The following is a 352937-nucleotide window of genomic DNA, read 5'->3' on the forward strand; positions in this document are numbered from 1 at the left end:
AATACACTTCGATCTGGCGGTCGTCATATACCAGCCGGTACATCGGCGACAGCGGCAGAAACTCCAGGTAATCCTCACTCCGCCGTCCGCACAATTCGAACATTTCATCCAACACGCCTTTCATCAACAAAAAGGTAGGGCCGGTATCGAAGGTAAAACCATCCAGCCGAATCGGCCGATTGCGGCCGCCCACTTCCGGATGCTTGTCGTAAATCGAGACTTTGAAACCGCGCTGGCTCAGGATCATGCCTGCGCACAAGCCTCCCGGACCGGCGCCGACGATGATGATGTGTTTGGATTGGCTCATGTTCAGACTGGGGATTGCTATCGATTTCCTTGAAATATGCCGGTAATGTATCAGCAAAAATCGAAAAAGCGATTTTTGATCGGCCTGGCGCAATCAAAACAAGCTTGCGGTTCGCTCCGGGAACACGGGAATAGCGGGGATTTTCCGGGGGCGGCGGACACGAATCAACCTGTCGCGCCTGGCAGATCCGTTGCCGATGTTACGGGCATAAAAAAGCCCACCTAAGTGGGCTTCGTCCGGTTCTATTTTTTATGTGTTGGACGCCTGCCGGGTAATCCGACAGTTTAATGGCTCGCGCTTGTTATTGTTTTTCTACCAGCAAGCTGGTCGCTTTCCTCCCTCCCCCATATGGCAGGCTCCGGCTCTTGCGAAGCGGGTGACCTACTCAAGGTGGGCGCATTGTAGGGGATAAAAAAACCGTTGTCCAGAAAAACTGCGACGTTTTGTCGCACGCGGCGCCAGCCCTTGTCTGGCGTGGCCTCCCGCCGCTCGGAACCGACGAATTTACCGACGCCAACGCAAAAAAAAGCCCCGAAACAACGGGGCCGAAGTTAAAGAGGGGGAACTGTGCTTCCAACTGGGCCAGGTATTCGCTCCGGAACCCTATCGCCCAGCCAATGCTCATAGTTCGGGGTTAGTTATAGAAGCAGCCGGGACCAAAAACCTTGACCGCAATCACAGATGCCATAATGTTTGGCCGCACAAACCGAAAAATTAACGACAGAAAGCGGTAAGCGTCACAAAAACAGCCAAGCTTTCCGTGCATGGCCGGCATTTAGCGGACAAACCTCGACCAAACCGCCATGGGCCGGCTTTCGACTAAGCACCCGATTTCCATGATCTCAGAGTTCATTCACTATTTGGGCACCCGCGCGGCCAGCCCAGGCGCCCGCCGACTAGGTTATGCCGGCGAGACCGCGGCGCTGGAAACCCGCCACCGCCGCTGCCGCAAAGCTTGGCAAGCGCATTTGGCCGCCACCCGTGCCGCCTTGCTGAGCGCCGCCGAACGCGCCGGGCCGAATCGTGCCTGCGCACTGATCGTCGGCGGCGGTAGCGTCCACGACCTGCCCGTGGCCGAGTTGCTCGACCAATTCGATCGCCTCGTGTTATTGGACATTTGCTTCGGCCCCGGCGCTCGGCGACTCAGCAGACGCTGGCCGCAACGCGTGCATTGCTGTCCTCACGACGTTACCGGTATCGTCGACTGGTTGGCCAAACACCGCCGCTTGCCACCCGCCGAATTGTTATCGCACCCGGCGTTACCACAACTCGACACACCGCCGGATTGGGTGGCGTCGGTGAATTGCCTGACGCAATTGCCGGTATTACCGATCGCTTACTTGGCCTCGCGAGTAACCGACGAAAATCTGCTCGAGGCCTTCGGCCGCGAACTGGTGCAAACCCATCTACGCTGGTTGCAGGCATGGCAAGTGCCGATCTGCCTGATCACCGAAGTCGAAGACCGCCACTTCGACCGCCATGACACCCTGACCGGCCGGATGGACTACCGTAGCCTGCTGCACGGGTTTCAAACCGACGCCGCATGTATCGGCCAATGGCCCTGGCAGATTCATCCGCCGGGAGAGCTGGCCGGCGGCCGGCACGAGATCCGAATCGTCGAGGCCTGGTGTACTTGACCCGTAATCCGCCAGACCTGCATACCGCCCTGCAACGCCCGCAAGCAAAACGGACAGAGACAATCGCTATAAAGCTGCCGAATCTTGTTGCGCGCGTCGGACGACAATTCGACACTGACGCACTCGCAACGACGAATGTTGTTGGCGTTACAGCCGAAATGGCGCCGGCAGCGCGGGCACTGTTTGGGTTTGCCCTCGCTATCGGTAGTTATGCTGCTCGCCATAAGCCCTCTTTGCATGTCCGCCGGGCGCAAGCGGATTTGCCCGTCGCGGAAGCGCCCCAGTCGCTCACTCCCACGCCAACGCCCCGCCGCTCTGGTATTCGGTGACCCGGGTTTCGAAGAAGTTTTTTTCCTTGCGCAGGTTGGCCTGCTCGTCCAGCCACGGTAGCACATTAGCGGCACCGGGAAACGGCTCCTCCAAGCCGACTTGCCGGGCGCGGCGGTTGGCGACGTAGCGGAATTGCTCGACGTGCAAGCCGGCGTTGTAGCCCAGAATCGGCTGGCGCAGGATGTAACCGGCATAGGCCGCTTCGGCGGCTTCGGCTTCGTCCCACATTTGCCGCAGCGCTTGCGGGTCCAATGCCAGGTTTTCTTCCTCCAGCAACTGCCGTACTACGCGGATGCCGAAGGCGCAATGCAGCACTTCGTCGCGCATGATGAACTGGAGCTGCTCGGCGGCGCCCTTCATCAAACCGCGCCGCTGCAAGGCAAACACCGGGCTGAAGCCATTGTAAAACCAGCAACCCTCGAACACGGCGGCGAAAAACAGATAGGCCATGGCAAACTCGTGCAGCGCCTCACGGTCGGTCAACGGCCGCCCGGATTGCAGCACGCCGTGCAGGCGGCGGTTGGCCAGCGCGATTTTGGCGTGGATTTCCGGTACCACCCGGTAGCGGTTGTAGATTTCGCGCTGGTCCAGCCCCAGGGTTTCGATGCAGTGCTGGTAGGTCCAGGTGTGCAGCGCTTCCTCGTAGACTTGCCGGGCCTGGTAGATTTGCAGTTCCGGCGCGCTCATCTTTTCCATCACCGCCAGGCCGATGTTGCGCATCGCCAGAATGTCGGAGGTGGTCAGATAGGCCAGCACGTTCTCGAACACGTGGCGCTCGGCCGGCGTCAGCGCGTGCTGGTAATCGTGCAGGTCTTGCGCCATCGAGATTTCCAGCGGCGTCCAGTGGTTGCGGTTGGCGTTCAGGAAAAACGACCAAGCCCACGGGTATTTGAACGGCGCCAACTGGTTGACGTCGGCCTGGCCGTTGACCACCCGCTTCTGCCCGGCCTCGATCGGCGGCAAGGCCGAATCGGTCCGCTGCACGGCGCTGGCGACGCCTGCGTCGGCAGCCGGCGCGACCGGCAAATCCCAATCGTCGAATGCTAACCCGGCCTTCATTGGCAGGCCTCGCAATCCGGATCGGCAATCGAACAGACTTTCATATCGTTCCCACGCTCGGCGTGGGAATGCAGCTCGAACCGCTCCGCGGTTCCGGACGCCGGAGCGTCCTCCATCGGGTTCCCGCGCGAAGCCTGGGAACCATAATCGCTGGCACCGCCGGTTTTCTCCATCGCCGTCGCCCCCAAGCTGCGCAGATAATACGTGGTCTTCAAGCCGCGTTGCCAAGCCAGCCGATACAGGCGGTCCAGCTTGCTGCCGGTGGGCGCGGCGACGTACAGGTTCAGCGACTGCGACTGGTCTATCCACTTCTGGCGGCGGGCGGCGGCCTCGACCAGCCATTCCGGGTCGATTTCGAACGCCGTGGCGTAACGCGCCTTGACCTCCGCCGGCACCCGCTCGATCGCGGCCAGCGAGCCGTCGAAATATTTCAAATCGGCCACCATCACTTCGTCCCACAAGCCCAACGCCTTCAACTCGCGCACCAGCGCGGCATTGACCACGGTAAATTCGCCGGACAGATTGGATTTGACGTACAGGTTTTGATACACCGGTTCGATGGACGCCGACACGCCGACGATGTTGGCGATGGTCGCGGTCGGCGCAATCGCCACGCAATTGGAATTGCGCATGCCGACCTGGCCGATGCGCTGGCGCAGCGCTTGCCAATCCAGCTGCCCGCCGGCGGGCACACCCAAATCGCCGCGGGTTTCGCTCAAGCGTTCCAGCGTATCCGGCGGCAGTAAACCTTGCTGCCACAAGCTACCGGCAAAGCTGCTGTAGCGGCCGCGCTGCTCGGCCAAATCCGCCGAAGCCCGGTAGGCGTGGTAGCACAACATTTCTGCGGAACGGTCGGCGAATTCCAGCGCTTCCGCGCTGGCGTAGCCGACGCCCAAGCGCTGCAGGCAGTCGGCAAAACCCATCATCCCCAGGCCGACCGGGCGGTGGCGCAGGTTGGCGTTGCGGGCCTTGGGCGTGGCGTAGTAGTTGATGTCGATGACGTTGTCCAGCATGCGCATCGCGCTGGCTACGGTGCGTTGCAGCTTGTCGGCGTCCAGTTGCCAGACGCCGCCGCGCTCGACCAAATGCGCCGGCAGATTCACCGAACCCAGGTTGCAGACGGCGGTTTCGTCGGCGGACGTATTCAGCGTGATTTCGGTGCACAGGTTGGAACTGTGTATCACGCCGGCGTGTTGCTGCGGCGAACGCAGGTTGCAGGCATCCTTAAAGGTAAGCCACGGGTGGCCGGTCTCGAACAGCATGGTCAGCATCTTGCGCCACAACTGCACCGCGCCAGTGCGTTTGTACAATCGGATTTCGCCGCGCTCGGCCTTGGCTTCGTAGGCTTGATAGGCCTCGGCGAAGGCGGCGCCGTACAAATCGTGCAAGTCCGGAGCGTCCACCGGCGAAAACAAGGTCCAGTCGCCGTTGTCCCGCACCCGCTGCATGAACAAATCCGACACCCAGGCGGCGGTGTTCATGTCGTGGCAGCGGCGGCGCTCGTCGCCGGTGTTTTTGCGCAATTCCAGAAATTCCTCGAAATCCAGATGCCAGTTTTCCAGATAGGCGCAGACCGCGCCCTTGCGCTTGCCGCCCTGGTTGACCGCCACCGCCGTGTCGTTGACCACCTTTAAAAACGGAATCACGCCTTGGCTGTGGCCGTTGGTGCCCTTGATGCGGCTGCCCAGCGCCCGCACCGGCGTCCAGTCGTTGCCCAGGCCGCCGGCGTATTTTTGCAGCAGCGCGTTTTCCTTGATGCCTTGGTAAATGCCGTCCAAGTCGTCGGAGACCGTAGTCAGGTAGCACGACGACAATTGCGGATGACGGGTGCCGCTGTTGAACAAGGTCGGCGTCGAGCACATGAAATCGAAGCTGGACAGCAAGCGGTAAAACTCGATGGCGCGGGCCTCGCGGTCGATCTCGTTCAAGGCCAGCCCCATCGCCACCCGCATGAAAAAGCATTGCGGCAGCTCGATGCGGCGACCGTCGATGTGCAGGAAATAGCGGTCGTACAGGGTTTGCAGACCCAGGTAATCGAATTGCAGATCGCGCTCGGCCAGCAAGGCCGCGCCCAATACCGCCAAATCGAATTCGGCCAGACGCGGGTCCAGCAACTCGGCGGCCACGCCGGCGGCGACGAATTCGGCAAAGCAGCCGGCGTAATGTTCGTGCATGTCCGCTTGGGTCCAGGCCGTACCGGTCGCTTCCAGGCGCAGATTGCTGAGCAGCAAGCGCGCGGCGACTTTGGCGTAGTCCGGGTCGGTTTCGATCAAAGTGCGCGCCGCCAGCACCAGCGCCTGGCGCACCGCCGGCAGCGGCATGCCGTCGTATAAATTGGGCAGGGTTTGTGCCCACACCCGTTCGGCATCGGCGCCGGCCAAACCGGCACACGCCTCGCGGCATAAGGCGGTGAACTCGGCGTGATCCAATGGCCGGCGTTGGCCGGCGTCGTCCACCTGCAGGGCTGGCGTGTCATCTGCTTGGAGTTGTTGCGCGGCACGTTGCTCGGCGTGCTTTTCCCGGTACAGCACGTAGGCGCGGGCCACGTCGTGGGCGCCGGAGCGCATCAAGGCCAGTTCCACCTGATCCTGAATGTCCTCGATATGCACACTGCCGCCACCAGGCAAACGCCGGGTCAACGTTTCGACCACGCTGGCGGTAAGTTGCGCCACCTGCTCGCGGATGCGCGCCGAGTTGACGCCATGCTGGCCCTCCACCGCCAGAAAGGCCTTGGTAATGGCAATGGCGATTTTTTCCGGCTGAAACGCCACCACCGCGCGGTTGCGGCGGATTACTTCCAGGCCGGCGTGCGGCGGTAACGGCGGGGGTAACGAGGCGGCTTCGCCGGCATGGGCATAATGGGCGGACGCGCGGACGGCGGCGGTTTGCATGCGATTCTCCTTGCTCTTGGGCGGGAAGCGCGAAGCCGCAACGGAAAGGCGCGCGGCGCGAACCCGAAATCGCCCGACCCGCAACGCTTGCCATCGTCCTCGGAGACACCCCGCTCCCGGTTGATTGAAGTTTCGAGGGCAGGTCTCCTGGCTCTCGGGTCGCCGCCTCGGTTCAGCCTTCCCGGACTCGCGTCCAGTGGCATCGTTGAACAAAGACTCGCCGATTACAGTTGCGGGGGCAGCTCCGGCTTTCCGGCGATTATGCAAAAAACGCAAAAGCGCCGACCGGATTCCCTTTTAATCCCCTTCGGGGGGAACCGTCTCGGGGCGGGAGTTTAGGTAGGGCAAAGTGATCTGTCAAGCCAATAAATACTATATCTTGCGTAAATTTTTTTAATTTAACCCCGTATATAGTGAATAACAATCGACGCGGGCAAGTCTATCGCCAGGAATTCGTCGATTCGGGCGGGCATGGCTTGTGTCGTTACAGCAATCGCATAATAATACACACACATCGTACACACAGGAGGCAGCGGCATGACCACCTTGACCACCCGCATCTTCAAAAACGGCAATAGCCAAGCGGTGAGGATTCCGCAGGAATTTCGTCTGGACGTTAGTCAAGTGGAAATCAGCCGCTGCCCTAACGGCGATTTGCTGATTCACCCGGTGCCGGCCGACCGCGGCGGCGCCTTGTTGGCGGTTCTGCAAGATTTCGATGACGACTTTGCCGAACGTTTGCTCGAACACGCCCGCGAACAAGCGCCGATGCAGGAGCGCGAGTCTTTATGATCTACATGCTGGATACCAACATGCTGATCTATCTGATCAAAAATAAACCGCCGACGGTGGCCGAACGCATCAATACCCTGCCCGCCGGCAGTACGCTGTGCATGTCGTTCGTCACTTATGCCGAGTTGTTGAAAGGCGCCGAGCGCAGCCAGCGCAAGGAAAAGGTGCTGACGCAGTTGGGCCAATTGCTGCGGATCGTCCCGGTCGAATACGCCGTTGACGGTGCGTTATGCCGGCACTACGCAAGCCAATTTACTCGGCTGAAATCGGCCGGAACGTCGATAGGCGCCAACAATTTGTGGATTGCCTGCCATGCGCTGGCGATTGGCGCTCGCTTGGTCACGCATAACGTGCGGGAATTCGAGCGGTTTGAGGGTTTGGCGGTCGAGGATTGGGCAAGTGAGCGGTAACTTTTCGGCGCAATTGTTCTGTAAATGCCGCTTCGCACTAAACGCAGGATGCGCTGAGCGCTAGCGAAGCGCATCCTGCGCGAACGATGCGGCACGCATCGCTTACTGCATGCCGCGGGACTTGATTGACGTCATGCGGGCGCAGGGATATATTCCTTGTATATAGCATTTCGGAGTCACCGATGGCGACCAGTACCGTATTTACCAACAACCGCAGTCAGGCCGTGCGCCTACCCGCCGACATGCGCTTTCCCGACAGCGTCAAAAAAGTTGAGGTTCGTGCCGTCGGGCAAGAGCGGATCATTGCCCCGGCGGACGCAGCTTGGGACAGTTTTTTTCTCGACGGTCCGAGCGTCAGCGACGACTTTCTAGACGAACGGCCTAGCCAGCAGCAAGACGAGCGCGAGAGCTTTTAAGCGGATGCTGAAATATCTGCTCGACACCAACATCGTCATCTATGTGATTAAGCGGCGACCGATCGAGGTATTGGCGACTTTCAACCGTCATAACGGCCGCATGGCGATTTCCGCCGTGACCTTGGCCGAATTGATCCACGGCGCCGAAAAAAGCCAATTCCCCGCCCGAAATCTCGCCGCGGTAGAAGATTTTTGCAGCCGTTTACAGGTATTGCCTTACAACTACAGGGCCGCGCTGCATTACGGCGGCATACTCGCCGCGTTGGAGAAAATCGACCAGCCGATTGGCGTCAACGACCTACACATCGCTGCCCACGCCCGCAGCCACGGTTTGATACTGGTCAGCAACAACTTGCGGGAGTTCGAACGCGTGCCGGGGTTGTTGATGGAGAACTGGTTGGGGTGAGAGGGGAAGATGTCGCTGGCGCGACGGCTTGATTTTAATGTCGGTTCGCGGACCGGCGGGCGGGTTATTTTTGTTACGAAAACCATCCCTGGTTTTCGCCCTGTGGGCCAGTCTATCCGCTGTTCAAATTCGCTCCCGGTGAATTTATGTTTGCCCGATGAAAAAATCAAAAACGCCATAAAGCTCGCATCTTGAATAGCTTGCGCCGAGCTAGCGGCGAGGCACAACGGTCGCGACAGATGCGCATCCTTACGTCGGCAGCATCCTATAAGTTGCCGAATTTAGCGCACGTTATCGCGTTAAGGATTGCGCCTTACGGTCTTACACCGAATTGCGTTACGTAACTTCGCGGAAAATTTAATGTGTAACTATAAAAAACAACCCCACAAAAAGGAGTTCTCGATGGCAAATGAAGAGTTATCTTCAGTTAAGGTTCACTGTGATAAGCGCCTAGCAAAAAGTTAACGTGTATTGCGAGCCAAACCCGTGACCAATTTCGTCAATGGCTTGCTCAAGTTCATCCGGCGTAAATGTCTTGAATGGCAGCCATTCATATTTCATTTTATGCCACAGCAATTCAATCCGGTTCAGCTCGGGACTGTAGGGTGGCAGGAAATAAAATCGCATCCCTTTTTCTTCCAACAAATCCCAATAAGGTTTCAGTTTCTTGGCAGTATGAATGGATGCATTATCCAAAATCACTACCAAGGGTTTGCTGACGCGGTCGATCAACGCCATCAGAAAGCCAAAGAACCATAGACCATTTACGCTTTGCCACAGTTTAGCCAGTATTAATCGGCCGGATGACAGCATGGCACCGATCACATTCAAGCGTAGTGCACGCTTAGCAGTAATGGCATGGACTTCTCCGCTTTTTGTCCAAGCTGAACGATTCGGTGGTTGTGGCGCAAACCCCGCTTCGTCCACATAGGCCAATTCAATTTCACCAGCTTGAGCTTGCTTAATCAGTTCAGCGATGTCTTGTCGGGCCTGCTCGAAGCGCTCGGGATCGCGCTTTTTTTTAAACTGTAACGAGTGCGTTTCCACACATAGCCCATGCGTTTTAACTCGTTCCGCAAGGTGCCAGCACTAATCGTTACTCCGCACTCCGTCGTTAGACGACTAACCAATACCCGGCAGTTCAAAGGTTCCGCATCGATCCATTCCTTGAGTTGGCTTCGATGCGCGTCAGTCAACTTGCTCGGCGCACCACTACGCGGTTGATCCGGTAAGCTGTTTAGTCCGTTTCTCCACCACTTTCGTCGCCGCTCGCGGACTGCTTCCGGCTTCACCCCCTGATGCTCTGCAATAGCAACGACTGTTTGACCCTCGGATAACATCAAAATGGTTTCCGCACGCTCCCGTTCTCGCCAATCACTCCCTTTCTTGATGATTAGCTGTAGTTGCTCTCGTTCGCTTTCTCTCAATTCTATGGGCCTTACCCGCATTCCGTCGCCACCACCGTATCTAAAACCCTGCTATTTTACTGCATGCCTATTTGTTGTTAAGCGCTTATTGCAACAAAACTAAATTTCGCCTGTCACCAAAATGCATTTGCCTTACTTCGGGATTTAAGGATTGAAAATGGCGATGCGCAAATTAAATACGAAAACCTAGTCGTAACCTTAACTGCGAACCCCTCATTTCTTAAATCAAAATCCTGGCGATTGGATCGTCTTTCGGCCGGCGCAATTTTGCCAATTAAAGATCGAGACATTCAATTAGATGGTGGTTTTTTACTGAATTTGTCGGACTCGATGAAGGGAACCGTGACGGTCACTGTCGAACAAGGCGACCGCATTTTGGCACAGGAAAGCAAAACGATTGAGCTGCTTGCCTACAACGAATGGGGTGGTTCTGACTATATGCCCGAACTCTTGGCAGCTTTCGTCATGCCAAATGAGTCGGCAATTGACCGTGTATTGCGCGATGCGAGCTTAATATTACGCACTTCTGACAAGGCGGACGGCATTGACGGCTACCAGTCCGGCAGCCGTGAGCGGGTATGGGAAATCACCTCGGCCATCTATTCAGCTATATGTAATTTAGGTATCACCTATGCGGTACCACCCGCCAGTTTTGAGCGGAACGGTCAAAAGATCCGGCTACCCAGCCAAATTCTGGAAAACAAAATTGCAACTTGTTTAGACTCAACTCTTTTATTCGCAGCCTCACTGGAACAGGCCGGTTTAAACCCGATTTTGGCTTTACCCCAAGGCCATGCCCTAGTGGGAGTTTGGCTACAACCGGAAGAATTAACGACCATTGTCATTGATGATGCCGAAACCTTACGTAAACGAATTCAGCTTAAAGAATTAATTCTCATCGAAACCACCTGTGTCACCCAACACCCAGCCGTTGCTTTTTCAAAAGCAATAAGCAATGGTGAACAATCCATTGTTGTGGATAAAGACCACTCCTTTAATGCAGCCATTGATATTCGTCGCGCTCGAGCCCATCGCATTACGCCACTGGGACTTAAATTAGGTCAGGCGCAGCCTGAGGCGGAAAACCATTACAGTCGAATCACGCTATCACTGGAAGAAGCACCGGCACTACCGGGGTTTGATCAAAACGCTTCCAATGAATCATTGCCCGAAACACCTGCCAGCCGTTTAGAGCGTTGGCAACGCAAGTTACTCGACTTGTCGGCTCGTAATCCACTGCTAAACCACAAATCTACTAAATCCAGTTTACGTATCCTTTGCCCTGATCCCGGCTTGCTTGAAGACAAACTGGCCGAGGGCTCCAGGATTTCCATTCAATCGGTTCCACAACCCACTTCGCAAGCGCAGGACCAAACGCTGCACCAACAGCGTACCGGTGAACTGATTACCAACGAGTATAGCCGCGAGGCCCTGTCACGAAATCAGGTACTCGTGGATCTGCCAGAGCAAGAACTTGGCTTGCGTGTGGTCGATATCTACCGTAAAGCACAAGTTGCCCTTCAAGAAGGGGGCGCCAATACGCTTTATCTCGCGCTCGGATTTTTATTGTGGAAGCAAAATGACAAGGATCAGCGTCGTTTCCGCGCCCCACTAGTTTTATTGCCGGTCTCTATTGAACGCAAATCGGTGCGCAGTGGCGTCAAACTCTTTGCGCATGACGATGAGCCGCGCTTCAACACGACATTATTGGAAATGTTGCGTAAAGATTTCGAGATTGATATTCGTGGTCTGGATGGCACATTGCCCAGTGATCATAGTGGTATCGATCTGAACGGTATTTGGAATCATGTACGCCAAGCGGTTAAGGAAGCGCCGGGCTTCGAGGTGATTGAAGACGTGGTGCTTGGGCATTTTTCATTTGCCAAGTATCTGATGTGGAAAGACTTGGTCGATCGTACTGATGCACTGCGCAGCAATCCAGTGGTTAAACATCTGATCGACACGCCCCGCGAGCCGTATCCAAGTGAGATTGCATTTGTCGATCGATCGATGGTGGATCGCGAATACAAACCCTCTGATTTACTAACACCACTACCAGCGGATGCGTCACAAATGGCTGCCGTTGCCACTGCGGATCGGGGTAAAGATTTTGTAATCATTGGTCCTCCAGGAACCGGGAAGAGCCAAACCATTAGCAACTTGATTGCTCATCTACTCGGCAAAGGCAAAACTGTATTGTTTGTTTCCGAAAAAACCGCTGCATTGGAAGTGGTCTATCGCCGCCTTAAAGACGTTGATCTTGCACGGTTTTGCTTGCAATTACATTCTAATAAAGCCAGCAAATCCGATGTTCTGGATCAATTGCGTCGGTCTTGGCAGGCGCAGCATCACTCAATTGCCGAGAATTGGGAAAAAGAAGCTGAAGCGCTTCGCGAGCTTCGTGATCGCCTCAATGTAGTTGTCAATCGTTTACACACGCCCTGGCCAAATGGATTGACCGCACATTACGCCATGGGCATCAAAGTTCGAGATCATGAGCTTGCCTCAAATATCTCCTTTAACTGGCCTTCTGCCAATCAGCACGATTCTGAACGATTGGCGCAAATGCGCGAAGCCGTTGACCGCCTGCAAACGCAAGCCCGCTCCATCGGCAATCTGTTATCCGAGGAATTACAGCTTATTGCTCATGGCGATTGGTCACCACAATGGGAAGGAAACATTGTTGAACGGGCGGGACGTTTGTCCAGTGCCGTTCATGGCGTAGAACAGGCGATGGCCCAACTCTTGGAAGCAATCAATATTGCGGTTCCTGATTATTCTGTATCGCGATTAGATGCTCTGGCTGAGCTCGCTGATGTGCTCGTAAGCTCATGGCGTAAACCGGTTGCTTATGCTTTAGAACCGGATGGACTGGATTATATCGATGCACTGCATGAAGCAATCAGTCGGCTAACGGATTATTCAACGGCATTTGGGCAACTGAGTTGTCAATACGATGCCTTTACCTGGCGCAATATCGATGGTGATGAAATCGCACAGGAGTGGCAACACGCTCAATCAGTATGGTGGCCTAAGCGCTTTTGGTTGCGTAAGAGGATCATCAAACGTCTAAAACGTGCGGGCGCCAAAGGTAAACCCAATCCCGAAAAGGATGCGTTGCTACTGAAACAATTGCGGGTACATGGCGAAGCCATCGATCGACTGGATAAACTGCTGTCCCGATTCAAGGATTGGCAAGGACATTCAACGGAAGCCGACAGCCTCAAAGTTCTGTGCGAATTGGGTGAAAAAGTGCGCGTCACCACTGGCAAGCTTGCCGAAGACACCTCGACGCTCATCGAAATTCGAAGCAAAATCAGAACGCTGTTGTCTGATGGCAACGATCTCTTGATGCTGGAAGCACCTGTGGGGCGAATGGCCGATCGTTTTTCCCTGGCTCATCGCCAGTTACATGAAACGTGTCTTGAGTTCGAAGCATTGGCCGGTCAATCGATTCGCGAACATTTTGCCCAACGTCAGAAAGCGCTTGACGCCATCAAACACACGGTTGAACACATTGCTGCAAATCATGCTGAATTGCGCTCTTGGTGTGATTGGCGTAGGCGTCGCGACCAAGCAATTGCGCTGGAACTCGGCTCATTAGTAAGTTCAGTTGAGTCGGGACATGTCCTACCCAGCCAAATCAATGAGGCATTTGAAGCCGCCTATTGCAGTTGGTGGTCGAGTTGCGTCATCGGCGAAGATGAGGTTTTACGCACTTTTTCAACACCGGAACATACTGCTACGATTGAAAAATTCCGTGCAATTGACAGTACCTTTCAAAAACTGACCGCCGCTTACATTGCTGCCAAACTCTCAGGCCAATTACCTGATGCGGCCACCATACAGCGCAGCTCGTCCTGGGGTGTGTTGCAACATGAACTGCAAAAGAAAGCCCGACATAAACCCGTACGACAATTGATTCAGGAAATTCCTGAAGTATTAACGGCATTGACACCTTGCTTGATGATGTCACCGTTATCGGTTGCGCAGTACTTACCCTCAGATCAGGCTTTATTTGACGTCATTATTTTCGACGAAGCTTCGCAAATCACTGTTTGGGACGCCGTAGGCGCTTTAGCGCGCGGTCGTCAGGCGATCGTCGCTGGCGACCCAAAACAAATGCCACCAACAAACTTTTTCGCTCGAGCCGACGACGATCCCGATGGTGAAGTAGAGGTGGAAAGCGATCTGGAAAGTATTCTGGACGAACTACTGGGTGCCAGTATTCCAAAGCAAACACTCAATCTGCACTATCGATCAAAACGAGAAAGCCTGATTGCCTTTTCAAACAATCGCTATTACGGCAATGAATTAATCACATTCCCAGCGCCCGTCAATCCTGATCGTGGCGTTCGTTTAATTCGTCCCGACGGATTTTATGCCCGCGGTAAGGCGAGGCATAACGAAGGCGAAGCAAAAGCCATTGTTGCGGAAATTGTGTCCCGTTTAACGCACAACGATTTGAATGTACGCCAACAAAGCTTGGGTGTCGTCACATTTAATACCGAGCAACAGTCGCTGATTGAAGATTTACTGGACGATGCTCGCTCGAAAAACCCAGAAATCGAATGGGCGTTCTCCGCAGAGCATACGCTGGAACCGGTATTCGTCAAAAACCTTGAAACCGTGCAAGGTGATGAACGGGATGTCATTCTGTTCAGCATTACTTACGGTCCAGACCAAAGTGGACACGTCACCATGAACTTCGGTCCGCTCAATCGTACTGGAGGTGAACGACGCCTGAATGTCGCCATGACCCGAGCACGGATGGAAATGTTGGTGTTTTCTACGCTGAGCCCAGATCGCATTGATTTATCACGCACCTCGGCTCTGGCGGTTAGAGACTTGAAGCATTTTCTGGAATATGCCGATCGGGGGGCGGTTGTCCTTGGGGCTGCTGTTCATGGATCACTAGGGGATTTTGAATCGCCGTTTGAATCTGCTGTCGCTAAAGCACTACGTGAAAAAGGCTGGGAAGTTCATGCGCAAATCGGCGTCTCAGCATATCGGATTGATTTAGGCATCGTCCATCCTGAACGCCCCGGCATTTACCTTGCAGGTATCGAGTGCGATGGAGCCATGTATCACAGCTCTGCCTACGCGCGTGAACGAGATAAAATCCGCCAGTCTGTTCTAGAGAGTCTTGGTTGGACGTTAATTCGAGTATGGTCTACAGATTGGTGGACTAATCGAGAAAAATCTATAGCGATACTAAATGAAACCCTGCAAAAGCTTTTTGAACCAAATCAAGAGGGTCCAGAAAACTTAAAGCCCGCATAGTTCGGATGGATTGGTGTCTAACGATGTGCTTCGACTTACACCACCACCTTAGTTGCATGCGCCACGAACCACCTTAAATACTCCAATTCCGCATCCTCGTGCCGGCAGGCCAGGTACATGGTTTTGCTTAACGGCAGGCCGGCGAAGCGCAGGTCTGTCAGGTCCAGCTTGGCGGATTTGTCTGCCAGCAGCCATTCCGGCAGCAGGCAGACGCCGCGGCCGGCGGCGGCAAGTTGCAGCATGATGTCGGTCTCCTCGACCTGAATGTGAGCGGCGGGTTCGATGCCGGCTGGCTGCAACACCTTGCAGAACATTTCCAGCCGCTCGCGCGCCACCGGATAGGTCAGCACGGTTCAGCCGCGCAGATCGGCCGGCATGATTTCCGTGCGGCCGGCCAGGGGATGGCTGTCGGCGACGATCAACACCAGTTCGAAATCGAACAGCGTCTGGTAGCTGAGCAGGCCGTTGTTCACCGGCTCCAAGGTCAGCACCGCGTCCAGCTTGTACTGGCGGATGGCCTCGAACGACTCCGACAACCATGCGTCCGATTACTCTTCGCTAATCGGACCTACCGATCCTGAGTTTATAAACTTCAATTTTGGGATGGTTTTCTCCCCTGATGCCGCGCCGAGCACCGGAGGGTTTGGGCGTATTGGCCCGACAGGGGCGATGCAAGGATGCATCGCGTTTTCGGAGGGGCTATGGATAGCCCTTCCGAAAACCCCGTCCAAACCCTTCGGATCGCGGGACAAATCGGCAGGATAGCCGATTTGCATACATCGCACCCGAAGGGCGAGGCACATGGATGTGCCGAGTGAGCTAAGCGGCATGGGGTGTCGTTTCTTTTGGATACTTTTCTTTGGACAAGCAAAGAAAAGTATCGCGGTCGCCGGTCCGCGAACCGGCAATAAAAATCACCGTCGCGATAGCGACACATTATTCATAACGACTCCACAACCGCAAAACCTTAACTTGTTCCTCGCCGCTTAATACTTGGTAAATCAAACGATGCTGAATATTGATGCGCCGGCAATAAGCCCCAGCTAAATCGCCGACCAGTTTTTCGTAAGGCGGTGGGTTTTGAAACGGATCATTTTTTAGAACGGCTAAGAGTGGTAAGGCCTTGTCCTTCAATCCCGTCACCGCGAGTTTATGGGCGTCTTTCAGATCCCCGAAATCAACAAATCTACGGCCGCCAATATCTCGCTCCGTAATGCCGCCAACTCCGTCACCTTGGCGCCCAGATTAGTCGCGGGAATGGCCGCCATTTCCTGCACCACTAGCAGGTATTGCTGTTGTTCGTATTCAAACACCGGATTCAAATGGGTGATGGGCTTCTGCCCGGATAGGTTGATGGCAGGAACCACCAACCGGGTTTTCAACGCATCGAGAAAATCGTTCTGTACGTCGAGTAAAAAAGGATAGCGGCCCTGGGTTTGCTGATTGGTATTGCGATACAGGGTGAACTGCGCCATCAAAAACTCCGCAAGCTATCGCTGAAACAGCCCTCGGTTTCGATACGTTGGTTATAGTCTTCGATAGCTTGGCGGTTTTCCTGCAGCCATTGCTGCCGTTGCTTGTCGCGTATGGCTTCGGTCAGCGCACGCTCCAGCGTGGCGGATAAATTGATCTGCAATGCCTTGGCCTGATTTAATAACTCGCTGTTGATACTGAGATTGGCGGCTTTTTTGGGGGCAGTCGGGTTAACGGCGGGTTGCATGGCTATTCCTCGCGTATTTTTAATGCGCACAGTGTATGCGCAATCTAATGGCTTTGGCTATTCAATTTCCGAGACAAGGCCATAAGGTGCGCGCAATATAGGGTGCTGCCTTCAGGCGCACCGTTCGCGACAGAAGCGCCTCCTTGCGTCGGCACATGCTACATTATTTAGAACCGTGCCGTTGATATTGGATATTCGCAATAGTTCGGGATGTTCAATCTATTTCAGATGACATCCCAGGACTCCGCGAGCCTTCACTCCACTTACATCCGCTGGAAACTCCCATCTAACATCTAAAACTCCTCACCCTACCACCGCACCCGCATGCGCCACCAACCAACTTAAATATTCCAACTCGGCATCCTCGTGCCGGCAGGCCAGGTACATGGTTTTGCTTAACGGCAGGCCGGCGAAGCGCAGGCCGGTCAGGTTTAGCTTGGCGGATTTGTCGGCCAGCAGCCATTCCGGCAGCAGGCAGACGCCGCGGCCGGCGGCGGCCAGTTGCAGCATGATGTCGGTTTCCTCGACCTGGATGTGGGCGGCGGGTTCGATGCCGGCCGGCTGCAACACTTTGCGGAACATGTCCAGCCGCTCGCGCGCCACCGGGTAGGTCAGCACGGTTTCGCCGCGCAGATCGCCGGGCTGGATTTGCCCGCGGCCGGCCAGCGGATGGCTGTCGGCGACGATCAACACCAGCTCGAAATCGAACAGCGGCTGGTAGCTGAGCAGGCCGTTATCCACCGGGTCGGAGGTCAGCACCGCGTCCAGCTTGTACTGGCGGATGGCCTCGAACGACTCGAAGCGATAGCGCGAGGTGACTTCCACGGTCAAATCCGGCCAGGCGCGCAGATAGGGTTGCAGGATATTGCGGAACCATTCGTAGCAGGCGTGGCATTCGATGCCGATGGTGAGTTTGCCGGTTTTGCCGGCGGCCAGTTGGCTCAGGTGGTTCTCGGCGGACTCGACGGTGGCGATCACCGACTCGGCCACTTCCGACAAGTAGCGGCCGGCCTGGCTCAGCACCAGCGAGCGGCCTTGCTTGTACCACAGCGTCACGCCCAGGCGCTGTTCCAGGTTTTTGATCTGGTGCGACAGCGCCGATTGGGTCAGATGCAGGGTTTCGGCGGCGGCGCTGAGGGTGCCTTGGCGCTTCAACGCCAGCAGGATGCGCAGATGTATCAATTCCATATTGATGAGCCAGCCTCATAAATTGATGAATAATCATCGATTATCTTCATTAGAAAGCCTCTTTACAATGCCACGCCTGTTAAAACTTCAACAATAGGCGTTTATTCATGACAAAAATTCACAACTTGGGATTTCCGCGCATCGGCAAAAGCCGCGAACTGAAATTTGCGCTGGAGCGCTATTGGCGCGGCGAAATCAACGGCGGCGAACTGCTGGCGCTGAGCGCGGAACTGCGCGCGCGGCATTGGCATTTGCAGGCCGGTTGCGGCCTGGATTACTTGCCGGTCGGCGATTTTTCGTTGTACGACCACGTGCTGGACACCAGCGCCATGCTCGGCGCGGTGCCGGAACGCTTTAACTGGGCCGGCGGCGAAGTCGATCTGGAGACGTATTTCCGCATGGCGCGCGGCCGCGGCGCGGACGGGGAGGCCTGCCGCGCCCTGGAAATGACAAAGTGGTTCGACACCAATTACCACTATCTGGTGCCGGAGCTGGCCCCGGACCAAGCCTTCACGCTGTCCAGCAGCCGGCTGTTCGACGAAACCCGCGAGTTGCTGGCCCTGGGCTACCGGCCCAAGCCGGTATTGCTGGGACCGTTGAGCTGGTTGTGGCTGGCGAAAACCGCCGCGCCGTTCGAGAAACTTGAACTGCTGCCGCGCCTGTTGCCGGTGTATGCGCAAATCCTGCAACGCTTGGCGGAGCTGGGCGCGGAATGGGTGCAGATCGACGAACCGATCCTGGTTTTGGACCTGCCGGAAGACTGGCGCCAAGCCTTTGCCGCGGCTTACGCCACCTTGCAACGGCCGGCGCCGTATATCCTGCTGACAACCTACTTCGGCGGCCTGGGAGACAATGCGGCGTTGGCTTGCAGTTTGCCGGTGGCCGGCTTGCACGTCGATCTGACGCGTGGCGCCGAGCAACTGCCCGAGGTGCTGGCGAACATCGGCGACGCCAAGCTGCTGTCGCTGGGCCTGATCGACGGCCGCAACGTCTGGCGCGCCGATCTGGCGGCGGCGTTGGCGACGGTACAGCGCGCTCGGCAAGCGTTTCGCGGCCGGCTGTGGCTGGCGCCGTCCTGCTCGCTGCTGCACGTGCCCATCGATCTGGAACGGGAAACCGCGCTGGACCCGTCGGTAAAACTGTGGCTGGCGTTTGCCAAGCAAAAACTGACCGAGCTGGAACTGTTGCGGCTGGCGCTTGAAGAAGGCGTGGACGCCGCCCAACCGGAATGGGGTACGGCGCAAGCGGCGCTGGCCGACCGCCGCGCCGCCAGCCAAACGGGCAATGCCGAAGTGCGCGGCCGGCTGGCGAATACCGCGCCGAATCTGGACCGGCGCGCCAGCCCGTTTCCGGTGCGCAAAGCCTTGCAGCAACACCGGCTTAACCTGCCGGCGTTTCCGACCACCAGCATCGGCTCGTTTCCGCAAACCCCGGAAATCCGCAAGGCCCGGCAGGAATACAAACGCGGCGACCTGAGCGAAGCGGACTACCGCGCCTTCATCGAACGCCAGATCAAGCAATGCATCCGCGAACAGGAAACCTTGGGCCTGGACATGCTGGTACACGGCGAGCCGGAGCGCAACGACATGGTCGAATACTTCGGCGAACAACTGGACGGCTTTTTGTTTACCGGCCACGGCTGGGTGCAATCCTACGGCTCGCGCTGCGTCAAACCGCCGATCATCCACGCCGACGTGGCCCGGCCCCGACCGATGACGGTGGCCTGGAGCCGCTACGCCCAATACCTGACCGACCGGCCGGTGAAGGGTATGCTGACCGGACCGGTGACGCTGCTGAACTGGTCGTTCGTGCGCGACGACCAGCCCAGGGAACACACTGCCTACCAACTGGCGCTGGCGGTGCGCGACGAGGCTGCCGACCTGGACAAGGCCGGCATCCGCGCCATCCAGATCGACGAACCGGCCTTCCGCGAAGGCTTGCCGCTACGCCGCGCCGACTGGCCGGCCTATCTGGCGTGGGCAGCGCGGGCGTTTCGCATAGCCGCCTCCGGCGTGGACGACGCCACCCAGATTCACACCCACATGTGCTATTCGGAGTTTAACGACATCATCGCCGCCATCGCCGATCTGGACGCCGACGTGATTACCATCGAAACCTCGCGCTCCAACATGGAACTGCTGGAAGCCTTCGCCGATTTCCGCTACCCGAACGACATCGGCCCCGGCGTGTACGACATCCACAGCCCCAACATCCCGGCCGCCGAGGAAATGGAACAACGCCTGCGCACCGCCGCCGAACGTGTCCCGGCCGCGCAACTATGGGTCAACCCGGATTGCGGCCTGAAAACCCGGCAATGGCACGAAGTAAGGCCGGCGCTGGCCGCCATGGTCGCGGCCGCCAAGACTTTACGCGCTAGGGTGGGCTGAGTGGTCAATCGCTAAGTTTGAAATCGCCTCCCAGAAGCTTAAACGCCTTTGAAAAACAGTAATGGGTTTTTGTAGCGCTGGGGGAGGAATCAATATCGCCAGCGTACCGGATGTCCGAGGTCCGATATTCGCCGCTGGAAACTGGCTCCGCGGGTTACCCGGCTAAAGTGCGGTTTCACGCCGGGTTTTCGCGTTATCAGGCGAGATGAGGCGGAGCTGATTAACGGCGATCCGCCCCAGGGTTTGAAACGCCGCTATAGCAATACCGATATGGCGGCTTGATATAAGCGTGACGCCGAATTAGTCTCGGCCAGGACTTGTATTAGAAATTCTGCGTTGCGGCGGCGGCATAAAGTCATTTGCCGGTGCCGGACATAGGTTTGCCCCAAAACTATCGGAGGTCTCTAGCGCATTCATCCGCTTACTGTCCGGCACAAAATGGCGGCAAATCCCAATATCGCCCCGGCAAATGCGGAGTTGAAAAAACCATGGGGTTTTAGCTATCAACGATAACGGAAATTTGTAAACAATTGCCTTACCGGGCCCCAAACAAAAAAAGGGCTTGCATCGCTGCAAGCCCTTTATGTATTTGGCTCCCCCGGACGGGCTCGAACCGCCGACCTAGTGATTAACAGTCACCCGCTCTACCGACTGAGCTACAGGGGATTAATATCTTTCAACTTCTCAATAATGGCGCGCCCGGAGAGATTCGAACTCCCGACCGCTCGGTTCGTAGCCGAGTACTCTATCCAGCTGAGCTACGGGCGCTTAATTGAGCCGCCTATTATTATTTTTTTTAAACTCCGTGTCAAACTTTATTTTCTTGTTACTACTTAATAATGGCGGAGAGAGAGGGATTCGAACCCTCGATGCGCTTTTGGCACATACTCCCTTAGCAGGGGAGCGCCTTCGGCCTCTCGGCCATCTCTCCTAAAACTGCATCAACCCTCAACGCTTCCCGCTTCGGATTGTTCTTTTTTAATTCTTTCGTAAATTTCTTCTCTGTGAACCGAGATGTCTTTGGGCGCATTAACCCCAATTCTTACTTGGTTACCTTTTACCCCGAGAACCGTAACAGTCACATCGTCACCAATCATCAAGGTCTCTCCCACTCTACGAGTCAAGATAAGCATACTATCTCCCTACATTGTTAATGCGCTTGTTACTGCCACATACTCGAATCGACAATTATATTCTTTTTCCCAGAAAAGGGAAGAAAAAATACATTAGCGCTTTTATATTATCCTCGCGTTCAAACCGGAAAATTACCGCTAGTTAACCAAAGCTATCATTGCCCGGACTGACCGACACGGCACACACTCAGACTACTGGACTATCTTAATCCAAACCGAACACTTTGTCCGATACCTTTGCAACACGGAGCGAACACATGCACGCACCCCGAAACACGATAAAGCGATTACCGCACTTGTTAGCCGCGGCCCTCTTGCTAACCACACCCTGCGTGATTGCAAAAAACGCAAAGCACGATCGCGAGCACGCCCCCAAAACCATACAACACCAACCCGACGAGGGCCTGTTGAACGATAGCGAACGCGAAGCCAAACCATATCAACACTACCGATTTAGCGATGCCGATCGCCAAAGCATCCGAGAATACTACGAACAACAATACCGTAGCGCCGATTGCCCTCCTGGGCTAAAGAAAAAGCGCAATGGCTGCCTGCCTCCAGGACAGGCGAAAAAGTGGGCAATCGGCCGCCCTTTACCTAGAGACGTAGTCTATTACGAAGTACCGCCAAACCTGACCGGCCCTTCGCCGGCGGGTTACAGATTGGTTCGCGTGGCGTCCGATATTCTGATGATTGCAATCGGCAGCGGCATCGTGGTGGATGCCATCACCGATTTAAACCGAATGCGTTAAGACGCGCTTACCGGCCAGTTCGATCAGCTAATAACCGTATCCCAAATCGCGAATCTTCTTTAACTCGCCGTCTTCGAACTCCAACAGCTTTTGGAATTTTCGCCGGCCAAAGTTATAAGTCCATTCTTCGATCAACACTTCTTCGAACTGGTCGATCTCGAGCGCACCGTAGGGATGACGCAAGCGGCTACCGCGTATCGCCCGACGCTGCTCCACCGCATCGGGCTCGCCACACTTGTCCAATACTTCCGACTTGTAATCGCCGACTTGAACCAAGCGGTGTCCGCAGCGCATCGCCCAGACATCGCTTGCAGCCAGCAGGGCCAGCACGGCGAACAAAATCAGCTTGATATGCACGCGACGCCCTGTTGTTAAGGATTCACGGCGTAACTTTGCGAATAACCGCTACCTTTGCTGCAGACATTGCGGCTGGTCGGGGATTCGCAGGAAACATCGGTAAATTCGGCTTTCAATTCTCCCGCCTTGTCCGGGACGAAATAAAACCGGAAATTGGGGTCCGCGCTGATGGCGATGTCTATCTTGGCGTTTAGTACCGGTTTATTGTTGAACGTGACTTTCAATTGGTCGATGAAATGCGACTTCCGGATAAAACGCGTCATCTGGTCCATCTGCATCCCGGTCAAATTGGGATGGCTGATCATCAACTGGGTCTGCGCCGGCTGGCCGGCTTGGAAGCCGTCGTCGATTCTGAACTTGACCTTACCTAAGCGCTTCATCGCCTCGTCGAGGTCGGCGCCTATCGGCGCGGAGCAACCGCCGCTGGCTTTGACGAATTTTTTGGTCATGGTCAATTTGCCGTCGTTGGTTTCGGCGATGGCCCGGATATTACTGTAAGTGTTCACCCGTATCCGCATCGCCAAGTCGGCCTTGCCGCTTTCCGGAAAAAACTCGAATTCGCCGACGAACGGAAACGGGTTCTTATCGACAAACAACCAGACTTTGCGGATATATTTGTCTTTGCTCTGCGGGAACTTGCTGACCACCTTGACCGGCACGATCGCCGGATCCTCCGCCCGGTAAGGCGCATCCAATTCGATCACGGCGCTGTTCTCCTCGATCGCTTTGCCGGAGAAAAACTGGCTTTTCAAAACCGTACTCCAGGTTTCATCGTCGCCTTCGGCACGAGCGCCGGGCGCGGCCAGCACCATCGCCACGCTCAAACACACTATCTGTACAAACTTATGCATGCCTCAATCTCCCGATAGATTTAATCTTCCCATTCCAGCTCGGCGAACGCCGTCGTCACGTTCTTGCGATGGAATTGCTCGAATAACTGCCAGCGGTTTTTAGCGGTTAGGCCGACCTGCTCCACCGCCTGCTCCAAGGTCTTACCCTGCTTGACCATGGCGCGGATCTCGGTAGCCAGCTCCGACAAATAGGCTTTCTCCGGCAACATTGCCGCCGGCCAGTCTTTAACCAGACGCCCATGCCCCGGAATCACCAGCTTATAGCTATTTTTCTGCAGTTTCTCCAATTCGGCGAGCCAACCCTTGATGCTACCGTCGATGACCGGGATGTGTTCCAGAAACAATAAATCCGCCAACCAAAGCGTATCGGTCGTTTTATCGTAAACGCTCAAATCGTTATCGGTGTGGGCACTGGGATGAGCCGTCAACAGCAATTCTCGATTCCCCAAATTCAACGTCATGGTCTGCTTGACTTGCAAATCCGGCGGCACGATATTGTCCTGGTTGACGTGAATGTCCAACAATTCGGCGGCCCGGCTCAAGTAATGGTCGCCGCGGGCGGCCATGGCCCGAGCCAGTTTATGGTGGCCGACGAATTGCACCCCCGCCTCTTTAAAAGCCCGATTACCGTAAATATGATCGGGATGCACGTGGGTATTGATGACATAACACACCGGCTTTGCCGTGGCTTGCTTGATCGCATTGCGCAAGGCGATGCCCTGCTGCGGGCTACCGCCGCTGTCGATCACCGCGACGCAACGGTCGCCGACAATGAACCCGATGTTGGCGATTTCGCCATGGTTTTCGCGGTCCGGCCAGTGATGTTCCGATAGATGCAGATAAATGCCGGGAGCTACTTGCTCCACTTTCAACAAAGGCGCAGCGTGAGTCGCAAAACTCAAGGCCATCCCGCAAATGAGCTCAAACCACCTCATACCGCGAGCTCCTGACCGGCCAGCCGCTTAAAAAACTCGGTTTCGGAAATAATATCGCGGTTGGTTTCCACTCGATCCAAGTAAACCAAGCCTTGCAAATGGTCGAACTCGTGTTGGAACACCCTTGCCGGGAAATCGGCCAACGTCAAACGGCGAGGCAATCCTGATTCGTCGCAGAACTCCACGGCAACCGCGCGGTAACGCGGCACCAAGGCCCTGACGCCGGGCACACTCAAACAGCCCTCCCAATCTTTGACCATCATGGTGTCCACCACGTCGAAACTCGGATTAATCATTATCACCGGCGCCATTTCCGGCGCCAGCGGATAGCGGGCAGTCGGTCGCGAGGCCACGATGACAACTCGCTTGGACTCGCCCAATTGCGGCGCGGCAATGCCGACACCGTTGGCGGCCAGCATGGCACTTCGCATATTTTCGATAAGTTCGTGGAACTCGCGGGTGTTAAAGTCGTCAACTGGCGCGGCCTGTTGACGCAACACTTCGGCCCCCAACTGTTGTATTGGTCTGTTTTCAGTCATAACTGCGACGAATATGGTCTCGGCATCCGATGGATCAGCAATTTTACCGGCCCAAGTATACTGCTGTTAACGGCAATCCACTCGTCTTTACTTTGCAGGGCTTTTTTGTGATATTACCGAAGAGCCCGAGCCGTAAGGTCGAGTTTCCGGCTAACAGCCATCCAATAAAGACAAGCTTTACCACTGGAGATACTATGAAAAAATTAAGCAAAACCCCGTTAGCCGTAGCGATGGGCGCCAGTTTACTGCCCACTCTGGCCGGCGGCATTGCGCAAGCCGACAGCAACCCGTTTGCGTTGTCAGAATTGAGTTCGGGTTATATGGTGACTGCCGAAGCCAAACCTGAAGCCGGCGCCGACAAGATGAAAGACGGCGCCTGCGGCGAAGGCAAATGCGGCGCGGCAATGATGAAAAAAAGCACTGACACTAAAGCCGCTACCGAAGGCAAATGCGCCGGCAACAAACCCGCACCGGCCGCCGACAAAGCTGCGGAAGGCAAAAAAATGGAAGGAAACTGCGGCGCCAACATGAAATAAGCGCCGGCGGCGCCGGTCTGTTCTCGCCGGCGCCTTAATCGTTCAAACCGAAAAACTTTCCCCGCAGCCGCAGGTCGCTTTGACGTTGGGATTGCTGAATTTGAAGGCTTCATTGAAACCTTCCTTAGCATAATCCAACTGAATACCGGCCAATTTATCCAAATCCGCCTGCTTCACCAGCACCTTTACCTCGTGTTGGTCGAACACCACGTCATCGTCCTCGGCCTGGTCGGCGTAATCCAGTACATAAGCGTAACCGGAACAACCCGACGCTTTGACTCCCAAGCGTAAGCCCACACCCGAACCGCGCTTTTGCAATTGTTTTTGAATCTGCCTTGCGGCGCTCTCTGTCACGATAATGCTCATTGAATTAAATCTCCTGATGTCTTTCCAGCGAGGCGTTCAACACCTCGACAAAGCGATCGATCTCGGTTTCGGTATTATCCTTGCCCAAACTGACCCGTATCGCCGATTTGGCCAAATCGGGTGCTATGCCCATGGCCGCCAAAACCGGGCTGATTTCGCCGGACGCCGCAGAACAGGCCGAGCCACTGGATACGGCAATATTGTGCTGATCCAATTGCATCAACAGCATTTCGCCATTTAGTCCGGCCACCCCGAATTGCACGGTGTTCGGCAATCGCTCCGCCGTTTCGGCGAAAATCACCAAACCCCGTATCGTCTTTAAACGCTGTTCCAGCCGCTGCCGCAACTTCGCGAGTTTGGCCGAACGTGCATCCATCTCCGCTTTCGCCAATTCAGCCGCCTTGCCAAAACCGACGATGGCCGCGACATTTTCGGTACCAGCCCGCCAACCGTATTCCTGGTCGCCGCCGCGCTGCAACGGACTGAGATTGAAATCTTCGGCGACGACCAAAGCCCCGCAACCTTTAGGCCCATAGATTTTGTGGCTGGACACCGATAACAGGGCGACGCCAAGCTGCCTGAACGATAACGGCACTTTACCCAACACCTGCACTGCATCGGTATGGACGTTGACGCCGAAACCGCTCAGCCGCTGCACCGCCTCGGCCACCGGCTGCACAGCTCCGGTTTCGTTATTGGCCAGCATCAATGACAGAAAATCACCCAGCTGCCAATCCAAACCCAACAAACTCTCGACTGAGACCTGACCATTGCTAGCGACAGCCACGCGGCGTAAGTCGCAATACGCCGACCTGTTGGCCGCGGCATTCTCGAATACCGACGGATGCTCTATCGCCGAAATCGTCAAGCGCCTGCCGCGGGCACTGGTCAAAGCCAGGGCATTGGCTTCGGTACCGCCGCTGGTAAATACGATGCGCTCTGCGGGTGCATCGAGCAGTGCAGCCAATTGCTCTCTGGCGGTATCGACCGCAGTGCGGGCGAAACGCCCGAGCTTATAAAGACTGGAAGGATTGCCGTACATGGCACCCAAATAAGGCACCATGGCCTCCACCACGCGCTCGTCACACCGCGTAGTGGCGTTGTGATCGAAATAGATCATTAAGCGCTACGTTTTTCCTGGCGTGTCTGCAATTCGATGACGTGTTCGATTTGCCGGCCCTGGCGTTTGGCGACGTCGCTGACGAATTCACGTTCCAACAACTGCCCCAGACTGATTTCTTTCAAATAGGCCCGAATCTGTTCGCTCAGCCCCATCCACAAGTCGTGAGTCAGACACGGCTGGTCGTTGTGGCAATTGGCTTTGCCGCCGCACTTGGTCGAATCGACCGGCTCGTCGACGGCTTCGATGATATCGGCAATATTGATGTCGCGGGCGCCGCGGCTCAGTGTGTAGCCGCCGCCCGGGCCTCTAACCCCTTTGACCATACCGGCTTTACGCAAGCGGGCGAACAATTGTTCCAGGTAGGACAGCGAAATGGTTTGCCGAGTCGCAATGTCGGTCAACGTGACTGGATTGGACTGGCTGTGGTAAGCCAAATCCAACATCGCAGTAACCGCGTAACGCCCTTTTGTCGTGAGCCGCATGCCAAACCCCTTAATAAACTAATGAAAATGAAGCCGACTATAAATAAACCCACTAAATTGGTCAAGTATTTGTCTGCAAGACGGTTTGTAGCTTTGCTTAAGCCCCGACTGCACTGTCGGGCAAGGTGGTTGGGACTAGGGTTGATCCTTGATTTCGCAATCGTCCAGCTTCGGCACTTGATGGCGGCGGCAATCGATACCGGCGTCGCTCAAGACTTTCTGCATTTCATCCAACTGCTGATCCAGATGGTGGATATGATCCAACATCAAATTGATGGCATTGGCAATCGGGTCCGGCATGTCGGCGGTCGCGCCGTAAGCATCGAAACCGATTTTTTGCGCCATCGCATCGCGCCGCGCCTTATCCTGCCTGGTCTTGGCATCGACGATATGCGCCGGAATACCGACCACCGTGACGCCGGGCGGCACCGGTTTCACCACCACCGAGTTAGATCCGACCCTGGCGCCGTCGCCGATTTCGATCGGCCCCAACACCTTGGCGCCAGCCCCGATCACAACGCCGTTGCCCAAGGTCGGGTGGCGCTTGCCTTTGTCCCAACTGGTGCCGCCCAGCGTGACGCTGTGGTACAACGTGCAATCGTCGCCGATGACCGCGGTTTCGCCGATGACGACGCCCATGCCGTGGTCGATGAAAAAGCGGCGGCCGATCTCCGCACCGGGGTGAATTTCGATTCCGGTCAACCAGCGGCCAAGGAAGGAAACGTAGCGCGCCGCCCAGCGAAAACCGCGCAACCACAAAGCATGACTGAGACGGTGAATCAATACCGCATGGAAACCGGGATAGGTAGTGACGACTTCGAACACCGATTGAGCGGCGGGATCGCGCGCGAACACGCACTGGATATCTTCTTTTAGTCGAGAGAACATATGCCTACTTGGTATTATGGTTTTGCGAGAACCGCAGAATACCCCGCAGAATATCCAGCTCCTTGGTATCCAGCTGAGTCCGGTTGAAAATCCGACGCAGTCGCCGCATGATCGACCGAGAACGCTCGGGATGCAAGAAACCAATATCGGCCATGGTCTGCTCCAGATGTTCGTAGAACGCTTCCATTTGCGCCACCGTTGCCAGAGGCACTTCGCCGCGGTCGCCGATCGTACTGGCGGATGACTGCCCCGAGGCCAAAAACAGCTCGTAACATACTACTTGCACCGCCGCCGCCAGATTCAACGAACTGTATTCCGGATTGCATGGAATTCGCAAAAGGTAATGGCATAAATCCAGTTCGTGGTTTTTCAAGCCGGAATTTTCCCGGCCGAATACCAAAGCGATATTCGGCCGCGCAACGTCGCCGGCTACCGCCCAGGTTTCGGCGGCCTCGCGCGCGCTCACGCTAGGCCAACTGATGGTTCTGTCCCTGGCACTGGCACCCAGGACAATCTGGCAATCGGCCAAAGCATCCGCCAGCGAGCTGAAACAACCGGCATGGCGCAACACATCGTCGGCTCCGGAAGCCCTGGCGGTGGCGTCGGCATGGGGAAAGTATTTGGGCGAGACCAATCGCAACTGGTCCATACCCATATTTTTCATGGCGCGCGCTACGGCGCCGATGTTGCCGGGGTGGGAAGTCTCCACCAAAACCACTTTGAAATTAGACAGCAATGCCCACCTGCCGCGGTTAAAAAGCCGCGATTCTAACAAAATTTGCTATTCTATCGAGGTTTTCCAACTGCTCATTTTCAATTCGACTATGCATCCAATGCTCAACATAGCCGTCCGCGCAGCGCGGAACGCCGGCGATCTGATCCAACGCTCCTCACTCAATATCGAAAAGCTCACCGTAGACCAAAAAAGCCGCAACGACTACGCCTCCGAAGTCGACCGGGCAGCCGAGCAGGAAATCATCAAAGTCATTCGCACCGCATTCCCCGACCACGGCATCCTGGCGGAAGAAAGCGGCGAGGCCAAAGGCAACGATTACACTTGGATTATCGACCCGTTAGACGGCACCACCAATTTCCTACACGGTTTCCCTCACTATGCCGTTTCGATCGCCTTGAAAAACAAGAATAAATTGGAGATCGGCGTTATTTACGACCCGACCCGCGACGAACTGTTCACGGCCGAACGCGGCGGCGGCGCAATGCTGAACAATCGGCGCATTCGGGTTACCAAACAGAACACGATGCGCGGCGCGTTGATCGGTACCGGCTTCCCGTTCAAGACCATGGAGAACATCGAACCTTACCTCGGCATGTTCAAGGCAGTATGCGCCGACGCCGCCGGCATTCGCCGCGCCGGAGCCGCCGCGCTGGACATGGCTTATGTGGCCTGCGGCCGACTGGACGCTTACTGGGAGATCGGCGTCAAAGAATGGGACATTGCCGCCGGCGTGTTGCTGGTGCAGGAAGCCGGCGGAGTCGCAACCGACTTTTCTTTTAACGACAAATATTTACAGTCCGGCAACATCATCACCGGCAACCCGAAGATGCACCAATTAATGTATCAAATCATCGAGCCGCATGTCCCAGCCCGCTTGAAATAAGGCGCAATTCTGCAATTAGCCTAAAATTGTTATCGTTTCGCCTTTTCTTTTATACTTACCGGCTAATCAAAAATTAAGAGGCCACCATGGAAAAACCCTTTATCCTACACATGCTGACTACAGCCAAAAACCTGAGCCCGTTCGACGTCAATATGGCGATGGATGCTGGCTGGATTTCAGCGGTGCCGTATATCAACGTCGAACCGAGCGAAGTCCGGGGTTTGGTTCAAGACGCTATTTTCTCGCGTAGCCCGAAAGGCTTGTTACGCACCGCCATTTTCATCGGGGGCCGCGAAACCAAACAAGCCATGGACATGCTGAAAATGGCGAAAAATTCCATGGTTCCGCCATTTGAAGTTTCGGTTTTCGCTGACCCCAGCGGGGCATTCACCACTGCTGCCGGCATGGTAGCAGCGGTCGAAAAAGAATTGGCCGAAAAATTCGGCACAACGTTGGAAGGCAAGAATGTTCTGGCATTGGGCGGCACCGGCCCGGTCGGCCAAGCTGCAGCGGTGATCGCCGCCCAGGCCGGCGCCAACGTTCGCATTATCGGCCGCCAACTGGATAGAGCCGAGCGCACCGCGGAGTTGTGCAGCGAAGAATTCGGTGACGGCAAAATCTCGATTGCCGCCGGTGCAGATTCCGACAAAGCCGAGTACATCAAAACCGCCGACGTCGTCTTTGCTACCGGTGCCGCCGGTATCGAACTGCTCAGTGCCGAAATGATCGCGAGCGCTCCGCAACTGAAAGTCGCGGCCGACGTCAACGCGGTCCCACCGTCCGGTATTGCCGGCGTCGACGCCTTCGACAACGGCAAACCGATTGCCGGTTCGGTCAGCGGCGCAGTCGGCATTGGCGCATTGGCGATCGGCAACATCAAGTACCAGGCGCAAAGCCGCTTGCTGAAACGTATGCTGGAAAGCGATCAAGCGCTGTTTTTGCACTTCGAGCATGCTTTCGAAGTCGCGCGCGAGTTTATCAAATCCAGCAAGTAACCGACTCCAATCCAGTCCGCCACTATTACAGGGTAAGGTACCAATGCCAAAACGTAGCATACTCCACATGTTCGACCCGATGCCAAACAATAGTCCGTTTGACATCAACATGGCGTTAGACGCCGGTTTCGATGTGCTCATTCCTTACGCCAACGTCAAACTGGAGAACATACCCAACCTGACCCAGGATGCGGTGTTCTCACGGAGTCCGGCCGGCAACAAAAGTACCGCCCTGTTCATCGGCGGCCGCGATATGGGATTGGCTATCGATATGCTGCAAGCCACCAAACCTGCCATGGTCCCGCCGTTTCAAGTATCGGTATTTGCCGATCCCAGCGGCGCTTGCACCACCGCCGCCGCACTAGTGGCGTGCGTGGAAAAGGCGTTGAGAGATCACCACGGACTGGAGTTGAAAGGTTTGAAAACACTGGTGTTCGGCGGGACCGGTCCGGTAGGGATCGCAACCGGAGTGATCGCGTCGTTGCAAGGCGCGGAAACCTTGCTGGTAGACCATTTGTCAGTCGAGACCGCCAAGGATGCCGCCAAACAATACAACCGGCGTTTTGGCTCCAGCATGGGAGCAGCTGTGGCACGCAACGACGAAGAGAAATCCGAATTGATCGCCGACGCAGACATCGTGTTCTGCACTGCAAAAGCCGGGATTCGGGTTATCAGCTCGGCCGTACTGGCGCACGCCAAACAACTCAAAGTTGCCGGCGACGTCAATGCGGTACCGCCGCTGGGCATCGAAGGGATCGAACTGAACGATTTTGCCGCCCCGCTTACGCTAGCGACCTTGTCGCCGAAAGCGGTAGGTGTTGGCGCTCTGGCCGTAGGCAATATCAAGTATCAATTGCAACACGAGCTGTTGAAACTGATGCTGGAGACCGAAAAACCGGTCTTTCTGGACTTCCGCGAAGCTTTCGTCAAAGCGCGCACGCTGGTTTAGCACCGGACCTGACAAGGGCTGGACTGATAGTTCGGCCCTCGCGCGCCATCACACCGCATCCAAATAATTGAATTTCACCGCCAATCTGGTCAACTCCACGTCATTTTTAATCTGGAGCTTGCGGTAAACCCGGTAACGGTAGGTGTTGATCGTCTTGTCGCTCAAAGCCAGTGCTTCCGACATTTCCTGAATGCTTTTCCCGTTCAGAATCATCCGTACCACTTCGGCCTCGCGCTGGGACAGCTGTAAAAACGGTGAAACGTCGGCGCCCGGCAAAAATTGAAACGCCAAATTGCTGGCCACGTCCTGGCACAAATAACGTTTTCCGGACATCACGGTTTTAATTGCTGCGACCATTTCGTTAACCGGCGAAGCTTTCGAAACGAAACCGACCACCCCCAATTTCAATAACTGTTGCGGAATCGGCCCGTCGTTATGGACCGATAACGCAATAATCTTGGCATTGGGCTGAGTTTGCAAAATCCGCCGGCACGCCTCGAACCCGCCCATCCCCGGCATATTGATATCCATCAAAACCACGTCCGGCGGATTCTGAGCGACGATTGGCAACGCCTGTTCACCGCTATTGCATACGCCAACCACGGAGATATCCTTCTCCGCCGCCAGCAGCGCCTCGATACCGCTCCTGACCAATTCATGGTCGTCCACGAGTAATACTTTAATCATAACTTCCTTTGCAACGATCTTTATCCGCTCAAGTTTCCCAAATTTCCTGTCCAACGGCAACGTCAAGCGGCACCTTTGTGGCGTTAAACGCTCCCTGCGTCGTCGTTTGCGCGATTTATCGGTAAAATACCGCTCTTTTGATAAACCAACCCAAAGGTCGCCATGCGCACTTCCCAATTTCCTCTAAGCACCGTCAAAGAAACGCCCGCCGACGCCGAAATCGCCAGCCACAAACTGATGATTCGCGCCGGCCTGATCCGCAAACTCGCCGCCGGCATTTACACTTGGCTGCCGCTGGGTTTGCGGGTGTTGCGCAAGGTCGAGCAAATCACCCGCGAGGAAATGAACAAGGCCGGCTCCCTGGAAGTGTTGATGCCGGCGCTGCAACCGGCCGAACTGTGGCAGGAAACCGGACGCTGGGAAAAATACGGCCCCGAGCTGGCGCGCATGAAAGACCGCCACGACCGCGATTTCTGCCTGGGCCCGACCCACGAGGAAATCATCACCGACCTGGCCCGCCACGAACTGAGAAGCTACAAACAGTTGCCGGTCACCTACTACCAAATTCAGACCAAATTCCGCGACGAAATTCGCCCTCGCTTCGGCGTGATGCGCTCGCGCGAATTCATCATGAAGGACGCTTACTCCTTCCATCTGGACCAGGAATCGCTGCAGCAAACCTATGACGTGATGTATCAAACCTATACCAACATCTTCAACCGCTTCGGCTTGAAGTTCCGCGCGGTGATGGCCGATTCCGGCGCGATCGGCGGCGCGGTGTCGCACGAGTTTCACGTACTGGCCGACTCCGGCGAAGACGCCATCGCGTTTTCCGACGCCAGCGATTACGCGGCCAACGTCGAAAAAGCCGAAGTCCGCCGCCCGCCGTTAAATCGGCCCGAGCCCAGCCGAAATCTGGAAAAGACCAAAACTCCGGGTAAAAAAACCATCGCCGAAGTCTGCGAATTTTTAGGCACCACCGCCGACAAAGTGCTGAAAACCCTGATTCTGGTACAGCGCCCGGCCGATCCGCAAGACCGCAACGTTTATTACATGATTCTACTGCGCGGCGACCATGAACTGAACGAAATCAAATTGAGTAAAATTATTGGTAACTTCGACTTTGCCAAAGACGAAGAGATTGAAAGCCTCATGCATTGTCGCCCTGGCTACATAGGCCCAATTACCAACGAGACAACTCCCTGCCATATCATTGCCGATTACGCCGTCGAAAATATGAGCGACTTCGTCTGCGGCGCCAACGAAGAAGGCATCCACTACACCGGCGTCAACTGGAGTAGGGATCGGAAATTGATGAACGAGTGGCTGCACGACATCCGCCAAGTCGTGGACGGCGACCCCAGCCCGGACGGCCACGGCAGCTTGACTATCGCCCGCGGCATCGAAGTCGGCCACATTTTCCAACTGGGCACCAAGTACAGCGAATCCATGAGCGCCGCCATCGTCAACGAAGCCGGCAAAAACCAAACCATGATCATGGGCTGCTACGGCATCGGCATTTCCCGCGTGGTCGCGGCCGCCATCGAGCAAGGCCACGACGAGCGCGGCATCATCTGGCCCAACGAACTGGCGCCATTCCAGGTCGCCATCTGCCCGATGAACATGTACAAATCCGACCGCCTGGTCGATACCGTGGAAAAGATCTACCAGGAACTGCAGGACGCCGGCATCGAAGTCTTGCTCGACGACCGCAAGGTCCGCGCCGGCTTCATGTTCTCCGACATGGAACTGATCGGCATCCCGCACCGCATCGTCATCGGCGACCGGGGCCTGGACAGCGGCACCGTCGAATACCAGGGCCGTACCGACCCGGAAAGTCAGGAAGTTCCTTTCTCCGAGCTGGTCGGGTTTATCAAAGCCAAACTGGCATAAAACCGACCCTATCGCACAAAAAAAGGGCGCCAAATGGCGCCCTTTTTCTTACCCGACCGAACCGCTTCAGCGCATCAAAGTAAACATCGCCTTGACCGCACCGCACTTCGGGCAACCCCAGTCTTCCGGCACATCTTCCCAACGCGTGCCCGGCGCTACGCCGTTACGCGGATCGCCCAACTCCTCGTCGTAAATGTGGCCACAGGTTTTGCATTTGTACTTTCTGAACTCTGCCATTGCTTAATCCTCGGTTGTAACAACGTTTAATAAACGGGCGAAATTGTAGCTTATGCTCGCCCGCCAAAAAACCACGAATATTGGAAGGAATCGACCACCTGGCTTTCCGTTCGAGCCCCTAACAAATCGGCTCTGACGCGCCATTTTCGCGGGAGCCCTGACCTGAGTGCTAGGTAATTGAATTGTAATTTGAATTCTTGACCGGAAACGGGTATAAACGCCCACCGAGGGGGATCGATATTTTTCACTTTTTTGAGGGATTAACATGAAACACTACGCTTTCTCGCATCATCTTAAGCAGAGCCTGCTACTGCTGGGCTTGGCAATCGCTACGCCTATCGCTTCGGCAGCGGCATGGAGCGGCACAGCCAACTACACCGCAGCTCCCGGAGCCACCGGCGACGAAGCCGTCGTCGGCCCGTTCGACACCTACGACTTCGGTTTGGGCGTTGGCTTGGTTAAAGTCAATAACGACGGCACGCTGAGCGGCTATTTCCAGACCTATGTCAACGACCACATTCTGACCAATGCCGGCGGCATCAACGTGCCGCAACTTAACGTCAGCGGTGCGTCTGGTAGCGGCAACGGCTTCGAATTAACCGTAGTCGCCAATTTTACCGGCACCTATTCCGTATTGCCGGGCGGAGTGCAAAGCTTCTCGCTGACCGGCGGTAATGTAGGCTTGTATTTCGACACCACGCCTGACTTCAGCTTCGGCGCCGATAGCGGCTTTAACGATGGAACTGCGATTTTATCCGGCACGCTGACCGGCGGTAGCGGATTTATCTCACTATCTTCCGGCAAAGGCATCGAACAGCTGGATCTGAGTTTTTCCGGGATTTTCGGCAGTTCCAATTCCAGCGTTTATAGCGCGCCGATCGGCGGCGGCAGTGCTTTGTTTTCAATCGATTTGAAAAACTCGACCTTGCTTCCCGGCATCACCAGCGTGCAAGGCCACAACAAAAGCGAAGGCTCGTTGGCTGCCGTCGACGGCTCCATCAACCTGACTGCAGTGCCGCTGCCGGCGGCGGCGTGGATGTTCGGCGCAGGCTTGGTCGGCCTGTTGGGCGCGGGACAACGAAAAAAAACCGTCGCCTAAACCACTCCGGTTAGGACTTCGCTGCTTTGCTGCCCCGGCGCTTCAATCGGGGCAGCAGATTCCGGCCGACTCGCAACATCAAAAATCAGGCATTCCCGCGAATCGCAAACACAAACCGAACAACCCTTCCCATTCGTTGCCAACGGCCTGCCCCTTGATGCAACGGTCCACCTCTGCACCGGCCCGTAAAATCCCCTGTAACTGTTCGGCCCGCAAGCGCCGAGACGCCTCTTGCACCAAAGATTTGCGTTTATCCCAAATCTGAAACTTCTTAAACACCACTTCCGAATTAACACCACGCCGCAACTCGGCTTTGACCAGCAACAACATCCGGGTTTCCCGGCAAATCGCCCATAACACGATAGAAGCGGCTGTGCCTTCAGTCCTCAAGCCATTCAGGATTTTCAAAGACCGGTTCAATTTTCCCTCCAGCAAGGCATCGGTCAATTTGAACACGTCGAAACGGGCGCTGTCGGCAACGTCGTCCTCAATCATGGCTTTGCTGACCAAAGCCGCACCATGCAAGATGTAAAGCTTTTCGATCTCCTGCGCGGCCGCCAATAGATTGCCCTCGACACGAGCGGCCAGGCTTTTCAACGCCTCGTTGTCCAACCGCATGCCCCTGCGTTCGGCGCGGCGCTGCAACCAGTGTAACAACTCCTGCCCCTGCAGCGGCCAAACCTGGACGATGACGCCAACGACATCCAACGCTTGAAACCATTGCGACTTTTGCGCCGCCGACTCCAGTTTGCCGGCCGTCACCAGCAGCACGGTATCGTCCGGCAGGTGTTGGCAATAGGCGATCAAAGCCTTGCTGCCTTCCGTTCCAGGCTTCGCCGAAGGCAGGCGCAGATCAATTAATTTTTTGTCGGAAAATATGGATAGCGAATCGGCTTCCAGGCTCAGTTGCGGCCACTCGTGGCCGGACTCAACCGAAATCACTTCGCGGGTGGTGTAACCGGCCGCGCGGGCGGCCTGGCGAATGTCGTCGGCGGCTTCGCCCAGTTGCAAAGGTTCGTCGCCGCTGACCAGATAGACCGGCGCCACGGATTTTTGCAACGCCGCAGCCAACTGCTCGACTTTCAAGCGCACGTTTTTTACTTCTGGTTGTCGATCGCCACCCGGGCGCGGGCCAGGATCATCCGGGCCGCCTGCTTGTAAATCTCGCCGCGGATCAACTGTTCCTCGTTGGTTTTCGCCAACACCGCGGTCTGGTCGTTGAAAAATTCGCGGGATAATTCGATGACTTGTTCGTCCATCATCGCAGTCTCCTTATCGTCGAAGAACTGGAAGCGCAGATAATATTCCAGCTCGGATTCGCTGGATTTACCGGTGGAGCCGATAGACAGCACCCGGCTGCGCATGTCTTCTCTCAACACTTTGATGACGACACCGGCCTCGTTCGGCGTCGGCGCCAACTTGCCTTTCGAAGCCCGCATGATTTGCTGCATTTCGTTTTGCAACGGTCCGGAAGCGCCGAAAATGTAAAGACTCTTCAGCGCGGCCGGCATCTCGATCGAGCCGCGCAAATGGTAGCCGCAACCGGCTTGCGCCAACAATGCCGCCAGGAACAGATATCGAAACAAGCGCTTCATCGGCTTTTTACCAACGCAATTAAACAACGATATTCACCAGTTTTTGCGGCACGACGATCAGCTTTTTGACCGGCTTACCCTCGAGGAAGCGCTGCACATTGGCGTCGGCCAAGGCCAAGGTTTCGATCTGTTCCTTGGAGGCGCTGACCGCAACCGCCAATTTGCCACGCAATTTGCCGTTGACCTGCACCACCATCTCAATGCTGTCCTGCACCAACGCCGACTCGTCCAGTTCCGGCCAAGCCGCGGCGACGATGTCGCTGTCGCGACCCAGATCGTTCCACAGTTGCTGCGCCGCGTGCGGAATGATCGGCGCCAACATCAACACGATGGCTTCCAGCACTTCCTGGCGTACCGCCCGGCCGTTGGCGCTGTCGTCCTCGAATTTGTTCAAGGCATTGACCAGTTCCATGTTGGCGGCAATCGCGGTGTTGAAAGTGTGGCGGCGGGCCATATCGTCGGTCACCTTTTGCAAGGCTTGGTGCAACTGGCGGCGCAGGGCTTTTTGATCGTCGGTCAAGGCCGCTTTATCCAGCGCCGCTTGCGGCAAACCGGCTTCAACGTGCAGATACACTTGCCGCCACAACCGCTTCAGGAAGCGAAACGCACCTTCGACGCCGGCGTCGTTCCATTCCAGCGATTGGTCCGGCGGCGAGGTGAACATCGTATACAAACGCACGGTATCGGCGCCGTATTTGTCGATCAGCACCTGCGGATCGACGCCGTTGTTTTTTGACTTCGACATTTTTTCGATCGCGCCGACCGTGACCGGCGAACCGTCTTCCAATAACTTGGCGCCGACGATCTTGCCCTTGGCGTCGCGCTCGACTTCGATCTGGGTCAGGTTGAAATACTTTTTATGGCCGTGTTCGTCGAATTGGTAAAAAGTCTCGGCGACCACCATGCCCTGGGTCAGCAGATTTTTGAACGGCTCATCGCAAACCAGCAAGCCTTCGTCGCGCAGCAATTTGTTGTAAAAGCGCGAGTAGAGCAAATGCAGAATCGCGTGCTCGATACCGCCGATGTAATGGTCGACCGGCAGCCAGTAGTTGGCGCGCTGGTCCAGCATCGCCGTGTGGCAGTCGCTGCTGGCGTAGCGGGCAAAGTACCAGGACGATTCCATGAAGGTATCGAAGGTATCGGTTTCGCGCCGGGCCGGCTTGCCGCATTTCGGGCAGGTGGTGTGCGGGAAGGTCGGATGCGCGGCCAATGGCGACTGCGAACCGTCCAGCACCACGTCGCGCGGCAGGGTCACCGGCAATTGCTCGTCGGGGACCGGGACGGTACCGCAGTCGTCGCAATACACCACCGGAATCGGCGCGCCCCAGTAACGTTGGCGGGATACGCCCCAGTCGCGCAATCTAAAGTTGGTTTTGCGCTCGCCCTTGCCGAGACCGGCCAATTTGGCGGCGATGGCGTCGAAGGCTTGTTTGAAATCCAGACCGTCGAATTCGCCGGAGTTAAGCAACACACCTTTGTCGGTGAAGGCTTTTTCCGCGACGCTATCATCGCTGCCGTCAACAGACGCAATCACTTCTTTAATCGCGATGCCGTAGCGTTTGGCAAATTCGTAATCGCGCTGATCGTGAGCCGGGACCGACATCACCGCACCGGTGCCGTAACTCATCAACACGAAGTTGGCGATCCAGACCGGCACCGACTCGCCGGTCAAAGGATGAATCGCGTTGTAACCGGAGGCGATACCGCGTTTTTCCATGGTTTCCATCGCCGCTTCCGAGGTTTCCATCTGCTTGCAGGATTCGATAAATTCGGCAATCTCGGCATTGGTTTCGGCGGCTTTTTTAGCGACCGGGTGTTCGGCGGCTACCGCAACATAAGTCACGCCCATTACGGTGTCGGGACGGGTGGTGTAGATGCGGATCGGCGACTCGAAACCGTCGACGGCAAAATCCATTTCCACACCTTCGGAACGACCGATCCAGTTGGCCTGCATGGTTCTGACCTGTTCCGGCCAACCCGGCAGTTTTTGCAGATCGTCGAGCAACTCCTGGGCATAAGCAGTAATTTTCAAAAACCACTGCGAGATTTCTTTTTTCTCGACCTGGGTATCGCAACGCCAGCAGCAGCCATCGATAACCTGCTCGTTGGCCAACACAGTCTGGTCGTGCGGGCACCAGTTGACCGGCGCCGTTTTTTTATAGACCAAGCCTTTTTCCAGCAGGCGGATGAAGAACCATTGTTCCCAGCGGTAGTATTCCGGATCACAGGTGGCCAGCTCGCGACTCCAGTCGTAGCCGAAACCCAGACGTTTGAGCTGGTCGCGCATGTAATCGATATTGGAATAGGTCCAATCAGCCGGATGCACCTTGTTTTGCATTGCAGCGTTTTCCGCCGGCAGGCCGAAAGCGTCCCAGCCCATCGGTTGCAACACGTGTTTGCCTTGCATGCGTTGGAAGCGGCTGATCACGTCACCGATCGTATAGTTGCGGACGTGGCCCATATGCAGCTTGCCGCTCGGATAGGGGAACATCGACAAGCAGTAGTATTTTTCCTTGCCGGTATCCTCGGTTGCGGTAAACACGCCTGATTTTTCCCAATCGGCTTGGACTTTTTCTTCGATCGCCGCGGGGTTGTAATGCTCTTCCATCCTGTTCGTCTTTTGCTGTAAAAAGGCGCTAGAATACCTTACAGGCGCTTAAATCTAAAGCGCGAATACTATAATAAAAGCGGGAGTAAGCATGGGCGAAAACAAACTGATCGACGCATACGACGACTTGATGGGCCATCTGTACGAAGCGATGGACGACACGCTGCATTCGGTAGCCGACGCGCTGGAAATCGCCAAGAAAAAAACCGCCGCGCTGGGCGGCCATACCCAGGAAGAAATCAACAAAATCGCCGACTATGTGATGCGCGACGTCGAACACGTCGCCACGTCGCCAAGCCTTAAAGAAGAAAACGACTCGCTGTCCGAGTGGCTAAAATTCGACATCGAACTGATCGAGAACTTCGCGCTGGAAGCCTTTCTCGACATTGCCGACAAGACCCGAGTCAAGCTGGCGTCACTGGAAATGGAAGCCAAACTGTACCACCCCTACCAAAGCGGCGAAGTGGCCGGCCCCGGCACCTTCACCTGCGACGCTTGCGGCAAGCAAATCGCCTTCAAATCCACCAGCATCATCCCGGCCTGCCCCGAATGCAAAGGCAACAGTTTCAGCCGTTGTTGATATTGCGGGCTCAAACCTTATAATGCGGGCTTTATTTTTTCCTTGATCGAGGGCGATTATGCGCAGGGTGATTTTCAATCAGAAAGGCGGCGTCGGTAAATCCACCATTACCTGCAATTTGGCGGCGATCAGTGCTGTCGAAGGCAAAAAAACCCTGGTAATCGACCTCGACGTCCAAGGCAACTCGACGCAATACCTGCTGGGCAGCAAGGTCGCGGATTCCGATAAAACCATTGCCCACTTTTTCAAGGACAGCCTCGGTTTGGGCCTGTTCGGCGGCGGCAAGGAAGGCCTGGACGGCCTGATCCACGAAACGCCCTTCCCCAACCTGTACGTGTTGCCGTCGCATTCCGACCTGGAAGGCCTGCAAAGCCGGCTGGAGTCGCGGCATAAAATCTACAAACTGCGCGAAGCGTTGGAACGACTGGAAGGCTTCGAGCACATCTATATCGACACGCCGCCGATTCTGAACTTCTACAGCCTGTCTGCGCTGATCGCCGCCGAAAGATGTCTGATCCCGTTCGACTGCGACACCTTCGCCCGCGAAGCACTTTACACGCTGATGCGCGCGATCACCGAAGTCAAAGCCGACCACAACCCGCATCTGGAGGTGGAGGGCGTCGTCGTCAACCAATACCAAAAACAAGCCAACCTGCCGCGGCAACTGGTCGAAGACCTGATCGCGGAAGGCCTGCCGGTACTGGAAACCAAAATCTCCACCTCGGTTAAAGTCCGCGAATCGCACAGCGATGCCCAACCGCTGGTCCACTACGCCCCGTCACACAAACTGACAGAAGAATACCGCGCCTTGCATTTGGAAATTCACCAATAGCCCATCCCGCGCGCTATAAAACCTACAAGGCCAGGCCCAGCCTGGCTTTTTTTGGCGCCGTTGTCCGTTACGCCCAAAGCAATTGAGCCATCCCTCCGATCCGTTTCGATACGGCCAGCGCCCGTCGACCAAACAAGCTTCACGATTCTGATAAACTGAATATCACCTGATCGACGCACCGATTTGGCGCCGATCGATTAATCGTCAAATCGGACTTGGCTTACACTCACATCGGTCATCCCGTCCTATGAGGCAACGCACCGCAGATAAGCGTAATGTGTTAACTATCGAGTCCCACAGAGTGTTATACGCTGTGGCATTCGGTATTGTGATTATTTTTCTGGCCTCTATCGGTTTCAATCTCCACCTCCGCCAACAGCAAAGCCTGGATAAGGCTCTGCGCGAGGATTCCCAGCGCATTTCCACAAAAATCAACGAGCGTTTGAACGCCTATGCCCAGCTATTGAAAGCCGGCGCCGGCCTGTTTGCGGCGTCCAACACCGTCGAAAGAGCCGAATGGAAAAATTTCGTCGAAAAGCTCGACCTCGATCAAACTTACCGGGGCATTCAAGGGGTCGGATTTTCCGAATTGATTTCCCGAGCAGACTTGCCAGCCCATATCGCCCAAATCCGCAACCAGGGCTTTCCCGAATATGTGGTCAATCCGCCCGGCGATAGAGAGCAGTATTCCAGCATTATTTTTCTGGAACCTTTTTCCGGCAGAAATCTAAGGGCGTTCGGCTACGACATGCTATCCGAGCCCACCAGAAACGAGGCGATGCTGCGGGCGCGAGATATTGGGGACATTGCATTCTCCGGCAAGGTAAAACTGGTGCAGGAAACCAAAACCGACGTCCAAGCGGGAGTATTGGCTTATTTGCCGGTTTTCAAGAATGGTGCTATCACCCAAACTTTAGACCAGAGACGCGCGTCGCTGATCGGCTGGGTGTATAGCCCTTACCGCATGAACGATCTCATCAAACCCATCGTCGAGGGCGAATTGTCCGCGTTGGATTTACAAATTTTCGATGGCGAAAAAACCACTGAAAATTCCTTGTTCAATAGTGCGCCCGACATGACAGCGGACGGGTATACCGCAGCCAATCCGCTATTGACGCATGACGTCAATCTCGAAGTCGGCGGACACACTTGGATCTTACATTTTACGGCCCTGCCCGGTTACGCAACCATCAACCACGTCGCTAAGCCGTGGCCCGAGTATTTCGGCCTGGTGTCCATCGCTTTTTTGACATTGGGACTGTTTTGGCTGTCTGCAAATACCCGGATTCGCGCCCACAAGATCGCTCGCAACCTCACCGACGATTTACGGGAGCAAACCGAACGCTTGAAAGCCAACCAGCTGTTACTCAAAGAATCCGAAAGCCGCTTTCAGTCGGTTTCCAATGCCGCACCGGTACTCATTTGGGTTGCCGGTGCCGACGGGCGCTGCAATTGGTTCAACAAGGTATGGCTGGATTTTACCGGGCGGACCATGGAACAGGAATTGGGCCAGGGTTGGACGGCCGGGGTGCATCCGGACGACATCGATCGCTGTCTCGAAATTTATACCGGCCACTTCGACCGGAGAACCTCCTTCCACATGGAATACCGCTTGCGGCGTCATGACGGCGAGTACCGCTGGCTCCAGGATAACGGCGTTCCCCGTTTCGACGCCCTAGGAAATTTTCTGGGCTATATCGGCAGTTGCTTCGATATGACCGAAAACATCCTAGCCTTGGACAAAGCCAGAGAAAGCGAGGAACGCTGGCAGTTTGCGCTCGAGGGCGCCGGCGACGGCGTCTGGGACTGGAATATCGGCGCCGGCCTGATCGTCTATTCAAAACGCTGGTACGAAATTCAGGGTTTCGAAGAAGGGTCGATGAAGGCCGATATCGACACCTGGCGGCAACTTGTCCACCCAAACGACCTGGCGATAGCCGAGGCGGCGTTGCAAACCCACTTTAGAGGCGAGTCGCCCAATTTCAGCTGCGAGCACCGGGTTATCTGCGGCGACGGCCATTACAAATGGATTCTGGGACGCGGCATGGTAGTCAGCCGAGATGCCCAAGGCAACCCGTTGCGGGTGATCGGCACCCATACCGACATCACCGAAAGAAAGCAGCAGGAACAGGAGCTAAAGCAGCTGCTCCGCATCATCAACGAAAGCCCTGACTATATCGGTACCGCGGACATGTCGGGCAATTTGCTGTTCCATAACCTCATGGCGCGGCGAATGGTGGGGCTGGACGACAACGCCGACCTTTCCAACCGCAAGATCCAGGACATGCACCCGGAATGGGCTGCGCAGAAAATTCTGGAAGAAGGCGTTCCGGCCGTTCTGAAACACGGTTACTGGAAAAATGAAACCGCTATTCTGAACCAGGACGGCCGAGAAATTCCGGTCTCGCAAATCCTGCTTCTGCACCGCGACGAAGCCGGCAATCCGCAAATGCTGTCCACCATCATGCGCGACATTACCGAACAGAAGCAATATCTGGTGTCGCTCGAAGACGCCAAACAAGTTGCCGAAGGCCTGGCCAAAACCAAATCCGAATTCCTCGCCAACATGTCGCACGAGATCCGCACGCCGATGAACGGCATCATCGGCTTATCCAAACTGGCGCTGGATAAAGAGTTGCCTGTCGAAGTCAGAGACTACCTGGAAAAGATCAACGCGTCGTCAGAGAGCCTGCTGGGCATCCTGAACGACATTCTCGATTTCTCCAAACTCGAGGCCGGAAAGCTCACAATCGACCAACAACACTTTAACCTTAAAACCTTGCTCGATAACCTGTACAGCCTGTTCTCGCACCGTGCCGCCGAAAAGGCGCTGGCCTTGACCATCGATATCGCTGAAGACACACCCGCCGACCTGATCGGCGATGCGTTGCGCCTGCAGCAAATCCTCGCCAACCTGATCGGCAACGCTATCAAGTTCACCGAGCGCGGACGGATCGGCATCCACATCAAACCTTTAGCGCAAGAAGGCTCGTCGGCCCGGCTAAGTTTCGCAGTAGCCGACAGCGGCATCGGCATCACCGAGGAAGACCAAAGCCGGCTGTTTCAGCCCTTCAGTCAAGTGGACGGTTCCGCCACTCGCCGCTTCGGCGGTACCGGCCTCGGTCTGGCCATCACCAAACAACTGCTGGAACTGATGGGCAGCCAGCTGAAAATCGACAGTACGCCGGGACAAGGCTCCACCTTCCACTTCGTGCTGCCCACCGTTTTGGCTTCAGCGCCCTCGCCTCACGTCATCGACCGCCGTTCCGAACGGCGCAGTGCCGGCGCATTGAGTCAAGATCTGCGGCAAAAAGGTCTGGCACTGGCCGGTACCCGGGTTTTGGTCGCTGAGGACAACAAGATCAATCAGAAAGTGGTGACAGAATTCCTCAAACTCGCAAACGTTGAGGTCGTCATTGCCAACAACGGCGCCGAAGCGCTGGAATGGCTGGAGCGCCAAGAGTTCGACGCCATCCTGATGGACGTCCACATGCCCGGCATGGGCGGTGCCGAGGCTACCGGCAGGATCAGGGCAAATCCCAAGCATGTCGAACTGCCGATCATCGCGCTGACGGCCGGCGTTACCGAAACCGAACGCGAAAACTGTCTGCAGATCGGCATGACCGACTTCCTGCCCAAACCGCTGGATCCCGAGCAGATGATCGCCGTACTCAGCCGTTGGATTCGGCGGCCGAATCAGCCGCAGCGCTCATCGGCTGTCGGCCAAATTCCGGAAAATGCGGGTACCGACGCGGCGAAACCGTTGTCGCCGGATACCACAACCGCGTTCTCCATCCCGACGCCAGAGGCCGAATGGCCGAGCATTCCCGGCATAGACTCCGCTCGATCTCAACTTAATTTATTCGGCGACCGGGAGCTTTTTATCGAGTTACTGGCGCTCTACGCCGGCGAAAATAACGAAGTGATCGCCGGTTTGAAAAGACATTTCGCCAACCGGGATTGGACTGAGGCCAGACAGGTTGCGCACCGACTCAAAGGCCAAATAGCCAACCTCGGCGCCAGCGATGCCGTCGCCAAGGCCGCGGCACTGGAAGCGGCTTTAAAAGCAAACTCGCCCGGCACCGAGGAAGCCTATGCGCAATTGATAGCGGAAAACGACCGTCTATTGGCCGCCATCACCGGCTGGCTAAAAACCAACGCCCGGATTCAAGCAGGCAACCATGCGAACTAAGCCGATAGTCCTGGTCATCGACGACGATCCCCTGACCCACAGGATCATGGAGCGGATACTCGCTTCGATTTGCACCGTGCGCGGCACCAAAAGCGGGAAAGACGGCGTCGCCATGGCCATTGCCCAACAACCGGATTTGATTTTGCTGGACATGGTCATGCCCGATTTCTCCGGCCAAGAGGTGATCAAGGCCCTGAAATCGCACAAGGACACGCAAGACATCCCGACCATTTTCGTGACGGCGGAAACCAATTTTCAAGTGGAAGCCAATGCGCTGGAAATGGGCGCGGTGGATTTCATTACCAAACCGGTGAATCCCTTGGTGCTGATTGCCCGGGTCAAGACACACTTGCGCTTACGTCGCCGGGAATTGGAGCTGACAGCGCTTTACGCCGAACTCGATCGGAAGAATCAGCAACTCAAAGAACTGTCGACGCACGACCCACTGACGGGGCTCTACAATCGGGTGATGCTGTTCGATTTCATCGAGAAACAGTTCGCCTACCTCATCCGCTACCAGTCGCCCTGTAGCTTGGTCATGCTCGATCTCGACCATTTCAAAGCGATTAACGACGAGTACGGGCATTCGATGGGCGACACCGTGTTGACCGCAATCGCCCGGCGATTGTGCAACCGCCTTAGAAACTCGGACTTGGCCTTTCGCTACGGCGGCGAAGAATTCCTGGTGATCCTGCCGCAGGCCGGAATCTCGCAGGCCAAAGAACTGTTCGAACAAATCCGCCAAGACATCCATGACGATGCGATGGGCGGTTTACCCCAAGGCAAGGTCACTGTAAGCGTAGGCATTACCGAATTGAGCTCCGACGGCGATAGCGTCGAAGATGCGACTAACCGCGCCGATCATGCCCTTTACGAATCCAAACACCGGGGCAGAAACCGCGTCACCGTGTTTTGATTCGCGGCGACCGTCGCCGACTTTGCCGCAGATGCGGCAAAGCCCCTCAACCCGCCATATCCAACACCGAATTGTCCAGCTTCGCATTTAAGCGGCTGAACGCTTTATGCAGAACTTCCCAGCCGGTAAACGACACCACCAGCCAGCCGCCGGTACGCCGCTCCCATTCGGTATCCAAGAGCACCCCGGCCTGGACCAGGCTGACGAACGCCGCATCGCTGGGCGCTTCGATATAGGCCAGCGCCGCCGGCAAATGCGCGGCGGGCACCAGTCTGGCGCACGGCTGGTCGTTGTTGGCATGACGGTCCGTGTACATCACATAGCCGGGATCGATACCCAAGGCTCTGAGCTCGTTGCAATAATCGGCAAACCCGTAAAACGGAAACGGCAATGTCAGACTCATGGTTAAACTCCGGATAGTACTGATCCAACCGCCGGTCAAGCGTCGCCTTGACTAGGCGCTTGCTGGCGCAGCAGGCCGCCATGGCGGATATCGACGCCGTCCAGCATAAACACGGCATGTTCGGCAATGACGCGGCAATGCTCGGCGCACCGCTCCAAAATTTTCATCATTTGCATGATGTCCAGCGCCCGACGGATCATGCGGGCGTCGTGCAGCACATAGGCCAATTGGTGTTTGATCCCTTCCTGCAACTCGTTTTCGCAGAGCTGGTCGCATTGCAACAGCGCATAGGCTTGCTTGGAGTCGCGGTTTTCGAACACCACCATCAACTTGTCCAGAATCAACTTGACCAAGCCGCCCATCTTGACGATGTCGGCCAGCAATTTTTCGTTCGGATCGCTGGTATTCGGATCGAACAACACCGTAATCAGTCTGGCAAATTCGCCGATTTCGTCGCCGATTTTGGAAAACTCCGCCGAGATCTTCGATACCGACAACACCAGACGCAAATCGTTGGCCACCGGGCAATGCCGGGCAATAACGCTCAATACGCCATCGTCGATCTTGCTTTCGAAATGTTTCAGCTTTTTTTGGCGGGAAATGACTTTTTGCGCCAGTTCGGCATCGCCGTAATCCATGGCCTGCATCGCTTGCTCCAACTGGTAAATCAGCAAGTCGGTCACTTCTAGCAACAGACCGTACAAATGATTCAGGTCGTTGTCGTATTCGTGCAAGGTATGCGGATTGCCGCTGGTGTCGGTCGGAGTCGTCATGGCCAAGCCTCTATCGGGTTAACGCGATTTTTTACACCCCGAAGTTTAACCGGCCAAAATGACAAGAATGTGACACCAACGCCCGACTGGCGTGGCTTAGCCAGGTACAGGCCTGGCACGGATGACGGAATTGTGACAAGCGGACAATACCGGCAAAATCAACCACCGGCAACCCTAGCTCGGCAAGTCGTCATACTGCTGTCATAAACAGCCAGAAAAATACGCCCATCCGCTATCCATACCCGGCGTATTTATGACTGCCTCTACATACCGAACCATCTGGATTTCCGATTTGCACATCGGCTCCACCCAATGCCACGCCGAAGCGCTGCTGGATTTTCTGAAACACAACGACAGCGAAAAACTGTATCTGGTCGGCGACATCATCGACTTTTGGGCCTTGTCGAAAAAGATGTACTGGCCGCGCGAGCACAACACCATCATCCAGAAAATTCTGCGCAAAGCCCGCCACGGCACCCAGATTATCTACGTCCCGGGCAACCACGACGAAAACGTGCGCGAATACGACGATTACGTATTCGGCGACATCGTGGTCAAGCGCTCCGACATCCACACTACCGCCGCCGGCAAACGCTTCCTGATCGTGCACGGCGACGAATACGACACCATCGCCAGACACCACCGCTGGCTGGCCAAGATCGGCAGCGTCGGTTACGACTGGCTGATCGAAATCAACCGCTTCCTGCGCATCTGCCAAAAACTGATCGGCTACCGATCGCATTTTTCGTTGGCCGCCTTCGTCAAATTCAAGGTCAAAAACGCGGTGCAATTCATCTCCGATTATGAGGAAAGCATCGTCCGCACCCTTAAAAACCAGGGCTTGGACGGCGTGATCTGCGGCCACATCCACCACGCCGAAATCAAGGAAATCGAAGGTTTCACCTACGTCAACACCGGCGACTTCGTCGAAAGCTGCACCGCCATCGTCGAACACGCCGACGGCCACCTGGAGCTGGTGAACTGGTTGAAACAGGAAAAACCGAACCCGGAAGCGCACGCGGAACCTGGCCTGCCCCACGCCGGCTAGGCATCGCCCCACCCGCCCCGGTGTAATACGTTTCACCAAAACTTCCGCAAACCGTCACCGTATCTTAACCTGCGGCTCCGGCTTATCCCGCAAAATGCGACCGGGCTTGCAGAATCGGTTGTTACAACCGGTCCCGCCTCGGCGCTACCCCCTTGAACCAGCGGCGGGATTTTCTGCGAGTCGGCCAGGCGCCAAGCCTGTTCGCTGTTATTGCCATACAGAGACTATCCGACCATGATCGCAACTCCACTTAGCCGCTTGCCGCTGCTGGCGGCGCTAGGCGCACTCGCCACTTCGGTTACTGCCGAAGCCGCCACCCCGGTATTTATCAACGAAATCCATTACGACAACACCGGAACCGACACCGGCGAGGCCATCGAAATCGCCGGCCCGGCCGGCACCAACCTCAGCGGCTGGTCGCTGGTACTGTACAACGGCAACGGCGGCGCCAGTTACAACACCAAAGCGCTGAGCGGCGTCATTGCCGATCAGACCGGCACCGGCTTCGGCACGCTGAGCTTCAGTTACCCGACCGACGGTATCCAGAACGGGTCGCCGGACGGCATTGCGCTGGTCAACGGCAGCACGGTCGTACAATTTTTAACTTATGAAGGCAGCTTTACCGCAGTCGGCGGCCCAGCCGCCGGCAAAGTCGGCGTGGATATCGGCGTCAGCGAGTCGAGCGTCGCCGTAGGCCAGTCCCTGCAATTAAAGGGCGCCGGCAGCAGCTATGAAGATTTTGCCTGGACGACGGCAGCGGCCAATAGCTTTGGCAACCCCAACGCCGGCCAAACCTTCGGCGGCATTACGCCGCCACCGCCCACGTCACAGTGCGGCCAGCCGGCAACCTTGATCAGCGCGATTCAGGGCAGCGGCGGCGTCAGCCCGCTGAACGGCACGGTGCAACACGTCGAAGCCGTGGTCAGCGCCGACTTTCAAGGCAGCGGCAATTTGAATGGTTTCTTCGTCCAACAAGGCAGCGATGCCGACGCCAATCCTGCCACTTCCGAAGGCCTGTTCGTGCTGGCCAATACGCCGGTCAACGCCGGCGACCGGGTCCACATCGTCGGCAGCGTCGCCGAAAGCTTCGGCATGACCCGGCTGGAAAACGTCAATTCTGTTGAAGTGTGTTCCAGCGGCAACGCCCTGCCCGAGCCGGTGACCATCAACCTGCCGTTCGACAACGCCAATAACGACCCGGAACGTTGGGAAGGCATGCTGGTACAACTACCGCAAACCCTGACGGTGACCGAGAATTACAATCTGGCCCGTTACGGCGAATTGCTGTTGTCGTCCGGCGGCCGTTTGTGGACGCCGACCCAAGTCGCTGCGCCCGGCCAAGCCGCCAACGATGTTGCTGCACAAAACGAATTGAACCAATTGTTGGTCGACGACGGCAGCAACCAGCAAAATCCCGATCCGGTGATCTATCCGCAACCGGCCGGCTTGAGCGCGGCCAACAGCCTGCGCTCCGGCGATACGGTGACCGGCGCCACCGGCGTGTTGGCTTACGATTTCGGCGTCTACCGTTTGCAGCCGACCCAACCGTTGGCGTTTACCGCCAGCAACGCGCGTCCGGCCAACCCGGCACCAACCGGTTTGGGTTCGTTGAAAGTCGCCAGCTTCAACGTGTTGAATTACTTCAACGGCAACGGTGTCGGCGGCGGCTTCCCGACCGCGCGCGGCGCCAATACCTTGGCCGAATTCAACCGCCAGCGCGCCAAAATCATTCCCGCCATCCATGCCTTGAATGCCGATGTGGTGGGCTTGATGGAAATCGAAAACGACGGCTACGGCAGCACCAGCACCATCGCCGATCTGGTCAACGGCTTGAATCAACTGGCCGGCGCCGGCACCTACGCCTTCGTCAATCCGGGCCTGAGCAAAGTCGGCACGGACGAAATCGCGGTCGGCATCATTTATAAGCCGGCGAAAGTCACAGCGGCCGGTAAGGTGGCGATTCTGGATTCGTCTGTTAACCCGCAATTCATCGACAGCAAAAACCGCCCCACCTTGGCGCAAACCTTTCTGGACAAGGCCTCCAACAAGCTGCTGACGGTCGCGGTCAACCATTTGAAATCCAAAGGTTCAGCCTGCGACGACGTCAACGACCCGGATACCGGCGACGGCCAGGGCAACTGCAATCAAACCCGCACCGATGCCGCGCAAGCCCTGGCTAACTGGCTGGCCGGCAACCCGACCCAGCAAGGCGCGGCCAACAACTTGATCGTCGGCGACCTGAACAGCTATGCCCAGGAAGACCCGATTACCGCACTGAAGAACGCCGGCTACCGCAACCTGCTGGAAACGATGATCGGCAATCGGGCAGCCTACAGCTACGTGTTCGACGGCGCGGCCGGTTATCTGGACCATGCGCTGGCCAATAGCGCGCTAGCGCCGCAAGTCAAAAGTGCTAGCGAATGGCACATCAACGCCGACGAACCGCGCGCGCTGGATTACAACACCGAGTTCAAATCGGCCAATCAAGTCACCAGATTTTACGCGGCGGATGCTTATCGTTCATCCGACCACGATCCGTTGCTGGTCAAACTGTTCGTCCCCGGCGATCTGGATAACGACGGCGATGTCGACAACAGCGACGCCGGTCTGGTTAAAGCTCAAATCGGGAAATGCGTGGGTAAGACAGGGTTTAACGCCGAAGCGGATTACGACATGAGCGGTTGCGTGACGTACGCCGATTATCGAATCTGGTACGGCCATTTCAACAGCTATACCGCCTCCATTCGCGCTCAATAACTCCGGCTGGCCGCCGGCAAACCGTTTGCCGGCGGCCTTGATTAATTTTTAGGATCACAATATGCAAAACTTGCTTCGTATTCTGGCGCTATGCGGCGCCAGCCTGTTGCTGACCACGGCCCATTGCCAGGCAGCCACCCTCTCCTTCAGCCTGGAAACCGCTGCCGATTCAATCCGGGTCGGCGATGTATTCGCTATCGATGTGGTCGTGCACGATCTGTTCGCGGCCGATAGCAGCGACGAGCTGTTGGCTTTCGGCTTGAACACCGCCAGCTCGATCTCGGGCCTGGTGGAATTTCAAGGCAGCACGATCAATCCGCTGTTCTCCGACGACAGCTTGCTGGTCAATCTGCACGCCGCCGGCTCGGCGTTTCCCGGCATCGGCAGTAACCCCTCGACCGCATCGACGTTCAATCTGGCGACTTTGCATTTCAAAGCGCTGGCGGCCGGCCAAGTGACGTTGGCGATCGCATCCGATTTATCCGACTTCAATCAAGGTCTGATCTTTTTGAACCAAGGTCCGGTAGCGATCAATGCCAGCCGTGGTTTTGAGATTACGGCCGTGCCGTTGCCGGGGGCTTTGGTTATGTTTGTTGGTGGGTTGGTTGTGAGTTTTGGTGGGATTCGGCGGAGACTTGGTTAGAATTGGGTTCCAGCTGCCTAGATGCACTTAGAAGAATTTGGTGTCGCTGACGCGACGGCTTTTTCTAACGTCGGTTCGCGGACCGACAACCGCGATACTTTCTTTTGCGTCGCCAAAAGAAAGTATCCAAAGAAAAGGCGCCCCGACATTCCGCCTTAATCCTGCGCTTCTCGCTTTTGCCGAGGGTTTTCGGAAGGGCCATCCCTGGCCCTCCGAAAACGCGCGGCATCCCTGCCGCGCCCCTGCGGGCTATTCTCGCCAAAAGCTCCGATGCTCGGGGCGGAATAACGGGAGAAAACCACTCCCGAAATTTAGTAAAGAATTAAAAATACTTGGGGTGGGCGGCGCTTTTCTGCCCACCGTCAACGGTATATATTCTATTCCGCGTGGGCACAAAAACCGTGCCCACCCTTACAACGTTAGGCGCATATCATGATGAATTGGCTACGAAGTGCATGGCAAGGCCAAGCAAAAGCTCTACCTACATTCCTACTGCTTGCAGCATTACCATGGATATTAGCAATGGTAATTGGCAGCAAATTGGAGTTTGCGAATCTGTTTGCATTTGGATACAAGCTGCACCCCGCTGTTTCAATTCCCTTGGGCGTCCTTGAATTTGCTTTTATGTTTTTCGGACTGATTTGTTATTGGCGATCTGCATTTAATTGTTCGCGGCGCTGGTATGGTTATGTGGGGCGTACTATCGTGGGAATTCGCATATTTGATCTACTAAGCCGACTGTTATTCCTCGTTGTTCTTCTATGGGCTCTTTTCCCGATAAAATGATCTCAACTTCATTACTTTCTATTTTGCCGAAGCCACAACTTGAAGGCCGTAAGGCGCAATTCGTAGGGCGTCAATAGGCGTAGCCGTATTGCGCCGCAAGTTGGCTTTTAATCATGCGGCGTATTACGCTATCGCTAATACGTATATGGACTCCTCCCGTTTTGCAAGCATTTCCCCTGTTGGTTGATGGTACGACTGCACACGTATATCCGGCCTGTAAATGAGCGCAATTGGCTCGGGCCGTAATGGGCTGTTCGCGCGTTTGCTCCTTATCGCCCTATCGTGCTCTTGGGCACAGCGCAATAATCAGGTTTTGCAAACGCCGGTTCGACCGGCTGCCATCAGGGTCTAGCTCTGCAATCGGTTGGATTGCTCTTTTATCTCAATCGGTTTGGGCGTGACAGCTTGCTGTCATGCACAAGCCGATTCAGATGCCAGCCCGTTTTCAGTGGGCTGGTAATCCAGGCTCTTGGTTAATAACGCCCAGGCAATTCGGGCATTTTTATTCGCCAAGGCCACGGTGGCGATGTTTTTGTTACGCCGCTCGCTGAGACTTTGCAGCCAGCGGCTGCGTGGGTCGTCTTTTTGACTGGCGACTTTCAGGACGGCTCGCGCACCATGAATTAATAAGGTTCTCAAATAAGCATCACCACGCTTGCTAATCCCCAAGAGCCGTTCTTTGCCGCCACTGCTGTGCTGTCCGGGCGTCAAACCTAGCCAGGCCGCCATGTCACGACCTCGCTTGAATTGCTTGGCGTCGCCCACGCCACTGACCAAGGCGGTGGCGGTAATCGGGCCAATGCCGGGGATTTGTAGCAAACGCTTGGCGCCAGGATCGGTGTCGGCTTGTTGTTGAATCCGTTTGTCCAATGCCCTGACACGTTCATCAAGCGTCTGCAAGTCTTGACGAAGACCTGCTAGCAAGACTCTAAAGTCACTACTCAAGTGATTTTCGGCATCTTCCAATAAGTCTGGCAGCGCTTTTCGCAAGCATTCGATGCGTTGACCGACGACCATTCCGTATTCAGCCAGTAGACCGCGAATCTGATTGACCTTTTCGGTACGCTGACTCACCAGTTGGCTGCGTACCCGATGGGTGGCCTGTAAGTCTTGCTGCGCCAAACTCTTGATGGGAACGAAGCGCATACTCGGCCTCGATACCGCTTCCGCATCATTGGCGTCGTTTTTGTTGGCTTTGACATAGGGTTTAACAAATTGCGACGCAATCAATTTGACGGTGTGACCCAACTTTTGCAGTTCGCGAGCCCAATAGTGGGCGCTGCTACAGGCTTCCATACCGATTAGACAGGGCGGAATATCGCGAAAATAGCTCAGCATTTGCTCGCGCTTAAGCTTTTTCTTCAGCGCGGGTTGTTCGTGACTATCGACGCCATGTAATTGAAACACCTGTTTTGCTAAATCAAGGCCTATGCGTTTAATATTCATCTCGGACTCCTCCTCCGTTTGTTGGGTAACTCAATTTTACCCCTCTGGTACATCGATGCCGCTAGGTGGGAGGAGTCCATACCATTGCCCTACAAAATTGCGCCGGTGTTCGCGCGGCATTGCCCTACCGCTCGAATCGCAACCCAAATTGCCATAAACCAACATTGCAAATACGCAACCGCCGTCCTCACCCCCCAACCCACCGCCATTCCGTTTGACCTGAATCCGCTTATCCTGCAACATGCTCCGGCCCGGATCGCTGCCGTATTCGACCGGGCCAGATCGAATGCATAGACCGCCACCAACGCCGCGCCAAGACCGGATGGGGAACACAGGCCATGACCATCAAACCGCTAGAGCCGTCGCAACTCTATAAACCGTGCCAGCTGGAGCAGTTCAGCTTTACCACCACCGACGAACTGGACGACGTCGACACGCTGCTGGGGCAGGACCGGGCCGTGGCCGCGATCAAGTTCGGCCTGCGCATCGACAAGAGCGGTTACAACATCTTCGCGCTGGCGCCGGACGGCACCGGCAAAATGACCACGATCAAACAACTGGCCGAGCACGAAGCCTGCCGGCAACCTCCGCCGGCGGATTGGTGCTACGTGCACAACTTCAGCCAACCGGCCAAGCCTAAGGCGATTCAGCTGGAGCCCGGCGAGGGCAAGGGCTTTCAGGACGATATGGCCGAGTTGATCGACGAACTCAGCGTCGGCATCCCGGCCGCCTTCGACGGCGACGAGTACCGCTCGCGCGCCGGCGAGCTGGAAAACGAATCGCGCCAACGCGAGCAGGAAGCCATCAACCAGTTGCGCGAGGAAGCGGAACAGGCCCACATCATTTTCACCGAGGCCCCGAACGGCTACGCCTTCCTGCCGGCCGACGACAACAACGAACCCTACACCCCTGACCAATTCAACAAGCTGGACAAGGAGCGCCAGCACCAATTTCACGACACAGTCTTGGATTTGCAGGAAAAGGTGCAGGATGCGCTGAAGAAATTTCCGCAATGGCGTAAGCAAACCAAGCGCAAGATCCAGGCCTTGAACCGGGAAGTCGCCGAATTGGCCGTGCACCATTCCATCGACGAATTGAAGCAAAAATACGCCAAAAACCAGGCGGTGCAGGACTATCTGAGCGCGGTGCAACAGGACATCATCGACCATGTCCGCGACTTCATGCCACACAGCGAGAAGGTTTTGTCCTTCATGGAATTGCCGCAGGAACCGGCGCCGTTCAAGCGCTACCGGGTCAACCTGATGGTCAGCCTGAACCACAAACGCTGCGCGCCGGTGGTGTGCGAGGATTTGCCCAATTACGCCAACCTGCTCGGCCGCATCGACCATCAGGCGCAAATGGGCTCGCTGGTCACCGACTTCACGATGATCAAGCCGGGCGCGTTTCACAAGGCCAACGGCGGCTATCTGATCCTGGACGCCCGCAAGTTGCTGTTGCAGCCCTACGCCTGGGAAACCCTGAAACGCACGCTGCAAGCCGGCGAGATCCGCATCGAATCGCTGGAACGGGCGCTGAGCCTGATCAGCACCACCTCGTTGGAACCGGAACCGATTCCTTTGGACGTCAAGGTTTTGCTGTTAGGCGAGCCGATGCTGTATTACCTGCTGAATTTCTACGATCCGGAATTCGCCGATTATTTCAAGGTTGCCGCCGACTTTGCCAGCCATATCGACCGCGAACACAACACGTTGGAATACGCCCGCTTGCTGGCCACCATCGCCCGCCGCGAACAGCTGCGGCCGTTGAGCCGGCCGGCCGTGGCGCGCATCATCGAACACAGCGCCCGGCTGGCCGACGACTCGGAGAAGCTGCTGACCCATCTGCGCAGCATCCGCGACCTGCTGGCCGAGGCCGACTATTGGGCCGCCGAAAACGGCCATACCGCGATCGCCAACAGCGACGTGCAGCAAGCCATCGACCAGAAAAACCACCGGCTGGATCAACTGCGCGAGCGGCTGTACGAAACCATCCGCCGCGGCACGATCATGATCGCCACCGAGGGCCGCGTCGCCGGCCAGATCAATGGCCTGTCGGTGTTGCAACTGGGCGAGTTCAGCTTCGGCCAGCCGTCGCGGATCACGGCGACGACGCGGATGGGCAGCGGCAAGGTGGTCGACATCGAACGCGAAACCGAACTGGGCGGCGCGATCCATTCCAAGGGCGTGCTGATCTTGTCCAGCTTCATCGCCGCCCGTTACGCCCGCAACAGCCCGTTCTCGCTGTCCGCCAGCCTGGTGTTCGAGCAATCCTACGGCCACGTCGAAGGCGACAGCGCGTCGCTGGCGGAGTTGTGCGCGATCCTGTCGTCTTTGGCGCAAGTGCCGTTACGTCAGGATCTGGCGATGACCGGTTCCGTCAACCAACTCGGCCAGGTGCAACCGATCGGCGGCGTCAACGAAAAAATCGAAGGCTTTTTCGACATCTGCGCCGCTCGCGGCCTGAGCGGCAGCCAGGGCGTGATCATTCCAACCAGCAACGTGCCGCATCTGATGCTGCGCTGGGACGTGGTCCACGCCGCCCAGGCCGGGCAATTCCATATCTATCCGGTCACGACGGTCGACGAAGCGATGGAATTGTTGAGCGGCATCGAAGTCGGCACCGCCGACGCCACCGGCGCCTATCCGCCCGACTCGTTCAACGGCCGCATCGACGCCCAATTAAAGCAATTCACCAATACGATCAAAGAGTTCGGCAGCAAAGGCGACGGCAAATAGTTTACCGGCCGCACCGACCCGGTCAGAGCGAAGGGGTATCGCCTTCGATCGTTTCCGGCGGCAACTCGGCAACCACCTCCGGCAACCGACGAGACAGGCCGGCCAATAGCAAATCAATCGATCCGGTAGGATTCCACGCCCCCCCTTCGTGAAAATCAAGCTACCAACGCCGGCCGCCGGCGCTCTTCATCAGCGCATCGTATATCGGCGAGGTTTTCAACCAGCCGGCAATCAGCAGCGCCATGAAACAAGCGACGAACAAAGGCAGGATCAGCGCATAATTGCCGGTCAATTCGATAATCAGCACGATCGCCGTCAGCGGCGCCTGCACCACGCCGGTAAAAAACGCGGCCATACCGACCGTTGCAAACAGGCGCGGATCGACCGGGTTGTCCAACAATGGACCGATAAGCAAACTGCAAGTCCAGCCCAGCAAGGCCCCCAGCGCCAATACCGGCATGAAGATGCCGCCGGCGGCGCCGGAGTTTGCGCTGGCAACGGTCAAACCGAAGCGAATCGACCAATAGGCCAGGACGATCTGCAACGCAAACCCGTCCCGGTTCAGCAGTTGGTCGATCAAGGCCTGGCCGCCGCCCAGCAGCAAAGGACTACGGAAGGCCGTGAAGGTCACCAGCCCGGCCAGCAGCGCCCACCACAGCCAACGCCGCCAACCGCGCAGATCGGCCAGCGAGCGGCCGCGCAGCATCAGGTAATTGAATAATGCGCCGAACAGCCCGGCGCAAACGCCCAGCGGCAAAAATGCACTGAGTTGGGTTAAGGCCGGTGCGGGGGTGAACGGAATCTGGAACGTCGCGTCCTGGCCCAACAACGCTCGGCAAACCATATCGGCGGACAAACAAGCCACGGCCGCCACGAAAAATTCCAACGTAGAGCAACGCCTGTCCAATTCTTCCAAAACGAAGGTCAGACCGGATAACGGCGCATTGAAAGCGGCCGCCAAACCGGCGCCGCCGCCGGCCGCCAACAAAATGGCGGAATCCCGCGGGCTTCTCCCCGACCCAAGTTGGGACAAGCCCTGCCCTATCGCCGCCCCCATCTGCACACTGGGGCCGCCCCTCCCCAAAATCAGGCCGGCGCTGTTGCCCAGCCAAGTACTGAAGAATTTGACAAATAGAATACGAACCCAACGCAGCCGCCGGTTAGCTGCCAAATCCGCTTTCAATTGGGGGACGCCGCTGCCGGCCGTTTCCGGCGCCAGCAAACTTACCGTGCCGGCGGCAACGGCGATTGCGGCCAAAGCGATACCGAACAGAACGACGACACCCAACTCGTGCCGGCCTGCAACGTGGTCCAGGAATTGCTGACGGTAGGCTTCACCGCCATCCAGAGACAAGCGAAAACAGACCGCAATGAAACCGGCTCCTACCCCCACCGCCAGGGCCTGCGGCAGCATGCGGTGTCGATGCGCATCGGCCACACCAATCGTTTGTCGGTTTGAATGTTCGATACGCCCTCCCAATTTAAGTCGATTGACATGCCGGCCGATTCTAACGAACCCGCTAATTTTGAGGCAAACAATGTTTGCCTCAAAATATCAACCGGACACACGCCAAGAACTATCCAATTGATTTTTATAAACTAATCCGGAAGCACTGGGTTACCATAACGATATTGGTTGGCTATGAACCGGCTGACGGGGACTACCGACTCAAGCCGAATGTTTAACGAAAACAGCCAGCTCGTGCAGAGAGTTCCCGGAGGCGTCGGCGGCCGCGCCCAGATTTTCCAGCGGCGCCTGTACCCGATTCACCCAGAAAGTCGGATAACCGAAGGCTTTGGCCCCGGCCGCATCCCAGCCGCCGAACGCGGCGAAGGCGATTTGTGCGCGCGGCAGTTCGAAGACGTCCACCCCCATTTGATAGGCGCGCGGGTCCGGTTTGAAGGCGCGGACCCGGTCGGTGCTCAGGTGCGCTTCGAAAACCCCCTCCAGGCCGGCATGCTTGACGCAGGCGTCCAGCATCGCTGCCGTGAAATTGGATAAAAACGCCAGCCGCAGGCCGGCGGCCTTCATTTGCAGCAAGGCGTGTTTCGCATCCGGCCAAGGTTCCAACGTCAGAAAGCTTTGCAACAAGCGGTCGCGTTTTTCGCCACTTGGCTCCAGATGATGTTGGCGGACCGCAAAGTCCAAGGCTTCCGCGGTGACTTGCCAAAAATCGACGTAATTTCCCATCAAGGTACGCAGCCACGTGTATTCGAACTGGCGGGTGCGCCAGGTTTGCGCCAGGGCCTGACCTTGGCCGGGAAACAGGCTTTCGGCCAAGGCCGCGATCGGCCGCGGATCGAACACGGTAAAGCCGTCGAAGGCGACGGCTTTAATACCGGTCGCCGCTTCGGCCCGGACCGGGTTCGGCAACATCAGGCCGGCGGCAACGCTACCGGAAACGGTCAGAAATTCGCGGCGGTTCATCGGCATTGCAGTTCTCCAAAATCACAATTTAAAAGGCCCGTATATACCGGTTCGCCTTTATGCCATTGGTTAGGGCGACCGAAAAGCAACATCGCATAAGGCTGCGGCAGGCTCAGGCTTTATGCCGCAGAAGGTACCAACGGAATACCAGCGATAACCGGAGCCTTTTAAAAAAACGATTTCAGATATGTCCGTCAAGCAGCAAGCACCCGTCTAACCTAACACCGGTTCGGCACACAGTCATTGTCCCGAATGAATTTGACGTTTTTGTGATCAGCCGACCGCCGCCAAGCGGCCGATTGTCTGCAGAGCCCGCCCGCCCAAATTGCGGTATTTACCGCTGGCGGACGCGATCGGCGATAACGACCGGGCAACGGCCAAGCCCAGCCTGGGCCTAATCGGCCAAATCTCACGGAGTTATCACGCCGCCGCGAAACTTTCGTGAATGGCGCTAACACGGCGCTTGGCCGATAATCGGCGTTATTTTGAACCCAGCCACCGCCGATGCCGCCCACCAAACACCTGTTACTGGTTGAAGACGATCCCGACATCGCCGGGCTGCTGGCCGCCAATCTGCGCGAAGAAGGCTACGATGTGGACTTGGCGGCCGACGGCGACGCGGCGCTGACGGCAATCGCCGGCAAGCCTTACGACTTGTTGTTATTGGACGTGATGCTGCCCGGCGTCGACGGCCTGGAAATTTGCCGGCGGGTGCGGGCCGGGCCGGTGTATACCCCAATCATCATCGTCAGTTCCAAATCCAGCGACGTGCAGCGCGTGGTTGGCCTGGAAATGGGCGCCGACGACTACATCGTCAAGCCGTTCGCCTTGGCCGAGGTGGTCGCCCGAGTTCGCGCGCTGTTGCGCCGAGTCGAAGCCTTGAGCCGGCCGGCCACCGAGCAAACCGACACCGTCATTTTCGCTCATGGCTTGCGGATCGATGCGCAAAGCCGCACGGTGGTATTGGACGGCCAACCGCTGGCGCTGACCGCCCGCGAATTCGACTTGCTGCATTTTTTCGCTCGCCATCCCGGCCGGATGTTCACCCGGCTGGAACTGCTGAATCAGGTCTGGGGCTACAGCCACGACGGCTACGAACATACCGTCAATTCCCACATCAACCGGCTGCGCGCCAAAATCGAGACCGATCCGGCCAAACCGGCGCGAATCCTGACGGTATGGGGCGTCGGCTACAAATTCGCCGGTCCTGACGACGTCGGCGCATGACGCTCAGCTTCCAAAGCCGCATCGCTTTGCTGTTTGCCGCTCTGTTCGTCGCGGTGCAAGCCTTGACGGTGGCCTGCATTTACGTCGCGGTGCGGGACAATCTGCTACGCCAGCTTGATCAGGATTTGCGCTACGCCGAACAAGCTTTCCGCCAGTTGCTGGTCGAGCGCGCCGAACGGGTGGCCGGCGAGACCGGCTTGCTGGTCGCCGATTTCGGCTTTCGCAGTACCGTGACCGGCGGCGATCCGGCCACGATCGCCTCGGCACTGGAAAACCTGCTGCTGCGCGTCCGTGCCCGGCGCGGATTTTTCATCGATCCGCAATTCAACGTCGTCGCCGACAGCGCCGGCCAATGGCAGGGCCGGCCGTTTCCCTATCCGCAAGCCTTGGCGCGTGCCGACGGCAACAACCCGGCGGTGTGGTTCGGCGTCACGGACGGCCGCTTACAAGAATGGGCATTGGTGCCGGTGCTGGCGCCGCTGCCGGTAGGTTGGGTCGCGGTGGCGCAGGCGGTCGACGAGCCGCGCATCGCCCAGTTTCGGCAGAATTCGCTATTGCCGCTGCAAATCGGCTTGGCCGAACTGAATACCGACGGCGGCCGCTTGTTGGCCGGCTCCGCGCCGGACGCGGCCCTGGCTTTACTGAACAGCGGCGCCGACCGGACGCTGGCGGCCACGGTCGATACCGCTCAGGGCCGTTATCTCGGCCGCATCCTGCCCTTGCCGGCCGCCGATCCGGCGCAAGGCATCGTTGCCTTACTGCAAATCAAGTTCACCGACGCATTCGCCGGTTATCGCCGAATGCTGTTGCTGGCGGCCGGCGTGTTATTGCTCGGCCTGTTGGCGACGCTGGCCGGCAGCGTCGTGATCGCCCGCAATCTGTCGCGGCCGCTGCGGGCCTTGGCCGGGGCCGGCGACCGGGTAGTCAACGGCGATTTCGCCGCTTCCGCACTCACCGGCCGGAGCGACGAACTGGGCCGGCTGGCCGACACCTTCGTGCGCGCCGCGCAACTGGCCGGCCAATTGGGCGAATTGCGCCAGAAAGACCAGGAACGGCGCGAGCTGGTGGCGACCATGTCGCATGATTTGCGCACACCGCTGGCCGCGTTGCGCGGCTTTCTGGAAACGATGCAGCGCAAGGCCGATACCTTGCCGGCCAACGAGCAGCAGCATTTTCTGGACACTGCGTTGCGCCAGACCGAAAAAGTCAGCCGGCTGGCGCAGGAATTGTTCGAACTGGCCAAGCTGGAATGCGACGACGCCAGCCTGAATCCGGAGCCGTTCAATCTGGCCGAATTGCTGCAAGACGTCGCCCAAAAATACCGCTTGCAGGCCGAGCAGCGCGGCCTGACCTTACGGGCCGAATTGCGCCCGGCGCTACCGGTGGTGGTCGCCGACATCGGCCTGATTGAACGCCTGCTGACCAATCTGATCGACAACGCGCTGCGCCATACGCCAACCGGCGGTACGGTAAGGCTGGACGCCTGGCCGGCGGACGGCCGCGTCGCTGTCTCGGTTGCCGATACCGGTATCGGTATTTCCCCGGAATATTTGCCGACCTTGTGCGACTGGGACTCGCCGCTGGCCCGGCGCGCCCGCGCCGACGGCGGCGGCTTCGGTTTGATCGTGGTCGGCAAGATCGCCCAATTGCACGGCAGCCGCTTGGACGTGGACAGTACGCTCGGCGTCGGCAGCGAATTTCGCTTCGATTTGCCGCTGGCGGATATGGCACGTGACGTCAGCAGTAACCCATAAATCGGCAAAGCTTTACGTGATCTTGCTTTCCAAGGTTTTGTCACTCCGTCCCAAATGGGAAGCCGGTGTTTCATCGCGGCTGAAGCTGTCTTTGACCTTACTCGCTGTTGCCGGCTTGCCAATCTGCCAAGCCGACGACGGCCAATTTCCGGAATTGACCTGGCACGGCCTGCTGGACCTGCGCTACCAGCACAGCGACGCCGCGCCCGGCGAGCTGGAACACGGCCTGGGCAAGTTGCGGGCCGGCGGCGAGCGCGACCGCTGGCGGGTTAACGAAGCCGCCGCCACCTTGCAGGTGCGATTGGATTGGGACTGGATGGTCAACGCCACCGTCAAATACGCCGATCGCCAATCGGCGCCGCTGGATTTGACCGAAGCCTATCTGGCCTACCGGCCGGTCGGTGCCGCCGGCTGGCGTTTGGCCGGTCGGCTGGGCATGTTTTTTCCGCCGATTTCGCTGGAGAACACCGGCACTGCCTGGAGCAGCCCTTACACCTTGAGTTCTTCGACCATCAACGCCTGGGTCGGCCAGGAATTACGCGCCTTCGGCGGCGAACTGCGCCTGGATTACCAAACCGAGGCTGGCGACAGACTGGGCGTGTTCGGCGCCGGTCTGGCCAACAACGACACCGCCGGCCTGATGCTGGCCTGGCGCGGCTGGAGCCTGCACGACTTCGAATCGACCCTGACCGGCCGCCTGCGCCTGCCGGACGGCATCGGCATTCCGGCTTTGTTCCCGAAGCAGGCGAACGCCAGCCAAATCTTCGTCGAAGTGGACGGCCGGCCCGGCTTTTACGCCGGCATCGCCGCCGAACGGCCGCAGCGCTACACCTTGCGCGCACTGTATTACGACAACAAGGCCGACCCGGCCGCGCTGTCGGCCGGCCAATACGGCTGGCACACCCGTTTCTGGAGCCTGGGCGCCAAGGCCGAATTGCCATGGGAAATCACGCTGATCAGTCAAGGGATGCGCGGACGCACCAGCATGGGCGACTTGATCGACGACTTGCGCGCGGTCGATGTCGGCTTTTGGTCGGCAAGCTGGCTGCTGAGCCGGCCATTGGGCGACGGCCGCTTCAGCGTGCGCTACGAGCGCTTCGGCAGCGACGAACGCGACTACCTGCCGCAAGACCGCAACGGCGAACGCGGCCAGGCCTGGACCGTCAATTACAACCTGACCTTCGCTCAGCGCCATCAATTCAACCTCGAATTCAGCCGTATTTTCAGCGCGCGGCCGGCCCGGTTGGAACGCGGCGAAGCGGCATATCAGGAGGAGACGCTGTGGCAAGTCGGCTACCGGCTGTTTTTTTAACGGCGTGGGCCACGGTCGCGCCGGCCGCGGAATTGACGGGCGCAGCCGAAGCCGGCGGCCTGCCGCTAGCCAATCTGGTGGTGGCGGCGCAAGCGCTGGACGAAGCCGGCCGGGTCAAGGCCGCGCCGCCGCCGGCAGCAATGGCACTGGACCAGAAAAGCCGCGAATTCATCCCCCACGTGTTGGCGGTGCGTAGCGGCACGCCGGTGTATTTTCCGAACAGCGATGCCATCAAGCACCACGTCTATTCGTTTTCGCCAGCCAAGCGCTTCGAGATCAAACTCTATAGCGGTGTGCCGCGCGAGCCGGTGATATTCGGTCAACCCGGCATCGTCGCGCTGGGCTGCAACATCCACGATTGGATGCTGGGTTACGTTTACGTCAGCGACGCCGATTATCTGGCGGTTGCCGATGCCGACGGCCACTGGCGTTTAGACCTGCCGAACGGTCGTTACCGATTGACTTTCTGGCACCCGGACGCCGCCGAGCAGCCGGCCAATCAGGTCGTGACCGTCCCGGCCGGAGAATTGTCTGTCAGCTTGGAACTGAAAGCCCGCTTCCAGACCGGCAAGCCGCCGGCCAGTTTGCAAGATCAAGGTTATGGCGATGGGTTTTGAAGCGGCGCGCAAATGCCGATTTGCACGCCAAATCCAGCCCGCATGGCTGACGACGGAAAACGAGGGGAATTGAATTTTCCGACCGCCAACGCCACTGCAGGCCTAGCTTGTTGTAGTGCGATCCGCTAGCCTCAAGCCGGCAAAGCCGAAACCGGCGAACGGCGGCGTAGCCAACCCAGCAACGGTAAGGCGCTGCCGAACAACCAGGCCGCTGCCGGTACCGGCACTTGCGACACCGCGCTGATTTGCAGCAGCGGCGTGTTGGCGCCGGGCAGGTCGGTAAAGTTGTAACCGGCCGGTGTTCCTAAGCCGGCGTAAACCGCGAAGTCGTGGTTGGCTTGAATCGTGCCGTTTTGCGCCGGGCTGTCCAAGGCATTGGAACCGACCAGGAAGGCCGCGCCGTTGGTGCCGTCAAGTTCGGTGCCGGCATCCCAAATGCTGCTGCCGTTCTCGACGAAAGTGCCGCCGGTGAAATGGCCTTGGGCGTCGAACAATTCGATTTCGGTCGGCGAGTCGTTGCCGACGAAACGGTCGTTGGACGGCACTACCATCGAAAAATAGCTCAGGTAGCGGTTCTTTACCGGGTCCAGATTCAAGGTAACGCTGCCGCTGGCGCCGGGCAAGAAAATGCCGGGGCCGAAGGCGTTGACCGACGCGGTCAGCGTAGCGCTGGTGCCGCCGGCCGCTGCCGCGCCGCTGGCCGCGAACGCCGACGACAAGCCGCCGCCGTTGCCCAATTCGGCGATCGCTTCGATGGCCGAAGAAGCGCTGGTGCCGACATCGAAGGCGTCGAACGAGCCGTCGTGCAAGGCAATGAAGAACGGACTCAAGGCCGGTCCGTTGGCGCCCGACAAATTGCTGAAACTCAAGGTGACTTGCGCCGCCTGGGCCGAACTCAACGGCGCCGCGCCGGCCGCCAACAACAGCGCCGACAGCGCGAAAGCATGGTTTTTTTGCATCGTGATTCTCCTTAATGTGAATGCCAAATGGCGCGGCCATTGTGCAAACGGAAACATCACGAAATCCTCACCGGGCGGTCATATCGGCGTGAGATGTAGAACTGGTAATCGGGTCCGACTCAGAATGTAACCCTGGATCATGTCGGTTCGACCGACAGTAGACTGATCCGCCTTCGGACTGAAGGCCCGGTAGATACCAGGTACAAACCATTCTCTGGCGAGCTAGGCTAGACCGAGATGTCGGTGAGGGATAACGTCGTTTTGTCCCTGAAAAGTACGATCGCTGGTATTGATCTAAAATTACAAAATCCAAATTATCCAAAGCATTAACCAAATCGCGAAAGTGTGAGCGCTTGCGAATCTCAATCTTCCCCTCGTTAATCTGGACGTGTTCAAATGCCGCAAAACGACTTTGGAATAAGGTTAAACAACAACAATTGAGAAAAATTATCTATATATCAACTATTTAAATAGACACCTTTGTTCCGACTGCCCTACAGGACTATGAAGTTTGCCGAGCGATAACTTCAATCCGATTAACCATCAGCTAGTGAAATTATGGCATCCCGAAAATTTAGCTTGCGCGCCTTACTTTGGTATTTTCTATCCTCGGTCGTCTTACTTACCTGCATTTCAGCGGGGGAAGTGCTGTTTTTAATCTCCAAAGTCAAGCAGCACAGCGATTATGAGCATAACGTAACCGACGTTCTCGTGGACGACTTGGCGGCGACAAAACATCAGGTGGTTCAGATTCAACAATATCTGACCGATTCATCGGCGACGGCACTCGATGATGGCGTCCAAGACGGCACCGAAAGTTACCATAACGCGCTTGCATTCCTGGAGCAAATGGACCACCTCGATGCCAGCCTTCACACTGAAATATCTAACTTAGTCGACGAAGTCAAAAGCTTGTATGACACCGGTATAAGAATGGTCGCGGCTTACAAAATCAGCCGTGACGAGGGCAATATACTGATGAAAGCAACGGATGGATTCGATGCGAAAGCTGATACAACCCAGGTGCAAATCAATAATTTGGTGAAAGCCGTCAACGCTCGGCAAAAAAAAGCGCTTAACGAACTGGACCAAAGCATCAACGGGGTGATTTTTTTTACATTGGTGTTGACGGCTATCGTTATCCTGCTGATCGTGGGAATTGGATCTTTTGTTTATCGGCGCATACTGAGCGACATTGGCGCAGAACCGGCCGTAGGAGCCGGATTGGCGATGCAGATGCAACAGGGCGATCTGTCGATAAGCTTACCGGTTAAATCCAACGACAAATCCAGCATTCTGGCGTGCATGGAGTCCATGCGTAAGCGCTGGATCGATGTCGTTAGTGTGCTTAAAGGGCAATCTGTGATCATGGCCAAGGCGGCAAACAACCTCAACCTTAACGCACATTCCTTGGCCAGTAATAGTCAGGAACAATCCAACTTAGCGAGCGATATCGCGGACAATGTGCGCCAACTTTCGCTAAATATTAGCTCTCTTGCGGACGAGGCCACTCGGGCCACAGAAATCGTTGCTAGCTCGGGCCGAGTTGCGGATGACAGTAGTATCGTCATAAAGGAAATGGTGAATGGAGTCGTGCAAGGCGCACAGTCGGCAAGCTTGGCAGCCGAAAAGGCGCGAGAGTTAAATAGCAGGATCAAGGAAATTACCGGGATTGCCACCTTAATTAGCGACGTCGCCGGCCAAACGAATCTTTTAGCCTTGAATGCTGCTATCGAAGCCGCCAGAGCAGGACAAGCGGGGCGAGGTTTTGCGGTTGTCGCGGACGAAGTTCGGAAACTCGCTGAGCGTACGACGCAGGCCACAACCCTGATAGGCACGCATGTCGATGAAGTTCTGAGGGCATCCCATGCCATTGCCGAAGCCATCACCGACAATCAAAATCAAGTGGAAAACTCCAGGTCTTTGGCGGTAGAAACCCTGAGTTCTATAGATCGGATTCGCCTGGCCGCGGCTGATGCTATCGACAGAGTCACCAAAATGACACATTCGCTGGGTGAGCAGCGCACCAATGCTCACGATATTTCGAGCCGGACCAACAAAATAACGTCGATGGCCGAAGCGAACGCCCAGGCCGCAGATGTGTTGGCCCAGGCCAGCGACGATTTGAGCGTTGTATCCTCAGCCTTTCAACACGACGTCAGTTATTTCAAGTTGTCCGGAAGCGGAAAAAATGCGGAAGATGAAACCGATATAGTGATGTTTTGACTACAGAAATATGATTGCAAGAGCTGCCCCCGCTGTCCGCGCACCAAGTTGCGACATATCGTAGATCTACGATATGCCGTCTCAATTTGATATTGGTATAAGTCCCTTCCCCTTCAAAGATAAATTTAACTGTTTTAATTCATAGAGTTACCACCCCCAATAAGTTGGCATCGCAATTGCCGGGAATGTTCGCGAGCTCAGCGAAAACGGCTCAACCAATAACTGCAACGGCGGCCGGCGGTGAATAAAACATTCCATCGGATTGACCTCCATCACGGGCCGCAGTTAAGCGATCAATTAACCAAGTTATGGAGCGTTGCAAATGCCAATCACCTTATTGAAAGAACTCAACCAAGCTAAATTTCTCGGCGAATTCGGCTATTCGGCGCCAGGGATTTGCTATTACATCTGCGAATATGTCGAAGAGAAAATCTGGGCCAAACCGGGTGTAAGTTCTCTTAAAGATGCGGTCGAAGCCGCAGAAAATGTCACGCCCGCCACAATTATTAAGGCGAGTAAAGCTAAAAGTCTTGCTCAAAAGCGAGGCAAGCAGCACGGCACTCCGCAGTCATTTTACCCGTCGCTGAACACACCATTGAAGACCAATTCGCTTTACCGGATCGGCCTATGGTTCGACAAAGCGACTAACGCTGCTCCACCCGACGCGACCAAGAACAATCACGAAGCGATTGTTATTACCGGCACCGGCTCTGATATTGTGTTTCTGGAACCAAACTTTGGCTTCTACCAGGGACAAGGAAACGTGACGTTTCCAACCAACAAAGACGTGTTGGAAGGCGAGATCAAAAACCTTTATACAGCGGATAATTACTTCGCCACAAATTTCACTTATTCTCTCGTCAGGAGCCTGTAACAGCTCAAACCGAGAACATGGACAGGGAAAGACCGGGGTCAGGTGTAGCATTCGAGCAACTTCTGCAGCAGCCGTAGGGTGGGCACAAAACCGTGCCCACCGAGCTTACGCGCTCCGAAGCACAAGTTTTTCAAGCGTCCGCAGTAAATAGTCCGGTATCAACTATATTAAAACCACCTTTAAAATTAACCCGGACCAATCGACCATGACCAAAAGAATTCTGTATTTTTTAACGCCTAGCGAAAACATCAGCCCATTCGATGTCACCATTGCTGCTGATGCCGGCTTCGATATGGTGGTGCCGTTTACCAAAGTCGAACCTAAGCAAGTATCGGCAATGGTTCAAGACGCAATTTTTTGTCGCCCACCCAACCGCTTTAACGACACCGGCATATTCATCGGCGGACGCGATGTGCATATGGCGACCGACATGTTTCAGAATGCCAAAAATGCCATGGTCGGACCTTTCAAGGTTGGCGTATTCGCCGATCCGAATGGCGCGTATACCACGTCCGCAAGTATTGTCGCTTTGATCGAACAGGTTCTGAACGACAAAACCGGCCAAGGCTTGTCGGGAAAGAAAGTGGCCGTATTCGGTACGGGGCCGGTTGGTCTTTGCACAGCTATTTTGGCTACGCAACAGGGCGCAAAGGTAAAACTGTGCCAACTGGTTGCCGACGACGACGAAAGATCGGCGCAACGCTTTTGCGAACGCTACAACGCTGAAGTCGAGTGGGTATCCGCACAGACTAACGACGAAAAAGACATCGTGGTCCGGGAAGCCGAAATCATTGTTAGTGCAGTAAGAGCCGGGGTGCGCATTTTGGAGAACTCCTTGGCGCATGCCAAGAACCTGATCCTGGCAGCGGATACCAATGCGGTGCCACCTAGCGGAGTGGCCGGCATAGGGCTTAACGACCTTGGTGTCGTTGCGGAGGTATCCGGCACCCGTTTTTTGAGCATAGGCCCGATGGCTATCGGTAATTTGAAATATAAAACCCAGTTTGGCTTGTATGAGCAAATCCAGAAAAACAGTACCGCGGCCTTAATCGATTTCCCAGAAGCGTATGAATTTGCGTTATCGGTATTAAAACAGCAAGCGGCCAAGCCGGAAAAATCGATTTAAATCGTCAGTTAAATTATTTGGCGGCTTACCCTGACCGGCAGAGGTTCGCCGTTCGCGAAAGACCGGGGTCAGCTCTAGCATTAGCAACTTATGCAACGCAATAAAGCCCGCACCCCACATAGGTTGCGCCGAGCCAGCGGCGAGGCGCAACGGTCGCGAACGATGTGCCTGACGGAGTCATCCTATCGCACAGGAAAATAACCCGAGAACGCAGATCGTCCATCACTGCGACCAAAACACCTGAACCCACTGTTCGTAAAGGGCGAAATGATTGTCCGCGGACAACAAAATCAAATTTTCCTGGCAAGCACTTGCCAACAGCAACCGATCAAACGGATCGCGATGCTGCTTGCATAGCGGAATTTTGTGATCGCCAAAAAATGAGCGTTTTGGATGGACAAGAACCGAAAACCGGCGCATAACGATTGCAGATAAATCGCGTCTAACTCGGTGGTAAAGTCGGCAATTTGCCGATTTTTTGTTTAATCGCAATCTCGAACAAACTGATTTGACTGAAACCAATAAGCGCCTAGCAAAAAGTTAGCGTGTATTTTGAGCCAAATCCACGGCCAATTTCATCAATGGCCAGCGCAGTTGTTACAGACGGTGGCGCCTCCAAAGCCGCACTTAACCGCCTCACAACCACCTCGCCTCCCGTTTCAAACGCTCGGCAATCAAATCGACGAAACTTCTAACCTTGGCCGAGGCGTAGCGGCCTTCGCGGTGCAGGACGTGGATCGGGATCGGCGGCGGTTCGTGGCGGTTTAACACGGTTTGCAACTGGCCGCTGGCCAGGTAGGGGGCGATTTGGTAGGACAGGAGGCGGGTCAGGCCCAGGCCTTGCACGGCGGCTTCGATCGCGGCGTCTATCGTGGATGTGACTAATCGGGGTTGGATGCGTACGCTGTGCGCGTCGGCGCCGCTGCCGAAGCGCCAGTCCGGGCCGGCGCCGAGGCCGCCGGCGGCGATCAGGGTGTGTTTGGCCAGTTCGCTGGGGTCGTTCGGCGCGCCGTGGCGTTGCAGATAATCCGGTGCCGCGCATACCACCGGCCGCACTTGGCCGACACGCACCGCCCGCAAGCTGGAGTCCGGCAATTCGCCGATGCGGATGCCTACGTCCATGCCTTCTTCCAATAGATTTACCACCCGGTCGACGAATAAGGCCGTGACCTGCATGGCCGGATAGCGTTGCAGGTAGTCAACGATGCCGGGCATCACGTACAGCTTGCCGAACTGCGCCGGCGCGGTGACGGCCAACTGGCCGGCCGGCTCGGCGTTGATGCCGGCGGCGGCTTCGTCGGCTGCGTCCACGTCGGCCAGTATCCGCTTGGCATCTTCCAGATAGCGCTGGCCGGCGTCGGTAACCCGCACCAGCCGGGTGGTGCGTTGCAACAGTTTGACCTTCAAGCGTTCTTCCAATGCGGTAATTGCCCGCGTCACCGCCGGCGGCGACATCGCCAGCCGCCGCGCGGCGCCGGCGAAGCTTTGCGCTTCGGCGACCGTGACGAACACCGTCATTGCTTGCAGTTTGTCCATATTTTGCCTCCTGGAGTGCGTTGAGCTATCGCCGCTTTAACGGTCGCCACGCGCCAGTTTTATTCCGAACCTCGGAATAGTCAATTGTAATTTATCCATATTCTGTTTATCAGGAGCAATCAATACACTGTTCTCACGGTTGGCAAAAGCCGGCCGCAATACCGATCCATCAATCCGAACATTACCGAGGTTTTTATGAAAATTTACGAATTCCGCGCTTTCCCGAATCCGCTGCGCGCTCGGATGGCCGCCGCCGAAAAAGGTTTGACTGACCGCATCGAGTTTGTGCAGGTGAATGAGCCGAACGGCGAACACAAGCTACCGGAGTTTTTACAACTCAATCCGGTCGGCAAAGTACCGGTGCTGGTGCTGGACGACGACACCGCGATTGCCGAGTGTACCGCGATTACCGAGTATCTGGACCATAGCGCCGGCACGCCGGTTTTGACCGGCGAAACCCCCAAACAGCGTGCACAAATCCACATGTTGCAACGCCGCGCCGAGGCCTTGGTGCTGGATGCGATCAGCGATTACTTTCACCACGCCACCGCCGGTCTGGGCAAATTGGAGCCGATTCAGATCAAGGAATGGGGCGAGTACCAACGCCAGGTGGCGATCAAGGGCATGCATTATTTCGACGGCTTACTGCGCGGCCAACACTACCTGTTGGGCGAGCATTTGACGATGCCGGACATCACGCTGTTTGCCGGGCTGAAGTTGATCGACTTTATGCAAATTGGCGTTCCGGATACCTGCAAACATCTGCTCGGTTGGCGGGAGCGGGTCGGGCAACGGCCGAGCGCGGCGGCTTGATGGGGTTTAGTCATGCCAACTGAGTAGGCCGAAAACCAGCGCCGCGGACGGCTCGAGACCTGCCGTCCGTGACCTTGGATTCCCGCTTTCGCGGGAATGACGGGTACAGAACAATTTTCACCATTCCGTAATCGAGGTAAACCGCCATGTCCAGAGCCTTTGCCGACCTTTGTTTTACCGATTCGGTGCGCGCCGCACAGCGCCGCTACGGCAGCCGGGAGGGCAATCTCGGTTTCGAAACCGCCGCCGATCCCCGCGCCGAGCTGGGCGAGACCGAGCAAGCCTTCGTCGCCGAGCGCGACGGCTTTTACCAAGCCAGCGTAGGCGAAACCGGCTGGCCCTACGTGCAGTTTCGCGGGGGCAGCGCCGGCTTCTTGAAAGTGTTGGACTCGCGCACGCTGGCTTACGCCGACCAGCGCGGCAACCGCCAATACATCAGCGTCGGCAATCTGGACGCAGACGGCCGGGTAGCTTTGATCCTGATGGACTACGCCGCGCGGCGCCGGCTGAAAATTTGGGGCGTGGCCCGCATCGTCGAACTCGACGCGACGGACTGGCCGGCGGCGCTGCCCGCCGAAGCTGGCGTCGAGCGGGCTATCGTGATCGACGTAAAGGCTTACGACTGGAATTGTCCGAAACACATCACGTCGCGCTTTACCGAAGCGCAGATTCAACCGCGCCTGGCCAGCCTACAAGCGGAAATCGAACGCTTGCAAGCGGAAAACCGTCGGCTGCGCGACGCTCTGCAAGCGGTCGAACGCCGCTACCTGCCGTAATCGGCGGCGCAGGCATTGAGCCGTGCCACGCCGCCCCAATCTTCGAACAGTTTTTGCGCCGCCGCGTCAATGCGTTCCGGCGTCAGGTAGGGCTCGGCGCTGTCGCCGCTGGCCGGGAAGATCAGCACCATCGCTTGCGGTACTATCCAGGCCTTGCCTTTGAATGCGCCCTTGCCGCGCACCTCTTGGTAGTTGGCCGGCGCCGCGCTTTTGCCGAGCAATTTGCCGTTCAAGGCAACCGAGCCTTCGCCCAATTCCTTCGCCGGCCCGGTATCGCCGACCACGGCAAATACCGGTGCGGAACTGCCCGGCACCAGCGCCACGGCCAAATCGCCGACCTTGGCATGGCGTTTGGCAAATTCCGATAAGGTGTTCTTAGCGGGATTTTTCGGCAGCACCAGCGCTGGCGTGACCAAGGCATCGGCATAGTTGCCGATGTCGCAGACGTCGGCCACATTGGGTTTGTGCAAGGCGGTGGCGGACACCAAAAACCCGTCCACCGGCGGACAGGGTTTCCCGCCCTTGAACGGAATGATCGCCGGCGCGATTTTGGTTTGAGCCAATAGCTCGGCCGGCCATCCGTTTGCAAAGGCTTTTTGGGTGAGCAACCGCCGGCTGCGCAGCCCGTCCTTACTCAGTCCGGCGCAGGCGTCGCTCATGGCGTTGCACAGGTTGTTCAAGGCTGTTTCCTCACCCCAAAAATCGTCGACGCTGTACGAGCGACGAGTGCCGTCGGTATTGACGTTCAAGGCTTCGAAGAAAAACAGCGCCTTGGCCTCGCGATCCGACCAGACCCGGGTGAAACCGGTTTTGGCATTGCCGTCCGGCTGTTTGAAGGCTTGCGCCATGCCGCAGTCGGCGGCATGGCCGGCCGCAACGGATACCAGTAACCACCCGCAAGCGATCACGGTACGGCGGGCAGATTTGGCTAAGCGGCAATCGGACATGGCGGCCTCCGGCAATAGGATCAATGTTGTTCAGTATCTAATATGGTTGCGGAGCGCGCTCGAATTATTTGCAAGCCAACAGTGTTGTCGCATCGAATCGGCTAACGCGGCAATTTGGCGTCGGCGGAATGGCTTGCCGCGGCGTTACCCAAGTAGGGATGAAAAGCCAATTGCCGGCAAAATTCGGCGAATTGGTCGGCCGGCATCGGCTTGGCCAGCAGGTAACCTTGCAGCAATTCGCAGCCCTCGCTTTTCAGAAACTCGGCATGCTCGGCGGTCTCGACACCTTCGGCAATGACGGCCAGCCCCAAACCGCGGGCCATGGCGATGATGGCGCGGATAATGGTGGCATCGCTGATATCTTCGATACAGTCGCGGACGAAGGATTGGTCGATCTTCAACACGTCGAGCGGGAACTGTTTCAAATAGCCGAGATTGGAATAGCCGGTGCCGAAGTCGTCGACGGCAAACCGCACCCCGGCCTGACGCAGAGCATTAAAGGTCCGCTGGCTTTCCTCGGAAGGCCTGAGCAGGCAGCTTTCGGTCAATTCCAATTCCAACACGCCCTGGCCTTCGGGCAGGCAGCGCTGCAAGATTGCCAAGGTGCGTGGGGCAAACTGCGAATGCCAGAATTGGGCGGGAGACACGTTGACGCCGATATGGAATTCGGCGTCGACCAAGTTCAGCCGCCGCCACTCCGCCAGCGTATTCAAAGCGGTCTCGAGTACCCATTCGCCGATAGGCAGAATCAGACCGGTTTCTTCCGCCAGCGGAATAAACTCGGTCGGCGAGATCAACTCGTGTTTGTACTGCCAACGCAGCAAGGCTTCGGCGCCGATCAGGCGGCCGCGGGCACTATCGTATTTGGGTTGAAAATACAGCATCAGTTCGCCCAGCTCGCGAGCGCGTTTTAGGCCGCTTTCCAGATTCAAGCGCCGCGCGCCGCGTTGTTGCAAGGCCGGCTCGTAAAAGCGGTAGGTATTGCGGCCCTGGGTTTTGGCGTCGTACATGGCGCAGTCGGCATAGCGAATCAAGGCTTCGCTGTCGTCGCCGTCGTGCGGGCATAAGGCGATGCCGATACTGAAGCTGGTACTGATGTCGTGGCCGCGAATCGTAAACGGCTTGTGCAAGGTGTGGCCGATCTGCTCGGCCAGGCGCGCGGCATCGCGGCGGGCATCGGCCAATTCGCGGCTCAAACCGTCGAGAATGACCACAAATTCGTCGCCGCCCATGCGCCCGACCGTATCGCCGGCTCTGACCGCATGCCGCAGCCTATCCGACACTTCCTGCAACAATTGGTCGCCGAAGGAGTGGCCCAGTGTATCGTTGACGTATTTGAAGCGATCCAGATCCAGGAACAGTAGGGCCATGGAGCTGCGCCGACGATGGCTCTGGCTTAACGCCAGTTGCAAGTGGTCCTTCAACAAATTCCGGTTGGCCAGCCCGGTCAGCTCGTCGTAAAAAGCCTGGCGTTCCAGCATGCTCTGATAACTTTGCACTTCGGTGCGGTAATCGGCCAACCACGACACCATTAGATTGAAGGCCCGCCCCAACTCGCGCACTTCCGGGCCGCCGCTGTCCAGTTCCACCGGCTGCATGCGGCCGTCTGTCAATTGATGGGCGGCATCGGCCAACCGCTTCAACGGCGACGCAATCCGGGCGGTCATGGTCAACGACACCGCCAAGCCGATCAGTAAAATCACCGCGACCACCAGCAAGCCCCAACGCACGGCATGGCGCACCACCGCGACGAAATCGTCCAGATTCATTACCAGCCGCACTTCGCCGATCACCGTGCTGCTGGGCGTTTGCAGAAACAGCGCGTCTTCGTTCTGAAAGCCGCCGCTGGTGATCGGCCGCACAATCTCCAGCAAACCGTGGCGGTGCGAAGCCTGCCACCAATCCCAGAAACTCTCCGGACCTTTACCCGACTGCGGCAGCGGCCGGGAATCGTATTGGGCGTCGACCGACATCCGCGCCAATTCGCGGCCCTGGGCATCGACAATCACCGCATAGGCCAAGCCAGGCACCTTGCGCAGCCGCTCGAGTTGATGTTCCAGCAATTTGCCCTGACCGGTGAACACCGCGTATTCGCTGGTCTCGGCCAGCATCATCGCCAAAGCCAGACTATGCTGCTGGCGGGCTTCGAACTGGCGGGTCAATTGAGTGTAGGTGGCAATAAAGCCGACGCTGAGCGCAGTCACCAACACCAACGCAACGTTCAGCAGATTGAAGCGGGTCGCCATCTTGATCGAGCTCCGGCTCATGGCGACACCTCGCTGATTTCTCCCAGCCACCGCTCCGGAAAGCTCAATTTCATGTGCTCCAGGGTACGACCGTTGTATATGACCCTGACTTTGCGCGGCGACTGCGGCGGCAGACTGGACGGCGCGGCGCCATTGGCGAGGATGCGCCAGGCCAGATCGGCCGCCTGAGCGCCGAGATCGGCGTAATCCCAATCCAAGGCGTATATCGCCCCGGCCCTGACCCATTGTTCCGACAAACCTATCAACGGCGTGCGGTTGCGGAACGAGTACAACAGCAATTCGCGCACCGCCACCGCGTTGAAAGCCGCCACACCGTCAACCGCCCACAACGCGTCGAGCTGGGCCGGCAATTGTTTCAGTAACTGGGGCAGTTCTTCCGGCGCTGCCGCCGGGGCCGGCACCAACTCCACGCCGTCGGCCTTGGCCAATTGCTGCAGATCATGAAATGTCGACTCCCCCCGCCGCGGATCGAAAATCACCGCGATGTGGCGAACGTCGGGCAACAGCCGGCGCAACCATCGCCAGTGCAACGCCGGTGAAAACTCCAGGCCGACGCCGGTCAAACGCGGTTGGCCGAGAAGTTCTTCGCTATCCAGTAACAAGCCGGCCACAATCGGCACCGATTGGCCGGAGGCCAAGGTAGCGCGCGTGGCCGGGGTACCCAGAGCCAACAGCAAGTGCGGCGTCTCCGCGCGCAGACGTTCGGCTACCACCGGAGCCGGTTCGTCGCCGACGGTTCGGGTTTCGATGTGGGCGTGCACCCCGTGTTGCGCCAACGCATCGCTGAAACCCTGCACAGTCTGTCGATACGGTGCGGAATCGTGGCTTTGCAATATCAGGATGTCGGTCGCGAGCGTTTTACCGAAGGGACATAAGGCAGCGACGCCCAAACAGATCCGGGCGCAACTGCGGCTCAATTGTGGCTTGGCCCGCAACCACAGCAACAGCAGCCACTGCCATCCGCCGATAGCGAGCCGGGGCCGTAACGCTACGGCGGATTTAAAATTCAAGGGCCAACCTCAGACGCAGATTGCGTCCATCCTGAGGAATCTGATCGGGTAGATTGGCATTGGGCGGAATCCGCGGATCGGTGTAATTTTCGTCGAACAGGTTGTAAACGCCGCCGGTCAATTCAACCCCCGGCAGCCACTTGCGCGAAAACAGCACCAAGTTGCTAACGGTGTAATCGCCGGTCTGGACATAGCCCGGATTGGCCCGCTGGCTGACGTATTGCAACTCCCAGCTGGCAAACAATTTATCCTGCCACAACGGCGCGCTGACATTGAGCTTGACCATGTGCGTCGGCGAATTGGGCGCCTGTTCCAGCCCGGCAATCCGGGTCTGTTGGTAGGTATAACTCAGGCGGCCTTCGAAGCTGCGGTAACGACCCTGCAACTGGGTTTCCAGGCCGTGCGCCTCGGCATTGCCCTGGTTACGGAATTGCCTGACGCCGCCGGCATCGACCTGATTGATCAGATTGCTCAGCTTGTTGTAGTAAGGACTGAAGCGAAGGTTGAAATACTCGTTGATGCGTTGTTCCAGGACAATTTCGTAGGATTCTATTCGCTCCGGCTTCAAATCCGGATTGCCGATCCAACTGCCGGAACAACAGGTGTAGTAGGTTTCGAAGGCGTTCGGCGCACGGAATGCAGTGCCGTAAAGCAGCTTGAGCGTGGTATCAGAGAAAGGCTGGTAAATCAGGCCCAAACGCGGGTTGGCGGTACCGCCGAAGTTGTCGTAATGGTCGTAACGGGCACCGGCGTGCAAACTCAAATTGTCTAGGATCTCCCACTCGTCTTGCAGGTAGACGCCGGCAATGCTGCTGTTCAAACGATTGTCCGCCCATTGAAAACCGCTCTGCACGTCGTAATTGGCCATGTGCTGGACGTAATTGCGGCGGTATTCGCTCCCCAAGGTCACGCGGTGTTTGTCGAAAAAGGTGTGACTCAACAACGCTTCGCCACCCAACCAATTACCCTGCCAGGAATCCTGGTTGGTGAGCAGTGGTTGCGGGGCCGGGCGACTGTTCAAGTCGTCCTCGAATTCGTAGCCGTCCCAAAACAAGCGGCCGGTAACCTCCCAATCGCCGCTGAAGGTATGCCGGTAATTCAAATCGGCATAGGCCCGGCGGTCGTCGTAGTGGCTATCCGGCACGCCGAAATCGGCGCCGGCGCTGCCGGCCGGCAGGTATTTTTTACGCTGCATGTAACCGCCGCTCAACGTAAAGTCGCCCCAAGCCAACTTGCCGAACAAGCGTTCGACTTGCTCTTGGTCCAACCCATTGGCAGAACCCAAATTACCGTAGTCCAAAGAATGGTGACCGTCGCTATGGTAATAACTGGCCGACAGCAGGCCTTCCATACCGTTGGCGAACTTCTGCCCATAGCTGACCTGGCCTTGTTCGCTGTCGTAGCTGGCGACTTCGCCGCCCAGCCGCACGCCTTGCAGATCGCGGCCGCGCTGGGTGATGACGTTGACCACCGCAAATACCGCGCTGCTGCCGTACAGAGACGACGCCGGTCCGCGCACCACTTCAACCCGCTCGATGTTTTCGACGTCTACCAAAAAATCCCGGCCCAAGCCGGCATAGTCCTGCAAGCTCTCGTTGACCCGATGGCCGTCGATCAACACCAGGATGCGGGTGTTGTAATCGCCCGGCGGTGCAAAGCCGCGCACGCCGACGCGTTGGTAAGCGCGATCGTAGGTGCTTAAAAAGCCGGGCAGACTGCCCAACATGGCGGCAACGGTACGCCAGCCATAATGTTTGATCTGTTCGGAAGTGATGACATCGACTGCGGCGGGAGCTTTGGTGATCGGCTGCTCGTGGCGCGAAGCACTGAATACCGAGGGTAACTCGCCGAACAATACCGCCTGTTCATCTTCGGTTTCCGCTGCGGCGGCGTCCTCGGCACTGAGCGCGGGGGCGCTCAGCGACAGGCAAACGAGTAACGCAACACGGCAATTTCCGGTCAAACAAGGCATGGCGATTCGGATTCGATTTAAGTTAAGCGCAAAGCATTAGAGCTGCATAAGCTTAGCCAATCGAACACGAATGCCAAATGGATAAATCGTTTCTGCGTTTTGCCATAGTTCCCCCCTCCCGGCATCGTTCCTCGATGCCGCACGACGATTAAGTCAAAAGGCCAGTCATGGCGGGTACTGTACACCGATTGATGCGGTACCACGAAGTATTAATAACCTCCTTCTGGCGAAAAGCAGGGGAAGCCGAAACCCGGAACGGTTTCCGGCCACCGGCGTTGGACCGATTCCGCTCAACCGGCACGACCGGAAATGCGTGGCGCCGCCCGTTTCTCGGTTCTCACCCCGGACGGGCGTTGACCAACCGCCTGCCCACGGAAATGCAGGCAGACTCGATTCCATCCCCCGATCGGTATCGCGCTAGGCAAACCGGCCGTTTTGATAGTCGGATACCGCTTGTTCGATCTGCTCCCGGCTGTTCATCACAAACGGCCCGTGCTGAACGATGGGCTCGCCCAGCGGCGCACCGGCGACCAGCAACACTCGGCTGTCCTGCCGCGCGCGAAGCACCACGCCGTCGGCCTTATCGGAATTGCTTAACACCGCCATCCGCCGCATACCGGCATTTCGTCCGGCCACCTCGATTTCGCCGGCATAAACGTAGAAAAACGCGTTATGTCCGGCCGGCAACGGCTGCTCGAATCGGGTTCCGGCCGACAGGGCCAGATCCAGCACCAAAGGTTCGGTGGTCGGCCGTTGAATTGCGCCGATGACGCCGTGGCTGCCGCCGGCCAGCACCCGCACCTGCACGCCAGCCACGGCGAATTGCGGAATCTCCGGGCTCTGCACGTCCCGGTAGCCGGCCGGAATCATCTTGGCGGCGGCCGGCAGATTGATCCACAATTGAAACCCGGCCAACAATCCATCTTTCTGTTCCGGCATTTCCGAGTGGACGATGCCGCGGCCGGCCGTCATCCATTGCATGCCGCCGGTTTCCAGCAAGCCTTCGTGGCCGGCGTTATCTCTATGGCGCATCCGCCCGGCCACCAAGTAGGTCAAGGTCTCGAAGCCGCGGTGCGGATGGTCCGGGAAACCGGCAATGTAATCGTCGGCCGACTCGCTGGCAAACGCGTCCAGCATCAAAAACGGGTCCAAGCGTCGCTGCAGATCCTGACCCAACAGCCGGGTCAATCTGACGCCGGCGCCGTCGGAGGTCGCCCTGCCCTCCACCAGCCGTTCGATATGCCGCGACTGCAACACGGTCTGGCTTTGTTCGATTTGTGTAGTCATGACTAATCCCCTCTCGCTGGAAATTTAAGCGGCCAAAGCCACGATTCGATCTTCAGCCGACTTGAGCGCACTTTGTTCCGCATCCTCGCCCAGCGCCAAGCCTTCGGCGTAAACGAACTCGATGTCGGTCATGCCCAAAAATCCCAATACCGTACGCAAGTATGCGCTTTGGCTGTCGGCTGCAGTACCGCGATGGATACCGCCGGCGGTTTGGATCACGTACACCTTTTTACCCTTTAACAAACCCTCCACGCCTTGTTCGGTGTAGCGAAACGTGACTCTGGCCTTGGCTATCGCATCGATCCAGGCTTTCAATTGCACCGGTATGCCGAAGTTGTACATCGGTGCGGCAATCACGATCCGATCGGCTCTTTGAATCTCTTCGATCAAGGTATCGTCCAAGGCCACCCGCTGCGCCTGCTGGAAGGTACGCTGCTCGGCCGGGGTGTTGAAAGCAATCAACGCGGCCTTGTCCAGCCAGGGATGCGGCGTTTTTGCCAAATCGCGTACCACCAATTGCGCCTGCGGAAATTGCCGGCGCAATTTGGCGGACAAACTGTCGGCCAACCGGCTGGAATAGGCATTTTCGGCTTGAATGCTGGAATTGATTTGCAGGATGTTCATGTCGGTCTCCCAAAATGTTGAAGTCGGGATGACTATACGCTGCGGCGATAATGGGCAGAAGACCGAAAAATGGATAACATTGTTCCACAGGAGGAACAATTAATGAACATCGAAGCCAACGATCTGTGGCTGTTCGCCAAAATTGCCGATGCCGGCAGTTTTTCCAAGGCCGGCGAATTGCTGGGCTTGCCGAAATCGACCCTGTCGCGGCGTATCAGCCATCTGGAAAAACAACTGGGTGAGCGGCTGTTGCAGCGTACCACCCGCCAGTTACATCTGACCGAGTTCGGTTTGCGCCTGCTGCAGCACGGCCGCCAGATCGGCGAGGAAATCGACGCCGCGCTGGCCTGGGCGGAACACCGGCAAACCGAACCGAGCGGCCGCTTACGCATTTCGCTGCCGAACGACTTTGCCACTTTATTCCTGGTGCCGGTGTTGGCCGACTTTAACGAGCGCTACCCGGCAATTGCCTTGGAAATCGATTTATCCGCCCGCCGTGTCGATCTGGTCGGCGAAAATTTCGATCTGGCGATTCGGATGGGTGAACTGCCGGACGACGCCAGCTTGACTGCCAAACGTTTGAGCCAACAAGATTGGGGCTTGTATGCGTCGCCGGAGTATTTGGAACGGCACGGGCAACCGCAACAGCCGGAAGACTTGAACCGCTACCATGCCTTGACCTTACCCGGCCGCTACCGCGAGCAACCGCTGTGGCAGCTCGACTGCGGCAATCTAAGCTGGCAGGGCTTGCCGCCGGCCCGGATTTTGGCGAATTCGCCGGAATTGCTGGTCAAGCTGGCCTGCCGCGGCCGCGGTATCGTTGCCGCTCCGGTTTCCTACGCGGCAGCCTATTTAAAAAGTGGGGAATTACAGCGGGTGCTACCGGGGTGGTGCTTGCCGCAAACCACGGCCTGGCTGGTGTTTCCCGGCCGAAAGCTGATGCCCGGCAAAACCCGTGCGTTTATCGATTTTTTGATCGCAAGCCAGCAACAGCCGGCATAGAACCGCACCGACGGCGCCTCCTGCCTTGAGTGCGACGCAACCGGCTAAAATTCGAGCGCCAGCTTACCGTAGACACCGCGGGAAACCCCGCCCGGTTGGATGATGCCGGACTCGTCGATGTATTCCAGCCGCCCGTCATCCAGCAAGTTTTGGCCGACCACGGACAGCTCCAGACTGGGCAGGACTTTCCAGGCCAGGCGGGTATCGAAGCTGGCGCGGCCATTGAGTTGCCGCAACTGATTGCCGGCTCCGTTGCCGACCACGCTACGCGGCCCGGTGTAACGCAACCAGAAATCCAGCGAAATCCGATCGGTCGGGTTGATGGCGGCGCGCAGCGACAGGTTATGCTGCGGGCTGGTCTGTTGCGCCAAGCCGACGAAAGTGCCGAACTCGGTTTTCAGCAGGCTGTAATTGGCATCCCAGCGCCACCAGTCCGCCATTTGCCAGACGGCTGCCGCTTCGAAACCGTAGGTATCGGCCTGGCCCAGATTGCTGACGCTAACCGGTTGCACGAGGTGCAATACCGGCGTAGCCAACAATGACGGCGTTCCCGCCTGGTAAGCGGTCAGGTTATCGTAGTCGTTGTAAAACGCGGTCAGGTCCAGCGAAGCCTGGCTGGCCCAGGCGAAGCGGTAGCCCAATTCGTAGGACAGCACGTCTTCGGCCCGAAAACTCCGGTTGCCGTTCAGCACCACTTCTGTCGGCAACGTACCCAATCCCGGAACCTCCGTGGGAAGCACGCCGTTGAGAAAACGAATATCATGATCGGCGCGGGACGGCGTCCGCACCGCGCGGGAAAATGCCGCCCAGACCCGTTGTTCCAAAGTCGGCGCCCACATCAACCGCGCCGTCGGCTGGCCTTCGAACCCGGAATAAGGATTGTGTTCGAACTTGGAACCGAGCGTAAGCCACAGTTTGTCGTCCACCAGCATGATCTCGTCCTGCACGAATGCGGTGAACAAATGGGTGTCGCGTTTCAAACGCGTAGGCTGAATCAGCAGGCTATCCGAAAATTCATCCAAATTTGCCCGGTAACCGACACCCCAGATCGCGCGCTGCCGTTCGCCTATCGCGAAACTGTTTTGAAAATCCAGATCCAGTGTATCCAGCGACTGTTTGGCAAACGTGTGGTTGCCACGTTCGGAATGGTCGTAATAGAACTGCAGGCTGTATTCGGCGGTAGTGGAAAAGGTATGCCGCAAACGCGACAGAATATTCGCACCCGAGGTCGAAAAATTCTCGATCAGTCCCTGCTGAAACGGCGAACTCAGCACCGGCAATAGCGCGTTTTGGCTCAAGCCGCTGCGGTAAAGGTCGCCTTGCAAGGTCCATTCGTCGCGGTCGGACAGGTGAGAATCGATTCTAAATCCGCCCTGCTGCTTATCCCAGCGGTCGGCACTGGGCGCAAAGCCCTCAACCTGCTCCAGGCCGTCGCGCTGGAAGCCTTTGACGTAAACCCGGCCGAAGCTGTCGTCGCCCAATTGCTTGCCGTAACGCAAGGCGCCGAAACCGGTCTCCAGCGTACCGCCGCCGCCGGTAACTAAACCGCCGCCGGTATCCTCGGCCCGCTTGGAAATGATATTGATCACGCCGTTGACCGCATTCGCGCCCCACAACGTCGCCGCCGGCCCGCGGATCACTTCGATGCGTTCGACATCTTCCAGCATCACGTCCTGAGCGTCCCAATATACGCCGGAAAAGCCGGGGTTGTAGACGCTACGGCCGTCGATCATGACCAGCAGCTTATTGGCAAAGATGCCGTTAAAGCCGCGGATGCTGACGGCCCACTTACTGGAATTGACCCGCGCCACGTCGACGCCGGGCGCCAGGCGCAGAGCTTCCGGCACACTGGTAACGCCGGCGCGTTTGATGTCCTCGTTACTGATCACATACACCGCCGACGGTGCGTTCGAGACATAACCGGCCTTTTTCGAAACCGAGGTCACCTGCGATTTCTTGCGGGTGGAAATGACCTGCATGTTCAACAGATCGGCCGTATCCATCTCGGTCACGGGCTGCCGTTCGGCATCCGTTGCGTCGGCGCAGACTGGGACCAACACGCTGAAACCGGCAAAAACAACGGCCAAATAGGCTTTGTGAATCATCTGAGATTAATGCAGTCGCTATGTCAACAAACCAATTCCGGCTATTCCAAATTCGGCCGCCGCTGGTCGACACAACCTCAGTTTCGGCCGTAAAAATGGGAAGCCCTTCAAACTTGAAGCATAGCCGTTTTTGCAACATCCGATGCGTCGGTAGCGAATTTTCCGGTGGCCGTGCCGGCAATCAACCCCGACCTCGAATATCGTTTGCAGTTATTGCTTGAGCCAGAGACACGCGCGACCCAAACCTAACACCAGCGACCAATTTAATGCGGGGATCGGATAACCAGCGAGCCTACCAAGGCAGCGCAGAACCGTCGTATTTGACGAAGCGACCGCTATCGGCCAATTCGAATCCGGCAATCAGCCGGCGCATGCCGCTGACGCTTTCCTCGACATCGATCAAGCCGTTCGGCCCGCCCATATCGGTCCTGACCCAGCCCGGATGCAAAATCAACACGCCGACACCGCTGGAACGCAAATCGATCGCCAGGCTTTTCATCGCCGCATTCAAACCGGCCTTGCTGGAACGGTACAAAATGCTGCCACCGCTGGTGTTATCGGCCATGCTGCCCATCAGACTGCTCAACGAGGCGATCAACGGTTTTTCGCTACGCTGCAAATGCTGCAGAAAACACTCGGCCAGCTTCACCGGCGCCATCACGTTGATCGCCAAGGTCGACGCCCAGGTTTGGTAATCCAGCTTGCCGAAACCGCGTCCGGATTGGTCGCCGTAGACCCCCGCGTTATTGATCAACACGTCGATTTTGCGCCCGGCCAGACTGGCTGCCAAGGCTTCGATTTGAACCAGGTCGGCAACGTCGAGCGCTGATATTTCGATATTCGAATATTGGCCGGCCAAGGCCCGCAGTTGCGCCGCCTGTTCCGGCCGGCGGCAAGCCGCAATCACCTCGCAGCCGGCTGCCGCATATTGCCGGCAAAATTCCAGACCCAAGCCGCGGTTGGCGCCGGTGATCAGTACAGTTTGCATCGTGTAAGCTCCAAAAAGTCGATTGAAACAAAGGGCGCCAGCGGCCGGATCGTCGCTGGCGCAAATAATTGAAATACCTGGCGGCAAAATCGGAATATGCCCGGAACTATTCGCTTTTCCGCATGCCTGACCGCCACATCGAAACCCTGAATCCAGCGGAGGCCATTATGCAAATGCAAGCCGTCAAATCCAGCACGATAGAGGTGGTCGGTTACGACAAAGATACCCACAAAATGCGGGTTGCCTTCAAAGACCGTCCAGCCCAGGAATTCTGCCACGTTCCGGAACAACTGTTCAGCGACTTTCTGAAAGCGCGTTCGAAAAACCGGTTTTACAAACGCCACCTGCAAAACCTGTTTCCCTGCTGAATCCAAGGTAAAACGCGGCGTCGACAGCTCTGCAACCTTTGGGGGCTTCCTCCAGAACTCGGCGCCGCTATGCCGGTTCGCGGCCCCGGCCAATTTTTCGATGCAGCGGATTGAGATTCCAGCCAAACACGCTCGGCCGACGCCGTGCCGCCGATCTGGCAACGCTCAGTGCTTCAGCCGCGTATTACATGTCACCAAACCTTAACAGAACTGAAACTTGGTTTTCTTTTGGACTGGTTAACATTTGTGTTGCTAGTTCTGCGACGTAGTTCTTAGCCAAACACAACATAATTCAGTAACCCCAAGGATATACCAATCATGAACGCTTTTAGACTGACTCTGATCTCGGCCGCTGTAGCGACCCTGATCGCACCTACCGCTCACGCGGCTGCCACCGAGTTTGACAATTTCACGCCGATGACCGGCAACACCACGCCGCTGAATCCTGGCTCCGCCACCCCGTACAAATTGTCTTCGCCTAACTTTAGCCAACAAACCATCGCTGACCGTAAAACCCAAAATACCTTGGTTCCAGGTTCCAACTCAGGCAGTTGGGACATGATCGCCGCCAACGAAACCGGCCCTAACGCCGGCCGCTATTTGTTCATGCCATTCGAAACCGGCACCGGCGGTGTGCAACGTATCGATTTGAGGGACAACAACTACAACACCCGGACCACTACCATCGTCGCTCCGGGCACCCAAGGTTTCGTATCCGGCGATGCATCGTTGTGGACACCATGGGGCGGTTATCTGACTGCGGAAGAATCCTGGGGCGCTGGCAGCTCTAAAGGCCGTTTGTTCGAGGTAACCAATCCCACCACCGCTGCCGCGAACGGCGGTACCTTCATCCAACGTTCGATTCTGCCCCGCGTTTCTCACGAGGGATTGGCGTTCGACAAGAGCAACAACCTGTATTTCGTTGATGAGTTGAACGGTGGTTCCGTCTACAAATATGTTTCGGCCAATCCGTTGGCCACCAATGGCAACGACTTTTTTGCCGCTGGTCAAACCTTCGCTTTGAAAGTTGGCGCCGGCGGCCAATTCGAAGGCAACAACGCGCCGGCGATCACCGGCGCCTCGACTTGGGAAGCGATCACCGATGTTAACGGCGGCGTATTGGCCGGGATTTCTAGCCAGTTGGCCGATGGCACAATCGATGGCCGAGTCAGCGCAGATAACGCCGCCGTGAAAGGCACCGGCTTCAACCGTCCGGAAGACATGGAAATCCAGAATCTGGACAACGGTAACCAATTCTTGTATTTCACTACCACCGACTCCGATAACGACGGTAACACCGCTAATGGCCGTAGCCGTGTCTATTCGATCGATTTGGGTACCAGTGAAGTCAAACTGTTTGCCGACAGCAACACGATCGATATGGCGACAGGCTTGGCGGCTGGCGGCGAATTTAAAAATGCCGACAACTTGGCGATCGACGCCGAAGGCAACATCTACATCATCGAAGATCAAGACGGCGGTGTCGAAGACGTTTGGTTCGCTAAAGACGAAAACCGCGACGGTGTCGCCGAGTCGATCGGTAAATGGATCAGCTTGACTACGGCCGGCGCCGAAAGCACCGGTTTGTATTTCGATAAATTCAACCCGAACAAAGCCTACATCAACGTGCAACATCCGGCCGACGGTATCGACCGGACCATCATGCTAACTGCGGCACCGGCTGCGGTGCCGGTTCCGGGCGCGGTATGGTTGTTCGGTTCGGCAATCGCCGGCATGATCGGCTTGCGCCGCCGTAAAGCTTAATTCGCGGCAGGAGGCATACCCCGCCCGGCGGTTTCCCACTCCCGCAGGCGAATCCCGAGTGCCTGCCGCGATTAATATCCGGCAGGCATTTCTTCCGGTTCCCACGGCTCTCCGCTCATCGCTATACAGCAAGTGCCGTCATGCCCGCAGGACGCGGGCATCCAGTGCCATGGACGGCAACTTCAAGCGATCCTTGCAGCCTGGATTCCGGCAATCCCTGCCGGAATGACGGTTATCAAACAAAGATGTGTATAACGGCGAGCGGTCCTCCGCGGGAACCCACCCCGTAATGAAAACGGCTACGACTTGTTACGCCAAAACATGGGAACCCGCAAAACGGAACCGTTGCCAAAATGGCCGATTGCAATTACGCGAACCCTATCGTTTCCGACTACTTGATTTTTCAAGGAGAACACGGGCTACTGCTGATGCCGGGCTCGTTTACACGACTAATTCGGTCCTGGCTTTCGCACACTACGTCATGATCGATTTTGCCATCCTGATGTTGCAACTTTAGCCGTCCGTTCCGGTTGAAAGCCTGATAAGTCTGTCCGGCGACAGCATGGAATACCAAAGTGCAGGTTGTGTCTCGCGCGGTAATGACATAAGGCGTGGAACTGGTTGTCTTTTTTTCGCAGACCTTTTGCTTTTGGTTATTGAATTCCTGTTCCTTACATTCGCAGGAACCGGTTTGGGAAGTGGTATCGCCGGCTACTTTTTTTTCAACGATGGCGCTCTCCATCGTTCTTACGCTACGAAGGCCGGGTAATACATAGACTTTACTGAATCGGTCCAGCTTGACTTTATTCGATGCATTTACATCCCAAGTTCCTGTGTCGGGATCATCCAATTCAATACGGCCAACAAAAATATTGGGCCCCCAAGAGGTTTCGTTCCAGTGTTCGGAAAACCAGAGCAGCATGTTCAACGGAAACACCCAGAATAGAGGTACCTTGGACAGCGCAGGCGCTTTGAGCTCGATCGTGGCGACTTGATTGTCGGGTAACTCGGGGCCTCGATAGCCTTTAGCGCTGCAAGCCGTCAAGCAGATACTGCATACCAGAGCGGCATAGTGAAGGATTCTAGGCTGCATGATCAAATCTCCGTTTCGCGGTTTAGTTAAAGGTCAGGTTGTTCTCGCCATTGGCTCGGTACACCAAGCCAATGCGGCAAGCACTGGGATTGCGGAATCGTTGCTGCTGCCGTCAGCAGGCTCACTGCGTAACGGCCACAATCCTTCGCTACCGGACTGCCAACTTGCCGAAAACCGGCGTTTCGCGAGGCATGAGGGCGGTCTGAAGCAGGCGTGTAGTCGTTCGCGTAGCCAATGTCGATGAACGCGCTTAACCCGGACTTAACGAACCAGCCCAGTCGCCCGGCGGTTTAGTCGCATAGAAAGGTGGAGGGGATTTTGGCAAATGCGCCTTTGCGATTCCCACGGTCCGCTGTGGAAACCCAGGCTACAAGAACAGCTTGGGGCTACCGTCCATGGCGCTGGATGCCCGCGTCCTGCGGGCGTGACGGCACTGGTGTAGACGATGCGGGCCGGAGCGTAACCGCAGGGCATGACCGTCTGGTTCCCACGCGCCGCGTGGGAATCCAAAGGTTCCGCGCTGCGGTCACGCACGCCGCAACGCGGCCAGTCCCACATTCCCACGCAGCGATTGGGAACGAGAGAACACCCACCACGGATTTCGGCTGATCCAGAAAAATAGGGCCGGATTTTGATGGTTGGAACGAAAAAACCGGGGTTTTACAGTTCGTAGGGCAATGGGATGGAACGAGAGAACAATATTATTGGGACCACTGGTGCGTTCCGCCTTACGAGTTACGGCGTCCAGAGAGGAGCCAACAAAACTACAGAATTCGTATTCTCGATCTTAGAATCCCATTCCAATTTGCCACTTGCCCATATACCGGTCACATGACAGATATTCGATAATTCGTAATATCCAAGTGTTAAATGTTTTGCCTGCATACGCCTAGCAGAGCTTATTCCCCAAGCATCCCAAAAGTTTTCGGTTCTGACTGCAAAATTTAGGGCGCCACGTAGGCGCACACTCGAATAAGCAATTGCTGAACAATCCAAGTTCTTTTCAAAAATAGATTTTGCAACCCATGATGACTTTTTATATTCCTCGTCATCGCTAACCAGACATTCATACAAAAATGCGTCTGTGATTAAAAGAGACTTAGCTTCTTCATGAGAACACGCGTTTATCATGGATGATATTGATTTAGAAGCCTCACCACAAAGAAACCCCCGCCCTGTCCGCTGAATCTGCATAAACTCCCCGATTGGGCATACAGTTATTTGTTTCTCAGGACGAATCTCCAACTCTGACATCAGTACTGTCGAATGCTCGACGCGAATTTCATTCAGTGCTGTTTCTGGTCTGTCTCCTAAATACAAAACAGAAAATCCTTCTGGATTTGCTCTTCCTGCCAACGGCAGAAGGTTTGGTCTCCATAGCAGGTCTTGAACATTTTTCGGATATTCATTTTCTCCAATTTTTCTCGCTCGCCTATATCGCCAACCCGGTCCCCACTGAACTGTAAGAATTGGATGTTTGCTGACTAGTAGAGAAATGAATTCACGCTGCTGAGATAATTCCAAACAGTCGAAGCTATTAATACCCTCTAAAAGTTCAGCGATTGGAATGGGAGGAAATTTTCGCGTAATTGTTTGAAGCATAGATTCCATAATATATTTTGGTTCTCTATTTGCTGAAGTGAAAAGTCACCAAGGTCCGATCGGTTCTGGCTCCCAAATTCCGGATTGGGAATTTAACCGCAGAAACTCTAATTCTGCACGTAGATTGGAATCCTGAGCTTCCAAGACTTAGGTTTCCAACCTGGATATTGGTAACCAGGGCCGTATAAACCAGAAGGTCTGACTATGAAGCGTAACCGGACGAGTGTGTATCAACTAGCCAAAATGCAAGCGTGGGGCAACACCACAACCTCAGCCTTTTTCAACGACTTGCTCAGCAGCATATAAGTATCCCGATCAAACGCCGGAACGCCGGCCTGCAGCAACTCCGCGATTTCCGCGTCATTTTTGGCGGTGCCCAAGTAACACCAGCGGTCGATCACGTGCAGTTCCTCGCCTTCGCGCACGCCAATCGCGCCCGGATACGGCCAGACCGCAAGTTTGAGTTTTTGCATGGCGATCAGCACCCGCGCCGCGTGGGCCAGCGGCGCTTCGCTGCCGACGCAGGCGCCGCGGCATTTTTTGATCTGGTAACCGAAGCACGGCCGGCCGGCGGCGGTTTTCTCCAGGCCCAATACGCTCAGACACAGGCCGTGCTGTTCGGCGACGCCGCGCAAGGCTTTTTGGGCGTCGCGTTGGCTGTGGTACAGGCCGTAGAGATTGTCCTGGGCGCCGAAATCCAGCTCGCCGGCCCAGCTCAACACCGGCTTGAGTTGATCGCCCTGTTGTTGTAACTGCCAGGCGCACAAGGCGTTTTTGCGACGCAGGCGCTGGTTGTGCACCGGGGTTTTTTCCTTTATCAAGCGGGCTTCCAGCAACAGCGCGCCCAACTCGCCGGCGGTTTCGATCCAGTCGATGCGGCGTAATTGCTGGGCCAGGCTCATCTCCTTGCTGTTCTTGTGGTCGGCGCCGAAATGCGCCAGCACCCGATTGCGGATGTTGACGCTTTTGCCAATGTAAAGCGGCAGGTCGTTCTCGCCGTAAAACAGGTAGACACCGGGGGCTTCCGGCAAATCGTGGATCAATAACGGGTCGATATTGGATGGCAGGCTGGAGCGGCCGACCAGACGCTGCACAGCCGCATCGACGGTCTCTGCAGAAAATTGCTCGCAAGTTTGAGTCCAGAATTGATGAATCAATTGCGCATCGGCCAACGCCCGGTGCCGGTCTTTGGCCTGCAAGCCGTGGCGTTCGATCAGGCTGTCCAGATTATGGCGGTGGAAGTGCGGATACAAAGCCCGCGACAATTTGACGGTGCACAGGACTTGCGGACGGAAGGTCATACCCACCCGGCTGAATTCGTTCTTCAAAAAACCGTAATCGAAACGGGCGTTGTGGGCAATGAACAGCCGGCCTTCCAGCAATTCGGCCACTTCGCCGGCTACTTGCGCAAAGCTGGGCATCTCGGCGACCATCTCATTGCTGATGCCGGTCATTTGTTCGATGAACAACGGAATCCGGGTTTGCGGATTGACCAATTGATTCCATTCCCGCACCCCATCGGCATCGACCAGGACAATACCGATTTCGGTGATGCGGTCCTTGGTGGCGGTGGCGCCGGTGGTTTCCAGGTCGACGAAGGCCAGCGGCTGGTTAACGAGTTTCGGCATCGCACTCCGTCGCGGCTTGCGCCCAATCCAGCGGGCAACTGCAAAATACGTGGCGGTCGCCGTAGACGCTGTCGATGCGCCCGACCGGCGGCCAATATTTGTCGTCATGCTGGTGGCTGTCCGGGAAGAAGGCTTTTTGCCGGGAATACGGCAGCTTCCAGTCCTCCAGCAACAAGCGATGGGTATGCGGCGCGTTGTGCAACACGTTATTTTCCGGGTCGGCGCTACCGGTTTCGATCTCGCGGATTTCTTCGCGGATGGCGATCATCGCCGCGCAGAAACGGTCGATCTCGGTTTTGTTCTCGCTCTCGGTCGGTTCGATCATCAAGGTATCCGGCACCGGAAACGACACGGTCGGGGCATGAAAACCGTAATCGATCAGCCGTTTGGCGATGTCCTCGACGGTGACGTTGGCGGTTTTTTTAAAGGCGTGGCAGTCGATGATACATTCGTGTGCGACCCAGCCGTTGGCGTCGGTGTACAGAATCGGATAATGCGGCGCCAGGCGGCGGGCGATGTAATTGGCGTTCATGATCGCGGTCAAGGTCGCGCGGCGCAGGCCGGTGGCGCCCATCATCGCGATATAGGCCCAGGAAATGGTCAAAATGCTGGCCGAACCCCACGGCGCCGCCGACACCGTGCCGACCGTACCGTGCTCGCCCTTGGCCGGATTGACGCCCTCCACCACCGGATGATCGGGCAGATACGGCGCCAGATGCGCGCCGACGCCGATCGGCCCTACCCCCGGCCCGCCGCCGCCGTGCGGAATCGCAAAGGTTTTATGCAGATTCAAATGCGCCACGTCGGCGCCGATCTTGCCCGGCCGGCACAAACCGACCAGCGCATTGAAGTTGGCGCCATCCATATACACCTGACCGCCGTGTTGATGGACGATGTCGCAAATCTCCCGAAACGCTTGTTCGTACACACCGTGGGTGGACGGATAGGTAATCATCAACGCCGCCAGCGTGTCCTGGTATTGCGCGGCCTTGGCGCGCAGATCGGCGACATCGACGTTGCCGCGGTCATCGCAGGCCACGACCACGACCTGCAGCCCGGCCAGGGTGGCGCTGGCCGGATTGGTGCCGTGCGCCGAAGCCGGAATCAGGCAGATATTGCGCTGGCCTTGACCGTTGACCTGGTGGTATTTGCGGATTACCAGCAAGCCGGTGTATTCGCCTTGCGAGCCGGCATTGGGTTGCAACGAGAAGGCATCGAAGCCGGTCAGGTCGCAGAGCATGTCTTCCAGTTCCGCGAACAATTGCTGATAGCCCTGGGTTTGGTGCAGCGGCGCGAACGGATGCATCGCCGCGAATTCGTAAAACGAGATGGCCTGCATTTCGGTGGCAGCGTTCAGTTTCATCGTGCAGGAACCGAGCGGAATCATCGCCCGATCCAGGGCAATGTCGCGCCGTGCCAGCCGGCGCATGTAGCGCATCATCTCGGTTTCCGAGTGGTACTGACTGAACACCGGATGGCTGAGGATGGCATCGTCGCGCAGCAACGGGGCGGGAATGCATTCTGCCAGGCCGGCATCCAGCGCGGCGATGTCGGGCAATTCGCTGATCGGCGAGGCGAAGATCTGCCAGAGGGCGCGGATATGGTCGCGGGTGGTGGCTTCGTCCAAGGCAATGCCCAAGGTATCCGGATCGATCACGCGCAGATTGATGCCCGCCGCTTCAGCCTGAGCGGCAAAGCGCCGCGCCCGGTTGGGCACACGAATTCCGATCGTGTCGAAATAACACTGGCTCAACACCTGGTAACCGCTACCGGCCAGGCCGGCCGCCAGAATCTGGGCGTAACGATGCACCCGGCCGGCGATCAGGCGCAAGCCGTCGGCGCCGTGGTAGACCGCGTAAAAACTGGCGATTACCGCCAGCAACACTTGCGAGGTGCAGATATTGCTGGTGGCCTTGTCGCGGCGGATGTGCTGCTCGCGGGTCTGCAAAGCCATCCGCAATGCGACCTGACCGTGGCTGTCCTTGGAGACGCCGATCAAGCGGCCCGGCATCGAGCGTTTGAAATCGTCGCGGGTGGCAAAGAACGCCGCGTGCGGGCCGCCGTAACCCATCGGCACACCGAAGCGCTGAGCACTGCCGACCACGATGTCGGCGCCGAACCGGGCCGGCGGCGTCAACAGCACCAAAGCCAGCAAGTCGGCGGCGACAGTGACCAGCGCCGCTTTGGCGTGGGCCAACGCGGTAATTTCGGTCAAATCGTGGATTTCGCCGCCGCTGTTGGGGTATTGCAGGATCAACGCGAAAAACTCGTGCTGCTCCAGCCCATTAAGTGGGTCGGTGACCACCACCTCGTAACCGAGCGAGCCGGCCCGGGTTTTGACCACGGCGATGGTTTGCGGATGACAGTTTTGGTCGATCACTACGGTGTTGGCTTGGCTTTTCGCGAGACGGCGCGCCATCGTCATCGCCTCGGCGGCGGCCGTAGCTTCGTCGAGCAACGAGGCGTTGGCGATTTCCATGCCGGTCAAATCGATAATCATCTGCTGGAAGTTCAACAGCGCTTCCAGTCGGCCCTGCCCGACTTCGGCCTGATACGGCGTGTAAGCGGTATACCAACCGGGATTTTCCAGCACGTTGCGCTTGATCACCGCCGGCATGATCGTGTCCGAATAACCCATGCCGATCATCGAAACCATGACTTTGTTGCGTTCGCGCATGGCGCGCAGGTACTTGATCACCGCCCGCTCGCTGATCGAACCGGTCAGTTTCAACGGCTCGTGGTTCAGAATGTCGGGCGGCAGCACCCGATCGACGATCTGCTCCAGATCGTCCAGGCCCAATTCGGCCAGCATGGCCCGAGTTTGCTCGGCAGTAGGGCCGATATGACGTTGAATGAAGTTACCGCGCATTTCCAGTTGATCGAGGCGGAGACGATGGCTCATGGGTTTATCTCCCAGGTTTGTGGTACCGATGCGGCACGAAAGGTAGCCGGCAGACTGTCAATTCCACGGCCGAGTTCCGCACCAAGGCTTTGAGGCGGATGCCGGTTGTGGCGACGCGTTGATCGACCAAGGCCATCGCAATCGGCCGGTTCAAACTCGGCGAAAAACTGCCGCTGGTAACGATGCCTACTTCTCGACTTTCGCTATCCAGCAAGACAGCGCCTTCCCGAACCGGGATCTTCCCGTCAATCAACACACCGACTCGGCGCCGGCCGACCGTGTTTTGCCGCTGCGCCAGAATGGTTTCGGCACCGGGAAAGTCGGTGTGGCCTTTCTTGAAAATCCAGCTCAGGCCAGCTTCTATGGGCGTGATGGTTTCGTTCAATTCGTGGCCGTACAGGCAAAGCCCGGCTTCAAGGCGCAAGGTATCGCGCGCGCCCAAACCAATCGGCTCGACGCCGTCCTCGGCCAGCAACACTTCGGCGACTCGTTCGGCCTCCGCAGCCGGCAACGAGATTTCAAAGCCGTCCTCGCCGGTGTAGCCGCTGCGGCTGACGCTGCAAGCTACACCGGCGATGCGGGTGTCGCAGACTTGCATGAACTGCAGCGCCGCGGCATCAGGCGAAAATTTTGCGATTACCGCAGCCGCTTCCGGGCCTTGCAATGCCAGCAAGGCCTGGTCGGCCAATTCCCGAAATGTAGCTGTGCCGGCTAATTTTTCCCGCAGATAGGCAAAATCCTTGTCCTTGCAACCGGCATTGACGATCAGGCCGACGCCGTCCGCCAGCCGGGTAACGATAATGTCGTCGATCACGCCGCCGTGGTCGTTGGTCAGTACCGTATATTTTTGGCTGTTAACCGGCAAATCGACGATGCCGCCCGGCGTCAGCTTTTCGATGGCCTCAGCCGCCCCATCGCCAAGCGCCAGGCATTGGCCCATGTGCGAAATATCGAAAAAGCCGACGCGGCTACGGCAATGCAGGTGTTCGTGGATGATGCCGCGCGGGTATTGCACCGGCATTTGGTAGCCGGCAAAGGCGGTCATTTTGGCGCCCAGTTGCTGATGGAGGGCGGCAAGCGGGGTTGGTTTCAAGTCTGACATGGCGGGCCGGCTGTTGCGGGTTGCGAGAGCGTCAGTCTACCAGCGTATCGGGAAACACCGCGGTCCGCCGGTCTAGCTGGCCTACGGTGCGGATTCGCCGTTTGCCGCTGCGGGCGGCTGTGCCGGGGCGGCGCTGTGCTGTAAATCGGCACCGCAATCGGGACAATAGCGCTGCTCCTCACCAACCAAGGCACCGCAAGCATAGCAGTGGACGCTTGGCTGCAATGAGCTGCCGCACTCCCCGCAATACTTGGCCGTAGACGACACCGCCGCGCGGCATTGCCGGCAACGGCGCTTGTCGGCGGCGGCCAGCCACGGCCTAACCCTGGCCCAATCGCTCAGTGCCAGAACCAGTCGGTCGGCTTGGCGGTAGGCGCGCAATACCAGCCAGACGCTGACGCCGACGATTAACGTCAATACGCTACCGTAATAAATCGTTTTGCCGGTGGCATTGACGAAGGGCGCCAGCACCTCCCAAAACAGGCTTTGCGCGGCAACCAGTATCGCCAACGCGCATAGCGGTTCGGCAATGTCCTTGGCAAACACCAGCACGCCGCCGCGGTCCGGCACCGTTTGCAGCGCCAGACTGGCGCAAAAGTAAAACAGCACCAAAGCCGCCAGTTTCGCTGCGAACCAGACAATCTGCCCGGCCTTGAAATGCCAGAACAATTCCAGCTGGTCCATCATCGGTACCAGCGATACTGCCTTGCCGATGGCCAGTATCGTCAACAGCGTTACCAGCAGTTGGGCGGCGCGCAGAGCGGCACTGTTTGCGGACATGTTGCCTCCTTCGACGGGATATTCAATCTGATGCACGAAATCTTCGATCGGCTGGGCGGAGCGCCGTATCCGGCAACCGGATAACGTCCGAACTCAAGCTCTTGGCTAGCGTAGCATAGAACAGGCGCCGGCGGGATTGGCGGCAGCGCCTGACTTTCGAAACTGAAAATCAAGGCTTGGCGAGATACTCGAAAAACTCCTGCATCCACTCCGCTCCGCGTTTTTTCGGAAACTGGTTGGGGTGAGTCTTGACCCATTGCAGGGCGTAGATCATCGGCACCGAATCCGGCTGAGTGATGTGCTTGGTTTTCCAGAGCTTGCGCACCAGCCGCGAGACCTGAAACTTCAATTCGATGTGTTTGACCGTGTCCGGAGACGGCTCCCGGCAATGCTCGGCCGGCGACGTAACCAGGTATTCGCGGCAGGCCAGCGGCCGGTCCGGGTGAATCGAGCAACTCTCGGCCTCCAGAAACGGGCAGGCGATGTTCTGGCGGAAATACTCCAGCGCATGGCTCTGCACCGCGTCGTGAGTCGTGCCCTGCTCCAATTGCTGCTGCAAGCGCTCCAGCCAGCCGATCTGGTCCAACTGCGCACAACCGTCCGCAAAACGTTGTTTGACCTCGCTGCGCCTGGGCTCCGGCAAGCGTTCGACCAAGGCGGCGATGTGGTAAGCCTCGAATTCGGCCAGCGGCACCACCTGCCGGCAACAGGCGCCGCAACCGGCCTGGCAGGAAATGGCCTGGTCGGTGCCGACGAAGGCCGCGACCGCCGTATCGACGAATTGGTTATCGATCTGCTGCAATGCCGGCAGCACGCCGAGCGGCGTCACCTTTTCCGCGGGGACCGCGAATTGCAACGCCACCGGCTGGCCGTAGAGCGTCAAATTGACTTGGGCGGATACATTCTTGGCCATGTTTTCAAACTCGTTTGCTGAATTAAGCGGCCGGGCAGCCGCCGGCCAATTTTAGCGCCTTCGGCCGGCCGGAGTGGTTTTGTTTCAATGCGAAAAGCAAGCCCGCCGGGCGCTCGCGGCCTTGCAAACCAACGGCAGCCACCACTGCCAGAAAAATCCCTTTCCCATTGCGGGAAATTAATGTTAAAAGTTTGCACTCAACCATCCACGAGGAAATGCCTGTGATCTCAGCCGTAATTTACATTCTGACCGTCAGTTTCGCCGCCTACGCCATTTACAGAGTTCAGGCCAAATAGGCCTTAGCCCGGCAGATGTCCAGCGCCAACCTCATTCCACCTCCGGCGGGGACGCCGGGCACGTATTGGGTCAAGGAAAGCGCTTTCGGCATCTGGTTTCTGAATACCTACACCTGGCGGCAGCGGGTACTACGCATCGCACTGAACGATCTGACCAGGTTGTTGCCGTCTCCCCCGCTCCGGCCGGCGATTCTGGATATCGGCTGCGGCCGCGGCAATTCGTTTGCGCTATTGGAGCAGCAGTTCCAACCCAAACATATCGCCGGCATCGAAATCGACCCGGCATTGCTGGCGGACGCGGCTCGCGCCGGACGCAAATGTGTCTGCCCGGTCGACGTCGCGTTGGGCAATGCCGAACAGTTGCCGTATCCGGACGCCAGTTTCGACCTGCTGTTCTGCCACCAAAGCTTTCACCACATCGTGCATCACCGGCGCGCGATGCAGGAATTCCACCGGGTCTTGAAACCGGGCGGCCTGCTGCTGTTCGCCGAATCCTGCAAGCGCTTCATCCATTCCCTGCCGATCCGGTTGCTGTTCCGGCATCCGATGCAGGTGCAAAAAACCGCCGACGAATACATCGCCTTGATCCGCGACAGCGGCTTCAAACTGGACGATAGCGCCATCTCCAAACCCTATTTGTGGTGGAGCCGGCCGGATATCGGCGCGCTGGAATGGTTCGGCTTTTCCCTGCCGCAGCAGCCGGAACCGACCTTGGTCAATTTAGTCGCCGTCAAATAAGGTGGCGGTATTGCAAGCTCTCCGCCGCGGCCTGCCGGCCGTTTTTACCCTGATATTGGCCGCAGCATGCGCACCGGTGCCGCCGACAGCGGATACCGCCGCGCCAACCCTGGCGCCGCCGTTGGGCCCGGCCCGACACATCCTGCAACTGGTGACGGCGACCTGGCCGGGCGGCGGCGACAGTCTGCTCTGCGCGCTGGAATTGACGGCCGAACGCATCGCGATGGCCGGCACTAGCAAAGACGGTTTGAGTTTGTTCAATTTGAGCTACGACGGCGAAAACTTGGCATTGGATAAAAATCCGTTGCTGCCGGATGCGGTCGACCCGCGCGCCATCGTCGCCGATATGCAATTGATCTATTGGCCGGCCTCGCAGTTGCAAGACCGGCTACCGCCCGGCTGGCATCTGCAAAGCGGGGCCAACCGCCGCGAACTGTTCCAAGGCACGGAAAAAATCGCCGAAATCGTTTATCTGTCCAATGAAGCCGATTGGCCGCGGCACGCGGAATTGTCGAACCTGCGCTACCGCTATCGCTTGACCATCGATACCCTGAGCTATGAACTGCTACCTGAATGACTTAGGCATCCTCTGCGCATTGGGCAGCGGCCAACAGGAGGTTCTTGACGGCTTGTGGCGCGGCGACCGCAGCGGGCTGCAACCGAGCGACACATTCAGTCCGGGCCGCAGCCAGTACCTGGGCGCAGTCACAACACCGCTACCCGAAATACCGGACACACTGGCCGTGTACGCCTGCCGCAACAACCAACTGCTGTTGGCCGCCGCCGATCAAATCCGCCCCGGCATCGAAGCAATGCGCGAACGCTTCGGCCCGGAGCGGATCGGCATCGCCCTCGGCACCAGCACCTCCGGGGTCCGCAATACCGAACTGGCTCTGGCTTACCAAGCCGAACACGGCCGGCTGCCGCCCGCTTACCACTACAAGCAACAGCAGATGGGCGCCGGCGCCGATTTTCTGGCCGAGTATCTGCAAATCCGCGGACCGGCCTACACCGTGTCCAGCGCCTGCGCCTCCAGCGGCAAGGCCTTTGCCTCGGCGCAACGGCTGCTGGCGATGGACCTGTGCGACGCGGTCATAGTCGGCGGCGCCGACAGCCTGTGCGGCTTGACCGTCAACGGCTTCGCCGCGCTGGAATCGGTCGGCGCCGGCTTGTGCAAACCCTTCGGCCGCCGCCGCGACGGCATCAATATCGGCGAAGCCGCCGCGCTGTTCATCCTGAGCAAACAGCCGGGGCCGGTCTGTTTGCGCGGCGTGGCCGCAACCAGCGATGCCTACCACTTCTCGGCCCCCGATCCGGACGGCACCGCCGTGCAAACCGCAATGCGAGCCGCGCTGGATCAGGCCGGCCTGACACCGGCGCAAGTCGACTATCTGAATATGCACGGCACCGCGACGCTGTTGAACGACGCCATGGAAAGCAAGGCCGTGCATGCCGTGTTCGGCGCCGACACGCCGGTCAGTTCCAGCAAAGGCATGAGCGGCCACACCCTGGGCGCGGCGGCGGCGTTGGAACTGGGCTTTTGCTGGTTGTTACTGCAAAGCAACGATCCCCAAGGCCGCCTGATCGCCAACATCAACGGCGACGACATCGACCCCGAACTGCCGCCGTTGAATTGGGTGGCGCCGGGCCAGAGCCTGGGCCGGCCGTTAACAGTCTGCCAAAGCAACTCCTTCGCCTTCGGCGGCAGCAACGTTTCGATCGTGATAGCGCAGGCATGACAGCCGTGACCGATTGGGACATCGCCGAGTTATTGCCGCATACCGGCGACATGGTATTGCTGGACCGGGTAGTCAGCTTTGAAGAGGACCGGCTCAGCGCGGTGCTGACCGTGCGCGGCGACGGCCTGCTGTTCGGCGACGAACGCGCGGTACCGGCCTGGGCGGCACTGGAATACATGGCGCAAGCCATCGGCGCCTATGTCGGCCTGCAAGCCAAACAGGCCGGCCAGCCGATCCGTCTCGGTTTCCTGCTCGGCAGCCGTCTGCTGCAAAGCAATGTCGGCAGCTTGCCGGTCGGCTGCGAACTGGTCGTGACGATCGAAAAAATCGTGCAGGACGAGCAATTAGGCGTTTTCGATTGCCGGGTTAGCGGCGACAATATCGAAATCAGCGCCAAGCTGAATGTCTACCAACCTCGATCCGACCAATCCTTACCCGATGAATAACACTGTTCTCGTCACCGGCTCCAGCCGCGGTATCGGCAAAGCCATCGCACTTTACCTGGCCGAACGCGGCTACGACCTGGTGTTGCATTGCCGCAGCCGGCGGGCCGACGCTGAAGCCGCCGCCGCCGAAATTTCGCAGATGGGCCGCCAAGCGCGCATCCTGCAATTCGATATCGGCAACCGCAGCGAATGCGCCGACATTTTGAACGCCGACGTCGAAGCCCACGGCGCCTACTACGGCGTGGTCTGCAACGCCGGCATTAGTGCCGACAATGCCTTTCCAGCCTTGACCGGCGAAGATTGGGACAGCGTGATCCGCACCAATCTGGACGGTTTTTACAATGTGTTGCAGCCGCTAGTGATGCCGATGGTCAGGCGGCGGAAACCGGGGCGGATCGTGACCCTGTCGTCGGTTTCCGGTTTGATCGGCAACCGCGGCCAGGTCAATTACAGCGCGGCCAAAGCCGGCATCATCGGCGCGACCAAAGCCCTGGCGCTGGAACTGGCCAAGCGCGAAATCACGGTCAATTGCGTGGCGCCGGGCTTGATCGACACCGACATGACCGAAGCCTTGCCGCTGGACGAAATCAAACAAATGATCCCGGCGCGCCGGGTCGGCCGCCCGGAAGAAGTGGCCGCGGCGGTGGCATTTCTGCTGTCGGCAGACGCCGGCTACATCACCCGCCAGGTGATTGCGGTGAACGGAGGCCTGTGTTGAAGCGGGTGGTGGTTACCGGCATGGCCGGCTTGTCGCCGATCGGCAACGACTGGCCGACGATTGCCCAACATTTGCAAAGCGGCCGTACCGGCATTCGCGCCCTCGCCGAATGGGACCAATACCGGGGCCTGAATACCCGGCTGGCGGCGCCGGTGGAATTCGAACGGCCGGCCCACTACAGCCGCAAACAAACCCGCAGCATGGGCCGGGTGGCACTGCTCGCCACTTACGCCACCGAACTGGCTTTGGTCGACGCCGGCTTGCTAGATCACCCCTGTCTGGGCAGCGGCCTTACCGGCATCGCTTACGGCAGTTGCGCCGGCAGTTTCGAGGCGATCGCCGATTTCGGCAATATGCTGTTGAACCATGCCACCGACGGCCTCAACGCCACGTCGTACATCCGGATGATGGCGCATACCGCGCCGGTCAATATCGGCCTGTTTTTCGGCATCAACGGCCGGGTGTATACCACCTCCAGCGCCTGTACCTCGGGCAGCCAGGGCATCGGTTACGCCTACGAAGCGATCAAATACGGCAAGCAGCAGGTCATGGTGGCCGGCGGCGCCGACGAATTGTCGGCCTCGGAAGCGGCGGTGTTCGACACCCTGTTCGCCACCAGTCTGCGCAATGCCGAACCGGACCAATCGCCGCGGCCGTTCGACCGCGACCGCGACGGTCTGGTGATCGGCGAAGGCGCCGGCACGCTGGTACTGGAGGAACTGGAGCATGCCCAGGCCCGCGGCGCGCATATTTACGCCGAAGTCGCAGGTTTCGGCACCAACTCCGACGGCCTGCACGTGACCCAGCCGGACGCGACCAGCATGCAAACCACGATGCGGCTTGCGCTGCAGGATGCCGGCCTGCCGGCATCGGCCATCGGCTATATCAGCGCCCACGGCACCGCCACCGAACACGGCGATATCGCCGAAAGCCGCGCCACCTTCGCAGTATTCGGCGGCAATACCCCGATCAGCGCATTGAAAAGCTACACCGGCCACACCCTGGGCGCTTGCGGTGCGCTGGAAGCCTGGGCCGCGATCATGATGATGAACGCCGGTTGGTTTCACCCGACCGCGAATCTGGAGCAGGTCGACCCGGCCTGCGCCGATCTGGACTATATTCGTGACCAAAGCCGGCTGGTGGACACCGAATACGTGATCAGCAATAACTTTGCCTTCGGCGGCATCAATACTTCGCTGATTTTCAAACGTTTTTAAATCGACGCGGAGACACACATGAAAAAGTTGATCGCCCTGTTATCGGTTCTGCTCGTGCAAGGCTGCGCCTCGCCGGTGATCCGGATCGAACCGGTACCGGCCACCGAAACCATCAGCCGCCTGTGCATCAAGGAAAATCCGAAAACCTATATGGAGGACTTCCTGCCCGAAGTCCGCGCCCAGTTGGCGGAACACGCCATCGAAACCGAACTGCTGGGCCAAGGCGGCGATTGTCCGTATACGATGAGCTACGAGGCGCAATGGTCCTGGGATTGGTTTTGGACTTTTAGCGTATATTTGTCGCTGGCGGAATTCTCGGTCAACAAGGACGGCCGCCAGATCGGCATGGCCTCCTATAACGCCGGCTTGGGGCCGTCCGCCGTTGGCCGCACCAAAAACAAAATCCGCCCGTTACTGATAGAACCATTCCGAAAATAAACCATAACGCTTTATTCAACCCAGGAGACAACCATGCTGAACAAGATCGTACTCGCGCTGTTTTTGAGCCTGTTGGTGGGCTGCACCACGACCGGCCATTTCAAGGTGCCGGAAGGCTCGCAATTGTATCTGTACAAGCGGCCGCAACCGGTGGACATTAAAGCCAACGGCGAAGTCACCACCCGGCCGTTCTTCTGGACTGCAGCCGGCATGCCGCCGGGCGGCGGTATTCCTTACCGGCTGGAGAAAGACGGCAAGGTGGTGAAAGAAGGCAAGCTCCGCGCCAAATTCCGGGTGGTTTCCATTTTCTGGCCGCCGTTCTCGTTGATTTACTGGCCGATGGGTCTGAATCCGAACATCACCTACGACTTGATCAACGACAAACAGGAATAATCCGCACCGCTTCGGTTCCGGCCCGGCCGCCGGCCGCGAACCGAAGCCCGCCGGCCGGTTGCGCCGGCATTGCCTGTAGCGCCTGACCATGGCGGCAGCGGCGAATAGGCATAATGGCTTTTCCCGTTAGCCGGAATGCTGTTAAATTAAACGGCATACGATGGCGCCGAACCCGCCCGGCCGTCAAACCACCACTCCGGCAACTTACGATTTAACACATGCTTACCCAACCACAAGCCGACAAACTGGCCGACGCCTGGCTCCAGGCCTGGAATAGCCGCGACCTGGCGCAGATCATGGAGCACTACGCCGACGCGATCGAGTTTCGCAGCCCGTTCATCGTCAAACTCATGGATATCGCGGACGGCAGCCTGCGCGGCAAACCGACTTTGGCAGCCTATTTTGCCCAGGGACTGGCCAAATTCCCCGAATTGCATTTCACGCTATTGCAGGTCCTGCCGGGCGTCGATAGCGTCACCTTGTTGTACCGCAGCGTGAACGACCTGCTGGCGGCGGAAACGATGGAAATCGACGCTGCCGGTAAAATTTGCCGGGTCATGGCGCATTATTGCGACCCGGCGGCCGCGGCCCGCGGCGCACTATTGGAATCTTGATACACGGGAGCTTATCGATATGAGTTTGAGTCTGGTCATCGGCAATAAAAATTACTCGTCCTGGTCGTTCCGGCCCTGGTTTTATTTGAAACACCACGATATCGAGTTCGAAGAGATCCGGATTCCGCTGTACCAGGAAGAATCCAAAGCCAAAATCCTGCAATACTCGCCGTCCGGCAAAGTCCCGGTCTTGCTGGACGGCGAACTGCGGGTTTGGGATTCGTTGGCGATTCTGGAGTATCTGGCCGAACGCTTCCCGCAAACCCAGGGCTGGCCGGACGATTTTGCCGAACGGGCGTTGGCGCGCTCGCTGGCGGCGGAAATGCATTCCGGTTTCACCGCATTGCGCACCTATTGCGGCATGAATTGTCGGCGCACGCCGGCCGCGAAGCACTTGCCGGAAGGGGTGCAGCCGGATATCGACCGCATCGGCGAAATCTGGCAACAATGCCGACGCCGGCACGGCAAAGACGGCGCCTGGCTGTTCGGCCGTTTCGGCATTGTCGACGCGATGTACGCACCGGTGGCGTTCCGCTTCCACACCTACCAGTTAGTCACCAACCCGGACGCCGAAGCCTACGTGCAAACCGTGTTGCACAGCCCGGAAGCGCAAGCCTGGATCGAAGCCGGCAAACAGGAAAGCGAAGTCATCAGCGCGTTCGAATAGAGCAGCATTGGCAACCGTGCCGTTTTATCGGTGACCGGATACCGAATTTCGGTGGTTTATTCTGCCGAAACAAATTCGGCGGTTGGGGTGAGATGGTGAGTGGTCGGTAGCGGCCATAGGAGACAACCGACAGGGGTGAACCAATTGCCGACAGTAGGATGGGTAGAGCGAAGCGAAACCCATCAAACGAAACGCCGATAATGAGATATGACAGTCCACGTAGCTCCGATTAGCGTAGCGTAATCGGAGGACCGAAGATCATCAACATGCGTCCGATTACGCTATCGCTAATCAGACCTACAGCTCTGAAGCGGTCACTAATTTTTTTGCATGTTTTTCTAAAAGACCTAAGATCGTTATATCAATTTTGATGTACAGTTAACGCCATAAATCATTTGATCAGCCTCCATAGATGTATCTATGGATATTTCTTTCAAAAAAAGTCTTTCAACTAGAATAAAACATAAATGTAACACCGGAAAAAATATGCAGAATCAACCCACTCCTGAACAAATACAATTTTCTGAAGAATTAGGGAAATTTATAAATTTAGCATTTGATGACCTTGTCGACATAGCGAACAACAAAAACACCAAATTATTTGAAGAGCTCTACTATAACAGAAAGAATCAATGTGATGAGTTCTACGCCTTAATGTCCGATCAGCATAGCACGGCGCAAAACGTTCTGATAGTTGGTGGCGCTGGTGTTGGAAAAACAAGCTTTATGCATAAGTTACTAAATAACTGCAATCCTAAGAAAATATTTCCAATATTTCTCGATTATAGAAGAATTGTCCCTAGAACAAAGGAAGGACTGTTATTATTTTTCATAGGAGAGATTGAAAAATATTTCGATGCCATTTCCTATCCAATTCACACATTAAAGCCAACCAACACAATCGATCAAAATTTCCAACACGCATACGATCATCTTGAATTACTTACAAGAGAAAAAAACAATAAATTACTTGCAGTTTTTCTAGATGATTTTGACTACGCCGAGGAAGAGTGGGGGGAGTTATTGAAGTATTTCCTTCCTTTTTCTAATAGCAGGAATGTCAGCTTAGTTCTGTCAGTTAGACCGCCTTTACTAAATGCTATTGACAACTATGATGATCGATTTCGGTATAGTTATATTAGAAAAGCCAGACAAATTGAGCTTGCCCCAATATCAGTCGAAAACGTTATATCCCTTAGATTGGCGCCAGTATTGTCTGAAAGTAACAAGACAAACAAGCTATATGGCATCTTGAAAGACCTTTTTAGCCGAGAAAATGAACTATGTAAAATTGCCCGAGAATACGGCGCTATCGTCGACGATCTTCCAAGATTTGAATATCCCTTAACTATCAAACATAACACATTTATGCAGAGAATCACAAGCGGAGACTTGCGTGAAACATTTGCTATAGCGTATGAGAGCCTGAAATATATTCTAGAAAATCACTCAGCTCTGGAATCGCGAACAGAGGAAGGAACTGAAAGAAAAATTATAGGCCGCGAAGGAGTTCTAAAAATATTGTTCGACTCCAAAGATTCTGGATATAAGATCATTAACTTACACAAAGAGAGGTCACGTAAGTCTAACAACTCCCTCTACTTTAATATTCTCGAAGGGGTTAAATTATTTCGCGCCAACAACATTAATTTTTACAAAGCCTTGACGGCACTTGGCCATTCGGAAAATGATATTGACGAAGGAATTCGATTCCTTTCATCAAAGCAAAACAAGTTTTTTTATGAATTTGGGGAACCAAAAGAAATTCGACTTACTTCTAGTGGTTCAAAAAAGCAACCAAAGACTAGAATTGTTCGAGAGTACGAACCGCTTCCAAAGCTAGATATTTATCTAGAAATCTGTAATGATTGGGCGGAGTATATTGACCGATGTGGCCAGCCTGGCAAATCAGTGGATCAATATCTATGAGTACCAATCTGATGCTTGATGTTGCCGAAGTGGCATTAACTAGGCTACCAATCAATTCGTCCGTGTGTTTTGTTAATATTGATGATATACATAAAGATATATTAGCAGGCAAAGGGATGTGCAAAATAAAAGCAACGGAAAGCGATATCAGAAATGCACTTAAGACAATTTTCCCAATTTATAAAAACAAGAGAAAGAATATAAAATTATTCAAAATTTCCAGCAATGTGGCATATAAATCACTCCGAAAATTGGATATAAAACTTAGGCCGCTTTTGCATATTATTAAAAAGTAGGACGCTTGAAAATGTTAAATAATTTTTTTTCAAAAAGATGCCAAAAGTGTTTTTTCTATCAAGACAGCAGTTGCGTGCTAAGCAAGAGTTTGTACCTGCCTTGTGATATGAAGGTGCAGAAAATTCGCGGTATAACAAATATCGAATTTTACGTTAATTATGTTACGGCGAAGCATTTGAGCAGACGAGCTTTGTATTTCTCCCTTTTGGCTCTAGTTGTTTCTTTCCTTACATTGATTGTCAATGCGGTGAAGAAATTTCCTGATTTTTGGGATGCATTAGCAGGTTGGTGAAAAACTCTTTTTTGCCTTTGACTGACTCTATATTTAGCCCGCGTAGGGCGTATTAGCGATAGCGTAATACGCCGCATGATTAAAAGCCAACTTGCGGCGCAATACGGCTTAGCCTATTGACGCCCTACCCAATTACACCTTACGGCCTTGGCTTCGGTTCGTATTGCATCACCCGTCCAAATTCCCTCGTTCCGAATCCTCTGAACGGCGACCCGCGCGCGGTAGTTCAGTTCCCGATTATAATTTGCTCCCCGCCGCTTCGGCGCCAGCGTCAACCGACTTCCGCAACATGGCCTACCCGTTCATCATCCGCCGCTGGAGCGCCTGGGCTCCGGGCTTGCAAACCCAGGATGACTGGCAACAATTTGCGGCCGGCCGGAAACCGCCGGATCATCAACCCCCGCCGCCGCTGCAATACACGCCCAAACCCTTGCAACGCCGGCTCAGCCCACTGGCGAAGGCGGCGATCTTCGCCGTCGAGCAATGCCTGGCGCCCGGCGAGCAAATGCCGGCCGTGTTCAGCTCGTCGCACGGCGAAATCGGCAAATGCCTGGACATGCTGAACGATCTACAGCGCGGCGAGGAATTATCGCCGACCGCGTTCAGCCTGTCGGTACACAATGCGATTGCCGGCCTGTTTTCGATCACCTACGCCAACCGCTGCGAAATCAATTGCGTCGCCCCCGGCGCCGGCGGGCTCGGACCGGGACTGATCGAAGCGCTGGGCTTATTACACGCCGGACACGGCGAAGTCCTGCTGGTGTATTACGACGAAATATTGCCGGATTTCTTTCCTTCGGCCGATTTTGCGGTCTCGTTACCCTTTCCCTGCGCAGCCGCATTGCGGCTGGCGCTTGACGGCCCCGGCCTGGCGCTGGAATTTTCGCCGACAAGCTCGACTCGTCAGGATGGCGAGCAACCGCTACAATTGCCGGCCTTTATCGAATTCCTGGCCGCCGACCAATCGGAATTGCATTTGGGAAACGGCGACCGCGGTTGGCAATGGCAAAAACTCTGAGTCACAACATCAACTATCTTTGGCGACTGGCGGCAACCGCAATCAGCTTCGCCTGTTTCGGCCTCGGCGGTGTGCTGTTGTGGTTGGTGGTGTTTCCGTTGCTGGCGCTGCTACCCGGCGACCGCCGCCGCAAAGCCTGTCGCGCCCAAACCATGGTTCATCTGAGCTTTTATGCCTTTATCGGCTTGATGCACCGGCTGGGCGTGATGAGCTATCAAATCTGCGGCGGCGAGAAACTGAACCGCCCCGGCCAACTGGTGGTCGCCAACCACCCGACCTTGGTGGATGTGGTATTTCTGCTCAGCCGCATCAAGCAAGCCAGTTGCATCGTCAAAGCCAGCTTGTGGCGCAATCCGGCCATGCGCGGCTCGATCCTGCATGCCGGCTACATCAGCAATGCCGATTCGCAGACCATGATCGCCGATTGTGCGGCATGGCTGAACGGCGGCGGCGGTCTGATCGTGTTCCCGGAAGGCACCCGTTCGGTACCGGGCCAGGTCTACCGCTTCCAGCGCGGCGCCGCCGCGATTGCCCTGGCCGCCGACTGCGTGTTAACCCCGGTGACCTTGACTTGCACCCCCAGCACCTTGACCAAGAACCTGGCCTGGTACCGGATTCCGCCGCGGCGGTTTCATTTACGGATGGACGTCGGCGACGACATCGACCTGAGTGATTACCGCCGACTGCAGCCGCACTCGATCGCGGTGCGCCGGCTGACCCAAACTTTATTGGATTACTTCACCGAACAACGCCAAGCTTATGAGCAACACCGAAACTGAATTGAAACGCCTGATCGTCGATACGCTGGCTTTGGAAGACATCGACGCCGCCGACATCGACAGCTCGGCGCCGCTGTTTAACGGCGGGCTGGGGCTGGATTCGATCGACGCCCTGGAATTGGGCGTGGCGATCCGCAAGCAATACCAGGTTAAAATCGACGCCGAACAGGACGACGTGGCGCAGATTTTTTCGTCGGTTGCGGCTCTGGCTCAATTTATCGATTCCGCGCGCAGTTAACAGCTTATGAAAAATCGTGAACAAATTTTGGCCGCCATCCAGGACATCATGGTGGAAATGTTCGAAATGGACCCAGACCGCATCGAACCGGAAGCCCGCCTCTACGAAGACCTGGATTTCGACAGTATCGACGCGGTCGACATGATTGTGCGTCTGAAAGAACTCACCGGCAAAATGGTGAAACCCGAGGATTTCAAAACCGCACGCACCATAGGCGACGTGGTCGAGGCCGTCCACCGCCTGATGCAGGATTGAGATGGCGCCGGGCTTGAATGCGCTGATCGGCCTGTTAACCGCGCTGTATCCGGCGGCGGTGTATTTCGGCCTGCAATACCTGCAACCCCGGCTCATCGCGCTGGCACTCGGCGCGATGTTGCTATTGCGCTTGGCTCTGGTCCGCGCCGACTGGAGCAAACCATTGTTGCTGGCCGGCTTGGCCTACGCCGGCTTTACGTTCTGGAGCAATCAGGCCGTGGCTTTACGCTTTTATCCGGCGCTGGTGAATGCGGTGATGCTGGCGATATTTGCGGCCAGCCTGCTCCATCCACCTTCGATCGTCGAACGTCTGGCCCGGTTGAAGCAACCCGATCTGCCGGCGCAAGGCGTGTTGTATACCCGGCGCGTGACCCAGGTCTGGTGCGGCTTTTTTATCGTCAACGGCGGCATCGCCGCGGCGACCGCGCTGTGGAGCAGTTTCCAGGTTTGGAGCCTGTACAACGGCCTGATCGCGTACCTGCTGATGGGATTGCTGTTTGCCGGCGAATATTGGGTCAGGCTGCGCACGCTGAAACCGGAATAAGCTCTTGATTGCGCTGGCCGATTTACTCAGTGCCGAGCGGACCGGAACCGTTGCCAGACACGGCGGCCGCGATTACAGCTTCGCCGAATTTCGCGCGGCGGTCGATGACTGGCGGGAATCGTTGTCCGCTGAAAACGGGCAAAAATATGCCTTGTTCTGCCACGACGCCTACCCGTTTGCGGTGTTGTTGTGCGCGCTGTGGCACGTCGGCAAGCAGGTCTGGCTCGCCGCCAACAACCGGCCCGGCACGGCGCAGCAACTGCAACAGGCCGGCTGCCGGCTGATCGGCGACTGGCAAGCCGGCTTCGATTACCGGCTGGACCAGGAACCAACCACAACGCCGGTTTTCGGCCGTCTGCAGCCGGACGCGAACAATCTGGCGATTTTCACCTCCGGCTCGACCGGCGCGGCCAAATCGATAACCAAATCCCTCCGACAGTTGCAAGCCGAAGTCGACACGCTGGAAAGGCTTTGGGGCCGGGATTTGGCCGGCAGCCGGATTCTGGCAACGGTCAGCCAGCAACATATCTACGGCCTGCTGTTCCGGGTGTTGTGGCCGCTGGCGGCCGGCCGCACTTTCCACAGCGAAACGGCGTTGGATGCCGAACATCTGGCTCGACAAGCCGCAGCCGGTCCGGCTTGCTGGGTCGCCAGCCCGGCCCATTTGAAGCGGCTGGCGGCCGATGCGCCGTGGCCCAGTCTGGCCGGGCTTTCCGCCATTTTCAGTTCCGGCGGCCCGCTTCCGGCCGAGTCCGCCGCGCAGATTGAGCGCCATTGCGGCCGGGCGGCGCTGGAAATCTACGGTAGCAGCGAAACCGGCGGCATCGCCTGGCGCCGCTATCCCGATCCGGTCTGGCAATTGTTCGACGGCCTGAGTCTCGAACTAATCGACGGCAAGGCCTACCTGAGTTCACCCTATTTGCCGGACGATAACACGCTGGAACTGGACGACAGGCTGGATTTGCAAAGCAAGGACCGTTTCCTATTGCACGGCCGCCGCGACCGTATCGTCAAAATCGAAGAAAAACGCTTATCTCTAACCGAATTGGAACGGCATTTGGCGGATAACCCCTGGCTGAGCGAAGTCCATGCCCTGGCCTTGGCCGGCAGCCGCGACCAGTTGGCGGTCTGTGCGGTACTGTCAGCAGCCGGTAACGCGGCGATGGCCGCCCACGGCCGTAAAGCCTTGATCGGCAAGCTGAAGGAAGCTTTGCAGCCGTGGTTCGAAGCGGTGTTGATTCCGCGCAAGTGGCTATTTCTGTCCGCCATGCCGACCACCGTGCAAGCCAAACTGGACAGCCAATTGCTGCAAACCTTGTTACAGAGCAACGACCGCATGCCGCTGTTGCAAACCGCCGACTTGCAGCCGGACACCGTGGTGCTGGGTTTGAAAGTGCCGCGCCAGCTGCGCTATTTTGCCGACCACTTCCCGGGTTATCCGATTCTGCCCGGTGTGGTGCAGATCGGCTGGGCCGAGCATTTCGGCAAACAACTTTTTAACATCAACGCGCCGTTTAGCCGTTTGGAAGCCGTCAAGTTCGCTAAACCGGTCCGTCCCGATTATGAATTGCAATTAACGCTGGACTGGCGCCGCGACAGCAACAAATTGAATTTCCGATTCAGCCAAGCCGAACAAGTCTATAGTTCCGGCCGTTTGGCATACGCAGCGGACCCATCATGAAAACCTGTTTGGTCATCCCGGTTTACAACCACGAACGCGCGATCGTGCCATTGCTGGCGCGATTGGAACGCTTCGGTTTGCCTTGCATTCTGGTCGACGACGGCAGTAGTCCGACATGCCGGCAAGTACTGATCGAGTGTGCCGCCCGACACCGCAGTTGGATCACTCTGCTACAACGGCCGAGTAACGGCGGCAAGGGCGCGGCGGTAGTCGACGGTTTTCAAAGGGCCATCGCCCAGGGCTTCAGTCATGCGCTGCAAATCGACGCCGACGGCCAGCATGACGTGGACGATATTCCCAAATTTCTCGAGCTGGGCTGCCAACATCCGGAAAAAATGATCTTGGGAACCCCGCAATACCAGAGCGACGCGCCGAAAAGTCGGGTTCATGGCCGAAAAATCACCAATTTCTGGATCGCAGTCAATACCTTGTCGACTGCTATCGGCGACGGCATGTGCGGCTTTCGCCTGTATCCGTTGACGGCAGTCGAGCAATTGCTGGCCGGCAGCCGGCTGGCGCCCGGTATGGCGTTCGATATCGATATCGTAGTGCGTCTGTACTGGCACGGACAGGAGGCGGTCAACCTGGCGACCGCCATCCGCTACCCGCTGGACGGCGTTTCCCATTTCGATTTATGGCGGGACAACTTGAAGATTTCGGCGGCCCACGCCTGCCTGTTTTGCGGCATGCTGCCTCGTATCCCCCGCCTGCTGGCGCGGCATTGGCGATGAAAACCAAGCGGCATTGGTCGCAAATGCAGGACTGGAGCCTGGCCTGGGGTATGCGCCTGTTGTTTGCGGTCTACCGACTGTGCGGACGGCAGATGCTGCAAGTCTTTCTCTACCCGGTCGTGACTTATTACTGGCTGGCAAATTCCGCGGCCAGACGCGCCAGCCGCGATTACCTGGCCAGATTGGCGGCTTTCCAGTCCGAGGTGAAGCTATCGGGTAGCCTGTTCGATAGCTACCGCCACTTCCTCGGCTTCGCCAACGCCATTATCGACAAACTGGCCGCCTGGTCGGGTCTGATCGCGGTAAACGATGTCGAATTCTCGGGCCGCGAACAACTATTGGCGGACCTTGCCGGCGGCCGTGGCGCCTTGTTGCTGGCTAACCACCTGGGCAATCCGGAAGTATGCCGGGTCATGGCCGACCGCGACGCTGCCGTCAAGATCACGGTATTGGTGCATACCAAGCACGCCGAGAAATTCAATCGCCTGCTTCGCCGTTACAACCCGGACAGTGCGATGAATTTATTGCAAGTCACCGAAATCAATGCCGCCACGGCCATGCTGCTGGCGGAAAAAATCGAACAGGGCGAACTGGTGGTGATTGCGGCCGACCGCACGCCGGTCAACGGCGGCCGTACCCTGACCGTCGATTTCCTGGGGGCGCCGGCCCGATTGCCGCTCGGGCCCTTCGTATTGGCCGGCCTGTTGAAATGCCCGGTGTATTACCTGTTTTGCGTCAACCGCAAGGGCAGACACCAAATCGTGTTCGAACGAATCGGCGAAGCGTTGAGTTGGCGGCGCGAACAGCGGGAGGCCGTTATCCAACAAGCGGCCGCGCTTTATGCCCAGCGGCTGCAACAGCATACATTGCAAGCGCCGTTGCAATGGTTCAATTTCTACGATTTCTGGCAGACATAAAAAAGCCGCCGTTCAAAAGAACGGCGGCCTAAGCGGTATTGCCCAGCGGGGCGGCGGACACCGGACCCGGTGTCGTTACCAGGTCAGAGTAAATACCGATCTAACGTTTTTCGCCGGGGCGTAGGTATAACCGGGAGCGGAAATACTGTTGATGGTATACACGCCGGATGCCGCCCTGACTTGTTTCGACGGTTTGGAGGTGTGAAACACGATACCGTCGGTTCCGGTTTTAGCAACCGAAGAACCGGACAGCGCACCCGACCAGATGCCGGTTACCACCGCATTCGGCACCGGGCGGCCTTGGGCGTCAACCACTCTGAGCAAAATCATCCCGGTAGCAGTGGAGCCTCTGGCAACCATCAAGCTGGCGGAGCCCACGGATACCGATTTCACTGCCGGCGCGGTGACAACCACTTGCACCGATTGGGTATCGGTCAAATTGTACTCGTTGGTTACGGTCAGTTTTGCGGTAAAGGTACCGGCGGTTTTGTAGATATAGACCGGGTTGGCACTGGTGGAGCTGCCGCCGTCGCCAAAGCTCCATTGGTATTTGACGATATTGCCGTTGCCGATGGATTTGTTGGCCGAGAAATTGACGGTCAATGCGCTAGGCCCACTCAAGGTAGAAGCATCGATCACCGCAGCCGGTGCGGCGGCGCCGGCATTGGCAACCGAGAACGAGCCGGTAATGCTGTATTGGCCCAAGCTGGCGTAGGTCGGATAGCCGTAATCGGTGCCGGCAGCGGCATGAGCGCTGCCACTAACCGCCAGATAGTAAACGCCGGCAGGGACCGTGCTACTGATCGTTGCCGCCAACGAGGTTTCCGACGCACTGGTCGCAACCACGCTGCCATCGGCTTTGTAAAGCGTCGTTTTGACATCCAGATTCGGACCTTTCGCCGCCGGTTTCACGCTCAGATTCACCAATCCGCCGGCCGTATTGACGATAAACATATCGATATCGGCAGCGGTTTCGATCACACCGAACGTGCTGACATTTGCTGTGGCGCCGGTTGCGGTATTGTTCAACGAGCTGGCGTTGCCGAAAAGATTACCGAAATCATCAATGCGCGCATTAAATCCGGCGGATGCCATCACCGCCAGATCGTTTTGCTGGTTATTGGCACCAGGATAAACACCGGCACTCCACTGAGTCACATTTTTGTAGTAACCAACCCCCATGATCGGCGCCCAGCCGGTTTCGCCGGTACCGTGGCCGCTGTAATAACCTACCGTGGTGGTCCCGGAATTATGGCCGTCATGCAACAAGCCCAGGGTATGGCCGGCTTCATGCGATATCGCTTCCGCAATGTATTTTTCATTGTTGGCCAGCGATTGTTGGAACACCCATGCCGGTTGGTAGTAAGTGTTATTCACCATCGATACCACGCCGACGTAGGCGACACCACCGCAGTTGCAACTAATGGTGCCGGTTTTGGTGATCACGACTTGGGTGCCGTAACTGGTATCGGCGGAACTGGTGCGAAGCAGCGCATCGCTGCTGGGCGGCTCGGTGGTGACGTCGACATCGAAGGCAATGTAATCCTCGGCCACCCGGTTCCAGATGCTGATGATATTGCTGCGTTCGTTATCGTCGAACACTGCCGGGTTACCGCTCAAATCGTAGGCCGGAGCGGCGATGGTCGAACTGCTCCAGGCGGTTTTACTGGCGGTGTAGCCGACGAAATTCAGATAAATGGTCTTGCTGGCGCCCGGTTTGCTGTGCAATTTGAAGGCATTGGCCAGCTGCGCGGTAGAAGCGATCGGTACCGTGGTATTGCTGGTCGTCGCTGTGGTTGCACCGCCCGCCGTTTCGGGTTCGTGCGCGCCGGGATTACCGGCATCTTGGTCGACGTAAAACATCCTATTGTTCTCATCGACCCGCAACGAATCGTCGCTGAGTAGCATTTCCCGCAATTTGTCGGATGTCAGGCCGTAACCGTCAGCTACCTTGGTCAGTTCGGCCCCTAAAAAATCGATGGCGTGTTGCCCTTCGTAATTGACCGGCAGTTCGACGGAAGTCACTGCGGCTTGAGCGGGCACAGTGCTGCCGGCGGTCGCCGCTTGCAATGGATCGCTGCCGTCGCCGTTGGCTCCGGTATCGATGATTTGTTTGATTTTACCGGCCTGGTCGACTTGAACCATGTAGTTGCGGCCACGCATGACGCTATTGACCAATTCGCGGTTTTGGTCGAGATCTTTGCCAAGCAACTGAGAGGTATCTGCGGCGAATGCCAGAGAGGCGGAGCTTGCAGCAATGGCAAAAATGCCCGCCGCAACTTTGTTGAGCGTTTTCATATCGGTCACCTTTATATCATTGAACTGCAACAGGCACACCAACCGATCCAACCTGTTGCAGTGACGGCTTTGGGGTATCGCCGTCGAGTTAATGGAATGCACGGAAAACTAAACTCGCTGAGTTTGCTTTCTGCACGGTTCATTGTTGCGAGCATTGCGCCGGCGTTCTTTGAAGTAGCTCTAACTTAGCAAGACGCAGAAACCAGCCTTGGCGAATAACTTGAGCCAGTCTTCAAAAAAGCCGCGCGCGGCAACCATTAAACTTGGTTAACCCGCCGCCGCGGGATGTGCGAAAATTCCGGACGTTTTGATTTACACAACCGGCATGTCCAACTCATCGTTACGCTACCCGGCCGGCTTCCGGCTCAACTCGAATCGCACACCGACGCCGTGACCCAACTGCCGCCCGTACTGTTCGACGGCTCGCCGTTGCCTATCGAGTCCATCACCGATCTGGCCCGCCAACGCCGTGGCGCTGGGTTAAGCGATAATCCGGACTTTGCCGCCCGCATCGACCGTGGTGCCGCCTTCGTCGACCGGCTATTGCAGGAAGAAGGCTGCGTCTACGGCGTCACCACCGGCTACGGCGACTCCTGCACGGTCGCCATTCCGGCCGATCGAGTTGAAGAATTACCGATTCATTTGTACACCTTTCACGGCTGTGGTTTGGGTCATCACTTCGACGCCGAACAAAGCCGCGCGATTGTTGCCGCACGCCTGGCCAGCCTGGCTCAAGGTTATTCCGGCGTCAGATACAAACTGTTGCAACAAATCGCACTATTGCTGCAACACGACGTTTTGCCGTTGATTCCGCAGGAAGGCTCGGTCGGTGCCAGCGGCGACTTGACGCCTTTGTCTTATTTGGCCGCGGTGCTGGCCGGCGAGCGCGAGGTGCTGTACCGCGGACAACGCCGCCCGACCACAGAGGTGTTTGCCGAATTGCATATCGAAGCCTTACGCTTCCAACCCAAGGAGGCTTTGGCGATCATGAACGGCACCGCGGCTATGACCGGCCTAGCTTGTCTGGCTTTCGACCGCGCCACCTATCTGGCCGCACTCTGCACCCGCATCACCAGCCTGACGGTGGCGGCCTTGCTGGGCAACGCCTACCACTTCGACGCCAAATTGTTTTCGTTGAAGCCGCATCCCGGCCAGATGCGGGTTGCGGCCCGAGTCCGCGCCGATCTGCAAATCACCAGCGAAGCGCCGCGCAACGACAAGCGCTTGCAGGACCGCTATTCGCTACGCTGCGCGCCGCATGTGATCGGCGCCCTGGAAGACGCCCTGCCCTGGCTGCGGCAACTGATCGAAACCGAATTGAACAGCGCCAACGACAATCCGTTGATCGATGCCGACGGCGAACATGTCCTACACGGCGGCCATTTTTACGGCGGCCATATCGCGATGGCGATGGATACTTTAAAAACCGCCGTCGCCAACTTGGCCGACCTGATGGACCGGCAGCTGGCGCAACTGGTCGACCCCAAATTCAACCACGGCCTGCCGGCCAATCTGAGCGGTGCCGACGGCGACCAGGCGCCTTTGAACCACGGCTTCAAGGCAGTACAAATCGGCGTCTCGGCCTGGACCGCCGAAGCCTTGAAACTGACCATGCCGGCCAGCGTGTTCTCCCGTTCCACCGAATGCCATAACCAGGACAAAGTCAGCATGGGCACGATCGCCGCCCGCGACTGCATTCGGATTCTGGAACTGACGGAACAAGTGGCGGCAGCGTTATTGATCGCAAGCTGCCAGGCGCTCGAACTGCGTGGCGACCCGGACCGCAGCGGACCGGTATTGCAAGCCACCCTGCACCAAGTGCGCGAACACGTAGCGTTTTTGGCCGGCGACCGGGCGTTGGAAGCCGATTTGCGCCGCTGCCTGAGTGCGATTCGGCAGCAACAATGGCAACTGTATCCGTAACCCATGGCCGAAAAATTGACCACCGAAGTCGAGTTGCTGGTTCCGTTCCACGACGTGGACATGATGGAAGTGGTTTGGCACGGCCACTATTGCAAGTATTTCGAGATCGCCCGCTGCGCCCTGCTGGAAAGCATCGATTACGACTACCGGCAAATGCGCGATTCGGGATTTTTCTGGCCTATCATCGACTTGCACCTGCGCTATATAAAACCGGCGCGTTTCGGCCAGCGCATTTTGGTGCGCGCCACGCTGAGCGAGTGGGAAAACCGGCTGAAAATCGACTATCTGATCCGCGACCACGCCAGCGGCAGCCGGCTGTGCAAGGGCCACAGCGTACAGGTGGCGGTGGATATCCAAACCCGGGAAATGCGTTTCGAATCGCCGCCGGTTTTGTTCGCCAAACTCGGAATCGAAAAACCATGAAAACCTTATCCGCCCTGCTGCTCTGGCTATCCGCCACCGCCGCCCAGGCCGACGACGCCTTGGCCGCCATCAAATCCCGATTGGTACCGGCGGCAATCGTCCAAGGCCATTTCCGTCAGGAAAAACAACTGAAATTTCTGAGCAAACCGCTGGTTTCGGAAGGCGAATTCACCTTCCAGCAGCAACGCGGCGTGATCTGGAAAACCGTCAGCCCGGTCGAGTCGGTGCTGCTGATCGGGGAAAACCGCTTAATCACCAGCCAGGGCGAGCAAGCCCTGCCGGCCAGTTTCGGTCGCGTGTTTCCGGCCATGCTCGGTGGCGATTTCGCCGAGCTAAGCGCAGACTTCAGCGCCAGCGCCGAGATGCAAGCCGATTCCTGGCGCCTGACATTGCTGCCGAAAGACCCGCTGCTCGGCAAAGCCATCGCCGCCATTTACCTGGCCGGCGACAGCGAATTGCGCAGCGTGGAAATTCGCGAAACCGGCGGCAACGTGTCGCGGATCGGCTTCGACAGGATCAGCCGCCCAGCCCAACTCAGCCCGGAACAGGCGGCCGAATTTGCGCGTTTATCGCCCTAAACTTTACGCCGCGCTGTGGCTGCTAGGCATGCTGGCCCTGGTCTGGCTGACCCTGCAAAATCTGCGGCGGGATTGGCTGGAAACCGGCTTCCTGGCGCTACTGCCGCAGGCCGAACAACGGCCGGAGGTTGCAAATGCCATCGAACGCCACAATCAGGCCGTCAACCGCAAGGTCGTCTGGCTGGCCGGCGCTGCCAACGCCGGTCAAGCGCTGACCCTGGCCGAAACGGTGAAGACGCGCCTAGCCGCCAGCGGGCTGTTCGCCGAGTTGACCTTGCAAATTCCGCAGCAACAGTACCGGCAAAGCTACCAGCAACTGTTTAGTTACCGCTACCAACTGCTGGACGCGAAAACCCGGCAAGCCTTGCAGCACGATCCAGAGCGCTTGCTGCGCGACAATCTGGAAACGCTGTACAGTCCGCTCGGCCAGTTGCAGGCCGCCAATCTGGAACACGACCCGTTGTTGCTGTTCAGCCGTTACTTCGCCGCGCAAAACCCGCTGCAACTGAATATCGAACACGGCGCCGTGGTGGTGCCTGACGGACAGATGGTCTGGGCCTTGCTGGTCGGCGAATTGCCCGACCGAGATTTGAAACTCGACAAACTGGAACTCTTGCTGAGCCTGAATCAAAGTTTGACAAACCAAGTGCGCCAAGAAGGCGGCGAACTGCTGGCGACCGGCCTGCCGCTGTTTACCGCCTACGGCGCCCACCAGGCCCAACACGAAATATCCACCATCGGCAGCGGCTCGACGCTGGGGGTGGTATTGCTGCTCTGGCTGACTTTCCGCAGCCCCCGGCCCTTGCTGCTGTGTTGCTTGGCCGTTGCCGTCGGCCTGCTGGCCGCCTGGAACTTGAGCCTGCTGCTGGTCCCGAAACTGCACATCATGACCTTGGTATTCGGCTCCAGCCTGATCGGCGTGGTGGTCGATTACGCGTTGCATTTTTTCTGCGACGGCCTCGGCCTGCCGCACTGGACGCCACGCCGCGGCTTGACTTACGTGCTGCCGGGCATCGGCTTCGGCTTGCTGACCAGTTTATTGGGTTACGCCGGCCTCGGCTTCTCGCCGTTTCCGGGTTTGCGGGAAATGGCACTGTTCTCGGCACTGGGTCTGGTCGCCTCCTGGCTTACCGTGGTCATGCTGTTTCCTGTGCTACTGGCCCGCTTCCGGCCGCAACACCAATTCGGCATGTTGAGTCTGGCCGGCTACTGGCAACGCAGCTGGCCGGAACGGCTACACCGCCATCGGCGTAGCCTGTCCGCCGGTTTCGCGCTACTGCTGGTCGGCGGCCTGAGCCTGTTGCGCGCACAAGACGACGTTCGCCTGTTGCAAACCGCACCAACCGAAATTACCGCAGCGGACGCCGAAATCAGGCGGCTACTGCCGATCGGCCGCGACAACCAATTCTTCCTGGTCTCCGGCGCAGACCTGGCCGAGTGGTACCGCAACGAACGCGGCCTGCTCGACGCGCTGGCACCGCTAACCGGGCAAGCCAAACTCAAGCAGTTCGATGGCGTCAGTTCGCACTGGCCGGACCCGACCCAACAACGAGCCGATTACCAGTTACTGAAAACCGGCGTTTACCGGCCGGATTTGTTGCAGCGCTATATGCTGAACCTCGGATTCGAGCAAACGGCAATCGATAGTGAGTTACAAAATTTCGCGGTCGCAGAATCAAAAACATTGAGCCTGGACGAATGGCTGGCAAGCGCCAACCCCAATCTGCGCCAGCAATGGCTGGGCTGCAACGCCGAGGCTTGCCGCAGCATCGTGAGTTTGGCCGGCATCGCCGATCTGGCGCCGCTACAAGCGCTGGCCGATTTGCCCGGCGTCGTCTGGGTGGACCACGTATCGCAATTGTCGGATTTATTCCAACGCTACCGGCAGCGGGTAACAGTGCTGTTGCTCGGGGTGTGCGGCTTGATTTTGGGCATCCTGATTTATCGGCTGGGCTGGCGCGACGGCGGGCAGGTCATGTCGGTGCCGCTGTTGGCGATGTTAACGGCGTTGGCGACGTTGGGCTGGTTCGGCGAATTGTTTACCTTGTTCAATCTGTTCGCGTTGCTGTTGGTGTTGGAAGTTGCCGTCGACTATGCGGTGTTCTTCCATATGGCCGCAGCCTCGGCCGGTACGGTTGACAAGCGCGATACGACCACGCTGGCGGTGGCCTTGTCGGCCTTCACCACCCTGCTGGGCTACGGTTTGTTGGCAAACAGTTCCACCGCCATCGTCCATGCCTTCGGCGTGACCTTGGCCGCCGGTGTCGGCAGCGCCTTCCTGCTGGCGCCGCTAATCGGCTTTAACGCCAATAATTCCAAGCAATGAAGCCCACACCCGCTTCGCCGCCGGCCAGTAAATCCGCCAAACGCTACAGGTGGTTATTTTTGCTGGCGCTATTGGCGATACTCGGCGCGGCGGTCTGGAGCCTGCGCTTTCAGCTCAGCGAACGGCTATTGGTCCGGGCGTTGCAATTCAGTCCGCTGGTAGCATCGGAGTTGTCCGGCCTGAAATTCGATTCCGCGCGGGTGCAATTGGCCCGGTTCGGATTTACGCTGGAAACCGCCGCCGGCCCGTTGCAAGTAACGCTGGAAAACGTCGCCGCCGGTTACCGGCTCGAACCGCTGGGTGTGGATGCCGTCGATATCGGCCGCGCGACGCTGAAGCTGGACTACCGGCCCGCCGCCGACAATCCCGCGGCGGCCGCTGCGGACGCCGAGCGCCAGCGCTTGCCGCTGCCGCCGGTACGCATCGCCCAGCTCGATCTGCAAATCGCCACACCCTGGGGCGACAGCAATTTCAACGGCAGCGCCCAATTCGGACTGACGCCGGCCGCTTACCGGCTGAACCTCGAAGACGGCCGGCAAAACCTGACCCTGGAACTGGCCGCCGACATGAGCAATTTCGACCTGACGCTGGCGGGCGCGAACCGCGCCCGGATTCTGGCGCTGGACGCTTCCGGCTTCGGCAGCGCTGCCGGCAAGCTGAGCCTGCGCGGCAAATTGGGCGACATCGCCGCCTGGCTGGCAAGCACACCGTTGCTGCCGGCCAAGCTGCGGCCGACCGGCGCGCCGACGGCGTTGGCGGCGCAACTCGGCAACAGCCGATTAAATCTGGACTTGCACAGTTCGGACGGCTTCGGCCACAGCCAGGGCCATTTGTCGCTGATTCGCGATAAAGCCATTCTGGCCGAAGCCAGCGCCGCGGTCAGCCTGCTACCGCAGCCGGCCGCCGACGTCACCGGTCGGCTGGCGCTGACCGCCGGCGAAGCCTTCGACCTGGCCAAACCCTGGCTCCCGGAAACCGCCCGCAACTGGCGCGTGGCGTCGGGCCGGATCGCTGCCACCTGGCAAATCTATTGGCAAGCGCAGCTCAAACGCGGCAAAGCCGACATCAATGTCTCCGATTTGGCGTTAACCGCCGGAGCGGCGCGCTTGCTGCACAGCGATATCCATGTCGCCGTCCCTGACCTCGGCGCCGGCAGCGGCGAACTCAGCGCCCGGATTCGGACGCTGGAACTGGGCGACGGCTTGACCGGCCGCGATCTGGAGATAGACGCCGCCTACCGGGAACCGGAACTGAATCTGAAGCGGGCCCGGCTAGCCATCTTCGGCGGCGAACTGGAACTGGCACCGGCGACGTTCGACATCGGCCAGATGCCGTTGGCCTTGACCCTGCAAGCCCGGCAAATCGATCTGGCCCAGCTATTGGCCAGCCTGCATTACCCGCAATTGTCCGGAACCGGCAGCGTCGACGGCGAACTGCCGTTAACGCTGGCGACCGAAAGCATCGAACTGCAAAACGGCACCCTGTCCGGCACCCGCCCCGGTACTTTGCGCTACCTAAGCCCGGCCGACGACGGCAATCTGGCGTTTCAAGCGCTACGCAACCTGGTTTACCATCGCTTGCAAGCTCAATTAAACTACCAGCCCAACGGCGATTACCGGATCGGCTTGCGCCTGGAAGGCCATAATCCGGAAGTGCTGTCCGGGCACCCATTGGCCTTTAACCTGAACATCAGCGGCCAATTGCCGGAGCTGTTGCGCCGCGGTTTGGTGGCCGGCAATTTCGAACGCGCGATACTGGAAGAAGTCGGCCAGCAGCCGGCCCAACCCAAAGCCCAGCCCGCTGGGAAACCATAACCAACGCTGCCGCCGGCGGCCGAGAGGAGAAGATAATGAAATTAGCAGCGCAGTACCTACTGCCGGTCTGGGCCGTCTGGATACTGGCGGGATGCTCGCCGTCCGTCAAACTCGAAGCCCCGGACAAACCGATCGAGATCAACATGAACGTCAAAATCGAACACGAAATCCGCCTGAAAGTGGAAAAAGATGTCGACGATTTGATTTCCAGCCAAAAAGGCCTGTTCTAAGGAGTCCCCATGTTAGCGAAAACCGCACAATCCCTGTTATCCGCCCTGGCCCTGGGCTTGATGTTGTCTTTCTCCGCCGTAGCCGCCGATCTGGCGCAACTGAAAGCCGCCGGCACCGTCGGCGAACGCAGCAACGGCCTGTTGGGCCTGGTCAAACCGGACGCCCCGGTCGAAGTCAAAGCCTTCGTCGACAACATCAACGCCCAACGTCAGGCCGAATACCAACGCATCGCCGCCAAGAACGGCGTCAGCCCAGAAGAGGTCGCACGACTGACGGCGCAAAAAGTAATCAACCAAGCCGCGCCGGGTCAGTTTGTCGATACCGGATCGGGATGGCAGCAGCGTTGATTCGCTGGCAAAATCAGCCGCAAATCCAAAGAATCTTCAAAACGAAAAGAGCGAAGCGCTTGGCTGCTGGCAGACCATACCCGACCTGCGCCGCTTTACTTGACTCATCGGACAAAATATACCTGCCTGCGTGCATTGGAACGATCTCGATCGCCCTCTTCAGATTCGGAGCGGTCGGGATAGATTCGAAAAGCCGATAAAATCCAACTACCGGGCAATCCGGCCCAAAAACCCCGTTTTTTATGTTGGTTAAATAACAAGACCCTACAAACAATGTTACCAACCCCACCAAGCCAAAACCGGAATTTCCGATTTTTATACCTTTATTTTCAATAGTTTAAAACAAAAAATCACATTGGCACGGCCATTGCTCTTATCAGGTTGTTATTAACAACACCCACTCAAGAGGAGAAGACCATGGCGAAACTACGTCAATGCGCTATTTACGGTAAAGGTGGTATCGGTAAATCCACCACTACCCAAAACCTGGTTGCCGCTCTGGCGGAAGCCGGTAAAAAAGTGATGATCGTCGGCTGCGACCCTAAAGCCGATTCTACTCGCTTGATCCTGCACTCAAAAGCTCAAACCACCATCATGCACTTGGCTGCTGAAGCTGGTAGCGTCGAGGACTTGGAACTGGAAGACGTGTTGAAAGTCGGCTACGGCGACGTTAAATGCGTTGAATCAGGCGGTCCAGAGCCAGGAGTTGGCTGCGCCGGCCGTGGTGTGATCACCGCGATCAACTTCCTGGAAGAGGAAGGCGCTTACGACGACGAACTCGACTTCGTGTTCTACGACGTATTGGGTGACGTTGTTTGCGGCGGTTTCGCGATGCCTATTCGCGAAAACAAAGCGCAAGAAATTTACATCGTTTGCTCTGGCGAGATGATGGCTATGTACGCGGCCAACAACATCGCCAAAGGTATCGTCAAATACGCCAACTCAGGCGGCGTCCGTTTGGCCGGTTTGATCTGCAACTCTCGTCAAACAGCTCGTGAAGACGAACTGATCGAAGAGTTGGCAAGACAAATGGGCACTCAAATGATCCACTTCGTACCACGTGACAACGTTGTACAACGTGCCGAAATCCGTCGTATGACGGTTATCGAGTACGAACCGACCGCGAAACAAGCTGACGAATACCGCGCTTTGGCTCAAAAAGTTCTAAACAACAAAAACCTGGTGATCCCTACTCCGATCAGCATGGACGAGTTGGAAGAGTTGTTGATGAACTTCGGTCTGATGGAAGAAGAAGACGAAACTTTGGTCGGCAAAACCGCTGCTGAAGAATAAGTCTTGCTTGAAACCGGCGGGCGGATGAGCGCCCGCCACCCTATCTGTTCCCAAAAACTGTCTGTTGGGGGATTACCCACGACATTAGGAGGAAAACATCATGGCTGCCATGACAAGAGAAGAGACTGAAGCGCTGATCGCAGAAGTGCTGGAAGTCTATCCTGAGAAAGCCAAGAAAGACCGCGCCAAGCACTTGGCGGTAAACGATCAAAGCTTGGAAAAATCCAATAAATGCATTACTTCAAACCGTAAATCCTTGCCGGGCGTGATGACCATCCGTGGTTGCGCGTATGCCGGTTCCAAGGGTGTGGTTTGGGGTCCGATCAAGGACATGATCCACATTTCCCACGGTCCTGTCGGCTGCGGCCAATATTCCCGCGCCGGCCGCCGTAACTATTACGTCGGTACCACCGGTGTCAACACCTTCGGTACGATGAACTTCACTTCGGATTTCCAAGAGAAAGACATCGTCTTCGGCGGCGACAAAAAACTGGCCAAATGTATCGACGAGATCGAAGCTTTATTCCCATTGCACAAAGGTATTTCCGTGCAATCCGAGTGCCCGATCGGTCTGATCGGCGACGACATCGAAGCCGTATCCAAAAACAAAGCCAAAGACATCGGTAAAACCGTGGTGCCGGTGCGTTGCGAAGGTTTCCGCGGCGTATCCCAATCTCTGGGCCACCATATCGCCAACGACGCGATTCGCGACTGGGTATTGGACAAACGCGACGGCGACGATAGCTTCCCGACCACTCCGTACGATGTCGCGGTAATCGGCGACTACAACATCGGTGGTGACGCTTGGGCTTCACGGACTTTGTTGGAAGAAATGGGTCTGCGCGTCGTTGCGCAATGGTCCGGCGACGGTACCATCGCCGAGATCGAAAAAACCCCGAAAGTGAAACTGAACCTGATCCACTGCTACCGTTCGATGAACTACATCGCCCGGCACATGGAAGAAAAGTACAGCATTCCCTGGATCGAGTACAACTTCTTCGGCCCGACCAAAATCGCCGAGAGCTTGCGCAAAATCGCCGCTCACTTCGATGACACCATCAAAGAAGGCGCAGAACGCGTGATCGCTCGTTACCAAGCCGAGTATGAAGCGGTTATCGCCAAGTACAAACCACGTCTGCAAGGCAAAAAAGTCATGTTGTACATCGGCGGCTTGCGTCCACGCCACGTCATCGGTGCTTACGAAGACTTGGGTATGGAAGTGGTCGGTACCGGTTACGAATTCGGTCACAACGATGACTACGACCGTACCATCAAGGAAATGGGCAATGCCACCTTGTTGTACGACGACGTCACCGGCTACGAATTCGAAGAATTCGTGAAAAAGGTCAAACCCGACTTGGTCGGTTCCGGCATCAAGGAAAAGTACATTTTCCAAAAAATGGGTATCCCATTCCGGCAAATGCACTCTTGGGATTATTCAGGCCCATACCACGGCTATGACGGTTTCGCCATCTTCGCCCGCGATATGGATATGACCCTGAACAACCCTTGCTGGAAACAAATCCAGGTGCCCTGGAAAAAAGCCGAATCCGAAAGCGAAGCGGTAAAAGCGGTTGCTTAATCGGCAGGGTGGACGCGGTATCGCGTTCACCTTCCCAGATCGATGGGTGGACGTCGAAACGGCAACCACCCTCCAGACCCAATCCATTCAACGCCGGACCACAGATTAGTGGCGCGTTTAGGAGATTATCATGAGCCAACAAGTCGACAATATCCAACCGAGTTATCCTTTATTCCGTACCGACGAATACAAGGAAAATCTTGCCAACAAGCGCGCGATGTACGAAGAACGTCATCCGCAAGATCAAATCGACGAAGTATTCCAATGGACCACCACCCAGGAATACCAAGAACTGAACTTCAGCCGCGAAGCGATCACGATCAACCCGGCTAAAGCCTGCCAACCTCTGGGCGCGGTACTGTGCGCACTGGGCTTCGAAAAAACCATGCCGTACGTGCACGGTTCGCAAGGTTGCGTCGCTTACTTCCGGACTTACTTCAACCGTCACTTCAAAGAGCCGGTATCTTGCGTATCCGACTCCATGACCGAAGATGCGGCGGTATTCGGCGGTCAGAAAAACATGTTCGCCGGCCTGGAAAACGCCAAAGCCTTGTACAAACCGGACATCATCGCGGTATCGACCACCTGTATGGCGGAAGTTATCGGCGACGACTTGAACGCGTTTATCAACAACGCCAAAAAAGAAGGCCACGTCGACCAGGACTTCCCGGTACCGTTTGCTCACACCCCAAGCTTCGTGGGTAGCCACACCACCGGCTGGGACAACATGTTCGAAGGCATGGCGCGTTACTTCACGCTGAAAAGCATGGAAGGCAAAGAGCCAGGCAAAAACGGTAAAATCAATTTTGTACCCGGTTTCGAAACGTATTTGGGCAACTACCGCATCATCCACCGGATGATGAAAGAAATGGGCGTGGGCTATACCCTGCTCAGCGATCCGACCGAAGTATTGGATACTCCGGCCGACGGTACTTTCCGGATGTATTCCGGCGGCACCACCATGGACGAAATCAAGGATGCGCCGAACGCGATTACCACCGTGCTGCTGCAACCCTGGCAATTGGAAAAAACCAAGAAGTTCGCCGAAACCACTTGGAATCACGACGTACCGAAACTGAACATTCCGATGGGCTTGGAATGGACCGACGCATTCCTGATGAAAATCTCCGAACTGAGCGGCAAAGCCATTCCTGAATCGTTGGAAAAAGAGCGCGGTCGTTACGTGGACATGATCACCGACTCGCACGCCTGGCTGCACGGCAAAAAATTCGCGCTGTACGGCGACGCCGACTTTGCCTTGGGCATGACCAAAATGCTGCTGGAATTCGGTGCCGAAGTCAGCGACGTGCTGGTTAACCACGCCAACAAACGTTGGAAAAAAGCCTGCGAAGCTATCCTGGCCGAATCTCCTTACGGCCAAAATGCCACGGTACATATCGGTCGCGACTTGTGGCACTTCCGTTCCTTGATGTTCACCAACAAACCGGACTTCATGATCGGCAACAGCTACGGCAAATTCATCCAACGCGACACCTTCTACAAAGGTGAAGAGTTCGAAGTGCCGCTGATCCGCATCGGTTTCCCGATCTTCGATCGCCACCACTTGCACCGCATGACCACCCTGGGTTACGAAGGCGGCATGTATGTGCTGACCACCCTGGTCAATGCGGTTCTGGAGCAGTTGGACAAAGAAACCAAAGGCATGGGCACTACCGACTACAACTACGACTTGATCCGCTAAGATCGAAGCGCGTAGGGTGGGCGCCGCCAGGCGCCCACCGCCATTCCTGCCAGGCGGGCAATTGCCCGCCTCACGCTATCCCAAAGGAGAATCCCCATGCCCAGCGTCATGCTTAGAAAGCGCGAAGACGGTAAGCTGTTGTTCTACATTGCCAAAAAAGACTTGGAAGAAACCATAGAATCCCTCGAGTTCGATACCGCCGACAAATGGGGCGGCGAAGTTATGCTCGGCGACGGCTCGAAATACTACTTCGAACCGCTGTCCCCGGCACCGAAAATCCCGACCACGTTACAAGCGAAACGTTTAGCGGAGGAATAAAGCCATGTCCCTTTACATCGTAGCCGAAGAGTGTATTTCCTGTGGCGATTGCCTGCCGGTGTGCCCGACCGATTCGATCAAGGAAGGCGCCATCGTCTTTGAAATCAACAAAAAAACCTGTACCGAGTGCAACGGCGATTACGACGAACCGCAATGCGTCAAAGTCTGCCCGATCGACAATTGCATTCTGCCGCTAGCGGCCTAGAGCGATGGGCCGGTCGAGCTTAAGCCGGGAACTGGCTCTCAGGATCGGGTTGGCCGCACGCGCCCTGCCCGATACCTCGCCGAAATTGTTCGTCTCGGTGCTGCGCGCCTGCGCCGGACCGCTGCTCGACGAACGCGGAATCGCCCAGCTCGGCGAGGCGCAACTGCATCAGGCTCTGGGTAACTTCGGTGTAAAAACCGACGCCGATACGGTACGCAAGGCGCTCGGCTTGCTGCAAAATCCGGCGACGCCGGCCGAACCGGCCCCGCAACCGCGTCTGGCCGACCTGCCCGGCTCGATATTAGTGGCCATCGGCAGCGACGACCCGCAGCGAGTCGTCGGCCATTTCGGCTCCTGCCGCCAATTTCTGGTGTACCAGGTTTCGGCCGGAGAAGCGCGTTTGATCGATATCCGTAACGTCGATAGCGACGCCCAACGCCGGCACAACGACAAAAACGCCTACCGCGCGCAATTGATCGCCGATTGCCGAGTGCTTTACATCGCTTCTATCGGCGGACCGGCCGCCGCTAAAATCATCAAGTACGGCCTGCACCCGATTAAAACCGAGCAAGGCGAAGCGATCAACCAAGTCATCCATCAACTGCAAAGCGTGCTGAGCCAAACCCCGCCGCCGTGGCTGGCCAAATCGATGGGGATTGCCCCGGCACCACGCATTTGTTTCGAACAGGAATCCTAACGATGATCAGTCCAGACCAACTGCAAACCATTGCCGACCGCATCAACGGCACCACGCTGAGCGAAAGCGTAGTCACCGAATTGCGCGGCGAATTTCCGGGCATCCACTTCACCTATTGCATGGAAGACGACATTCCCAACCACGAACCGTTGCTGGAAGGCAGCGGCTTCAATCTGTATCTGGTCGACGGCCGCGAACATTGCCTGTGTCTGACCCGTAACTACGAACACGCGTCAGGCATCGTCATCGCCGAAGTCATTCCCGAATAGGGTGGCGGCATGAGCGACGCGGACCGTCCCGTCAGCCTACCGATCGCCGATTGCAGCATTTGCCCGTTCCGCGGCAAAACCTTGCTGATGGGCCGCTGCATGCCCGGCGATACCTGCGTTGCCGCCCAAAGCGGCCGCCAAATCGACCGTTTCTTCCGCGTCAACCCGGTGTACGCAGTCAATTTTCTGCGCGATAAATTCTGGGAGCGCCGCGCCATCGCCGTGCGTTACTCGCCGCTGAAAGCCTTGTTGCCGCTGATCGCAGACGAGGACGAGGTGGTACGCCGCGCCGTCGCCTTCCGCCTGCCCGCGCAACAACTGGCGGCGCTGATCGACGACCCGGATCGCGAAGTGCGGATGACCGTGGCCGATCGGATCGACGCCGACAATCTGGAACGGCTGGCGGACGATCCGGATTACATCGTGCGCCTCACCGTCGCCAAGCGCCTGCCGCCGGGCCGGCTGTTCCGCTTCATCAAGGACGAGGATTTGCAGGTGCGCAAGCGAGTCGCGGAACGCCTGCCGGAAGTCAGCCTGGGCCTGATGGCCAACGACCCGGCGCCGGACGTGCGCCGCATCGTCGCCGAACGCATGCCGGCCGACGATGTGGCTCTGCTGCTGCACGATAGCGACTGGGTAGTGCGCTATACCGCGGCGCTGAAGGCCGATCCGGCCGAACTGGCCGCGCTGGCGGACGACCCGGAACCGGACGTGCGCGAACTGGTGCGGCAACGTTTACAATCAACCTCTACTCCAGAAGCCGATCATGACTGAAGCCAAACTCAATCTTGCCGGACAAGACATCACCGACTGCTGTAAAAAAGTCATTCCGGGGCAAACCGACGACCTGCTGCTCAGCAAATTGCAGGCGCTGGTGCCGGATTACCCGATTCATCTGGCCCTGACCGGCGACGAGTGGTACAAGCTGGGCGGCGTGGTCGACATGAACGGCTCCCGCATCGCCAACGACATCATCGAGTGGGCCGAACGCACCTACCTGGAGTGCGGCCAGAATCTGCAAACCCTGATCGACCACGCGCTCGAGTTGCAATTGATCGCCACCCGCCAGACCGGCAAGACCCTGTATTTCGTCGTGCAAACCGGCGACAAGGCCGAAGACTTTACCTTGATCGAAATCGACAAAACCCACGAAGTCTCGGACCGGATGCTGATCGACGAAACCAATCCGCCGGCCGACCTGGAAGAGCTGATCGACCCGATCCAGCCGTTCTGCATCGAAAGCTACGGTTTCGGCCACTCCCGCTACACCTACCGGCGCAAGACCGACGTCAGGCTGTTCATGGAAGTGATCAACGAACGCCACCCCGGCGAACATCCGGCGCAACGCTTCATGGACGACTGGAACCGCAGCAGCGCCGGCCAGAAACACCGGATGAGCGAGGACTGGATCATCCGCCCTTACCGCCACACCGGCCGCTTCGGCGAACAAATCGTCAACGTCGAAATCGTCAACACCCACAAAAACCACCTGCCCCACCTGGAAGACTTCGCCGGCAAGAAAGGCAGCTCGCTCAGCAACGTGCTGAGCCGCTTCGACCGCCAGGCCGGCTACCCCTTCGCCTGGTTTTTCTACATGCTGAAAGGCAAGCTGGTATCCACCCACAGCGCCGAATCGGTATACAAGGACATTTCCGGGGATTTCGCCTACTTGCCGGAGCGGGACGAGGCGGTGCTGAGGGATTGGATTTCTACGCCGTATAACGTTTGATGTTTATGTGTCGCTAACGCGACGGTTGTTTTAATGTCGGTTCGCGGACCGACAACCGCGATACTTTTCTTTGCTTGTCCAAAGAAAAGTATCCAAAAGAAAAGACACCCGGACGCCGCTTATTCCCTGCGCTCCTCGCTTTTGAACGGGGTCGCCGAAAGGGGCTTCCTGCCCCTTCGGCAACGCGCCGCATCCCTGCGGCGCCCCTAACGGGCTGATCCGTTCAAAAGCTCCGGTGCTCGGCGCGGCATACGGGAGGGAAACCCTCGCGGTATCAACGTACAACCCCGCAATCTGATTCAAAGCTACGAGTTTTTATAATGGAATACGTTTACGAACCCTTATCCTACTTCCTATCCTGAAAGAGCGGATCAATTTAGCAACTTCTTCCATTTCAGTGCTGTTCTCAATTTTTGCAGCAAACTCCATTCGTCTTATCACAGCAGGTAACGAAAAAGTCCAATACAAACTCATTAATGGATTTATAAACAACTCGCTGCCACTGGTCCTACTGGTCACTTGATGGTCTCCAAACTCACCTTGCATTGCGCTAGCAACCGAATTTGTAACGATAGAATGTCGGACGCGCATATTTTGATTGAGGTAATCGACCAATTCTAAGAACCCCCTCCCCTCATACATATCTTTAGTTAGAGAAAAAGCACCCAAATAGCCATCATCTTTGATTAGGGTCGCAATATTCTCAAGACAGGCATGGTGGTTAACATCGTGGAAATGATCTATTCCAAAGCCGACCACGGCCATAAAACTTTGTTTTACGGCAACGCCACTGGCGGCAATCATTGAACACGCGTCTTCAACAACTGTTCCTATACCTGGTTCATCCCCAAAAATCAGGCTGTCGGTGCCGCCGTCCACCAGCACCAGCGTATCGATTTGATGGCGCTCGACAATTTCGGCGTACGCACTCCTTAACGGTAAGACACCCATTTCATTAGAAAAAGCATACATTGCTGGCTCTTCTCCCCGAGACGACAACCAATTCAAAATGTGTCTTTCTGGAAAATATGGCAAATCGGCAGCTTGTTTGGTAACAAAAAAAGCGCCAGGGCTAATTTCTTCACATTTAGAAAAACCTAGCGCTGTGAAAGAGAGATTGGCCATGGCCACTTGCTTACCAAGGCGGCGCAAATATAGGTAAATGGGGACACCGCTGACAATGTCGAATCCGCCGCCAACACCAGCGATTAAAAGGCGTTGTCCTTTTGCCAACGCATCAAAAAATGGAATTTTCACGTAATCAACCTTTGATTGAGAAAGTAGCCAGGATGAAGCGCAGCGAAATCCGGGATAACCAAAGCCAACAAAACCTCGATTTCGTTACACTCCATCGAGGTTACATTTTTATAAAAACTAAAGTGTCCTGCAAACTTCGGGATCGTTTTTCTCCAGCTCGTAGGTCCGATTAGCGTAGCGTAATCGGACGCATGTTGGCCAAATATTTGGGACGTGTGCACTCTCGCAGATGGTCCAAACGCTGTTTGGAATATCCCTCGTTCCTCCGAATACGCTTCGCTATTCGGAGCTACTCCACTAATCCCAAAAGAATCTTCAAAGCCTTTCAAGCCCGCGACGCTGTTTCTCCCGTATGCCGCGCCGAGCACCGGAGTTTTTGGATGGTATAGCCCGCAGGGGCGATGCAGGGATGCATCGCGTTGACGGAGGGGCAGGAAGCCCCTTCCGTCAACCCCATTCAAAAACTTCGGCGCGCAGGAAACAATCGGCATCCGGGCCGCCTTTCTTTTGGATACTTTTCTTTGGCGGAGCACAAATTCGTCCGGAACGAATTTGAACAGCCGATAGGCTGGCCCGGAGGGCGAAAACCAGGGATGGTTTTCGTAACGAAAGTATCGCGGTCGCCGGTCCGCGAACCGGCATTAAAACACCCGTCGCGATAGCGACACGTAATTCCCAAACCGCACCCGCCCAAAATAACAACCCCAACCTTACGCATTCCCACGCGGAAGCGCTCATCGTTATACACAAGTGCCGTCATGCCCGCAGGACGCGGGCATCCAGTGCCATGGACGGCAGCTTCAAGCGATCCTTGCAGCCTGGATTCCGGCAATCCCTGCCGGAATGACGGTTACAAACAAGGATGTGTATAACGGTAGCGTGGGAACGGGGGTTCCCTACAGCCATGTCGATATAACGGCTTAACTCAACGGTATGGCCCTAACGCCCCCGATTTCCGCTTGTCCGGTCACTGCGCCGCCTTATAATGGCCAGCCAGTTCAACGGGAGTTTTTATGCCGAAATTTTTACGCCTCTTTTTATGCTGCCTGCTTTTGGCGGCCACCGCCTGCTCCAAGGTCTATTACAGCGGCCTGGAAAAAATCGGCATTCCGAAGCGGGATGTGATGGTGCATCGGGTGGAAAAGGCCCGCGATACCCAGGAAGAAACCAAACAACAGTTCAAATCGGCGCTGGAGCAATTCACCTTCGTCACCAACTTCAAAGGCGGCGACTTGGAGGCGACCTATAACAAGTTGAACGTCGAATACGAAGCCAGCGTCAGCAAAGCGGCTGAAGTCAATAAGCGGATAGCGGATATCGAAGACGTATCCGCGGCGTTGTTCAGCGAATGGGAGACCGAGTTAAGCCAGTACAGCAACCCGAAACTGCGCCGCGACAGCCAGCAAAAGCTGACGGCCACCAAAGCCCATTACCAGCAATTGATTACGGCGATGCGGAAAGCGGAGACCAAAATCGAACCGGTGTTGAGCGTGTTCAGAGACCAGGTGCTCTACCTCAAACATAACCTGAACGCCCAAGCCATCGCGTCGTTGAAAGGCCAGTTGGACTCGGTTAAAGCCGACGTCTCGGCGCTGGTGGTGGAAATGGAAAAGTCGATTAACGAAGCGGACGCCTTCATTAAGACCATGGAAAAACAGTGATTAAGTCCGGCCGGCCCGTTCTGTGACGAAAGCCGGGAACGGGCCGCCCGACATCAAACCAGATGGTGGGAGAAGGACAATACGTAGTAGCCGTAGCAGACGGCGATGAAAAACAGCAGTGCGTTGAGCAATCGCTCTATCCTGCTGCAACTGTCGTGGGTTTCTTTCTTGGTTTTCCGGGCTTTCAAGCGCCCTGCCAATACTCTGTGCGACATTCCGACTCCTGGGCTATTCCGCCACGCTAAAACCGATTCGCCTAGTTCCGTATGTTAGGCATCGAAGCTGACCCTCCATGGCGCTGGCCGCCCGCGTTTGTGCCCTTTGGTTAGCTTGGCGGGCATGACGACAAACTGCCAACGTAGCAAAAGAACTAACGGCTCATCCCGTTACCCAGCCACGCACCCGCCGCCGCACCGATACCCGCGCCCAACGGATCGCCTTTGCTCATCTCGTAACCCGCCATGCTGCCCAACGCACCGCCGACCAAACCCTGGGTGGAGCGCTGGTCGTAACTGTTGTAGCGTGGCGCCGGTTGCGGCGCCGGCACATACTGGACGACGCGTTCCGGATAGTAGGCGCGTTCCACTTCGACATAGTGGTCGTGATGATGGTGTTTATGGTGACCGTGTTTGTGCCCGTGGCCGTGACCATCGGCGAATGCGGCCGAACAAACCAATAATCCCGCGAATGCAACAGTTACCGCTCTTAACATAAAACGCTCCATATAAAATTCCATTGCCAAGGATTCTAATGCGCGTAATTGAAGTCCCGATTAGGAACAGATTAAGAATTGATGAAAATCGAACAGCCGTTACAGCGGCCCTTAACGACCGTGGCTCGCGCGGCGGCGGGAGCCCTGTTTCCCTGCCGGGGCGACGCCGAGCTTGGTTTAACGGCACAAACCGTTATTTGCCGGCCAGCTCCGCCAAATCCAGCACCTGCCATTGAATGGCCAGACGGGTCATTTCGATGTCGCTGCCGACCCCAAGTTTACGTTTGATTAAATAATGACAATTGCAGACCGTTTTCGGACTGATATGCAAAGTCGCCGCGATGGCCTCGACGCTATGGCCGGCCACCAGCAAACGCAAAATTTCGAACTCGCGTACCGTCAGTTTGCGTAGTGCCGGGTGGCCGTCGCCCAACTTTGCCAAAGCCATGGCCTGGGCGATATCGGCGCTTAACACGTGGCGTCCGGCAGATACCTCGCGCACCGCGCGCAGCAATTCCTCCGGCTGGCTGCTTTTTGTGACGTAACCCAGGGCCCCTGCCCGCAAGGCCTGCTCGGCGAACAGCGGATTTTGGTGCATACTGAACACCAGAACTTTGGCGTCCGGCTGCAACTGGCGCAAGCGGGCAACCAACTCCAAGCCGCTGCTGCCGGGTAAGGAAATATCGGTAATCACCAAATCCACCGGCTGCTGCCGGTATTTCCGGTAAGCCTCGGCGGCATCCGCGGCTTCGGCAATGACTTGCAAATCGGGCTGTTTCGTCAACAAGGCCCGGTAGCCGGCACGGACCACGGCGTGGTCGTCGACCAACAGGATGGCGATCATTGCGCTTCCGGCTCCGGGGCCAGCGGCAGGCTCACTGCAACCCGCAGACCGTGCGGTTCGGCAATTGCCAGACTGAGTTCGCCATTCAAAGCCGCAACCCGCTCGCGCATGCCAAGCAAGCCCAGGCCGCCGCCGGCAAGCGGCAATTCCCGCGCCACGCCGTCGTCCTCGACCTGCAGCAAGGCCCGGCCTTCATCGATTTGCAACGCCAGCCTCACGTTTGCCGCCGCGGCATGTTTGACGATATTGGTCTGGCATTCCTGGGCAATTCTGAATAACGCCAACGCCTGCTGGTCCGTTAAGCGGCGGCAGTCGCCGGCCACCTGCAAGCGGTAAGCGGTCTTGCCGGCTAAAAGCCGATTCCAATCCGCGACCGCGCTGTGCAAGCTGGCCGCCAGCCCCAACTGCTCCAGCTCGGCCGGCCGCAGCCGTTGCAATAAGCCGCGCAAGCGCTGCAACATACCGCCGGCAATTTCATTGATTTGTTCGGCCTCGGCCGCCAAATCCGGCGCCCGTTCGGCAGCGCCGAATCTCACCGAGCTGGCGACCGCGTTGATACCGGCCAGACATTGGCCGAATTCGTCGTGCAGTTCGCGGGCCAAGTAACGACGCTCGTCTTCCTGGAGCTGGATCAGTTTCGCTGCCAGTTGGCGCCGCTGTTGCAGCAACTGTTGCTGGGATTCGGCCAGGGCATTGACCGCGATACCAATGCGGCGCCATTCATCGAGTTGGAATCCGGGCAAGCGGTGCGCCAAGTCGCCGGCCGCCAAGGTAGTCAAGCCGCGGACGATGGTTTGCGCCGGCCGTAGCGCCCGGCGCACGCTCCAATACACCAAAGCGCAAACCGCGGCCAGCGTCACCGCCGACAAAGTCGCCAGGTCGCGTACGTTCTGCCAGGCGGCTGCGATTTCGGTTTCGGCACTGGCGGCGAAGGTCAGCACGCCGAATTGCGCATCCTGGCGGCGGATGCTACGCGATACCGGCAGGCCGGGCTGAAACAGGCTGCGGTAAGCGGTCTCGAAACCCGACGGCCAATTCCGCGCCGTCGGCTTGCCGCCGTAACACAGGCTACGCGGGGTTCCGCCGGTCTCCGGCTGGTAGGCCAGACAAGTACCGGCCTGGCCGCCAGCCTGTTTCCACAGCTCGAAATCCGGAAAGCTGCCGCCGCGCCCCAGGCCAGCATCGATCAACAGCAATTGCGCTTCCAACTGCCGCGCTACGCCATCCGCCACTTCCGCCGCGTTCCGCTCCGCCAACTGGTGGCTCTGGTACAAAGCGTACCCCAACACCGCCAGCAAGCTCAGTAGGCCGGCCAGCACGATTCGAATCAACAAATGCCAATGTAATGCCATATTCCGCCGGTCCGGATACCAAAAAGTCGCTTCATTCTAAAAGCCGCACCGCCGCCGGCAAAGCCCGCCGCATACGCCGGGCAATTTGCCCGTATCCGCCGGGCAAGTTTCGGCTTACATACCAATGCGCTGTCGCTAAGCTGTGGCCACCGTTATCCACCGTTATTTCGGCAACCCCATTGGAGAGCACTATGACCGCGTACCTATTCGACGACCGCCGTATCCGCTGGCAAACCCTGGCCGGCTTCGAACATTTGACCTATTCGATTCTGGACTTGGACGAAGCCCGCGGCAGCGTCGACGTTTTGTTCAAATTTGCCGCGAACCGCCAGATCGTGCTGCACCGCCACAAAGTATTGAACAAGACCTTTGTCGTCCAGGGCGAACACCGCTTGTATCACCCCGACGGTTCGTTGAAGGAAATCCGCGCCACCGGCAGCTACACGGTCAGCCCGGCCAAGGAAGAACCGCACCGCGAAGGCGGTGGCGAAATCGATGTCATCGTGCTGTTTCAAATAGTCGGCGACGGCGGCGTGTTCTACGAAATTCTCGACGATGCCGGCCAAATCGTGGCCAGCTTGGGGATGACAGAGTTCGCGGAACTGTACCGCGCCCAATCCGCCGCAGCGGCCGCGGCCTGAGCGGAGGTGCGCCATGTTGAGACCGCTCTGCTGCGCCGCATGGATATTGTTAAGCCCCTGCAGCCATAGCGCGCAACGGCTGGCGATTTTGGACTTCGAAGCCAACGACCTGACCTCGCTGCCGAATACGCCGGCCGAAGTGGCTCGCACCGGCAGCATCCGTCCTTTGCTGGAACAGGCTTTAAGCCAGGGTGGCGACATTGAAATCGTCAGGATTGCGCCGCAACGGCAAGCCGCGGCGAATGCCGGCTTCGGTTACCTGTTCCGTTACGCCGACCAGGCGGCAAAACTGGGCCGCGCGGCCGGCGCCGACTGGGTGCTGGTCGGGCAGCACAGCAAGCCCAGCTTTTTGTTTTCGTATTTAATCGGCGATTTGGTCAAGGTCAACACCGAAACCGCTGCCTATCAATTCGATATCGAACTGAAAGGCAATCACCGCAAAGTCACCGAACGCGGCGTCGCCGCCCTGGCCGGCAAGATCAAACAGGCACTCGCCAAGCATGAGTGGTCCGGCCTTGAGAAGTTTTAATGTCCGTTCGCCTTGAGCCTGTCGAAAGGCTGTTGTGCTTCGACAAGCTCAGCACGAACGGTTAAATCATTTAAGACCGGATCATTAGTTGCCTTTGCCGCCGCCATTCTGAATAATCGCCGGCCTGACGTTATTTTTAGGCAAGCACTATGTACGAACTTTATCTGGACAGCGCCGATATTTCCGAAATCCGGGCGCTAGCGGCGATTCTGCCTTTGGCCGGCATTACCACTAACCCCAGCATCATGGCGACCGGCGGCTTGGGTTTGACTGCGCTGCTGCCGGCAGTTAGCGATATTTTAGGTCCGGCCTGCCGGCTGCATGTGCAGGTGCTGAGCAATACCACCGACCAAATCGTCGCCGAAGCCGAACGCCTGCATGCGCTGCCCTACGACATCGTGGTCAAGATTCCGGCCCACGCCGCCGGTTTGGCCGCGATCAAACGCCTGAAACAACTGAACATTCCGGTGCTGGCGACGGCGATTTACAACGCGCAGCAGGGCATCTTGGCGGCAATGAACGGCGCCGACTATCTGGCCCCCTATCTCAATCGGATCGACAACCTGGGCTGCGACGGCCTCGGCGTGGTTGCCGATTTGCAGCAGTTCGTCGAGCGCTACCAATTGCCGGCAAAACTGTTGGTCGCCAGCTTCAAGAACGTCCGCCAGGTTTTGGAGGTGTTAAAGCTGGGCGTGCATTCGGCCACGTTACCGACGGATATTGCCCGGCAGATGTTGCAGGTGCCGGCCACCGATGCCGCCGTCACCAAATTCGAGCAGGATTGGCAAACGGTCTTCGCCGAAAAACGGTCTTTCGAAACTTGAAACCAAAGTCGGTTAATCGGCGTTATCAATTTCGAAAAACACCCATTTCACCCGCGGCTGGCTGGCTTTGATGTTCTTCTCCAACGAGTTGCTCAGCGACACGGCCTGCGAAACGGTCAAATCCGGCAACAATTCGACCTTGATCGCCAGCATCACGTCGTTACCATGACTGACAGCCCAAACGTTGAACACCTGAACCACGACCGGTTGCTGTTTTAGAAAATCCACCACCGCATCGCGAATCTCGCGGTCGGTTTCGCCCAGCAGCAAGGCGTGTACCTCGCGGCCCACCGCCAGCGCCACCAGAATCAGCAAGCCGCCGATCAGCATGGAGCCAATCGCGTCGTAAATCGCATCGCCGGTCAGCAACGTCAAACCCAGCATGCCGGCAGCGAGAACCAGGCCGAGCAAGGCGGCGAGGTCTTCGCCTATCACCACCATCAACTCGCTGGAATGGGTCTCGCGGAACCAGCGCCACAAACTGCGCTCGCCCCGTTCGCCGCGCATCGCCCCCAACGCACCTTTCAGCGAAAGCGCCTCCATCACCACGGCAGCCGCCAGGATGCCGATCGCGATCTCCGCGTTTTCCACCGCATGGTTGTCGTGCAGACGCTCTATACCTTCGTAAATCGAAAACAGGCCGCCCACCGAGAACAAGGTAATCGCCACCATCATCGACCAGATATAGGACTCGCGGCCGTAGCCCATCGGATGGCGCGCGGTCGGTTCCTTCACCGCCCGTTTCATGCCGATGAACAGCAACACTTGGTTACCGCAATCGGCAAACGAATGCACCGCCTCGGCCACCAGCGAACCGGACCCGGTCCAAACCGCGGCCGCGGTCTTGGTCAGCGCAATCGCCAAATTGGCGGAGAAAGCGTAAAGAATGGCTTTGCTTGAGTGATTGTCGGACATGGGAGCTCGGTAAAATAAATTCGCCAAGCCTGATTATAGACAATTCATTTGCTATGGCCGGTCCGGCGCATACTAAATCGCTAAGGCAACCCCTCGATCACGCAGCCATGCCTTACGCCGGCCATAATCCGGCATGACTTTGTCCACTTCGTTCCAGAAGGCGTCGGAATGATCGCGCTGGTGTGAATGGCATAGCTCGTGTACCACGATGTAATCGACGATGGTCAGCTAGGACAGATCAAAACCCAAGAGGCAGCGAAACTAAGCGTGATCGACTATCTCAATAAACGCTAATCACATTGAATGCTAGGCCATCATATCCCGTGCGAATTGGAGCGGGAATTTTCTAAAGACGCTGTCTAAACAGGTGTCCAGTTTTTGTTGACCATTACAATTCAGTGTTACTGAAAAAGTTACTGCGAAAATTGCAAGTTGTTACTGCATTTCCTTGCACATCGTTGGACAACAAAAAACCCGCGAACCTGGAAGATTCGCGGGTTTTTGTACTTCTTTGCACCTCAGTGCATTCTCATCTGGTACCGACGGCCGGACTTGAACCGGCACGACTTGCGTCACCACCCCCTCAAGATGGCGTGTCTACCAATTTCACCACGTCGGCATTAACACTTATTGCGCGGCCGGTTTTTCGACTTCTTTGATGGCCGGCGCTTCGGGGATTTTGGCGTCGACTACGCCCGGCACTGCAGCCGGAACCTCTGCAGCGCTCTGCGGTAACGGCAGTTCCGACTTAGCGGGTTCTGCCGCTGCCGGAGCCGCTTCCAGAACGATGTCGGTCTTTTTGCCTTGATAACCGCCCATCACCGCCAGACCCAAGCTGGTTATGAAAAACAGGGTCGCGAAAATTGCCGTGGTTCTGGACAGGAACGATGCGGAACCCTGGGCGCCGAACACCGAACCGGATGCGCCGCCGCCGAAAGTTGCTCCGGCATCCGCGCCTTTTCCTTGTTGCATCAGCACCAAACCAATGATGCCTATGCCCAGGAAGATATGAATAATTATTATAATTTGGTACAACATAAAGACCTTAATCGGATGAAACTAAACCGAATGGCAAATTTGCAGGAAGCCTTTGGCATCGAGAGATGCACCGCCCACCAAACCGCCATCAATGTCCGGCTGCGCAAACAAACCTTTGGCATTATCAGGTTTGACGCTACCGCCGTATAAAATTTGTACTTTCTCGGCAATGGCAGCATTTCTGTCTGCGATGCGTTTGCGAATGTACTGGTGCACTTCTTGCGCTTGCTCGTCGGTAGCGACTTTGCCGGTACCGATCGCCCACACCGGTTCGTAAGCGATGACCGCTTTTTCGAACGCTTCGATGCCGGCTTCGGCAATCACTGCGTCCAATTGCTCGTCGACGACTTGGAAGGTTTTGTCTTGCTCGCGCTCTTCCAGGGTTTCACCCACGCACAATACCGGCACCACGCCTTTGCTCAAAGCTTGAGCGAAACGTTTGGCGACGGATGCGTTGGTGTCGCCGTAGTAGCTGCGGCGCTCGGAATGGCCGACCAGGGCGTATTTGCAGCCGACATCGGCCAGCATCGCCGCGGATACTTCACCGGTATAGGCGCCAGCCGCTTGGTCCGCCACATTTTGCGCACCCAAGGCGATTGGCGAGGACGCCAATATCGTGCGGATATCTGACAGGTAGACGAATGGAACGCACACGGCGACTTCTTGCTCGACGTTACCAAGGCCGTCGGCCAAGGCTTGCGCCAGCTTTTGCCCCTCTTCCCGAGAGCCGTTCATTTTCCAATTCCCCATAATCAAAGATCGACGCATTGCACCCTCCAAGCTAAATAAGACCGCATATGATATCGGGATAAGCCCGCTTATTCAAGCCGCAATGGCCTTCTTCACGTCTGCCGCCAACTGGTTGGCGTAACGGGTGACATCGTCTTCGTCGACACCTTCCACCATCACCCGGACTAATGGTTCGGTGCCGGACGAACGCAACAACACCCGGCCTTTGTCGCCGAGTTTTTTCTCGACGGCTTCGACGGCTTTCTTGATGCTGTCGATTTCCTCGATTTTGACTTTTTTCTCGGTTCTGACGTTGACCAGCACTTGCGGGTATTTCTTCATACCGGATTTGAGGTCGTGCAGGCTTTTGCCGGTACGCTGCATTTCCGCGAGCACCTGCAATGCGGCGACGATGCCGTCGCCGGTGGTGGTTTTGTCCAGACAAATGATATGGCCGGAACCTTCACCGCCCAACATGCCTTTGTTCTCCGTCAGCATTTCCATTACATAGCGATCGCCAACCTTGGCTCGCAGCAGTTGCAGGTTCAATGCGTTCAAGGCGTGTTCCATACCCAGATTGGACATCAGCGTACCGACTACCGGCCCAAGCAATTTGCCTTCGTCGAGGCGCGATTTAGCAATGATGTAGATCAGTTCGTCGCCGTCGACGATCTCGCCCTTATGGTCGATCATGATGACGCGGTCGCCGTCGCCGTCCAGCGCGATACCCAAGTCGGCGCGGTACTCGAGCACCTTGGCAGCCAGATACTCCGGTTTGGTAGCGCCGCATTCGTCGTTGATATTCAAGCCGTCCGGCTCGGCGCCTATCGTCACCACCTCAGCCCCGACCTCGCTGAACACGTGCGGCGCGATATGGTAAGTGGCGCCGTTGGCGCAATCGATGACGATGCGCATGCCTTTGAAGTCCAGATGCGGCGGTACCGTAGCCTTGCAAAATTCGATGTAGCGTCCGGCCGCGTCGCTGATGCGCTTGACCTTGCCCAATTTCGCCGACTCAACGGTCGTGATCGGCGCGTCCAGATATTGCTCGATTTGGTGCTCGACTTCGTCCGGCAATTTGGCGCCGTCGACCGAGAAAAACTTGATGCCGTTGTCGTAGTAAGGATTATGCGAAGCGCTGATTACGATGCCGGCTCTGGCCCGCAGCGTCCTGGTCAAATAGGCGATACCCGGCGTCGGCATCGGCCCCAACATCCGGGTATCGACGCCGGCCGCCGACAAACCGGCTTCGAGCGCCGATTCGAACATATAGCCGGAAATCCGGGTGTCTTTGCCTACCAAGACGAAGCCGCTGCCTTCCCGCGCAAAGACCCTGCCGGTGGCCCAGCCCAGTTTCAACATGAAGTCGGCGGTTATCGGGTACTCGCCGACCTTACCCCGAATACCGTCGGTACCGAAATATTTTTTTGCCATTCTCGAATCTACCTTATTCAAACCAAAAAAAAGAGAGGCCGGAGCCTCTCTTGTTATTCCATGCGGCGTTATCAGCCCTGTTCGGCTGCACCGCCAATCGATTCATCGCCGCTTTTTTGATCCCAATGGTCGTTTTTCCGCTCATCGCTTGGCGACGGCGTATCGTCCCAGCCTTTGGGCTCGCGAACCGGTTTTCTCGACATCAAGTCGTCGATTTGGTACTTGTCGATGGTTTCGTACTTCATTAACGCCTCTGCCATCGCGTGCAGGATGTCCATGTTTTCTTTCAGAATGGTTTCGGCGCGCTCGTAGTTGCGATCGATGATCGAACGAATCTCTTCGTCGATGGTATGCGAAGTTTCCTCGGCAACCGATTTGTGCTGAGTCACGGACCGGCCCAAAAAGATTTCGCCCTCTTCTTCGCTATAAGCCAACGGCCCCAGGCGCTGCGACAAACCCCATTTGGTCACCATGTTGCGGGCCAGTTCGGTGGCACGCTCGATATCGTTGGACGCGCCGGTCGACACTTCTTCCCAACCGAAGATCAGTTCTTCCGCGATACGGCCGCCGTACAGACTGGAAATCATGCTGTCCAACTTGCGCTTGCTGGCACTGTACTGGTCGCGTTCCGGCAGGAACATCGTCACACCCAAAGCCCGGCCGCGGGGCATGATGCTGACTTTATAGACGGGATCGTGGTCCGGCACCAAGCGGCCGACGATGGCATGGCCGGCTTCGTGGTAGGCGGTCATTTTCTTCTCTTTCTCGTCCATCACCATCGAGCGCCGTTCCGCACCCATGATCAATTTGTCCTTGGCTTTTTCCAAATCGACCATGCTGACCAAGCGCTTGTTGAAGCGGGCGGCAAACAATGCGGCTTCGTTAACCAGATTGGCCAAGTCGGCACCGGAAAAGCCGGGCGTGCCTTGGGCGATGTATTTGACTTTGACGTCGTCGGCCATCGGCACTTTTTTCAAATGCACATTCAGAATTTGCTCGCGGCCGCGGACGTCGGGCAAGCCGACCACCACTTGACGGTCGAAACGACCGGGACGCAACAAGGCTTTATCCAATACATCGGAGCGGTTGGTCGCTGCGATGACGATAATGCCTTCGTGGCCTTCGAAACCGTCCATTTCGACCAGCAACTGGTTCAAAGTTTGTTCGCGCTCGTCGTTGCCGCCGCCCAGGCCGGCACCGCGGGAACGGCCGACCGCATCGATCTCGTCGATGAAGATAATGCATGGCGCGTGCTTCTTGGCTTGTTCGAACATATCGCGCACCCTGGAGGCACCGACACCGACGAACATTTCGACGAAGTCCGAACCGGAAATGGTGAAGAACGGCACCTTCGCTTCGCCGGCAATTGCCCGCGCCAACAAGGTTTTACCAGTACCCGGAGGTCCGACCATCAGCGCACCGCGGGGGACTTTACCGCCCAAGCGCTGGTATTTGGCCGGGTCTTTCAAGAAGTCGACCATTTCCTGGACTTCTTCCTTGGCCTCGTCGCAACCGGCGACGTCGGCAAAGGTGACTTTGTTCTGATCCTGGTCCAGCATCCGGGCCTTGCTTTTACCGAAACCCATCGCGCCGCCGCGGCCGCCTACGCCTCCGCCCTGCATCTGCCGCATGAAGAACACCCAAACCGCTATCAGCAACAGAATCGGGCCGAAAGACACGAATATCTGCATCAGCATCGACGGTTCTTCGGGCGGCTGCACGGTGATTTCGACCCCATTCGCCAACAAATCGTCGATCAAATGCGGGTCGTTCGGCATATAAGTCTTGAACTTATCGCCGGTGTGCATGCGGCCTTTGACCGTATTATCGGAGATCGCGACTTGCTGAACCTGACCGGCTTTAACCGCGTCGATCAGTTGCGAATACGACAAATTGGCGTCGCTACGAACCGCCCGCGACCCGAAATTGTTGAATACGGCCATCAATACCACCGCGATGACCACCCACAAAACCAAATTTTTAATCATATCGCTCAAGTTACGCGCTCCAGCCAGGAATGGCCAACATATTTAAAAACCGAGTAATTGTATCAGGAGTACTCGCACCCTACCGGCTGGGACCGCCTGTAATCGAGGCATTTCGCCGGTTCATTTAAAACCTTTCGCCAGAATGTAGACTTCGTTGCTCCGCGCTCGCGAAGCCTTGGGTTTTCTGATTGCGACGCTGCTGAATTGCTGCCGCACCTGATTATAGTACTCGTCGAAACCGCCGCCCTGGAACATTTTTATTAAAAACGTCCCACCCTTGACTAAAATCCGCTGAGCGGCGTCCAATGCCAATTCCCCGAGATAGATAGAGCGCGGCTGATCCATTTCCCGGCTACCACTCATATTGGGGGCCATATCCGACAATAACAAGTGCACCGGCTCACCATCAAGCACTTTGTACAATTTTTCCAGGACTTCGTCTTCCCGAAAGTCGCCTTGAATGAATTCGACACCCTCGATCGGTTCGATCGGCAACAAATCCAGCGCAATCACTTTACTTTTCTTGCCGACGATCTTGCTGGCGTATTCCGACCAACCTCCGGGCGCCGCACCCAGGTCAACTATATTAATACCAGGTTTGATGATTTTGTCTTTTTCCTGAATTTCGATCAGCTTGAATACCGCCCGCGAGCGGTAACCCAGGGCCTGGGCTTTCTTGACATATTCGTCCTGGAAATGTTCCTGCATCCACTGCTGGCTACTTTTGCTGCGTGCCATTTTTCTATTCGTGTAAAATCGCTCGGTTTTAGAAGTCAAGGAAACTGCGTGAATCCCATCCAAAAGAAAAAACTCAAAGCCCAGGCACATGCCTTGAACCCGGTGGTGATCATCGGTCAGGCCGGCCTGACCGAAGCGGTGCTGAAAGAAATCAATGTCGCGCTGGATGCGCACGAACTGATCAAAATTAAAATTCGCGCCGACCGGGACGAACGCGCAGTGATCTCGGAACAAATTTGCGCTGAAACCCAAGCCGAGCTGATTCAGTCTATTGGCCAAATTGCTGTGGTTTACCGGCAGAACCCGAAAAAATAGCCTATTGGGGAGGCAGCGCCTCCCCGCTCGAACCGGCTAGATATATTTGACCGAAATAATCTCGTACTCAACATCGCCGCCCGGCGCCTTCACCGTCACGACATCTTCAACTTCCTTACCGATCAAGGCCCGCGCGATCGGCGATCCGACCGAAATCCTGCCTTCCTTGATATTGGCTTCGTCCTCGCCGACGATTTGGTAAGTCACAACCTTACCCGAATCCAGATCCTCGATTTCCACCGTCGCGCCGAATACGACCTTGCCGTTGGCATCGGTTTTGGTCACGTCAATGATATTGGCATTGGACAACTTGCCTTCGATTTCGGCAATCCGCCCTTCCGCAAAACTTTGTTGTTCGCGCGCCGCATGGTACTCGGCATTTTCTTTCAAATCGCCGTGCTCGCGGGCCTCGGCGATGGCCTGGATAATCCGCGGCCGAATCACGGTTTTCAATTCCTCCAGCTCGGCGCGCAGCTTATTGGCGCCAGCCACCGTCAGCGGAAATTTTTGCATCTACTGCTCCCCTTTTTGCTTCATCCGTTAAAACTGTTATGCAAATCTTGCAGACAATTGACGTCGCCGGCATCGAGTTCACCCAACGCGTAACAAGCCGCTCTGGCGCCGGCCATCGTCGTGTAATAAGTCACCTTGCGCTGCAGCGCTTCCCGCCGCATCGTGAACGAATCCGCTACCGCTTTCGCGCCGTCGGTCGTGTTGATGACCATCTGAATTTCGCCGTTCTTGATCATATCCACGGTATGCGGCCGACCCTGGTTGACCTTGAACACGTCTTTACAAGCGATCCCGGCCTCGCGCAACACGCGGGCGGTGCCCGGCGTCGCGACGATTTCGTAATTTTTGGCGATCAGCATATTCGCCAATTCCGGCAATTTGGGTTTATCGGCATCACGAATACTGATCAACACCTTGCCGCTATGACTCAAATCCACGCCGCAAGCGCGTTGCGACTTGGCGAAGGCTTCGCCGAAGGTTTTGCCGACGCCCATCACCTCGCCGGTGGATTTCATCTCCGGCCCCAACAACGGATCGACGCCGGGGAACTTGATGAACGGGAACACCGCTTCCTTGACCGAGAAATACTCGGGGATGCGTTCTTCGGTCACGCCCTGTTCTTTCAAAGATTTGCCGACCATGCAACGCGCGGCGATTTTCGCCAGCGGATAACCGGTCGCTTTCGATACGAACGGCGCAGTCCGCGACGCACGTGGATTAACCTCCAACACGTATACGGTCTCGCCTTGAATCGCAAACTGAGTGTTCATCAAGCCGCGCACACCCAAGGCTTCGGCCATTTTCGCCACCTGCGCCCGCAACTGATCTTGCAAATGGGCCGGCAAATCGTAAGGCGGAATCGAGCAGGCCGAGTCGCCGGAATGCACACCAGCCTGTTCGATGTGTTCCATCAAACCGCCGATCAGCACCGTTTCGCCGTCGTAAATCGCGTCGACGTCCATTTCCACCGCGTCGTCCAGGAAACGGTCGAGCAATACCGGCGAGTCGTTGGAGACGCTGACGGCTTCTTTCATATACCGACGCAGACCGTCTTCGTTGAACACGATTTCCATCGCCCGCCCGCCCAGCACGTAGGACGGCCGCACCACCAGCGGATAGCCGATTTCCTTGGCGGAATTGACGGCCTGCTCCACCGAACGCGCGGTCGCGTTGGGCGGCTGCAACAGATTCAAGCGCTCCAGCAATTTTTGGAAGCGTTCGCGGTCTTCGGCCAAGTCGATCGAGTCCGGCGAGGTGCCGATGATCGGCGCTCCGGCAGCTTCCAGTGCACGCGCCAGTTTCAGCGGGGTTTGGCCGCCGTACTGCACGATAACGCCCTTAGGCTTCTCCAGATCGATAATTTCCAGCACGTCTTCCAAGGTCAACGGCTCGAAATATAAGCGGTCGGAGGTGTCGAAGTCGGTCGACACGGTTTCCGGGTTGCAGTTGACCATGATGGTCTCATAGCCATCCTCGCGCAGCGCCAAGGCTGCATGGACGCAGCAATAGTCGAACTCGATACCTTGACCGATCCGGTTCGGACCGCCGCCCAAGATCACGATTTTTTCCCGGTCCGACGGCTTGGCTTCGCATTCCTGCTCGTAGGTGGAATACAGGTAAGCCGTATCGGAAGCAAATTCGGCCGCACAAGAGTCAATGCGCTTGAACACCGGCCGAATGCCTTTCTTGTGGCGGACGTTGCGTACTTCCGACTCTTTGGTTTCCAGCAATTTCGCCAGACGCTTGTCCGAAAAACCTTTGCGTTTCAGCCGCAGCAATTCGCCGGGCTCCAAGGTTGCCAGGGTTTTGGTGGACAGTGCCTTTTCGGTGGAGATCAAATCTTCAACCTGAGCCAGGAACCAGGGTTCGATTTTGCAGGCCTGGTGGATTTCTGCGAAACTCAAACCGCTACGGAATGCGTCGGCCAGGTACCACAAACGTTGCGGACCGGGGTAACGCAATTCGCGCAGGATAATGTCCTGGGCGTTCGAATCGGTCAAATCCGCCACTTCGTCCAGACCATCGACCCCGACTTCCAAGCCGCGCAAGGCTTTTTGCAGAGATTCCTGGAAGGTACGGCCGATTGCCATCACTTCGCCGACCGACTTCATTTGGGTGGTCAGCCTATCGTTGGCTTGCGGGAATTTCTCGAACGCGAACCGCGGCACTTTCGTCACCACGTAATCGATGCTCGGCTCGAACGAAGCCGGCGTCGCGCCGCCGGTGATTTCGTTGCGCAGCTCGTCCAGCGTAAAACCGACCGCCAGTTTTGCCGCGACTTTGGCAATCGGGAAACCGGTGGCTTTGGAAGCCAGGGCCGAGGAACGGCTGACCCGCGGATTCATTTCAATCACGATCAAGCGGCCGTTATCCGGATTGACCGCAAACTGCACGTTGGAGCCGCCGGTATCGACGCCGATTTCGCGCAACACCGCCAGCGAGGCATTGCGCATGATTTGGTATTCCTTGTCGGTCAAGGTTTGCGCCGGGGCGACGGTGATCGAGTCGCCGGTGTGCACGCCCATCGGATCGAAGTTTTCGATCGAGCAGACGATGATGCAGTTGTCGTTACGGTCGCGCACTACCTCCATTTCGAATTCCTTCCAACCCAGAATCGATTCCTCGATCAACAGTTCGTTGGTCGGCGACAAATCCAGGCCGCGCTCGCAAATCTCGATGAATTCCTCGCGGTTATAGGCAATACCGCCGCCGCTGCCGCCCATCGTGAACGAGGGCCGGATGATGGTCGGATAACCGACCTCTTCCTGCGCGGCAAAAGCTTCTTCCATGCTGTGGGCGACTTTGGATTTGGCCACTTCCAGGCCGATCTTGCGCATGGCCTGATTGAACAGGTCGCGGTCCTCGGCTTTGTTGATGGCTTCCTTGGTGGCACCGATCATTTCCACGCCGTATTTGGCCAGCACGCCGTGCTTATCCAACGCCAGCGCGCAGTTCAGTGCGGTCTGGCCGCCCATGGTCGGCAAAATCGCGTCCGGGCGTTCTTTTTCGATGATTTTTTCGACGGTCTGCCAGTCGATCGGCTCGATGTAAATCGCATCGGCCATGTCCGGGTCGGTCATGATCGTCGCCGGATTGGAGTTGACCAGAATCACCCGGTAGCCTTCTTCGCGCAAGGCTTTGCAGGCCTGGGTGCCGGAATAGTCGAACTCGCAGGCCTGGCCGATGACGATCGGTCCGGCGCCCAGTAATAAAATCGATTTTATGTCGGTTCTTTTTGGCATATCACTCTATAAAAAACTGGGCTTAACGGGACTGGTCCATCAGCGTAATGAAATCGTCAAACAACGATTCCACATCGTGCGGCCCCGGACTGGCTTCCGGGTGGCCTTGAAAACTGAAGGCCGGTACGTCGGTGCGGGCGATGCCCTGCAAGCTGCCGTCGAACAGCGACACGTGGGTGGCTTTCAGATTGGCCGGCAAACTGTCGGGGCTGACCGCAAATCCATGGTTTTGGCTGCTGATCATGACCCGGCGGCTAGCCAAGTCCTGGACCGGGTGGTTGGCACCATGGTGGCCGAATTTCATTTTCTCGGTTTTCGCACCGCTGGCCAGCGCCAACAATTGGTGGCCCAGGCAAATCCCGAACACCGGTACTTTTTTCTCCAAAACAACCTTGATCGCCTCGATCGCATAATCGCAAGGCTCCGGATCGCCGGGGCCGTTGGACAGAAACACCCCGTCCGGATTCAGAGCCAATACGTCGGCCGCCGGCGTTTTCGCTGGCACTACCGTGACCCGGCAGCCTCGGTTCGCCAATAGCCGCAGGATATTGCGTTTGACGCCGAAGTCGTAGGCGACGACATGTTTGACCAAGTTCGGCGCGGTTTCATGGCCGGCGCCCAATCGCCAGACATTTTCGGTCCACTCGTAGGCCTGGCCGGTGGTGACTTCCTTGGCCAAATCCATACCCTGCAAACCTGGGAAATCGGCGATTGCCCGGGTAGCCGCTGCGATATCGACGGCTTCGCCGGCCATGATGCAGCCGCGTTGGGCGCCCTTATCGCGCAGCAAGCGGGTCAGCTGGCGGGTATCGATATCGGCGATCGCCACCACATTGTGCCGTTGCAGATATTCGGGCAGGGTTTGTTGCTGGCGCCAGCTGCTGGCGAGCAACGGCAAGTCGCGAATCACCAAACCGCTGGCGAATACTTTTGCCGACTCGTCGTCCTCGGCATTGGTGCCGACGTTGCCGATATGCGGGTAGGTCAGAGTCACGATTTGTCTGGCGTAGGAAGGATCGCTCAGGATTTCCTGGTAACCGGTCAGCGCCGTATTAAATACCACTTCCCCGACGGAACAGCCATCGGCGCCGATCGAAACGCCGTGAAACGCAGTCCCATCCTCTAATACCAGTAATGCGGGTTTATTCAAGATTGGCCACCTTAGATGTAGAAAACGGGATAAGCCTTGCGGCCGATCCCGTTCCGGAGAGATAAAAACAGCGAGATTTTACGAAATTATGCTTGTTTGGTCATTAACAATTTTCCGTTTTGGTGCACACCGGCCACACCGAGCCAAGAATCCTGGTCAACCGACGCCAACCGGCCTTCAATCCACCGACTCCCCGACCAGCATGCCTTGCCTGGGATCATGGGCAATTAACAGTGTGATTCAATGTTCGGCTTTGTCCAGCTCGGCTTGTAACTTCTGCTGTTGCTCCGGGGTCAGCAGTTTATAGATCTGATTGTCGAGTTTAGCCTTATCCAACACGGCTTGCTTGTGCAATTCCAACGACTTTTCGACCAGGCTCAGGCTTTTCTCGTCGCTATAGTCGGCGGAAAAACTCAGTTTCCGTAACTCCTCGTGCATCGCCCGCCCCTGGCCCATCTTCTCCTTGCCCTGGCTAAACCGGTTCTGCAACAGGTTTTTGATCTCCGCCCGTTGCGCATCGCTCAGATTCAGCGGCCGCAGAAAGTGCGGCAGATGCTCGCCTGCAACAAACTCGCCATGACGAGCCGAATCGAAACCGCCCTCGCAACGAGGTTCGCCGTGGCGAGGGCCGGCGGCGACGGCAAGCGGCAACAGACTTACAACAATTAAGAACTTCTTCATAACAACTCCGTGACTTGGATTGATCGGATAAACGGCAACGCCGAGCAGCTATATGCCGGAATCCAGTATTGCAAACAGGGAGTTAACTGCGGTTAGCGCAAAGTAAAATCAAGTAAAAGCGGTTGGCGCGATTGCGCCGGCAACCGCTATCATGCGGCATCGAATTTTGGTGGAGTCAAAGCAGATGAGCAACGTGTTGATTATCGACGACGATGAGGAACTGGCGGGGCTGTTCAGCGAGTATTTGCAGCGGGAAGGCTTCGCAGTCGACATCGCCATGACCGGCCATTCCGGCCTGCAACAGGCCCTGTCCGGCAAACACCAATTGGTCATCTTGGACATCATGCTGCCGGACATCAAAGGCACCGAAATCCTGGCCCGAATCAGACTGGAGAGCCGGGTGCCGATCCTGATGTTCACCGCCAAAGGCGACGATGTGGACCGGATCATCGGCCTGGAATCCGGCGCCGACGATTACGTGCCGAAGCCTTGCACACCGCGCGAGCTGGTCGCCCGAATCCGGGCGATTTTGCGCCGAACCCAGGCTGCGGCCGACCTCCGGCAACATGGGCCGATTTTGGTCGGACCGCTGCAAATATGGAGCGAAAGACGCAAGGCGATCTGGTTCGACCAAACCCTGGAATTGACCAGCACCGAATTCAATCTACTCGAAGCGCTGGCTTGCCAGGCCGGCCAGGTGGTCAGCAAACAAGCCTTGTCGGAAAAAGCCTTGGGCCGGCCGCTGGCCCGCTTCGACCGCAGCATAGACGTGCACATGAGTAGTATTCGCCAGAAACTGGGCAATCAGGCCGACGGCCGCTCCTACATCCAGACCGTGCGCGGCCAAGGCTACCAACTGGTTAAGGATTGAGATGGGCCGCTTGTTCTGGAAGTTCTTTTTCGCATTCTGGCTGGCCTGGCTGACGGCGGGCATCGGTGTCGGCACGATATTCTGGCTGCGGGAATCGCAACAACAAGCGGAACGCGCCAATCAACCCAATGGGATCAACGTCAGGCATATCGCTTCGATGGTCAGTGTTGCCGCCAATTTGTTACCGCGCAGCGGCGTCGCCGGTTTGCGCGATTTTATCCATGCTTTGCGTCAGGAACGGTTTCCGCCGATTTTCGCGGTGGACGACCAGGACCGGGAATTGTTGGGCCGCGAAGTCTCGGCCGAAATCTTGCAGCAGGCGCGGACGCTTTACGCAAACGGCCAATATCCGGACGCGATCCGCATGGTCTCTGCCGACGACGGCCACCGTTATCTGTTATTCGTACCGTCGCCGGAAAACGGTTTCGCCGACAATTTCAGAATGGCCCTGCCACCCAATCCACCGGACCTGCTGGGCTTGGCTGGCCCCGGCCAACGCCCGCCGCCCGACCGGGACAATCGCCGGCCGCCGCCGCGCACGCCGCCGTCGCCCATTGCACCGATACTGGCCGGCAGCTTCGCCAGCCTGGTTTTTAGCGCGCTGTTGGCATGGTACTTCGCCAGACCGATCCGCAATCTGCGCAATGCCTTTCATGCCGTGGCCCAAGGCCGGCTGGATACCCGTATCAGCCTGGGCATGGGCCGGCGCCGCGACGAATTAAGCGATTTGGGACGGGATTTTGACCACATGGCCCAGCAAATCGGCAATTTGGTCGGCGCCCAGCAACATTTGCTGCACGACGTGTCCCACGAATTGCGCTCGCCGTTGGCGCGGATTCAAGCTGCAATCGGCCTGGCCCAGCAACAGCCGGAAAAATTACCGGCAACCTTGGAGCGCATCGAACGGGAGTCTCAGCGCATCAGCGACTTGGTGGGCGAACTGCTGATGTTGTCCAGGTTGGAAGCAGGGATCAATAAGCAAACGTTCGAACTGCTCAATATTGCCGACTTGTTGGCCGATATCGCCGAGGACGTCGGCTTCGAAGCGCAACAGAACGGAATTTCACTGGATTATTCCGGGATCGGCGACGTGCGCGGCTACTGCCTGCCCGAATTGCTGCACCGAGCCGTCGAAAACGTCCTGCGCAACGCGGTCCAGCACAGCCGGCGCGACGGTCGCGTGGCGTTAACCGCCGATTTCGACCGTCATAATGCGCGCTTAAGAATCCGGGTAGACGATACCGGCCCAGGGGTTCCCGATCGAGATTTAACGGCGATATTTCAGCCGTTTTTTCGCAGCGGCACACCGGCGAAAGCCCAAAGCACCGGCTTGGGCCTGACCATCGCCCAACGCGCGATCGAAGCGCACGGCGGCCGGATCGGCGCCGAAAACCGCGAAGCCGGCGGCTTGCGCGTCACGATCGATATCCCGTTCCCCAGTCGGCAAACCAGTTGAGGATTTTATGGGTAGAGACAAACTTAGACTCCGGCCTTGGCTGGCCGCAGGTGCGGTCATGTCGGTGTTGGCATTCGGCGCCGACGCCGGCCCGCACCACCACGTCCATGGTTTCGGCCGCCACTATCATCCCGGCTTCGGTTTTTACTTGGGAGTCCCACTGTTTCCGCGGCCTTATTATCCGGCTTATCCCTACTACCCGGCATATCCTTACTATCCGCGGGAAATCATAACGGTTCCGGCCCAACCGCCGGTTTACATCGAACGCGAACGACCGGCCACGCCCAACGCACCCTTGCCGGAAGGCTATTGGTATTACTGCGACAATCCGGCCGGCTATTACCCTTACATCAACCAATGCCCCGGCGGCTGGCGCCAAGTCGCGCCAACGCCGCCGAATTGAGTGGAGACGCGTCATGAAACGTAACGGCGTTATCGGCTTGGTCGGCGTTGTTTTGCTGGGCGGCGGCTGTGCCCACCTGCCATCCGGGCCGAGCGTGATGGCCTTGCCCGGCAGCAGCATGACGTTCGAGCAATTCCGCCAGGACGATTATCTGTGCCAACAGTACGCTGGCGAACAAGTCGGCGCCACACCGAATCAAGCCAGCGCGGATAGTCAGATCGGCAGCGCCGCCGTCGGTACGGCGGTCGGTGCGGCTGCCGGCGCGGCTTTGGGCGGTGGCGGCGGTGCTGCCATCGGCGCCGGTACCGGATTAATGGCGGGCACCATCGCCGGCAGCGGCGAAGCCCGCCGCGCCGGTTATGCCACCCAACAAAACTACGACAATGCCTACGTTCAGTGCATGTACGGCAAAGGCCACAAGGTTCCGGTATCGGCAGAATTTTCCGATCAATCCCCTGCGCAAAGGGTTACTCCGGCAAGAATTCCGCCGCCACCGCCAGGTTCTCCGCCGCCACCTCCCTACCGCTGATCCGCCGGCAAACAAATGGCTGGGACAAATCGCCGCTACAACGATCCTAAATAAGCGGCCAAAGCCTTGATATCGTCGTCGCTCAACGATTGCGCCATCGCATTCATTTGCGAAGCCTTGCGCGCACCTTTCTTGAAATCGGCCAGTTGCTTGGCCAGATATTGCGGCTGCTGGCCGGCGAGTTTGGGCACCATTCCGGTTCCCTGCGCATTATTGCCGTGGCAACCCAGACACATGCCGGCTTTTTCCTTACCCTGAGCGATCAAGGTGGCATCAACCCCGCCGCCCGCCGATTTGCCCGACAAGCTGGCGTAGTAAGCCGCCAGATTCTGCATGTCGGCTTCCGATAAGCCGGCCGCAATCGGTTTCATCACCTCGTTTTCACGCTGGCCGGACTTGAATTTGTTCAACTGGCTTTCGATGTAGATTGCACCTTGCCCGGCCAAACTCGGCCACAGCGGGCTGCTACTGACGCCGGCGCTGCCGTGGCAGCCCTGGCAAACCGCCGCCTTGGCTTTGCCGGCATTGATATCCGCCGCATTCGCTCCGGCGGCAAACAACCCCAGCATGACGAATAATTTGATGTTGTAGTAGTTATCGTTCATCCCGATCACCCTTGGTTGGCTTGTTGTACAATCCGGTCAGCGCTTTCGCACCGGCGGGGAAGACTCATCATAGTCAGGCCGTTTTGAGTAAGCAAACCTAAAATCCCGTAAATCCCATCCCTAAGGAATAGGCCATGTCCTGGTTGCTATCGCTTTTCAATCAAGATTCCGTACCCCACACGCTACTCATCATCAGTCTGGTAGTCGCCAGCGGCCTGGTGCTGGGCCGCTTGTCGCTGGCCGGCATCCAGCTCGGCATCGCCGGCGTGTTGTTCTCCGGCCTGATCTTCGGCCATTTTCATCTCAGCATTAATCCGGAAGTCATGCACTTCCTGCGCGAGTTCGGCTTGGTATTGTTCGTTTACGCCATCGGCTTGCAGGTCGGTCCCAGCTTCGTCAGCGCTTTCTTTCGTTACGGCCTGCGCTTGAACGGGCTGGCCGCCGCCGTGGTTTTGCTGGGAGCGTTGATAGCGGTACTGATCAGCATCGTCGGCGACATTCCGATGCCGGTCGCGGTGGGCCTGTTTTCCGGGGCGACGACCAACACGCCATCGCTGGCTGCGGCTCAGCAAGTGTTGGACACTTTACCCAATATCGGCCCGGAGACCCTGAAAATGCCGGGCTTGGGTTACGCCGTGGCCTATCCGTTCGGCATAGCCGGAATCATTCTGGCGATGTTGTTGAACAAGCGCCTGTTCAAGATCGATATCGCCCACGAAGCCAAGCTGTTCGACGACAACCAGCAGCAGCAAGCGCACGTGCCGATCTGGAAGGATTTGAAAGTCGAGAACCCCAACCTGAACGGCCTGATGCTGAGTCAGATTCCGTTTTTCGAAGGCATGAACGTGGTCATGACCCGAATTCTGCATAACGGCCAAGTCGACGTCGCCGGCCAGGACAGCCGCCTGGCTCTGGGCGACACGATTCGACTGGTCGGCGAGCGCGAACCGCTGGAACAATTGAAAATCCTGATCGGCCCGGAATCGGATATCGATCTGAAACAAATTGCCACCAATCTGCACAGCAAACGTTTGGTGGTCACCAACAAGGCGGCGATCAATGAAACCATCGGCAACCTCTGCCTGCTTTACGGCGTCACGATCTCGCGGATTCACCGGCCGGACGTCGAATTTTCGCCGACCAGCCACGTGCATGTGCAATTCGGTGACGAGTTGCACGTGGTCGGCAGTCAGGATGCGCTGACCTGCATCGAAAAAGCGCTGGGCAATTCGCTGGAGGAACTGGACCATCCGCAAATCATGCCGATCTTTATCGGCATCTCGCTGGGGGTGTTGTTGGGCAGCTTTCCGCTATATCTGCCCGGCATCCCGTCCGCGGTCAAATTGGGCATGGCCGGCGGGCCTTTGCTGGTGGCGATCATGCTCAGCCGGATAGGCAATTGGGGCGCGATGACCTGGCATCTGCCGAAAAGCTCCAACATCATCTTGAAGGATATTGGCATCGTGCTGTTTTTGGCCTGCGTCGGGCTGCATTCCGGCGACCAATTCGTCGAAACCCTGGTCAAGGGCGACGGTTTTTACTGGATGGCCTGCGCCGCACTGATTACCTTGCTGCCGCTATTGGCCGTTGCTGCGGTTGGCCGCATCTTCTATAAATTGAATTTCCTGTCGCTGTGCGGTCTGTTGGCCGGCAGCATGACCGATCCGCCGGCGCTGGCCTTCGCCAACAATCTGAGTCCGTCGGCGGCGGTGTCGATGGCTTATGCGACGGTGTATCCGCTGGTGATGATTTTGCGCATCATAGCCGCGCAATTGATTATTTTACTGGTCAACTAAGCCTGATTCGGCGGGTGCATGGTTAGCGACAGCGCCGCCGCAATGCCGGCCAACACCGAAAATCTGGCGCCGTGCGACGGCGAACTGTATTTGCTGCACGGGTTTTACCCGAGCAATACCGCCGACCGTTATTTTCAAGACCTGCTGCACGGCCTGGCATGGCAAACCGAGCAAATCCAAATCTTCGGCCGCTTGCTGACAGTGCCGCGGCTGATGGCTTGGTACGGCGATCCGGACGCCCATTACCGCTATTCCGGCGTCGACCACGCTCCGCTGCCTTGGAGCGGAGCTTTATTGGCGATAAAAGCCGACCTGGAATCGGTTTGCCGGAATCGCTTCAATAGCGTGCTGGCCAATTTATACCGCGACGGCCGCGATTCGATGGGCTGCCACGCCGATAACGAGCCGGAACTGGGCGCCAATCCGTTGATCGCATCGCTCAGCCTCGGCGACAGCCGTCTGTTCCGCCTGCGTCACAACCGCAGCAAACAGCGGCTGGATATCGAATTGGCCCACGGCGATTTGCTGGTGATGGCCGGCGCGCTGCAACACCATTGGCGCCACGAACTGCCGAAAACCCGGCAAATCAAACAAGCACGGATCAATTTGACGTTTCGGCGGATTTTGCCAGCCAACTGAGCCGGGCGATGCGCAAGGCATTGATCTTGTCGACCAGCATGCGGCTCAACGCCGGCTCCGCCGCTGCGTTACCAAGTCGGGTAGTATCGCCGTCCAGTTTCACCAGATAGTCGCCGTCGTCGCTGAATACGCTGACCTTATCGCGATTGTCGCCGCGGCGGTGGGCGATAAAGCGCGGCGGCGCGGCATGCTCGCCCCACAACACGCCTTGCCAAGCACTACTGCATTGGCTGCCTTCGACCATGCCTTGCAAGGTATTGAACACATCGCTCTGTTGAAATTGCCGGTCCTCGTCTGCGTGCCCGCTAGCGGACACCACCAGCAGCGGCACTTTGGCCGAGGCTTTGTAATGGCCGAAGTGCGCGGCTTCTTCCTGCTTCAATGGCGTCATCGAATGGTGGTCGCCGACGATAAGCAGTATGCCGTTGCGAAAAAATCCGGCGTCCTGCAATTGCCGGTAAAAATGGCCCAATTGTTTGTCGGCATAACGAAACGCGGCCTCTTCCGATTTTTGTTTGGTTTCCGGATCGAGATAAGGATGATGGGTGCTGACGGTTTTGATGAACAACAACAGCGGTTGTGGTCCAGCCTTGGCGATTCTATCCAGCGCCCGCAGGTAAAGAGCTTCGTCCGGCGCGGCGCGAAAATGAAACCGTTCCCAACCCGCATAATCGGGATGGTCGTGGCCCTCGACGTAATCGAAGCCGATGCTGTTGGCCCAGACTCCGGTATTGCCGAATTCGAGATCGGCGCTGGTCAGAAATTCGCTGCGGTAGCCGCGCGCTTTTAGCCGATGCGGCAACGATTGTTCGACAGCGTAAAACCCGGCAAAAGACGCGCTACCGCCGTCGGAATAGCTGGACGGCGAATAGATCGGCGGCAAGCCGGTCAGCAAAGCGATTTCGCCGTCTTCGGTGATGAACCCGTTTGCATAGAAGTTACGAAACGCCAGATGGTTTGCCGCAATCGCATCGAGTTGCGGCGTCCAATCGCGAATCCCGGAAAAGTAACGGCTTTGGTAGGCGGACAGCGATTCCACCATCAGTATCACGATGTTTTTGGTTTGCGCCGGCTCGGCGTGGCAAGTTTGCGCTTCGTCGTAGCGAAAGCCGCGGATAAACTCGGCGCTGTAAGGCTCAGCCTCGGAACGTATGGTCAGGTTGTAATCGAAAACGTTTTTATAAATCCAGGCGTGGGCGTAAACGTCGTTATCGGTGAAACCGGAAATTAACGGCAGCCCGGCGATAGCAAACAACGGCAGTTTGCGGTTGCGTTCGGCGGGAAGGCGGTACGGTACCGAGACCAACGCGGCAATCGCAGCCAACAGTATCAGCAAGATTCCCCATAAGGCCCAATCCGGTAATCCGTAAATTTGCTGAATGTACTTATGCGAATAGCCGGCGTATTTGATCGCATCGCCGAGTGCCAGATGGGTGTCGAAATTGGCGATGACCAAATAATCGATCCAGTAAATCGCAAACAGGACTAATGCCAGCAGGCGCAACAGTGCCGAAACCACACGCCAAATACCTGGCCAACACGACAGGTACAGCAGCAACAGCAATACCGCATAGACCACCGCGTCGTTAGCCAACACCCGGGCCCATCCCAGGAAACGGGTGCCGGTGTATTCGTAGATAAAATGATCGACGAACAGGCCTTTCAGTAGCAACGGCGCCAATAGGAAGGCAAATACACCCAAGCGCGTGACCATGCCGGGCTATACCGCGTGCTTGGGTTTTAACAGATAAAAAATATCGACTTCGATGAAACCGAACGCGACAATCCATAACAACGCATCGTAGCCGTCCAACCAGGCGCCGCGCGCCAACCAGATCCCGGCCATCGCCAGCAGACCGGCAAAAGTCACAATCGTCGCCAGCCAAAACAGCCGCTCTCGGCGACGCACATACTCCGGCCAACGGACTTCGGTTTCCAAGATCGCAATCAATCCAAACCAAAGTGCGGAGTTGGCGATATCCAGCCATTCGTTGTCGCGCCAATAACTACCGAAAACCAAACCGATCACCGCGATCAAACCGCTGCGTAAACGGCGCATGGCTGTTTCCCCCAGCGGCAACTCGACCTTATTGGCTTCCAGTTCGTAAATCACCAGTAACACCAGCCAGACCAAGGCGTCGGTAAAACTGGTCAACGTATCAGTAAAACCGTAGATGACGGCATTCAGCGCCAGCAATGCCAGAATCGCCAATTTGAATTTAGGATATTGGATCGCGGAGGTATTGAACATGATCGACAGGCCCGACATGCCGAAAAAGGCAAGAAAAAATTTGCAAATCAAAAGGGCTTTAGCGACGCTAAAGCCCTGGAGTGACGGAGCCGTTTATTTGACGAAACAGGCTTTCTCGGCTTCGGCTTCGGCTTCCTTCAAGCGGGTGCGTAAATCCTTGGATTGCTTAGGGTCGCGGAACGCGGCGCCGGCTTCTCCGGCGGTTTTCTGCATCTGGCTGAAGGTTCTGGCCGCTTCGTATTCGGCAAAACTCAATTTCTCAGCGATCTTGTCGATCTTGCAGCCGCAGGCGTACTGGCTGATGTAGGTCAAGCCGCCGTGTTTGGCGACGCATTCCAAAACGTAATCGACTCGGTCGCGAGTCGGGTAATCGTTGACCATTGGCGCAGGCTCGGCCGCGGCAGCTTCGGCATCCGGTTTTGCGCTCTGTTCGGTGACGGCGCAACCGCTAAGCAAAACCAAAGCGCTGAGCATCGGGATCAAAAAGTTTTTCATGGTGCTGGCTGTTTATAGTAGTTAAAAGTTACTGTTCGGCGGCAAAATCGACAATTTGCTTCAATTGCGGGTTCATTTCGCCGGCAAATTTGTTCAGTGCCGGATTGTCGGTATCTTCCGGCAGCAAATGGGTACGCACGATGGTTTTACCCTGGAACTGATAGGTGACGACATTACAGGGCATGTAAGCGATGGCGTGCGGCGTGATGTCCAGTACCGTTTTCGCCAAGGTCAAATTGCAAAATTGTAGCGTGTCGTATTCGGGAAAATTCTCCGCACCGCGTTCTCGAATCACCTTGCCGACCCGGCTATGGCCGGTGATCCGAAAGTTGTGCTCGGCAATCGCCACCTGCAATTCGGCCAGAACCTCGTCGTAAGGTTTGTTGGTCTCGACCTGGTAATACGTCACCGTCTCGGTGTGCAGTGCGGGACCGGCGCAGCTTGCAATCAGCGGCAAGCTTGCGAAAATGACGGCTCTGTTAAACATCGGCAAAGCTTACCATCATGAACGGGCAAAACAAAGTGAGCGGCGTGGTGCTGGCCGGCGGTTTGGCGCGACGGATGCAGCAGCAAGACAAGGGACTGATTTTGTTCGACAACCGGCCCTTGGTCAGCTATGCGCTGGCGGCGTTAGCGCCGCTTACCGACACGTTGGTGATCAGCGCCAACCGTAACCAGGAGCTATACCGCGGCTTCGGCTACCCGGTGATCAGCGACGCCAGCGCCAACTTCGACGGCCCGTTGGCCGGTATTCTCGCCACATTGCAAACCGCACCGGCGGGCATATTACTGACCGCACCGTGCGATTCGCCTTTCGTCCGCACCGAACATTTGCAAAAGCTGCTGCGGGCCTTACACGGCAGTAGCGCCGACATTGCGGTAGCTTTCGACGGCGAGCGTTTACATCCGGTGTTCGCGGCCATTCAGACCCATTTACGCGACGATTTACAGGAGTACTTACTGCGCGGCGAGCGTAGATTGCAGACTTGGTTTCGGCAACACCCGCTGATGGAAGTCGATTTCAGCGCTACACCCGAGATTTTTGCCAACATCAACACCCCGGTCGAATTGCAAGCCCTGCAATCGCGCGGCTAACTCGACCATCACCAATTTCAGGGGAAGCGCCGCGCGGATTACCCCACATACAGTGCAGTATGTCTTTTCCGGCCGCTTGTGCTAACGTTGAATTATTTAACGGCCATTGCCTGGAATTGAAATGAAGCCCAAACAGATCCGTAAATTCATGCCCGCCCTGCTATTACCGGTTTTCATCGTTCAATTCCAACCCGCCATCGCGGCAAACACGGCGGCGGCTCAGGACCAGCTGCGCATCCACACAGGGCTTCCGCGCCGGGCCAGCGACTCTTTGTTCTCCTATACCGTGGAGTGGCGTATCGACGACGGCGAAACCTACCGGTCCACCGGTTTAAGTTTTTTGAACTCGTCAAAATTGGACCACGACAAACCTGAGGCTTATATAGCCAAAAAGCTGTGGACCGCAATGAAGGACGGCATGGTCCAACTCGACCCTAACTGGCGCGGGGTCACCGTGGCCCAACCCAAGGAACAGCCAGAACTGGTGATTACCAACAAAGCCGGATATTCGGTAACCAACGTCACGATTCGCGACTATTCCAATCAAGCACTTAAGTACGACTTGTCCGATAAAAGTTTCAACAGCGCGGGTGTGCAGGTGGCGATTGATTTGGTGTATACCGCCGACGTGGAATATTTGGACGACTTCACCGCCAAAAAATCGCATTCGGCTTCTCAGGGTGAAATCTCAATTGCCATCGACGGTCAAACTCCGATCCGAATCAAAACCGACGGTAAAACCAGCAAAGAACTGGAACAAGAAATTGCCGGCAAACTCAGTGTCGCGCAATTGGCGCAAACTCCGCTGTATCCGGGCATGGTCAGTACCGATACCCGTAACAACAAACCTTTCGACGGTAGCGAACTTCAGCTACTCAACCTGCCGGCAAAATCCATCTCTATCGATATCAGCGACCCGGCTTTAGGGGTGTTGACCAAATTTAAATTCAAAGATGACAACCGTTCTCTGCAGGTAGCCGAGCCGAGATTCATGCTGTCAGCGTTAGCTCTCGCCACCGCGCTGGCTTTGTTTTACTTTTGGCGCAACAGCCAACGGAAACCGTCTAAATAGCAACCCTCGATCCGGCGATAAAGCGTTCGCACATTACTCACCCGCCGGCAACACCATGCTAGGCGGACGGCTTGCCGGATTTTCGCCAAAACCAGACACCTAAGCCAACCACACCGGCGACCAGCAACAACATCAAAATCGGGTGTTGGTAAAACGTGTCGAAAAATGCTCCTGTGGTTTGCGATGTTGCGCGGTAATACGGTCCCATAAGTTTCTCCCCTGCAATCGGTTATTTTTATAGCACGGCAAAGCCTTGCTAACTGAAGAAATTACCGCGCAAAACAGGCTTGTCCAATGCCAAACCTAAATTGCCTGCGTTCCATCCCCTGTACTGAAAATTACAAGGGCAGCGACGTGATTCTGCAGACAACAAAAAACCAGGCCTGTAACCCAGGGCCTGGTTTTTTAGGGGACTGAAATTAGCGGCCGGGTCGACGCCGGATGCCGAGTCCGCCCAACAGTACGCTACCCATCAACACGAATGCCGCAGGCACGGGCACCGGAGTAGTGGTCGCCAACACCCGGAATTGTCCGTCCCAAGCCGCCGGGCCGGAAAAGTTCAGGCGAAAACTATTGACGCTGGAAAACACGGCAGGGTTGCTGAATGCGTCGAACCCGAGCCAAAAATTGCCTGGACCGCTGAAACTTTGCACACCGCTAGTCGAAGTTCCGTTCGCGACCATTTCAACTTTTACGCCCAAATCAATGCTCAATATCTCCAACAAAATCGCGTTGCCATAAGCCTTAAAGTTGATCGGATCGAAATTCCAAATAATAGACGCCGTGCCGGCCGAAGTACCACCGTTGACGATTTTCAATACATTCCCGCCGGAAACGATTTCTTCCTTATTGGCATACGTCGTACCGCTGGCTACCGCAATAAAGGTACGCGAGGCATTGGTCAAATCGGTACCGGTCAATTGATTGACGGTAGTCGGACTACCGACCGAATTGCCTCGGTCAATCGCCGTCTGAGCGTGGCTAAAATTATCGATCGTCAAAACGCTGGCATCAGCATAAGGCGTGATAAACAGGGTGCAGAGCAGCGACAACGCCGACAAACTGGATTTCATGGCTTTTATAAACATGGGGAATAGTCCTGACGTTAAACGGAAATGGATTCGCGCTTCATAGCTTGAAGAGCAACACTTTTTTTCGGCGATCTGAAGCTGGTCGCCAGCAATCCGATCGCCAACAGAGCGACTACCGGCGGCTCGGGTACCGTGTTGTTAGAAGTTGCTAACAGCTTGAATTGCGCATCCCAAGCGTCTCTTCCTTGAAATTTGAGTTCTAAGCTATTCAAATTGGAAAACACGCCTGGATCGGAAAACTGGGTAAAGGCGATGACATGCTGGCCCAGCCCCAAATCGGTAAAGCCGAAAATCGAGCTGCCATTGGCAATCAACTGCACTTGGTGGCTCAAATCCATAAATTCGGTAGCAAACGTAAATGCACCCGCCAATGAGGCCAGATCGATCGTGTCGAAGCTATAGAAAACGCTGGCAATACCACCGCTCGGACCGTTGCTGACGGTCAGCAAACCCGCTTCAACCACCACCTCGGAGGTATCGCCATTCGAAAACGGGGTCGCGGTCAGCGTGCGGGTAATACCATTCAAGTCGGAACCGACGATGGCCACCGGACCGTCGCTACCGTTATCGACTGCTTGAAAATCGGAAAAGTCGTCGATTAATGTCGCGGAGACAGCATGTTCCGCAAACAAGGTTAGGGATAGGGCGATTAAGACTAAGCGTAATCCAGGCAAATATTTGTCCACTTTTTTCATCCTTCTTTGCATCAGTAATATAACGTTGGATAGTACGGAACGAATTCCTTAACCCTATACAAAGCACGCCTTGTGCCAATATCTATAAAATTTTTAGAATCAATTATTTGACTCCGTTCACAATCAATTTTTTCAATATGCCGGAATGACAGCACTGGCAGCGGAATGACAGGTGTGGCAGTACTGCCAGGCAATATTGCCAATCCCTCCGCCAGCCCATAGACTCACGCCTCACCGACCAAGACTTTCCCGACGTAAGCCATGAGCCAACTATTCACAGCGTTTTGTTTAGGCCCGATTACCTTACCCAACCGGATTGTGATCGCCCCCATGTGCCAATATTCGGCCGTCGACGGCATAGCCTCCGATTGGCACCAAATCCATCTCGGCAATCTGGCACTGTCCGGCGCCGGGCTGCTGATCATCGAAGCCACTGCAGTCGAAGCCCGCGGCCGCATCTCGCCGGCCGACCTCGGCCTTTGGTCCGACGCCTGCGCGGCGGCCTTGGGTAAAATCCTGGATTCGATTCGGCACTATTCGCCGATGCCGATTGCGATTCAAATCGCCCACGCCGGCCGCAAAGCCTCCACCGCGCCACCATGGGACGGCGGCCATCCGTTGGGCGCAAACGACGGCGGCTGGCAGCCGGTCGCCCCGTCTCCGCTGGCTTTCATGCCCGAGGATATGCCACCTCAAGAACTGAGCCAGCTCGACATGGTGCAAATCGAACAGGCTTTCGTATCGGCGGCACAACGGGCGCAACAGATCGGCGTCGACGCGATCGAAATCCACGCCGCACACGGCTATCTGTTACACCAGTTTTTGTCGCCGCTGGCCAACCTGAGGGATGACGAATTTGGCGGTTCGCTGGAAAACCGGATGCGCTTTCCGCTGGCGATATTTGCGGCGATGCGTAGCGCGGTTTCCGAGCGAATACCGATCGGAGTCAGGATTTCCGCCACCGATTGGGTGGCCGGCGGCTGGGATGTCGAGCAAAGCATCGTGTTTGCCAACCAATTGAAAGCGCGCGGTTGCGCCTTCATTCACGTCTCCAGCGGCGGCCTGTCGCCGCAACAGAAAATCCCGTTAGGCCCCAACTACCAAGTGCCGTTGGCAGAAGCGATTCGTGCCGGCTGCGGGTTGCCGACGATTGCAGTGGGTTTGATTACCGAAGCAGAAGCGGCAGAAGCCATAATTGCCGAAGGCCGGGCCGACTTGGTCGCGATCGCTCGCGGCATTCTGTACGATCCGCGCTGGCCCTGGCATGCCGCGGCGAAACTCGGCGCACAGGTTGACGCGCCACGGCAATATTGGCGCTGCCAACCAAGAGAATTGAAAGAACTGTTCGGCGACATCCGGTTTCGCCAACGCTAACTTACCCGTCAAGGCCAAGCGCTAGACCGCGTTAAAAATACGAAATATCGTGCGCTTGGCGATATTTCGTCTCCGTTGCGCCGATCCTAGGGTTGCCTGAGCAGCGCTCCCGCCACGCCTTACAATAAAAACAATTTCATTTCAATGAATTGCAGCATCTTGATTCGATTAAATCCGCAATGGCACGGCTCTTGATCGATACGGTAAAAAGTCGCCGGAAAACGGCTAATGCAATCCCTTTACCGACAGAGCTGACCATGAAAAACGAACCCAATCTTTTTTTGAACCCGATTCCAGCATTTTCCTGTTCCGACAATATTGCGGCCTCGCAATGGCTGAAGCCAACCTCGTGCGGCACAGCTCCCGGCAAATGCGAACCGCTGAACCAAAACTTCGCAGAAATCGCCGAATTGCAGAAAGCCCTGGCCTTGAGCCAACGCCAACTGGCCGACGCGAAACGGCAAATCGAAGCGTTGAATGCCGACCGAGCCGAACTCAGCCAACAATTGCAAGAAGCCGGTGAACATTACCACCAGGCCTTACATGCGGCCCATCACGACGCACTGACCGGCCTGGCAAACCGGACATTGCTGCAAGACAGGCTGCAGCAAGCGATGGCTCGGACAAACCGTCAACAATCGCAACTCGCGTTGCTGTTCATCGATCTGGACGATTTCAAAGCTGTCAACGACACCTTAGGCCACGCGGCCGGCGACCGTCTGTTGACCGAGGTCGCCAACCGTCTGCAAACCTGCATTCGCAATTGCGATACCGCTTGCCGTTACGGCGGGGATGAGTTTTTGGTGTTGCTGACCGACATCGAAAATTCGGAACAGTTAAACGCGGTAATCGACAAAGTCTACGAAAACCTGATCGCGCCCTACGCCTCGGCCATTGGCTACCTGACGCTGGATGTCAGCATCGGCACGGCGATTTACCGCCGCGGCAAACAATCCTGGGACGAGTTGATCAGACAGGCCGACCAAGCCATGTACCGGGCGAAGGCCGCCAAGGTTTGAGTCCGGCTGCGGAATCGAGGCCGGGCTAGTCCAGCCGGCGCAGCGCGACGAATTTGTTAGCCGGCCCCAGTTCCATTTCGAAATAGCCCTGAATGCCGTTTTTGGTGAGATAACGTTGAATATTGCCGGCCGGAAACTGAATGCGCCGGCCGTCATCGGCTAGAACGCTGATGGTTTTGGCGTGACCTTGATAAACAGCCAGAAACCGGTCGTAACTCAGATTGAGTCTAAAGCGGATGAATTGGTTGACCATACACAAGGCCGGCCCGGAAGCGACGACCGGACCGGCCCTTAAATCGCTTAACGCGCGTTTTGCAATGCGGCGATCCGCTCTTCCAAAGGCGGGTGGCTCATGAACAAGCGTTGCACGCCGCCGCCGTTAATACCGAATGCCGCCAACTCGCCGGGCAATTGCGCGGGTTCGTGCGCACGCTGCAAAGCGCGCAAGGCACTGATCATTTTCTGCCGGCCGGCCAATTGAGCACCACCAGCATCGGCGCGGAATTCGCGGTAACGCGAGAACCACATCACCAGCATCGAAGCCAAAATCGACAACGCAATTTGCGCGACCATTTGGGTGATGTAGTACGCCGGGCCGTAACCACGTTCGGTTTTGAACACCGCCCGGTCGACCACATAACCGATGATGGTGGCGAAGAAATAGACGAAGGTGTTGACTACGCCCTGCATCAAGGCCATGGTCACCATATCGCCGTTGGCGACGTGGCTGATCTCGTGGCCGACCACCGCTTCGACTTCGTCGGCATTCATGCTCCTGAGCAAACCGGTACTGACCGCGACCAAAGCGTTGTCGCGATTGGCTCCGGTCGCGAAGGCGTTGGCTTCCGGCGCGTCGAAAATACCGACTTCCGGCATGCCGATACCCGCCATTTGCGCTTGGCGCGCTACCACGCTGACCAACCACTGTTCGGTCTGGTTTTGCGGCTGCTCGATCACATGCACGCCCATCGCGCTTTTTGCCGACCATTTCGACATGAACAGCGAAATGACCGAACCGGTCATACCGAACACGGCGGAAGTCGCCAGCAAACCTTCGATATTCAGATTTACGCCTTGAGCGTCCAGCGCGCCTTTCAAGCCTAAAACGTTAAAAATGATGCTGATCGCAATCATGATGGCCACGTTGGTAGCCAAAAACAGCAATATTCTCATCATGGCGTAACTTTCCTGTGTTGTTATGGTGTGGTGGCGATTTGGGGCGCCAAAAGATTAAATTCAAGGTTATAGAGTGATAACATCATTCAAAGTTTACTCAGAGGCAGATAAAAATGAAAAGAATAAAGTCCCTGCTATTGCTCATGGTTACCAGCTTGCCGACTCTGGCCGCCAGCCCGGAACACGAGGCGGTGTTAAAACAATTGCACTTGCCGCCGGGGTTCAATATCCGGATTTTCGCCGACAATCTGCCCAACGCCCGGCAAATGGCATTGGGCGACAAGGGCGTGGTCTACGTCGGTTCCCGCCAAGGCAACGTCTATGCCGTGCAAGACAAGGACGGCGACGGCGTAGCCGACCAGCGCTTCGTCATCGCCGAACAGCTCAACCTGCCGAACGGCGTCGCTTACAAAGACGGCTCGCTGTACGTGGCCGAAATCCAACGCATCATCCGCTTCGACGAAATCGGTATGCGGCTGGCCAATCCGCCGAAACCGGTGACCGTATACGACCAATTTCCGTCCGACCGCCACCACGGCTGGAAATATTTGCGCGTCGGCCCCGATAACAAACTGTACACCGCGGTCGGTGCGCCTTGTAACGTCTGCGATCCGGAGCAACCGATCTACGGTTCCTTGTTGCGGATGAACCGCGACGGCAGCGGTCTGGAAATATTGGCGCGCGGTATCCGCAATACGGTCGGTTTTGATTGGGAAACCCGGACCGGCCATTTGTTTTTCAACGACAACGGTCGCGATCACCTGGGCGACGACCTGCCGCCGGACGAGCTGAACGAATGGACCCCGACCAACCAACACTTCGGTTTTCCCTACTGCCATGGCGGCAATGTTGCCGACCCGGAATTCGGCGCCGGCAAACAATGCTACAAATTTGCGGCGCCGGCCTGGCGCTACAAGGCTCACATCGCGCCGCTGGGCATGCGCTTCTATACCGGCAAGCAATTCCCCGACGTCTATTTCCGGCAACTGATCGTGGCGCAACACGGCTCGTGGAACCGCAGCCAACCACAGGGCTACCAAGTCGACATCGTCAAATTCCGCGAGGGCCAGCCCTACAACGAACAGCCCTTCATCAGCGGCTGGCTGACGCCGAAGGGCGAGGTATTAGGCCGGCCCAACGACGTGCTGCAACTGCCGGACGGCAGCTTGCTGATCAGCGACGACAGCCTGGGCGTGATTTACCGGGTGACCTACGGCCGATGAGCGACAAACGTTTCGAAATACTGGATTGCCGCACCGTCTACCACGGCTTTTTCCGGCTCGAGCAATATACGCTGCGGCACACGCTGTTCAACGGCGGCTGGAGCCAGCCGCTGACGCGGGAATTGTTCCGCCGCGGCAATTGCGTGGCGGTGCTGCTGTACGACCCCGACCGCGACGAAGTCGTCATCATCGAGCAGTTCCGGGTCGGCGCGATCTTGCAGCCGCAACGGGCCTGGCTGTTGGAGATCGTGGCCGGTGCCATAGAAGAAGGCGAAACCGCCGAAGAAGTCGCTTACCGCGAAGCGCGGGAAGAAGCCGGCTGCGAAATTCTGGAATTGATCGAGATTCAACAATTTTTCACAACGCCGGGCGGCGCCTCCGAATGGATCACGCTGTATTGCGGCCGGGTCGACAGCAGTCATGTCGGCGGCATTCACGGCCTGGACGAGGAAGACGAGGACATCCGGGTCAGCGCTATCAAATTCGACGAAGTGTTCGCGATGCTGGAACGCCGCGAAATCGAATCCGGCATTCCGATCATCGCCATCCAGTGGCTGTATATCCACCGCGACCGACTGCGGGCGCGCTGGCTAACCACCGCTGGGCAGCCGGCGTAATTTGCCGGCGGCGGCCGGTTAACGCGTCTTTAACGAACCGCTGCGCCCTAACCAGGGATTGGCTTTTTCCTGCAACCACGCTTGGGCGAACGCATCGTTTTTAACGATCATGTCCAAAAACGCGGTTGTGGTGCCGATGACGGCGGCAACGTGTTTATAGCCCTGCTCCCGCCGGACTTCTTCACTGCGGGAACTGCCGAACCAGGAACTGCTAGCGCCCGGCGGGCCGCCCGCGCCACCGCGACGGCGACCGCCTCCAATCGGAGGCTCGCCAGCCATCGCCGCGTCACTGCGCCGGTCCGCCGCTGCGAAACGGCCGCCCGGTTCCGACCCCGCCAGTAGCTTATGCCCACCATCCTGCAACAGTAATAAGTATTTGCCGCCGGCCGGCGCGTATTCCCACAAAGCGGTTCTGACCGGCGCCGAGCTGATCGCATACGGATCGTTGTCTTCGCTACCGGTAACACTCAACATCGGCAAGGATAACTTTTGAAACCGGCCGCGCACTTGGCCTTCGGCCAAATCCACCGACGGACTGAACACGATGGCCGCAAGCGGTTGTAAATCGCCGCGGTCAGGCATATCCGCGGCGAACGCCTCGCCCAAAGCCGCCGAAACCGTCTGCCCGCCCAAATCGTAACCGGCCAAAACCACTTTGGAAAAATCCGCCGCGGCAAATACCGGCACGTGCATCTCGGCCCGGAGTTTCAGTTGCCGATAAGCCCAATACAAATGCCCGAGCCGGCTCTTCAAACGCTCCGGCGCAAAATATTGATGGCCGACGTAATGCAATTCGCTGCTGCGCGCGGAACGCGATTGCCGCGGCCGTTTTTCGCCGAACCAGGAGTCGCCGCCGGGTTCCCGCGCCGGCGGACTTTCTGCGTCCAGTTCCTCGACCGGGCCGAAGGCATCCTCATCCGGCAGGTCGAACTTACGCTCGGCTTCCAATTGTTTCAAAGCCTGGGCGATTTCCACCGGCTGTAAGCTGAATACCGCATAACCGGCCTTGGCCCAATTTTCCCGCCACAGCTTACCGGCCCTTGCGTCTTCACCGATACTGGGCAGATAAATCACCAGCGGATAACGGCCCGGTATTTTCGGTGCAAGCATTTCCACATCCAGCTCGACGCCGTCGTGCACCCACAAATCGTGCATCGAATCCAGCTCGAAACTGCCAGCCGGTTGGTAGGCGCCGGAGCGGAGCATTTGGTCCAGTTTTGCCGTTTGGTCTTCCATATCCGGCAGCGACGGGCGGGACGAACAGGCACCGAGCATGGTCAGGAGTGCAGTTGCCAAAACCAGGCGAAATCCTGGAGAAAACTTCGAAAAAACGGACATCGGTGTGAAACTCCGGCGCGGGTAACATAAAAAGATCCAAGTCATAGTCTCAAGTATGCCCAAAATAAAGTAAATCGCCGTCTGCCGAATGTAAAAATAAATTAAGCCGCAAACCGCTGCCATTCAGCCGGATCAATGCCGAAATAAACCGCATGAAATGCGCGGCAAATTTCACCGCCGCCCGCATCGTTGTACAATGCGCGTTTTTCAGTACATTATCGGTTTGCGTATGGGCTTCGAACAATTAGCATCGCTGCGGGATCAACTGGCGCAACAGGCCGCCGCCGAAAAAGCGAAAAAGCAAGAGCAGAAAAAGCAGCACCAAGCGCCGAGCGCGGACGTCGACCCGGTCGTGCAAACCATCGGCCAGTTGCAAAAACGTTTTCCGGCTATTTTCCCGAAAAGCCCCAATCCGAAAGTGCCGCTCAAAATCGGCATCCACAACGACTTGGTCGAACAGTCCGAACAACTCGGCATCGCCAAGGAAGCCTTGTTAGAAGCGATCAAAACCTGGTGTACCGGCAACCGCTATTGGGCCTGCATGGTCGAAGGCGCGATTCGGGTCGATCTGAACGGTAACGAAGCCGGCCGCGTCACCAAAGACAACGCCACCCAGGCGCAACGGCTGAAGTACCGGTCGCAGAAAAGAAAGCCGAAAAAAGCCGCAGCCAAACCCGCCCAGCCAGCTCCCGCCGCGGAATAAGGCCGACCAGGCGCAGGAATGGAATCTTTCGCCGCACTTCAGCCCGCCAACCCGACGCTGTCGCACCGGCAGCGCCTGCGTTACATTTTGAGCGGCTCCGCCGGCAATCTGGTCGAATATTTCGACTGGGCCATCTACGCCGCCTTCGCCCTGTACTTTGCCCCGCTGTTCTTTCCGGAAGGCGACCAAACCGCGCAATTGCTGAATAACGCCGCAGTATTCGCCGTCGGTTTCGTGTTCCGCCCGCTGGGCGGCTGGCTGCTCGGCAGTCTGGCCGACCGCAAAGGCCGCAAGAGCGCGCTGCTGTTATCCGTGAGTCTGATGTGCCTGGGCTCGTTGATCATCGCCTGCGCGCCGGCTTACGCCGAAATCGGCAACTGGGCGCCGGCTCTGCTGCTGTTTGCCCGCATGCTGCAAGGCTTCAGTATCGGCGGCGAATACGGCAGCTCGGCCACCTACCTCAGCGAAATGGCCGGCGCCAAGCACCGCGGTTACTATTCCAGCTTTCAATACGTGACGATCGTGCTCGGCCAATTGTTGGCCCTGGGATTGTTGATGCTGCTGCAACGCTACCTGTTAAGCAGCGAACAACTGCACGCCTGGGGCTGGCGGATTCCGTTCGTCGTCGGCGGCACCCTGGCCGTGCTCGCACTCTGGCTGCGCGGCAACATGGCCGAAACTAGCGCCTTTGCCAATTCCCGCCAGCACCCCGGCCGCCGGACCGCATTGCGGGAACTGGCGCACCACCCGCGCGCGGTCTTCACCGTCGTCGCCCTGACGGCCGGCGGCACCGTGTCCTACTACACGTTTACCGTCTACATGCAAAAATTCCTGGTCAACACCAGCGGCTTCAGCAAAGACGACGCCACGCTGATCTGCAGCCTGGGCCTGCTGGGATTCATGGCGCTCCAACCGATCTTCGGCCTGATTTCCGATTACGTCGGCCGCCGCACGCTGCTGATCGGTTTCGGCATCGGCGCCAGCCTATGCACCACGCCGCTACTGTCGTTGCTGGCGCAGGCGCGCAGCGTCGAAACCGCATTGGCCTGGTACCTGTGCGCGTTACTGATTACCTCCGGCTACTCGTCGGTCAACGCCATCGTCAAAGCCGAATTGTTTCCGGTCCACATTCGCGCCCTGGGTGTCGGTTTTCCGTATGCGCTGACCGTAGCCCTATTCGGCGGCAGCGCCGAGTATCTGGCCTTATGGCTGAAAAGCCAGGGCCACCCGGATTGGTTCGGCTATTACGTCAGCGGCTGCGCCGCACTGGCATTGTGCGTTGCCGTAACCATGAAAGAGCCGCTGCGCGACTCGGCACTGGACCGCGATGAACCTGCCGCTTAAATTGATCCGCCGCCGATTCCGCCGCAGCGTTTACCTGGCGGCGGCTTTACTTGGTTTATTGTTTGATTCCGGTTGCGCCAGCCTGAGCCGGGAAGACTGCCTGCGCGGCGACTGGTTCGGCGTCGGCATGCGCGACGGTCTCGGCGGCGAGCCCGGCGCTCGGCTGGCCGACCACGCCGACGCCTGCCGCGAACACGGCATAGTCGTCGACCAAGCAGCTTATTTCGCCGGCCGCGACCAAGGGCTGCGCGATTATTGCCGGCTGGACAACGCATTTACCGAAGGCCTCAACGGCCGCGGCTACCAACACGTCTGCCCGCCGGCCATCGACGGCCAATTTGCCCGTTACAACGCCGCGGCCTATGCGGTGTACGAAGACCGCAACGAACTGGACCAGCTGCAAAGCGACTTGTCCGACAAGGAAAGCCGTTTGCGCGACAGCAAATTGACCGACAAAGAGCGCGACCGACTGCGCAGCGAACTGCGGGACCTGGACCGCCACTACGATCACCACCGCCAGGACCTGTACTTCCACGAACGGCAACTCGACGACATGCGCCGGGAGCTTTCCGGCTATCGTTGACGCCGTACGCTAGCGGGTTGCAACGCGGCGGGAATAATCGGGCCATTGGATTAACTATTTCGCTTGCCGGCAAGCCCCGTTGCGGTCAATCCTGCGAAGTGGTTGAATGGCGGCGAACTGGCTATTACCGAACATCGTTTCTAATCGACGAAGATATATAGATAGGAAAATCCGATGCTGACCAAGCCGTTGTCGTGGAAATAAACATAAGCTTGGTGATATACGGAAACCACTTAATAACTAGTTGGGCGCTTCCCAAGCGAAGGAGAACTTGTGTACCAATTTGATCGCGTCGCAGAACAAAAGATTAACGGCACTTTTGAAGTGCTTGCCATCAATGACGAGGACAACCAAGCCTATCTATTGAGGGACGTGATCATCAACGCGCCTGACATCACCTTGGAGGGGTTCCGTTTGAGCATAAGCTGCAACTCAGAAAAGTATGTCTATCGCGTTAGTTTCAATACAGCAAATGAAACGAAAGAGTTCGCAGACAGCGTGCTTCGGCTGCTCCTTGATGCGAGCAAAAAGAACTTTGCGGCCCCGTGCGCCTAACATGGCGCTCAAACGGAGCGCGGTTAGCATTACGTTATGGTTTCGTCAATATCAACCAAGGAGTGCAAATGTTTGTCACCGAAATAGTTTCATACGGAATTGATCAAAGTTTATTTGAAGAAAAATACGGTGATAGGCTTCTAGAGATTAAAAAATCGCTTGAAGGTCTGACGAAAGAAAATATCGGCGCATCAAAACCAAGGCATGGACCTCAAGGCGAAGATGGAGGAGTTACCATCTGGAAAATGAAGTATCTGTGGGAAGATCTAATTCAGGAAGAAGGTTGGATTGAATCTAGAAGTCACATAGAAAGCGGAGTGGGTCGTCGTTTTTATATGAGGATGCTTGGTTTCATAAATGGTCGAGTATCTTGTACGATCGCAACTCACAGAGATCATTTAAATAGGTGGCTCTATACATCTACTCCTATTGCTTATAAAAACGGGTTGGTTGATCTTCCTATAATGCTAATGCCTGTTAAGCAGCTGTATCAAGACTTTTTTGATAACAGAGGGATTGGAATAAGAGAAGAGTTCGAAAGAATTGTTAGCGAGCTTCAGGAGCTATCCCCTTTGTCTCACTCTCACCCATTTATCTTGCTAGGAATATCAAATCAAAAAAGTGATATTAGGTGGAGCGAGCTGCAGGCAGAGAGTAAATTGCATGGAGAAAAAGTAATTTTACGTAGGTCCATTGAGTTCCCTCCTGAATTCCGACAGGCGGGACTCGGTATACTTAATTACTTCGGTGAAGTGCTTAGAGAGAAATATCCAGAAGAAAACGCAAAGATCAAAATCGAACAAGACGGCTCAATCGTTAGAATGATTGTGGAAGCCGAGGATGGAAGCAGGGAAACTATTGAAAAAGCTCTGGAGGAATATGAATTAGTTGTTACCGGTAAAATGCCTCCAGAGACACTGTTTGACAGTAGAGCAAAAATACTTGAGTTGAAAAATGAACTTAGGATAGCCGAGAGCAGAATTGAAAGCCAAAGAGACATAATAGAGTACCAGCGCCAAGACATAGCTGATCTGAAGCAGTTGTTTTCTAGTTCTCTGACCGTCAAAAGCACCCCAACCCTTAATTTAACGGTGGCTCCAAATATCAACGTTTTGTCTAACCAATCCTCAGCTATAAGCGTTGTATGCGGTCTTGGAGAAGCACTTGAAGATATCCAATTTTTGCTTGAAGAGGCTAGTGCAGACTCTGATGTGTCCCTTCGATTAAATGACTTGTACGAATCGGTAGAAAATTTAGATAAAAGTGCTAATACCGAAGATGTTAAATCATCTTCTGGACTGCGGAAACTTAAGAAATTTATTTGTGATGCTAACGAGACTGGAACTAAAACGAATCAATTTCTAGAAAGTATAGTCGGCGGAATGGACACGCTTAAAAGCTTAGCTAAAAAATACAATTCGGTAGCGGAATGGTGTGGCGCACCACAGGTACCCAGGGTCTTTACAGAGTGAGCCCTAATCGGGTAAGAGCGAGTTTCTCTCTCACCCTCCCCACACCACCTAGCATGCGGGTCCGCACTAGGCGGTTGAAACAGGGTAATGAAAACGTACCCACTGGTCTTTGATCGATACCAAGCCCTGCGCTTTTAACCACTCGTTGTTCATCGCCATTTGCGTAATCGGCGTCCGCGACATGGCGTAAGGCCCTTTCGAGCTCACGCCGGTTTTAATCGGTTCTTTTAGGTTGGCGCCCAGACTGACCAGATGGCTAATCTTGGTGCGCGGCCACCGCCACTGTTTCCAGTAGCAGCAGCGCATGCGCCGCCGTAGCCACTCATCCAGTTCAGGGATTGGCCGGTAATATTCCGATAACGCAAAGTAGTTTCCTGGTTCCCACAGTCCCCCGTGGAAACTCATACTGCATTTAGGCTGGTATGCATTCCCATTTATGCCCTGCGCGTACTCAGAAGCGTGGGAACGAAAAATAGAGTATTCGATGGATAAGATCGTAAAAGCCATTCCTCTCGATAATTATCGGATTGAGATTCAGACAACTAGCGGTATTTCCGGCATTTTTGATGTCAAGCCCTACCTGGGAGGGAGTGCATTCAAAGAGCTTTTGAACGAATCATATTTTCGCTTGGTTCACCCGCGACATCATGGTATTGCCTGGCCGAATGAACAGGATTTCAGTGCGGATACCATTATCTACGACATCCAAAATGCCCAACAAAACGCACCAGCAGACTCCGCTACCGTTCTGCCGCCAAGCTAATCGCTAGCCGTTAAAGACTATCCTGGTTCCCACGGTCCCCCGTGGGAACCCATACCGTATTAACAGGCCGGTATGCATTCCCATGCAGAAGCGTGGGAACGAAAAAACAGGAAAAGCCGAGGCCGCTTTGAATCGCTATTCCCGCCCATCATTTCCGCCATGCCCTCCTATCAATACCGAATCCGATACCACACCATCCCGACCGCTTCATGCGCCAGCAGGAAAAGGTTGGCCCAGGCCGACGGCGACGGTAGCCAGTCCGCGAAACGCGGGTCGCCGTTGCGGCCGATGAAGGCGGTCGGCGCCGGCAAAACATTGAAGCCGGCTTGACGAAACGCCATCAACGCCCGCGGCATGTGGTAGGCCTGCGTTACCAGCACGATGTCGTTTATGCCGTATTGGCTCAGCAAGTCCCGGCTGAAGCGGGCGTTTTCGGCGGTGTTGCGGCTGTCCCGCTCCTGCCAGGCCACCGGGGTTTTGAATTCCCGGTCCAATATCGCCGCCATCAGGTCGGCTTCGGCCACATCGTCCGCCGCCAGCGCGCCGCCGCCGGAGACCAATACCGGCAAGCCCAGTTCCCAGGCCAGTTTGGCGGCATAGCGCAGACGCAGCAGATTGCGCGGATGTAAGGTGATTTGGCCGGGATATTCCGGCGTGTCGAATTGCAGGCCGCCGCCGATGACGACTAGTGCGCCGGGTTTGAAGGTTGCGGCAGCATTGGCCGGCAGCGGCGGCACCCGCTCCCACCACTGCGCCAAACGGTTGACGACGATGGGCAGACTCAGCAACCACAGCAAAACCAAACTCGTCAGCGCCATGCTCCGCCCCCATTTGCGTTTGCCGGCCAAGACCCCGACCAGCGCCAAAACCAGCAGTAAAACCGGCGGCAACAACAGCGACTGCAGCGCGTAAACCAGCATGGCGGCTATCCTCGCCTAGGCCGGTTGCGCCGGGTTAAACCGCAAACCGCCGGGCAAAGCTGCCTAGCCGGCCAAGCCGGAAATGCCGACCGCTGCGCGCAATTGCTGAATGAACGGCCGGCTGATGGCGCGGGCTTTTTCGGCGCCTTCCTGCAATTGCTGTTCGATATGTTCCGGCGCCGCGATCAAGGCTTCGTAACGCTCGCGGGCCGGGGCGATTTCGTCGTTGATTTTCTCGAACAATACCTGCTTCATCTCGCCCCAGCCGATGCCTTCGGCATAACGCTGGCGAATCGAGTCCACTTCGTGGTGGTTGGCAAAGGCCTGGTAAATACCGAACAGCGTGCAGCCTTCCGGATCTTTCGGTTCGCCCGGTTCCAGCGAGTTGGTTTTGATCTTGTTGATCAATTTGCGCAGTTTCTTTTCCGGCTCGAACAACGGAATCGTATTGTTGTAACTCTTGCTCATTTTGCGGCCGTCCAGGCCCAGCAAGGTCGCGGCGTTTTCTTCCAGCACCGCTTCCGGCAACGCGAAATGTTCGCCGTAGATATGGTTGAAGCGGGCGGCGATGTCGCGGGCCATTTCGATATGCTGGATTTGGTCCTTGCCGACCGGCACCTTGTTGGCATTGAACATCAAAATATCGGCGGCCATCAGAATCGGATAGCTGAACAGGCCCATCGTGATGCCCTTGTCCGGATCGGCGCCTTCGGCTTCCTCGTTCTCGGCCACGGCGGCTTTGTAAGCGTGAGCCCGGTTCATCAAGCCCTTGGCGGTGACGCAGGTCAGCATCCAGGTCAGTTCCAGAATTTCCGGCACGTCGGACTGGCGGTAAAACACCGCATTCGAGGTATCCAGCCCCAGCGCCAGCCAGGTGGCGGCGATTTCCAGGCTGGATTGCTTGACCCGGGCCGGCTCGTTGCATTTGATCAGCGCATGGTAATCGGCCAGGAAATAAAACGGCCGGACCTGTTCGTCTTTGCTGGCCTTGATCGCCGGCCGGATGGCCCCGGCGTAATTGCCCAAATGCGGCGTGCCGGTGGTGGTGATGCCGGTAAGAACGATGGATTTAGTCATGCTGCTGCCTGCGCTATCGAAATGAAAAAGTGGCGCGATTTTACACAAATCGCCGGGGATAGTCAGGCTCGACGCCTGCGGCCGGGCAGGCGCGGCCGCGGTTGCTCAGATCCGGTCGGCCAGCAGCCGAATCGGATGCATCAGTTTGCGGTCGGTTTCGCCGCGCTCGGCGTTCAGAAAAAACGCGCAGCCGAAATTGGTGCTGACGGCGATATCGGCGCCGCAACCGGCGATGGCCTGGCGCTTCAGCGTTTTCAACTGCCCGGCATTTTCCGGATGGCTCAACATGTAACTGCCGCCGGCACCGCAGCAGGTGTGGTTGTCCGGCAAGGCTTCGATATTCACGCCGGGGATTTTCGCCAACAAGGCATAAACCGCCTTGGCGTTTTTCAAGACGTTACGCTGGCTGCACGGTTCGTGCACCGCGATATTCAGGTTGGATGCCGCCGGCTGCAGCTGGTCCGGCCAATGTTCCAGCAAAAACTCGTTGATGTCGCGCAAACTGCGGCTGAACCAGCCGGAGGTTTCGCTATCTGCACCTTGGTATTCGGTTAGCATCGCCCCGCAACCGCTGGCCAGATACACCACCGCCTCGACTTCAAGCTCGTAAAACGCGGCGATATTGTTTTCTACCAACGTTTCGGCGGAACGGCCGTTATGCTGGTGGATCGCGCCGCAGCAGCCCTGGCCTTCCGGCACCACCACCTCGTAGCCGACCGCATTCAATAATTTGATCGCCGCCCGCAGCGTGGCGCGGTCGAAATGTTCGGCCAGACAACCGGTAAACAAGGCGACGCGGCCGCGTTGGCGGGCGCGTTTACTCACAGGAAAAACTCCGGCTAAACCGCCGAGCGCCGGCTCGCAGACTAGGCGCTCGGCGGCCGCCAGATTCAGTTTTTGCAACAGGCCGCTCGCCCGCAACGGCTTTTGCAGGCCCGAACGCAAATACAGGGTAAGCAACGGCAACAAACTGCGCCGCCAGTTTTTGTGTTCGATCAGACGCAGCGCCAATACGGCAAGCCAGGACGGCGGCTGCAATTGCGTCAGTTTGTGCCGCGCCAGGTCGAACAGTTCGCCGTATTTCATCCGGCTCGGACACACGGTCTCGCAGGCCCGGCATTGCAGGCAGTTATCCAGATGGGTACGTTCGTCGGCGCTGAGCGCTTCGTCGCGCAACACTTTTTCGATGCTGCGAATCCGCTGGCGCGGGGTTTCGGCGTCGGTTTGGGTCAAACGGTAGGTCGGGCAGCCGGTCACGCACATGCCGCAGCGCATGCAGTCCTGCGCCTCCGGAATATACGGGCCGGTGTTGGTCGAAAACGATGCGCCGCTATCCTCGCCGGAATCCAGGCCAAAATCCATGTAATCGAACACGCTAACCCTCCATCATCGTTTCGTAGGCGCGGCGCAGCAATTCCATCTCGGCCGGCGGCCGGCCGCGCAGTTCGGGTAAGGTGCGCATCCGGCAATCCAGGCTTTGCATCAACCGGTGCGGCGGATCGAGCAGTTTAAAGCGGGCGATGTAGACGGTGACGATGCCGCAGGGGGTGTCGACCGACTGCTTGTAGCCGGCTTCGGCCTGCAACAAATCGGCCTCGAAGCCCATCAGCTTATTGATAGCATTGACCAGCGTCGCCGGATGCACGGTCAAACCGGCCGCTTCGCCGCTGTCCTGGTCCAGCGCGGACGATAGCGCCGGCAACGGTTGCGGAAAACAGACGCTGCCGTTGGCTTGCTGGGCGAATAAAGTCAAAGCGCTGATGTCGCCCTTGTATAACAACAGCAATCGGTGCCGCTCGAAGTGTTCTGGTACAGCCAAGCTCATACGTTATCCGGCGGCATAGTTGTCCCATAACGATTTAAAACTGGTATCCAAGCGCGACAAACGACCGTTCAATTGGTCGAGCAGCGAATACTGCGGAAATCGGGCTTTGTTGCCGGCGTCGTACCATTGCTGCATCGCCGTGGTCAGTTGCGACTTTTCGGCAAAACAATCGGCGATTTGCTGCTTCAGCCAACTGATGCTGCGTTGCGGCGCCAGCTCGGCAATCCGGTAGCGCAAGCCGTTATGGAAAATCCTTACCCCGCCGCCCTGAGCCGCGGTGTGGTACAGCGCTTGCGGATCGACGACTTCGACGCCGGCCAGATAATCGATGCCGAACTCGTGCAATTGCGGCAACCAGGGCACGGTCGGCCCCATCAAAACCGTGGTGGCATGGGCGGCCAGTTCGGTCAGGCGCGGGAAGGTCTTGTTGGTGATGCTGCTGCCGGTCAAAAACACCCAGTCGGCCTGCGGCAGCAAGAACTCGCACGCCGAGTCCGGCAGATCGGACGCCGTCGGCTGCCGCTCCAGCACCGTCAGCAACATTTTGTCCTGGTAGCGTTCGATGCCGGGATAGCGGCCGATCACGACCACGTGCTTCCCCTGCAGCTGCGGCAGAAAATAATCGAACACCGCCAGATTGGCGTGTTCGCCGTGGCAATCCAGCGCCACCGATTCCGGCAGCGGCCGGGCGTTGATGCAACTGTTGATCGCCGCCATCGCCACGGTGGCCTTGAACGGGTCCCATTCGGTAATCCAGGCCGCCAAATCGGTAACCGGCTTGCCGACCAAGGTCCCCGACCAGGTCAAGGTGCGCGTGGCGAGGCCGGGGCTCATCGCCAGACCGGCCGTGGCCTTGCCCTGACTTTGGCATATGGTCCAGACCAGGCCGATCATCAAATTGTCCACCACAGCATCGCTGCTGCAATAGTCCAACAGCAATTCGTACAAGCGTTTGGGATTAGCCATAGCGCCTCCTTATTGCGGAGTTTCCAACAATTTTGCTTCGGTTTTGATGTTGTCCTGCCGACCCCAGGCGTTGATGGCCTCGACGAACCAGAGCTTCTTGGTCGGGTGCGGCTTTACCACGTCGTATTCGGCGTAAAAACTGCCGTCGCCGTGGAATTTGATCTGGCCGATGCGCTGTTTGCCGGCGTTATACCAATAACCCACCAAATCCCGGCTTTGGGTGAACGGATCGGTGACCAGACTGAACACCGCGGCGTCGAAATCCGGCAAACTCAGATCGGTCTGCAGCGGAAAACCCAGTTTGACGATGTTCTCGGTCATGCGCTGGCATACCGCCTTACCGAAGCTGCGTTTGGCTTCGACTTGTTGCTGCAATTCTTCGCTCATGCCGCATCCTCCGCCAAGGCCTCAGCCAAATGCATGATCACCGAGCCGCCGGAACGGTCCAGCGGGTCCAGTTGCCGCAGCACCGCCAGCACCAGCCGCGCCTCCTCCTCCAATTGCCGGCGCAGGCGGATGAAGCCCAGCGCTTTCAAACTGTACAGGTAAAACAGGCAGACGTCGCTGGCATACATATCCCACTGCCCGGCTTCGGCCGCCAATTGCCGGTAATCGGCCGGAAACCCGCCTTGGCGCGCCGATTCCGCCAGCGCCGCCAAAGCTTCGCGCTCGGCCTCGGCCAGCCGGCCCTGGTAGAAATAAAATTTGTACAGCGCGAAATAGGTCTGCAGACAGGCCGGATCGAGCTGTTGCGCCTGCTGGAAGTACTTTTCCGCCAGCGGTTTATCGGCATGGCTGGCCGCCACGGCCATTTGCAGCAGCTTGTTCACCGCCTCGGGCACATCCGGGCTAAATAGCACCCGCTCTTCCAGAAACGCCACTCCGGTCATGGCTTACCAGACCTCGGCCGGCACTTGCAGCGCCTCGACCGGTGCACCGCCCAACAAATGCTGGTCGATGATGGTCTTGACGTCGTCTTTGGTGACTTTGCCGTACATGACGCCTTCCGGATAGACCAGCACGCTCGGGCCGAGCATGCACGGCCCCATGCAACCGGTGTTGGTCAGACCGATTTTCTCGAACAGATTCCGGGCCTGGATCTGGTTCATGAATTCGTTCATCACCTCGGCGCAACCGCTGGCCGAGCAGGACCCGCGCGGATGGCCTTGCGGACGGGCTTGAGTACAGACGAATACGTGTTTTTCGGGGCGTGGCATGATAGCTTTCCTTTTTTAAGATAAAAAAATTGGTGTCGCTATCGCGACGTGGATTTGAGTGTCGGTTCTCGGACCGACAACCGAGATACTTTTCTTTGCTTGTCCAAAGAAAAGTATCCAAAAGAAACGACACCCGGATTTCGCCCTTATCCTGCGCTTCTCATTTTTTGCAGGGGTTGGCGAAAGGGGCTTCCTGCCCCTTCGCCAACGAGCGGCATCCCTGCCGCTCCCCTTCGGGCGAATCCAGCAAAAAACTGCGATGCTCGGGGTCGAAATACGGGAGTAAAACCATCCCCAATATGAGCGGTTTTCAAAAATATCTACTGGCACTCCGACCAACTACACTGGGACGGAATTTCCCGTATGCCGCGCCGAACGACGAGTCACCGCGTGGGCACAAAAACCGTGCCCACCCTACTCATCCGACGGAGCTACGAAATAAAAATCAAGCCGCAACCTTATGCTCGTGCGTAAAACAATCCTTAGGACAAACCTTGGAGCAGGCCTCGCAACCGATACAGTCGGCGGCGTTTTTCAGGCTCATCACCATACTGTTGTCGTCGTCCTCGAAATCTTCGTAGTCGTCGTCAGCCGCATCGGCCAACACCTCGTCTTTCTCGACCAGATCGAACACGTCGCGCGGGCAGACTTTGAAACAACGGCCGCAGCCGATGCAGGCACGCTGATTGATATCGGTGACGTAGGACGGCGTCCAAACCGTACCGCCGAAGGTCACGCCGGTTACAAATTCGCTCATCGTTCCTCCTAGGCTGAAGTGGCGCTGGCCGCCAAGAATTTCTTGTTGGCGTCGTCCCAGGCCTTGCAGGCATCGTAGGTGGCTTGCGCCACGCCCATCAGTTCGCCGTAGGCATCGGGCAACCGGTCTTCGATCAAGTCGTGCAGTACCGACGCCGCCTCGTTGGCCAGGCGTTTGTTTTTCTTCACTTCTTTTTCCAAGGCTTTAATATCTTCGTCACTCATAATTCACCTCAAGCTTCGGCCACTTCTTTGTATTGCTCGATCAAGCTGACGGCCTTTTCCAGAATCTTCTCGGTCTTCTCGTTCAATTCTTCCAAACTGCCGAAACCGAAACGGTGCACGTCGCGCAAGACTTTATCGACCGCGATCAATTTGCCGACCAGCACCAGCGCCCGGCCGAAACCTTCGTGGGTGATGTTGATCACCGGCACCGCCATCAAGCCGGTGCGTTTTTCCGCCAGCGAGGCAATCGCGTTGTAGTAGGCCTTGACCCGGGCCAACGTGATTTCGTCCGGATCGCCGACGATCGGAATCTCACGTTTACGTTCCTTGGTCATGATCAACGGATCGATGATTTTCTCTTCCGACCAGCCTTCGTAGGTATCGTAGGTATCCATCGCCCGAAGCTGCTTCAGCATTTCGACGACGATGTCGGAAGTCATCAAGGGATCGCCGGCTTCGACGACAAGTGCGGGTTGGGACATGATGGTTCTCCTATATTTAAGTATCAAATCTTTCAACGGCTTCTACTATCGCCAAGCCGTTCCCCGTATGCCGCGCCGAGCATCCGTGGCGTTTATCGAGATCAGCCCGAAGGGGCGCCGCAAGGATGCGGCGCGGCGGCGGAGGGGCTGGGAAGCCCCTTCTGCCGACCCTCGATAAACGTCGCGGAGCGCAGGAAAAAAGCGGCGTCCGGGTGTCTTTTCTTTTGGATACTTTTCTTTGGACAAGCAAAGAAAAGTATCTCGGCTGTCGGGCCGAGACCCGACTTCTAACTCATCCGTCGCGATAGCGACACAAAACCTGTTTTCGGGGAGGGCACAAAACCCGTGCCCACGCTAAACATCAGCACTATTCATCCCACCCCTCATCCTCCATCGCATTAAACCGGTCGGGATTCGGCCCTTTATGCTGGTTGATGGCCTTGGCTAGCCAAGTCGACGGGCCGGCTTTTATTTCGTGTTGCAAGTCGCCGATCAAATCCTTGATGGTGGCGCCTTCCTGAACCTTGATCGGCTGGATGCCTTGGGCCACGATCTGCTTGATCGCCGAGGCGCCGATGGCCTGGCAGTAAACCGCCGCGCAACCCTCCAGCAATTGAATCTTCACCGACAATTTGTCTTCGTTACCATCCTGCGCCAGTTCGCCGAACTGGGCCGCTTCCAGCATTTCCGACTGCTCCGGGTCCACGGCATAGACCGCAAACGATCTGGCGGAACCGAAATGCTGGTTGACGTGAACCATGTCGGTGGTGGCGAAAGCGACTTTAATGGCGGTTTCCATAGGCATCCTCTGGTCTGGGGCATGCAATACCTGCATGCGGCGTGCTAATGACATGACGGCGAGCAGGCTTGGCGTTCGTTTTCCGGCTTCTGCGCGTACGGCGAGTAGTACGGTTCGATGTCCTCGTGGGCGAAATTGATCACCAGATTGGCCAGATCGAACAGGGTTTGGCGAGAGCCGCGGTAGCCGATCCAGGTTTTCTGGTAGCCGCCGATGATGTCGTACAACGGAAAGCCGACCCGCAGAATCGGAATGCCCAAGCGCTCGGCACTGGCGACGGCATGCGAGTTACCGATCAACAATTGCGCCTTGCCGGCGCGGGCCAGGTTTTCCAAATCTTCGAGGTCGCCGATCTTGACGCTGGCAACCGGCGTGGTCGCCAGCACCGGCGCGTTGCCGGCCGCGACCGCCGCAACCACTTCGGCGCCCATGCCGGTGACCAGATGCGCCAACGCGTTCAGTTGATCCGGATCGCCGGCAATCGCCACCCGCAATTGGCCGAGCATGAAATGGGTATCCAGCATTGCATCCTGCAACTGCGCCCGCTGCCGTTCGACCTTGCCCGGTACCGGCATTTCGCTGATGTCGGCCAACGCGCAAATCAAGGCATCGTTGGCTTGCAGCCCGTAGAGATGGTCGAAGAAATGGCTGGGAACGCCGGTTTTTTCCTGCAACAGTTCGCCGGCTTTGCGCAGCGACGCGCCGATCACCAGCGTGGCGCGGGCTTCGCCCAGCGTTTTCAGTTCCGACACCGGGGTACCGCCTATCGTCACCGGCGAAAAATCGTCGTCGGTCAAACTGCCGTCCAGCGAATCGGAAATGTCCGGCACCAAAACCGGCCGTAAATTGAATTGCTCGATCAAGTCGCGCAAGGCTTCCAAATCGCCCGGCGTCAGCATCGGGCTAGCCAGGACGTTGACCTGGCGCTGGCGGGTTCCGGGCTTGGTGCCGGCCTGCTCGGCATCCGGCACCAAGCTGCGTACGATTTCGGTCAGCGTCGCGGCATAGCCGGTCTCGACGCAACCGGTAAAATCGGGCGTGTTGACCACCACGACCGCGACATGGTCGTATTCGGGATATTTGGCGCGAAATTCGCGCAGGTTACGCTGTACATCGCAACCCTGGGTTTCGGCCAAACCGGTGGTCAATACCGCGATCAAGGCCGGGTTGGATTTTTCGGCGATGACCCGGATGCCTTCGATCACGTTCTCATCGGCGCCCAGCACCGAACTGGCCTGGTCCATCGCTGTGGTTTGCAACGGAATCGGTTCGCGGAAATGGCGCACGAAAAACACCTTGGCAAACGCGGTGCAGCCTTGCGAGCCGTGCAGCATCGGGATGGCCCGGTCGAAACCCAGGCAAGCCAACGAGCCGCCGGTGGGTTGGCTGGCTTTCAGCGGACTGACCGACAGGGCTTTGTTGCGTTTTAAAATTTCGGCCATGGCGAAATACCCCGGTTAAGCGGCGACGGGCTCAGCGAACAACACCGCCTGTTCGGCGGCTTTGGCAACCTTGGCCGCTGCTTTCCATGGCACCGGCGCCCTGACCGCTTCCCAGACCGGGCTTTCCAGCGTCAGCGCCAATTGCCGGACCAGTTCCAGCATGCCTTGGTAACCTTCGTAACCGAATTCGCGCTCCTGGTTAATGTCCAGGAACGGAATCCGCGCTTTCAAGGCGGTGTACATATTGCGGCCGCCGGCGATCAGAATGTCGGCCTTGTAGTCGTGCACGACTTTCAGCAAGGCTTTCGGGCTACCGTCTTCGATCATCAAGGTGTCTTCGCCCATCAATTCGCGAATCCGGGCTTTGTCTTCTTCGGTGGATTTCTTGGTGCCGGTGGCGACCACGACCATACCCAAATCCTGCAGCGCCGAAATCACCGACCAGCTCTTGACGCCGCCGGTAAACAGCAGCACCCGTTTGCCTTTCAGGCGTTCGCGCCACGGTGCCAACGCTTCGCGGATCCGATTTTCCTCGCGGGCGATGATGGCTTCGGTACGGGCGGTCAAATCCGGATCGTTAATGACACGGGCGAAATCGCGCAGGGCCTGACTGGTATCGGTAATGCCGTAGAAACTGCCTTCGAACCAGGGTATCCGGTATTGCTGCTCCAGTTTGCGCGCCACGTTGATCATGGCTTTGGAGCAAACCATCATATTGACTTCGGCCTTGTGCATGGTTTGCACTTCGCGGAAGCGGGCGTCGCCGGACAAGGTGCACAACACGCGCAAGCCCATTTCGTCCAGCAGCGGCAATACGTGCCAGAATTCGCCGGCGATGTTGTATTCGCCGACCAAATTCACGTCGTGGATTTTGATGCCGGCTTTCTCCGCTTCGATTGCGGCCGGCGGCAACGGATCGGGGTCGCGGGTGCCGACCACGTATTTGATCATCGCATCGGCGGCGATGCGGTTGCCCAGGTTTTTGGTACCGTAAAAGCCGGCCGCGTCGATCGGCACGACCGGCACACCCCAGCGCTCGGTGGCTTCTTTGCAGGTGGCATTGATGTCGTCGCCGACCAGGGCCGGCACGCAGGTGTTGTAGATGAATACCGCCGGCGGGTTAAAGGTTTCCACCGCTTGCTTGATGGCGTGGAACAGGCGCTTTTCCGAGCGGCCCATGACGATGTCCTGCTCGGTCAAGTCGGTAGTCATGCCGATCCGGTACAGGTCCGGGCCGGACGAACGGGTGCCGCGGTTGTCCCAGGAACTGCCGGCACAGGCGATCGGGCCGTGCACGATATGGGCGACGTCGGCAATCGGTAACAAGGCGATTTGGGCGCCGTCGAAGGCGCAGCCGCCGGCGGCGGAGCCGGGTTTGGGTTTGGCGCAGCCGGATTTTTCCTTCTTGTTATGCTCGCATGCCGGTTCGTCCAGCATTTCGGCAATGTCTTTGGTCGATTTCATGGCACAACCCCAAGTTTTTTGTACTATCTACTGCAACCGTTGTGCCAAGTGCTAAGACAATGATTTTCAAGGTCTTGGCCCGATTTTTTTTGTAGCAAACCCGACAATCGACGATTGCGACCAAACAAAGCCCGGCGCAACCGACGCCAGACCGGCCGGCAGGGGAAAGGAATAACCCGGACGTGGCGAGCAACCTAGGGGGCTATCAATCAGACTTGACGATGCCGGAGCATCGACTGAGATCCGGGCAAGCAGTCAGGGTTTTCCGGCTGATCGCCCGAATGCTGAAGGGAAAGGTTGTAAAGAGGGAAATTGGCGAGAGCCCCGCCACCGGCGTTGGCTGACAGCGGGGCTCAAACCGTCATCGACTGGCGATCAGTTTCATGCGATGGGCAATGTCGCTTGCGCCGGACTCAACACTTGGCCGACGTTATCGATCTCGATGCGCCTCGGTTTCATTGCCTCCGGAATCCGTTTCACCAGCCTGACGGTCAGCAACCCGTCGCGGTAATGGGCACCGTTGACTTCGGTGTGTTCGGCCAGGTTGAAGCGGCGTTCGAAATTGCGACTAAAAATGCCTTGGTGCAGGAAGCGCCGTTTTTCGGCGTCTTGCGGTTTCTCGCCTTTGACGGTCAACACCTTGTTTTCGGTTTCGATCGATAACTGGTCCGGACTGAAACCCGGTACCGCCAAACTGATCGCAAACTGGTTGTCGCCGACCACTTCGATATCGAAGGCCGGATATTCGTGATTCGGCCGGTCGCTTTGTAAAATCCCGTCCAGCATTGCGGCCCATTGGCCCAAACCCAGGTTGGGACGGTAAATCGGCGTATATTCGACTCTCATGATTCTTTCTCCCCAATTCAAATAAGCTTTGAAAACATTGGTTGTAACCGAGCCGTCCGGCCCGGACACCGACAAATTAGGGGCGATGAAGAAAACTTCAAGAGTGCGGCCACCGGATTTTTTCCGGTCGGATCTGAGGCGAAAAAGACCTAACCGCCAATCCAGCGGCGGTTAGGCTAGAGGGAACAAACTAAAATGCGCAGCCGGATTTGACGCCGAGCTTTTTCAGGATAATCGCCAACGGGCAAAATCCGGTAAATGACGCCTGCACCAAATTGGCGCCAACGAAGGCGGTAAACCACAACCAATTCGGCGAATGCCAATGCGCCAAAGCCAGACTGGCCAGAATAAACGAGCCGGCAAACGCCATCACCATCCGATCGATAGACATAAGCACCGCCTATTTCAGGCGGACGACGCCCATGAATTTCAGCATCATCCGCTCGTAGAACGGCTCGCTGATGCCTTTTCTAATCTTGCGCATGAAGTATTTTTCGAAGGCAATTTTGGCTAGATGCACCCATTTGCCGTGATTCGACCAAGTCGTGTTGCGGGGCGGAATTTGCGGTACGGCCAAAAACGCCACGCCGGTATCGCCGAGATCGGCCAGACATAGCGCGCTCAAACTGGGCTTGTCGGTCGGTTGTTTGCCGTCCAGTTCGTCGCGGATGTTATGGGCCGTTGCCGTCACCATCGATTCGATCATATAACCGGTTTTCGGGGTACCGGTCGGCACCGGGGTTTTTTCCACCGGCGGCAAGGCTACGCAGACGCCGACCGAATAAATGTTTTTATAGGTCGGGTTACGCTGGTGTTCGTCGACGATGACGAAACCGCGCGGATTGGTCAGACCTTCCGCGCCGCAATGCCGCACCGCATCGACGCCGGTGAACGCCGGCAGCATCATCGAATGCTTGAACGGCAGTTCGTGCTTCTTCTTTTCGTTGCCATCTTCGTCGACTTCGGTGACATACATCATGCCGGCTTCGATCTTGTCCACCTTGGCGTTGGTGATCCATTTGATGGTCTTGTCGCGTAACGCGCTTTCCAACAAGCCTTTGGTGTCGCCAACGCCGCCCAGGCCCAAGTGACCGATGTAAGGTTCCGAAGTGACGAAGGTCATCGGCACCTTGTCGCGGATCTTGCGTTTGCGTAACTCGGTTTCGATGATCATCATGTATTCGTAGGCGGGACCGAAGCAGGAAGCACCTTGCACCGCCCCGATCACGATGGGGCCGGGATCGGCCATGAAGCGGTCCCAGTCTTCGGCGGCCAACGCCGCGTGGTCGACATGGCACACCGATGAAGTATGTCCGCCATGCGGCCCCAAACCGGGCACTTCATCGAAGGCCAGACGCGGACCGGTAGCGATGACCAGATAGTCGTATTCGACCGCACTGCCGTCGGCCAGCTCGACTTTGTTGTTTAGCGGATCGACTTTGGTAGCGGCCTTTTGGATGAAGGTGATGCCTTTTTTTGCCATCACCGGCGCCAATTCGATTTTCAAATCTTCCGGTTTGCGCCATTTCGGCGGCACCCAGGGATTGGAGGGTACGAAGTGGAAGGTCGGCGAATCGGATATCACCACCACTTCATGTTGCTTGCCCACCGTTTCCTTCATTTCGTAAGCCATCGGCACGCCGCCGATGCCTGCACCTAACACTACGATTCTTGCCATGACATTCTCCTCGCTGAAATTCAGACACGCACGATTTTGAAGTTTCTTTTTCGGATTATGGTAATAATGCGCCGCAAAATCATGTGACCACAGAATATTAGGGTTCTCTAACATAGTCAACCGATATCTCGCTTTCCTTCAGCAAGCGTATAACTCTGGGTACAATGACCAGTACCACCCGTTGATATGGACTGCCACCATGACCGACTCTAATGATGCTGACAAATTTTGGCGCGAGAAGCTGACGCCGGAGCAATACCGCGTCTGCCGCGAAAAAGGTACCGAGCCGCCGTTCACCGGCAAATACACCGATTGCGAAGACGACGGTATCTACCGTTGCGTCTGTTGCGGCGCGGCCTTGTTCGACTCGGAACATAAATTCCACTCCGGCTGCGGCTGGCCCAGTTTTTGGAATCCGCTGCATGCCGAGAGCTTGGACGAGCACCTCGATACCAGCCACGGCATGCGCCGTACCGAAGTGACCTGCCATTCCTGCGGCGCCCATCTTGGCCACGTATTCGAAGACGGCCCGTTACCGACCGGATTGCGCTATTGCATCAATTCGGTGGCGCTAACCCTGGACAAGAAAACATGAGCGCACACCGACAAGTACAGGATTTATTGGACTTTATCGACGCCAGCCCCAGCCCCTGGCATGCGGCAGCCTGCATCGAACAACGCCTGCAGGCGTTTCAGTTTCAGCGTCTGTACGAGGGCGACGCCTGGAGTTTGAGTGCCGGAGGCCGTTATTACGTGATTCGAGACGACTCTTCAGTGGTCGCCTTCGTTTTGGGTCGGGAAGACTTGGCGAGCAAAGGCTTTAAGCTGCTCGGCGCCCACACCGACTCGCCCGGATTGCGGGTCAAACCGCAGCCGGTATTGGAATCCGACAAAATTCAGCGTCTGGCCGTCGAAATTTACGGCGGGCCGATTCTGGCAACTTTTACCGACCGCGATCTCAGTCTGGCCGGCCGTATCGCATTCAGTCAGGCGGACGGCAGCATCGGCAGCCGTTTGCTGCGCTTCGACCAACCGCTGTTGCGCTTGCCGAATCTGGCGATTCATATGAACCGCGGCGTTAACGAAGACGGCCTGAAACTGCAAAAGCAAAACGAGTTGGCCTTGATATTGGCCAGCGCTGCCGAACAATTGCCTGCTAATTATTTTCGCCAGCTGTTGGCCGACTCTGCCGGCATCGACGGCGACAGTCTGTTGAGCTGGGAATTGAACGTCTACGACACCCAAAAAGGCGTATTCTGGGGCACCGATCGCTTGTTCTACGCCGACAGCCAGCTGGATAATCTGGCGTCTTGCCACGCAGGTTTGACGGCGATGTTGGACGCTTCGGTACTGAATAGCGGGAATACGCTGGTCTGCGCCTTTTTCGACCACGAAGAGATCGGTAGCGAGAGCTGCAAAGGCGCGGCAGGCAGTTTTTTGCCGGACGTGCTGGAACGTATCGCCACCGACTACTGCGACCGCGCCGACGGCTACCGCCGGGCCCTGGCCAACAGCTTTATGGTCAGCGCCGATATGGCTCACGCTTACCAGCCCGGCTTTCCCGGCGCCTACGAACCCGGCCATAAAGTCATCGTCAATCACGGCCCGGCCATCAAGATTAACGTTAACCACCGCTATGCCTCGGAATGCGTGTCGGAAGCCGAATTCATCCGGTTTTGCCGCGACGCGGACGTTCCCTACCAGAAATACGCGCACCGCGGCGACCTCCCCTGCGGCAGTACGATCGGCCCGATTGCCTCGGCGAAACTGGGCGTGCGCAGCGTGGACGTCGGCTCGCCCATGTGGGCCATGCACAGTATCCGCGAAAGTGCCGGGGTTTTGGACCACGGCTATATGATCCGTGCGCTACGGGCTTTTTTCTGCAGCCAGTGATTTTTCAACTATCCTTGCCCAATGATTTTTTTCGGCAGGCAATAACTTGGTTTCCGTTTTTTCTCTCGCTGAGGCGCGGACACTGCGGCGCATTTGCGTCGCATTCGGCTGGAGCTTCCTGTGCTGCGTTATCGCTCAGGAAGCACACGCCGACGACAACGAATTGGAATACAAGGTTAAAGCGGCATATCTCTATAATTTCACCAAGTTCATTACCTGGCCGGCCAAAGCCAGCCCCACGTTCAACATTTGCATTATCGGCAACGATCCGTTCGGCCACTTGCTTGATCCGCTGGAAAGCAAAACCGCTCAGGATAAGCCGATCAAGCTGATCCATTTCGACTCTGCCAAACAGGCGCGCGATTGCGACATCGCCTATTTCGATAATCCGGACCTGCGCCCCGAACAGCCCGTGGCAGGGGTGTTGACGGTCGGTTCGTTTAAAACGGCGCTGACGGTCAGCAGTCAGCCGTTTTTTGCCGAATCCGGCGGCATGATCGGCTTTGTGTTGGACGACACCAAAGTCAAATTGCATATCAACCTGAAAGCGTTGAAAAAAAACGGCCTGAACGTCAGCGCCAAGCTGATCGAAGTCGCCACATTGGTCGAAGGAGGAGAGCTTGAGTAAGTTTTTCGCTCGACTGTCGATCAAATCCAAGCTGTTTACGATCGCGATCACATCCAGTTTGTTCTCGATGCTGCTGGCGCTGGTGATTCTGGTGACGATCAATATCAGCGACGTCAAACGCAAGGCCCAAGACGACCTGCTGGCCGTCGCCGGGCTGATCGCCAACCGCAGTATCGCGGCGGTGATGTTCGACGACGCCAATCTGGCCAAGGAAAACCTGGCTTCTTTAGCCAATCTGCCCGATGTGCGTAGCGCCTGCTTATACGACAAGGCGGGCGGACTGTTTACCGCACTGGACAATCCGGCGAACCAGTGTCCGGCCAGCCAACAAGGTTTATACACCCACTTCGACCAATTGTCCTTGTACGTTTACCAACCGATGTTGCTCGACGGCGAGATCATCGGTGCGGTGTATTTGTCGTCCGACCTCAGCACCGCCTTCTGGCGGGAGTTGAAATTCGTCGGCGTGGTGCTGTTGGTCCTGTTCGTCGCATTGTTCATCACCTTTTTGCTGACGGCGCCGTTGCTGAACCGGGTCGCCAAGCCCATTTCCCAGTTGGCGCGTACTGCGCAGAAAGTCAGCCGCGACCACGATTATTCGTTACGCGCCGAAAAACACAGCAGCGACGAAATGGGCATCCTGGTGGACGCTTTCAACGACATGCTGGATACCGTCGAAACTCAGAACAAGGCGCTGGTCAGCGTCAAAAACAACTATCAGGCGCTCTACGACAATAACCCGACGATGGTATTCAACCTGGACTTGGACGGCCAAATTATCTCGGTCAACCGCTTCGGCGCCCGACAGTTGGGTTTGGGGGTCGAAGAATTGCAGGGTTGTTCGTTATTCGCTTTCTCTCACCCGGAGGATATCGGCAACTGCAACCAGTTCCTGCAAATTTGCCGCGACCACCCGGAGCAGGTACACAAACTGGAAAGCCGTATCGTTTGCCGCAACGGCAATACGATTTGGGTCAGGGAAACGGCGCGTCTGGTCAAGGACGAAAACAATCTGCCGCATATGTTGCTGGTGTGCGAAGACATTACCGAAACCCGCCGACTGTCGGAAAAAATCGCTTACCAGGCCAGCCACGACGAACTGACCGGCCTGGTCAACCGCCGCCAATTCGACATCCATATCCAGAATCTGGTGTTGCAAGCCCAAAACGACAACAGCGCCCACGTGTTGTGTTACCTTGATTTGGACCAATTCAAGATCGTCAACGATACCTGCGGCCATCTGGCCGGCGACGAATTGTTACGGCAGCTTGGCGAGTTATTACGACAACAAGTGCGTAAGATGGATATCCTGGCCCGCTTGGGCGGCGACGAATTCGGTATTTTGATGTCGTACTGCTCTCTGGATCAGGCCGTCATTACCGGCGAAAAATTGCGAAATGCGATTTGCGACTTTCAGTTCGCCTGGGAAAACCGCAGCTTCAGCATCGGCGTCAGCATCGGCGTAGCCCCCATCAACCGTTCCAGCGGCAATGCGGTCGACGTGTTGAAGGAAGCCGACGCCGCCTGTTATGCGGCGAAAGAGAAAGGCCGGAACCGGGTGCATGTGTTCAGCCCGGACGACGAGGAATTAACCTTGCGCCAGGGCGAAATGCAATGGGTCGAGAAGATTCGATTGGGTATCGAACAAAATCGCTTCCAATTGTTCGGCCAGTTGATCGTGCCGGTGAATCACAACCACGAGGCCTTACACTTCGAAACCCTGATCCGCTACCGCGACGACCAGGGCAAAATCATCCCGCCCGGCGCATTTCTGCCGGCGGCGGAACGCTACAACATGGCTCCGCCGCTGGACCGCTGGGTCATTTCCTCGCTGTTCGAGTATTTGGCAACGACACCGGATTTGTTGCAGCGCCTGGAAATGTGCTCGGTCAACCTGTCCGGTCTGTCACTGTCGGACCAAACCATGCTGGGTTTCATCGGCGAACAATTCCAGAAATGGCAAATTCCGACCGAGAAAATCTGTTTCGAGATCACCGAGACCGCGGCGATCAGCAACCTGTCTTACGCCCGCCAATTCATGGAATCGCTGCGCGGCAAAGGTTGCTCGTTTTCTTTAGACGATTTCGGCAGCGGCTTGTCTTCATTTGCTTATTTGAAAAACCTGCCGGTCGACTATCTGAAAATTGACGGTTTGTTCGTCAAGGACATTGTGGAAGATCGAGTGGATCTGACGATGGTCAAGTCGATCAACGAAGTGGCGCACGTGATGGGTAAGAAAACAATTGCCGAATTTGTCGAAAACGAGTCTATCTTTGATTTACTGCAAACCCTGGGCGTCAATTACGCGCAAGGTTACGGCATCGCCAAGCCGGTGCCCCTACGGGACTTATGAGATTTGTTATGTCTGGTGCTTTGAAAAAACGGCTGTTCAAACCTGGTTTATGGCTTACCTTGATTAGCCAAGCGGCACACGCCGACAAAAGCATGAACGATTTACTGGATATGTCGCCGGCGGAGTTGGCCAATATATCGGTAACAATCGCGTCGGGCACATCCAAACCGATCGCCCAATCCGCAGCGGTCACCAGCGTTATTACCGCCGAACAAATCGCGGCGATGGGCGCCACCGATTTGCATGAAGTTCTGGAAACCGTGCCCGGCATGCATGTCACGATCCAACCTGTGACCAACGATTACAGCTACACCATGCGCGGCATCCGCAACGAGACCAATTCCGAAGTATTGCTGATGATCAACGGTACCCGCTTTTCGTTACCTTACCAAGGCACCCACATGGCCGGCATGATCATGCCGGTGGAGAACATTCAACGCGTCGAGGTGATTCGCGGGCCGGGTTCCGCGCTTTACGGTGCCGACGCCTTCGCCGGCGTCATCAATATCGTCACCAAAAAAGCGGCCGACATCGACGGATTTAACGTGGGCGCCCGCGGCGGCAACGCCGACACCAAGAGCGCCTGGGGCCAATACGGCGGTAAATGGCAGGGCTGGGACGTGGCCGGTAGCCTGCAATACAGCCACAATGGGGTAGACCCGGACCGAATCATCAAAGCCGATGCGCAAAGCCAGATCGACCAGTTGCTGTCGACCCGCGCTTCCCTGGCGCCGGGGCCAATGCAAACTCAAAACGAACGCTGGAACGGCCATCTGAATCTGCAACGCAAACATTGGGATTTGGGTTTCTGGGCCTTCAACGAATCGGATTACGGTTTTAGATCCGGGGCTTTCGGCGCTTTGGATAACCGCGGCAAAGGCAACGGCAGCAACTATCTCGCCGACATTCGTTATTCGACCGAAGACGATTTTCAGGATTGGGAGTTGCAGGCCCACGCCAGTTTCTTGCATACGGACGTTTCAGCAGATATTTACGGCTTTCCTCCCGGATCGATACTACCATTGGATGCCAGCGGCAACGTCACCGGACAACCGGCATTGATCAATGCCTTGGTGCCGTTTCCTAATGGCCTGCGCTTCGTCGCCGGTTTTAAAAATACGGTACCCAGTTTCGAACTGACCAGTATTTACAAGGGCTTTTCCAACCATATCATCAGGATGATCGCCGGCTTCCGCTACGAGGAGCTAAACACCGAGGAGGCCCGCAATTACGGCGCCGGCATCACCAGCCTGGGTGGTCCGCTGCAAAATCTGACCGGGACGCCTTTCACGTTTCTGGACGACCAACACCGCGATATCTGGTCCACAGCGTTTCAAGACGAATGGCAGTTTGCCCCGGATTGGCATTTGACCACGGGTCTGCGCTTCGACCACTATTCCGACTTCGGCAGCACGCTTAACCCAAGGGCGGCGCTGGTTTGGGATGTCAACGAACAGTTCACCAGCAAATTGCTTTACGGCCAAGCTTACCGGGCGCCGAGCTTTTTGGAGCAATACCAACAAAACAGCACGCTATTTCTAGGCAATCCGAGTTTGAGTCCGGAAACCATCGCCACCACGGAATTGGCGTTCGATTATCATCCGAGCAAAACGCTCAGAACGGCGCTGAATTTGTACCATTACGAAATCCACGACCTGATCAGCGGCCCTATCGCCAGTTCGACCACGTTGACCGAGCAAAACACATCCGGACAGGACGGCTATGGCAGCGAGTTCGAGTGGGACTGGAAGTTTCTGCCGGATTGGAATTTGCGCGGTAACTATGCCTGGCAATTCGCCCGCAACGAAGCGACGCACACTCGCGTCAGCAACGTACCGGAACACCACGTATATTCGGCACTGGCCTGGAACTTTCTGCCGAAATGGCAAATTCAAACCCAGATCAACTGGATCGGCCACAGACTAAGCAGCCCGGGAGATACCCGCCTGTTAAAAGATTATGAGACGGTGGACTTGACGCTGAATGCGAAAAAACTGATGGGATATTTGGATTTGACAGCCTCGGCCCGGAATTTGTTGGACTCTGACGGTACGGAGCCGGCAACCGCCAGTTATCCTTATAACCTGCCGATCAGCGGTCAAATGTTTTACTTCGAAGTAGGATTACACTACTAACTTACAATGCGTCTTGGCCGACACAAGCTTTATGCACCGCATCCAATAAACTGGCGACGAGCTTACGCCCTAACCACGCTTCGCCGGCAGCTACCGCCCGAATCATGCGATTGATATAAAGCGCCAGCGAATCGCTGTTTTGGTAGCCCTTGGCCCCAGCCAACACGCAACTGACCACTTGCTCCGTAGCCAGATCGTTGCCAATGATCACAATATTGCTGGCCGGAGCGGCATTCAACAACAAACCGGTATATTCGGCGGTATCAGCTTCGCGTAGCGCATAATTCAACAAAATCAGCCCAGGCTTATCCTGTTCCGCGGCATTTAGCGCCTGTATCTCGTCGGTATAGAACGCCACTTCGGCCTCAGCCATCAGCAACAATGGCTCTATTTGCCCGGCATTATCGATTACGTGTATTTTCATGGCGGTTATTTCTGGCTGTGTGCCGAATCGCTGCCCGAAGGGTGCGGAACCGAATAAATCGCGGTTCTCAACGGGCCTAGCTCCCTTTAGTCGTGATCGGTCGGCGCTATCGACATGAAACCGTGCAATCCACGCTTCGAATCGGCGGCCAACCAATTTTTTAAGTATTGCAGTTCTTCGGTAGATTGCAATTCATCGAGGCTTTTTTTATTTCTTAGCAATCTGAATGCGGCGGAAAGCGCTTTGAGCCTATCGCCAGCAATCCCAGCCCGCCGCAGGCCGACGATATTCAGTCGGTAATGCTTTGCCGGACGGCCGCCGATCAACGTAAACGGTATCACGTCCATGTTGATACCGGTTGTACCTTGGATAATGGCGTAAGACCCGACCCGGCAAAATTGGTGAACCACTACCGCACCGCCCATGAACACATTATTTCCGACCTCGACGTGACCGCCAATCGCCACGTTATTGGCAAAAATGGTGTTATCGCCAACCCGGCAATCATGCGCGACGTGACTGTTATTCATGAAATAACAACCTGACCCGATCATAGTCCCCGCACCGGCCTTGGTGGCTCGATGGGCGGTAAAACCTTCCCGGAACACGTTGCCATCGCCGATTTCCAACCATGACTCGGTTTCCGGCTGAAAACCGGTGTCCTGCGGGAGCCCTCCCAATACGGCATGCGGGTGCAGAATATTATTCTCCCCCATTTTTACTCGGCCGTGGACGACGGCATGAGCACCGATTTGGCTACCGGAACCGACGCTGGCTCCGGCTTCGACCACCGCAAACGGCCCGACGCGTACGTTCTCCGCCAAAATCGCACCGCTTTCGATGTAAGCCGTTGGATGGATCAAATTGCTCATGTTTAACCTCTGGGGTGATGTTGGCGATGGAGTTCTTTCAAGCGCTGTTGAGCGATATGGGTATAAATTTGGGTTGTAGACAGATCGGAATGCCCCAACAACAACTGCACCACGCGCAGATCGGCACCATGGTTCAGCAAATGAGTCGCAAACGCGTGGCGTAAGGTATGCGGCGACAAGTGTTTGTCAATTCCGGCCAGCTTGGCGTAACGCTTGATGATATGCCAAAAAGCCTGCCGTGTCATAGCATCGCCGCGCGCGGTAACAAACAAATAGTCGCTTTGGCGGCCGCCCAGTAACGCTTGTCTGGCTCCCTTGATGTAACGTTCGGCCCAATCCAGGGCTTCCTCGCCGATTGGGACTAGGCGCTCTTTATCGCCCTTGCCGACCACTCGCAAACACCCTTGGCGAAAATTGATCTGTGAAAAACTCAGTCCAACCAATTCCGATACCCGCAACCCGGTTGCGTACAGCACTTCCAGCATGGTTCTGTCTCTAAAACCCAAATTGCTGCTGATTTCCGGAGCCTCCAGCAATGTTTCGACATCGCTCTCGGACAGCGAACCCGGCAAATATCGGCCTAATTGCGGCGCATCTACCAGTTGGGTAGGGTCGACGACGATTTTTGCCTCTCGTAGCAAATAACCGTAAAACCGTTTCAAACAGGATAACTTGCGCGCCGAGGAGCGGCTGGAAGTACCAAGTTGCCGCAGGTGGGCCAAAAACCCTTTGATATCCGATTCGTCTGCGGCCGGCAACTCTTTATGCTTCAGCCACGCAGAAAATTGCTTCAAATCGCTGCCGTAGGCGGCGAGCGTGTTATCGCTTAACCCGAATTCCAGCCAAAGCGCATTTAAGAAAACTTCTATGGACTGACTCGAATTCATGCTTCCGAATCGCGCAAACGGCGCTCGTAGTCGAGCAACTGCCTTTTCAACTGAACGAACTCGCCTTCGATCTGGCCCATAAAGCCGCCAATACCTTGGCTTGCGACAACACGATGGCAAGGAATGATTCCGGCGTAAGGGTTACGTTTGCAACCAGCAGCAACAGCGCGCGGAGCCGAATCCAAGCATTTCGCCAATTCAGCATAAGTCAACGTCCGCCCGACCGGTATTGCCAACAACGCGTTCCAGACCTTTTTGCTGAATTCGCTCCCCTGAGTTAGCAGCTTAAGTTGCAAATCAGTATTATCCGGATCCAGTAGATATTGCCGAACATGTAGCGCCAGATCAGGCAGATCCCCCTCCGCCGGAAGTGCCTGCATCCGCCAGGAGGCGTCGACGATGACCGACCCGCGCAAGGTCAATAACAATTCAACACCAAATACCGGCACCCCAATTGTGTGCGGTTCCGCATCCGCTGTTGGCTGCCAAACAATATGCAAGGTCATGGATTATTCAAAATGAGCGGCAAAAAAAAGGCGGCCTGATAGCCGCCTTTTTCGGAGCCGATCCGATTGCTGCCAATCGGATAGCAACGGCTTAAGAAAGTCTTTCTTTAATCCGGGCGGCTTTACCGGCCAGATCGCGCAGATAATACAACTTGGCACGGCGCACATCACCACGGCGCTTGACTTCGATGCTGCCAACCGCAGGGCTGTGGGTCTGAAACACACGCTCAACACCAACGCCGTGGGAAATTTTTCTGACGGTAAATGCGGAATTCAAACCGCGATTACGCTTGGCGATAACGATGCCTTCGAAAGCCTGCAGCCGCTCGCGGCTACCTTCGGTCACTCTGACTTGAACAACCACAGTATCGCCCGGACCGAATTCAGGGACGTCTTTTTTCAGCTGTTCCGCTTCCAATTCTTCGATAATTTTACTCATAACCACACCCTATTTAACAACTTCGTTTCTAAATTCTTTCAGCAAGGCGTCCTGCTCTGCACTTAATTCGCGTTTTTCCAGTAAATCCGGCCGTCGCACCCAGGTTCTACCCAAGGCTTGCTTCATTCGCCAGCGGCGGATCGCCGCATGATTACCGCCCAACAAGACCTCGGGAACATTGCCGAGTTCACTACGCTCAGGCCGCGTGTAATGCGGGCAATCCAATAAGCCGTCGGCATGGGAATCCTGTTTAGCCGACTCCTCGTCGCCCAGCACCCCCGGTATCAAGCGGCTGATCGCGTCTATTACAATTAAAGCTGCAAGCTCGCCGCCGCTGATCACATAGTCGCCCAACGACCACTCGTCATCGCAAGCATGTTCGATAAATCGTTCGTCGATACCTTCATATCGTCCGGCAATCAGAATCAAACGCGGGCTGGTACTGGCATCCTGCAACAGGGCCTGTGTGATCAATCGCCCTTGCGGGCTCAAATACACAACTTTGGCTCCATCCGGCTGCTGACTCCGTTTTGCGTCGTTTACAGCATCCAATAAAGGCTGGTACTTCATTACCATGCCGGGCCCGCCGCCGTATGGCCTGTCATCTACCGTTTTGTGCCGGTCGTGCGCGTAATCGCGCGGATTCCAGACCGATAAACCGACCAAACCTTTTTCTATCGCTTTCCCGGTTACGCCATAACCTGCGGCTCCGGAGACCATTTCCGGAAAAAGGCTGACCACATCGAAATGCATATCCGCCTAAAAATCCGGATCCCAATCGGCGACTATCAACCCGCCAACCAAGTCGACTTTCAAAATCGTGCTGGGCTGCAAAAACGGTATCAAACGTTCAGTCTCGCCGTCGACAACGACCAAGACATCGTTGGCTCCGGTCTCCAGCAAATGATCGACGGTACCTAGCCTGAAACCAGCTTGGTTCTCTACTAACAGGCCTATCAAATCGGCCCAGTAGAATTCACCCACTTCAGGCTTGGGCAATTGCTGCTTGCGAATCAGAATTTCCGCACCCATCCACTCGGCGGCAGCATCTCTGTCGCCAATATTTTCAAGCTGGGCAACAATCAAATTGCCTTGTCGGCGACCACCAACAACTTTCAATTCATGGCGCTGGCCGTGTTTTTGTAACAGCCATGGCGAATATTTCAGGATATTTTCGCGGGGATCGGTAAAAGAAAACACTTTTACCCAGCCCTTTACACCAAAAACGCCGGATACTTGTCCGACGTTCAGATACTCCCCTGCCTGCAAAACTAAGCGTTACGCGGCAGCTTTAGCAGCGTCTTTGATCAGTCTGGCAACACGGTCGGTCGGCTGAGCACCGTTGGCTTTCCAATATTGAACGCGTTCAGCATCCAACACCAGACGCTGCTCCGCACCACGTGCCAGCGGGTTAAAAAAACCGACCCGCTCAATGTAGCGACCGTCGCGGCTGCTTCTGCTGTCGGTTACGACAACATGATAAAAAGGACGATTCTTTGCGCCGCCTCTGGACAAACGAATGCTTACCATTTGAATACCTTAAAAAACATTGAATCAAAAAATTTAATCAACCTATTCTACGCGATTTTGCGAATAAGTGAAGGACAAATTGCGCCGATCACATTCTCAGGCCGCGCATATTACTCTTCAAGCCGCGCATCATGTTGGCGATATTGCCTTTGCTGAACTTCTTCATCATCTTTTCCATCATCTGATGTTGTTTCAACACCCGATTTACCGCTTGTAAATCAAGGCCGCAACCGTCGGCAATACGTTGCTTGCGACTACCCTTGATCAAATCGGGAAACCGCCGCTCCTGCTTGGTCATCGAATTGATCACGGCAATCTGATGTGCCAAATCCTTGTCGTTGACCTTTTCCCTAATATCTTTCGGCACATTGTTCATACCAGGCAACTTATCCATCATCGCCCCCAGACCACCCATGTTTTGCATCTGCAACAACTGTTCCTTCAAATCATCCAAATCGAAGCTTTTACCTTTTTGCAGCTTCTTGGCCAATTGCTCGGCTTTTTTCTTGTCGACTTTTTGTTCAATATCTTCGATCAGCGACAACACGTCGCCCATGCCCAAGATACGGGACGCCAGCCGGTCCGGATAAAACGGCTCCAACGCATCGGTTTTTTCGCCGACACCGATGAATTTGATCGGCTTACCGGTGATTTGACGAATGGACAATGCCGCACCGCCGCGGGCGTCGCCATCGGCTTTGGTCAGGATCACACCGGTCAACGGCAGCGCGTCGTGGAAGGCTTTGGCGGTATTGGCGGCATCCTGGCCGGTCATACTGTCGACGACAAACAAGGTTTCGATCGGCTTGATCGCGGCATGCAAGGCCTTGATCTCGGCCATCATCTCGTCGTCGACATGCAGCCGGCCGGCGGTGTCGACGATTAGTACGTCGACGAATTGGCGTCTGGCCGCATCAAGCGCCCGATTGACGATATCGACCGGATTCTCGCTGGCATCGCTCTCGAAAAACTTCAGACCGATGTCGTCAGCCAGGGTTTGTAATTGTTTGATCGCTGCGGGCCGATAGACGTCGACACTGACCACGCCGACTTTTTTCTTTTTCTTCTCTTTCAGATGCCGGCCCAGCTTGGCGACCGTCGTGGTTTTACCGGCACCCTGCAAGCCCGCCATCAACACGATGGCCGGCGGATTGGTACGCAGATTCAACTCTTCGTTGGCCGCACCCATCACATTTATCAGCTCCGATTGCACCACCTTGATCAGAGCCTGACCTGGCGTCAAACTGGTTTGCACTTCCTGGCCGAGCGCGCGCTGAGTAACTTGCTCGATAAAGTCGGTCACCACCGGCAGCGCGACATCCGCCTCCAGCAAAGCCATCCGCACCTCGCGCATGGTCTCCTGAATATTGCTCTCGGTCAGACGGCCTTGGCCTTTTATTTTTTTAAGTGTGCCACTCAGGCGATCGGATAAATTATCGAACATAGATACGTCTTGTTTAGCTGGTTAATTACGACTCGTTCCGGCTCAAGCGGAGTTAGAACAATACTCGGGCTTAGTTTAACATAAGGCCTACGCAACGCCTTTTGATAATTCTGCCCCGCCACTCCAATGAATATCGCAATTGTCGGCATCCTATCGGTTTTATGCTATTTGGCCGCGGCCACTTTCATCGCGAAGGACCTTTTCGCCGGACAGGAGCGCCGCCCGGTACCTATCCGCCTGGCCTGGATCGGCGCCGCATTGCATGCCGCTTACGCCGGGACCATCTTCCTTGGCGAACAACCTTTCAACTTCAGTTTCTTTAACGCAGCGACCCTGGTAGCGCTAGTCATCTCGTGGTTTCTACTGTGCGCCGCACTGGACAAGCCGGTCGAAAAACTCGGCGTCGCGGTATTCCCTCTGGCGGCGGCATTAATCGGCCTGGATATGATTTTTCCGGAAACCAACCATCCGCTGGTTACGCATAGTTGGCAGATGAGCGTCCACATTCTGACTTCCATCGTCGCGTTCAGTTTGTTGAATATCGCGGCGATTCAGGCCATCTTGCTGGCGATTCAAGACCAACAACTGCGCAGCCACCAGCCGAAAAGACTAATGCTGGTGCTGCCACCGCTACAAGCGATGGAAACCTTGTTATTTCAAATGATCGGCACAGGATTGGTGTTTTTAACCGCGGCGCTGATTAGCGGTTTCATTTTTATCGAAGACATCTTCGCGCAGCATCTGGCTCACAAGACAGTCCTGTCGATTTGCGCTTGGTTGATTTTTTCCGGGTTGTTGGTCGGGCGACTGCGGTACGGCTGGCGTGGCAGTACCGCAATCCAATGGACGCTGATTGGCTTTGTGCTGCTGCTCTTGGCTTATTTCGGCAGCAAACTGGTATTGGAATTGATCTTGAAAAGAACCTGAGCGCCGCGAACACGCATCAAGCGTAAGTATCGATTTTGCCCGCAGCAGTTGTAGCGGCCGAATCAATCAGCTTCAGCGCGGCCTCTCCCTGGGCGGCTTCGACTTCCTGGCCTTTTTTGACGACAGCCACCGCCAACTCTTGCTTATTCGATGCCTGCTGCAACACCGCTGCCAACAGACTGGATGAATTAATACCGGATATCGAATCAGCCATCGCACACCTCCAGAACAAAAGATAGCACTGCCAAGCTTATCGCCCGACAACGCGAAATCTTTAGCCCTAACCCGCCGTTTTCTGCTCCGACAGGTGCCGCTTCAAAGCCAACGCCGCAGCGTAATCCGGTTTTTGCTGCAAAATGTAATCCAGCATCATATCCGCCCCATCGTAAATCCGGCATTCGCCGTACAACGCCGCCAATTTCATCTGTACCAGTACGTCTTGCGGGAACTGCCCGATATACGCCGCGTACGAATCGATAGCCGCAACCATGTCCTGCTGCAACCGTTGAATTTCGGCGTAGAACGGCAAATACACCGGATTCAATTGCGACAAGCACTCCAAAGCCAATCTGGCCGTTTGCCCGTCGTCGTGACTGACGCCGATCGCGGCAATTCTGGCCAAAGCTTCCTCCAGCAAGGCATCCCCCAAATCGACCACTCGCTGGTAAGCGTCCAACGCATCTTCCGGGCACTCCTGCAATTCGGCCAGATAGCCCTCGACCAAAAAGCGGTAACAATTTGCCGCCTGCTGTTGCTCATGCTTATCCAGTGCGGCAAGCAAATCTCGCAGTTCTGCCGTTTTGCGATGTTTGAACAGCAAACCGGCCCGATGCTTTACCGCAGCCAGATTGCTGTGGCTCTTGGCTCGAGCCATGTGCTTGGTATTGCGATCGCTCAAGACGTCCGCATAACGCCGCTCCATCTCGGCAAATTCAGCAGCGAACCCGGCCGGTAACGATTCTTCGCCGAATTTTCGCCGCCACAATTTGACTCGGCCGTAACTGCGGTCTGTTTCCGCCTGGGCAAGCAGCTGAGCAAAATCGGGCTGCGGCATTTGCTCTTGCCGACGCGCAGAAACCCGATCGATCGCTGCATCGATCAAAGCCAACAACTTATTGGCGCCTTCGGCATAGGCATCGTAATAGACGTTGCCCAATTGGCGGGCTTCCTCGGCGCTCCATTCCGCATCGTCGAACGGCTTGGTCAATTTGATGAAACTGCGAATACCGAATTTTTTGACCAGCCGGCTGTATTGCCGATATTCGCGCTTAAATTTTTTCTCGATTTGGTCAAGGTTTTTCTTGTCTTTAAAACTGACGACCGTACCCTCGCTCCGATACATCGCGTCATTAATTTGGCGGGCGTTAGCAGACAGTTTGGCAATCGCTTTGACTTGGTGTTGCGCGCGTTTCAATTCGGCATGAACCTGCTCGAGATCCTGGCATCCGCCGCTCGCCGATGACAGCCGTGCCGTCAGAATGGAATCCACATCGACAGGCTCTGAGTCCAGCAGCAACGACGCCGCCGGCAGATATTCCACCGCTTCGATTTTTGCGGCCCCCTCGGCCAGGTTGACGATGCGACAACCGGCACGGCTCAGCAACTGGGTCTGCCGTCCCAACGACTTGATCGCTTGGGCAAAATCGCAACTGGTTGGCGCCAGATAACCGCCATTAGTCTCGACTTGCAATGAGGTTAGATTGAAGCGCGGCCCAGCCAATTGTTCGTCGCTGCCTTTGGCGTGAGTGAAGCCCTCGCGGGTAAAACACAGGTCGACGCCGCATAAAATAATGCGACTGAAACCGAATTCGTAGGCCATGTTCAAGGCCGTGTTGGTCACGGTAGGACCGGCGCTGCTCAGGTTTTTGATATTCAAGTCGCTCTGCCAGGGCAAGCGGGCCCCCAGATAGAGCATGGTGCCCGGCCATTGACTGACCAACGTCGGTACAGTGTGGTAAGAACAGACAAAAACGGTTTTTTTGCTGAAGTTCAGCATTTCCTTGCTGATATCGAAACTTAAATCGGTGGGGTCGACGGAAAACACGAAGTCCGGTTCGATACCGGCGGCCAGCAGTTGCCTGGAAATGCGGGAGACGGCAAATACCACGCACTGCTGCCGATGCTGGATTACCCAGGGCAAAGCCTGATCGAGCGACGGCCCGCCGGCAAGAATTGCCACCGTTTTGCCGCTGAACGCCTTCGCCAATAATTTGGCCGGCAACCGGTTGTCGGCTGCATTGGCGATTTGCCGGGCAATAAACGCTTCCGAACCCAATTCGGCGCTATACCGCCAGTTCAGTTGCGACAGAACCTCGGCGACGTGCCAACTCAACTCGGCGTATTCGTCGATAAAATCGTCCTGTGCGCACAACGCATTGACCGATTTCACCGCATCGATATAAAAATAATCGGCGGCTTTGAATTTTTGCAGGGTCTGCGGCCACTCGCCGGGACCGACGCAAACGATACGTTCGTCTGTCTCCCCAAGCAAGTCATGGCTGAGCAAGGCCTGCAATACCCGATCCGGCTCGATAAAAATATATCGGGTACCCTTCGGCAAAGTCTTGCCGCGCAAATACTGCAACAACATGCCGGAATCAGTACCGACAACGATGTTCAGCTCGTCTTCCCTGAACAACAGATCGCCGAACTTGGTCTCGAACAACGCCGCCGCGCCGAGCTTATCGAACGCGTGGCGATTCAGATTGAAAAAGTAGCGGTCGCCGAACGCGTTCGTCGTTAACGGCCCCAGCGCTTGTTCATCCGCCAAATCGATCGTTTCTGTCATACCTCGCGCCTGGTAGCCCGGTTTATTGCAATAGTTTCAAGACCCCTTGCGAGACCTGATTCGCCTGCGCCAACATCGCCGTGCCGGCTTGTTGCAGGATCTGGCTGCGGGTCAGATTCGAAGTTTCCGAAGCGAAGTCGGCATCCATGATTCTGGACCGCGCCGCACTTTGGTTCTCGATAGACGATTGTAGATTAGCAATCGTGGTCGTGAAACGGTTTTGAATCGCACCGAGGTTGGAACGGAAGATATCGATCTTCTCGATCGCGGTATCGATCGCATCGATCGCGGACCGCACGAACGTGGAAGTCGCAGCGCTACCGATCGAGCGGTTAGTGCCGAACAGCTCGTTGATGCCGGACATACTCAACAGATTGGATACCGTCACCGAAATCTGGTTATCCGAGGCGGTGTTGGCACCGATTTGGAAGTTCGCGCCTTGCAACGAGCCGTTCAGGATTTTCTTACCGTTGAACTCGGTGTTGGTGATAATCCGCTGCAACTCGTCGCCCAACTGGGCAAACTCGGTTTGCAGTTTTTGCCGGTCGCCATTGCTGACCGCCGCCCGGTTCGCCGCCTGAATCGCCAGATCGCGCATCCGTTGCAAGGTTTCGGTCAGCGTTCCCATGCCGGCCTCGGCAGTTTGCGCCATGGAAATACCGTCGTTGGCGTTGCGCATGGCAACCGTCATACCGCGGATCTGCGAAGTCATCCGGTCGGCAATCGCCAAACCGGCCGCGTCGTCTTTCGCGCTGTTGACCCGCATGCCTGAAGACAAGCGCTCCATAGACGTTTGCAGACTTTCGTTAGTCCGGCTCAGATATTTCTGGCTGTTCAATGAAGCGATATTCGTATTGATGACCATTGGTGATGGCATGATCGTTCTCCCGATAAATCTCTAATGAGTTTGGCATTATTGCCGCCTACCCGGATCATTCACTTTCCATGCCATATAACTTTTATATAAAAAAAACAAAAACTTATATAAAAACAAAAAATATTTCATCCGCCGAAGTCTGGCAAAGGCGCAATTTATTGCCGCCCCGGCACGGATTTCCAGTCAGATTCTTGACGCCGCGCAGCCGGCAATCATTTGCCTAAACACCGTCGCAACGCCACCATCAATCGCCGTTGGGCAAACGGCGCCGCACCAGATCCGCCATTGCTGCTGCTTGCGGCTGGCTGCAGGATTGCAATCCTGCGATTACCCCGAGCCGATTGGCGATGGGCTGGTTTTGACTGACTTTCCACTTCCCCTCCAAGCGCTCGACGGCAATTTCGATACCGATAATCTGGTTCAGCAAATTGCCAGTAAATTCGGCCGGCGCATCGGCCAAAGCCCACGGCGAGGCCAGACCGGTCTCCTGCACGTCGGTCATCTCCGCCAAGTGTCGATACAACCAAGCGGCATCTTCTACAACCCGCAGCCGGCCATGAGCATGCACGACGGCGTAATTCCAGGTCGGCACAACTTTGCCATGCTCGCGCGTGCCAACGTACCAGGTTGGCGAAATGTAAGCGCTGGGGCCTTGGAACACCGCCGACGCCGGCTGGCGTCGGTCGTATTCACGCCAAACCGGATTGTTGCGGGCGACATGACCATGCAACACGCCTTGCTCAGAGCCGTCATCGCGCCAAAGCAACGGCAGGTGATTGATTTCCGTTCCCGTTGAAGTCGGTGTAATCAGGCATGCCAACGGGTAGTCCCGCATCAATGCCTGGAGAAGCTGTGGGTCGTGCTCTTGAAACTGAACGGGGCTGTACATGTTGAAAACTACCAATAACCGGTTTTGAAGTTATTCCGCCAGCAGCGCCGGGGGATAGCGGCTGACTTTAACACGCTAGTCAAGATTGGCACATGGGCGGCGAATCGTTAGAATTCCGGCGACGGTCGGCATTCGCGCCCCACCGTCAGCTAGTTCACTCGACCACTAAAGCGGCGCAGCTAACCAGCTGCCGTCGGCCAAGTCTGTTTCACCGTTTAGGATCTAATCAATGAAATGTCCAGCACTCTTAACCGCAATCGCGGTCATCATGACCGGCTGCGCGGCGATCGAAACGCCAGCGCCCGCCGAAACCCTGGCGCCGATTCCCGACTTTAAACCCGCGCCCTCTCAGACCAAGACCCAGCCGGCAGAGAAAACCGGTCCGGTCGATGTCTATCTACTACCGCTAGACGATTTCTCCGCCGATTACGCCGCACAGATGGCGAAAACGTTGACTAAGGAGTTCGGCATTCGGGTCAAGGCCACGCTGCCGTTGGGTAGCTTGCGCTTGCACGCCTTTCCCGGCACGCAACAATACGCCGCGCAAGATATCTTCGAACAAGCCGGTACGGTGATGCGACGCTTGCCGGAAGGCGGCAAGCACACCCATTTCGTGTTCCTCACCAACCGCGACATTAATGCTCGCGACCGCAATTTTCGTTTTCAATTTTCCTTCCACGACCGCGATTGCCGCTGCTCGGTTGTTTCTGCCGCACGCATGCACCAACCGGGAGATACCGCGACCAGTCCGGCAGTGGAAACCCGCTTTCTGAAAATGACCAAGCGCGCAATCGGCGAAATGGATTTGGGTTGGACCCGCTCTACCGACATCAAAGACCTGATGTATTCGCCGATTATGAGCCTGGACGATTTGGACGAACTCGGCAACCGCCATCCGCCGATCCGCTCCCGCTAACCGAGTTGGCTATTGAAGGCTGGCGACCAGCAGCCGGGCTCGGGCAAAGCAAGACTAAGCCGGTCGCGGTGGAAGTCGCCAAAACCTTGACGCGACCGATATCGCCCCTGCGAACAATGCGTCACCGAGCGAACAAAACCTCCAACCTTCCGCTTCCCCCGGCGGCAAAGGCTGGTCACTCGTATCGCCGGAGCGGCCACAAGCGCCGCCAAATGCTTTATGATGGGCCGCGACTCGTTCGACCACAATCAGAATAACAATGAACAGCACCGCACAAACTGCCCGCCAATCTTCGATTTCTCCCGTCATTCCGTTCGCCGCCACCCTGTTCGCCAGCGCCACGTTAATGTTCGTGCTGCAGCCGATGTTCGGCAAAATTCTGCTGCCCTTGCTGGGCGGTACGCCGGCGGTGTGGAATACCTGCATGGTGTTTTACCAGACCCTGCTGTTCCTCGGCTATCTGTATGCCGATTGGCTCAGTTCGCGTTTCGGCAGCCAGCGCCAGTTGCAAATCCATACCGCGCTGCTGATTTTCAGCGCGATCGCGTTACCGGTAGCGTTGCCGGCAGACGCGACGCCGCCCACCGCCGGCAATCCGACGCTATGGCTGGTTTGGACTTTGTTTCTAGCCATCGGCCTGCCCTTCTTCGTGGTGTCGACCACAGCGCCGTTGCTGCAAGAATGGTTCTCGCACAGCGGCCATCACAGCAGCGGCGATCCCTACTATTTATACGCCGCCAGCAACGCCGGCAGCCTGTTGGCGCTATTAAGCTACCCGTTTTTGATCGAACCCAATTTGGGCCTGACGACGCAACGGCTGGCCTGGAGTGGCGCTTACGTCGGCTTATGCCTGCTGATTCTGGTTTGCGGCATCAGTTTTTGGCGGAATCAGGCCGATAAGGCCGAAGACGAGGTGCTGGCCGATGCCGGCGTCGAACCGCCCACGACGTTGCAACAACTGCATTGGCTGGCCTTGGCTTTCGTGCCGTCCAGTTTATTGCTCGGCTTGACTCAGTTCATCAGTACCGACATCGCCGCAGTACCGTTGTTGTGGATCGTGCCGCTAACCTTGTACCTACTGACCTTCATTCTGGTGTTCGGCACCTGGGCCGACCGGCTCCGGCCCTGGATGCTGGCCGCGCAACCGGCGGTATTGACGATATTCATCGCCTATTCCTTCATCAATCCGGCCACGCTGCCTTATTGGCTGGACTTGATTCTGCACCTGATCGCGTTTTTCCTGGCGGTAATGGTCTGCCACGGCGAATTGGCGAAAAGCCGGCCGCATCCACGATATCTGACCCGTTTTTATCTGGTCATGTCGTTCGCCGGCATGTTGGGCGGACTGTTCAATACCTTCGTCGCCCCGTTCGTATTCAACTCGGTCTACGAATACCCGATCATGATCGTCGCGGCACTGTTGTTGCGTCCCGGCTTTTTCGACGGCAAATGGTTTCTGCAGCCGATTTTCCCGGCCGTGGTGCTGGCGGTCGGCCTGATCGTTTATTTCAGCAGCCGCGAATTGTTCGACTATCTGGATCTGATCGGCGGCGCCCTGATCCTGCTGGCCGGCGTCAGTTACGCACTGCGCCATAGCCCAATCGCGCTAGGTTCGCTGACGGGCGTGTTGCTGCTGTTTACGCTGGGCCTGCACAGCATGGCCTCCAACACCCTGTACCAGGAACGCAGCTTTTTCGGCGTAATGTCGGTGCGCGACACCGTGATCCCGGACGAAAACCAGAAGCCGGAAACCGTGCACGAGCTGTACCACGGCACCACTAAACACGGCGCACAACGCCTGACCCCCGGCAACCTGACGACACCGTTGACCTACTACAGCAAACCCGGCCCGATCGGCCAGGTGTTCGCCGAGTTCGACGCCGAAAACCAGCATTGGCATATCGGCGCGGTCGGTTTGGGCGCCGGTGCGCTGGCCTGCTACTTCAAGCCCGGCCAGCAATGGACGTTTTACGAAATCGATCCGCTGGTGGTCGAGGTGGCCCAAAATCCGAAATGGTTCAGCTACCTGAGCCGCTGCAACCCGCAAGCCGAAATGGTGGTCGGCGACGCCCGCCTGTCGCTGGCCAAAGCCGCGGACCGCAGTTTCGATCTGCTGGTCATGGACGCATTCAGCTCGGATGCGGTGCCGACCCATCTGCTGACCCGCGAGGCCTTGCAGCTATACTTCGCCAAGCTGAAAGACGACGGCCTGCTGACGTTTCACATCACCAACCGCCACCTGGCTTTGAAAAAAGTCATGGCCGACCACGTCAACCAGTTGCATCTGGCGGCCTTGCTGCAGGAATTTAAACCGGAAACCGATGTCCCTCTGGTGGTCGCCACCGACTGGGTGGTGATCGCCAAGAATCCGGAACGCCTGCAACGCTTGCAGCAAAGCCGGCTCGGGCATTGGCAAAAATTGCCGTTGACCTTCGGTTTGCAACCCTGGACCGACGACTTCACCCATATCATTGGAATTTGGAAATAGGAAACCGCATGCTTATTAAGGATCTGGCCCAACTCTGCGACGCCACCGTGCACGGCGGCGATGCCTCGGTCTTCATCAACTCCGCCGCCGACATCATGTCTGCCCACGCCCATCAGGTGACGGTACTGAGCGACGGCAAATACAAAAAATACTTGAAAGACACCCAAGCCTCCGCCTGCTTTATCAGCGAAGCCTTGATCGACAGCGAAATCCCGGAAAATCTGGCCCTGCTGGTGTGCAAGGACCCGGAAATCAGCTTCTTGAATGCGGTGAAGGCACTGCACCCGGAACCGGTGCTGAAACGCCAGGTGTCCGAACATGCGGTACTGGCCGACACCTCGACGCTGGGCTACGACGTCCACGTCGGCCCTTTCGCCACGATCGGCCAGCACAGCAGCATCGGCGATAGCAGCACCATCGAAGCCGGCGCCCGCATCGGCAACCACGTCTCGATCGGCAAACACTGCCACATTCACCCGAATGCGGTGATTTACGACCGCAGCGTGATCGGCAACAACGTCATCATCCATGCCGGCGCGGTCATCGGTGCCGACGGCTTCGGTTACAAATTCCGCGACAACCAGCACGTCAAAGTGCCGCACGTCGGCCACGTCGAAATTGCCGACAACGTCGAAATCGGCGCCAACACCTGTATCGACCGCGGCGCGCTGGGCGCGACCAAAATCGGCGCCGGCAGCAAGATCGACAATCTGGTGCAGCTGGGCCACAACAATATCGTCGGTCGCAACGTCATCATCTGCGGCCAGTCCGGCATTTCCGGTTCCTGCACCATTGAGGACGGCGCGATTTTGGCCGGCAGCACCGGCGTTGCCGACCACGTCAAAATCGGCTCCCGTGCCGTGGTCATGGCGCGTAGCGGCATCTCGGCCGATGTCGATCCGGGCGCACAAGTGTTCGGCAGCCCGGCCAAGGATCGTAAAGTGGCGTGGCGGGAATTAGCGGCGCTGGCCAAACTGCCGGAACTGTTGCAGAAATTCAAGGCCCTGGAAGCCCGGATCGCCAAACTGGAAGAATAAAGCCAACCAACACAGGAGCAGACGACCATGAACGATAAACAACGCGTCGCCCACTACGCGGCTCAGCAAGTGCAAAACGGCATGATCGTCGGCCTCGGCACCGGCTCCACCGCCAATTTTTTCATCGAAGAACTGGCGCGCCGACAGAACGAAGAAGGCTTGAAAGTCAAAGTCGTGTCCAGCTCGGTGGTCAGCGCCAATAAGGCCAAACAGCTAGGTCTGTCATTACTGGGCATGGAGCACATCGACGGTCTGGATTTATACGTCGACGGCGCCGATGAAGTAGCGCCGGACCTGACGCTGCTGAAAGGCCGCGGCTACGATCTGGTGCGGGAAAAATTGCTGGCCAAAGCCGCCGACTCGTTTTTGGTGTTGATCGACGCCAGCAAACGGGTAAAACGGATCGGCGAAAACTTCCCGATTCCGATCGAAGTCAGCCCGTTCGCCTGGCGTTTGGCGCAACGCAGCGTCGCTGCGATCGGCGGCCACGGCAACTTGCGGCAGACCCCGAACCAGGACGGCCTGGTGGTGACATCGCACGGTAGTCTGGTACTGGATGTGGCTTTCGAACCCAATCTGGACGGCAAAACCCTGAACGAACGTCTGAACGCCATTCCCGGCATCGTCGAACACGGCATTTTCAGCGGCCTGACCCGCGCGGTGTTTTGCGGCCACGACGGTAAAATCGACGAGCAGTGGGCTTAACCGAGCGGCGAATTTCTCCCTTACCAGGGCCCTTAGCCGGAGCCGACTTTGCCCCACTGCTTTTGGGGTAGATAGGGCCTGAAAACTTGGTTCATAATCGGCCAATTGCGGTTTCAACCAAAAACCGCTCCCAATTTCAACGACCGTTGGTCTTGAAAACCCGGCGCCCGCCAACGCAGCGCCACCCGGACTTGGCTCCGGTTCCTACAGGCCGAAATCGAGAGGAGAATCGCATGTCACAATTAGAAAAAAACCAGGAAGCGCCCTTCTTCCGCGCCGTCAACCAACACAATAAACCGGTTTATCTGGCCGACTATCAGGGCGAAAAGAACATCGTGCTGTATTTCTATCCGAAAGACGACACGCCGGGCTGCACCATAGAAGCCAACGACTTTACCGGCCTGGCCGACGAATTCGCGGCGCTGGATACCGTGGTGATCGGCGTCAGCAAAGACGATTGCGAAAGCCACCGCGCCTTCATTGCCAAATACGGCCTGAACGTACAACTGCTGGCCGACACCGACGGCACCTTGTGCGACAGTTACGGCACTTGGCAGGAAGTGGAAAAAGACGGCGTCAAAAAATGGAAGATCGTTCGCTCCACCTTCATTATCGATAAAGACGGCAAGCTGGTGGAAGCCATGTACGGCGTCAACCACGAAGGCCACGCCCAAGCGGTGCTGGACATCGTCAAAGGTCTGGCGGCGGCTTAACCCGGCGTTCTCCGGGTTACGGCATGCGCCGGAGCCCGGTTCCCGTTTTTTATCTGTTCAAACTGTCGGCCACCGCCCGGCCGATACCCTGCCCCCGCTAAAATCCCGCTGTTCACCCGCCGGCCTCTGCAGCCTCGCATACAAGCGTTCGAATCGCCGAGCCACGTAACATCCACCTCTCCGATTCCGCTGCCGCGGCCAAATACAAAAATCTTATATTTTCTTTACCTCGGTTGACGCCATTTTTACGGCATTTTTACCTGCCGATCCCTACCCTATCGCTACGCAATCGATAACGGCGGCAAAGCCGGCTTAATGAGTGGAGGTAACGATGGACACCCTGTATTTACTGGTAGCGGCGACCTTCTTTGCCGCGAGCGCCTTGTTAGTAGCCGGCTGCAATGCGCTAAGGGGGCAAGCATGAGCTGGATTTATCTATTGAGCGGCGGGCTGGCCTTGGCCGTGTTCGTCTATCTGCTGGTCGCGCTGTTTTGCCCGGAGAAATTCTGATGAGTGGACAAGGTTTTCTGCAAATCGCTATTTATCTGATCGTGCTGATAGCTTTGGTCAAACCGCTGGGTAGTTATATGGCCCGGGTTTACCAAGACGAGTCGGTGGGATTGAACCGCTGGTTTGCCGGCGTCGAGCGGCTGTGTTACCGTCTGAGCGGGGTCGATCCCAACCAAGACATGCGCTGGCAGCAGTATGCCTGGGCGGTGCTGGCCTTCAATCTGTTCGGCTTGCTGGCCGTCTATTTGTTGCAACGCTTTCAAGACGTGCTGCCATTGAATCCGCAAGCCTTGCCGGCGGTGACGCCGGATTCGGCCTTCAATACCGCGGTCAGCTTTGCCAGCAATACCAACTGGCAGGGTTACGGCGGGGAAAGCACGATGAGCTATCTGACGCAAATGTTGGGGCTGAGCGTACAAAACTTCCTGTCGGCGGCCAGCGGCATGGCGGTATTGGTCGCTTTGATTCGCGGCTTCGCCCGCCGCAATGCCCAGGGTATCGGCAACTTTTGGGTCGATATGACCCGCAGTACCTTGTATATCCTGCTGCCGTTGTCGTTCGTGTTGGCCCTGGTCCTGGTCGGCCAGGGCGTGGTGCAAACCTTCAACCCGTATCAGACTGTAAGCTTGTTGGAATCCTCGAACAATACGGTTGATGCGAAGTCTATGGGTTTAGCTCCCTCTCCTGCTGGAGAGGGTAGGGGTGAGGAGAATCAAACTGGCAAACCAACTAAACAAACCCTGGCCTTGGGCCCGGCCGCCTCGCAAATCGCGATCAAGCAATTGGGCACCAACGGCGGTGGTTTCTTCAACGTCAACTCCGCCCATCCGTATGAAAACCCGACACCGCTGTCCAATTTCCTGGAAATGCTGGCGATTCTGTTGCTTCCGGCGGCGCTGTGTTACAGCTTCGGCGTCATGGTCGGCGACACCCGCCAGGGCTGGGCGATTCTGGCGGCGATGACCTTGGTGTTCGTCGCGTTGGTCTTTGTCACCGTGCCGGCCGAACAACACGGCAATCCGGCCTTGACGGCATTGGGCGTCGACCAAAGCATCGGCGCGCAACAAGCTGGCGGCAATATGGAAGGCAAGGAAACCCGCTTCGGCATCGTCAATTCCGGATTGTGGGCGGTAGCGACGACGGCTGCTTCGAACGGCTCGGTCAACTCGATGCACGATTCCTACACGCCGCTCGGCGGTTTGGCGCCGATGTGGCTGATGCAACTCGGCGAGGTGATTTTCGGCGGCGTCGGCTCCGGCCTATACGGCATGATCGTGTTTGCCATCGTCGCCGTGTTCATCGCCGGCCTGATGATAGGCCGCACCCCGGAGTACCTGGGCAAAAAGATCGAAGCCTTCGAGATGAAAATGGCCGCCATCGTCATCTTGATCCCGCCCTTAATGGTACTGGGCGGCACGGCACTAAGTCTGATGCTGGACGCCGGCAAGGCCTCGATCTTCAATCCCGGCGCCCACGGCTTCAGCGAAGTGCTGTACGCCTGGTCGTCGGCCGGCAACAACAACGGCAGCGCCTTCGCCGGCTTGTCGGCCAACGTGCCGTTTTATAACCTCTGGCTGGGGTTGGCGATGCTGTTCTCCCGCTATTGGCTGATGGTTCCGGTGCTGGCGATTGCCGGCTCCTTGGCGGCCAAAAAGACGGTACCGGTCGGTCCCGGCACCCTGCCGACGCATACACCTTTGTTTGCGGTATTGCTGATCGTCACCGTGCTGATGGTCGGCGCGCTGACTTTCGTGCCGGCACTGGCTTTGGGCCCTATCGTCGAGCAGTTGCAAATGCTCGGTCACCATTAACTTCAGCCATCCGCCGGAAACAGCGGTTTTCGCTAGCGCTCGAACCGCTTTATTCCGGCCTACAGAGAATTGATAGAGGTAACACTATGACCAGCAAACCCGTTTCAACGTCCTTGATGGACCCGCAAATCCTTCAACAGGCGTGTTTCGACGCCTTTGCCAAACTGACGCCACGCCAGCAATGGAAAAATCCGGTGATGTTCGTGGTCTACCTTGGCAGCTTATTGACGACCGTGTTGTGGCTGCAAGCCTGGAACGGCGGCAGCGAGGAACCGGCCGGTTTCATCCTGGCGATTACGCTATGGCTGTGGTTTACCGTGCTGTTCGCCAATTTCGCCGAAGCCGTCGCCGAAGGTCGCAGCAAGGCTCAAGCCGCCTTTCTGCGCAGCGCCAAGCGCGACATCGCCGCCAAAAAGCTGGATGAACCGAAATACGGCAGCCACTACAGCAAAGTCGCCGGCTCCAGTTTGCGCAAAGGCGACGTGGTGCTGATCGAAGCCGGCGATTTCGTACCGGGCGACGGCGACGTCATCGAAGGTGTGGCCTCGGTCGACGAAAGCGCCATCACCGGCGAATCGGCGCCGGTGATCCGCGAGTCCGGCGGCGACTTCAGCTCGGTGACCGGCGGCACCCGCGTGCTGTCCGACTGGCTGGTGGTGCGCATTTCCACCAACCCGGGCGAAAGCTTTCTGGACCGGATGATAGGCATGGTGGAAGGCGCCAAGCGCCAGAAAACCCCGAACGAAATCGCCCTGACCATTTTGTTGGTGGCCTTGACGCTGGTGTTTTTAATGGCGGTCGTCACCTTGCTGCCGTTTTCCATTTACAGCGTCGAAACCGCCGGCAGCGGCCGCCCGATCAGTGTCACGGTGTTGGTGGCCTTGCTGGTCTGCCTGATCCCGACCACCATCGGCGGCCTGTTGTCGGCCATCGGCGTGGCCGGTATCGGCCGGATGATGCAGAAAAACGTCATCGCCACCTCCGGCCGCGCCGTGGAAGCGGCCGGCGACGTCGATGTACTGCTGCTGGATAAAACCGGCACCATCACGCTGGGCAACCGCCAAGCTTCCGGATTTTTTCCGGTCAAGGGCGTCAAGGAGACGGTTTTGGCCGACGCCGCGCAACTGGCCTCGCTGGCCGACGAAACCCCGGAAGGCCGGAGCGTGGTGATACTGGCCAAGCAGAAGTACGGTTTGCGCGAACGCGACATTCATTCTCTGGGCGCCACCTTCGTCCATTTCAGCGCCCAAACCCGGATGAGCGGCGTTAATCTCCCCTCTCCCCCTGGGAGAGGGGGCGGGGGTGAGGGTCGGCATATCCGCAAGGGCGCGGCCGACTCCATCCGCCAGCACATCGAAGCCCAAGGCGGGAAATGGCCGGCGGAACTGAAAACCCTGGTCGACGACGTCGCTCGCCGCGGCAGCACGCCGCTGGTGGTGGCGGAAGGCGACAAGGCCCTGGGCGTGATCGAGCTGAAAGACATCGTCAAGGGCGGCATCAAGGAGCGCTTCATCGAATTGCGGCAAATGGGCATCAAGACCATCATGATAACCGGCGACAACCGGCTGACCGCCGCGGCGATTGCCGCCGAAGCCGGCGTCGACGATTTTCTGGCCGAAGCCACGCCGGAAGCCAAGCTGAATCTGATCCGCCAGCACCAGGCCGACGGTCGCCTGGTGGCGATGACCGGCGACGGCACCAACGACGCCCCGGCGCTGGCGCAAGCCGACGTCGCGGTGGCGATGAACAGTGGCACCCAGGCCGCCAAGGAAGCCGGCAACATGGTCGATCTGGATTCCAATCCGACCAAGCTGATCGAAATCGTCGAAACCGGCAAGCAAATGCTGATGACCCGCGGCGCGCTGACCACCTTCAGTATCGCTAACGACGTCGCCAAATATTTCGCCATCATTCCGGCCGCGTTCGCGACCACCTATCCGGTATTGAACGTGCTGAACGTGATGCACCTGGCCACGCCGGCCAGCGCGATTCTGTCGGCGGTGATATTCAATGCCTTGATCATCATCGCCCTGATACCGCTGGCCTTGAAAGGCATCAAATACCGCCCGGTCGGCGCCGAGCAACTGCTGCACAACAACTTGCTGGTCTACGGCCTCGGCGGCTTGATCGTGCCGTTCATCGGCATCAAGGCGATCGATTTATTTTTGGTTGCTATGAATTGGGTGTAAGGAGCGAAAATGTCCAGTTATTTAAGACCCGCAGCGGTGATGCTGCTGTTATTGACCCTGGCCACCGGCGCCGTCTATCCGGCCTTGGTGACCTTAGTCGCCCAAACCGTGTTTCCCGAGCAAGCCAACGGCAGTCTGATCCAAACGGCCCATGGCGAAGTAGTCGGCTCGCACTTGATCGGACAAAGCTTCAGCGACCCGAAATATTTTTGGAGCCGGCCGTCGGCCACCGCACCCTATCCTTACAACGCCAACGCCTCCAGCGGCTCCAACCTGGGGCCGACCAATCCGGCACTGAGCGAAGCCGTTGCCGCCAGGATTCAGGCATTGAAGGACGCCGATCCCGGCAATAACTTACCGGTCCCGGTCGATCTAGTCACCGCTTCCGCCAGCGGCCTGGATCCGCATATCAGTCCGGCGGCGGCGGAATACCAAGTTCCGCGCATTGCCAAGCGGCGAAAAATCGATGAGAGCAAACTACGGGAATTAATCGCGGCCCATCGCGAAGACCGGCAATGGGGCCTGTTGGGCGAACCCAGGGTCAGCGTGTTGCAATTGAATCTGGCGTTGGATGCCGTTAGTTTTCCTGCTCCGAATTAGCTTGCCCGATTCGGCACGGGCGACGGCAAAAGCCGGCCATTGCCCAATCTAACATCGATCCGTATCAGGCCGATTGCCCGTAGACCCGCCTGACCGTCCGGTAAAACCAGCGCGGCCGACTCAAGATGATCGCAAAGGCGATTACCGGGGTGACCGGCAGCGGCAGGATATCGACTAAAAACAGCAGGAACAGACCGGCAAAGCTTTTGATGCGGGCCGCGCGGGTTTCGGCAGCGCTCACAAAATCGGCATCGTCGGGATAATCGTAGATACCGCGCACCAAGCGGTGGAACCAATCTGGACGCTTGACCACGACATACATGCCGATCAAGCAACCGGGAGAAATCGGACCGAAACCGATGATTGCGAATATCGCAAAAACGGACAAGGCTTTGAGTTGGGCGGCATTAAGCATGTTGCGGCAGGTTCTGCGGAAAGAGCGCTAAGCATAGCCAATTGGCCGGCTTTAGGTATTGAATAGGTTTACCGGCGCAATACCGGCATTCGCTGTCCGGTTATCGAATCGACTCAGAGAGAAGCGGGCGGCGGCAAGGCCGCCGCCCGTTTACCGGACTTAATTCAGCAAATCCAGCGCTTTGGCGGCGGCTTTTTGCTTGGCCTTGCCTTTGGCAGCTTTGACCGCTTCGCCGGCGGATTTGGGTGCGGCATCGGCTTCGCCTTTCAGATTCGCGGCGGCTTCCTTGCCGGCTTTAACGGTTTCCGCGCCCTGTTTGACTTCGGCCGGCACCGCTTGCTCCAGCTTTTGCTGCGCCGCGTCTTTCGCCGCTTCCTGGGCCTGGTTTTTCAATGCTCCGGGCGCATTTTCGACACCCTGTTTGACTTCCTGAGCCTGCTCCAAGGCTTGGTTGGCTTGCTCCGCCCGTTGCACCGCGCCCGGCGCTACCGCGGCCGCAGTATCTTTTGCCGCCTGTTTCGCCACGCCTTCCAGAACGCCGGTTTCGGCGCAGGCCGCAGATGATGCCAATAGCAACGACCCGATTAAAATAGCTTTGTTTTGCATGTTGTCTCCTTGGTGTTATGTGTTATCGCGGGTCTACGATATCCCATGGAAACTTAACCACAAATTAACCGAGGCGATATTGACGATAGACCGGGATTCAGCCGGCAATCCGCCGCAAGGTTTCCGCCACCAGACTTTGCGCCCGCTCGGCATCGCCAGCCTCGGCATAACAACGCAGTTCCGGGGCATTGCCGGAAGGCCGCAAGTGGACGATGTCGCCGCTGGCGAAGGTCAGGCGCAGGCCATCGGTGGTATCGCTGTTTACCGGCGCACCCAAGCTATCGCCCCAAAGGCCGCGATAGGCGGTGTCGTCGGCTTGCAAGCGGTCCAGTAACGCTCGGCTGTTGGCCGCAGGAAAATCCTGAATCCGGTCGCTGGCGGTAAAACGTTGCGGCAAACCTTGCAGCAGGCCGGACAATTTGACGCCCTGCCCGCGGGCCATCGCCAATAGTGCCAACGCCGGCAGCAGCGAATCGCGAGTCGGCAACGCGGCCAGAGGTTTGGCGTCGACGCTCAGACCGTTGCCGGCCAAAAAGCCGCCATTGGCCTCGAAGCCGGCCACGCCGCCCGCCGCGACCTGTTCCATACCGGCAATCACGTACGGCGAACCGATCCGGGTGCGTATCACTTGCTTGAACCAGCCCGACGCTTCGATCGCGGTATTGCAACTGACCGGTGTGACCACAGTATCGGCGCCCAGGAATTTGGCGCACAGCAAGCCGACGATGTCGCCGCGCAACCATTCGCCATGCTCATCGCCGATCAACGGCCGGTCGCCATCGCCGTCGGTGGAGATCAATGCATCCAGTTTATATTCGGCGGCCCAGTTACGACCGCGCTGCCTGTCCGCTTCGCCGACCGCTTCGGTATCGATCGGCACGAAGGTATCGGTACGCTCCAAACCAATTACCTCGGCGCCCAGTTCGGCCAGCACCTCTTTCAACACATCGCGGGCGGCGCTGGAATGTTCGTAAACCCCCACCCGCCAGCCGGCCAGCAAATCTCTAGCAAACAGTTTGGTGTAGCGCTGCCGATACTGGTCCAATGCCGCCGGATTGACGGCCGGTAATTCGGCAGCCACCGCTTCCACTTCGACCGTCGCACCGGTCATCGCCGCCTCGTCGGCCTTGCTGATTTCGCCGTCGGCCCGATAAAACTTGATGCCGTTGCGGTCGAACGGAATATGGCTGCCGGTGACCATGATCGCCGGAATGCCTTCCGCCAACGCATACAAGGCCAGCGCCGGGGTCGGCAACACCCCGCAAAAATCCACCTCGCAACCGGATTGGCGGATGCCGGCGACGCAGGCTTGGGCAATCTCCGGGCTGGACGGCCGCAGATCCATGCCCAAGGCAATGCGCTGGCCGCGGCGGGCGAGATTCAAGCCTTGAATAAACGCCAAGGTGTAAGCGGCACAGACCTCGCCGCTCATCTGGCTGACCAGGCCGCGCGCACCGCTGGTGCCGAACGCGACGCCGCTGTCGGCCATCATTTGTTGGATGTTGATTGTCGTCATGGTAGGGATAATGGTTGAAACGGTGAAGGAAAATGGCGGCCGCGTCGGCCGCTTAACCTGCCATGATAGATAAAAGCCGGAATTCGGCAAACCGATTCTTGCCGTCGGCTACAAAATCATTGCGGTGTGCAATGCATGCTGCGAATAAAGTCTTGTAAAGTCTGGCCGGGGTCTTCGCTGAAGGCTTCGTCCAACACCAGCGCGCGCTCGATGCGGTCCAAGCGGAAGTTGCGAAAATCTCCGCGCAACTCGCACCAGCCGACCAGGGTCCAGACGTTGCCCCAGAAATACAGCCCCAGCGGCCGGATCCGGCGCTGGCTGAATTCGCCGTCGCCGCGGCGGTAATCCAGATGCAGCACGCGCTTGGCGTCCAAGGCTTGGCGGCAAATGTCCATCGTGACGTCCAAATCTTCGCGCGGCGAAAACCGCAGCGCGAACAATTTGGACCGTTCAAAACGGTCGCGCAATTCGGCCGGCACCACCGCCGTGACCTTGTCCAACACCGACTGCGCCGACCGGCCCAGTTCGGTACCGGCCCAGGTCTTGACCATGCGGGCGCCGACCACCAACGCCTCCAGTTCGGCGGCGCTGAACATCAACGGCGGAATATCCAGACTGTGACGCAAGGCATAACCAACGCCGGCTTCGCCTTCGATCGGAATCCCGGACAGGCTCAACACCTGGATGTCGCGATAAATGGTGCGCTCCGACACTTCCAGCCGCTCGGCCAGCGCCTTGGCCGTCACCAGCCGACGGTTACGCAGAATCTGCACGATCTGAAACAGACGGTCGGCTCTGCGCATCGTGGCTGCCGCTTCGGACTATGCCGGCGAGTAGAGGCCGACTCGATTGCCTTCGCTGTCCAGCACCAGCGCGAAGTAACCGCACTCGCCGTCGTGGATCGGCGTTTTCGGCATCAAGACCTTGCCGCCGGCGGCTTCGACTTTAGCCAAAGGTTGGCTCAGATCTTCGCCGCCGTTGAAATACACCACGGCTCCGGTTGCCGAAGGTTGATAGTGCTCGTTTTTCACCAACATGCCGCTAACCGCACCGTCTTCGGCTTCGAAAATCGCCAATTGCATGTCGCTCATGTCCTCCAGCTTGAAACTGGTATCCAAGACGCTACGGTAAAAATCCTGGGCGCGGCCGAGGTCGGTTGCAGGCAATTCGAACCAGGTTGCGATATTTTGATTCATGGTGGATTCCTCCATTGGTTTAAAAGAGCCGCCATCCTAAAACAGCCCTCCTGACAGCGTGGTGTCAGCAATGTTTGCCGCTAGCGGCGGCGTCCGCCCAACAAAGAACCTAACACGCCGCGAATGATTTGCTTGCCGACTTCCTGGCCGATGCTGCGCGCCGCGCTTTTAGCTGCAGCCTCCAGCACGGTTTCGGCCGAACTTCGTCGGCCGCGGCGGGAAGTCGATTTACCGGCCCCGCCGCCCATCAACACCTCGCCCCAATCGAAACCGCTGCCGCCGGTATCGCCACCTCCGGCCGGCCCGGCTTGCTCGGCGCGGCCTTTCAGAATCTCGTAAGCCGATTCCCTATCGACTTGTTTTTCGTAATGGCCGGCGATCACCGAGTTCGCTATCGTCTCCCGCCGTTCGGCGTCGCTGGCCGGCCCGATCCGCGACCTCGGCGGTTTGATCAGGGCCCGTTCGACAATGGCCGGCGTGCCTTTGGCTTCCAGAAACGATACCAACGCCTCGCCGACGCCCAGTTCGCCGATTGCCGCGGTGACGTCCAACTTGGGATTACTTCTGAAGGTTTCGGCAGCGGCTTTCACCGCCTTTTGGTCGCGCGGCGTGAAGGCCCGCAACGCATGCTGCACCCGGTTGCCGAGCTGGCCCAGAATCACGTCCGGAATATCCAGCGGATTCTGGCTGACGAAATAGACGCCGACGCCTTTGGAACGGATCAGGCGCACCACCTGTTCGATTTTTTGCAACAGCGCAGCCGGGGCGTCGTTGAACAGCAAATGCGCCTCGTCGAAGAAGAACACCAGCTTCGGTTGGTCCAGATCGCCGGCTTCCGGCAGGTTTTCGAACAACTCCGACAGCAGCCACAGCAACAAGGTGGCGTAAACCCGCGGCGAGTTATACAGGGTATCGGCGGCCAGGATGTTGATTACGCCGCGGCCGCCTTCGGTTTGCAACAGATCGTTGAAATCCAGCGCCGGTTCGCCGAACAGTTTTTCGCCGCCTTCGTGTTCCAATTGCAGCAAGCCGCGCTGAATCGCGCCGACGCTGGCCGCCGAAATACTGCCGTACTCGCCGGCCAGCTCGGACGCATTTTCAGAGGCGTACTGCAACATTGTTTTCAGGTCTTTCAAATCCAGCAGCAGCCAGCCGTTGTCGTCGGCGATTTTGAAGGCGGCGGTCAACACCCCGCTCTGCACTTCGTTCAAATCCAACATCCGCGCCAGCAGCAGCGGCCCCATCTCCGACACCGTCGAACGCAACGGATGGCCTTTCTGGCCGAACACGTCCCAAAACAACACCGGCGCGGCCGCCGGTTGCAGTTCCGGCAGACCCAATTCGGCCAGACGCGCGTCGACTTTGGCGTTGCCGCCGCCCGGCCGGCTCAGGCCGGACAGATCGCCTTTGACGTCGGCCATAAATACCGGCACGCCGATCTCGGAAAAAGCCTCGGCCAGCGTTTGCAAGGTAATGGTCTTGCCGGTGCCGGTGGCGCCGGCAATCAAGCCGTGGCGATTGGCCATGGCCGGCAACAAGTGCAACTCGGCGGTGGCGGATTTGGCGATCAGCAGCGGTTCGGTCATCGAAAATATCCTTGGGGGGTTGGAAAAAGCCGGCCAACGCCGGCGAGTTTTAGAGCAGGCCGGTCAAATCGGTTTCCAGCTCGTCGTAGGCACCGAAGCGGCTCGCACGCAGGATGCCGGCCCTATCGATCAACAGATACGACGGCGTGCCTTGCAGCCGATACCGTTCGAAGGTTTCCGGACGGAACGGCCGTTGCCCGAAATAGGCCCGCAGCCGGGCGCGGATGGCTTGGCGTTCCGTTGGCGGGCGACTTACGAAATCCGGCACCTGTCGGGCGACGAACGCGTCGATCTCGACTTCGAGATTATCCGCCGATTGCGGCACCAGCCGATCCATCGCCACCGGAAAACTCAAGGAATACGGCAGCCGCTCGCCTTTGAGCAGCGCATGCTGCTGCAACAGCTTTTCGGTTTCGCCGATCACGCGGCCGCTGTCCAGTAACAAACGTAAATTGCCGACCGTGTTTTTGTCGAAATCCTCGAACGCGGTGGCCAGGCCCAACACGGTCAAGCCATAGTCCTGGTAGCGCCAATGCAAATCCTCGACCCGCGGCAGGCAATGCAAAAAGCAGCCGGGGCAATTGACCTGGAATACCGCCACCAGCACCACGCGTCCGGCCAGATCGGCCAGTGGCGTCGGCCGGCCCTGCAGCCATTCACCGATTGCCAGCGGCGGTGCCGGATGGCCGATGCGCGCTTCCACCAGGGTCTGCCGGCCAGGATCAATCCCGGAAATTGTTGAATTGCAGCGGTTGTTCCAGATCCTCAGTGCGCAGCATCTGGATCACTTCCTGCAGATCGTCCCTTTTCTTGCCGGTCACGCGCACCTTGTCGCCGTTGATCGCGGCCTGCACTTTCATTTTTTTATCTTTGATCAGTTTGACGATTTTCTTCGCCAGATCGCTGCCGATGCCTTGCTTCAGAGCAATGGTTTGGCTGGCGGTCTTGCCGGTATCGGTGATTTTTCCGCTCTCCAGCGCCGAAATGTCGATGCCGCGCTTGCTCATCTTGGCGTACAGAATCGGCAGCATTTGCTGCAATTGGAAGGTCGATTCGGCTTTCATCATAATGCCGTCGTCGGTCTGTTCGAAATTGGCATTGGAGCCCTTGAAGTCGAAACGGGTCGAGACTTCCTTGTTGGCTTGGTCCACGGCGTTGGTCACTTCGTGGCTATCGAGTTCGGAAACGATGTCGAATGATGGCATGGCATTGATTTACAAGTATAAAAGCCAGGCAATATAACGGCGTTACCGGCATTATTCAACTGCAATCTGAGCAAGGGCGCGGCCTTGTCGGCCATCGGCGAAACGGGTATCTTTAGCCGGCAACGGAGGAGAACCCCATGAAAACACACCCCAAACACCTGATTTTTCCGGTCGCGGCGCTGGCGCTGTTGAGCGGCGCTTTGCTGGCCGGCTGCGGCCAGGAGCAACCCAAGACCATCATCGCCAAGCCGGCCGGCGCCCAACATTTACGGGCGGCCAGCCTGACCGGTGCGGTCAGCAACAACAGCGGTCCGATCAAATCCGGCGAGGTCAAATTGCGCTCCGAAGCGGGCAAATTGATCGCCAGCACCGAATTGAACAACAGCCCGCGGTTCGAGATACCCGTGCCGGCCAATACGCCGTTGCCGCTGATTTTGAGTTACGGCGCGGGCACCGACGAACTGGTCAGCGTCATCATCCATCCCGACTCCGGCAAATACGACATCAACCCGACCACGACCGCCATCGCCAAACAAGCCAAAGCCATGGGCGGCTACAGCCATGGCAACATGGTCAGAGCGGCGGAAGAAACCGCGCACGTGCCCGACGCCAACAAAACCACCTCCGGCTTCCGCGGCGACCCGACCACCCAGTACGGCGGTTGGCATTAACAGAAAATCCGACAATAATTTCGCAGTAACGCTCACTAGACCGAGATCGGGACTCAACCGGTTCAACCGGCAGTCGTCGCCCCCCCACCGGGGCGGCGCGTTCAGCGCATGCCGCCCGTGTATCTAATCAGAAACAATCCCTGACAATCCCGCCAAATTGAACCCGCCGCCGAACTTTCGGCATTCCGAGTCGGCAGCAATATTTCCCTAGCCCTCACGCCAGAATTCGCGGCCACCCCCGACCCCGCATGGCGAATTTCTTGCCGAAATTGCCGGCTAGCCGGCAATTTATCCATCGAAATAGCGCCGGCCCGAATCTGTAACAAAGTTGTCGCAATTCCGTTTTAACATCCGCCGCGCGAACTCACCGCGCCTTAACCATACCAGGAGTCAGAAACGATGAAGGACATCGACACCAAGGCCAGCTCGCCGGTGATTTTTGTGGCGGTAATTGGCGGTTTTGCCGTTAGGGATTCCATCGGCCGTTATCCGGCGCATCGATTCAAACCTAAGGTCCGGAAGGGCACAGACAAACGCCCATGTCACCCGACTCTGCCAACAATCGACGGCCAATATCAGCATCGCCACCAGAGTCGCTCAAATCGGGCAAATCAACGACCCGCACTATCCAGCCATTGCTGTTTAGGGGCAAAACCAGCGCCTTTCAACGCCTAAGTTAGGCCGGCTGCTGTCCGTTAAACCGCCAAGTATTTTCCAAATTACCGATTGCTATTTTCGCCCATGAACATCAGCCGAATTACCAAGATCGTCAGCCTACTGTTAATCCTTACGCTCAGCGGTTTCACCATTGCCGTAGTGTCCGCGTTGCGCCACTTAAACCAGGCGTTTTCGACCGTCGAATATTTCGGACAACAGCAAAACGGCTTTTACCTGCAGGTCAGCCAGCCGATCTTTGCCTATTTGGCTACCGGCGACGCCACACTGCTGACCGCGATAGACCACAACGTCCGCCAGACCGTTAACGATGTCGAAGCCAACCCAACGGTCGCCGCCCATCTGAAAGCGCCGCTTCTGGACCTGCTCCGCAAGGTGCAGGAATCGGTGATCGCCGAATTGGCCGCCGCCGGCAAGCTGGCCGACCCGCAACTGTTGTTGGTCAATAACGAACAACAGCTCGCCGGCCATCTGCAAACCTTGCTCGATTACGCCGAGCGGGCGCCGGCCGAATACCACGCCAAACAGTTTTACTGGGTGACGCTGGGCCAGGCGCAAACGGCTTTGCTGTCGCTGTCGCGAGCCAGGCAAAGTTATTTTTCTAGCCGCGGCAACAGCTCGCCGGACAACGTACGCCACTACCTGCAGCAGCTCATCGCCGTAACGGAACGCATCCAACGCCTGCCATTGCTGGGTTTATTGAAGCCGCAAGCCGCCGATGAAGCCGATTTCGGCTTGGCGCTGGCCGGAACAGAACGGCCGGCGGAGGATATCGCCGTCGAACCGGCGGCCGAAATCGCCGCACTGGCGAAGCGTTATGACAAAGAACTGGCCAACGCCAGCCAGTTGATCGTCCAGAAAAGAGCCGGGCAGGACCAGGCGGAACAGCAAATGCGTACCCTGCAACAACGGCTGGACGGATTGCGCGGCGAAATTTCCGCCGAATACCAGGCCTACGAACGCGTGCTGTACGGGATCGTCGGTTTGTGTACCGCAGTGCTGGTCGCAATCAGCGGCTTGATGATTTATCTGAAGCGCCATCTTGCAGAGGTTATCGGCTATATCAGCGGCCATGTCGACCGCTTGGCCAACGGCAATCTAAGCGGTTCGGTCGATTTAAGCAGCCGGATCGCCGAGATAAACCTGCTGAAAGATTCGCTGCTGAAACTGCACGATTACTTCGAACGGCTAATCCGCAACATCAACCAGGAATCGTCCGAGCTAAACCGGCACGGTCAGAATATCCTGCAGGTTGCCGCAAGCCTGGAAACCATTATCGCCGACCAACGCCTCGCCACCGAGAACGGCGCCCGCCAGATGACCGAACTACACCGTTCGTTTGCGAGCGTTGCCGACCATGCCGCCCATTCGCAAAGCGTGACGGCGTCGGCGCGGGATTTGATCGACCGCGGCCTGTCCACGATGCAACATACCCGTGAGCAAATCGACACGCTGGACCGCTGCAACGAAGCCACCGGCCGCGCATTGGAGCGCTTGCAACGCGATGCGGCGGGCATCGGCAACGTGCTGGATGTGATTCAAGGTTTTAACGAACAAATCAATCTGCTGGCCTTGAATGCGGCTATCGAGGCGGCCAGGGCCGGCCAGCACGGCCGAGGCTTCGCGGTGGTGGCCGACGAAGTGCGCAAGCTGGCGGCGCAAACGGCGGTTTCGGCCGGGCAAATCCGCACCCTGGTCGAGAAGCTGAATGCCGCCACCGCCGACACGGTGGGATTGATGGACGGCCAACAAAGCGCCGCCAAAAACACCGCCGCTGCCGTCGAACAAGTCGGCCAGGTGTTTGCCGGCATCAAAGACTCGGTGGCCAGCCTATTGCAACAAAGCCGAATCATCGCCGAAACCTCGCTGCAGCAATCCCAAGCCAGCGAACGTATCGCCACCAGTTTCAACCAGACCGCGGAATTGGCGCGGCAAACCAGCCGCGAAGCGCAAAACAACAAGGCCAGCGCATCGGCCATCACCGGCATCAACCGCAATCTGCGCGATTTGATCGCCCAATTCAGTATCGGTTGATCGCCTCGGCCCGAACGGTCGCCACCGGCTTTGCCGGCCACAACGATTTCCGGAAACCGGATTTGTCGCATGTCCGACAAATTCACTGAAATTTATGCGGTTGTTGCCTTAGCCTTCCCGATCGGTGGCAGCGGAAAGCCGCGCCGGACAAGGCCTGCCGCCAAACCGGAAAAATTGGATTGAATTTTGCTTTCCCCCAGTATCCTTTACTATCCTTGATGGGGCGCGACATGTCCAACAGTGTGTTTTCCGAAATTTTAAGCGGCTTGTACGACAACCAAGTCATCCCGTATCTGGGGCCGGGCGTGTTGTTCGACGCTCAAAACAAGCTGACCCGCGAGCCGATGCCAGCCGACAGCAACAGCCTGATTCTGGCAATGAACGGCGGCAAACCGATGGCTCCCAAGCTGATGTACGAATTTCCGCGGGCCGCAATGAACCAGGAATTGAAACGCGGCCGCAACTTTCTGACTCAATTTCTGAATAAAACCTACGGCGAGGCGCAATACACCCGCGCCGCGCTGCACGACTGGCTGCAGGAATGGCGGCCGAAGTACGTGGTCGATATCAACCGCGACACCCAGTTGCAGGACAGTTACGCCGACGAGGAACACACTCTGATCGTCGGCGTTGCCCGCATCGTCGGTACCGCGTTCCGTTTCAGAATTTACCACTACGACGGCAGCGGCTATTTCGAGGTCAGCCAGGAGCAGGTCGACAAAAACCTGCCGGTCCTGTTCAAGCCGATGGGCACACCGAAACCGGAAGCCAACTATATCGCCTCGGACGCCGATTACGTCGATTACATTACCGAATTGATGGGCGGCTTTGCGATTCCGGATTTTCTGAAGGAATACCGTAAAGGCAAAAAGTACCTGCTGATCGGTTTACCGTTGAACCGCGACTCGGAGCGGATGGTGATGAGCGACATCGTTTACGGTGCGACCGAGCCGAAAGGCTGGTTTTTACGCAAAAATCCGACCGATAAGGAAAAACGCTTCAGCGAGCGGATGGGCTTCGAACTGATCAACGCCGACGTCCAAGACTTCCTGCAATCGGTGCAGGCTGCGGCCGTCGCCGCCTGATCGCCGCTTTGGAGCTAGCGGCGCGGATCGAGCGGCGGCGCTAGCCCGGTACCGGCATCGCCGCCAGCAACGGCGGTTTGAAATCGAAGCCGAAATGTTTCGGGTCTTCGCCGATCACGGCCGCGGAGACGATGTAAAACACGTAATCGTAAGTCTCGGCCGGAATCTCGTATTGCTGGATGAATTTCCAGAAGTTCTTGTCGCGCGGATTGTCCGGCATGTTTTCCACCATGCTGCGCACTTTGTTGTGGCCGTAGTTATAACTGGCCATCACCAGCAAGCCGGAAGCCTGGGCCTGGGTGCCGTAGATGTACTTCAAGTACTTGGCACCGGCGCGGGTTGCCTGGTTGAAATCGAAACGGGCGTCCTGCTCGTCGTAATCGCGGGTATTGGCCAACGGCCCCGGCGCCAAGCCGTAATCCTGGCCGGTGCTCGCCAGAAACTGCCAGGCGCCCTTGGCGATGCCGAAGCGGGTTTCCGGACCGACGGCTTTGCTGTCGTAGTTGCTTTCCTGTAGCGGCAGATAGAGGAAGTAAGCCGGCAAGCCTTCCTTTTCCAGCTCGCTCAGCACGATAGGCGCATATTGGTTGGCTTCCAGGTTACGAATCGCCAATTGCAGGCGGGAACTGTTTTTCCAGTTGTCGATGTACTGCTTGACCTTGGCGACGAACTCTTCCGGTACCTCCAGTTCGCTTTCGCCGAAACCGCGCGCCACCCGCGTCACCAGTTCCCGCTCGTATTCCTCGTCGCTCGGAAAACTCAGCCGCAGAAAGTCGATTTGTTGCAGATAAGCCTGGTATTTGACTTTCATCGCCTTCAAGCGCTCGCGCTCTTCGGCCAGACGTTTCTTTTCCTGTTGGATTCGCAATTGCTCTTCCTTGATCCTTTCCTGCGACACCCGCATCTTTTCGTCGTTGACCGCGGCCAGGGTTTGCGCCAAGGTCTCCGCGCTTTGCTCCAGCCGAATGTCGGCTTGCGACAGGCTGACTTCCAGCGTCTTGATGTCGTAGAACATGTTGATCGCCAGCGTCCGGGCGTTGTCCAGCGCAAACCGCTGATACACCGCCAAACCGGCCACCAGCACCAGTAATCCGGCCAGCGACCAGATCCATTTCTTGTAACTTTTGGTGCGAACGGTGCGGTCCTCGCGGATGAAACCGCGCACCATCCGGGTGTAGTCGCCCATGTCTTCCGACTCCTGCTCGGACAATAGCCGATTACGGATTTGCTCGGGCGTTAATTGCGGGCGGGATTGGCTATGCTGCTGCGGTTGCGGCTCGACTTGGGCGATTGCTGCGGCGCCGGGTTGCGGCAATATCGGCTTTTGCTGGGCGGCGGGGTCGCTGAGTTTCAAAACGAACGCCGCCGGACCGAAGCCTATCGTCGCCGGCAAAGCCAATTTGAGCTTGCCCGGAACCCGCAGCCCCTCCAGATAGACGCCGTGGCTGCTGTTGAGGTCAAACAGCCACCAGGCGCCGCCGCTGAATTTGATTTCGCAATGGTGCCGGCTGACCGACGGGTCCTGGATCACCACCTCGTTGTCGGCGGAACGGCCGACGCGAAAATCCTTGGCAAAGGTAAAATCGGCGACGGCGCGGCCGGAAGCATCCAACACACTGACGGCCAGCCTGCTGGTGCCGACCAGCAAAGTCCGGTCCGAATCGGCCTGCGCGGCCCCCGGCTTCGCATTCATCAGTACGGTTTTATCCTCTTCCATCGCTACCTCGTGACCGCCGTCGTCGAAAATTCCGGCAAAGAGTAGCCGATTTCCGCGCCCTCGGCAGCTTCCGGTTCGGGCCGGCCGACTACATTCGGTAAAGATTTCGGCGGCGCCAGCGACGAACAGCCAGTGTGCTTTGCGCTACAGCGGCACGCCCTCGTTGTTGCGCGACATCACGACAACGTACCCGTTCTGCATGGTCGGCTCTTGGGTGTAAGTCACGCCGGTATTGCTGATATCGTTCAATACCGTTTTGGTAGCACTGGCCGGACAAATGACATGTACGTTGCCGCCGACTTTCAGGGACTGGCTTTTCGCATTGACCAACTGCTGCTTGGCTTTCGGCGTCAAATGTTTACCCGAAACCATTTTTTCATTCGGAACCACGACTTTTTGCGAGTCGATGCGTTGCACATTCTGGCCGTTCTCGACGACTTGCGAAGCTTTGACGACTTCGGTACTGGCGCCGGTTTCTTGTTGCCAGGCGTTCGCCTGCTGCGTGACGGATTGGGTGTAAGGATCGTTGGCTAACATATACGCTGTCGCGGCACCTAAGGCCGCGCCGGCGCCGCAGCCTATCGCCGCGTTTTTGGCGCCGCCACCCAACAAAATACCCAACGCGGCGCCCGCCGCACAACCGCCGACGCCGCCCAGAGCGGTTTGTTGCCCCTTGGACATACCCGCGCAACCGCTGAGTAACGAAACGATGGTGGCCGAAACAATCAAGTTATTTTTCATCACTAGTTCCTTAAGACGACTCTAGATGGATTAGTTAAAAAAATTGTCGGCCGCCCGGCCGATACCGGGATCGTCGTCGGCAATTCTCCGCTCTTTCTTGGGCTTGGCCGGTACTGGAGGTTTTACCCTGACCTTGTTGTCCTCGGCCGCCGAAACCGCGCCGATCTTAGCCGGCGCCGGCAAACGCTCCCGATCCAATGGGCTTTCGCCGACCGGCTGGATTGGCATGATCGGCGGCGGCGGCAAGCGTTCGGCGTTATCCGGCTTTTTATTCGCGTCCTGGTCCGAATTCGCGCTATCTGCGCCATCCTTGCCCGCTAGCGGTTCAGTCGCCGCTGGCGGGGCATGTAATGCCGACGCAGAGCTGCTGCCGCCGGCTTTCCCGAATTCGGCGAAGCCCAATTGCAGCCATAAAAAGTAAATCAGGCCGAAAACCAACAGCGCAACCAGAAATACCGGACCGGGATATTCCTTGCAATAACTCCACAACTTGTTCGAAGGCATACCGGCAGGCGCGGTCCGAACCGAATCGGAACATTCTTTAGAAACGGCAATCAACGCATCGCAAAAATCTCTGGCGCCAGCAAAGCGTTTTTCCGGATTTTTCTCCAACGCTTTCAGTACCAGCTTTTCCAATTTCGGCGGAATATTGCCGCATAGCGTATGCGGAGCTCTTGGCTTTTCCTCGATTTGCGACTTGATCAAGTCGTATTCGGTTTCTTTTTCGAACGGGATATGCCCGGTCAGCATTTCGTAGAGCACTACGCCGACCGAATAGATATCCGACTTTGCGTCGGTATCTTTACCTTGAATTTGCTCGGGCGACACGTATTCCAAGGTCCCGACCAGATGACCGACGCGGGTCAGCCGGGCGGTTTCCAGGATTCTGGCAATGCCGAAATCGAGAATTTTGACCGAATCGTTTTTGGTGACGACAATGTTCGCCGGTTTGATGTCGCGGTGAACGATGTTGAAGCCATGAGCGTGGTCCAGGCCTTCCAAAATGCCGAGCGCGTATTTGACGGCTTTTTGCCAGGGCAACGGGCCCGAACGTTTAATGACCGTGTCCAGGGTATCGCCGTGGACAAACTCCAGCGCCATATAAAATTGCCCGGCCGGCAACCGGCCGAAGTTATAAACCACGGCGATATTCGAATGGTTCAATCGGCCCAGCGCCACCGCCTCCGATCTGAAGCGGTTGACGATATCCTCCCTGGAACTCAATTCCGGCCGCAATAACTTGATCGCGACTTCCCGTTCCAGCATCACATCTACGCCTTTATAAACTTCCCCCATACCGCCTTCGCCGATCTTTTCGACGATTTTGTAGTTGTCGATCTGGTCCATAGTTATCCGAATGGTTATACGCGGGTGATAGGGGAACTGGCGGACTGGTTTTTTTGTTCGGCGATTTTGACCACAGCCACCGAAATATTATCGTAGCCGCCGCGCCGGTTGGCTAAATCGACCAATAGCTTGCAAGCGTTCTGCGCCGAATGGACTGCGCAGATTTCGGCGATTTCGCCATCGCCGACCAGATCGTACAACCCGTCCGAACACAGCACGAAGCAATCGCCGATCTCGATCCGTAGCGGCACGTCCGCTATGTCGGCTTTGGTGGTTTGCCGGGTACCGATCGCGCAGGTAATCACGTTGCGATCCGGATGGCTGGCTGCCGCTTCGGCCGTGATCAGTCCGGCATTCAACAGCTCGGCCACCACGGTGTGGTCTTGAGACAACTGGCGCACTTGGCCGGAGCGGCACAGGTAAAGGCGGCTGTCGCCGGTGTTGCCGAAATAGGCGAAGCCGTCGATCAGCGCCAACGCGACCAGCGTAGTACCCATACCGTGGTTTTCGGCCAAGGCCTGGCCGGAGCGGAACACTTCGGCGTTGGCGTCGGCAAAACACTTGACCAACGCTTGTTTGCAATCGGCCTTGCGCAGATATCCGGGGAAATTTTTCTGAAACACTTCGACGGCGATTTGGCTGGCAATCTCGCCGCTTTGGTGCCCGCCCATGCCGTCCGCGATTACGGCAACCAGATTACGGTCATTCGCGAAGCGGATACAACCGATATGGTCCTGGTTGCTGGAGCGCACCACGCCGGAATCGGACAATAGGCCGATTTCCGGGAAATATTCCGCAACCGGTTCGGCCAGAGCCCGATAACGGGAGGCTTTGGGCTTGCCAAACCATGCCGACCATAGTTTTCTCATCGGCTTTATTGCACCAATTTGTGCACACCCATGATGTCCTGGCCATGCCGAATCGGGACCGCGAACGATATTACCGTGCCGGAATTGTCGGTGCGCTTAGAAGTGAAAATACCGATGACGTGGCCTTTGTCGTTGAATACCGGGCCGCCGCTGTTACCGCTGCCGGTGGCGTTGACCGTCAACTGGTAGACGTCGCCCATCTCGCTGAAATAGCCGTTCACCGAATCGGACATAGTCGTCGCCGAGCCCTGTATCACTTTACCGATATTACCGCCGGTTACGGTCGGATCGGGAATTTGCCGCCACTCGCCTTCGCGATTGAACGGATCTTGTGAACTCATCTTCACCGCAACGTCCGGCGACACGCCGGGATAGCCCATCACGGTAATGGCATCGCCGGCCGTGACCGTATCCTCGGAACTCATTTGCACCACCGGCAGGCTTTGCGGCACGTCGACTTTGATCAACGCCACGTCGGCGCTATCGGAAACTCTGACCAGATGCGCCGGTATCCGCAAACCGGTTTTAGGAAACGTCACATCCAGATAATCGTTGCGGCCCTCGACGATTTTGCCGTGTAACGGTTTCTTTCCGAGCATTTTCGATTTCGACGGCACCCAACTGTTCAGCGACGCAATATATTTATTGTCCTTGTCGTACCTCAGCTCGGCAATCTCGTGCTTACTGCAATTCTCGTCGCCGCAGACCACTAAAAAGCCGGGAAAAATGAAATTGCGGTTTTGGGTCAGCCAACTGGCCGCCACATGGCGATTGGTCAAAATAAAACCAGTGGACTCGACCACGAAACCGGAGCCGGACCCCGACTCGCCGATCGGCAGGCCGCTGTCGACATCCAGAAAAGGTTCGACGGTGCCGTCGATATAAATATACCAAGGCCTGGAATCGGTTATGCATTTGCCGCCTTTGGTGATACAACCGGCTTTTTGGAAGATTTGCTTACCGGTTGGAATATGAATCAATTTCCAGCTCGACTCGATGAATACGGTGGCATTGCCGAAACTTTTAAAAATATCCGAAGAACTCAACGCCTTATTGGCATTTAATTCGGCGATCTGCTTGCCCTGCTCCAATTTGCTCTTGTCCAGTTCGGACTGCAGTTCCGCTTTGCTTTGATAGTTTTGGAAGGCCAGAAAACCGGATATGGCCACAATCACGCCAATAATACCGGCGCCGATATTGATGATCTTTTTGCGGCTATTGGTTTCGGCTTGAGTAATCAGCCGCTCAACGGTATTGCGACCGATACTGCGCGGCGGCTCATTTTCCGCAGAGACGTTGGTAGCGCTGGTTTTAGGGATGCCGGCCAACGCATCCAGACTGGGTTCGACCCGGACTTCCCGGGTCGCGGCAACTGCCGGCGGCGCTTCGCCGAAGCGGGTGGCCTTCGCCACAGTCGGCGGCCTGGGATCGAGGTCGAACACGAATTTGGGACCGCCTTTACCGAGCTCGACCACGTCACCGGCATATATTTGCTGCGGTGCGGTTATTTTCGCGTTATTCACCAACGTGCCATTGCGGCTATTCAAATCGGTCAGCAAAAACTGGTTTTCGTTTTGAACCGTAATTTTGCAATGGGTTCGGCTGACTAAATCGTCTTTCTCCGGATCGAACATGACCTGGCAACTAGGTTCTCTGCCAAAAATCAATTCCTGTATCGGCAATTCATAACCGTCGGTTTGGTTTGCCTTCGATCCAGCCAAGTGTTTTATGATGATTTTTTGCATGCCAATAACCCTTCAGTTGTTATTATTTGGCATCGATTCTAAGCCAGTTTATTTAAGCAACTCAAATTTTTATCCAGCCTAAAATGGATGGCTGAGCAGCGATTTTTTCATCAGATTAATCCGTCCCAAAATAGCCGATTATTTAATTGAAATCCGGCTACCAATTCGACGTCATCAATTCGCGGCCAACTGATTCGCCAGTCTAGCCGACGATAGAGGTGCCTTTGATCTGGGCAAACACCGGCATCCCCGGTCGCAGGTTCAACAACGCCGCCGATTTTTGGGTGATGTGGGACAGCAGAATTTCGCCGCCGGCCGCCAATTGCACGACGCTTTGGCCCTGGCCCAGATCGGCGACCGCGCGTACCTCGGCCGGTAATATATTCAAGATGCTGGAAGCCTGCGGCGGTTGCAGCGCGATGCTGACGTCGCGCGCATAAATTCTGATCCGTACCGGGCTGCCCGGCGCGGCATCCAGGTAGGGCAGACTGAGATTGCCGCCGGCAAATTCGGCATGACTGAGATGGTAGTCGGCTTCGTGGCTCACTAGCCGGCCCTGCCAGACGCTGGCCGCCATCCGGTCCGCGGCCAGCGGCCCGTCCAGCCGGGTCAATGTCTCGGCCAGCGGTCCGCAGGCCACGGCTTTACCGGCCGCCATCACCAGCAAGTGGTCGGCCAGCCGATTGACCTCGTGCCGGGAATGGGTGACGTACAGAATCGGAATCCGCAGGTTTTGCTGCAGGCCGGTCAGATAGGGCAAAAACTCCTGCTTGCGTTCTTCGTCCAATGCCGCCAGCGGTTCATCCATCAACAGGATGTCCGGACTGGCCGCCAAGGCGCGGGCGATCGCCACCCGCTGCCGCTCGCCGCCGGACAGGCGCCCCGGCATGCGCGCCAGCAACGGCGCAATCGCCAATAATTCGATGGCCTGCTCCAGCGAAATTTTGCCTTCCCGGCAACGCATGCGCCGGACCGCATAATCCAGATTGCCGCGCACGCTCAGATGCGGAAACAAATTGGCATCCTGGAACACATAACCCAGGTTACGCCGGTGGGTCGGCAGAAACAGGCCGCGCTCGCTGTCCTGCCACAAGGTATCGCCGACACGCAGATAACCCTGCGGCGCCTGCTCCAAACCGGCGATACAGCGCAGCAACGTGGTTTTGCCCGACCCGGAATGGCCGTAGAACACGGTGACGCCGGCCGCCGGCAAATTCAAGTCCACATCCAACGCGAATCCGCCGTAGTTGAGTTGGAAACGAGCGATCAATTCGGACGCGTTCATTTGACGGACTGACTCAAAGGCTGGGTATGTTTAGTACTGTACAAAACCAACAACACCAGAAACGAAAAGATCAACAAACCGCCGGCCAGCCAATGGGCTTGGCCGTACTCCAGGGCCTCGACATGATTATAGATCTGTACCGACGCCACTCGGGTTTTATCCGGAATATTGCCGCCGACCATCAGCACCACGCCGAATTCGCCGACAGTATGGGTAAAGCCAAGTATGCCGGCGGTCAGGAACCCCGATTTGGCCAGCGGCAACGCCACCGAGAAAAACCGGTCCAGCGGTCCGGCGCCGGCAGTCGCAGCGGCTTCCAACGGACCGTTGCCGATGGCGACAAAGGTATTCTGCAAGGGCTGCACCACAAACGGCAGCGAATACAACACCGATGCCGTGACCAAGCCGCCGAAGCTGAACGGCAACGTGCCGAATCCAAGCCACTGGGTTAATTTGCCGACGACGCCGGCCGGCCCCATCAATATCAATAGGTAAAACCCCAGCACGGTGGGCGGCAACACTAAAGGCAAGGCAACGATACTGTTGACGACACCCTTCCACCGCGAAGGGCTACGCGCCAGCCACCAGGCCAATGGGGTACCGACCAACAACAGCAGTAAGGTGGCAAGCCCGGCGACCTTAAAAGTCAGCCACAGCGCGGCGTAATCGGAAGAATCGGGCATTGGTAAAAGAATCGAGTCAGGATGGGGCTTATTCTCGCCAAATCACAGGCAACAACGCCAGAAAATAGTTAAGGCAGGTGTCGCGCAAGGCGACAACGGCGCCGATGTCGGGATCGCTGGCCAATCTCCCGGCATCGGCGCCGGATTGCAGTATGTTACTTGATCAAAGCCTGCAGCCGACTCTCGACCTTGGCCGCTACCAGACTATCGTAGTGGCGTTGCAGCATCGAATCGGTCGGCCGCGGAAACAAAGCCGCTTCGATCTCGCTTTGCAATTGCGCGAGAAAATGCCTTCTCAGAATCGAATCCTCCGGCACCACCGGCGCAGTCTTGCCGCTATCGGCAAACGGCTTGTCGGCGTCGGTCTGCTTCGCTTTGGCGTAAGCCGACAAAAAACAACCCAACGGTGCAAAGGCGCATGCCGCGACGATCACCATGATCAAACCAACCAGAACAACTTCGCTCATCTCATCACCTCGAAGATATCGCCATAAACACAATGGCGGCAGGCGCTGGCACTCGCCTGTCGCCCTTTTGAAAGCCCAGTGGTTTTCGATGATTTCTTTGCAATATCAATGCCATGGACATAACCTTACGAAACACAAGGTCTAATGCGGATTTGCCGGCGAGACTGGAATGATTGGCGGAATATTTCAGTGCAGATTTACGACAAGCCGACACCAAAACCTGGAGATTGTGGCCGATCCGACAACCGCGCCATCATGCGGCGGGCAGCTTTTTCACGATTTGCGGTTTGAAGCACAGGTGCAGCAATAACAGATTCTGGCAACGGTGGATTAGCGCAAATCCACTTAGCAGGCTGATTAAGGCAATTTCGGGAAGATATTCGGTGTTGTCCGGCGAAGGCAGCCAAGCCTGGGCCAACCCAACCCCGCCTAGCATGAACAGTAGCGGCGCCAAATACAAAACCAGAGACGTCAACAACAAATGGCCGTCGTCGATCGCAACCACGACCCGGTCTCCTGCTTGCAGCGCGATATCGGAATCGACCGCAAATTCGCGTTTAGGCAAGACTTTTGCCAACGTCGCAGTGCCGCAGGACGGCTGTTGCATACAGCCGCTGCAGGCACTGCTTTGCAGGCTTTTGATCCAGGTTCGGCCGTCTGTGCCGATGCGGGTGACGACGGCCGCTTCTTCGATCATGGCAAGCTCAAACTAGGCCCAAGCCGACGCGATCGATTCCAGCCAGGCATTCAAGCGACCTTCGCTGAGTTCCTTTTGGTTGTCTTCGTCCAAAGCCAAACCAACAAACTGATCGCCCAATAGTGCCTTGGATTTTTTGAAGTTGTAACCTTCCGGGCTGGTCATGCCGACGATGGTGGCGCCGGCATCGGCAAAGGCGTCGTACAAAAAGCCCAGCGCGTCGACGAAATGGCCGGGATAACCTTCCTGGTCACCTAGCCCATACAGGGCGACGGTTTTACCGGAGAAGTCGGCGCCACCCAGGGTTGGCAGGAACTCTTCCCAACTCTCGTTATCGTGGCCGGCGCTCAAGCCCGGCAATTCTCCCTCGCCATAAGTCGGCGAGCCGACGATCAACACGTCGTAGGCCAATAGATCGTCGACGCTGGCTTTATTGATGTTGACCGGTTTGTCCGCGACATCGCCCAACTTGGTGGCGATCGCCTTTGCAAATTTGCGGGTGTTACCGGTATCGGTGCCAAAGAAAATGCCTACTTTTGCCATAGTGCTTACTCCGTGTTATCCAAAAATTAAAGCTGAATCTGCAACAAACCGGGGTTGGCAGCCGGTTGTTGTGCGGCCCATTCGGCCGGGGTATGGGTTTTCAAGGTCACGGCATGCAGCCGGCCGTTCGCCAGCGGCTCGCTCAGCGTCGCCATCACCCCCTGGTGTTGTTTGATCATGGTTTGGCCGGCGAAAGCCTCGCTGACCACGCTGATACTCAAATCGCAGCCGACGCCTTCGATACCGATGGTTGCTCCCGGATACTCGGCCAAAATCAGCGCTTCCACTTCGGAATGAGTGATGGTTTGGCTCGGTTCTGCTCCGGCGGCAGGCTGAACGGCGGTTTGCAGCAACGGCAACAGGCTGCCGTCCTTATGCATCGCCTCGACGATATCGGCCCCGCCGACCAATTCGCCTTTGACGAACAATTGCGGAAAAGTCGGCCAGCGCGAAATCGACGGCAATTTTTCGCGGATGAACGGCGATTGCAGGACGTTGACGTAGGCGTAAGGAATCTTGGTTTCGTTCAGAATCCCCACCGCCTTGGCGGAAAACCCGCACTCCGGCGCGCTGGGCACGCCTTTCATATAAATAATCACCGGGTTCTCGGCGAGCTGTTTTAGGATTTTTTCTTTGACGCTCATAGTGGTTTTCTCTATTAACTAAATTTTGGCAATCCCTGAATCTTAACGAACGCGATCAATGGGCTTCACGCTGTTCAGCCCATCCTACAAACGCATTACCACGCAGACTCCCCTCCCGTATGCCGCGCCGAGCACCGAAGCTTTTGGACGGATCAGCCCGCCAGGGGCGCCGCAGGGATGCGGCGCGTTGCCTGCAGGGGCTGGGAAGCCCCTTTAGGCAACCCCGTTCAAAAGCTTCGGAGCGCAGGGAATAAGCGGCATCCGGGCCGCCTTTTCTTTGGATACTTTCTTTTGGCGGAGCAAAAGAAAGTATCGCGGCTGTCGGTCCGCGAACCGACTTACAAACCATCCGTCGCGACAGCGACACAGCACCGTTGGGTTACGCCTGTCGGCTAACCCAAGCAGCACATTTCAAAACTCACTCCCCACCCGACAACCGCTTCAAATCCGCGGCATCAGTAACGCCATCCCGCTCCACCGTTTGAATCTCGCCCTCGCCGCGAATCACTTCGGCATTGACGATGCAACGCTGAACGTTGGTGCGGGACGGCAAATCGAACATGGTTTTCCGCAGCACTTGTTCCATGATGCCGCGCAGGCCACGGGCGCCGGTGTTGCGGGCGATGGCTTTTTCGGCGATTTCGACCAGGGCGTCCTGGGTGAACTCCAGATCGACTTCGTCGAAGGCGAACAATTGTTGGTATTGCTTGACCAGGGCGTTTTTCGGTTCGGTCAATACTTGGATCAAGGCATCGACATCGAGCGGCTCCAGCGGCGCCAGCACCGGGAAACGGCCGATGAATTCCGGAATCAGACCGAAGCGTTTCAAATCGTCCGGCTGAGTCGCATTCAACATCTGTTCCAGACTCGGTTTATCGTCCGGGTTGCTGACTTCGGCATGGAAGCCGATCGCGGTTTTCGGCGGCTGCAGGCGTTTTTCGACATGTTTTTCCAAGCCCGGAAAGGCGCCGCCGGCAATGAACAAAATGTTGCTGGTATCGACCATCACCGAATCGCTGCCGCTGTGGTCTTTGCGCCGGCCCTTGGTCGGCACTTTGACCTGCGAGCCTTCGACCAGACGCAGCAAGGCTTGCTGCACGCCTTCGCCGGACACGTCGCGGGTACCGAAGGCCTGTTCCGGGCTGCGGGCGATTTTGTCGACTTCGTCGATGTAGACGATGCCCCACTCGGCCCTGCTGATCTGGCCGTCGGCCACGTCCAGTAGGCGCACCAGGATGTTTTCGACGTCGTCGCCGACATAGCCGGCCTGGGTCAAGGTTGTGGCGTCGGCCACCGCAAACGGCACCCCGACGATTTTGGCCAGCGTCGAGGCCAGCAAGGTTTTGCCGGTGCCGGACGGGCCGATCATCAGAATATTGGATTTGCCGATTTCGACGCTTTGGTCGGCCTCACCCAAGCCGCCGGTTTTATTGCCGACGTGCTTCAGGCGTTTGTAATGGTTGTAAACCGCGACCGACAGAATTTCCTTGGCCAAATCCTGGCCGATCACGTACTGGTCCAGCATGGCTTTCATTTCCGCCGGCTTCGGCAAAGGCCCCTGCATGTCGGCCAGTTCCTTCTTCTTGCCCCAACTCGACACCACCTGGCTGGCCAGCATCACGCAGGCCTCGCAGATATAGCCTTCGGTGCCGGCAATCATCGGCACGGAGGCCGACGCTTCAATACCGCAAAACGAGCAATGTTTGGGTTCTTTTGTCATGTTAGGCTCTCCTAGTGGCGGCGGGTAGACTGGCCAGCCAAGTACGCTGGCAATTGCGGCGGTAACGGTCTTGCATGATCTGCTGAATCTTGGGCGTGGCTTTTTTCAGGGACATGGTCTCGGCCGGGCTAATCTTCAGGCATTGGATGACATGAAACCCGATCTCGGATTCCAGAACCTCGCTGACGGCTTGTTCCTTCAAAGCGAACAGGGCTTGGTCCAGTTCGGGGTATAGCACACCTTTGGTCACCGCGCCCAATTCCCCACCCTGCATGGCGGTCGGACACTCCGAATATTTCAGCGCCAAATCGGCGAATTTATGCGGTTTGCGTTTCAGCGTTTCCAGAATCTCCTCGATCCGGCGGCGGGCGCTGTCGCGAGTATTCTCCGGATAATCCGGGTTGATGCTGATCAGGATATGGCGGGCGGAACGCTGCTCCGGCTTGTGAAACTTTTCCGGATGCGAGTGGTAGAAAATGCCGATTTCCACTTCGTTGACCTTAGGCGCCCGTGACCCGACTCGCTCCAGCACGGTATTGACCTTGCATTGCCGGCTCAACGCGGCCCGGAGCTGATCGACGTCCAGATGGTTGGCTGCCAGCGCGGCCAAAAAAGCCTCTTCATCGTCGAAGCGGCTGCGAATCTCCTGATAAGCCCGTTCCAATTCGATGTCGGATACCACGACGCCGGCCGCTTCGGCCGAACTCAGCACCCTGCTTTCGATTTCGAATTCGTTTTTGGCCTGCACCTCGACTTGGCGCAGCTGCAATTGCTCGAGTTCCGTCGGCGACTTTTTGAACAGACTCAAAGAGGCCCGCAATAAAGTGTAAGGTTCGATCATGACTTCAGCAGCTTGATTCATGCTACTCCTCCGGTTCGCGAAAGTTGGCCGGATCGGCGGGGTCCAATACGGCTTCCGGGACCTGCATGGTCTTACCCGGAAAACGCACGTGGTACAGCAAGGGTTCACGGTCGCGCAGTATTTTCATTACTTCGCCTTCGGTACCGGAGGCTATCACGCCATCGGCAGTCGGTAAATCGCGGTTGCACCTGACTTTATCGCGAAATTCGAACCGACTCGGATTCCAGGGCGCTTCAGCCGGAATCAGTTCTTCGGCTCGGCAGCCGATCATTTTGCCGTGGTCCAGAAAATGTACCGTGTAGATTACCTGGTCCTGCAAAAAGGTACCGACTTCGATGACGTGACCGACGCTACCGCGGCGGATCAGCAGATCGCCGATTTCCCGGCCCGGATAAGTCCCGTCGTTGCGCACGTTGCGGGTAACCCGCACCGCCTCGCCGAACTCGAACCGTTCTTCGTCATAGCGTTCTTCAATCATGTCTTAATGTCGCCCAAGGAAACGAATACGGTTTGCGGTTCCATCATCTTGAACACCTTGAACACCTTTTCGGTCTGGGCATCCGACTCGACGAAATCGCTGTAAGCCCGCTGCAGCAATTTTTTATAAATCTCGCGCAGAGCATCTTCGTCATCCGGCATGTTGTCGCCGGCCTGACTCAGATAGTCGTGGAACCGTTGCAGGATATGCAGCCGGTTGACGTGAACCACGGTCGCGTCGTATTCCAGGCCGAAATACACCATAAAGTCTTCGGCCGATTCCATTTCTTCCATTTCTTCCAAAAAAGTCATCTCGTTACCTCATCATCAGGTGATCCAGGTGGGCGGGCTGTTCGCCCAGCGCATACACCACTAACAACACCACCAGCATTACCGCAGTCTGGGCTAGAAACGGATCGGACTTCAGTTGTTTTTTCATGGCAATCACCTTCGGGTTAATTGTGCGGACGGGCGACGCCCATCGCGGTTGGGTTCATTTATCGGGCGGCTTCACCCGAACAAGCGGAAAATCCCTTCATCGGCTTCCTGGCGCCGGACCACCATTTCCAATAAGCCCTTGGCGCCGATCCGATCCATGTCGTCCAACTCCACCAGTTTTTCGAAAATGGCTTTGGCCAACTCCAGATTTTCCAGCCGCATATTCAAGAAACCGATCGATTTCAAGGTAAACAGATACAACCTGATTCGGGTCAACAACTCTTTCGGCGCGTCGCTGATCAAGCCGAGGTTTACGTCTCGCCAGTCTGCCGGGAAACCGATGCCGGGCCGGATCAGCACCAAGGCTTTCTCGGAGATCAGCAAGGCTTCCTGCAACCGATGCTGGTAGTAATAAAACCGGTTCAACGACACCAGCACATTTAACGATTCCGGTGCCCGCAAGTAAGCTTGCAGCAGCGGCAATTCGGCTTCGCCGGTGGCGTAACGCTCGGAGGCGTACTTGATCAATTCCTGGACTTCCGGGCTGTCTTCCTGCTCGTAGTACAAATCCTCGGCTTCGAACTGCAGCAAATCCATTACTGACCACCTGCCGCCTGTTTCAATTGCACCACCTCGTCGCCATGGCAGACGCCTTCCGCTTCGCAACTGCCGCAAGTGTCTTCGGCGACGACGAAACGCTTTTGATTGTGCTCGAGCTCGTCCAGACGTTCGACCAGGCAGTTGATGGCCTTGCCGATCGGGTCCGGTACCAGGTGGTGGTCCAGATCAATGCCACGCGGGTCTTGAATCTTGACGCCTTTTTGCTGAATGATCCGTCCCGGAATGCCGATCACGGTGCAGCACGGCGGCACGTCCTTGACCACCACCGAGTTGGCGCCGACCCGGACGTTATCGCCCAGCGTGATTGCACCCAGAATCTTGGCGCCGGCGCCGACCAGCACGTTGTTGCCCAGCGTCGGATGGCGCTTGGTTTTATGCCAGGTGGTACCGCCCAGCGTCACGCCGTGGTACATGGTCACGTCGTTGCCGATTTCGGCGGTCTCGCCAATCACGACACAGGCGCCGTGGTCGATGAAGAAGCGTTTGCCTATGGTCGCGCCGGGATGGATATCGACGTTGGTCAACCAGCGGCCGAACGCGGCCAGAAACCGCGCCGCAAATTTCCACTCCGCCAGCCACAGCCGGTGGGTAACCCGATAGATCAGCACGGCGTGTACGCCGGGATAGGCGAACAACACTTCGAACACATTGCGGGCCGCCGGATCGCGGGCGAAAACGCACGCCACGTCTTCCCGCCAGTCCTGCCAAAGGCTGGGTTTGGGCGCAAGCCGCGACGGCGAGAACAGCATCATTTTGCCAAGCTCCAGGTGGTTTTGCCCGGCATCGGCACGCCCGGCACCCGGAAAAACGTACCCGGATAGCGCTCGTCCGGCAGCTCGCGCTGGTCGGGATTGGCGACAGGGGCTTCGACTTTGCCGGTGGTTTTCGCTACGGATTGTTGACGGTTACTACTCATCGCACACCTCGCTATAGGCTGTGTAAAAACTGGTTCAAATCGGTGGATTGCGGTTCGCGTTTGTGCAGGCTGACAAACTCGCGAATCAGCGGCAGCAGGCGGCCGGCCTGCCAGCGGTTAATCTGGATCCCCAATTGCCGATAGGCATGCATCACGCCCTGGCTGCCGGAATGCTTACCCAACACCAGCCGGTGGCTGCGGCCGACCAAGGCCGGGTCTACGCCTTGATAGTTGTTGGGATCTTTCAGCAAACCGTCGACATGGATGCCGGCTTCGTGGCTGAATACGTCGCGGCCGATCAGGCTTTTGCGGCTGCCGATGGTGTCGCCGGAGGCGGTCGCCACCTGATGGGACAATTCCGGGAAATTACGCAGATCGACGCCGGTTTCGAAGCCGTACAGTTGTTTCAGGCCGACCACGACTTCTTCCAGCGCGGCGTTGCCGGCCCGTTCGCCGAGACCGTTGACGGTAGTATTCAAGTGAGTGGCGCCGGCAAAGGCGGCGGCCAGGCTGTTGGCGGTCGCCAAGCCCAGATCGTCGTGGGCGTGCATCTCGATATCCATATCGGTGACGCTGCGCAGCTTGCGGATCGCTTCGAAGGTGCCGAACGGCTCCATAATGCCGACCGTGTCGGCAAAGCGAATCCGAATCGCACCGGCGCTTTGCGCGGCTTCGGCCATTTGCGCCAGGAAATCGCTATCGGCGCGGGAGGCGTCTTCGGCACCGACGCAAACCTGCAAGCCGGCATCGATTGCGGCTTTGACGCAGCGGTCGATAGTGGCTAACACCCAGGCCCGGCTTTGTTTCAATTTGTGTTGGATATGCTGGTCGGAAGCGGATATCGACAAATCCACCATGCCGACGCCCAAGCCCAAACAATGTTGCAGGTCGTCGTCGCGCATCCGCGACCACACCAGCAGATTGCAGGGCAAGTTCAGCGCCGCAATGGCTTCGATTTCGGCCCGTTCCTGGCCGCCCATCGCCGGGATGCCAATTTCCAGTTCCGGCACGCCCAAGCCCGCCAGCCGTTGCGCGATCGCCAGCTTTTCCTCCAGCGAAAACACCACGCCGGCCGACTGTTCGCCGTCGCGCAACGTGGTGTCGTCGATGATGATGTGTCGGTTTTGAGCTTGCATTCTTCACCTCTGGCGGAACGTCGATTGCGGTTTTGCTGGGGTAACGCCTTTGTCAGAGATAATGCAAAACACTTGCCAACTGCCGGAAACCGGGGTTTTGCGGCATTGGCAACTGCGGTTTGGCGGGATAACGACAAGAAAAACCGGAATCGAAAAAACACATTGTCGGAAACCCTACAATGGCTAATGAAGTTGGCGCCGCCGCCTGATTAGGCCGAGTCCGGCCATTGATCCAGCCGCATCAATACGCGCTGGCTCAATCGATTTGTAATGCAACCGTGAGAGACGGGGCCGCCAAGCACCGTGCCTGACGCCCCGAGAGGGTATGGTAAACGTCGTATCGCAACCCAAAGACTAGACTGCGGCTGGTATCGTGTTTCTTTAAGCGTACGCTGCGAGCCGCGCCAGAGCGAACGCCATCTACCAGCCGAACGCTAAACCGACCGCGAAATGCTTGCCAACCGACGCTTAGGTGCGATAGCCGCCAGACCGACGGCGAACAATGCCAAGGCCGGCGGCAGGGGCACCGGTGCATAGCTATAGCCGCTTTGACTGGTCAATTGGTAATTTGGATCGAGCACACTGATAAAGGTGCGCGCGGTATGGCTGAAGTCAACTTGCGAGCGCTTCCTGAATGGATCGAACAAACCGAGGTAACCATCGGCTCCGGCAGCAACGCTCAGTAATCCGCTTATCGAAATATCGGTATTGGTACGCAGGGAAAAGATAGCCGTACCATCGCAAGCCCCGGTGTCGCCCGACCAGGTGCCGCAGGTAAAGGTAGGCGCAGAGTAGTACGATTGCGCAAAGTCAATTTTGCCTTGACTACCGCCAAGTTCGACGAATCCGGATGCGCCGCCGGGACCGCTAATGCCGCCCTCGACACGAAAATTGAGCAAAACCTGCACAAACCGCAGATTGCTGGATCCATTTAACCTGATGGTGTCGCTAAAGATCGATTTAGCAAATGCAGCGGAAGTTGACGTTCCGCTCTCTACGCTGGCCGCCGCGTAGGCTTTCAATACCCCGGCATTCGCCGAGGCAAAAGCGCTGGCGGCATAGCCTTCGTAAGTTGCCAGTGCCGATGCTACCGCGGGCAAATCCACATGTGCATCGACATTCAATTCGCTGTCCACACCGTTTGCCGCACTGGCACTGGCTTCGACCGAAGTCGAATAGGCCGTCGCCGAAGTGCTGACCGATAGCAAACTCGCCATTACCAAGCAATAGATTCTGTTCATGATTCCCTCCCGGCTTAACCGGCCAAACTTGAACGACGCTTGCTAAAACCCAGCAAGCCCAAACCACTAACGAACAGCCAGGTCGCCGTCGGCAGCGGCAGCGGCACCGCTGCATAGCTGTATCCGCTTTGGCTGCTCAACGAATAATTGGGATCCAGCACGCTGATAAAGGTCCGCGCAGTATGGCTGAAATCGGTTTCCGCGTGTCGTTTCTTTGGATCGAACAATCCGCCGTAGCCATCCGCAGTCGCCGCTACCTGTAGTAAGCCGCTAATCGCGAGTTCGGTATTGGTGGGAACCCAAAAGACCGCGCCGCCATCGCAGGCGCCGGTGTCGCCTGACCAGGTACCGCAACTGTAGCTGCGCGGACTGTAATAATTCTGGGAAAACTCGATTTTGCCGTAGCCACCGCTCATAGCGACAAAACCGGAAGCGGCACCGATACCGCTGATGCCGCCCTCCACCCGAAAATTCAGCACGATTTGAGTCGACCGCGCAGTGCCGGTTCCGCTGATTTTGATGGTGTCGCTAAAGAGCGACTTGGCGTAGCTGGTCGAATCCAGCGCCCCTTTTTCGATGTTGGCCCCCGCATAAGCCTTCAACACGCCCACGCCGGCGGAGGCGAACGCACTGGCAGAATAGCCGTCGATGCTCGCGGATGCCGAGGTGAAAGAGTCCTGGTCGATGTGGCTGTCGGTGTTCAAGTCGCTCGCCAGCGACCGTCCGGACGAGAAACCCGCACTGGCACCGGTTTCGACGGAAGTTGAGTAAGACCAGGCGGAAGAGCTTGTGACCAGCAAGCACGCCAATGTCGTGTAATGAAATCGATTCATGATCGCTCCGAAATTCTCAGAAAATGCGATGCGCTGCCTCCAGCCACCGTCGGCCGGGAGTGTAATGCCATATGGATACCAAAACAATACCAAATATTACCGTGCGTCTGCCGGCGTTTGGCTTTAGGCTATTGGCTTTTTTAACTCCGTCAGGACGCTTTATGCTAACGCTGGTTTTAGGCAGCTATGTGCAGGCCAATTGTTTACAAGTTCCGGATTTACCGGCAGCCGGCCAGTCGTTGCTGGCCGCAGGTTATTGGTCGGAACACGGCGGCAAAGGTTTGAATGTCGGCGTGGCTTTGCACGCCCTGGCGGCGGAAACGGCATTACTGCTGCCGGTCGGCGACGACAACGGCGGCCGGCAAATTAGCGCAGAGTTGTCGCAGATGGGGCTTGATACGCGCTGGGTAATTGTTTGCGCCGCACAATCCGGCTACGGCGTGGGCTTGATCGACGCCCGCGGCGATAACGTCATCGCCGTATTCCCCGGCGCCAATGCTCACCTTACTCCGGCTATGGTTTGCGACGCCTTGGACCGGTCGCGTCCGCGCCGGGTTTACGCCCAACTGGAAATCCCGCTGGAATCGGTCTTGGCGGCGTTCTCGGCGGCGCGCCGGCTCGGCAGTTACACGGTGCTGAATCCGTCGCCGTTGCGGCCGATTACGTCGGAATTGCTTGCGCTTACCGACACGATGATCGTCAACGCCGCCGAAGCGGCGGCGCTGTTTGCCGATAACGGCGCGCGGCTGATTTTATCCGCGGAGCAGTGGCTGGAGTTACTGCCGGCAATGGCCGATACCATCGCTTGGCAAGGCGATTGGTTGATCGTGACGCTGGGAGACCAAGGCTGCGTCGCACTGGGGCGGCAGGAAGTGATCCACGTCGGGGCCTGGCCGGTCGAGGTGCGCGACGCCACTGGCGCCGGCGATGCGTTCAGCGCCGGATGGCTGTGGGCGCAGGATCGTTACCCGCCCGAGCAGGCGCTGCTTGCAGCCAATGCTTGCGGCGCCTTTATCGCCGAGCGCGACGGGGTTTTGGCACATTTGCCGGACAATGCAGCACTGACTGCGTTTATGGCTAGCCGGCCTGCGCCTGGGATTCGACGGATCAGCCGGGCATTTTGAGCTCGACCCGATAGGTATAGGCGTCGCCGCGAAAGGTGCCCTCGACGTACTCGACCATCGTGCCTTGGTCGGTATAGGTTTTTCGCTTCAGCAGCAAACAAGGGCCAGGCTGTTCGAAACCGAATACCCGCATTTCCGCCTGATTGCAGATGACGGCTTCGATGGTCTGGTCGGCGCGTTGCAAGCTCAAACCGCAGCGTTCCTGTAAAAATTGGTAGGCGGAACCGTCGCCGTTCCATTGCGCGAAATCCGGGGCCGGGGTCAAATCGTACCAAGCGACTTCGCGCGACATCGGATTGCCATCGCCCAGACGCAAACGCACAATTCTAAAAAAGCGGTTGGATGCCGGCCGATTGAAGATCGAGGCAATGGTGCGGTCCTCGACGATGCCCTGCTCCAAAATCCGGGTCGACGCCACCATGCCGAGTTCGCGCATTTCTTCGGTAAAACCCTTCAACCTCCCCATTTCCGGCGCGATCCGTTGCGGCGCCGCTTTTACCGTAGCCCCGGCGCGGCCATGGGTATCGATATGGTCTTGCGCCCGCAATTCTTCATAGCAGCGGCGGACGGTGGTGCGACTCAAAGCCAGCGCTTCGGCCAGGGCTCGCTCGGATGGCAAGCTAAAGCCGTCGCCTAGCTCGCCTGACTCGATCAATTGCACGATGCGGCGCAACAACTGTTTATAAACCGGTTCGGCAACGCCACTGTCGGGGCGGATTTTGTCGATAAAGGCGGTGCTGTCGTTGGCCGCTTGAGGTTGCGGTTTGACAGAGGATCGGCTTTGATTCATAGACGGACAATGCAGGCGGCAGCGCTTCGATACCGGGCAGATTAGCACAGAACATCCGAGTTAGGCCTGTTAGCCCAAGACACCTCAACCCATTACCGGCAAGTGGATTCGTCCGGAATTTGTGCGGACGATGGTCGAAACAATATAAACCTACCCGACATAACGCACCGCTCAACGGAGGGGATTGCGCCTCAACCTGCCCAAAAAATTTGCCGGCCGGCCGAAATCGGCGCATGATCCGGGCCGCACGCCCCATCCAGCCACCAGGCCGGGCACCGAGCGTACCGGCCGCGAACCCAGCAGCGAGGTCAGCATGTCATTAGGATATTACCGCTACATCATAGGCCGTCTCGTCGTGCGGCAACGGCAATCGCCGGACGGCGACAGCATGCGTTTCATCGCCGACGACATGACCTTGTTCCAGGGGCTGCCCCGCTTCGCTCAGCCCAGCGAGGCCGGCGGCGAGGAAAGTTACCAATTGCGCTTTCAAGCGATAGACACGCCGGAACTGCACTACGGCGGCGCCGAGCAACCGCACGGACTGGAAAGCCGCAACGGTCTGCTGGAGTGGTTGGGCGTCGATCCCGCCGGCTGGGACTGGGCCGTCGCCCCCAGCGGCTTCGCCTGGGAAACCGAGGCGGCGATACTGTGCGACGGCTTCGAGGGCCACGGCCGCCCCATCGCCTTTGTGTTGCCTCGGCAGAAGATCAAGGACGGCGCGGACGTGAAACTGACCAAAGCCCTACTCGGCAAAACCTACAATTTTCACGCTGTCGCCAGCGGTCTGGCCTACCTGGGCCTGTACTCCGGCGGCCTGTCCTTCGACAGCCAGACCCGGCTGATCGCCGCCTACCAACAAGCCAAAACCGCACGGCGTGGCATCTGGCGACTGGATCGCAGCAAGCGTTTCACCGTCTCCACGCTGGACGACCTCGGCCCCGAAACCGGCGTGCTGGTCTACCCCAAAATCTTCCGTCGCTGCGTGGACGCCCTGCGCTGGGTCGGCGGCGAATTCGAACCCGGCCGCGACCTGGACAACTTCCTGGCCGCACGCAGCGGCGAAGACGACCAGTTCCTGGTGCGTGCCCTCCACGGCGGTCAGGTCAAAACCCGGCTCAGCCAGGCTCTGGAACAGGTCAACAACCAGATCAGAATTCAGGTGGACTTGAATACGGTCGAGTTCGTTTCCAAATAAACGGCGTCTCCAAGCGATTGGGGACGGCGCGGAAGCTTGGCGAAGCCGCCGCAACACCGCCGATCAAAGCGGTGTCGCGGTATTCGCCATCAGGCGTAGGTCGGCTGGAAGGCTTGCTCGGGGTCGGCCACCGGGCAGTTGTTGATACTGTCCCAGTACGGCGACAGCTTGCGCAGGTTGGCGACGATGGTCGGCATCACTTTCAACACCTCGTCCACTTCGCTCATGGTGTTGTAACGCGAGAACGAGAAGCGGATGGTGCCGTGGGCGGCGGTGTAAGGGATGTCCATCGCCCGCATCACGTGCGACGGTTCCAGCGAGCCGGAAGTACAGGCCGAGCCGCTCGATGCGGCGATGCCGGCCTTGTTCAGCAGCATCAGGATCGCCTCGCCTTCGATGTATTCGAAGGCAATGTCGGTGGTATTCGGCAAGCGGTTGTTCAGGTCGCCGGTGATGAAGCAATGCGGAATCGCCTCGACCACGCCTTGCTCCAGCTTGTCGCGCATGGCCTTGACTTGGGTGTTCTCGAACTCCATGTGCTGCAGCGCCAGTTCGCAAGCCACGCCCAGACCGACGATTGATGCAGTATTCTCGGTGCCGGCCCGGCGGCCGCGCTCCTGGTGGCCGCCGCGCAGCAAGGGCCGGAAGCGGGTACCGCGGCGCAGATACAACACGCCGATACCTTTCGGCGCGTGCAATTTGTGGCCGGACAGGCTGAGCATGTCGATCTTGGTATCCTGCAGCATCATCGGAATTTTACCGACCGCCTGCACCGCATCGGTATGGAACATCACACCGGCAGCATTGGCCATCTCGGCCATTTTTTCGACCGGGAAAATGGTGCCGGTTTCGTTGTTGGCCCACATCACCGAAACGATGGCGACCTTATCCGACAGCATGGCCTGATAGGCTTCCAAATTAATCCGGCCGCGCTTGTCCACCGGCAGCCGGTGGATGGTGTAACCTTCTTTTTCCAGGTTCTCGACCAGATTCAAAATCGCCGGATGCTCCACCGCCGTGGTGATGATTTCCTTGCGGTTGGGCTGGCATTTGATCGCCGACAAAATCGCGGTCGAATCGGATTCGGTGCCGCAGGAGGTAAAAATAATCTCCGAGTCGTGCTCCGCGCCCAGCAATTCCTGCACTTGACTGCGGGCCTTCTTGATCGCCCGCGCCACGCCGTCGGCGAAGCGGTGAATCGACGACGGGTTGCCGAAGTATTCGGTGAAATAGGGGATCATCGCATCGACGACGGCCCGGTCCACCTTGGTCGTGGCGTTGTTATCCAGATAGATATCAGGCATGACCGGCCTCCTGGATATTCACCAGTTTCGGCATTTGCGACGCCGGCACGACTTTGATGAACTCGCCCATCACTTCGATCAGGCGTTGCTGAATACCGGCGATGGTCATCGCCGACATTTGGCAGCCGTTGCAGGCGCCGGTCATGTTGACGTAAGCAGTCTTGTCGACCACTTCCACCAACTCGACGTCGCCGCCGTCGGCCATCAATTGCGGCCGGAACGACATGATCACTTCCTCGATTTTTTTGATCCGCTGCAAATTGGTCATCGGTCCTTTCTCGGCTACCACCGGCGCCGGTTTGGCGACCGGAGCCGCGTTCGGATCGAAGCTTTCGCCGCGTTCTTTCAAGACTTTTTCCAGGAGGCCTTCGATGTCTTCATGGCAGGAAGCGCAACCGCCGCCGGCCTTGGTGAAGTTGGTGACGTCCTCGACGGTACGCAGCTTGTTGGCCCACACCATCTCTTCGATCATTGCCGCATCGATACCGAAGCATTTGCAGATCAGCGCGCCTTCTTCATGGTCGTCCTTCCATTCTTCACCGCGATAGTTGGCGACGGCGGCTTGCAGAGCTTCGCGGCCCATTACCGAGCAGTGCATTTTTTCCGGCGGCAGGCCGTCCAGTTCGGCGGCGATGTCCTGGTTGGTCACTTTCAAGGCTTCGTCCAGCGTCATGCCTTTGATGATTTCGGTCAACACGGAAGACGACGCAATCGCCGAGCCGCAGCCGAAGGTTTGAAAGCCGGCGTCTTCGATGACTTCGGTGTCTTCGTTGACTTTCAAGGTCAGACGCAAGGCGTCGCCGCAACTGATGGAACCCACTTCGCCAATCGCATTGGCCCCGGCGACCGCACCGGCATTTTTCGGGTTGAAGAAATGGTCTTTAACTTTTTCTGAATAATCCCACATGGCAATAACCTCGCAAACTTAAGAACAGGATTTAGGGGCGCCGCCGTTGTCGCCGGTGGTAAACGACGAACCGCAGGCACAGCTTTTCACCGCGTTGGGATTGGTAAATTTAAAGCCTGAACCTTCCAGGCTATCGACGAAATCGATAGACATGCCGTCCAACTTGGGCATGCTCAACGGGTCGACGAAGACTTTGACTTCGCCGCAGTCGATCACGGTATCGGCTTCGCTTTCTTTCGCTTCCAGGCGCAGGCCGTAAGACAGGCCGGAACAGCCGCCGTCGGTCACTTCGATGCGCAAACCGCCGGTGGGCTTGTCGGAACTGCTGATAAAACGGCCCACGGCTTTTATCGCGCTTTCGGTAAGGGTAATCATGGATAAGTCTCCTGAAACGGGTTGGCATTGATCTTGTAACTCGTTCAAGCAACCAGCATGCCATGCGCGATTCTCCAGCTTAAGCTATTGAAAAAACTAGCAACAGCGTGCCGGCCATCCCTGATCGGCAAGCCGTTTCCCAACATTTTGTCGGCTTTGCTACAAACCACTCACAGGAGCACAGAATGAACGTAGAAGACTTGGATTTGGGCGACGTCGTGTACGCAGCGCATACGATTATCGACGACGGCAGCATGCCGGACAGCGAAGAAGGTGCGATACTGGCCGAAGCCGGAGCGCGCGGCGTCATCGTTATGAAAGGCCATGTCGAAGAAGACCCGGGGCTGACCGTTTTTTTGGTACGCTTCGAAGACAGCGAACTGAATTTGGGTCGGCCGATCGGTTGCTGGACCGAAGATCTGATCGCTCCGGACCTGGAGCCGGTAACGACGCATTGATACACACGCGACTAACCGGCGGGACACCCGGCTGCAATGCCTCTTCGCAACGCCGCCAGTCCCTGCCCCACCCAATTTCGCACCAACAGGCTATGAGCGACGACTCCCAACAGGTACTTGCGTACCACCAGCGCACCAAACATCAACTGAATGCTTACGCCAAAGGCCCGGCATCGCTGGACTGGGACGACCAGCCCAGTCCGTTCCGCCGGTTCGACGGCTGCGAAACGTTGGCTTTACCACAGCCAGGTGCGGAATTGGACTGCAAGTTCGCCGAGCTGGATGCGCCGGGGCTGATTCCCGTTCAACCGCTAAATGTCTCCAATCTCGGCTTGTTACTGGAACTCAGTTTCGGCCTGTCGGCCTGGAAGCAATTCGGCCCGGACCGCTGGGCCTTGCGCTGCAACCCGTCCAGCGGCAATTTGCATCCGACCGAAGCCTATCTGCTCAGCACGGCCCCGGAGGTATTGGCGCCGGGCGTCTACCATTACGTCAGCCACGACCACCATCTGGAACGGCGCTGCCGGTTCGATGCCGCCGGTTTGCCGGCCTGCTTGTACGTTGGCTTGTCGTCCGTCCATTGGCGCGAAGCCTGGAAATACGGCGAACGCGCATTCCGCTATTGCCAGCACGACATCGGCCATGCCCTGGCGGCGTTGAGCTATGCCGCCGCCTGCCTGGGCTGGCACGTTGAATTGCTCAGCGAAACCGGCGACGCCGAAATCGGCGCCTGGCTCGGCTTGGACCGTGACGGCGACTTCGTCGCTGACGAGCGCGAAACGCCGGACCTGTTGTGCCGGATCGATACCGGTGCCGGCTCCGAGGGTGAATTTTCCGGGCCGGCCTTGTCGCAAGCGCTACAGTCCGCCGAATGGTTCGGTAGCACCAAACGCTTGAGCGGCCGACACTTCTACCGCTGGCCGATTATCGACCAAGTCGCCGAACACACGCTCAAACCCGCCACGCTGCGGGAACGGCTCGAATTACCGGCCGCCTCGCTACCCGCTGTCAGCCACGACCAGCTCGCCAGCCGTTTGATCCGCCAACGCCGCAGCGCGCAACATTTCAACGGCAAATCGGCGCCGCTGCCGCTGACCGACTTTTACCGTATCCTCGCCGCACTACTCCCCGCCGCCAAGCCGCCGTTTACGGCCTGGAACTGGCCGGCGCAGGTGCATTTGGTTTTGTTCGTACATCGCGTCGACGGCCTCGAACCGGGCCTGTATTTCCTGCCGCGCAGCACGGAAGCCTTGGCAGAAATCCGCCCCGCCTGTTCCACAGACTACAACTGGCAACGTATCGACGCCCCGTTCGAGTGGTACCGACTGCAAGCCGGCAACGTGCGTCAGGCGGCGAAAACCTTGTCCTGCCATCAGCCGATTGCCAGCGACAGCGCCTTCAGCCTGGGCATTCTGGCCCGCTTCGCCGACAACGTCTCGGCCGAGGCTTGGCGCTACCGCCGGTTGTTTTGGGAATGCGGCCTGCTCGGCCAGATTTTGTATTTGGAGGCGGAAGCGGCCGGCGTGCGCGGCACCGGCATCGGCTGCTTCTTCGACGATGCCGTGCACGGCGTGCTGGGGTTAAAAGACAACGACTGGCAAAGCCTGTATCACTTTACAGTCGGCGAGCCGCTGGACGACAGCCGCCTGCAGACGTTCCCGGCGTATGCTCATCTCAACAGTTCCGCGTCAGACACGGTGTAAAAATAATTGGCGGCCAAGCGGTTCGATTGCGATTAGAATCATCGGCTTACTTCCATCCACCGTTGAAGGCCCACTATGAGCTTAGCAGCCAATTTAATCCGATTCGCCATCAAAATAACGCCCAACTCGCTGATCGTTTGGGTCGCCAACCACGTCATGAAAGGTATCGCCGAATTGACCCAGTTCAATTTCGATCTGGATGCGCGCAAGGTCTATGTGCAAAGCCGCTTGTACGGCGAGGATTTCACGATAGACGTGGTATTGGAGGATTTTGCCGTGTTCAACGACGGCGAAAGCTACCGCTTCATTTTGCACCGCGCCCAATCCGATCGGCCCTGGCTGCAGAACATCCTGGCCAAGTTCGTCGGCAAAGCCTGGAAAATTCCGGCCATACCGGGCTTTACCAAGCCCTTGGAATTGGCCGCCGAAGTATTCGCGGCCCAAGCGCCGGCGCTGCACTTGATAGAAGGGGAGGCTTCCGCCGAGTAATAATCGCTTCCTGCCGCCGTCGATCCGCCGACGGCGGATTGACGAGATCTCATCAACGACGGACGGTGGTTACTTCCGTTTCCGTCCCACCCATTTGCCCCTCTCGGCAAATCGATCCACTCAAACCACTTCCGGCTAACACGATTCACACGAGCGTTCAAGCCAGCCATTTCACCTGCTTCGTATTCGCTAATCCATCGCGCTACAACTAGCCCGATAGGACAATTGAAACCGTAAATTATTAGTGTTTGACAATCGTCAAATCGGGGCTACTATAAGCCGGCACAACTCTTCGGATTGAGTTTTTGTCAAGGGGGAAACATGAATATCATCGCTTGGCTCAAAAAAATTTTCCAGCTTCTGCTGGCTTGCTTCACATTGACTCTCGCTGCGGTAAAGCCGAGCGGTGCAGATAGCGGCATTAGCGGCGGATCGTTCAATCCACCAACCACGTCAATTGCTAACGGTAGCTTAGGCCAACAAGCCGTATTTCGGGCAATATCTGCCGCTTGCTTTACCGCCAATCCTCTGGGCGCCTTGTGCGGCAGCGGCAACACATCAGACGTAGCCGCTCAACAACTATCGCCTCAGGCCTCGATGCAAGCAGAGTCGATTGCAATTTCATCACCCTACGATTTCGTCAAAAAAATCAACAATCGAATTCAGCGTATAAACGATTGCGACGACACCAATCAATCAGCCAAAAGCCGGGAAGACTGCAGGAAACATGGCGACGGAAGTGGGGACAACGGCTATATAGGCCCATTCGGTATTTCGATCAGCGGCGGCGGCGGCTTCGGCGACCGCAACGACGCCCGCGGCCAAACCGGCTTCGACATCAACACCCAACACGCCAACGCCATCCTGGATTACCGTTTCGACGAGCAATTTGCCGGGGGGCTGTCTTTGGGCTATCTGCACTCAGACCGGGACTTCAATTTCAATAGCGGCTATTTGAACTCCGATGCCTACCGGGTCGCTCCATTTTTGGTTTACTCGCCTTCCGCCAACAGTTATGTCAGTGTTCTGGCCGGTTATAGTCGGTTGGAGTTTGATTCCCTGCGCAATGTCAACGCCGGACTTGCTAACGATTCCATAACTATTAGCGGTGCGGCTGCCAGCTACGGCGCGGACCAATTTTTCACCAGCCTGGGTGCCGGTTACCTAGCGCAAATGGAATGGTTCAATTTACGCGGTTTCGTCCGCGGCGATTACAGCCACACCGAAATCGACGGTTACCAAGAAACGGGCGCTGTCATGAGCAGCGGCGGTAACGCGACCATCAGCATGAACGGCCAAACCTTAGATTCCTTTACTACGACAATGGGCGCCGAAATCAGTCGCGCCTTCAGCGTGCCGAGCTTATACACCGTCTTCATCCCCCGTTTCCGGGCCGAATGGGTCCACGAATTCGAAAACCGCAGGCGGCAAATCGATGCCACTTTAGCCGGCATACAATTGACTGGTCTTTCAACTTCAGCGCCCGAACGCAACTGGGTCAATCTGGCCACCGGCGTGCAGATGCTGTTGCCGCAAAACATTACCGCCTTCGTCGATTACGAAGCGTTACTGATCGAGAACGGCAGCAACCAGATCGTTTCCGGCGGAGTAAAGATTCAATTTTGAGCTAAGCCCATTAACGCAAAGCTGAGTCGAGGCCGACCACTCCGAAAAGACCTCGACCGTCCCGACCATAACAAACGGCCGCTAACGGATCGGATATCCGGCAAACCAGTACCGGCCACTAAATAAAGCATCAACGCTAGAGGGGGAATCATGCGCAACAAAGCCATTGTGAAAGCGGCACGCCAGCCGGCGTCCGATCGCGACCAACCAAACCGTTGCAGTCCGGCAAAGCCGCAGCCATTCGCCCGGCCGGAATTGCGACGGACGCCAATCGCCAAAGCCCTGCTACCGTTTGCCCTGATTTCGTGTCTTACCGCTTGCACCACGCTGACGCAGGAATGGGCCGAAGACGAAGAAAAAATCACGGCCGGTATTTTTCTGGAACCCGACGAGCGGGCGGTATTGCCGCCCGGCATGGAACTCAGGCCGATTTACGACAAGGGCCTGGACCTGACCAAATTCATGGAAGGCTTCAGAAGCCTGCCCTACCACGACGTGGCCTACTTCTGCACCATCGGTTACGGCCATCTGATCAAGCAAGCCCGCTGCAACGGCACCGAACCGGCCGAATTCCGCAACGGCATCAGCGAACCGCGCGGCGGCGAGCTATTGGTATCCGACATGGAACGCGCCCAAATCGCGGTGCTGACCAAAACCAAAGTGCCTTTGACTGACGGCCAATACGCCGCGCTATGCGATTTCGTCTACAACGTCGGCACCGGCAACTTCGCCAAATCCAGTTTGTTGTCGGTGGTCAACAAGCAACAATTCGACCGGGTCCCGGCCCAATTCCGCCGATGGAGCAAAGCCAACGGCCGGGTCATCAAAGGCTTGAAGATCCGCAACGAAAAACGGATCGATCTGTTTTTCGACGGGATCGGCATCCCCCGCGCGGTCCCGGAAGCCGAGGCGGAATTGCCTGAAATCGATATTCGCTTGGGAGAAACCGGGCGATAACCGAACTTTTCATTCAGCGGCAGTAATGCCCAGCGATCACGCACCTTAGGAGTATCCCATGGCAAGCACCCATTTCAAATGGCTGATATTGGCAATCGTTACCGCGTTGGCCGGCTGCGACCTGTTCCCGTCCTGGATCAACGTCACGGTGAATTTCAGCGATGCAAAAAGCATCAAGCCCGACGATCCGGTCGAATTTAACGGCGCCGTGATCGGTAAGGTCACCGGCTTAACCCCCATCAGCAGCGGCGTCACGATTGCGCTGGCGCTGGAAAAAGCCAAAGCCGCACCGGTACAAGCCAACGCCCGGGCCGCAATCGCCGTCGAGCCGCCGCCGGCCAAAATCGTTATCACTAATCCGCCGGAATCCGCACCGCCCGTAGCGGACGGCGGCGTGCTGACGGCGTTGGAACCCAAATCCGGATTCGGCGCGATTTTGGGCGCCATTTCCGATATGAAACAGGCGGTCAGCGAGGCCGCCAAAAACCTCGGCGACTATTTCAAAGATGCCAACCAGGAATGGGCGGATTCGAAACAGAAAATGAACGAATCGCTGGCGGCATGGCAGCAGGATGCCCAATCCACCGAAACCGAAATCCGCGACCGCTACCAAAAACTGGTACAGGAAATGGAAGCGATCCGCGGCGAAGCCGGCGAACAAAGCAAACAGATTTTTCAAGATTACGACGAGATCGAGAAAGCATTGCTGGCCAAACAACAGGCGCTCAGAGACCAGGGCCAAGCCAAAGCCGCCGAAGCGCTGCAAACCTTCCGCGACGAACTTAAACACAATGTCGACAAGCTGAAATAAAGTCAGCGCCGGGCTCAGGCCCGGCAAAGTCGCCGACCACAGCTTTCGCCGGGAGTCGAAACCATGAAACGCTCCAACCGCCTCGCGCTAGAGATTTGTTGCAGCCTGCTGGGTTTGTATCTGGCAGCGGCCAGCCCATGCTTTGCCGCGATTCAACAAATTCCGGGCTGCGCCATCGAACAAACCACCGAATCAGGCGGGGTCAGAAAGCTGGCTTTGGTCGTCGGCGTCGGCCAATACATCTCGGACAAAGTCCCGGATCTGGCCGGCCCGCCGGCAGACGCGCGCCGGATGCAGGAAATATTGTCCGGCAAGAACGGTTATGGCTTTCCGAGAGAAAACGTCTGCATGCTGCTGGACGACCAGGCCACCGTACAAAATCTGCAGGCAGCCTTCGACAGCTTTTTGTTGCCGCGCTTGAAAGAAAAGGACATCGTCGTGTTCTACTACGCCGGCCACGGCTCGCAAACTGTCGATAAAAACGGCGACGAACCCGACGGCCAGGACGAAACCCTGGTATTGCACGATTCGCGTACCGAACAAAACGGCGCCAAAATCGGCGATTTTACTGACGACCGCTTGAACGGCCTGTTGGCCAAACTCTATAAAAAGAGCGACAACGTCACCGTCATCCTCGACTCCTGCAATTCCGGCACCGCGACCCGCGGCGACCGGGAAACCATGGTTGCCCGCTTCGTCGAACCGGCAACGGATCAAGCCGACGCCCCGCAAACCGAAGGCGTCGGCGACGGAGCCGGCGATTTAGCGCCGGAATCGATGCCGAATCTGATTGCGCTGACCGCGGCCAGCGACGGCACCAGCGCGTTGGAACAAGCCGGTCGCGGCATATTTACCGACGCCTTGTTGCAAGTGCTCGGCCAAAGCAGCAACCAAGCCCTGACTTACGCCCAGGCCGCCCGGCAAATTCCGGCCCTGGTCGCCGCCCGCAGCTACCAAATCCCCTATTTCCAAGGCAAGTTGGACCGGCCGGTGTTCGGCAACAGCACACGTACGGCGCCGGTGGCCTGGGAAGTCACCGAATTTGGGCCACCACTGAAACTGGCCGGTCCGCCGTTACCGGGACTGGGCTCCGGCGCCGAACTCCGTATTTACGACGGCGCGCTGAGCGGAGCGGATACCCGCGATCCGGCCAAGGCCAAAGCCAGCGTGGCAATCGACACCATGACCGGCCTGACGGCGACGGCCACTATCGTCGGCAAAAATGCGGCGGCGACCGCGCTGGCGGTCGGCGACATTGCCGTGCCGGTACGACCGGCCGACGACTACGTCCGCATCAATGTCAGGATCAAACCCGAATCCGAACCCGGCGGCGTGCCGCCGGACCGCGCCGCCGCGATCAAACAGGCGATCGCCGACGATCCGGATGCGAAAACCTTACTCAACGTCGGCGACGGCCCGGGCGACTTCGAATTAAGCCTGACCTCCGACGGCTTATTGCAACTGAAAGGCCCGGAAAACCGGGTGCGCAACGTCTTCGGCCAGGATAGCGACGCCGCCCACAGCCTGTGGCAGCACGCCCGCCAAAAAGGCTTGCTGCAATTGCGCGGCGAAGGCGGTAGCGAGTTTAGCGATAACCAGAGCCTGCAAGTCGAAGTGATTCCATCGGCCAGACAAGACGACTGCGCCAAAGGCGTGTGGGAAGCGGCCGCGCCGAATGCCGACCAAGTCATGCCCTTATGCCACCGCTGGAACGTCAAAGTCACGCTGGACAAGAACGCACCGGCACCGCTGCTGGTCGGCGGCGTGGTTCTGTCCACCGACGGCAGCAGCTTCGGTTTCCCGGCCGACGGCCGCCGCGAACTGCTGAAACCGGGCGAATCGACCACGTTCAGCGCCGCCGGCGAGACCTTTCGCGCCGGCCTGCCTTTGGATGTTTGGGACCAACTGATCGTGTTCGGCACCAAGGAAAAAAATCCGGTGCGTTGGGATTTGTTGACGCAAAACGTCCGCACCCGCGCGGCCGACCCGGCCAAAACCGGTTTGTATCGGGCTCTGGACCGCTATCTGACCGGCACCCGCGGCCAGATGCAAGACAGCGAGAGTGCGGAAGACACCACCTGGACCTTGAGCAAAATCAAATTACGGGTCGAGGCCAATTCCCGCTTTCAAAAAGCCGGCGACCGCGGACTCGCCGGATTTAGTCAGACCCGCGAATTCACCATCCCGCATTTCGATATCCGCCCCTATCTGCCCGACGACCGCGACACGGCACTCTACAAAGTGCTGCAAAAAGCCGATTGGCTGGCGCAAGCCGCCGCCGGCGACGGTTTTGGTTACAAAGGCCACGCCTGGAACGCAGCGACCGATCTGGACAATTTAAAACGCGGCATCGATTGTTCGCGGGCGATCTGGTTTGCCTTTACCCGCGCCGGCCTGCCCTACAACGCCGGCGACAAATACCTGAACACGGCCGACATGGTCAAAACCGACAGCCCGCTGGCGCAGCATTTCGAACGCTGCGACAGTACACCGCCGCAAACCGGCGACCTGTTGGTGTACCGCGATCCGAAACGCGGCGACGGCCACGTGGTGATGGTGGTCGACCCGCTGAAGCGGATCGCTTGGGGTTCGCACGGTTACGACGGCAACGCCAAAGAACTGAAAGTCAAACCCGATATCGGCGTCGAATACCAATTGATCAAATACAAAAAGGATTGGGAACGCTGGGACCGAAAAACCATGCGCCAAAAAGCCTGCTGGCGTTACCGGCAATTCGGCGAAGAAACCCGTAGCGCCCGCGGCCTGCCCGGCGTCAAAGCCCTAGTCAAGGCCTGCGACATCAAAAGCCGCTGCGGTAACTGACCGGAACCGAGCCATGAGCCCAGCTTCTCTCTACCTCGACCGACGCACCTTTCTGAAATACGCGGCCCTAGTGGCCGCCTATGCCGGAAAAATCGGAGTCTCGGGCTGGTCAGAAGCCTTTGCCGCCGAACTTGCCGGCGCCGGCTCGTTGCCGCTGACGTCTATCGTCTACGCCGAATTCAAAGATGATTTCGCCCAAGCCCGGACCAAGGCGGAGACTCAAACCGCAGCCGCCCGAACCGCAGCAAATCCGGAACGTTTGGCCGATGCGCTGCTGGGTTTGGGCGTCGTCCGCTTAATGCAAGGCGAAGCGGCCGCTGCCGCCGGCCATTTCCGCGAGATCGAAACCTTGGTGCCGGCCGATTCGTTGCGCCAACTGCGGGCGACCAGCTTTACCGAGATGGCCGCTTACCAGCAATTCAACCATTTTCCGAACGAAAGCGGCGGCAGCGTCTCGGACATGGAAGCCGGGCAAACCCAGCGTTTCATGGCACTGCTGGCGGAAACCGGCAAACGTAAGTCGGCATTGCGCACCCAAGTCTCGGCAGCGCAAGCGCTCCAGGAAAATGCCTTCGTCGGCGAAGAGCTGGACGGCATCAAATCGCTGCAGTCGGCGCTGGATTCGGCGGCCACGCTACCGATGACCCCGCAACAACGCACGCAATTGCTGAACCAGGTATTGACGATGCTGACGCCGGACAGCCAAACGGGCTACCCGCCGGCATGGCAAGCCGTCGTGTTGCGTAACCGGGCCGATCTCTACCGCCGCGGCGGCGACCTGCAAACCGCGCTGGTTTATTGGCAGCAAGCCAAACAACTTTATCTGCAAATCGGCGACAAAGCCGGTGCCGGCGCCTGCTGGCTAGCGGAAGGCGACGCCTACGCCGCGCCGTTATCGTCGCCGCTGGTATTCAATGCCGCGCTGAACCCGCCGCCCAACGCCGACAGCAGTTTGTCTTCCCAAGCGATGGAACGCGAGTTGGACCGCTCCGCCGTCGATATCCGGCGAGCGACTGATGCCTACGCCCAAGCCGCGGCACTATTCGCGGCGGCCGGCGACTGCCCGCGCGGCGAAGCGGCAGTTAGCTTGCGCCATGCCTATTTGGCGGCGTTGGCAAACGACACTGCCGCAGCGTTGGCCACAGCGAGCAGCGCCCGCGAGCAGTTCCAAGCTGCCGGCGACGGTTACGGTTACTGGACCGCCGCCGCGCATGTCGCATTGATGAAAGTCGCCGACGGCCAAGTGCCGGAACCGCGCGACATCGCCGCCGGCATCGGCGAGTGGGGCAAAACCGCCGGCTCGTTCAGTTATGCATTGGGTCTGGGATTCCTGCACAGCCGCCTCGGCTGGCACTGGCTGTTGCGCGATGCCGATTTCGAGCGGGCGCTGGCCTGCTTTCGTCTGGCCGAATCGCTGTATACCGGCCTGGGTTCGACGCCGCGGCGGGTGCAAAGCCTGATGGACCAGGGCTATCTGCTGCGTAAGCTGGGCGAGCGCGACGCCGCCATCGTCCACCTGCAACAGGCGGTCGAATTGCAATCGGCAGCCCAAAACTCGGCCAAGCTCGACGCCAACGCGCCGCTGCGCCTGGTGTTGTCGCTGCACGGCCTGTGGCAGGCCTATCTGGACGCTATGGACGCCGACAATATGGAAACAGTCGCCGGCAAACTGCAAACCCAACTCGATTGGTTGAAAACTCACCCGATTAGCGACAATACCGGCGCCGGCTCCTTGGTGACGCAACTGGCGCAGGAGGCCATCGAATACACCGCCGTCAACGCCCCGTGTTACCGGGCGCTGGCCGCACGCAATGCCGGCGATCGGACGGAAGCGGAGCGGCAATTTGCCATTGCACTGGCGGCAGCCGACAAAACGGCTCAACACCACCGCGACTTTCAGTTGGCGATCGTCCACGCCCAGCGCAAAGACTACCCTGCCGCCGCCGCAGCCTATCGCCGCTATCTGCCAAAACAAATCGGCGCATCGCCGTTACTTAGCGGCATCGAAGCGCTGGCAGCGCAGATCGGCGGCGAAGCAATCCAGGCCGGCGTCCAACAACAATGGCGTAATAGCCAACAGCAGGCGGCGCTGTTTTTCTGCATGATCAAGGCCTACGCCGATTCGGCGGACCATCTCGGCCAATTGGAAAGCCGCTTCGGTAAAGATTGGTGGCAAAGCGAAGACAAGCCCTGGGAGAGTCTGCAAACCTACGGCGAAGTCGCCGAAGGCCTGGAAAATTTAACCCAGGCGGCCGAGTACTATGCCAAAGCGCTGGATGCGTTCGAACGTTCCCGGCAATTGCTGCGGCGGGACAACTTCAAAACCGCCTTATCGTCCGCCTCCAGCTCGCAATACCTGTATTTTTTGCCGGCCAGAAACGCGTTGAAATTGGCGGCATTGCAACCGGCGTCAGCAGCCAGCCACCGGCAAACCGCCTACCACTATGCCGAGCGCGGCAAAGCCCGCGCGCTGTTGGACCTGATGGCTAACGGCGCCAATCGCCCCGAGCGTAACGCAGACGAAAGCGTCCGCCGCTGGCTGCAAGATACGGCCAAACTGGCGACCTGGGGCAGTTTGTTGGCCGGCGAGCGCGGCGCGCAAACGCCGGATGCCGGCCGGATTGCCTATCTGGAACAAAAAATTGCCGCCGCCGAGACTCAATTGCGCCAGACCGAAACCCAACTGGCCGCAGCAAACCCCAGCTTCTACCGCTCCGTTAACCGCCAGGCGCCGATCGCCGACGTCAGCCAAATTGCCAGCCTGTTGCCGGCCGGCACGGCTTTGCTGCAATACGCCTTTCTCGGTGAAGACCTGCTGACCTGGGCAATCGACAGTCAAGGTCTGATTACGGCAGGGCGGCAGAACATCGAGGCCAAGCAGCTGGACCGCCAAGTACGCGATTTCCATACCGCCTGCGAACGCCGCGGCGACTACCGCCAAACCGGCGACCAGCTCAGCGAATGGTTGCTGAAACCGTTTGCCGACATCCTCGCTACGCACAATCGCCTACTCATCGTACCCTACGGTTCGACCCACGGCCTACCGTTCCAGGCCTTACCCTGGCAAGGCCGGCCGCTGATCGCCGGCCACAGCGTGTCCTATCTGCCCAGCGCCAGCATTCTGCAGTTTCTCGCCAAGCCCGATAGCGGCACTAAACCGAAGGTGTTGGCAGTCGGCAATCCGGCCAAGATGGCCTACCAAGCGCCGTTTGCCGAGCATGCAGTGGCCCAACCGGCGCTGCCGGCCGCGGAAACCGAAGCCGCCCACATTGCCCAGTTAAACGATAACAGCCTCGTGTTGACCGGGTCGGCGGCGACGGTAGCCGCGGTAAGGAAGGCGTTACCGGATTTCAATGTGCTGCACTTTGCCACCCACGGCGTACTGGCGGAAAACGCGCCGCTGTTGTCGTCGATTCTGCTGGCCGACGGCGGCGCGTTGACCGTACAGGACTTGATCGGGCTGCGTTTGAACGCCGATTTGGTGGTGTTGAGTGCCTGTCGCACCGGCCAAGGCAAAGCCGCCGGCGGCGACGATGTGTTGGGCTTCAGCCGCGGTTTGCTGGCGGCCGGCGCCCGCGCCGCGATCGTCAGCCTCTGGCCGGTGGACGATTTGGCGACCAGCCTGCTGATGGCCGAGTTTTACCGGCACCTGCAGGCCGGCGAGACACCGGGCTCGGCGCTGCAGGCGGCACAGCTTCATTTACAAACCCTGAGTCCGGATGCGATCAAATCCGGCCGGCGCGGGGCGTTAAACAGCCGCGGCGTATCGGTGGATAGCGACGCCGCGCCGGCCGATTACCGGCACCCGTACTACTGGGCGCCCTTCGTGCTGGTGGGCTGAAACGGACCTCGGCGGATTTAGGAGAATTGAATATGCAACGGCAAAGCCAGCCTCCAATGACGACACCCTTTGCGGCAAGCGCAATCGGCCGCTTCGCTGTCTGGCTCGGCTGCGTTTTGCTGCTGACCGGCTGCGCCGGCGGCATGTCGCGCTCGGGCGGCATGCAATTGGCCGGCTGCCCGGTCAACGGCAGCCGGGTCGGCGACCCGGCGGAAGGCAGCAACCGCAGCGCCGAGGAACGGATGATCGTCGATTGCCAACTGCCCGGACTGCACATCGAAGTCGGAACCGGCATTTTCTATACCACGCCGCCGCGCCCGGCCCGTACCAGTTTATGGCAATGCCGGGCTAGCGGCGGCCAGCATGTAGCCTTCGACTCCGCCAATTTGCAGCAGGTCGCCAACGTCTGGAAAGAATGCGCGGAAGCCGGCGATAAGATTGCCCAAACCTATCTCGGCGAGTTCTACGAACGCGCCGCCGATTACGCCAATGCCGCGGTTTGGTACCGCAAAGCCGCCGAGCAGGACTATTCCCGCGCCCAAGCCAATCTGGGATTTTTACTGGAAAAAGGGTTGGGTATCGGCAAAGACCCCACTGCATCGATGGAATGGTATCGCAAAGCCGCCGGTTTACCGGCCCAAGCTCCGCCGACAAACGACAATGCCGAAACGGCCAAATTGCGAACTGAACTGGCCCAGACCAACCTATTGCTGGTTAACGCTCAAGCCGGCTTGAAGCAGCAGATGGCGGAGAAGGAAGCGCTGTCTTCGCAAATTACAAAAACAAGGGGGGTAGAGCCCAATCAGCCCGAACAGCAGCACAACCGGCAATTGCAGCAACGGATTAGCGAACTGGAACAAAAAGCCAAAGCCGACCAAGACCAAATCGCCAATTTGCAAAGCCAGATCGCCCAAACCGAAACCAAGTTGCGCGGCCAAGGCGTGGAAACCGAAACGATCGCCGCGCCCGCTGTCGGCCGCTATTTTGCGTTGGTGATCGGCATAGACGATTACACCGCGATGAATCAACTGCAAACCCCGGTCAACGACGCCAAAGCGGTGGCAGAGCTGCTGCGCGGCAAATTCGGCTTCACCTCGGTCACGCTGCTGCTGAATCAAGAGGCGACCCGCTCGCGAATCTGGCAGGCGATTTTCGACTTGCGCCAGCAAACGACCGACAACGACAACCTGCTGATTTATTACGCCGGTCACGGTCAGGAAGAAAACACGGCGGGGTTCTGGCTACCGATCGATGCCGACAAGCCGCCGCGCAGCGATACCTGGATCAGCGATTACGAAATTGCCCGCAACACCGCGCCGCAAGTGATGCGCGCCAGACACGTGCTAATCGTGGCCGACTCCTGTTTTTCCGGATCGTTACGCAATACCGCCTTGATGTCGACCCCGCAATTGACCGCCGCGACCGGCCAGCCCGGTTCGATTGTTGCACTGAAATCGTCGCTGATTTCACGCAAATACTTGACCTCGGGCGGCGACGAACCGGTGTTGGACAAGGGCCGCGGCAAACATTCGGTGTTCGCCGCTGCGTTCATCGACTTCTTGAAAAATTACAACAAGCCGGACCCGGTCTCGGCCGATGCTATTCACGACCAGATCGAAGAAACGGTTTACGACCAGTCTTCCCGGCTCGGCCATCCGCAACGGCCGTTGTACGGCCCGATTCAGGGCGCCGGCGACACTGCCGGCGAGTTTTACTTTCGGCCCAGCGGACAAACGGCCGCCAACCAAGCCGAGACAAATTGGCTTGGCACCCGGTTGCTTTCTGCCGGTGACACCGGCCTAAGTACCGGGGTTTCCGGCAATCAGTATTACAGCCGATTCAGCGCCGGCGGCCGGGGGAGATTTTAAGTGTTCGAACAAACCGACCAAAAATTATCGGCCTGGGTCGGCGCCGTCGCCGCCGGAGCCAGGATATCGTTCGAGCCGCCCGGCATCCCGGCCGCCGAACCGACCGTCGTGTTGTACCTGCTGGATTTCAGACGTCTGACTTCATCTGCGGCCGCACGCAGCCCGCAACCGCAATTGCTGTTGAACTATCTGATAACGGTGCAGGCCGCCGATCAAACCGCGGCACACCAATTATTGGGCAGCCTGGTCGCGGCAGCCGTGCAGCAAACCGAATTCGAATACGAGTTTGCGCCGCCACCGCTCGAAGTCTGGCAAGCCTTCGGTGTCAAACCTGCGCCGGCTTTTACGATCAAGGTTCCGGTCGCGCTGCCTGTGGTCGAACCAACGGTGCCGCGCATCAAAGCGCCGCCGCAGGTCAGGATGGGCCCGGTCGCGACTTTCAGCGGCCGCCTGCTCGGCCCCGGCGAGATTCCATTGGCCGACACCGACGTCGAGCTGGTGGCAGCCGGCCGTTACACCCGGACCGATGCCGCCGGCAATTTCAGCTTTGCCGGCATCGATCCGAACCAACACCGTCGCGGTTATCTGATCCGCGCCAAACGACGCGAGTTATTAGTGGAACCCGCTAATTCGACTCAAGAACCCGTAGTAATACATTTCGAGCAATTGGAGATCTGACATGGCTACCTATCTGACACCGGGCGTTTATATCGAAGAGCTCTCGACCGGATCGAATTCTATCGAAATGGTGGGATCCGAAGTCGCCGCATTCTTGGGCGTAGCACCCGCCGTGAATAAACATCTAAACGAAGCCTTCGCCTGCAACAACTGGCAACAATTCGTCCGCGAATTCACGGCCGAGGACAGCGAAAGTACCGATCTGGCCCGATCGGTATACGCCTTTTTCTGTAACGGCGGCTCGCGCTGTTATGTGGTCAATGTCGGCAAAGGCGGCTCGGTGGTCGGCGATGCCCGCAAGCGCACCGGCCTGTATTGCCTGGAACCGATCGACGAAATCGCCATCGTCGCCGCACCGGGCTATACCGACAAAACCACGCAGGAAGCCCTGAAAACCTTCTGCGAGAATCGGCAGGACGTGGTGGCGATCCTCGATGCCTCGCGCGACGCCGAAAAGAACATCGACGCGCTGAAACAGATCGGCAGCGAAGAAGCCAGCGACGCCGCGGCCAAGCCGGCCGATGCCCCGACCGTGAAAGGCTTGTTGCCGAGCGGCTCCGACCGCGGCTTCACTGCGCTCTACTTCCCCTGGGTGGTCGCCGCCGACCCGCTGAATCCCATTCAGAAAGTGGCGACGCCGCCGTCCGGCTTCATGGCCGGGATCTATGCCAAAACCGACGTCCACAAAGCGCCGGCCAACCAGGTGCTGAACGGCGCGCTGGGTTTGACCTACATGCTGACCCACCAGGAACAAGGCGAATTGAACCGGCTCGGCGTCAATTGCATCCGCTCGTTTCCGACTTCCGGCATCCGGGTTTGGGGCGCCCGCACTTTGAGTTCGCGCAGCGAGTGGCGCTACGTCAACGTCCGCCGCTTGTTCAACTCGGTCGAAGAATCCCTGGCCAAAGGCACGCTGTGGACCGTGTTCGAACCCAACGAACGCATTCTGTGGAACTCGGTGGTGCGCAACGTCTCGGCTTTTCTGACCCGCTTGTGGCGTAGCGGCGCCTTGAAGGGCGCAACGCCGGAGCAGGCCTTCTTCGTCAAATGCGACGCGGAAACCAATCCGCAGGAAGTCATCGACGCAGGCCAACTGATCATCGAAATCGGCATCGCGCCGGTGAAACCGGCCGAATTCATCATCTTCCGCATCGGGCAATGGGCCGGCGCGACGCCGGTAGAACCGCAAAACGCGGCATAGATCAATCAGCGACCAAGCAACCAGGAGAACGACCATGGCAGAAGCGGAAATTTACCGAAATTACAATTTCATCCTCGAATGGGGCGGCCAGAACGGCGCTTATTTCACCGAAATCGACGGCCTCAGCATCGACGTCGAGACCATCGATTACCGGGAAGGCGGCGCCGCACCGGCGGTACGCAAACTGGAAGGCCGGGTTGCCTACGGCAACGTGGTGTTGCGTTGGGGCGTTTCCGACAATAAAGACGTCTGGAATTGGTTGATGCAATCGACGCGCGGCAAGGCCGACCGTCGGGAAATATCGATCATTTTGCTGAAGCCTTACGGCCAGGCCGAGGAAGCCACCCGCTGGAACCTGCACAACGCCTGGCCCTGCAAATGGAAAGGCGCCCGGCTGGAATCGCTGGGCCAGGGCGTGGCGATTCAGACCCTGGAAATAGCCCACGAAGGCCTGGAACAACGCTAAGCGGGAACGGCTATGGGACGCACGCTGCTGATGAACCTGGGACACTGGCTGCAAAGCTGGGGCAATCGTTTAGTCGAGCGCTACCAGACCGTCAATCCGGCCGGCGACCTTGCCGAAGCAGAGGATGGGGCAGCGCCTGTAGCAGGCTCATCCGCCAGGGTACCGCCGCCGCACTGGGTGGCTTTGGTCCAAGCCGAGGCGCCTTGGCTGCTGGAAGACTACGTTTGGCCGGAGACCGGGGCTTATCGAACCGCGACCGAGCCAAGCGCCGCGACCCGCACCGGCCGCCCAGGAAACGAACCGGAGCCGAGCCGCCGAGCGCCCGCCGCCCAAGCTCGAGCAGCGAATACGCCGGCGCCGGCAGTAGCCGCCTCGCCGTTAGCCGGCGGTCAACCCGTGCCGGAAACCACTACCGCGAGGCACCACAGCCAAGCCCAGCCAGTGCCCTCGCCTGCCAAGCTCTGGCTGCGCCGTAACAGTAAGGTCAAGCCGACACTCCCCGACCAAACCAGCAACACCCAGCAGTCCGCACGGCCCAGTGCAACTATCGAACCCAGCGTTGGCCCCTCCCGGCGAGCTGAAACACCGCGCACCGACCCGCCGGCCCGAGCCACGCCGATTTCAACCGAAATGGGTTCGGCAAAGCCCGCGTCGGCTGCCGCGACTCGGCGCCGGATCGAAAACCACCCGGCGCCTGCGGCTGCATACCGCAAGCAACAGCAAACAGCTCGTCATCGGTTCGAAGTGAAACCAGCGCCGCGGCCTGCCACGATCGAATCGGAATCGGCGCCGCGTGCCCGGCAATTTGCCGGCCAAACTGAAGCGGACCGGCAAAATCCGCCGGCCGCTAGCCGGCGTCTGATTGCGCTGGCTCAAGTACCGGCAAGGCCGCAGCAAACCGCCCCGATCCAGGGCAACGCCACCCGCTCGGCCGACCCGATCGCAGTTTCCCACAACAGGCCGCCCGCAACCCAGCCGTTGCTTGGCGCGGTTCCGGCCAAGCCGACGCTACCAACCGAATCGCAGCCGGCCAAACCGGAAAACTGGCAGCGGCAAAACTGGCCGCAATTGCCCGACGAATCGGCGGACCAATTCGCGCAGCGCTGCCAACACTGGCCGGAACTGCCGGATCAATTTTCGGAATCCGCCGCCCAAACCCAACGCCCAGTCGAGCCGATGGCCCGCGAACTGGAACGTAACCGCCGGCTGGCGCAGGAACAACGGGGGCTGACATGGAACGAGTAGCCTTCGTACTGGAACACAGCGGCGAACAGTTACGCTGCCTGTTGAACCCGGAAACGCTGGTGATGCGGCGCAAGGCCGGTATCCAGCCCCGGCAGTCCTCGGCCGCAATCCTGACCGGCCACGGCCTGGCCGACGATTGCTATATCCAGACCGGCGGCGGCACTACCGTTTTGGAGCTGGATCTGCTGTTTGATATCAATATCGCCGGCTCGTCGATCGGCAGCGAAGACGTGCGCGACCTGACCCGGCCGTTCTGGAATCTGGCCGAGAACAACGCCAAAACCGGTGGCAGCGGCCAGGTCCCGGTCTGCCGTTTCGTCTGGGGCAAAAGCTGGAACATTCCCGGCGTGGTCACCGCCGTCGCCGAACGACTGGAACATTTCAACCAGGACGGCGTCCCGCAGCGTTCCTGGCTGCGGATGCGGCTGCTGCGGGTCAACGAACCGCCGATGCCGACCGACGCCGATTTTCCCGAAGCGATGGCTATCGAAAATTTCACTTACCCCGGTAACGCGCCGCTCCCGGCCGGCGGTTTGCAACACATGATTGCCGCAGCCGAAACCGAACTGGCGGAGGCCGATACTGCCGCCGACAATAGCAGCAGCGATCGCCCCGACCTGTTGTCGTTCCAATATCTCGGCGATCCGGGCCGCTGGCGGGAGTTGTTTGCCAACACCCTCGTTGCCGACCCGTTAAACATTGCCTCCGGGACCGTGCTGGAAATCGGCCCGGCCGCCCCTGCCGCAGAGCCATAGCCATGGAAGCGCTGCTAAACCCGCCGCAACTGCAGATCGAATTGGCCGGCAAGCCGTTGGCAGCCGGCGACGCCCAATATCTGACCGAACTGCAAGTCAGCGAACGCCTGTCCTTGCCCAGCCAATGCGAACTGGCGTTTCAGGGCCTGCCGGATTTGCTCGGCGAGCTGGCCTCGCTCGCGGACGGCGCCGAGTTGATTGTTCGGACCGGTCCGGGCCGCTGCCTGTTTCACGGCAAGGTCAGCGCACTGGAATACGAATTCGCGCCGGGCAACAATCTAGGCTTGCGCATCCGCGCTTACGACCGGCTACACAGCTTGCGCCAGCGCCAGGCGCCGCGCTCCTATGTCGATTTGACCGTCACCGAATTGGCCGCGACCTTGGTCGGCGATCTGGATATCGCGGTCGCAGCCGACGAAACCGGGCCGATCTGGCGGCTGATCATGCAACACGAGCAATCCGATCTGGAATTACTGGCCGAATTCGCCGAACGCGCCGGTCTGTATTTCCATTTGCGCGATTCGGTGTTGCAGTTCACCAGTCTGGCCGGCCAGCCCGGCAACGCGGTGTTAACCCTGGGCGAAAATCTGTTCGAAGCCAGAATCGAAGCCAATAGCGGCAAAAGCCGGCAAGCAGTGACCAATCTGGCCTGGGACCCGTGGCAGGCCGCCGCCCGCACCGGCCGGGCCGATACCGCCCGCTGCGGCCGCCGCTTGGCCGCCGACGCCGCTTTTCACGCCGATTCGGCGCCGGAATTCACGTCGACCGACGACAGCGTGCAGGACGACAACCAGGCCGAAGCTTACGCCCAGGCGCAACTGGACCACAGAACGGCCGCCGAAACCGTGTTTTGGGGTATCGCCGCCGGCAATCCCGAGCTGATGCCCGGTGTGGCAATCAAGCTCGACGGCTTGCCCGGACCGGTAAACGGCCAATACGTGCTCAGCGCGGTGACTCACCGCTTCGATAGCCGCCAGGGCTACGTCTGCGAACTGGATTCCGCACCGCCACCGCTGCGGCCGCGCAAACGCGCCAGTTTGGCTACGGTCGGCGTCGTCACCAGGGTCGACGATCCGGACGGCCTGGGCCGGGTCAAGGCCATGCTGCCCTCTTACGGCGAACTGGAAACCGACTGGATCGAAGTCGCCTGTGCCGGCGCCGGCAAAGGCAAAGGTCTGCTGCTGCTGCCGAATCTGGGCGACAAAGTGCTGTTGGCGCTGATCCGGGAAGACCCGGCCCAGGCCATCGTCATCGGCGGCTTGTACGGCGATAGCCCGCTGCCGGACGACGCCGTGGTCGATGCCGACATCGGCCGCTATTTTCTGGCCACGCCGGGCGGCCAACGCATCAGCCTGGACGATGCCGAGCGCTCGATCCGGCTGCAAACCCAATCCGGCCAACAGGTGGAACTGCAGCCGGACAAGATCCGCCTGCAACTGGATTCCGGCAGTTTTTTCGAACTGGCCGATAACGGCACCCGGCTGCATGCCGAGGCCGATCTGGAGATCGAGGCGCCGGGGCGCACCATCACGATTCGCGGCCGGGCCATTAATTTCGAGCAGAAATCATGAAACTGTTAACCGAAGACGCCACGCTGGTTTGCGCCCACGAGCTGGGTTTGGTCGGTATTGTCCCGACCCAGACGTTTGTCACCGTCAACGGCCGCCGCCTGTTGGTCGAGACCAATCCGGAGCAACGGCCGATCGTCGGCTGCCCGAATGCCGGCCCGGCGATCAAACCCTGTACCTCGACCTTGGCGGTGAAGCACGGTTATTCGAGCTGGATCAGAATCGGCGGCAAACGGGTTTGCCTGGACATTGTGACCGGCCTGACCGACGGCACCCCGCCGGGCACCGTGCTATATAAAGTACGCCAGCCGGGCCAATATTTTGTGGAGGAACGCTAATGCCCAGCACAGCCAGATTCCGGGCCTGGAGTTTTGCCCACCCCGATTTTCTGCATCCCGACGCGCCGGCCGGTCTGGAAATCTCGGCCGGCGGCGGCATCCGCATGGTCAGCGAGGATTTGTCGGTACGCCAGGCGATCCTGATGCTGTTGACCACGGTGCCCGGCGAGCGGGTCATGCGTCCCGACTACGGTTGCAGTCTGGATAAACTGGCCTTCATGCCCAACGACGCCACCACCCACGGTCTGGCGATCCATTTCGTGCGCCAGGCCCTGGAACGCTGGGAACGGCGCATCGAAATCCTGAAACTGGACGCCGGCAGCAATCCGGACGACCCGACCCGAATCGACATTGTTCTGGATTACCGGGTGCGGCGGACGCTAGGCCGCGACCAACTACTATTTGGCTACCCACTCGTGGCAGGTTAATCATGACTTACTTGACGCCGCCCAACCTCGACGACCGCCGCTTCGCCGATTTGCTACAGGAAGCCCGCGACCGCATTCGCCAGCAATGCCCGGAATGGACCGATCTGAGTCCGAGCGATCCGGGCATGGTGCTGCTGGAAGCCTTTGCCCATCTGACCGAGGTGATGATCTACCGCTTGAACCGCTTGCCGGAAAAAGCCTATATCGAGTTCCTGAACCTGATCGGCGTGCGCTTGCAACCGCCCGCCGCCGCGGTCACCAAATTGGTGTTTTCGATTCCGAAACCATTGGGCCACGCCGTGGAAATCCCGAAAGGCGTAAGGGTGACCTTGGGCCGCGCCGGCTCGGGCCGGGAACCGCCGATCTTCACCACCAGCGAGGCGGTAACGATTCCGGCCGGCAGTACCAGCGCCGAAAGCATTGCCTACCACTGCGACTGGGTGCGCGGCGAACTGGCCGGCAAGAGCAACGGCCAACCGGGATTTTTCGTCAACGCCAAACGGCCGCCCATCGTCGCGCCTAACCGCGACGGCCTGGATCTGGTGGTGGGGGTGGAGGCCGGAGCGGACGAAATCGAAGACCATACCTCGGCGCTGGAATACGAAGGTAAGTCCTACATCGTCTGGCGCGAAGCCGAGAACTTCGCCAATCCGGGTTCGGACGGCAGAATCTATCTGGTCGACCGCCTGACCGGGAAAATCGTGTTTACCCCGGCGCTGAGGCTGCCCGATCCGGCCGGCGGCATGACGCCGTTGCAAACCCTGGCGCAAATCCCGGCGGCCGGCCGCGAAATCCGGCTTTGGTACCGGCGCGGCGGCGGCGCCGAAGGCAATCTGGCGGCAAATACGCTGAACACATTGAAAGATCCGCTCGTCGGCGTTGCGGTGACCAACCCGGAACCGGCCGCCGGCGGCAAAGCCGCCGAAACCCTGGAAAACGCGCTGATCCGCGGCCCTCAGCAAATCCACTCGCTGGAACGAGTGGTCACGGCCCGCGATTACGCGCTGTTGGCGGTGCATTGCTCCGGTGCCGCCAACCGGGCCAAAGCCTTTACCCGCGCCGACATCTGGAGCCACGCCAGACCCGGTACCGTCGAAGTCCTGATCGTGCCCAACCTGCCGGCGCCGGACGACTACAGCGCGCCGCTGACCGCCGAACAACTCTACGCTTTGGAAAGCGAAGAAGCCCGGCTGCGAATTGAAAACGCGCTGGCGGAACGCCGGCCGCTGGGCACCGAATGTCAGGTCAGTTGGGCGCGCTACAAAAACGTCACGGTGCGGGCGCAGATCGTCACCCACCGCGAAGAAGACCTGCTGCAATTGAAACAGCGCTTGTTACGCAAACTCTACCGCGGCATCAATCCGATCGAAGCCAACTCGGCGCAACCCTGGCCCTTCGGCCAACCGTTACGGGTGTTCGACGTCTACAAAATCCTCGGCGACGACCCCGGCGTCAAATCGGTCAACAATGTCCGGCTCTCGGTGCAACACGCGCCGAACGCCAATGTCGCCGCCCTGTGCGCCGACGCTTTCCAGAGCAAAACCTGGTACACGGCAACCCCGGCCGGGCTGTTCCGCTCATCGAACGACGGCGACGGCTGGGAATTGATCGAGCGGTTTGTCGGCGAAAAAATCGACGCGATCAAGGCCTGGCCGAAACAGGCCGGCGCCGATCCAAAACATGCCGGCTTGCTGGCGATCAGCTCGCGCCTGCTCGACAGCGACGGCGTCAGCCGGGTCAGAGTCTCGCTCGACTGCGGCGAAAGCTGGCTGGATTACGCGCAAACCAATTTTCTGGTCGAAGACATGGCCTGGATCGAGCGCGACGCCAAACTGGCGCTGCTGCTGGCCACCGAGAAAGGCCTGTTCGAACTCGGCGTGCCGTGGGACCCGGCGGCGGGCCCGAAACCGGTGCAGTTCGATGCCGAGGACAACGAAATCCCGTTATACGCGGTTGCGGTCGCGGCCGACGCCTCCGGCTTGGTCAGCGTCGCGCTGGCTGCCGGCAATAACCGCGGCATTTACCTGTCCAACAACGGCGGCCGTCCCGGCAGCTTCAGCGCCATCGGCTTGAAAGGTGAGCTGGTCCGGCTGCTTGCGGTGCAAAACCAGGGCGGACACAGTTATTTATGGGCCGGCATCGGCGCACCGGGCACCGACCCCGGCAAAGGCTGCTTCCGCTGGCGACTGACCGGCACCAGCGATAACAACGAGGGCTGGAAAGGCTTTCAGGCCGGCTGGCAAGCCGGCAGTTGCAACGGCCTCGCTTTCGTCGGCGAAGAGGTATTCGCCGCCAGCCAACGCCTGGGCGTATTGAGCCTGAACACCAATTCCGCCGCGCCCGCCTGGAAAGCGCCCGACGCCAAATGCGGCTTGCCGGTGCGCGATGTCGGCCGGTTCCAGGCCGTCGATGCGATTGCCGCCGCTCCGGCCGGCAAAGCGCTATTGCTGTGCGGCGGCGTCGAAGGGCTTTATCTGCGCGGCGCGGCCGGCGATTACCGCAATTGCTCGGCGGACAGGTTTCCGGACATCGTCACCGTGCCGTGCAATTGGTTGCTGTGTTCCGCCGCGCACGAACTCGAAGTGGTCAGCGAAGATGAAACGCCAAGCGATTGAACGCCTGTTGCCGGGCATATTCCAGCGCGGCCTGACGCCGCAATCGCCGCTGTTCGCGATTCTGGAGATTATGGAAGCGCTACACGCGCCGGCCGAAGCGATTCTGGAAAACGTCGAAACCCGTTTCAACCCGTATCTGGCCGACGAGCGTTTCGTGCCGATGCTGGCGGCCTGGGTCGATCTGGACCGGCTGTCGCCCTTATCCGGCGCCGGCCGCCCGAACGGCGCGCCGCCGATTTCCACCGGCATCGAGCGCTTGCGCGAACTGATCGCGTCGGCCACCTTGCTGTCGAAGTGGCGCGGGACCGCCTACGGCCTGAAATTATTTTTACAAACCGCCACCGGCGACGCCGGTTTCGAGCTGAGAGAAAACGCCACGGCCGACGGTGCCGCCCGGCCGTTCCATTTGTGCGTGTTGGTGCCGGAACGGCTGCGGCCGCACCGCGGCTTGATCGAACGGATCGTGGACCAGGAAAAGCCGGCTTACGCGACCAGCGAGGTTTGTTTTGTGGCCGATGGCGGAACTTGAACCCGCTATCCGGGCAACTCGGTCGAAGCGGCTGGTAGCGCCGACAGCGGCGGCTAACCAGCCGGTATTCGTTTTATTTAACGTCACAGGAGATAACTACAATGACCGCAATCGTCAGTATCAAACAAGCGTCAGACAAGGTAAGTTGCGATAGCAACGGCAACGGCAATTGCAAGTTTTTCGTCACCAACGCCTACACTGACCGGCAATTGCTGCTCAAAGCCCGGATCGTCACCGGCAGCGGCACGGATGAAAAATGGATCTCGTCGATCCAGGCCGGCGCCAACGCCAAACCGACCGGCGGTGCGATTTCAAACGAATGGAAGCTGGCGCCGAGCGCCACCGAGGAAATATCGGTCAATTTTCAAGTCCCCAAATCGGTTGCCGACGGCAAATATCCGTTCCACTTGCAGGTGTTCTCGGTGGATAGGCCGGACGACGACTTCAAGGACGGCGAACCGGTTTATCTGCAAATCCAGGACGCAGTGGCGCCGCCGCCCCCACCCAAACCATTCCCCTGGTGGATTCTGGTGTTGGCGTTGGTGGTGCTGTTGACCATAGGCGTCGCGGTTTGGTTGATGATGAAGCCCGACGACACCGGCCCGGTGGTCGAGAAAGCCAAAGTTCCGGATTTAAAAGGCATGATCTGGGACGAAGCTCAGCAACGCCTGAAGCAGGCCGGCTTGAGTAAATTCGAAACCAGCTTCAAATTCGACCCGAGCAAACGCGATCCGATCGTGCTGGATCAATCTCCGTCTGCCGGTTCAGCGGCCGAAGCGGAAACGACGGTGTCGGTGGTGTTGAGCTTTCCCGGCATCGCCGTGCCGGACCTGAGAGGTAAAACGCTGCTGGCCGCCGCACAAACCCTATCCAACAGCAATCTGGTGTTGGGCGAAGCCAACTCGCAACCCACTAACGCCCAGCCGGAACAAACGGTCATCGAGCAAAACCCTGCTCCCGGCCAAGCCGTGGATAAAGGTACTCCGATCAAGCTGACCGTGGCAACCACGCCGACCCGGCCGGTGATTATCTGGGACCGCGATTTGACCAAGTTGATGACCAGACAACAACAAATCTTCAAAGTCATGCCGCGCGGCATTGAACCGGCGGAACAGTAATCACAGATTGAAATTCGGAGATTCGATCAATGGAGCAAAACAAAGGCGTGATCATCGGCTTGGTTTTATTGCTATGCCTGTTTGCGCTGGCGTTGGCTTTGGGGTTCCGTCCCCGAGCCAACGACAAACCGGCCGACGCCCGCAGCCGAAACCAAGAGGCCTCGCGTTTAAGTAAGGATAGTTGGCTGAGCGCGATGGACGACCTGCTGGCGCCGCTGGCGCCGGCAGTCAAGCCGGCCGAAATTCACCCGTTGGATAACGATTGCCGGCGCGACGGCGATACATTGTCGCTCAGCGCCAATGAGTCCTGCCTGATCAAAATCGACCCGGCCACAGCTGAACGCAGAACCTTGAACCTGCGCGGATCCGACAATTACCAGTTGCTGATTCCGGTCGCCGCCGGAGAGGCTTGTCCGCAAAATTCGGCGCCGGTCCGGGTCCGGGTCAGATTCGAATTGAACGACACCGATTCGAAGTGGGAAGAACCGCTATGTTGGAAACCGGCCCGCAAGCCGCAGCATTTCAAAGCGCCGGTGCTGACCAAAGGCGCCAATTTGAGACTGAGCTGCGAAACCTGCGGCGATGGGCAAACCGCGCGCTTAACCTTGGAATAAGCTCAGGCCAGCGCCCGATCCACCCGCAAGGCCTTGACGATGGCCGGTAGCGAGCCGATCAGCAACACCAGGCTCCAGATCGCGCCCAACACGCCGATCACCAGGGCCGCGATACAGTCGGTGATGCTGACCAGAAAACCCGGCACCAGACCGTGCAGGAAAGTGACCAGGATATTCGCCAGCAAGGCCGTCAGCGTCAACAGCACCAAGCCCTTGTTCTGCAGAAACTGCTGCTGGGCCGCGACCAAAAATCCGCAAAAACCCAGCTTCAACAGCATGATCAGCGCCAGGGTGGAGGCCGCCGCGGCCTTGGCAAAATCGGCGAATCCGGCGAAATACAGCGCGGTGCCGAACGGCACCGCCAACAGCAACGACACCATGACCCCTAACAAGGCGATGGCGGCCATAATCATGCCGATCGACGCGATCAGACTGATTAAGCCGACGATGAAAGTCACGATGCCTTGGATGCGGCCGTGGATGCGTTCCGGTACCAGCAGCGACACGCCGATCAAGCCCACCGTGTACAGCAACAGCCCGTCGACCAGGGCCAGGTAGGGAATCCCCAAACCCGGCCGCGGCAGATCGCCCGGACTTTTCTGGCCGCTCGGCGCGGCGAAATCCAGAAACGAAGCGCCGATGTCGATCAAAAACGCCAGCGCCAACAGCACCAGCGCGACGGCAAAAAACGGCTTTCTCATGGTGTCCAACATAGCGGTACCTCGTTAGCGGCTGCGCCCATTCGCGTAAGACCGATACTACACCGAAATGGCCGAATTCGCCGACAGTGTTTAGTAGGCCCGACCGGGCGGGTATTGCGTAGGCGCTATGAGGCGGTCGTGGGAAGGAAACTGAAGTATTCGAGCGGATTCGAAAATTAGTGTCTGAATATGGGCCAAGTTTTCCAAGCCAGTTTCGTAGACGTGTGGATTCATAAAATAAACTTGAGTAACTTTGGCCTAGGGCCGAGCGACGGCGATACCCAGCTTTAATGGCTTCCAGGCCTAACAGACTGGAATTAAATCGATTACTTCCCGATACAAAAACTGGAAAAAATCTCGCCCAACAGGTCGTCGGAGGTGAATTCTCCGGTGATTGCGGACAAGCTGGTTTGGGCTTGGCGCAGTTCTTCGGCGACCAGTTCGTGGGCCTGGTGCTGCAATTGGTCGGCGGCGTTTTCTACGGCTTGGGCGGCCTGTTGTAGGGCTTGAATATGGCGGGCTCTGGCCACGTAAACGTTATCCGCGCCTTCGCTGAAGCCCATGCTCAGCTTCAGATGGTGTTTCAACAAATCCAACCCCTGGCCTTGTTTGACCGACAGATGAATCGCGGTTCCTTGCGGGGTTTGTTCGATTCGGGCCTGGCCGCCGACCAAGTCGATTTTGTTGAACACTTTGGTGACGGCGATTCCGGCCGGCAAATCGGCATCGCTGCCAGTACAGTCTGTGTCGCTGCTGTCGATCAACAACAACACCCGATCCGCCCTGGCGATTTCCTGGCGGGCGCGGCGGATGCCCTCCTGCTCGACCGGATTGTCGCTGTCGCGCAGACCCGCGGTATCGATCACGTGCAGCGGCATGCCGTCCAGTTGAATCCGCTCGCGTAACACGTCGCGGGTGGTGCCGGCGATGTCGGTGACGATGGCCGCGTCGTGGCCGGCCAAGGCATTCAATAAACTGGACTTGCCGGCGTTGGGTTTGCCGGCCAAGACCACGGTCATGCCGTCGTGCAGCAGCCGGCCCTGTTCGGCGCTACGGCGGATTTCGCCGATCTGTGTTTGCAGGCGCGCGATCCGGCCGGCGACGACGCCGTCGCCGAGAAAATCGATTTCTTCGTCGACGAAATCGATCGCCGCTTCGATGAACACGCGCAGCTCGATCAATTCGTCGATCAACTGGTTAATTTTTTCGGAAAACACGCCCTGCAGCGATCTCTGAGCCGAGCGCACGGCCTGTTCGGTGCTGCTGGTGATCAAATCGGCAATCGCTTCGGCCTGGGCCAGATCGATTTTGTCGTTCAAAAAGGCGCGGCGGCTGAACTCTCCCGGCTCGGCTAATCTGGCGCCCAACGCCAATACCCGGCGCAACAGCATATCCAACACGACGCTGCCGCCGTGGCCTTGCAGTTCGACGACGTCTTCGCCGGTAAAAGAAGCGGGGGCGCGGAAATACAACAGCAGTCCGCTGTCGATGGCGCGGCCATCGGCTTCCAGGAAGGATACGAATTGGGCGAAGCGGGGTTTGGGGAGGGCTTTGCCGGTCAGGTGGCCGGCGATGCCGGGCGCGGCGGGCCCGGAGATGCGGATCACGCCGACGCCGCCGTTACCCGGCGGCGTGGCGATGGCGGCTATGGTGTCGCCGTCAAGCATTAAGGGACAACACTATGCTTGTGGGCATCCTCTTCAAGCACGTGCTTGGTGATGTACCACTGCTGGATGATCGACAAGCTGTTATTGCAAATCCAGTACAGTACCAAACCGGACGGGAAGAACAGGAAGAACACGGTGAACACGATCGGGAACATTTTCATGACCTGCGCTTGCAGCGGATCGATCGGCGCCGGGTTCAGGCTTTGCTGGATCTTCATCGTGATGCCGTACAAAATCGGCAACAGGTAGAACGGGTCTTGCGCCGACAAATCCTGAATCCACAGGGCAAAGTCGGCCTGACGCACTTCGACGGTTTCGATCAATACCCAGTACAGCGAAATGAACACCGGAATCTGCACCAGGATCGGTAAACAGCCGCCGAGCGGGTTGACCTTCTCCTTTTTGTACATCGCCATCATTTCGGTATTGAACTTCTGGCGGTCGTCGGCGTAACGCTCTTGCAAGTCTTTCAGCCGCGGCTGAATCTTGCGCATTTTTGCCATCGACTGGAAGCTGGCTTTGGACAGCTTGAAGAACAAGGCCTTGATGACGAAAGTCACGCCCAAAATCGCCACGCCCCAGTTGCCGACGAAACCGTAGATCTGGTTCAGCAACCAATAAATACCTTTGGCAATCGGCGTCAACCAGCTGTAATCGACGGTCAATTCCAGTCCGGGAGCCAAAGCTTCCATCACCGGCTGGATTTTCGGGCCGGCAAACAATTGGCTGGTGAACGCAGCTTCACCGTTGGCGGGCACGCTTAAATCCGGCGACAGGGAACCGACTTGATAGCGGGTATCCTCTAAATCGTTGGTGTAAAACTGGGCGTCCTGGTCGGCGGGAGGAATCCAGGCTGCGGCAAAGTAATGTTGGATCATGCCGCTCCAACCGCTTTTGCTGTGAACGTTATCTTTGGCCTTGACGTCGTATTTGTCGTCGGCCATGTCTTCGAATTTGATTTTTTGGAACTTGTCTTTCTCGGTGTAAACCACGCCGCCGGAGAAGGTTCTGATGAAGCTGTTGTTGCTTTTGTCGCTGTACAGCTTTCTTAGCAATTGATTGTATTGTTTACCCGACCAATCCTGCGCTGAACGATTGCTGACCTTTTGTTCCAGACCAATCGCATAATCACCGCGTTTGAAGGTATAGGTTTTGGTCACGGTCAGGCCTTGCTGGTTGGTCCAGGTCAGCGGAATCCGCAATTCATCCTGGCCTTCGGCCAATTGGTATTCGTTCTTTTCGGCACTGAACACGCTGCGGTGGTCCGGAGCTGCGGCGGAATTGGCATTGGCGATCAAGCCGCTTTGCGCCAGATAAAGGCTTTCCGGATTGCTGTCGAACAGGCGGATCGGGTTGAGATTTTTTTCCGGCGGGGTCATGCCGATCAGAGCATAGGCCTTGTCGACCACGGTGTTGACTTTTTCGTGGGGGTACTTGAGCAGATCGAGATTGCGTAATGTGCCGCCTTGGGTATCGATCTCCAGCTCGAAAACATCGGTTTTGACTTTGATGACTTTATCGGCAGGCGCTTGGACAACGGCTGGATTTGCGGGGCCTTGCCCGGAAGCGGCTGTCTGTCCGGATGAGGCGACCGTTGCGTCTCCAGCGATCACGGGCGTTTCGGAAATAATCGCTTGCGGCTTCGGGCCATAATCGATCTGCCAAGACTCCCACAACATGTAGGAGATCATCAACATCGCCATGACCAAGACAAATCTTATGTTATCCATTGTTATTTACTCAATTTTTCCGGAACAGGATCAATGCCGCCCTCGTGAAAAGGGTGGCATTTCAATAATCGGCGAAGCGTGAGGTAAGAGCCTTTGAAAGCACCATGCAGTTGGATTGCTTCTAAGCCATAACTTGAACAGCTGGGATAAAAACGGCATCTCGGCCCCAGCAAAGGACTTATGAAGTATTTGTAAAACTTGATCAGGGTTATGAGCAGGAATCGCATCGCTCTACCAGTTTTAGCCAATGCCTTTCCAATGACTTCCTCAATATGGGCGAGGCTGCGTTAGCCGCGTCGCCCCGCGCCAAAACTACAATATCTATGCCGACGATATGTTGCCGCTGTAATCTGAAACTTTCCCTGGCAGCCCTTTTTATGCGATTCCGTGCGACTGCTTTTTTTATCGTTTTTTTGGCGATCGCCAGGCCCAAACGTGAATGGGCCAGGCAATTGCTTACTGCCAATACCGTAAAATACCTGTCGGTCGATTTTACCGGGTTAGCGAATACTCTTTTATACTCAGTGGGCGTCCCTAGCCGATACTGATCGGGAAAGCCAAAACTTTCCGCCGACAATTAAACCGTCAACGAAGCGCGGCCTTTGGCTCTGCGCGCGTTAATTACTTTACGACCGCCGACGGTAGCCATGCGAGCACGGAAACCGTGGGTTCTGACGCGTTTGATTTTGCTGGGTTGATATGTTCTTTTCATAAGGTACTGCCCTGATTGATAACGGATAAAAAGGCTGCGAATCATACGTGAAGCGGCGCGCAACTGTCAATTCGACTTACCCGATTCCAAATTGGTGCGAAATCGGCTAATCTCTGGCCCACTTCCGCCGAGTCGGACATATTCAGGAGAAATGACATGCAAAAACTATCGCTTAAATCGGCACTAACAACCGTATTGCTGGTTTCCGGCTGCGCGACGACGACAGGCTGGACGCCGACCGTGGACACCTACAACGACAGAAACGCTTACCGATTGAACCAGGACATGCAGGAATGTCAACAGTTGGCAGCGCAATCGGCAAGCACCTACAAGGATACCGCAATCGGCGCCGGCGTCGGCGGCCTGATCGGCGCAGCCGGCGGTGCGGCGATCGGCGCTGCAACCGGTAACGCCGCCAGAGGGGCTGCGGTCGGCGCAGCCGCAGGCGGTATCGGCGGCGCAGCCCAGCAAGGCATCCATTCCAACGACAGCTACAAGAACGCTTACCGCAACTGCTTGCGGCAGCGCGGCCACAACGTCATCAACTAATTAACCGGGCTTGCCACCTACGTTGGAGGGCTTACTACCGCTTATCGTTGTTGCCGTGGGAATCGTACTGGTGTTCGACTATACCAACGGCTTCCACGACGCCTCCAATATCATTGCCGGAGTCATCGCTTCCCGGGCGATGACTCCACTTCAAGCCGTAATGGTCGTAGCCAGCTGCGAGTTTCTCGGACCGTTGCTGGGCGGCTCGGCCGTGGCCAACACGCTGGGCAGCATGATCGATCTTTCGCATATTCCCAAGCGCCAAGCCTTGCCCATCGTCATCTCCGGTGTGTTTGCCGCCGTGGCCTGGAACTTGTTCACCTGGTGGCGCGGCTTGCCTTCGTCCTCGTCCCACGCTTTGGTGGGCGGACTGATAGGCGCGGTAGTGGTTTCGGCCGGCACCGAACCGGTTTACTGGGGATTTGCGGAACTCCGCCGCGGGGAATTCGACGGTTTCAGTAAAGTCTTGCTCGCCTTGTGCTTGTCGCCGCTATTGGGCTTTGCAGCCGGTTTCGTGTTGCAGCGGCTGACCCTGTTTTTGCTACGCGCGGCCCATCCCCGCATCAACAAACGCCTGCAACAAAGCCAATGGCTAACCGCCGCGGCACTGGCCTTCGCCCACGGCAGCAACGACGCTCAGAAAAGCATGGGCATTTTGACGCTGATTCTACTGCTCGGCGGCGTTATCGACAGCTTTCGGGTACCGATGTGGGTGATCTTGCTCTGTGCCGGCGCGATGACGGCCGGCACGCTGACCGGCGGTTGGCGCATCGTCCGCACCCTGGGGTTCTCGATCTACAAGATTCGGCCGATTCACGCTCTGAACTCGCAACTAAGCGCCTGCTGCGCCATATTCGCCGGCTCGTTCTGCGGCGCGCCGGTCTCCACCACCCACGTCGTCGCAGCGTCGATCATGGGCATAGGCGCCTCGGAGCGGCCGCGCACCGTACATTGGAGCAAAGCTTGGGAGATACTGGAAACCTGGCTGATCACGATACCCGGTTCGGCGCTGATTGCCGCCTTGAGTTTTCAGTTGATCGATCGTCTGTGCGAATTAGCCCTTTAGACCGCCATGCCAAACCAAAACAAGTCTGTGATTTCGCGTTTCCTGCAGCGGGTATTCCCGAAAACGGCCGATTTTTACCTGCTATTGCATGAGCAATGCCGACAAGTTTGCATCACGGTCGACAATCTGGCGCGGTTCATGGCCACCGAATGCATTGATGCCGGCGAAATGTTAAAAGAAGACGAGCACGAGGCCGACCGCCTGCGGATGCGCAATTTGCACGAGCTGAACAGTTCGTTTGCCACGCCGATGGACCGGGAAGATATTTACCGCGCCATAGCCTCGCTGGACAGTATCGTCACCTATTGCAAGAGCACTTATAACGAAATGCAGGCGCTGCAACTGGCGCCGGACCGGCATTCTCTGGCCATGGTGCAAGAGTTGCAAGTCGGCATCAACGCCTTGGAAAAAGGCTTTGCGGTACTGGGAAAACAGCCGCGCGGTGCCGAGCCGCATGCCTTTGCCGCCCGCCATTCGGAGCGGCGCATCGAAAAAATGTACCGTAAGGCCATCTCCGACTTATTCCAGGGCGACGACTATCTGAATATGTTCAAACAACGCGAGCTCTATCGGCACCTTTCCAACGCCGCCGACAAGGTTCACGCCACCGCCAACGTGCTGGAAGACATCATCGTCAAACTCGGCTGACCGCAGCCCGGCAAATGCCGCCAAGCCAAGCTGAAACCGGCGAATTACGGCGCCTCCAGCCTCCGCCGCTCAACCCAAAAGCCCGATCATCCATGCTACAATCAGCCGCGATCCAATTCCGGTTTCTCCAAGAGGTTCAATTCGTGGCAAACATTTCCAGCCGAAAATCCGCAATGATTCTTTTCAGCTCGGCCAACTGCATAATGAGCCACTGCGCCAGGCTGGTGGTGCACGAAAAAGGCGTGCCGGCCGACATCGAATTTTTCGATCCGAACGACCCGCCGGAAGACTTGCTGGAACTGAACCCGAACGGCAACGCGCCTACTTTCGTCGAACGCGATCTGGTTCTATACGACGCCCGCATTATCATGGAATACCTCGACGAACGCTTCCCCCACCCCGCCCTGCACCAAATGGACCCGGTTTCCCGCGCCAACGCCAGAATGCTGATCAAACGCATCGACCAGGAATGGTACCCGTTGCTGGAGGAAGTCCAGGTGCACGGCGACAAGAAAGCCGCAAAAGCCAAAAAAATGCTGCGGGAAAGCCTGATTGCGGCGGCTCCGGTCTTCGAAGCCACACCTTATTTTATGAGCGAAGAATATTCGTTGATCGATTGCGCGATGGCTCCGTTTTTATGGCGGCTGCCGAGCATAGGTATCGACATCGCCGGACTGGGCAAAGGCGTCACTGCCTACGCCAACCGCTTATTCGGCCGCAAAGCCTTTCAGGAAAGCTTGAGCCGCGAAGAAAAAGACATGATGCAACTCGCAAGCAAATGACCCCACTAAAACCCTATCTGATCCGCTCCATTTATGAATGGATTGTCGACAACAGCCTGACTCCGCACTTATTGGTCAACGCCGAATACCCTGGCGTCGTGCTACCGACCGATTTCGTTGAAGACGGTCGTATCGTATTGAACATCCGCCCGGAAGCCATTCAAGGCCTGCACCTCGGTAACGATGAGATCCAGTTCAATGCCCGCTTTGCCGGCAAAGCCATGCGTATCGTCGCCCCCTGCAAAGCCGTACTGGCGATTTACGCCAAGGAAAACGGCAAAGGTATGATATTCGACCCGGACGAAACCGACGACGAAACACCGCCAACACCCACAGAACCCAAACCGCCGCAAAAGCCGCAACTGCGCGTCGTAAAATAACGAGCCCGCCCGATCGATGACTTTGCTTTGACGGGCGTTGGCTGCGTACCGATCCTACGCCGCCACTTAGGCCGCCAGGCATATCTATCAAATCTCCGAGAGCTGTCTTTTCTGCTTCACTACGATCTACTAAAAGACCTCAATCAGCTTGGCTCTCAATTGATCTTGCCCATTTGTTCAGCAAATTTTTTTGATGAACAACTTTTGCTTATCGGCGATTCGCCTTTGCGTCTTATTTGAACTTGCCAAGAACCGGTTGGTAACTTTCCGATGGCTGCCATAAGCGCTTTTCCTGTTCACTGAGAACGATTTGTGAACGAAAAACGCCTAAAAACAAAAAAGGGCTACAGTTTTTGCTGTAAGCCTTTGAATTTGATGGTGGGTCGTGTGCGATTCGAACGCACGACCATCGCATTAAAAGTGCGGTGCTCTACCGGCTGAGCTAACGACCCCCTGAATGAATTACCCATTATACCTATGTTTTTTAATTTTGCAACAGATATAACCAAAATATTACAAAACCGATAAGGCCGCACCCACCACACCATCGTCTAAGAACGCTTGTTTAGCATAACGCCAAGATATCCAAAGCTAATGGTGGCCTAAACTGATTCGAACTATTGCCTATGAATCAACGCAATCGGCAAGAACAATCTAAAACCTTATTGCAATCTATTCCTTGACCGGCTTCTTTTCCAGCTTTCTTTGCAAAGTCCTTCTGTGCATATTCAGTGCGCGCGCGGCGGCCGAAATGTTGCCGTCGTGCTGCATTAGCACTTTTTGCAGATGCTCCCATTCCAGGCGCTTTACCGATAGCGGACTATCGCTGATAGCCACCGAGGCGTCGCCCTCGTTCTTGTACAACGCGCTGACAATTTCGTCGGCATTCGCCGGTTTGGTCAGATAATGGATTGCACCCAACTTGATCGCTTCCACCGCGGTCGCGATGCTGGCAAAACCGGTCAACATGACGATCTGGGTATTGTCGTCGAGCGAGATCAGCTTCTTGACCATCTCCAAGCCGGAATCGAAACCAATCCGCAAATCGATGACCGCATATTCCGGCTCGGTCTGCTCCGCCAACTTCATTGCCGTCGCCACATCGTTAGCTACGGTCACCTGAAAATTGCGTTTTTCCAGTGCCGGTTTCAACACCGAGCAATACGTGACGTCATCGTCAACCAAAAGTAAATTCGGCTTATCCGTAGGCAAATTGGTCATGGGTACTCTCCTTAGCTAATAACGGCAAACTAATCTCGACGCAAGCTCCGCCGCTGTCGAGATTACTGAACTGTATTGTACCTCCCAGGCGTTTTATCGTGGTATAGGTCAAAAACAATCCCACCCCCATGCCCTGCTTGTTGCTTTTCACCGGCTGATGCCCGGCGAAATCGATAAACTCGGCTGGTAAACCGGGGCCAAAATCCCGTATCCGCAAAAACAAATTCTCATCGCTCCACTCGGCATGGAATTCGATACCGGCATCGACCGGCGACGCTTCGGCCGCATTGTTCAGGATATTGATAATGGAATGGGTCACCGTGCGCTCGGCAATGATTTTCGCCGCCATATCCACATTCGGCGAGACGAACAGCTTCATCCGGGTAGCGGACTTATGCGCCCGCCATTGGTTCAGCACCTCGTCGATATATTCGCTGACCAGCATTACCTTGCCCGACTCGGCCCGCATCTCGCCGGCAGACGCCGACATCACCGACAAGGCCTGTTTGCAACGGTCGATTTGCTGCTGCACGATCACCAGCTTCTGGTAAAGCTCGGGGTAACGGTGCTCGGGCAAATCCTCAACCATCTCATGCGTTAGGATCGCGATCGTACCCAGCGGCGTGCCCATGTCGTGAGCGGCGCTGGCTGCCAACGTACCCAGCGACACTACCCGTTCATCCCGCAACGCACTCTCGCGGGCGTCGGCCAGATTGCGTTCGCGCTCTTTCAGCGTTTTCGACAGCTCCACCACAAAAAACGCGACCAAGCCGGCACTGAACACAAAGCCGAACCACATGCCGAACACATGTAAATTGAAATAGCGCCGGTCGTTGATCAAATGCATCTGCAGACTCATTTCCGGCGTCAATTCGGTCATGGCCGGATGGGCTAAATGCGGCTCGATGGCCGGAAGCGGCACGTTGTAGGCGATCAACACGGTGTAAACGCAGGACGTAATGATCACCATATTCCAGGCATAAGCTTGCGGTAACATAATCGCCGTTACGATCAACGGCAACAGAAACACCCAAATGATCGGATTGGAGGCTCCGCCGGTCAGATAGAGCAGATACGCCAGCGCCAACACGTCCATGCAGATTTGCGAAAAAATCTCGTGCTCGGTGACTTCTTCCGGCGTACGCAACCGCAGCCAAGTGTATAAATTCAGTATCGAGATCGCGAATATCGCCAGCCATAGCTGATTTTGCGGCAGATTGATACCCAGCCCGTTCACGGCGATGAACACGGCAAAAGTCACGGCGAATAACATCAGATTTCGCAGGATATACAACCAGCGAAGATTTTCCCGAATCGAAATTTCGGCTTTAGGCAATATGTGGGAAAGCATGGATAGAAAAACTCAGCGAAGACAAGACGGCAAGCCGCGGCAAACGCAATAATAAGGCCGGATTCGGAAAAATCCAGCGGCAGATCAGGCGCAACGAAAATTTGACCGAGACAGCTGGTCAGACACTGTACGCGAAACAATCGCCGGAAACCGAGCCGTTACCGCCACCGATCCCAACAAAAGCCGGATCAGGAGCCGGCAACCCGCCATCCGCCGTTTTTATCCACCCAGCGCATGCTCGCCCAGTACCAAACCGTCATCGGCAGCATCATCGCAAACCACTCCCAATCCGAAATCAGGAATAACTTCGCCACCCACTCGTTGCCGACAAAAAACGTGCTCCAGGGCAGGCAATACAGAGTAAACACGATACTGCTCCAAATCAGCAGCAACGCGCCTCGGCGGGTTTCGATACTGGATAAGGCCAGGAAAACCCATAACGGCGTCTTGTCGGTTTTTTGCATAAATTTTCGGTTGAAAGGTTTAAATGATGGGTTATTAAAACGCGTACATCCAGGTCGCATTCAAAGTGCCGCTGCGCTCCAATTGGTAGCCGTTGACATTATCCTCTACCGGTTGCAGCCATTCCACACTAAAATTGTGACCGGCAAAAGCGCCGTCCGGCACCGTCGCATTCAAGCCGAAACCGACATCCCAATAGTGGCCGCCATAGTTTTTCGGGTTATCCATCGACCCGCCTTTCGGATTGACGTTCACACATTCCTGGACGTCATTTATGTTGTAGTTAATAGCGCATTCCCCGGGAATAGCCGGGAATCCGCCTTTGATCGCGCCCTGTGCCGTGTAAATCCCGCGCACCGAGGCCGCCAACCAATCCAGCACATTGTAGCTACCCCATGCCGTACCCTGCACCGCGTCACCCAAGGCAAAACCAGCTGAATTTCTGTTCTCCAGCCGCTTGGTAGCGTTGACCTGACCGCCCCAGGACCAAGCGCCGGCTTGGCCGGCATAGGTCAAACTCGGCTTAAAGTCCCAGGTACCACTGCCGAGCTGCATCCCGTAATGGATATAACCGCTGTCGAACTGATGGTTTCGATTCAGTTTGATATCCACCTTGCCGGTGGGGGCAGTGACGCCCAGGCCCATGTTGATCTGATGCCCTTCCGCTTTAAACACATCGACCAACGCATATATTCCGGTATCGCCGACGCCGCCAGTGTCGTGGCCGCCGTGCAAGTGGTCGGCTGCCGGGTGCGCCGCGGGGGAAATCCCGGCCAAGGAGCGCGAATTCATGTCCATATCCATAAACTGCGGCATCACCATCAAATTCAGCCAGTCAGTCGCCGCATACATGATGTCCAGCATGTGCATGTGCATATTCATGAACTCGGGCACGGTGCGGCAGGTTTCGCCGTTTTCGGTACAGCCGTTATTGATGATGGCGCGATCGGTCACGGTTTTACCGGCGTACAGTATGTCACCGCCCTGGCGGCTGTACATATAGCGGTATCCGACCATCACCTCGCCCGGCTTCGACATCACGTGGCCGAACATCACACCGGCCGGCAAAGGCGCACCGTGATGGTGGCCGTGGTGGTGTCGATGCTGCGCATGCGGATCGTCCGCCAAACTGCGCCCCAGCGCGCTCAAATTGACGTTGAGCGTCCCGCTGGCTAGGTAATAGTTGAAATCGGCATAGCCGGCCTCGCCGCCGCCGCCCAGTTTCAAATCGCCCTGGTGGGTGTAATACTCGAAGCCGGCATCGAAACGGATGCCTTTACTGAATTGCTTACTCAACACGATACCGCCGCTCAAGGCGCCATAGCCCGACAGACGATGGTCGCTGGAAAATGCGGCCGGCAACTGAGCATTGTCGCTGGCTTCGTTCGACTGACCTGGGGCGGCCGACCGTCCGGCAATCAAATAGGGGTGATAAAAATCGGCCGCGCTTTGCGAGTAATAGCGCACCCGCGGCGTGAGCGACCACCCCGCGCCGAGCGGCTGCACCCAATCGCTCTCGAAGGTATGGGCGTTGATCCCCCAATCGTCATGGAAAAACTTGTAATCGAAATGAAACGCCGCATCCAGCCAGCCGACATGTTGCACCCAACCGGTGGTGAAGTTCCACTGGTTTCGGTAATCCGGCCGCTGTTCCAGAAACACTTTGGCGACGCCGACATAAGGAAGCGTCGACGAAAACTCGCCCAAGCTGCCGTCAGCCGGCTGAATAAAAAATGCCGTCACCCCTTTATACGGATTTTCCAGATAGCCCTGGCTGTGGGTAAAACCGACACCCAATTTGAACAAAGCATCCTTATTCACGACCTGAGTCAACCCCAAGCTTCCGCTCCAGTCGTCGCGTTTGCCCATGATCATCTGATCCCCGCTCCGATCGCTGGTTACCCTTTTTAACTGATTCGCGTAGGCGACGTAATTGATGTAGGGCTCGGTAAAATGGCCGCTCAGGCGCGCAAACGAATCGCTATTGGTATAGCTCAAGCCGGCATTCACGGTAGTGCGCTTTTGATTGAAATCCAGCCTGATCCCGGCATTGCCGAAACGCGACTCGTAGTCGTTCTCGACCGAGATGCCGCCGCCGACATCCACCGCCGCTTCGTCCCATTCGTAACCCAGTTTGAAGTTGCCTTCCTTCCGCGTCTCCGGAGAAGCGGTCGACATCGTGTGCACCAGTTTCCGGTCGGTGCCCAAGCCCACCACATCTCCATTCGCAACCGAATCCGGGTCCACCAATAGCGGCTGAAGCTTGTTATCGAAATAAACAATATTGTCGCTGTCCTTGATGTATGGAGAAGCGCCGGCGACGGTACCGAATTGCTCAAAGACTTTATTGCCATGACGCCCCGAAGGCGCCGTCGTGATCGGCGTCGCGCCGGACCAAGTGTCCTGCACGAAATTGAAGGCAAATTTGATTCTGTCGGTGAGTTTGACGTTGCCGCCGCCATGCAAGCTATCCACCGTGATCGGCTGGTACTGGCTTTTGACGCCGTTCAAATCGCGCGCGCTTTCTTCATAGCGGCCGTACTGAAAGCTGAACTCGTCGCCGTCGGCCGCATTCGCCGCCGAGCCGACCAGACCGGGCAACATCAAGGCCGCGGCCGTCAGAGCCTGCAAACCGGGATTAGGTTTTTTTTCCGGACTAATAACAGCCACAACCGCCTCCGCTACCGGTATTCCCTGCCCCTGCCGCTTCGCGGGCACCGTAACTATGCCCGCGCAATTCGGATTGCACCGGATAAGGATCCAACGCCATCTGCGGCTTGGCCAGATTGCCGCGCTCCCACGGCTGCACCTCGGCGCAAGCAGTCAGGTTAATAACGATTGCTAATAGAGACAGGGACGTTTTCATAGGCCACATTTACCACGATTAAACCGGCGCGCATTCTAACCGCTTTTGATTCCGCCGCCGAAACCCGAGCCAAAGCATCCGATACCGCGCAGCATCAGGGCGCAGTCGGTTCGTCGAGCAGTTGCTCGACTTGCTTACTGAATTGCTCGGCCTCGCCGGCGCGAAACCCCAAATGCCGGGCTCGTATCCGCCCGTTCCGATCGATCAAATAGGAAGAAGGCATGGCCTTCAATTGGAGTTGTTTGGCGCACGCCTGCCCGCTATCGACCGCCACGGCAAAATCGACCCGATGCCGCGCCAAAAATTGGGCGCCGTCCTCCAGGTTTTCGTCCAGATTGACCGCCAATACCACCAAACCTTTATCTTGCAACTGGCTGTGCAATCGGTTCATGAACGGAAACGATTCCAGACAAGGCCCGCACCAAGAGGCCCAGAAATCCAGATAAACCACTTTGCCGCGGTACTGGCTCAAGCTCCGCTCGGGAACCGACTCGAAGCCGGCGAATCTGCAATCGGGCGCCAAGACCGCCTCGTCCGCCGCCACGGCTGAACCGGAAACAGCGAACAAACAAATTAGGAAAGGGATTAATGCGGATTTCATATCTAGGAACAGAAGATTGACCGATCTACCGCGCAGCAATCCGAACTCGAATAGCCGCGCGGCGAACAACAGAATTACCGGCAAATTTGCCGGCCGGAGCCGGCAAACGCCCGGTAACGCGAACTATTGATTGGAGATACGCAAAATAGAAGTGGGGGTGTGTACGCTACCATCCGCGTTTTGGCAATGGTATTCAAAGCTATAACTCTCGGTCGCGGCCACACCGGTATGCCAAACCAGGACGTTATACACCCCGTTGCCGCCCGGCATAGTGATGCCCGGACTATAAACCGTATTGGCACTACCGCCGACCGGATCGATGGTCGTGTAAGCGGCTTTATTGGCCGGTGCATCGGCTTTGACCACCGACATACCTACCAAGTTACCTCCAGAGCTAAGATCGCGAATCTGGAAAAACAGGTTGGCGGTCGCCGTGCCATCCGTCGCACTGGAACAAGTGACTTGGTAATAGTCGGTCGCGCTGAGGCCGGATGTCAAGGTCAAGCTGCCGTTCTGGGTGTGGGCAAACGCCTGCTCCGTTGCGACAGCACAGACCAACACCAAACCCATTTGCCAGGTTTTTTTACTCGTGATTTTTTGCATAAGAATTCCTGATGATATTTATAGCCAAACAAACCGCGATGCCGACATCGGACTGTCGTCGAAGCCCGCGGCAATTTGGGATTTTTTGTGAAAATTAATAACCCGCTTTACCTATCCGGCTGCGCCAACTGTTCCAGTTTGACCGAAGCCAAATCGCGCACGGCCTGATCCGCATCCCGTGCCGCCATTTGCAACAAAGTCTGGTCGGTTTCGATGTAGTCCAGCGCCATCAGCCGCAGTTCGGCGTTCCCGTTACGCAGGATCTGCGCCAGCGGTTGCATTACCGCTTCTTCGCCGTCGCGGCTGGCGATACCGCCAATGGCCTGCAACTTGACCCGGCTGTCGCTGTCGGCCAAGGCGTTTTGCAAAGCGGTCCGGATCGCAGCGTCGTCGCTTGAGGCGTTCAATCGGGCCAGTTCGCTAACCGCCTGCAGCCTTTCGCCGGCGTTTTTGCTCCGCGCCTGCTGCAACCAGGTGGCGATAGCCAGCTCCTTGGCCGGCGCTTCGGCCGCCGCGGCACTAACGCTCGACTGGCATTGGCTCGTCGCGGCCTGTTTCGCCGCGCCCAAGGTAGAGCCCATAATCCAGATCTCGCTGGCCGCCGCCGTTTTGCCGGTCGCGAGCGGGAGATCGCGCACCGCCATGTTCACGGAATTGCCGAACAGGCATTTCAACAGCCCCGCCGCATCGACAGCCACGCAAGTCGCGGTCACCTCGGGCGCCGGCAACCAGGAGTAATGCAGCTTGCTGCCGGTACGTTCGGCAACCATATCCAACAAGCGCGGCAAGTCGGCATGCCGCGCATCCAGATGCCATTGGCCTGCGATACGCTCGACGACAACGCCGCTGTCAGTCGCCGCATGAACCGGATTGCCGCACTCAATGATTGCCCACACGGCAAACCAACAATGCCAAGTTTTCACAAGGCTAGACAAATGCGGTGTCGGCAAATGCCGGAACACGCGGCCGTACCGCCGATTTAGTGCAACTATGCGCTTCATCCCCGAATCGGTATACCGGCAAAACCGCGATTTAAGCGACGATGGTTTTTTTGCGGCCGAATGCGCCGAAGCCGGCCAACACGCTACCCATCAGCCAAATGGCGCCAGGCACAGGCACCGGCTCGACCGCAGGACCGGCCACGGCCAACGAACCCGGCGACGCTTTGATCGTCAAATCGCTCAAAGCTTGTACATTGGTATACAAATCGTCCTTGTCGCCAGTCCAAGACCATGTAAAGCCCTCGGACAGTTTAGCCCCCAGCGGGGCACCAAGATGTCCGAAGATATCGCCGGAACTGCCGACCACAAATGCGATATAGGATCCCAAATCGAAATGCTCGCGGAGACCAGCATCAGATAGACCAACATTGTTCTGATCGAGATAACCGGTACGAGGCACCCCGAAGATATTGTTCGGATCGGTCGGACCGGTAACGGGGCCGTCGCCGAAGTAATTGAAATGGGTCAGGGTCCAATCCGCGCCTACGTCGTCTTTTTTGTAGATGTATAGAGAAGCAATCCCGGCCGCATCATCGCCGTCGTCGGTATACACATCCAAAGATCCCGCCGTAGTCACGTCGAAGTGGTAAGCCAAAATGGTGTTGTTAATCAGCACACCGTCGGTGGCTGTACCGACACCGCCGCTCCAACTCAGGTCGGTTTCGGTGGCGATGTAAGGGTCGCCGGACACCGGAGTCGGCAATCCGTGCGCATTGGCCGTTCCGGCCGCCAAACCCAGCGCGAGCGCCGATATCTTCAAGCTATTGGTAAAACCCATGATGTTGATCTCCTTAATTGCATTGATGGAAACGCCGAACCGGCGCCAGCTCTTTGATCCGCGGCGCTCTGCCACCACGGCCAAAAATTCTTAGGTTAAGCCGCGGGCAAGCGGCGTTTGTTTAAACCCAATACACCGATCAGGCCACTGATCATCAGCCAAGCGGCTGCCGGCAGCGGTACCGGCGCAACCGAAGACACGGTAACGCTGACTTTATAGCCGCGGGCAGTTTCGTCGGCGTTCGGATCGAAGATATTGAACGCGCCAACGCATTGGTTTTGGTCGTAACAGCTGCCGCCGATTGCCAGCGTGTAATCGCCAGGCGTCAAAAAGAAATTGAGCAACGAGACGCTGGCTGCGGAACCATTGACGGAACCGGCATGAGCCAAGTATTCGATGGTAGCGACATCGCCGTTGTCATTGCCCATGGTTGTATCCGCCAGCGCTCGCCAAGCCCCTTCCTTACCGAATTGCGGATCGCCGGGCTGGAAACCGGCAGTAGCACCATCATGGGCTTCGTCGGGCACTAAGCCGCGGTATAAAGAAAACCCCGGCTTTAAGTCGCCCAAGCGCGACGGGTTGTTCGGATCGTTATTGACGTATTGGTTGATGCCGTCGCTGGCGACGTTAATGCTTACCCAGACACCTGCCGGCTGGCTAACGCTGAAGCGAATCCAAGAACCCATATGACTGTCACCCCAGTCCACATCGGTGGCGTCGCCCCAACCAAAATTGCCTTTCAGGACGTCGCCGCCGCTGTAGGTCGTTGATGTCGCAGTGCTGGTGACTTGGGTAGTCACGTTATTGAACAAATCGTAATAATTCACATGAGCCGATGCCGATTGGAACGGCAGCATGGCGGTTGCAATAACGGGTACGACCTTGAATAACTGGTGCTTCATAGCAATCCTCAAACGTTTAGTAGAACGGTTACAGACAAGCCTCGACCACCGGCCCGCAGAATCCAATGGATTACAGCAAAACCCGCGCCACAATCTATAACTACGGCGCGGACATATCGAACGACCATACTCAGCCGACACCACGCAATCCGCCGAAGCCGCTAAAACCAAGCGTTGCGGCGCCACCATCCCGTCGAACGTTAAACCGCGCCGCGTTTAATCAGCCGCCAAACACCTCTAGTCCAACCTTAGGATTAGGAAGGAATTTCACGATTTAAAAATTAAACTATGTTATATAAATCATTGTTTTTGTGAAATAACACTATTTAATTTCCAGGTCTCGCCCCGGAATTCCTGGCTGTCCGCCGAAAAAACTCAGCTTTATCCGCAAAACCGGGAAGCAATCCGCAATCTGCGCAAAAAATATCAAATTGATTTCAATAAGTTATAAAAAATTGCGCCAAATCACACACTTTTCGGCCGGTACGCAGCAGCCGCCTCAAACTCGTCTAGCCGACCCGACCAGCCATCTATACCGCCAACCATTTGATTTATAAAGGCGTTGTCAACATTGCAAATCGAGCTGGCACGAATATTGTTGATGGGCTTTTGCTCGTCGATGTCGGCAATACTCGGGATTTCCGAACAGATAGTCCCGACTCGAAGACAACACACGTCCGAAGCTGAGCGACGGACACAACAACAGGAAGTTATTGAATCGGATCGAGCTTGGCTAATTGCCGCAGTAAGGGTGATCGCCGGGCTATGGGGGAGGCCGGTTCGTTAGCACCGTCTTTACAAAAACGATAATTCTGAGGACAGAAAATGGTATTGCAAAAAAAACTGGTAGTAGCACTGTTAACCGGCGGCATGGCGGGTATTTCCGGTCAAGCGTTCGCTCACTGGAGTTCCGGCCCTTTCCTGTATAACGATGCCGGCACCAACCCAATGAATCTGGCTAATAGCAACTTGGCCGCCGGCGTAGCAAACAACGGTACCGGCGCCAATGCAGCCGGCACTTTCGGTACCAATACCGCTACCGGCACCAGCTACGGCACCTATACCCAAACTCGCGCGGTTTCTTCCGACTACGGCTGGATCCAAGGCCAAGACAATAGCCTGTGGGCCAATAGCCACGACAACAAAGGCTTGGCGTTTTCTCTAGCCAATACCTCTCGCGTTACATTCACTGTGACAACGCTGGGTACAGCCGCTAGCACCGTACAAACTCAAGCTACAGGCGGCAGCACAGTGACCACCTTGAGCGGTCAAGACTGGAACCCGGCATTTTCCATTTTTAAAGGCTTGGCTCCGCAGTCATCTCACGAAGGCGGGATTGGCAACACCGCACTGGCCCAACGTCTTCCAGGATATGTTGCATGGGGGCCCTACGCATCAGTTCAGCCCTATACTGCGGCAACGGATGCTACCTATGAAACAACAACCGGCAATACTTATACCGGTTCCGGCACATGGGGTGCATATCGTTCAAACGCCGACTGGACTGGCGGAAGAGATATTAGCGCGACCGCAACATACGGTAATGGCAAGTCGATTGGCACGTCACAAGTGCTCGGCGAAGGTAATGTCTCAACCTTGAAATATATCGACTCTGAGGCGTCAGCCGCTGGCAGCCATACGGTCACATGGAGCGGCATCTTAGGCCCCGGTGACTACAGTCTTTGGGTAGGCGGCACCAACGCAGCACATGCCCTTGAACAACAAGCCAACTACCAAGGCCTACAGGCAGCGCATACCGCGGACGATGCCGCAATCGCAGCGGCAAACACCGCTTATACAAACTACATCTCGACTGCTCCAGCCATCGTAGCAGCACAAGCAGCTTACGACGCGGCTATCGCAAGCCATACGACAACAGCCGCTGAAAAAGCAGCCGCTAAAGCCGCACTGGACGCCGCTTTAGCAGCGGATCCGGCCGCAGTTGCTTTAAAAGATGCTTACAACGTAGCGCGGACTAACGTTACAAAATACGAAAATTTGGTGGCTACTTTGCGTAGTCCTTACGGCTTCACCATCGAGACCACCGTCGCTGCGGTGCCGGTACCGGGCGCAGTCTGGTTGTTCGGCAGCGCCATGGCCGGCCTGATTGGCGCCAGCCGTCGCAAACAACAACTGGCTTAAACCAAGCTGGACGCTCGACGCCGGATCGCGTCGAGCCAACGGAGCAAGGACGCTCCGCATCTCTCCGCTTCCGCGCGGCAGCATCACCTATCCGTAACGCCTTGGACACGGCTACCTGACAATTTAACGTTCCGCGACACCCCGAGATTCAGGGAAACAGCTAGCGTTAACCGTATCTCTGTGCCCCCCAGACGGTTTAAAGATCACGGCCACCGAAACCGGCCTTCGTTCACAAATCGGCCAATACCGCCAGCGCGTCCTGAATGTTGCTCACCGCATGGATTTCCAGATGTTTGACGCCATCCTTCGGCTTATTGCTTTTCGGAATGATGGCTTTTTTGAAACCGTGTTTAGCGGCTTCATTGAGGCGGGCATGGCCGTTGGCGACCGGGCGAATCTCGCCGTTCAAGCCCACTTCGCCGAAAAACACCGTGTCGTAAGGAATGATCCGGTCTCTAAGACTGGATACGACGCCGACCAGGATGGCCAGATCGGTACTGGTTTCGCTGACTTTGATACCGCCGACCACGTTGGCGTAAATCTCGTCGTTGCCGGTGAAGATACCGCCGTGGCGCGATAACACCGCCAGCAGCATCGCGAGCCGGTTTTGATCCAGACCCACCGCCAGCCGGCGTGGATTGCCGTACTGGCTTTCGGTGACCAGAGCCTGGATTTCCACCAGCAAGGGCCGGGTGCCTTCCCACAACACCGTCACCACGCTACCCGGCGACGGCTTTTCCGCGCGCGACAAAAACATCGCCGACGGGTTTTTCACTTCCTTCAAGCCGCTGCTTTCCATCGCGAAAAAACCCAGCTCGCCGACGCTGCCGAAGCGATTCTTGTCGGCGCGCAACACCCGAAACCGCGAATCGTCGGTCGAAGACAGCACCACCTGGGCGTCGACGATGTGGCTCAAGGTCATCGGCCCGGCCAGCGACTGGTCCTTGGTGACGTGGCCGACCATAAAAAACGACACGCCGGTGCGCTTGGCGTACTGAGTCAAAAAACTGGCCGACTCCCGCACCTGCGACACCGAGCCCGGCGCCGAATCGGAATCGGCCGTATACATGACTTGGATCGAATCGATGATGACGACTTGCGGCTGCTCTTCATCGAGCAGCTGGCAAATCTGCTGCACCGAGGTTTCGGCCAGCATCTTGATGCCGGCGGTGTTCAATTGCAGGCGGTGAGCGCGCTCGGCAATCTGCTGCAAGGACTCCTCGCCGGACACGTAAAGCACCGGCAATTGCCGGGCGATATGGGCGATGGCTTGCAATAAGATCGTACTCTTGCCGGCGCCCGGTGCACCGCCGATCAACACCACGCTGCCCTTGACGATACCGCCGCCCAATACCCGGTCGAACTCGGCCAAGCCGGTAGAAATGCGCTCGGCCTGAGCCAGATTGACCTCCGACAGCAACTGCACCGCACTGCGGCTGCCGGCGTAACCGGAACGCTCGCGTTCGGCCTTACCCCCGCCCAGTTTGACCTCTTTGATCGTATTCCAGGCGCCGCATTGGTTGCATTGCCCCGACCACCCCGGATAATCCGCGCCGCATTCGGTACAGACGTACGCCGACTTTTGTTTTTTTGCCATGCCGTATCGACTCGAATCAGTAGAACACCCGGAACAAGCGCTGAATCTGCTCGAACTCGTACAAGTAAGGCCGCGCCACGTCGCGGTTGGCAGCAACGACGACCAGGTCGTGGGAAAACACCGAGGTGTTGTACCAGTTGAAGCTGCCTTCGATGACGATGTATTCGTCGATCACGCAATACTTGCAATGGATCGGCGAGTACGGCACCGGTAAATCGTCTTGGCCGTAGACCAGGCCGACGCGGATGCCGGCGTCTTTCAGGCGTTGAATCGCCGGCAGCAAGGGCCGCGCCAGCTCCTCCGCCATCGGCCGTTCGACCCCGATCTTACCCTGCCGCGCCAAATGGCCGTTGAACAGCAACTGCACGTCCACACCGCGGTCGCGGGCCTGGATCAAGGCGGTAATGACGCTGTCGTTGTGGTCGCCGAGCAGATCGCCGATCAAAAACAGACACAGCTTCAACGAACGGCGGGCGCGGTGAATTTCGGCCAAAATCGCATGATGCGGCCGATACACCTTGCCGTTGGCCATGGTTTGCCGGCCGAAGGTATAGAGCAGGTTGAACGGGCTGAGCGGATCGATACCGTATTTCTGGATCACACCGCCGCGCTGGCTTTGGAAGATGTTGTCCAGCAAGCGGCACACGCCCTGGGAATGGAAGCTCATGCCCGATTCCCAGTTGGCCCACCAGCGGTCGAAGGTAATGTTGAACGAGCCGATGATCGCGTCCTCGTCGTTAAAGATGACGAATTTGGTATGCATGTCCGGCTCGACTTCGATCAAGTGGTGCTTCGGCGTGCAGAACACGCCAACCAACTCGATGCCGGAACGTTTCAACCGGGCGTAGTTCTGGCTGTTGGTCAAGGTCATCTTGCGCCAGTCGACGATGCATTGCACCAGTACGCCCTGGTGGCTGGCATGGATCAGGTGATTGATGAAGTCGTTGTCGTCGATGCAATCCACGCTGACCTTGATCGTGCACAGGCGATCGGGTTGCGCCCGTTTGGCGGCGATGGTTTTGTCGATATGGTCGTGGATGAAGCGCTTCGGGTGGTAGGGATGGTGCTGCTGACCCTTGGTGAATTTTGGCGTCAGGTGCAGCGAGTCGAAATGGCGGTTGTACCAGTCCACGTCGGCCTGCAATTTGCCGGGATCGACTTCATGCGTGCGGTAGTGGTTGGCAGTCGCCCATTGTTCGCCGATATGCCGTTGCGCCGGCTGGTTGTCCTGCAATTGCGGCGCGTCCATGAAGATGTACTCGTGCCGAGACGCTATAGAATGTTCGCCAAGGTGGACGATGAACGCAAACTTGATGCAATGGATCCGGCCGAACTGGGCCGAATACGGCATCACGTAAAAGTCGCGGGTCGAACGCTTGTGCCGATCCCACTCGACGTCGTAGGCATCGGTATCGACCACGTAAGTTTCGCAGATCGCATCGCGGAACACCTTCAGCACCACCTTCAGGTTGGCAGTGACGCCATGGTTCAACTCGAAATCGATCTTGCCCCAACGAACGTCGAAGATTTCCCTAAAATCGTTGCTGCGTTGAAAACAGCCCCCCAATTTGCCGAATACCGGCTTGGCGTAATGTTCTGCTACTTGCATATTCGCTCGCCTAATCGCACAGGTTAAAATCCATACTCGAGCCTGGAACCGGTTACAGCGGCTCGAACTCCAGCAGATAGCCGCAATGGTCGGAAACCCGGCCGTAATCCTGCTCGGTGAAAACTACCCGCGCCGAAGTCGCCCGCAATCCGCTATCTTTGTTCATAAACACATAATCGATCCGGTAGTCGTCCGCCAGCCGGTCGCGCCAGTGGGCATCGTCCACCCGGAAGATCTGTTGAAACAAGGCCGGTGCGTTGGCCGCCAGATATTGGTCTTCGTAGCGGTGGCCGTCGACGACCAAGCCATAGCCTAACGAACCCGCCGCGATATTGAAATCGCCGCATAACAAAGTGGCCGCCACCTCGGCGCCGCGCCGGCCGTCGGCCCATTCCGACAAGCGTTGAAATTGGTCGCGAAAACCGTCTTCCCACCAGCTCAAATGGGCGGAGAACACGTCGATGGTGCCGATGTAAGGTACGTCGATGCTGGCCGCCACCACTTTGCGGGAATGGATGCTATAGGCATCGCTGCTGTCGGAAACGTAGCGCGCCTCCTGGCGCTCGAACGGATAGCGGCTCAGGATCGCCACGCCCTCCCGGTATTTGTCGAACCCCAGATGGGACCAATCGCTATACAAATGAAACGGCTGCTTCAAACGCCGGTTGATGATATTGGCGGAATTGGAGGCCCAGTCGCCGCGACCGTCGTTCCAATGTTCCGCCACTTCCTGCAAACACACCAGGTCGGCGCCCAGTTCGTCCACCGCTTTCGCGATTTGCCAGAACTTCCGATCCTGATCGTCCTCCTGGTAACAGTGCAGATTCAGAATCATCACTTTCAGCGGCGCCCGGCTCAGCCGGTAGTTTTGTCCGGCATTGTTATCCCAGAAGGTCTGCTCCTTACCTTCGCAGCAGATGCTGTACTGCACCCGGAACGCGCCGTCGAGTTTGAGATTGGTGCTCCAATGCTGTACCGGATGCAGCCCGGCATAACCGCTACGGGTGGCGGAGCGCCTGCCGGATTGCAGCCGGCAGCTGGTTTTGTGGACGTGGTGCCAATCGTCAAGCGTCCAATGGACCGTCACCTTTTCTGCCGCCAAACCGGCATCGACGGCCAATTTAAGCGGAATGCTGCGTTGCGACTCGCCAAGTCCCTGCAACGGGCTCAAATTCAGTACCGGCACCAGACCGGTCGTGCGTCCACCGCTGCCGGCTGCGCAAAAATAGCCCTGGCAGCCGTCGTTGTTGTCCCAATATTCGCGGCCCTCATGCTGTAAGCGTAAGGAGAAACGGATATCCCCGGGCAAATCGGCCTTGGCCTGACGCTGAAACCTCAGCTCGGCGCGCCAGTATTCGCTACCGTCGCCGGCAGTGATGCAATAGTCAGCCAACACCGTGCGCCGCACGCCGTCTTCGCCGGCCCAATGCACTTCGACGGTCTTACCGTAACCGAGATTGGCCACCCGCATGAAAAACTGCAAGATCTGGCTGCTGGCAGCGGCTTTACCGCTAACGATGTTGCCGACATACAGTAACTGGATGTTATCCATGATCCCTCCCGTGAGCTGAACGGCACGGCAACAGCACGCACCGGTTTGGCTTGGTGGCCGGCCGCCTAGGCGGCATACTGGCGAAAATCGATCTCCGGAAAAATATCGTCCATGATCTCCAGCGCTGTCAAATAGCGTTCGTCGATCCGGTTTTTACGAATCGAGTCGTGCAGATAATTGAAGCGCGCCAGATGGTCGGTGATGCGTTTCCGCGCGTAATCGATGGTGGTACCGGCTTTCATGATGAACGGCCAATCCGAAGCCTGCGCCAGCAACAAGGAGCGCGCGGCCTGGTTCAGCGCCCGGCGTTGCAAGTCGCTGACCTGCAAGCCGCGCAAGTCGCCCGCCAACTTTTCCATTTCGGCGGCCGCCTTATGCAACAACGGATAAATCCAATCGTTGCTTTCGTTCAACCAGAATTCCGAATAGCCGTGCTCGCCCCAACTCGATGCGGCAGGTACCGCCGGCTGGCACGGCAAGCCCAATTGCAGATAATCGCTGCAACCGACGGTTTGCAAACCGCTGTCCGCGCCGGCTGCCAAACGCAATACCTGTTCCAGCCACAACGGCCCCTCGAACCACCAATGGCCGAACAATTCGGCATCGTAAGGAGCGACAACGATAGGCGCTTGTTGCATTTCCGCGGCCAAGGCGTCGATCTGCCGCCGGCGGCTGGCGATGAAATCTTCGGCGTGGCGGCGTAGTTTCAACTTGGCCAATTCCGGCTGATAAGCCTGTTTGGGCTGTTTGCCGCCGGTGATCCGGTAGTATTTGATGCCGGTATTGATCCGGGTCTCGCCGTCCAGGATGTAGGGCGCGATATATTCCAATGGCAGATCGAAACCGATGTCCCGGTAATATTCGCGGTAGTCGCCGTCGCCAGGATAGCCGGACTCGGCGCTCCAAACCTGGTGCGACGCGGCCGGGTCGCGGCCGAATCCGGCCACTCCGCCGCAATCGATCGGCGCATACACGCCGAACGGCGGCCGACGATCGGCATTGAGCAGCGCATGGCTTTCCAGAAAAAAATACTCGATACCGGCGGCCTTCAGGGTCTGCTCCAGACCGGGGTAATAGCCGCACTCCGGCAGCCAAAATCCGCGCGGGGCAAAACCGAATTGAGCCTGAAAACTGTCGATGCCGACGCCGATTTGATTGCGGACCGAGACGGGATTGACGTCCAACAACGGCAGATAGCCGTGGGTCGCCGCGGTAGTGATCAACTCCAGCCGGCCGCTGCTTTGGTGGCGCTGAAATGCAGCCAGCAGATCGCAGTGGTAGCGCTGCTGGTAATCGTACAGATTGTCCTGAAACAGTTGCAGGTAATGTTGCGCCAGCGCATGAAACTGCGGCAAGCGCCGGGTACGCTCCACCTCGCGCTCGGCCAGTTCCACCCGTCCCCGCAGATAACGCAAAAACCGGTTTTGCAACAACGGATCGCGCAACATCGCCATCAGCGTCGGCGATAACGACAGGGTCAGCCGGTAGGCTACCCGGTCGTAACGCAACCGCTCGAACATGGCCAATAGCGGCAGATAACACTCGCTGATCGCCTCGAACAGCCAGTTTTCTTCAAAAAAACTGTCGTGCTCGGGGTGGTGCACGTACGGCAAATGCGCGTGCAGAACAATTGCCAGATAGCCGTTATTCATGGTCGCAACCCGCCAATGCCGCCGATCCGGCAGGCGAACCGGCGGAGACCGGCAACACGAACTGGGCGATGACCGGCGCCAGCCAGGTCGCCGCGCTCGCGGTTTCGGCGACAGCCGCCGGATTGGAATAGGCCAAGGCGGTAAACTCCTTATACTGGTCCAGATGACCGATAGCCGCCTGGTAATAGCCGGCGGAACTCGACAATGGCTCGGGTAACGCGATTTGCTGCTGACTGCTCTGGCCGGACACCGGCAGGTCGAACCACTCGGGCCGGTTTTCGGTTTGCTCCGGCAAATCAGCCTTCGCTTCCGGTTGCCGGTAAATCCGTAGGGTCAATCCGGTTTCGCTCGTTGCCGGCGGTTGCGGCTGAACATCGGCCCGGGCTTGCCGCGCGGGTTCCGGCAATTGCCAATAGGCGTGCAGCCGGCGCGGATCCACCGGCAACAGCACCAAGCTGGGCGCCCCCGGTGCGCGCATATCGGCCCGCGGCGCGAATTCGCGGCTGATTTGCTGGCTGATGCCAAACAGCTCTTGCGGCGAAAACCCGGAGGTGGCGGCCCGACCGCCGGCCCTGAACCGCCGCGGGGCAAAAGTGCGGCTGATCTCCAGGCTGATATCCCGCATCTCCTCGGCAGATAGCTGCAAGCGAGACTGGGATGTGGACCGGGAAGAAGCCATTGGCAATGTTAAAGATATGGTTTGGCGGAAGGTTAAGCGCAGGCCGATGCTGCCGGCTGATTCAGCCCTCCGCAATGGCACGCTAATAGACTCTACCCGTTGTCGATTATTTACGCAAGGCGTAGGCCTGTGCCTACGATTTGCAGTAAAATCAAGGCATCCAAGTTTTTCGGCAAAGGGCATGCGCGAATCATACAGTTTAAAGTCAGGGAGTCCCTATCCGCACGGCGCCAAAGTCAGCGAAGGCGGCGTGAATTTTTCCATCTCCAGCCGGCATGCCACAGAGGTCGAATTGTTGCTGTTCGCCAGCAACGACAGTCCGGAACCGTTTCAAGTCATTGCGCTACACAAAGACAAACACCACACTTTTTTTTCCTGGCACGTATTCGTCGAAGGCTTGCCGACCGGCACTTGGTACGCTTGGCGTATCGACGGCCCGAGCAATACTCGCGAGTCCGGCTTGCGTTTCGACAAAGACAAGTTGTTGCTGGACCCTTGGGCACGCGCGGTTAGCGACAAACTCTGGCAACGCGCCGCCGCCTGCCTGCCCGGCGACAACAGCGCCCATGCGATGCGCGCGGTGGTGGTGGACGACCGCTACGACTGGGAAGGCGATACCCCGCTGGCGATCCGCAGCGAGAAAGCCATCATTTACGAATTGCACGTCGGCGGTTTCACTCGCCATCCGTCCGCCAAAGTCAAGCATCCGGGCAGCTTTGCCGGTCTGATCGAAAAAATCCCTTACTTGTCCAAACTGGGCATCACCCACGTCGAGTTGCTGCCGGTGATGGCCTTTGACGAGCAGGACGTACCGCCGCACACCTCGGATTTGGGCCTGAAAAACTACTGGGGTTACAGCACCCACAGTTTTTTCAGCCCGCATCCGGGCTACTGCGTAACGCCGGAACAGGGCACGCACATCCGCGAGTTCCGCGACTTGGTCAAGGCTTTACACAAAGCCGGCATCGGCGTGATCATGGACGTTGTGTTCAACCACACCTCGGAAGCCGGCGCCGATGGACCGGTGATCAACTTCAAAGGCATCACCGGTAACAGCTTTTATCTGACCGACAAGCACGACAAACGCATTTTTCACGATTACACAGGCTGCGGCAACACCGTCAACGCCAACCATCCGCTGGTCACCAACTTCATTATCAGTTGCCTGGAGTATTGGGTCAGAGAAATGCACGTGGACGGCTTCCGCTTCGACCTCGCCAGCGCACTGGCCCGCGGCGAAGATGGCAGCGTATTGCAGGACCCGCCGCTGGTCTGGGGCATCGAATTGTCGGAACAATTGGCCAGAACCAAACTGATCGCCGAAGCCTGGGACGCCTCCGGCCTGTACCAGGTCGGCAACTTCCCCGGTTACCGCTGGGGCGAATGGAACGGCCGTTACCGCGACGTGATCCGCCGTTTCGTGCGCGGCGACACCGGCATCATCAGCGAGGTCGCCACCCGCATTTGCGGCAGCAGCGACCTTTACCAGCACCAACACCGGTTGCCGATCAGCGGGATTAATTTCGTCACCTGCCACGACGGTTTTACGCTGAACGACCTGTTCAGTTACAACGAAAAACACAATGCCGCCAACGGCGAAAACAACCGCGACGGCTGCAATAACAATTTGAGCAGCAATTGCGGCACCGAAGGCCCAACCCGCGATCCGGCTATCCTGGCGCTGCGCCGCAAACGCGTAAAAAACACGTTTGCCATTCTGCTGTTGAGCCACGGCGTACCGATGCTGCTGGCCGGCGACGAAATCCTGCACACGCAACAGGGCAACAACAACTGCTATTGCCAGGACAACGAACTCAGCTGGCTGAATTGGGAGAAAGCCAAGGAAAATGCCGACATTCTGCATTTCGTACAGTTGATGATTCGCTTGCGCAAACGCCACGTTTCGCTGATGCGCCGGCGGTTTCTGAGCGGGGAGATTTTGGAAGAACGCGGCATGCCCGATATCGTCTGGCACGGTCTGGAGGTCGGCCAGCCTCCGCGTTGGGACGATCCGGAAGCCCGGGTGCTGGCATTTACGTTAACGGCTTTGGCTAAGGATGAGTCCGACTTGCACGTGATACTGAACATGTCGGATCAACGGCTGGCGATGGAGTTACCGTCCATTCCGGAACGGACTTGGCGGCTGGCGGTGGATACCGCGCAAAAACCGGGGCGCGACATTTTCGAACCGGCCGAACAAAAACCGGTCGCAAGCAACCGTTACTGGGTAGACAGCGACTCGGTGGTCGTATTCGAAAACGGCCAACCGGAACCGGGCGACGGCGATAGCCTGTCTAAACGCTCCGCCCAACTTTTCAGCAAATTCACCGGTATCAAACTGGCCGATACTGCGGCCTGAGCATCAATCGAACACATCCCCCCAATCCGGCGGCGGCGTTTCGGTTTGCTCCGCACCGGCTTCCGCAGGCTCGGCATCGCCATCGCCGCCCGCTGGTTCTGCATCGCCGTCCGCTGGTTCTGCAATCGGCGGCGCAACGGGTTTTGCCGTCAGGGTGGCGTTCAGATAACTGTCGAGCAAGCCGCACAGACTCTCGTAAAAACCGGATAGCGGTTGCCGACCCAGCAATTGCTCGACACACTGGTATAGGAACTGCTTTTCCGCCAGCATCAGCACCTCCGACACGCTATGCCCTGCCTCCTCGCCGAAGCCGTATTTTTCGACCAGCGCCAGCAGGATACGATCTGCACGCTGCCCTTGCCGGTCTTCGATTTCAGCCAACAACGCCTCGATTTCGGCCTGATGGCGTTTTTTCTCCCGTCTGCCAACCAGCCACAGCACCGCCAATCCCAACACACTGACGGCGAATAGATTGGCCAGAATGATGATCGTCCAAGTCTGACTCATCGCTGCGCCAACTCCTCAAGGTCATGCCGCAACGCCAACTCGGCGTCGAGAAATATCTGCAACATCTTTTTGCTGCTGTTTTCCAATTCCAAAGCGGTTTGGTTGCCGCTAAACACCCGGGTATATTCCGCGGACATTTCGTCTATGGTTTTCATCGCCGTATCGAGTTGCCGCACCAATTGTTGATTCACCCGCTCCAGGCCGACCTGCTTTTGCACCTGCTCCGCATCAGCGCCTCCGGCTGGCCCGTGCTGAACCGAACCGGCGCTGGTGACCAGATTTTGGTAAGGCTCGGCCAATTGCTCGATGCGTTGCTCTATCTCCTGCAACAGCACCAATTCCCGCTTCAGGAACAAGCGGATTACATCCTGAAACAAGGCGCGTTCCGAGGCGTTGACTTGCTGCAGCACCGTTTCGATTTCCGTTTCGCTCAAACTGCAATGTTCGCTGATGAACTGCTGCAAACGTTCGCCTTTTTCGAAGGAATGACCTTCCAAATCGCCGATGAAGCGCTCGATTTCGGCCATTTCCTTGCCTTTTCTATTCCGGGACAGGTAGAACAGCACGATAACCAACAACAACAAAACGGCAAAAGCTTCCGCCGCCAATACCACGACTACCGAATCGAACGAACTCATGACAATTTCTCCAACAAGCGTTGATGCTGTTCCGCTTCGGATTTTTTCAAATAGCGGTAGATAAAAAAGCCGGCCAGCCCGAATAACAGATTAATCGCCAGCAAAACGCCGCCGACCAGCCACCAATTGGCCGCCGGCAGCAGCTCGGGCTCCGACTCGGGCTCGGGCTCGGGATGCGTGTCCGGATGCGCAGCTTCCTTGGCCGCAACATGGCCTGCCTCGGCAGCCGGGACCGCAGGCTCGCCATGTTGCGGTGGTTCCTCGGCAGCGGCCGGCGCCGCATGAAACCAGCTATCGTCTATCGCTACAGGCTTGACGGCCGGAGACACCGGGTTGCCATGGCGATCCTTGGCCATTACGTTGAAACTGACCTTGGTGACGCTTGCCGGCGGCAATTCGGTTAAATCCAACTCCCATAGCCCGTCTTTTGCGGTCGCTGCACGCGTTTCAGGCGGTTTGTCGTCGCGGCTGATTTGGGCGTTAATCACCATGCCGGCCGGCTCCAACAGCGCCAAATCGGGTTTCAACAACAGGCGTACCCGCCGCTGTCCGGCATCGATCTGCCGCTCCACAGTAATCGGCGTCGCTACAACTTGGATCTCGCTGATGATTTCGCGTTTGAAGGTCTTGCCGTCGGCGAGGAATTTCAGGGTGTGCTTACCAACCGCCAGCCCGCTCAAACTGTGCTGAAAAAAACCGGGGTTGCCGGCCGCCGCCATTTTCTGCGGCGCAGATTGGTCCAATCCCAACTCCAAACTCAACATGCCGAGAAAATCGGCCCGAGTAATCAACTGATCGCGGTCGGTAAAGTGGGCCTCCACCGCCAATGTGTCGTGCTCGCCGATAAAATTCGGAATTTGGCTGAGCTGTAGCTTGAGGTCGGTCACGATCATGACCTGATTGTCCGGATCGACTTCGGCCAGCAAACGCCACTCACCCACCGCCGGCTGCCTGACCGTGATCAAATCGTAATTCTGGCTTTCCAGCCACGACACATTGGCGGCCATGGTCTGCTTCGCCAATGTTTTGCCGTCCGGCAGGGCCAATTGGGTCGGCGCCGCATGCGCGGTCTTGAACACCAGAATCGAAAACTCCTGAATGCCGCTGTCGACGCTGAATTTATTGTCGCGCAACGGCAGCGTGGTTTTCGGCGCGGCTTTTTGTGCCATCTTCAAAAACGAACGTTGCAATTGGTCGGCGGATTGGGCGACCTCGGCCCAACCGCCGGTCTCGAACGCCAGTTTGTCCAGCAACTCCTGGTCGGCTTGGTCGGACAACGCGACAGTCTGCACCTGGATATCTTGTTGCTGCAACTGCGGAATCCATTCGCTGAGAATGCGCTCCCGCGAATCGGCACTCTGCATGATGTCCTTGGAAATATCGACGAAGCCGTCGGTCAATAGGATCAAGTGCTTGCGGCCGGGGCCTTTGAAGCCTTGGCTGAGAACGGTACGGATCGCGTCTTCGATATGGGTGTACAGGCCGCGGGAATGAATGTTGGCCAGCGCTTTACCGGCTTGCTGTTTCCAGGCCGCATTGACCTTATCGCTGGCGATTAGCGGCACGGTCTTTTCGGCAAACAACCACAATCCGGTGCGGCTGCCGTCCGGCAGCAATTCGACCAGCAAGCGGCCGGCTGCGACGCGCAGATTGTCCGGATCGTTTTGCTTCATGCTGCCGGAGACGTCGATCAGCACCTGAATCTCGTCTCCGCCCGTTGCCGGCGAGGGTTGCGCTCGGGCCGCAGTACCGGCAAAAGCAAAAACGCATGCCGCGACCGCCATCAGTAATCTGCACATGACTCCGTCCGGGAGAGTTAAGGTAATGGTTAAAAAATATAGTCTAATGGGTCGGAGTGTTGCCGATTTTTAATTCGGGCCGCGACCGGTGATACCCTATAATGTTTTTATTTCAACCATAGGAGAACTTATGTCTATCAAACGAATGGTCGATCTGGATCTGGCAGGCAAACGCGTCCTGATCCGCCAGGATTTAAACGTACCGGTCAAAGACGGCAAAGTCACCAGCGATTTGCGCATTCAGGCCAGCGTTCCGACCGTTGAAGCAGCCTTGGCCGGCGGCGCCGCGGTGATTTTGATGTCTCACCTGGGCCGCCCGACCGAAGGCGAATACGACGAAGCCTCCAGCTTGAAACCCGTTGCCGAGCGTTTTTCCCAATTGCTGGGCCAGCCGGTACGTCTGGTCAAAGACTGGCTGGACGGCGTCGAGGTCAAACGCGGCGAAGTCGTGCTGTGCGAGAACGTGCGTTTCAATAAGGGCGAAAAGAAAAACAGCGCCGAGCTGGGCCAAAAAATGGCTGCGCTGTGCGACATCTTCGTGATGGACGCCTTCGGCACCGCCCACCGCGCCGAAGCCTCGACCCATGCTGTGGCCGAGCACGCTGCAGTCGCCTGCGCCGGTCCGCTGCTGGCCGCGGAATTGGATGCATTGGGCAAGGCCCTGGAAACCCCGGCCCGGCCGTTGGTGGCAATCGTCGGCGGTTCCAAGGTTTCGACTAAATTGACCGTGCTGGAATCATTGTCGACCAAAGTCGATCAATTGATCGTCGGCGGCGGCATCGCGAATACTTTCATTGCCGCGGCTGGCTATGGCGTCGGCAAGTCCTTGTACGAAGCCGATCTGCTTCCGGAAGCGAAAAAATTGATTGCAGCGGCGAAACAACGCGGTGCGGACATTCCGGTGCCGGTTGACGTGGTCACTGCCAAAGAATTTTCGGAATCCGCAGCCGCCACCGTGAAAAACGTGGCCGACGTAGCTGAAGACGATCTGATTCTGGACATCGGCCCGGAAACCGCAAAGCAATATGCGGAAATCTTGAAAACGGCCGGCACCATCGTCTGGAACGGCCCGGTCGGTGTATTCGAAATCGACCAGTTCGGCGAAGGCACCAAATCCATGTCGATGGCAATCGCCGACAGCCCGGCATTCTCGATTGCCGGCGGCGGCGACACTTTGGCGGCGATCGACAAATACGGTATTGCCGATAAAGTGTCCTACACCTCCACCGGCGGCGGCGCCTTCCTGGAATTCCTGGAAGGTAAGGAACTGCCTGCCGTTGCGGTATTGAAAGCCCGCAGCTAATCAAGCAGTCGAGCAAATGGGCCGGCGGCCATGCAGCCGGCCCAATCAGCCTACAAACCGGCGACGGTCTTATCTTCTTGGTAATCCCGGTAGTTGATCGAAATCTTCAGGCCGGCGAAACGGCCGGACATTTTCACCATCTCCGCTGTTTGCTTGTCGAACATCAGCCTGACTTCGCTCAAAGCCCTATCCTCGTAACCTTCTTCGATCTCCTTCGCTTCCAGACGGAAGTGGTACAGATAAACTTCCTGCTTGTCTTCCTGAGTGATCTCCAACGGCTCGCCTAACTGCTTGACCACTACCGATTTTTTCGGCAGCAGCGCGGCAATTTTTTCGAGTTGGTCGGCTTTGGCTTTTAACTGCTTTTTCTCTTCATTGATTTCGGCACCGCCCAACGAACGGAACGAAGCCTCCAAAAACTCCGGCGGCGCGATTTGCAGAAACAGGTTGGAAAAGGTCCAGTCGGTGATCTTGTCCTCCTTGTTGAAGGCCAGATCCAGGTAAAAGCTGATTTCCGGGGCGACCTGCTTGCCGTCCTTGTCGATTTTCCGGAACCAATAACGCCATCGCTTGCCGTCGGCGGTCTGCTCCTCGCTACTGGCATGCAGTTTGGCCAAGGAAACGAAATCTTCACTGAACAACTTCGGCTTTTTGAAATGTACGGTGAAATCGTCTTTCGACACCACCGAGAAATAGCGGTCGAATTCGTCCATCTGCAAATAGGTCTGATAGGCGTGCAACCAATGCAGACAACCAGTCATCGTGCTGAGCAAGGTAAAAGCCAGCAACCAGCGTAAAACTCGGGAAAATGTTTTCATAGCCTCCTCAATGCCGGGTCGGCGGGTTGGTCTCGGTTTCTGCCGCCGGATTGGTCAGCAAATTTTCTACGTCGATTTGATCGAAGCGGTATTGTGCACCGCAGAACTGGCAGTCGATTTCGATGTCGTCGCGCTCTTGCAAAATCGCATGCAGTTCGGACCGCCCCAACATCAATAAAGTGCCGGCGATTTTTTGCCGGGAACAAGTGCATTTGAATTCCACCGCTTCCGGATCGAAGATTCTGACCTTTTCCTGGTGGAATAGCCGATACAGCAAATCTTCGCAATCCAGCGTGAAGATTTCCTGGGCGGTGACGGTAGCAGCCAACATTTCCAGGCGCTCCCAGTCGGCCGGGTCTTTGTGTTCACCCGGCAACTCTTGAATCAGCAATCCGGCCGCGGCGTTGCGGTCGGCGAACAACCACAATCGGGTGTTCAGTTGTTCCGATTGCTTGAAATACACTTCCAACACTTCCGCCAGCGTATCGGCCTCGATCCCAACGATACCTTGGTAAGGTTCGGCATTCTCGGATTCGACGGTCAGCACCAATCGCCCGCCAGCACCGACCATTTCGCGCAGGTTGGCGCCGCTGACCTTGTCCGCGCTACGCACCAGTCCCCGAATGTTACGGTCGTTGCTGGCCTGGGCGACCAAAGCGGTCAAATCGCCGCCGCCCTGAATCTGCATAATCATTGCGCCTTTAAATTTGATCGTCGCCGACAGCAATACCACCGCGGCCAGCGCCTGTCCCATTTGGGCGTCGACTGCGTCGTCCGCTATCCGCTGGTGTTGCTTGGCTTCGACCAAGCTGGTCTGTAGCCGCACCCATTCGCCGCGCACACCGTGCTCTTCGAAGATAAAGCGGCGTAAGCAATCCTGTTGTTTCATGATTTGATTAACTTTATCGAAAGGTCGGGGATTATAATCCCCAGCGTCCCATCATTCGACTAGGGGGAAGGCGGTTATGTCTTTTCTTTCCAAAAAAATTGCCATGCCTGTTGCGGAACAAGCGTTAGCGGGCCGCTCGTCGCCTATCGCCAGCGGCTTGACGCATGCCGTACACGGCCATCCTTACCACCCGCCGTTTCCGGAGCAGATGCAGCAAGCGGTATTCGGCATGGGTTGTTTTTGGGGCGCCGAACGCAAGTTCTGGCAGCAAGCCGGCGTCTATACTACTGCAGTCGGCTATGCCGGCGGCTTTACGCCCAATCCAAGCTATCAGGAAGTCTGTAGCGGCATGACCGGCCACGCCGAAGTGGTTCTGGTAGTCTTCGACCCGCAAACCGTTAGCTACGCGTCGTTGTTGGCGGTGTTTTGGGAAGAGCACAACCCGACCCAAGGCATGCGTCAGGGCAACGACATCGGCACGCAGTACCGTTCGGCAATTTACTGCTACGGTGACGAACAACTCGCCGCAGCCAGCGCCAGCCAACACGCATACCAAGCTGAACTATCGAAAGCCGGATTTCCGCCAATCACGACTGAAATCCGCATTGCACCGCCGTTTTACTACGCCGAGCACGACCACCAGCAGTATCTGGCCAAAAATCCCGACGGTTATTGCGGCCTCGGCGGCCTGGGCATTTGTTTGCCGCGTTGAGCAAATCAGCGCCAAATGCTAAGGCATTATAAGTCTTGGCTTTATCGTTTGCGGGCGTTCCCGGCAGAGTTTTTCCGGTTGACTTTTAGGAAAAAATCCTTCAATTTACACGTCTGGTGTGGCTCTACCTCTGCGTTCGACGATGTGCGAACGACCTGAACAGGTCAGTCATCCAAACAGAGCTTTAAAACTAATATTAGTCTTAACAACACAAAACCGTACTCTGTCTCATCAACAGATTACCAGGAGGAAACATATGAAGAAGCCTGTACACAACTGGCTGCTTGCTTCGACTGTAGCGACGATCCTTGCTGCACCAACCGTATCTACCGCCAACGACGACTTAGAAAAATTAACTCAAAACCCTGCTAACTGGGCTTCTTGGGGTGGCGACTACGCTGGTACCCGCTACAGCAAATTGTCCCAAATCAACACTCAGAACGTTAAAAACCTGCAACCTGCCTGGTCTTTCTCTACCGGTGTGTTGCGTGGTCACGAAGGTGGTCCTCTGGTTGTTAACGGCGTTCTGTATATTCACACTCCGTTCCCTAACACCGTTTACGCGATCGACCAAAAAACCAAAGCCGTCATCTGGGAATTTACCCCGACCATGGATGCCGACGTAACCATCCCGGTCATGTGCTGCGATACCGTTAACCGCGGCTTGGCTTACGGCGACGGTAAAATCTTCCTGCAACAATCAGACACCGTGCTGACTGCGCTGGATGCCAAAACCGGCAAGCGCGTATGGAGCGTACAAAACGGCGACCCGAAACTGGGTATGACCAACACCAACGCGCCGATCGTTGTTAAAGACAAAGTCATCACCGGTATTTCCGGTGGTGAGTTTGGTGTCCGCGGCTTCCTGGCTGCTTACGACATCAAAACCGGCCAGTTGGCGTGGAAAGGTTACAGCATGGGTCCAGACAAGGACACCCTGATCAAACCGGGCAAATCCACCACCTGGCAAGACGGAAAAGTCACCCCACTGGGTCCTGAGTCAAGCTTGGCAACCTGGAAAGGTGACCAATGGAAAATCGGTGGCGGCACCACCTGGGGCTGGTATTCCTACGACCCTAAACTGAATCTGGTCTACTACGGCTCAGGCAACCCTTCTACATGGAACCCTGTACAACGTCCGGGCGACAACAAATGGTCCATGTCTTTGTGGGCTCGCGACGCCGACACCGGTGAAGTGAAATGGGTTTACCAAATGACTCCACACGACGAGTGGGACTACGACGGTATCAATGAAACCGTTCTGGTTGACCAAGAAGTTAAAGGCAAAATGCACAAAACCATCGTCCATTTCGACCGTAACGGCGTGGGTTACACCCTGGACCGCGAAACCGGCGAACTGTTGGTTGCTGAAACCTTTGACAAATCTGTCAACTGGCTGACCCACGTCGACATGAAATCCGGCCGTCCACAAGTCGTGCCAGAGTTCTCTACGGAACATAACGGCGAAGACGTCAACACAGTGGGCACCTGCCCTGCTGCTTTGGGCGCGAAAAACCAACAACCTGTTTCTTACTCTCCACAAACCGGCCTGTTCTACATCTCAGGCAACCACTTGTGCATGGAGTACGAACCGTTTGAAGTTAGCTACACCGCTGGCCAGCCTTACGTTGGTGCAACCCTGAACATGATGCCTGCTGGCGCCGATGTTTTGACCGGTAAAAAAGACGGCACCACCAACTTGGGTCAATTCACTGCTTGGGATGCCAAAACCGGCAAAATCGCTTGGTCTAACAAAGAACAATTCTCTGTATGGTCAGGCTCTGTTGCAACCGCTGGTGGCGTTGTGTTCTACGGCACCCTGGAAGGTTACCTGAAAGCAGTTGACGCCAAAACCGGTAAAGAATTGTACAAATTCAAAACCCCATCCGGCATCATCGGTAACGTCAACACTTGGGAATTCGAAGGCAAACAATACGTCGGCGTTCTGTCAGGTATCGGCGGTTGGGCAGGTATCGGTATCGCGGCCGGTCTGGACGACGGTTCGTCATCAACCAACTCGGAAGGTCTGGGTGCGGTTGGCGCGTACAGAAGCTTAGGCTCTTACACCAAACTGGGTGGTACACTGACTGTGTTCGCTCTGCCTAACTAAAATCTAAACGTTAGATTTGCAGTGAAGCAAGCCTTGGCCGAGCAATCGGCCAAGGCTTTTTTATGCCAAGAAAACCAGTACAGGAATTATCATGAAAGCCAATTCGACCTTCACCACTTGGGCCCTATCTCTAGCCTTGACCGCGCCAATCGCCAACAGCCAAGCCCAGGACAAGTTCAAAGTCTGCGCAGACCCGGTAAACCCGCCCTATTCCACTAAGGAACTGACCGGCTACGAGAATAAAATCGCCGCGCTGTTAGCCGACCAATTGGGCCAGGAACTCGAATACACCTGGTTGCCGGACCGCATCGGCTTCATCCGCAATACCTTGAAAGCGGAAAACGACAATGGCGAAGGTTTCAAGTGCGATGTCGTGATGGGCGTGCCGGCCGGCTTCGAATTGACCGAAACCACCAAACCCTACCTGCATTCGACCTACGTCTTATTGATTGCAAAAGGCCGGGGCTGGGACGATATCAAAGATCCCAACCAATTGGTGCAATTGCCCGAGCAGCGACAGCAGAAACTGAAAATCGCCATGTTCGACCGCGGCCCCGGTACCGACTGGCTGCAACAGAACGGCCTGCTGGATTACGGCGTTCCTTACCAAAGTATGACCGGCGACAGCGAACACAACGTGGCAATGCAGATCGAGAAGGATCTGCGCGCCGGAAAAATCGACATGGTGATTTTATGGGGCCCGATGGCGGCGTACGTGCAAAATCAGAACACCAAGAACGGCTATATCGCAATCCCGATGCAATCGGCACCGGGGACGCGCTTCGATTTCTCGATTGCGATGGGCATTCGCCAAGGCGACAATCAGCGCAAGCAACAGCTTAACGACTTGATCGACAAGAATCGGGCAAAAATCCAGGCGATTATTGCCGACTACAAAATTCCGTCGCTACCGATACCGGAAAAACCGGCCAAGCAAGACGACGATTGACAGCTGAACTCGGCCGCTTCAGCAGCGGCCGAACAAGCGGATTAAATGCGCAAAATGTCCGGCTTTATCGTCGGACAATTGCGACCAATCGAAACGCCAGCGCCAGTTACCTTCAGTGGTTCCGGGCGTATTCATCCGATCCGGCGACCCGAGCTTTAAGATATCCTGCATCGGAATCATCGCCAGATTGGCAACCGATCCCATCGCGGCATGAATCAGCGCGCTCGGCATCGGCAAACTGGACCAGCCTAAATAGTCATAAATCCGCTGTTTTTCGCTGTCGTTAAGCCCGTCGAACCAGCCTAACGTGGTGTCGTTGTCGTGGGTACCGGTATACACCACACAGTTTCGATGGTAGTTACACGGCAAATAGGGATTGCGACTATCGTCGCCGAAAGCAAATTGCAAAATCTTCATGCCGGGCAATTCGAAGTCGTCGCGCAAGGCCTCGACTTCGGCGGTAATGATGCCCAAGTCTTCGGCAACCAGCGACAGCGAGCCGAAATGGCGTTGAATCTCGGCCAACAGCTCGGCGCCGGGCGCGACGACCCAGCGGCCGTTGATCGCGGTGTCCTCGTCGGCCGGAATCTCCCATGCCGCCTCCAGCCCGCGAAAATGGTCAATGCGGAGAATATCGAACATCTCGTATTGCGATTTGATCCGCTCCAGCCACCACTTGAAACCGGTTTTGCGCAAATACTCCCAGTCATAATGCGGATTACCCCAGCGCTGACCGAATTCGGAGAAATAATCCGGCGGCACCCCGGCCACGACTTCCATCTCGCCGGCCGCGTTCAGTTTGAACACGTCGCGGTTAGCCCAAACGTCGGCACTATCATAGGAAACAAAAATCGGAATATCGCCGAACATCAGGACGCCGTGCCGAGCCGCATAATCCTTCAACTCGTGCCACTGCCTGAAGAATACGTACTGTTCGAATTTGATCGAATCGATCACCGCTTTCAATAACTGCCGCGACTCGCTCAGCGCTTTCGGCTCACGTTGTCGCAACGCTTCCGGCCACTCGTTCCAACATTTGTGCCCGAATACGTTACGCAATGCGATAAACAAGGCGAAGTCGTCGAGCCAATCGGCTTTTTCCTGACAAAACCGTTGAAAATCAGCCTGCTGTTCGGCATCGGCCAAATTTTGGAAGCCGTAGAACGCCTTGGTTATCAGGCAACTTTTGGTAATTTCAGTATTGGTATGACAATCGCCGCAACGGTCGACGGCCTGCAGCCACCCCTTGTCCGACAACCATTCGAGATTGATCAGCGCCGGATTGCCGGCATGGGCAGACAAACACTGGTACGGCGACCCGTCGCCGTGCGGCATGCCGAGTGGCAAGGTCTGCCAAACCGTGGCACCGGTATCGTGCAGAAAATTGACAAAATGAAACGCTTCCCTTCCCAAATCGCCACACTCTCCGCGCCCCGGCAAGGATGTAATGTGTAGCAAAACGCCCGCGCGGCGTTTATCCAAGAGAGCACCCATGAACTAGTTCCGTTTTCTTATATTTGATTACCGCGGCGCATAGCACCGCCCATCGCCGGACTACCGCTACCTTGCGTAAACGACAAGGCCAAGTACGCCGGCGGCTCTTCCCCCAACAACCGGTAAAGGTTGGTCAGATTGAGCCTATACTGCTTTTCGAAGTCGCTAACCGCTTCGCCGGGGTTATAGTCGCCAAACCACCAGAACCAGTCCGATCCTTCGCAAACACCCAGCTGGGTTTGAGCACGCAGCAGCTGTTGCTCGTTGAGCTTACCGTTCGCCACAGCCCGATCGAACGCCGTCTTGACATCGCCCAGCATATCCCAGCCGTAATTCTTATCGGCATCGCCAATCCAGGTCGAAAAGGTACCGTAAACCCAACTTCCAGCCACCAATTTCGGCAATTTTCCTCTGCGATTTCCTTTGCTATCCAGATACTCGGAAAAGGTGGTCAACTCGATACGCGGATGCTCGCTCAACCGACGATACAAAGCGCTAAGAAAATGATAGCCGTTATCCGGAAAATATTCCCACGCATTTTCGCCGTCCATAATGATCGAAACCAGAGGCTCCTCGCTATCGAAATCGGCGATATTCTCCAAATGTTTGATCAAATCGGCCACCGCATCATCGGCATGCCATTTGGAATATTCAAAACCTATCAGGTCTGACAAGCCATCGTCCCGGAAAAAACAGGCGATATCGGCTGAATGCAGTTTAAACGGCTGGTGCGGGCTGCAACTTCCGGCCAAACCGGAGGCGTGCAAACTATTGTGCAGCACGTTGCCGCCACTGGCGGCCCAACGGAAACCGGTTTCCGCAAGGATCTGCAGCGTCCGCTCGCTGACACTACCCTCCGACGGCCAGCAACCTTGCGGCTCGAAGCCGAAGAAATGCCGAAACGTCGCCACGCCCTTTTGCAGATGCCAACGTACCCGCTCCTCCCCGCCCGGATAGTTATCCAGTCCCGGCAATTCGACGCCAGGCATCGCCTCGCGGGCACAATCGATTTGCAGCATCAGCGGCATGATCGGATGGGCGTAAGGGGTAACGGATAATTCGATACGGCCTTTTCTGGCCAGCGATTTATAACGGTAGATGACTCGCGATAACAGGTCGCCGATAATTTCGACAATCTCGATCCTGTCGTGCAGACTGAAACCGCTGCCTTTGTCGATCAGACGCTGCACGCGGCCGTCGCCAAGTTTGACAGTCTCGCCCATCCACACCAAATGGTACCAGACCAATATGTCGGAAATGAACTGCGCGTTGACGTAGTTGACCGAATCCTGGTGCGACTGGATCCAATCCGCCATATCGATTAGCTTGCGGAAGGCGGGATAGCGCTCGATCTGTCGCTCGCGGTTCGCCTTACGGCAATCGTGCAACAATTTCAGTCGCCGATCCGGATCAGCCGAAACAGCCGGCTCAACCAAGGCCGCAAGCAGCGGATCCTTGATCGCGATTCTATCGTGCAAATAGCCATTGACCTGGTTTGAATAGTCTTCGATCTGCTCCAGCAAGATGGGCGCAAAGTTCACCACCGCTTTCGCCGCCGGAGTGGCCTCCAGGTGGGCCACCATATCGACGTAGTCTTTTATGACATGCAGATAAGTCCAAGGTAATTTGAACTCCCCGCTCTGCATATCGCGGTATTCCGGCTGGTGCATGTGCCAGCACAGCACCAGCTTCAATTTTTTAGCGGACATAATTCCGGCGTTGCCCCAACATATCGGAGGTCACCAGCACGACGCCGCCCTCGCTGACATGAAAGCGCTTTTCGTCTTCAGCCCGGTTTTCGCCGATCACGGTGCCTTCCGGCACTTGGCAGCCTTTTTCGATGATCGCTTTCTTGATCCGGCAATGCCGGCCGATATTGACTTCCGGCAGCACTACCGAATCCTCTACGATGCTATAGGAATTGACCCTGACTTGCGAGAACAACAGCGAGTGCCTGACCGTCGCGCCGGATATCACACAGCCGCCGGAGACCATCGAGTCGATGGCTTGACCGCGGCGGTCGTCGTCGTCGAACACGAATTTAGCCGGCGGCGTCTGCGCTTGGTAGGTCCAGATCGGCCAGGTGTTGTCGTACAGATTCAGGTCAGGTTTGACGCCGACCAGCTCCATGTTGGCGGTCCAGTAAGCGTCGATGGTTCCGACGTCGCGCCAGTAGCTTTGCTGGCCGCTTTGCAGATCCAAAAACGGATAGGCGTTGACCCGGTACTTGTCGATTACCGCCGGAATGATGTCTTTGCCGAAATCGCGGCTGGACCCCTTGGTGTCCGCATCTTTGATCAGTTGCTCGAACAAAAACCCGGCATTAAAAATGTAAATCCCCATGGACGCCAGTGCGGTGTTCTCCCGGCCCGGCATGACCGGCGGATTTTCCGGCTTTTCGACGAACGCCTTAACCCGACGGTTGTCGTCGACGTGCATTACCCCGAACGCCTTAGCATCTTCCAGCGACACTTCGATACAGCCGATGGTCAGGTCGGCCTTGTTGGCGACATGGTCGGCCAACATCACCGAGTAATCCATTTTGTAAATGTGGTCGCCGGCCAAGACCAACACGAACTCCGGATTGCGCGCCCGTAAAATATCGATGTTTTGGTAGATTGCATCGGCTGTGCCCTGATACCACGAGTGTTCGTCGTGGCGCTGCTGCGCCGGCATCAGATCGACGTATTCGCCGAATTCGCCGCGCAGGAAGCCCCAGCCTTGCTGAATGTGCCGAATCAAGGAATCGGCTTTGTATTGGGTCAGGATTCCGATCTTGCGAATATCCGAGTTGATGCAATTCGATAATGGAAAATCGATAATCCGAAACTTGCCGCCGAAAGGTACCGCCGGCTTAGCCCGCCAGTCCGTCATGTTCTTCAACCGCGAGCCGCGTCCGCCAGCCAAAATTAAAGCGATGGTATTGCGGGTTAAATCGTTTACCCGTCTCTCCTGCTGATGTGTATCGACGACTGACATGTATTTCCTCGTTCAATTGATAAGCTTTACTGCAAATACGGGCGGCGGCCGGCCGATGCAGATTTCTCGAGCTGGCACTTGCCGCGCTGAGCCATTATCGTTACTCTTCACGGAAAAGTAAAAACCCATACGCATTGCTACTATTAACGCCGGTCTTTTAGCAAAATCGCCGTCCCCGCCCAACGCTTAACCCTAACTATACTGAGGCCCTGCAAGATGAACAAGCCAAGCCCGTTACATTCGCTTGATTCAGAACTCGTCAAAATTAAAGATGCCAAACATCACGATCCGTTCTCGGTTTTGGGCCGCCATACCGTAGGCGGCGACACCATTCTCCGCGCCTTTTTGCCCTACGCCGAATCCGTCAAACTGGCAGCCGACGGCGGCGAATTCCAACGCATCCCGGACAGCGATTTCTTCGAATACCGCCCCGGCAAAACCGGCGTTCCGGCCCACTACCAGTTAATTTGGCTGGACAAAGACGGCGGCAGCCACTGCCAGTACGATCCTTATAGCTTCGGGCCGATACTGCCGGAATTCGACCAACATCTGTTCGGCGAAGGCAGGCATTGGCACATTTACCAAAAGCTCGGCGCCCATTTGATGACGGTCGACGGCATTGAAGGCGTGCATTTCGCCGTCTGGGCTCCCAATGCGCAACGAGTCAGCGCCATCGGCGACTTCAATCGCTGGGATGGCCGTTGCCATCCGATGCGCAATCTGGGCAACAGCGGCATTTGGGAGATCTTTATTCCGGGCCTGACGGTAGGCAACCTTTACAAGTTCGAAATCCTGAACCGCCACAGCGGCCAAGTGCTGGTCAAAACCGACCCTTACGGCCAGCAGTTCGAGTTTCGTCCATCCACTGCGGCGATCGTGGTCGACGAGGATGCCTACATGTGGCGAGACGGCGCCTGGATGGAGCAACGGCCGCAACACGACTGGCTCCACCGGCCGATGTCGATCTACGAAGTACACCTCGGCTCTTGGCGGCGCGACCACCGCGGCAATTTTCTGAACTACCGCGATCTGGCCGCGCAATTGGTCGATTACGTCAAGGAAATGGGCTTTACCCATATCGAACTGTTACCGGTCACCGAACACCCGCTGGACATTTCCTGGGGCTACCAGACCACCGGTTATTTTGCGCCGACCAGCCGCCACGGCACGCCGGACGACTTCCGTTTTTTCGTCGATCACTGCCACCAAAACGGCATCGGTGTGATCCTGGACTGGGTGCCGGCCCATTTTCCGAAGGACAGCTTCGCGCTGGGTCGCTTCGACGGCACCCCGCTTTACGAGCACGAAGACCCGCGCAAAGGCGAACATCGCGATTGGGGCACATTGATCTACAACTACAGCCGCAATGAAGTGAAAAACTTCCTGCTGTCCAGCGCCTTCTTCTGGCTGGAGGAATTCCATCTGGACGGTCTGCGCGTCGATGCGGTCGCCTCGATGCTGTATCTGGATTACTCGCGCGATGCCAACGACTGGATTCCCAATATGTACGGCGGCAACGAAAACCTGGAAGCGATCGACTTCCTGCGCCATATGAATACGGTGACCCACGAGCAGCACCCCGGCACCGTGATCATGGCCGAAGAATCCACCTCCTGGCCGCAAGTGACCCGGCCGACCTGGACCGGCGGCTTGGGCTTCTCGATGAAATGGAATATGGGCTGGATGCACGACATTCTGCATTACATGCAAGAGCAGCCGATTCACCGCTCCTACCATCACGATTCGCTGACCTTCGGCCTGTTGTACGCCTTCACCGAAAACTTCGTGCTGCCGTTTTCGCACGACGAAGTGGTGCACGGCAAAGGCTCTCTGCTGAACAAAATGCCCGGCGACGAATGGCAGCGTTTCGCCAACCTGCGCCTGCTCTATACCATGATGTTCACCTATCCCGGCAAGAAGCTGTTGTTCATGGGCTGCGAATTCGGCCAGGGCACCGAGTGGAGTTGTAACCGCACCTTGGATTGGTACGTGTTGGACTATCCCCACCATCGCGGCTTGCAGACATTGGTCAAGGATCTGAACAAGCTATACAGCAGCCATGCCGCGTTACACCGTTACGATTTCGAACATCAAGGCTTCGAATGGATCGATTGCCACGACTACCAGCAGTCCATCATCAGCTACCGGCGCAAATCGGCACACGAAGATTTGATCGTCATCCTGAATTTCACACCGGTGCCGCGGGAAAGCTATCGGATCGGCGTGCCGCAACCGGGCACCTACTTCGAAATTTTCAACTCCGACTCGCAATATTACGACGGCAGCAACGTCGGCAACGGGACGGTATTGTCCGAACCGCAACCGTGGATGGGCCAGCAACATTCGATTGCCGTCACCTTACCGCCCTTAGCCGGCATCATTTTGAAAATGTAGTTCTCCGATATGAAAAAAATCCTGTTCGCTAGCAGCGAAACCCATCCTCTGATCAAAACCGGCGGCTTGGCCGACGTCGCCGGCAGCTTACCGCAAGCCTTGGCCGAATTGGGTCAGGACGTGCGCATCATCATGCCCAATTACCAGGCCATCAAGAACTGCGAGCCGGGCCGCTACCTGTGCACGGTGCGGGTCAATAATTGCGACGTCAATTTGCTGGAAACCCGACTGCCGGACAGCAGCGTCATCGTCTGGCTGGTCGATTACCCGCCGTTTTTCAACGTCCCCGGCAACCCCTACCTGGACGAAGCCGGCCGACCCTGGGCCAATATCGGCGAGCGCTTTGCGCTGTTCTGCCGCATCATCGTCGAAGTGGCGATGAATCGGGCTTACCTGGACTGGCGCGCCGACATTTTACATTGCAACGACTGGCAAACCGGACTGGCGCCGGCCTTGTTGTCGTTGGAGCAAGAACCGCCGGCGACCGTGTTCACGATCCACAACATGGCTTACCAAGGCCTGTTTCCGGGTAGCGCCTATTCGCAACTGAATTTGCCAGGGCAATTGCTGCACCCGGAAGGACTCGAATTTCACGGCATGCTGTCGTTCATCAAGGGCGGCCTGGCCTACGCCGACCGCATCACCACGGTCAGCCCCACCTACGCCCAGGAAATCCAGACGCCGGAATTCGGCTACGGCCTGGAAGGCTTGCTGGCTCACAAACAACAGCAGCTCAGCGGCATCATCAACGGCATCGATACAGCCGTTTGGAACCCGAGCAGCGACAGTTATTTGGCACACAATTACAGTGCTGACAACCTGGAAGGCAAGCAGGCCAACAAAGCCGCATTGCAACAGCAACTGGGCCTGCCGGTCGCGGCCGATGTACCTTTGTTCGGCCTGATCGGCAGGCTGGTGGAGCAAAAAGGCATAGACTTGGTATTGAACTGTCTGGCGGAAATGACAAGCTTACCGCTGCAATTCGCCTTGCTGGGCAGCGGCGACAAAAGCATAGAGTACCGCTTGCAGGAGTTCGCTCGGCTCTACCCGGAAAAGGTGGCCGTAACGATAGGCTACGACGAACGTCTGGCGCACCAAATCGAAGCCGGGGCCGACATTTTCCTGATGCCGTCGCGGTTCGAGCCGTGCGGGCTAAATCAAATGTACAGCCAACGTTACGGCACCATCCCGATCGTCAGAAAGACCGGCGGTCTGGCCGACACCGTGGTCGACGCCTTGCCGGAAAGCATCGCCAACGGTACCGCCAGCGGGATTGCCTTCAACGATGCCTCGGCGGCGGCATTGATCGAAGCCATCAAGCGCAGTTTGGTTCTATACCATAATCCGAAGATCTGGCATCAGATTCAACGCAATGCGATGGCCAAGGATTTCTCGTGGAAAAACAGCGCCGCACAATACATGGCCTTGTACGATGAAATTTAAGGCCGCTGGGCTGGCGCTGGCAATCTTGACCGGGCAAGCCGCCTGGGCCGACGAACCGGTGATGGAAGTGATTCCGCTCGCCAACCGCCCAGCCTCAGAAATCCTGCCCTTGTTGGCGCCGTTACTGGACGCCAACGATCGGGTGGTAGACAACGGCAGCAGCCTGATCGTCAGAACCCATCCGGACCGGCTGGAGGCCATTCAATCCCTGGTGCGCAAACTGGACGCCCGCCTCAGCAACCTGGTGATCAGCGTCTTGCAAAGCAGCAGCAAAACCGCCGCCGAACTCAACGCAGAAGCGGCAATCGCAGTGTCGCCGGACGCGATTCGGATGCGCGGCATAGTCGGCAACACGGCCGATTTGGAAAACCGGCAACAACACCAACAATTGCGCACCTTGGAAGGCCAGCCGGCCATCATCAGAACCGGCGAGGTAAGGCCGGTGCATCAATACAATGCTTACCAATACGGCTACGGCGCCAGCGTTTACAGCAACACCCAAATGGTCGAAGCGACGACCGGATTCGCCGTCACGCCGCGCCTGGTCGGCCGGCAAGTAATCATCGACGTTGCCCCCTGGTCCGATCGCTTTCGCCAGAATGGCCAACTCGACACCCAGTCGGCACAGACCTCGATACGCGCCAATCTGGGCGAATGGGTCGAAATTGCCGGCAACGTCGATGACGAAAACAGCCGGCATAGCGGATTCAACAGTTTCAACGACGCCACGCGGCACAACCAGCTGCGGATTCTGGTCAAAGTGGAAACGACCGACTGACGCGCTTTAGTCGGCAAATGCCGCGGCGGCGACGTTTCCAGCGTTTAGCGGCCCACACTCTGCCCCATCTGCCAATATACTTAGGCATCTTCGTCAATCGAGCATAAGCCCCTGCACTCTTATGGCACCACGCTTTCGATTCGCCGCCACCATCGCTGTTATGGCGATTATTTGTGCGCTCTGCCCAGCGACCGCAGCGGCAACGGAAGTCTTGCGAGTGTTGGCCTGGGACGGTTATGCCGACGCCGATACTGTCCGCGAATTCGAACACCGCTACGCCGCCAAGGTGGAAGTGACTTACGCCAATTCCGACGACGACCTGTGGTATAAGATCAACCATGCCGCCTACGACGTGTTTGCAGTCAACACGGCCGAACTGCAGCGCTATATCGACCGGAATTTAGTGCAAGCGCTCGATCCCAGCCGGCTTACCAATCATGCCCGGCAACTGCCGCGTTTTCGCGATCTGGCGGCAATTCCAGGTTTGGTTCGGCAGGGGCAGGTGTTCGCAATTCCCTACACCTATGCGGAAATGGGCTTGATCTACAACCGCAAGATCATTGCCGAACCACCACAATCGATGGCCGCAATGTGGGACCCTGCCTACCGTGGCCGGGTCCTGGCATTTAACACCAGCAACCATAATTTCTCGTTGGTCGGACTATTGCTGGGCGCCGGCAATCCGTTTCGACTCTCAGATGGCAATCTGACGGAAGCCGCGCGCGAACTGGCGAAATTACGCCGCAACGTGCTGACCTTTTATTCGACGGCAGAACAAGCGGTCCAGCTGTTTATGCGCCACGATGTCGCACTGGTGTTCGGCAATTACGGCAGCCAGCAACTGAAAGCCTTGCGCGACGCCGGCGCCGATGTCGGCTATCTGATTCCGCAAGAAGGCGCGCTGGCTTGGCTGGATTGCTGGGCGATTACCCGCAACGCACCCAACCCGGCATTGGCCGAACAATGGATTGATTACACGCTGGAACCTGCCGTCAGCGAACGCCTCAGTGCCCGTCACGGCTTGGCAAACACCATCTCCGCCCACCCCGACACCGAATCCGGGCAAAAACTGATTTGGCTGGAACCCGTCGCCAATCCGGACCTGCAAAAACAGCTGTGGGATCGCGTTATTTCCGGCGAACCGCCCGAGGCGTTTTGATGAAGGCAAGCGTCGGGATCAAACTAGGATTCTGGCTAGCCTTGCTGGGTACCGTTTCCACCGGCCTGACCGGTTATTACGTCTACGACCGCAGCCGCCAGCTGCTGGTCGGCACCGCGCAAACACAGTTGCTAAGCACCGTCCAGGGCTTATCGTTCCGCTTCGGCGATGCGTTGGCCGCCACCGCAAAAGACGCCAAAACGCTGGCGAACCTCAAGCTATGCCGAGAAATCGCCTTGGCAAATCCCGCCAGCCAGCTCGACGCCGCGAAAGCCGAATTAGCCGACCTGTTTTCGGCATTGCTGAAAAGTCACCCGGAATACAGCCAAGTCCGGCTGATCCATGCCCAGCGTTACGGCAAGGAACTGGTCCGCGTCGACCGGGACCAAGACGGCGTACAGATCGTTCCGGAGGCGCAGTTGCAGGAAAAGAACCATTTTCCGTACGTGTTCGAAACCTTGCATTTAGCCAGCGCCGATGAAATTTACGTCTCCGAGATCAATTTAAACCAGGAACTTGGCTCCCACCAAGGTTTCGGCAAGCCCACGGTACGCATCGCGCTACCGATTTCATCGCCGGCAGGCACTCACATCGCGTTGCTGGTTATCAATGTCGACCTCGACGGCTTATTTGCGCTGATTAGCCGCCGGCTGCCACCTCACACCCAATTGCTACTGAGCAACGGCAACGGCGATTATCTGATCCACCCCGACAAAACCAAGACCTTCGGCTTCGAGAACGGCCGTCGTTTCCAGATTCAGAACGATATTCCCGAAATCGAAGGCGTGTTGCACGGCGAGCGGAATTTGGCGGTGTTCGCGACCGGCGCCGAGCGAACCTTGGCGCCGTCGTCATTAGCGGCCTTCGTCAAATTACCGCTAGACCCGTATAACCGACGCTTCGCGCTACTGGGTATTTACACCCCCTTGGCCGAGGTATTGACCGGCAGCCACTTGCTGGGCTGGAAAGTGGTGGAGATCACCGCGATCTTCAGCCTGTTGGCCAGCGTAATTTCGTTGGTATTGGCCAGAATACTGGCCAAACCGCTAGATCAGATGACCCAGGCCGTCAGTCGGTTTCGGCTTGGCCAAAGCTTGGAAGCCGTTCCAATCGATCGCCACGACGAAATCGGTTATCTGGCGAAAAATTTCGTCGCCATGACCGGGCAACTGAACAACCAAGTGGCCGAGCTATATGCGTCCGAAGCGAAACTGCACGCCATTTTGGATAATGCACCGGTCGGAATTTGGTTAATTGACGCAAACCGGCAATTTTCCTTCGCCAACAAAACCTTTTGCGACCACCTCGGATTGGCGGAAAACCAAGTTATTGCCAACCCGGATTTGGCTGAGTCGCTAGGCGAGGAATTGGCATCGCGGTTTAACGCCGCCGACCAGGACTGCCTGAACGGAGCAGAACCGGCTCACCAGTCGTTGGAACGCATGACATTCGCGGACGGCAAACGCCGGGTGCTGCAAATCACCCGCGCCCGTCTGCGAGATATCGACGGCAAGCCGGCCGGAGTGATCGGTATCGCCATGGACATTTCCGACCGCCAGCAGGCGGCGGACCGGGAACGCGCCCATAATCACGTCCTGGAGTTGATCGCCAAAGGCGCACCACTGGCCGGAATCCTGGAAGCCGTGGTTCTAGCCGTCGAAACCCAGAATCCCGATCTGCTGTGCTCGATATTATTGCTGGATAACGACGGCAAACAATTGCATATTGCCGCCGCCCCTCATCTGCCGGCTTTTTACCATCGGACTATCGATGGCATGCCGGTCGAAAACGGCGTCGGATATTGCGATACCGGGGCCTACTCAGGCGAGCGCATTGTCGTTGAAGACATTCAGCAACATCCCTACTGGGCACCTTTTCGCGAATTGGCCGCTCAAGCCGGACTTGGCGCCTGTTGGTCCGAACCGATTCACGACACCGCTGGCAAATTGTTGGGCTGTCTGGCTATTTATCAACACAAGCCGGGGGCACCGAGTGCCGATGATTTGCTGGCCATAGAACAAGCTGCCAATCTGGCCGGAATCGCCGTGGACCGCAGCCGCAGCAACGAAGCCTTGCAATTGGCGTCGCTGGTGTACCAGAACAGTAGCGAAGCAATGGCCGTGATGGATGCCGACTGCGCCATCATCACGGTAAATCCGGCCTTTACCGAATTGACCGGATACACGCTGGCCGAGGTCGCGGGCCGGAGCCATGCGATCCTAAATTCGAATCGGCAGAGCGAACAATTTTACCAAGCCATGCTGCAAGCGATTGGCAGTAGCGGCCACTGGAAAGGCGAACTGTGGAATCGGCGCAAGAACGGCGAGATCTTTGCCGAACTGCTGACCATCAACACCATTTTCAATGTCGACGGCAGCCCGCACCGACGAGTGGCGATGTTCTCCGATATTACGCAGAAAAAACAATCCGAAGAATTGATTTGGACTCAGGCCAATTTCGATCCGTTGACCGGGTTGCCCAACCGCCGCATGTTCCATGACCGACTGGAACAGGAAACCAAAAAATGCCAACGCAACGGACTGCCGTTGGCACTGATTTTTATCGATCTGGACCGTTTCAAGGAAGTCAACGACAGCTTGGGCCACGACATGGGCGACATGCTGTTGAAAGACGCCGCCTTACGCTTGAGCCGCTGCGTACGAGAATCGGACACGGTGGCGCGTCTCGGCGGCGACGAATTTACGATGATACTGTCGGAACTGGATGATATCGCCAGCGCCGAACGCGTCGCACAAAGTGTGCTGCGCACTCTGGCAGCCCCTTTTCAACTCAAAAACAAAGTCGCTTATTTGTCGGCCAGCGTCGGCATTACTCTGTATCCGCGGGACGCCGAGAAGATCGATGCGTTAATCAAAAACGCCGACCAGGCCATGTACGCCGCCAAGCAGCAAGGCCGCAACCGCTATTGTTATTTCACGCCGGCGATGCATGCCGCGGCCCAAAAACGGATGTTGATTGCCGGCGATTTACGGAGCGCACTGGCAACTGGACAATTCCAGCTGTATTACCAGCCTATCGTCGAACTGGCTTCCGGCAGAATATTGAAAGCCGAAGCTCTATTGCGTTGGCACCATCCCGAGCGCGGGCAAATCAATCCCACCGAATTCATCCCGATCGCGGAGGATAACGGCTTGATCGTCGAGATCGGGAACTGGGTGTTCGAGCAGGCGGCGCGGCAGGCCAAGCGCTGGCGGGAGCTTTACCATCCCGAGTTTCAAATCAGTATCAACAAGTCGCCTGCGCAATTTTACGGTAGCCAAGTACATGACGAATGGTTAAGCCAACTGCGGGCTTTGGGATTGGCCGGGCAAGGCCTGGTCGTGGAAATTACCGAGGGTCTACTACTGGATGCCAGCAACGTGGTCCGCAATAGCCTGCAAGCATTTCGCGAGACCGGCATGCAGATAGCGCTCGACGACTTCGGCACCGGTTATTCGGCATTGGCTTATCTGAAAAAATTCGATATCGATTATTTGAAAATCGACCGCTCCTTCGTCGCCAATTTAGCCCCGGACTCGAGCGACATGGCGTTATGCGAAGCCATCATCGTCATGGCGCACAAGCTGGGCATGCAAGTCGTCGCCGAAGGTCTGGAAACCGAAAACCAACTCCGTTTGTTGCTCGAATCCGGCTGCGACTTCGGCCAGGGCTACCACTTTTCGCAGCCGTTGCCGGCCGAGGATTTCGAGGGTTATTTGAGCGCGGCCGTGCGGCCGGATTGAACGCTTATTTGATTTTAAGTTTCAACAGATGCACGCGGCGGTTATCGGCGCGCAAGACCTCGAAACAAAAATCGCCGATTTCGACTTTTTCGCCTTTCTTCGGAAAATGCTCCAGGCGTTGCACGATCAAACCGCCGATGGTGTCGTATTCGTCATCGGCCAAATCGGCGGAAAAATAATCGTTGAATTCTTCGATCGGCGTCAACGCGTTCAAAATGAATTCTTTTTCGCCCCGCTGAGAAATAAATTCCTGAACCTCGTCATCGTCGTGCTCATCCTCGATTTTGCCAACGATTTGTTCCAGCACATCTTCAATGGTGACCAAGCCGGCGGCATTACCGTATTCGTCGACCACGATCGCCATGTGGTTGCGCTCGGTACGAAATTCTTTCAATAGCACGTTCAGGCGTTTGCTCTCCGGCACCAGGTTAACCGGTCGCATCACGTCTTCCACTTTCAGAGATTTATCGCGCAAGGCATGAGCCAACAGGTCCTTGGCTAACAGAATACCGACCACTTTGCTGCGGTCTTCTTCGATGACGGGAAAACGAGAATGGGCAAATTCGACGACGAGCGGAAAGATGGTTTCCAGTTCGGCCTCGCGCGGCACTACCACCATCTGCGAACGCGGGATCATGATGTCTCTGACCCGCATCTCCGCCACATGCATAACGCCTTCCATCATGGACAGCGCGTCGGAATCGAGTAAATGTTTTTCTTGCGACTCTCTTAATATCTCCAGCAAGTCTTCCTGATCTTGCGGCTCCCCACTCAGAAAATGGCCGATGCGTTCGATCAGGCTTTTCTGATGGGGCTGGCTACTCGGGGGGTTACCATCGCTCATTGCTTACTATCCTCCAGATAGGGATTGGCTATGTTTAATCGGCTTAGAATGTCAATTTCCAGCGCTTCCATTTGTTCCGCGTCTTGCTCTTCGATGTGGTCATACCCTAGCAAATGCAATACGCCGTGTACAGTGATATGCGCCCAATGGTGGTCGGGTAATTTACCCTGTTCCGCCGCCTCGTGCGCGATCACCGGCGCGCAGATCACCAGGTCGCCCAGCAAATCGAGCTCCACGCCCGGCGGCGCTTCGAACGGAAAGCTGAGGATATTGGTCGGGCCGGATTTGTGCCGGTATTGGCCGTTCAATTCGGCGCTTTCGGCTATGTCTACCAGGCGAATCGTCACTTCGCTGTCGCGTTCGAAACCGGACAAGGCGGCATCGACCCAGGTTTGGAATTGCCCCGCGTCGGGGTGGACCGATTCGGTGGCAATCTGCAGATCGATATAGTTCACGGCTTGTTGTTGCCCTGTTCCAGTTCGTAGCGGTCGTAAGCGGCAACGATGCGTTGCACCAAAGGATGCCTGACCACGTCGCGCACGCCGAAAAAGGTAAAACTGATCCCTTCCACGTCTTTCAACACTTTCAACACATGCTTCAGGCCGGACATTTTTTCGCTGGGCAAGTCGATCTGGGTTACGTCACCGGTAATCACCGCCGTCGAGCCGAAACCGACCCGAGTCAGAAACATCTTGATCTGCTCTACCGTGGTATTTTGGGCTTCGTCGAGAATAATGAAGGAATCGTTCAGAGTTCTGCCGCGCATGAAGGCCAACGGCGCAACTTCGATGACGTTTTTTTCCAGCAGCTTCTCGACCCGCTCGAAACCGAGCATGTCGTATAAAGCGTCGTACAACGGCCGTAAATAAGGATCGACCTTCTGCGCCATGTCGCCGGGCAGGAAACCCAACTTCTCGCCGGCCTCCACCGCCGGCCGCACTAGAACGATTCGCCGCACAGTCTCGTTTTGCAAGGCTTCCACGGCACAAGCTACCGCCAGATAGGTTTTGCCGGTGCCGGCCGGGCCGACGCCGAAATTGATGTCGTGGCTGAGAATCTTGCGCAAATAATCCTGCTGATTATGGCCGCGGCCTTTAATCACGCCGCGCTTGGTCCGGATCGCCACCGGCTCGTGATTGGCCGCCGGCTGCAACAGTTGGTCGATGCTGGCATCCTGCAAACTAAGATGTACCTGCTCCGGGGTAATTTCTTCGCGCTCCGTCATTTCGAACAGCTTTTGAATCACCGCGCAAGCCGCTTTCACTGCAGCATCGACGCCGGTGACCCGAAAATGATTGCTACGGTTGGCAATATCCACATGCAGGCGCTGCTCGATCTGGCGGATATGGCTATCGAGTTGACCGCAGAAATTGGACAGGCGCTGGGCGTCGTCCGGCAACAGCGTGATTTCTTGGGAAAAATGCGAGGTATTCAACACTAGGCGGTCTGTCTGACTTTTTCGATGGAAGATTCCGACACGCGGCCGCGCAAAGAATTCGGCAACGCTTCGGTGATCAAGACGTCGACGAATTGGCCGATCAGGCGCGGATGGGCAGCAAAATTGACCACCCGGTTATTCTCGGTACGCCCGGTCAGATGCAACGGGTTTTTCTTGGAAACGCCTTCCACCAACACGCTTTGCACCGTGCCGACCATCGATTCCGAGATCGCCATGAACATCTGGTTCAAGCGTTCTTTCAGGCGTTGCAGGCGCTGTTCCTTGACTTCCATGCTGACGTCGTCGGCAAAATTCGCGGCCGGCGTGCCGGGTCTGGCGCTAAATATGAAACTGTAGGAAAAGTCGAAGCCGACTTCCTCGATCAGCGCCATCGTATCTTCGAAATCCTGGTCGGTTTCGCCGGGAAAACCGATGATGAAATCCGACGACAAACTGATTCCCGGCCGCACGGCTTTGATCTTGCGCATGATTTCCAGGTAATCCTCGCGCCGGTGGCCGCGTTTCATTTCGGCCAGAATCCGGTTGCTGCCGCTTTGCACCGGCAGATGCAGGTGATTGACCAGCTGCGGGATCTCGGCGAAGGCTTCGATGATGTCGTCGGTGAATTCCAAGGGATGCGAGGTGGTAAAGCGAATGCGGTCGATGCCGTCGACGGCGGCGACACAGTGCAACAATAACGCGAAGCTGGCGATGTCGCCGTCTTCCATTGCGCCGCGGTAGGCGTTGACGTTCTGGCCCAACAGATTGATCTCGCGCACGCCTTGCTTGGCCAGCGTTTCGATTTCGGCAATCACATCGTTGAGCGGCCGGCTGACTTCCTCGCCGCGGGTGTAGGGTACGACGCAATAAGTGCAATATTTGCTGCACCCTTCCATCACCGACACAAAGGCTTTCGGACCTTCAGCGCGCGGCTCCGGCAGGTTGTCGAATTTTTCGATTTCCGGGAACGAGATGTCGACCACATGTTTGTCGCCGCTGCGCGCCTGATTCAACAGCTCCGGCAGACGATGCAGGGTTTGCGGACCGAACACGATGTCGACGTAGGGCGCACGCTTCTGTATCGCCGCCCCCTCCTGACTGGCGACACAACCGCCGACGCCGATAATCACGTCAGGGCGCTTGTCTTTGATTTTTTTCCAACGCCCCACCGCGGAAAATACTTTCTCCTGGGCTTTTTCCCGGATGGAACAGGTATTCAGCAACAACACGTCAGCCTGTTCGGGGATATCGGTCAATTCCAAACCGTGCGATGCTTGCAGTACGTCCCGCATTTTGTCGGAATCGTACTCGTTCATTTGACAGCCGTTAGTCTGTATATAAAGTTTTTGCGCCATGCTTGATGAGATACTCCAGCTCCTCTCACTAACAAAAAACCCCCGTCTCGCGACAGGGGCTTGATAACGGCTGGATTATAAACCCAATTGTCGGCAAATGCTTGTTTTATACGGCAATACCCACCTGTAACGCCTCGAACCAATCCAGGAAACGTTTGACATCGTCGCCCTTGAACATCCGGCCGTGTTGCGGCGCCAGAATTTGCACATCCAGTTTTCTGACCCGCTCCAACCAGGCCCGTTTGGCTTGGTTGGACGGCATCCAACGCTGGTGGAAAAAGCGCATTTTCTCGATATGGGCATCGAAATTATCGACGAAAACCGGCGCATCGGAAGCCTCCAGTGCCGCGCCGACATCGCCCGACATCAAAATCTTGGCCTGCGGATCGTAAATATGAAAGTTGGCCGACGAGTGCAGATAGTGTGCCGGCACGATTTGCAGCTCGACGCTGCCGAGATTGATCGTGCCGCCATGGTCGGGAATCGGCACATACTCGATTGTTTCGCAACCGAAATGGCGTAAAAAGCCCTCCCACAACTGGGCCGCATGCAATTTGGCGTTCGGCAAGGCTTGGTCCCACAAACCCAAAGACGAAATAATATCCGGGTCCTGGTGCGAGGCGAATAAATCGGTGATTTCTTCGACCGGCGCGTGGTGCAAAACCGCCGCCAGCATCGGCGCGAACAGCTCGATGCCGCCGGGGTCCATCAATAAACAACGATCGGCAGTGCGCACCATGTATTGGTTGGTATCAATGATCTTCTCCGGCCGGTGCGGATCGCGGCCGAACATTATCCATTGATGTGCGCCTTCGTAAATTTTGGTCATTTTCATGCGATATACCTCGTGCTGCCGAACTGTGCTAATCGGCGAGATTGATAACGGTCAATGCGCTGCGACAGCGATGAACTTTGTCGTTAATGATCTGGGCCGCGTTATCGACGCTCTCGGCAACCGCTTGCAAGCTCTGCAGATATTCGCCGGCTTGCGACGCTTCGATTCGGGAATTGGCGGCGATCACCCGCGCCGCGCGAGCCGGATGCATCACTTCGGCCAGTTTAACCAGCAATTCTTCGACATGGATTGTGAACTCGCGACGCCCGGCCTGAGCTTTTTGTCTGGCCTGCTGCAATGGTCCCTTCAAGGATTCGGCATACCGAGCCCCCACAGCCAGTCGCTCGACATTTTCGAAACGTTCGCAGGCTTCGGCTAAACGCTGTTCGTTGACCGTTAGCCGGTACAGGACAAACGCGTAATCGTTGATGTTGTTGACCAACTCGATGGTGCCCTTAGCCAATTCGTTAATAAAATCGGTGATGGGCTGAAAGCCTTTGGCTTTTTCTCCGGCGCGAAAGGCGATGGCTTTGGCGTTGGCCGCAGCCAACGATATTTCCTTAGCCACCTCCATCACGGCACTCAATTCGGCGGCGATGGACGCCACCGCCACGAACTGGGATTTGGTTTGTTTGACTTGCATGTGGCGAAACCTCTTGCGACTGACTCCGTCTGACCATGCAAAGCTTAGCCGACAAATTCCAGCGCGCGAATTTCAGTTTCGATAAATGCGCGCCGATACGAATTTAGCGGGGCTGATAGCGGGTCGGATCAAGGACGCCGGCCGCCTCAAACCCAGCCGTACGCAACCGACAGGCGTCGCATACGCCGCAGGCCCGGCCTTCGCTGTCGGCAGAATAACAGGAAACGGTCGCGGCATAATCGACGCCCAAGACCATACCTTGCCGGATAATCTCGGCCTTGCTCAAGGCAATCAACGGCGTGTGGATCTGAATTTTATGGCCTTCGACGCCGGCCTTGGTGCCGAGGTTGGCCATATCCTGGAACGCCTTGATGAATTCCGGCCGACAATCGGGATAACCGGAATAATCCACGGCATTGACGCCGATAAACACATCGTGTGCGTTCAACACCTCGGCCCAACCCAAGGCAAACGCCAGGAAAATAGTGTTTCTGGCCGGAACGTAGGTCACCGGAATACCGGCTTGCGGCGAAGTCGGCACATCGATATTGGCGTCGGTCAGTGCCGAGCCGCCGATCGAACTCAATCCCAAATTGATGATCTTATGGGCCGCGACTTGATAGTGGCCGGCAATGTTTCTTGCCGCTTCCAGTTCCGCGTTGTGGCGTTGGCCGTAATCGAAACTCAACGCATGACAGACAAAGCCTTGCCGCTGAGCCAGCGCCAACACCGTGATCGAATCCAATCCGCCGGACAACAAAATCACCGCCGGCTTGCCGCTGAAATTATTTTCCTCGCGCATCATTCCACAAATATTTATGCAATTGAATTTGAAATCTGACCGTTAACTGGTCGGCCAGAATTCGCTCAGCCAATTCGGTCGGCGGCATTACTCCCATCACCGGCGAAAACAACACTTCGCAACGCTGCGCCAATCGGAAATGCGCCACTTGTTGTTTGGACCATTCGTAATCGGCAGCATCGGCAATAACGAATTTCACTTGATCGTGCGGCAACAGAAAATCGAGATTGCGGTAAAGGTTGCGCTGCATTTCGCCGGAACTGGGCGTTTTCAAATCGATAACCTTGACGACTCTGGAGTCGACCGCCGCCACATCCAAAGCACCACTGGTCTCCAGAGAGACCGAATAACCGGCGTCCGCCAGTTGTACCAACAACAACTGGCATCCGGGTTGAGCCAGCGGCTCGCCGCCGGTCACGGTCACGTAACGGGTGTTATAGCGCCTTATCTCGGCGAGGATATCCGCAATAGCGAGTTTCTCGCCGCCACTAAAGGCGTAAGCGGTATCGCAGTAAGAACAGCGCAACGGACATCCGGTCAGGCGCACGAATACCGTGGGGATACCAACCGTATTGGTTTCCCCTTGCAACGAATAAAAAATCTCGGTGATGCGTAACTGTTGGTCCATCCGCCGACCGGCTATTGCGACATTTGCGCCAGCTTTTTCTCGGCCAAATGCGCAGCGGTGGTTCCCGGATAACTGGTGGTTACTCGAGTCAAATAATCGCGGGCTTTTGCGGTGTTTTGCAGTTCGAATTCGATATAGCCCAATTTCAACAAGGCGTCAGGCACTTTCGAACTGTTCGGATATTGGCTGACCACTTTGTTGAACGCAGCTCGGGCGGCATCGAATTCGCGATTGATTTTATAAGCCTCTGCCAGCCAATACTGGGAATTATCGGCGAACTCGCCGGCCGGAAAATCTTTCAGCAGCTCCTGAAACATTTTTACGGCTTGGGCGTTGTGACCGTTACGCAACGTGTCGTAGGCCGTTTGGTAGCGCTCTTTTTCGTTACCGGAAACCGTTGTTGCAGCGGGCTTGATATCAGCTACCGGCGCCGGCTGAACTGCGGGCGTTGCCGCCGGAGCAGCAGGCGTCGCGGAAGCGGCCGGAACGGTTGCAGCGACTGACGGAGCCGCCGTTTGCACGGCAGCCGCAGGTGCCGCCGCTGCGTCCGGCTGACCGACCGCAGGTTGGGTCGCAGCCGGCTGACCAGCGGTCGATAGAGCCTGCATCCGCTCATCCAGATCGGAATACATATTGTTTTGTTTGCGTTGCAAATCGGCGATGGTTTGCGACTGCTCTTCAACCATGCCGCGCAATTGTTGCACTTCCGACTGTAACTGCTCGAGCCGTCCCAGGACTTCGAATATCGCGTTATCGCTGGGTGCTGCCGGATAGGCACCGGCACTATTGACCGGCGCTGCCGATGCCGAGACGGCCAACCCCAGACTCAATCCCATTGCCAGAAGTGCGCGCTTAGCCATTATTGGTAACCGACTTCGACCCGGCGGTTCATTTGCCAAGCGGATTCGTCGTGGCCCGATACCGCCGGTTTTTCTTCACCGTAACTGACGACTTCCAATTGCGACGCGGTGACGCCCTGCGAGCGCATCATTCTTTCCACCGATTTGGCACGTTGCTCGCCCAAGGCGATGTTGTATTCGCTGGAACCGCGCTCGTCGGCATGGCCGGACAGAATGACGTGTTGGCTCGGATGCGAGGCCAGATAACGGGCATGGGCGGCAACAATCGGCACGTAATCCTGTTTGACTTGGCTGCTGTCCAACTCGAAATAAATGATCTGTTTGGACAACGGATTATTCGGGTCGCTGAACTCCGGGCCCAAATTCGAACCTGAGCCGGAACCGAAGCCGTTGCCGGAACCAAACTGGCTGCCGGACATCGAGCCGTCGTTGTAACCGCTGGTCGAAGCGTCGGTACCTTGGGTGGAATCGGCCAAGCTGCCTTCTTCGTCGGTTGAACTGCAACCGCTGGCAATCAACACGGCGCTCATCGCCAAAGCCAAATAGGTTTTATTGAATCTCATCAAGTCTCTCCAAAAATAAATAAAAATCAGGTAGCTATAGTTTGAGGGTTATCGGCCTTGCAATCAAGGCGCCCAAGCCGGTTCGCGCACGCCGCCACTCTCGAATGCCAATTTTTGTTGCATCGCGCCGTCGGTCGACACCACCGATAACGCCGATTTGCCGCCACGGGTCGCCGCAAACAGAATCATGCTGCCGTTTGGGGCAAAACTGGGCGATTCGTCGAGATTGCCTTCGCTCAACACGTTTACGGTACGCGACGCCATATCCATTACTGCGATCCGGTAACTGCCGCCATTGGCGGTGACCATGGCCAAACTTCTGCCATCCGCCGAGAATCGGCCTCTGGCGTTGTAATCGCCTTGAAAGGTCAAACGGCTGGCTTTACCGCCGGACGCAGGCATGCTGTAGAGTTGCGGCTTGCCGCCCATGTCCGAGGTAAACACGATCGTCGAACCGTCCGGAGACCAAGTCGGTTCGGTGTCGATCGACAAGCCGCTGGTCAAGCGGGTCAAGGCCCGGCTAGCCAAAGTCAGCACGTAAACATCGGGACTGCCGTCTTTGGACAAGGTAACCGCCAACCGGCTGCCGTCCGGCGAAAACGCCGGCGCGCCGTTAATGCCAGGGTAGGCGGCAACACTCTCACGTTGACCAGTAGCCAAGGTCTGCACCCAAATCTCGGAACGCTTGGTATGGAACGAAACGTAGGCGATTTTGCTGCCGTCCGGCGACCAAGCCGGTGCCATGATCGGCTCGGGAGATTCCGCTATCGTCCGCGGGTTGTAGCCGTCGGCATCGGCGACTTGCAGCATGTACTGTTTGCCGCTACCGCGGGATACGCTGGTAACGTAAGCGATACGGGTATTGAACGCACCCTTGCGTCCGGTCAGTTTTTCGTAAATCAAATCGCTGATGTGGTGCGCGGCGCGGCGCAATTCGTTGGCTCCGGCAGTCAGCCGGTAACCCATCAGCAATTGGCCGTTGTGCACGTTGAATAAGTAAAACTGGATATTAAAGCTATTGCCGTTACCGACGACTTGGCCGATGGTCATGTAGTCCTGGCCCAACACCTGCCAGTCCCGGAAATTTACCTTTTCCGGCTCGCTGGGCTTGGTCAACATATCGTCTTCGGCCAGGGTTTTGAAAAAACCGCTACCGGCCAAGTCGGAACTGACTACATCGGACAGTTTTACGTTGCCGATAGAACCTTGTTGGGCAAATGGGACAATCGCGATAGGCACGGCGGTTTGCGAGCCCTTGGTGATTTCGATAGTCAAACCGGCCGCCTGGGCCACCGATAGCAATGAGGCAATGAAGCCGCCGATTAAAACTCTGTTGATTAGCATCATTCTATGGGTTCCGTGGTTTATTCCGGTTTAAACGATAAATTGAAAACTCGGTACTTTTGGTTGAATAGTATTTTGTCTTGTGGCACCGGCAGCGGCGAGGCTTTTCTGACCGCATTTTCCGCCGAACGGTCGAATATCGGGTCGCCACTACTGCCGACAACCACCGCATCCATCACGTCGCCGCTGGGCAGCAATTTTACCTGAATTGTACATTTCAAGCCTTGTGCGGCCCCCATCGGCCGAATCCACGCGCCTTCGGTTTTGCTTTTGATTAACCCATTCAAGCGGGCTTCCTCGGCCGCAGCAGCAGCCAGGCGCTCCTGTTCGGCTTTCGCAGCAGCGGCAGCGGCCTCGGCGGCTTGGCGTTCTTTCTCGGCCTTTTCGGCGGCGGCTATTGCCGCTTGGCGTTCTTGCTCGGCTTTCGCCTTGGCTGCAGCTTCCGCGGCTAATTTGGCTTGGCGTTCTTTTTCGGCCTTGGCTTTGGCTTCCGCTTCTGCGGCAAGTCGTTCTTTCTCGGCCTTTTCCGCCGCTAATTTAGCCTGGCGATCCTTTTCGGCCTTATCCGCTTTTGCCTTGGCTTCGGCTTCGGCGGCTTGTTTGGCTTTCTCTGCCGCCAGCGCGGCCTGTTTTTCCTTCTCGGCCCGGGCTTTTTCTTCAGCTAACTGCTTTTCTTTTTCCGCCTTGGCTTGTTGCGCCTGTTCCTCGCGTTTGGCTTCCTCGGCTTTTTGTTGCTGCAGCTTTTTCTGTTCCAGAGCCTTTTGTTCCTGAAGCTTCTTTTCCTGCTCCAATTTTTTTGCTTCGGCTTCCTGTTGCTTTTGTTTTTCCAACTGCTTTTGTTTCTCGGCTTCCTTTTGCCTTTCCAGCTCGGCCTGTTTCTGCTTTTCGGCTACTTCCTTTTGCTTGTCCAATTCGGCCTGCTTCTGTTTTTCCGCGGCTTCCCTGGCTTTTTTTTCCTCCAGAGCCCGCCGTTCCTTGGCCTCCTCCAACTTTTTTTCCTCTTCCCTGCGCTTGGTTTCTAGCGCTTCCTGGCGCTTTTGTTCAGCCTGGGCCTCCTGCTTACGCTTTTCGGCGGCTTCCAAGGCTTTCTGCTCTTCCAATACCCGCTGCTTTTTTGCCTGCTGCAGGGCTTGTTCCTCGACCTTGCGCGCTTCTTCCAAATGCTGCTGGCGCTCGACTTCAGCCTGCCGTTTATTTTCTTCGTTTTGCTTCAGACGCTCGGCTTCGGCATCGATTGCCGCACCATCGAGTACGGTAGCCTCGATAATTTCGGCCGGAGGCGCAGTTTGAGCATTATCGCTATCGGTCAGGAAGCTGATACTGAACAGCAGCACAATTAGTATGTGCAGTGCCACCGCCAAAACAAACGAAGGTTTGAAATTTCTCATGATTCTGACGTTATTTGCTCTCGGGCGGCGGCGAAGTCATCAAGCCCACTTTCGGCGCACCGGTTTTTTTCAGTTCCACCATGACCTTGACAATACTACCGTAGTCGACTTCATGGTCGCCGCGCACGTAAAGCTGCGCCTTCGGGTTGTTCCGGAACACCGCTGCCACCCGGGTTTTGACGGTGTCGACATCGACCGGGGAATCCGCTTCTTCATCGCCGTTACCGATGTCGACATACAGGCTGCCGTCTTTTTTAATCGAAACGATGACCGGGGCCTGGTCTTGCAAGTCGACCGATTCGGCTTCGGCTTGCGGCAAATCGACATCGACGCCGGTTTGCACCAGCGGCGCCGTGATCATGAATATCATCAACAGCACGAAAGTAACGTCGATATAAGGTACGACGTTAATTTCCGCCATCGGTCCGCGTCGTTTACGCGATTTACGGTTGCTGCCGCCTACGTTCATTTGCTGTGCGCCTGTCTTTGCAGAAGGACGACGAATTCGTCGATAAACAACTCGTAACGGCCGGCCAAACGGTCCAGCCGGGTCGAGAAGCGGTTGTAGGCGATAACAGCCGGAATCGCGGCAAACAAACCGATTGCGGTGGCGATCAGCGCTTCGGAAATGCCAGGTGCGACGTTTGCTAGGGTGGCATTTTTAATTTCGCCCAAAGCCCGGAACGAATTCATGATGCCCCATACGGTACCGAACAGGCCGATATAAGGACTGGTGGAGCCGACCGTTGCCAGGAACGGCAGGGTTTCGTCCAACCGGTCCAATTCGCGAGCCAGCTCGATACGCATCGCCCGCTGCGCGCTTTCGACCTGAACCACCGGCTCGACGTCACCTTTTTGGCGCATTCTGGCAAATTCGCGGTAGCCGGCCAGAAAGATTTTTTCGATCCCTTCCGGCTCGAAACGGTCGCTGGACATTTTTTTGTACAACTCCGCCAGACCGACGCCGGACCAGAACTCGTCCTCGAAATCGTCGGTGATCTCGATAGCCTGTTTCAACTCTTTCCGTTTGGAGAAAATGAAAGTCCAAGAAGCAATCGACGCCGACAGCAGTATGAACATGACAAACTGCACGACAAAACTGGCTTCTTTGACCAGTGTCAGAATGGATAAATCGGTATTCATCAGCTTAATTGTTCCAAAATAACGGTGGGAATTGGTTTGGGTTTCATGGTTTGCGCATCGAGACAGGCGATCCTGACCTCCCCGGCACACAGAATTTGTTGTTGGCGGGTAACGGCCTGTTCAAAAGTAAGGTTGGTTTTTTTGATTTCAATGACTTTGGCGCTGACCGCCAATTGTTCGTTAAATCGGGCCGGTTTCAGATACTCAATCTTGACCGAGCGCACTACAAAAATAACGCCTTGCTCGGCAGTCAATGCGTCTTGTTCGAATCCGTAACTGCGCAAAAATTCGGTTCGGGCCCGTTCGAAAAATTTAAGGTAGTTTGCGTAGAATACGACACCGCCGGCATCGGTATCCTCGTAATACACCCTGACCGGCCAGTTGAATTCCGCGGCATTGAACAGTCCTAACGTCATAGGCTAAAAATATCGTCGCTACCTGGCGCGCTTTTGGGCTGAGGCAAACCGAAATGGCTGTAAGCCTTGTGCGTGGCGACACGGCCTCGCGGCGTGCGCATGATGAATCCCTGCTGCAGTAAATACGGCTCTAATACATCCTCAACCGTACCACGCTCTTCGCTGATAGCCGCTGCCAATGTATCCAAACCCACTGGACCACCCTGGAAATTTTCGATCATCGCCAGCAGCAATTTGCGGTCCAGCATATCGAAGCCTTGCGGATCAATTTTGAGCATTTCCAGAGCCTGAGAGGCAATTTCGCGCGTCACCACGCCGCTCGCTTTCACCTCGGCAAAATCACGCACCCGGCGCAACAAACGATTGGCAATGCGCGGCGTGCCGCGTGAACGGCAGGCAATTTCATCTGCACCGCCGCCATCCATGCCGATACCTAACATTTGTGCGGACCGTTTGACGATACTGGACAGTTCCTCGACAGTGTAGAACTCCAAGCGCTGAACGATACCGAAGCGATCGCGCAATGGCGAAGTCAATAATCCAGCACGAGTAGTGGCACCGATCAACGTAAACGGCGGCAGATCCAGCTTGATCGAGCGCGCGGCAGGGCCTTCGCCTATTATAATATCAATCTGGTAGTCTTCCATAGCCGGATACAGCACCTCCTCCACCGCAGGATTCAGCCTGTGGATCTCGTCGATGAACAAGACATCGTGTGCCTGCAAATTGGTCAATAAAGCCGCCAAATCTCCGGCTTTATCCAGCACCGGCCCGGAGGTCTGCCGAATATTGACGTTCATTTCGGTGGCTACGATATTGGCCAACGTAGTTTTACCCAGTCCGGGCGGTCCGAATATCAGCACATGATCCAACGCTTCGGCACGGCTGACTGCTGCCTGTATGAAGATTTCCATTTGTTGGCGCAATTCGCACTGGCCGACGTAATCTTTCAAGCGTTTCGGCCGAATCGCCCGATCGACTCTTTCCTCGTCGTTACTGCCCAGCGCAGTGACCAAACGGTCGTTTTCTATCATTTAACCGCTCCGCGCAGTGCCGCGCGAATGATATCTTCGCAACTGCTATCGTCGCCGGCAACGGCCTGGGCCATCCGCGCCGCATCCTGCGGTTTGTAGCCCAACGCGCACAACGCGCTGATGGCCTCCTGTTTCGCAGACTCTTTGGCGACATAGGTTTGGCCACCACCCGAATCGCGCGCGCTAAATTTGTTTAGGTCCGGCAAGCGCCCGCGCATCTCCACGATCAAGCGTTCGGCGGTCTTTTGGCCGACGCCGGGCAAGCGCACCAAGGCCTTGACGTCATTGTCGTCGATACAGCGGTAAAACGCCTCTGTCGTCTGTCCGGACAATATGGTCAACGCCAATTTGGGTCCTATCCCGTTAACTTTGATCAGCGCCCGAAACAAACTTCTCTCGCCTTCGCTGACAAAACCGAACAAAATATGCGCGTCTTCCCGTACGATCAAATGGGTATGTAAGCGGACTTCCTCCCCCAGCGCCGGCAAATCGTAAAAGGTATTCATCGGTGCTTCGACTTCATAGCCAACGCCGTGCACGTCCAGCAATAACTGCGGCGGCGCCTTGTGGATCAGCTTGCCACGCAAAAAACCGATCACGCCCCCACCTGCTGCAGGCGTTTCGCGGTTTCCTGGTAATGGCTATGGCAGAGACTGACAGCCAACGCATCGCTGGCATCGATTTGTAGCTCGCCTTGAATATTCAACAAAATTTTCACCATATGCTGCACTTGCAACTTGTCTGCGTTGCCTTTGCCGACCAGCGCCTGTTTGACTTGCCGAGCGGCATATTCAAACACCGGTAGCTGCCTGTTCATCGTCGCGCAAATTGCCGCTCCGCGGGCTTGGCCGAGCTTCAAGGCCGAATCGGCGTTCTTGTGCATGAAAACCTGCTCGATCGCCATCTGCTCCGGACTATACAACTCTATAATCTGGCTCACGCCATCGAAGATTTGTTGCAACCGCTCCGGAAAATTATCGGACTGCACCCGAATGCAACCGCTAGCCAAGTATTTGACGCCGCGCGGCGAGGTTTCGACCACGCCGTAACCGGTAATTCTCGAGCCGGGGTCTATGCCTAGTATCCTGACCAATCGCTTAACCGCCGCTTAATGTCAAAGCAGATTAACCGATCACGGCCATAATTTCGTCGCTGATGTCGGCATTCGAATAGACATCTTGGACGTCATCCAAATCTTCCAAGCGGTCGATCAACTTCAGCATTTTCTCAGCAGCCTCGGCGTCTAACTCGGTTTTAGTGTCGGCATGCATTGTGACTTCCGCGCTTTCCGGCTCCAATCCAGCAGCGACCATGGCTTCTTTGACATTCAGATAATCCTCCGGCGCCGTAAACACATCGATCGACCCGTCGTCGTTGCTCACGACATCCTCGGCCCCCGCCTCCATCGCCGCTTCCATCACCGCATCTTCATTTACCTCGTCGGAAAAACTGATAATGCCGACCTTACGAAAAAGATATGCCACGGAACCGTCCGTACCCAAGTTGCCGCCATGCTTGGAAAAAGCGTGTCGCACGTCGGCTACGGTGCGATTACGATTGTCGGTCAGGCAATTGACCATGACCGCGGTGCCGCCGGGGCCATAACCCTCATAGCGCACGTGTTCGTAATTATCGCCGTCGAGTGCGCCGATGGCTTTTTTGATGGTGTTATCAATGGTGTCCCGCTTCATGTTGGCACCAAGCGCCTTGTCGATAACCGCGCGCAAGCTGGGATTATTGGCAACGTCGCCGCCACCCGGACCTTTGGCCGCTACAGTAATTTCCCGGATCAGTTTGGTAAAAATCTTGCCCCGTTTGGCGTCTTGCGCACCTTTACGATGCTTGATATTCGCCCACTTACTATGCCCTGCCATTGTATCTCTCTGAATCCTTTAAAAATTCGCCGATTTTACCATCGCAAACCCGGCTTATCGAGCTTCGTTATAGCACGTGCGGTAAAACGGCCGTTAGCGACGCATCGGCGACGTAGCAATCCGCTTGTTCTTCCACCAAAGGCCGGCGGACCACGCCACCAAACCCGATCATATAAGCACCGGCCTGCTTAGCCTCCAGATCGGTCTTGCCGTCACCTATCATCACCAAGGCTGAATGGTGCATTCTAAGCCTTCTGCAGACTCTAGCCTTGCCGCCGCTGACGGCTAACGGCGAATGCCGGGCAAAATCCGAATACCCGCCGTCGGCGTCGAACTCGATATCGACCGCATGCACGTGCTGCTCCGGAATCCCCAGCCGTTCCGCCAACGGCAAAATCGCTTGCCGCAATCCTCCGCTGATAATATGGATTTGTTTGGCATTCGCTTGTAACGCGGCAACGGTTTCGGCAACGCCGTCGACCAACTCGGAAATGTACAAGGCGGCCAACCAATCTATCGCCGCTTTGTCCGGTTTGATCAATTCCAAGCGTTTGGCATAAACCTCTTCCAACGCCAATTCGCCATTCATCGCTGCATCTGTCAACGCCGCCACTTCATCGAATATCCCATTACGCCGGGCCAACTCGTCTATACCTTCGATCCGGCTCAAGGTACTGTCACAATCAAAACAGACTACATCAAAACTCATAATACGATTTGCCTCGCCGCATGCACTGCCGGCACTTCGCATACTGCTTTCAATACTTGTTCGTTCAAAGGGTCGGAAACGCTGATCACCATCATCGCCAATTGGTTTTGGTCGGCGATACTGACCTGCATCCGGGTGATATTGATATTGGCCGCGCCCAATATCGAACTGATCGCCGCAATCACACCGGGTTTGTCGTCATGCCGGGTAATCAACAACGCCCCCTCCGGCACGACTTCGATTTCGAAGTGGTTGATACCGACCAACCGGGGATGCTGATGTCCGAGCAAGGTACCGGACAGAGATACTTCCTTATCCGCACAATGCCCGGTGATTTTAATCAACGATTGATAGCCTTCAGCGTATTCGGTCTGTGATTCAACCAGCGCAACACCCTGGCGTTTGGCGATATTTTCGACGTTGACCCGGTTGACTGGAGTCGAAAGCTGACCTTTAAACAAACCTACCATGGCTTCCGCCGATATCGGCCTGATTTTGACTTGGGCCGCTTTACCGAAAACGGCAACATCCAGTTTTTCGATCGGCCGGTCGATTAAACCCACCAAGACCTTACCCAGAATATTCGCCAGGTTCATAAATGGCTGCGCCTCGTTCAGCTCTTCGGCTGACAGTCTAGGTAGATTCAAGGCATTAACCGCTTCGCCGGTTTGCAGGTACTTGACAACTTGACGCGCAATTTCGACACTGACTGCAATTTGCGCTTCTTTGGTGGACGCCCCAAGGTGAGGAGTAAACACAATATTATCCAAACTCAACAAAGGGGAATCGGCCGGTGGCTCGTTTTCATAAACGTCCAAGGCCGCGCCGGCAATACGCCCTTCCTTTAACGCGTCGTATAACGCCGCTTCGTCGACCAAACCACCACGGGCGCAATTAATCAGTCTTGCCGACTTCTTCATCATGGCCAATTGTTGGTGGCCGATAATATTTTTAGTTTTTTCTAATAACGGACAATGTAGCGTCAAATAATCTGCCTGTTTAAGCAACGTATCCAGATCGACCATTTCCGCACCGTGTTTAGCGAAAACATCGGGGGCAACATAAGGATCGTAAGCAATTACCCGCATGCCTAAGCCATGTCCTCGTTGGGCGACGATCCGGCCGATCGTACCGAAACCCAAAATAGACAGCGTCTTGTGGGCAATCTCGGCACCCATCAGCTTGGCCCGCTCCCACTTTCCTTGTCGAACCGAGAGATTGGCCGCAGGCAGATTCCGGCTTAACGAGAAGATATGGGCGATCGCCAATTCCGCCGTGGTGGTCGCGTTCGCATCCGGCGTATTCATTACGATAACACCCTGTTCGGTAGCAGCCGCTAAATCGACGTTATCGACTCCAATACCCGCTCGTCCAACCACTTTTAACTTGGTCGCACACTGTAAAACCCGCCTCGTGACCTGGGTATCGCTTCTGATCAGCAATGCATCGTATTCGGCAATCAATTCGCATAATTCATCTTCATCCAATCCGGTCTGAATATGAATTTGAATGCCTTCTTGAGCATTCAAAAAATTAACGCCGTCTTCCGCGAGCTTGTCGGAAATCAGAATTTTTTTCATCACAGAAACCACGATTGATGGGCAATTCGGCCATTTTAGCAGCTTTGTTATAATCGCCCCAAGACCAATCAAGTCGTCCCGAATTTAACGCCTATGCAACTAAAACCCGCACTTGGTGCAATTGTCGCTGTGAGCATGTTGGCGATAGTTTTTTGGCAACAAACTCATTTAGACCCCAAAGCCCCCGATGCCGAATTCACCACGCTAAGTGGCGAGCAAATTGTGCTCCGAGAATTGGGGGGCCAACCGGTATTGATCACATTTTGGGCGACCGACTGCCGGGCCTGTATCGAAGAAATCCCGGATTTAATCGCTTTGCACCAACAATTCGCCCACAAGGGTTTGCAAATAATTGCGGTAGCGATGCCTTACGACATTCCCAGCCGAGTAAAGCAGTTGAGCGAAATGCGGAAATTGCCGTATACAGTAGCCTTGGATATCGAAGGCGTCCATGCGAGGGCCTTTGGAGATGTATCGTTGACGCCCAGCAGTTTTTTGATTGACCGGGAAAGGAATGTCGTTTCTCGGGTGACTGGTCGATTCAATTTAGCTGACTGGCGAGCACGAATTGCCGCAATGTAGTCGAATTGAACGACTCTCTAGGCGGATTAGCAGCCTTACGTGTCCCGTACCTGGATTGAGCCATCGCATACTGCAGCTTGCCTGGCGCACGCAGCTGTG

The 352937-nt window shown here is 57.0% G+C and carries 344 protein-coding genes, 5 tRNA genes, 1 pseudogene and 1 riboswitch (1 of these 351 only partly in view); of the genes and pseudogenes, 152 read left to right on the forward strand and 198 right to left on the reverse strand.

The annotated features are described in order from the left end of the window. A protein-coding gene (locus ACH518_RS19500; RefSeq protein ID WP_140910964.1) for a phytoene desaturase family protein crosses the window boundary here: on the reverse strand, positions 1-307 show its beginning. The gene continues 1220 nt to the left of window position 1, outside the view; only the first 307 of its 1527 coding nucleotides appear in the window; its start codon is at positions 305-307; its stop codon lies off the left edge, out of view. An 836-nt stretch (positions 308-1143) separates the two neighbouring features. Here ACH518_RS19500 and ACH518_RS19505 point away from each other — a divergent pair. Beyond that, positions 1144-1944, forward strand: coding sequence for a hypothetical protein (locus ACH518_RS19505; protein ID WP_445371305.1), 801 nt, complete (start codon positions 1144-1146; stop codon positions 1942-1944). Here the strand turns inward: ACH518_RS19505 and ACH518_RS19510 are convergent. The 3 genes from ACH518_RS19510 to ACH518_RS19520 are packed head-to-tail and all read right to left on the reverse strand — an operon-like array spanning position 1878 to position 6224. Continuing rightward, positions 1878-2339: a cysteine-rich CWC family protein gene (locus tag ACH518_RS19510; protein WP_445371306.1), complete on the reverse strand. Its 462-nt coding sequence runs from the start codon at positions 2337-2339 to the stop codon at positions 1878-1880. The two genes, ACH518_RS19505 and ACH518_RS19510, sit on opposite strands and share 67 nt — an antisense overlap. Next, complete coding sequence (locus tag ACH518_RS19515; RefSeq protein ID WP_186289474.1) at positions 2233-3333, reverse strand: ribonucleotide-diphosphate reductase subunit beta; 1101 nt, start codon at positions 3331-3333, stop codon at positions 2233-2235. The genes ACH518_RS19510 and ACH518_RS19515 overlap by 107 nt, the downstream gene beginning before the upstream one ends. Further along, positions 3330-6224, reverse strand: a complete 2895-nt coding sequence (locus tag ACH518_RS19520) for a ribonucleoside-diphosphate reductase subunit alpha (protein WP_445371307.1) — start codon at positions 6222-6224, stop codon at positions 3330-3332. The genes ACH518_RS19515 and ACH518_RS19520 overlap by 4 nt, the downstream gene beginning before the upstream one ends. A gap of 120 nt (positions 6225-6344) precedes the next feature. Then, positions 6345-6561: riboswitch (cobalamin riboswitch) on the reverse strand. A 200-nt stretch (positions 6562-6761) separates the two neighbouring features. On the opposite strand from ACH518_RS19520, the gene ACH518_RS19525 reads away from it, so the two are divergent. The 4 genes from ACH518_RS19525 to vapC all read left to right on the forward strand — a co-directional run bounded on the left by ACH518_RS19525 (position 6762) and on the right by vapC (position 8248). After that, positions 6762-7016 (forward strand): antitoxin, encoded by a 255-nt coding sequence (locus tag ACH518_RS19525; protein ID WP_445371308.1) that lies wholly within the window; start codon positions 6762-6764, stop codon positions 7014-7016. After that, positions 7013-7426 carry a type II toxin-antitoxin system VapC family toxin gene (locus tag ACH518_RS19530; RefSeq protein WP_445371309.1) on the forward strand — a complete coding sequence of 138 codons (414 nt, stop codon included), beginning with the start codon at positions 7013-7015 and terminating at the stop codon, positions 7424-7426. The genes ACH518_RS19525 and ACH518_RS19530 overlap by 4 nt, the downstream gene beginning before the upstream one ends. A gap of 182 nt (positions 7427-7608) precedes the next feature. Continuing rightward, positions 7609-7842 (forward strand): type II toxin-antitoxin system VapB family antitoxin, encoded by a 234-nt coding sequence (gene vapB / locus ACH518_RS19535; RefSeq protein ID WP_445371310.1) that lies wholly within the window; start codon positions 7609-7611, stop codon positions 7840-7842. Positions 7843-7846: 4 nt separating this feature from the next. Further along, entirely contained in the window at positions 7847-8248 is a 402-nt protein-coding gene (gene vapC, locus ACH518_RS19540; RefSeq protein ID WP_445371311.1) for a type II toxin-antitoxin system tRNA(fMet)-specific endonuclease VapC, read from the forward strand. Positions 8249-8698: 450 nt separating this feature from the next. On the opposite strand, the gene ACH518_RS19545 is transcribed toward vapC, so the two are convergent. Continuing rightward, positions 8699-9295 carry an IS630 family transposase gene (locus ACH518_RS19545; RefSeq protein WP_445370166.1) on the reverse strand — a complete coding sequence of 199 codons (597 nt, stop codon included), beginning with the start codon at positions 9293-9295 and terminating at the stop codon, positions 8699-8701. Further along, a complete protein-coding gene (locus tag ACH518_RS19550; protein ID WP_445370167.1) occupies positions 9214-9696 on the reverse strand; it encodes a helix-turn-helix domain-containing protein in 483 nt (160 codons plus the stop codon). The genes ACH518_RS19545 and ACH518_RS19550 overlap by 82 nt, the downstream gene beginning before the upstream one ends. Positions 9697-9942: 246 nt before the next feature. On the opposite strand from ACH518_RS19550, the gene ACH518_RS19555 reads away from it, so the two are divergent. Then, positions 9943-14958, forward strand: a complete 5016-nt coding sequence (locus ACH518_RS19555; protein WP_445371312.1) for a DUF4011 domain-containing protein — start codon at positions 9943-9945, stop codon at positions 14956-14958. A 35-nt stretch (positions 14959-14993) separates the two neighbouring features. Here the strand turns inward: ACH518_RS19555 and ACH518_RS19560 are convergent. From ACH518_RS19560 to ACH518_RS19580, 5 genes and pseudogenes are all read right to left on the reverse strand, one after another. Beyond that, a pseudogene (locus ACH518_RS19560) lies at positions 14994-15494 on the reverse strand (LysR substrate-binding domain-containing protein). Between the two features lie 400 nt (positions 15495-15894). Next, positions 15895-16173 (reverse strand): Txe/YoeB family addiction module toxin, encoded by a 279-nt coding sequence (locus tag ACH518_RS19565; RefSeq protein ID WP_445373021.1) that lies wholly within the window; start codon positions 16171-16173, stop codon positions 15895-15897. Next, positions 16122-16433, reverse strand: coding sequence for a CcdB family protein (locus ACH518_RS19570; protein WP_445371313.1), 312 nt, complete (start codon positions 16431-16433; stop codon positions 16122-16124). The genes ACH518_RS19565 and ACH518_RS19570 overlap by 52 nt, the downstream gene beginning before the upstream one ends. Beyond that, positions 16433-16678 carry a type II toxin-antitoxin system CcdA family antitoxin gene (locus ACH518_RS19575; protein WP_278211096.1) on the reverse strand — a complete coding sequence of 82 codons (246 nt, stop codon included), beginning with the start codon at positions 16676-16678 and terminating at the stop codon, positions 16433-16435. The genes ACH518_RS19570 and ACH518_RS19575 overlap by 1 nt, the downstream gene beginning before the upstream one ends. A 303-nt stretch (positions 16679-16981) precedes the next feature. Continuing rightward, positions 16982-17866 (reverse strand): LysR family transcriptional regulator, encoded by an 885-nt coding sequence (locus ACH518_RS19580; RefSeq protein ID WP_445371314.1) that lies wholly within the window; start codon positions 17864-17866, stop codon positions 16982-16984. A 107-nt stretch (positions 17867-17973) separates the two neighbouring features. Here ACH518_RS19580 and metE point away from each other — a divergent pair, with 107 nt between their 5' ends. Continuing rightward, positions 17974-20253, forward strand: coding sequence for a 5-methyltetrahydropteroyltriglutamate--homocysteine S-methyltransferase (gene metE / locus ACH518_RS19585; RefSeq protein WP_445371315.1), 2280 nt, complete (start codon positions 17974-17976; stop codon positions 20251-20253). A 590-nt stretch (positions 20254-20843) separates the two neighbouring features. On the opposite strand, the gene ACH518_RS19590 is transcribed toward metE, so the two are convergent. The 4 genes from ACH518_RS19590 to csrA form a co-directional block, all read right to left on the reverse strand. Continuing rightward, positions 20844-20919 (reverse strand) — tRNA-Asn (locus ACH518_RS19590). Positions 20920-20944: 25 nt separating this feature from the next. After that, positions 20945-21021, reverse strand: a tRNA-Arg gene (locus tag ACH518_RS19595). A 72-nt stretch (positions 21022-21093) separates the two neighbouring features. Continuing rightward, a tRNA-Ser gene (locus ACH518_RS19600) sits at positions 21094-21184 on the reverse strand. A 10-nt stretch (positions 21185-21194) separates the two neighbouring features. Next, positions 21195-21386: a carbon storage regulator CsrA gene (csrA, locus tag ACH518_RS19605; RefSeq protein WP_054758195.1), complete on the reverse strand. Its 192-nt coding sequence runs from the start codon at positions 21384-21386 to the stop codon at positions 21195-21197. Between the two features lie 257 nt (positions 21387-21643). Between csrA and ACH518_RS19610 the strand changes: the two genes are divergently transcribed. After that, positions 21644-22138, forward strand: a complete 495-nt coding sequence (locus tag ACH518_RS19610; protein WP_445371316.1) for a hypothetical protein — start codon at positions 21644-21646, stop codon at positions 22136-22138. Positions 22139-22165: 27 nt separating this feature from the next. Here ACH518_RS19610 and ACH518_RS19615 read toward each other — a convergent pair whose 3' ends face one another. From ACH518_RS19615 to def, 4 genes are read right to left on the reverse strand one after another with little or no spacing between them, the layout of a single operon-like run. Continuing rightward, entirely contained in the window at positions 22166-22495 is a 330-nt protein-coding gene (locus ACH518_RS19615) for a DUF2845 domain-containing protein (protein WP_260839186.1), read from the reverse strand. Between the two features lie 14 nt (positions 22496-22509). Further along, positions 22510-23346 (reverse strand): quinoprotein dehydrogenase-associated SoxYZ-like carrier, encoded by an 837-nt coding sequence (locus tag ACH518_RS19620; protein WP_445371317.1) that lies wholly within the window; start codon positions 23344-23346, stop codon positions 22510-22512. 20 nt (positions 23347-23366) lie between these two features. Further along, complete coding sequence (locus tag ACH518_RS19625) at positions 23367-24281, reverse strand: quinoprotein relay system zinc metallohydrolase 2 (protein WP_445371318.1); 915 nt, start codon at positions 24279-24281, stop codon at positions 23367-23369. Further along, the gene (gene def / locus ACH518_RS19630) at positions 24278-24820 is read right to left on the reverse strand and encodes a peptide deformylase (RefSeq protein ID WP_445371319.1); all 543 of its coding nucleotides are present in this window, start codon (positions 24818-24820) and stop codon (positions 24278-24280) included. Before def ends, ACH518_RS19625 begins: the two co-directional genes overlap by 4 nt. Before the next feature lie 194 nt (positions 24821-25014). On the opposite strand from def, the gene ACH518_RS19635 reads away from it, so the two are divergent. Continuing rightward, a complete protein-coding gene (locus ACH518_RS19635) occupies positions 25015-25356 on the forward strand; it encodes a hypothetical protein (RefSeq protein ID WP_140910950.1) in 342 nt (113 codons plus the stop codon). A gap of 42 nt (positions 25357-25398) precedes the next feature. On the opposite strand, the gene ACH518_RS19640 is transcribed toward ACH518_RS19635, so the two are convergent. The 5 genes from ACH518_RS19640 to ACH518_RS19660 form a co-directional block, all read right to left on the reverse strand. Further along, on the reverse strand, positions 25399-25722 hold the full coding sequence (locus ACH518_RS19640) for a HesB/IscA family protein (RefSeq protein WP_445371320.1): 324 nt from the start codon (positions 25720-25722) through the stop codon (positions 25399-25401). Between the two features lie 4 nt (positions 25723-25726). Continuing rightward, the gene (locus ACH518_RS19645; protein WP_445371321.1) at positions 25727-26842 is read right to left on the reverse strand and encodes a cysteine desulfurase family protein; all 1116 of its coding nucleotides are present in this window, start codon (positions 26840-26842) and stop codon (positions 25727-25729) included. Then, positions 26842-27327, reverse strand: a complete 486-nt coding sequence (gene iscR, locus ACH518_RS19650; RefSeq protein ID WP_140910947.1) for a Fe-S cluster assembly transcriptional regulator IscR — start codon at positions 27325-27327, stop codon at positions 26842-26844. The genes ACH518_RS19645 and iscR overlap by 1 nt, the downstream gene beginning before the upstream one ends. Before the next feature lie 135 nt (positions 27328-27462). Beyond that, positions 27463-28215, reverse strand: a complete 753-nt coding sequence (cysE, locus tag ACH518_RS19655) for a serine O-acetyltransferase (protein WP_140910946.1) — start codon at positions 28213-28215, stop codon at positions 27463-27465. Between the two features lie 4 nt (positions 28216-28219). Beyond that, on the reverse strand, positions 28220-28951 hold the full coding sequence (locus ACH518_RS19660) for an RNA methyltransferase (protein WP_445371322.1): 732 nt from the start codon (positions 28949-28951) through the stop codon (positions 28220-28222). An 88-nt stretch (positions 28952-29039) separates the two neighbouring features. On the opposite strand from ACH518_RS19660, the gene ACH518_RS19665 reads away from it, so the two are divergent. The 3 genes from ACH518_RS19665 (at position 29040) to ACH518_RS19675 (ending at position 31778) form a co-directional block, all read left to right on the forward strand. Then, entirely contained in the window at positions 29040-29834 is a 795-nt protein-coding gene (locus ACH518_RS19665) for an inositol monophosphatase family protein (RefSeq protein ID WP_256609863.1), read from the forward strand. A gap of 86 nt (positions 29835-29920) precedes the next feature. Beyond that, a complete protein-coding gene (locus ACH518_RS19670) occupies positions 29921-30829 on the forward strand; it encodes an NAD(P)-dependent methylenetetrahydromethanopterin dehydrogenase (protein ID WP_140910943.1) in 909 nt (302 codons plus the stop codon). 43 nt (positions 30830-30872) lie between these two features. Continuing rightward, entirely contained in the window at positions 30873-31778 is a 906-nt protein-coding gene (locus tag ACH518_RS19675; protein WP_278210998.1) for an NAD(P)-dependent methylenetetrahydromethanopterin dehydrogenase, read from the forward strand. Positions 31779-31826: 48 nt separating this feature from the next. Here the strand turns inward: ACH518_RS19675 and ACH518_RS19680 are convergent, their stop codons facing one another. Further along, on the reverse strand, positions 31827-32465 hold the full coding sequence (locus tag ACH518_RS19680) for a response regulator (RefSeq protein ID WP_140910941.1): 639 nt from the start codon (positions 32463-32465) through the stop codon (positions 31827-31829). Between the two features lie 162 nt (positions 32466-32627). Between ACH518_RS19680 and ACH518_RS19685 the strand changes: the two genes are divergently transcribed. Next, positions 32628-34358 carry a proline--tRNA ligase gene (locus ACH518_RS19685; RefSeq protein ID WP_445371323.1) on the forward strand — a complete coding sequence of 577 codons (1731 nt, stop codon included), beginning with the start codon at positions 32628-32630 and terminating at the stop codon, positions 34356-34358. 66 nt (positions 34359-34424) lie between these two features. Here ACH518_RS19685 and ACH518_RS19690 read toward each other — a convergent pair whose 3' ends face one another. After that, complete coding sequence (locus ACH518_RS19690; protein ID WP_140910939.1) at positions 34425-34595, reverse strand: rubredoxin; 171 nt, start codon at positions 34593-34595, stop codon at positions 34425-34427. Positions 34596-34860: 265 nt separating this feature from the next. Between ACH518_RS19690 and pepA the strand changes: the two genes are divergently transcribed. Beyond that, positions 34861-35694: a flocculation-associated PEP-CTERM protein PepA gene (pepA, locus tag ACH518_RS19695; RefSeq protein WP_445371324.1), complete on the forward strand. Its 834-nt coding sequence runs from the start codon at positions 34861-34863 to the stop codon at positions 35692-35694. Between the two features lie 78 nt (positions 35695-35772). Here pepA and holA read toward each other — a convergent pair whose 3' ends face one another. The 3 genes from holA to leuS are packed head-to-tail and all read right to left on the reverse strand — an operon-like array spanning position 35773 to position 39897. Beyond that, positions 35773-36786 carry a DNA polymerase III subunit delta gene (holA, locus tag ACH518_RS19700; RefSeq protein ID WP_445371325.1) on the reverse strand — a complete coding sequence of 338 codons (1014 nt, stop codon included), beginning with the start codon at positions 36784-36786 and terminating at the stop codon, positions 35773-35775. A 5-nt stretch (positions 36787-36791) separates the two neighbouring features. Further along, the gene (locus ACH518_RS19705; RefSeq protein WP_445371326.1) at positions 36792-37289 is read right to left on the reverse strand and encodes an LPS-assembly lipoprotein LptE; all 498 of its coding nucleotides are present in this window, start codon (positions 37287-37289) and stop codon (positions 36792-36794) included. Positions 37290-37308: 19 nt separating this feature from the next. Then, entirely contained in the window at positions 37309-39897 is a 2589-nt protein-coding gene (gene leuS, locus ACH518_RS19710; RefSeq protein WP_445371327.1) for a leucine--tRNA ligase, read from the reverse strand. A gap of 91 nt (positions 39898-39988) precedes the next feature. Here leuS and ACH518_RS19715 point away from each other — a divergent pair, with 91 nt between their 5' ends. The 4 genes from ACH518_RS19715 to ACH518_RS19730 all read left to right on the forward strand — a co-directional run bounded on the left by ACH518_RS19715 (position 39989) and on the right by ACH518_RS19730 (position 46417). Further along, positions 39989-40477, forward strand: coding sequence for a zinc ribbon-containing protein (locus tag ACH518_RS19715; protein ID WP_445371328.1), 489 nt, complete (start codon positions 39989-39991; stop codon positions 40475-40477). 58 nt (positions 40478-40535) lie between these two features. Continuing rightward, on the forward strand, positions 40536-41309 hold the full coding sequence (locus ACH518_RS19720) for a ParA family protein (RefSeq protein ID WP_140910933.1): 774 nt from the start codon (positions 40536-40538) through the stop codon (positions 41307-41309). 301 nt (positions 41310-41610) lie between these two features. Next, positions 41611-45501 (forward strand): CHASE domain-containing protein, encoded by a 3891-nt coding sequence (locus ACH518_RS19725; protein ID WP_445371329.1) that lies wholly within the window; start codon positions 41611-41613, stop codon positions 45499-45501. Continuing rightward, positions 45491-46417 carry a GGDEF domain-containing response regulator gene (locus ACH518_RS19730; RefSeq protein WP_278210991.1) on the forward strand — a complete coding sequence of 309 codons (927 nt, stop codon included), beginning with the start codon at positions 45491-45493 and terminating at the stop codon, positions 46415-46417. Before ACH518_RS19725 ends, ACH518_RS19730 begins: the two co-directional genes overlap by 11 nt. A 46-nt stretch (positions 46418-46463) precedes the next feature. On the opposite strand, the gene ACH518_RS19735 is transcribed toward ACH518_RS19730, so the two are convergent. Together ACH518_RS19735 and phoU are read right to left on the reverse strand one after the other, a co-directional pair. Next, on the reverse strand, positions 46464-46820 hold the full coding sequence (locus ACH518_RS19735) for a hypothetical protein (protein WP_278210990.1): 357 nt from the start codon (positions 46818-46820) through the stop codon (positions 46464-46466). A gap of 35 nt (positions 46821-46855) precedes the next feature. Continuing rightward, positions 46856-47593, reverse strand: a complete 738-nt coding sequence (phoU, locus tag ACH518_RS19740; protein WP_140910929.1) for a phosphate signaling complex protein PhoU — start codon at positions 47591-47593, stop codon at positions 46856-46858. A gap of 253 nt (positions 47594-47846) precedes the next feature. Here phoU and ACH518_RS19745 point away from each other — a divergent pair, with 253 nt between their 5' ends. The 4 genes from ACH518_RS19745 to ACH518_RS19760 all read left to right on the forward strand — a co-directional run bounded on the left by ACH518_RS19745 (position 47847) and on the right by ACH518_RS19760 (position 52827). Then, positions 47847-48641 (forward strand): UDP-2,3-diacylglucosamine diphosphatase, encoded by a 795-nt coding sequence (locus ACH518_RS19745; RefSeq protein WP_445371330.1) that lies wholly within the window; start codon positions 47847-47849, stop codon positions 48639-48641. A 234-nt stretch (positions 48642-48875) separates the two neighbouring features. Continuing rightward, a complete protein-coding gene (locus ACH518_RS19750; protein WP_445371331.1) occupies positions 48876-51398 on the forward strand; it encodes an ExeM/NucH family extracellular endonuclease in 2523 nt (840 codons plus the stop codon). Between the two features lie 61 nt (positions 51399-51459). Beyond that, positions 51460-52041 carry a hypothetical protein gene (locus tag ACH518_RS19755; protein WP_445371332.1) on the forward strand — a complete coding sequence of 194 codons (582 nt, stop codon included), beginning with the start codon at positions 51460-51462 and terminating at the stop codon, positions 52039-52041. Positions 52042-52473: 432 nt separating this feature from the next. Next, positions 52474-52827: a hypothetical protein gene (locus tag ACH518_RS19760; protein ID WP_445371333.1), complete on the forward strand. Its 354-nt coding sequence runs from the start codon at positions 52474-52476 to the stop codon at positions 52825-52827. Positions 52828-53238: 411 nt separating this feature from the next. Here the strand turns inward: ACH518_RS19760 and ACH518_RS19765 are convergent, their stop codons facing one another. Beyond that, positions 53239-54273: an IS110 family transposase gene (locus ACH518_RS19765; RefSeq protein WP_445370203.1), complete on the reverse strand. Its 1035-nt coding sequence runs from the start codon at positions 54271-54273 to the stop codon at positions 53239-53241. 338 nt (positions 54274-54611) lie between these two features. Here ACH518_RS19765 and ACH518_RS19770 point away from each other — a divergent pair, with 338 nt between their 5' ends. Next, a complete protein-coding gene (locus ACH518_RS19770) occupies positions 54612-57008 on the forward strand; it encodes a Lon protease family protein (protein ID WP_445371334.1) in 2397 nt (798 codons plus the stop codon). 160 nt (positions 57009-57168) lie between these two features. On the opposite strand, the gene clcA is transcribed toward ACH518_RS19770, so the two are convergent. Next, a complete protein-coding gene (gene clcA / locus ACH518_RS19775) occupies positions 57169-58446 on the reverse strand; it encodes a H(+)/Cl(-) exchange transporter ClcA (protein ID WP_445371335.1) in 1278 nt (425 codons plus the stop codon). A gap of 231 nt (positions 58447-58677) precedes the next feature. Next, a complete protein-coding gene (locus ACH518_RS19780) occupies positions 58678-59442 on the reverse strand; it encodes a haloacid dehalogenase type II (RefSeq protein ID WP_445371336.1) in 765 nt (254 codons plus the stop codon). Between the two features lie 498 nt (positions 59443-59940). Between ACH518_RS19780 and ACH518_RS19785 the strand changes: the two genes are divergently transcribed. The 4 genes from ACH518_RS19785 to ACH518_RS19800 are packed head-to-tail and all read left to right on the forward strand — an operon-like array spanning position 59941 to position 64346. Then, positions 59941-60663, forward strand: coding sequence for a response regulator transcription factor (locus ACH518_RS19785; RefSeq protein WP_445371337.1), 723 nt, complete (start codon positions 59941-59943; stop codon positions 60661-60663). Beyond that, positions 60660-62417, forward strand: a complete 1758-nt coding sequence (locus ACH518_RS19790; RefSeq protein ID WP_445371338.1) for a sensor histidine kinase — start codon at positions 60660-60662, stop codon at positions 62415-62417. Before ACH518_RS19785 ends, ACH518_RS19790 begins: the two co-directional genes overlap by 4 nt. After that, positions 62395-63729: a hypothetical protein gene (locus tag ACH518_RS19795; protein ID WP_445371339.1), complete on the forward strand. Its 1335-nt coding sequence runs from the start codon at positions 62395-62397 to the stop codon at positions 63727-63729. Before ACH518_RS19790 ends, ACH518_RS19795 begins: the two co-directional genes overlap by 23 nt. Continuing rightward, positions 63699-64346: a methylamine utilization protein gene (locus ACH518_RS19800; protein WP_445371340.1), complete on the forward strand. Its 648-nt coding sequence runs from the start codon at positions 63699-63701 to the stop codon at positions 64344-64346. Before ACH518_RS19795 ends, ACH518_RS19800 begins: the two co-directional genes overlap by 31 nt. Before the next feature lie 131 nt (positions 64347-64477). On the opposite strand, the gene ACH518_RS19805 is transcribed toward ACH518_RS19800, so the two are convergent. Further along, a complete protein-coding gene (locus ACH518_RS19805) occupies positions 64478-65305 on the reverse strand; it encodes a spondin domain-containing protein (protein WP_445371341.1) in 828 nt (275 codons plus the stop codon). 558 nt (positions 65306-65863) lie between these two features. On the opposite strand from ACH518_RS19805, the gene ACH518_RS19810 reads away from it, so the two are divergent. From ACH518_RS19810 to ACH518_RS19820, 3 genes are all read left to right on the forward strand, one after another. Continuing rightward, entirely contained in the window at positions 65864-67531 is a 1668-nt protein-coding gene (locus tag ACH518_RS19810; RefSeq protein ID WP_445371342.1) for a methyl-accepting chemotaxis protein, read from the forward strand. Positions 67532-67853: 322 nt separating this feature from the next. After that, positions 67854-68405, forward strand: coding sequence for a hypothetical protein (locus ACH518_RS19815; RefSeq protein ID WP_445371343.1), 552 nt, complete (start codon positions 67854-67856; stop codon positions 68403-68405). 205 nt (positions 68406-68610) lie between these two features. Further along, positions 68611-69531: an NAD(P)-dependent methylenetetrahydromethanopterin dehydrogenase gene (locus tag ACH518_RS19820; protein WP_445371344.1), complete on the forward strand. Its 921-nt coding sequence runs from the start codon at positions 68611-68613 to the stop codon at positions 69529-69531. 636 nt (positions 69532-70167) lie between these two features. On the opposite strand, the gene ACH518_RS19825 is transcribed toward ACH518_RS19820, so the two are convergent. Continuing rightward, positions 70168-71067: a LysR family transcriptional regulator gene (locus ACH518_RS19825; RefSeq protein ID WP_445371345.1), complete on the reverse strand. Its 900-nt coding sequence runs from the start codon at positions 71065-71067 to the stop codon at positions 70168-70170. Positions 71068-71262: 195 nt separating this feature from the next. On the opposite strand from ACH518_RS19825, the gene ACH518_RS19830 reads away from it, so the two are divergent. Beyond that, on the forward strand, positions 71263-71880 hold the full coding sequence (locus ACH518_RS19830; protein ID WP_445371346.1) for a glutathione S-transferase family protein: 618 nt from the start codon (positions 71263-71265) through the stop codon (positions 71878-71880). Between the two features lie 146 nt (positions 71881-72026). Continuing rightward, positions 72027-72656 (forward strand): pyridoxamine 5'-phosphate oxidase family protein, encoded by a 630-nt coding sequence (locus ACH518_RS19835; RefSeq protein WP_445371347.1) that lies wholly within the window; start codon positions 72027-72029, stop codon positions 72654-72656. Here the strand turns inward: ACH518_RS19835 and ACH518_RS19840 are convergent. From ACH518_RS19840 to ACH518_RS19865, 6 genes are all read right to left on the reverse strand, one after another. Then, complete coding sequence (locus ACH518_RS19840) at positions 72644-73603, reverse strand: hypothetical protein (RefSeq protein ID WP_445371348.1); 960 nt, start codon at positions 73601-73603, stop codon at positions 72644-72646. The two genes, ACH518_RS19835 and ACH518_RS19840, sit on opposite strands and share 13 nt — an antisense overlap. A gap of 101 nt (positions 73604-73704) precedes the next feature. Next, positions 73705-75870 (reverse strand): putative bifunctional diguanylate cyclase/phosphodiesterase, encoded by a 2166-nt coding sequence (locus ACH518_RS19845; protein ID WP_445371349.1) that lies wholly within the window; start codon positions 75868-75870, stop codon positions 73705-73707. After that, on the reverse strand, positions 75867-76880 hold the full coding sequence (locus ACH518_RS19850) for an ABC transporter substrate-binding protein (RefSeq protein WP_445371350.1): 1014 nt from the start codon (positions 76878-76880) through the stop codon (positions 75867-75869). The genes ACH518_RS19845 and ACH518_RS19850 overlap by 4 nt, the downstream gene beginning before the upstream one ends. Continuing rightward, a complete protein-coding gene (locus ACH518_RS19855; protein WP_445371351.1) occupies positions 76870-78852 on the reverse strand; it encodes a TonB-dependent receptor plug domain-containing protein in 1983 nt (660 codons plus the stop codon). The genes ACH518_RS19850 and ACH518_RS19855 overlap by 11 nt, the downstream gene beginning before the upstream one ends. A gap of 417 nt (positions 78853-79269) precedes the next feature. Continuing rightward, positions 79270-80139 carry a pirin family protein gene (locus ACH518_RS19860; protein WP_445371352.1) on the reverse strand — a complete coding sequence of 290 codons (870 nt, stop codon included), beginning with the start codon at positions 80137-80139 and terminating at the stop codon, positions 79270-79272. 24 nt (positions 80140-80163) lie between these two features. After that, positions 80164-80763 (reverse strand): FMN-dependent NADH-azoreductase, encoded by a 600-nt coding sequence (locus ACH518_RS19865; protein WP_445371353.1) that lies wholly within the window; start codon positions 80761-80763, stop codon positions 80164-80166. Positions 80764-80865: 102 nt separating this feature from the next. Here ACH518_RS19865 and ACH518_RS19870 point away from each other — a divergent pair, with 102 nt between their 5' ends. Further along, a complete protein-coding gene (locus ACH518_RS19870; RefSeq protein ID WP_445371354.1) occupies positions 80866-81765 on the forward strand; it encodes a LysR substrate-binding domain-containing protein in 900 nt (299 codons plus the stop codon). A gap of 44 nt (positions 81766-81809) precedes the next feature. On the opposite strand, the gene ACH518_RS19875 is transcribed toward ACH518_RS19870, so the two are convergent. Continuing rightward, the gene (locus tag ACH518_RS19875) at positions 81810-83870 is read right to left on the reverse strand and encodes a TonB-dependent receptor plug domain-containing protein (RefSeq protein WP_445371355.1); all 2061 of its coding nucleotides are present in this window, start codon (positions 83868-83870) and stop codon (positions 81810-81812) included. A gap of 292 nt (positions 83871-84162) precedes the next feature. After that, positions 84163-84858: an SDR family oxidoreductase gene (locus ACH518_RS19880; protein WP_445371356.1), complete on the reverse strand. Its 696-nt coding sequence runs from the start codon at positions 84856-84858 to the stop codon at positions 84163-84165. Positions 84859-85025: 167 nt separating this feature from the next. Between ACH518_RS19880 and ACH518_RS19885 the strand changes: the two genes are divergently transcribed. Together ACH518_RS19885 and ACH518_RS19890 are read left to right on the forward strand one after the other, a co-directional pair. After that, entirely contained in the window at positions 85026-85226 is a 201-nt protein-coding gene (locus ACH518_RS19885) for a KTSC domain-containing protein (protein ID WP_140912985.1), read from the forward strand. Between the two features lie 318 nt (positions 85227-85544). Continuing rightward, a complete protein-coding gene (locus ACH518_RS19890) occupies positions 85545-86990 on the forward strand; it encodes an alkaline phosphatase PhoX (RefSeq protein ID WP_140912984.1) in 1446 nt (481 codons plus the stop codon). A 403-nt stretch (positions 86991-87393) separates the two neighbouring features. On the opposite strand, the gene ACH518_RS19895 is transcribed toward ACH518_RS19890, so the two are convergent. From ACH518_RS19895 to ACH518_RS19925, 7 genes are all read right to left on the reverse strand, one after another. Further along, on the reverse strand, positions 87394-88083 hold the full coding sequence (locus tag ACH518_RS19895; protein WP_140912983.1) for a hypothetical protein: 690 nt from the start codon (positions 88081-88083) through the stop codon (positions 87394-87396). A 735-nt stretch (positions 88084-88818) separates the two neighbouring features. Beyond that, positions 88819-89694, reverse strand: a complete 876-nt coding sequence (locus ACH518_RS19900) for an RES domain-containing protein (protein ID WP_445371357.1) — start codon at positions 89692-89694, stop codon at positions 88819-88821. 221 nt (positions 89695-89915) lie between these two features. Further along, entirely contained in the window at positions 89916-91313 is a 1398-nt protein-coding gene (locus tag ACH518_RS19905; RefSeq protein WP_445371358.1) for an exonuclease domain-containing protein, read from the reverse strand. After that, positions 91297-94215, reverse strand: a complete 2919-nt coding sequence (gcvP, locus tag ACH518_RS19910; RefSeq protein ID WP_445371359.1) for an aminomethyl-transferring glycine dehydrogenase — start codon at positions 94213-94215, stop codon at positions 91297-91299. The genes ACH518_RS19905 and gcvP overlap by 17 nt, the downstream gene beginning before the upstream one ends. A 4-nt stretch (positions 94216-94219) precedes the next feature. Continuing rightward, positions 94220-95317 carry a glycine cleavage system aminomethyltransferase GcvT gene (gene gcvT / locus ACH518_RS19915; protein WP_445371360.1) on the reverse strand — a complete coding sequence of 366 codons (1098 nt, stop codon included), beginning with the start codon at positions 95315-95317 and terminating at the stop codon, positions 94220-94222. Between the two features lie 81 nt (positions 95318-95398). Beyond that, a complete protein-coding gene (locus ACH518_RS19920) occupies positions 95399-96097 on the reverse strand; it encodes a zinc ribbon domain-containing protein (RefSeq protein WP_445371361.1) in 699 nt (232 codons plus the stop codon). A 169-nt stretch (positions 96098-96266) separates the two neighbouring features. Further along, entirely contained in the window at positions 96267-97010 is a 744-nt protein-coding gene (locus tag ACH518_RS19925) for a YkgJ family cysteine cluster protein (protein WP_445371362.1), read from the reverse strand. A gap of 311 nt (positions 97011-97321) precedes the next feature. On the opposite strand from ACH518_RS19925, the gene ACH518_RS19930 reads away from it, so the two are divergent. From ACH518_RS19930 to ACH518_RS20025, 20 genes are all read left to right on the forward strand, one after another. Continuing rightward, complete coding sequence (locus ACH518_RS19930; RefSeq protein WP_445371363.1) at positions 97322-98044, forward strand: class I SAM-dependent methyltransferase; 723 nt, start codon at positions 97322-97324, stop codon at positions 98042-98044. 10 nt (positions 98045-98054) lie between these two features. Next, the gene (locus tag ACH518_RS19935; RefSeq protein ID WP_445371364.1) at positions 98055-98621 is read left to right on the forward strand and encodes a DUF3261 domain-containing protein; all 567 of its coding nucleotides are present in this window, start codon (positions 98055-98057) and stop codon (positions 98619-98621) included. Further along, positions 98602-99783: a beta-ketoacyl-[acyl-carrier-protein] synthase family protein gene (locus tag ACH518_RS19940; RefSeq protein WP_445371365.1), complete on the forward strand. Its 1182-nt coding sequence runs from the start codon at positions 98602-98604 to the stop codon at positions 99781-99783. The genes ACH518_RS19935 and ACH518_RS19940 overlap by 20 nt, the downstream gene beginning before the upstream one ends. After that, on the forward strand, positions 99780-100229 hold the full coding sequence (locus tag ACH518_RS19945; protein ID WP_445371366.1) for an ApeP family dehydratase: 450 nt from the start codon (positions 99780-99782) through the stop codon (positions 100227-100229). Before ACH518_RS19940 ends, ACH518_RS19945 begins: the two co-directional genes overlap by 4 nt. After that, positions 100222-100947, forward strand: a complete 726-nt coding sequence (gene fabG / locus ACH518_RS19950) for a 3-oxoacyl-ACP reductase FabG (RefSeq protein ID WP_445371367.1) — start codon at positions 100222-100224, stop codon at positions 100945-100947. The genes ACH518_RS19945 and fabG overlap by 8 nt, the downstream gene beginning before the upstream one ends. After that, a complete protein-coding gene (locus tag ACH518_RS19955; RefSeq protein ID WP_445371368.1) occupies positions 100941-102164 on the forward strand; it encodes a beta-ketoacyl-ACP synthase in 1224 nt (407 codons plus the stop codon). The genes fabG and ACH518_RS19955 overlap by 7 nt, the downstream gene beginning before the upstream one ends. 18 nt (positions 102165-102182) lie before the next feature. Continuing rightward, on the forward strand, positions 102183-102602 hold the full coding sequence (locus ACH518_RS19960; protein ID WP_445371369.1) for a hypothetical protein: 420 nt from the start codon (positions 102183-102185) through the stop codon (positions 102600-102602). Positions 102603-102635: 33 nt separating this feature from the next. Next, positions 102636-102995: a hypothetical protein gene (locus ACH518_RS19965; RefSeq protein WP_140914226.1), complete on the forward strand. Its 360-nt coding sequence runs from the start codon at positions 102636-102638 to the stop codon at positions 102993-102995. A 218-nt stretch (positions 102996-103213) separates the two neighbouring features. After that, positions 103214-103609: a nuclear transport factor 2 family protein gene (locus ACH518_RS19970; RefSeq protein WP_445371370.1), complete on the forward strand. Its 396-nt coding sequence runs from the start codon at positions 103214-103216 to the stop codon at positions 103607-103609. Positions 103610-103628: 19 nt separating this feature from the next. After that, positions 103629-104276 carry a glutathione S-transferase family protein gene (locus tag ACH518_RS19975; RefSeq protein WP_278210939.1) on the forward strand — a complete coding sequence of 216 codons (648 nt, stop codon included), beginning with the start codon at positions 103629-103631 and terminating at the stop codon, positions 104274-104276. Between the two features lie 486 nt (positions 104277-104762). After that, positions 104763-106205 carry an ATP-binding protein gene (locus ACH518_RS19980; protein ID WP_445371371.1) on the forward strand — a complete coding sequence of 481 codons (1443 nt, stop codon included), beginning with the start codon at positions 104763-104765 and terminating at the stop codon, positions 106203-106205. Further along, on the forward strand, positions 106202-106501 hold the full coding sequence (locus ACH518_RS19985; protein WP_445371372.1) for a hypothetical protein: 300 nt from the start codon (positions 106202-106204) through the stop codon (positions 106499-106501). Before ACH518_RS19980 ends, ACH518_RS19985 begins: the two co-directional genes overlap by 4 nt. 582 nt (positions 106502-107083) lie before the next feature. After that, on the forward strand, positions 107084-107812 hold the full coding sequence (locus tag ACH518_RS19990; protein ID WP_445371373.1) for a beta-ketoacyl synthase chain length factor: 729 nt from the start codon (positions 107084-107086) through the stop codon (positions 107810-107812). Further along, a complete protein-coding gene (locus tag ACH518_RS19995) occupies positions 107797-108591 on the forward strand; it encodes a lysophospholipid acyltransferase family protein (protein ID WP_445371374.1) in 795 nt (264 codons plus the stop codon). Before ACH518_RS19990 ends, ACH518_RS19995 begins: the two co-directional genes overlap by 16 nt. Next, positions 108572-108829, forward strand: a complete 258-nt coding sequence (locus tag ACH518_RS20000; protein ID WP_140914219.1) for a phosphopantetheine-binding protein — start codon at positions 108572-108574, stop codon at positions 108827-108829. The genes ACH518_RS19995 and ACH518_RS20000 overlap by 20 nt, the downstream gene beginning before the upstream one ends. A gap of 6 nt (positions 108830-108835) precedes the next feature. Next, positions 108836-109084: an acyl carrier protein gene (locus tag ACH518_RS20005; protein ID WP_278210934.1), complete on the forward strand. Its 249-nt coding sequence runs from the start codon at positions 108836-108838 to the stop codon at positions 109082-109084. Between the two features lies 1 nt (position 109085). Further along, positions 109086-109628 carry a hypothetical protein gene (locus ACH518_RS20010; RefSeq protein WP_445371375.1) on the forward strand — a complete coding sequence of 181 codons (543 nt, stop codon included), beginning with the start codon at positions 109086-109088 and terminating at the stop codon, positions 109626-109628. 4 nt (positions 109629-109632) lie between these two features. Then, the gene (locus tag ACH518_RS20015; protein WP_445371376.1) at positions 109633-111309 is read left to right on the forward strand and encodes an AMP-binding protein; all 1677 of its coding nucleotides are present in this window, start codon (positions 109633-109635) and stop codon (positions 111307-111309) included. After that, entirely contained in the window at positions 111306-112040 is a 735-nt protein-coding gene (locus tag ACH518_RS20020) for a glycosyltransferase (RefSeq protein WP_445371377.1), read from the forward strand. Before ACH518_RS20015 ends, ACH518_RS20020 begins: the two co-directional genes overlap by 4 nt. Then, on the forward strand, positions 112037-112957 hold the full coding sequence (locus tag ACH518_RS20025) for an LpxL/LpxP family acyltransferase (RefSeq protein WP_445371378.1): 921 nt from the start codon (positions 112037-112039) through the stop codon (positions 112955-112957). The genes ACH518_RS20020 and ACH518_RS20025 overlap by 4 nt, the downstream gene beginning before the upstream one ends. A 75-nt stretch (positions 112958-113032) precedes the next feature. Here ACH518_RS20025 and ACH518_RS20030 read toward each other — a convergent pair whose 3' ends face one another. After that, positions 113033-115255 carry a PKD domain-containing protein gene (locus ACH518_RS20030; RefSeq protein ID WP_445371379.1) on the reverse strand — a complete coding sequence of 741 codons (2223 nt, stop codon included), beginning with the start codon at positions 115253-115255 and terminating at the stop codon, positions 113033-113035. Between the two features lie 285 nt (positions 115256-115540). Between ACH518_RS20030 and ACH518_RS20035 the strand changes: the two genes are divergently transcribed. From ACH518_RS20035 to ACH518_RS20110, 16 genes are all read left to right on the forward strand, one after another. Then, a complete protein-coding gene (locus ACH518_RS20035; protein ID WP_445371380.1) occupies positions 115541-117178 on the forward strand; it encodes an HAL/PAL/TAL family ammonia-lyase in 1638 nt (545 codons plus the stop codon). Between the two features lie 3 nt (positions 117179-117181). Further along, positions 117182-117601: an acyl-CoA thioesterase gene (locus ACH518_RS20040; RefSeq protein WP_445371381.1), complete on the forward strand. Its 420-nt coding sequence runs from the start codon at positions 117182-117184 to the stop codon at positions 117599-117601. Next, a complete protein-coding gene (locus ACH518_RS20045; protein ID WP_445371382.1) occupies positions 117598-118179 on the forward strand; it encodes an outer membrane lipoprotein carrier protein LolA in 582 nt (193 codons plus the stop codon). The genes ACH518_RS20040 and ACH518_RS20045 overlap by 4 nt, the downstream gene beginning before the upstream one ends. Further along, positions 118160-120505: an MMPL family transporter gene (locus tag ACH518_RS20050; protein WP_445371383.1), complete on the forward strand. Its 2346-nt coding sequence runs from the start codon at positions 118160-118162 to the stop codon at positions 120503-120505. The genes ACH518_RS20045 and ACH518_RS20050 overlap by 20 nt, the downstream gene beginning before the upstream one ends. After that, entirely contained in the window at positions 120502-122319 is a 1818-nt protein-coding gene (locus ACH518_RS20055) for an intermembrane phospholipid transport protein YdbH family protein (RefSeq protein ID WP_445371384.1), read from the forward strand. The genes ACH518_RS20050 and ACH518_RS20055 overlap by 4 nt, the downstream gene beginning before the upstream one ends. Positions 122320-122354: 35 nt before the next feature. Beyond that, complete coding sequence (locus ACH518_RS20060) at positions 122355-122549, forward strand: YnbE family lipoprotein (protein ID WP_140914208.1); 195 nt, start codon at positions 122355-122357, stop codon at positions 122547-122549. Between the two features lie 9 nt (positions 122550-122558). Next, positions 122559-122897 (forward strand): YdbL family protein, encoded by a 339-nt coding sequence (locus ACH518_RS20065; protein WP_445371385.1) that lies wholly within the window; start codon positions 122559-122561, stop codon positions 122895-122897. 417 nt (positions 122898-123314) lie between these two features. Next, positions 123315-124190, forward strand: a complete 876-nt coding sequence (gene nifH / locus ACH518_RS20070) for a nitrogenase iron protein (protein WP_445371386.1) — start codon at positions 123315-123317, stop codon at positions 124188-124190. A gap of 100 nt (positions 124191-124290) precedes the next feature. Continuing rightward, positions 124291-125772, forward strand: a complete 1482-nt coding sequence (gene nifD, locus ACH518_RS20075; RefSeq protein WP_140911810.1) for a nitrogenase molybdenum-iron protein alpha chain — start codon at positions 124291-124293, stop codon at positions 125770-125772. 130 nt (positions 125773-125902) lie between these two features. After that, complete coding sequence (gene nifK / locus ACH518_RS20080; RefSeq protein ID WP_140911809.1) at positions 125903-127474, forward strand: nitrogenase molybdenum-iron protein subunit beta; 1572 nt, start codon at positions 125903-125905, stop codon at positions 127472-127474. Between the two features lie 96 nt (positions 127475-127570). After that, a complete protein-coding gene (nifT, locus tag ACH518_RS20085; protein WP_140911808.1) occupies positions 127571-127792 on the forward strand; it encodes a putative nitrogen fixation protein NifT in 222 nt (73 codons plus the stop codon). A 4-nt stretch (positions 127793-127796) separates the two neighbouring features. After that, positions 127797-127997, forward strand: coding sequence for a 4Fe-4S binding protein (locus ACH518_RS20090; RefSeq protein ID WP_140911807.1), 201 nt, complete (start codon positions 127797-127799; stop codon positions 127995-127997). 4 nt (positions 127998-128001) lie between these two features. Beyond that, positions 128002-128694, forward strand: coding sequence for a nitrogen fixation protein NifX (gene nifX / locus ACH518_RS20095; protein ID WP_445371387.1), 693 nt, complete (start codon positions 128002-128004; stop codon positions 128692-128694). Positions 128695-128696: 2 nt separating this feature from the next. Beyond that, positions 128697-128963 carry a DUF6129 family protein gene (locus tag ACH518_RS20100; RefSeq protein ID WP_140911805.1) on the forward strand — a complete coding sequence of 89 codons (267 nt, stop codon included), beginning with the start codon at positions 128697-128699 and terminating at the stop codon, positions 128961-128963. Between the two features lie 9 nt (positions 128964-128972). Beyond that, on the forward strand, positions 128973-129737 hold the full coding sequence (locus tag ACH518_RS20105; protein WP_445371388.1) for a 4Fe4S-binding leucine-rich repeat protein: 765 nt from the start codon (positions 128973-128975) through the stop codon (positions 129735-129737). Continuing rightward, a complete protein-coding gene (locus ACH518_RS20110; protein WP_140911803.1) occupies positions 129730-130692 on the forward strand; it encodes a hypothetical protein in 963 nt (320 codons plus the stop codon). Before ACH518_RS20105 ends, ACH518_RS20110 begins: the two co-directional genes overlap by 8 nt. Positions 130693-131007: 315 nt before the next feature. Here ACH518_RS20110 and ACH518_RS20115 read toward each other — a convergent pair whose 3' ends face one another. After that, positions 131008-131949: a DUF1152 domain-containing protein gene (locus tag ACH518_RS20115; protein WP_140911802.1), complete on the reverse strand. Its 942-nt coding sequence runs from the start codon at positions 131947-131949 to the stop codon at positions 131008-131010. A gap of 1013 nt (positions 131950-132962) precedes the next feature. Here ACH518_RS20115 and ACH518_RS20120 point away from each other — a divergent pair. Continuing rightward, positions 132963-133610: a DUF2959 domain-containing protein gene (locus tag ACH518_RS20120; RefSeq protein WP_445371389.1), complete on the forward strand. Its 648-nt coding sequence runs from the start codon at positions 132963-132965 to the stop codon at positions 133608-133610. Positions 133611-133663: 53 nt separating this feature from the next. Here the strand turns inward: ACH518_RS20120 and ACH518_RS20125 are convergent, their stop codons facing one another. The 4 genes from ACH518_RS20125 to ACH518_RS20140 form a co-directional block, all read right to left on the reverse strand. Beyond that, entirely contained in the window at positions 133664-133825 is a 162-nt protein-coding gene (locus ACH518_RS20125) for a hypothetical protein (protein ID WP_445371390.1), read from the reverse strand. A gap of 155 nt (positions 133826-133980) precedes the next feature. Continuing rightward, positions 133981-134322, reverse strand: a complete 342-nt coding sequence (locus ACH518_RS20130; RefSeq protein WP_445371391.1) for a glycine zipper 2TM domain-containing protein — start codon at positions 134320-134322, stop codon at positions 133981-133983. Between the two features lie 193 nt (positions 134323-134515). Beyond that, a complete protein-coding gene (locus ACH518_RS20135) occupies positions 134516-135166 on the reverse strand; it encodes a response regulator (RefSeq protein ID WP_445371392.1) in 651 nt (216 codons plus the stop codon). Further along, entirely contained in the window at positions 135163-136518 is a 1356-nt protein-coding gene (locus tag ACH518_RS20140) for a histidine kinase (protein ID WP_445371393.1), read from the reverse strand. Before ACH518_RS20140 ends, ACH518_RS20135 begins: the two co-directional genes overlap by 4 nt. A gap of 191 nt (positions 136519-136709) precedes the next feature. Between ACH518_RS20140 and ACH518_RS20145 the strand changes: the two genes are divergently transcribed. The 3 genes from ACH518_RS20145 to ACH518_RS20155 all read left to right on the forward strand — a co-directional run bounded on the left by ACH518_RS20145 (position 136710) and on the right by ACH518_RS20155 (position 138512). Further along, positions 136710-137159 (forward strand): cupin domain-containing protein, encoded by a 450-nt coding sequence (locus ACH518_RS20145; RefSeq protein WP_445371394.1) that lies wholly within the window; start codon positions 136710-136712, stop codon positions 137157-137159. Between the two features lie 13 nt (positions 137160-137172). Beyond that, complete coding sequence (locus ACH518_RS20150) at positions 137173-137688, forward strand: DUF2380 domain-containing protein (RefSeq protein ID WP_445371395.1); 516 nt, start codon at positions 137173-137175, stop codon at positions 137686-137688. Positions 137689-137837: 149 nt separating this feature from the next. Further along, positions 137838-138512 carry a transaldolase family protein gene (locus tag ACH518_RS20155; protein ID WP_445371396.1) on the forward strand — a complete coding sequence of 225 codons (675 nt, stop codon included), beginning with the start codon at positions 137838-137840 and terminating at the stop codon, positions 138510-138512. 12 nt (positions 138513-138524) lie between these two features. On the opposite strand, the gene ACH518_RS20160 is transcribed toward ACH518_RS20155, so the two are convergent. The 8 genes from ACH518_RS20160 to rlmE all read right to left on the reverse strand — a co-directional run bounded on the left by ACH518_RS20160 (position 138525) and on the right by rlmE (position 145354). Then, positions 138525-139427, reverse strand: a complete 903-nt coding sequence (locus ACH518_RS20160) for a cation diffusion facilitator family transporter (RefSeq protein ID WP_140911794.1) — start codon at positions 139425-139427, stop codon at positions 138525-138527. A 72-nt stretch (positions 139428-139499) separates the two neighbouring features. Further along, a complete protein-coding gene (locus tag ACH518_RS20165; protein ID WP_445373022.1) occupies positions 139500-139655 on the reverse strand; it encodes a M48 metallopeptidase family protein in 156 nt (51 codons plus the stop codon). 306 nt (positions 139656-139961) lie between these two features. Next, positions 139962-140046 (reverse strand) — tRNA-Leu (locus ACH518_RS20170). An 8-nt stretch (positions 140047-140054) separates the two neighbouring features. After that, positions 140055-140465, reverse strand: coding sequence for a preprotein translocase subunit SecG (secG, locus tag ACH518_RS20175; RefSeq protein WP_445371397.1), 411 nt, complete (start codon positions 140463-140465; stop codon positions 140055-140057). Positions 140466-140486: 21 nt separating this feature from the next. Then, positions 140487-141233 carry a triose-phosphate isomerase gene (gene tpiA / locus ACH518_RS20180; protein ID WP_140911792.1) on the reverse strand — a complete coding sequence of 249 codons (747 nt, stop codon included), beginning with the start codon at positions 141231-141233 and terminating at the stop codon, positions 140487-140489. A 54-nt stretch (positions 141234-141287) separates the two neighbouring features. Next, a complete protein-coding gene (gene glmM / locus ACH518_RS20185) occupies positions 141288-142628 on the reverse strand; it encodes a phosphoglucosamine mutase (protein WP_140911791.1) in 1341 nt (446 codons plus the stop codon). A gap of 71 nt (positions 142629-142699) precedes the next feature. Then, on the reverse strand, positions 142700-144616 hold the full coding sequence (ftsH, locus tag ACH518_RS20190; RefSeq protein ID WP_186289524.1) for an ATP-dependent zinc metalloprotease FtsH: 1917 nt from the start codon (positions 144614-144616) through the stop codon (positions 142700-142702). Between the two features lie 120 nt (positions 144617-144736). Continuing rightward, a complete protein-coding gene (rlmE, locus tag ACH518_RS20195) occupies positions 144737-145354 on the reverse strand; it encodes a 23S rRNA (uridine(2552)-2'-O)-methyltransferase RlmE (protein WP_140911789.1) in 618 nt (205 codons plus the stop codon). Positions 145355-145402: 48 nt separating this feature from the next. Here rlmE and yhbY point away from each other — a divergent pair, with 48 nt between their 5' ends. Next, positions 145403-145669 (forward strand): ribosome assembly RNA-binding protein YhbY, encoded by a 267-nt coding sequence (gene yhbY, locus ACH518_RS20200; protein WP_140911788.1) that lies wholly within the window; start codon positions 145403-145405, stop codon positions 145667-145669. 36 nt (positions 145670-145705) lie between these two features. On the opposite strand, the gene greA is transcribed toward yhbY, so the two are convergent. The 4 genes from greA to ACH518_RS20220 form a co-directional block, all read right to left on the reverse strand. Further along, positions 145706-146182, reverse strand: coding sequence for a transcription elongation factor GreA (gene greA / locus ACH518_RS20205; protein ID WP_064020763.1), 477 nt, complete (start codon positions 146180-146182; stop codon positions 145706-145708). Between the two features lie 20 nt (positions 146183-146202). After that, positions 146203-149424 carry a carbamoyl-phosphate synthase large subunit gene (gene carB / locus ACH518_RS20210; protein ID WP_140911787.1) on the reverse strand — a complete coding sequence of 1074 codons (3222 nt, stop codon included), beginning with the start codon at positions 149422-149424 and terminating at the stop codon, positions 146203-146205. Positions 149425-149446: 22 nt separating this feature from the next. Beyond that, positions 149447-150574 (reverse strand): glutamine-hydrolyzing carbamoyl-phosphate synthase small subunit, encoded by a 1128-nt coding sequence (gene carA, locus ACH518_RS20215; RefSeq protein WP_445371398.1) that lies wholly within the window; start codon positions 150572-150574, stop codon positions 149447-149449. Positions 150575-150814: 240 nt separating this feature from the next. After that, positions 150815-151255: a Spy/CpxP family protein refolding chaperone gene (locus ACH518_RS20220; protein ID WP_140911785.1), complete on the reverse strand. Its 441-nt coding sequence runs from the start codon at positions 151253-151255 to the stop codon at positions 150815-150817. A gap of 184 nt (positions 151256-151439) precedes the next feature. Between ACH518_RS20220 and ACH518_RS20225 the strand changes: the two genes are divergently transcribed. Genes ACH518_RS20225 through ACH518_RS20240 form a run of 4 tightly spaced genes read left to right on the forward strand, consistent with a single transcriptional unit; the run spans position 151440 to position 154514 of the window. Continuing rightward, on the forward strand, positions 151440-152126 hold the full coding sequence (locus tag ACH518_RS20225; RefSeq protein WP_445371399.1) for a response regulator: 687 nt from the start codon (positions 151440-151442) through the stop codon (positions 152124-152126). Between the two features lies 1 nt (position 152127). Beyond that, a complete protein-coding gene (locus ACH518_RS20230) occupies positions 152128-153582 on the forward strand; it encodes an ATP-binding protein (RefSeq protein ID WP_445371400.1) in 1455 nt (484 codons plus the stop codon). A gap of 7 nt (positions 153583-153589) precedes the next feature. Further along, positions 153590-153985 carry a hypothetical protein gene (locus tag ACH518_RS20235; protein WP_445371401.1) on the forward strand — a complete coding sequence of 132 codons (396 nt, stop codon included), beginning with the start codon at positions 153590-153592 and terminating at the stop codon, positions 153983-153985. Positions 153986-153998: 13 nt separating this feature from the next. After that, complete coding sequence (locus ACH518_RS20240; protein WP_445371402.1) at positions 153999-154514, forward strand: hypothetical protein; 516 nt, start codon at positions 153999-154001, stop codon at positions 154512-154514. A 35-nt stretch (positions 154515-154549) separates the two neighbouring features. On the opposite strand, the gene ACH518_RS20245 is transcribed toward ACH518_RS20240, so the two are convergent. Then, the gene (locus ACH518_RS20245) at positions 154550-155119 is read right to left on the reverse strand and encodes a c-type cytochrome (RefSeq protein ID WP_445371403.1); all 570 of its coding nucleotides are present in this window, start codon (positions 155117-155119) and stop codon (positions 154550-154552) included. 134 nt (positions 155120-155253) lie between these two features. Between ACH518_RS20245 and ACH518_RS20250 the strand changes: the two genes are divergently transcribed. Next, the gene (locus ACH518_RS20250) at positions 155254-156915 is read left to right on the forward strand and encodes a putative transporter (protein ID WP_445371404.1); all 1662 of its coding nucleotides are present in this window, start codon (positions 155254-155256) and stop codon (positions 156913-156915) included. An 18-nt stretch (positions 156916-156933) separates the two neighbouring features. Next, positions 156934-157554 (forward strand): alpha-ketoglutarate-dependent dioxygenase AlkB family protein, encoded by a 621-nt coding sequence (locus tag ACH518_RS20255; RefSeq protein WP_445371405.1) that lies wholly within the window; start codon positions 156934-156936, stop codon positions 157552-157554. Here ACH518_RS20255 and ACH518_RS20260 read toward each other — a convergent pair. From ACH518_RS20260 to ACH518_RS20275, 4 genes are all read right to left on the reverse strand, one after another. Further along, a complete protein-coding gene (locus ACH518_RS20260; RefSeq protein WP_445371406.1) occupies positions 157517-159268 on the reverse strand; it encodes an LTA synthase family protein in 1752 nt (583 codons plus the stop codon). The genes ACH518_RS20255 and ACH518_RS20260 overlap by 38 nt on opposite strands. Before the next feature lie 6 nt (positions 159269-159274). Continuing rightward, positions 159275-159805 (reverse strand): hypothetical protein, encoded by a 531-nt coding sequence (locus tag ACH518_RS20265; protein ID WP_445371407.1) that lies wholly within the window; start codon positions 159803-159805, stop codon positions 159275-159277. 93 nt (positions 159806-159898) lie between these two features. Further along, complete coding sequence (locus tag ACH518_RS20270; protein WP_140911775.1) at positions 159899-160300, reverse strand: hypothetical protein; 402 nt, start codon at positions 160298-160300, stop codon at positions 159899-159901. Positions 160301-160328: 28 nt separating this feature from the next. Next, the gene (locus ACH518_RS20275) at positions 160329-160787 is read right to left on the reverse strand and encodes a DUF302 domain-containing protein (RefSeq protein ID WP_445371408.1); all 459 of its coding nucleotides are present in this window, start codon (positions 160785-160787) and stop codon (positions 160329-160331) included. A 17-nt stretch (positions 160788-160804) separates the two neighbouring features. Between ACH518_RS20275 and mobA the strand changes: the two genes are divergently transcribed. Continuing rightward, a complete protein-coding gene (gene mobA / locus ACH518_RS20280) occupies positions 160805-161395 on the forward strand; it encodes a molybdenum cofactor guanylyltransferase MobA (protein WP_445371409.1) in 591 nt (196 codons plus the stop codon). A gap of 121 nt (positions 161396-161516) precedes the next feature. Continuing rightward, complete coding sequence (locus ACH518_RS20285) at positions 161517-162467, forward strand: hypothetical protein (protein ID WP_445371410.1); 951 nt, start codon at positions 161517-161519, stop codon at positions 162465-162467. A gap of 58 nt (positions 162468-162525) precedes the next feature. Here ACH518_RS20285 and ACH518_RS20290 read toward each other — a convergent pair whose 3' ends face one another. The 3 genes from ACH518_RS20290 to ACH518_RS20300 all read right to left on the reverse strand — a co-directional run bounded on the left by ACH518_RS20290 (position 162526) and on the right by ACH518_RS20300 (position 164253). Further along, positions 162526-162675: a hypothetical protein gene (locus tag ACH518_RS20290; RefSeq protein ID WP_445371411.1), complete on the reverse strand. Its 150-nt coding sequence runs from the start codon at positions 162673-162675 to the stop codon at positions 162526-162528. A 211-nt stretch (positions 162676-162886) separates the two neighbouring features. Further along, complete coding sequence (locus ACH518_RS20295; RefSeq protein WP_445371412.1) at positions 162887-163555, reverse strand: hypothetical protein; 669 nt, start codon at positions 163553-163555, stop codon at positions 162887-162889. A gap of 17 nt (positions 163556-163572) precedes the next feature. Further along, the gene (locus tag ACH518_RS20300; RefSeq protein ID WP_445371413.1) at positions 163573-164253 is read right to left on the reverse strand and encodes a hypothetical protein; all 681 of its coding nucleotides are present in this window, start codon (positions 164251-164253) and stop codon (positions 163573-163575) included. Between the two features lie 261 nt (positions 164254-164514). Here ACH518_RS20300 and ACH518_RS20305 point away from each other — a divergent pair, with 261 nt between their 5' ends. After that, positions 164515-165627 (forward strand): NADH:flavin oxidoreductase/NADH oxidase, encoded by a 1113-nt coding sequence (locus ACH518_RS20305; protein ID WP_445371414.1) that lies wholly within the window; start codon positions 164515-164517, stop codon positions 165625-165627. Positions 165628-165884: 257 nt separating this feature from the next. Continuing rightward, positions 165885-166646 (forward strand): diguanylate cyclase domain-containing protein, encoded by a 762-nt coding sequence (locus tag ACH518_RS20310; protein ID WP_445371415.1) that lies wholly within the window; start codon positions 165885-165887, stop codon positions 166644-166646. Between the two features lie 25 nt (positions 166647-166671). Here ACH518_RS20310 and ACH518_RS20315 read toward each other — a convergent pair whose 3' ends face one another. Both ACH518_RS20315 and htpX read right to left on the reverse strand, forming a co-directional pair. Beyond that, a complete protein-coding gene (locus ACH518_RS20315) occupies positions 166672-166899 on the reverse strand; it encodes a DUF2835 domain-containing protein (RefSeq protein WP_445371416.1) in 228 nt (75 codons plus the stop codon). A 47-nt stretch (positions 166900-166946) separates the two neighbouring features. Beyond that, on the reverse strand, positions 166947-167822 hold the full coding sequence (gene htpX, locus ACH518_RS20320; RefSeq protein ID WP_186289519.1) for a protease HtpX: 876 nt from the start codon (positions 167820-167822) through the stop codon (positions 166947-166949). A 113-nt stretch (positions 167823-167935) separates the two neighbouring features. On the opposite strand from htpX, the gene ACH518_RS20325 reads away from it, so the two are divergent. Together ACH518_RS20325 and ACH518_RS20330 are read left to right on the forward strand one after the other, a co-directional pair. Then, complete coding sequence (locus ACH518_RS20325; protein WP_445371417.1) at positions 167936-169045, forward strand: PQQ-dependent sugar dehydrogenase; 1110 nt, start codon at positions 167936-167938, stop codon at positions 169043-169045. Further along, a complete protein-coding gene (locus ACH518_RS20330) occupies positions 169042-169662 on the forward strand; it encodes an NUDIX domain-containing protein (protein ID WP_445371418.1) in 621 nt (206 codons plus the stop codon). The genes ACH518_RS20325 and ACH518_RS20330 overlap by 4 nt, the downstream gene beginning before the upstream one ends. Positions 169663-169680: 18 nt before the next feature. Here the strand turns inward: ACH518_RS20330 and ACH518_RS20335 are convergent, their stop codons facing one another. Continuing rightward, positions 169681-171000, reverse strand: coding sequence for a hypothetical protein (locus tag ACH518_RS20335; protein WP_445371419.1), 1320 nt, complete (start codon positions 170998-171000; stop codon positions 169681-169683). A gap of 196 nt (positions 171001-171196) precedes the next feature. Between ACH518_RS20335 and ACH518_RS20340 the strand changes: the two genes are divergently transcribed. The 5 genes from ACH518_RS20340 to ACH518_RS20360 all read left to right on the forward strand — a co-directional run bounded on the left by ACH518_RS20340 (position 171197) and on the right by ACH518_RS20360 (position 175657). Next, complete coding sequence (locus tag ACH518_RS20340; protein WP_260839245.1) at positions 171197-171703, forward strand: ProQ/FinO family protein; 507 nt, start codon at positions 171197-171199, stop codon at positions 171701-171703. A gap of 18 nt (positions 171704-171721) precedes the next feature. Then, positions 171722-173047, forward strand: coding sequence for an MFS transporter (locus ACH518_RS20345; protein WP_445371420.1), 1326 nt, complete (start codon positions 171722-171724; stop codon positions 173045-173047). Beyond that, the gene (locus ACH518_RS20350) at positions 173031-173630 is read left to right on the forward strand and encodes a DUF2799 domain-containing protein (RefSeq protein ID WP_445371421.1); all 600 of its coding nucleotides are present in this window, start codon (positions 173031-173033) and stop codon (positions 173628-173630) included. Before ACH518_RS20345 ends, ACH518_RS20350 begins: the two co-directional genes overlap by 17 nt. A gap of 273 nt (positions 173631-173903) precedes the next feature. Further along, positions 173904-174185: a hypothetical protein gene (locus ACH518_RS20355; protein WP_445371422.1), complete on the forward strand. Its 282-nt coding sequence runs from the start codon at positions 173904-173906 to the stop codon at positions 174183-174185. A 68-nt stretch (positions 174186-174253) separates the two neighbouring features. Further along, a complete protein-coding gene (locus ACH518_RS20360; RefSeq protein ID WP_445371423.1) occupies positions 174254-175657 on the forward strand; it encodes a hypothetical protein in 1404 nt (467 codons plus the stop codon). Positions 175658-175723: 66 nt separating this feature from the next. Here the strand turns inward: ACH518_RS20360 and ACH518_RS20365 are convergent, their stop codons facing one another. Continuing rightward, on the reverse strand, positions 175724-176164 hold the full coding sequence (locus tag ACH518_RS20365) for a group II intron maturase-specific domain-containing protein (RefSeq protein ID WP_445371424.1): 441 nt from the start codon (positions 176162-176164) through the stop codon (positions 175724-175726). Between ACH518_RS20365 and ACH518_RS20370 the strand changes: the two genes are divergently transcribed. Beyond that, positions 176142-176420 carry a DUF2442 domain-containing protein gene (locus tag ACH518_RS20370; protein ID WP_445371425.1) on the forward strand — a complete coding sequence of 93 codons (279 nt, stop codon included), beginning with the start codon at positions 176142-176144 and terminating at the stop codon, positions 176418-176420. The genes ACH518_RS20365 and ACH518_RS20370 overlap by 23 nt on opposite strands. 170 nt (positions 176421-176590) lie before the next feature. On the opposite strand, the gene ACH518_RS20375 is transcribed toward ACH518_RS20370, so the two are convergent. From ACH518_RS20375 to ACH518_RS20455, 17 genes are all read right to left on the reverse strand, one after another. After that, a complete protein-coding gene (locus ACH518_RS20375) occupies positions 176591-177340 on the reverse strand; it encodes a YdcF family protein (protein ID WP_445371426.1) in 750 nt (249 codons plus the stop codon). Positions 177341-177403: 63 nt separating this feature from the next. Next, positions 177404-178417, reverse strand: coding sequence for a tryptophan--tRNA ligase (locus ACH518_RS20380; protein WP_445371427.1), 1014 nt, complete (start codon positions 178415-178417; stop codon positions 177404-177406). Positions 178418-178522: 105 nt separating this feature from the next. Beyond that, positions 178523-179791: a (Fe-S)-binding protein gene (locus ACH518_RS20385; RefSeq protein WP_445371428.1), complete on the reverse strand. Its 1269-nt coding sequence runs from the start codon at positions 179789-179791 to the stop codon at positions 178523-178525. 1 nt (position 179792) lies between these two features. Beyond that, complete coding sequence (locus ACH518_RS20390) at positions 179793-180242, reverse strand: hypothetical protein (protein ID WP_445371429.1); 450 nt, start codon at positions 180240-180242, stop codon at positions 179793-179795. Positions 180243-180245: 3 nt separating this feature from the next. Beyond that, positions 180246-181208 (reverse strand): Rossmann-like domain-containing protein, encoded by a 963-nt coding sequence (locus tag ACH518_RS20395; RefSeq protein WP_445371430.1) that lies wholly within the window; start codon positions 181206-181208, stop codon positions 180246-180248. A gap of 9 nt (positions 181209-181217) precedes the next feature. Next, positions 181218-181595 carry a hypothetical protein gene (locus tag ACH518_RS20400; protein ID WP_140911756.1) on the reverse strand — a complete coding sequence of 126 codons (378 nt, stop codon included), beginning with the start codon at positions 181593-181595 and terminating at the stop codon, positions 181218-181220. Then, entirely contained in the window at positions 181592-182098 is a 507-nt protein-coding gene (locus ACH518_RS20405; RefSeq protein WP_140911755.1) for a hypothetical protein, read from the reverse strand. Before ACH518_RS20405 ends, ACH518_RS20400 begins: the two co-directional genes overlap by 4 nt. Before the next feature lie 3 nt (positions 182099-182101). Further along, positions 182102-182425: a (2Fe-2S) ferredoxin domain-containing protein gene (locus tag ACH518_RS20410; RefSeq protein WP_140911754.1), complete on the reverse strand. Its 324-nt coding sequence runs from the start codon at positions 182423-182425 to the stop codon at positions 182102-182104. A 445-nt stretch (positions 182426-182870) separates the two neighbouring features. Continuing rightward, the gene (gene fdxB, locus ACH518_RS20415) at positions 182871-183182 is read right to left on the reverse strand and encodes a ferredoxin III, nif-specific (protein WP_445371431.1); all 312 of its coding nucleotides are present in this window, start codon (positions 183180-183182) and stop codon (positions 182871-182873) included. An 8-nt stretch (positions 183183-183190) separates the two neighbouring features. Further along, on the reverse strand, positions 183191-183406 hold the full coding sequence (locus tag ACH518_RS20420) for a CCE_0567 family metalloprotein (RefSeq protein WP_278210863.1): 216 nt from the start codon (positions 183404-183406) through the stop codon (positions 183191-183193). A gap of 8 nt (positions 183407-183414) precedes the next feature. Beyond that, positions 183415-183888 (reverse strand): NifX-associated nitrogen fixation protein, encoded by a 474-nt coding sequence (locus ACH518_RS20425; RefSeq protein WP_140911751.1) that lies wholly within the window; start codon positions 183886-183888, stop codon positions 183415-183417. Between the two features lie 367 nt (positions 183889-184255). Then, positions 184256-184687: a nitrogen fixation protein NifX gene (gene nifX, locus ACH518_RS20430; protein ID WP_445371432.1), complete on the reverse strand. Its 432-nt coding sequence runs from the start codon at positions 184685-184687 to the stop codon at positions 184256-184258. 44 nt (positions 184688-184731) lie between these two features. Next, positions 184732-186129 carry a nitrogenase iron-molybdenum cofactor biosynthesis protein NifN gene (nifN, locus tag ACH518_RS20435; protein ID WP_445371433.1) on the reverse strand — a complete coding sequence of 466 codons (1398 nt, stop codon included), beginning with the start codon at positions 186127-186129 and terminating at the stop codon, positions 184732-184734. Positions 186130-186144: 15 nt separating this feature from the next. After that, entirely contained in the window at positions 186145-187593 is a 1449-nt protein-coding gene (gene nifE, locus ACH518_RS20440; protein ID WP_140911747.1) for a nitrogenase iron-molybdenum cofactor biosynthesis protein NifE, read from the reverse strand. A 381-nt stretch (positions 187594-187974) separates the two neighbouring features. Then, complete coding sequence (locus ACH518_RS20445; protein ID WP_445371434.1) at positions 187975-188439, reverse strand: Hsp20 family protein; 465 nt, start codon at positions 188437-188439, stop codon at positions 187975-187977. A 190-nt stretch (positions 188440-188629) separates the two neighbouring features. Beyond that, a complete protein-coding gene (locus ACH518_RS20450; RefSeq protein WP_278210860.1) occupies positions 188630-188830 on the reverse strand; it encodes a YgaP family membrane protein in 201 nt (66 codons plus the stop codon). A gap of 9 nt (positions 188831-188839) precedes the next feature. Beyond that, positions 188840-190117, reverse strand: a complete 1278-nt coding sequence (locus ACH518_RS20455; RefSeq protein WP_445371435.1) for an NAD(P)/FAD-dependent oxidoreductase — start codon at positions 190115-190117, stop codon at positions 188840-188842. A gap of 199 nt (positions 190118-190316) precedes the next feature. Between ACH518_RS20455 and msrB the strand changes: the two genes are divergently transcribed. Genes msrB through ACH518_RS20480 form a run of 5 tightly spaced genes read left to right on the forward strand, consistent with a single transcriptional unit; the run spans position 190317 to position 197126 of the window. Next, entirely contained in the window at positions 190317-190712 is a 396-nt protein-coding gene (gene msrB, locus ACH518_RS20460; RefSeq protein ID WP_140911744.1) for a peptide-methionine (R)-S-oxide reductase MsrB, read from the forward strand. Further along, positions 190709-192010, forward strand: coding sequence for a M18 family aminopeptidase (locus tag ACH518_RS20465; RefSeq protein WP_445371436.1), 1302 nt, complete (start codon positions 190709-190711; stop codon positions 192008-192010). The genes msrB and ACH518_RS20465 overlap by 4 nt, the downstream gene beginning before the upstream one ends. A 46-nt stretch (positions 192011-192056) precedes the next feature. After that, positions 192057-192638, forward strand: coding sequence for a YfiR family protein (locus tag ACH518_RS20470; protein WP_278210856.1), 582 nt, complete (start codon positions 192057-192059; stop codon positions 192636-192638). Beyond that, positions 192631-194991 carry an EAL domain-containing protein gene (locus ACH518_RS20475; protein ID WP_445371437.1) on the forward strand — a complete coding sequence of 787 codons (2361 nt, stop codon included), beginning with the start codon at positions 192631-192633 and terminating at the stop codon, positions 194989-194991. Before ACH518_RS20470 ends, ACH518_RS20475 begins: the two co-directional genes overlap by 8 nt. 8 nt (positions 194992-194999) lie before the next feature. Then, a complete protein-coding gene (locus ACH518_RS20480) occupies positions 195000-197126 on the forward strand; it encodes a TonB-dependent receptor plug domain-containing protein (RefSeq protein WP_445371438.1) in 2127 nt (708 codons plus the stop codon). 1 nt (position 197127) lies between these two features. Here ACH518_RS20480 and ACH518_RS20485 read toward each other — a convergent pair whose 3' ends face one another. From ACH518_RS20485 to ffh, 9 genes are all read right to left on the reverse strand, one after another. Beyond that, complete coding sequence (locus ACH518_RS20485; protein WP_140911739.1) at positions 197128-197550, reverse strand: response regulator transcription factor; 423 nt, start codon at positions 197548-197550, stop codon at positions 197128-197130. An 86-nt stretch (positions 197551-197636) separates the two neighbouring features. Beyond that, positions 197637-198422, reverse strand: a complete 786-nt coding sequence (gene lpxA / locus ACH518_RS20490) for an acyl-ACP--UDP-N-acetylglucosamine O-acyltransferase (protein WP_445371439.1) — start codon at positions 198420-198422, stop codon at positions 197637-197639. A 2-nt stretch (positions 198423-198424) separates the two neighbouring features. After that, positions 198425-199309: a site-specific tyrosine recombinase XerD gene (xerD, locus tag ACH518_RS20495; RefSeq protein ID WP_278210852.1), complete on the reverse strand. Its 885-nt coding sequence runs from the start codon at positions 199307-199309 to the stop codon at positions 198425-198427. Beyond that, positions 199306-199815, reverse strand: a complete 510-nt coding sequence (locus ACH518_RS20500; protein WP_278210851.1) for a methylated-DNA--[protein]-cysteine S-methyltransferase — start codon at positions 199813-199815, stop codon at positions 199306-199308. The genes xerD and ACH518_RS20500 overlap by 4 nt, the downstream gene beginning before the upstream one ends. 91 nt (positions 199816-199906) lie before the next feature. Further along, positions 199907-200254 carry a 50S ribosomal protein L19 gene (gene rplS, locus ACH518_RS20505; protein ID WP_054759399.1) on the reverse strand — a complete coding sequence of 116 codons (348 nt, stop codon included), beginning with the start codon at positions 200252-200254 and terminating at the stop codon, positions 199907-199909. 9 nt (positions 200255-200263) lie between these two features. Further along, positions 200264-201007 (reverse strand): tRNA (guanosine(37)-N1)-methyltransferase TrmD, encoded by a 744-nt coding sequence (trmD, locus tag ACH518_RS20510; protein ID WP_445371440.1) that lies wholly within the window; start codon positions 201005-201007, stop codon positions 200264-200266. Between the two features lie 6 nt (positions 201008-201013). Further along, a complete protein-coding gene (gene rimM / locus ACH518_RS20515; protein ID WP_445371441.1) occupies positions 201014-201523 on the reverse strand; it encodes a ribosome maturation factor RimM in 510 nt (169 codons plus the stop codon). Between the two features lie 9 nt (positions 201524-201532). Further along, a complete protein-coding gene (rpsP, locus tag ACH518_RS20520) occupies positions 201533-201784 on the reverse strand; it encodes a 30S ribosomal protein S16 (protein WP_140911734.1) in 252 nt (83 codons plus the stop codon). A gap of 88 nt (positions 201785-201872) precedes the next feature. Continuing rightward, entirely contained in the window at positions 201873-203228 is a 1356-nt protein-coding gene (gene ffh / locus ACH518_RS20525; RefSeq protein ID WP_140911733.1) for a signal recognition particle protein, read from the reverse strand. Positions 203229-203354: 126 nt separating this feature from the next. Here ffh and ACH518_RS20530 point away from each other — a divergent pair, with 126 nt between their 5' ends. Continuing rightward, on the forward strand, positions 203355-204155 hold the full coding sequence (locus ACH518_RS20530; RefSeq protein ID WP_445371442.1) for a cytochrome C assembly family protein: 801 nt from the start codon (positions 203355-203357) through the stop codon (positions 204153-204155). Between the two features lie 16 nt (positions 204156-204171). On the opposite strand, the gene ACH518_RS20535 is transcribed toward ACH518_RS20530, so the two are convergent. The 4 genes from ACH518_RS20535 to ACH518_RS20550 form a co-directional block, all read right to left on the reverse strand. Next, positions 204172-204369, reverse strand: coding sequence for a hypothetical protein (locus ACH518_RS20535; protein WP_278210846.1), 198 nt, complete (start codon positions 204367-204369; stop codon positions 204172-204174). Positions 204370-204435: 66 nt separating this feature from the next. Then, entirely contained in the window at positions 204436-206943 is a 2508-nt protein-coding gene (locus tag ACH518_RS20540) for a 6-hydroxymethylpterin diphosphokinase MptE-like protein (protein ID WP_445371443.1), read from the reverse strand. 22 nt (positions 206944-206965) lie between these two features. Then, positions 206966-207820, reverse strand: coding sequence for a flagellin N-terminal helical domain-containing protein (locus ACH518_RS20545; protein WP_278210844.1), 855 nt, complete (start codon positions 207818-207820; stop codon positions 206966-206968). Positions 207821-208064: 244 nt separating this feature from the next. Further along, complete coding sequence (locus ACH518_RS20550; RefSeq protein ID WP_445371444.1) at positions 208065-208709, reverse strand: FMN-binding negative transcriptional regulator; 645 nt, start codon at positions 208707-208709, stop codon at positions 208065-208067. A gap of 229 nt (positions 208710-208938) precedes the next feature. On the opposite strand from ACH518_RS20550, the gene ACH518_RS20555 reads away from it, so the two are divergent. The 9 genes from ACH518_RS20555 to kdpC all read left to right on the forward strand — a co-directional run bounded on the left by ACH518_RS20555 (position 208939) and on the right by kdpC (position 219678). Continuing rightward, positions 208939-209625 carry a hypothetical protein gene (locus ACH518_RS20555; RefSeq protein WP_445371445.1) on the forward strand — a complete coding sequence of 229 codons (687 nt, stop codon included), beginning with the start codon at positions 208939-208941 and terminating at the stop codon, positions 209623-209625. 259 nt (positions 209626-209884) lie between these two features. Then, positions 209885-212113 (forward strand): spermidine synthase, encoded by a 2229-nt coding sequence (locus tag ACH518_RS20560; RefSeq protein WP_445371446.1) that lies wholly within the window; start codon positions 209885-209887, stop codon positions 212111-212113. A gap of 8 nt (positions 212114-212121) precedes the next feature. Beyond that, positions 212122-213150 carry a UDP-3-O-(3-hydroxymyristoyl)glucosamine N-acyltransferase gene (gene lpxD / locus ACH518_RS20565; protein WP_445371447.1) on the forward strand — a complete coding sequence of 343 codons (1029 nt, stop codon included), beginning with the start codon at positions 212122-212124 and terminating at the stop codon, positions 213148-213150. Positions 213151-213177: 27 nt separating this feature from the next. Further along, entirely contained in the window at positions 213178-213855 is a 678-nt protein-coding gene (gene rpiA / locus ACH518_RS20570; protein ID WP_445371448.1) for a ribose-5-phosphate isomerase RpiA, read from the forward strand. Positions 213856-214088: 233 nt separating this feature from the next. Beyond that, a complete protein-coding gene (locus tag ACH518_RS20575) occupies positions 214089-214568 on the forward strand; it encodes a peroxiredoxin (protein ID WP_445371449.1) in 480 nt (159 codons plus the stop codon). Between the two features lie 420 nt (positions 214569-214988). Further along, positions 214989-215078, forward strand: a complete 90-nt coding sequence (locus ACH518_RS20580) for a potassium-transporting ATPase subunit F (RefSeq protein ID WP_064020706.1) — start codon at positions 214989-214991, stop codon at positions 215076-215078. Next, complete coding sequence (gene kdpA / locus ACH518_RS20585; RefSeq protein ID WP_445371450.1) at positions 215078-216889, forward strand: potassium-transporting ATPase subunit KdpA; 1812 nt, start codon at positions 215078-215080, stop codon at positions 216887-216889. Before ACH518_RS20580 ends, kdpA begins: the two co-directional genes overlap by 1 nt. Positions 216890-216975: 86 nt before the next feature. Continuing rightward, on the forward strand, positions 216976-219078 hold the full coding sequence (gene kdpB / locus ACH518_RS20590; protein ID WP_445371451.1) for a potassium-transporting ATPase subunit KdpB: 2103 nt from the start codon (positions 216976-216978) through the stop codon (positions 219076-219078). Positions 219079-219087: 9 nt separating this feature from the next. Next, on the forward strand, positions 219088-219678 hold the full coding sequence (gene kdpC / locus ACH518_RS20595) for a potassium-transporting ATPase subunit KdpC (RefSeq protein ID WP_445371452.1): 591 nt from the start codon (positions 219088-219090) through the stop codon (positions 219676-219678). 64 nt (positions 219679-219742) lie between these two features. Here the strand turns inward: kdpC and ACH518_RS20600 are convergent, their stop codons facing one another. The 8 genes from ACH518_RS20600 to ACH518_RS20635 form a co-directional block, all read right to left on the reverse strand. Beyond that, positions 219743-220093, reverse strand: a complete 351-nt coding sequence (locus tag ACH518_RS20600; RefSeq protein ID WP_445371453.1) for a hypothetical protein — start codon at positions 220091-220093, stop codon at positions 219743-219745. A gap of 159 nt (positions 220094-220252) precedes the next feature. Further along, positions 220253-220699 carry a hypothetical protein gene (locus ACH518_RS20605; RefSeq protein WP_445371454.1) on the reverse strand — a complete coding sequence of 149 codons (447 nt, stop codon included), beginning with the start codon at positions 220697-220699 and terminating at the stop codon, positions 220253-220255. Positions 220700-220796: 97 nt separating this feature from the next. Then, positions 220797-222215: a phosphomannomutase gene (locus ACH518_RS20610; protein ID WP_445371455.1), complete on the reverse strand. Its 1419-nt coding sequence runs from the start codon at positions 222213-222215 to the stop codon at positions 220797-220799. Between the two features lie 116 nt (positions 222216-222331). Further along, complete coding sequence (locus ACH518_RS20615; RefSeq protein WP_445371456.1) at positions 222332-223018, reverse strand: helix-turn-helix transcriptional regulator; 687 nt, start codon at positions 223016-223018, stop codon at positions 222332-222334. Between the two features lie 18 nt (positions 223019-223036). Continuing rightward, positions 223037-223411 carry a VOC family protein gene (locus ACH518_RS20620; RefSeq protein WP_445371457.1) on the reverse strand — a complete coding sequence of 125 codons (375 nt, stop codon included), beginning with the start codon at positions 223409-223411 and terminating at the stop codon, positions 223037-223039. Between the two features lie 80 nt (positions 223412-223491). Next, positions 223492-224997 carry a helicase HerA-like domain-containing protein gene (locus ACH518_RS20625; protein ID WP_445371458.1) on the reverse strand — a complete coding sequence of 502 codons (1506 nt, stop codon included), beginning with the start codon at positions 224995-224997 and terminating at the stop codon, positions 223492-223494. A gap of 49 nt (positions 224998-225046) precedes the next feature. Then, positions 225047-225700 carry a TlpA family protein disulfide reductase gene (locus ACH518_RS20630; RefSeq protein ID WP_445371459.1) on the reverse strand — a complete coding sequence of 218 codons (654 nt, stop codon included), beginning with the start codon at positions 225698-225700 and terminating at the stop codon, positions 225047-225049. A 19-nt stretch (positions 225701-225719) separates the two neighbouring features. Next, on the reverse strand, positions 225720-226202 hold the full coding sequence (locus tag ACH518_RS20635) for a YajQ family cyclic di-GMP-binding protein (protein ID WP_256611403.1): 483 nt from the start codon (positions 226200-226202) through the stop codon (positions 225720-225722). A 137-nt stretch (positions 226203-226339) separates the two neighbouring features. Here ACH518_RS20635 and ACH518_RS20640 point away from each other — a divergent pair, with 137 nt between their 5' ends. The 4 genes from ACH518_RS20640 (at position 226340) to ACH518_RS20655 (ending at position 230667) form a co-directional block, all read left to right on the forward strand. Then, complete coding sequence (locus tag ACH518_RS20640) at positions 226340-226873, forward strand: hypothetical protein (protein WP_445371460.1); 534 nt, start codon at positions 226340-226342, stop codon at positions 226871-226873. Between the two features lie 399 nt (positions 226874-227272). Continuing rightward, on the forward strand, positions 227273-227548 hold the full coding sequence (locus tag ACH518_RS20645) for a hypothetical protein (RefSeq protein ID WP_140911711.1): 276 nt from the start codon (positions 227273-227275) through the stop codon (positions 227546-227548). Between the two features lie 66 nt (positions 227549-227614). Beyond that, complete coding sequence (locus ACH518_RS20650) at positions 227615-229582, forward strand: methyl-accepting chemotaxis protein (RefSeq protein WP_445371461.1); 1968 nt, start codon at positions 227615-227617, stop codon at positions 229580-229582. A gap of 230 nt (positions 229583-229812) precedes the next feature. Beyond that, positions 229813-230667 (forward strand): SIR2 family protein, encoded by an 855-nt coding sequence (locus tag ACH518_RS20655; protein ID WP_445371462.1) that lies wholly within the window; start codon positions 229813-229815, stop codon positions 230665-230667. 40 nt (positions 230668-230707) lie between these two features. On the opposite strand, the gene ACH518_RS20660 is transcribed toward ACH518_RS20655, so the two are convergent. From ACH518_RS20660 to ACH518_RS20765, 22 genes are all read right to left on the reverse strand, one after another. Next, positions 230708-232384: an FHA domain-containing protein gene (locus tag ACH518_RS20660; protein WP_445371463.1), complete on the reverse strand. Its 1677-nt coding sequence runs from the start codon at positions 232382-232384 to the stop codon at positions 230708-230710. Between the two features lie 144 nt (positions 232385-232528). Further along, a complete protein-coding gene (locus ACH518_RS20665; RefSeq protein WP_445371464.1) occupies positions 232529-233125 on the reverse strand; it encodes a hypothetical protein in 597 nt (198 codons plus the stop codon). Between the two features lie 30 nt (positions 233126-233155). After that, positions 233156-234472 carry a serine/threonine protein kinase gene (locus ACH518_RS20670; protein ID WP_445371465.1) on the reverse strand — a complete coding sequence of 439 codons (1317 nt, stop codon included), beginning with the start codon at positions 234470-234472 and terminating at the stop codon, positions 233156-233158. A gap of 14 nt (positions 234473-234486) precedes the next feature. Further along, on the reverse strand, positions 234487-235341 hold the full coding sequence (locus ACH518_RS20675) for a Stp1/IreP family PP2C-type Ser/Thr phosphatase (RefSeq protein ID WP_445371466.1): 855 nt from the start codon (positions 235339-235341) through the stop codon (positions 234487-234489). Positions 235342-235346: 5 nt separating this feature from the next. Beyond that, a complete protein-coding gene (locus tag ACH518_RS20680) occupies positions 235347-237086 on the reverse strand; it encodes a trypsin-like peptidase domain-containing protein (RefSeq protein WP_445371467.1) in 1740 nt (579 codons plus the stop codon). Between the two features lie 202 nt (positions 237087-237288). Continuing rightward, positions 237289-238371, reverse strand: coding sequence for a molybdenum ABC transporter ATP-binding protein (gene modC / locus ACH518_RS20685; protein WP_278210824.1), 1083 nt, complete (start codon positions 238369-238371; stop codon positions 237289-237291). Beyond that, on the reverse strand, positions 238368-239054 hold the full coding sequence (gene modB, locus ACH518_RS20690; protein WP_445371468.1) for a molybdate ABC transporter permease subunit: 687 nt from the start codon (positions 239052-239054) through the stop codon (positions 238368-238370). Before modB ends, modC begins: the two co-directional genes overlap by 4 nt. Before the next feature lie 155 nt (positions 239055-239209). Continuing rightward, positions 239210-239521 carry a hypothetical protein gene (locus tag ACH518_RS20695; RefSeq protein WP_140911705.1) on the reverse strand — a complete coding sequence of 104 codons (312 nt, stop codon included), beginning with the start codon at positions 239519-239521 and terminating at the stop codon, positions 239210-239212. Between the two features lie 253 nt (positions 239522-239774). Further along, positions 239775-240218: a SoxR reducing system RseC family protein gene (locus ACH518_RS20700; RefSeq protein WP_140911704.1), complete on the reverse strand. Its 444-nt coding sequence runs from the start codon at positions 240216-240218 to the stop codon at positions 239775-239777. 12 nt (positions 240219-240230) lie between these two features. Continuing rightward, positions 240231-240761 carry a flavodoxin gene (locus ACH518_RS20705; protein ID WP_278210820.1) on the reverse strand — a complete coding sequence of 177 codons (531 nt, stop codon included), beginning with the start codon at positions 240759-240761 and terminating at the stop codon, positions 240231-240233. A 26-nt stretch (positions 240762-240787) separates the two neighbouring features. Then, complete coding sequence (gene grxD, locus ACH518_RS20710; protein WP_140911702.1) at positions 240788-241405, reverse strand: Grx4 family monothiol glutaredoxin; 618 nt, start codon at positions 241403-241405, stop codon at positions 240788-240790. 418 nt (positions 241406-241823) lie between these two features. Next, a complete protein-coding gene (gene clpX / locus ACH518_RS20715; RefSeq protein ID WP_445371469.1) occupies positions 241824-243125 on the reverse strand; it encodes an ATP-dependent Clp protease ATP-binding subunit ClpX in 1302 nt (433 codons plus the stop codon). 1 nt (position 243126) lies between these two features. Beyond that, on the reverse strand, positions 243127-243987 hold the full coding sequence (gene nifM, locus ACH518_RS20720) for a nitrogen fixation protein NifM (protein WP_140911700.1): 861 nt from the start codon (positions 243985-243987) through the stop codon (positions 243127-243129). Position 243988: 1 nt separating this feature from the next. Further along, on the reverse strand, positions 243989-244465 hold the full coding sequence (locus ACH518_RS20725) for a nitrogen fixation protein NifZ (RefSeq protein ID WP_140911699.1): 477 nt from the start codon (positions 244463-244465) through the stop codon (positions 243989-243991). After that, entirely contained in the window at positions 244462-244776 is a 315-nt protein-coding gene (gene nifW, locus ACH518_RS20730) for a nitrogenase-stabilizing/protective protein NifW (protein ID WP_445371470.1), read from the reverse strand. Before nifW ends, ACH518_RS20725 begins: the two co-directional genes overlap by 4 nt. 4 nt (positions 244777-244780) lie before the next feature. Beyond that, positions 244781-244903, reverse strand: a complete 123-nt coding sequence (locus ACH518_RS20735) for a hypothetical protein (RefSeq protein WP_260839241.1) — start codon at positions 244901-244903, stop codon at positions 244781-244783. Positions 244904-244974: 71 nt separating this feature from the next. Beyond that, positions 244975-245499, reverse strand: coding sequence for a hypothetical protein (locus tag ACH518_RS20740; protein ID WP_140911697.1), 525 nt, complete (start codon positions 245497-245499; stop codon positions 244975-244977). Then, entirely contained in the window at positions 245499-246275 is a 777-nt protein-coding gene (gene cysE, locus ACH518_RS20745; protein ID WP_278210817.1) for a serine O-acetyltransferase, read from the reverse strand. The genes ACH518_RS20740 and cysE (ACH518_RS20745) overlap by 1 nt, the downstream gene beginning before the upstream one ends. Then, positions 246272-246439 (reverse strand): hypothetical protein, encoded by a 168-nt coding sequence (locus tag ACH518_RS20750; RefSeq protein ID WP_278210816.1) that lies wholly within the window; start codon positions 246437-246439, stop codon positions 246272-246274. Before ACH518_RS20750 ends, cysE (ACH518_RS20745) begins: the two co-directional genes overlap by 4 nt. 11 nt (positions 246440-246450) lie before the next feature. Beyond that, positions 246451-247575 carry a homocitrate synthase gene (gene nifV, locus ACH518_RS20755; RefSeq protein ID WP_445371471.1) on the reverse strand — a complete coding sequence of 375 codons (1125 nt, stop codon included), beginning with the start codon at positions 247573-247575 and terminating at the stop codon, positions 246451-246453. Positions 247576-248009: 434 nt separating this feature from the next. Next, positions 248010-248816, reverse strand: a complete 807-nt coding sequence (locus ACH518_RS20760) for a hypothetical protein (RefSeq protein WP_445371472.1) — start codon at positions 248814-248816, stop codon at positions 248010-248012. 14 nt (positions 248817-248830) lie between these two features. Next, positions 248831-249649, reverse strand: coding sequence for a hypothetical protein (locus ACH518_RS20765; protein ID WP_445371473.1), 819 nt, complete (start codon positions 249647-249649; stop codon positions 248831-248833). Positions 249650-249810: 161 nt separating this feature from the next. On the opposite strand from ACH518_RS20765, the gene ACH518_RS20770 reads away from it, so the two are divergent. Further along, positions 249811-250773: a PfkB family carbohydrate kinase gene (locus tag ACH518_RS20770; protein ID WP_445371474.1), complete on the forward strand. Its 963-nt coding sequence runs from the start codon at positions 249811-249813 to the stop codon at positions 250771-250773. On the opposite strand, the gene ACH518_RS20775 is transcribed toward ACH518_RS20770, so the two are convergent. The 6 genes from ACH518_RS20775 to ACH518_RS20800 all read right to left on the reverse strand — a co-directional run bounded on the left by ACH518_RS20775 (position 250757) and on the right by ACH518_RS20800 (position 255344). Beyond that, positions 250757-251563, reverse strand: a complete 807-nt coding sequence (locus ACH518_RS20775; RefSeq protein WP_445371475.1) for a GntR family transcriptional regulator — start codon at positions 251561-251563, stop codon at positions 250757-250759. The genes ACH518_RS20770 and ACH518_RS20775 overlap by 17 nt on opposite strands. A 319-nt stretch (positions 251564-251882) precedes the next feature. Then, the gene (locus ACH518_RS20780) at positions 251883-252233 is read right to left on the reverse strand and encodes a hypothetical protein (protein ID WP_445371476.1); all 351 of its coding nucleotides are present in this window, start codon (positions 252231-252233) and stop codon (positions 251883-251885) included. A 72-nt stretch (positions 252234-252305) separates the two neighbouring features. Then, positions 252306-252656, reverse strand: coding sequence for a hypothetical protein (locus ACH518_RS20785; protein WP_445371477.1), 351 nt, complete (start codon positions 252654-252656; stop codon positions 252306-252308). 191 nt (positions 252657-252847) lie between these two features. Further along, entirely contained in the window at positions 252848-254062 is a 1215-nt protein-coding gene (nifS, locus tag ACH518_RS20790) for a cysteine desulfurase NifS (protein WP_445371478.1), read from the reverse strand. Continuing rightward, positions 254055-254969: a Fe-S cluster assembly protein NifU gene (gene nifU, locus ACH518_RS20795; protein WP_278210810.1), complete on the reverse strand. Its 915-nt coding sequence runs from the start codon at positions 254967-254969 to the stop codon at positions 254055-254057. Before nifU ends, nifS begins: the two co-directional genes overlap by 8 nt. Positions 254970-254987: 18 nt before the next feature. Then, positions 254988-255344 (reverse strand): HesB/IscA family protein, encoded by a 357-nt coding sequence (locus ACH518_RS20800; RefSeq protein WP_140911688.1) that lies wholly within the window; start codon positions 255342-255344, stop codon positions 254988-254990. Between the two features lie 185 nt (positions 255345-255529). Here ACH518_RS20800 and ACH518_RS20805 point away from each other — a divergent pair, with 185 nt between their 5' ends. The 21 genes from ACH518_RS20805 (at position 255530) to ACH518_RS20905 (ending at position 281475) form a co-directional block, all read left to right on the forward strand. Next, positions 255530-255802, forward strand: coding sequence for a nitrogen fixation protein NifZ (locus ACH518_RS20805; protein WP_278210809.1), 273 nt, complete (start codon positions 255530-255532; stop codon positions 255800-255802). A 92-nt stretch (positions 255803-255894) separates the two neighbouring features. Then, positions 255895-257505 (forward strand): SagB/ThcOx family dehydrogenase, encoded by a 1611-nt coding sequence (locus ACH518_RS20810; protein WP_445371479.1) that lies wholly within the window; start codon positions 255895-255897, stop codon positions 257503-257505. 75 nt (positions 257506-257580) lie between these two features. Then, positions 257581-257994: a hypothetical protein gene (locus tag ACH518_RS20815; RefSeq protein ID WP_445371480.1), complete on the forward strand. Its 414-nt coding sequence runs from the start codon at positions 257581-257583 to the stop codon at positions 257992-257994. 321 nt (positions 257995-258315) lie between these two features. Continuing rightward, a complete protein-coding gene (locus ACH518_RS20820; protein WP_445371481.1) occupies positions 258316-259620 on the forward strand; it encodes an autotransporter outer membrane beta-barrel domain-containing protein in 1305 nt (434 codons plus the stop codon). Positions 259621-259770: 150 nt separating this feature from the next. After that, positions 259771-260577 carry a lysozyme gene (locus tag ACH518_RS20825; protein ID WP_445371482.1) on the forward strand — a complete coding sequence of 269 codons (807 nt, stop codon included), beginning with the start codon at positions 259771-259773 and terminating at the stop codon, positions 260575-260577. 58 nt (positions 260578-260635) lie between these two features. Continuing rightward, positions 260636-261388, forward strand: coding sequence for an MlaD family protein (locus ACH518_RS20830; protein ID WP_445371483.1), 753 nt, complete (start codon positions 260636-260638; stop codon positions 261386-261388). Between the two features lie 63 nt (positions 261389-261451). Next, positions 261452-264211, forward strand: coding sequence for a caspase family protein (locus ACH518_RS20835; RefSeq protein ID WP_445371484.1), 2760 nt, complete (start codon positions 261452-261454; stop codon positions 264209-264211). Positions 264212-264224: 13 nt separating this feature from the next. Next, positions 264225-268052 (forward strand): CHAT domain-containing protein, encoded by a 3828-nt coding sequence (locus ACH518_RS20840; protein WP_445371485.1) that lies wholly within the window; start codon positions 264225-264227, stop codon positions 268050-268052. Between the two features lie 56 nt (positions 268053-268108). Continuing rightward, on the forward strand, positions 268109-269920 hold the full coding sequence (locus ACH518_RS20845; RefSeq protein ID WP_445371486.1) for a caspase family protein: 1812 nt from the start codon (positions 268109-268111) through the stop codon (positions 269918-269920). Then, positions 269921-270598, forward strand: coding sequence for a hypothetical protein (locus tag ACH518_RS20850; protein ID WP_445371487.1), 678 nt, complete (start codon positions 269921-269923; stop codon positions 270596-270598). 1 nt (position 270599) lies between these two features. Then, positions 270600-271799, forward strand: a complete 1200-nt coding sequence (locus tag ACH518_RS20855) for a phage tail sheath family protein (protein ID WP_445371488.1) — start codon at positions 270600-270602, stop codon at positions 271797-271799. 34 nt (positions 271800-271833) lie between these two features. Next, entirely contained in the window at positions 271834-272265 is a 432-nt protein-coding gene (locus ACH518_RS20860; protein WP_140911676.1) for a phage tail protein, read from the forward strand. Between the two features lie 12 nt (positions 272266-272277). Next, positions 272278-273510 (forward strand): hypothetical protein, encoded by a 1233-nt coding sequence (locus ACH518_RS20865; protein ID WP_445371489.1) that lies wholly within the window; start codon positions 272278-272280, stop codon positions 273508-273510. Next, positions 273498-274265, forward strand: coding sequence for a CIS tube protein (locus tag ACH518_RS20870; protein WP_445371490.1), 768 nt, complete (start codon positions 273498-273500; stop codon positions 274263-274265). The genes ACH518_RS20865 and ACH518_RS20870 overlap by 13 nt, the downstream gene beginning before the upstream one ends. Before the next feature lie 2 nt (positions 274266-274267). Next, entirely contained in the window at positions 274268-275836 is a 1569-nt protein-coding gene (locus ACH518_RS20875; RefSeq protein WP_445371491.1) for a phage baseplate assembly protein V, read from the forward strand. Then, a complete protein-coding gene (locus ACH518_RS20880; protein ID WP_445371492.1) occupies positions 275833-276171 on the forward strand; it encodes a hypothetical protein in 339 nt (112 codons plus the stop codon). Before ACH518_RS20875 ends, ACH518_RS20880 begins: the two co-directional genes overlap by 4 nt. Beyond that, positions 276171-276599: a GPW/gp25 family protein gene (locus ACH518_RS20885; protein WP_256610314.1), complete on the forward strand. Its 429-nt coding sequence runs from the start codon at positions 276171-276173 to the stop codon at positions 276597-276599. The genes ACH518_RS20880 and ACH518_RS20885 overlap by 1 nt, the downstream gene beginning before the upstream one ends. A gap of 2 nt (positions 276600-276601) precedes the next feature. Continuing rightward, complete coding sequence (locus ACH518_RS20890) at positions 276602-279214, forward strand: baseplate J/gp47 family protein (protein ID WP_445371493.1); 2613 nt, start codon at positions 276602-276604, stop codon at positions 279212-279214. Further along, a complete protein-coding gene (locus ACH518_RS20895; RefSeq protein ID WP_222101876.1) occupies positions 279195-279743 on the forward strand; it encodes a phage tail protein in 549 nt (182 codons plus the stop codon). Before ACH518_RS20890 ends, ACH518_RS20895 begins: the two co-directional genes overlap by 20 nt. A 101-nt stretch (positions 279744-279844) precedes the next feature. Beyond that, a complete protein-coding gene (locus ACH518_RS20900; protein WP_445371494.1) occupies positions 279845-280861 on the forward strand; it encodes a PASTA domain-containing protein in 1017 nt (338 codons plus the stop codon). A 29-nt stretch (positions 280862-280890) separates the two neighbouring features. Further along, positions 280891-281475, forward strand: coding sequence for a hypothetical protein (locus tag ACH518_RS20905; RefSeq protein ID WP_445371495.1), 585 nt, complete (start codon positions 280891-280893; stop codon positions 281473-281475). A 2-nt stretch (positions 281476-281477) separates the two neighbouring features. On the opposite strand, the gene ACH518_RS20910 is transcribed toward ACH518_RS20905, so the two are convergent. The 6 genes from ACH518_RS20910 to rpmH all read right to left on the reverse strand — a co-directional run bounded on the left by ACH518_RS20910 (position 281478) and on the right by rpmH (position 286285). Continuing rightward, entirely contained in the window at positions 281478-282188 is a 711-nt protein-coding gene (locus tag ACH518_RS20910) for a hypothetical protein (protein ID WP_445371496.1), read from the reverse strand. Between the two features lie 314 nt (positions 282189-282502). Beyond that, positions 282503-283843, reverse strand: coding sequence for a tRNA uridine-5-carboxymethylaminomethyl(34) synthesis GTPase MnmE (mnmE, locus tag ACH518_RS20915; RefSeq protein WP_445371497.1), 1341 nt, complete (start codon positions 283841-283843; stop codon positions 282503-282505). Further along, positions 283843-285573 carry a membrane protein insertase YidC gene (gene yidC, locus ACH518_RS20920; RefSeq protein ID WP_445371498.1) on the reverse strand — a complete coding sequence of 577 codons (1731 nt, stop codon included), beginning with the start codon at positions 285571-285573 and terminating at the stop codon, positions 283843-283845. Before yidC ends, mnmE begins: the two co-directional genes overlap by 1 nt. Before the next feature lie 2 nt (positions 285574-285575). Then, positions 285576-285800: a membrane protein insertion efficiency factor YidD gene (yidD, locus tag ACH518_RS20925; RefSeq protein ID WP_140911664.1), complete on the reverse strand. Its 225-nt coding sequence runs from the start codon at positions 285798-285800 to the stop codon at positions 285576-285578. Continuing rightward, positions 285782-286150 carry a ribonuclease P protein component gene (gene rnpA / locus ACH518_RS20930; RefSeq protein WP_445371499.1) on the reverse strand — a complete coding sequence of 123 codons (369 nt, stop codon included), beginning with the start codon at positions 286148-286150 and terminating at the stop codon, positions 285782-285784. The genes yidD and rnpA overlap by 19 nt, the downstream gene beginning before the upstream one ends. Next, positions 286151-286285, reverse strand: a complete 135-nt coding sequence (gene rpmH / locus ACH518_RS20935) for a 50S ribosomal protein L34 (RefSeq protein ID WP_054763660.1) — start codon at positions 286283-286285, stop codon at positions 286151-286153. A 156-nt stretch (positions 286286-286441) separates the two neighbouring features. Here rpmH and ACH518_RS20940 point away from each other — a divergent pair, with 156 nt between their 5' ends. From ACH518_RS20940 to ACH518_RS20960, 5 genes are all read left to right on the forward strand, one after another. Then, complete coding sequence (locus ACH518_RS20940; protein WP_445371500.1) at positions 286442-286834, forward strand: hypothetical protein; 393 nt, start codon at positions 286442-286444, stop codon at positions 286832-286834. Positions 286835-286889: 55 nt separating this feature from the next. After that, positions 286890-287900, forward strand: a complete 1011-nt coding sequence (locus ACH518_RS20945) for an anion permease (RefSeq protein WP_445371501.1) — start codon at positions 286890-286892, stop codon at positions 287898-287900. A gap of 6 nt (positions 287901-287906) precedes the next feature. Continuing rightward, the gene (locus ACH518_RS20950; RefSeq protein WP_445371502.1) at positions 287907-288548 is read left to right on the forward strand and encodes a DUF47 domain-containing protein; all 642 of its coding nucleotides are present in this window, start codon (positions 287907-287909) and stop codon (positions 288546-288548) included. 173 nt (positions 288549-288721) lie between these two features. Beyond that, positions 288722-289330: a glutathione S-transferase N-terminal domain-containing protein gene (locus ACH518_RS20955; RefSeq protein ID WP_222101875.1), complete on the forward strand. Its 609-nt coding sequence runs from the start codon at positions 288722-288724 to the stop codon at positions 289328-289330. Next, entirely contained in the window at positions 289327-289710 is a 384-nt protein-coding gene (locus tag ACH518_RS20960; RefSeq protein WP_140911659.1) for a ClpXP protease specificity-enhancing factor, read from the forward strand. The genes ACH518_RS20955 and ACH518_RS20960 overlap by 4 nt, the downstream gene beginning before the upstream one ends. 376 nt (positions 289711-290086) lie before the next feature. Here ACH518_RS20960 and ACH518_RS20965 read toward each other — a convergent pair. From ACH518_RS20965 to ACH518_RS21015, 11 genes are all read right to left on the reverse strand, one after another. Further along, positions 290087-290162 (reverse strand) — tRNA-Lys (locus ACH518_RS20965). A 220-nt stretch (positions 290163-290382) separates the two neighbouring features. After that, entirely contained in the window at positions 290383-290931 is a 549-nt protein-coding gene (locus ACH518_RS20970; protein ID WP_064020591.1) for a response regulator transcription factor, read from the reverse strand. Then, positions 290909-292282: an ATP-binding protein gene (locus ACH518_RS20975; RefSeq protein WP_445371503.1), complete on the reverse strand. Its 1374-nt coding sequence runs from the start codon at positions 292280-292282 to the stop codon at positions 290909-290911. The genes ACH518_RS20970 and ACH518_RS20975 overlap by 23 nt, the downstream gene beginning before the upstream one ends. Positions 292283-292470: 188 nt before the next feature. Next, positions 292471-292746: a hypothetical protein gene (locus tag ACH518_RS20980; RefSeq protein WP_445371504.1), complete on the reverse strand. Its 276-nt coding sequence runs from the start codon at positions 292744-292746 to the stop codon at positions 292471-292473. A 34-nt stretch (positions 292747-292780) separates the two neighbouring features. Further along, positions 292781-295414 (reverse strand): DUF3570 domain-containing protein, encoded by a 2634-nt coding sequence (locus tag ACH518_RS20985; RefSeq protein ID WP_445371505.1) that lies wholly within the window; start codon positions 295412-295414, stop codon positions 292781-292783. Next, complete coding sequence (locus ACH518_RS20990; RefSeq protein ID WP_278210751.1) at positions 295401-295610, reverse strand: DUF4266 domain-containing protein; 210 nt, start codon at positions 295608-295610, stop codon at positions 295401-295403. The genes ACH518_RS20985 and ACH518_RS20990 overlap by 14 nt, the downstream gene beginning before the upstream one ends. Positions 295611-295704: 94 nt before the next feature. Continuing rightward, entirely contained in the window at positions 295705-296082 is a 378-nt protein-coding gene (locus ACH518_RS20995) for a TlpA disulfide reductase family protein (RefSeq protein WP_445371506.1), read from the reverse strand. Between the two features lie 252 nt (positions 296083-296334). Further along, the gene (locus tag ACH518_RS21000) at positions 296335-296814 is read right to left on the reverse strand and encodes a hypothetical protein (RefSeq protein WP_140911653.1); all 480 of its coding nucleotides are present in this window, start codon (positions 296812-296814) and stop codon (positions 296335-296337) included. A gap of 107 nt (positions 296815-296921) precedes the next feature. Next, positions 296922-297710, reverse strand: coding sequence for a hypothetical protein (locus ACH518_RS21005; RefSeq protein ID WP_445371507.1), 789 nt, complete (start codon positions 297708-297710; stop codon positions 296922-296924). A gap of 136 nt (positions 297711-297846) precedes the next feature. Further along, entirely contained in the window at positions 297847-298593 is a 747-nt protein-coding gene (locus ACH518_RS21010; RefSeq protein ID WP_140911651.1) for a hypothetical protein, read from the reverse strand. Positions 298594-298688: 95 nt separating this feature from the next. Continuing rightward, on the reverse strand, positions 298689-299495 hold the full coding sequence (locus tag ACH518_RS21015; protein WP_445371508.1) for a VPLPA-CTERM sorting domain-containing protein: 807 nt from the start codon (positions 299493-299495) through the stop codon (positions 298689-298691). A gap of 825 nt (positions 299496-300320) precedes the next feature. Between ACH518_RS21015 and ACH518_RS21020 the strand changes: the two genes are divergently transcribed. Beyond that, positions 300321-301637, forward strand: coding sequence for a hypothetical protein (locus tag ACH518_RS21020; RefSeq protein WP_445371509.1), 1317 nt, complete (start codon positions 300321-300323; stop codon positions 301635-301637). A gap of 229 nt (positions 301638-301866) precedes the next feature. On the opposite strand, the gene radA is transcribed toward ACH518_RS21020, so the two are convergent. The 5 genes from radA to ACH518_RS21045 form a co-directional block, all read right to left on the reverse strand. Then, positions 301867-303234 carry a DNA repair protein RadA gene (gene radA, locus ACH518_RS21025; protein WP_445371510.1) on the reverse strand — a complete coding sequence of 456 codons (1368 nt, stop codon included), beginning with the start codon at positions 303232-303234 and terminating at the stop codon, positions 301867-301869. A gap of 16 nt (positions 303235-303250) precedes the next feature. Next, a complete protein-coding gene (locus ACH518_RS21030; protein ID WP_140911648.1) occupies positions 303251-304843 on the reverse strand; it encodes a phospholipase D-like domain-containing protein in 1593 nt (530 codons plus the stop codon). Between the two features lie 52 nt (positions 304844-304895). Next, positions 304896-306395, reverse strand: coding sequence for an endonuclease/exonuclease/phosphatase family protein (locus ACH518_RS21035; protein WP_445371511.1), 1500 nt, complete (start codon positions 306393-306395; stop codon positions 304896-304898). 65 nt (positions 306396-306460) lie between these two features. Further along, a complete protein-coding gene (locus ACH518_RS21040; RefSeq protein ID WP_278210733.1) occupies positions 306461-308047 on the reverse strand; it encodes a glycoside hydrolase family 57 protein in 1587 nt (528 codons plus the stop codon). Next, on the reverse strand, positions 308040-308693 hold the full coding sequence (locus tag ACH518_RS21045; protein WP_445371512.1) for a DUF4912 domain-containing protein: 654 nt from the start codon (positions 308691-308693) through the stop codon (positions 308040-308042). The genes ACH518_RS21040 and ACH518_RS21045 overlap by 8 nt, the downstream gene beginning before the upstream one ends. 214 nt (positions 308694-308907) lie before the next feature. Here ACH518_RS21045 and glgX point away from each other — a divergent pair, with 214 nt between their 5' ends. Beyond that, a complete protein-coding gene (gene glgX / locus ACH518_RS21050; RefSeq protein WP_445371513.1) occupies positions 308908-311085 on the forward strand; it encodes a glycogen debranching protein GlgX in 2178 nt (725 codons plus the stop codon). Positions 311086-311088: 3 nt separating this feature from the next. On the opposite strand, the gene ACH518_RS21055 is transcribed toward glgX, so the two are convergent. Genes ACH518_RS21055 through ACH518_RS21065 form a run of 3 tightly spaced genes read right to left on the reverse strand, consistent with a single transcriptional unit; the run spans position 311089 to position 314029 of the window. Beyond that, a complete protein-coding gene (locus tag ACH518_RS21055; RefSeq protein ID WP_445371514.1) occupies positions 311089-311592 on the reverse strand; it encodes a hypothetical protein in 504 nt (167 codons plus the stop codon). Further along, complete coding sequence (locus ACH518_RS21060) at positions 311589-312230, reverse strand: hypothetical protein (protein ID WP_445371515.1); 642 nt, start codon at positions 312228-312230, stop codon at positions 311589-311591. The genes ACH518_RS21055 and ACH518_RS21060 overlap by 4 nt, the downstream gene beginning before the upstream one ends. Then, positions 312227-314029 carry a VWA domain-containing protein gene (locus tag ACH518_RS21065; RefSeq protein ID WP_445371516.1) on the reverse strand — a complete coding sequence of 601 codons (1803 nt, stop codon included), beginning with the start codon at positions 314027-314029 and terminating at the stop codon, positions 312227-312229. The genes ACH518_RS21060 and ACH518_RS21065 overlap by 4 nt, the downstream gene beginning before the upstream one ends. Before the next feature lie 130 nt (positions 314030-314159). Here ACH518_RS21065 and ACH518_RS21070 point away from each other — a divergent pair, with 130 nt between their 5' ends. Beyond that, positions 314160-315332 carry a phosphoglycerate kinase gene (locus ACH518_RS21070; protein WP_140911640.1) on the forward strand — a complete coding sequence of 391 codons (1173 nt, stop codon included), beginning with the start codon at positions 314160-314162 and terminating at the stop codon, positions 315330-315332. Positions 315333-315382: 50 nt separating this feature from the next. Here the strand turns inward: ACH518_RS21070 and ACH518_RS21075 are convergent, their stop codons facing one another. After that, positions 315383-316150 carry a hypothetical protein gene (locus ACH518_RS21075; protein ID WP_445371517.1) on the reverse strand — a complete coding sequence of 256 codons (768 nt, stop codon included), beginning with the start codon at positions 316148-316150 and terminating at the stop codon, positions 315383-315385. Between the two features lie 7 nt (positions 316151-316157). Beyond that, the gene (hslO, locus tag ACH518_RS21080; RefSeq protein WP_278210722.1) at positions 316158-317039 is read right to left on the reverse strand and encodes an Hsp33 family molecular chaperone HslO; all 882 of its coding nucleotides are present in this window, start codon (positions 317037-317039) and stop codon (positions 316158-316160) included. A gap of 76 nt (positions 317040-317115) precedes the next feature. Here hslO and msrA point away from each other — a divergent pair, with 76 nt between their 5' ends. From msrA to ACH518_RS21095, 3 genes are all read left to right on the forward strand, one after another. Beyond that, entirely contained in the window at positions 317116-317751 is a 636-nt protein-coding gene (gene msrA / locus ACH518_RS21085; protein WP_445371518.1) for a peptide-methionine (S)-S-oxide reductase MsrA, read from the forward strand. A gap of 256 nt (positions 317752-318007) precedes the next feature. Beyond that, positions 318008-319861, forward strand: coding sequence for a methanol/ethanol family PQQ-dependent dehydrogenase (locus ACH518_RS21090; RefSeq protein WP_445371519.1), 1854 nt, complete (start codon positions 318008-318010; stop codon positions 319859-319861). 91 nt (positions 319862-319952) lie between these two features. Then, positions 319953-320810 (forward strand): quinoprotein dehydrogenase-associated putative ABC transporter substrate-binding protein, encoded by an 858-nt coding sequence (locus ACH518_RS21095; protein WP_445371520.1) that lies wholly within the window; start codon positions 319953-319955, stop codon positions 320808-320810. Positions 320811-320828: 18 nt separating this feature from the next. On the opposite strand, the gene malQ is transcribed toward ACH518_RS21095, so the two are convergent. From malQ to glgC, 3 genes are read right to left on the reverse strand one after another with little or no spacing between them, the layout of a single operon-like run. After that, positions 320829-322304, reverse strand: coding sequence for a 4-alpha-glucanotransferase (malQ, locus tag ACH518_RS21100; RefSeq protein WP_445371521.1), 1476 nt, complete (start codon positions 322302-322304; stop codon positions 320829-320831). 17 nt (positions 322305-322321) lie between these two features. Next, complete coding sequence (locus ACH518_RS21105) at positions 322322-324013, reverse strand: glycoside hydrolase (RefSeq protein ID WP_445371522.1); 1692 nt, start codon at positions 324011-324013, stop codon at positions 322322-322324. Beyond that, positions 324003-325283: a glucose-1-phosphate adenylyltransferase gene (gene glgC, locus ACH518_RS21110; protein ID WP_140911632.1), complete on the reverse strand. Its 1281-nt coding sequence runs from the start codon at positions 325281-325283 to the stop codon at positions 324003-324005. The genes ACH518_RS21105 and glgC overlap by 11 nt, the downstream gene beginning before the upstream one ends. Before the next feature lie 216 nt (positions 325284-325499). On the opposite strand from glgC, the gene glgB reads away from it, so the two are divergent. The 5 genes from glgB to ACH518_RS21135 all read left to right on the forward strand — a co-directional run bounded on the left by glgB (position 325500) and on the right by ACH518_RS21135 (position 334800). After that, complete coding sequence (glgB, locus tag ACH518_RS21115; RefSeq protein WP_445371523.1) at positions 325500-327677, forward strand: 1,4-alpha-glucan branching protein GlgB; 2178 nt, start codon at positions 325500-325502, stop codon at positions 327675-327677. Between the two features lie 9 nt (positions 327678-327686). Then, positions 327687-329120 (forward strand): glycogen synthase GlgA, encoded by a 1434-nt coding sequence (gene glgA, locus ACH518_RS21120; protein WP_140911630.1) that lies wholly within the window; start codon positions 327687-327689, stop codon positions 329118-329120. Continuing rightward, a complete protein-coding gene (locus ACH518_RS21125) occupies positions 329110-329898 on the forward strand; it encodes a secretin N-terminal domain-containing protein (RefSeq protein ID WP_445371524.1) in 789 nt (262 codons plus the stop codon). The genes glgA and ACH518_RS21125 overlap by 11 nt, the downstream gene beginning before the upstream one ends. A 160-nt stretch (positions 329899-330058) precedes the next feature. Further along, a complete protein-coding gene (locus tag ACH518_RS21130) occupies positions 330059-331057 on the forward strand; it encodes an extracellular solute-binding protein (protein WP_445371525.1) in 999 nt (332 codons plus the stop codon). Beyond that, complete coding sequence (locus ACH518_RS21135) at positions 331057-334800, forward strand: EAL domain-containing protein (RefSeq protein WP_445371526.1); 3744 nt, start codon at positions 331057-331059, stop codon at positions 334798-334800. The genes ACH518_RS21130 and ACH518_RS21135 overlap by 1 nt, the downstream gene beginning before the upstream one ends. A gap of 4 nt (positions 334801-334804) precedes the next feature. Here ACH518_RS21135 and ACH518_RS21140 read toward each other — a convergent pair whose 3' ends face one another. The 21 genes from ACH518_RS21140 to serA form a co-directional block, all read right to left on the reverse strand. Then, a complete protein-coding gene (locus tag ACH518_RS21140) occupies positions 334805-335644 on the reverse strand; it encodes an HlyC/CorC family transporter (protein ID WP_140911626.1) in 840 nt (279 codons plus the stop codon). Next, positions 335641-336099 carry an rRNA maturation RNase YbeY gene (ybeY, locus tag ACH518_RS21145; RefSeq protein ID WP_140911625.1) on the reverse strand — a complete coding sequence of 153 codons (459 nt, stop codon included), beginning with the start codon at positions 336097-336099 and terminating at the stop codon, positions 335641-335643. Before ybeY ends, ACH518_RS21140 begins: the two co-directional genes overlap by 4 nt. Beyond that, positions 336096-337082 (reverse strand): PhoH family protein, encoded by a 987-nt coding sequence (locus ACH518_RS21150; protein WP_140911624.1) that lies wholly within the window; start codon positions 337080-337082, stop codon positions 336096-336098. The genes ybeY and ACH518_RS21150 overlap by 4 nt, the downstream gene beginning before the upstream one ends. Then, positions 337082-338437, reverse strand: coding sequence for a tRNA (N6-isopentenyl adenosine(37)-C2)-methylthiotransferase MiaB (gene miaB / locus ACH518_RS21155; RefSeq protein ID WP_140911623.1), 1356 nt, complete (start codon positions 338435-338437; stop codon positions 337082-337084). Before miaB ends, ACH518_RS21150 begins: the two co-directional genes overlap by 1 nt. A gap of 106 nt (positions 338438-338543) precedes the next feature. Beyond that, positions 338544-339272 (reverse strand): MBL fold metallo-hydrolase, encoded by a 729-nt coding sequence (locus ACH518_RS21160; protein WP_278210702.1) that lies wholly within the window; start codon positions 339270-339272, stop codon positions 338544-338546. A 28-nt stretch (positions 339273-339300) separates the two neighbouring features. Then, positions 339301-339915: a chemotaxis protein gene (locus ACH518_RS21165; protein ID WP_445371527.1), complete on the reverse strand. Its 615-nt coding sequence runs from the start codon at positions 339913-339915 to the stop codon at positions 339301-339303. A 103-nt stretch (positions 339916-340018) separates the two neighbouring features. Beyond that, positions 340019-340717 carry a 7-cyano-7-deazaguanine synthase QueC gene (queC, locus tag ACH518_RS21170; protein ID WP_445373023.1) on the reverse strand — a complete coding sequence of 233 codons (699 nt, stop codon included), beginning with the start codon at positions 340715-340717 and terminating at the stop codon, positions 340019-340021. Next, positions 340701-341345, reverse strand: a complete 645-nt coding sequence (gene queE / locus ACH518_RS21175; protein WP_445371528.1) for a 7-carboxy-7-deazaguanine synthase QueE — start codon at positions 341343-341345, stop codon at positions 340701-340703. The genes queC and queE overlap by 17 nt, the downstream gene beginning before the upstream one ends. 11 nt (positions 341346-341356) lie before the next feature. Then, positions 341357-342205 (reverse strand): tol-pal system protein YbgF, encoded by an 849-nt coding sequence (gene ybgF / locus ACH518_RS21180; protein ID WP_445371529.1) that lies wholly within the window; start codon positions 342203-342205, stop codon positions 341357-341359. Then, positions 342205-342768 carry a peptidoglycan-associated lipoprotein Pal gene (gene pal / locus ACH518_RS21185; RefSeq protein WP_445371530.1) on the reverse strand — a complete coding sequence of 188 codons (564 nt, stop codon included), beginning with the start codon at positions 342766-342768 and terminating at the stop codon, positions 342205-342207. The genes ybgF and pal overlap by 1 nt, the downstream gene beginning before the upstream one ends. 63 nt (positions 342769-342831) lie before the next feature. After that, complete coding sequence (gene tolB / locus ACH518_RS21190) at positions 342832-344106, reverse strand: Tol-Pal system beta propeller repeat protein TolB (protein ID WP_445373024.1); 1275 nt, start codon at positions 344104-344106, stop codon at positions 342832-342834. Positions 344107-344132: 26 nt separating this feature from the next. After that, on the reverse strand, positions 344133-345500 hold the full coding sequence (gene tolA / locus ACH518_RS21195; protein ID WP_445371531.1) for a cell envelope integrity protein TolA: 1368 nt from the start codon (positions 345498-345500) through the stop codon (positions 344133-344135). Between the two features lie 10 nt (positions 345501-345510). Beyond that, positions 345511-345969 (reverse strand): protein TolR, encoded by a 459-nt coding sequence (gene tolR / locus ACH518_RS21200; protein WP_445371532.1) that lies wholly within the window; start codon positions 345967-345969, stop codon positions 345511-345513. Then, positions 345966-346643: a protein TolQ gene (gene tolQ / locus ACH518_RS21205; RefSeq protein ID WP_064020548.1), complete on the reverse strand. Its 678-nt coding sequence runs from the start codon at positions 346641-346643 to the stop codon at positions 345966-345968. Before tolQ ends, tolR begins: the two co-directional genes overlap by 4 nt. After that, positions 346643-347059, reverse strand: coding sequence for a tol-pal system-associated acyl-CoA thioesterase (ybgC, locus tag ACH518_RS21210; RefSeq protein ID WP_445371533.1), 417 nt, complete (start codon positions 347057-347059; stop codon positions 346643-346645). The genes tolQ and ybgC overlap by 1 nt, the downstream gene beginning before the upstream one ends. Further along, positions 347056-348090, reverse strand: coding sequence for a Holliday junction branch migration DNA helicase RuvB (gene ruvB / locus ACH518_RS21215; protein WP_445373025.1), 1035 nt, complete (start codon positions 348088-348090; stop codon positions 347056-347058). Before ruvB ends, ybgC begins: the two co-directional genes overlap by 4 nt. Then, positions 348090-348692, reverse strand: coding sequence for a Holliday junction branch migration protein RuvA (gene ruvA, locus ACH518_RS21220; RefSeq protein WP_445371534.1), 603 nt, complete (start codon positions 348690-348692; stop codon positions 348090-348092). The genes ruvB and ruvA overlap by 1 nt, the downstream gene beginning before the upstream one ends. Beyond that, positions 348689-349186 (reverse strand): crossover junction endodeoxyribonuclease RuvC, encoded by a 498-nt coding sequence (gene ruvC / locus ACH518_RS21225; protein ID WP_140911611.1) that lies wholly within the window; start codon positions 349184-349186, stop codon positions 348689-348691. Before ruvC ends, ruvA begins: the two co-directional genes overlap by 4 nt. A gap of 31 nt (positions 349187-349217) precedes the next feature. Continuing rightward, on the reverse strand, positions 349218-349967 hold the full coding sequence (locus ACH518_RS21230; protein ID WP_445371535.1) for a YebC/PmpR family DNA-binding transcriptional regulator: 750 nt from the start codon (positions 349965-349967) through the stop codon (positions 349218-349220). 67 nt (positions 349968-350034) lie between these two features. Then, on the reverse strand, positions 350035-350676 hold the full coding sequence (locus ACH518_RS21235; RefSeq protein ID WP_140911609.1) for an HAD-IB family phosphatase: 642 nt from the start codon (positions 350674-350676) through the stop codon (positions 350035-350037). Then, a complete protein-coding gene (serA, locus tag ACH518_RS21240) occupies positions 350673-352256 on the reverse strand; it encodes a phosphoglycerate dehydrogenase (RefSeq protein WP_445371536.1) in 1584 nt (527 codons plus the stop codon). Before serA ends, ACH518_RS21235 begins: the two co-directional genes overlap by 4 nt. A gap of 93 nt (positions 352257-352349) precedes the next feature. Between serA and ACH518_RS21245 the strand changes: the two genes are divergently transcribed. Further along, entirely contained in the window at positions 352350-352838 is a 489-nt protein-coding gene (locus ACH518_RS21245) for a TlpA disulfide reductase family protein (protein ID WP_445371537.1), read from the forward strand. The last annotated feature ends 99 nt before the right edge of the window (positions 352839-352937 follow it).

Source organism: Methylomonas sp. HW2-6 (genome assembly GCF_052474525.1).

What these genes read in the sequence shown, in the direction of transcription:
- msrB (WP_140911744.1), top strand. Translation starts at nt 190,317, where the DNA reads ATGACCGACTCTAATGATGCTGACAAATTTTGGCGCGAGAAGCTGACG.
- ACH518_RS19550 (WP_445370167.1), bottom strand. Translation starts at nt 9,696, where the DNA reads ATGCGGGTAAGGCCCATAGAATTGAGAGAAAGCGAACGAGAGCAACTA.
- ACH518_RS20975 (WP_445371503.1), bottom strand. Translation starts at nt 292,282, where the DNA reads ATGCTTTCCCACATATTGCCTAAAGCCGAAATTTCGATTCGGGAAAAT.
- ACH518_RS19670 (WP_140910943.1), top strand. Translation starts at nt 29,921, where the DNA reads ATGGAAAAACCCTTTATCCTACACATGCTGACTACAGCCAAAAACCTG.
- kdpC (WP_445371452.1), top strand. Translation starts at nt 219,088, where the DNA reads ATGTCCAGTTATTTAAGACCCGCAGCGGTGATGCTGCTGTTATTGACC.
- ACH518_RS20540 (WP_445371443.1), bottom strand. Translation starts at nt 206,943, where the DNA reads ATGACAGAAACGATCGATTTGGCGGATGAACAAGCGCTGGGGCCGTTA.
- ACH518_RS20535 (WP_278210846.1), bottom strand. Translation starts at nt 204,369, where the DNA reads ATGGCTGATTCGATATCCGGTATTAATTCATCCAGTCTGTTGGCAGCG.
- ACH518_RS21040 (WP_278210733.1), bottom strand. Translation starts at nt 308,047, where the DNA reads ATGAATAACGGCTATCTGGCAATTGTTCTGCACGCGCATTTGCCGTAC.
- ACH518_RS19745 (WP_445371330.1), top strand. Translation starts at nt 47,847, where the DNA reads ATGACTGCCTCTACATACCGAACCATCTGGATTTCCGATTTGCACATC.
- ACH518_RS20845 (WP_445371486.1), top strand. Translation starts at nt 268,109, where the DNA reads ATGACGACACCCTTTGCGGCAAGCGCAATCGGCCGCTTCGCTGTCTGG.
- ACH518_RS19880 (WP_445371356.1), bottom strand. Translation starts at nt 84,858, where the DNA reads ATGCAAACTGTACTGATCACCGGCGCCAACCGCGGCTTGGGTCTGGAA.
- ACH518_RS20960 (WP_140911659.1), top strand. Translation starts at nt 289,327, where the DNA reads ATGACCCCACTAAAACCCTATCTGATCCGCTCCATTTATGAATGGATT.
- ACH518_RS20235 (WP_445371401.1), top strand. Translation starts at nt 153,590, where the DNA reads ATGGGTAGAGACAAACTTAGACTCCGGCCTTGGCTGGCCGCAGGTGCG.
- ACH518_RS21060 (WP_445371515.1), bottom strand. Translation starts at nt 312,230, where the DNA reads ATGAGTTCGTTCGATTCGGTAGTCGTGGTATTGGCGGCGGAAGCTTTT.
- xerD (WP_278210852.1), bottom strand. Translation starts at nt 199,309, where the DNA reads ATGAATTCGAGTCAGTCCATAGAAGTTTTCTTAAATGCGCTTTGGCTG.
- ACH518_RS20640 (WP_445371460.1), top strand. Translation starts at nt 226,340, where the DNA reads ATGAAAACACACCCCAAACACCTGATTTTTCCGGTCGCGGCGCTGGCG.
- ACH518_RS19580 (WP_445371314.1), bottom strand. Translation starts at nt 17,866, where the DNA reads ATGGAATTGATACATCTGCGCATCCTGCTGGCGTTGAAGCGCCAAGGC.
- ACH518_RS20120 (WP_445371389.1), top strand. Translation starts at nt 132,963, where the DNA reads ATGCCGAAATTTTTACGCCTCTTTTTATGCTGCCTGCTTTTGGCGGCC.
- ACH518_RS20110 (WP_140911803.1), top strand. Translation starts at nt 129,730, where the DNA reads ATGACTGAAGCCAAACTCAATCTTGCCGGACAAGACATCACCGACTGC.
- ACH518_RS21140 (WP_140911626.1), bottom strand. Translation starts at nt 335,644, where the DNA reads ATGAGCGATGGTAACCCCCCGAGTAGCCAGCCCCATCAGAAAAGCCTG.
- ACH518_RS20905 (WP_445371495.1), top strand. Translation starts at nt 280,891, where the DNA reads ATGGAGCAAAACAAAGGCGTGATCATCGGCTTGGTTTTATTGCTATGC.
- ACH518_RS19825 (WP_445371345.1), bottom strand. Translation starts at nt 71,067, where the DNA reads ATGGACAAACTGCAAGCAATGACGGTGTTCGTCACGGTCGCCGAAGCG.
- rlmE (WP_140911789.1), bottom strand. Translation starts at nt 145,354, where the DNA reads ATGGCACGCAGCAAAAGTAGCCAGCAGTGGATGCAGGAACATTTCCAG.
- ACH518_RS19705 (WP_445371326.1), bottom strand. Translation starts at nt 37,289, where the DNA reads ATGAAGCGCTTGTTTCGATATCTGTTCCTGGCGGCATTGTTGGCGCAA.
- ACH518_RS19925 (WP_445371362.1), bottom strand. Translation starts at nt 97,010, where the DNA reads ATGGCCAAGAATGTATCCGCCCAAGTCAATTTGACGCTCTACGGCCAG.
- ACH518_RS19750 (WP_445371331.1), top strand. Translation starts at nt 48,876, where the DNA reads ATGATCGCAACTCCACTTAGCCGCTTGCCGCTGCTGGCGGCGCTAGGC.
- ACH518_RS19810 (WP_445371342.1), top strand. Translation starts at nt 65,864, where the DNA reads ATGGCATCCCGAAAATTTAGCTTGCGCGCCTTACTTTGGTATTTTCTA.
- ACH518_RS20240 (WP_445371402.1), top strand. Translation starts at nt 153,999, where the DNA reads ATGAAACGTAACGGCGTTATCGGCTTGGTCGGCGTTGTTTTGCTGGGC.
- ACH518_RS20135 (WP_445371392.1), bottom strand. Translation starts at nt 135,166, where the DNA reads ATGATCGCCATCCTGTTGGTCGACGACCACGCCGTGGTCCGTGCCGGC.
- ACH518_RS20295 (WP_445371412.1), bottom strand. Translation starts at nt 163,555, where the DNA reads ATGTTTATAAAAGCCATGAAATCCAGTTTGTCGGCGTTGTCGCTGCTC.
- ACH518_RS21070 (WP_140911640.1), top strand. Translation starts at nt 314,160, where the DNA reads ATGTCTATCAAACGAATGGTCGATCTGGATCTGGCAGGCAAACGCGTC.
- nifU (WP_278210810.1), bottom strand. Translation starts at nt 254,969, where the DNA reads ATGTGGGATTATTCAGAAAAAGTTAAAGACCATTTCTTCAACCCGAAA.
- grxD (WP_140911702.1), bottom strand. Translation starts at nt 241,405, where the DNA reads ATGAGCGTCAAAGAAAAAATCCTAAAACAGCTCGCCGAGAACCCGGTG.
- ACH518_RS19920 (WP_445371361.1), bottom strand. Translation starts at nt 96,097, where the DNA reads ATGTCCGCAAACAGTGCCGCTCTGCGCGCCGCCCAACTGCTGGTAACG.
- ACH518_RS20400 (WP_140911756.1), bottom strand. Translation starts at nt 181,595, where the DNA reads ATGAGCGAAGAATTGCAGCAACAAGTCGAAGCCAAACGCAGCTTCGGT.
- ACH518_RS20045 (WP_445371382.1), top strand. Translation starts at nt 117,598, where the DNA reads ATGAAAACCTTATCCGCCCTGCTGCTCTGGCTATCCGCCACCGCCGCC.
- ACH518_RS20275 (WP_445371408.1), bottom strand. Translation starts at nt 160,787, where the DNA reads ATGTTTAACAGAGCCGTCATTTTCGCAAGCTTGCCGCTGATTGCAAGC.
- ACH518_RS20250 (WP_445371404.1), top strand. Translation starts at nt 155,254, where the DNA reads ATGTCCTGGTTGCTATCGCTTTTCAATCAAGATTCCGTACCCCACACG.
- ACH518_RS20410 (WP_140911754.1), bottom strand. Translation starts at nt 182,425, where the DNA reads ATGCCACGCCCCGAAAAACACGTATTCGTCTGTACTCAAGCCCGTCCG.
- ACH518_RS19665 (WP_256609863.1), top strand. Translation starts at nt 29,040, where the DNA reads ATGCATCCAATGCTCAACATAGCCGTCCGCGCAGCGCGGAACGCCGGC.
- ACH518_RS20030 (WP_445371379.1), bottom strand. Translation starts at nt 115,255, where the DNA reads ATGAAAACGCTCAACAAAGTTGCGGCGGGCATTTTTGCCATTGCTGCA.
- ACH518_RS20500 (WP_278210851.1), bottom strand. Translation starts at nt 199,815, where the DNA reads ATGACCTTGCATATTGTTTGGCAGCCAACAGCGGATGCGGAACCGCAC.
- lpxD (WP_445371447.1), top strand. Translation starts at nt 212,122, where the DNA reads ATGCTTATTAAGGATCTGGCCCAACTCTGCGACGCCACCGTGCACGGC.
- ACH518_RS20860 (WP_140911676.1), top strand. Translation starts at nt 271,834, where the DNA reads ATGGCAGAAGCGGAAATTTACCGAAATTACAATTTCATCCTCGAATGG.
- leuS (WP_445371327.1), bottom strand. Translation starts at nt 39,897, where the DNA reads ATGGAAGAGCATTACAACCCCGCGGCGATCGAAGAAAAAGTCCAAGCC.
- ACH518_RS20485 (WP_140911739.1), bottom strand. Translation starts at nt 197,550, where the DNA reads ATGAAAATACACGTAATCGATAATGCCGGGCAAATAGAGCCATTGTTG.
- ACH518_RS20145 (WP_445371394.1), top strand. Translation starts at nt 136,710, where the DNA reads ATGACCGCGTACCTATTCGACGACCGCCGTATCCGCTGGCAAACCCTG.
- nifK (WP_140911809.1), top strand. Translation starts at nt 125,903, where the DNA reads ATGAGCCAACAAGTCGACAATATCCAACCGAGTTATCCTTTATTCCGT.
- kdpA (WP_445371450.1), top strand. Translation starts at nt 215,078, where the DNA reads ATGAGTGGACAAGGTTTTCTGCAAATCGCTATTTATCTGATCGTGCTG.
- ACH518_RS20125 (WP_445371390.1), bottom strand. Translation starts at nt 133,825, where the DNA reads ATGTCGCACAGAGTATTGGCAGGGCGCTTGAAAGCCCGGAAAACCAAG.
- ACH518_RS20775 (WP_445371475.1), bottom strand. Translation starts at nt 251,563, where the DNA reads ATGAATCAAAGCCGATCCTCTGTCAAACCGCAACCTCAAGCGGCCAAC.
- ACH518_RS20370 (WP_445371425.1), top strand. Translation starts at nt 176,142, where the DNA reads ATGGATAAGATCGTAAAAGCCATTCCTCTCGATAATTATCGGATTGAG.
- ACH518_RS20815 (WP_445371480.1), top strand. Translation starts at nt 257,581, where the DNA reads ATGAGCTTAGCAGCCAATTTAATCCGATTCGCCATCAAAATAACGCCC.
- ACH518_RS20395 (WP_445371430.1), bottom strand. Translation starts at nt 181,208, where the DNA reads ATGGCTAATCCCAAACGCTTGTACGAATTGCTGTTGGACTATTGCAGC.
- ACH518_RS19635 (WP_140910950.1), top strand. Translation starts at nt 25,015, where the DNA reads ATGAAAAAATTAAGCAAAACCCCGTTAGCCGTAGCGATGGGCGCCAGT.
- ACH518_RS20160 (WP_140911794.1), bottom strand. Translation starts at nt 139,427, where the DNA reads ATGTCCGACAATCACTCAAGCAAAGCCATTCTTTACGCTTTCTCCGCC.
- ACH518_RS20890 (WP_445371493.1), top strand. Translation starts at nt 276,602, where the DNA reads ATGACTTACTTGACGCCGCCCAACCTCGACGACCGCCGCTTCGCCGAT.
- nifX (WP_445371387.1), top strand. Translation starts at nt 128,002, where the DNA reads ATGGGCCGGTCGAGCTTAAGCCGGGAACTGGCTCTCAGGATCGGGTTG.
- ACH518_RS20865 (WP_445371489.1), top strand. Translation starts at nt 272,278, where the DNA reads ATGGGACGCACGCTGCTGATGAACCTGGGACACTGGCTGCAAAGCTGG.
- ACH518_RS21165 (WP_445371527.1), bottom strand. Translation starts at nt 339,915, where the DNA reads ATGCAAGTCAAACAAACCAAATCCCAGTTCGTGGCGGTGGCGTCCATC.
- ACH518_RS19510 (WP_445371306.1), bottom strand. Translation starts at nt 2,339, where the DNA reads ATGTGCTACCGTGGCTGGACGAGCAGGCCAACCTGCGCAAGGAAAAAA.
- ACH518_RS20990 (WP_278210751.1), bottom strand. Translation starts at nt 295,610, where the DNA reads ATGAAAACGTCCCTGTCTCTATTAGCAATCGTTATTAACCTGACTGCT.
- ACH518_RS20855 (WP_445371488.1), top strand. Translation starts at nt 270,600, where the DNA reads ATGGCTACCTATCTGACACCGGGCGTTTATATCGAAGAGCTCTCGACC.
- htpX (WP_186289519.1), bottom strand. Translation starts at nt 167,822, where the DNA reads ATGATGAGAATATTGCTGTTTTTGGCTACCAACGTGGCCATCATGATT.
- ACH518_RS20425 (WP_140911751.1), bottom strand. Translation starts at nt 183,888, where the DNA reads ATGTCCCAACCCGCACTTGTCGTCGAAGCCGGCGATCCCTTGATGACT.
- ACH518_RS19515 (WP_186289474.1), bottom strand. Translation starts at nt 3,333, where the DNA reads ATGAAGGCCGGGTTAGCATTCGACGATTGGGATTTGCCGGTCGCGCCG.
- ACH518_RS19780 (WP_445371336.1), bottom strand. Translation starts at nt 59,442, where the DNA reads ATGCCGATGAACCGCCGCGAATTTCTGACCGTTTCCGGTAGCGTTGCC.
- ACH518_RS19735 (WP_278210990.1), bottom strand. Translation starts at nt 46,820, where the DNA reads ATGAGTCTGACATTGCCGTTTCCGTTTTACGGGTTTGCCGATTATTGC.
- ACH518_RS20740 (WP_140911697.1), bottom strand. Translation starts at nt 245,499, where the DNA reads ATGGATTTGCTGCAGTTCGAAGCCGAGGATTTGTACTACGAGCAGGAA.
- ACH518_RS20625 (WP_445371458.1), bottom strand. Translation starts at nt 224,997, where the DNA reads ATGACCGAACCGCTGCTGATCGCCAAATCCGCCACCGCCGAGTTGCAC.
- ACH518_RS20530 (WP_445371442.1), top strand. Translation starts at nt 203,355, where the DNA reads ATGAATATCGCAATTGTCGGCATCCTATCGGTTTTATGCTATTTGGCC.
- ACH518_RS19675 (WP_278210998.1), top strand. Translation starts at nt 30,873, where the DNA reads ATGCCAAAACGTAGCATACTCCACATGTTCGACCCGATGCCAAACAAT.
- ACH518_RS20770 (WP_445371474.1), top strand. Translation starts at nt 249,811, where the DNA reads ATGCTAACGCTGGTTTTAGGCAGCTATGTGCAGGCCAATTGTTTACAA.
- ACH518_RS19685 (WP_445371323.1), top strand. Translation starts at nt 32,628, where the DNA reads ATGCGCACTTCCCAATTTCCTCTAAGCACCGTCAAAGAAACGCCCGCC.
- carB (WP_140911787.1), bottom strand. Translation starts at nt 149,424, where the DNA reads ATGCCAAAAAGAACCGACATAAAATCGATTTTATTACTGGGCGCCGGA.
- ACH518_RS21015 (WP_445371508.1), bottom strand. Translation starts at nt 299,495, where the DNA reads ATGAAGCACCAGTTATTCAAGGTCGTACCCGTTATTGCAACCGCCATG.
- ACH518_RS19845 (WP_445371349.1), bottom strand. Translation starts at nt 75,870, where the DNA reads ATGAGCCGGAGCTCGATCAAGATGGCGACCCGCTTCAATCTGCTGAAC.
- fabG (WP_445371367.1), top strand. Translation starts at nt 100,222, where the DNA reads ATGAATAACACTGTTCTCGTCACCGGCTCCAGCCGCGGTATCGGCAAA.
- ACH518_RS20420 (WP_278210863.1), bottom strand. Translation starts at nt 183,406, where the DNA reads ATGAGTGACGAAGATATTAAAGCCTTGGAAAAAGAAGTGAAGAAAAAC.
- ACH518_RS20405 (WP_140911755.1), bottom strand. Translation starts at nt 182,098, where the DNA reads ATGACCGGAGTGGCGTTTCTGGAAGAGCGGGTGCTATTTAGCCCGGAT.
- mnmE (WP_445371497.1), bottom strand. Translation starts at nt 283,843, where the DNA reads ATGCTTGACGGCGACACCATAGCCGCCATCGCCACGCCGCCGGGTAAC.
- ACH518_RS20130 (WP_445371391.1), bottom strand. Translation starts at nt 134,322, where the DNA reads ATGTTAAGAGCGGTAACTGTTGCATTCGCGGGATTATTGGTTTGTTCG.
- ACH518_RS20325 (WP_445371417.1), top strand. Translation starts at nt 167,936, where the DNA reads ATGAAAAGAATAAAGTCCCTGCTATTGCTCATGGTTACCAGCTTGCCG.
- malQ (WP_445371521.1), bottom strand. Translation starts at nt 322,304, where the DNA reads ATGGGTGCTCTCTTGGATAAACGCCGCGCGGGCGTTTTGCTACACATT.
- ACH518_RS19900 (WP_445371357.1), bottom strand. Translation starts at nt 89,694, where the DNA reads ATGGAATCTATGCTTCAAACAATTACGCGAAAATTTCCTCCCATTCCA.
- ACH518_RS20810 (WP_445371479.1), top strand. Translation starts at nt 255,895, where the DNA reads ATGAGCGACGACTCCCAACAGGTACTTGCGTACCACCAGCGCACCAAA.
- ACH518_RS20345 (WP_445371420.1), top strand. Translation starts at nt 171,722, where the DNA reads ATGGAATCTTTCGCCGCACTTCAGCCCGCCAACCCGACGCTGTCGCAC.
- ACH518_RS20245 (WP_445371403.1), bottom strand. Translation starts at nt 155,119, where the DNA reads ATGAACGATAACTACTACAACATCAAATTATTCGTCATGCTGGGGTTG.
- ACH518_RS20760 (WP_445371472.1), bottom strand. Translation starts at nt 248,816, where the DNA reads ATGAACAGAATCTATTGCTTGGTAATGGCGAGTTTGCTATCGGTCAGC.
- ACH518_RS19805 (WP_445371341.1), bottom strand. Translation starts at nt 65,305, where the DNA reads ATGCAAAAAAACCATGCTTTCGCGCTGTCGGCGCTGTTGTTGGCGGCC.
- ACH518_RS20265 (WP_445371407.1), bottom strand. Translation starts at nt 159,805, where the DNA reads ATGTTCAATACCTCCGCGATCCAATATCCTAAATTCAAATTGGCGATT.
- ACH518_RS20360 (WP_445371423.1), top strand. Translation starts at nt 174,254, where the DNA reads ATGTTTGTCACCGAAATAGTTTCATACGGAATTGATCAAAGTTTATTT.
- ACH518_RS21130 (WP_445371525.1), top strand. Translation starts at nt 330,059, where the DNA reads ATGGCGATTATTTGTGCGCTCTGCCCAGCGACCGCAGCGGCAACGGAA.
- pal (WP_445371530.1), bottom strand. Translation starts at nt 342,768, where the DNA reads ATGAGATTCAATAAAACCTATTTGGCTTTGGCGATGAGCGCCGTGTTG.
- ACH518_RS20800 (WP_140911688.1), bottom strand. Translation starts at nt 255,344, where the DNA reads ATGATTACCCTTACCGAAAGCGCGATAAAAGCCGTGGGCCGTTTTATC.
- ACH518_RS19770 (WP_445371334.1), top strand. Translation starts at nt 54,612, where the DNA reads ATGACCATCAAACCGCTAGAGCCGTCGCAACTCTATAAACCGTGCCAG.
- ACH518_RS20390 (WP_445371429.1), bottom strand. Translation starts at nt 180,242, where the DNA reads ATGAGCTTGGCTGTACCAGAACACTTCGAGCGGCACCGATTGCTGTTG.
- ACH518_RS20885 (WP_256610314.1), top strand. Translation starts at nt 276,171, where the DNA reads ATGCCCAGCACAGCCAGATTCCGGGCCTGGAGTTTTGCCCACCCCGAT.
- ACH518_RS20550 (WP_445371444.1), bottom strand. Translation starts at nt 208,709, where the DNA reads ATGTACAGCCCCGTTCAGTTTCAAGAGCACGACCCACAGCTTCTCCAG.
- ACH518_RS19985 (WP_445371372.1), top strand. Translation starts at nt 106,202, where the DNA reads ATGAGTACCAATCTGATGCTTGATGTTGCCGAAGTGGCATTAACTAGG.
- ACH518_RS20575 (WP_445371449.1), top strand. Translation starts at nt 214,089, where the DNA reads ATGTCACAATTAGAAAAAAACCAGGAAGCGCCCTTCTTCCGCGCCGTC.
- ACH518_RS20140 (WP_445371393.1), bottom strand. Translation starts at nt 136,518, where the DNA reads ATGGCATTACATTGGCATTTGTTGATTCGAATCGTGCTGGCCGGCCTA.
- ACH518_RS21065 (WP_445371516.1), bottom strand. Translation starts at nt 314,029, where the DNA reads ATGTGCAGATTACTGATGGCGGTCGCGGCATGCGTTTTTGCTTTTGCC.
- ACH518_RS20560 (WP_445371446.1), top strand. Translation starts at nt 209,885, where the DNA reads ATGAACAGCACCGCACAAACTGCCCGCCAATCTTCGATTTCTCCCGTC.
- gcvP (WP_445371359.1), bottom strand. Translation starts at nt 94,215, where the DNA reads ATGAGCCATCGTCTCCGCCTCGATCAACTGGAAATGCGCGGTAACTTC.
- ACH518_RS20220 (WP_140911785.1), bottom strand. Translation starts at nt 151,255, where the DNA reads ATGAAGAAGTTCTTAATTGTTGTAAGTCTGTTGCCGCTTGCCGTCGCC.
- ACH518_RS20445 (WP_445371434.1), bottom strand. Translation starts at nt 188,439, where the DNA reads ATGAGAGTCGAATATACGCCGATTTACCGTCCCAACCTGGGTTTGGGC.
- ACH518_RS20820 (WP_445371481.1), top strand. Translation starts at nt 258,316, where the DNA reads ATGAATATCATCGCTTGGCTCAAAAAAATTTTCCAGCTTCTGCTGGCT.
- ACH518_RS20670 (WP_445371465.1), bottom strand. Translation starts at nt 234,472, where the DNA reads ATGGACCAGATCGACAACTACAAAATCGTCGAAAAGATCGGCGAAGGC.
- secG (WP_445371397.1), bottom strand. Translation starts at nt 140,465, where the DNA reads ATGTTGTACCAAATTATAATAATTATTCATATCTTCCTGGGCATAGGC.
- ACH518_RS20310 (WP_445371415.1), top strand. Translation starts at nt 165,885, where the DNA reads ATGAAAAACGAACCCAATCTTTTTTTGAACCCGATTCCAGCATTTTCC.
- ffh (WP_140911733.1), bottom strand. Translation starts at nt 203,228, where the DNA reads ATGTTCGATAATTTATCCGATCGCCTGAGTGGCACACTTAAAAAAATA.
- ACH518_RS19930 (WP_445371363.1), top strand. Translation starts at nt 97,322, where the DNA reads ATGTCCAGCGCCAACCTCATTCCACCTCCGGCGGGGACGCCGGGCACG.
- hslO (WP_278210722.1), bottom strand. Translation starts at nt 317,039, where the DNA reads ATGAAACAACAGGATTGCTTACGCCGCTTTATCTTCGAAGAGCACGGT.
- modC (WP_278210824.1), bottom strand. Translation starts at nt 238,371, where the DNA reads ATGAACGCGTCCGAATTGATCGCTCGTTTCCAACTCAACTACGGCGGA.
- queC (WP_445373023.1), bottom strand. Translation starts at nt 340,717, where the DNA reads ATGCGCGAGGAAAATAATTTCAGCGGCAAGCCGGCGGTGATTTTGTTG.
- ACH518_RS20910 (WP_445371496.1), bottom strand. Translation starts at nt 282,188, where the DNA reads ATGTTGGACACCATGAGAAAGCCGTTTTTTGCCGTCGCGCTGGTGCTG.
- vapB (WP_445371310.1), top strand. Translation starts at nt 7,609, where the DNA reads ATGGCGACCAGTACCGTATTTACCAACAACCGCAGTCAGGCCGTGCGC.
- kdpB (WP_445371451.1), top strand. Translation starts at nt 216,976, where the DNA reads ATGACCAGCAAACCCGTTTCAACGTCCTTGATGGACCCGCAAATCCTT.
- ACH518_RS19940 (WP_445371365.1), top strand. Translation starts at nt 98,602, where the DNA reads ATGAACTGCTACCTGAATGACTTAGGCATCCTCTGCGCATTGGGCAGC.
- nifE (WP_140911747.1), bottom strand. Translation starts at nt 187,593, where the DNA reads ATGAAATCGACCAAAGACATTGCCGAAATGCTGGACGAACCGGCATGC.
- ACH518_RS20255 (WP_445371405.1), top strand. Translation starts at nt 156,934, where the DNA reads ATGGTTAGCGACAGCGCCGCCGCAATGCCGGCCAACACCGAAAATCTG.
- ACH518_RS19835 (WP_445371347.1), top strand. Translation starts at nt 72,027, where the DNA reads ATGTCCAGAGCCTTTGCCGACCTTTGTTTTACCGATTCGGTGCGCGCC.
- ftsH (WP_186289524.1), bottom strand. Translation starts at nt 144,616, where the DNA reads ATGATTAAAAATTTGGTTTTGTGGGTGGTCATCGCGGTGGTATTGATG.
- ACH518_RS19575 (WP_278211096.1), bottom strand. Translation starts at nt 16,678, where the DNA reads ATGCAACCCGCCGTTAACCCGACTGCCCCCAAAAAAGCCGCCAATCTC.
- ACH518_RS21160 (WP_278210702.1), bottom strand. Translation starts at nt 339,272, where the DNA reads ATGAAAATGACCAAAATTTACGAAGGCGCACATCAATGGATAATGTTC.
- ACH518_RS21010 (WP_140911651.1), bottom strand. Translation starts at nt 298,593, where the DNA reads ATGGGTTTTACCAATAGCTTGAAGATATCGGCGCTCGCGCTGGGTTTG.
- ACH518_RS20285 (WP_445371410.1), top strand. Translation starts at nt 161,517, where the DNA reads ATGAAGCCCAAACAGATCCGTAAATTCATGCCCGCCCTGCTATTACCG.
- ACH518_RS20350 (WP_445371421.1), top strand. Translation starts at nt 173,031, where the DNA reads ATGAACCTGCCGCTTAAATTGATCCGCCGCCGATTCCGCCGCAGCGTT.
- ACH518_RS19840 (WP_445371348.1), bottom strand. Translation starts at nt 73,603, where the DNA reads ATGTCCGATTGCCGCTTAGCCAAATCTGCCCGCCGTACCGTGATCGCT.
- ACH518_RS20035 (WP_445371380.1), top strand. Translation starts at nt 115,541, where the DNA reads ATGTGCGAAAATTCCGGACGTTTTGATTTACACAACCGGCATGTCCAA.
- ACH518_RS19505 (WP_445371305.1), top strand. Translation starts at nt 1,144, where the DNA reads ATGATCTCAGAGTTCATTCACTATTTGGGCACCCGCGCGGCCAGCCCA.
- ybgC (WP_445371533.1), bottom strand. Translation starts at nt 347,059, where the DNA reads ATGACGTTAGGACTGTTCAATGCCGCGGAATTCAACTGGCCGGTCAGG.
- nifM (WP_140911700.1), bottom strand. Translation starts at nt 243,987, where the DNA reads ATGAATCAAGCTGCTGAAGTCATGATCGAACCTTACACTTTATTGCGG.
- ACH518_RS19890 (WP_140912984.1), top strand. Translation starts at nt 85,545, where the DNA reads ATGAACGCTTTTAGACTGACTCTGATCTCGGCCGCTGTAGCGACCCTG.
- ACH518_RS19785 (WP_445371337.1), top strand. Translation starts at nt 59,941, where the DNA reads ATGCCGCCCACCAAACACCTGTTACTGGTTGAAGACGATCCCGACATC.
- ACH518_RS20830 (WP_445371483.1), top strand. Translation starts at nt 260,636, where the DNA reads ATGGCAAGCACCCATTTCAAATGGCTGATATTGGCAATCGTTACCGCG.
- iscR (WP_140910947.1), bottom strand. Translation starts at nt 27,327, where the DNA reads ATGCGGCTCACGACAAAAGGGCGTTACGCGGTTACTGCGATGTTGGAT.
- ACH518_RS19790 (WP_445371338.1), top strand. Translation starts at nt 60,660, where the DNA reads ATGACGCTCAGCTTCCAAAGCCGCATCGCTTTGCTGTTTGCCGCTCTG.
- ACH518_RS20260 (WP_445371406.1), bottom strand. Translation starts at nt 159,268, where the DNA reads ATGGTCACGCGCTTGGGTGTATTTGCCTTCCTATTGGCGCCGTTGCTA.
- nifN (WP_445371433.1), bottom strand. Translation starts at nt 186,129, where the DNA reads ATGGCCGAAATTTTAAAACGCAACAAAGCCCTGTCGGTCAGTCCGCTG.
- ACH518_RS19520 (WP_445371307.1), bottom strand. Translation starts at nt 6,224, where the DNA reads ATGCAAACCGCCGCCGTCCGCGCGTCCGCCCATTATGCCCATGCCGGC.
- glgX (WP_445371513.1), top strand. Translation starts at nt 308,908, where the DNA reads ATGCGCGAATCATACAGTTTAAAGTCAGGGAGTCCCTATCCGCACGGC.
- ACH518_RS21030 (WP_140911648.1), bottom strand. Translation starts at nt 304,843, where the DNA reads ATGCAAGTAGCAGAACATTACGCCAAGCCGGTATTCGGCAAATTGGGG.
- ACH518_RS20970 (WP_064020591.1), bottom strand. Translation starts at nt 290,931, where the DNA reads ATGACCAATTTGCCTACGGATAAGCCGAATTTACTTTTGGTTGACGAT.
- glgA (WP_140911630.1), top strand. Translation starts at nt 327,687, where the DNA reads ATGAAAAAAATCCTGTTCGCTAGCAGCGAAACCCATCCTCTGATCAAA.
- ACH518_RS19945 (WP_445371366.1), top strand. Translation starts at nt 99,780, where the DNA reads ATGACAGCCGTGACCGATTGGGACATCGCCGAGTTATTGCCGCATACC.
- ACH518_RS20305 (WP_445371414.1), top strand. Translation starts at nt 164,515, where the DNA reads ATGAGCCAACTATTCACAGCGTTTTGTTTAGGCCCGATTACCTTACCC.
- ACH518_RS20000 (WP_140914219.1), top strand. Translation starts at nt 108,572, where the DNA reads ATGAGCAACACCGAAACTGAATTGAAACGCCTGATCGTCGATACGCTG.
- ACH518_RS19525 (WP_445371308.1), top strand. Translation starts at nt 6,762, where the DNA reads ATGACCACCTTGACCACCCGCATCTTCAAAAACGGCAATAGCCAAGCG.
- ACH518_RS20455 (WP_445371435.1), bottom strand. Translation starts at nt 190,117, where the DNA reads ATGGCAAGAATCGTAGTGTTAGGTGCAGGCATCGGCGGCGTGCCGATG.
- rpmH (WP_054763660.1), bottom strand. Translation starts at nt 286,285, where the DNA reads ATGAAAAGAACATATCAACCCAGCAAAATCAAACGCGTCAGAACCCAC.
- ACH518_RS20290 (WP_445371411.1), bottom strand. Translation starts at nt 162,675, where the DNA reads ATGGGACCGTATTACCGCGCAACATCGCAAACCACAGGAGCATTTTTC.
- ACH518_RS19530 (WP_445371309.1), top strand. Translation starts at nt 7,013, where the DNA reads ATGATCTACATGCTGGATACCAACATGCTGATCTATCTGATCAAAAAT.
- ACH518_RS20100 (WP_140911805.1), top strand. Translation starts at nt 128,697, where the DNA reads ATGATCAGTCCAGACCAACTGCAAACCATTGCCGACCGCATCAACGGC.
- ACH518_RS20750 (WP_278210816.1), bottom strand. Translation starts at nt 246,439, where the DNA reads ATGAGTAGTAACCGTCAACAATCCGTAGCGAAAACCACCGGCAAAGTC.
- ybgF (WP_445371529.1), bottom strand. Translation starts at nt 342,205, where the DNA reads ATGGCTAAGCGCGCACTTCTGGCAATGGGATTGAGTCTGGGGTTGGCC.
- ACH518_RS20675 (WP_445371466.1), bottom strand. Translation starts at nt 235,341, where the DNA reads ATGAGAAAACTATGGTCGGCATGGTTTGGCAAGCCCAAAGCCTCCCGT.
- ACH518_RS20365 (WP_445371424.1), bottom strand. Translation starts at nt 176,164, where the DNA reads ATGGCTTTTACGATCTTATCCATCGAATACTCTATTTTTCGTTCCCAC.
- ACH518_RS19815 (WP_445371343.1), top strand. Translation starts at nt 67,854, where the DNA reads ATGCCAATCACCTTATTGAAAGAACTCAACCAAGCTAAATTTCTCGGC.
- ACH518_RS20940 (WP_445371500.1), top strand. Translation starts at nt 286,442, where the DNA reads ATGCAAAAACTATCGCTTAAATCGGCACTAACAACCGTATTGCTGGTT.
- rpsP (WP_140911734.1), bottom strand. Translation starts at nt 201,784, where the DNA reads ATGGTAAGCATTCGTTTGTCCAGAGGCGGCGCAAAGAATCGTCCTTTT.
- nifD (WP_140911810.1), top strand. Translation starts at nt 124,291, where the DNA reads ATGGCTGCCATGACAAGAGAAGAGACTGAAGCGCTGATCGCAGAAGTG.
- nifX (WP_445371432.1), bottom strand. Translation starts at nt 184,687, where the DNA reads ATGGAAACCGCCATTAAAGTCGCTTTCGCCACCACCGACATGGTTCAC.
- pepA (WP_445371324.1), top strand. Translation starts at nt 34,861, where the DNA reads ATGAAACACTACGCTTTCTCGCATCATCTTAAGCAGAGCCTGCTACTG.
- ACH518_RS19640 (WP_445371320.1), bottom strand. Translation starts at nt 25,722, where the DNA reads ATGAGCATTATCGTGACAGAGAGCGCCGCAAGGCAGATTCAAAAACAA.
- ACH518_RS19870 (WP_445371354.1), top strand. Translation starts at nt 80,866, where the DNA reads ATGAACATCGAAGCCAACGATCTGTGGCTGTTCGCCAAAATTGCCGAT.
- ACH518_RS20725 (WP_140911699.1), bottom strand. Translation starts at nt 244,465, where the DNA reads ATGATTGAAGAACGCTATGACGAAGAACGGTTCGAGTTCGGCGAGGCG.
- ACH518_RS21075 (WP_445371517.1), bottom strand. Translation starts at nt 316,150, where the DNA reads ATGAAAACATTTTCCCGAGTTTTACGCTGGTTGCTGGCTTTTACCTTG.
- ACH518_RS20735 (WP_260839241.1), bottom strand. Translation starts at nt 244,903, where the DNA reads ATGAAAAAACAACTGAAGTCCGATCCGTTTCTAGCCCAGACTGCGGTA.
- serA (WP_445371536.1), bottom strand. Translation starts at nt 352,256, where the DNA reads ATGAAAAAAATTCTGATTTCCGACAAGCTCGCGGAAGACGGCGTTAAT.
- yidC (WP_445371498.1), bottom strand. Translation starts at nt 285,573, where the DNA reads ATGGATAACATAAGATTTGTCTTGGTCATGGCGATGTTGATGATCTCC.
- ACH518_RS20340 (WP_260839245.1), top strand. Translation starts at nt 171,197, where the DNA reads ATGCGCGTTTTTCAGTACATTATCGGTTTGCGTATGGGCTTCGAACAA.
- ACH518_RS20665 (WP_445371464.1), bottom strand. Translation starts at nt 233,125, where the DNA reads ATGAAAAATAACTTGATTGTTTCGGCCACCATCGTTTCGTTACTCAGC.
- nifS (WP_445371478.1), bottom strand. Translation starts at nt 254,062, where the DNA reads ATGCCTGATATCTATCTGGATAACAACGCCACGACCAAGGTGGACCGG.
- ACH518_RS20225 (WP_445371399.1), top strand. Translation starts at nt 151,440, where the DNA reads ATGAGCAACGTGTTGATTATCGACGACGATGAGGAACTGGCGGGGCTG.
- ACH518_RS20660 (WP_445371463.1), bottom strand. Translation starts at nt 232,384, where the DNA reads ATGGAAGAGGATAAAACCGTACTGATGAATGCGAAGCCGGGGGCCGCG.
- ACH518_RS20090 (WP_140911807.1), top strand. Translation starts at nt 127,797, where the DNA reads ATGTCCCTTTACATCGTAGCCGAAGAGTGTATTTCCTGTGGCGATTGC.
- ACH518_RS20580 (WP_064020706.1), top strand. Translation starts at nt 214,989, where the DNA reads ATGAGCTGGATTTATCTATTGAGCGGCGGGCTGGCCTTGGCCGTGTTC.
- tolR (WP_445371532.1), bottom strand. Translation starts at nt 345,969, where the DNA reads ATGAACGTAGGCGGCAGCAACCGTAAATCGCGTAAACGACGCGGACCG.
- ACH518_RS21035 (WP_445371511.1), bottom strand. Translation starts at nt 306,395, where the DNA reads ATGGATAACATCCAGTTACTGTATGTCGGCAACATCGTTAGCGGTAAA.
- ACH518_RS19610 (WP_445371316.1), top strand. Translation starts at nt 21,644, where the DNA reads ATGCACGCACCCCGAAACACGATAAAGCGATTACCGCACTTGTTAGCC.
- ACH518_RS20950 (WP_445371502.1), top strand. Translation starts at nt 287,907, where the DNA reads ATGCCAAACCAAAACAAGTCTGTGATTTCGCGTTTCCTGCAGCGGGTA.
- cysE (WP_140910946.1), bottom strand. Translation starts at nt 28,215, where the DNA reads ATGTTCTCTCGACTAAAAGAAGATATCCAGTGCGTGTTCGCGCGCGAT.
- tolQ (WP_064020548.1), bottom strand. Translation starts at nt 346,643, where the DNA reads ATGAATACCGATTTATCCATTCTGACACTGGTCAAAGAAGCCAGTTTT.
- ACH518_RS19570 (WP_445371313.1), bottom strand. Translation starts at nt 16,433, where the DNA reads ATGGCGCAGTTCACCCTGTATCGCAATACCAATCAGCAAACCCAGGGC.
- nifW (WP_445371470.1), bottom strand. Translation starts at nt 244,776, where the DNA reads ATGACTTTTTTGGAAGAAATGGAAGAAATGGAATCGGCCGAAGACTTT.
- ACH518_RS20230 (WP_445371400.1), top strand. Translation starts at nt 152,128, where the DNA reads ATGGGCCGCTTGTTCTGGAAGTTCTTTTTCGCATTCTGGCTGGCCTGG.
- ACH518_RS19690 (WP_140910939.1), bottom strand. Translation starts at nt 34,595, where the DNA reads ATGGCAGAGTTCAGAAAGTACAAATGCAAAACCTGTGGCCACATTTAC.
- queE (WP_445371528.1), bottom strand. Translation starts at nt 341,345, where the DNA reads ATGGACCAACAGTTACGCATCACCGAGATTTTTTATTCGTTGCAAGGG.
- ACH518_RS21000 (WP_140911653.1), bottom strand. Translation starts at nt 296,814, where the DNA reads ATGCAAAAAATCACGAGTAAAAAAACCTGGCAAATGGGTTTGGTGTTG.
- ACH518_RS20615 (WP_445371456.1), bottom strand. Translation starts at nt 223,018, where the DNA reads ATGCGCAGAGCCGACCGTCTGTTTCAGATCGTGCAGATTCTGCGTAAC.
- rplS (WP_054759399.1), bottom strand. Translation starts at nt 200,254, where the DNA reads ATGAGTAAAATTATCGAAGAATTGGAAGCGGAACAGCTGAAAAAAGAC.
- ACH518_RS20055 (WP_445371384.1), top strand. Translation starts at nt 120,502, where the DNA reads ATGAAGCCCACACCCGCTTCGCCGCCGGCCAGTAAATCCGCCAAACGC.
- ACH518_RS20840 (WP_445371485.1), top strand. Translation starts at nt 264,225, where the DNA reads ATGAGCCCAGCTTCTCTCTACCTCGACCGACGCACCTTTCTGAAATAC.
- ACH518_RS19905 (WP_445371358.1), bottom strand. Translation starts at nt 91,313, where the DNA reads ATGCCGAAACTCGTTAACCAGCCGCTGGCCTTCGTCGACCTGGAAACC.
- ACH518_RS20680 (WP_445371467.1), bottom strand. Translation starts at nt 237,086, where the DNA reads ATGCAAAAAATCATCATAAAACACTTGGCTGGATCGAAGGCAAACCAA.
- ACH518_RS21125 (WP_445371524.1), top strand. Translation starts at nt 329,110, where the DNA reads ATGAAATTTAAGGCCGCTGGGCTGGCGCTGGCAATCTTGACCGGGCAA.
- mobA (WP_445371409.1), top strand. Translation starts at nt 160,805, where the DNA reads ATGAACGGGCAAAACAAAGTGAGCGGCGTGGTGCTGGCCGGCGGTTTG.
- ACH518_RS20300 (WP_445371413.1), bottom strand. Translation starts at nt 164,253, where the DNA reads ATGAAAAAAGTGGACAAATATTTGCCTGGATTACGCTTAGTCTTAATC.
- ACH518_RS20315 (WP_445371416.1), bottom strand. Translation starts at nt 166,899, where the DNA reads ATGGTCAACCAATTCATCCGCTTTAGACTCAATCTGAGTTACGACCGG.
- ACH518_RS19645 (WP_445371321.1), bottom strand. Translation starts at nt 26,842, where the DNA reads ATGATCTATTTCGATCACAACGCCACTACGCGGTGTGACGAGCGCGTG.
- ACH518_RS19990 (WP_445371373.1), top strand. Translation starts at nt 107,084, where the DNA reads ATGGCCTACCCGTTCATCATCCGCCGCTGGAGCGCCTGGGCTCCGGGC.
- metE (WP_445371315.1), top strand. Translation starts at nt 17,974, where the DNA reads ATGACAAAAATTCACAACTTGGGATTTCCGCGCATCGGCAAAAGCCGC.
- ACH518_RS20065 (WP_445371385.1), top strand. Translation starts at nt 122,559, where the DNA reads ATGTTAGCGAAAACCGCACAATCCCTGTTATCCGCCCTGGCCCTGGGC.
- ACH518_RS20020 (WP_445371377.1), top strand. Translation starts at nt 111,306, where the DNA reads ATGAAAACCTGTTTGGTCATCCCGGTTTACAACCACGAACGCGCGATC.
- ACH518_RS20150 (WP_445371395.1), top strand. Translation starts at nt 137,173, where the DNA reads ATGTTGAGACCGCTCTGCTGCGCCGCATGGATATTGTTAAGCCCCTGC.
- ACH518_RS20765 (WP_445371473.1), bottom strand. Translation starts at nt 249,649, where the DNA reads ATGAATCGATTTCATTACACGACATTGGCGTGCTTGCTGGTCACAAGC.
- ACH518_RS20545 (WP_278210844.1), bottom strand. Translation starts at nt 207,820, where the DNA reads ATGCCATCACCAATGGTCATCAATACGAATATCGCTTCATTGAACAGC.
- ACH518_RS21105 (WP_445371522.1), bottom strand. Translation starts at nt 324,013, where the DNA reads ATGTCCGCTAAAAAATTGAAGCTGGTGCTGTGCTGGCACATGCACCAG.
- ACH518_RS19830 (WP_445371346.1), top strand. Translation starts at nt 71,263, where the DNA reads ATGAAAATTTACGAATTCCGCGCTTTCCCGAATCCGCTGCGCGCTCGG.
- ACH518_RS19755 (WP_445371332.1), top strand. Translation starts at nt 51,460, where the DNA reads ATGCAAAACTTGCTTCGTATTCTGGCGCTATGCGGCGCCAGCCTGTTG.
- ACH518_RS21020 (WP_445371509.1), top strand. Translation starts at nt 300,321, where the DNA reads ATGGTATTGCAAAAAAAACTGGTAGTAGCACTGTTAACCGGCGGCATG.
- ACH518_RS19855 (WP_445371351.1), bottom strand. Translation starts at nt 78,852, where the DNA reads ATGCCTTGTTTGACCGGAAATTGCCGTGTTGCGTTACTCGTTTGCCTG.
- ACH518_RS20705 (WP_278210820.1), bottom strand. Translation starts at nt 240,761, where the DNA reads ATGGCAAAAGTAGGCATTTTCTTTGGCACCGATACCGGTAACACCCGC.
- ACH518_RS19760 (WP_445371333.1), top strand. Translation starts at nt 52,474, where the DNA reads ATGATGAATTGGCTACGAAGTGCATGGCAAGGCCAAGCAAAAGCTCTA.
- nifH (WP_445371386.1), top strand. Translation starts at nt 123,315, where the DNA reads ATGGCGAAACTACGTCAATGCGCTATTTACGGTAAAGGTGGTATCGGT.
- ACH518_RS20375 (WP_445371426.1), bottom strand. Translation starts at nt 177,340, where the DNA reads ATGCTGGTTTACGCGCTGCAGTCGCTGTTGTTGCCGCCGGTTTTACTG.
- ACH518_RS20875 (WP_445371491.1), top strand. Translation starts at nt 274,268, where the DNA reads ATGGAAGCGCTGCTAAACCCGCCGCAACTGCAGATCGAATTGGCCGGC.
- ACH518_RS21235 (WP_140911609.1), bottom strand. Translation starts at nt 350,676, where the DNA reads ATGAGTTTTGATGTAGTCTGTTTTGATTGTGACAGTACCTTGAGCCGG.
- tpiA (WP_140911792.1), bottom strand. Translation starts at nt 141,233, where the DNA reads ATGCGTCGATCTTTGATTATGGGGAATTGGAAAATGAACGGCTCTCGG.
- radA (WP_445371510.1), bottom strand. Translation starts at nt 303,234, where the DNA reads ATGGCAAAAAAACAAAAGTCGGCGTACGTCTGTACCGAATGCGGCGCG.
- ACH518_RS20605 (WP_445371454.1), bottom strand. Translation starts at nt 220,699, where the DNA reads ATGCAAAACAAAGCTATTTTAATCGGGTCGTTGCTATTGGCATCATCT.
- ACH518_RS19975 (WP_278210939.1), top strand. Translation starts at nt 103,629, where the DNA reads ATGAGTTTGAGTCTGGTCATCGGCAATAAAAATTACTCGTCCTGGTCG.
- ACH518_RS20010 (WP_445371375.1), top strand. Translation starts at nt 109,086, where the DNA reads ATGGCGCCGGGCTTGAATGCGCTGATCGGCCTGTTAACCGCGCTGTAT.
- ACH518_RS20270 (WP_140911775.1), bottom strand. Translation starts at nt 160,300, where the DNA reads ATGAAAAACTTTTTGATCCCGATGCTCAGCGCTTTGGTTTTGCTTAGC.
- ACH518_RS19895 (WP_140912983.1), bottom strand. Translation starts at nt 88,083, where the DNA reads ATGCAGCCTAGAATCCTTCACTATGCCGCTCTGGTATGCAGTATCTGC.
- greA (WP_064020763.1), bottom strand. Translation starts at nt 146,182, where the DNA reads ATGCAAAAATTTCCGCTGACGGTGGCTGGCGCCAATAAGCTGCGCGCC.
- ACH518_RS20480 (WP_445371438.1), top strand. Translation starts at nt 195,000, where the DNA reads ATGTCTGGTGCTTTGAAAAAACGGCTGTTCAAACCTGGTTTATGGCTT.
- ACH518_RS19730 (WP_278210991.1), top strand. Translation starts at nt 45,491, where the DNA reads ATGCGAACTAAGCCGATAGTCCTGGTCATCGACGACGATCCCCTGACC.
- tolA (WP_445371531.1), bottom strand. Translation starts at nt 345,500, where the DNA reads ATGAGAAATTTCAAACCTTCGTTTGTTTTGGCGGTGGCACTGCACATA.
- ACH518_RS20870 (WP_445371490.1), top strand. Translation starts at nt 273,498, where the DNA reads ATGGAACGAGTAGCCTTCGTACTGGAACACAGCGGCGAACAGTTACGC.
- ACH518_RS19620 (WP_445371317.1), bottom strand. Translation starts at nt 23,346, where the DNA reads ATGCATAAGTTTGTACAGATAGTGTGTTTGAGCGTGGCGATGGTGCTG.
- ACH518_RS21135 (WP_445371526.1), top strand. Translation starts at nt 331,057, where the DNA reads ATGAAGGCAAGCGTCGGGATCAAACTAGGATTCTGGCTAGCCTTGCTG.
- ACH518_RS20895 (WP_222101876.1), top strand. Translation starts at nt 279,195, where the DNA reads ATGAAACGCCAAGCGATTGAACGCCTGTTGCCGGGCATATTCCAGCGC.
- trmD (WP_445371440.1), bottom strand. Translation starts at nt 201,007, where the DNA reads ATGCATTTCGATGTGGTCAGCCTTTTTCCGGAAATGGTCTCCGGAGCC.
- ACH518_RS20880 (WP_445371492.1), top strand. Translation starts at nt 275,833, where the DNA reads ATGAAACTGTTAACCGAAGACGCCACGCTGGTTTGCGCCCACGAGCTG.
- clpX (WP_445371469.1), bottom strand. Translation starts at nt 243,125, where the DNA reads ATGACAAAAGAACCCAAACATTGCTCGTTTTGCGGTATTGAAGCGTCG.
- ACH518_RS20635 (WP_256611403.1), bottom strand. Translation starts at nt 226,202, where the DNA reads ATGCCATCATTCGACATCGTTTCCGAACTCGATAGCCACGAAGTGACC.
- ACH518_RS20060 (WP_140914208.1), top strand. Translation starts at nt 122,355, where the DNA reads ATGAAATTAGCAGCGCAGTACCTACTGCCGGTCTGGGCCGTCTGGATA.
- ACH518_RS20105 (WP_445371388.1), top strand. Translation starts at nt 128,973, where the DNA reads ATGAGCGACGCGGACCGTCCCGTCAGCCTACCGATCGCCGATTGCAGC.
- fdxB (WP_445371431.1), bottom strand. Translation starts at nt 183,182, where the DNA reads ATGAGCGAATTTGTAACCGGCGTGACCTTCGGCGGTACGGTTTGGACG.
- ACH518_RS19720 (WP_140910933.1), top strand. Translation starts at nt 40,536, where the DNA reads ATGCGCAGGGTGATTTTCAATCAGAAAGGCGGCGTCGGTAAATCCACC.
- ACH518_RS20380 (WP_445371427.1), bottom strand. Translation starts at nt 178,417, where the DNA reads ATGACTAAATCCATCGTTCTTACCGGCATCACCACCACCGGCACGCCG.
- ACH518_RS20655 (WP_445371462.1), top strand. Translation starts at nt 229,813, where the DNA reads ATGTCCAACAGTGTGTTTTCCGAAATTTTAAGCGGCTTGTACGACAAC.
- ACH518_RS19875 (WP_445371355.1), bottom strand. Translation starts at nt 83,870, where the DNA reads ATGATTCACAAAGCCTATTTGGCCGTTGTTTTTGCCGGTTTCAGCGTG.
- ACH518_RS20450 (WP_278210860.1), bottom strand. Translation starts at nt 188,830, where the DNA reads ATGTCTATCGATCGGATGGTGATGGCGTTTGCCGGCTCGTTTATTCTG.
- ACH518_RS20555 (WP_445371445.1), top strand. Translation starts at nt 208,939, where the DNA reads ATGAAATGTCCAGCACTCTTAACCGCAATCGCGGTCATCATGACCGGC.
- ACH518_RS20805 (WP_278210809.1), top strand. Translation starts at nt 255,530, where the DNA reads ATGAACGTAGAAGACTTGGATTTGGGCGACGTCGTGTACGCAGCGCAT.
- modB (WP_445371468.1), bottom strand. Translation starts at nt 239,054, where the DNA reads ATGCCCGATTCTTCCGATTACGCCGCGCTGTGGCTGACTTTTAAGGTC.
- miaB (WP_140911623.1), bottom strand. Translation starts at nt 338,437, where the DNA reads ATGGCGCAAAAACTTTATATACAGACTAACGGCTGTCAAATGAACGAG.
- ACH518_RS19865 (WP_445371353.1), bottom strand. Translation starts at nt 80,763, where the DNA reads ATGAACATCCTGCAAATCAATTCCAGCATTCAAGCCGAAAATGCCTAT.
- ACH518_RS20025 (WP_445371378.1), top strand. Translation starts at nt 112,037, where the DNA reads ATGAAAACCAAGCGGCATTGGTCGCAAATGCAGGACTGGAGCCTGGCC.
- ACH518_RS20335 (WP_445371419.1), bottom strand. Translation starts at nt 171,000, where the DNA reads ATGTCCGTTTTTTCGAAGTTTTCTCCAGGATTTCGCCTGGTTTTGGCA.
- ACH518_RS20465 (WP_445371436.1), top strand. Translation starts at nt 190,709, where the DNA reads ATGAGCGCACACCGACAAGTACAGGATTTATTGGACTTTATCGACGCC.
- ACH518_RS19860 (WP_445371352.1), bottom strand. Translation starts at nt 80,139, where the DNA reads ATGACTACACAAATCGAACAAAGCCAGACCGTGTTGCAGTCGCGGCAT.
- msrA (WP_445371518.1), top strand. Translation starts at nt 317,116, where the DNA reads ATGTCTTTTCTTTCCAAAAAAATTGCCATGCCTGTTGCGGAACAAGCG.
- nifT (WP_140911808.1), top strand. Translation starts at nt 127,571, where the DNA reads ATGCCCAGCGTCATGCTTAGAAAGCGCGAAGACGGTAAGCTGTTGTTC.
- ACH518_RS19715 (WP_445371328.1), top strand. Translation starts at nt 39,989, where the DNA reads ATGGGCGAAAACAAACTGATCGACGCATACGACGACTTGATGGGCCAT.
- ACH518_RS19995 (WP_445371374.1), top strand. Translation starts at nt 107,797, where the DNA reads ATGGCAAAAACTCTGAGTCACAACATCAACTATCTTTGGCGACTGGCG.
- ACH518_RS19820 (WP_445371344.1), top strand. Translation starts at nt 68,611, where the DNA reads ATGACCAAAAGAATTCTGTATTTTTTAACGCCTAGCGAAAACATCAGC.
- cysE (WP_278210817.1), bottom strand. Translation starts at nt 246,275, where the DNA reads ATGATGCTGTTCTCGCCGTCGCGGCTTGCGCCCAAACCCAGCCTTTGG.
- vapC (WP_445371311.1), top strand. Translation starts at nt 7,847, where the DNA reads ATGCTGAAATATCTGCTCGACACCAACATCGTCATCTATGTGATTAAG.
- glgC (WP_140911632.1), bottom strand. Translation starts at nt 325,283, where the DNA reads ATGTCAGTCGTCGATACACATCAGCAGGAGAGACGGGTAAACGATTTA.
- rpiA (WP_445371448.1), top strand. Translation starts at nt 213,178, where the DNA reads ATGAACGATAAACAACGCGTCGCCCACTACGCGGCTCAGCAAGTGCAA.
- csrA (WP_054758195.1), bottom strand. Translation starts at nt 21,386, where the DNA reads ATGCTTATCTTGACTCGTAGAGTGGGAGAGACCTTGATGATTGGTGAC.
- ACH518_RS21090 (WP_445371519.1), top strand. Translation starts at nt 318,008, where the DNA reads ATGAAGAAGCCTGTACACAACTGGCTGCTTGCTTCGACTGTAGCGACG.
- ACH518_RS20700 (WP_140911704.1), bottom strand. Translation starts at nt 240,218, where the DNA reads ATGATCGAAGAAGCGGCCGTCGTCACCCGCATCGGCACAGACGGCCGA.
- ACH518_RS19625 (WP_445371318.1), bottom strand. Translation starts at nt 24,281, where the DNA reads ATGAGGTGGTTTGAGCTCATTTGCGGGATGGCCTTGAGTTTTGCGACT.
- ACH518_RS21245 (WP_445371537.1), top strand. Translation starts at nt 352,350, where the DNA reads ATGCAACTAAAACCCGCACTTGGTGCAATTGTCGCTGTGAGCATGTTG.
- ACH518_RS20005 (WP_278210934.1), top strand. Translation starts at nt 108,836, where the DNA reads ATGAAAAATCGTGAACAAATTTTGGCCGCCATCCAGGACATCATGGTG.
- ACH518_RS19765 (WP_445370203.1), bottom strand. Translation starts at nt 54,273, where the DNA reads ATGAATATTAAACGCATAGGCCTTGATTTAGCAAAACAGGTGTTTCAA.
- ACH518_RS19960 (WP_445371369.1), top strand. Translation starts at nt 102,183, where the DNA reads ATGAAAAAGTTGATCGCCCTGTTATCGGTTCTGCTCGTGCAAGGCTGC.
- nifV (WP_445371471.1), bottom strand. Translation starts at nt 247,575, where the DNA reads ATGCAAGCTCAAAACCGACACATCATCATCGACGACACCACGTTGCGC.
- ACH518_RS20645 (WP_140911711.1), top strand. Translation starts at nt 227,273, where the DNA reads ATGAAGGACATCGACACCAAGGCCAGCTCGCCGGTGATTTTTGTGGCG.
- ACH518_RS19885 (WP_140912985.1), top strand. Translation starts at nt 85,026, where the DNA reads ATGCAAATGCAAGCCGTCAAATCCAGCACGATAGAGGTGGTCGGTTAC.
- lpxA (WP_445371439.1), bottom strand. Translation starts at nt 198,422, where the DNA reads ATGAGCAATTTGATCCATCCAACGGCTTACATCGAAAGCGGTGCGATT.
- ACH518_RS21095 (WP_445371520.1), top strand. Translation starts at nt 319,953, where the DNA reads ATGAAAGCCAATTCGACCTTCACCACTTGGGCCCTATCTCTAGCCTTG.
- ACH518_RS20695 (WP_140911705.1), bottom strand. Translation starts at nt 239,521, where the DNA reads ATGAGCGAAGTTGTTCTGGTTGGTTTGATCATGGTGATCGTCGCGGCA.
- ACH518_RS20620 (WP_445371457.1), bottom strand. Translation starts at nt 223,411, where the DNA reads ATGAATCAAAATATCGCAACCTGGTTCGAATTGCCTGCAACCGACCTC.
- ACH518_RS20040 (WP_445371381.1), top strand. Translation starts at nt 117,182, where the DNA reads ATGGCCGAAAAATTGACCACCGAAGTCGAGTTGCTGGTTCCGTTCCAC.
- ACH518_RS19965 (WP_140914226.1), top strand. Translation starts at nt 102,636, where the DNA reads ATGCTGAACAAGATCGTACTCGCGCTGTTTTTGAGCCTGTTGGTGGGC.
- yidD (WP_140911664.1), bottom strand. Translation starts at nt 285,800, where the DNA reads ATGCGATTCCTGCTCATAACCCTGATCAAGTTTTACAAATACTTCATA.
- ACH518_RS20900 (WP_445371494.1), top strand. Translation starts at nt 279,845, where the DNA reads ATGACCGCAATCGTCAGTATCAAACAAGCGTCAGACAAGGTAAGTTGC.
- phoU (WP_140910929.1), bottom strand. Translation starts at nt 47,593, where the DNA reads ATGACGACTCCGACCGACACCAGCGGCAATCCGCATACCTTGCACGAA.
- ACH518_RS19970 (WP_445371370.1), top strand. Translation starts at nt 103,214, where the DNA reads ATGCTTACCCAACCACAAGCCGACAAACTGGCCGACGCCTGGCTCCAG.
- ACH518_RS21230 (WP_445371535.1), bottom strand. Translation starts at nt 349,967, where the DNA reads ATGGCAGGGCATAGTAAGTGGGCGAATATCAAGCATCGTAAAGGTGCG.
- ACH518_RS20600 (WP_445371453.1), bottom strand. Translation starts at nt 220,093, where the DNA reads ATGCTTAATGCCGCCCAACTCAAAGCCTTGTCCGTTTTTGCGATATTC.
- ACH518_RS20955 (WP_222101875.1), top strand. Translation starts at nt 288,722, where the DNA reads ATGATTCTTTTCAGCTCGGCCAACTGCATAATGAGCCACTGCGCCAGG.
- ACH518_RS20980 (WP_445371504.1), bottom strand. Translation starts at nt 292,746, where the DNA reads ATGCAAAAAACCGACAAGACGCCGTTATGGGTTTTCCTGGCCTTATCC.
- ACH518_RS20155 (WP_445371396.1), top strand. Translation starts at nt 137,838, where the DNA reads ATGTACGAACTTTATCTGGACAGCGCCGATATTTCCGAAATCCGGGCG.
- ACH518_RS20825 (WP_445371482.1), top strand. Translation starts at nt 259,771, where the DNA reads ATGCGCAACAAAGCCATTGTGAAAGCGGCACGCCAGCCGGCGTCCGAT.
- ACH518_RS19980 (WP_445371371.1), top strand. Translation starts at nt 104,763, where the DNA reads ATGCAGAATCAACCCACTCCTGAACAAATACAATTTTCTGAAGAATTA.
- ACH518_RS20650 (WP_445371461.1), top strand. Translation starts at nt 227,615, where the DNA reads ATGAACATCAGCCGAATTACCAAGATCGTCAGCCTACTGTTAATCCTT.
- glmM (WP_140911791.1), bottom strand. Translation starts at nt 142,628, where the DNA reads ATGGCAAAAAAATATTTCGGTACCGACGGTATTCGGGGTAAGGTCGGC.
- gcvT (WP_445371360.1), bottom strand. Translation starts at nt 95,317, where the DNA reads ATGTCAGACTTGAAACCAACCCCGCTTGCCGCCCTCCATCAGCAACTG.
- glgB (WP_445371523.1), top strand. Translation starts at nt 325,500, where the DNA reads ATGAACAAGCCAAGCCCGTTACATTCGCTTGATTCAGAACTCGTCAAA.
- ACH518_RS21055 (WP_445371514.1), bottom strand. Translation starts at nt 311,592, where the DNA reads ATGAGTCAGACTTGGACGATCATCATTCTGGCCAATCTATTCGCCGTC.
- ACH518_RS20835 (WP_445371484.1), top strand. Translation starts at nt 261,452, where the DNA reads ATGAAACGCTCCAACCGCCTCGCGCTAGAGATTTGTTGCAGCCTGCTG.
- ACH518_RS20610 (WP_445371455.1), bottom strand. Translation starts at nt 222,215, where the DNA reads ATGACGACAATCAACATCCAACAAATGATGGCCGACAGCGGCGTCGCG.
- def (WP_445371319.1), bottom strand. Translation starts at nt 24,820, where the DNA reads ATGACTGAAAACAGACCAATACAACAGTTGGGGGCCGAAGTGTTGCGT.
- ACH518_RS20330 (WP_445371418.1), top strand. Translation starts at nt 169,042, where the DNA reads ATGAGCGACAAACGTTTCGAAATACTGGATTGCCGCACCGTCTACCAC.
- ACH518_RS19680 (WP_140910941.1), bottom strand. Translation starts at nt 32,465, where the DNA reads ATGATTAAAGTATTACTCGTGGACGACCATGAATTGGTCAGGAGCGGT.